General features: G+C 70.7%; 399 protein-coding genes, 4 tRNA genes, 6 pseudogenes and 4 riboswitches (2 of these 413 running past the window's edge). Of the genes and pseudogenes, 241 read left to right on the plus strand and 168 right to left on the minus strand.

Translation table 11 applies throughout. The annotated features are described in order from the left end of the window. A protein-coding gene (locus ACQP2Y_RS01515; protein ID WP_433723864.1) for a DEAD/DEAH box helicase crosses the window boundary here: on the minus strand, positions 1-694 show its beginning. It extends 1,169 nt beyond the left edge of the window; the window shows 694 of its 1,863 coding nt (coding positions 1-694); its start codon is at positions 692-694; its stop codon lies beyond the left edge, outside the window. 239 nt (positions 695-933) lie between these two features. Beyond that, a complete protein-coding gene (locus ACQP2Y_RS01520) occupies positions 934-2,496 on the minus strand; it encodes a hypothetical protein (RefSeq protein ID WP_433723866.1) in 1,563 nt (520 codons plus the stop codon). A 43-nt stretch (positions 2,497-2,539) separates the two neighbouring features. Here ACQP2Y_RS01520 and ACQP2Y_RS01525 point away from each other — a divergent pair, with 43 nt between their 5' ends. Further along, positions 2,540-3,169, plus strand: coding sequence for a hypothetical protein (locus ACQP2Y_RS01525; RefSeq protein WP_433723868.1), 630 nt, complete (start codon positions 2,540-2,542; stop codon positions 3,167-3,169). A 59-nt stretch (positions 3,170-3,228) separates the two neighbouring features. On the opposite strand, the gene ACQP2Y_RS01530 is transcribed toward ACQP2Y_RS01525, so the two are convergent. Next, complete coding sequence (locus tag ACQP2Y_RS01530; RefSeq protein WP_433723870.1) at positions 3,229-4,785, minus strand: C40 family peptidase; 1,557 nt, start codon at positions 4,783-4,785, stop codon at positions 3,229-3,231. A 287-nt stretch (positions 4,786-5,072) separates the two neighbouring features. Here ACQP2Y_RS01530 and mqnE point away from each other — a divergent pair, with 287 nt between their 5' ends. The 8 genes and pseudogenes from mqnE (at position 5,073) to ACQP2Y_RS01570 (ending at position 12,318) form a co-directional block, all read left to right on the plus strand. Further along, positions 5,073-6,242: an aminofutalosine synthase MqnE gene (gene mqnE, locus ACQP2Y_RS01535; RefSeq protein ID WP_360551923.1), complete on the plus strand. Its 1,170-nt coding sequence runs from the start codon at positions 5,073-5,075 to the stop codon at positions 6,240-6,242. Between the two features lie 35 nt (positions 6,243-6,277). Next, positions 6,278-6,706, plus strand: a complete 429-nt coding sequence (locus ACQP2Y_RS01540) for a hypothetical protein (RefSeq protein ID WP_433723872.1) — start codon at positions 6,278-6,280, stop codon at positions 6,704-6,706. 11 nt (positions 6,707-6,717) lie between these two features. Then, the gene (locus ACQP2Y_RS01545; protein ID WP_433723874.1) at positions 6,718-7,032 is read left to right on the plus strand and encodes a DUF4229 domain-containing protein; all 315 of its coding nucleotides are present in this window, start codon (positions 6,718-6,720) and stop codon (positions 7,030-7,032) included. Between the two features lie 192 nt (positions 7,033-7,224). Next, a pseudogene (locus tag ACQP2Y_RS01550) lies at positions 7,225-8,523 on the plus strand (M14 family metallopeptidase); the annotation flags it as partial. 206 nt (positions 8,524-8,729) lie between these two features. Then, positions 8,730-9,320 carry a signal peptidase I gene (lepB, locus tag ACQP2Y_RS01555; RefSeq protein WP_433723876.1) on the plus strand — a complete coding sequence of 197 codons (591 nt, stop codon included), beginning with the start codon at positions 8,730-8,732 and terminating at the stop codon, positions 9,318-9,320. Between the two features lie 62 nt (positions 9,321-9,382). Continuing rightward, positions 9,383-9,449: riboswitch (cobalamin riboswitch) on the plus strand. Positions 9,450-9,561: 112 nt separating this feature from the next. Then, positions 9,562-10,479, plus strand: a complete 918-nt coding sequence (locus tag ACQP2Y_RS01560) for a helical backbone metal receptor (RefSeq protein ID WP_433723878.1) — start codon at positions 9,562-9,564, stop codon at positions 10,477-10,479. A 16-nt stretch (positions 10,480-10,495) separates the two neighbouring features. Then, complete coding sequence (locus ACQP2Y_RS01565; RefSeq protein ID WP_433723880.1) at positions 10,496-11,557, plus strand: FecCD family ABC transporter permease; 1,062 nt, start codon at positions 10,496-10,498, stop codon at positions 11,555-11,557. Continuing rightward, entirely contained in the window at positions 11,554-12,318 is a 765-nt protein-coding gene (locus tag ACQP2Y_RS01570; RefSeq protein ID WP_433723882.1) for an ABC transporter ATP-binding protein, read from the plus strand. The genes ACQP2Y_RS01565 and ACQP2Y_RS01570 overlap by 4 nt, the downstream gene beginning before the upstream one ends. On the opposite strand, the gene ACQP2Y_RS01575 is transcribed toward ACQP2Y_RS01570, so the two are convergent. The 5 genes from ACQP2Y_RS01575 to ACQP2Y_RS01595 all read right to left on the minus strand — a co-directional run bounded on the left by ACQP2Y_RS01575 (position 12,315) and on the right by ACQP2Y_RS01595 (position 15,735). Then, positions 12,315-13,079, minus strand: a complete 765-nt coding sequence (locus tag ACQP2Y_RS01575) for a VOC family protein (protein ID WP_360550841.1) — start codon at positions 13,077-13,079, stop codon at positions 12,315-12,317. The two genes, ACQP2Y_RS01570 and ACQP2Y_RS01575, sit on opposite strands and share 4 nt — an antisense overlap. An 80-nt stretch (positions 13,080-13,159) precedes the next feature. Next, entirely contained in the window at positions 13,160-13,900 is a 741-nt protein-coding gene (locus ACQP2Y_RS01580; protein ID WP_433723884.1) for an ABC transporter permease, read from the minus strand. A gap of 13 nt (positions 13,901-13,913) precedes the next feature. Next, the gene (locus ACQP2Y_RS01585) at positions 13,914-14,780 is read right to left on the minus strand and encodes an ABC transporter ATP-binding protein (protein ID WP_433723886.1); all 867 of its coding nucleotides are present in this window, start codon (positions 14,778-14,780) and stop codon (positions 13,914-13,916) included. Further along, positions 14,777-15,103, minus strand: coding sequence for a transcriptional regulator (locus ACQP2Y_RS01590; RefSeq protein WP_433723888.1), 327 nt, complete (start codon positions 15,101-15,103; stop codon positions 14,777-14,779). Before ACQP2Y_RS01590 ends, ACQP2Y_RS01585 begins: the two co-directional genes overlap by 4 nt. Continuing rightward, positions 15,100-15,735 (minus strand): transporter, encoded by a 636-nt coding sequence (locus ACQP2Y_RS01595; protein WP_433723890.1) that lies wholly within the window; start codon positions 15,733-15,735, stop codon positions 15,100-15,102. The genes ACQP2Y_RS01590 and ACQP2Y_RS01595 overlap by 4 nt, the downstream gene beginning before the upstream one ends. Positions 15,736-15,807: 72 nt before the next feature. Here ACQP2Y_RS01595 and ACQP2Y_RS01600 point away from each other — a divergent pair, with 72 nt between their 5' ends. Then, a complete protein-coding gene (locus tag ACQP2Y_RS01600) occupies positions 15,808-16,230 on the plus strand; it encodes a GNAT family N-acetyltransferase (RefSeq protein WP_433723892.1) in 423 nt (140 codons plus the stop codon). Here the strand turns inward: ACQP2Y_RS01600 and ACQP2Y_RS01605 are convergent. After that, complete coding sequence (locus ACQP2Y_RS01605; protein ID WP_433723894.1) at positions 16,217-18,235, minus strand: HelD family protein; 2,019 nt, start codon at positions 18,233-18,235, stop codon at positions 16,217-16,219. The two genes, ACQP2Y_RS01600 and ACQP2Y_RS01605, sit on opposite strands and share 14 nt — an antisense overlap. Before the next feature lie 249 nt (positions 18,236-18,484). Here ACQP2Y_RS01605 and ACQP2Y_RS01610 point away from each other — a divergent pair, with 249 nt between their 5' ends. Genes ACQP2Y_RS01610 through ACQP2Y_RS01625 form a run of 4 tightly spaced genes read left to right on the plus strand, consistent with a single transcriptional unit; the run spans position 18,485 to position 22,775 of the window. Beyond that, on the plus strand, positions 18,485-19,057 hold the full coding sequence (locus tag ACQP2Y_RS01610; RefSeq protein WP_433723896.1) for an ArsR/SmtB family transcription factor: 573 nt from the start codon (positions 18,485-18,487) through the stop codon (positions 19,055-19,057). 39 nt (positions 19,058-19,096) lie between these two features. Beyond that, a complete protein-coding gene (locus ACQP2Y_RS01615) occupies positions 19,097-20,347 on the plus strand; it encodes an MFS transporter (protein WP_433723898.1) in 1,251 nt (416 codons plus the stop codon). Further along, a complete protein-coding gene (locus ACQP2Y_RS01620; RefSeq protein WP_360550863.1) occupies positions 20,344-21,195 on the plus strand; it encodes a menaquinone biosynthetic enzyme MqnA/MqnD family protein in 852 nt (283 codons plus the stop codon). The genes ACQP2Y_RS01615 and ACQP2Y_RS01620 overlap by 4 nt, the downstream gene beginning before the upstream one ends. A 56-nt stretch (positions 21,196-21,251) precedes the next feature. Beyond that, entirely contained in the window at positions 21,252-22,775 is a 1,524-nt protein-coding gene (locus ACQP2Y_RS01625; RefSeq protein ID WP_433723901.1) for a hypothetical protein, read from the plus strand. Between the two features lie 122 nt (positions 22,776-22,897). Here the strand turns inward: ACQP2Y_RS01625 and ACQP2Y_RS01630 are convergent, their stop codons facing one another. Together ACQP2Y_RS01630 and ACQP2Y_RS01635 are read right to left on the minus strand one after the other, a co-directional pair. Then, positions 22,898-23,872 carry an alpha-hydroxy acid oxidase gene (locus ACQP2Y_RS01630; RefSeq protein ID WP_433723903.1) on the minus strand — a complete coding sequence of 325 codons (975 nt, stop codon included), beginning with the start codon at positions 23,870-23,872 and terminating at the stop codon, positions 22,898-22,900. Positions 23,873-23,874: 2 nt separating this feature from the next. After that, positions 23,875-24,837: an aldo/keto reductase gene (locus tag ACQP2Y_RS01635; protein ID WP_433723905.1), complete on the minus strand. Its 963-nt coding sequence runs from the start codon at positions 24,835-24,837 to the stop codon at positions 23,875-23,877. A 153-nt stretch (positions 24,838-24,990) separates the two neighbouring features. Between ACQP2Y_RS01635 and ACQP2Y_RS01640 the strand changes: the two genes are divergently transcribed. Beyond that, on the plus strand, positions 24,991-26,598 hold the full coding sequence (locus tag ACQP2Y_RS01640; protein WP_433723907.1) for a beta-1,3-glucanase family protein: 1,608 nt from the start codon (positions 24,991-24,993) through the stop codon (positions 26,596-26,598). Between the two features lie 78 nt (positions 26,599-26,676). Here the strand turns inward: ACQP2Y_RS01640 and ACQP2Y_RS01645 are convergent, their stop codons facing one another. Together ACQP2Y_RS01645 and ACQP2Y_RS01650 are read right to left on the minus strand one after the other, a co-directional pair. After that, positions 26,677-27,507, minus strand: a complete 831-nt coding sequence (locus ACQP2Y_RS01645; protein ID WP_433723909.1) for an SWIM zinc finger family protein — start codon at positions 27,505-27,507, stop codon at positions 26,677-26,679. A gap of 2 nt (positions 27,508-27,509) precedes the next feature. Beyond that, positions 27,510-30,584 carry an SNF2-related protein gene (locus ACQP2Y_RS01650; protein ID WP_433723911.1) on the minus strand — a complete coding sequence of 1,025 codons (3,075 nt, stop codon included), beginning with the start codon at positions 30,582-30,584 and terminating at the stop codon, positions 27,510-27,512. 172 nt (positions 30,585-30,756) lie between these two features. Here ACQP2Y_RS01650 and ACQP2Y_RS01655 point away from each other — a divergent pair, with 172 nt between their 5' ends. The 20 genes and pseudogenes from ACQP2Y_RS01655 (at position 30,757) to ACQP2Y_RS01750 (ending at position 54,411) form a co-directional block, all read left to right on the plus strand. Then, complete coding sequence (locus ACQP2Y_RS01655) at positions 30,757-31,512, plus strand: TetR/AcrR family transcriptional regulator (RefSeq protein ID WP_433723913.1); 756 nt, start codon at positions 30,757-30,759, stop codon at positions 31,510-31,512. A gap of 46 nt (positions 31,513-31,558) precedes the next feature. Next, on the plus strand, positions 31,559-32,800 hold the full coding sequence (gene mqnC / locus ACQP2Y_RS01660) for a cyclic dehypoxanthinyl futalosine synthase (protein ID WP_433723915.1): 1,242 nt from the start codon (positions 31,559-31,561) through the stop codon (positions 32,798-32,800). 374 nt (positions 32,801-33,174) lie between these two features. After that, complete coding sequence (locus ACQP2Y_RS01665) at positions 33,175-33,825, plus strand: demethylmenaquinone methyltransferase (protein WP_433731684.1); 651 nt, start codon at positions 33,175-33,177, stop codon at positions 33,823-33,825. 52 nt (positions 33,826-33,877) lie between these two features. Continuing rightward, complete coding sequence (locus ACQP2Y_RS01670) at positions 33,878-34,159, plus strand: hypothetical protein (protein WP_433723917.1); 282 nt, start codon at positions 33,878-33,880, stop codon at positions 34,157-34,159. A gap of 87 nt (positions 34,160-34,246) precedes the next feature. Beyond that, positions 34,247-35,545, plus strand: coding sequence for a geranylgeranyl reductase family protein (locus ACQP2Y_RS01675; RefSeq protein ID WP_433723919.1), 1,299 nt, complete (start codon positions 34,247-34,249; stop codon positions 35,543-35,545). 79 nt (positions 35,546-35,624) lie between these two features. Beyond that, the gene (locus ACQP2Y_RS01680) at positions 35,625-35,990 is read left to right on the plus strand and encodes an NADH-quinone oxidoreductase subunit A (protein WP_433723921.1); all 366 of its coding nucleotides are present in this window, start codon (positions 35,625-35,627) and stop codon (positions 35,988-35,990) included. 5 nt (positions 35,991-35,995) lie between these two features. Continuing rightward, positions 35,996-36,667, plus strand: a complete 672-nt coding sequence (locus ACQP2Y_RS01685; protein WP_360817463.1) for a NuoB/complex I 20 kDa subunit family protein — start codon at positions 35,996-35,998, stop codon at positions 36,665-36,667. Then, entirely contained in the window at positions 36,664-37,377 is a 714-nt protein-coding gene (locus ACQP2Y_RS01690) for an NADH-quinone oxidoreductase subunit C (protein WP_433723924.1), read from the plus strand. Before ACQP2Y_RS01685 ends, ACQP2Y_RS01690 begins: the two co-directional genes overlap by 4 nt. After that, positions 37,374-38,714: an NADH-quinone oxidoreductase subunit D gene (locus tag ACQP2Y_RS01695; RefSeq protein WP_360817457.1), complete on the plus strand. Its 1,341-nt coding sequence runs from the start codon at positions 37,374-37,376 to the stop codon at positions 38,712-38,714. Before ACQP2Y_RS01690 ends, ACQP2Y_RS01695 begins: the two co-directional genes overlap by 4 nt. Beyond that, complete coding sequence (gene nuoE / locus ACQP2Y_RS01700; RefSeq protein ID WP_433723926.1) at positions 38,715-39,905, plus strand: NADH-quinone oxidoreductase subunit NuoE; 1,191 nt, start codon at positions 38,715-38,717, stop codon at positions 39,903-39,905. Continuing rightward, entirely contained in the window at positions 39,902-41,218 is a 1,317-nt protein-coding gene (nuoF, locus tag ACQP2Y_RS01705; RefSeq protein ID WP_360817451.1) for an NADH-quinone oxidoreductase subunit NuoF, read from the plus strand. The genes nuoE and nuoF overlap by 4 nt, the downstream gene beginning before the upstream one ends. Further along, on the plus strand, positions 41,218-43,692 hold the full coding sequence (locus ACQP2Y_RS01710) for an NADH-quinone oxidoreductase subunit G (protein ID WP_433723929.1): 2,475 nt from the start codon (positions 41,218-41,220) through the stop codon (positions 43,690-43,692). Before nuoF ends, ACQP2Y_RS01710 begins: the two co-directional genes overlap by 1 nt. Continuing rightward, positions 43,689-45,077 (plus strand): NADH-quinone oxidoreductase subunit NuoH, encoded by a 1,389-nt coding sequence (nuoH, locus tag ACQP2Y_RS01715; RefSeq protein ID WP_433723931.1) that lies wholly within the window; start codon positions 43,689-43,691, stop codon positions 45,075-45,077. The genes ACQP2Y_RS01710 and nuoH overlap by 4 nt, the downstream gene beginning before the upstream one ends. Position 45,078: 1 nt before the next feature. Then, positions 45,079-45,754 (plus strand): annotated as a pseudogene (gene nuoI, locus ACQP2Y_RS01720) (NADH-quinone oxidoreductase subunit NuoI). Next, positions 45,708-46,481: an NADH-quinone oxidoreductase subunit J gene (locus tag ACQP2Y_RS01725; RefSeq protein ID WP_433723933.1), complete on the plus strand. Its 774-nt coding sequence runs from the start codon at positions 45,708-45,710 to the stop codon at positions 46,479-46,481. The pseudogene nuoI and the gene ACQP2Y_RS01725 overlap by 47 nt, the downstream one beginning before the upstream one ends. Continuing rightward, positions 46,478-46,777: an NADH-quinone oxidoreductase subunit NuoK gene (gene nuoK, locus ACQP2Y_RS01730; RefSeq protein WP_203772979.1), complete on the plus strand. Its 300-nt coding sequence runs from the start codon at positions 46,478-46,480 to the stop codon at positions 46,775-46,777. The genes ACQP2Y_RS01725 and nuoK overlap by 4 nt, the downstream gene beginning before the upstream one ends. Positions 46,778-46,789: 12 nt before the next feature. Beyond that, positions 46,790-48,715: an NADH-quinone oxidoreductase subunit L gene (gene nuoL / locus ACQP2Y_RS01735; protein WP_433723936.1), complete on the plus strand. Its 1,926-nt coding sequence runs from the start codon at positions 46,790-46,792 to the stop codon at positions 48,713-48,715. Continuing rightward, positions 48,712-50,250: an NADH-quinone oxidoreductase subunit M gene (locus tag ACQP2Y_RS01740; protein WP_433723938.1), complete on the plus strand. Its 1,539-nt coding sequence runs from the start codon at positions 48,712-48,714 to the stop codon at positions 50,248-50,250. Before nuoL ends, ACQP2Y_RS01740 begins: the two co-directional genes overlap by 4 nt. A 2-nt stretch (positions 50,251-50,252) precedes the next feature. Then, positions 50,253-51,785: an NADH-quinone oxidoreductase subunit NuoN gene (gene nuoN / locus ACQP2Y_RS01745; protein ID WP_433723940.1), complete on the plus strand. Its 1,533-nt coding sequence runs from the start codon at positions 50,253-50,255 to the stop codon at positions 51,783-51,785. Positions 51,786-53,418: 1,633 nt separating this feature from the next. Continuing rightward, on the plus strand, positions 53,419-54,411 hold the full coding sequence (locus tag ACQP2Y_RS01750; RefSeq protein ID WP_433731686.1) for a polyprenyl synthetase family protein: 993 nt from the start codon (positions 53,419-53,421) through the stop codon (positions 54,409-54,411). Between the two features lie 137 nt (positions 54,412-54,548). On the opposite strand, the gene ACQP2Y_RS01755 is transcribed toward ACQP2Y_RS01750, so the two are convergent. Then, the gene (locus ACQP2Y_RS01755) at positions 54,549-55,760 is read right to left on the minus strand and encodes an MFS transporter (RefSeq protein WP_433723942.1); all 1,212 of its coding nucleotides are present in this window, start codon (positions 55,758-55,760) and stop codon (positions 54,549-54,551) included. 153 nt (positions 55,761-55,913) lie between these two features. Here ACQP2Y_RS01755 and ACQP2Y_RS01760 point away from each other — a divergent pair, with 153 nt between their 5' ends. From ACQP2Y_RS01760 to ACQP2Y_RS01770, 3 genes are all read left to right on the plus strand, one after another. Continuing rightward, positions 55,914-56,708, plus strand: coding sequence for an IclR family transcriptional regulator (locus tag ACQP2Y_RS01760; RefSeq protein ID WP_212989640.1), 795 nt, complete (start codon positions 55,914-55,916; stop codon positions 56,706-56,708). 111 nt (positions 56,709-56,819) lie between these two features. Then, on the plus strand, positions 56,820-57,314 hold the full coding sequence (locus ACQP2Y_RS01765; protein WP_246595245.1) for a sigma-70 family RNA polymerase sigma factor: 495 nt from the start codon (positions 56,820-56,822) through the stop codon (positions 57,312-57,314). Beyond that, positions 57,311-58,018, plus strand: a complete 708-nt coding sequence (locus ACQP2Y_RS01770; RefSeq protein WP_433723945.1) for an anti-sigma factor family protein — start codon at positions 57,311-57,313, stop codon at positions 58,016-58,018. Before ACQP2Y_RS01765 ends, ACQP2Y_RS01770 begins: the two co-directional genes overlap by 4 nt. 13 nt (positions 58,019-58,031) lie before the next feature. Here ACQP2Y_RS01770 and rarD read toward each other — a convergent pair whose 3' ends face one another. From rarD to eccE, 3 genes are all read right to left on the minus strand, one after another. Beyond that, positions 58,032-58,979, minus strand: coding sequence for an EamA family transporter RarD (gene rarD, locus ACQP2Y_RS01775; protein WP_433723947.1), 948 nt, complete (start codon positions 58,977-58,979; stop codon positions 58,032-58,034). A gap of 90 nt (positions 58,980-59,069) precedes the next feature. Beyond that, on the minus strand, positions 59,070-59,453 hold the full coding sequence (locus ACQP2Y_RS01780) for a phage holin family protein (RefSeq protein WP_433723949.1): 384 nt from the start codon (positions 59,451-59,453) through the stop codon (positions 59,070-59,072). Between the two features lie 147 nt (positions 59,454-59,600). Then, positions 59,601-61,463 (minus strand): type VII secretion protein EccE, encoded by a 1,863-nt coding sequence (eccE, locus tag ACQP2Y_RS01785; protein WP_433723951.1) that lies wholly within the window; start codon positions 61,461-61,463, stop codon positions 59,601-59,603. A 346-nt stretch (positions 61,464-61,809) separates the two neighbouring features. Here eccE and ACQP2Y_RS01790 point away from each other — a divergent pair, with 346 nt between their 5' ends. The 5 genes and pseudogenes from ACQP2Y_RS01790 (at position 61,810) to ACQP2Y_RS01810 (ending at position 66,824) form a co-directional block, all read left to right on the plus strand. Beyond that, the gene (locus ACQP2Y_RS01790; protein ID WP_433723953.1) at positions 61,810-62,100 is read left to right on the plus strand and encodes a WXG100 family type VII secretion target; all 291 of its coding nucleotides are present in this window, start codon (positions 61,810-61,812) and stop codon (positions 62,098-62,100) included. A gap of 24 nt (positions 62,101-62,124) precedes the next feature. Beyond that, a complete protein-coding gene (locus ACQP2Y_RS01795; RefSeq protein WP_360821557.1) occupies positions 62,125-62,418 on the plus strand; it encodes a WXG100 family type VII secretion target in 294 nt (97 codons plus the stop codon). A gap of 252 nt (positions 62,419-62,670) precedes the next feature. Continuing rightward, a pseudogene (locus tag ACQP2Y_RS01800) lies at positions 62,671-63,131 on the plus strand (SseB family protein); the annotation flags it as partial. A 2,347-nt stretch (positions 63,132-65,478) separates the two neighbouring features. Beyond that, the gene (locus ACQP2Y_RS01805; protein ID WP_433723955.1) at positions 65,479-66,462 is read left to right on the plus strand and encodes an SseB family protein; all 984 of its coding nucleotides are present in this window, start codon (positions 65,479-65,481) and stop codon (positions 66,460-66,462) included. Continuing rightward, the gene (locus ACQP2Y_RS01810) at positions 66,459-66,824 is read left to right on the plus strand and encodes a hypothetical protein (RefSeq protein ID WP_360550925.1); all 366 of its coding nucleotides are present in this window, start codon (positions 66,459-66,461) and stop codon (positions 66,822-66,824) included. Before ACQP2Y_RS01805 ends, ACQP2Y_RS01810 begins: the two co-directional genes overlap by 4 nt. Before the next feature lie 6 nt (positions 66,825-66,830). Here ACQP2Y_RS01810 and ACQP2Y_RS01815 read toward each other — a convergent pair whose 3' ends face one another. From ACQP2Y_RS01815 to acs, 6 genes are all read right to left on the minus strand, one after another. Further along, positions 66,831-67,751 carry an alpha/beta fold hydrolase gene (locus tag ACQP2Y_RS01815; protein ID WP_433723958.1) on the minus strand — a complete coding sequence of 307 codons (921 nt, stop codon included), beginning with the start codon at positions 67,749-67,751 and terminating at the stop codon, positions 66,831-66,833. 18 nt (positions 67,752-67,769) lie between these two features. Beyond that, positions 67,770-68,234, minus strand: a complete 465-nt coding sequence (locus ACQP2Y_RS01820) for a hypothetical protein (RefSeq protein ID WP_433723960.1) — start codon at positions 68,232-68,234, stop codon at positions 67,770-67,772. Positions 68,235-68,343: 109 nt separating this feature from the next. Then, the gene (locus tag ACQP2Y_RS01825; protein ID WP_433731689.1) at positions 68,344-70,713 is read right to left on the minus strand and encodes an immune inhibitor A domain-containing protein; all 2,370 of its coding nucleotides are present in this window, start codon (positions 70,711-70,713) and stop codon (positions 68,344-68,346) included. Between the two features lie 164 nt (positions 70,714-70,877). Beyond that, positions 70,878-71,267, minus strand: a complete 390-nt coding sequence (locus tag ACQP2Y_RS01830) for a hypothetical protein (RefSeq protein ID WP_433723962.1) — start codon at positions 71,265-71,267, stop codon at positions 70,878-70,880. A 94-nt stretch (positions 71,268-71,361) separates the two neighbouring features. Next, positions 71,362-73,770 (minus strand): immune inhibitor A domain-containing protein, encoded by a 2,409-nt coding sequence (locus tag ACQP2Y_RS01835; RefSeq protein WP_433731691.1) that lies wholly within the window; start codon positions 73,768-73,770, stop codon positions 71,362-71,364. A 274-nt stretch (positions 73,771-74,044) separates the two neighbouring features. Beyond that, on the minus strand, positions 74,045-76,030 hold the full coding sequence (gene acs, locus ACQP2Y_RS01840) for an acetate--CoA ligase (RefSeq protein WP_433723964.1): 1,986 nt from the start codon (positions 76,028-76,030) through the stop codon (positions 74,045-74,047). 220 nt (positions 76,031-76,250) lie between these two features. Here acs and ACQP2Y_RS01845 point away from each other — a divergent pair, with 220 nt between their 5' ends. Beyond that, complete coding sequence (locus ACQP2Y_RS01845) at positions 76,251-76,994, plus strand: oxidoreductase (protein WP_433723966.1); 744 nt, start codon at positions 76,251-76,253, stop codon at positions 76,992-76,994. 81 nt (positions 76,995-77,075) lie between these two features. Continuing rightward, entirely contained in the window at positions 77,076-77,555 is a 480-nt protein-coding gene (locus tag ACQP2Y_RS01850) for a PH domain-containing protein (RefSeq protein ID WP_433723968.1), read from the plus strand. Between the two features lie 274 nt (positions 77,556-77,829). Here the strand turns inward: ACQP2Y_RS01850 and ACQP2Y_RS01855 are convergent, their stop codons facing one another. Then, a complete protein-coding gene (locus tag ACQP2Y_RS01855) occupies positions 77,830-78,630 on the minus strand; it encodes an HAD family hydrolase (protein ID WP_360550941.1) in 801 nt (266 codons plus the stop codon). A 275-nt stretch (positions 78,631-78,905) separates the two neighbouring features. After that, positions 78,906-79,271 (minus strand): STAS domain-containing protein, encoded by a 366-nt coding sequence (locus ACQP2Y_RS01860; RefSeq protein ID WP_433723970.1) that lies wholly within the window; start codon positions 79,269-79,271, stop codon positions 78,906-78,908. A gap of 245 nt (positions 79,272-79,516) precedes the next feature. Here ACQP2Y_RS01860 and ssd point away from each other — a divergent pair, with 245 nt between their 5' ends. From ssd to ACQP2Y_RS01895, 7 genes are all read left to right on the plus strand, one after another. Beyond that, the gene (ssd, locus tag ACQP2Y_RS01865; RefSeq protein ID WP_433723972.1) at positions 79,517-80,614 is read left to right on the plus strand and encodes a septum site-determining protein Ssd; all 1,098 of its coding nucleotides are present in this window, start codon (positions 79,517-79,519) and stop codon (positions 80,612-80,614) included. Next, positions 80,611-81,825: a TadA family conjugal transfer-associated ATPase gene (locus ACQP2Y_RS01870; RefSeq protein WP_433723974.1), complete on the plus strand. Its 1,215-nt coding sequence runs from the start codon at positions 80,611-80,613 to the stop codon at positions 81,823-81,825. The genes ssd and ACQP2Y_RS01870 overlap by 4 nt, the downstream gene beginning before the upstream one ends. Further along, positions 81,822-82,592: a type II secretion system F family protein gene (locus ACQP2Y_RS01875; RefSeq protein ID WP_433723977.1), complete on the plus strand. Its 771-nt coding sequence runs from the start codon at positions 81,822-81,824 to the stop codon at positions 82,590-82,592. Before ACQP2Y_RS01870 ends, ACQP2Y_RS01875 begins: the two co-directional genes overlap by 4 nt. Positions 82,593-82,791: 199 nt before the next feature. Next, entirely contained in the window at positions 82,792-83,502 is a 711-nt protein-coding gene (locus tag ACQP2Y_RS01880; RefSeq protein ID WP_433723979.1) for a type II secretion system F family protein, read from the plus strand. 86 nt (positions 83,503-83,588) lie between these two features. Then, a complete protein-coding gene (locus tag ACQP2Y_RS01885) occupies positions 83,589-83,771 on the plus strand; it encodes a DUF4244 domain-containing protein (RefSeq protein ID WP_433731693.1) in 183 nt (60 codons plus the stop codon). 65 nt (positions 83,772-83,836) lie between these two features. Then, positions 83,837-84,154 carry a TadE family type IV pilus minor pilin gene (locus ACQP2Y_RS01890; protein WP_433731695.1) on the plus strand — a complete coding sequence of 106 codons (318 nt, stop codon included), beginning with the start codon at positions 83,837-83,839 and terminating at the stop codon, positions 84,152-84,154. After that, positions 84,151-84,498, plus strand: coding sequence for an Rv3654c family TadE-like protein (locus tag ACQP2Y_RS01895; RefSeq protein WP_433723981.1), 348 nt, complete (start codon positions 84,151-84,153; stop codon positions 84,496-84,498). Before ACQP2Y_RS01890 ends, ACQP2Y_RS01895 begins: the two co-directional genes overlap by 4 nt. On the opposite strand, the gene ACQP2Y_RS01900 is transcribed toward ACQP2Y_RS01895, so the two are convergent. Beyond that, complete coding sequence (locus ACQP2Y_RS01900; RefSeq protein ID WP_433723983.1) at positions 84,462-86,852, minus strand: DEAD/DEAH box helicase; 2,391 nt, start codon at positions 86,850-86,852, stop codon at positions 84,462-84,464. The two genes, ACQP2Y_RS01895 and ACQP2Y_RS01900, sit on opposite strands and share 37 nt — an antisense overlap. A 141-nt stretch (positions 86,853-86,993) precedes the next feature. Between ACQP2Y_RS01900 and ACQP2Y_RS01905 the strand changes: the two genes are divergently transcribed. The 6 genes from ACQP2Y_RS01905 (at position 86,994) to topA (ending at position 95,003) form a co-directional block, all read left to right on the plus strand. After that, entirely contained in the window at positions 86,994-87,365 is a 372-nt protein-coding gene (locus tag ACQP2Y_RS01905) for an STAS domain-containing protein (RefSeq protein ID WP_212993692.1), read from the plus strand. Then, entirely contained in the window at positions 87,362-87,802 is a 441-nt protein-coding gene (locus ACQP2Y_RS01910; RefSeq protein WP_212993691.1) for an ATP-binding protein, read from the plus strand. Before ACQP2Y_RS01905 ends, ACQP2Y_RS01910 begins: the two co-directional genes overlap by 4 nt. Positions 87,803-88,110: 308 nt before the next feature. Beyond that, the gene (locus ACQP2Y_RS01915) at positions 88,111-90,477 is read left to right on the plus strand and encodes a sodium-translocating pyrophosphatase (protein ID WP_433723986.1); all 2,367 of its coding nucleotides are present in this window, start codon (positions 88,111-88,113) and stop codon (positions 90,475-90,477) included. 74 nt (positions 90,478-90,551) lie between these two features. Next, positions 90,552-91,082 (plus strand): hypothetical protein, encoded by a 531-nt coding sequence (locus tag ACQP2Y_RS01920; protein ID WP_433723988.1) that lies wholly within the window; start codon positions 90,552-90,554, stop codon positions 91,080-91,082. Between the two features lie 33 nt (positions 91,083-91,115). Further along, on the plus strand, positions 91,116-91,976 hold the full coding sequence (locus tag ACQP2Y_RS01925; RefSeq protein WP_433723990.1) for a hypothetical protein: 861 nt from the start codon (positions 91,116-91,118) through the stop codon (positions 91,974-91,976). Between the two features lie 198 nt (positions 91,977-92,174). Then, the gene (gene topA / locus ACQP2Y_RS01930; RefSeq protein WP_433723992.1) at positions 92,175-95,003 is read left to right on the plus strand and encodes a type I DNA topoisomerase; all 2,829 of its coding nucleotides are present in this window, start codon (positions 92,175-92,177) and stop codon (positions 95,001-95,003) included. Between the two features lie 22 nt (positions 95,004-95,025). On the opposite strand, the gene ACQP2Y_RS01935 is transcribed toward topA, so the two are convergent. From ACQP2Y_RS01935 to ACQP2Y_RS01945, 3 genes are all read right to left on the minus strand, one after another. Beyond that, positions 95,026-95,559, minus strand: coding sequence for a hypothetical protein (locus ACQP2Y_RS01935; RefSeq protein WP_433723994.1), 534 nt, complete (start codon positions 95,557-95,559; stop codon positions 95,026-95,028). Beyond that, positions 95,525-95,905, minus strand: coding sequence for a hypothetical protein (locus ACQP2Y_RS01940; protein ID WP_433723995.1), 381 nt, complete (start codon positions 95,903-95,905; stop codon positions 95,525-95,527). Before ACQP2Y_RS01940 ends, ACQP2Y_RS01935 begins: the two co-directional genes overlap by 35 nt. Positions 95,906-95,972: 67 nt before the next feature. Beyond that, positions 95,973-97,262, minus strand: coding sequence for a D-arabinono-1,4-lactone oxidase (locus ACQP2Y_RS01945; RefSeq protein WP_433723997.1), 1,290 nt, complete (start codon positions 97,260-97,262; stop codon positions 95,973-95,975). Positions 97,263-97,399: 137 nt separating this feature from the next. Here ACQP2Y_RS01945 and ACQP2Y_RS01950 point away from each other — a divergent pair, with 137 nt between their 5' ends. Continuing rightward, positions 97,400-98,029: a TetR/AcrR family transcriptional regulator gene (locus ACQP2Y_RS01950; protein WP_360819551.1), complete on the plus strand. Its 630-nt coding sequence runs from the start codon at positions 97,400-97,402 to the stop codon at positions 98,027-98,029. Position 98,030: 1 nt separating this feature from the next. Here the strand turns inward: ACQP2Y_RS01950 and ACQP2Y_RS01955 are convergent, their stop codons facing one another. Next, on the minus strand, positions 98,031-99,236 hold the full coding sequence (locus ACQP2Y_RS01955) for an amino acid deaminase/aldolase (RefSeq protein WP_433724000.1): 1,206 nt from the start codon (positions 99,234-99,236) through the stop codon (positions 98,031-98,033). Between the two features lie 246 nt (positions 99,237-99,482). Here ACQP2Y_RS01955 and tmk point away from each other — a divergent pair. The 5 genes and pseudogenes from tmk to ACQP2Y_RS01980 form a co-directional block, all read left to right on the plus strand. Further along, positions 99,483-101,558, plus strand: a pseudogene (gene tmk, locus ACQP2Y_RS01960) (dTMP kinase); the annotation flags it as partial. A gap of 589 nt (positions 101,559-102,147) precedes the next feature. Then, positions 102,148-103,341: a DNA polymerase III subunit delta' gene (locus tag ACQP2Y_RS01965; RefSeq protein WP_433724002.1), complete on the plus strand. Its 1,194-nt coding sequence runs from the start codon at positions 102,148-102,150 to the stop codon at positions 103,339-103,341. A 102-nt stretch (positions 103,342-103,443) separates the two neighbouring features. After that, the gene (locus ACQP2Y_RS01970) at positions 103,444-103,770 is read left to right on the plus strand and encodes a YbaB/EbfC family DNA-binding protein (protein WP_360550976.1); all 327 of its coding nucleotides are present in this window, start codon (positions 103,444-103,446) and stop codon (positions 103,768-103,770) included. Position 103,771: 1 nt separating this feature from the next. Continuing rightward, a complete protein-coding gene (locus ACQP2Y_RS01975) occupies positions 103,772-104,068 on the plus strand; it encodes a type VII secretion target (protein WP_433724004.1) in 297 nt (98 codons plus the stop codon). Further along, complete coding sequence (locus ACQP2Y_RS01980; protein WP_433724006.1) at positions 104,068-104,685, plus strand: hypothetical protein; 618 nt, start codon at positions 104,068-104,070, stop codon at positions 104,683-104,685. Before ACQP2Y_RS01975 ends, ACQP2Y_RS01980 begins: the two co-directional genes overlap by 1 nt. Positions 104,686-104,897: 212 nt before the next feature. On the opposite strand, the gene ACQP2Y_RS01985 is transcribed toward ACQP2Y_RS01980, so the two are convergent. Further along, positions 104,898-106,634, minus strand: a complete 1,737-nt coding sequence (locus ACQP2Y_RS01985; protein WP_433724008.1) for a hypothetical protein — start codon at positions 106,632-106,634, stop codon at positions 104,898-104,900. Between the two features lie 151 nt (positions 106,635-106,785). Here ACQP2Y_RS01985 and ACQP2Y_RS01990 point away from each other — a divergent pair, with 151 nt between their 5' ends. Together ACQP2Y_RS01990 and ACQP2Y_RS01995 are read left to right on the plus strand one after the other, a co-directional pair. Further along, entirely contained in the window at positions 106,786-107,622 is an 837-nt protein-coding gene (locus ACQP2Y_RS01990) for a PSP1 domain-containing protein (protein WP_360550984.1), read from the plus strand. 188 nt (positions 107,623-107,810) lie between these two features. Next, on the plus strand, positions 107,811-108,785 hold the full coding sequence (locus ACQP2Y_RS01995; protein ID WP_433724011.1) for an NAD-dependent epimerase/dehydratase family protein: 975 nt from the start codon (positions 107,811-107,813) through the stop codon (positions 108,783-108,785). Between the two features lie 7 nt (positions 108,786-108,792). Here the strand turns inward: ACQP2Y_RS01995 and ACQP2Y_RS02000 are convergent, their stop codons facing one another. Then, the gene (locus ACQP2Y_RS02000; RefSeq protein ID WP_433724013.1) at positions 108,793-110,586 is read right to left on the minus strand and encodes a metallophosphoesterase; all 1,794 of its coding nucleotides are present in this window, start codon (positions 110,584-110,586) and stop codon (positions 108,793-108,795) included. Between the two features lie 108 nt (positions 110,587-110,694). Between ACQP2Y_RS02000 and ACQP2Y_RS02005 the strand changes: the two genes are divergently transcribed. Further along, positions 110,695-110,771: transfer RNA gene (locus ACQP2Y_RS02005), tRNA-Thr, on the plus strand. Positions 110,772-111,104: 333 nt separating this feature from the next. Here ACQP2Y_RS02005 and ACQP2Y_RS02010 read toward each other — a convergent pair. Then, on the minus strand, positions 111,105-111,344 hold the full coding sequence (locus ACQP2Y_RS02010; RefSeq protein WP_433732435.1) for a hypothetical protein: 240 nt from the start codon (positions 111,342-111,344) through the stop codon (positions 111,105-111,107). Between the two features lie 309 nt (positions 111,345-111,653). After that, positions 111,654-112,313: a DUF5753 domain-containing protein gene (locus ACQP2Y_RS02015; RefSeq protein ID WP_433724015.1), complete on the minus strand. Its 660-nt coding sequence runs from the start codon at positions 112,311-112,313 to the stop codon at positions 111,654-111,656. Positions 112,314-112,683: 370 nt separating this feature from the next. Between ACQP2Y_RS02015 and ACQP2Y_RS02020 the strand changes: the two genes are divergently transcribed. Further along, complete coding sequence (locus ACQP2Y_RS02020; protein ID WP_433724017.1) at positions 112,684-113,082, plus strand: hypothetical protein; 399 nt, start codon at positions 112,684-112,686, stop codon at positions 113,080-113,082. 5 nt (positions 113,083-113,087) lie between these two features. Here the strand turns inward: ACQP2Y_RS02020 and ACQP2Y_RS02025 are convergent, their stop codons facing one another. Beyond that, on the minus strand, positions 113,088-113,465 hold the full coding sequence (locus tag ACQP2Y_RS02025; protein WP_433724019.1) for a hypothetical protein: 378 nt from the start codon (positions 113,463-113,465) through the stop codon (positions 113,088-113,090). 213 nt (positions 113,466-113,678) lie between these two features. Here ACQP2Y_RS02025 and ACQP2Y_RS02030 point away from each other — a divergent pair, with 213 nt between their 5' ends. After that, positions 113,679-114,431, plus strand: a complete 753-nt coding sequence (locus ACQP2Y_RS02030) for an ABC transporter ATP-binding protein (protein ID WP_433724021.1) — start codon at positions 113,679-113,681, stop codon at positions 114,429-114,431. A 3-nt stretch (positions 114,432-114,434) separates the two neighbouring features. Then, positions 114,435-116,948, plus strand: coding sequence for an FtsX-like permease family protein (locus tag ACQP2Y_RS02035; protein WP_433724023.1), 2,514 nt, complete (start codon positions 114,435-114,437; stop codon positions 116,946-116,948). Between the two features lie 144 nt (positions 116,949-117,092). Here the strand turns inward: ACQP2Y_RS02035 and ACQP2Y_RS02040 are convergent, their stop codons facing one another. From ACQP2Y_RS02040 to ACQP2Y_RS02050, 3 genes are read right to left on the minus strand one after another with little or no spacing between them, the layout of a single operon-like run. Beyond that, complete coding sequence (locus ACQP2Y_RS02040; protein WP_433724025.1) at positions 117,093-118,289, minus strand: MFS transporter; 1,197 nt, start codon at positions 118,287-118,289, stop codon at positions 117,093-117,095. Continuing rightward, entirely contained in the window at positions 118,286-118,861 is a 576-nt protein-coding gene (locus tag ACQP2Y_RS02045) for a TetR/AcrR family transcriptional regulator (protein WP_433724027.1), read from the minus strand. The genes ACQP2Y_RS02040 and ACQP2Y_RS02045 overlap by 4 nt, the downstream gene beginning before the upstream one ends. Next, a complete protein-coding gene (locus ACQP2Y_RS02050) occupies positions 118,858-119,424 on the minus strand; it encodes a sugar O-acetyltransferase (RefSeq protein WP_433724029.1) in 567 nt (188 codons plus the stop codon). Before ACQP2Y_RS02050 ends, ACQP2Y_RS02045 begins: the two co-directional genes overlap by 4 nt. A 41-nt stretch (positions 119,425-119,465) precedes the next feature. Here ACQP2Y_RS02050 and ACQP2Y_RS02055 point away from each other — a divergent pair, with 41 nt between their 5' ends. Further along, entirely contained in the window at positions 119,466-120,629 is a 1,164-nt protein-coding gene (locus ACQP2Y_RS02055; RefSeq protein WP_433731697.1) for a geranylgeranyl reductase family protein, read from the plus strand. On the opposite strand, the gene ACQP2Y_RS02060 is transcribed toward ACQP2Y_RS02055, so the two are convergent. The 6 genes from ACQP2Y_RS02060 to ACQP2Y_RS02085 all read right to left on the minus strand — a co-directional run bounded on the left by ACQP2Y_RS02060 (position 120,626) and on the right by ACQP2Y_RS02085 (position 124,123). Next, positions 120,626-121,180: a DUF6226 family protein gene (locus ACQP2Y_RS02060; RefSeq protein WP_360551008.1), complete on the minus strand. Its 555-nt coding sequence runs from the start codon at positions 121,178-121,180 to the stop codon at positions 120,626-120,628. The genes ACQP2Y_RS02055 and ACQP2Y_RS02060 overlap by 4 nt on opposite strands. Positions 121,181-121,248: 68 nt before the next feature. After that, a complete protein-coding gene (locus tag ACQP2Y_RS02065) occupies positions 121,249-121,386 on the minus strand; it encodes a DUF397 domain-containing protein (protein WP_433724032.1) in 138 nt (45 codons plus the stop codon). Positions 121,387-121,728: 342 nt separating this feature from the next. Continuing rightward, positions 121,729-121,926, minus strand: coding sequence for a DUF397 domain-containing protein (locus ACQP2Y_RS02070; protein ID WP_433724034.1), 198 nt, complete (start codon positions 121,924-121,926; stop codon positions 121,729-121,731). Positions 121,927-121,978: 52 nt separating this feature from the next. Continuing rightward, positions 121,979-122,893, minus strand: coding sequence for a helix-turn-helix domain-containing protein (locus tag ACQP2Y_RS02075; protein ID WP_433724036.1), 915 nt, complete (start codon positions 122,891-122,893; stop codon positions 121,979-121,981). 178 nt (positions 122,894-123,071) lie between these two features. After that, complete coding sequence (locus tag ACQP2Y_RS02080) at positions 123,072-123,512, minus strand: DUF6232 family protein (RefSeq protein ID WP_433724038.1); 441 nt, start codon at positions 123,510-123,512, stop codon at positions 123,072-123,074. A gap of 257 nt (positions 123,513-123,769) precedes the next feature. Then, a complete protein-coding gene (locus tag ACQP2Y_RS02085) occupies positions 123,770-124,123 on the minus strand; it encodes a DUF1304 domain-containing protein (RefSeq protein ID WP_360551018.1) in 354 nt (117 codons plus the stop codon). 174 nt (positions 124,124-124,297) lie between these two features. Between ACQP2Y_RS02085 and ACQP2Y_RS02090 the strand changes: the two genes are divergently transcribed. Both ACQP2Y_RS02090 and ACQP2Y_RS02095 read left to right on the plus strand, forming a co-directional pair. Continuing rightward, entirely contained in the window at positions 124,298-124,759 is a 462-nt protein-coding gene (locus ACQP2Y_RS02090; RefSeq protein ID WP_433724040.1) for a DUF2231 domain-containing protein, read from the plus strand. Positions 124,760-124,788: 29 nt separating this feature from the next. After that, positions 124,789-125,334, plus strand: a complete 546-nt coding sequence (locus ACQP2Y_RS02095; RefSeq protein WP_433724042.1) for a type 1 glutamine amidotransferase domain-containing protein — start codon at positions 124,789-124,791, stop codon at positions 125,332-125,334. A 103-nt stretch (positions 125,335-125,437) separates the two neighbouring features. Here the strand turns inward: ACQP2Y_RS02095 and ACQP2Y_RS02100 are convergent, their stop codons facing one another. Then, positions 125,438-125,926, minus strand: coding sequence for an NUDIX domain-containing protein (locus ACQP2Y_RS02100; RefSeq protein ID WP_360815215.1), 489 nt, complete (start codon positions 125,924-125,926; stop codon positions 125,438-125,440). A gap of 13 nt (positions 125,927-125,939) precedes the next feature. Then, on the minus strand, positions 125,940-126,974 hold the full coding sequence (locus ACQP2Y_RS02105; RefSeq protein ID WP_433724045.1) for a Ku protein: 1,035 nt from the start codon (positions 126,972-126,974) through the stop codon (positions 125,940-125,942). A 95-nt stretch (positions 126,975-127,069) separates the two neighbouring features. Here ACQP2Y_RS02105 and ligD (ACQP2Y_RS02110) point away from each other — a divergent pair, with 95 nt between their 5' ends. The 4 genes from ligD (ACQP2Y_RS02110) to ACQP2Y_RS02125 are packed head-to-tail and all read left to right on the plus strand — an operon-like array spanning position 127,070 to position 129,927. Further along, entirely contained in the window at positions 127,070-128,020 is a 951-nt protein-coding gene (ligD, locus tag ACQP2Y_RS02110) for a non-homologous end-joining DNA ligase (RefSeq protein WP_433724047.1), read from the plus strand. Then, positions 128,013-128,924: a non-homologous end-joining DNA ligase gene (gene ligD / locus ACQP2Y_RS02115; RefSeq protein WP_433724049.1), complete on the plus strand. Its 912-nt coding sequence runs from the start codon at positions 128,013-128,015 to the stop codon at positions 128,922-128,924. The genes ligD (ACQP2Y_RS02110) and ligD (ACQP2Y_RS02115) overlap by 8 nt, the downstream gene beginning before the upstream one ends. A 32-nt stretch (positions 128,925-128,956) precedes the next feature. Beyond that, on the plus strand, positions 128,957-129,298 hold the full coding sequence (locus ACQP2Y_RS02120; protein WP_212991311.1) for a PadR family transcriptional regulator: 342 nt from the start codon (positions 128,957-128,959) through the stop codon (positions 129,296-129,298). Then, positions 129,295-129,927: an HAAS signaling domain-containing protein gene (locus tag ACQP2Y_RS02125; protein WP_433724051.1), complete on the plus strand. Its 633-nt coding sequence runs from the start codon at positions 129,295-129,297 to the stop codon at positions 129,925-129,927. Before ACQP2Y_RS02120 ends, ACQP2Y_RS02125 begins: the two co-directional genes overlap by 4 nt. A 4-nt stretch (positions 129,928-129,931) precedes the next feature. Here the strand turns inward: ACQP2Y_RS02125 and ACQP2Y_RS02130 are convergent, their stop codons facing one another. After that, entirely contained in the window at positions 129,932-131,593 is a 1,662-nt protein-coding gene (locus ACQP2Y_RS02130; protein ID WP_433724053.1) for a DNA repair helicase XPB, read from the minus strand. 178 nt (positions 131,594-131,771) lie between these two features. Then, positions 131,772-134,210: a helicase-associated domain-containing protein gene (locus tag ACQP2Y_RS02135; protein WP_433724055.1), complete on the minus strand. Its 2,439-nt coding sequence runs from the start codon at positions 134,208-134,210 to the stop codon at positions 131,772-131,774. 83 nt (positions 134,211-134,293) lie between these two features. On the opposite strand from ACQP2Y_RS02135, the gene ACQP2Y_RS02140 reads away from it, so the two are divergent. Genes ACQP2Y_RS02140 through ACQP2Y_RS02150 form a run of 3 tightly spaced genes read left to right on the plus strand, consistent with a single transcriptional unit; the run spans position 134,294 to position 135,559 of the window. Further along, the gene (locus ACQP2Y_RS02140) at positions 134,294-134,503 is read left to right on the plus strand and encodes a hypothetical protein (protein WP_212991315.1); all 210 of its coding nucleotides are present in this window, start codon (positions 134,294-134,296) and stop codon (positions 134,501-134,503) included. A gap of 26 nt (positions 134,504-134,529) precedes the next feature. After that, positions 134,530-135,126: an HAD family hydrolase gene (locus ACQP2Y_RS02145; protein WP_433731699.1), complete on the plus strand. Its 597-nt coding sequence runs from the start codon at positions 134,530-134,532 to the stop codon at positions 135,124-135,126. 46 nt (positions 135,127-135,172) lie between these two features. Beyond that, positions 135,173-135,559 carry a cold-shock protein gene (locus tag ACQP2Y_RS02150; protein WP_433724057.1) on the plus strand — a complete coding sequence of 129 codons (387 nt, stop codon included), beginning with the start codon at positions 135,173-135,175 and terminating at the stop codon, positions 135,557-135,559. Positions 135,560-135,779: 220 nt separating this feature from the next. Here ACQP2Y_RS02150 and ACQP2Y_RS02155 read toward each other — a convergent pair whose 3' ends face one another. The 3 genes from ACQP2Y_RS02155 to ACQP2Y_RS02165 form a co-directional block, all read right to left on the minus strand. Further along, positions 135,780-136,607 (minus strand): 1,4-dihydroxy-6-naphthoate synthase, encoded by an 828-nt coding sequence (locus ACQP2Y_RS02155; RefSeq protein ID WP_433724059.1) that lies wholly within the window; start codon positions 136,605-136,607, stop codon positions 135,780-135,782. A gap of 108 nt (positions 136,608-136,715) precedes the next feature. Next, positions 136,716-137,366, minus strand: a complete 651-nt coding sequence (locus tag ACQP2Y_RS02160) for a futalosine hydrolase (protein ID WP_433731701.1) — start codon at positions 137,364-137,366, stop codon at positions 136,716-136,718. Positions 137,367-137,647: 281 nt separating this feature from the next. Beyond that, positions 137,648-139,729 carry an MFS transporter gene (locus ACQP2Y_RS02165; protein WP_433724061.1) on the minus strand — a complete coding sequence of 694 codons (2,082 nt, stop codon included), beginning with the start codon at positions 139,727-139,729 and terminating at the stop codon, positions 137,648-137,650. Positions 139,730-139,780: 51 nt separating this feature from the next. Here ACQP2Y_RS02165 and ACQP2Y_RS02170 point away from each other — a divergent pair, with 51 nt between their 5' ends. Continuing rightward, positions 139,781-140,653, plus strand: coding sequence for a DUF3027 domain-containing protein (locus tag ACQP2Y_RS02170; RefSeq protein WP_433731703.1), 873 nt, complete (start codon positions 139,781-139,783; stop codon positions 140,651-140,653). Here the strand turns inward: ACQP2Y_RS02170 and ACQP2Y_RS02175 are convergent. Further along, positions 140,650-140,862, minus strand: a complete 213-nt coding sequence (locus ACQP2Y_RS02175) for a DUF2530 domain-containing protein (protein WP_360551945.1) — start codon at positions 140,860-140,862, stop codon at positions 140,650-140,652. The two genes, ACQP2Y_RS02170 and ACQP2Y_RS02175, sit on opposite strands and share 4 nt — an antisense overlap. Positions 140,863-141,085: 223 nt before the next feature. On the opposite strand from ACQP2Y_RS02175, the gene ACQP2Y_RS02180 reads away from it, so the two are divergent. The 3 genes from ACQP2Y_RS02180 (at position 141,086) to ACQP2Y_RS02190 (ending at position 144,528) form a co-directional block, all read left to right on the plus strand. Then, positions 141,086-142,564: an NCS2 family permease gene (locus ACQP2Y_RS02180; protein ID WP_433724063.1), complete on the plus strand. Its 1,479-nt coding sequence runs from the start codon at positions 141,086-141,088 to the stop codon at positions 142,562-142,564. A 94-nt stretch (positions 142,565-142,658) separates the two neighbouring features. Next, positions 142,659-143,105: a MarR family winged helix-turn-helix transcriptional regulator gene (locus ACQP2Y_RS02185; protein ID WP_360551053.1), complete on the plus strand. Its 447-nt coding sequence runs from the start codon at positions 142,659-142,661 to the stop codon at positions 143,103-143,105. 67 nt (positions 143,106-143,172) lie between these two features. Further along, a complete protein-coding gene (locus ACQP2Y_RS02190; protein ID WP_433724066.1) occupies positions 143,173-144,528 on the plus strand; it encodes an MFS transporter in 1,356 nt (451 codons plus the stop codon). Positions 144,529-144,530: 2 nt separating this feature from the next. On the opposite strand, the gene ACQP2Y_RS02195 is transcribed toward ACQP2Y_RS02190, so the two are convergent. After that, positions 144,531-145,205, minus strand: coding sequence for a FadR/GntR family transcriptional regulator (locus tag ACQP2Y_RS02195; protein ID WP_433724068.1), 675 nt, complete (start codon positions 145,203-145,205; stop codon positions 144,531-144,533). 22 nt (positions 145,206-145,227) lie between these two features. Here ACQP2Y_RS02195 and ACQP2Y_RS02200 point away from each other — a divergent pair, with 22 nt between their 5' ends. From ACQP2Y_RS02200 to thpR, 3 genes are all read left to right on the plus strand, one after another. Continuing rightward, positions 145,228-146,628: an MFS transporter gene (locus ACQP2Y_RS02200; RefSeq protein ID WP_433724070.1), complete on the plus strand. Its 1,401-nt coding sequence runs from the start codon at positions 145,228-145,230 to the stop codon at positions 146,626-146,628. A gap of 84 nt (positions 146,629-146,712) precedes the next feature. Further along, entirely contained in the window at positions 146,713-147,168 is a 456-nt protein-coding gene (locus ACQP2Y_RS02205) for a hypothetical protein (protein WP_433724072.1), read from the plus strand. Positions 147,169-147,185: 17 nt separating this feature from the next. Continuing rightward, positions 147,186-147,668 (plus strand): RNA 2',3'-cyclic phosphodiesterase, encoded by a 483-nt coding sequence (gene thpR / locus ACQP2Y_RS02210; protein WP_433724074.1) that lies wholly within the window; start codon positions 147,186-147,188, stop codon positions 147,666-147,668. Here thpR and sepH read toward each other — a convergent pair whose 3' ends face one another. Continuing rightward, entirely contained in the window at positions 147,669-148,754 is a 1,086-nt protein-coding gene (sepH, locus tag ACQP2Y_RS02215) for a septation protein SepH (protein ID WP_433724076.1), read from the minus strand. 209 nt (positions 148,755-148,963) lie between these two features. Between sepH and ACQP2Y_RS02220 the strand changes: the two genes are divergently transcribed. Beyond that, the gene (locus tag ACQP2Y_RS02220; RefSeq protein WP_433724078.1) at positions 148,964-149,410 is read left to right on the plus strand and encodes a GNAT family N-acetyltransferase; all 447 of its coding nucleotides are present in this window, start codon (positions 148,964-148,966) and stop codon (positions 149,408-149,410) included. Here ACQP2Y_RS02220 and ACQP2Y_RS02225 read toward each other — a convergent pair. From ACQP2Y_RS02225 to ACQP2Y_RS02235, 3 genes are all read right to left on the minus strand, one after another. Then, positions 149,407-150,588, minus strand: coding sequence for a pyridoxal phosphate-dependent aminotransferase (locus tag ACQP2Y_RS02225; protein ID WP_433724080.1), 1,182 nt, complete (start codon positions 150,586-150,588; stop codon positions 149,407-149,409). The two genes, ACQP2Y_RS02220 and ACQP2Y_RS02225, sit on opposite strands and share 4 nt — an antisense overlap. 139 nt (positions 150,589-150,727) lie before the next feature. Beyond that, positions 150,728-151,849 (minus strand): phosphoserine transaminase, encoded by a 1,122-nt coding sequence (gene serC / locus ACQP2Y_RS02230; RefSeq protein ID WP_433724082.1) that lies wholly within the window; start codon positions 151,847-151,849, stop codon positions 150,728-150,730. Between the two features lie 30 nt (positions 151,850-151,879). Continuing rightward, positions 151,880-152,986 (minus strand): citrate synthase 2, encoded by a 1,107-nt coding sequence (locus ACQP2Y_RS02235; RefSeq protein ID WP_433724084.1) that lies wholly within the window; start codon positions 152,984-152,986, stop codon positions 151,880-151,882. 204 nt (positions 152,987-153,190) lie between these two features. Here ACQP2Y_RS02235 and pdxH point away from each other — a divergent pair, with 204 nt between their 5' ends. The 7 genes from pdxH to ACQP2Y_RS02270 all read left to right on the plus strand — a co-directional run bounded on the left by pdxH (position 153,191) and on the right by ACQP2Y_RS02270 (position 159,182). Then, complete coding sequence (pdxH, locus tag ACQP2Y_RS02240; RefSeq protein ID WP_433731705.1) at positions 153,191-153,817, plus strand: pyridoxamine 5'-phosphate oxidase; 627 nt, start codon at positions 153,191-153,193, stop codon at positions 153,815-153,817. After that, positions 153,814-155,136: an MFS transporter gene (locus ACQP2Y_RS02245; protein WP_433724086.1), complete on the plus strand. Its 1,323-nt coding sequence runs from the start codon at positions 153,814-153,816 to the stop codon at positions 155,134-155,136. Before pdxH ends, ACQP2Y_RS02245 begins: the two co-directional genes overlap by 4 nt. A 10-nt stretch (positions 155,137-155,146) precedes the next feature. Then, entirely contained in the window at positions 155,147-156,076 is a 930-nt protein-coding gene (locus ACQP2Y_RS02250; RefSeq protein WP_433724088.1) for an aldose 1-epimerase family protein, read from the plus strand. Positions 156,077-156,078: 2 nt separating this feature from the next. Then, positions 156,079-156,729 (plus strand): nitroreductase family protein, encoded by a 651-nt coding sequence (locus tag ACQP2Y_RS02255; protein ID WP_433724090.1) that lies wholly within the window; start codon positions 156,079-156,081, stop codon positions 156,727-156,729. Positions 156,730-156,850: 121 nt separating this feature from the next. Next, on the plus strand, positions 156,851-157,147 hold the full coding sequence (locus ACQP2Y_RS02260) for a type II toxin-antitoxin system VapB family antitoxin (protein WP_125807223.1): 297 nt from the start codon (positions 156,851-156,853) through the stop codon (positions 157,145-157,147). An 18-nt stretch (positions 157,148-157,165) separates the two neighbouring features. Further along, the gene (locus ACQP2Y_RS02265; protein ID WP_433724092.1) at positions 157,166-158,338 is read left to right on the plus strand and encodes an acyl-CoA dehydrogenase family protein; all 1,173 of its coding nucleotides are present in this window, start codon (positions 157,166-157,168) and stop codon (positions 158,336-158,338) included. 61 nt (positions 158,339-158,399) lie between these two features. Further along, positions 158,400-159,182, plus strand: coding sequence for a DUF4230 domain-containing protein (locus tag ACQP2Y_RS02270; protein WP_433724094.1), 783 nt, complete (start codon positions 158,400-158,402; stop codon positions 159,180-159,182). A gap of 58 nt (positions 159,183-159,240) precedes the next feature. Here the strand turns inward: ACQP2Y_RS02270 and ACQP2Y_RS02275 are convergent, their stop codons facing one another. Then, positions 159,241-159,423 (minus strand): PspC domain-containing protein, encoded by a 183-nt coding sequence (locus ACQP2Y_RS02275; RefSeq protein ID WP_203772772.1) that lies wholly within the window; start codon positions 159,421-159,423, stop codon positions 159,241-159,243. Positions 159,424-159,641: 218 nt separating this feature from the next. On the opposite strand from ACQP2Y_RS02275, the gene ACQP2Y_RS02280 reads away from it, so the two are divergent. The 7 genes from ACQP2Y_RS02280 to ACQP2Y_RS02310 all read left to right on the plus strand — a co-directional run bounded on the left by ACQP2Y_RS02280 (position 159,642) and on the right by ACQP2Y_RS02310 (position 169,473). Beyond that, positions 159,642-161,663, plus strand: coding sequence for a DUF5941 domain-containing protein (locus ACQP2Y_RS02280; protein ID WP_433724097.1), 2,022 nt, complete (start codon positions 159,642-159,644; stop codon positions 161,661-161,663). Next, complete coding sequence (locus ACQP2Y_RS02285) at positions 161,660-163,834, plus strand: bifunctional glycosyltransferase/CDP-glycerol:glycerophosphate glycerophosphotransferase (protein ID WP_433724099.1); 2,175 nt, start codon at positions 161,660-161,662, stop codon at positions 163,832-163,834. The genes ACQP2Y_RS02280 and ACQP2Y_RS02285 overlap by 4 nt, the downstream gene beginning before the upstream one ends. Positions 163,835-164,045: 211 nt before the next feature. Further along, positions 164,046-165,344, plus strand: coding sequence for an ABC transporter ATP-binding protein (locus ACQP2Y_RS02290; RefSeq protein WP_360551086.1), 1,299 nt, complete (start codon positions 164,046-164,048; stop codon positions 165,342-165,344). 52 nt (positions 165,345-165,396) lie between these two features. Continuing rightward, entirely contained in the window at positions 165,397-165,594 is a 198-nt protein-coding gene (locus ACQP2Y_RS02295) for a hypothetical protein (protein ID WP_433724101.1), read from the plus strand. Positions 165,595-165,725: 131 nt separating this feature from the next. Beyond that, positions 165,726-166,244 carry an ATP-binding protein gene (locus tag ACQP2Y_RS02300; protein ID WP_433724103.1) on the plus strand — a complete coding sequence of 173 codons (519 nt, stop codon included), beginning with the start codon at positions 165,726-165,728 and terminating at the stop codon, positions 166,242-166,244. Between the two features lie 78 nt (positions 166,245-166,322). Continuing rightward, entirely contained in the window at positions 166,323-167,060 is a 738-nt protein-coding gene (locus tag ACQP2Y_RS02305) for a beta-phosphoglucomutase family hydrolase (RefSeq protein WP_433724105.1), read from the plus strand. Between the two features lie 46 nt (positions 167,061-167,106). After that, on the plus strand, positions 167,107-169,473 hold the full coding sequence (locus tag ACQP2Y_RS02310) for a glycoside hydrolase family 65 protein (RefSeq protein WP_433724107.1): 2,367 nt from the start codon (positions 167,107-167,109) through the stop codon (positions 169,471-169,473). 63 nt (positions 169,474-169,536) lie between these two features. Here the strand turns inward: ACQP2Y_RS02310 and ACQP2Y_RS02315 are convergent, their stop codons facing one another. After that, positions 169,537-170,556 (minus strand): coiled-coil domain-containing protein, encoded by a 1,020-nt coding sequence (locus ACQP2Y_RS02315; protein WP_433724109.1) that lies wholly within the window; start codon positions 170,554-170,556, stop codon positions 169,537-169,539. A 5-nt stretch (positions 170,557-170,561) separates the two neighbouring features. Beyond that, positions 170,562-170,697, minus strand: a riboswitch (cyclic di-AMP (ydaO/yuaA leader). 278 nt (positions 170,698-170,975) lie between these two features. Next, positions 170,976-171,125, plus strand: a riboswitch (cyclic di-AMP (ydaO/yuaA leader). Between ACQP2Y_RS02315 and ACQP2Y_RS02320 the strand changes: the two genes are divergently transcribed. Continuing rightward, complete coding sequence (locus ACQP2Y_RS02320; RefSeq protein ID WP_433724111.1) at positions 171,123-172,205, plus strand: coiled-coil domain-containing protein; 1,083 nt, start codon at positions 171,123-171,125, stop codon at positions 172,203-172,205. Its footprint overlaps the riboswitch before it by 3 nt. A gap of 18 nt (positions 172,206-172,223) precedes the next feature. Here the strand turns inward: ACQP2Y_RS02320 and ACQP2Y_RS02325 are convergent, their stop codons facing one another. Both ACQP2Y_RS02325 and ACQP2Y_RS02330 read right to left on the minus strand, forming a co-directional pair. Beyond that, positions 172,224-173,000 (minus strand): ABC transporter ATP-binding protein, encoded by a 777-nt coding sequence (locus ACQP2Y_RS02325; protein ID WP_360551949.1) that lies wholly within the window; start codon positions 172,998-173,000, stop codon positions 172,224-172,226. A 4-nt stretch (positions 173,001-173,004) separates the two neighbouring features. Continuing rightward, complete coding sequence (locus ACQP2Y_RS02330) at positions 173,005-173,901, minus strand: ABC transporter permease (RefSeq protein WP_433724113.1); 897 nt, start codon at positions 173,899-173,901, stop codon at positions 173,005-173,007. A gap of 169 nt (positions 173,902-174,070) precedes the next feature. Between ACQP2Y_RS02330 and ACQP2Y_RS02335 the strand changes: the two genes are divergently transcribed. Further along, positions 174,071-174,679, plus strand: coding sequence for a TetR/AcrR family transcriptional regulator (locus tag ACQP2Y_RS02335; RefSeq protein ID WP_433724115.1), 609 nt, complete (start codon positions 174,071-174,073; stop codon positions 174,677-174,679). A gap of 3 nt (positions 174,680-174,682) precedes the next feature. Here ACQP2Y_RS02335 and ACQP2Y_RS02340 read toward each other — a convergent pair whose 3' ends face one another. Then, positions 174,683-175,822: a sensor histidine kinase gene (locus tag ACQP2Y_RS02340; RefSeq protein ID WP_433724117.1), complete on the minus strand. Its 1,140-nt coding sequence runs from the start codon at positions 175,820-175,822 to the stop codon at positions 174,683-174,685. A 21-nt stretch (positions 175,823-175,843) separates the two neighbouring features. Here ACQP2Y_RS02340 and ACQP2Y_RS02345 point away from each other — a divergent pair, with 21 nt between their 5' ends. From ACQP2Y_RS02345 to ygiD, 7 genes are all read left to right on the plus strand, one after another. Then, positions 175,844-176,488 carry a response regulator gene (locus tag ACQP2Y_RS02345; protein WP_433724119.1) on the plus strand — a complete coding sequence of 215 codons (645 nt, stop codon included), beginning with the start codon at positions 175,844-175,846 and terminating at the stop codon, positions 176,486-176,488. Between the two features lie 64 nt (positions 176,489-176,552). Further along, the gene (locus tag ACQP2Y_RS02350) at positions 176,553-177,533 is read left to right on the plus strand and encodes a glycerophosphodiester phosphodiesterase family protein (protein ID WP_433724121.1); all 981 of its coding nucleotides are present in this window, start codon (positions 176,553-176,555) and stop codon (positions 177,531-177,533) included. 69 nt (positions 177,534-177,602) lie between these two features. Beyond that, positions 177,603-177,950: an Atu4866 domain-containing protein gene (locus ACQP2Y_RS02355; RefSeq protein ID WP_433724123.1), complete on the plus strand. Its 348-nt coding sequence runs from the start codon at positions 177,603-177,605 to the stop codon at positions 177,948-177,950. Positions 177,951-177,981: 31 nt separating this feature from the next. Further along, the gene (pnuC, locus tag ACQP2Y_RS02360) at positions 177,982-178,605 is read left to right on the plus strand and encodes a nicotinamide riboside transporter PnuC (RefSeq protein WP_433724125.1); all 624 of its coding nucleotides are present in this window, start codon (positions 177,982-177,984) and stop codon (positions 178,603-178,605) included. Continuing rightward, entirely contained in the window at positions 178,602-179,690 is a 1,089-nt protein-coding gene (locus ACQP2Y_RS02365) for an AAA family ATPase (protein ID WP_433724127.1), read from the plus strand. The genes pnuC and ACQP2Y_RS02365 overlap by 4 nt, the downstream gene beginning before the upstream one ends. A gap of 20 nt (positions 179,691-179,710) precedes the next feature. Continuing rightward, the gene (locus ACQP2Y_RS02370; protein WP_433724129.1) at positions 179,711-180,277 is read left to right on the plus strand and encodes a hypothetical protein; all 567 of its coding nucleotides are present in this window, start codon (positions 179,711-179,713) and stop codon (positions 180,275-180,277) included. A gap of 17 nt (positions 180,278-180,294) precedes the next feature. Beyond that, positions 180,295-181,149 (plus strand): 4,5-DOPA dioxygenase extradiol, encoded by an 855-nt coding sequence (gene ygiD, locus ACQP2Y_RS02375; protein WP_360551116.1) that lies wholly within the window; start codon positions 180,295-180,297, stop codon positions 181,147-181,149. Here ygiD and ACQP2Y_RS02380 read toward each other — a convergent pair. From ACQP2Y_RS02380 to ACQP2Y_RS02390, 3 genes are read right to left on the minus strand one after another with little or no spacing between them, the layout of a single operon-like run. Beyond that, a complete protein-coding gene (locus tag ACQP2Y_RS02380) occupies positions 181,146-181,664 on the minus strand; it encodes a GNAT family N-acetyltransferase (RefSeq protein WP_433724131.1) in 519 nt (172 codons plus the stop codon). The two genes, ygiD and ACQP2Y_RS02380, sit on opposite strands and share 4 nt — an antisense overlap. Positions 181,665-181,697: 33 nt before the next feature. Next, positions 181,698-182,015, minus strand: a complete 318-nt coding sequence (locus ACQP2Y_RS02385; RefSeq protein ID WP_433724133.1) for a helix-turn-helix domain-containing protein — start codon at positions 182,013-182,015, stop codon at positions 181,698-181,700. 23 nt (positions 182,016-182,038) lie between these two features. Next, complete coding sequence (locus tag ACQP2Y_RS02390; protein ID WP_433724135.1) at positions 182,039-183,598, minus strand: diguanylate cyclase; 1,560 nt, start codon at positions 183,596-183,598, stop codon at positions 182,039-182,041. 189 nt (positions 183,599-183,787) lie between these two features. Between ACQP2Y_RS02390 and ACQP2Y_RS02395 the strand changes: the two genes are divergently transcribed. Beyond that, positions 183,788-184,678, plus strand: a complete 891-nt coding sequence (locus ACQP2Y_RS02395) for a DUF1996 domain-containing protein (protein ID WP_433724137.1) — start codon at positions 183,788-183,790, stop codon at positions 184,676-184,678. Here ACQP2Y_RS02395 and ACQP2Y_RS02400 read toward each other — a convergent pair. Continuing rightward, positions 184,672-185,433 (minus strand): COG4315 family predicted lipoprotein, encoded by a 762-nt coding sequence (locus tag ACQP2Y_RS02400; RefSeq protein WP_433724139.1) that lies wholly within the window; start codon positions 185,431-185,433, stop codon positions 184,672-184,674. The two genes, ACQP2Y_RS02395 and ACQP2Y_RS02400, sit on opposite strands and share 7 nt — an antisense overlap. A gap of 249 nt (positions 185,434-185,682) precedes the next feature. Between ACQP2Y_RS02400 and ACQP2Y_RS02405 the strand changes: the two genes are divergently transcribed. Both ACQP2Y_RS02405 and ACQP2Y_RS02410 read left to right on the plus strand, forming a co-directional pair. After that, the gene (locus tag ACQP2Y_RS02405) at positions 185,683-186,186 is read left to right on the plus strand and encodes a sigma-70 family RNA polymerase sigma factor (protein WP_212991437.1); all 504 of its coding nucleotides are present in this window, start codon (positions 185,683-185,685) and stop codon (positions 186,184-186,186) included. Next, on the plus strand, positions 186,183-186,887 hold the full coding sequence (locus tag ACQP2Y_RS02410; RefSeq protein ID WP_433724141.1) for an anti-sigma factor family protein: 705 nt from the start codon (positions 186,183-186,185) through the stop codon (positions 186,885-186,887). Before ACQP2Y_RS02405 ends, ACQP2Y_RS02410 begins: the two co-directional genes overlap by 4 nt. 7 nt (positions 186,888-186,894) lie before the next feature. Here ACQP2Y_RS02410 and ACQP2Y_RS02415 read toward each other — a convergent pair whose 3' ends face one another. Further along, positions 186,895-187,296, minus strand: a complete 402-nt coding sequence (locus tag ACQP2Y_RS02415; protein ID WP_433724143.1) for a PPOX class F420-dependent oxidoreductase — start codon at positions 187,294-187,296, stop codon at positions 186,895-186,897. Next, a complete protein-coding gene (locus tag ACQP2Y_RS02420) occupies positions 187,293-188,024 on the minus strand; it encodes a TetR/AcrR family transcriptional regulator (RefSeq protein WP_433724145.1) in 732 nt (243 codons plus the stop codon). Before ACQP2Y_RS02420 ends, ACQP2Y_RS02415 begins: the two co-directional genes overlap by 4 nt. Before the next feature lie 82 nt (positions 188,025-188,106). Between ACQP2Y_RS02420 and ACQP2Y_RS02425 the strand changes: the two genes are divergently transcribed. Next, a complete protein-coding gene (locus ACQP2Y_RS02425; RefSeq protein WP_433724147.1) occupies positions 188,107-189,756 on the plus strand; it encodes an MFS transporter in 1,650 nt (549 codons plus the stop codon). On the opposite strand, the gene ACQP2Y_RS02430 is transcribed toward ACQP2Y_RS02425, so the two are convergent. The 4 genes from ACQP2Y_RS02430 to ACQP2Y_RS02445 all read right to left on the minus strand — a co-directional run bounded on the left by ACQP2Y_RS02430 (position 189,750) and on the right by ACQP2Y_RS02445 (position 192,799). Then, positions 189,750-189,986: a hypothetical protein gene (locus ACQP2Y_RS02430; protein ID WP_433724149.1), complete on the minus strand. Its 237-nt coding sequence runs from the start codon at positions 189,984-189,986 to the stop codon at positions 189,750-189,752. The two genes, ACQP2Y_RS02425 and ACQP2Y_RS02430, sit on opposite strands and share 7 nt — an antisense overlap. A gap of 61 nt (positions 189,987-190,047) precedes the next feature. Then, complete coding sequence (locus ACQP2Y_RS02435) at positions 190,048-190,458, minus strand: rhodanese-like domain-containing protein (protein ID WP_433731708.1); 411 nt, start codon at positions 190,456-190,458, stop codon at positions 190,048-190,050. 11 nt (positions 190,459-190,469) lie between these two features. Next, a complete protein-coding gene (locus ACQP2Y_RS02440) occupies positions 190,470-190,943 on the minus strand; it encodes a cysteine dioxygenase (protein ID WP_433724151.1) in 474 nt (157 codons plus the stop codon). 290 nt (positions 190,944-191,233) lie between these two features. Continuing rightward, positions 191,234-192,799: a protein kinase domain-containing protein gene (locus ACQP2Y_RS02445; protein ID WP_433724153.1), complete on the minus strand. Its 1,566-nt coding sequence runs from the start codon at positions 192,797-192,799 to the stop codon at positions 191,234-191,236. Positions 192,800-192,870: 71 nt separating this feature from the next. On the opposite strand from ACQP2Y_RS02445, the gene ACQP2Y_RS02450 reads away from it, so the two are divergent. The 5 genes from ACQP2Y_RS02450 to ACQP2Y_RS02470 all read left to right on the plus strand — a co-directional run bounded on the left by ACQP2Y_RS02450 (position 192,871) and on the right by ACQP2Y_RS02470 (position 197,682). Then, positions 192,871-194,100 carry a glycosyltransferase family 4 protein gene (locus ACQP2Y_RS02450; RefSeq protein ID WP_433724155.1) on the plus strand — a complete coding sequence of 410 codons (1,230 nt, stop codon included), beginning with the start codon at positions 192,871-192,873 and terminating at the stop codon, positions 194,098-194,100. Positions 194,101-194,544: 444 nt separating this feature from the next. Next, on the plus strand, positions 194,545-195,843 hold the full coding sequence (locus ACQP2Y_RS02455; RefSeq protein WP_433724157.1) for a neprosin family prolyl endopeptidase: 1,299 nt from the start codon (positions 194,545-194,547) through the stop codon (positions 195,841-195,843). Between the two features lie 125 nt (positions 195,844-195,968). Then, on the plus strand, positions 195,969-196,490 hold the full coding sequence (locus ACQP2Y_RS02460; RefSeq protein WP_433724159.1) for a sigma-70 family RNA polymerase sigma factor: 522 nt from the start codon (positions 195,969-195,971) through the stop codon (positions 196,488-196,490). Beyond that, positions 196,487-197,212 carry a zf-HC2 domain-containing protein gene (locus ACQP2Y_RS02465; protein ID WP_433724161.1) on the plus strand — a complete coding sequence of 242 codons (726 nt, stop codon included), beginning with the start codon at positions 196,487-196,489 and terminating at the stop codon, positions 197,210-197,212. The genes ACQP2Y_RS02460 and ACQP2Y_RS02465 overlap by 4 nt, the downstream gene beginning before the upstream one ends. A gap of 44 nt (positions 197,213-197,256) precedes the next feature. Then, on the plus strand, positions 197,257-197,682 hold the full coding sequence (locus ACQP2Y_RS02470) for a pyridoxamine 5'-phosphate oxidase family protein (protein WP_433724163.1): 426 nt from the start codon (positions 197,257-197,259) through the stop codon (positions 197,680-197,682). A 3-nt stretch (positions 197,683-197,685) separates the two neighbouring features. On the opposite strand, the gene ACQP2Y_RS02475 is transcribed toward ACQP2Y_RS02470, so the two are convergent. The 8 genes from ACQP2Y_RS02475 to ACQP2Y_RS02510 form a co-directional block, all read right to left on the minus strand. Then, positions 197,686-198,084, minus strand: a complete 399-nt coding sequence (locus ACQP2Y_RS02475; RefSeq protein ID WP_433724164.1) for a thiol-disulfide oxidoreductase DCC family protein — start codon at positions 198,082-198,084, stop codon at positions 197,686-197,688. A gap of 12 nt (positions 198,085-198,096) precedes the next feature. Beyond that, on the minus strand, positions 198,097-199,116 hold the full coding sequence (locus ACQP2Y_RS02480) for an ABC transporter permease (RefSeq protein WP_433724165.1): 1,020 nt from the start codon (positions 199,114-199,116) through the stop codon (positions 198,097-198,099). After that, on the minus strand, positions 199,113-200,081 hold the full coding sequence (locus tag ACQP2Y_RS02485; protein WP_360551158.1) for an ABC transporter permease: 969 nt from the start codon (positions 200,079-200,081) through the stop codon (positions 199,113-199,115). Before ACQP2Y_RS02485 ends, ACQP2Y_RS02480 begins: the two co-directional genes overlap by 4 nt. Continuing rightward, complete coding sequence (locus tag ACQP2Y_RS02490) at positions 200,071-201,606, minus strand: sugar ABC transporter ATP-binding protein (protein WP_433724167.1); 1,536 nt, start codon at positions 201,604-201,606, stop codon at positions 200,071-200,073. The genes ACQP2Y_RS02485 and ACQP2Y_RS02490 overlap by 11 nt, the downstream gene beginning before the upstream one ends. Positions 201,607-201,625: 19 nt before the next feature. Continuing rightward, a complete protein-coding gene (locus ACQP2Y_RS02495; protein ID WP_433724169.1) occupies positions 201,626-204,379 on the minus strand; it encodes an AbfB domain-containing protein in 2,754 nt (917 codons plus the stop codon). Between the two features lie 27 nt (positions 204,380-204,406). After that, entirely contained in the window at positions 204,407-205,504 is a 1,098-nt protein-coding gene (locus ACQP2Y_RS02500) for an ABC transporter substrate-binding protein (protein ID WP_433724171.1), read from the minus strand. 251 nt (positions 205,505-205,755) lie between these two features. Next, the gene (locus ACQP2Y_RS02505; protein ID WP_433724173.1) at positions 205,756-209,235 is read right to left on the minus strand and encodes a BTAD domain-containing putative transcriptional regulator; all 3,480 of its coding nucleotides are present in this window, start codon (positions 209,233-209,235) and stop codon (positions 205,756-205,758) included. A gap of 56 nt (positions 209,236-209,291) precedes the next feature. After that, entirely contained in the window at positions 209,292-211,640 is a 2,349-nt protein-coding gene (locus tag ACQP2Y_RS02510) for a BTAD domain-containing putative transcriptional regulator (RefSeq protein WP_433724175.1), read from the minus strand. A gap of 422 nt (positions 211,641-212,062) precedes the next feature. On the opposite strand from ACQP2Y_RS02510, the gene ACQP2Y_RS02515 reads away from it, so the two are divergent. The 4 genes from ACQP2Y_RS02515 (at position 212,063) to ACQP2Y_RS02530 (ending at position 214,170) form a co-directional block, all read left to right on the plus strand. Further along, on the plus strand, positions 212,063-212,395 hold the full coding sequence (locus tag ACQP2Y_RS02515) for a hypothetical protein (RefSeq protein WP_360551170.1): 333 nt from the start codon (positions 212,063-212,065) through the stop codon (positions 212,393-212,395). Positions 212,396-212,553: 158 nt separating this feature from the next. Further along, entirely contained in the window at positions 212,554-213,177 is a 624-nt protein-coding gene (locus ACQP2Y_RS02520; RefSeq protein ID WP_433724177.1) for a response regulator transcription factor, read from the plus strand. 38 nt (positions 213,178-213,215) lie between these two features. Beyond that, positions 213,216-213,488, plus strand: a complete 273-nt coding sequence (locus tag ACQP2Y_RS02525) for a DUF6582 domain-containing protein (RefSeq protein ID WP_360551174.1) — start codon at positions 213,216-213,218, stop codon at positions 213,486-213,488. A 52-nt stretch (positions 213,489-213,540) separates the two neighbouring features. Continuing rightward, entirely contained in the window at positions 213,541-214,170 is a 630-nt protein-coding gene (locus ACQP2Y_RS02530) for a TetR/AcrR family transcriptional regulator (protein ID WP_433724179.1), read from the plus strand. Here the strand turns inward: ACQP2Y_RS02530 and ACQP2Y_RS02535 are convergent. The 7 genes from ACQP2Y_RS02535 to ACQP2Y_RS02565 form a co-directional block, all read right to left on the minus strand. Further along, positions 214,154-215,197: a S66 peptidase family protein gene (locus ACQP2Y_RS02535; protein ID WP_433724181.1), complete on the minus strand. Its 1,044-nt coding sequence runs from the start codon at positions 215,195-215,197 to the stop codon at positions 214,154-214,156. The two genes, ACQP2Y_RS02530 and ACQP2Y_RS02535, sit on opposite strands and share 17 nt — an antisense overlap. 41 nt (positions 215,198-215,238) lie before the next feature. After that, positions 215,239-216,753: a DHA2 family efflux MFS transporter permease subunit gene (locus ACQP2Y_RS02540; protein WP_433724183.1), complete on the minus strand. Its 1,515-nt coding sequence runs from the start codon at positions 216,751-216,753 to the stop codon at positions 215,239-215,241. Then, a complete protein-coding gene (locus ACQP2Y_RS02545) occupies positions 216,750-217,520 on the minus strand; it encodes an oxidoreductase (RefSeq protein ID WP_433724185.1) in 771 nt (256 codons plus the stop codon). The genes ACQP2Y_RS02540 and ACQP2Y_RS02545 overlap by 4 nt, the downstream gene beginning before the upstream one ends. 72 nt (positions 217,521-217,592) lie before the next feature. Then, complete coding sequence (locus tag ACQP2Y_RS02550) at positions 217,593-218,075, minus strand: response regulator transcription factor (protein ID WP_433724187.1); 483 nt, start codon at positions 218,073-218,075, stop codon at positions 217,593-217,595. Positions 218,076-218,221: 146 nt separating this feature from the next. Next, the gene (locus ACQP2Y_RS02555; RefSeq protein ID WP_433724189.1) at positions 218,222-218,605 is read right to left on the minus strand and encodes a DUF4180 domain-containing protein; all 384 of its coding nucleotides are present in this window, start codon (positions 218,603-218,605) and stop codon (positions 218,222-218,224) included. Further along, entirely contained in the window at positions 218,602-219,048 is a 447-nt protein-coding gene (locus tag ACQP2Y_RS02560; protein ID WP_433724191.1) for a helix-turn-helix domain-containing protein, read from the minus strand. The genes ACQP2Y_RS02555 and ACQP2Y_RS02560 overlap by 4 nt, the downstream gene beginning before the upstream one ends. Positions 219,049-219,086: 38 nt before the next feature. Further along, positions 219,087-219,989: an NADP-dependent oxidoreductase gene (locus ACQP2Y_RS02565; RefSeq protein WP_433724193.1), complete on the minus strand. Its 903-nt coding sequence runs from the start codon at positions 219,987-219,989 to the stop codon at positions 219,087-219,089. 88 nt (positions 219,990-220,077) lie between these two features. On the opposite strand from ACQP2Y_RS02565, the gene ACQP2Y_RS02570 reads away from it, so the two are divergent. From ACQP2Y_RS02570 to ACQP2Y_RS02585, 4 genes are all read left to right on the plus strand, one after another. Further along, on the plus strand, positions 220,078-220,569 hold the full coding sequence (locus ACQP2Y_RS02570) for a MarR family winged helix-turn-helix transcriptional regulator (RefSeq protein WP_433724195.1): 492 nt from the start codon (positions 220,078-220,080) through the stop codon (positions 220,567-220,569). A 105-nt stretch (positions 220,570-220,674) separates the two neighbouring features. Beyond that, a complete protein-coding gene (locus ACQP2Y_RS02575; protein WP_433724197.1) occupies positions 220,675-221,982 on the plus strand; it encodes a sensor histidine kinase in 1,308 nt (435 codons plus the stop codon). A gap of 28 nt (positions 221,983-222,010) precedes the next feature. Continuing rightward, a complete protein-coding gene (locus ACQP2Y_RS02580) occupies positions 222,011-222,655 on the plus strand; it encodes a response regulator (RefSeq protein WP_433724199.1) in 645 nt (214 codons plus the stop codon). Positions 222,656-222,733: 78 nt separating this feature from the next. Further along, on the plus strand, positions 222,734-224,929 hold the full coding sequence (locus ACQP2Y_RS02585) for an MMPL family transporter (protein ID WP_433724201.1): 2,196 nt from the start codon (positions 222,734-222,736) through the stop codon (positions 224,927-224,929). A 146-nt stretch (positions 224,930-225,075) separates the two neighbouring features. On the opposite strand, the gene ACQP2Y_RS02590 is transcribed toward ACQP2Y_RS02585, so the two are convergent. Together ACQP2Y_RS02590 and ACQP2Y_RS02595 are read right to left on the minus strand one after the other, a co-directional pair. After that, the gene (locus tag ACQP2Y_RS02590; RefSeq protein WP_360551198.1) at positions 225,076-225,249 is read right to left on the minus strand and encodes a CsbD family protein; all 174 of its coding nucleotides are present in this window, start codon (positions 225,247-225,249) and stop codon (positions 225,076-225,078) included. Between the two features lie 81 nt (positions 225,250-225,330). Then, a complete protein-coding gene (locus tag ACQP2Y_RS02595; RefSeq protein WP_433724203.1) occupies positions 225,331-227,640 on the minus strand; it encodes a putative bifunctional diguanylate cyclase/phosphodiesterase in 2,310 nt (769 codons plus the stop codon). Between the two features lie 235 nt (positions 227,641-227,875). On the opposite strand from ACQP2Y_RS02595, the gene ACQP2Y_RS02600 reads away from it, so the two are divergent. Then, positions 227,876-228,274, plus strand: a complete 399-nt coding sequence (locus tag ACQP2Y_RS02600) for a fluoride efflux transporter FluC (RefSeq protein WP_433724205.1) — start codon at positions 227,876-227,878, stop codon at positions 228,272-228,274. Next, on the plus strand, positions 228,271-228,630 hold the full coding sequence (crcB, locus tag ACQP2Y_RS02605; RefSeq protein WP_433724207.1) for a fluoride efflux transporter CrcB: 360 nt from the start codon (positions 228,271-228,273) through the stop codon (positions 228,628-228,630). The genes ACQP2Y_RS02600 and crcB overlap by 4 nt, the downstream gene beginning before the upstream one ends. Before the next feature lie 12 nt (positions 228,631-228,642). Here crcB and ACQP2Y_RS02610 read toward each other — a convergent pair whose 3' ends face one another. Continuing rightward, a complete protein-coding gene (locus ACQP2Y_RS02610; protein ID WP_433724209.1) occupies positions 228,643-231,429 on the minus strand; it encodes a BTAD domain-containing putative transcriptional regulator in 2,787 nt (928 codons plus the stop codon). Positions 231,430-231,588: 159 nt separating this feature from the next. Between ACQP2Y_RS02610 and ACQP2Y_RS02615 the strand changes: the two genes are divergently transcribed. Both ACQP2Y_RS02615 and ACQP2Y_RS02620 read left to right on the plus strand, forming a co-directional pair. After that, positions 231,589-231,924: a hypothetical protein gene (locus ACQP2Y_RS02615; protein WP_433724211.1), complete on the plus strand. Its 336-nt coding sequence runs from the start codon at positions 231,589-231,591 to the stop codon at positions 231,922-231,924. 127 nt (positions 231,925-232,051) lie between these two features. Then, positions 232,052-233,137: a DUF4190 domain-containing protein gene (locus ACQP2Y_RS02620; RefSeq protein WP_433724213.1), complete on the plus strand. Its 1,086-nt coding sequence runs from the start codon at positions 232,052-232,054 to the stop codon at positions 233,135-233,137. 270 nt (positions 233,138-233,407) lie between these two features. Here the strand turns inward: ACQP2Y_RS02620 and ACQP2Y_RS02625 are convergent. Further along, a pseudogene (locus ACQP2Y_RS02625) lies at positions 233,408-233,722 on the minus strand (hypothetical protein); the annotation flags it as partial. 20 nt (positions 233,723-233,742) lie between these two features. Here ACQP2Y_RS02625 and ACQP2Y_RS02630 point away from each other — a divergent pair. After that, entirely contained in the window at positions 233,743-234,417 is a 675-nt protein-coding gene (locus ACQP2Y_RS02630) for a winged helix-turn-helix transcriptional regulator (protein WP_433724215.1), read from the plus strand. Here the strand turns inward: ACQP2Y_RS02630 and ACQP2Y_RS02635 are convergent. Next, the gene (locus ACQP2Y_RS02635) at positions 234,357-236,603 is read right to left on the minus strand and encodes a putative bifunctional diguanylate cyclase/phosphodiesterase (RefSeq protein ID WP_433724217.1); all 2,247 of its coding nucleotides are present in this window, start codon (positions 236,601-236,603) and stop codon (positions 234,357-234,359) included. The two genes, ACQP2Y_RS02630 and ACQP2Y_RS02635, sit on opposite strands and share 61 nt — an antisense overlap. Before the next feature lie 410 nt (positions 236,604-237,013). Between ACQP2Y_RS02635 and ACQP2Y_RS02640 the strand changes: the two genes are divergently transcribed. The 6 genes from ACQP2Y_RS02640 (at position 237,014) to ACQP2Y_RS02665 (ending at position 243,424) form a co-directional block, all read left to right on the plus strand. Beyond that, on the plus strand, positions 237,014-237,775 hold the full coding sequence (locus ACQP2Y_RS02640) for a DeoR/GlpR family DNA-binding transcription regulator (protein WP_360551214.1): 762 nt from the start codon (positions 237,014-237,016) through the stop codon (positions 237,773-237,775). A gap of 84 nt (positions 237,776-237,859) precedes the next feature. Then, positions 237,860-239,221, plus strand: a complete 1,362-nt coding sequence (locus tag ACQP2Y_RS02645) for an ABC transporter substrate-binding protein (RefSeq protein WP_360551216.1) — start codon at positions 237,860-237,862, stop codon at positions 239,219-239,221. A gap of 54 nt (positions 239,222-239,275) precedes the next feature. Continuing rightward, the gene (locus ACQP2Y_RS02650; protein ID WP_360816761.1) at positions 239,276-240,208 is read left to right on the plus strand and encodes a carbohydrate ABC transporter permease; all 933 of its coding nucleotides are present in this window, start codon (positions 239,276-239,278) and stop codon (positions 240,206-240,208) included. Beyond that, on the plus strand, positions 240,205-241,038 hold the full coding sequence (locus ACQP2Y_RS02655; protein WP_433724220.1) for a carbohydrate ABC transporter permease: 834 nt from the start codon (positions 240,205-240,207) through the stop codon (positions 241,036-241,038). The genes ACQP2Y_RS02650 and ACQP2Y_RS02655 overlap by 4 nt, the downstream gene beginning before the upstream one ends. Beyond that, on the plus strand, positions 241,035-242,024 hold the full coding sequence (locus tag ACQP2Y_RS02660) for a zinc-dependent alcohol dehydrogenase family protein (protein WP_433724222.1): 990 nt from the start codon (positions 241,035-241,037) through the stop codon (positions 242,022-242,024). Before ACQP2Y_RS02655 ends, ACQP2Y_RS02660 begins: the two co-directional genes overlap by 4 nt. 149 nt (positions 242,025-242,173) lie before the next feature. Continuing rightward, a complete protein-coding gene (locus ACQP2Y_RS02665) occupies positions 242,174-243,424 on the plus strand; it encodes an APC family permease (protein WP_433724224.1) in 1,251 nt (416 codons plus the stop codon). Here ACQP2Y_RS02665 and ACQP2Y_RS02670 read toward each other — a convergent pair. Then, positions 243,414-243,917: a hypothetical protein gene (locus tag ACQP2Y_RS02670; RefSeq protein ID WP_360816773.1), complete on the minus strand. Its 504-nt coding sequence runs from the start codon at positions 243,915-243,917 to the stop codon at positions 243,414-243,416. The genes ACQP2Y_RS02665 and ACQP2Y_RS02670 overlap by 11 nt on opposite strands. Before the next feature lie 87 nt (positions 243,918-244,004). Beyond that, positions 244,005-244,595: a TetR/AcrR family transcriptional regulator gene (locus ACQP2Y_RS02675; RefSeq protein WP_433724227.1), complete on the minus strand. Its 591-nt coding sequence runs from the start codon at positions 244,593-244,595 to the stop codon at positions 244,005-244,007. Positions 244,596-244,675: 80 nt separating this feature from the next. Here ACQP2Y_RS02675 and ACQP2Y_RS02680 point away from each other — a divergent pair, with 80 nt between their 5' ends. Both ACQP2Y_RS02680 and ACQP2Y_RS02685 read left to right on the plus strand, forming a co-directional pair. Continuing rightward, on the plus strand, positions 244,676-245,905 hold the full coding sequence (locus tag ACQP2Y_RS02680) for an MFS transporter (protein WP_433724229.1): 1,230 nt from the start codon (positions 244,676-244,678) through the stop codon (positions 245,903-245,905). Positions 245,906-246,002: 97 nt separating this feature from the next. Beyond that, positions 246,003-247,598: an alpha/beta hydrolase gene (locus tag ACQP2Y_RS02685; RefSeq protein ID WP_433724231.1), complete on the plus strand. Its 1,596-nt coding sequence runs from the start codon at positions 246,003-246,005 to the stop codon at positions 247,596-247,598. On the opposite strand, the gene ACQP2Y_RS02690 is transcribed toward ACQP2Y_RS02685, so the two are convergent. Next, positions 247,595-248,530 (minus strand): NAD(+)/NADH kinase, encoded by a 936-nt coding sequence (locus tag ACQP2Y_RS02690; protein ID WP_433724233.1) that lies wholly within the window; start codon positions 248,528-248,530, stop codon positions 247,595-247,597. The genes ACQP2Y_RS02685 and ACQP2Y_RS02690 overlap by 4 nt on opposite strands. Positions 248,531-248,772: 242 nt before the next feature. Here ACQP2Y_RS02690 and ACQP2Y_RS02695 point away from each other — a divergent pair, with 242 nt between their 5' ends. From ACQP2Y_RS02695 to ACQP2Y_RS02710, 4 genes are read left to right on the plus strand one after another with little or no spacing between them, the layout of a single operon-like run. Further along, positions 248,773-249,360, plus strand: coding sequence for a TMEM165/GDT1 family protein (locus ACQP2Y_RS02695; RefSeq protein ID WP_433724235.1), 588 nt, complete (start codon positions 248,773-248,775; stop codon positions 249,358-249,360). Positions 249,361-249,384: 24 nt separating this feature from the next. Beyond that, the gene (locus ACQP2Y_RS02700) at positions 249,385-250,335 is read left to right on the plus strand and encodes a cyclase family protein (protein WP_433724237.1); all 951 of its coding nucleotides are present in this window, start codon (positions 249,385-249,387) and stop codon (positions 250,333-250,335) included. Next, positions 250,311-250,970: a tetratricopeptide repeat protein gene (locus ACQP2Y_RS02705; protein ID WP_433724239.1), complete on the plus strand. Its 660-nt coding sequence runs from the start codon at positions 250,311-250,313 to the stop codon at positions 250,968-250,970. Before ACQP2Y_RS02700 ends, ACQP2Y_RS02705 begins: the two co-directional genes overlap by 25 nt. A 45-nt stretch (positions 250,971-251,015) precedes the next feature. Next, positions 251,016-251,735, plus strand: a complete 720-nt coding sequence (locus ACQP2Y_RS02710) for a tetratricopeptide repeat protein (RefSeq protein WP_433724241.1) — start codon at positions 251,016-251,018, stop codon at positions 251,733-251,735. On the opposite strand, the gene ACQP2Y_RS02715 is transcribed toward ACQP2Y_RS02710, so the two are convergent. Genes ACQP2Y_RS02715 through ACQP2Y_RS02725 form a run of 3 tightly spaced genes read right to left on the minus strand, consistent with a single transcriptional unit; the run spans position 251,701 to position 254,468 of the window. Then, positions 251,701-252,729: a lysylphosphatidylglycerol synthase transmembrane domain-containing protein gene (locus ACQP2Y_RS02715; RefSeq protein ID WP_433724243.1), complete on the minus strand. Its 1,029-nt coding sequence runs from the start codon at positions 252,727-252,729 to the stop codon at positions 251,701-251,703. The two genes, ACQP2Y_RS02710 and ACQP2Y_RS02715, sit on opposite strands and share 35 nt — an antisense overlap. A 42-nt stretch (positions 252,730-252,771) precedes the next feature. After that, complete coding sequence (locus tag ACQP2Y_RS02720) at positions 252,772-253,941, minus strand: TolB family protein (RefSeq protein WP_433724245.1); 1,170 nt, start codon at positions 253,939-253,941, stop codon at positions 252,772-252,774. Then, positions 253,938-254,468: a SigE family RNA polymerase sigma factor gene (locus tag ACQP2Y_RS02725; protein WP_360823356.1), complete on the minus strand. Its 531-nt coding sequence runs from the start codon at positions 254,466-254,468 to the stop codon at positions 253,938-253,940. Before ACQP2Y_RS02725 ends, ACQP2Y_RS02720 begins: the two co-directional genes overlap by 4 nt. A 334-nt stretch (positions 254,469-254,802) precedes the next feature. Here ACQP2Y_RS02725 and ACQP2Y_RS02730 point away from each other — a divergent pair, with 334 nt between their 5' ends. Continuing rightward, a complete protein-coding gene (locus ACQP2Y_RS02730; protein WP_360823341.1) occupies positions 254,803-255,753 on the plus strand; it encodes a sporulation protein in 951 nt (316 codons plus the stop codon). Between the two features lie 2 nt (positions 255,754-255,755). Here ACQP2Y_RS02730 and ACQP2Y_RS02735 read toward each other — a convergent pair whose 3' ends face one another. Both ACQP2Y_RS02735 and ACQP2Y_RS02740 read right to left on the minus strand, forming a co-directional pair. Further along, positions 255,756-257,558 (minus strand): glycoside hydrolase family 15 protein, encoded by a 1,803-nt coding sequence (locus tag ACQP2Y_RS02735; protein ID WP_433724248.1) that lies wholly within the window; start codon positions 257,556-257,558, stop codon positions 255,756-255,758. A 54-nt stretch (positions 257,559-257,612) separates the two neighbouring features. After that, positions 257,613-258,233 carry a TetR/AcrR family transcriptional regulator gene (locus ACQP2Y_RS02740; RefSeq protein ID WP_433724250.1) on the minus strand — a complete coding sequence of 207 codons (621 nt, stop codon included), beginning with the start codon at positions 258,231-258,233 and terminating at the stop codon, positions 257,613-257,615. A 37-nt stretch (positions 258,234-258,270) separates the two neighbouring features. Between ACQP2Y_RS02740 and ACQP2Y_RS02745 the strand changes: the two genes are divergently transcribed. The 4 genes from ACQP2Y_RS02745 (at position 258,271) to ACQP2Y_RS02760 (ending at position 263,227) form a co-directional block, all read left to right on the plus strand. After that, the gene (locus tag ACQP2Y_RS02745) at positions 258,271-259,263 is read left to right on the plus strand and encodes a DUF2867 domain-containing protein (RefSeq protein WP_433724252.1); all 993 of its coding nucleotides are present in this window, start codon (positions 258,271-258,273) and stop codon (positions 259,261-259,263) included. 37 nt (positions 259,264-259,300) lie between these two features. After that, positions 259,301-260,626, plus strand: coding sequence for an NAD(P)/FAD-dependent oxidoreductase (locus ACQP2Y_RS02750; protein ID WP_433724254.1), 1,326 nt, complete (start codon positions 259,301-259,303; stop codon positions 260,624-260,626). A 130-nt stretch (positions 260,627-260,756) separates the two neighbouring features. After that, entirely contained in the window at positions 260,757-262,265 is a 1,509-nt protein-coding gene (locus tag ACQP2Y_RS02755; RefSeq protein ID WP_433724256.1) for an MFS transporter, read from the plus strand. A 161-nt stretch (positions 262,266-262,426) separates the two neighbouring features. Further along, positions 262,427-263,227 carry a LamG-like jellyroll fold domain-containing protein gene (locus ACQP2Y_RS02760; protein ID WP_433724258.1) on the plus strand — a complete coding sequence of 267 codons (801 nt, stop codon included), beginning with the start codon at positions 262,427-262,429 and terminating at the stop codon, positions 263,225-263,227. Here ACQP2Y_RS02760 and ACQP2Y_RS02765 read toward each other — a convergent pair. Beyond that, positions 263,224-264,375 (minus strand): annotated as a pseudogene (locus ACQP2Y_RS02765) (glycoside hydrolase family 18 protein); the annotation flags it as partial. The gene ACQP2Y_RS02760 and the pseudogene ACQP2Y_RS02765 overlap by 4 nt on opposite strands. 91 nt (positions 264,376-264,466) lie before the next feature. Continuing rightward, the gene (locus tag ACQP2Y_RS02770; RefSeq protein WP_433724260.1) at positions 264,467-264,955 is read right to left on the minus strand and encodes a DUF6174 domain-containing protein; all 489 of its coding nucleotides are present in this window, start codon (positions 264,953-264,955) and stop codon (positions 264,467-264,469) included. 152 nt (positions 264,956-265,107) lie between these two features. Here ACQP2Y_RS02770 and ACQP2Y_RS02775 point away from each other — a divergent pair, with 152 nt between their 5' ends. Continuing rightward, positions 265,108-267,213, plus strand: a complete 2,106-nt coding sequence (locus ACQP2Y_RS02775) for an alkaline phosphatase family protein (protein WP_433724262.1) — start codon at positions 265,108-265,110, stop codon at positions 267,211-267,213. Positions 267,214-267,219: 6 nt separating this feature from the next. Beyond that, complete coding sequence (locus ACQP2Y_RS02780; protein WP_433724264.1) at positions 267,220-268,383, plus strand: hypothetical protein; 1,164 nt, start codon at positions 267,220-267,222, stop codon at positions 268,381-268,383. Here ACQP2Y_RS02780 and ACQP2Y_RS02785 read toward each other — a convergent pair. After that, positions 268,380-268,688, minus strand: coding sequence for a hypothetical protein (locus ACQP2Y_RS02785; protein WP_433724266.1), 309 nt, complete (start codon positions 268,686-268,688; stop codon positions 268,380-268,382). The genes ACQP2Y_RS02780 and ACQP2Y_RS02785 overlap by 4 nt on opposite strands. 183 nt (positions 268,689-268,871) lie before the next feature. Between ACQP2Y_RS02785 and ACQP2Y_RS02790 the strand changes: the two genes are divergently transcribed. After that, on the plus strand, positions 268,872-271,895 hold the full coding sequence (locus ACQP2Y_RS02790) for an ATP-binding protein (RefSeq protein ID WP_433724268.1): 3,024 nt from the start codon (positions 268,872-268,874) through the stop codon (positions 271,893-271,895). On the opposite strand, the gene ACQP2Y_RS02795 is transcribed toward ACQP2Y_RS02790, so the two are convergent. The 4 genes from ACQP2Y_RS02795 to ACQP2Y_RS02810 are packed head-to-tail and all read right to left on the minus strand — an operon-like array spanning position 271,892 to position 276,026. Further along, positions 271,892-272,722: an ABC transporter permease gene (locus ACQP2Y_RS02795; RefSeq protein ID WP_433724270.1), complete on the minus strand. Its 831-nt coding sequence runs from the start codon at positions 272,720-272,722 to the stop codon at positions 271,892-271,894. The two genes, ACQP2Y_RS02790 and ACQP2Y_RS02795, sit on opposite strands and share 4 nt — an antisense overlap. Then, on the minus strand, positions 272,719-273,714 hold the full coding sequence (locus ACQP2Y_RS02800; protein ID WP_433724272.1) for an ATP-binding cassette domain-containing protein: 996 nt from the start codon (positions 273,712-273,714) through the stop codon (positions 272,719-272,721). The genes ACQP2Y_RS02795 and ACQP2Y_RS02800 overlap by 4 nt, the downstream gene beginning before the upstream one ends. A 45-nt stretch (positions 273,715-273,759) precedes the next feature. Next, positions 273,760-274,593, minus strand: coding sequence for an SDR family NAD(P)-dependent oxidoreductase (locus ACQP2Y_RS02805; RefSeq protein WP_433724274.1), 834 nt, complete (start codon positions 274,591-274,593; stop codon positions 273,760-273,762). A gap of 2 nt (positions 274,594-274,595) precedes the next feature. Further along, the gene (locus ACQP2Y_RS02810) at positions 274,596-276,026 is read right to left on the minus strand and encodes a flavin-containing monooxygenase (RefSeq protein WP_433724276.1); all 1,431 of its coding nucleotides are present in this window, start codon (positions 276,024-276,026) and stop codon (positions 274,596-274,598) included. 38 nt (positions 276,027-276,064) lie between these two features. On the opposite strand from ACQP2Y_RS02810, the gene ACQP2Y_RS02815 reads away from it, so the two are divergent. Continuing rightward, the gene (locus ACQP2Y_RS02815) at positions 276,065-277,024 is read left to right on the plus strand and encodes a Dyp-type peroxidase (RefSeq protein WP_433724278.1); all 960 of its coding nucleotides are present in this window, start codon (positions 276,065-276,067) and stop codon (positions 277,022-277,024) included. A gap of 4 nt (positions 277,025-277,028) precedes the next feature. Here the strand turns inward: ACQP2Y_RS02815 and ACQP2Y_RS02820 are convergent, their stop codons facing one another. The 4 genes from ACQP2Y_RS02820 to ACQP2Y_RS02835 all read right to left on the minus strand — a co-directional run bounded on the left by ACQP2Y_RS02820 (position 277,029) and on the right by ACQP2Y_RS02835 (position 281,846). Then, a complete protein-coding gene (locus ACQP2Y_RS02820; protein ID WP_433724280.1) occupies positions 277,029-277,613 on the minus strand; it encodes a hypothetical protein in 585 nt (194 codons plus the stop codon). Between the two features lie 43 nt (positions 277,614-277,656). Beyond that, positions 277,657-278,328, minus strand: coding sequence for a DedA family protein (locus ACQP2Y_RS02825; protein ID WP_433724282.1), 672 nt, complete (start codon positions 278,326-278,328; stop codon positions 277,657-277,659). Between the two features lie 140 nt (positions 278,329-278,468). After that, on the minus strand, positions 278,469-281,327 hold the full coding sequence (locus ACQP2Y_RS02830) for a GH92 family glycosyl hydrolase (RefSeq protein ID WP_433724284.1): 2,859 nt from the start codon (positions 281,325-281,327) through the stop codon (positions 278,469-278,471). A 147-nt stretch (positions 281,328-281,474) separates the two neighbouring features. After that, the gene (locus ACQP2Y_RS02835; protein WP_433724286.1) at positions 281,475-281,846 is read right to left on the minus strand and encodes a DNA polymerase ligase N-terminal domain-containing protein; all 372 of its coding nucleotides are present in this window, start codon (positions 281,844-281,846) and stop codon (positions 281,475-281,477) included. 158 nt (positions 281,847-282,004) lie between these two features. Between ACQP2Y_RS02835 and ACQP2Y_RS02840 the strand changes: the two genes are divergently transcribed. Continuing rightward, positions 282,005-283,774, plus strand: coding sequence for a sulfatase-like hydrolase/transferase (locus ACQP2Y_RS02840; RefSeq protein WP_433724288.1), 1,770 nt, complete (start codon positions 282,005-282,007; stop codon positions 283,772-283,774). Between the two features lie 84 nt (positions 283,775-283,858). Continuing rightward, positions 283,859-284,014: a hypothetical protein gene (locus ACQP2Y_RS02845; RefSeq protein ID WP_125812319.1), complete on the plus strand. Its 156-nt coding sequence runs from the start codon at positions 283,859-283,861 to the stop codon at positions 284,012-284,014. 45 nt (positions 284,015-284,059) lie between these two features. Here ACQP2Y_RS02845 and ACQP2Y_RS02850 read toward each other — a convergent pair whose 3' ends face one another. The 4 genes from ACQP2Y_RS02850 to ACQP2Y_RS02865 all read right to left on the minus strand — a co-directional run bounded on the left by ACQP2Y_RS02850 (position 284,060) and on the right by ACQP2Y_RS02865 (position 288,252). Beyond that, positions 284,060-285,373, minus strand: a complete 1,314-nt coding sequence (locus ACQP2Y_RS02850; RefSeq protein ID WP_433724290.1) for an alpha-amylase family protein — start codon at positions 285,371-285,373, stop codon at positions 284,060-284,062. Between the two features lie 73 nt (positions 285,374-285,446). Further along, on the minus strand, positions 285,447-286,256 hold the full coding sequence (locus ACQP2Y_RS02855) for an RNA polymerase sigma factor SigF (RefSeq protein WP_360815697.1): 810 nt from the start codon (positions 286,254-286,256) through the stop codon (positions 285,447-285,449). Between the two features lie 225 nt (positions 286,257-286,481). Then, positions 286,482-287,006 carry an LURP-one-related/scramblase family protein gene (locus ACQP2Y_RS02860; protein ID WP_433724293.1) on the minus strand — a complete coding sequence of 175 codons (525 nt, stop codon included), beginning with the start codon at positions 287,004-287,006 and terminating at the stop codon, positions 286,482-286,484. A gap of 61 nt (positions 287,007-287,067) precedes the next feature. Then, positions 287,068-288,252 carry a zinc-dependent alcohol dehydrogenase gene (locus ACQP2Y_RS02865; protein WP_433724295.1) on the minus strand — a complete coding sequence of 395 codons (1,185 nt, stop codon included), beginning with the start codon at positions 288,250-288,252 and terminating at the stop codon, positions 287,068-287,070. A gap of 135 nt (positions 288,253-288,387) precedes the next feature. On the opposite strand from ACQP2Y_RS02865, the gene ACQP2Y_RS02870 reads away from it, so the two are divergent. Continuing rightward, positions 288,388-289,191, plus strand: coding sequence for an SDR family NAD(P)-dependent oxidoreductase (locus tag ACQP2Y_RS02870; protein WP_433724296.1), 804 nt, complete (start codon positions 288,388-288,390; stop codon positions 289,189-289,191). A 40-nt stretch (positions 289,192-289,231) separates the two neighbouring features. Here the strand turns inward: ACQP2Y_RS02870 and ACQP2Y_RS02875 are convergent, their stop codons facing one another. Beyond that, positions 289,232-290,065, minus strand: a complete 834-nt coding sequence (locus tag ACQP2Y_RS02875; protein ID WP_433724297.1) for a helix-turn-helix transcriptional regulator — start codon at positions 290,063-290,065, stop codon at positions 289,232-289,234. Between the two features lie 359 nt (positions 290,066-290,424). On the opposite strand from ACQP2Y_RS02875, the gene ACQP2Y_RS02880 reads away from it, so the two are divergent. Together ACQP2Y_RS02880 and ACQP2Y_RS02885 are read left to right on the plus strand one after the other, a co-directional pair. Then, positions 290,425-293,385, plus strand: coding sequence for a discoidin domain-containing protein (locus ACQP2Y_RS02880; RefSeq protein WP_433724299.1), 2,961 nt, complete (start codon positions 290,425-290,427; stop codon positions 293,383-293,385). Positions 293,386-293,469: 84 nt separating this feature from the next. Next, positions 293,470-295,122, plus strand: coding sequence for a methyl-accepting chemotaxis protein (locus ACQP2Y_RS02885; RefSeq protein WP_433724301.1), 1,653 nt, complete (start codon positions 293,470-293,472; stop codon positions 295,120-295,122). Positions 295,123-295,179: 57 nt separating this feature from the next. On the opposite strand, the gene erm is transcribed toward ACQP2Y_RS02885, so the two are convergent. Then, complete coding sequence (gene erm / locus ACQP2Y_RS02890) at positions 295,180-295,977, minus strand: ErmE/ErmH/ErmO/ErmR family 23S rRNA (adenine(2058)-N(6))-methyltransferase (protein WP_433724303.1); 798 nt, start codon at positions 295,975-295,977, stop codon at positions 295,180-295,182. Between the two features lie 326 nt (positions 295,978-296,303). Here erm and ACQP2Y_RS02895 point away from each other — a divergent pair, with 326 nt between their 5' ends. After that, entirely contained in the window at positions 296,304-297,035 is a 732-nt protein-coding gene (locus tag ACQP2Y_RS02895; RefSeq protein ID WP_433724305.1) for a class I SAM-dependent methyltransferase, read from the plus strand. Here ACQP2Y_RS02895 and ACQP2Y_RS02900 read toward each other — a convergent pair. Next, on the minus strand, positions 297,020-298,546 hold the full coding sequence (locus tag ACQP2Y_RS02900) for a cation:proton antiporter (protein WP_433724307.1): 1,527 nt from the start codon (positions 298,544-298,546) through the stop codon (positions 297,020-297,022). The genes ACQP2Y_RS02895 and ACQP2Y_RS02900 overlap by 16 nt on opposite strands. 86 nt (positions 298,547-298,632) lie before the next feature. Continuing rightward, positions 298,633-298,739, plus strand: a riboswitch (ZMP/ZTP riboswitch). A 19-nt stretch (positions 298,740-298,758) separates the two neighbouring features. Here ACQP2Y_RS02900 and ACQP2Y_RS02905 point away from each other — a divergent pair. Beyond that, positions 298,759-300,180 carry a glycine hydroxymethyltransferase gene (locus tag ACQP2Y_RS02905; RefSeq protein ID WP_433724309.1) on the plus strand — a complete coding sequence of 474 codons (1,422 nt, stop codon included), beginning with the start codon at positions 298,759-298,761 and terminating at the stop codon, positions 300,178-300,180. Positions 300,181-300,242: 62 nt separating this feature from the next. Next, the gene (locus tag ACQP2Y_RS02910) at positions 300,243-301,337 is read left to right on the plus strand and encodes an L-dopachrome tautomerase-related protein (protein ID WP_433724311.1); all 1,095 of its coding nucleotides are present in this window, start codon (positions 300,243-300,245) and stop codon (positions 301,335-301,337) included. On the opposite strand, the gene ACQP2Y_RS02915 is transcribed toward ACQP2Y_RS02910, so the two are convergent. After that, entirely contained in the window at positions 301,324-301,827 is a 504-nt protein-coding gene (locus ACQP2Y_RS02915) for a metallophosphoesterase family protein (protein WP_433724313.1), read from the minus strand. The two genes, ACQP2Y_RS02910 and ACQP2Y_RS02915, sit on opposite strands and share 14 nt — an antisense overlap. Before the next feature lie 493 nt (positions 301,828-302,320). Between ACQP2Y_RS02915 and ACQP2Y_RS02920 the strand changes: the two genes are divergently transcribed. Beyond that, positions 302,321-304,540, plus strand: coding sequence for a discoidin domain-containing protein (locus ACQP2Y_RS02920; RefSeq protein WP_433724315.1), 2,220 nt, complete (start codon positions 302,321-302,323; stop codon positions 304,538-304,540). On the opposite strand, the gene ACQP2Y_RS02925 is transcribed toward ACQP2Y_RS02920, so the two are convergent. Beyond that, the gene (locus ACQP2Y_RS02925) at positions 304,524-305,546 is read right to left on the minus strand and encodes a LacI family DNA-binding transcriptional regulator (RefSeq protein ID WP_433724317.1); all 1,023 of its coding nucleotides are present in this window, start codon (positions 305,544-305,546) and stop codon (positions 304,524-304,526) included. The two genes, ACQP2Y_RS02920 and ACQP2Y_RS02925, sit on opposite strands and share 17 nt — an antisense overlap. 144 nt (positions 305,547-305,690) lie before the next feature. Between ACQP2Y_RS02925 and ACQP2Y_RS02930 the strand changes: the two genes are divergently transcribed. The 4 genes from ACQP2Y_RS02930 to ACQP2Y_RS02945 all read left to right on the plus strand — a co-directional run bounded on the left by ACQP2Y_RS02930 (position 305,691) and on the right by ACQP2Y_RS02945 (position 309,211). Continuing rightward, complete coding sequence (locus tag ACQP2Y_RS02930) at positions 305,691-306,746, plus strand: sugar ABC transporter substrate-binding protein (RefSeq protein ID WP_433724319.1); 1,056 nt, start codon at positions 305,691-305,693, stop codon at positions 306,744-306,746. A gap of 1 nt (position 306,747) precedes the next feature. Continuing rightward, entirely contained in the window at positions 306,748-307,773 is a 1,026-nt protein-coding gene (locus ACQP2Y_RS02935) for an ABC transporter permease (RefSeq protein WP_433724321.1), read from the plus strand. Next, a complete protein-coding gene (locus ACQP2Y_RS02940; RefSeq protein ID WP_433724323.1) occupies positions 307,770-308,552 on the plus strand; it encodes an ATP-binding cassette domain-containing protein in 783 nt (260 codons plus the stop codon). The genes ACQP2Y_RS02935 and ACQP2Y_RS02940 overlap by 4 nt, the downstream gene beginning before the upstream one ends. Before the next feature lie 116 nt (positions 308,553-308,668). Further along, positions 308,669-309,211 (plus strand): DM13 domain-containing protein, encoded by a 543-nt coding sequence (locus ACQP2Y_RS02945; RefSeq protein WP_433724325.1) that lies wholly within the window; start codon positions 308,669-308,671, stop codon positions 309,209-309,211. 112 nt (positions 309,212-309,323) lie between these two features. Here ACQP2Y_RS02945 and rhaI read toward each other — a convergent pair whose 3' ends face one another. From rhaI to ACQP2Y_RS02975, 6 genes are read right to left on the minus strand one after another with little or no spacing between them, the layout of a single operon-like run. Further along, positions 309,324-310,490, minus strand: a complete 1,167-nt coding sequence (gene rhaI, locus ACQP2Y_RS02950; protein WP_433724327.1) for an L-rhamnose isomerase — start codon at positions 310,488-310,490, stop codon at positions 309,324-309,326. Positions 310,491-310,495: 5 nt separating this feature from the next. After that, on the minus strand, positions 310,496-310,822 hold the full coding sequence (locus tag ACQP2Y_RS02955; RefSeq protein ID WP_360551330.1) for an L-rhamnose mutarotase: 327 nt from the start codon (positions 310,820-310,822) through the stop codon (positions 310,496-310,498). A gap of 3 nt (positions 310,823-310,825) precedes the next feature. Next, the gene (gene rhaS / locus ACQP2Y_RS02960) at positions 310,826-311,899 is read right to left on the minus strand and encodes a rhamnose ABC transporter substrate-binding protein (protein ID WP_360815920.1); all 1,074 of its coding nucleotides are present in this window, start codon (positions 311,897-311,899) and stop codon (positions 310,826-310,828) included. Between the two features lie 25 nt (positions 311,900-311,924). After that, on the minus strand, positions 311,925-312,914 hold the full coding sequence (locus ACQP2Y_RS02965; RefSeq protein WP_433724330.1) for an ABC transporter permease: 990 nt from the start codon (positions 312,912-312,914) through the stop codon (positions 311,925-311,927). Next, the gene (locus ACQP2Y_RS02970; protein ID WP_360815925.1) at positions 312,907-313,917 is read right to left on the minus strand and encodes an ABC transporter permease; all 1,011 of its coding nucleotides are present in this window, start codon (positions 313,915-313,917) and stop codon (positions 312,907-312,909) included. The genes ACQP2Y_RS02965 and ACQP2Y_RS02970 overlap by 8 nt, the downstream gene beginning before the upstream one ends. After that, on the minus strand, positions 313,914-315,440 hold the full coding sequence (locus ACQP2Y_RS02975) for a sugar ABC transporter ATP-binding protein (protein ID WP_433724332.1): 1,527 nt from the start codon (positions 315,438-315,440) through the stop codon (positions 313,914-313,916). The genes ACQP2Y_RS02970 and ACQP2Y_RS02975 overlap by 4 nt, the downstream gene beginning before the upstream one ends. A gap of 166 nt (positions 315,441-315,606) precedes the next feature. On the opposite strand from ACQP2Y_RS02975, the gene ACQP2Y_RS02980 reads away from it, so the two are divergent. From ACQP2Y_RS02980 to ACQP2Y_RS03030, 11 genes are all read left to right on the plus strand, one after another. Continuing rightward, complete coding sequence (locus ACQP2Y_RS02980; RefSeq protein WP_433724334.1) at positions 315,607-316,641, plus strand: LacI family DNA-binding transcriptional regulator; 1,035 nt, start codon at positions 315,607-315,609, stop codon at positions 316,639-316,641. Positions 316,642-316,772: 131 nt separating this feature from the next. Further along, entirely contained in the window at positions 316,773-318,803 is a 2,031-nt protein-coding gene (locus ACQP2Y_RS02985) for a bifunctional aldolase/short-chain dehydrogenase (protein WP_433724336.1), read from the plus strand. Beyond that, positions 318,800-320,212, plus strand: coding sequence for a rhamnulokinase (locus ACQP2Y_RS02990; RefSeq protein ID WP_433724338.1), 1,413 nt, complete (start codon positions 318,800-318,802; stop codon positions 320,210-320,212). Before ACQP2Y_RS02985 ends, ACQP2Y_RS02990 begins: the two co-directional genes overlap by 4 nt. 1 nt (position 320,213) lies before the next feature. Next, on the plus strand, positions 320,214-320,951 hold the full coding sequence (locus ACQP2Y_RS02995; protein ID WP_433724340.1) for a (Fe-S)-binding protein: 738 nt from the start codon (positions 320,214-320,216) through the stop codon (positions 320,949-320,951). Then, complete coding sequence (locus ACQP2Y_RS03000) at positions 320,948-322,366, plus strand: lactate utilization protein B (RefSeq protein ID WP_433724342.1); 1,419 nt, start codon at positions 320,948-320,950, stop codon at positions 322,364-322,366. The genes ACQP2Y_RS02995 and ACQP2Y_RS03000 overlap by 4 nt, the downstream gene beginning before the upstream one ends. Next, the gene (locus ACQP2Y_RS03005) at positions 322,363-322,959 is read left to right on the plus strand and encodes a LutC/YkgG family protein (protein WP_433724344.1); all 597 of its coding nucleotides are present in this window, start codon (positions 322,363-322,365) and stop codon (positions 322,957-322,959) included. The genes ACQP2Y_RS03000 and ACQP2Y_RS03005 overlap by 4 nt, the downstream gene beginning before the upstream one ends. Beyond that, a complete protein-coding gene (locus ACQP2Y_RS03010; RefSeq protein WP_433724346.1) occupies positions 322,956-324,377 on the plus strand; it encodes an arabinose isomerase in 1,422 nt (473 codons plus the stop codon). Before ACQP2Y_RS03005 ends, ACQP2Y_RS03010 begins: the two co-directional genes overlap by 4 nt. 35 nt (positions 324,378-324,412) lie before the next feature. After that, positions 324,413-325,054: a hypothetical protein gene (locus tag ACQP2Y_RS03015; RefSeq protein ID WP_433724348.1), complete on the plus strand. Its 642-nt coding sequence runs from the start codon at positions 324,413-324,415 to the stop codon at positions 325,052-325,054. A gap of 32 nt (positions 325,055-325,086) precedes the next feature. Beyond that, positions 325,087-325,707, plus strand: a complete 621-nt coding sequence (locus ACQP2Y_RS03020; protein ID WP_433724350.1) for a TetR/AcrR family transcriptional regulator — start codon at positions 325,087-325,089, stop codon at positions 325,705-325,707. Position 325,708: 1 nt separating this feature from the next. Beyond that, complete coding sequence (locus ACQP2Y_RS03025; RefSeq protein ID WP_433724352.1) at positions 325,709-326,599, plus strand: ABC transporter ATP-binding protein; 891 nt, start codon at positions 325,709-325,711, stop codon at positions 326,597-326,599. Beyond that, a complete protein-coding gene (locus ACQP2Y_RS03030; protein ID WP_433724354.1) occupies positions 326,596-328,194 on the plus strand; it encodes an ABC transporter permease in 1,599 nt (532 codons plus the stop codon). Before ACQP2Y_RS03025 ends, ACQP2Y_RS03030 begins: the two co-directional genes overlap by 4 nt. A 21-nt stretch (positions 328,195-328,215) precedes the next feature. On the opposite strand, the gene ACQP2Y_RS03035 is transcribed toward ACQP2Y_RS03030, so the two are convergent. The 3 genes from ACQP2Y_RS03035 to ACQP2Y_RS03045 all read right to left on the minus strand — a co-directional run bounded on the left by ACQP2Y_RS03035 (position 328,216) and on the right by ACQP2Y_RS03045 (position 332,717). Continuing rightward, entirely contained in the window at positions 328,216-329,877 is a 1,662-nt protein-coding gene (locus ACQP2Y_RS03035) for a Na+/H+ antiporter (RefSeq protein ID WP_433724356.1), read from the minus strand. Between the two features lie 86 nt (positions 329,878-329,963). After that, complete coding sequence (gene ahcY / locus ACQP2Y_RS03040) at positions 329,964-331,424, minus strand: adenosylhomocysteinase (RefSeq protein ID WP_433724358.1); 1,461 nt, start codon at positions 331,422-331,424, stop codon at positions 329,964-329,966. 177 nt (positions 331,425-331,601) lie between these two features. Then, entirely contained in the window at positions 331,602-332,717 is a 1,116-nt protein-coding gene (locus ACQP2Y_RS03045; RefSeq protein ID WP_433724360.1) for a phytanoyl-CoA dioxygenase family protein, read from the minus strand. A gap of 73 nt (positions 332,718-332,790) precedes the next feature. On the opposite strand from ACQP2Y_RS03045, the gene ACQP2Y_RS03050 reads away from it, so the two are divergent. The 4 genes from ACQP2Y_RS03050 (at position 332,791) to ACQP2Y_RS03065 (ending at position 335,963) form a co-directional block, all read left to right on the plus strand. After that, positions 332,791-333,828: a LacI family DNA-binding transcriptional regulator gene (locus ACQP2Y_RS03050; RefSeq protein WP_433724362.1), complete on the plus strand. Its 1,038-nt coding sequence runs from the start codon at positions 332,791-332,793 to the stop codon at positions 333,826-333,828. An 81-nt stretch (positions 333,829-333,909) separates the two neighbouring features. Beyond that, positions 333,910-334,245: a YciI family protein gene (locus tag ACQP2Y_RS03055; RefSeq protein WP_433724364.1), complete on the plus strand. Its 336-nt coding sequence runs from the start codon at positions 333,910-333,912 to the stop codon at positions 334,243-334,245. Continuing rightward, the gene (locus tag ACQP2Y_RS03060; RefSeq protein ID WP_433724366.1) at positions 334,246-335,448 is read left to right on the plus strand and encodes an RNA polymerase sigma factor; all 1,203 of its coding nucleotides are present in this window, start codon (positions 334,246-334,248) and stop codon (positions 335,446-335,448) included. Then, positions 335,445-335,963 carry a pyridoxamine 5'-phosphate oxidase family protein gene (locus tag ACQP2Y_RS03065; RefSeq protein WP_433724368.1) on the plus strand — a complete coding sequence of 173 codons (519 nt, stop codon included), beginning with the start codon at positions 335,445-335,447 and terminating at the stop codon, positions 335,961-335,963. Before ACQP2Y_RS03060 ends, ACQP2Y_RS03065 begins: the two co-directional genes overlap by 4 nt. On the opposite strand, the gene ACQP2Y_RS03070 is transcribed toward ACQP2Y_RS03065, so the two are convergent. After that, the gene (locus ACQP2Y_RS03070) at positions 335,943-336,776 is read right to left on the minus strand and encodes a TIM barrel protein (protein ID WP_433724370.1); all 834 of its coding nucleotides are present in this window, start codon (positions 336,774-336,776) and stop codon (positions 335,943-335,945) included. The genes ACQP2Y_RS03065 and ACQP2Y_RS03070 overlap by 21 nt on opposite strands. Before the next feature lie 226 nt (positions 336,777-337,002). On the opposite strand from ACQP2Y_RS03070, the gene ACQP2Y_RS03075 reads away from it, so the two are divergent. Together ACQP2Y_RS03075 and def are read left to right on the plus strand one after the other, a co-directional pair. Beyond that, entirely contained in the window at positions 337,003-338,130 is a 1,128-nt protein-coding gene (locus tag ACQP2Y_RS03075; protein WP_433724372.1) for a M48 family metallopeptidase, read from the plus strand. A gap of 171 nt (positions 338,131-338,301) precedes the next feature. Beyond that, entirely contained in the window at positions 338,302-338,763 is a 462-nt protein-coding gene (def, locus tag ACQP2Y_RS03080) for a peptide deformylase (RefSeq protein WP_433724374.1), read from the plus strand. Positions 338,764-339,239: 476 nt separating this feature from the next. Here def and ACQP2Y_RS03085 read toward each other — a convergent pair whose 3' ends face one another. Further along, positions 339,240-340,442 carry a cytochrome P450 gene (locus ACQP2Y_RS03085; RefSeq protein ID WP_433731710.1) on the minus strand — a complete coding sequence of 401 codons (1,203 nt, stop codon included), beginning with the start codon at positions 340,440-340,442 and terminating at the stop codon, positions 339,240-339,242. Between the two features lie 215 nt (positions 340,443-340,657). On the opposite strand from ACQP2Y_RS03085, the gene ACQP2Y_RS03090 reads away from it, so the two are divergent. Continuing rightward, positions 340,658-341,077 carry a helix-turn-helix domain-containing protein gene (locus ACQP2Y_RS03090; RefSeq protein ID WP_433724376.1) on the plus strand — a complete coding sequence of 140 codons (420 nt, stop codon included), beginning with the start codon at positions 340,658-340,660 and terminating at the stop codon, positions 341,075-341,077. Positions 341,078-341,460: 383 nt separating this feature from the next. Here the strand turns inward: ACQP2Y_RS03090 and ACQP2Y_RS03095 are convergent, their stop codons facing one another. The 9 genes from ACQP2Y_RS03095 to ACQP2Y_RS03135 all read right to left on the minus strand — a co-directional run bounded on the left by ACQP2Y_RS03095 (position 341,461) and on the right by ACQP2Y_RS03135 (position 348,993). Beyond that, complete coding sequence (locus tag ACQP2Y_RS03095; RefSeq protein WP_433724378.1) at positions 341,461-342,597, minus strand: MAB_1171c family putative transporter; 1,137 nt, start codon at positions 342,595-342,597, stop codon at positions 341,461-341,463. 20 nt (positions 342,598-342,617) lie between these two features. Next, complete coding sequence (locus tag ACQP2Y_RS03100; RefSeq protein WP_433724380.1) at positions 342,618-343,127, minus strand: hypothetical protein; 510 nt, start codon at positions 343,125-343,127, stop codon at positions 342,618-342,620. A gap of 140 nt (positions 343,128-343,267) precedes the next feature. Then, a complete protein-coding gene (locus tag ACQP2Y_RS03105) occupies positions 343,268-344,317 on the minus strand; it encodes a sensor histidine kinase (protein WP_433724382.1) in 1,050 nt (349 codons plus the stop codon). Then, positions 344,310-345,029, minus strand: a complete 720-nt coding sequence (locus ACQP2Y_RS03110) for a response regulator transcription factor (protein ID WP_360816134.1) — start codon at positions 345,027-345,029, stop codon at positions 344,310-344,312. The genes ACQP2Y_RS03105 and ACQP2Y_RS03110 overlap by 8 nt, the downstream gene beginning before the upstream one ends. A gap of 167 nt (positions 345,030-345,196) precedes the next feature. Then, complete coding sequence (locus ACQP2Y_RS03115; protein WP_433724385.1) at positions 345,197-345,850, minus strand: hypothetical protein; 654 nt, start codon at positions 345,848-345,850, stop codon at positions 345,197-345,199. Continuing rightward, on the minus strand, positions 345,847-346,971 hold the full coding sequence (locus tag ACQP2Y_RS03120) for a molybdopterin-dependent oxidoreductase (RefSeq protein ID WP_433724387.1): 1,125 nt from the start codon (positions 346,969-346,971) through the stop codon (positions 345,847-345,849). Before ACQP2Y_RS03120 ends, ACQP2Y_RS03115 begins: the two co-directional genes overlap by 4 nt. 86 nt (positions 346,972-347,057) lie before the next feature. Then, on the minus strand, positions 347,058-347,726 hold the full coding sequence (locus tag ACQP2Y_RS03125; protein ID WP_433724389.1) for a methyltransferase domain-containing protein: 669 nt from the start codon (positions 347,724-347,726) through the stop codon (positions 347,058-347,060). After that, positions 347,723-348,337: a TIGR04282 family arsenosugar biosynthesis glycosyltransferase gene (locus ACQP2Y_RS03130; protein ID WP_433724391.1), complete on the minus strand. Its 615-nt coding sequence runs from the start codon at positions 348,335-348,337 to the stop codon at positions 347,723-347,725. Before ACQP2Y_RS03130 ends, ACQP2Y_RS03125 begins: the two co-directional genes overlap by 4 nt. Further along, positions 348,334-348,993 carry a glycosyltransferase family 2 protein gene (locus ACQP2Y_RS03135; RefSeq protein ID WP_433724393.1) on the minus strand — a complete coding sequence of 220 codons (660 nt, stop codon included), beginning with the start codon at positions 348,991-348,993 and terminating at the stop codon, positions 348,334-348,336. Before ACQP2Y_RS03135 ends, ACQP2Y_RS03130 begins: the two co-directional genes overlap by 4 nt. A gap of 132 nt (positions 348,994-349,125) precedes the next feature. Between ACQP2Y_RS03135 and ACQP2Y_RS03140 the strand changes: the two genes are divergently transcribed. Continuing rightward, positions 349,126-350,172 carry an NAD-dependent epimerase/dehydratase family protein gene (locus ACQP2Y_RS03140; protein WP_433724395.1) on the plus strand — a complete coding sequence of 349 codons (1,047 nt, stop codon included), beginning with the start codon at positions 349,126-349,128 and terminating at the stop codon, positions 350,170-350,172. Positions 350,173-350,252: 80 nt separating this feature from the next. After that, positions 350,253-351,530 (plus strand): hypothetical protein, encoded by a 1,278-nt coding sequence (locus tag ACQP2Y_RS03145; RefSeq protein ID WP_433724397.1) that lies wholly within the window; start codon positions 350,253-350,255, stop codon positions 351,528-351,530. 88 nt (positions 351,531-351,618) lie between these two features. On the opposite strand, the gene ACQP2Y_RS03150 is transcribed toward ACQP2Y_RS03145, so the two are convergent. Both ACQP2Y_RS03150 and ACQP2Y_RS03155 read right to left on the minus strand, forming a co-directional pair. Then, positions 351,619-353,415, minus strand: coding sequence for an alpha/beta hydrolase (locus ACQP2Y_RS03150; protein WP_433724399.1), 1,797 nt, complete (start codon positions 353,413-353,415; stop codon positions 351,619-351,621). 518 nt (positions 353,416-353,933) lie between these two features. Then, on the minus strand, positions 353,934-354,680 hold the full coding sequence (locus tag ACQP2Y_RS03155; protein ID WP_433724401.1) for an alanyl-tRNA editing protein: 747 nt from the start codon (positions 354,678-354,680) through the stop codon (positions 353,934-353,936). 275 nt (positions 354,681-354,955) lie between these two features. Here ACQP2Y_RS03155 and ACQP2Y_RS03160 point away from each other — a divergent pair, with 275 nt between their 5' ends. Continuing rightward, positions 354,956-355,117 (plus strand): hypothetical protein, encoded by a 162-nt coding sequence (locus ACQP2Y_RS03160; protein WP_433724403.1) that lies wholly within the window; start codon positions 354,956-354,958, stop codon positions 355,115-355,117. Positions 355,118-355,147: 30 nt separating this feature from the next. Here ACQP2Y_RS03160 and ACQP2Y_RS03165 read toward each other — a convergent pair whose 3' ends face one another. Further along, positions 355,148-355,987, minus strand: a complete 840-nt coding sequence (locus ACQP2Y_RS03165) for an ABC transporter permease (protein ID WP_433724405.1) — start codon at positions 355,985-355,987, stop codon at positions 355,148-355,150. Continuing rightward, positions 355,984-356,898, minus strand: coding sequence for an ATP-binding cassette domain-containing protein (locus tag ACQP2Y_RS03170; protein WP_433724407.1), 915 nt, complete (start codon positions 356,896-356,898; stop codon positions 355,984-355,986). Before ACQP2Y_RS03170 ends, ACQP2Y_RS03165 begins: the two co-directional genes overlap by 4 nt. A 145-nt stretch (positions 356,899-357,043) precedes the next feature. Here ACQP2Y_RS03170 and ACQP2Y_RS03175 point away from each other — a divergent pair, with 145 nt between their 5' ends. From ACQP2Y_RS03175 to ACQP2Y_RS03190, 4 genes are all read left to right on the plus strand, one after another. Continuing rightward, on the plus strand, positions 357,044-358,303 hold the full coding sequence (locus ACQP2Y_RS03175; RefSeq protein ID WP_433724409.1) for a sensor histidine kinase: 1,260 nt from the start codon (positions 357,044-357,046) through the stop codon (positions 358,301-358,303). Next, positions 358,300-358,974, plus strand: coding sequence for a response regulator (locus tag ACQP2Y_RS03180; protein WP_433724411.1), 675 nt, complete (start codon positions 358,300-358,302; stop codon positions 358,972-358,974). Before ACQP2Y_RS03175 ends, ACQP2Y_RS03180 begins: the two co-directional genes overlap by 4 nt. Then, positions 358,971-359,975 carry a hypothetical protein gene (locus ACQP2Y_RS03185; protein ID WP_433724413.1) on the plus strand — a complete coding sequence of 335 codons (1,005 nt, stop codon included), beginning with the start codon at positions 358,971-358,973 and terminating at the stop codon, positions 359,973-359,975. The genes ACQP2Y_RS03180 and ACQP2Y_RS03185 overlap by 4 nt, the downstream gene beginning before the upstream one ends. A gap of 122 nt (positions 359,976-360,097) precedes the next feature. Further along, positions 360,098-361,687: a methyl-accepting chemotaxis protein gene (locus ACQP2Y_RS03190; RefSeq protein WP_433724415.1), complete on the plus strand. Its 1,590-nt coding sequence runs from the start codon at positions 360,098-360,100 to the stop codon at positions 361,685-361,687. 28 nt (positions 361,688-361,715) lie between these two features. Here the strand turns inward: ACQP2Y_RS03190 and ACQP2Y_RS03195 are convergent, their stop codons facing one another. Genes ACQP2Y_RS03195 through ACQP2Y_RS03205 form a run of 3 tightly spaced genes read right to left on the minus strand, consistent with a single transcriptional unit; the run spans position 361,716 to position 366,549 of the window. Then, positions 361,716-362,753 (minus strand): WD40/YVTN/BNR-like repeat-containing protein, encoded by a 1,038-nt coding sequence (locus tag ACQP2Y_RS03195; protein ID WP_433724417.1) that lies wholly within the window; start codon positions 362,751-362,753, stop codon positions 361,716-361,718. Continuing rightward, entirely contained in the window at positions 362,753-365,872 is a 3,120-nt protein-coding gene (gene ileS, locus ACQP2Y_RS03200) for an isoleucine--tRNA ligase (protein ID WP_433724419.1), read from the minus strand. The genes ACQP2Y_RS03195 and ileS overlap by 1 nt, the downstream gene beginning before the upstream one ends. A 56-nt stretch (positions 365,873-365,928) precedes the next feature. Further along, the gene (locus ACQP2Y_RS03205) at positions 365,929-366,549 is read right to left on the minus strand and encodes an L-threonylcarbamoyladenylate synthase (protein ID WP_433724421.1); all 621 of its coding nucleotides are present in this window, start codon (positions 366,547-366,549) and stop codon (positions 365,929-365,931) included. Positions 366,550-366,663: 114 nt separating this feature from the next. Here ACQP2Y_RS03205 and ACQP2Y_RS03210 point away from each other — a divergent pair, with 114 nt between their 5' ends. Beyond that, the gene (locus ACQP2Y_RS03210) at positions 366,664-368,586 is read left to right on the plus strand and encodes a hypothetical protein (protein WP_433724423.1); all 1,923 of its coding nucleotides are present in this window, start codon (positions 366,664-366,666) and stop codon (positions 368,584-368,586) included. Between the two features lies 1 nt (position 368,587). Here ACQP2Y_RS03210 and ACQP2Y_RS03215 read toward each other — a convergent pair whose 3' ends face one another. Continuing rightward, positions 368,588-369,058: a MarR family winged helix-turn-helix transcriptional regulator gene (locus ACQP2Y_RS03215; protein ID WP_433724425.1), complete on the minus strand. Its 471-nt coding sequence runs from the start codon at positions 369,056-369,058 to the stop codon at positions 368,588-368,590. An 85-nt stretch (positions 369,059-369,143) separates the two neighbouring features. Between ACQP2Y_RS03215 and ACQP2Y_RS03220 the strand changes: the two genes are divergently transcribed. Both ACQP2Y_RS03220 and ACQP2Y_RS03225 read left to right on the plus strand, forming a co-directional pair. Next, positions 369,144-371,369, plus strand: coding sequence for an LLM class flavin-dependent oxidoreductase (locus tag ACQP2Y_RS03220; RefSeq protein WP_433724427.1), 2,226 nt, complete (start codon positions 369,144-369,146; stop codon positions 371,367-371,369). Next, the gene (locus ACQP2Y_RS03225) at positions 371,366-372,262 is read left to right on the plus strand and encodes an LLM class flavin-dependent oxidoreductase (protein ID WP_433724429.1); all 897 of its coding nucleotides are present in this window, start codon (positions 371,366-371,368) and stop codon (positions 372,260-372,262) included. Before ACQP2Y_RS03220 ends, ACQP2Y_RS03225 begins: the two co-directional genes overlap by 4 nt. Here ACQP2Y_RS03225 and ACQP2Y_RS03230 read toward each other — a convergent pair. Next, positions 372,259-372,684: an NUDIX domain-containing protein gene (locus ACQP2Y_RS03230; protein WP_433724431.1), complete on the minus strand. Its 426-nt coding sequence runs from the start codon at positions 372,682-372,684 to the stop codon at positions 372,259-372,261. The two genes, ACQP2Y_RS03225 and ACQP2Y_RS03230, sit on opposite strands and share 4 nt — an antisense overlap. A gap of 65 nt (positions 372,685-372,749) precedes the next feature. Here ACQP2Y_RS03230 and ACQP2Y_RS03235 point away from each other — a divergent pair, with 65 nt between their 5' ends. From ACQP2Y_RS03235 to ACQP2Y_RS03250, 4 genes are all read left to right on the plus strand, one after another. Further along, positions 372,750-376,346, plus strand: a complete 3,597-nt coding sequence (locus ACQP2Y_RS03235; RefSeq protein ID WP_433724433.1) for a WGR and DUF4132 domain-containing protein — start codon at positions 372,750-372,752, stop codon at positions 376,344-376,346. Between the two features lie 68 nt (positions 376,347-376,414). Beyond that, the gene (locus ACQP2Y_RS03240) at positions 376,415-377,488 is read left to right on the plus strand and encodes an ATP-binding protein (RefSeq protein WP_433731712.1); all 1,074 of its coding nucleotides are present in this window, start codon (positions 376,415-376,417) and stop codon (positions 377,486-377,488) included. Between the two features lie 3 nt (positions 377,489-377,491). Further along, a complete protein-coding gene (locus tag ACQP2Y_RS03245; RefSeq protein WP_433724435.1) occupies positions 377,492-379,855 on the plus strand; it encodes a DUF5682 family protein in 2,364 nt (787 codons plus the stop codon). Further along, positions 379,848-380,972 carry a VWA domain-containing protein gene (locus tag ACQP2Y_RS03250; protein WP_433724437.1) on the plus strand — a complete coding sequence of 375 codons (1,125 nt, stop codon included), beginning with the start codon at positions 379,848-379,850 and terminating at the stop codon, positions 380,970-380,972. Before ACQP2Y_RS03245 ends, ACQP2Y_RS03250 begins: the two co-directional genes overlap by 8 nt. A 139-nt stretch (positions 380,973-381,111) precedes the next feature. Here ACQP2Y_RS03250 and ACQP2Y_RS03255 read toward each other — a convergent pair whose 3' ends face one another. After that, entirely contained in the window at positions 381,112-381,534 is a 423-nt protein-coding gene (locus ACQP2Y_RS03255) for a hypothetical protein (RefSeq protein WP_433724439.1), read from the minus strand. 138 nt (positions 381,535-381,672) lie between these two features. On the opposite strand from ACQP2Y_RS03255, the gene ACQP2Y_RS03260 reads away from it, so the two are divergent. The 3 genes from ACQP2Y_RS03260 (at position 381,673) to ACQP2Y_RS03270 (ending at position 386,460) form a co-directional block, all read left to right on the plus strand. Further along, positions 381,673-383,277 carry a hypothetical protein gene (locus tag ACQP2Y_RS03260; protein ID WP_433724441.1) on the plus strand — a complete coding sequence of 535 codons (1,605 nt, stop codon included), beginning with the start codon at positions 381,673-381,675 and terminating at the stop codon, positions 383,275-383,277. Positions 383,278-383,340: 63 nt separating this feature from the next. Beyond that, the gene (locus ACQP2Y_RS03265; protein WP_433724443.1) at positions 383,341-384,336 is read left to right on the plus strand and encodes a zinc-binding alcohol dehydrogenase family protein; all 996 of its coding nucleotides are present in this window, start codon (positions 383,341-383,343) and stop codon (positions 384,334-384,336) included. Positions 384,337-384,441: 105 nt separating this feature from the next. Then, the gene (locus ACQP2Y_RS03270; protein ID WP_433724445.1) at positions 384,442-386,460 is read left to right on the plus strand and encodes a glycosyl hydrolase family 28-related protein; all 2,019 of its coding nucleotides are present in this window, start codon (positions 384,442-384,444) and stop codon (positions 386,458-386,460) included. A gap of 47 nt (positions 386,461-386,507) precedes the next feature. Here ACQP2Y_RS03270 and ACQP2Y_RS03275 read toward each other — a convergent pair whose 3' ends face one another. Beyond that, complete coding sequence (locus tag ACQP2Y_RS03275) at positions 386,508-386,630, minus strand: hypothetical protein (protein ID WP_433724447.1); 123 nt, start codon at positions 386,628-386,630, stop codon at positions 386,508-386,510. An 81-nt stretch (positions 386,631-386,711) separates the two neighbouring features. On the opposite strand from ACQP2Y_RS03275, the gene ACQP2Y_RS03280 reads away from it, so the two are divergent. From ACQP2Y_RS03280 to ACQP2Y_RS03300, 5 genes are all read left to right on the plus strand, one after another. Further along, positions 386,712-387,056 (plus strand): ArsR/SmtB family transcription factor, encoded by a 345-nt coding sequence (locus ACQP2Y_RS03280; RefSeq protein WP_433724449.1) that lies wholly within the window; start codon positions 386,712-386,714, stop codon positions 387,054-387,056. After that, positions 387,053-387,514: an SRPBCC family protein gene (locus ACQP2Y_RS03285; RefSeq protein WP_433724451.1), complete on the plus strand. Its 462-nt coding sequence runs from the start codon at positions 387,053-387,055 to the stop codon at positions 387,512-387,514. Before ACQP2Y_RS03280 ends, ACQP2Y_RS03285 begins: the two co-directional genes overlap by 4 nt. Next, entirely contained in the window at positions 387,507-387,935 is a 429-nt protein-coding gene (locus ACQP2Y_RS03290; protein ID WP_433724453.1) for a DUF6069 family protein, read from the plus strand. The genes ACQP2Y_RS03285 and ACQP2Y_RS03290 overlap by 8 nt, the downstream gene beginning before the upstream one ends. Before the next feature lie 247 nt (positions 387,936-388,182). Continuing rightward, positions 388,183-388,989: an MOSC domain-containing protein gene (locus ACQP2Y_RS03295; RefSeq protein ID WP_433724455.1), complete on the plus strand. Its 807-nt coding sequence runs from the start codon at positions 388,183-388,185 to the stop codon at positions 388,987-388,989. A 31-nt stretch (positions 388,990-389,020) separates the two neighbouring features. Then, on the plus strand, positions 389,021-390,178 hold the full coding sequence (locus tag ACQP2Y_RS03300; protein ID WP_433724457.1) for a Gfo/Idh/MocA family protein: 1,158 nt from the start codon (positions 389,021-389,023) through the stop codon (positions 390,176-390,178). On the opposite strand, the gene ACQP2Y_RS03305 is transcribed toward ACQP2Y_RS03300, so the two are convergent. Continuing rightward, positions 390,175-390,855: a TetR/AcrR family transcriptional regulator gene (locus ACQP2Y_RS03305; protein ID WP_433724459.1), complete on the minus strand. Its 681-nt coding sequence runs from the start codon at positions 390,853-390,855 to the stop codon at positions 390,175-390,177. The two genes, ACQP2Y_RS03300 and ACQP2Y_RS03305, sit on opposite strands and share 4 nt — an antisense overlap. Before the next feature lie 93 nt (positions 390,856-390,948). Here ACQP2Y_RS03305 and ACQP2Y_RS03310 point away from each other — a divergent pair, with 93 nt between their 5' ends. Beyond that, positions 390,949-391,686 (plus strand): SDR family oxidoreductase, encoded by a 738-nt coding sequence (locus tag ACQP2Y_RS03310; RefSeq protein WP_433724461.1) that lies wholly within the window; start codon positions 390,949-390,951, stop codon positions 391,684-391,686. Positions 391,687-391,692: 6 nt separating this feature from the next. On the opposite strand, the gene ACQP2Y_RS03315 is transcribed toward ACQP2Y_RS03310, so the two are convergent. The 3 genes from ACQP2Y_RS03315 to ACQP2Y_RS03325 form a co-directional block, all read right to left on the minus strand. Further along, the gene (locus ACQP2Y_RS03315; RefSeq protein WP_433724463.1) at positions 391,693-392,463 is read right to left on the minus strand and encodes a hypothetical protein; all 771 of its coding nucleotides are present in this window, start codon (positions 392,461-392,463) and stop codon (positions 391,693-391,695) included. Between the two features lie 74 nt (positions 392,464-392,537). Further along, entirely contained in the window at positions 392,538-392,828 is a 291-nt protein-coding gene (locus ACQP2Y_RS03320) for a hypothetical protein (RefSeq protein ID WP_433724465.1), read from the minus strand. A gap of 88 nt (positions 392,829-392,916) precedes the next feature. Continuing rightward, complete coding sequence (locus ACQP2Y_RS03325; protein ID WP_433724467.1) at positions 392,917-393,558, minus strand: DUF305 domain-containing protein; 642 nt, start codon at positions 393,556-393,558, stop codon at positions 392,917-392,919. 152 nt (positions 393,559-393,710) lie between these two features. Here ACQP2Y_RS03325 and ACQP2Y_RS03330 point away from each other — a divergent pair, with 152 nt between their 5' ends. Together ACQP2Y_RS03330 and ACQP2Y_RS03335 are read left to right on the plus strand one after the other, a co-directional pair. Next, the gene (locus ACQP2Y_RS03330; protein ID WP_433724469.1) at positions 393,711-395,153 is read left to right on the plus strand and encodes an LVIVD repeat-containing protein; all 1,443 of its coding nucleotides are present in this window, start codon (positions 393,711-393,713) and stop codon (positions 395,151-395,153) included. Positions 395,154-395,297: 144 nt separating this feature from the next. Continuing rightward, positions 395,298-395,807, plus strand: coding sequence for a class I SAM-dependent methyltransferase (locus ACQP2Y_RS03335; RefSeq protein WP_433731714.1), 510 nt, complete (start codon positions 395,298-395,300; stop codon positions 395,805-395,807). On the opposite strand, the gene ACQP2Y_RS03340 is transcribed toward ACQP2Y_RS03335, so the two are convergent. After that, positions 395,794-396,660 (minus strand): LysR family transcriptional regulator, encoded by an 867-nt coding sequence (locus ACQP2Y_RS03340; protein ID WP_433724471.1) that lies wholly within the window; start codon positions 396,658-396,660, stop codon positions 395,794-395,796. The genes ACQP2Y_RS03335 and ACQP2Y_RS03340 overlap by 14 nt on opposite strands. 79 nt (positions 396,661-396,739) lie before the next feature. Here ACQP2Y_RS03340 and ACQP2Y_RS03345 point away from each other — a divergent pair, with 79 nt between their 5' ends. Further along, on the plus strand, positions 396,740-397,693 hold the full coding sequence (locus ACQP2Y_RS03345) for an aldo/keto reductase (protein WP_433724473.1): 954 nt from the start codon (positions 396,740-396,742) through the stop codon (positions 397,691-397,693). Here the strand turns inward: ACQP2Y_RS03345 and ACQP2Y_RS03350 are convergent, their stop codons facing one another. The 3 genes from ACQP2Y_RS03350 to ACQP2Y_RS03360 form a co-directional block, all read right to left on the minus strand. Further along, positions 397,694-398,512, minus strand: a complete 819-nt coding sequence (locus ACQP2Y_RS03350; protein WP_433724475.1) for a M15 family metallopeptidase — start codon at positions 398,510-398,512, stop codon at positions 397,694-397,696. A gap of 109 nt (positions 398,513-398,621) precedes the next feature. Further along, positions 398,622-398,930 (minus strand): DUF3618 domain-containing protein, encoded by a 309-nt coding sequence (locus tag ACQP2Y_RS03355; protein ID WP_433724477.1) that lies wholly within the window; start codon positions 398,928-398,930, stop codon positions 398,622-398,624. Then, entirely contained in the window at positions 398,927-399,355 is a 429-nt protein-coding gene (locus tag ACQP2Y_RS03360) for a phage holin family protein (RefSeq protein ID WP_433724479.1), read from the minus strand. Before ACQP2Y_RS03360 ends, ACQP2Y_RS03355 begins: the two co-directional genes overlap by 4 nt. A 207-nt stretch (positions 399,356-399,562) precedes the next feature. Here ACQP2Y_RS03360 and msrA point away from each other — a divergent pair, with 207 nt between their 5' ends. The 3 genes from msrA (at position 399,563) to ACQP2Y_RS03375 (ending at position 401,199) form a co-directional block, all read left to right on the plus strand. After that, positions 399,563-400,066: a peptide-methionine (S)-S-oxide reductase MsrA gene (gene msrA, locus ACQP2Y_RS03365; protein WP_433724481.1), complete on the plus strand. Its 504-nt coding sequence runs from the start codon at positions 399,563-399,565 to the stop codon at positions 400,064-400,066. A 96-nt stretch (positions 400,067-400,162) separates the two neighbouring features. Beyond that, on the plus strand, positions 400,163-400,516 hold the full coding sequence (locus ACQP2Y_RS03370; protein WP_433724483.1) for a hypothetical protein: 354 nt from the start codon (positions 400,163-400,165) through the stop codon (positions 400,514-400,516). Positions 400,517-400,551: 35 nt separating this feature from the next. Then, positions 400,552-401,199, plus strand: a complete 648-nt coding sequence (locus ACQP2Y_RS03375) for a 4a-hydroxytetrahydrobiopterin dehydratase (RefSeq protein WP_433724485.1) — start codon at positions 400,552-400,554, stop codon at positions 401,197-401,199. A gap of 21 nt (positions 401,200-401,220) precedes the next feature. On the opposite strand, the gene ACQP2Y_RS03380 is transcribed toward ACQP2Y_RS03375, so the two are convergent. Beyond that, entirely contained in the window at positions 401,221-401,610 is a 390-nt protein-coding gene (locus ACQP2Y_RS03380; RefSeq protein ID WP_433724487.1) for a MarR family winged helix-turn-helix transcriptional regulator, read from the minus strand. A gap of 101 nt (positions 401,611-401,711) precedes the next feature. Here ACQP2Y_RS03380 and ACQP2Y_RS03385 point away from each other — a divergent pair, with 101 nt between their 5' ends. Then, positions 401,712-403,136, plus strand: a complete 1,425-nt coding sequence (locus ACQP2Y_RS03385) for an MFS transporter (RefSeq protein WP_433724489.1) — start codon at positions 401,712-401,714, stop codon at positions 403,134-403,136. A 145-nt stretch (positions 403,137-403,281) separates the two neighbouring features. After that, a complete protein-coding gene (locus ACQP2Y_RS03390) occupies positions 403,282-404,061 on the plus strand; it encodes a hypothetical protein (protein WP_433724491.1) in 780 nt (259 codons plus the stop codon). Between the two features lie 3 nt (positions 404,062-404,064). On the opposite strand, the gene ACQP2Y_RS03395 is transcribed toward ACQP2Y_RS03390, so the two are convergent. After that, complete coding sequence (locus ACQP2Y_RS03395; RefSeq protein WP_433724493.1) at positions 404,065-404,208, minus strand: hypothetical protein; 144 nt, start codon at positions 404,206-404,208, stop codon at positions 404,065-404,067. Between the two features lie 80 nt (positions 404,209-404,288). Here ACQP2Y_RS03395 and ACQP2Y_RS03400 point away from each other — a divergent pair, with 80 nt between their 5' ends. Beyond that, on the plus strand, positions 404,289-404,465 hold the full coding sequence (locus ACQP2Y_RS03400) for a DUF1059 domain-containing protein (protein WP_360820820.1): 177 nt from the start codon (positions 404,289-404,291) through the stop codon (positions 404,463-404,465). Here ACQP2Y_RS03400 and ACQP2Y_RS03405 read toward each other — a convergent pair. Beyond that, a complete protein-coding gene (locus tag ACQP2Y_RS03405) occupies positions 404,452-405,672 on the minus strand; it encodes an FxsB family cyclophane-forming radical SAM/SPASM peptide maturase (protein WP_433724496.1) in 1,221 nt (406 codons plus the stop codon). The genes ACQP2Y_RS03400 and ACQP2Y_RS03405 overlap by 14 nt on opposite strands. Positions 405,673-405,754: 82 nt before the next feature. Here ACQP2Y_RS03405 and ACQP2Y_RS03410 point away from each other — a divergent pair, with 82 nt between their 5' ends. From ACQP2Y_RS03410 to ACQP2Y_RS03460, 11 genes are all read left to right on the plus strand, one after another. Further along, complete coding sequence (locus tag ACQP2Y_RS03410; RefSeq protein WP_433724498.1) at positions 405,755-407,242, plus strand: dienelactone hydrolase family protein; 1,488 nt, start codon at positions 405,755-405,757, stop codon at positions 407,240-407,242. Positions 407,243-407,344: 102 nt separating this feature from the next. Beyond that, positions 407,345-407,998, plus strand: a complete 654-nt coding sequence (locus tag ACQP2Y_RS03415; RefSeq protein WP_433724500.1) for a hypothetical protein — start codon at positions 407,345-407,347, stop codon at positions 407,996-407,998. Between the two features lie 383 nt (positions 407,999-408,381). Then, a tRNA-Leu gene (locus ACQP2Y_RS03420) sits at positions 408,382-408,454 on the plus strand. Between the two features lie 10 nt (positions 408,455-408,464). Continuing rightward, positions 408,465-408,538: transfer RNA gene (locus tag ACQP2Y_RS03425), tRNA-Arg, on the plus strand. Between the two features lie 68 nt (positions 408,539-408,606). After that, positions 408,607-408,687 (plus strand) — tRNA-Tyr (locus tag ACQP2Y_RS03430). A gap of 136 nt (positions 408,688-408,823) precedes the next feature. Further along, positions 408,824-409,684, plus strand: coding sequence for a sulfotransferase domain-containing protein (locus ACQP2Y_RS03435; protein WP_433724502.1), 861 nt, complete (start codon positions 408,824-408,826; stop codon positions 409,682-409,684). A gap of 86 nt (positions 409,685-409,770) precedes the next feature. Continuing rightward, a complete protein-coding gene (locus ACQP2Y_RS03440) occupies positions 409,771-410,274 on the plus strand; it encodes an RNA polymerase sigma factor (protein ID WP_433724504.1) in 504 nt (167 codons plus the stop codon). Beyond that, positions 410,267-411,601 (plus strand): WD40/YVTN/BNR-like repeat-containing protein, encoded by a 1,335-nt coding sequence (locus ACQP2Y_RS03445; RefSeq protein ID WP_433724506.1) that lies wholly within the window; start codon positions 410,267-410,269, stop codon positions 411,599-411,601. The genes ACQP2Y_RS03440 and ACQP2Y_RS03445 overlap by 8 nt, the downstream gene beginning before the upstream one ends. Positions 411,602-411,645: 44 nt before the next feature. Beyond that, positions 411,646-412,494 carry an alpha/beta fold hydrolase gene (locus ACQP2Y_RS03450; RefSeq protein WP_433724508.1) on the plus strand — a complete coding sequence of 283 codons (849 nt, stop codon included), beginning with the start codon at positions 411,646-411,648 and terminating at the stop codon, positions 412,492-412,494. A 174-nt stretch (positions 412,495-412,668) separates the two neighbouring features. Then, positions 412,669-413,202 (plus strand): DUF3887 domain-containing protein, encoded by a 534-nt coding sequence (locus tag ACQP2Y_RS03455; protein ID WP_433724510.1) that lies wholly within the window; start codon positions 412,669-412,671, stop codon positions 413,200-413,202. A 26-nt stretch (positions 413,203-413,228) separates the two neighbouring features. After that, positions 413,229-414,494, plus strand: a complete 1,266-nt coding sequence (locus ACQP2Y_RS03460; RefSeq protein ID WP_433724512.1) for a serine hydrolase — start codon at positions 413,229-413,231, stop codon at positions 414,492-414,494. Here the strand turns inward: ACQP2Y_RS03460 and ACQP2Y_RS03465 are convergent, their stop codons facing one another. Beyond that, positions 414,495-415,313: a hypothetical protein gene (locus tag ACQP2Y_RS03465; protein ID WP_433724514.1), complete on the minus strand. Its 819-nt coding sequence runs from the start codon at positions 415,311-415,313 to the stop codon at positions 414,495-414,497. 58 nt (positions 415,314-415,371) lie between these two features. Between ACQP2Y_RS03465 and ACQP2Y_RS03470 the strand changes: the two genes are divergently transcribed. Next, on the plus strand, positions 415,372-416,397 hold the full coding sequence (locus ACQP2Y_RS03470; RefSeq protein ID WP_433724516.1) for an NYN domain-containing protein: 1,026 nt from the start codon (positions 415,372-415,374) through the stop codon (positions 416,395-416,397). On the opposite strand, the gene ACQP2Y_RS03475 is transcribed toward ACQP2Y_RS03470, so the two are convergent. After that, positions 416,398-417,558: an Ig-like domain-containing protein gene (locus ACQP2Y_RS03475; protein WP_433724518.1), complete on the minus strand. Its 1,161-nt coding sequence runs from the start codon at positions 417,556-417,558 to the stop codon at positions 416,398-416,400. A 111-nt stretch (positions 417,559-417,669) separates the two neighbouring features. Here ACQP2Y_RS03475 and ACQP2Y_RS03480 point away from each other — a divergent pair, with 111 nt between their 5' ends. From ACQP2Y_RS03480 to ACQP2Y_RS03495, 4 genes are all read left to right on the plus strand, one after another. Beyond that, on the plus strand, positions 417,670-418,131 hold the full coding sequence (locus ACQP2Y_RS03480) for a phage tail protein (protein ID WP_433724520.1): 462 nt from the start codon (positions 417,670-417,672) through the stop codon (positions 418,129-418,131). A 102-nt stretch (positions 418,132-418,233) separates the two neighbouring features. Beyond that, entirely contained in the window at positions 418,234-424,476 is a 6,243-nt protein-coding gene (locus ACQP2Y_RS03485) for a DUF6531 domain-containing protein (RefSeq protein ID WP_433731716.1), read from the plus strand. Next, complete coding sequence (locus tag ACQP2Y_RS03490; protein WP_433724522.1) at positions 424,477-424,731, plus strand: hypothetical protein; 255 nt, start codon at positions 424,477-424,479, stop codon at positions 424,729-424,731. It abuts the gene before it with no gap. A 313-nt stretch (positions 424,732-425,044) separates the two neighbouring features. Continuing rightward, positions 425,045-426,196: an endo-1,4-beta-xylanase gene (locus ACQP2Y_RS03495; RefSeq protein ID WP_433724524.1), complete on the plus strand. Its 1,152-nt coding sequence runs from the start codon at positions 425,045-425,047 to the stop codon at positions 426,194-426,196. A gap of 60 nt (positions 426,197-426,256) precedes the next feature. On the opposite strand, the gene ACQP2Y_RS03500 is transcribed toward ACQP2Y_RS03495, so the two are convergent. Further along, positions 426,257-427,513 (minus strand): ATP-binding protein, encoded by a 1,257-nt coding sequence (locus ACQP2Y_RS03500; protein WP_433724526.1) that lies wholly within the window; start codon positions 427,511-427,513, stop codon positions 426,257-426,259. Positions 427,514-428,350: 837 nt separating this feature from the next. After that, positions 428,351-429,328 carry a hypothetical protein gene (locus ACQP2Y_RS03505; protein ID WP_433724528.1) on the minus strand — a complete coding sequence of 326 codons (978 nt, stop codon included), beginning with the start codon at positions 429,326-429,328 and terminating at the stop codon, positions 428,351-428,353. Positions 429,329-429,618: 290 nt separating this feature from the next. Here ACQP2Y_RS03505 and ACQP2Y_RS03510 point away from each other — a divergent pair, with 290 nt between their 5' ends. From ACQP2Y_RS03510 to ACQP2Y_RS03545, 8 genes are all read left to right on the plus strand, one after another. Continuing rightward, positions 429,619-430,755 (plus strand): serine/threonine-protein kinase, encoded by a 1,137-nt coding sequence (locus ACQP2Y_RS03510; RefSeq protein WP_433724530.1) that lies wholly within the window; start codon positions 429,619-429,621, stop codon positions 430,753-430,755. A 46-nt stretch (positions 430,756-430,801) separates the two neighbouring features. Further along, on the plus strand, positions 430,802-433,756 hold the full coding sequence (locus ACQP2Y_RS03515; protein ID WP_433724532.1) for a DEAD/DEAH box helicase: 2,955 nt from the start codon (positions 430,802-430,804) through the stop codon (positions 433,754-433,756). Next, positions 433,753-439,266 carry a class I SAM-dependent DNA methyltransferase gene (locus ACQP2Y_RS03520; protein WP_433724534.1) on the plus strand — a complete coding sequence of 1,838 codons (5,514 nt, stop codon included), beginning with the start codon at positions 433,753-433,755 and terminating at the stop codon, positions 439,264-439,266. The genes ACQP2Y_RS03515 and ACQP2Y_RS03520 overlap by 4 nt, the downstream gene beginning before the upstream one ends. Then, the gene (locus tag ACQP2Y_RS03525) at positions 439,263-446,006 is read left to right on the plus strand and encodes a DEAD/DEAH box helicase (RefSeq protein WP_433724536.1); all 6,744 of its coding nucleotides are present in this window, start codon (positions 439,263-439,265) and stop codon (positions 446,004-446,006) included. The genes ACQP2Y_RS03520 and ACQP2Y_RS03525 overlap by 4 nt, the downstream gene beginning before the upstream one ends. Further along, positions 446,003-448,291: a UvrD-helicase domain-containing protein gene (locus tag ACQP2Y_RS03530; RefSeq protein ID WP_433724538.1), complete on the plus strand. Its 2,289-nt coding sequence runs from the start codon at positions 446,003-446,005 to the stop codon at positions 448,289-448,291. The genes ACQP2Y_RS03525 and ACQP2Y_RS03530 overlap by 4 nt, the downstream gene beginning before the upstream one ends. Before the next feature lie 246 nt (positions 448,292-448,537). Further along, positions 448,538-448,927 (plus strand): hypothetical protein, encoded by a 390-nt coding sequence (locus tag ACQP2Y_RS03535; RefSeq protein ID WP_433724540.1) that lies wholly within the window; start codon positions 448,538-448,540, stop codon positions 448,925-448,927. A 152-nt stretch (positions 448,928-449,079) separates the two neighbouring features. Beyond that, the gene (locus tag ACQP2Y_RS03540) at positions 449,080-450,885 is read left to right on the plus strand and encodes a GmrSD restriction endonuclease domain-containing protein (RefSeq protein WP_433731718.1); all 1,806 of its coding nucleotides are present in this window, start codon (positions 449,080-449,082) and stop codon (positions 450,883-450,885) included. Between the two features lie 2 nt (positions 450,886-450,887). After that, positions 450,888-451,907 carry a CBS domain-containing protein gene (locus ACQP2Y_RS03545; protein ID WP_433731721.1) on the plus strand — a complete coding sequence of 340 codons (1,020 nt, stop codon included), beginning with the start codon at positions 450,888-450,890 and terminating at the stop codon, positions 451,905-451,907. A gap of 244 nt (positions 451,908-452,151) precedes the next feature. On the opposite strand, the gene ACQP2Y_RS03550 is transcribed toward ACQP2Y_RS03545, so the two are convergent. Further along, positions 452,152-453,177, minus strand: a complete 1,026-nt coding sequence (locus ACQP2Y_RS03550) for a beta family protein (protein WP_433731723.1) — start codon at positions 453,175-453,177, stop codon at positions 452,152-452,154. A gap of 288 nt (positions 453,178-453,465) precedes the next feature. Continuing rightward, on the minus strand, positions 453,466-453,870 hold the 3' end of the coding sequence (locus tag ACQP2Y_RS03555) for a tyrosine-type recombinase/integrase (RefSeq protein WP_433724542.1). The gene runs 1,065 nt beyond the window's last position; 405 of the gene's 1,470 nt are visible here — the last part of the coding sequence; its start codon lies beyond the right edge, outside the window; it ends in the stop codon at positions 453,466-453,468.

The following is a 453,870-nucleotide window of genomic DNA, read 5'->3' on the forward strand; positions in this document are numbered from 1 at the left end:
ACAGCAGCTCGGTGACCTCGGGCAGGAAGCCCATGTCGGCCATCTGGTCGGCCTCGTCCAGGACGGTGACCTCGACCGCGTCGAGCCGGCACGCGCCCCGCTCGATCAGGTCGCCGAGGCGGCCCGGGGTCGCGACGATGACCTCGACGCCGCGCCGCAGCGCGTCCATCTGACGGTCGTACGGCACGCCGCCGACAGCGGTCTTGAGGAACACGCCGACCGAGCGGCCCAGCGGCGTCAGCGCGTCGGCCACCTGCATGGCCAGCTCGCGGGTCGGCACCAGGATCAGGGCCTTGGGCTGGTGCGGCAGCGCCCGGCCACTCTTGGCGATGCGGGCGAGCAGCGGCAGGCCGAACGCCAGCGTCTTGCCGGAGCCGGTCTGGCCACGGCCGAGCACGTCCCGGCCCGCGAGGGCGTCGGGCACGGTCGCGGCCTGGATCTCGAACGGGGCGATGATGCCCTCGCGGCTCAGCACCCGGACGAGCTCGGCGGGGATGCCCAGCTCGGCGAAGGTCGGCACGGCGGGAGCGGGGGTCTCGACGACCTCGACCTCGTGGGTCTCGGTCTGCTCCACGGCGGCCTCAGGGGTGACCTGGGCGGCATCGGAAGCGTCAGTGCTGGGGGTGGTGCCGCCGGACTCGGCGAGAACTTCTTCAACGGACGGGAACGTGCTGGGATCAGCGAAAGTGGTCAAGAGAACCTCTCTACGGGGGCGCATGCTCGCGTATGGCCCGCCGCGGCTACCAACAGCCGGCCGCTGAAATGACCGCAAGAACGCCCGTGGCGTGCTCGTTGAGGGCACGCCAGGTTAATTACTTCCATCAGTGTACGGGTCAACGTCCTGGACACTGCCCGCATTCCGCGCCGGTAGTGGGCAGGCTCACCCTTCGGCGCAACCTCGCCAGCTTAGGGGCATCCGTCGCCGACGACAACTCACTGCTTGAAAACGCCACCGATCATGTCGCTGAACGCGTCGCCCACGGTGAAGAGGAAGAGGACGCTCACACCGACCAGGACGAGCAGCACGATGAGCATCGCCACAGCCACCTTGACGTTGCTGCGCCGCTGGTTGTCGGGACCGTCCCGCCAGCCCTGGGCCAGGATGTGGCCGGTCAGCGAACCGGAGTTCTCCACCGGATTGACGTTCACCGGCATCGTCATGTCAGCCGGCGCGTAGTCCGCCAAGCCGCCGTAGACGGTGCCCTGACCCCGCTGCTGCGGCACGGCGGTGGACTGTCCGGATCCCGACGCGGCGGAACCTGAGCCGTACGTCACCGGAGTGCTCACCGGAGCCGCCGGTCCGCCGAACGGCTGCCGGGCTCCGCCCGATGCGCCTACCCCGTACGGGGTCGAGTTGTTCGCGGCGGGTGCCGGGCTGCCGTACTGACCGGAAGGAGCGGCGGCCGGCATCGTGTACGCCGGGAGAGCGCCGGGCTCCTGCGAGCCGCCCGAGTTGGAGATCATCGGCGGTCCGGGGAAGGGAGCCGGCGGCGGGCCCGGGACCGGCGACGGGCCAGGATTCGGCGGTACGGGGCTCGGGCCGGGACCCGGCGGGATCGGGCTGGGACCGGGGCCGGGCGGGATGGGGCTCGGGCCGGGGCCGGGCGGGATCGGGCTGGGACCGGGGCCCGGCGGTACGGGGCCAGGCGGCGTGGGGCTGGGTGCCGGACCGGGCGTGGGGCTGGGTGGCGTGGGGCTCGGTGCGGGGCCTGGCTGCGGGGCCGGGCTGGGGGTGGGGGTCGGGTGCGGGGTCGGCAGCGGGGCCGGCTCGGGCCGGGTGGGCTCGGGCTTGGCCGGTGCTGGCTTGACCGGCTCCGGGGTCGACGGCTCCGGGAGCGTGGGGTCCGGGCTGGAGGGCTCGGGGCCTGACGGGTCCGGGCTGGAGGGGGCCGGGCTGGACGGCGCCGGGCTCGACGGGGCCGGGCTCGACGGGGCCGGGCTCGACGGGGCCGGGCTCGACGGGGCCGGGCTCGACGGGGCCGGGCTCGACGGGTCCGGGCTGGCGGGGACCGCATCGGGCTCGTCCGTGCCGAGGGTTGTGCTCTGTGGCTTCGTGGCGGGTTTGTCGCCGGTGGCGGAGCGGTCGGTGGTGCCCGAGGTGGGCTGGCGGGGGCGGTCGCCGACGCTCATCCAGCTGACCGCACCTGCCTTTTCTCCGCCGGCCTTCTCCGCGCCTGCCTCGGGAGATGCGACCTTGCCGGAAATGTCCGACTGAGAAGCGGCATCCGGCTTCGGGGCGGTGCCCTGCTTGTCGATGGTGCTCGACTGGGCGGCGGCGTTCGGTGTGCCGGAGTCGTCCTTGGCGGGGGTGCCGTCGGTGCTCGGCTTGTCCGCGGTGCGGCCGTAGATCTTGGCCTGGCCGCTGGGCCAGGTGGTGGCCCGCGCGCCGGCCGGGTCGATGGCGCCGGGCACGGTGGCGCGCGCCGCGTTGGCGCTCGGTGCGACCGACACGGGCCGCGTGGCGCCGCCGAGGCCGCTGGCGGAGCTGGTGGGCACGGCGGCAGAGCCCGACCCGGCCGGAGAGCCACCGGAGACCGGCGTGCTCGACGAGCCGGCCGAAGCCGACGAGCCCGCCGAAGCCGACGAGCCGGCCGAACTGGTCGCCGCAGCAGCAGAAGGGACGGCCGGCGAAGCGGAGGAGCCAGCGGAACCGAAGACGGAACTAGCCGGCCGCACGGCCGCCGAGACGCTGCCTGGACTCACCGGGCGAGCGGAGGCAGAGGCAGAGCCGGCCGAGCCGCCAGAGCTGGCGGAGCCGCCGGAGCCGGCCGAGCCGCCCGAGACAGAGGCAGAGCCGGAAACCGAGGCCCGCCCGCTGCTAGGACCACTGACCGGAGCCGCACTGACCGGCGCGGACGCCGAGGCCCGAGCAGTCGACGCACCGCCCGAGGACGGCGACTTCGACGCGTCGGTGCCGGACGCCGGGGCCCACAGCGCGCCCGGTGCCGGCGGCGGGGGCAGCTCGTACCCCTGGTCGCTCTTCGGCCCGGCGCTGCTCGCGGGCGGCCGCGCAGCGGGCGGCGTCCTGCCGTCGCTGTCCGGTTTCGCCTGCTGCTCGTCCATGGGTCCTCCCGATCGCCGTCACCCGCGTGCCGACGCCACGTGCCGGACGCCGGGCAGACCGATTGCCGGGCGCTTGGTAACTACCGTGCCACATCAGCGCACATGAGCGCACCCGGCGTCGGCCGGTCGCCGCTTGAAGATCATGGCTGGCGGGACTCGGATGCGCTAGGAGCCGGACGACTTCGACGCTTCACCGGTGCTGGCTGAGGTGGAGGTCGACTTGGTCGCCTCGGGGCTGTCGGCCTTCGTCGGTGAGTTCTCCGCCGAGCCCTCGGGTGATGCCGGCTTGTCCTCCGACGGGGTCGTGGTGACCGGCGCGGCTGTGGTGGGCGGCGTGGTCGTCGGCTTGTCGGTCGTCGGGGTCGCCTCCGGAGTGGTCGGCTTGGGCGACGGGGTCGTGGGCTTGGGCGACGGGGTGGTCGGCTTGGGCGACGGCGTCGTGGGTTTGGGCGACGGCGTGGTCGGCTTCGTCGTCGTCGGCGGTTTGGTCGTGGGCTTGGTGCCCGGCTTGGGGTTGTGGTCGCTCGGCGTCTCCGGGTCCGGCGAGCCCAGGTTGGGGCCCTGCACGGTGCCTTCGATGGAGCCGTAGATGCGGGTCGCGCTGAAGAGCCGCGTCCAGCGGACCGGGACCAGGCGCACGTTGAGGCCCGTGCGCGGCGCCTCGACCATCATGCCGTTGCCTGCGTACATCGCGACGTGGTGGATCTGCTGCCAGCTGCTCGACGAGCTGAAGAACAGCAGGTCACCGGGGAGCAGGGAGTAGCGGTCGACGACGCGTTCGCGGGTCTGGAAGTACTGGTCGCGGGACACCCGGGTCAGCTTGAAGTCGCCGGCGCCCGGGGAGCGGTAGGCGGCCCACATCAGGCCGGAGCAGTCGTACTCGTCCGGGCCTTCCTCGGACCACACGTACGGGTCGCCGCGCTGGGCCAGGGCGAAGCGCAGGGCCGCCATGGCGCGCGGGTCGGCGCCGCGGCCGGCGTTCTCCCCGGCCAGGTAGCCGGCGCCGGCCTGGGCGTCCTGGGCTGCCTGGGCGCTGTCCGCCGCGGCGATGGCGGCGGCGTTGTCCTGCTCGAGCTTCTGCTGGGCGGCCGACTTCTTGTCGACATCCTTCTGCAGCTTGTCGCGGTCGGCCGTGAACGTGGTGAGCCGCGCCTGCGCGGCCTGCTGCTCGGCGAGCGCGGCGTTGTAGATGGTCTCGGCGATGGTGAGCTGGCGGCTGGCGGCCTGCTGGGTCGCGGAGTCGCCGCGGTTGATCCGGGCGAGCGAGTCGAGGTCCGACAGGCCGGAGCCGATCGAGCCGGGCGGCAGGGCGGCCGCGTCCCGGACCGCGGCGGCCGCGGCGTTGGCCACCTCGGTGCGGGCCTGGGACACCGCGGCGGAGGACTGGGTCACCTTCTGGTCCGCGGCGGCGGCCTGCTGGGTCGTGAGGTCGACCTCGTCCTTGGCCTTGGTGAGCCGCTCGCCGAGGCCCGCGAGCTCGGTACGGCCCTTCTCGATCTTGGCCATCACCGGCGTCAGGGCCACGCCGGGGGTGGTGATCGGTGCCGTCGTCGGTGTCGTGGGGACCTGCTGGCCGGGCAGCACGAGCGAGCCCTGGGCCAGGGGCCGGGAACCGGCGTCGGGAACAGCGGGCGCCGGGGGCGCGGCCGGCGGGGCGGCGGAGGCGGGCAGCGGGTTGAACAGAGCTGCGATGGCGGCGGCAGTCGCGGCGGAGTACGCCAACGGTCGCCACCATGGGCGTATCCGTAGCGTTCGTCCGCTTCTGTGCTGTCCGCTCATCGACATGCGCTCCCCGTCCGCGGCAGTCGCCCACCACCGCTTCGCGTCCCTGTAAAGGTCATACCCCAACCAAGGCACCGATGTCGATTGATTGGACATGACAGGACGCTGTGAATCGTAAGTCCGACGACGTGATCCGCGCCGCCCCGAAGCCGCCGGACGTCGATCCGCCGAAACAAGGACGTACGCTCGACCACGAGTTGACGGTGAAGGGGGCGGACATGCCGCAGATGGACGTGGGGCTGAAGCGCGAGCTGGAGGCCAAGGTCTACGCGGGTGAGCGGCTGACCCGCGAGGACGGCGTCGCGCTCTACGAGTCCGACGATCTCGCCTGGCTCGGCCGGCTGGCCCACCACAAGCGCACCGAGCTCAACGGCGACCGGGTGATGTTCAACGTCAACCGGCACCTCAATCTCACCAACGTCTGTTCCGCCAGTTGCGCGTACTGCTCCTTCCAGCGCAAGCCGGGCGAGAAGGACGCGTACACGATGCGCATCGACGAGGCCGTGCGCAAGGCCAAGGAGATGGAGGGCGAGGGGCTCACCGAGCTGCACATCGTCAACGGCCTGCACCCCACGCTGCCCTGGCGGTACTACCCCAAGGTGCTGCGCGAGCTGAAGGCGGCGCTGCCCGGCGTCAAGCTCAAGTGCTTCACGGCCACCGAGGTCCAGTGGTTCGAGAAGATCAGCGGCCTGCCCGCCAGCGAGATCCTCGACGAGCTGATGGACGCCGGCCTCGAGTCCCTCACCGGCGGCGGCGCGGAGATCTTCGACTGGGAGGTCCGCCAGCACATCGTCGACCACAACTGCCACTGGGAGGACTGGTCCCGGATCCACCGGCTCGCCCACGAAAAGGGCATGAAGACCCCGGCGACCATGCTGTACGGCCACATCGAGGAGCCGCGGCACCGGGTCGACCACGTCATGCGCCTGCGCGAGCTGCAGGACGAGACCGGTGGTTTCGCCGTCTTCATCCCGCTGCGCTACCAGCACGACTTCGTCGACTCGGCCGACGGCAAGATCCGCAACCGGATCCAGTCCCGCACCACGATGGCGGCGCCGGCCGAGTCGCTGCGCACGTTCGCGGTGTCCCGGCTGATGTTCGACAACGTGCCGCACCTGAAGAACTTCTGGGTCATGCACGGCCTGTCGGTGGCCCAGCTGTCGCTGAACTTCGGCGCCGACGACCTGGACGGCTCGGTGGTCGAATACAAGATCACCCACGACGCCGACTCGTACGGCACACCGACCACGATGCACCGTGACGACCTGCTGAACATCATCTGGGACGCGGGTTTCCAGCCGGTCGAGCGCAACACCCGCTACGAGATCGTCCGCGAGTACGACCGGCCGGTGTCGCTGGCCGAGCGCCGCAGCGAGCCGCAGCAGGTCTGGGCGTAGCGGCGGGACCCTCCCGGCGTACCCTCGTTGTTGTCATGGCCGAAACCAAGAGTGAGCGCCGCCCGCGTCGCGACGCCGACGGACGCCTGGTGACCGTCGGTGATCTGCTGGGTGTCGCACTCGCCGGCTGGGTCACCGGGATCGTCGTGCTGCTCCTCTTCGAGGGCGTCATGTCGCTGGCCCGGGCCTTCGACTTCGGCTCGTCCAGCGGCTGGCTCGCGCTGATCCTGCCGGTGTGGCTGTTCACCGAGGAGTTCCGCGCGGCCGGCTACGGCGCGTACCGGATCGTGGTGGCGGCCCTCGCGGCCGGCTTCGGCGTCGCGGTCGGCATGACCCTCGCCGGCCTGGCCGCCGCGACGTTCCCGCCGCTGGTCAGCGGCGCTGTGGGTGCGCTCGGCCTGACGGTCGTCTACTGCCTGGTCTGGTTCTACGGCCTGCGGTGGCTCAGCCACCGCGCGGGCTGACAGGAGTCGTCATGAGTCCCGCCGTCAAATACACGCTCGGCCGCCTGGGCCTGTTCGTGGTCGTCTTCGCGCTGCTGGTGCCGGTCCCGCTGGCCTTCCTGGTCAAGGCCATGATCGCGTTGCTGGCGTCGGCCGGGTTCTCCTACTTCCTGCTGGCGAAGTGGCGCAACGAGATGGCCGAGCAGCTCGGCACGGTCGCCGAGCGCCGCCAGGCGGAGAAGGCCCGGTTGCGCGCGGCCCTGGCCGGCGACGAGGCGGCGGCCGCCGCCGGCGACCGCGCGGCGCCCGGTGAGGCATCCTCCACTGGGGAGGCCAAGGCTTCCTGACCCGAGGTCGGCGATTTCCGCTGATCGGGCACCCCGCGTGGTCGGTGTGCGCGACAGTGATGCGGTCATCATGTCGACGTAGGGGGCACATTGGCATGGTCTCGCGGCGCTCGATTCCATTGCCAAAGGTCGATGCCGGGTGGTGCAGTGACGGGGCCCGAACCCCCTCTGACACCCCCCCGGAGGTCGTTCATGAGACGACGACGCGTCACCGGCCTGGTCGCCGCGGTCACCGCCGGCCTGGCCCTGATCGCCGCTTCCCCCGCCAGCGCCCCGGCCGCCACCGCGGTCCCGCGCGCGGCGGACACCGCGGCCCCGTACGAGGTCTACGACGTGCGCACGCTCGCCCAGCGCAATGCCATCGCGGGCACCGGCGCGGCGATCGACGGCATGGAGCACTCGATCGTCGAGATCACCGCCACCGGCCGCGAGGTCAAGGCGCTGCGGGCGCTCGGCTTCACGGTCAAGCCCGCCGCGACCGCGGTGCCCAGCGGTGACGTGTCCACCTTCGACTTCCCGTCCCGGGACGCGGCGTACCACAACTACGCCGAGATGGTCGCCGAGGTGAACGCCATCGTGGCGCGGTACCCGGCCATCGCGAGCAAGCGGGTGCTGGGCAAGACCTATGAGGGCCGCGACATCGTGGCGGTCAAGCTGTCCGACAACGTGGGCACCGACGAGGCCGAGCCCGAGGTGCTGTACGACGCCAACCACCACGCCCGTGAGCACCTCACCGTGGAGATGGCGATCTACCTGCTGCACCTGTACGCGGACAACTACGCGAGCGACACCCGGATCCGCAACGTGGTGAACAGCCGCGAGATCTGGATCGTCCCGTCGGTCAACCCGGACGGCGCCGAGTACGACGTCGCCACCGGCAGCTACCGCTCGTGGCGCAAGAACCGCCAGCCGAACTCCGGTTCCTCGTACGTCGGCACGGACCTGAACCGCAACTACGGCTACCGCTGGGGCTGCTGCGGCGGCTCGTCCGGCAGCACGTCCTCGGACACGTACCGCGGCCCGGCGGCGTTCTCGGCGCCCGAGACCCGGGTGATCCGCGACTTCGTCAACAGCCGAGTCGTCGGCGGCGTGCAGCAGATCAAGGCCGCGATGGACTTCCACACGTACTCGGAGCTGGTGCTGTGGCCGTTCGGGCACACCACCGCCGACACCGGTACGGGGATGAGCGTGGACCAGAACAACACGTTCGCGACGCTGGGCCGGCAGATGGCGGCGACCAACCGGTACACCCCGCAGCAGTCGAGTGATCTCTACATCACCGACGGGGACTCGCTGGACTGGCTCTGGGGCACGCACAAGATCTTCGCGTACACCTTCGAGCTGTACCCGACCAGTTCGTCGGCCGGCGGCTTCTACCCGCCCGCCAGCGTGATCACCCGGGAGACCAGCCGCAACAAGGAGGCCGCGTTGCTGCTGGCTGAGGCGGCTGACTGCCCGTACAAGGTGATCGGTAAGCAGTCCACGTACTGCTGATCGGTGGTGTGGCCGGAGTAAGTCGAGCTCTCCGCCCAGCAGCTGCTCGACACCGGCTGGGAGGCCTCCGACGAGCCCGGCCGGCCGCCGCAGCACACCTACCGGCTGACCACGGACGGCGTCGCCCTGGCCCGGGAACGTCTGGCCGTCGCGGCGCGCAAGAAGCCCGGCCCGGCTGCGGCCTTCGTGCCGAGGAAAGCGTGATGCGCCGGGCGGCGCGGGCGGTCCTGGTCGCGGCGGTACGGGGGCGTCGCGCCCGGGGCGGTCCGTGGGGCGAGGCGGCCCTGGCCGAGTTCGACCAGACGACCGGCAGCTGGGAGGCGGTGCGCTGGGCCGCGGGCGGCCTGCGCGCGGTGTGGCACGAGCGCCGGGCGAGGATCAAGACCCTGCCCAGAGGGGTACGGCTCCAGCGCGCAGCCGTATTCGCGATCCTGCTGATGGTGCCCGTGGCGGTCGTCGTCAACCAGTTAGTGCTCACCCCCCGGTACATGCCGAGCGGCTCGATGGAGCCGACCGTACGGGTCCAGGACCGTTTCGTGGTCGACAAGGTGAGCTTCCGGCTGACCGGCATCCGGCACGGCCGCGTGTACCGGGACGGTGCCGCCCTCGACGAGCCTTACCTGGAGAGTGCCGCCAGCACGGGCGAGTGCGGCGCACCGGTCGCCGTTCCGGCCGGCGAGCTCTTCGTGCTGGGCGATCATCGGCTGGTCTCCCAGGACTCCCGTCAGCTGGGCACGATCCCGCAGGACGCCGTGGACGGCCGCCTCCTGGCCCGGATCTGGCCGCTGAGCTGACGGGTCTCCTCGTCCCGCCGCCGGCGCCTGGGCTAGTTTCGACAGGACCGCGTCGCAGCGAAGCCGGTGGGATTCCGGCGCTGTCCCGCAACTGTGAGCCCTAGCCCGCGCGGCGCGGGTGAAGCCAGGTCGCCTGGGCGCCGGTCGCGATTCAGCGCTCCCGGGGAGGGGCGCCTCGCGGACCGGGCCTTGTTCCTCCGGTCGGCGAAGCACCGCAGCCTCGGCCGACAGGAGGACCAGAATGAGACGACTTGTGACGGCCGCGATCGCGGTCACCGCCCTGCTGCTCACCGGCTGCGGCGGCGGTGCCGAGGACGAGGGGAAGCCGGCGGCCTCGAGCGCCGCCTTCCCGGTCACGGTCGGGTCGGTGACCCTGGCCGAGCGGCCCGCCCGGATCGTGTCGCTCGCCCCGACCGCGACCGAGATGCTCTTCGCCATCGGTGCCGGCCCGCAGGTGGTGGCGGTCGATGACCAGTCGACCTATCCGGCCGAGGCGCCCCGCACCGACCTGTCCGGCTTCAAGCCGAACGTTGAGGCGATCGCCGCGCGGAACCCGGACCTGGTGGTGGTCTCCGACGACCTGGAGAAGGTCGTCGACCAGCTGGGCAAGCTCAAGATCCCGGTGCTGCTCGCGCCGGCGGCCAAGGTGATCGACGACTCCTACCGGCAGATCGACCAGCTCGGCGCGCTGACCGGGCACCGGGACGAGTCGGCCGCGCTGGTGCAGCGGATGCGGACGGAGATCGACAAGATCGTCAAAGAGGTGCCGCCACGGAAGGATCCGCTCAGTTACTACTACGAGATCGACCAGACGTTCTACTCGGCGACCTCCAAGACCTTCATCGGCTCGCTGCTCGCGCCGTTCGGGCTCACCAACGTCGCGGACGCCGCCGATCCCGACGGCAGCAAGAATGGCTATCCGCAGCTCTCCCCGGAGGCGCTCGTCGCGGCCGACCCGGACCTGATCTTCCTGGCCGACACCAAGTGCTGCGGCCAGTCCGCGGCGACGGTGAAGCAGCGCAAGGGCTGGTCGCAGATCACCGCGGTGCGGCAGGACCGGATCGTGGCCCTGGACGACGACGTCGCGTCGCGGTGGGGTCCGCGGGTGGTCGACCTGGTCCGGGCCGTCGCCGATGCGGTGGCCAAGGTCCCCGCATGACAAAGGTGGGCACTGCATGACGGATCTGCCGCGGCCGGCCGGCCTGCGGCCCGGCTGGCTGGCCGGCGGGGTGCTCGCGGTGCTGGTCGCGCTGGTCGCGGGGGTGGCCTTCGGGCCGGTCGCGCTGCCGCCGGCCGGGGTCGCGGCCGCGTTGCTCGACCTGGTTCCGGGGGTACGGATCCACACCGGCCTGAGCCTGCGCGAGACGGCGATCGTCACCGAGCTCCGCCTGCCCCGGGTCGTCCTGGGCCTGCTCGTCGGCGCCCTGCTCGCCCTGGCCGGAGCCGCCTACCAGGGGGTCTTCCGCAATCCCCTGGCCGATCCGCACCTGCTCGGGGTCGCGGCCGGCGCCGGGCTCGGGGTGACGGTGGTCATCGCGTTCCGGCCGGCAGTCGGTGATGCCACCGCGGACCTGCCGATCGGGGTGCCGCTCGCCGCCTTCGTGGGTGCCACCGTCGCCGTCGCCCTGACCTGGGTGCTCGGCGGCGCCGGCGGCCGGTCGCGGACGCCGGCCACGCTCATCCTCTCCGGCGTGGCCGTGTCGGCGTTCCTGGCGGCGGCCCAGACGTTCCTGCTGCAGCGGCACATCGAGGCGCTGCGCGAGGTCTACTCCTGGCTGCTCGGCCGGCTGGCCACCGCGGGCTGGCACGACGTGCTGCTGGTGCTGCCGTACGCGGCGATCACCGCCGCGATCGTGCTGTCCCAGCGCCGCGAGCTGGACGTGCTGACCGTCGGCGACGAGGAGGCGACCAGCCTGGGCCTGCACCCACAGCGCAGCCGCTACCTGCTGATCGCGGCCGCCTCGCTGGGCACGGCGGCCGCGGTGTCGGTGTCGGGGCTGATCGGTTTCGTGGGGATCATCGTTCCGCACACCCTGCGGTTGCTGGCCGGGCCGAGCTACCGGTCGATCCTGCCGCTGTCGGTGCTGTTCGGCGGCGCGTTCCTGGCCTTGACCGATCTGGTCGCGCGTACGGTGGCCAGCCCGGCGGAGATCCCGATCGGCGTGGTGACCGCGTTCCTGGGCGCGCCGTTCTTCGCGCTCGTGCTGCGCCGCAGCGGTGTCGGCGGGGCCTCATGATCAGCGTGCGGGGGCTGCGGGTCCGGCTGGGCGGCTCGGTGATCGTCGACGGGGTCGATCTGGACGTGGCCGCGGGGGAGTGGGTCACGATCATCGGCCCGAACGGCGCGGGCAAGTCCACGGTGCTGCGGGCCGTCGGCGGGCTGCTGCCGTTCAGTGGCTCGGTCGGCCTGGGTGGCACCCCGCTGGACCGGCTGCCCCGGCGCGAACGGGCCCGGACCGTGGCCACCGTGGCGCAGTCGCCCGTGGTGCCGCCGGGCATGCTGGTCCTCGACTACGTGCTGCTCGGCCGCACGCCCTACATCCCGGCGCTGGGCCGGGAGTCCGCGTCCGATCTGGCTGCTGTCGGGGAGGTGCTGACCGCACTCGACCTGGACCGGTTGCGCACCCGAAGGCTCGACACGCTCTCCGGCGGCGAACGGCAGCGGGTGTTCCTGGCCCGCGCGCTCGTCCAGGGCGCCCGCATCCTGCTGCTGGACGAGCCGACGAGCGCGCTCGACATCGGTCACCAGCAGGAGGTGCTCGAACTGATCGACCGGCTGCGCGGCGAACGCGACCTCACGGTGCTGGCCACGATGCACGACCTGTCGATCGCGGGCGAGTACGCGGACCGGATGGTGCTGCTGGCCGGCGGCCGGGTGGTGGCGGCCGGCACCGCGTGGGAGGTGCTCACCGAGGAACTGCTGGCCCGGCACTACCGCGTACGCGTCAAAGTCATCGACGGTGGGCAGGGACCGCTGGTCGTACCGGTCCGGGGCTAGCCGTTGGTGCCCTGCAGGATCGAGAACGTGCCGCCCTGCGGGTCGTCCACCACCGCATACCGGCCGATCGGCAGGGTGGTCGGCGGGTGCACGATCCGGCCGCCCAGCGACTGCGCGTACGCGGCCGAGTCGTCACAGTCGGCCACCGCGAAGTAGATCATCCAATGTGGCGGCAGGTCGTCGGGCCACCGATCGCCGTCCATCGCCTGCATGCCCGCGATCTGCCGGCCCTCGTGCTCCCACACGATGTAGTCCATGCCGCTCACCGAGCTCTCCCGGGCCACCCAGCCGAAGACCGAGCCGTAGAACGCGGCCGAGCCCTCCAGGTCCCGGGTGGTCAGCTCGTTCCAGGTCAGCGCGCCGGGCACGTCGAAGATGTCGGCACCACGCATCGTGCCCGCCTGCCAGACGCTGAACGGCGCGCCGGCCTGGTCCAGGAACGCGGCCATCCGGCCCTGGTACATGACGTCGAACGGCGCCACCAGCACCTTGCCACCGGCCGCCTCGACCCGGGCCGCGATCTCGTCCGCGTCGTCGGTGGCCACGTACGTGCTCCAGGCGGTCGGCTGGCCCTCGCCGTAGAGCGGGCCGGCGCCGGCGGTGGCCCGGCCGTCGAGCCGGAAGGTGGTGTAGCCGCCGTACTCCTCGCCCGACACCTCGGCCTCCCAGCCGAACAGCGAGGTGTAGAAGCGGATCGCGTCCGCGAGGTCGGCGGTACCCAGGTCCACCCAGTTCGGTACACCGGGGGTCGGTGGGTTCATGCCTGCTCCTCGGGGTTACGGCGGACGACAGATGGATCGTTACACCGCGATGCGAGGTACGGGGCCGCTCAGTCGGAAGTTCAACTGAACCGCCGACCTTCGTCGCGTCGATAGGCCCATACGGCCACCCCAGCCAGGGCGGCTGTCCAAGCGATCAAGGCCGCTATCGATGCCCACTGCACCGGGAAGTCGCCGACTGCCGCCCACATCAGCCGCACCGCTGCCCCGGTGGGCAGGTACGGAGCGATGGTCTCGACGAACCCCGGCGCGCTGCCGGGCGCGGTCATCAGGCCACCGCCGAACGCCAGCGGGAAGAACAGCACCTGGGCCAGCACGATCGCGCCCTTAGCCGGCAGCGAGTACCCGATGGCCAGCCCCATCAGCGTGAACGGCACCGCGATCACGGCCACCACGGCCACCGCCGTGAGGAAACCGGTCAGGGTGATCGTCGCCTCGGTCGCCACCGCCGCGATGACCACGACCGGCACCAGCGAGGCGCCCATCAGCACCAGCCCGGCCAGGATGCGGCCGGCGAAGCGCGGTGCGGCGCCGGCCGGCAGGGTCCGCGAGTACGGGTCCCAGGGCTGGGCCCGGTCCTCCGCGACGCCGATGCCGTACTGGAAGAGATTGCTGGTCATGACCACGAAGGTGACCATCGACGCGGTCGCGTAGGTGGCGTACACCGGGTCGTCGCCGACGAACGGCACCACGAAGAAAATCATCGAGGCGGCCGGGAAGAACGCGCTGCCGATGAGCGCCATCGGGATCCGGAACGTCTCGATGAGCTGGAAACGGGCGTGGGTCAGGGCGAGGGATGTCATCCGAACCTCCGGTTCAGGCCGAGGTGAGGGTGAGGAACGCTTCTTCCAGCGACGTGGGGCGTACCTCCAGCTCGGTGAAGGGCACGTCGCGGGCGACGAGGTCGCGGACCAGCCGGTCGGCGTCGCCGGTGAGCAGGTGGGTGCGGTCGCCGTCGCGTTCGGTGCCGACCACCCCGGGCAGCTCCGGCAGCGGTACGGGCACAGTCAGGCTGACCCGGCGGATGGCGACGAGGCCGCGTACCGCCGCGACGGTGTCGTCGGCCAGCACCCGGCCGCCCCCGATCACCACCACCCGCCGGGCCAGGGCCTCGATCTCCTCCAGGTAGTGACTGGTCAGCACGACCGTGCCGCCGTCGGCGTGGAACGCCCGGATGCCGTCCCACAGGCTGTGCCGGGCCTCCACGTCCAGCCCGGTGGTCGGCTCGTCGAGGAACACGATCCGGGGCCGGCCCACGAAGGCCAGCGCCACCGCGACCCGCCGTTTCTGCCCGCCGGACAGGCCGCCGGTCTGCCGCTTGGCCAGGTCGGTCAGCCCGAACCGGTCGAGCAGCTCGGCCCGGCCCAGCGGGTCGGGGAAGTGCGCGCGGAGGAAGTCGACGACCTCACCGACGCGCAGCGCGCCGGGCAGCCCGGTCTCCTGCGGGGTCACGCCCAGCGCCCGCCGGCTCGCCGGGTCGCGCGGGTCGCCGCCGCACAGCTCCACCGTGCCCGAGGTGGGCCGGCGCACCCCGGTGAGGAGGCTGACCAGGGTGCTCTTGCCGGCGCCGTTGGGCCCGAGCAGGCCGACGAGCTCACCGGCGGGCACGTCGAGGTCGATGCGGTCGAGGGCGAGCACGTCGCCGTAGCGGCGGCTGACACCGAGGGCGCGGGCGAGGATCACAACTCCTCCTGCAGGTTGGCGGTGCCGTTGAGCAGCGCGTGCAGCGCCACGGTGTAGTCCTCGAAGGCGACCCGGCCGCGCCCGGTGAGGCGGACCAGCGTCGTGGGCGTCCGGCCCTGGTGGGTCTTGGTGACCTCGACGTAGCCCGCGTCCTCGAGCTTGCGCAGGTGCACGGAGAGGTTGCCGGCGGTCATCCGCAGGATGTCCTGCAGCCGCGGGAAGGCGATCCGGTCGCCGGGGCCCAGCGGGGAGAGCGCCGCGACGACCCGCAACCGGGCCTGGGCGTGGATCACCGGGTCGAGTTCGGGCAGGCCGCCGGTCATCGGGCCATCCGCAGCCAGGACACGAGGCCCGCGAGCAGCATCCCGCCGCCGCCGAGCACCGCGACGATCAGGGCGTGCCAGCCCGCCCCGATGATGATGCCGACGACGTTGACGACGCTGATCGAGAGACCGAGGACGAACAGCAGCCGGTCGTTCCAGACAGCACCACCGGCCATGTGCAGGGCGCCGGTGAGGGCAACCATCGCGCCGGCCCAGAGCAGGTTGGCCTCCGGCACGGGCAGCAGGTCACTGATCCGGCTGAACAGGGTCGCCATCCCGATGAAGGCGACCGACCAGGTGAAGCCGTACATGGCGCCCTGCCGGGAGGACGGTCCGCTGACCTGCCGGGCGGCCCGGGCGCCGACGATGCCGGTGATGATGCCGGCCAGCATCATCGACCCGAGCAGGACGGTGAGCGGCACCCAGTCCGGCATGTCGACCAGGACGCGCTCGTCCGGGCCGAAGCGCAGGAAGAAGACCCCGAAGCCGATCAGCCAGGCCAGACCCCACGGCCAGAGCAGCAGGCGGGGGTCGGGGGTGAGCCGGCGGGCGGTGGTGGCCTGCTCGCGGGCGATGAGCCGGAGCGACTCGGCGGGGTCCAGCGGGGGGAGTTCGTCGTCTCTGGCTTCCATGCAAAGAACTTTACCGCACAAAGTCAAAGAACTTTGTGCCATAAACCTCGGGCGCTCGTTTAGCATCGCGCGGTGAGCGATCTCGTACTGCGGGCAGCGGATTCCCGCGAACTGGGGGCCGTGCTGACGTTCTGGGCAACGGCGGCCGAGAACGCCAGCCGTCCGCCGGACACCCCCGGTGCCCTGGCGGCGCTGCACCTGCGGGACCCGGACGCGCTCATCGTGGCCGTCGAGGGGGACCGGATCGTCGGCACGATCATCGCCGGCTGGGACGGCTGGCGGTGCCACCTGTACCGCCTCGCGGTCGACCCGCAACGCCGCCGCAACGGCATCGGGCGGGCTCTGATCGAGGCGGCGGAGAACCGCATCCGGGCGCTGGGCGGCACCCGGATCGACGCGATGGTGCTGGATGACAACCCGGGTGCCCACGCCATCTGGGCCGCCCGGGGCTATCACCGCCAGCCGGACTGGTCCCGCTGGATCAAGCCGCTCTGAGCGGTTCGGGCAGCGGCTCGGCGTGCACCACCGACAGCCGGGACACCGCGCGGGTCAGGACCACGTAGAGCCGGTGCAGGCCGCGGGGCTCGGCCGCCACGATCTGGGCCGGTTCCACGACGACCACATGGTCGTACTCCAGGCCCTTGACGATCGTGGCCGGCACGACCGTGACGCGCGCCTCGGAGTCGACGTCGTCCGGCGTCGCGGCCGGCAGGCCCGCCGCCGCGAGATGCGCACGCAGCCGGTCCACCGCCGCGTCGGCCGCGATGACCGCGACCGAACCCTCGTGCTCCAGCGCCGCGGTCACCTCGACCAGCATCGCGGCATCCACCTCGGCCGCCGACGGCACGCCGACGACGGAAAGATCACCGTCGCGACGCAGCGAGACGGCCTCCGGCACGTCCACCCCGAGCGCCGGCAGCAGGCGGTTGGCCAGGGCCACAACCACAGCGGGTACGCGGAAACCGACCGTCAGCGGCACCACCACGGCGTCCGGCTTGCCGAGATGCCGCAACGTGTCCCGCCAATTGGCGGCGGCCCACGGCGCGGTGCCCTGCGCCAGGTCGCCGAGCAGCGTGATCGAGCCGTGCTCACTGCGCCGCGCGATCGCCCGCGCCTGCATCGGCGACAGGTCCTGAGCCTCGTCCACCACCACGTGCCCGAAGCTCTGCTCACGCTCCAGCAGCCCGGCGGCCTCGTCGACCAGCACCAGATCGGCGGCGCTGAACTTGGCCGCCTTCACCGTGCGCGGCGCCTTCGGCCAGAGCAGCAGCGCCTGCTCCGCCTCGGTGAGGATGCCCTCGGCCGCGGTGGCCAGCAGCTCGGCGTCACTGAGCAGCGCCACGACCAGCCCTTCGGGGGTCAGCGCGGGCCAGGCGTTGTCCAGGAAGTCGCGTACCGGTGGGATCTTGCCCATCCGGCGCAGCCAGCCCTCGTTGGGTGAGTTCCCGGTGCGGTACTCCGACTGACGTTGCAGCAGCGCGACGACCCGGGCCCGGACCCGCTCCCGGCCGACCGCGTACGGCAGCTCCTCCCGGCGCGCCTCGTCCACGATCTGACGCAGCGGTCCCGGATCGATCCGCCAGCGGTACGAGCCGTCCGACACCATGATCGGCTCCACCGGTTTGGCCAGCCGGCTCCACAACGCCTTGCGCAGGACGGCGGCCAGCCGCGGATCGTGCTTGAGCAGGGCGGTGGCTTCGGCGTCGTGGCCGCGTACCGGTGCCCGGGCGATCAGGTCGTCGACCGTGGCCTGCTGCACCTCGACCTCGCCGAGCGCCGGGAGCACCGCCGAGATGTAGGACAGGAACGCGGTGTTAGGGCCGACGATCAGCACCCCGGAGCGACGCAACCGCTCCCGGTGCACATAGAGCAGGTACGCGGCCCGGTGCAGCCCGACCGCGGTCTTACCGGTGCCGGGCGCGCCCTGCACACAGATGGAATCCTCGAGCTCGGCGCGGACCAGCTCGTCCTGCTCGGGCTGGATGGTGGCGACGATGTCCCGCATCGGCCCGACGCGCGGCCGCTCGATCTCGGCGGTCAGGATCCGGCTCTTGGTGCCCAGTTCCTCGCCCCGGTCCAGGTGCTCGTCCTCGAAGCTGGTGAGCTCCCCCTTGACGAAACCGAACCGGCGCCGGGTGGCGACCCCCTGCGGATCACGCACACTGGCCCGGTAGAACGACTGGGACAGCGGCGCCCGCCAGTCCAGCACCATCGGCTCACCGGAATCATCGGTGACGTGCCGGCGCCCGATGTGGTACGCCGTCTGCTCGATGTCCAGCTTGCCGAAGAAGAGCGGAGTGTCGGGATCATCGGCCAGCTCGGCCACCCGGCGCGACAGGGTCCGCCCGAGCGTCTCAGCGCTGTAGGCGTCCCCGGCGACGTCAGCACCGGAAGCGAACAGGGACTCGGCCCGCCCCCGCATCCGCCCCAGCGCGGCGCGGGACTGGCTGAGGTGCCGGCGTTCGGAAATGAGTTCGTTGTCGAGTTCGGATGCGGGCACGCTGATTCCTATCGCGGTAGCTCGCTGCTCGCTCGCGTATCCGGCAACGGGTGGCCGTCGTCCGGCGCGGAGACGTCCGCTGCGGTGTCGACTCACCGCGGCCGTCAAGCGGCCAGTCACGATACGCAACCCCGCCGGCCGAAGCCACCGATTTTCCCCTTCGAGCCGACCGGCGGCGTGCCGCGTCCCTGGCGGCCTCTGATCGCCCGGGTGCGTCGGTGCCGCGGGTGAGGCGGGATCATGGGTGGCATGGCTGACGGGCAACCCACCGCACGGATCACCGACCCGAAGGTGATGCGGGCTCTCGCGCACCCGGCCCGGATCGCGATCATCGAGCATCTCGGCAGCACCGGCGCGGTCGTCACCGCCACCGAGTGTGCCGGGCTGGTCGGGCTGTCGCCCAGTGCGACCAGTTATCACCTGCGTGAGCTGGCCAAGTACGGGCTCGTCGAGCAGGCGCCGAGCCGCGGGGACGGCCGGGAACGGGTCTGGCGCAGCACCACCTCGGGGCTCAACGTCGACGGTGACCTGAATGAGCCGGAGACCCGGGCCAGTCAGCGGGCACTGGTCGATGTCTATCTGAACCGTGACTTCGCCCGGTTGCGGGAGTGGGTCGCGCGGGCGCACGAGGAGCCGAAGACCTGGCAGGAGGCGAGCGCGTTGATGAGTCCGATGCTGCTGCTCAACGCCGAGGAGTTGGCCGAGGTCAACCGACAGGTCAAGGAAGTGCTGGCGCCGTACCGGCGGCGGGAGCGGATCGCGGACGCGCCCGCGGACGCGCGGCCGGTCGCTGTGCACTACGCCGTCTTCCCGGTGGAGTAGCCCTTGTGCTGAGCAGATGTGAAGGATTATTTTCGAAGTATGTCCTTCGCATCTGACGGTTCGCGCTGGAGTGACGTCTACCTGGCCGCCGGCGCCCGCGGCGTCAGTGCCTGTGGTGACTTCCTTGCGGCCACCGCTCTTGCGCTCGCGTTGCAGCAGGCCGGGGCCGGTGGCGTGGCCGTCTCGGGGCTGCTGCTCGGTGCCGCCCTGCCGCTGGCGGTGCTGGCCCCGGTGACCGGCCGGATCGCCGATCGGGTGGACAGCCGCAAGCTGCTGATCGTGGCCGGGTTCGGGCAGGCCGCGGTGTGCACGGCGCTGGCCTTCGCCGAGCACTCGTTGGTGATCATTGCGCTGGTCGCGGTGCTGGCGAGCGGGCTCGCGGTCACCCAGCCCACCCTCGCGGCGCTGCTGCCGGCGATGGTCCGGCGCGAGGACCTGGCCAAGGCGAGCGGGATCAACCAGACGGCGGGACTGATCGGCATGCTGATCGCTCCCGCGCTGGCCGGGGTGCTGGTGGGACAGTTCGGCGTACGGGTGCCGCTGCTGCTGGACGCCGTCTCGTACCTGTCGCTGGTGGTGGCCGGGCTGCTCATCCGTACCCGGAGATCGCCCGCGGCCCGGCCCGCCGCGGCCGTGCCCGTCTCCTGGCGGCTGCGCGACGACAGGTTGGTCGCCGTGATGGTCGGGGCGATCGCGGCCGTCGTGGCCGGCGTGGGCGCCATCAACGTCATCGAGGTCTTCTTCATCCGGGCGACGCTCGGCGCCTCCACCACGGTGTTCGGCCTGATCAGCGGCACCTGGACCGCCGGGATGCTGGCCGGCGCCCTGCTGTTCGGCCGGCTCGGCCGGCGCTGGACCCAGCCCGGACGGCTGGTGCGGATCTCGCTCCTGCTGGCCGGGGCCACCTGCGCCGCCGTGCTGGCCGGGGCCGGCGTCTGGCACGCGCTGCTGCTGGTGCCGCTCTGGTTCGCCGGCGGCATCTGCAACGGCGGCATCAACATCTTCACCAGCGTGGTCCTGGCCCAACGGGTGCCGGCCGCCGCCCGGGGACGGGCGTTCGCCGCGATGGGCGCCGCCGTGCAGGGCGCCGGCATGGTGGGTTACCTGGTCGGCGGGCCGCTCGTCGACCACTTCGCGCCACGGCCGCTGGTCGCGGCGGCCGGCCTCGCCGGGCTGGTCGCGGTCGCCGTCTGCCTGCCCGTCGTCCGCCGGGCCGAACGTGAGATAGGTCCCTCGCCGCAGGTGGAGCCCCGGCATGCGCAACCCGCCGGAGATAGCGTCGGACCATGAGCGACGTAGTCCGGCGACCCCGGGTAGGCCACATCCAGTTCCTCAACTGTCTGCCGATCTACTGGGGCCTCATGCGCTCAGGCGCGCTGCTCGACGTCGACCTGCACAAGGACACCCCGGACCGGCTCAACGCCGCCCTGGTCGCCGGCGACCTGGACATCGGCCCGATCTCCCTGGTCGAGTATCTGCGCAACGCCGACGACCTGCTGCTGCTGCCCAACCTCGCGGTCGGCAGCGACGGGCCGGTGCTGTCGGTCAACCTGGTCTCCACCCGGCCGCCGGCCGAGCTCGACGGCCGCCCGGTCGCGCTCGGCTCGACCTCGCGGACCGGCGTGCTGCTGGCCCAGATGCTGCTGGCCGAGCAGTACGGCGCCGAGCCCGAATACTTCCGCTGCCCCCCGGAGCTCAACCAGATGCTGCTGGAGGCCGACGCCGCGGTGCTGATCGGCGACCCGGCCCTGCGCGCCATGTACGAGGCCCCGGAGCTCGGCCTTCAGGTCATCGACCTGGCGCAGGCGTGGAAGGAGTGGACCGGCCTGCCGATGGTCTTCGCCGTCTGGGCGGTCCGCAAGGAGTTCGCTGCCGCCCACCCAGGTGTGGTCAAAGAGGTGCACGAGGCGTTCCAGCGCTCGCGCGATCTGTGCCTCGGCGAGCTGGACGAGGTGGCCGAGGCGGCGGCGCGCTGGGAGCCGTTCGACGCTGCGACGCTGGCCACGTACTTCCGGGCCCTGGACTTCTCGCTGGGTGAGCGGCAGGTGGCCGGGGTGCGCGAGTTCGCCCGCCGGGCCGCCGCCCGCGGCGAAGCGCCGGCTCTGCCGGCCGACGGGCCGATCTTCGCCCAGGTATAGACCACTTTGCTCCACAGGGGGTAGCGCCGAGTCGGTCCGCAGTGGAGCATTGACCGGTGGCCACACGACCGAACAATCTCGCGATCCGCCTCGCGCTGCCCATTGCCCTGATCGGGCTGACCGCCGTCGGCGCGGCCACCCCGGCACGCGCCGAGGCCGCGGCCGAACGGCCGACGATCGAGATCTCGGCGCCCGAGCGGGTGGTCACCACGAGCGGCGCCACCAAGACCGTTCCGTTCGAGGTCGTCAACGCGGGCGAGACCGCGGCGACCGGCCTGACCCTCGACTTCGCCCTCACCGGCACCGCGATCGACCCGCGCCTCGGCTTCAAGCCCGCGCCGGGCTGCACCGCGACCGGGTGCGCGATCGGCGACCTCGCGCCGGGCGCCCGCAAGGCCTTCTCGTTCACGGTGACGCCCACCGCCGCGCTGCCCGCGACCGGTGCCGCCATCGGACTGGTGGTCCACGACGCCGGGGGCGCGTGGAAGGAGTCGACCACCGTCACGGTGGTGCGCGAAACGGCCGGCGTCGACCTCGAGACCGCCCGCATCCCGGACATCGAGCTGGCCGCGGGCAAGTCGGCCGTGCTGCCGATCTCGATCCGCAACAACGGCGACAAGGCCGCCGAGGGTGTCGCCCTCGCGCTGGCCGGGCCGCGCTACATCTCGTACCCGAACAACTACAGCAACTGCGTCAAGGCCGAGAAGCTGCCCGGCGTCGTCTGCGTCTTCGACCTGACCCTCGCCCCGGGCTCCACGTTCGGCATGTCGCCGACGACCCCGCTCACCGTCGCGGCCGACGCGGCTGCCCCCGGCCCGGCGAGTTACACCGCCGGCGTGGCGGCCCTGGGCCTCGACGACAACGAAGCCGGTCTCGCCGCGGCAACGAAGGCAGCCAGGAAGCCGGGCGCCAAGCTCCAGCTGGTGCCGGCCGCGCAGAGCCTCGCAGCCGGTCAGCGCGAGCTCAACGAATGGGACAACGCGACCTCGTTCCAGGTGAAGGTCCCGCTCAACCCGGCCGACAGCGTCGCCATCGGCGACAACTTCGAGGGCAAGATCGGCGACACCCGTACGGTGAAGGTCGGCTTCCGCAACGACGGCCCGGCCACCGTGCTCGGCCGGACGACGTCGTGGATCCACGCGGCCAAGGTGCGCATCCCGTCCGGCCTGGCTCTGACCAAGGTGGACAAGCACTGCGTCCCGAACGGCGACGGCGACCCCAGCTGGGACAAGCCCGGCCAGGTCAGCGGCCACGACTACCTGTGCGTGGCGAGCAAGTCGCTGGCCAAGGGGGAGCAGCAGCTGTTCTCGTTCACCGCCAAGATCGAGGACGGCGAGAACGAGGACGAGGGCTCGATCACGGTCGACGGTGGCGTGCAGGACCAGAAGACGACCAACAACGTGGCCAAGATCGAGGTCAAGCTGACCACGGGCGGCGGCTCGGGCAGTGGTTCGGGTGGGTCCGGTGGCGGGCTGCCCATTACGGGTGCGCCGGCGGGGCGGATCGCTGGTGCGGGGATGCTGCTGGTGTTGACGGGTGCGATGGCACTGGTGCTGACTCGCCGTCGCCGGCCGGTCTGATCCCGCCCTGGGCGGCGTGGCCTCGCCGGCCGATCTGTGATCTTGCCGCGGGCGGGCGTGCGTCGTAGCCGGTTTGGCCGGTGCCGCGGGCCGGGCCGGGCCGCTGCGGCTCGGCCGCTTGGTCAGGGCCGGGTGATCACGTCGGCGTCGATGTCGCTGAGTGCTGGTAGGCCGGCTTGCGCCATCGTCCGGGCCAGGTCGGTGCGGTAGTAATCCAGGCAGTCGCGGGCGCCGTCCGCGCCGCCGGTGGCCAGGGCCCACAGCACCGGGCGGCCGATGAGCACCGCCCGCGCACCCAGCGCCAGCGCCGTCAGCACGTCGCCGCCGTCCCGGATGCCGCCGTCCACCAGCACCGGCACCCGGCCCGCGACCGCCTCGACGACCGGGCCGAGCGCCCGCGCGGTGGCGACCACCCGGTCCAGCTGCCGGCCGCCGTGATTGGACACGATCACCCCGGCAGCGCCCGCGTCGACACAGGTCATCGCGTCCCGTGCCCCGAGCACACCCTTGACCAGCACCGGCCGGCCGGAGATCGCCGCCAGCCAGCCGATCGCGCCGGCGTCGAGGGCCGGATCCTGCTCCCGGCCCACCGGCCGGGTCGCCGGGGACAGCGCACCGGCCTGCGGCACCGGCCGCGGGTGCACAAACGGGGCATCGGCGGTCAGCACGATCGCGCCCGCCCCGGCGGCGGCGGCCGCGCGTACCTGTTGCTCGGTGATGTCCCGGTCCCGCAGCACGTAGGCCTGGAACCACCAGGGCCCAGCCGTCGGGATTTCGGCCAGCGGCCGGCCCGCCCGCGCGCTGAGCACCAGCAACGAGCCGGCCGCCGCGACGCCGCGGGCGGTCGCCGCCTCACCCTCGGGATGCGCGAGCGTGTGCAGCGCGGTCGGTCCGGCCAGCACCGGGGCGGCGAGCCGGGCGCCGAACAGCTCGACCTCGGTGCTGACCCGGGAGACATCACGGAATAGCCGCGGGACGAACCGCCACTCGCGCCAGGCCGCCGCGGCCTCGTCCCGGGTGACTTGGGCGCCGATACCGTCCCGGTAGTAGTCGTAGACGGCTGCGGGGAGGATCGCCCGGGCGGCTTCCTCCTGCATCGTCAGGCTCCGGGGGTCAGGATCCGGTCCAGGGCGGCCACGTCGTCCGCGGTGAGACGCCATTGCCCGGCGGCGGCGTTGGCCCGTACCTGGTCCGGGGTCGTGGCGCCGGCGATCACGCTGGTCACCGCCGGCTGCGCGGCGAGGCCGGCGATCGCCACGTCGAGCAGGCTGTGCCCGCGCTCCTTGCCGTACGCGGTCAGCGCCTCGATGGTGTCCCAGTCCGCCCCGTCCAGCCAGCGCTGATACCGCTCCTGGGACAGCCGGGTGCCCTCGGCCGGCGGCGTGCCGCGCTGGTATTTGCCGCTCAGCAGGCCGCTGTCCAGCGGGAAGAACGGCAGCAGGCCCAGCCCGAACTGCTCACACGCCGGCACGACCTCGTCCTCGACCTCGCGGTGCAACAGGCTGTACTGATTTTGCGCACTGATGAACGGGGTGAGGCCGGTGGTCCGGGCCGTCCAGTCCGCGTCGGCGATCTGCCAGCCCGCGAAGTTGGAGTTGCCCAGGTAGCGGACCTTGCCGCTGCGGACCAGGTCGTCCAGCGCCGACAGGGTCTCCTCGATCGGGGTGGCCTCGTCCGGGGTGTGGATCTGGTACAGGTCGATGTGGTCGGTGCCGAGCCGGCGCAGTGAGGCCTCGACCGCCCGGATGATGTACGACCGGGAGCCGCGGGCGCCGTGGTCCGCGCCGTTGAGGCCTTCCATGTCCATGCCGAACTTGGTCGCCAGCACGACCTCGTCGCGCCGGCCCTTCAAGGCCGCGCCCAGGCACTCCTCGGAGCTGCCGTGCGGGGTCCCGTAGATGTCGGCGGTGTCGAACAGCGTGATCCCCGCGTCGAGCGCCGCGTCGACGACCGCCCGGGTGCCGTCGACGTCGAGCTTGCGGCCGAAGTTGTTGCAGCCGATGCCGACGACCGAGACGACCAGGCCTGAGGTGCCGAGGCGGCGGTAGGTCATGTCACTCATGATCCCGAGCCTATGCCGACGAGGTTGCCGAAATAATCTGGCAATACATCAGCTGGTGTCTATTGACACACAGTGTTAACCATTTGATGCTGTGAGAGCGCTCTCAGGAGCCGTCCCCCATCCCCTGCGCCGTCCGTCTCCCGAGGAGTCATCGTGCGTATCCGATCAAAACTTCTGCACGCGCTGGCCGCGCTCACCGTCACCGTGCCGCTCGCGGCCGTGGCGGCGGCCGCGCCGGCCCAAGCGGTCGGCCCGGCTCTGCTGCCGGTCACCGTCACCAACAACTCCGGCCGTGGCGAGGCCGTCTACCTGTACGTGATCGGCATCAACCTGAGCACGAACCGCCTCGGCTACGTCAACCAGGGCGGCGCCTTCACCCCGTGGCCGGCCGGCTCGCTCCCGCCCTCGCCCGCCCCCGACGTGGCGATCGGCGGCCCCGGCAACGGCGGCGCCACGACGATCAACTTCCCGCGCGGCTTCTCCGGTCGGGTCTACTTCTCGCTGGGGGAGAAGCTCAAGTTCTTCCTCACCCCGGACGGCCTGGTGCAGCCCGCGCCGTGGGCCAGTGGCGACGCCAACTACAACATCCTGTTCGACTGGAGCGAGTTCACCTACAACGACGCCGGCCTGTGGCTCAACAGCTCGCAGGTCGACATGTTCGCAGTGCCGCACGCGGTGACGGTGACCGGATCCTCCGGCGCGACGAAGAAGACCGGCGAGCTGCTCAACAACGGTCGTAACAACGTCATCAACGGCATCAAGGCGCAGGCCGGCTGGGCGAACACGGTCTACACCCGTTCGGACGGGACCGTGCTGCGGGCGCTGGCGCCGGGCAAGGCCGCCGGAGCCGGGCTGATGAGCGCGAACTACCTGGACTCGTACATCACGTCGGCCTGGAACGCGTACACCAGCAAGACGCTGACTGTGGTGCCATTCGGTGACCAGCCGAACACCAAGTACTTCGGCCGGACCTCCGGCAACGTCATGAACTTCACGAACAGCGCGGGCCAGCAGGTGGCGTCGTTCAACAAGCCCTCGTCGGCCAGCGTCTGGGGCTGCGACGGTGACCTGCCCGCACCGAACGACCTGGTGAAGGGGCCGATCTCACGCACGCTCTGCGCGGCGCTGAACCGCGGCACCCTGGGCACCATCGACACCCAGCCGAGCACCAACGCGGCGCAGTTCTACCAGAACAACCCGACCAACCAGTACGCCAAGATCATTCACCAGAACATGGCGGATGGTAAGGCGTACGCGTTCGCCTTCGACGACGTCGGCGCCTTCGAGTCGCTGGTGCACGACGGCGACCCGCGTGCGGCCGGGCTGATCCTGACCCCGTTCGGTGCGGGCGGCCCGACCACGCCGCCGCCGGCGGGCGGAGGACAGGCTCTGATCAGCGACTGGAACGGCAAGTGCATCGACGTGCCGAGCGCCAACTTCGTCGACAGCGCGCCGCTGCAGACGTGGACCTGCAACGGATCGAACGCCCAGAAGTGGACGTCGGCGGGCGGCGCCCTGCAGGCGCAGAACAACAAGTGCATGGACGTGGCCGGCGGCGGAACGGCGAACGGCACGCCGGTGCAGCTCTACACCTGCAACGGTACGGCGGCCCAGCAGTTCGTCCTGTCGGGCGCGGGCGACCTGGTGAACCCGCAGGCGAACCGTTGCGTGGACATCAAGGACTGGAACGGCGCGGACGGCGGCCGGCTCCAGCTCTGGGACTGCGGCGGCTCGGCGAACCAGAAGTGGCACAAGGGCTGACGGTGCGGTGATGGGCGGGCCTGCGCGGCATACGCAGGCCCGTCTGCCGTCACGTCGCGGTATCCGGCCATCAGAAAACTATGTGGACGGTGGGTCGGTGAGGTCGCGGTAGGCCGGGCGGAGGATGTCGACCAGCGGGATGTGGCGGACCCGGATCTGCGGAGCATCCAGCACCCGCAGCAACAGCTCCGGCGGCACCGTCACCCGGCCCGGGCGCTCGCGCAGCCGGCTCAGCGAGATGGCCGGGGTGTAGAAGTCGGTCAGGCGCGTCTGCAGCTCGACCTCCTCCACCGCGAGCGGGTCGATGGTCTCGACCGGTTCGGGCAGGCCACGCAGGGCGGTCAGCAATGCGTCCCGGCCGCGTCCCCGCCACGCCAGCACCAGGAACGGGTCGTCGTCGAACGCCTCGGCCAGCACGTAGAGCACCGCGGACACGTGCTTGCACGGCGTGCCCCAGTCCGGGCACGAACAGTTCATCTCCAGTGTGGACGGGAACAGCGGCAGCTCCAGCTCGTCGAACAGGTCCACCAGCTCGTGCGGGATCTCGCCGGCGAGCAGCGCCGCGCGATACAGAGCCTGTGATCCCAGTGCGGCGAGCACCCGGGTCCACTGTGCTTCGTCGTACGCCGGGATGGCGATCGTCACCTCGTACGGCTGCGGGCGTGATCCCTGCACCCGTCCCGCGACCCGGCCGGGGGTGAGCTCGAAGTCGATGACCTGGCCCTTGCGGGCGTACGCACGTCCGCGCGCCAGGCGCCCCGGGTCGCAGGTGCGTTCCAGGATGTCGACGAAGCGGCGGGACCACCACTGCTCGCCGATCTTGCCGCGCTTGGCTCGCACGGCGAGGCCGCCGTCCACCCGGATCGGCCCGGTGTTGTCGAACCAGCGTCCCTGCGGATCCACGGGCATGGTCAGCTCACCGCCACCGGGTCGAGGGCGAACAGCTCGCGCAGCTGGTCGGTGTTGAGGTCGGTCACCCAGTCCTCGCCCGTACCGACCACTGAGGACGCCAGGGCCTTCTTGCGCTCGATCATCGCGTCGATCTTCTCCTCGAGCGTGCCGGTGCAGATGAACTTGCGCACCTGCACGTTGCGCGACTGTCCGATGCGGAACGCGCGGTCGGTGGCCTGGTCCTCGACTGCCGGGTTCCACCAGCGGTCCACGTGGATGACCTGGTTGGCGGCCGTCAGGTTCAGGCCCGTGCCGGCCGCCTTGAGCGAGAGGAGGAACAGCATCGGCTCGGTGTCGTGCTGGAAACGCTCGACCAGCTCGTCCCGCCGCGCCTTGGACAGTCCACCGTGGAGCCACAGCACCGGCCGGTCGACATGCGCGGCCAGGTACGGCTGGAGCATCGTCCCGAACTCCGAATACTGCGTGAAGATCAGGGCCTTGTCGCCGTCCTCGATGATCTCCTCGGTCAGCTCCTCCAGCCGGGCCAGCTTGCCGGAGCGGCCGGGCAGCCGGGAGCCGTCCTTGAGCAGGTGGGCGGGGTGGTTGCAGACCTGCTTGAGCTTGGTCATCGCGGCGATCACGTTGCCCCGCCGCTGGATGCCCTCGCTGTTGTCGATGACGGCCATCATGTCCTCGACCACGGCCTGGTAGAGCGTCGCCTGCTCGGCCGTGAGGGTGCACCAGACCTTCATCTCGTTCTTCTCCGGCAGGTCGGAGATGATCGACTTGTCGGTCTTGAGGCGGCGCAGCACGAACGGTCCGGTGGCGCGCTTGAGTGCGGCGGTGGCATCGGCGTCCCCGCGCACTTCGATCGGCTCCTGGAAGCGGCGGCGGAATCGCTTCGCCGGCCCCAGCAGGCCGGGATTGCAGAACTCCATGATGGACCAGAGCTCGGCGAGGTGGTTCTCCACCGGCGTACCGGTCAGGGCGAGCCTGGTCCGGGCCGGGATGGACCGCACTGCCTGAGCTTGCCGGGTGCCGCTGTTCTTGATCGCCTGGGCCTCGTCGCAGGCAATCCGTCCCCATTGGACCTCGCGGAGTGCGCCGAGATCCCGCAGGGCGGTGCCGTAGGTGGTGATGACGAGATCGGCTGTGGCGACCACGGATCGGAAGTCGTCGTCGCGCTTGCGGGCTCCGCCGTGATGGACGTGCACCCGCAGCGAGGGGGCGAACCTGGCGGCTTCCTTCTGCCAGTTGCTGACCAGTGACATAGGACAGACGAGCAGAGTCGGCGCGACCGGCACGTCCGGATCCACGCGCTCGGCGAGCAGCAGCGACAGCGTTTGCGCCGTCTTGCCGAGGCCCATGTCGTCCGCGAGGATGCCGCCGAGGCCGAGCCGGGCCAGGAAGTGCAGCCAAGACAACCCCCGCTCCTGGTACGGCCGCAGCGTCCCCTGGAACCCGGGTGGTGTCGGCACCGGCGTGAGCCGCTCGGCCGCCTGCCCGGAGATCAGGTCACCGAGCGCGCCGTCCGCGTCCACCTCGACCAGCGGCAGATCCTCCTCGCCGCCGTCGACCACCTGCTGGAGCACCTCGCCGGCGGTCAGCTCGCCCTCGCGGCGCTTGCCGACGGCTTTCAGAGCTGCCTTGAGCTGGCGATCGTCCAGCTCGACCCACTGCCCCCGGACCCGGACCAGCGGCACCTTGAGCCGGGCCAGCTCGGCCAGCTCCTCGGCGCTGACCGTGCCGTCGCCGATCACCAGGTCGATGCGGAAGTCGACCAGCTGCTCGAGGCCGAACCCGGAGTCGGCGGCGGCCTTGCCGGACGGCGTCTTGCTGCGGGTGCGGGTGGTCAGCTTGAGCCCGACCGCCTTGCGTCCGGCCCAGGCCGGGAGCTGCACGCCGAAGCCGGCCGCTTGGAGCAGGGGAGCGGCCTGCCGGAGGAAGTCGTGCGCCTCGCCAGTGTTCAGGGCCATGGCCGCCGGCCGGGCGTCCAGCAGCGCCTCGTGCAGCGCGGGGAACAGCCGGACCGCGCGGCCGAGCCCGGCGAGCAGCGTCTCGTCGGGATTGGCCGGCAGGCCGGGCATGCGCGTGCCGTTCCAGAGGTCGTCGGCGGGCAGGTAGAGACTCGGATCGTCGGCCGACTGGAGGGCGAAGTCGAGCGCCCAGTCGTCGGTGCCCGGCGCGGGCTCGGTCAGCCGGAAGCTCACCCGGATCGGCCCGTTGGCGTCGTGCGCCGACCGCAACCAGCCGACCAGCGGCTTGGACAGCTCGGCGACGTCGGCCGGCCTGGCCCCCGGCAGGGAGGGATCGGCGCCGGTCAGCGAGAAGAGCCACCGCTCCGCGAGCGCGGTCCTGGGGCCGGGCCGCAGCCCCAGCAGCATCCGCTCCGGCATCAGGGAACGGGCGGCGGCATCCACCAGGACCTCGAGCGCGTCCCGCAACGTGCGGCCGACACTGCCGGTGGCACTGCTGTCGGCGTCGTCGGACGAGCCGCCCACCGCGGCCGAGCGGCACACCGGGGGCATGGCCGCGGCGAAGTCGCGATAGCCGGCCGCGTCGGCGCCGGTGAGCACCGGCCGCCAGCGACCGGCCGGCGTGCCCGACTCCACCACCAGCTGCGGCAGCATCCGCCCGCGGCGGGCCATGTCGCAGGCGTGCCCGGCCAGCACGCACAGATAGCGCAGGGACGCCGCGGCGATCCAGGGCCCGTCCGGGTCGGGCTCGGCCAGCGCTCCCAAAGCGGTCAGCGCCAGCTCGCCCGGCAGCACCAGCGCCGGTGTCTCCCAGGCCCCGAGCCGCAGACCCCGGCCGGGCGCCTCGCTGCCGGCCTCCGGCGACGGCAGCGGGCCCTTGGCCGTGCCGGGCAGCTGCAGGACCAGCTCCGTCTCGGCGGCCTTGGCCAGCGCGTCACGGACGTCGTCCGACGAGCCGGTCAGCGCCGCGGCGAGGGCTCCGGCCGGCACCGCGAACGGATGCGGGCGGCGGCGAGCCCGGGAAGAGGTGGTCAGCGGAAGAGCGGGATCCTCGGCCCAGAGCGCGAGCCTCCCGGGCGCCGACTCACCGGCGATCCACACGCCATGCACGACGAGCACTGCGACTCCGATTCCGATCGACCTGTCGAGGTTAACGACTGAGCCCGCCCCTGGCTCAGGTGCGCCCCGGCGAGGCGAAGCCCGAACGGCAGGCGAGAGACTTGCACTGGACCGCTAGCTCATTAGTTGGACGCCGTATAAGATACGCCGTACAAGAAAGGAGTGCCACCCCGTGGCCGAGGCGCGACGCACCATCGACCTGCTCTGGTTCGACGAGCCGGCGAGCCGGCGAGGGCGCAAGAAGGGCCTGACCGTGGCCCAGGTCGTCGACGCCGCCATCACGCTCGCCGACGACGAGGGGCTCGACGCGGTGAGCATGCGGCGGGTGGCCCAGGAGCTGGGCGTCGTGCCGATGACGCTGTACACGTATGTGCCGGACAAGGCCGCCTTGCTCGACCTGATGCTCGACGCCGTCTACCTGCGGATGTCGCGGGAAGGCAGCGTGGACGCGTCCTGGCGGGAGCGGCTGGCGGCGGTGGCGGAGGACAACAGGCTGCTGTTCGCGCAGCACCCGTGGGCGGCGGGCATCTCGCAGAGCCGGCCGCCGCTGGGCCCCGGCCTGATGGCGAAATACGAGCACGAGCTGCGCGCCTTCGACGGCACCGGCCTAGACGACGTGGAGACCGACTCCGCCCTGACGTTCCTGCTCGGTTTCGTCCGGGCCGCCGCCCGGGCCGCCGCGGACGCGCAGACCGCGGCCGAGCGCAGCGCGCGCAGTGATCAGGAGTGGTGGGCCGAGAACGGTCCGCTGCTGGCGAAGGTCTTCGATCCGGCCGCCTACCCGACGGCCGTGCGGGTCGGCGCCGCGGCGGGCGCCGAGCTGGGTGCCGCCTTCGACCCCGGCCACGCGTACGCGTTCGGCCTCGAACGGGTCCTGGACGGCCTCGGTGTGCTGATCGAGCGCCGCAGCAGCGCGGCACGTCAGTGACCGACGCCGCTGACGACTGCCGGATCCGGGACGTAGGCTTCGGGACGTGACGGCGAACCCGGAGATCGACAGCATCCTGCAGCGTGGGGCCGACGGTGGGCGGATCACGCCCGAGGAGGCGCTGCTGCTCTACACCGAAGCGCCCTTCCACGCCCTCGGCGAGGCGGCCGACGCGGTCCGGCGCCGGCGCTACCCGGACGGGATCGTCACCTACCTGATCGATCGCAACATCAACTACACCAATGTCTGCGTCACGGCCTGCAAGTTCTGCGCCTTCTACCGGGCGCCGAAGCACGCCGAGGGCTGGTCGCACCCGATGGAGGAGATCCTGCACCGGTGCGGCGAGGCGGTCGAGCTCGGCGCGACCCAGGTCATGCTCCAGGGCGGCCACCACCCGGACTACGGCGTGGAGTATTACGAGAATCTCTTCTCCTCGGTCAAGCAGGCCTATCCGCAGCTGGCCATCCACTCGATCGGCCCCAGCGAGATCCTGCACATGGCCAAGGTCTCCGGCGTCTCCATCGAGGAGGCGGTGCTGCGGATCAAGGCCGCCGGTCTCGACTCCATCGCGGGGGCCGGCGCCGAGATGCTGCCCGACCGGCCGCGCAAGGCGATCGCGCCGCTCAAGGAGTCCGGCGCGCGCTGGCTCGAGGTCATGGCGGTCGCGCACCGCAACGGCCTCAGCTCCACGGCCACGATGATGATGGGCACCGGCGAGACCAACGCCGAGCGCATCGACCACATCCGGATGATCCGCGACGTGCAGGACCTCGCCGTGGCGAACGGCTACGTGGACTCGGCGGTCGAGGCCGAGGGCAGCGTGGGCGGCTTCCGCGCGTTCATCCCGTGGACGTACCAGGCGGAGAACAACCATCTCAAGGGCCGCACCCAGGCCACCGCGATGGAATACCTGCGCTTCATCGCGGTCTCCCGGCTCTTCTTCGACAACATCGCCCACCTGCAGGCGTCCTGGCTGACCACCGGCAAGGACGTCGGCCAGCTCTCGCTGCACCTGGGCGTCGACGACCTCGGCTCGATCATGCTGGAGGAGAACGTGATCTCCTCGGCGGGCGCCCGGCACCGGTCGAACCTGCACGAGCTGATCTGGATGATCCGCACGGCGGGCCGGATCCCGGCGCAGCGCGACACCCTCTATAGGCACCTCGCGGTGCACGCGACCGAGGCCGACGACCCGACGGACGAGCGCGTGGTCTCGCACTTCTCGTCGATCGCGATGCCCGGCGGCGGCGCGGGCCGCACCGAGCTGCCGCTCGTCGAGGCCCGATAGCGTTTCGAGACCCGGTGGCCCCCGCGCTGAGGGGTGTCGATGGGCCGGATGACCGGGGGCACCGGCCGATCGGCCAGGTGCGCCTCGGCGAAGCGGTGAGGGGCTGATTGCTCCTCGGTAACGAGCCGCGTGTGTCTCTGGTCCGGCGCGTTGGTGCTGGTTACGTTGCCTGCGTAACACCGCAACACTGAAGCGTCGCCACGACTCATGACCGTCGGCGGCGGGGTCGGACCCGACCGATGGCGGTCGTATATATAACGCAAGAGGCACGGGCGGGATGGGTCACCATCCCGCCCGTTCTGTGTGTCCGGCTGGCAGAGTAGGTAGGCGTGACACGCGCAGACTTGGACAAGCAGCCGCACGAGGTCGCCGAGATGTTCGACGGTGTGGCCGAGCGGTACGACCTCACCAACACGGTGCTCTCCTTCGGTCAGGACCGCGGCTGGCGCCGGGCCACCCGGGCCGCCCTGGGGCTGCGGCCGGGGGAGCGGGTCCTCGACGTCGGCGCGGGCACCGGGGTGTCGACCGAGGAGCTGGGCCGCTCTGGGGCGTACGCGGTGGGTGCCGATCTCTCCACCGGGATGCTGCGGGCCGGTCGGGCCGCCGGCCGGGCTGTGCCGCTGGTCGCCGGGGACGCGCTCAAGCTGCCGTTCCCCGACGGGACGTTCGACGCGGTGACGATCTCCTTCGCCCTGCGCAACGTCGTCGACACCGGCGCGGCGCTGCGGGAGCTGGGGCGGGTCACCCGGCCGGGCGGGCGCCTGGTGGTGTGCGAGTTCAGCCACCCGACCAACGCGGCGTTCCGCACCGTCTACTTGTCGTACCTGATGCGCAGCCTGCCCACTGTGGCCCGCGGCGTGTCGAGCAACCCGGAGGCGTACGTCTATCTGGCCGAGTCGATCCGCGCCTGGCCGGACCAGTCCGGGCTGGCCGCCCGCATCGCGGGCGCGGGCCCGTGGGCGCGGGTCGGGTGGCGCAACCTCACCGGTGGGGTCGTTGCCCTGCACCGGGCCACGAAGATCTGAAAAATGAGCGTTTGCCCGGTTCTCGCCGGTCCGGGGTGTTTGACTCGGGGGCATGACGACAATCGACTGCCTGGTCGACGACTCGGACATCGACGTCCCGATCGACGACCGTGACGAGGGCGAGCGCCGGGCCCTGGAGCTGGCGCATCGTATCCGGTTGGTGGCCGTGCGGGACCCGGAACAGGCGCAGCGGTTGGTGGATGAGCTGATCGTCGCGCTCGACGCCGCGATGGGCGGTACGTTTTCCGAGCACCTGGACGGAGTCGCCCGCGAGGTCCTGCAGCGGGCTCTCACGAGAAGCCGGAACAGTTCCGAAACAGTTAGGGTTCCCTAACCCCTATCCGCTTCGATGGCCGTCTTAGACTCCGACTGGGCTGGCTTGTGAACTGTTTCACGAGCCCGCGCTTGACGGAGGTGAGCCGTGAACGACCTCGCTGTCGCAGGGGGAACCGTCGCCGACGAGGCCGACGTGATCGTGGTCGGGGCTGGGCCGGGCGGCTCCGCCGCGGCGTACCACATGGCGCGCCACGGCCTGCGCGTCCTGCTGCTGGAGAAGACCGAGTTCCCGCGCGAGAAGGTCTGCGGTGACGGCCTGACTCCACGCGCGACCCGCCAGCTGATCCGGATGGGTGTGGACACCTCCGAGAAGGCCGGCTGGCTGCACAACCGCGGCCTGCGGGTGATCGGTGGCGGCGTCCGCCTCGAGCTCGACTGGCCGGAGCTCGCGAGCTTCCCCAACTACGGTCTCGTGCGCACCCGCCTCGACTTCGACGACATGCTGGCCAGGCGCGCGGTGGAAGCCGGCGCCCTGCTGCGCACCGGGGTGAACGTCACCGGCCCGGTGCTCGACGCCGACGGCCGCGCCATCGGTGTGGAGGCCAAGGCCGGCCCCGGTAAGGAACCCGTCCAGTATCTCGCCCCGCTGGTGATCGCGGCGGACGGCGTGTCCGGCAAGTTCCCGCTTGCGATGGGGCTGGCCAAGCGCGACGACCGCCCGCTCGGTGTCGCCGTCCGGCGCTACTACCAGTCCCCGGTACGCGCCGACGACGACTACCTGGAGTCCTGGCTGGAGCTGCGCAGCGCCCAGGACCGCGACCGGCTGCTGCCCGGCTACGGCTGGATCTTCGGAATGGGCGACGGCCGGGTCAATGTGGGCCTGGGCATCCTCAACTCCTCCAGCGCCTTCGGCAAGACGAACTACCGCGCCATGCTCACCGACTGGCTGAACACCACGCCCGAGGAGTGGGGCATGCGCGGCGAGGCCAACGCCGACGGCCCGGTCCTGGGGGCCGCGCTGCCGATGGGCTTCAACCGGGTGCCGCACTACACGCGCGGCGTCATGCTGGTCGGCGACTCCGGTGGCATGGTCAACCCCATGAACGGCGAGGGCATCGCGTACGCGATGGAGTCCGGCGAGCTGGCCGCGGAGGTGGCCGTCCAGGCCCTCGCGCGCCCGGCCGGCGCCGACCGCGAGCGCGCCCTGCAGGCGTACCCGTCGGAGTTGAAGATCCGGTTCGGGGGGTACTACCGCCTGGGCGGGGTCTTCGTGAAGCTCATCGGCAACCCGCAGATCATGCGGATCGCCACCAAGCACGGCATGCCGCACCCGACCCTGATGCGGTTCGTGCTCAAGCTGCTGGCGAACCTGACGGACCCCCGGGACGGCGACGCCATGGACCGGATCATCAACGGCCTGACGAAGGTTGCACCGGCGGTATGAGAGACAAGAGGACCCCGGTCGACAAGACGCCAAAGCGGATTAATAGTGTGAAGCGGCTAACAGTCGAGCAGGAGACGGTATGACGCTCAATCCCTACGTACCGATCGTCGGGCTGCTGATCCTCGGTATGCTCTTCGCCCTGTTCTCGGTGTCGATCGCGCCGATCGTGGGCCCGAAGCGCTACAACCGGGCCAAGCTGGAGGCGTACGAGTGCGGCATCGAGCCGGCTCCGCAGCCCATCGGTGGCGGTCGCTTCCCGGTCAAGTTCTACTTGACCGCGATGCTGTTCATCGTCTTCGACATCGAGACCATTTTCCTCTACCCGTGGGCGGTGTCCTTCGAGGCGCTCGGCCTGTTCGGCTTCGTCGAGATGGTCCTCTTCATCGTCACTGTCTTCATCGCCTACACGTACGTGTGGCGACGCGGCGGATTGAACTGGGACTGATTGACATGGGAATCGAAGAGAAGCTGCCCAGCGGCATTCTGCTGACCTCGGTGGAGAAGCTCTCCAACTGGGCCCGCAAGTCGTCGTTCTGGGGCGCCACCTTCGGCCTCGCCTGCTGCGCCATCGAGATGATGGCCGCCGGCGGACCGCACTACGACCTCGGCCGCTGGGGCATGGAGGTCTTCCGGGCCTCGCCGCGACAGGCCGACCTGATGATCGTGGCCGGCCGGGTGAGCCAGAAGATGGCCCCCGTCGTGCGCCAGATCTACGACCAGATGCCCGAGCCGCGCTCGGTCATCTCGATGGGCGTGTGCGCCTCGTCCGGCGGCATGTTCAACAACTACGCGATCGTGCAGGGCGTGGACCACATCGTCCCGGTCGACATCTACCTGCCCGGCTGCCCGCCGCGGCCGGAGATGCTGATCGACGCGATCCTCAAGATGCGCGAGAAGGTCATGGCCGCCCCGCTCGGCCCGAACGGCCGCAAGATGCTCGAGGCGCGCCGGGCCGAGGGCAAGCTGCCGATCGTCGCCCCGGGCGCGATGCCCTCGTCGTACCGGGTGGACAAGGTCCGCCGGGCGGAGTGGACGCAGGCCGTCAAGGAAGGCCGCGAGGAGCAGTTGCGCATCGAGAACTGGATGAAGCTGCAGCCGCACCTTCGGGAGGGTGGCAAGTGACCAACGAGTCCGACGGCGGCGTACCCGCCACTCAGCCGGTCGGCGCCGACCTCGACGCTCCGGCCCAGACGCCGCCGAGCCCCGACCGGGGCATGTTCGGCGTCAAGGGCACCGGCGACGTGTCCGGCTTCGGTGGCCTGGCCCGCCGGCGACCGACCACGGCCGACACCCCGCGCCCGTTCGGCGGCTACTTCGACGAGATCCACGACGCGCTGGAGGAGGCCTACCCGGGCTTCGCCGACGCGATCGAGAAGGTCGTCGTCGACCGGGGCGAGCTGACCCTGCACATCAAGGCGGAGCGGATCGCCGAGGTCTGCCAGATCATGCGCGACGACGAGTCGCTGCGCTTCGAGCTGTGCTCCTCGGTGGACGCGGTCGACTACCTGGGCAGCGACAACCGCCGCTTCCACGTCTCCTACCAGCTCACCTCCATGACGTACCGCCGCCGGGTCCGCCTGGAGGCGGCCGTGGCGGACGGCGTCAGCCTGCCGAGCGTGACCAGCGTGTATCCCACTGCCGACTGGCAGGAGCGCGAGATCTACGACATGTTCGGCGTCGTGTTCGACGGCCACCCCAACCTCACCCGGATCCTGATGCCGGATGACTGGGAAGGCCACCCGCAGCGCAAGGACTATCCGCTCGGCGGCGTGCCCGTCGAGTACAAGGGCGCCGAAATTCCGCCGCCGGACCAGCGGAGGGTCTACCAATGACAAGCCAGACGACCAGCGGAGCCGGGTACGCCACCGAGCGCGAGACCACCGAGGGCCGGGTCTTCAACGTCACCGGTGGCGACTGGGACACCATCACCGGTGGCATCGATCCGCTCAGCAACGAGAAGATCGTCGTCAACATGGGCCCGCAGCACCCGTCGACGCACGGTGTGCTGCGGCTGGTGCTGGAGCTCGAGGGCGAGACCGTCACCCAGGTCCGCCCGGTCGTCGGTTACCTGCACACCGGCATCGAGAAGAACCTCGAGTACCGCAACTGGACCCAGGGCACGACCTTCGTGACCCGGATGGACTACCTGGCGCCGCTGTTCAACGAGACCGGCTACTGCCTCGCGGTCGAGAAGCTGCTCGGCATCACCGACGACATCACCGAGCGGGCGAACACCATCCGGGTGCTCTTCATGGAGCTCAACCGGATCTCGTCGCACCTGGTGTGGATCGCCACCACGGGCATGGAGCTCGGCGCGATCTCGATGATGCTGTACGGCTTCCGCGAGCGTGAGTACATCCTCGACATCTTCGAGGAGACCTCCGGCCTGCGGATGAACCACGCGTACATCCGCCCGGGCGGGGTCGCGCAGGACGTGCCGGACTCGGCGATCCGCAAGATCCGGGACCTGCTCGTCTACCTGCCCAAGAAGCTCAAGGAATACGAGGCCATGCTCTCCGGCCAGGTCATCTGGCAGGAGCGCACCCAGGGCGTCGCCGTCCTCGACGTGACCGGCTGCCTGTCGCTGGGCATCACCGGCCCGGTGCTGCGCTCGGCCGGCCTGGCCTGGGACCTGCGCAAGACCATGCCGTACTGCGGTTACGAGAACTACGAGTTCGACGTGCCGACGGCGACCACCGCCGACGTCTGGGGCCGCTACCTGGTCCGGATGGCGGAGATCCGGGAGTCGCTGAAGATCGTCGAGCAGGCGCTGGACCGGCTCAAGCCCGGCCCGGTGATGATCGCGGACAAGAAGATCGCCTGGCCGGCCCAGCTGGCCGTGGGCGTCGACGGCATGGGCAACTCGCTCGAGCACGTCGCCAAGATCATGGGTCAGTCGATGGAGTCGCTGATCCACCACTTCAAGCTCGTGACCGAGGGCTTCCGGGTGCCGCCCGGCCAGGTCTACGTCGGCATCGAGCACCCGCGCGGTGAGCTGGGTGTGCACGCCGTCTCCGACGGTGGCACCCACCCGTACCGGGTGCACTACCGCGACCCGAGCTTCGTGAATCTCCAGGCCATCCCCGCGATGGCCGAGGGTGCACTGCTGGCCGATGTCATCGCCGGCGGCGCCTCCCTGGACCCCGTGATGGGTGGGTGTGACCGCTAAATGTCAGATGTGACTGTGGACTTCTCCCCGGCCGCAGCGCCGCTGGCCGAGAAGCTCCTGGAGCCGGCGCGCGAGATCCTCGCGCGCTACCCGGCGGGTCGTGAGCGTTCGGCGCTGCTCCCGCTGCTGCACCTGGTGCAGACCGAGGAGGGCTTCGTCAGCCCCAACGGCGTCGCGTTCTGCGCCGAGATCCTGGGCATCAACAAGGCCCAGGTCGGCGCGGTGGCGACCTTCTACACCATGTACAAGCGCAAGCCGACCGGCGAATATCTGGTCAGCGTCTGCACCAACACGCTGTGCAACGTGCTCGGCGGCCAGGAGGTCTACGACGGTCTCGTCGAGCACCTCGGCGTCGGGCACGACCAGACCACACCCGACGGCAAGATCACGCTGGAGCACGCCGAGTGCCTCGCGGCGTGCGACTACGCGCCGGTCGTGACGGTCAACTACGACTTCGCGGTGGACAACAGCACCCCGCAGGCGGCGGTCGAGCTGGTCGAGCAGCTGCGCAAGGGGGAGCGGCCGGTGCCGTCCCGCGGCGCGCGGATCTGCTCGCTCAAGGAGATGCAGTTCCAGCTGGCCGGTTTCGCCGACGAGCGCGAGGGTGCGGTCGCCGACGGTCCGGCCGGGGCGCCCACCCTGCGCGGTGTGACCCTGGCCCAGGAGCACGGCGTCGCGGTGGCGAACTTCAACATCGACACCCCGATCACCACCACCAAGCCGGCCCGCGACGAGTCGGCCAAGGCCGTCAAGGACCCGGGCCCGGTCTCCGCGCGGCGCACCGAGGAGAAGCACGGCGGCCTCATCGCCAACGTGGCCTCCAAGGTCAAGGCCGCGGCGGCCACGGTCGTCGACAAGGTCGAGCACCGCAAGGCCGGTGCCCCGGTCAAGGCCGGCGACGACAAGGACCCGGAGACCCGGGCCGCCGAAGCGCGCAACCCCACCGCTGACACCCCGGCCCCGGCCGCGACCAGCGCCGGGCTGCCGAACCAGACCCCGGCTCCGAGCAACCCGGCCGAGGCGGCCGGCGCGGCGAAGAACCAGGTCGCCGGCGACGGCAAGCCCGCCGGCGACACCGAGCGCGGCGAGAGCATCGTCAGCGAGGGCACCGCCGCCCAGAAGCAGCCGACCACCGCGAACGACAACCCCGGCTGGCAGAACACTCCGCGCGGCAACGAGGAGAAGAAGTGACTCAGCCCCGGCGTGAGGTTCTTCAGAAGCTCACCCCCGTCCTCACCAAGCGCTGGCTCTCGCCGGACGCCTGGCAGATCGACACGTACGAGCGGCTCGACGGTTACGCCGCCGTCCGCAAGGCGCTGGACGTCCACCCCGACGACCTGATCCAGCTCATCAAGGACTCCGGCCTGCGCGGCCGCGGCGGGGCCGGCTTCCCGACCGGTCTCAAGTGGGGCTTCATCCCGCAGGGCGACGGCAAGCCGCACTACCTCGTCATCAACGCCGACGAGGGCGAGCCCGGCACCTGCAAGGACCTGCCGCTGATGACGTACGACCCGCACTCGCTCGTGGAGGGTGCGATCATCGCGGCCTACGCGATCCGGGCCAGCCGGGCGTTCATCTACATCCGCGGCGAGGCCGTGCACGCCACCCGGCGGCTGCGCAACGCGGTCCAGGAGGCGTACGCCAAGGGCTACCTCGGCGAGAACATCCTCGGCTCCGGGTTCGACCTCGACCTCGTCGTGCACAGCGGCGCGGGGGCGTACATCTGCGGCGAGGAGACGGCGCTGCTGGACTCGCTCGAGGGCTTCCGCGGCCAGCCCCGGCTACGCCCGCCGTTCCCCGCGGTCGCCGGCCTGTACGCGAGCCCGACGGTGGTCAACAACGTCGGCACCATCGCTTCGGTGCCGTACATCGTGCTGGGCGGCGCGGACTGGTGGAAGAGCATGGGCACGGAGAAGTCGTCCGGCCCGATGATCTACTCGCTCTCCGGCCGGATCGCCAACCCGGGCCAGTACGAGTGCGGCCTCGGCATCACCCTGCGCGAGCTGATCGAGCTGGCCGGCGGCATGAAGCCGGGTCACAACCTGAAGTTCTGGACGCCCGGCGGCTCCTCGACGCCGCTGCTGACGGCCGACCACATCGACACCCCGATGGACTTCGAGGGAGTGGCCGCGGCGGGCTCGATCCTGGGCACCACGGCGATGCAGATCTTCTCCGACCAGGACTGCCCGGTGTACGCGACCTGGCGCTGGCTCGAGTTCTACCACCACGAGTCCTGCGGCAAGTGCACCCCGTGCCGCGAGGGCAACTACTGGATGGTCCGCACGTACCGCCGGATCCTCTCCGGCCAGGGCACGGTCCAGGACCTCGACACCCTGCAGGACACCGCGGACAACATCTTCGGCCGTTCGTTCTGCGGTCTCGGCGACGGCGCCGCGACGCCGGTCATGTCGACGCTGAAGTTCTTCCGCCAGGACTACCTGGACTACATCGAGGGCCGGACCGCTCCGCGGCTGTCCGAGAAGGCCCTGGTAGGAGCGCACTGATGACCGATGTCGCCAAGAAGACCGACGAGGTCACGCTGACCATCGACGGCGTGGAGGTGACCGCCGCCAAGGGCGAGCTGGTCATCCGGGTCGCCGAGCGGATGGGCATCGCGATCCCGCGGTTCTGCGACCACCCGCTGCTGGCCCCGGCCGGCGCCTGCCGCCAGTGTCTGGTCGAGGTGGAGGGCCAGCGCAAGCCGGTCGCCTCCTGCACCCAGACGGTGGCCGAGGGCATGGTGGTCAAGACCCAGCTCACCTCCCCGGTCGCCGCCAAGGCCCAGGGCGGCGTGATGGAGCTGCTGCTCGCCAACCACCCGCTCGACTGCCCGACCTGCGACAAGGGCGGCGAGTGCCCGCTGCAGAACCAGGCGATGTCGAACGGCCGCGTCGACTCGCGCTTCCACGAGCACAAGCGCGAGTACGAGAAGCCGATCCACATCTCCAGCCAGGTGCTGCTGGACCGGGAGCGCTGCATCCTGTGCCAGCGCTGCACCCGCTTCTCCGAGGAGATCGCCGGCGACAAGTTCATCGACCTGATGGACCGCTCGTCCGGTGAGCAGATCAACGTCTACCGCGACGACTTCTTCGGCGGCGAGGGCACCGGCGACGGCCAGGTCGGCGAGGGCGAGGGCGACGTCGCCTTCAACTCCTACTTCTCCGGCAACACCATCCAGATCTGCCCGGTCGGCGCGCTGACCGGCGAGCAGTACAGGTTCCGGGCCCGCCCGTTCGACCTGGTCTCCTCGCCGACCGCCTGCGAGCACTGCGCCGCCGGCTGCTCGATGCGGGCCGACCACCGCCGGGGCAAGGTGCTGCGGCGCCTGGCCGGCGACGACCCGGCGGTCAACGAGGAGTGGAACTGCGACAAGGGCCGGTGGGGCTTCCGCTACACCACCGGCTACGACCGCATCACCACCCCGATGCTGCGCGACGCCAAGACCGGCCAGCTGCGTGAGGCGTCCTGGAGCGAGGCCCTGCTGGCCGCCGCCGAGGGGCTGCAGGCTGCGAAGGGTCGCGGCGTCGGCGTGCTGACCGGTGGCCGCCTCACGGTCGAGGACGCGTACGCGTACGCGAAGTTCGCCCGGGTCGCCCTCGGCACCAACGACATCGACTTCCGGGCCCGCCCGCTGTCCGGCGAGGAGGCCCACTTCCTGGCCTCCTCCGTCGCGGGCGTCACGGACGTCACCTACGAGGACGTCGAGAACGCGCCCGCCGCGGTCATCGTCGGCCTCGAGCCCGAGGAGGAGTGCCCGATCCTCTTCCTGCGCCTGCGCAAGGGCCACGGGAAGAACAAGCTCAAGGTCACGGCCGTGGCGCCGTACCTCAGCCGGGGTTTTGAAAAGCTCGGCGCGACGCTCGTCGCGGCCGTGCCCGGTGACGAGGCCCGGCTGCTCGGCACCGACGCGGCCGTGAGCGCCGCACTCGCCGTGCCCGGCGCTCTGCTGATCGTCGGCGAGCGGCTCGCGAGCGTGCCCGGTGGTCTCTCGGCCGCCGCCGCGCTGGCCGCCCGCACCGGCGCCCGGCTCGCCTGGGTGCCGCGGCGCGCGGGCGACCGGGGCGCGGTGGACGCGGGCTGCCTGCCCAACCTGCTGCCCGGCGGCCGTCCGGTCACCGACGTGGGTGCGCGGGCCGAGCTCGCTGCGGCCTGGGACGTCGAGGCCGGCGCGCTGCCCGGCACGGTCGGCCGCGACACGGACGCGATCGTCGCGGCCGCCGCGGACGGCACTCTGGGCGCCCTGCTGGTCGCCGGCGTGGACCCGGCCGACCTGGCCGACCCGCGGCTGGCCGACCAGGCCCTCGACGCGGTGCCGTTCCTGGTCAGCCTGGAGCTGCGGCAGAGCGCGGTCACCCGCCGCGCCGACGTCGTGCTGCCGATCGCCCCGGCCGCCGAGAAGCCCGGCACCTTCATGGACTGGGAGGGCCGGCTGCGGACCTTCGACGCCGTGCTGAACACCACCGCGATGACCGACGGCCGGGTGCTGGAAGCCATCGCGGCGCTGATGGAAGTCACGCTGGGCACCGGTGATGTCGCCGCCATCCGCCGTGAGCTGGGCAGCATGCCCGCGAGCCGCGCCGACCGCCCGGCAGTGCCGGCCGTCGCCGCTGCCGCGCTGCCGCAGGTCGGGGACCAGGAGGCGGTGCTGGCGTCCTGGCACCACCTGATCGACCTCGGCTCGATGCTCGACGGCGACGAGGTGCTGGCCGGCACGGCCCGTACCCCGGTGGTCCGGCTGGGCAAGGGTCTGGCCGAGGCGCTCGGGGTGGCCGACGGTGACGCGGTCACGGTCGGCACGGACCGCGGCGCGATCACTCTGCCTGCGGCGATCACGGACCTGCCTGCGCAGGTGGTGTGGCTGCCCACGAACTCGCCGGGCTCGACGCTGCGTCGCAGCCTCGGCGTCACCTCGGGTGCGGTGGTCCGGCTGAGCGCCGGCCGGCCGGGTCCGATCCTCGCTCAGGGGGCTATCGCATGAATTCGCTGATTGTTGCGAAGGCTCAGGACCCGACGCTGGCGACGTTCGAGAACGACGTCTGGTGGATCGTCCTGATCAAGCTGCTGGGTGTCTTCGTCATCCTGCTGCTGCTGACGCTGTTCACGATCAACTACGAGCGCAAGGTCGTGGCCCGGATGGCGGTCCGGCCGGGCCCCAACCAGGTCGGGCCCAAGGGCTGGCTGCAGAGCCTCACGGACGGCGTCAAGCTGCCGTTCAAGGAGGAGATCATCCCGAAGACCGCCGACAAGGTGGTGTACTTCATCGCCCCGGTGATCTCGGCGACGGTGGCGTTCACCGCGTTCTCGGTGATCCCCTTCGGGCCGGTCGTCTCGATGTTCGGCCACAAGACGGCGCTGCAGCTCACCGACGTACCGATCTCGGTGCTGGTGCTGCTGGCCTGCTCGTCGATGGCCGTCTACGGCGTGGTGCTGGCCGGCTGGGCGTCCGGTTCGACGTATCCGCTGCTCGGCGGTCTGCGGTCGGCGGCGCAGATGATCTCGTACGAGGTCGCGATGGGCCTGAGCATCGTGGCGGTCTTCATGACCGCGGGCACCATGAGCACCTCGCAGATCGTCGCCGCCCAGGCGGGTAACAACCCCACCACGGCGTTCGACATCTTCGGCTGGAACCCGACCGCGCCGAGCTGGTACGCGGTCCTGCTGCTGCCCAGCTTCGTCATCTACTGCATCGCGGCGGTCGGCGAGACCAACCGGGCCCCGTTCGACCTGCCCGAGGCGGAGTCCGAGCTGGTCGGCGGCTTCCACACCGAGTACTCGTCGTTCAAGTTCGCGCTGTTCTTCCTGGCCGAGTACATCAACATGATCACCGTCTCGGCGTTCGCCACCACGCTGTTCCTCGGCGGCTGGCGCGCCCCGTGGCCGATCAGCTGGTGGGAGGGCGCCAACTCCGGCTGGTTCCCGCTGATCTGGTGGCTCGGCAAGGTGCTGCTGCTGCTCTTCGGCTTCATCTGGCTGCGGGCCACCCTGCCCCGGATGCGCTACGACCAGTTCATGCGCTTCGGCTGGAAGGTCCTGATCCCGGTCAACCTGGTCTGGATCCTGTTCCTGGCCGGCGTCCGGGTCACCAACGACCGGATCGACGGCGGCGCCCGCTGGCTCGTCTACCTGGCCGCGGCGGTGGTGGTGCTCGGCATCGCGCTGCTCTGGCCGGCCAGCAAGAAGCCTCGCGAGTTCTCCATCGAGGAACAGCTGGCCGCCCGGCCCCCGGGCAGCTTCCCGGTCCCGCCGATGGACCTCCAGGTGCCACCCAGCCCACGGGCCCGCCGGGCGGTCGCCGAACGGCAGCCGGCCACGGTCGGCGGCACCACGCCCGCCCCGGACGACACGTCAGACAAGGAGGTGTGACGTGGGAACGTTCACCGGCTCGTTCAAGGGCTTCGGGGTGACCTTCGCGCACATGTTCCGCAAGGTCATCACCACCGACTACCCGTTCACACCGCCGACGCCGGCGCCGCGCTACCACGGGCGGCACATCCTCAACCGGCACCCGGACGGCCTGGAGAAGTGCATCGGCTGCGAGCTGTGCGCCTGGGCCTGCCCGGCGGACGCGATCTACGTCGAGGGTGGCGACAACACCGACGAGCAGCGCTTCTCGCCCGGTGAGCGGTACGCCAGCATCTATCAGATCAACTACGCCCGCTGCATCTTCTGCGGACTGTGCATCGAGGCCTGCCCGACCCGTTCGCTGACCATGAGCAACGAGTACGAGCTGGCCCGCGACAGCCGCCAGGATCTGATCTTCACCAAGGAAGACCTCCTGATGCCCCTGCTGCCCGGCATGGAGCAGCCGCCGCATCCCATGCGGCTCGGCGACACCGACAAGGACTACTACCTCGGTGCCCTGACCAATCCGGGCACCTCGGCCGGTGCCGAGCGGGCGCCGTGGTCCGACGCGGGCACCGATGACGCGGCGACCGCCGTCGACCCGGCCGCCCGGCCGGAGACCGCGGGCACGGTACGACGGGAGGCCTCCTGATGTTCGCCTACGCCGCGGCAGCCGCGGGCCAGGTCTCCACCGGTGAGGCCTGGGGCTTCTGGATCCTGGGCTCGCTCGCCGTCATCGGCGGCCTGGGCATGGTCATCGCGCGCAACGCGGTGCACTCGGCCCTCTGGCTGGTCGTCACGATGCTCTGCCTGGGCTTCATCTACGTGATCAACCAGGCGCCGTTCCTGGGCGCGGTGCAGATCATCGTCTACACCGGCGCGATCATGATGCTGTTCCTGTTCGTGCTGATGCTGGTCGGCCGGGACGCCTCCGACTCCCTGATCGAGACCCTGCGGGGGCAGCGCATCGCGGCCATCCTGCTCGGCGTGGCCTTCGGGGTGCTCGTCGCCACCGGACTGGCCCGCTCGCTCGGCGGCACCGAGGTCGTCGGCCTGGCCGAGGCGAACAGCGCCGCCGGCGGCAACGTGCAGGGCATCGCGCGCCTGCTGTTCACCAAGTACGTCTTCGCCTTCGAGGTCACCTCCGCGCTGCTGATCACCGCGGCGGTCGGTGCCATGGTGCTCGCCCACGTCGAGCGGGCCAAGGGCGACATCGCCGACCAGGTCACGCGCATGAAGGCGCGCTTCCGGCCGGGCTCGTACCCGGGGGCCAAGGCGGGCCCGGGCGTCTACGCGAACACCATGTCGGTCGCGGCGCCGGCCCGGCTGCCGGACGGCAACGGCTCCGAGCGCAGCATCTCGGCGATCCTTCCTGTGCGCGAGCTGACTGCTCAGGAGATCGCACCGAAGGGAACTGAGAAGTGACTCCCGACTACTACCTCGTACTGGCGGCGATCCTCTTCACCATCGGTGCCGCCGGTGTGCTGGTCCGCCGCAACGCGATCGTGCTGTTCATGTGCATCGAGCTGATGCTGAACGCCGCGAACCTCGCGCTGGTGACCTTCAGCCGGATCAACGGCACGCTCGACGGCCAGATCATCTCGTTCTTCGTGATGGTGGTCGCGGCGGCCGAGGTCGTCATCGGGCTGGCCATCATCATGTCTATCTTCCGGACGCGGCGCTCGGCCAGCGTCGACGACGCCAACCTCCTCAAGTACTAAAGGGGCCTTCACGTGGAACAGACAGTGGAGTATGCCCACGCGACGGGGCTGCTGAGCGGAATCTGGCTGCTGGTGGCCATTCCGCTCGCCAGCGCCACGGTCCTGCTCCTGCTGGGCAGGAAGGCCGACAAGTGGGGTCACTGGCTCGGCGTCGCGGCGGTCGCCGTGACGTTCGTCCTGGGCTTGTCGATGTTCTTCAGCCTGGCCGGGCTGGACGCCGAGGCCCGCTCGGCGGAACAGAGCCTGTGGGACTTCATCGTGGTCGGCGGACTGCACGTGGACTTCGGGTTGCTCTTCGACCCGCTGTCCGGCGTGTTCGTCCTGCTGATCACCGGGGTCGGCTCGTTGATCCACCTGTACGCGGTGGGCTACATGGAGCACGACGAGGGGCGGCGGAAGTTCTTCGCCTACTTCAACCTCTTCGTCGCCGCGATGCTGCTGCTGGTCCTGGGCAACAACTACGTGATGCTCTACTTCGGCTGGGAGGGCGTCGGTCTGGCGTCGTACCTGCTGATCTCGTTCTGGTACACCCGGCCGTCGGCGGCCACCGCCGGCAAGAAGGCCTTCCTGATGAACCGGGTCGGCGACGCCGGCCTGGCCATCGGCATCTTCCTGATGTTCGCCACGCTGGGCACCACCCAGTACGACGAGGTCTTCAACGGTGTCGGCGCGCTCTCCGGCGCGACCATCCTGGTGCTGGGCATCCTGCTGCTGCTCGGTGCGGCCGGTAAGTCCGGCCAGTTCCCGCTGCAGGCCTGGCTCCCCGACGCGATGGAGGGCCCGACCCCGGTCTCGGCCCTGATCCACGCGGCGACGATGGTCACCGCCGGCGTCTACCTGATCGCCCGGTCCAACCCGATCTTCTCGGCGAACACCACGCTGCAGACGATCGTGGTCAGCGTCGGTGCGCTCACCCTGCTGATGGGCTGCATCATCGGCGCGGCCAAGGACGACATCAAGCGCGTCCTGGCCTGGTCAACGGTCAGCCAGATCGGCTACATGTTCCTCGGCGTCGGGCTGGGCGGCGGGGCGTACGCCCTGGCGATCATCCACCTGCTCGCACACGGCTTCTTCAAGGCCAACATGTTCCTCGGCGCCGGCTCGGTCATGCACGGCATGCACGACCAGGTCGACATCCGGCGTTTCGGCGGCCTGCACAAGTACATGAAGTGGACCTGGCTGACGTTCATGATGGGCTGGCTCGCCATCATCGGCATCCCGCCGCTGTCCGGCTACTTCTCCAAGGAGCCGATCATCGCGGCGGCCTTCGAGCGCGGCGACTGGACCTCCTGGCTGTACGGCATGGCCGCCCTGATCGGCGCGGGCCTGACCGCGTTCTACATGACGCGGCTGTTTGTGCTGACCTTCCACGGCCCGGAGCGGTACACCGAGGACAACAAGCATCCGCACGAGTCGCCGTTCATCATGACCGTGCCGTTGATGCTGCTGGCCCTGGGCTCGATCGGGGCCGGCTTCCTGATGGCCAGCAGCGTGCCGGACTGGCTGGAGCCGACCTTCGGCGCCGAGGCCGTGGAGCACGAGGCGGTCATCCCGCACGCGCTGATCACGGTGCTGTCGCTGGTTGTCACGGTGCTGGGTGCGGGTCTGGCCTGGGCGCTGTTCCGCAACGGCACGGCCAAGGAGGAGCAGCCGGCCGGCGTGCTCGTCACCGCGGCCCGCCGCAACCTCTACACCGACGCCTTCAACGAGGCGGTCTTCGAGCGGCCCGGCATCTACCTGACCCGCGCGTTGGTCTTCCTCGACAACAAGGGCATCGACGGCGCGGTCAACGGCCTCGCGGCCGCTGTCGGCGGCAGCTCGGGTCGCCTGCGCCGGCTGCAGACCGGTTTCGTCCGCTCGTACGCGTTGTCCATGCTCACCGGCGTAGTCCTGGTCGTCGGTGCCTTCCTCGCAATCCAGTTGGGATGGTTGGCGTGACCGACTTTCCGTTCCTGTCCATCCTGACGCTCTTCCCCCTGGTGGGGGCGGTGGTGGTGGCCTTCATCCCGAAGACCAGGGGCCAGCTCGCCAAGACGATCGCCCTGGGCTGGTCGCTGGCGGTGCTCGCACTGAGCATCGTCATGTGGATCGTGTTCGAGGCGGGCGGCGACCGGTTCCAGTTCCGCGAGTCCTACCAGTGGATCCCCACCTGGGACGCCCGCTTCACGTTCGCGGCCGACGGCATCGCGCTGGTGATGCTGATGCTGATCGCGATCCTGGTGCCGGTGATCATCCTGGCCTCCTGGAACGACATCGACGAGACCCAGCGGTCGGTGCCGGTCTACTTCGCGCTGCTGCTGGCGCTCGAATGCACGATGATCGGCGTCTTCGCGGCCGCCGACGTGTTCCTGTTCTACGTGTTCTTCGAGGTCATGCTCGTGCCGATGTACTTCATCATCGGTTCGTTCGGCGGCGCCCGGCGGCAGTACGCGGCCGTCAAGTTCTTCCTGTACTCGCTGGTCGGCGGTCTGTTCATGCTGGCCGCCGTGATCGGCCTGTGGGTCGTCGGCGGGCACACGTTCGACTGGCAGAAGCTGAGTGACGTCTCGGCGGCGTTCGACACCAACACCGCCCGCTGGCTGTTCCTGGGCTTCTTCATCGCGTTCGCGGTCAAGGCGCCGTTCTTCCCGTTCCACACCTGGCTGCCCGACGCCGGTGTCGCCGCTCCGGCGCCCGCCGCCGCGCTGCTGGTCGGTGTCATGGACAAGGTCGGCACGTTCGGCATCCTGCGCTACTGCCTCTCGCTGTTCCCGGAGGCGTCGCGCTGGTTCGCCCCGGCGGCGCTGATCCTCGGCGTCATCGGGATCATCTACGCCGCGCTGCTCGCGGTCGGCCAGCATGATCTGAAGCGGCTGGTGTCGTACACGTCGATCGCCCACTTCGGCTTCATCGGCATCGGCATTTTCGCCTTCACCACCCAGGCCGGCACCGGCTCGGTGCTGTACATGGTCAACCACGGCCTGGCCACCGGCCTGCTGTTCCTGGTGGTCGGCATGTTCGTGGCCCGCCGCGGCTCGGCGCTGGTCAGCGACTTCGGCGGGGCCGGCAAGCTGGTCCCGGTGCTGGCCGGTGTCCTCTTCTTCGCCGGTCTGGCGTCGCTGGCCCTGCCCGGCACGGCGCCGTTCGTCAGCGAGTTCCTGGTGCTGATCGGCACGTTCACGGTGCACAAGGTCTACGCGGTGATCGCCACCTTCGGCATCATCCTCGCCGCCGCGTACGTGCTGTGGATGGTGCAGCGCACCACGCAGGGCACGCTCAACCCGATGCTGGTCGCGGTCCCGGCGATGCACAAGGACATCAGCCTCCGCGAGAAGATCGTGGTCGCGCCGCTGATCCTGCTGCTGCTGGTTCTCGGCTTCTACCCGAAGCCGGTCACCGACGTGATCAACCCGGCGGTCGAGGCCACCATGCAGGACGTGGGCACGACCGACCCGGCGCCGACGGCGGTCGCAAACGGAAAGGTGGCGCCGTAGCCATGGACGACCTCCAACTACCCGCGATCAACTACGGCGCCCTGGCGCCGATGCTGATCCTCTTCGGAGCGGCCTGCCTCGGCATCCTGCTCGAAGCGGTGCTGCCGCGCGGCCGGCGCAACGGGGTCCAGCTGACCCTCGCCCTGGTGTCGCTGGTCGCCGCGCTCGTCGCGGTGATCCTCGGCCGGAACACCCGCACCGTCACCATCGGCGGCGCGGTGGCGATCGACGGCCCGACACTGTTCCTGCAGGGCAGCATCCTGCTGCTCGGCGTGGTGTCGCTGCTGCTGATCGGTGAGCGCACGGTCGAGAACGGCGGCGCGTTCGTGTCGCAGGCGGCGCTCACCGTCGGTTCCGAGAAGGACCTGCGGCAGGCGGGCAGCGACCCCGGCAACACCGAGGTGTACCCGCTGACGATCTTCTCGCTGGGCGGCATGCTGCTGTTCGTGGCGGCGAACGACCTGCTGACGATGTTCGTCGCGCTCGAGGTCCTGTCCCTGCCGCTCTACCTGCTGTGCGCACTGGCCCGGCGCCGCCGCCTGCTCAGCCAGGAAGCAGCCCTGAAGTACTTCCTGCTCGGCTCGTACGCGTCGGCATTCTTCCTGTTCGGCGTGGCCCTGATCTACGGCTTCGCCGGCGCGGTCGACCTGGCGTCGATCCACGCGGCGGTCGCCGACCCGGTCCGCAACGAGGTGCTGCTCTTCGGCGGCCTCGCCCTGGTGGCCATCGGCCTGCTCTTCAAGAGCGCGGCGGCGCCGTTCCACGTGTGGACGCCCGACGTGTACCAGGGCGCACCCACCCCGATCACGGCGCTGATGGCGGCCTGCACCAAGGTCGCGGCGTTCGGGGCTCTGCTGCGCATCCTCTACGTCGCCTTCGACGGGGTCCGCTGGGACTTCCAGCCGGTCCTCGGCGCGATCGCGGTCCTGACGATGCTGACGGGCGCGATCCTGGCGGTCACCCAGACCGACATGAAGCGGCTGCTGGCGTACTCGTCGATCGCCAACGCGGGCTACCTGCTGGTGGGCGTCCTGGCGCTCAACAAGGAGGGCCTGTCCAGCACGATGTTCTACCTGGTGGCGTACGGCTTCTCGGTGCTGGCGGCATTCGGCATCGTCTCGCTGGTGCGCGACGCGGACGGCGAAGCAACCCACCTGTCCCGCTGGGCGGGCCTGGGCCGCCGCAACCCGCTGTACGCGGGCGCCTTCTCGTTCATCATGCTGGCCTTCGCGGGCATCCCGCTGACCAGCGGCTTCACGAGCAAGTTCGCAGTCTTCGGCGCAGCGATCGAAGGCGGCCAGACCTGGCTGGTCATCGTCGGCGTGATCACGAGCATGGTGCTGGCGTTCCCGTACCTGCGGGTGATCGTGATGATGTGGCTGTCCGAGCCGGGCGAAAGCACCCCGACGGTGTCGATCCCAGGCTTCCTGACCTCGGCGGCACTGGTCATCGGCGTGATCGTGACGCTGGCGCTGGGCGTGATCCCGGCGCCGCTGCTCGACCTGACCAACGACGCGGCTCAATTCGTCCGGTAGCGAGGAAATTCGTGGCCGGCGGCCCCGGTCGGATTCGTTCCGGCCGGGGCTGCTTGCTGTCCGCTGTCTGCCGTCTGCGAATCAAGGTCAAGAGCTTGATGTCGTGCCTGGTTGCATGGCACTGGACGTCGCTCCCGCCGAGACCGGGCGGGGCCACCCAATCGCCTGGCGGCTCATGACCGGGCGACCCCACCCTGCCAGCTCCGTGCTCCAAGAAACCCCACAGCGCCGGCGTCGGCCGGGTTACGCAGCGCTGGTCACCGGATCTTGGCTGGTCGTCGCGGTGCCGCCCGCTCTGGCGTGAGGCCGTGCCGCGGAGTGTTCTGCGACGTTTGTGGTTCGGACGCGCAGATGCAGAATGCAGCCGGGATCGTGGGCGGAGGTCTGAAGAAGGCAGCGCGCTGACGCCCGCTTGGCCGGGTCGTCGGAACGGCTTGCCTCCCGCGCGGAGCACTTTGCGACCGGGTCGCCTCGTGGCCGGCCGGATGCGCTTGGACAGAGCAGGTCCGCAGTCCGCCTCACCGCCCGCGCCGTCTCGTGCCTGCATGGTCCCGCGCCCGTGTCGTCTCGTGCCTGCATGCGCCCGCGCCCGCGCCGTCCCGCGCCCGCGCCGTCCCGCGCCCGCGCCGTCCCGCGCCCGCGCCGTCCCGCGCCCGCGCCGTCCCCGCCTGCACGGTCCGCGCCCGAGCCGTGCCCGCCCCCACGGGTCCTGGGACCACGCCCACGCCGCCCACGCCCACGCCGCGAACGCCCGCGCCGCGCCGCCCACGCCCACGCCCGCGCCGGGTCGCCCACGCGCCCACGCCCACGCCGCGAACGCCCGTGCCGCGCCGCCCACGCCCACGCCGCGCCGCGCCGCCCACGCCCACGCCCACGCCCACGCCCACGCCGCGCCGCGTCGCCCACGCGCCCACGCCGTGCCACGCCGCTCGCCATGCCGCGCCGCCCACGCCCACGCCGCGAACGCCCGCGCCGCCCACGCCCACGCCCGCGGTGTCCGCGCCGCCCACGCCGCTCGCCATGCCGCGCCGCGCCGGGCCGCCCACGCCGCTCGCCATGCCGCGCCGCGCCGGGCCGCCCACGCCGCGCCGGGCCGGGTCGTCCACGCCGCCTGCGCCGCGCGGCCCGCGCCGGCCCGGGCCGGCGCCCCGCCTGCGGCGCCCCGCGTCGGGCGGACAGCCAGCCCTCGCCATCCCACAGCCGCCACCGCGCTGCTGCGCCACGACGGCCGCGCTGCTGCCCTCGCCAAGTCGCTCCCGGTAGCAAGCAGCAAAGCGACAGAGCCATCCAGCAAGCGCATCCGCGGCCCCCTCCGCATATGCGGCCTGGCCGCCCCGCGCGCAACACGATGCCGCGACCGACGGCCCGAAGAGCCCCCACAGCCACCAGCGCCGCGGCTCAGGCGGTGTGCCATCTTTCCGAAGGCGCGGTGATTTCGCCCACCCTGAGCGGCGACCCGGCCGGCAGCCGCCTGATCAGCGGGAGCGGGCACCTACGCCGTGGCCTGCGCGGAGGGGACTTTCCCGATCCGTACCCTCAGGCTCTTTTTGATCTTGCTGGTGGGACCCCTGGGCCCGCCCGGGTCGGGGTCGTATGGCATCGTGAAAGTGTGGTGAGCACCCGGGACAGCGCGCTGACGTCGTTCGGCCTCGACATCGACCCTGCGGTCGACGCGTCGGTGTCGGCGACGCTTGCGGTTGTGGAGGATGCGCTGCGCAGCAATGTCGCCAGTGCCGATCCGCTCGTGGCCGAGGCTGCCCGGCATCTCATGGATGCCGGCGGCAAGCGGTTCCGGCCGCTGATTCTCGCGCTCGGCGCGCAGATGGGTGATCCGACCCGGCCCGAGATCGTTCCGGCCGCCCTGGTCGTCGAGCTCACCCACCTTGCGACGCTCTACCACGACGACGTCATGGACGAGGCCACCGTGCGGCGCGGCGCTCCCAGCGCCAACGCCCGGTGGGGTAATTCCGTGGCGATTCTCGTCGGTGACTATCTTTTCGCGCGGGCGGCCGACATCGCCGCGTCGCTCGGGCCTGAGGCGGTGCGGCTGCAGGCGCGGACGTTCGCCCGGCTCGTGCACGGCCAGATCGCCGAGACCGCCGGGCCGCGCGGTTCCGATCCGATCGAGCACTACCTCGGCGTCATCGCCGAGAAGACCGCGTCGCTCATCGCGACGTCGGCGCGCTTCGGCGGCCTCTTCTCCGGCGTCACCCCCGAGCAGGTCGAGGCCCTCACCGGGTACGGCGAGACGATCGGCGTCGCATTCCAGCTCTCCGACGACCTCCTCGACATCGCGTCGGAGTCGGTGCAGTCGGGCAAGACGCCGGGCACCGACCTCCGCGAAGGCGTCCCGACGCTCCCGGTCCTCTATGCCCTCGCCGGCGACGACACCGACGCTTCCGCCGTGCGGCTCCGTGAGCTGCTCGCCTCCGGGCCGCTGGTCGACGACGCCCTGCACGCCGAGGCGCTCGGGTTGCTCCGCGAGTCCGGCGCGATGAAGCGGGCCCGCGAAACCGTCCGGACGTACGCGGAGGAAGCCCGGTCCCAGCTGGCGCCGCTGCCGCAGGGCTCACCGCGCCAGGCCATGGAGTCCCTCTGCGACTTCATCGCCGACCGCACCAGCTGAGCCGACTCCTCGCTCTGCGCCGACCGCATCGGCGAGCCGACCGCGTGCAAAAAGCCGCTGGCATGCCGAGAGAGCCGCTGCGCCAGCGAGCCGAGCAGGACCGCAGGACTTGACCGTTCGGGGCGTCAGCCGCCGTCTCAGGCCACCGCCGCACGGTCCGCGTGCCGTCGCAGCATCCGGCTCCCGAGCACCATCGCCCCCGCCGCCCACAGCATCGCGATTCCCGCCACCGTCCACATCGTCGGGTACCCGGCCGCCGCAGCCAGCGCCCCCAGCCCCAGCGGCCCGATGCACCCGCCCGCATACACGCCGGTCTGCGTGATCGACGTGGCCGCCGCCGGTGCCTGCGGGTGCAGCCGGACCACCGCGAAGTTCATCAGCCCCGGCCACGCCCACCCGAGCCCGAAGCCCAGCACAACCCCCACGATCAGCGTCGCCGTGTTGAGCACCGCGAGCATCGCCAGGCCCCCCGCACCCACCGTCAGCATGGCCGCGATCACGCTGATCTGCCGGTCCGGCATGCGGTCGGCCAGCCAGCCGCCGACGATCCGGGCGGCGATCCCGACCGCGCTGCCCAGGGTCAGCGCCAGCCCGGCCGGAGCGGGCGCGACGCCGTCCGCGACCGCGGAGTCGACGAGGAATGTGCCCAGCGCGTTCGCCGAGCCGGCCGCCAGGGCCGCGCCGATGCCGATCACGATCAGCGCCGCTGTAGCCCGTTCGCCACCGGCGGCCTTGGCCGCCCGGCCGTCCTCGCGTTCGACCGGGACCAGCCACAGCGCGGCCACCGCGCCGGCTGCGGCGAACACGAACGCCCACCGCCACCCCAGGGTCAGCGCCACCACCGGTACGGCCGCGCCCGCGAGTAACGAGCTGACGGGGATCGCCGCCTGTTTCACGCCGAACGACAGTCCCTGCCGCCGGACCGGTACGTGCCGGGACAGGCTGGTGTTGCTCGCCAGCTGGCCCATGGCGTTCGCGCCCGCGCCCAGGGCCAGGATCGCGATGAGGCTCCACAGTGAGCGGGCCGCGACCGCGATCGTCAGCAGGGACGCCGCCGCCAGGGCGATGCCGGCCCGGGCGATCGTGGTCGAGCCGTAGCGTTCCACGAGTGCGCCGGCCGGCACGGAGGCGAGTGCGCTGGCGCCGAAGTAGGCCGAGACCGCCAGTCCCAGGCCCGCCGGGCTGAATCCGAGTTCGTCGCTGATCTGGACGGCGAGACCGCCGACGAGGAATACCGGGACCGAACAGGCGATGGTGGTGGTGAGGGCGCTCGTCACGGCCCGCCGCGGGGATATCGCGTTCGCGCTGGTCGCGGCGGTTTCGGCGGGGCTGCTCGGTGGTTCGGCCATCAGTCGGAGAGTATGCCCGGACCGGCGGAAGCCAAGACGGTGAGTGTTAATGACCACACGTCGCGTAGATATCAGTCATGGTCGACACGCTTCAGGCATTCCGTCGGAGGAAGATTATTCATATGGTGTAAGTCCCCGGCGTCGGAGGTGGCTGTGCGCGACCCCCTGGCGGAGCCGTCAGATCTCATCCGGAGCGTGTCACGCGCCTTGCGTGTACTCGAATCGGTGGGTCGGGCCCCGCGCGGACTCACCGTGAAACAGATCGCTCGGCGATGCGAGCTGACCGTTGCGACGACGTATCACCTTGTCCGTACCTTGGCGTACGAGGGCTACGTGATCCGTCGTGAGGACGGCACCTACATCGTCGGTCTGGAGATCGCGGATCGGTACCGCGAACTGGTCTCCGCCTTCCGCGGGCCGCCCTCCGTCGGTGAGGCGCTGCGCCGGGCCGCGGTCGAGACCGGTTACAGCCACTATCTCGGCCGCTTCGTCGGCGGCCGGATCGCGGTGACCGCGTCCGCCGAGGGCGCCCGGTCGCCGTTCATGGACGACATGGTGCCCGGCTTCGACGAGGGCGGTCACGCCACCGCGCTCGGCAAGGCGCTGCTCGCCACGCTCACCGCCGACCAGCGCGCCCGCTATCTGCGCGACTGGGGCATGCGGGCGTTCACCCCGGCCACGCTGACCTCGCCGGAGGCGCTCGAGGCCGACCTGGCCGCCGGCGAGCGCCGCGGGATGCAGCTGGAGATGGGCCAGTTCCGTCAGGGCCTGGCCTGCGCCGCGGTCAACGTCGTCGCCGACCGGGACATGGAACGCCGGCTCGTGCTGGCCTGCGCCCTGCCGGCCGCCGAGATGCTGACCTCCGCCCGGGTCGTGCGGGCCAAGCTCACCGCCGCCGCCCGCAGCGTCGCCGAAGCCCTCTCCGCGGGGGACGCCGCCACCGCCTGACCTGCTGAACTGCTGGCTTAAGACTCCGTTGAACCGCCCGACCCGACTGCACGTAGTACGGGTTGGAACGCGCGGAGGAGGTCGGCAGGCTTGGAGGATCAGGATGCCGAGCTGTTGCGTGCGCTGCAGGACGAGCACGGGGAAGCGCTGTTCGCGCACGCCGTACGCCTCTCCGGGGGCGACCGGCAGCGGGCGGAGGACCTGGTGCAGGAAACGCTGCTGCGGGCCTGGCGCTACCCGGAAGCGCTCGACCCGGAACGCGGCGCGGTGCGGTCATGGCTGTTCACCACCGCGCGCAACCTGGCTATCGACGCCTGGCGACGCCGGTCGGTCCGGGTGGGCGAGGTGGTCACCGACATGATTCCCGAGCCGCCGCCCAGCGCGGACGAGGCCGACCGGGCCGTGGAGGCCTGGACGGTTGCGGAAGCCCTGGGACGGCTGTCCCAGAGTCACCGCGAGGTCCTGGTGGAGTGCTTCTACCAGGGGCGTTCGGTGGCCGAGGCTGCCGCGCGGCTGGGGGTGCCGCCCGGCACGGTCAAGTCGCGCACGCACTACGCGCTGCGTTCGCTGCGCCTGGTTCTGGACGAGATGGGGGTGACGGGATGAGATGCGACCACGAGCACGACGACGGCGCGTACGTCCTCGGCGCCCTGTCGCCCGCCGAGCGCGCCGCCTACGAGCGGCACCTGGCCACCTGTTCCTTCTGCCGCGAAGCCGTGGCTGACATCGCTGTCCTGCCCGGCCTGCTGGGCCGGCTCGACCCCGACGACTTCGAGAAACTGCTCGCCCCCGACCTGCCGCCCCCGCGATCCCGGCGCAACAGCATGCCGGACCTGGTCATGGCGGCGCAGTCCACGCGACGTGAGGAACGCCGCCGGGTTCGCTGGCGGGTGCTCGGCTCGGCGCTGACCGCGGCCTGCCTGGCGCTGATCGTCGGCATCGGTGCGGTGTTCTGGATGGGCCGCGGTGGCGCGCCGGATCCGTCGGTGCCCGGCCCCACGATCGCGATGACCCCGGCGAACGAGCGGGTGCCGGTGACCGCCCGGATCAACCTGGCCTCGGCCGGCGGCGGCACCCGGATCAACCTGATCTGCTTCTACAACAAGGGCGACGCCGAGTCCGAGCCGTACACGATCCGGCTGATGGCGTACGGGCCCGACGACGAGCGCGAGCAGCTCGGCTCGTGGACGGCGTCACCCGGCAAAGAGGTCAAGATGTCCGGCCTGACGCACTTCACCGCGGGGACGCTCTCCCGGCTGGCGCTGGTGCGTACGGATGACCGGACTCTGCTCTCCTACGACGTGCCCTGACGGGTTCCGCTCGTCAGCGCGGCGGAAGGGCGGCGGCCGGCTCGGCGGTGGCGGCCGCTGAGGCGGCCGCCGTCCTCCCTTTGGCGGCGGCCCGGGCGCCCCGCAGGCCGTCCACGGTGAAGATGATCAGCGCGACCCAGACCAGCGCGAAGCCGGCCAGCCGGGCCGGCGGCATCGGCTCGTGGAAGAGCAGCACCCCGCAGGCGAGCTGCAGGATCGGCGCGACATATTGCAGGATGCCGATGCCGACCAGCGGCACCCGGTTGGCCGCGGCGGCAAAAAGCATCAACGGTACGGCGGTAGCGACGCCGGACAGCAGCATCAGCACCGTGTGCCAGGCCGACACATGCCCGAACTCCGCGCCGCCGGTCGCGTTCAGCCAGCCCAGGTAGCCCAGCGCGGGCAGCGCCAGCACGGCGGACTCGATGAACAGGCCCTCGGCGGGCGGCAGCGCGAGCCGCTTCTTGATCAGGCTGTACGACCCGAAGCTGGCGGCCAGGACGAGCGCGATGTACGGCAGGTGCCCGTAGTCCACGGTCAGCACCGCGACGGCCAGCGCGCCGAACCCGATGGCGATCCACTGCCACAACCGCAGCCGTTCGCGCTGCACGGTCACGCCGAGCAGCACGACAACCAGCGGGGTGATGAAGTAGCCCAGCGCCGTCTCGACCACCCGCGAGGAGTTGACGCCGTAGATGTAGGTCGCCCAGTTCACGCCGATCAGCACGGCGGCGAGGGTGATGCCGCCGAGCAGCCGGCGGTCGCGCACGATGCGGCCGAGGAAGTGCAGGTTGCGCAGGACGAGCAGCACGAGGCTGACGAACACCACGGACCAGATCACCCGGTGCGCGAGGATCTCCAGCGGCGGGGACGGCGCGAGCAGCTTGAAGTAGATCGGGAAGAAGCCCCACAACGCGTACGCCGTGAGGCCGTACAGGTAGCCTCGCCGTTCCTCGCCCATGCCCTCACCGTAAGGTGCCGGCGCCGGGTCCGCTCCTTGCTTATGTTCTAGCTCACCAGGCCAATCGGGCGGCGGCGGCCCACGCTGGGCTCAGTCGTCGCCGCCGTCCGGGACCAGCATGTTGAGCACCCAGCTCACGACGCCGACCAGCAGGGCGCCCAGGATCGCGCTGGGCCAGAAGTCGTCCACGTGGAACGGCAGGTCGAACTGCCCGGCGATCCAGCTGACCAGCAGGAACAGCAGGCCGTTGATGACCAGGGAGATGAGTCCCAGGGTCAGCACGTAGAGCCCGCAGCCGATGGTCTTGATGATCGGGCGCAGCACCGCGTTGACGATCCCGAAGATCGCCGCGACGGCGAGCAGCGCGCCGATCTGACCCCCGAGGGAGTCCGTGGTGAGGCGGATGCCGTCGATCACCACGGTCGCGATCCACAGCGATACGGCGGTGATGACCAGCCGGATGAGGATGCCCATGGCACGGGATGGTGCCATGCCCGGGCCACCCGGCGGGGCGACACTCCACGATCTTGTCCAGGTCGTTGTGCTCGATCCACCGGCGTCGCTCGCCGGAGTCCGGTCGGGCCGGCTTGGATCCGGCCGGGCCTGGCCGGCCGGGCCGGGTCAGCCGCGGACCGGTGGGCCGATCAGCTGGGCCTCGATCGGGGTCTGGGAGAGCACGGCCCAGCGGACCGCGCGCCGGTTGATCACGCCGACCATGTCGGCGCGGATCTGGGTCAGCCACTTCGCCGCCTCGCCCAGCCCCAGGGCCGCGCCCACGAGGGTCGCCTCCTCGGGGCGCAGCGGCTGGACGAGCAGCAGGTCGGCCCGGGACGCCGCGTCGGCGTCGGCCGGGCTGAAGTCGTCGCGGACCACCAGCGTGGCCTGCCAGCCGGCGCCCGGGCGGTTGTCGGCGCCCACCGGGCCGATGTCGACCACCACGAGCAGCGGGTGCAGGGCCGAGCCGGGCGGGATCTCCACGGCCCGGCCCGGCGGGATGACCGCGATCGCCTCACCGGGCACCGCCGCACCCCGGACGAACGGCTCCCAGGCCTGCGGCCGCGCTGTCTGCACGACCACCCGGGCGCCCAGGGCCATCGCCCGCAACGCCACCAGCTGGGCGCAGCGCACGCCGCCGACCAGCAGCACCCGGGTCTGCTCCGGCCGGAAAAGCCGGGCTATCACCGGCTCGCCCGTGCGGTTGCTGCCGATCATCAGGCCGGCGTTGCTGATCGGGAGCTGCAGGTCGTCGAGCAGGTCGGTGCGGGCCACGTCCGGGCTGGGCCGGCCGGGCAGCCCGGGGCTCGTCGGGATGCCCAGCGGCAGAGTGGCGGTCAGGCCGTCGAGGTGCTCGCCGTCCAGCCGGCGGGCGGTGGCGTGTTCGCCGGCGAGCAGCTTGCGCAGGGCCTGGGTGGCGAAGGAGAGGGCTGCGGTGTCGGGGGCGGCGAGCCGGACGGTCAGGTCGGTGGCTGTGTCCGTACCGGTGGCGGAGCGTGGGCCGACGCCCAGCGCGACCGTCGTCGCGGCCGCCGGCAGGGTCAGCAGCCGGGCCACCAGCCGGCGGGAGGTCTCGATGCGCAGGTCGGGCCAACGGCGCAGCCGGAACGTGGCCTGGGTCAGGCTGCCCACGCGCAGGCCGGGCCAGGTCTCCTGGGCCGCGCCGATGCCGTCGTCGTGGGCCAGCTCCGCGACGACCCGCAGGGCTGCGGCCTCGCCGAGCGGGCGGGCCGGCGTCGGGCCGAGCCGGCGCAGCAGCTTGCGCACCAGACCGGACAGGGCCCGCCGGAGGTCCTCCTCCGGCCAGCCCTCGGCGCGCAAGACGCGCACGGCCAGCAAGGCCCGGCTGTGGCCGAGCAGGCGGCCATCGGTGAGCTGACGGTACGAGTTCGCCGGTGTGCCGCCGCCGGCCCGCAGCGACGGGGCCGGCGCCCCCACCAGGATCAGCTGGAGGCGGCACGGCGGGTGCTCGGCGCCGGTGGGCGGCAGCAGACCCGCGGGGGACGGCAGGATCACCGTCTCCTCGGCGAGCAGGCCGTTCGGGTCGCCCAGCTCCAGCACCGCGGTCAGGCCGTAGCCGTCGACGATGACCGCGGCGGGGTCGCCGGCGAGCTCGGTCTGCTCGATCCGGGCGCCGGGCGCGACGAACTGGAGCAGGGCGGCCGGACCGTCCGCGGCCGGCGCGGTGTGCCGGCGGCCGGCGAAGCGCATCGCGGTGCCGAGCCACTCGAACGCCCAGCGCCCGCGCAGCCGCAGCCACGTGACGGCCAGCAGCACGATCGCCACGAACGCCGCGGCGGCCAGCGCGATCGGCCCGTTCAGGGCACCGACCAGTAAGGCGACGGCGGCCACCTGGGTGCTGACCCACTGACCGGTGCGAATACCGAACAATCGTCCATGTCGGACACGTTGGGTGCGTACCTTCGGCAGCCGCTCGCCCGCGCCGCTCAGCTCGGGGAAGTCCCGGCCACCCACCAGGTCTGCCGTCACCGTCGCGCCCGCCTCTCCCTGAATCGCTGCCTGAGCGGCCTCATCGTATGGCGCGCGCCGCGTACGCAGGGGGCGGCGTCGATATCCACAGGTTGTCCGACGGGGCTACCGCGGCTGCGTCCGGCCCGTTACCCTCAGCGACGGCAATGAATGAACGGCAGCTCAGGGACGCCCCCCACCACTGTGCGGGAGCGGTTAATCTGAGGGCCACGTCAGCGCACCCGGGCTCGTCCAGCAGGGCTCGTCCAACGGGGCTCCTCCATGCCGGACCCGGTGCGAGACAGACGATCAAGAAAGCGGGGTGACGTCCGGGGTGTCCGAGACGACGCAGGCAAATTCCGGGGACATGGCGAAGGTTGCCGGTGAGTTCGACCAGGTCAACCACGAGCTGACCAGGATGCTGAAGAAGCTCATGAACGAGCTTTCCGTGCTGCAGTCCGCGTGGGTCGGCAGCGGTGGCCGGGCGTTCGAGTCCGTGAAGAACCAGTACCAGCAGGACCTCGCGCAGCTCAACAAGGCGCTCGCGGACACCGCCGAGTCGATCAAGACCTCCGGTACCGGCTACGACACCTCCGACTCCTCGGCCGCCAGCCTGGTGACCAAGTCCGGTGGCGGCGGCGTCAGCCTTCCCCTCTAACTCCGACCTGGAAAGGAGCACGACATGAGTGACGGTCTGCTTCGCGTCAACTTCAGTTCCCTGGCTCAGGCCGGCGTCGACATCAACAAGGCTGTCAACGAGCTCGACACCAAGCTCAGCCACCTCGACTCCGTCGCGCGTCCGCTGGTGGACACGTGGGAGGGCAAGGCCCAGACGGCGTACCACCAGCGTCAGCTGAAGTGGACAAATGCCGCCACCGACCTCAAGAACATCCTCCGCGACATCCAGATGGCCGTCGAGCAGTCCGCGCAGGACTACGCGGCGACCGAGAGCAGCGCGGAGAAGCGCTTCCTCTGAGTCCCCGAGGCACCCATCTCGCGGCACGGCCGGGACAGCTCGTTCCGGCCGTTTCCGTGTCACCGGCCGGGTCGGCTACCCCGGGTCATCGGGCAGTATCGCTGCGCGACACAATCATGCTCTGACGGGCACCGATGACGCCGCTGGACACCTTCTCAGCTGTATGCGTACAGCCGCCCATTGTGATCGTGGCCTGACCTTGTAGGTTGTACGCGTTGAGATGGCCCGTTCGCCGCGAAGGGAGAGGTGGACGTGACCGAGTGGGAACCGGCTACGGACGCCGAGATCGCGATGCGCAACGCACTGCGCACCGACGACCAGGAGTCCTACTTCCGCATTCTCGCCGGTGTCGACCTGCTCCTTCCGGTCTCGGCCGACGCCCTCGCCGGCCTCGCCCCGCTCGGCTGGGGCACGTGGAGCACCGGCGGCCGTACGCACGTCCTCGCCTTCACCTCGCCGTCTGCGCTGCAGGCCTGCCTGGCTGATTACACCGGCTCGGCCCGCCGCGTCGCGTACGCGGAACTGGCCGACACCTGGCCCAACCTCGAATGGTGGCTGGCGGTCAACCCCGGCCTGCCCATCGAGGGATACCTGCCGGCCTGGTTCGTGGCCCAGCTCTCCCGGGGTGACCTGCGCCTGCCGACCCGCGGCCCGGGCCCGGCGGGCAGCAACGCCCCGAACCGCATCCAGGACCTGCACGCAGCCGCGACCCTGGCGGCGACGGCGGCGGCTCAGGGCTACGACGCCTCGGCCTATGCGGCTCCGGCGTCCGGCGGGCCGATCCAGGGCAGCCCGGCGGCTGCGTCCGCCCCTTCTTACAGTGCTCCGGGCTCTGACGCCCCCGGCTCCGGCGCCGCCTCCTACGGCGCTCCCGACTCGGGTGGCTCGGCTTACGGCGCTCCCGACTCGGGTGGCTCGGCCTACGGCGGTCCCGACTCGGGTGGCTCGGCTTATGGCGGTCCGGGCTCGGGCGGTCCGGCTTATGGCGGTCCGGGCTCGGGCGGTCCGGCTTACGGCGGTCCGGGCTCGGGCGGTCTGGGCTCGGGCGGTCCGGCTTACGGCGGATCGGGTCCGGGCGGATCGGGTCCGGGCGGATCGGGTCCGGGCGGATCGGGTCCGGGCGGATCGGGTCCGGGCGGATCGGGTGCCGGCGGGTCTGGTGCCGGCGGGTCTGGGTCGGTTGATCGCGGTTCCGGTGGTTCGGCCTATGGCGCTCCGGCGTCCGGTAGTTCGGGTCCTGGTGGTTCGGCTTATGGCAGTGCCGCCTCGGGTGGTCCTGCTTATGGCGGTTCGGGGTCCGGTGCCGCGGCCTCAGGTGGGGCTGTGGCCGGGCCGGCGGCGTCCGGGGGGTCGGCGGCTTCGACCGGTTCCGGGTATGCCGGTGGGACCACGCCTGGGAGCCGGTACTCCGACTCCGCCGCTGGGCAGCCGGCCGACGCCGGTTCCGGCGGACAGGTCGGTCCGGGTGGGCTGCCGCTGCGGACGCCGGGTGCCGTGCTGCCGAGTGGGCTTCCCTCCCGCGTGCCGGGCACTCCGGCCGGGCAGGACGGTGGCATTCCCGGCGGGCAGTTCAACGGCTTCGGCACGTCTGGTGGTGCTCGTCCGGCCCAGCCGGGTGGCTACGCCGACCAGCCCGCGGACTACGGCAATCAGTCCGGCTCGGGCGCGCAGCCACCTGGTGGCGCGCAGGGGCCCCGTTCGTTCGCGGGGGAGTCCGGCGGGCCTGCACCCCAGCCGGTGGCGCCGGGGCGGTCCGCAGGTGACGTGCCTGCTGCCTACCGGCCGCCGACCCTGCCCCCGAGTGACCCGGCACGTGCCGGCAGCTCGGGGGTGCCTGCGCGGTCTGCCTCCGCTCCCAGCGCGCTCGATGCCCTGGGCAGCCGGGGTGGCTCCCCAGGTTCCGGCAGCACACCCTCGGCTGCTTCGCCGCGGCCGGACTCGCGGCTGCCCACGCGTACCCCGATGGCTCAGACGCCGCCCCTGCCCGCTCACATCCCGCCGCCGCCGGACACCGACGACGAGACGCCGGGTCAGCCGGTCGAGGGTGGCGCCGGAGCGATCTCGGCCAAGCTCGCCGCGCGGGACGGGGCGATCTCCGCCAAGCTCGCCGGTCAGGCTGCCGCCAAGGAGGCCGGCTCCACGCCGGCCACCCCGGAGCGGGCTGAGCTAGGTGCCGACGACCAGAGCAAGGGCCCGGGTGGTCTGCCGCGTCGCCAGGTCACGCCGCCCGAGGAACGGCCTCCGTCCATGGCCGCGGCCGCCCAGGCGCTCGCGGGGAACCGCAACCCGGCGCAGACTACCCAGACGCCCTCGACCGGGCCGGCCACCGGGAATCAGCCGGGCGGTTCTGGCCAGTCGCAGGCCGGCCAGTCGCAGCCCGGGCTGGCTCCGCCGGTCATCCCCGGCGCGGGCGGCGCCGGCCGGTCCACGACCGTTCCGGCCGCAGCGGCACGCCCCACCATCCCGCCGGCATCAACCGACCAGCGGCCGGTAACGCCGGGATCGACCGATCAGCGGCCGGCCGGGCCGGGATCGACCGATCAGCGGTCCGCCAGGCCCGGATCTACGGACGAGCGGTCGGCCACGCCGGGGTCTGCGGATCAGCGGTCGGCCACGCCGGGGTCTGCGGATCAGCGGTCGGCCACGCCGGGCTCTACAGACCAGTGGGCGGCTTCGCCAGGATCAACGGATCAGCGGTCGGGTACACCGGGATCGACCGACCAGCGGTCGACCACGCCCGCACCCGCCGATCGACCCGGAAATGCCCCCACGCCGGACGAGGCACAGACCGGACAAGCGGAGACCGGACAGCCACAAACCTCGTCTGACAGCCGCAACACCTCCAGCCCTCAGCCGAGCACCGACCCGCAGTCGCCGGCCCCGACCGGCCCAGCCACGACCGACTCAGCCGTAACCGGCCGAGGCGCGACCGGCCGAGGCGCGACCGGCCCAGCCTCGACGGGCCCAGGCACGACGGGCCCAGGCAGGACCGGCCCGGCCGCATCAGGCCCGGCCGCATCAGGCCCGGCCGCATCAGGCCTGGCCGCCGCAACCTCGGGCATGACCGGCTCAGGCATGACCGGCGACACCAGCGAAGACTTCGAGGAAGACTTCGTCCCGGCGAACGAGGTCGAACGTGACCTCTACCGCGCCGTCGATGAGGTCAGCACCGATTCCTTCCTCTCCACCCTGTTGCTCGCCACTGTGCTCGTGCCGGTCGCGCCCAACTCGCGGCCCGGCAGCGCTCCCGGTGAGTCCGGTTTTGTGTTCCGGACCGAGGAGATCGACGGTGACCGGTTCCTGGTCGTCTTCACCAGCCGGGACCGGCTCGCCGAGCATTTCGCCGAGCCCACCCGCACGGTCGGGGTCCGGTTCGTCGATCTGATCCGTAACTGGCCCGACCCGGCCTGGTCGTTCGCGGTCAATCCGACCTCGCCGATCGGCGCCAGGTATCCCGGCCCGCAGGTCATCGCGCTGGCCAGCTGGGCCGTGGAGGCCGGGCTCGGCGGTGACCCGGTCGACGCGCCCGCCGAGTTGCCGCAGCGGCCGGCTGAGCCGACCGCGCAGCTCACCGTCATGCAGAAGGCTGTGCCGGCCGAACAGATCGACTACTACCTCGAGCGAGGGTACGACCGGGTCGCCGGGTTCGTGCACCGTGCCGGTGAGGTTGAGCATCTGCGGGCGCCGGGCGAGCTCTTCTCGGCGCTCGGGCTGGTCTACGACGGTTCGCCCTATCAGGCGGATGCCAAGGAGGCCTTTGTGCTCCGCTGGCCGGCGCACCGGCCCAGCCTCTACCGCATCCCGTACGGCGGCCAGAGCGAACAGGCATTGCGGGCCATGGACGGCTGGGTCATCGAGCGGCCACCGTTCCGGGGCAACGGTTTCGCCCCCGGTGAGGGCAAGGACGTCATCGCCGAGTTCAAGGTGGACAGTGTGCGGTTGCCGCACGGTGCGCAGTTGTGGCGGATCGCCGACGGCGCCGAGCAGCTGATCGCCGTCTTCGACTGTGACGCGCCGGTGTGGCGCCGGGTCGGTGAGCGGTGATGCGCGACGGCTACGTGGTCAACTGGCACGGCCGGGAGTACGACGCCGCGCCCGACGGGGAGAACGTGCGGGTCTATGCGCCCGAGCCCGCCGACGGTTTCACCGAGGTGCGGCCCGGTCGCTACGTACGGGTGCTCAAGCCGGGCGAGTTCGGTGAGCTCGTCTACATCCGCACGACGTGTTCGTGGCGGGGGGAGCCGTTCATCGTGCTCGCCGAGGCCGACAACTGGCTGCGCCTGGAATACACCGGTGGCCGGGCACCGGTCGCCCGTGAGCTGGGGCTGGAGGAGTTCGACTTCGGTGTCTACCAGGGCTGGGCGCCGGCGAACGAGGTCACCCAGCTCTACGAGCACCGCGTCTGACCAGCGTCACGCCTTCAGCCAGCGCAGGATCTCGCCGGTGACGAGATCCGGCGCTTCCTGGTGCAGGAAGTGGCCGGCGTCCGGGATCAGGCGCCACTCGTACGGCGCGATCACGTAGCGGCCCGAGCCCTGCGCCGTGCGGGGCAGCACCGCCGTGTCCAGCTCGCCGTGCATCTGCAGCGTCGGGGTGACCAGCGGCTGCTGCATCAGCTTGACGAACCGGTAGCCCTGCAACCGCAGCGCCGAACGGAACACCCACCTGTACGCCTCCAGCGCACAGAACGCCGCCTGCGGGATCTGCATGGCCTCCCGGCACCGCGCGACGTATTCCTCGAACGCGGCCGTCTGCGTCCACCTCGGACCGCTCCAGTGCTCGATCAGCTCGCCGACCAGCGCCGCGTCGTTCTTCGTCAGCACGTGCTCGTAGCGGGGGACCTGGAAGCGCAGGATCGACGCGCTCGCCGCCGCCTGGCCGCGGGGGTCGGCGAACAGCGCCGCGCGCAGCCGCAACGGGTGGGCCGCGCCGAGCACCACGAGCCGGCTGACCATCTTGGGGTGGAAGGCCGCCGCGGCCCAGCCGATCATGCCGCCGGCGCCCGCCCCGACGATCATCGCGGAGCGTTCGCCGAGGGCCCGGATCAGGCCGGTCACGTCGGCGGCCATCGTGTAGCCGTCGTAGCCGCGCGGGGGCTTGTCGCTGGCGCCGTAGCCGCGCAGGTCGATCGCGACCGCCCGGAAGCCCGCGTCGGCGAGCCGGGTCAGCACGTCGTGCCACGCCCACCAGAACTCGGGGAAGCCGTGCAGCAGCAGGACGAGCGGTCCGGTGCCCGCCTCGACCACGTGGAAGCGGCTGCCGTTGGCGCCGACGAAACGGTGGGTCCAGGGACCCTCCGTCAGTACGCACGCCTCGTCCACCTGGGCACTCATGCGAACCAGCGTACGGGCCTAGGGAAAGTGCTGGATGGCACCCATGCTCACCGGGATGCCCGCGCCACAGTCGATGCGCAGTTTGGCCGGGGTGAGCTCGGCCTTGATGTGGTCGCCCTGGGCCAGCTTGGCGCCCTTGTCCGAGTACATCGCGTAGGCGACGCCGTCGAAGGTGACCAGACCGTAGCAGGGGCCGGTGCCGCCGCGGGTGATGGTGCCCTCGATCCAGCCGGGTGAGCGGACGATGTCCGTCGGCGTCTTGGGGATGCCGGCCGGCTTGGAGGGCGCCGGGCCGTTGGGCACCGAGTTGTACGGGCCGCTGGGCGAGACGGCGGGCTCGCTGGGCGGCGTGACCGTCGATGCCGAGGCGCTGGGGGTGACCGGCACGGAGGTGCCCGGTGCCACGGGAGACCCGGCTGAACAGGCCGTCAGGCTCGTGAGGACCAGGAACGTTGCTGTGGCCGTACGGGAAAACGAGATCATGACCCACCTCCGTGAGTGAGACCCGGGCCCGGTCCTGCGGGTTCCCGTGGGGGTGAGAAAAGGGCGACGCCCGGGGTCTCGGCCCCGGGCGTCGCTGTGCTGCGGTGGATCAGGAGAACTTGACCTTGAGCGAGGTGCCGCTCTGCTCGACGACCTTGATCTTGACGCCCACGGCCGGCAGCTTGACGCCGGCCCACGGGATCTCGTCGTAGAAGTACTTCTTGGTGTCGTCGAAGGTCGGCTGGGCCGCCTGGCCCCGCACGTAGCTCGCCTTGTCGTTGACGTGCAGCGTGAACGAGTCGGCCTTGGTCGTGCCGAACGGCGCATCGTAGAGCTGGATGCGCGCCCGCCAGGGCTGGCCCTCGAGGTTGTAGAACGGCGCCGGGTGGCTGTCCACGATCAGGTTGCGGCCCTGACCGGGGTGCTGGTTGACGTTGTTGTCGGCGAACGACGTGTCGTTGTACGAGATCAGCAGACCCTGCTGGTACGCGAAGTGCTCGGCCCAGTCCGGCTTGCTGGTCGGCCAGCCGAAGTTGTACGGGCCGGTCTTCAGGTACTTGTCGTACGACGTGTACGTGCGGTTGCCGGCGATGTAGAAGTTGTCGTACTCGGCGGTGATCGAGTCACCCTCGACGCTGAAGCCGGCAGCGGTCCAGGCCGGGGTGCCCTCGGCACCGTCGGTGGAGACCGCGGCACCGTTCACCGTGATGGTGAGGTCGTCGCCGAAGAAGCCGCCCGCGGACAGACCACCGTCGGTGATGTAGTGCAGGCGGACCTGCACCGTCTTACCGGCGTACGCGGTCAGCGGGATGCTGATGTTCTTCCACTCGCCACCGCTGTCGCCACCCAGAGCCGGACGCGGCGGCACAGCGCCGTCGACGCCCAGCGGGGCACCGTCGACCGTGCCGTTGAGCGCGGTCCACGCCTTGCCGTCGGTGGAGGCCTCGAAGTAGAGGTAGTCGTAACCCTCTTCGATGTTGTAGCGGCCCTTGAGGTCGAACGACGCCGAGGTGGCCCCGGTGAGGTCGACCGACTTGGTCAGCGTGGTGTTGAGGTTGTCGTCGTTGCCGGAGAAGTACTGCTTCTCGCCGGCGAACGGCGCACCGAGGTCGGTGGTGACCTCCTTGTCGGGCAGGACCACGACGGCGGCCTGCGCCTTGGTGCTGTTGTACTCCTGCGGGCCGAGCTCGAGGGTCCGCTTCTGACCCGCGACCAGGGTCTCGTAGTCCAGCCAGCCGAGCTGCAGCTTCTGCCAGGCACCGAGGTCACCCGGGCGCGTGCCGAGGGGCTCGCCGGCGCCGGAGAGACGGCTCTGAGCCATGAGGGTCCAGAACTCGCTGTTGTTGTTCGTGCCACCGGAGGTGTCGTAGTCGTCCGGCAGGCCGAGGTCGTGGCCGTACTCGTGAGCGAAGACGCTCAGGCCGCCGTTCTCGGGCTGGACGGTGTAGTCACCGATCCAGACGCCGGTGTTGCCGATCTGCGTGCCACCCGCCTTGTTGGTGGCGGGGCCGGTGATCCCGGCCGAGGTGTTGTACGCGTACCAGCGGTGCGCCCAGATGGCGTCCTCACCCTGCTGCGGGTCACCGTCGGACTGGTCGCCGCCGGCGTGGACGATCTGGAAGTGGTCGATGTAGCCGTCCGACTCGTTGAAGTCGCCGTCACCGTCGAAGTCGTACCGGTCCCACTGGTCGTAGGCCTTCATGTCGGCGGCGATCTGCGCATCCGTGCGGCCGGCGGCCTTCTGGTCGGCGACCCACTTGTTGGCGGCGTCGGTGACGAGCGCCCACATGTTGGTGTCGGTGCAGACGCCGTTGACGTCGCAGTCGCGACCGTAGCGGGCCTCGTTGTAGTTGACCTTGACCCAGTCGGAGACCTGGCCGTCGACGCTGTAGCGGCCGGACGACTGGGTCTCGTAGTAGGTCTTCAGCGACTCGACGCCCTTGCCCTTACCGAAGTACAGCTCCTGGTAGTGGGCCCGGTTGTAGTCGGGCTGCCACACCGTGGTGTTGTCCTTGGTGCGATCGGGCGAGGGGATCTTGTTGTGCAGCGGACCCTCGAACGTGGTCGGGCCCGGGGTGAGCGGGTCGCTGTCGACGTCCGGATAGTTCGGGTGCCGGTCGTTGCCGAACTCCGCCAGGATCACGAAAATCTTGTCGGTCCGCTCGTTGTTGAGCTCGACGTACTGGTCCTGGCCGGCGCTGGCGACGCGGCGGTTGGTCTCGCCGCCACCGCGCGTCTTGCCGACCTTGGCCACGGTGCTGCCGCCACGCTGCTGCGTCTTGACCGTGCCCTTGAGGATGCCGTTGATGGCCTCCTGGCGCAGCTCGCGGCGCTTGTCCTCGAACGGGTTGGGCAGCTCGTCCACGGGAGCCTTCTTGCTGGCCGTCGCCGGGGCCGGGTCCACCGGAGGGGCCGCCATCGCCGCGGCCGGGAGCATGATCCCGGCGCTGCTGACCATTGCGGCACCGAGTAGTCCCACGACTACTTTGCGCACGTACTACCTCCGTTGACGTGACCGATCGCTGGGTGCAGCTGATCGGCGGAAAACGGCCCCGTGATTCGGGGCTCAGGTGAACGTATGCAAACAGTCAGATGTATGGAAGTGCTGGAGCCAAAAGAAAGGGAATCTTTATGCGGGCGCGCTCAGCCGACCGGCGTCAAGGTCTTGACCTCGACCAGAGTGCCGGCCCCGCAGGCGATATCCAGCATCGACGCGCTGACGTCGGCCTTTATCCGAATGCCGATGGTCAATGCCCGGCCCTTGGCTTCATAGAGGGCATATTGGACGCCGTCGTCGGTGACGAGGCCGTAGCACGGTCCGGAGCCGCCGCGGTTGACCGTGCCGACGATGAGCTCGGTGGCCTTGATGTTGTCGGTCGGCTCGCTCGGCGGGGCGGTGGGCCGGGTCAGGGTCGGCAGGGGGGACACGGTCCGCTCGGCCCGCGGGGGAGCGGCGGTGGGCTCGTGGCCGGCGGCGCACCCGGACAGCACGGTCATGGCGGCGGCGAGCACGAAGAACCCGGTTCTGGTCACGGCTCCTTGGACGTGCCGGCAATCTTCGCGGTTCCCCGGAACGGGACGGCGCCCGGGGAGTGGACTCCCCGGGCGCCGCTCGTGCTGCTGACGATCAGCTGAACTTGACCTTCATGGACGTACCGTTGACGTCGACGACCTTGATCTTGACGCCGACGGCGGGGAGCTTGACGCCGTGGTTCGGCAGCTCGTCGTAGAAGTACTTCTTGGTGTCGTCGAACAGCGGCTGCGCGGCCTGGCCCCGGATGTAGCTGGGCTTGCCGTTGATGTGCAGCGTGAACGAGTCCGCCTTCTTCAGGCTGAACGGCGCGTCGTACACCTGGATGCGGGCCCGCCAGGGCAGCCCCTCGAGGTTGTAGAACGGCGCCGGGCGGCTGTCGACGTACAGGTTGCGGCCGGTGCCCGGGTGGACGTTGGTGTTGTTGTCGACCTGCGAGGTGTCCCAGTAGGAGATGAGCAGACCCTCCTGGTACGAGTAGTGGTCGACCTTGTCCGGCAGGGCCGGGAGGTAGCCGAAGAAGTACGGGCCGGTCTTCAGGTACTTGTCGTACGACACGTAGCTGCGGTGGCCGGCGATGTAGAAGTTGTCGAACTCCTCGACCGAGGCGGCGCCGACGATCGAGAAGCCGTTCAGGGTCCAGGTGGTGGCACCCTCGGCGCCGTCGGCCAGCACGGTCGCGCCGTCCGCGGTGATGGTGACGTCGTCACCGAAGAAGCCGCCCTCGGAGACACCGCCGTCCGTCAGGTAGTGCAGGCGGAAGTCGACCTTCTTGCCCGCGTACGCGTTCAGCGGCACCGCGATGTCGACCCACGCGCCGGCGGTGCTGCCGGTCAGCGACGGGGTCCCGCTGGCGTCCGTCGGGAAGGCGGCGCCGTTGACCGTGCCGTTGAGCCGGGTCCAGGTGGTGCCGTTGTCCGTCGAGGCCTCGAAGTAGAGGTAGTCGTAGTCCACCTCGATGTCGTAACGGCCCTTGAGCGTGACCCCCGCCGTGGTCTTGCCGGTGAGGTCGATGGTCTTGCTCATCGAGGTGTTCAGGTCGTCGGCGTTGCCGGAGAAGAACTGACCATCACCCGCGAACGGCGCACCGAGATCGGTGGAGACCTCCTTGTCCGGGAGCACCACCACGGCGGCCTGGGCCTTCTCGGAGTTGTACTCCTCAGGACCCATGTTCAGGGTCTTGGACTGGCCGGCCACGATCGTCTCGTAGTCGAGCCAGCCGAGCTGCAGCTTGTTCCAGGCACCGAGGTCGCCCGGGCGGGTACCGATGCCCTCGTCCTCCTTGGCGCTGAGCCGGCTCTGGGCCATCAGGGTCCAGTGCTCGTTGTTGTTGTCGCCGAGGCCGGAGGTGTCGTAGTCGTCCGGCAGGCCCAGGTCGTGGGTGTACTCGTGCGCGAAGACGGACAGACCGCCGTTCTCCGGCTGGATCGTGTAGTCGCCGATCCAGATGCCCGTGGTGCCGATCTGGGTGCCGCCGAGCAGGTTGCCGGCCGGGCCGGTGCGGCCCTGGTCGGTGCCGAACGCATACCAGCGGTGGCTCCAGATGGCGTCCTCACCCTGGTTCGGGTCACCGTCGGCCTGGTCGCCGCCGGAGTGGACGATCTGGAAGTGGTCGATGTAGCCGTCCGACTCGTTGAAGTTGCCGTCACCGTCGAAGTCGTAGCGGTCGTACTGGTCGAACGACTTCATGTCGGCGGCGATCGCGGCGTCGCTGCGGCCGGCGGCCTGCTGGTCGGCGACCCACTTGTTGGCGGCGTCGCGGACCAGGGCCCAGGTGTTGTTGCAGACATTGCTCGCGCAGACAGCCGGGTCGTCGCCGTTGGCGTCGGTCGGGTTGTCGTTCGAGCGGCCGTAGCGGGCCTCGTTGAACGGGACCTTCACCCAGTCGGTGACCTCGCCGTCGACGCTGTACCGGCCGGAGGACTGGCTCTCGAAGTAGGTCTTGACCGACTCCGTGCCCGCGCCCTCACCGAAGTACAGGTTGCGGTAGAAGTCGGCCGAGTAGTCCGCCTGCCACACCGTCGAGTTGTCCACGGCGCGGTTCGGCTGGGGAATCTCGTTGTGCAGCGGTCCGTCGAAGCGCGCCGGGCCGGGCACGGTGGGCGCCATGTCCTTGTCCGGGTAGCTGGGGCTGCGCTCGTTGCCGAACTCGGTCAGGATCACGAAGATCCGGTCGGTCCGCTCGCGGCTGATCTCGACGTACTGGTCCTGACCCGTCTTGGCGACGGCCCGGTTGCTGGTGCCGGAGCCCTGCGTCCGACCGACCTTGACGACCGAGCTGCCGTTCTTGGTCACGGCCTTGGCCTTGCCGCTGACCACGTCGGCGACCGCCTGCTCGCGCAGCGCGCGGCGCTTGTCCTCGAGGGGGTTGGGCAGATCGTCGACAGGTGCTGAGTTGGCATCGGCCTTAGCGACCGGCGCTGGATCCACTGGCGGGGCGGCGTTGGCACCGGCGGGGAGCATGACCCCGACGCTGGTGACCATCGCGGCGCCGAGTAGTCCCACGACCACCTTGCGCACTACGTGTACCTCCGTTGACGTGACCGAGCGCTGGGGTTGCAGCGGACGGCGGTAAACCGGCCTCGGATTCGAGGCTCACGTGAACGTATGCAAACACACCTATGTCTTGGAAGAGCCCGGAGATATTGATGAGCGATGGTTACGCATTATGGTTTTTCCATCATGCAAGTACCGGCATATACCCGAAAGTGGACTGTGCCCATGAAACGGCGGCAGACCTGCACGATCGCAGGGCTGCCGCCGTTTATCGATAACTGTCTCAGTCTTCGGACTTACCGGCCTGCATGCCGGAGGAGATCAGATCCATCACCGCGGAGTCCTGCAACGTCGTGACGTCACCCAGCGAACGGTTCTCCGCGACGTCCTTGAGCAGGCGCCGCATGATTTTGCCGGACCGCGTCTTGGGCAACTCGGCCACCAGCATGATCTGGCGCGGCTTGGCGATCGGGCCGAGCTTCTTGGCGACGTGGTTGCGCAGATCCTGGATGAGCTTCTCGCCGGCATCGCCCGAAGTGTCCACATTGCCGCGTGGAATGGTGAAAGCCACAATAGCCTGGCCGGTGGTCGGGTCGGTTGCGCCGACCACCGCGGCCTCGGCCACCGACGGGTGCGACACCAGGGCCGACTCCACCTCGGTGGTCGAGATGTTGTGCCCGGAGATCAGCATGACGTCGTCGACCCGGCCGAGCAGCCAGAGCGCGCCGTCGTCGTCCTTCTTGGCCCCGTCGCCGGCGAAGTAGATCCACTCGTCGCCGACGCCCGCGCCCTTGCCGAAGCGCGACCAGTACGTGTCCTTGAAACGCTGCTCGTCACCCCAGATGCCGCGCAGCATCGACGGCCACGGCTCACGCAGCACCAGGAAGCCGCCACCGCCGTTGGGCACCGACTCGGCCTCGTCGTTGACCACGTCGGCGGAGATGCCCGGCAGCGGGGTCATCGCCGAGCCGGGCTTCGAGGCGGTCACGCCGGGCAGCGGCGAGATCATCATCGCGCCGGTCTCGGTCTGCCACCACGTGTCCACAATGGGGGCGTTGTCGTGGCCGACGTGCTCGCGGTACCACATCCAGGCCTCGGGGTTGATCGGCTCACCGACGCTGCCCAGGATGCGCAGCGACGACAGGTCGTACTTGGCCGGGATGTCGTCGCCCCACTTCATCATGGTGCGGATGAGGGTGGGTGCGGTGTAGAGCAGGCTCACCTTGTACTTGTCGACGATCTCCCAGAACCGGCCGCGGTGCGGGGTGTCCGGGGTGCCCTCGTACATGACCTGGGTGGCGCCGTTCGACAGTGGACCGTAGACGATGTACGAGTGGCCGGTCACCCAGCCGATGTCGGCCGTGCACCAGTAGACGTCGGTCTCCGGCTTGACGTCGAAGACCGCGTGGTGCGTGTACGACACCTGGGTCAGGTAACCGCCGGTGGTGTGCAGGATGCCCTTGGGCTTCCCGGTCGTACCCGAGGTGTAGAGGATGAAGAGCGGGTGCTCGGCGTCGAACGGCTGCGCCTCGTGCTGGGCACTGGCCTGCTCGACGGTCTCGTGCCACCACAGGTCCTTGTCACCCCACGTGACGTCCTCGCCGGTGCGGCGTACGACCAGCACGTGCTCGATGCTCGGGCACTGCGCGACGGCCTCGTCCACGGTCGGCTTGAGCGCCGAGGGCTTGCCCCGCCGGTAGCCGCCGTCGGCCGTGATGACCAGCTTGCAGTCGGCGTCCTGGATGCGGGTGGCGAGCGCGTCGACGGAGAAGCCGCCGAAGACCACGCTGTGCAGCGCGCCGATCCGGGCGCAGGCCAGCATCGCGACCGCGGCCTCCGGGATCATCGGCAGGTAGATCGCCACCCGGTCACCGGCCGTCACGCCCAGCTCGGTCAGCGTGTTCGCCGCCTGGCTGACGCTGCGGAGCAGGTCCGCGTAGGTGATGGTGCGGGTGTCGCCGGGCTCGCCCTCCCAGTGGATGGCCACCTTGTCGCCGTGGCCGGCCTCGACGTGGCGGTCCACGCAGTTGTAGGCGATGTTGAGCTCACCGCCGACGAACCACTTGGCGAACGGCGCGTTCGACCAGTCCAGCACCTGGTCCCAGGGCTTGGCCCAGTGCAGCCGCCGGGCCTGCTGCTCCCAGAACGCTTCCCGGTTGTCGTCGGCCTCCTGGTACGCCGCGGCCTTGACGTTGGCGGCGGCGGCAAGCTCGGCCGGCGGCGGGAACGTCCGCGTCTCCGAGTACAGGTTCTCCAGTGTCTCGCTCATGAGGGCGGCTCCTCTGCCATGACCGGTCGCTTCGTGTGAACACTAGTTCTGCCGGGGTGGCCCGGCGAGAGTTGCAAGCTGTAGTGCCCTGTGGCCGCGCCGAATGGCAATCCGCGCGCGCCGATCGGGCACGAGATGATCGGTACTGCGCGAATCTTGCCACTTACGAGCCACTTCGCGCACCCCAGGTTTCCGGGCTTTTTCCGGCTACGGTTGGCCCGTGACTGCTGATCCACTGGCCCCGCTGCTCGCGCTGGCCGACGTCGAGCCCGCGTTCACCGCCGCGCGCGAGCGCGTCGACACCGCGATGCGGCATCGCGCGTTGCGCCGCAACGGCGGCCAGGTGGCCGCCGAGGTGAGCCTGCGGGCCGCGGTGGCGAGTGCGGCCCTGGAGGAGCACCGGTACGACCTCGAGGAGGTACGCGCCGGCACGGTCACCGACCCGGTGGTCCAAGGTGCCCTGCGGGTCGCCGAAGCGCTGGGCGGACTCGTCGACCTGTGGCCCCGCGCCCCGCGCCAGGTGCTCGCCCGGCTGCACGTGCTGGCGGCCCGCGGTGTCGTCCCGGAGTCCGTGCTGGGCCGGCTCGAATCGGGCGCCGAGCGCATCGACGCGCTGGCCGGGCTCGTGGCCGGCAACGACCGCACCCCGCCACTGCTGCTCGCGGCCGTCGTGCACGCCGAGCTGCTGACCCTCAAGCCGTTCGCGGGTCCGGCCGGCATCGTCGCCCGCGCGGCGGCCCGGCTCACCCTCATCGGCCGCGGCTTCGACCCCCGCGGCCTGGTCGGCGTGGAGGCCGGGCACCTGGCGCGCGAGCCGGAGTACGTGGGCGCGGCGGGGGCCTACGCCACCGGCACCCCCGACGGCGTGCGGTCCTGGCTGCGGCACTACGCGGCAGCGGTGTCCGCGGGAGCCGACGAGATCGCGCAGATCGGTGACACCGTGCTGAGCCCTTCGGGTACGTAGCTCGTCGCCCGGTTGGCTGCCATCTGCGTCGATGTCCGGAACACCCTCTTTCTCCCGGGCCCGGTTGGCATACTCGGCCGGGTGGGAGACGAGTGGAAACGTCCGTACACCCCGGGCTCGGGCCGCTGGCTGGTGATCGGCTGGGAAGCCATCGCGCTGGCCCTGCTCGGCTGGAGCACAGTCGAGCAGTTCGGGCTGGCCGGCGCCGGGGTCCGCATCGTGGCCACGGTGATCACGACGGTCTGGGTGGTCGGCGGCTGGCGGATCCGCGAGATGGGCGTCTACGTCGGCCCGGCCGGCCTGCGCGTCCGCGGCCTGCTGCGCTCCCGCACGATGCGGTGGGAGGAGATTGCCCACGTCCGGCTGCACCGGCACACCCACAAGCTCGGCCGCTGGGAGATCGAGGCCGGCATGACCGTGCTGATCGAGCGCCGCGACGGGACGATGGTGAACACCGAACTGTGGGCCCAGGGGATGGACTTCCACTCCCGGCCGCACGTCTTCCGCGCGGTCTACCGCGAGCTGCGGGAGCGGCACCTGGCCGCGGTCGCCCCGGCCTGAGCCGGACATGAGGACGGCGCCTCACAGGTGAGGCGCCGTCGCTTCGCACGTCCTACCGGGCTATCAAGCGTGCACCTGGGTCGTTGTCGGCAGTCCTGATGAGGTGCCGCCGCAACGTGCCTGCCGTGGCTGATCGCGCGTGGGTTCCCGGTGGCCGTACACGGTGCCCGTTAAGGGATCCGCTCCTTCTTTCTACGCCCGGCCGCCCTTGATCGCCAGAGTTTCGGCAGCTTAAAGCCACCCGGAGGGATTAGTCAGACCCATCGGAGGGGGCTCAGGCGAGGGCGGCGCGGGTGCGGCGGTGGCGGCCGTAGATGGCTATTCCGATCGCCACCCCGACCCCCACGCCGAGCGCGGCCGCGGCGACCGGCACGGCCGGGCGTTCCCGCAGCCTGCGACCCAGCGGTACGGGGTGCCGGAACTCCAGCACCGGCCACGACCGCTCCAGCGCGACCCGGCGCAGCGTGCGGTCCGGGTTCACCGTGCTGGGATGGCCGACCGCCTCCAGCAGCGGCAGATCACTGCTCGAGTCCGAGTACGCGTAACACTCCGCCAGGTCGTACCCGCGCTCCTCGGCCAGCTCGCGGACGCCGTCGACCTTGCGCGCGCCGGCCGCGTAGAACTCGACCTCGCCGCTGAACCGGCCGTCGACGATGCCCATCCGGGTGGCGATCACGTCGGTCACCCCGAGCAGCGCCCCGATCGGCCGGACCATCTCGTCGCCCGAGGCCGACACCAGCACCACGTCCCGGCCGGCAGCCTGGTGCTCGCCGATCAGGATGGCCGCTTCCGCGTACACGTACGGGTTGATCAGCTCTTCCAGGGTCTCCGCCACGATCTGCTGGACCTGCTCGACCTTCCAGCCCTTGCACAGCGCGGCGAGATAGTCGCGGGTGCGGGCCATGGTCTGCTCGTCCGTGCCGCCCAGCCGGAACATCAGCTGGGCGTAGGCGGATTTGACCACGTCGCGGCGGCTGATCAGCCCATCGCGGTAGAACGGCCGTCCGAAGGCCAGCGCGCTGGACTTGGCGATGACGGTCTTATCTAGGTCGAAGAAGGCGGCACTCGGGCCCACGGGCCGAAAGTGTAGTCGGTCACCGTGGGTACTCGACGGTGGCGGAGTCCTGAGGCATGCTTGTGGTGCGACTGTGATTCATGTTGTCTGTGTGCAACAGGTGGGAATCAGCGAAGTCGCACACACTCTTCCCGCACACAGATTCTCGGTGATTGCGCCCCCCGCGGTCACCGGGTCCGATTCGGCTCGACCCCCCCGGAGCCGAATCCCAGGACGGCCCCCGACTCCCCCGTCGGGGGTCGTTCCCTTCTGCGGGCCCAGCTCAGAACCGCTGCTCAGGCCCCGGCTGCGCTGACGGACTTGTCCTGCTCGGCACGTCCGTCCGCCTCGGTCATGCCGAAGAGGTCGCACAGGCCGGTGACGGTGAGCACCTGGCGGAAGCTCGGGCTGGGATTCGTCACGACGAACCGGGCGTTGTGCTCGGTGGCGGCCCGGTAACCCTCGATGAGCGCGCCGAGGCCGGTCGAGTCGATGAAGGTGGCCGCGCGCAGGTCGACCCGCAGCTCCGGCGGGGACCACTCGGCGACGGCGTCCCGCAGAGCCTGGGCGACCTCGTCGGCGTTGGTGAAGTCGATCTCGCCCAGCACGGCGACGCAGGCCGCCCCGTCATCGGTGAGCAAGCTCTCGGTCGGGTGCTCCATGCCAACTCCATCGGTCCGGGTCGGCCCAACTTACCCAACCCCGCGGGCGTTCATTCCCCTCACGTATCGGCTGGGCGACCGCCGAAGTAACCCCCGATCGCCGCCCGATAACAGATCACTTCCCGGTCGGCGGCGTCGTCCACACCCACGGGGTTGTCCACAGGCCGGGGCCGGGCCGGTTGAAGGGCGCCGGGCCTCAGCGCGACGGTGAGCGCCCAACAGCCCGCCGTACCCGTGGAGCCACGATGCCAGCCCGCACTCCCGTCCGTACCGGACCGCGCCTGCCGCTCGTCGTGACGGCCGACCCGGACCTCCTCGACGACCTGCTGCGCCTGGCCGCGGCCGGCGGTACTGAGGTCGACGTGGCGCCCGACCCGGTGGCGGCCCGTCCCCGCTTCGCGGCAGCCCCGCTGGTGGTGATCGGGGCCGACCAGGCCGCGGCCTGCCTGCGGGCGCGGCTCCCACGCCGCCCCCGCATGGTCATCGTCGGGCACACCCCGGCGATCGAGGCGGCCTGGGAAGTCGCCGGGGACCTCGGCGCCGAGCACGTGGCCGCGCTGCCCACGGCCGAGCCGTGGCTCGTCGACCGCTTCGCCGAACGCATAGAACCGGCCTTGCCGGGCCGGGTGCTCGCCGTGATCGGGGGCAGGGGTGGCGCGGGAGCGAGCATCCTTGCGGGCGCTCTGGCGGTGACAGCCACCAGCAGCGGTCACCGCACGCTGCTGGTCGACGCCGACCCGGTGGGCGGCGGCCTCGACCTGGTCCTGGGCTGGGAGGGGATGGACGGCCTGCGCTGGCCGGCCCTGGCCGCCACGGGCGGCCGGGTGAACCCGCCGGCGCTGCTCAAGGCCCTGCCGCACCGAGGTGACCTGGTGCTGCTGTCGTTCGCCCGCGACGAGGTGCTGCCGGTGCCGGCCGAAGCGATGGCGGCGACCCTGGACGCGGCCCGCCGCGGCCGCGACGTGATCATCGCGGACCTGCCCCGCCGGCTCGACGACGCGGCGACGCTGGCCCTGGCGGCGGCCGACCAGACGATCATGATCGTGCCGGCCGAGCTGCGGGCGACAGCGGCGGCATCCCGGATCGCGGCGATGGTGAAGATGCACTGCGACAACCTCGCGGTCGTGGTCCGCGGCCCGGCGCCCGGAAAGCTGAAAGCGCGAGAGGTGGCGAGGTCGATCGGGCTGCCGCTGGCCGGATCGCTGCGCCCGGAAGCAGCGATCTGCCAGGCGCTGGAGAAGGGGGACGCCCCGGCCGTCGACGGTCGTGGGCCGCTGGCGGAGCTGTGCAAACGGCTGATCCGGCAACTGGTCCAGGAAGAGCGCGCGGAGGTGGCCGCGTGAGCGTCACCGTCGGCCGGCACGCTGCCGGCAAGTTCTACCCCGAAGTCGCAGAACGGGTACGGCGACAGTTCGCCGCTGACGGCGTGGAGGCCACACCGGCGGCCGTCGTGTCGGCGGTGCGCGCCGAGCCGGGTGCTGCCGTGCTGGGAGACACCGCGGTGCTGCGGCTGGCTGACCGGGTGCACGACCAACTCGTGGGCGCCGGGCCGCTGGCGCCGCTGCTGGCCGACCCCACGGTCACGGACGTGCTGGTCAACGGCGTGCAGGTGTGGGTGGACCGGGGTGCGGGGCTGCAGCGTGCGGCCGTTGCGCTGGGGGACGCCGACGATGTGCGGAGGCTGGCCCAGCGGCTGGCGGCTGCCTGCGGGCGGCGGCTGGACGACGGTCAGCCGTACGCCGACGCGCGGCTCGCGGACGGGACCCGCCTGCACGCTGTGCTCCCGCCGGTGGCGACGAGTGGGCCGTACCTGTCGCTGCGGACGTTCCGGCAGCGGCCGTTCAGCCTGGGCGACCTGGTCGAGCACGGCACTGTTCCGCCGGCGCTGGCTCCGCTGCTTGCTGCGGTGGTGGCGGCTCGGCTGGCGTACCTGGTCACCGGGGGAACGGGGTCGGGGAAGACGACACTGCTGGGGACGTTGCTGGGGCTCGTACCGCATACCGAGCGGATCGTGCTGGTGGAGGACGCCGCCGAGTTGCGGCCGGTGCATCCGCACGTGGTGGCTTTGCAGGCGCGTACCGCCAATGTCGAGGGTGCCGGGGCGGTGGGGCTCACTGACTTGGTGCGGCAGGCGCTGCGGATGCGGCCGGACCGGCTGGTGGTCGGCGAGTGCCGGGGCGCGGAGATCGTCGACCTGCTGGGCGCGCTGAACACGGGGCACGACGGTGGGGCGGGCACGCTGCACGCGAATGCGCCTGGTGACGTACCGGCCCGGCTGGAGGCGCTGGGCATGCTCGGCGGTCTGCCACGGGCGGCGCTGCATGCGCAGGTGTTGGCGGCGCTTCAGGTGGTTTTGCAGGTACGGCGTACCGACCGGGGCCGGGTCCTCGAGTCCGTCGGAGTGCTGCTGGCGGCGGGGGAGCAGCGGCTCGTGACTGTCGTACCGGCCTGGCAGCTGGGGCGCGGCGCGGGGCCGGGCGCCGAGACTCTGGCCCGCCACCTGACCGACCGGGGCGTCGCGGTCCCACCGATCCTCCAAAGAGCAAAGCCGTGAGCGGGGTGGCTTGGGTGCTCGCCGCCGGGCTGCTGGCCGGGGCCGCCGCTGTTGCAGCCTGGCCGGCGGGGGCGGTGCTGCGGCGGCTCAACGGGCGACGGCAGGGCGTCAGCGCCGTGAGTTTTCGCCGACTGTGGTCCCAGGTGCAGGCGCTGGCCGACGGATCACCGCGACGGGCGGTCGGCATCGCGGTCGCGGCGGGTGCGGTGGCGGGCACGACCGTGGGCGGGCCGGTGGCTGGGCTGGTGCTCGCGGTCTACGGGGCGCTGGGGGCTCGGGCTGCTGTCCGCCGCGCTGCCCGCCGCCGGGGTGTCGCTGCGCGGTTCCGCAGCCTCGACGGGTTGAACGCGCTGGCCGCCGACCTGCGTGCCGGCTTGGCGGTAGGGGCAATGCCTCTCGCCGCCTCACCGGCGAGCTCCCGCGACTCCGATCATCGGTTGGCCGAGTTGACCGCTGCGGTGTTGCGGCTGGCCGAGCGGACCGGTGCGCCCGCTGCTGATCTCGTCGAGCGGATCGAGGCTGACGCCCGGGCCGGTGACCGTTCGCGGGCCACGGCGGCTGCGCAGGCGGCCGGCGCCCAGGCCACGGCGTTGCTGCTGGCTGGGTTGCCGGTCGGGGGGATCGCGCTCGGCTACGGGATCGGGGTCGACCCGCTGGAAGTCCTGCTGGGGACGCCAATGGGAGCGGCGTGCGCGATAGGCGCGGTCCTCCTGCAATGCGCCGGCCTCCTCTGGGCCGACCGGCTTTCAAACGGACCGACGCGATGACAACCGAGCCGATGTGCGGCGCTGCCGCGTTTCTCCGACCAGGCGGACCGACTCAAGTGCCCTTCAAACCCTGCTGCGCCGCCGCGATCCTGCACGCCGCACGAGCGCTCGAATCATCCCCTCCGCCCTGTCCACGGGCTGAGCTGATGGGCGCCACCGCAGCGCTCTTCGCGCTGACGGCCGTCCGCGAGGTGATCCCGTGATCATCGTCCTCGGCATGATCGGGCTGGCGGGGCTTCTCGGCTTGTCGTTCGCCCAGCGGTGGGCGGTCCGGCGGCGACTACTCCGACTGGGCAGGTCGCCCGGCGACTCGCCCGGCCGCAGCCCGCGCTTCCTGATCGACGTCGCTGCCGGACTCGCGGTGGTCGGGCTGGTCGGGCACTGGTGGGCAGTGCCGTTCGGGATCGCCACCGGTGTCGGGGTGGATCAGTTCCTCCGGCGCCGCGAACCCGCTGACGTGCGCGCAGCTCGCCAGCGAGCCGTCGAGGACCTGCCCCTTGGCGCCGACCTCCTAGCCGCAGTCCTGCGGGCCGGAGCCCCCGTCGACCGGGCGGTCTCCGCCGTCGCGGACGCCCTCGGCGGCCCGCTCGGGGAGCGGCTCGACCGAGTAGGCCGGTCACTGCGCCTGGGCGCCGAACCACCGGAAGCATGGGCGCACCTGGCCGGTGTGCCCGGCGCAGACCGGCTCGTCGCGGCAGCCGTCCGGTCCAGCGCCAGCGGCGGCGCGCTGGCCGGCGCGCTGACCCGGCTCGCCGATGACCTGCGCGGGGACCGGTCAGTGGCGGTCGAGGCGGCGGCCCACCGCGCCGGAGTTCTCATCGTGCTGCCACTCGGGCTGTGCTTTCTGCCCGCCTTCGTGCTCGCCGGCCTCGTACCGGTGGTCGCCGCCGTCCTGAGCGACGTCCTGTGAGAGCCCACCGCAAGCTCGCCGGCCTAGTTGCCGGTGCTGGTCGCCGTCCGCGGCGACGTCCCGCGAGAACCCACCACAAGAAGGAGATCCACGTGCACAGACTGTTCCTCCGCCTGGCCGGCCTGCGAGGCGACGACGGCATGAACACCGCCGAATACGCGGTCGGCACCCTCGCCGCCGTCGCGTTCGCCGGCATTCTGCTCAAGGTTCTCAGCAGCCCGGCCGTGCAGGCGTCGCTGACCGGCGTGATCAACGACGCCCTGAAGTGAGTGGGCGCCGGTGGCCCGGTCGTCTGCGGGCGTTCGGGACGGACAGGGGTGCGTTCACCGCCGAGATGGCGGCCGGGCTGCCGGCGCTCATGCTGCTGCTGTTCGCCGGGCTGACGGCGGTCGGTGCGGTGACCGCTCAGGGCCGGTGCGTGGACGCCGCCAGGGAGGGTGCGCTGGTCGCCGCCCGTGGCGGGCCGGGCGTCGCGGCGGCCGCCCGGATAGCTCCGGCGGACGCGCAGATCGGGCTGGTGGAGGGCGAGGAGACGGTGACGGTCACGGTGCGTGCTCCGGTTCCGATCCTGGGCGGCCACCTCCCGGCCATTTCGGTACGCGCGGAAGCCGTCGCCGCTCGCGAGCCCGAGTTGACCGGGACGGTCCCATGAGGACGGGCAGTGATCGGGGTGCCGCCTCGATCTTCGTGCTGGCCATCGGGCTGGTGCTGGTCGCAGCTGGGGTCGCCGGGGCGGCCGTCGGGGCGGCGCGGGTCGGGCGGCATCAGGCTCGGACAGCCGCTGACCTGGGCGCACTGGCCGGCGCAGTCCGCGCGGTGGAAGGCGTGGAGGTGGCCTGCCGAAGAGCCGAGCGGTTCGTCCTGGCCAACGGTGCGGAGATGGTCTCCTGCCGCGTCGAGGGCCTGGAGATCGTCATCGCCGTCCAGGTCACCGTGACGCCGTTGCCGGGACTCACGCGCTACGCGTCAGCTGCCGCCCGCGCCGGACCGGTCTGAGTCGCACTCGATAGCTGAGTAAGGACCGCGTCGAGGACGGCCACCGCGCCCTTCTTGTCCAGGGGGTTGTTGCCGTTGCCGCACTTCGGGGACTGCACGCACGACGGGCAGCCGGTCTCGCAGCCGCAGCTGGCGATCGCTTCCCTCGTCGCCTGGAGCCACTCCGCCGCCGTTGCGTAGGCGCGTTCCGCGAAGCCCGCCCCGCCCGGGTGGCCGTCGTAGACGAACACCGTCGGCGCTTCCGTGTCCTGGTGGTTCGCCGTCGACAGGCCGCCGATGTCCCAGCGGTCGCACGTCGCCATCAGCGGCAGCAGGCCGATCGCCGCGTGTTCCGCCGCGTGCAGCGCCCCCGGGAAGTCCGCCGGCTCCACCCCCGACGCCACGAGGAGGTTGGGTGAGAGCGTGAACCAGACCGCCACCGTGCGCAGCTCTCTCGGTGGCAGGTCCAGGGGCCGGGTGTCGATCACCTCGCCCGAGCCGATCCGGCGGCGCTGGTACGAGACCACCTGGTTCGTCACGTCCACCTCGCCCAGGAACAGGCCGACCGGGCCCGCGTTGACGTACTCGCGGATCGAGACCACCGACAGGTCCGTCACGTCGCGGGCGTGCGTCGACCAGTCCGGCTCGGCCGCGTGCACCAGGGCCACCGCGTCCTCCAGGTCCAGGTCGTCCACCAGGTACGACACGCCCTGGTGCAGGTACACCGCCCCGGTGTGCAGCGTGACGTGCGACGAGCCCTGATCCACCGTGCCGAGCAGGCGGCCGGTCGCCGACTCGACCACCGAGATCGGGGCCCCGCCCGTGCCGCGCAGGTCCACGTCCGGGCGGCCGCGGTGGGTCCAGAACCAGCCCGACGGCCGGCGGCGCAGCGCCCCCGAAACGGTCAGCGCTTCCACCGCCGCCAGCGCCGGCGCACCGCCGAACAGCTCCAGGTCCGCTTTCGTCAGCGGGGCCTCCACGGCGGCGCAGCACAGTTGCGGGCCCAGCACGTACGGGTTCGTCGGGTCCAGCACCGTCGCCTCGACCGGGCGGCCGAACAGCGCCTCCGGGTGGTGCACCAGGTACGTGTCCAGCGGATCGTCCCGGGCCACCAGCACCGCCAGCGCCTCGCCGCCGGCCCGGCCCGCCCGTCCCGCCTGCTGCCACAGCGACGCCCGGGTGCCCGGATAGCCGCAGATCAGCACCGCGTCCAGGCCGACCAGGTCGACGCCCAGCTCCAGCGCGTTCGTCGAGGCCAGCGCCAGCAGCTCGCCCGTCAGCAGGGCCCGTTCGATCGCCCGGCGGTCCTCCTTCAGATATCCCGCCCGGTACGCCGCCACCCGGTCACCCAGGCCCGGCACCACCTCGTCCAGCGCGCGCCGGGTCATCGTCGCCACCACCTCGGCACCACGCCGGGACCTGACGAACGCCAGCGTCCGGGTGCCCGCCACCACGGCGTCGGTCAGCAGGTCCGCCGTCTCGCTCAGCGCTGACCGGCGTACCGGTGGCAGCTCCGCCTCCAGGTCGTCGAGCTCGCGCGGCAGCAGCGGCGGCTCCCACAGCGCGAAGGTCGTCGCCCCGCGCGGCGAGGCGTCCTCGGTCACCGCGTCGACCGGCAGGCCGGTGAGGCGGCTCGCCGCGTGGGCCGGGTCGCCCGAGGTCGCCGAGGCCAGGATGAACGTCGGTTCGCTGCCGTACCGGGCCGCGACCCGGCGGAGGCGGCGCAGGACGTGCGCCACGTGCGAGCCGAAGACCCCCCGGTACGTGTGGCACTCGTCGATCACCACGTACCGCAGGCGGCGCAGGAACGCACCCCAGCGCGCGTGGCCCGGCAGCAGCGCGTGGTGCAGCATGTCCGGGTTGGTCAGCACGAAGCGGGAGTGCTGGCGGATCCACTCGCGTTCCTCGCGCGGGGTGTCACCGTCGTATGTGGCCGGCCGTACCCCGTCGACGCCCAGCCGGACCAGGGCGCGCAGCTGGTCCGCCGCCAGCGCCTTGGTCGGGGACAGGTAGAGCACCGTCGCGCGGGGATCTTCCACCAGCGCGGTCAGCGCGGGCAGCTGGTACGCCATCGACTTGCCCGAGGCCGTGCCGGTCGCCAGCACGACGTGGCGGCCCGCGCGGGCCAGCTCCGCCGCCGCGGCCTGATGCTCCCAGGGCGCGGTGATGCCCCGGTCGGCGAGCGCGGAGATCACGGCCGGCGCCGCCCACTGCGGCCACGGCACCGGGCGGCCGGCCCGTGCGGGCAGCTTCTCCACGTGGGTGACCGGCGACTGGCCGGCGCTGCGGGCGCGCAGCCGGTGCAGCAGTTCGGCCGGTCCGAGCCCGGTCAGTGCGCCGCGTGCGGCCGGGATTCCCGGGACGGTCGTGGTCACGTCTGCACTGTGACATCGGTATGGCCCGAACCTCAAACGGGTACGACGGGAGGGTGCGACGCGTCGTGCCCGGAGCGTCGGTGGTTAGATTCGCTGTGGAGATCGGCTGCCTGAAGGCTTGACCCCGAGGGAGGAGGACCGATGGAGCTGTCGCTGACGACCCGTACCGTCGGCGAGCACACGGTGCTCGACGTCGGTGGTGAGGTCGATGTCTACACGGCGCCGCGCCTGCGTGAGCGGCTCGTGGAGCTGGTCGACGGTGGGTCGCGCAACGTCGTGGTGGATCTCGCCCGCGTCGACTTCCTCGACTCGACCGGTCTCGGTGTGCTGGTCGGCGCCCTGAAGCGGCTGCGTGCCGCCAACGGGACGTTCGGCCTGGTCTGCGCCAAGGAGCCGCTGCTCAAGATCTTCCGGATCACCGCGCTCGACCAGGTGTTCCCGATCTACCCCTCCGTCGAGGCGGCCACCTCGACCTCGTCCGGCGATCGCGACGACAACCCCCCGACGGCGTGATGGCCACGGTTCGGCTGTCGTTCTCCCCGGCCCCGGTGCACGTGCGTACGGCCCGGCTGGTCGGCGTGGCGGTGGCTCGGCGGGCGGGTGTCGCCGAGGAGCTGCTCGACGAGGTGCGGCTCGCCATCGGTGAGGCGTGCACCCGGGCGGTCGCCCTGCACCGGCAGTACAACCTGCCCGACCTGGTGATGGTCGAGATGTCCGACACCGACTCGTACACGGTCCGGGTCATCGACCGGGCGCCGATCGAGGCCAGCGTCGGCCTGGCCAAGCTGCCGCCGGACGAGCTGGCCGACGAGTCGCTCACCGACGAGGCGCTGACCACCGGCGTGGGCTTCGCCCTGCTCGCCGGCTTCGTGGACGACCTCCAGGTGCGCCCGGTGGAAGAAGGCGCCGGCACCGAGGTCCGGATGGTCTGGCCCGTCCACCGGCGCTGAGACAAAGGCGCCGTTGAGCGCACAAATCACACCGTTCGGCGCATGGCATGGGAAACCCCCGCTGGGGGCGCGAAGCCTAGGCGGTAACCGATTCGGGTGCCAACCGCTAACACAGCGGTAAACATCACCCTGACACGGCCGGATCCAGGTGTGACCATCACCACGTTCGGCCGCTACAGTACGCCGGTAATCAGCTACTGCTCCCTGGTTCCGCGTCCGCGGGACCAGGTTGTCGTCTCCTAGAGCAGGGAGTGCGCCCGGCGGTTTCGTCCGCTGCCCGGGTGCGGTCGGTGTACAGGAGGACATTGATGTCCGGGACCTCCATAACCCTCGCTGCGGAAAGCAGCGGGGGGTCGCTCGACAGTTCGAACGTCACGTTCGTCATCGTCGCGATCGTTTTCGCGCTGGTGGCGCTGGCCTTCGCGGCTGTCTTCGTCAAGTCGGTGCTTTCCGCGGGCCGCGGCACCACCAACATGCAAGAGATCGCGGGGGCGGTCCAGGAAGGCGCTTCGGCGTATCTGTTCCGGCAGTTCAAGACCCTCGCCATCTTCGTCGTCATCGCGGTCGTGCTGCTGTTCCTGCTGCCGGTGCACAACACCGACAGCGAGACCACGGTCAAGATCGGCCGTTCGCTGTTCTTCATCGTCGGCGCGGTCTTCAGCGCGTTCATCGGCGGCGCGGGCATGGCCCTCGCGACCCGGGCGAATCTGCGGGTCGCCGCGGCCGCCGGTGAGGCCGGTGGCCGGGAGAGGGCGATGGGCATCGCCTTCAAGACCGGTGGCGTGGTCGGCTTCCTCACCGTCGGCCTGGGCCTGTTCGGTGGCGCGCTCGTCGTGCTGATCTACCGCAGCGACGCCGCGACCGTGCTCGAGGGCTTCGGCTTCGGTGCCGCGCTGCTCGCCATGTTCATGCGGGTCGGCGGCGGCATCTTCACCAAGGCCGCCGACGTCGGCGCCGACCTGGTCGGCAAGGTCGAGCAGGGCATCCCGGAGGACGACGCGCGTAACCCCGCGACCATCGCGGACAACGTCGGCGACAACGTCGGTGACTGCGCCGGCATGGCCGCCGACCTCTTCGAGTCGTACGCGGTCACGCTGGTCGCCGCGCTGATCCTGGGCCAGGCCGCGTTCGGTCAGGACGGGCTCATCTTCCCGCTGATCGTCTCCACGGTCGGTGTGGTCATCGCGATCGTCGGTGTCTTCATCACCCGCCTGCGGGCCTCGGACAAGAGCGGCCTGACGGCCATCAACCGAGCCTTCTACATCTCGGCGCTGCTGTCCGCGGTCATTGTGGCGATCGTCAGCTTCGTCTACCTGCCGGACACCTTCGCCGGGTTCGGGGACGCGGCGAGCATCGATCCCGACGTGGTCGCCAGCGGCCGCAATCCGCAGCTCGTCGCGATCGGCGCCGTCGTCATCGGCATCGTGCTGGCCGCCGCCATCCAGGCGCTGACCGGCTACTTCACCGAGACCAGCAAGCGCCCGGTGCAGGACATCGGCAAGTCGTCGCAGACCGGCGCGGCCACCGTCGTGCTCGCCGGCATCAGCGTCGGCCTGGAGTCGGCCGTCTACTCGGCGCTGGTGATCGGCGCCGGCGTCTTCGGGGCCTACCTGCTGGGCGGCACCTCGATCACGCTGTCGCTGTTCGCGGTGGCCCTGGCCGGCACCGGTCTGCTCACCACGGTCGGCGTCATCGTCGCGATGGACACCTTCGGCCCGATCTCGGACAACGCGCAGGGCATCGCGGAGATGTCCGGCGACATCGACGAGAACGGCGCGCGGATCCTGACCGAGCTCGACGCGGTCGGCAACACCACCAAGGCGATCACCAAGGGCATCGCGATCGCCACGGCCGTACTGGCCGCGACGGCGCTGTTCGGGTCGTACACGAACACCCTGCAGTCGTCGCTGGCGGACGCGGGCATCCCGGCCGACCAGATCGGCGCACGCATCCTCGGCCTGCTGAACATCTCCGACCCGCGCAACCTGGTCGGCCTGCTCATCGGCGCGGCGGTCGTGTTCCTCTTCTCCGGCCTCGCCATCAACGCCGTGTCCCGCTCGGCGGGCGCGGTCGTGATGGAGGTACGCCGCCAGTTCCGCGAGTTCCCGGGCATCATGGAGCGCACCCAGCGCCCCGAGTACGGCAAGGTCGTCGACATCTGCACCCGGGACGCCCAGCGTGAGCTGCTCACTCCCGGTCTGCTCGCCATCCTGGCGCCGATCGCGGTGGGCTTCGGCCTGGGCGCCGGCGCGCTGGCCTCCTACCTGGCCGGTGCGATCGGCGCGGGCACGCTGATGGCCGTCTTCCTGTCCAACTCCGGTGGCGCTTGGGACAACGCCAAGAAGCTGGTCGAGGACGGTGCGTACGGAGGCAAGGGCTCCGACGCGCACGAGGCCACGATCATCGGCGACACGGTGGGTGACCCGTTCAAGGACACCGCCGGTCCGGCCATCAACCCGCTGCTCAAGGTCATGAACCTGGTGTCGCTGCTGATCGCCCCGGCCGTGGTGACCCTGAGCATCGGCACCGACGCCAACGACCCGGTCCGGATCACCCTCGCGGTGGTCGCGGCCCTGATCGTGGCCGGTGCGGTGGTCTGGAGCAAGCGCAAGCCGATCTCCATGGGCGAGCCCAGCCCGACCACGGAGACCAAGTCGGAGCGGATCAGCGCCTGATCCCAGCACGGCTGAGAGGGCACCCGGCACTCGCCGGGTGCCCTCTGTCGGAGGTTGGCCGTACGCTGCAATCCATGCGCACGGCCCGCACCACACCCTTACTGCTTGTTCTCTCGTTCGTCGTGACACTGGGTGGTTGCGCGGGCGGTCCCGCGCCCCGCGCCTGGGCCGCCTCGGTCTGCACGGTGCTCGCGCCCTGGCGCTCCGAGATCGGCACCCTGGCGACCCGCACCCAGCAGCAGATGACCGCCGAGACCACCCCGGCGCAGGCCAAGGAAAACCTGACCCGGCTCTTCGGCGGGGCCGAGTCGGCCAGTGAGAAGGCCCGGGCCGGCGTACGCAAGGCCGGCGTCCCGGACGTCGAGCAGGGCAAAGAGGTCGCCGACAGCTTCACCGCCTCGCTGAGCGCGATGCGCGACGCGTACGGGCGGGCCAAGAGCGGCATCGCGGCGCTGGCCACCAGCCCGTCGAAGGACTTCTACACCAAGGTCGGCTCCGTGGTGAACACCCTCAACGTCGAATACAAGCAGAGTGAGCTGGACACCAGCCGGCTCGACTCGGAAGAGCTGAAGAAGGCGTTCGACGAGGCGCCGGAATGCCGCTGACGGGCACCTGCTGATGACGGAGCGCCGCTGACCATGACCGAGCCCGGGTGGCCGCTGATCCCGCGTGAGGTGCTGCCCGCGCCGGTCCCGGACGCCCGGATCCCGGCCGCGCCGAAGGTCCGGCGCCGAGCGGCGCTGACGGTGCCGGCCGGCCGGCAATTGTCGATCTTCGGGGTGGAGGCGGCCGATCCGTCGCTGGCCGACCTGGCCGGGCTGCTCACCGGTCCGGGGCGGCTGGGCCGGATGGGCGGTACGGCCAGAGTCGCGGTCCGGGTGGACGCCGCCTGGCGGGTGCACGTGCTGGTCGAGGAGCTGGTCTCCCGGGGCCTGGTGGTCACCTGGGCGCCGGTGACGACCGACGGCGTCGACGATCACGTGGCGGAACTCACGGCCGAGCCGGTGGAGCTGACGCTGGCGGCCGTCGAGGAGCCCGCCGAGCCGGCCGACGAACCGGCCGCAGCCGACGACGAGGGCGCGACCGGCGACGAGCCCGGGGACGTTGAAGCCGTGACTGTAGATAAGAAGGAGAACGCGGAGCCCCGTACCGTCTCTTTCGAGGTCCGGACCGCTTACAGCAGCCGGCTGGACCCGCTCGCCCGGGCCTGGCCACCGCCGGCCGACCGGCTCTTCCTGACCGGGTCGCAGCTGCGGTTGTGGGTCGCCGCGGCCGGGTCGCCGCGGCCCGAGGGCTACGCGCTCGGTCTGGATCCCGACGGCTTTCTTGACAAAGCCGCCGACGCGGCGCTGACCCGGGTCGGTCTGGCCGGCACCGTGCAGGCCGGTCCGGCGTACGTCATCGCAGGTCGCAGGCGTCTCGCCCGGCTCGCCGAGCTGGTCGGCGAACGGCCCGCCGCGGCACCCGAAAGGCTGTGGCCGGGCGCCGCCGCCGGTTGACCTTCCCCGATTGTGTCCGACACGACGCCATGTTCCCGGTGTACGGTGTCGCCGTCGGAAGCATGCGGTGGCCGGACCGTTACCATCCGACTTCTCCGTTGCCCGGGGAATGCCTGCTCGTCCGGCGCGTTACGTTGGACGTCCGCGTGTCCGTCGTCCGCGACGGTCCGCCGATCGATCGAGAAGTGTGGGAGTGCCGTGCCGGAGAAAGCCAGGACGACCCGTCTGGTCATCGTCGAGTCCCCGTCGAAGGCCAAGACGATCGCCGGCTATCTGGGGCCCGACTATTTTGTCGAGGCCTCCTTCGGTCATGTCCGGGACCTGCCGAAGAACGCCGCCGACGTGCCCGCCAAGTACAAGGGCGAGTCGTGGGCGCGGCTCGGCGTCGACGTCGACAACGGCTTCCAGGCGCTCTACGTGGTCTCGCAGGACCGTAAGGCCCAGATCGCCAAGCTGACCAAGCTGGCCAAAGAGGTCGACGAGATCCTGCTCGCCACCGATGAGGACCGCGAGGGCGAGGCCATCGCCTGGCACCTGGTCGAGACGATCAAGCCCAAGGTCCCGATCAAGCGGATGGTCTTCCACGAGATCACCAAGGCGGCCATCCAGGCCGCGGTGGCCAACCCCCGCGAGATCGACAAGGACCTGGTCGACGCGCAGGAGGCCCGGCGCATCCTGGACCGGCTCTACGGGTACGAGGTCAGCCCCGTCCTGTGGAAGAAGGTGATGCCCCGCCTGTCCGCCGGGCGCGTCCAGTCCGTGGCCACCCGGATCGTGGTCGAGCGGGAGCGCCAGCGGATGGCGTTCCGCACCGCGGAGTACTGGGACATCAACGCTCTGCTGTCGGTGCAGGGGAGGACCGAGGGCACCAAGTCGTTCTCGGCGACCCTGATTGCCCTGGACGGCGACCGGATCGCCACCGGCCGTGACTTCGAGCCGACCACCGGCCAGGTCAAGCCCGGCGCCGGCGTGGTCCACCTGGACGGCGACGGGGCCCGCGGGCTCGCGGCGCGTCTCGAGGACCGCCCGTTCACGGTCACCCGCGTGGAGGAGAAGCCGTACCGGCGTAAGCCGTACGCGCCATTCATCACCTCGACGCTGCAGCAGGAAGCCGCCCGCAAGATGCGGTTCTCCTCGTCGCAGACCATGCGCACGGCCCAGCGGCTGTACGAGAACGGCTACATCACCTACATGCGTACGGACTCGGTGAACCTCTCCGAGACCGCGATCAGCGCGGCCCGCCGCCAGATCGCCGAGCTGTACGGCGCCAACAACGTGCCGCCGCAGCCGCGCCGCTACACCGGCAAGGTCAAGAACGCGCAGGAGGCGCACGAGGCGATCCGCCCCGCGGGGGACAACTTCCGTACCCCCGGCGAGGTCGCCAACGAGCTGTCCACCGACGAGTTCAAGCTCTACGAGCTGATCTGGCGCCGTACGGTCGCGTCGCAGATGACCGACGCCGTCGGCAACTCCGTCTCGGTGCGCATCCGCGCGATCTCCACCGCCGGTGAAGAGGTCGACTTCGGGGCCAGCGGCAAGACCATCACCGACCCGGGCTTCCTGCGCGCCTACGTCGAGTCGTCCGACGACGAGAACGCCGAGGCCGAGGACGCCGAGCGCCGCCTGCCGAACCTGGTCAAGGACCAGCCGCTGACGGCCGAGGAGCTCAACGCGATCGGTCACCACACCTCGCCGCCCGCCCGCTACACCGAGGCGTCGCTGGTCAAGGCCCTGGAAGAGCTGGGCATCGGCCGCCCGTCGACCTACGAGTCGATCATGCGGACGATCCAGGACCGGGGGTACGTGGAGAAGCGCGGCCAGGCGCTGATCCCGTCGTTCATCGCGTTCGCGGTCGTCGGCCTGCTCGAGGGCCACTACCCGCGGCTGGTCGACTACAACTTCACCGCCGCGATGGAGACCCAGCTCGACGACATCGCCGGTGGCGACCACGCGGCCCTGGACTTCCTCACCTCCTTCTACTTCGGCAGCGACCTGGGCGCGGACGACTCGATCGCCAAGGCCGGCGGCCTGAAGAAGATGGTCACCGAGAACCTCAGCGACATCGACGCCCGCGCGGTCAACTCGATCCCGCTGTTCACCGACGACGCCGGCCGCAACGTGGTGGTCCGCGTCGGCCGCTACGGGCCGTACCTGCAGCGGGCCCTGCCCGACGTCACCGAGGAGGCGCCCGAGGACCGGGTGTCCATCCCCGAGGGCGTCGCGCCGGACGAGCTGACCGTCGAGAAGGTCACCGAGCTCTATCTCGGTGGCGGCGGCGAGCGCAGCCTGGGCGACGACCCGGCCACCGGCGAGTCCGTGACGCTCAAGTCGGGTCGCTTCGGCCCGTACGTGCAGAGCGGCGAGAAGAAGTCCAGCCTGTTCAAGTCGCAGACGCCGGACACGCTGACCCTCGAACAGGCCCTGCGGCTGCTGGAGCTGCCCCGTACGGTCGGCAAGGACCCTGAGGGCGCGGAGATCGTCGCGGCGAACGGGCGCTACGGCCCGTACGTGAAGCGCGGTGACGACTTCCGTTCGCTGGAGAGCGAGGACAAGCTCTTCACCGTGACGCTGGACGAGGCGCTGGCCCTGCTCTCCGCCCCGAAGGCCCGCCAGCGCCGGGCCGCCGCGCCGCCACTGCGCGAGATGGGCAACGACCCGGCCACGGACAAGCCGATGGTGATCAAGGAAGGCCGCTTCGGCCCGTACGTGACGGACGGCGAGTTCAACGCGTCGCTCCGCCGCGGCCAGACGCCGGAAGAGCTGACCATCGCGCAGGCCTCGGAGATGCTCGCCGAAAAGCGCGCCAAGGGACCCGCCCCCAAGAAGAAGGCCGCCGCCAAGAAGGCGCCGGCCAAGAAGGCGGCAGCCGCCTCCTCCGACGCCACCCCCGCCAAGAAGGCCGCAGCCAAGAAGGCACCCGCCAAAAAGGCCGCTGCCAAGAAGGCCACCCCCGCCAAGCGAGCCACCAACTCCTCCCCGGCTGCCAAAAAGGCCGCCCCCGCCAGGGCGACTGCCAACGCGGAATAGTGGACCTTGGTAAAAGTGGCCCTCAGGAGGGCCGTTTTTTACCAAGATCTTCTAGGGATGGGCGCCAGCCGGCGGAGAGCAGGGCGGCGCGGAGCTGGGCGGCGACGGCAGCGGGAGAGTGGCGTACTGCCCAGGTGGGGAAGCGGAGGACGCGGTCGCCGTTGATCCACAGGTCGTTCTGCCGTCGCATGTCGGCCCACGCGTGCCGCGGGTCGAAGTGCTGGCTGCCGTCGATATCGATGTGCACGCCCCACTGCTCGTAGCGCGCGTCGAGGTAACGCCGCCGGCCTGAGGCGTCCCGCCGGACCACTTGGCGGGCGGGTTGCGGCAGGCCGTGCGCGTGGCACAGCCGGCCCAGATCGATCTCGGCGAGCGAGTGCGCCCCACCGGCGGCGTCGCGGGCGGTCTGCGTGATCAGTCGCCGCCGCGGGATACGGGTGAGCCGACCCAGCACCTCCTCGACGCCGCGGATGGCGACCAGTCGCTGCTGGAAGGCGGCGGCAACCACGGCCCGCGCCTGATCATCGGTGCGCGCCCATGAGGCCGCGTCGACCACGGACCGGGCCATCCGAGTGCGTGGGGGGCTCGCCGATGGGGTCGTCCGGGTGAGTGGTGCGGTGCACGACGACGTCCGGCGGGAGCCCGGAAGGTCGACTGCCGGCCGGCACGAGCAGGTGGATGCGCTCCTCGTCGTAACCGCGCAAGCCGCCGGCCTGTGCTGCGCTGACGCCGGCAAGCATCGCGTCCGGTCCGGCGGCGAGCACGGCGATCCAGCGCCGCTCGTCGGCGGAGATCGGGCCGTTGTGCGTGACGAGCACCGACCGCGCCGGTTGCTGCCAGCGGCCGGTCGTGATGCGGTGGCGCACCGCCTTGCGGGAGGTCAGCGCGACAGCCTGTGCCATGGAGATTACTGAGTTCACCGGGCCAGGGTGGCGGACGTCGCCTGCCTGTGGATGGGGCTGTGGATAACTAGCCGAGGACGCGGTCCAGGTAGGCGTTGGTGAAGGTGCGGGCCGGGTCGAGCTGGTCGCGGACAGCCACGAAGTCGTCGAACTTCGGGTAGGCCCGGCGTAGTGATTCCGCGTCGCGGTAGTGCATCTTGCCCCAGTGCGGCCGTCCGCCCAGGGGCTCGCACACCGCCTCGAACGCCCGGAAGTACGGCTCGTACGGGCTGCCGCTGAACTGGTGCACCGCGATGTACGCCGAGTCGCGCCCGTAGCCGTGCGACAGCCAGATGTCGTCCGGGCCGGTGAACCGCACCTCGACCGGGAACTGCACCTTGAACGGCAGCTTCTCGATGATCCGGGGCAGCGCCCCCAGCGCCTCGCCCAGACACTCCCGGGGGATCTCGTACTCCATCTCGGTGAACCGGACCCGGCGCGGTGTGCAGAAGACCCGGTCAGAACGGTCCGTGTACGTGCGGGCGGTCAGCGCACGAGCAGCGACGGCGCTGATGCCCGGCACGGTCGCCGGAACAGCCCGGCCCAGCCGGCAGGCGGCCTGGAAGACCGTGTTGGCCAGCAACTCGTCGTCCAGCCAGCCCCGGAACGCCGACAGCGGCCGGTCCGAGACGGACACCTTGTTGTTGCGCTTGAGCTGGGCCCGGTCCGTGTACGGGTACCAGTAGAACTCGAGGTGATCGTTGGTCGCGATGCCCTCGTCCAGGCTCGCGAGCACCTCGGACAGGGCCATCGGCCGTTCGTCGGCCAGCAGGACGAACGCGGGCACGCAGCGCAGCGTCACCTCCACGAGGACGCCCAGCGCCCCGATGCCCAGGCGGGCCGCGGGGAACAGGGGCGAGCTCGCATCGATGCGCTGCACTTCGCCCGTACCGGTGACCAGGGTGACCGCCTCGACGCAGGAGGCGAGCGTGGAGTGGGCTTGACCACTGCCGTGCGTACCGGTGGAGATGGCCCCGGCGACCGTCTGCTGGTCGATATCGCCGAGATTGGGCATCGCCAGGCCGTGCTCCGCCAGGAGCCGGTTGAGCCGGTGCAGCGGCATGCCGGCCTGCACCGTGACCAGGTCGCCGTCGACCGCGACCAGCTCGCTCAGCCGGTGCAGCAGCAGCCGCCGGTCGTCGGCGACCGCGATCGCGGTGAACGAGTGCCCGCTGCCGACCGCCTTGACTTTGTGTCCGGTGGCGGACGCCTCCTTGACGAGGGCGGCCACCTCGTCGACAGTGCCAGGGGTCAGGACCTCGGCGGCCACGGAGTGCTGGTTACCGCCCCAGTTGCGCCAGTGCAGAGACATAGTCATTCCGGCTTTGTCCTCCCGACGAGCGGACAGTCGCACAAAACCGGGAATGCCGCGTGTCCCCGGCGTCCCGTCGATGCATCTCGCTCGTTGATCCGAGTAACGTTCCCATTATCACTGCTGAGAGGGAGTGGCGACGCGTGTCGACACCAACCGTCACCACCGGACCGCTGCGGCGGGTTCCGGTGCAGGGCAGAAGCGTTGCCCGGGTCCAGCGCATGCTCGACGCCTGCGCGGAGCTGGTGGACGAGGTCGGGTACGAGGGCCTGACCACGACCCTGCTCGCCGAGCGGGCCGAGGTCGCCATCGGCTCGGTCTACCAGTTCTTCCCCGACAAGCGGGCCATCGTCCAGGCCCTCGCCATGCGCAACATGGACGCGTACCTGCAGTCGCTGTCGGCACGCTTCGCCAACGAGACGTTCGCCCACTGGTGGGACGGCGTGGACGCGGCGATAGACGCCTACATCCACATGCACCGCAGTGTGCCGGGCTTCCGGACGCTGCACTTCGGCGACGTGGTGGACCTGCACCTGCTCGACGCCGAACGCGACAACAACGCGGTCATCGCCGACCGGCTGGCCGAGCTGCTGGTGGAGCAGTTCCAGCTGATGGACCGGGCGCGGCTGCGCTTCGCCCTGCTCATCGCGGTGGAGGCGTCGGACGCGCTGATCAAGCTGGCGTTCCGGCGCGACGTGACCGGCGACGAGGCCGTGCTGACCGAGGCCAAGGCGCTGATCAGGGAGTATCTGCACCGGCACGTGCCCGCCTGAGTCAACCGAGGAACGCATACCCCTCTCCCCGGTACGTCGGGGTCGGCGCGGCCGTGTCGCCGTCGACGAGGTGCACCTCGTTGACGTGTTCACACAGCTCGCCGGCCTTGGCGTGGCGGAACCACACCCGGTCGCCCGGCCGCAGGTTCCCGGCCGCGGCGCCCAGCAACGGCGTCTGCACCTCGCCGGCGCCCTCGTCGCCGCGCATGTGCAGGCCCTCGGGCAGCCACGGGGTGGGCTGGCGGGACGGTCCGGTCGGCCCGGAGGCGATCCAGCCGCCGCCGAGCACGGTCGCGATCCGCGGGCCCGGCCGGCGGACCACCGACAGCGCGAAGAACGCTGCCGGGGTCGGCTGCCAGGCGCGGTAGCCGTCGAACAGGGTGGGTCCGAACAGTCCCGAGCCCGCGGCGACCTCGGTCACCGACGGGTCGGCGGCGGTCAGCGCCATGCTGCCGGTGCCACCGCCGTTCACGAACTCCAGGTCGGCGTGCTCGCGTACCGCCCGGACCGCGGCCAGCCGGCGGCGCAGCAGCTCGGGCAGCGACCGGCGCTGCATCATCCGGATCGCCCGGGCCCGCAGGGCCTGCCCGGGCGGGGCGTCGCCGAGACCGGCGATGTGCGCCTCGTAGGACATCATCGCGACCAGGCGGAAGCCCGGCCGCTTGACCAGCCGGGCAGCGAGGGATCCGGCCTGGGCCGCGGAGTGGACGGGGGAGCGGCGGACGCCGATGTGCAGCGGCCCGGCGGGCCGCCAGGAGGCGTCGAGTTCCAGACAGATCCGCACGTCGGGCCGCCGGCCCGGCGCCACGACGGCATCGACCAGGTCCAGGTGGGCGGGATGGTCGACCATGATCGTGATGGCGGCGGCCAGCTGCGGGTCGGCGGCCAGCTGGGCGATCGCGGTCCGGTCGACGCTGGGGTACGCCACCAGCACGTCGTCCGTGACACCACTGCGGACCAGCCAGATCGCCTCCGGCAGGGTGTACGCCATCACGCCGGACCAGCCGGGGCGGGCCAGCACCCGTTCGAGCAGGGACCGCACGCGGACCGACTTGCTGGCCACCCGGATCGGTTTGCCCGCCGAGCGGACCGACAGGGCGGCCGCGTTCGCGTCGAAGGCGGCCAGGTCGACCACGGCCAGCGGGGTCTCCAGGCCGCTGGTGGCGCGGTCGAGTCGTTTCTGCAACGCGGTGCGTTCGACGATCACGCCAGCAACCTAACCGGTCGCGGCCATATGCGAAACACCTTCATGAATGCGCCACCCGAACGGGCGCAGCCACGACCTGCCGGGTACGCCCGTTAGAGTGCTTCGAGCAGTGACCACGGGGAGGTAAGGGCCATCGACACCGAAACGAGCTCGGCACGCAAGGACGCCAGCCCCCCGGTGGACCTCTCCGGGGCGGCGGCGCTGCGTTCCGTGCTGCGGATCCGCCCCTTCCGGCGGCTCTGGCTCGTGCTCAGCGTGGCCTCGTTCGGCGACTGGATCGGCACCCTGGCCACCGCGCTGTTCGCCTCCCAGCAGGTCACCGGCAGCGTGGCGCAGGGCAGCGCGTTCAGCAGCACGATCGCGATCCGGCTGCTCCCGGCGCTGCTGCTCGGCCCGATCGCCGGCGTCATGGCCGACCGGTTCGACCGGCGCTACACCATGGTCATCTGCGACATCCTGCGCTTCTTCGTGTACGGCTCGATCCCCGTCGTCGCCCTGTTCAGCGACTCCGGTGGCCTCATCGTCACCTGGGCGGTCATCGCCACCTTCATCGGCGAGACGGTCACCTTGATGTGGATCCCGGCCAAGGAGGCCGCGGTCCCCAACCTGATCCCCAAGGGCCGGCTCGAGGTCTCCAACCAGCTCACGCTGATCACCACGTACGGCATCACCCCGATCCTGGCCGCCCTCGCGCTGGCCGCCCTCGACGGTGTGGTCCGCGGACCGATCGGCGGCCTGCCGGACTGGGCCGAGCCGGTGCAGATCGCGCTCTGGATCAACGCCTTCTCCCGGGCCGCCACGGCCGCCGTCGTCTTCTTCGGCATCAAGGAGATCAGCGAGGGCCACCGCGAACGCAAGGAGAAGAACGCCGAGACGTCGATGTTCCGCCAGTTCGTCGAGGGCTGGAAGTACATCGGCGGCACCCCGTTCGTCCGCGGCCTGGTGCTCGGCATCTTCGGCGCGTTCGCCGGCGCGGGCATCGTCATCGGCACCGCCCGCTTCTTCACCGCCTCCCTGGGCGCCGGTGACGCCGCGTTCTACCTGCTCTTCGCCACCCTGTTCATCGGCCTGGCGGTCGGCATCGGCCTCGGCCCGATGGTGGTCAAGGAGCTGTCCCGGCGCCGCTGGTTCGGCATGAGCATCGTGCTCGCCAGCGGCGCGGTCGGCTTCCTGTCGGTGGCGTTCCACCTGTCCATGGCGCTCTTCGGTGCGCTGTTCGTCGGTGCGGGCGCCGGCATGGCGTTCCTGGCCGGCGTCACCCTGCTCGGCGGCCAGGTCAACGACGAGGTACGCGGCCGGGTCTTCGCCGTCGTGCAGATCGGCGCCCGGCTCGTCCTGCTGCTGGCGATCTCGCTGGCCGGTCTCCTGGTCGGCCTGGGCAGCTCCCGCACCATCTCGGCCGGCAGCCTCTCGGTCGACATCTCCTCCACCCGCATCCTGCTGCTCGTCGCCGGCGTCATCGGCGTCTGGACCGGGATCAGCGCGTTCCGCCAGATGGACGACAAGCGCGGCGTACCGGTGCTGGCCGACCTGTGGAGCTCGATCCGCGGCCGCCCGCTGTCACCGGGCGAGGACTTCACCCGGCACGGCATCTTCGTGGTCTTCGAAGGCGGCGAGGGCGCGGGCAAGTCGACGCAGGTCACCCGGCTGTCGGAGGCCCTGATCGAGGCCGGGCACGACGTGGTGGTGACCCGCGAACCGGGCGCGACGGACATGGGCGCGCGGATCCGCAGCCTGGTGCTGTCCAACGGCGAGGGTGCCGACGCGCCGTCGCCGCGCGCCGAGGCGCTGCTCTATGCCGCCGACCGGGCCCATCACGTGGCCACCGTCGTGCGCCCGGCGCTGGCCCGGGGCGCGGTCGTGATCAGTGACCGGTACGTGGACTCGTCGCTGGCGTACCAGGGGGCCGGTCGCACGTTGCCGGTCCAGGAGATCTCCTGGCTGTCGTCTTGGGCGACCGGCGGCCTCAAGCCGGACCTGGTGGTGCTGCTCGACGTCGACCCGACCGTCGGGCTGGGCCGGGTCGACGAGCGTGGCCTCGGCACGGATCGGTTGGAGAGCGAGTCCCGGTCCTTCCACGAACGCGTCCGCTACGCCTTCCTCGACCTGGCCTCGGCGGACCCGAAGCGCTACCTGGTGCTGGACGCGGCCCGCCCGGCGGACGAGATCGCCAACGCGGTCGCGACCCGGCTCAACGCGATGCTCACCGAAGGCGACGACAGCCACCCGGACCCGGCGTCGACCGCGGTGCCGCCGGGGCCGGACCTGAACGCGCCGGACCTGGCGGACACGATGGTGGTCCCGCCGCACGCGGGCCCCGACGAGACGCTGGTGATGCGGACGGGGTCGGGCGCGGTGGCGACGAGCGGCTCGGACGAGACGATCGTGGTGCGGCCGGCCTCGGCCGCCGGCCCGGACGACACCATGGTGATCCGCCCGGGCGCCGGCCCGGACGACACGATGGTGGTCTCCTCCCACTCCCCGGACGCGACGATGGCCCTGCCTTCCGACGCGACCATGGCCCTGCCGCGGTCCACGCCGGACGACCCGAACGCGACCGTGATGGTGTCCCGGCCTGCGTCGGACGACCCGAACGCGACCGTGGTGGTGCGCCAGCCTGATTCTGATGATCCGAACGCCACGACGGCTTTCCCGGCCGGGGGCTCGGACGAGACGGTGGTCGTGCGACCGGCCTCATCCGGCAGCGAGTCGGACGAGACGATGGTGGTCCGGGACGCCGGGGCGGTCTCCGCCACCAAGGACACCGCTACCGACGACGCCACCGAGGACGAGGAAGAAGAGACGCCGATCGAGGTGCTCGAGGACCTCACCGGCAACCGGGCCCGAGCCGCCGATGACGACTCGCCGCCGCAGGTGGGCAGCAAGCCGTGAGCGAGCGAGAATCGACCCCATGAGTGTGTTCGCCGACCTGGTCGGGCAGGACGAGGCCGTCGAGACGCTGCGCCGGGCCGCCGCGGCCGCCGCCCGGATCGTGGCCGGTGGTGCCGACGGCGGGAACGGCGCCATGACCCACGCCTGGATCTTCACCGGCCCGCCCGGGTCAGGACGCTCGGTCGCCGCCCGGGCCCTCGCCGCCGCCCTGCAGTGCGAGCGTGACGGCGTCGGCTGCGGCGAGTGCCACGGCTGCCACACCGTGCTCGGCGCCACCCACGCCGACGTGCGTTTTGTGGTGCCCGAGGGCCTGTCGATCGGCGTCAACGAGATGCGCGCGCTGGTGCTGCGGGCCGGCAGTGCTCCCTCCGGCGGCAAGTGGCAGGCCGTGGTCATCGAGGACGCCGACCGGCTCACCGAGGCGGCCGGGAATGCGCTGCTCAAGGCCATCGAGGAGCCTCCCCCGCGTACCGTTTTCCTGCTCTGCACCCCGTCGACGCACCCGGACGACATCTCGGTGACCATCCGCTCGCGGTGCCGGGTCGTACCGTTGCGGCAGCCGCCCGCCGAGGCCGTGGCCGAGGTCCTGGTCCGCCGGGACGGGATCGCGCCCGACGTCGCGGCCTGGGCCGCGGCCGCCGCGCAGGGCCACGTCGGCCGGGCCAAGCGGCTCGCCAACGACCCGGAGGCCCGCGGCCGCCGGGAGGCCGTGCTCGCCGTGCCGCGCCGGCTGTCCAGCGTCGGTGCCTGCTTCGACGCGGCCTCCGCGCTGATCGAGGCCGCGGAGGCGGAGGCGGCGACCGCATTCTCCGAGAACGACAGTACGGAACGCGCGGCGCTGGAGCAGGCGCTCGGTGCCGGCGGTACGGGCCGGGGCGCGGCCGGAGCGATGCGGGGCGCCGCCGGTCAGCTCAAGGAGCTGGAGAAGAAGCAGAAGTCCCGGTCGACCCGCTCGCAGCGGGACGCGTTGGACCGGGCGCTGGTGGATCTCGCCGCGTTCTACCGGGACGTGCTGGTCACGGGCCTGAAGGCGCCGGTCGCCGTGGTGCACCGCGACACCGCCGAGCAGGCGGCCGCGGCGGCGGGCAAGTGGACGCCGGAGAGCACGCTGCGCCGGCTGGAGGCCGTGCTGGCCTGTCGCGAAGCCATCGAGCAGAACGTGAAGCCGAAGATCGCCGTGGAAGCGATGATGCTCAATCTCTGGCGCGGATAATCCACAAGGGACGCGCGGGGGGATGCGCGACGGTCGGCCAACCGGGTACGGTCGCGGTGCCGTAAAGCAACCAAGGCGGTACGCCCGGTAAGGAGCCTGTGGATGCCCCGCGAGATCGACGAGGCATGGATCGACGAGGCGATCGAACGTTACCGCCGCCTCGACGTGCTGCGGGCCGAGTTCGAGAAAGCGGTCGCCGGGCACGTGGTGTCGGTGCACTCGCCGGACAACTCGATCGAGGTGCTGGTCACCGCGGCGGGCGACATCACCGACGTACACATCCGTGGCAGCCTGCAGCACCGCACGGCGGCCGACCTGGCCCGGGAGGTGCAGGCAGTGGTGACCACCGCGACCGAAGCGGCCCGCTGGGCCCGGGAGAAGCTGCACGACGAGGTGTTCGGGGCGTTCCGATCGCTGGGAGACCGCTGACATGGAGAAGCTGGCCGAACGCCTGGAGTCCGCGGCCGACGCGCTGACCACAGTGGACCGCTCGCTGTCGGCCCACGCCTCGTCGCCGGGTGCGTTCGGCGCCGACGACGAGGGAGTGCCGGGCCGGCTGGGCCGCCAGCTGCACGACCGGTGGCTCGAGGTGCTCGGCGCCCGCTCCCGGGAGGCGGCGGCTGCGGCGGCCCACCTGACCACGCTGGCGGCCGACGTACGGCTGACCGCCAAGGCCTACACCGAGACGGACGACGAGGTCGGCCGCCGAATCCGCCGGAGCATGTGATGGATCGGCTGGACCGCCTCCTGGCCACGGCCGGGCCGCTGCTGCGCCGGGTCGACGACGTCCTCGTCACGGTCGGCGCGCCACCGGAGCACCGGGTGTGGATCCAGCTGCGCCGGGTCCGCCTGCTCCCGGGCGACGCGGCGCGGGCGGTGGCAGTGCTACGCCCCGACGAGCTCGGGGAGGCGGCGCCCGAGCTTCGCGCGGACGCCAGGGCCTATGCGGTGCTCGCCGCGTCCCTGCCGGGGCCGGGGGAGTGGACCGGGGCGGCGGCCGAGGCGTACGACGTGGCCCGGCAGCGCGCGGCAGCACACCTCAGCGGTGGCCCGGAAAGCCTCGACGAACGGTTGCAGGCGTCGGCGGACCTGGCGGACTCGCTGGTCACCTGGATGCGGTCGGCCCGCGACTCCCTGGCGGAGGTCCTGACCGAGGTGCTCAGCTCCGCCGAGGCGGTGACCCTGGCCGCGACCGAAATGGACCTCACCACGCCCCGAGAGCAGGAAGCGGCGGCGGACATCGCGGTGAAGGTGCTGCAGGCGGTCGCCGACGGGTACGAGCCGGGCGCGGAACTGTTGCACACCTCGGCCCACCTGGCCGAGCCACTGGTGGCTGTGCGGTGACGACGGGCGCCACGCTCGGATAGCCGGTTCCGAGCGCGGCGCCGCGTCCCCTGCACCCCCCGCAGGTCCACGTCTCACTCAACGCCTGCGGTGGACCTTTGTCGCCCGGGCGCCCGGGGAACGAGCCGCTCGTCCGGGCAGAACAGCACCTGCGGACGGCAGTTATCACCTCGATGGACCATGTTCGACCGGCCCCCGGAGGGAGACGCAGGTCAGGGGCGAGGGCGGCCGCGCATACCGAAGATCAGAGCTGCCGCGCCCGCGATCAGCAGGGCGACGCCGGCCAACGCCAGCACGTCCACCCGCGGACCGGTGATCGGCAGGCCACCACCGTCGCCGCTGACCACGCCCGACGGACCGGCCGCGGGTTCGGGGGCCACGGCGGCCACTTCGAGCAGTCCCATGTCGAGGTCGAGGACTACGTCGGTGCGGTTGGGGGCGCTGTCGGCGTACGCCTGGCGGTCGGGACCCTTGGTGATCGCGATGGTCATCGCGGTGGCCTTCGCGGCAATGGCGTGACCCGAGACGGCCTGGCGCACGTCGCCGAGCGAGATCGTGACGGTCGTGCCGGGGCCGGTTGCCGGCGCGGCCTCGGTGCCCTGGCCGGGGTCGGCGATCGGCGGGACACCGGGGATGGTCGGCAGGGGGAGTGGCGGGACTGGGTTGAGCGCGCCGGCTCCAGGCAGGCCGGAGAAGAGTCCCTTGCCGTTTTTGTCATGATCCCTGGCGGGCGCGCCGGGCTTGCGAACGTTGTCGTTGCTCGCGCCAGGCGCTTCGGTGCCGCCCTTGTGGACGCGCTTGTCGTCGGGGCCCGCCTTGCCGTTGCGGCCGTTGCCGCCGTTGCTGTTGCCGTTGTCCGCTTTGTCGGCGCCGCCGTTGCCGTTGTTGTACTTCTCAGCGCGGTTGCCGGCGTTGTGAGCCTTGCCGTTGTCCGGATCGCGCTGAGCCGCGAGGCGGTAGGCCGAGCTCCCGCCACCGAAGGCGCCGTGACCGGCGCCGTCGTTGTGAGCCGAGCCGTTGTAGTCCTTGCCACTCCCGGTTTCGTCCTTCCGGACCCTGCCCTGCCCGGCAGCCGCCTCGCCGTTCTCGTCCAGCCGCAGCTCCACGTTGTCGCCCGCGGTGTCCAGCCGAGCGGTCTCGAACCCCTCTCCGGACACCTCGATCACCGCCGGTTCGTACCGAACCTCGCCGCCGTCCGCGCCCGACATCGTGGCCAGCAGCGACGGCGGCTTGACCACCTTGACCGTGACCTTCCCGCCCAGCAGCTGCACCTTGCCGCCGGCCATGGAGGCCGCCGCAACAGCCCGCGCGGCCGGCCCGCGCCGCTCCATCGCCGTCGTGCTCAGGCCCGAGACCTTTCCGGGTACGCGAACCAGCGCAGCATCCCCGCCGTCGAGCACCCCAGCTCGCCGCAGCACCGCCTCGGCCCGGGTCGCCTCGCCGGCAACGTTGCCGCAGGCCATCCTGGGGTCCCACTGGGCGTGCACGCTCAGCTCACTCGCACCGAGCCGGAACGGGCCGACCTCGGTGGCCGCATGCCTGCGCTGCTCGGGCTTCTTGTGGCTGGGCGGAGCGGTCTGCTGCAGCACCTCGGCGAGCGCCTGCTGGTCGGCCGGGCCGCCGTCGAGGACCCGGCCCAGCGCCGCGGCGTTGACGGGTGCCTGCGCGACCAGGGCGGATTTGGCGTCGCCCACGCCGACGTCCTTGATCGGCTGGTCGTCGCGGCCGGCCGGGCCGAGGTCGAGGTTGGCGATGCGCATGAGCTGGGTGCCGGACTGGGCGGCGTACCGCAGGGCTTGTTCGCAGGGTGCGGGCGCGGCGGCCGCGGGCAGCGGCACGAGCAGGGCCCCGACCACCCCGAGCGCCGCGGCTTTGAGCCGGGCCCGGGTGGTGCTGGGAACGCCCTGGTCGGGCTCGGCGGGTGTCACAAGATCAACCCGTGCTGGCACGGCGGGCATCATGAAAAAGTCCTCCCCCAAGGATCACCGCAATGAGCGGCGTCTACGGGATGGCCCAACGAGAGTCAATGCCAGGGGTTGCGCTGATCTATGTAGTTCTGCGCTATTTCGCACCGCCGGTCCGTCGCCGTAGGGTGTGGTCATGGGCATGCTCTGCGCCGTCAGCTTCAACCGCTACGGCCGTCTCTACTACCTCGACCCGGGCGAGTTCTCGCCCCAGGTCGGTGACCGCGTGCTGGTCCCGACCGACGACGGGCCCGAGGTGGCGGAATGCGTCTGGGCGGCGCAGTGGGTCAGCGAGGACACGGACGGTTTCCCCAAGGTCGCCGGCCTCGCCGACGACCGCGACCTGCGCCGTGATGAGCTGCTGCGCAAACGCAAGGCCGAGGCGAAGGTCGCGGCCAAAAAACTGATCAAGGCCCACGAGCTCCCGATGAAGGTCGTGGCCGTCGACCACGTCCTGGAGCAGGCCGGTACGGGCGGCGCCCGCACCACGATCTACTTCACGGCCCCGCACCGGGTGGACTTCCGTTCCCTGGTCCGCGACCTCGGAGCGACCCTGCACTGCCGGGTGGAGCTGCGCCAGTTGTCGGCCCGCGACTCGGCCCGGGTCCAGGGCGGCATCGGCTCCTGCGGCCGGGACCTGTGCTGCGCGACGTTCCTGACGGACTTCGAGCCGGTGACGATCCGGATGGCCAAGGACCAGGACCTCCCCCTGAACCCGTTGCGCATCTCCGGCGCGTGCGGCCGCCTGATGTGCTGCCTCAAGTACGAACATCCCCTGTACCAGAAGTTCCAAGCGTCAGCACCGGCCGTGGGCAGCCGGGTGACGACCCCGGAGGGCGACGGCAGGGTGGTCGCTCACAGCGTCCCGAAGGACGCGGTCGTGGTCAGGATGGACGCGGACGGCTCCCGCTGCTCGTGCAGCCGGGCCTCGGTGTGTGGCCCGCGCCAGGCCCACGACGAGCAGTACTCCTGAGCGGCCCAGCGGTCCGGTGGCCCGGCGGCGCTGCGGCCCGGCCTTCGGCAGCCCAATCGCCCGGCAGCCCGGTCGTCCGGTGGCGCGGCGTCCCGGTGGCCCGGTGGCGTGGTGGCCCGGCGGCGCTGTGGCGCGGCGGCGCGGCGGCCCGTCCGGCGGTGCCCGGCGGCCCGGCATAGCCTGACGTCATGAGGGTTGTGGTCATCGGCGGCAGCGGGCACATCGGCACGTTCCTGATCCCGCGTCTGGCCCGCGCCGGTCACGAGGTGATCAGCATCAGCCGCGGGCAGAGCTCCAGCTACACCGACGATCCGGCCTGGCAGCAGGTGCGGCAGGTCAGCGCGGATCGGGAGGCCGAGGACCGGGCGGGCACCTTCGGCGATCGTGTCGCCGGCCTTCGCCCCGACGTCGTCATCGACCTCATCTGCTTCACCCTCGACTCCGCGACTGCCCTCGTTGAGCGGCTGCGCGGCGAGACCGGCCATCTGCTGCACTGCGGCTCGATCTGGCGCGCTGGCCCAAGCGGGAAGTTCCCGATCACCGAGGACAACGCGGCCCCGCCGCTCGGCGAGTACGGCATCGCCAAGGCCGCCATCGCCGACCTGCTGCAAGCCGAGACCAGGTCCGGCGGATTGGTCACCACGTCGCTGCACCCCGGCCACATCGTCGGTCCGGGCTGGCACCCGATCGGCCCGCTCGGCAACCTCGACCCCGGGGTCTGGGCCAGGCTTTCCGCGGGGGAGCCGATAGACGTGCCGGGGATCGGTGCCGAGTTCATGCACCACGTGCACGCCGACGACGTGGCCCAGGCCTTCGAGGCGGCCGTCGACCACCGGGCTGCCGCCGCCGGGCAGGACTTCACCGTCGTCGCGCCCTCAGCGCTCAACGTTCGCGGCTACGCCGAGATCGCCGCGTCCTGGTTCGGCCGGACGGCGGAGCTGCGCACGGTGACCTGGGAGCAGTTCCGCAGCGGCGCCAGCTCTGACGAGGCGGCCGAAGCCAGCTGGGAACACCTTTCCCGCAGCCACTACTTCAGCATCGACAAAGCCCGCACGCTCCTCGGATACACACCGCGCTACGAGCCCGAGGACGCGGTCCTGGAATCAGTGCGCTGGCTCATCGACCATGACCAGCTCCCCGTGGCCGGCCCCCTCAAGGTTTGATCGCCTCCTACAGCTCTGCCGTGCCGGGTGCCGCCGGAACCGACGACGGCGCCGGGTGAGCCGGGCCGTCCACCACGATCGGTGGCTCGATCAGGTGCGTCAGCAGCGGCTCCTCCGGGCGCAGCCACGAACTGTCCGGCGCCCCGTGCGGGTCGGCCGTCCACTGCCGGCAGATCTTCTCGACGCCGATCGGGTGCACGGTCAGAGTGCCGTCCGCCGCGATATGCAGGCGGAGAAAGCTTTTGGCGTCCTCGATGCCCTGGCCCGCGAACAGCTCGTTGACGTTGACGTCGAAATAGCTCGCGATCAGCAGATATAGCGCCAGCAGCTGCGTCGCCAGATAAGCGATCAACGGCCCGTAGAGCACCGCAGCCACCGCCAGCGGTCCGGGCCAGGCCCAATCTCGGAACGGCAGTTGCAGCCACACCCAGGTGCCGCCCGCCGCGAGCGCTATCTGGGCAAAACCGTGGGCCAGCCCGAGGATCCAATGCCGGGCGTGTTTGTCGGAGCTGGCCCCCGGCGGCTGCGCGAACAGCACCGTGCCGGTCAGGATCAGCACCAGCATGAAGACCAGCGGGATGCTGAACAGCCGCTGGATCGTGCCGCCCTGGCTGGCCGCGCCCGCCATGGCCAGCATGGTCAGAGTGTGGACGATGCCGAGCATCGTGGCGAAGCCGGTGTTGCGCTGCGGGAGCTTGCCGAAAACTCCCCAGCCCAACCGCCGGGACTGCGTGGCGCTCGGAAAGCGGGACGCCAGCGAATACTCCCGGCTGCGGCTGGCGCTGCGGGTCAGCGTCTCCTTCGGCGGCACGGTCAGCGTCTCCGGCAGCTGGTGCGTGCCCAGCAGGTAGGCGCCGCCGCCACCGCAGGTGATCAGCTCACGGTCCTCGCCGGTGTAGCGCGCGTAGTGGTGCAGGTCGCCGGAGACGAGCAGGCGGACCTGGGCCCCGGTCGGCGCGAGGATGGTGCGGATGAAGTAGTCGACCGCGTCGTACGCCTCGGGCTTCTTGGCGGCCTTGACCCAGGTCGGCGACGGCGTCATCAAGATGATCCGGTCGTCGGGGCCGAGGTTGCGGGCGGCCTTCTCGAAGTAGAGCAGCTGCGGGTCGTCGATGTACGCGCCGAACTGCTCGTCGATCGCGAACAGCCACCAGTTGGCCGGCAGCTCCACGGCGAAGTACGAACGGCGCTGCTGGGTGCGCCAGCCGCCGATGTGCCCGTCCTTGCGGCGTGCGAAGAGGCGCAGGAATGCGGTCAGGCCGTCGTACCAGTCGTGGTTGCCCGGCAGGGCGAAGAGAGTGGGTCGCGGCCCGCCGGCCGGCGCCTCCGGCAGGGCCGCGCGGTACGGCCCTTTCATCCGGTTTTCGTAACCGTCGCCGTTGGCGAGCGGATAAACCTGATCGCCGCCCATGAGCAGCACCTGGCCGCGAGGCAGGACCCGGCCGTCGACCTCCAGCTGTGGCTGCGCCAACAGGTACGCCACCGAGTAGGTCGCGTGGAAGCCGTCGCCCAGGTCGGCGACGTAGTCGAGCCACAGCTCACCGTCGGTGCCCGGCTGCTGGAAGGAGTCGCCGGAGAGGGCGTTCTGCAGCTCGCGCTTGTCGAGATAAGCGCCGAACAGGGTGGCCATCAGCGTGCGCAGACCGGTGTTGAGCAGCAGTAACGGAGCCAGCCAGCCGACTGGTCGCTGAGGCGTGAACCCGAGCTGCTGTGGATCCATGCTCACCGGCCGCCGCGCCACCGAGGGCTCAGCCTCGGCGGACCGCCGTCGATGCCGCGGGGGCGGCTGTTGATCGGTCACGAGAGGCAGACTAGTCCGGGGGTATGACACCCGCCGTCCGCTTCCGGCGCGTCGCAGCCGGACCCGTTCAGGAGTACGACGACCGATGCAGTAGACTCAACGATCGTTGCCGCCTTAGCTCAGTCGGCTAGAGCGACGCACTCGTAATGCGTAGGTCGACGGTTCGATTCCGTCAGGCGGCTCCAGCTACGAGAATGGCCCGTGATCAGGCGATATGCCTAGGTCGCGGGCCTTTTTCATGCCCTGATCAGGGAGGCTCCAAGGAGCCCGGAGTTGCACTATTTGGTGGCAGTAGGACCGCGAGGTTACCTTCCATCAACGCAAAGACTGCAGCTTCGTCGACGCCAGCGCACTCGAGCAGCACCTCCCACGCCTTGTGGTCCTGTCCCGCACCCATCGGGCCGCCCTGCTGGTGGCGCCCGGTTGAGCCCTCACGGCTCCCGGGCTGTCGCCGTCTCCGGGGACGGGAATGGGGAAGCTGGGGTGGGCCGGTGCAGGACCGGGCCACCCCCGGCGCATTACTTCCGCGGCCAGACGTAGATGGCCGCGATACTGAGCGCGAGCGCCGTGATGACGCCGGCGACCGCGATGGCGTACCGGACGGTCTCGGCCGGCGTGCGCCACTCTCCGGCGACTGCCAGGATGGTGCCGACCGCGGTGATGAAGCTTCCCGCGGAGAGCAGCGCGGTCTTGACGACACCCGCGCGGTGATCGGGATCGTCTTGTCCTGGTTCGGGATTGCTCGTTACAGTGGCCATGTCTCGCCTTTCTGATGGAACTTTGACCGGTACCTGGAGAGCTGCGACACGACGGCCCGCTGGCAGGCGGGCCGTCCTCACTCTGAGAACGTTCAGTGGTGAAGGCTTGCAGAGCCGCAGCCGGATTCTTGGAGTCGCGGACCAGCACCTGCTCCGCCACCTGGGCTGCCTCGACGCAGATACCTGCAGCGCAGTAGCTGCTCTTGCGCCATCCGGGCCGTTCTAGAGTTCACGATGTCTCCGGCTTCGTTCGTACACCGACCGCGGAGTACCGAGTGCAATGAATCACGATCTTTGGTGGCCCTGTAGTTATGTCTCCAGGCCTTTGATGCGACTGTCGATGAATCGGATCGTGTCCGTCTCGTCATTCGACAGATGCCAAAGTTGTTCGAACCGCCGCCGGTGGCGTGCGTTGGTCGCCCTGTCCTCGACGATCTCGTCCGCCATGCCGTTCTCGCGATACAGAACTTCGCTGTCCGTATCGCTGTCGCTCAGTGAAAGGAGGTCATAGCTACCATTGTTCGCGATGGGATAGTCCAGCGCGTAGGGCAGCATTCGGAGATGTATGAGCCCACCGCCGGCCAAGCGCCGCATCTCGCGCAACTGCTCCGCGAAGACTCGCGCCCCGCCGATGGGCCGCATGAAGACGGACTCCTCCAGCAGGACGTACATGTTGACGGCCTGTAAGCGCGCGAACAGGGACTCCCGGCGCAGTTGCCGCGCCTTGATGAGGAGTTGGACGCGGTCGCGGGATCCGATGTCTTCTTCATCGAACTGTCTGGTCAGGGCGCTGGCGTATTCTTCCGTCTGCAGCGGACCAGGCATGTAGTAGATCGAGTACGAACGAATAGCGACAGCCTCGGCCTCGTACTCGATAAGGCGGCTCGCCGCGTCCGAGAGGTGGGCGCGGAACTCCGGGGCCTGGTGCCACGCCTGACGCTGCCGGGCCCGCGCAATTCGCGCCGACATCACCTTCAGTCATGAGTCCTTCATCAGCGCGAGGAGTAAGTCGGACGAGGCGATCGCAACCTCGCTGTGGCTGTCTTGCGGACAGCGAGGTTACGACCAAATCGTACTGAGCACGAATCACCGTGTCTCTGACACATCCTGCGTTGAGCGAAGGCCCCCGTTCGGCGAGGGCCCGGGCCCGGGCCCGGCAGGAGCCTGACCTTGCCCGGGCCGGCAAGGCCCGAAGCCCCCTGCCAATGATCCACTGTGAGTGACAAACTTGCTGAGTCGGTGGGCAGATGGCTCCAAAGTACGGCCGTGACGAGAGGAAACGGTAAAGGCTGTACGTCTGTCCATGCGGTCCCGGAAAGGACACGGGGTGTTGCGGCGAGTGGGTTTCTTCCGCGAGTTCTACCCGGACCACCGCTCGATGCCGTGGCTGCGTGACCGCACAGGCACGCGCCGCATCAGGTCAGAGGCGAAGATCGTCGAGTACCTGCGCGCGGGCCACATGATCGCCGGGATCATGGAGTGGTCGACCGACGTCCTGGACGGCACGTCGTTCGAGGAAGGCTCCGGAGCCCCCTCGTTGCTCACCGACGGCACCTGGCTGTGGCGCCAGGATCTCGCGCACTACGTCGAGCGCCACCACGTCGAGCTGCCCGACGCCTTCGTGCTTGCGCTCGTGGAATCGGGCTTCCGGACGCCCGACTTATCGCCACAGGAGCTCGCCGCGTTGACCGCGGCCGAAGAGGAGGGCCTCGGCGGCGACTGGTGGGGCAAGCCCTGACCGACTCAGCTCGGGAACGCGCACATCTTCCACCGCTCCCTGTCCTCATCAAGGATGTAGACCTCCTTCTCCCGGGTCCCATCCCCCCGCTGCACATCGACACTGACCGTCGCCTGCCCGCGCGCGTGCTCCACATCCGTCAACAGGATCTGGAAATCCGTGACCGGCTTCTCCGGCGGCCCGGCGAGGTCCTCGAGCCGGAACTCCTCCTTCGCCTCCGCGCACAGCCCGTCGTACCCCGCCTGGCTGAGTCCGTCGCGGCGGTCCTCGATGAAGGCCGCCGTCGTTTTCTCGACCTCTTTCTCGATGTCGGTCACGTGCTTGAGCCGGAAGAAGAGCCGGCCGAGCCCCAGGGCGCACACCAGCACCGTCAGGATGCCCACCGTCGCCAAGACGATGAGCCAGGTGCGGCGCTTGCGGGGCGGGGGCGTGGGAGCGGGAGCGAAGGCCGGCGGCGGGAACGAAGTCACCGCGCCACGATAAGGGGCAGTAGCGCCTGCTGTACTCCCGGAGGGCAGCCTGCTTCATCGAAGCTGAGCCGTGATCTCCCTAGCGTCTGAGGAGACCGCACAACACCGCTTCGGAAGGCCCCAGCCATGTCAGATATCGCCGTCACCGTCGAAGGTGTCAGCAAGACGTACGGCGGTGAGCAGCCCGTAGTTGCCCTCGCCGACGTCGACGCCTGGTTCCTCAAGGGGACCGCCACCGCCGTCATGGGGCCGTCCGGCTCCGGCAAGAGCACGCTGCTGCACTGCGCCGCCGGGCTCGACCGGCCGTCCTCGGGGCGGGTGCGGATCGGGGACACCGATCTTTCGTCGATGTCCGAGAAGGCGCTCACCAAGCTGCGCCGTAACCGGATCGGTTTTGTGTTCCAGGCGTTCAATCTGGTCGGCGCCCTGACCGTCGAGCAGAACATCCTGTTGCCGTCCCGGCTCTCCGGCACTCGCCCGGACCGGGCCTGGCTCGCCGAGGTTGTCGACCGGGTCGGGCTCGGTGACCGGCTGGGGCACCGGCCGTCGGAGCTTTCCGGTGGTCAGCAGCAGCGGGTGGCGATCGCCCGGGCGCTGGTCACCCGGCCCGAGGTGATCTTCTGCGACGAGCCCACCGGGGCGCTCGACACCCAGACCGCGGCCGAGGTGCTCACGCTGTTGCGGTCGGTGGTCGACGACGCCGGGCAGACCGTGATCATGGTGACCCACGACCCGGTCGCCGCCTCGTACGCCGACCGGGTCATGGTGCTCGCGGACGGCCGGATCGTGCAGGACATGCCGCAGCCGGGGGCCGAGCGCATCGCCGAGCAGCTGGCCCGGCTCGGCCGTCGGCAGCCCGTCGCGAGCCGGGAGGGCTGAGCCGTGCTGGGACTGGCCGCGCAGATGTTGCGCTTTCGTAAGGGCACTTTCGTGGCGACGTTCGTCGCGCTGGCCGCCGGCGTGATGATCCTGATGGCCTGCGGGCTGCTGGTCGAGTCCGGCCTGCGCTATCAAGGCTCACCCCAGCGGTACGCGGCCGCGGTGGCCGTCGTGGCCGACCGGGATCGCACCATCGCCGGGCCGGAGATCTTCGGCGAGACCGAGTCCACCACTGTGTCGCTGCCCGAGGGCGGCCGGGTTCCGGAGACGCTGGTGGCGACGATCGCGGCGGTGCCGGGCGTGGCGAGCGCCGTGGGCGACCACTCGATCGCGGTCACGCCGGTGGCGGCGCCCGGGGTGCGGACCACCGGCCACGGTTGGGGGAGTGCCGCGCTGGCCCCGTACCGGATGGTGGCCGGCACCCAGCCGCGGGCCGACGGTGAGATCGCCGTCGACGCCCGGCTTGCCGCAGGCGGGAAATTGCAGCCCGGTGACGCCACCGCGATCGTGGTGGGCGGTGCCGAGCGCAAGTTCCGGGTGAGTGGTGTGGTCGACGCGGTGGGTCCGCAGGCGACGGTGTTCTTCACCGATGCGCAGGCCGCGCGGCTCGATCCCAACCCGGGCAGCTTCACGGCGATCGGCGTGCTCGCCGAGCCCGGCGCGGACAAATCGGCCGTGGTGGCCGCGGTCCGCAAGGCCGCACCGAACGTCAAGACCTATGTGGACGGCGAGCGGGGACTCGTCGAGCAGCCCGAGGCGGTGGCCGCGCGGGCGCTGACCGTGCAGGCCGGCTCCGCGTTCGGTGGCTACGCCGCGATGATCATCATCTTCGTGGTGGCCGGCACGGTCGGGCTGTCGGTCCGGCACCGGCGCCGCGATCTCGCTCTGCTGCGGGCGATCGCGGCCACCCCCGGCCAGGTGCGGCAGATGATTCTCGCCGAGGTCGGCCTGCTCAGCCTGCTCGCCGCGGTGGTCGGGGTCCCGGCCGGCCTGGCCGCGACCGCCTGGACCCGGAACCAGCTCGTGACCCGCGGCTTCGTTCCCGACACCTTCGAGCTGAGCGGTGGTGTGCTGTCCGCGCTGGCGGTGACCGTGGCCGTGGCCGTCGTCGCGCTGAGTTCCGCCTGGATCGCCGCCCTGCGCACCACCCGGATCCGCCCCACCGAGGCGCTGGGTGAGGCGGCCGTCGAACCCGCCCTCGGGGGCCGGGTCCGGATCGTCTCCGGCCTGGTCTTCCTGGCCGGCGGGGTGTCGCTGATCGGCCTCACCGGCGCCACCGACGGCACGACCGCGCTGGGTGCCGCGACCGGCATGCTCTACACGTTCGTGCTGGCCATCGCCCTGCTCGCGCCGTGGATCAACCAGGCCGCGGCCCGGCTGCTCACGCCGGTCCTGCGGACCGTCTGGGGCAACAGCGGCTACCTGGCGGCGGCGAACCTGCGGGCGAACGCCCGGGGCATGGTCGCGGTGCTGAGCGCGCTGGTGCTCTCGGTCGGCTTCGGCGGCACGGTGTGGTTCCTGCAGGACAACCTGCAACGGCAGACGGTGGTCCAGAGCCACGACGGCACGCTCGCCCAGCATGCGCTGACCGGCGGGGCCGGCCTGCCCGCGACGGCCGCGGCCAAGGCCCGCAAGATCTCCGGGGTGGTCGCGGCGACGGGGGTACGCCGCACGTCGGTGATCGTCCCCAACCGGCTCGAGGCCCAGGCGGTCGCGGCCCAGGGCATCGACCCGGTGGGTGCGGACCAGACCCTGGACCTGGGGGTACGGTCGGGAAGCCTCGCCGAGCTGCGGGTCTCCACAGTGGCCGTGTCGACGACGCTGGCGGACTCGGCCGGCTGGGAGCTCGGCGACGACGCCCGGCTGTGGCTCGGCGACGGCGTGCCGGTGACCTTGCGGATCGTCGCGCTGTACGACCGCGGCTGGGGTTTCGGCGACGTCACCCTGGACACCGAGACGCTCACCGGCCACACCGCGACCGGCCTCGACGACCACCTCCTCATCCGCACCGCGCCCGAGGCGGACGTCACCGCCGGCCTGGCCGACCTAGCGAGCGCCTACCCCCTGAGCACCGTGGTCGGCACCGAGCAACTGACCGGTGAGCTCGCCCAGGACCTGGCGATCAGCGCCTGGCTCAACAAGCTGCTCATCATGGTCCTGGTCGGGTACGCAGTCCTTGCGGCGGCGAACACCCTGATCATGGCGGCGCTGGCCCGGGCCCGCGAGTTGTCCCTGCTGCGCCTGGTGGGAGTGACCCGCGGCCAGATCAAGCGGATGGTGCACGCCGAACAGGCCGGCCTGCTGGGCGTGGCCCTGGCGATCGGTACGGCGATCGCGGCGATCACGTTGTCCTCGGTCGTGCACGCGGTCTCGGGTGTGCTGATCCCGTACGTGCCGGCCCTCGGGGCGGCGACGATCCTCGGCGGCACGGTCGCCCTGGCGCTGGTCGCGACGATGCTGCCGATCGGCCGGGTCCTGCGTACACCACCAATCGAGGGCATCGGCCTGCGTGAGTAGATCTCCGGACTACCCAATCTGCGATGTAGCAGTCTGAGTAGTAGCGATCAGCGCACTGGCCATGCTTCACTGGAACAAGAAAGGGCGGAGTCCGAGGGGAAACACCACACGGCACCCGGCGGCAACCGGGTGCCGTTCTTCTCGTCAGTCTTCGGTGGGCCGCAGCGGCCGCAGTGCTCCGGCGGCCGCTGTGGCGACGGCGAGCAGCACCGCCACCGCGCCCAGCCCCTTCAGCACGGTGATGTGATCCCCGAGAAAGCCGATCAGCGGCGGTCCACCCAGGAACGCGCAGTAGCCGATCGTGGCGACCACACTCACCCGCGCCGCGGCCTTCGCCGGATCGTCCGCCGCCGCGCTCATCCCGACCGGGAAGCCCAGCGAGGCCCCGACACCCCACAGCAGCGCCCCCGCGAAGGCGGTCACGACGTTCGGGCCGAAGACGAAGAGCATCAGCCCGGCGAGACTCAGCACCGCGAGCATCCGCACCACGGCCACCCGGCCATAGCGGTCCAGCAGCGCGGGCCCGAACCACCGGCCGACCGTCATCGCCGTCAGGAACGTGGCGAAGGCGAGGGTGCCGATCGTCGCCTCGGCGCCGTAGCCGTCGATCACCGCGACGCTGATCCAGTCGATGCCGGCTCCCTCGGCGAAGGCGAACGCCAGCACGAACAGGCCGATGAGCAGCGTCCGCGGCTCCCGCCAGGTGGCCAGCGTGCGGCGCAGGCCACCGCCCTCGTCCGCGGTGGGCGGGTGCACGTCGTCCGGGCCGAAGCTGCGGACCGCCAGGATCACGATCACTCCGATCAGGACCGCTGAGAAGATCAGATGCGCGGTGACCGGTACGCGCAACGCCACCGCCCCGGCACCGGTCAGGGCACCGGCAACCGTGCCGACGCTGTAGCCGGCGTGGAAGCGGGGCATGATCGCCTTGCCCAGGCGCCCCTCCACCACCGCGCCCTGGACGTTCATGGCCACGTCCCAGGCGCCGTTGGCGAAGCCGAAGAGGAACAGCCCGACCACCACCGGCGTGATGCCGTACGGGTAGCCGATGCCGACCGCACTCAGCGCGACCAGCAGCAATCCCGCCATCGTGGCCACCGTGGCCCGCGATCCGAAGCGGGCGACGATGTTCCCGGCGAGCACCAGCGACACGATCGAGCCGGCCGCGATGGCCAGCAGCACCAGGCCGAGCCGCGACGGGGTCAGCCCGAGCCCGTCCCGGACCTGCGGGATGCGCGTGGCCCACGAGGCCATGGCGAAACCGCAGCCGGTGAACGCGATGTAGACCGCGCGCCGCGCCGCGAGGACGTCGACGGTGGGTGCGACGAGGGTGGTGGTCATGCGGTGGCTCCAAGCTGACGGGCGACGATCTCGCGGGTCTCGGCGCGGGTCGCGCCGGGGGTGGTGGCCAGGGTCTTGTGCATGACCAGGCCTTCGATGAGGGCGTCGATGCCCCGTGCGGTGGTCGGATCCATGAAACGTTCGAGCACGGCGCGACTGGTCCGCATCCACGACTCCGTTACGGTGCGCAGCGCCGGATCCCGCAGCGCCGCGAGATACAGCTCGTAGGCCACCGCCCAGTCACGCGGGTCGGCGTCCGCGTCGCCGTGGATCAGGTCGGTGATCGCGTCGATCAGCTGGGCGGTGGTCGAGACGCCGTCGAACGCGGCCTCGTAGGACCGCGACATGCGTTCCGCATGCCGGCGGAACGCCTGCGCCAGCAGATCCACCAGGCCGTCGAAGTGATAGGTCAAAGAGCCCAGGGGTACGTCCGCAGCCGCCGCGATCCGCCGGTGGGTGGTGCCGGCGACGCCGTGCTCGGCGATGACGTCGACCGTGACGTCGATGATCCGCAACTTGCGATCGGGGTCGTACCTGCGTGCCGAACGGGTCGCGCCGGCCTCGGTGGTCACGGTTCCACCTGCCGGATGACCCGGGCCGGGTTGCCAACCGCCACCACGTTGGCAGGCAGGTCGCGGGTGACAACCGCGCCCGCCCCGACCACCGTGTTGTCGCCGATGGTGACGCCCGGCAGCACGATGACACCCCCGCCCAGCCAGACGTTGTCACCGATGGTGATGGGCAACGCCGCCTCCCACTTGTCCCGGCGCGGGCCGGCCGCGACGGGGTGGGTGGCGGTGAGCAACTGCACGTTCGGGCCGATCTGCACGTCGTCGCCGACGGTCACGGTCGCGACGTCGAGGCTGACGAGCCCGAAGTTGGCGAAGGTCCGGGCGCCGACGAACGTCTGGTAGCCGTAGTCGCAGTGGAAGGGCGGACGGATCTCACTGTCCGTACCGAAAGCGCCGAGCAGCTCCGTGAGCAGAGCACGCCGGGCGGCACCGTCGGTGGGGTCCATGGTGTTGAGCCGGTGGCTCAAGGCGGCGGCCCGGTCGAGCTCACGCCCGAGCTCAGGGTCGTCCGCGATGTACAGCTCACCGGCGAGCATCCGCTCGCGCATCGTCCGTTCGCCCATGCGTACGACCGTACATATCATGTGTACGTTTGTACACAGCGATGATCGCTAGACTCCGGCAGGTGACAGCGCAGTGGGATGTCGCCGTGATCGGCGCCGGCCCGGGCGGCCTGGCGGCGGCACACGCCGCGGCCACGGCGGGGGCCCGGACGATCGTGCTCGAACGCGCGGAGCACCCGCGCTACAAGACCTGCGGCGGCGGTCTGATCGGCACCTCGCTGGCGATAGCAGCCCCGCGGATCAAGGTCCCGGCCCGCGACACGGTCGCGGCCATAACCTTCACCGAGAACGGCCGCCGGGCATTCACCCGCAGGTCACCGGGACACCCGGTGCTGACAATGGTACGGCGCAACGACTTCGACTTCGCCTGGTACGAAGCAGCCCGCGCAGCCGGTGCCGAGGTCAGGCAGAACGCCCAGGTCCGCACGCTCGACCAGGACGCCGACGAAGCGACCGTGACCCTGGCCGACGGCGAGGTGATCACCGCCCGCTTCGTCATCGGCGCGGACGGCTCAGCGGCGATCAGTTCCCGGCACGTAGGGGTCACGTTCGACCAGCAGGACCTGGGTCTGGAGGTCGAGGTGGCCGCAACCGAGGCCGACCGCGCGGCGTACCGGGGGCGGGTGCTGCTGGACTGGGGGCCGGTGCCCGGCTCGTACGGCTGGGTGTTCCCGAAGGACGACGAGCTCACCGTCGGCGTGATCATGGAGAAGGGGCGAGGGGCCGAGACCAAGAAGTATTTGGCTGATTTGCTCGCCCAGCTCGGGCTGGCGGATCGGCGGGTCGTCCGTGACTCGGGGCATCTGACGCGCTGCCGCCGGACGGATGCACCGCTGCGCAGGGGCAGGGTGCTGGTCGTCGGCGACGCCGCAGGGCTGTTGGAGCCGTGGACCCGGGAGGGGATCAGCTACGCCCTGCGGTCGGGAACGTGGGCCGGTGAGGTAGCGGCGCGTGCTCAGACGCCGGCGGAGTTGGCCGAATACGATCAGCAGGTGGAGGGGGAGCTGGCGCCCGAGATGGCGGCGGGCCGGCGCCTGCTGCAGGTTTTCGCCAAGCACCCCCGGCTGATGCACGCAGCCTTCGCAACCCCGATGGGCTGGCGCGCCTTCGAAGCCTTCTGCCGCGGCGAACTCTCCATGGCGAACGTGGTCCGCCGCCCATCAATCAGCACGGCGATCAACCTCCTCGGCGGCCGCACAGCCTAAGGCGCGCGGCGGATCCAGGGGGCCCACTGCACGGCGGCGGCGAAGCCTTCGCGCCGGGCGGCCCGCGCCTCGGTCGGGTCGATTGGTGCCTGGCGGGTGGTCCGCAGCCCAGGCCCGATGAGCCGCGTCTCGAGCCACGACCCAGTGACCCCTCGCCGAACGCGCTCCCACAGGCCGCCCTCGACGTGCGCGGACACCCGGGCTCGCAGGTCCTCGACCAGAGCGGCCGGGTCCTCGGCGCAGTCGTCGCAGCCGCAGTCGGGCAACGCCTCGAAGAACCAGCGGCCCAACCGCAGCACAACACCCGGAAAGTCGGTGAAGGCGATCGACAGTGGCCCGGCGGCCGGGCTGCGAGGCATGAGCCGGACAGTGCGCACGACCTCAGCACCCGGCGCGGGCCCGACCGGCTCCTTGCTCTCGCGCCGGTCGACGACATAACGCTCGGTCAACTCATCGAGAACGTCCTCGGCGGCCTCGTGCAGCACGAGGAACCGCCCCGCGTCAGAGACCCGGGAAGAGAAGCTGTCCGGTCGCGATCCGGTGTCGCCCACCAGCGAAGTATGCCCCGCTCGGCCCGGGGCACAGCCGGGAACGCCAGAAGATCAGCGACCGGAAATGCTCACTCGGGCTGAAACTCCCCGGCCACGAATGCTGTCGCAAAGACGGACAGTTCCTCGGCGGTGAAGAACATCGGCTGCTGCTCGGGGCGCTTGCTGTCCCGGACCAGGTATCCGCCGTCGACCGCGGCGATCTCCACGCAGGTTCCGTTGGAGCACTTACTGCTGCTACGCCAAGCAGGTTGTTCCGTCGAGTTCATCATGGTTACTCCTCCGTGACGGTTCCCGTGTAACACGGTAAGCGACGCCCGACAGGTGCGGGAGGAGTCTGTAGTGAGTGAAACCTCGAACTGTGCGACGAATGCGGCCAATGTCACGCTATGTCGAGCAGCTTTGTCCTAATGCGCATGTTTTGCGTGTCTTCCGGGCGCAGCCGGTCCTGCGGCGTCAATGAGTCTGGCGTCGCCGACACTTTGTACGCCCGTTCCCCGAGCACTCGACGCGTGCCTTCACGTCGACTGCACCCGGAACGGACGATCACACTAATTGAAAAGGAACTGCCCGTCGTTGACACCGCGGACGAATGCCGACCATTCTTCGGCGGTGAAAGCCAGTGGTGCGGCAGCCGGATTCTTGGAATCGCGGACCAGCACCTGCTCCGCCACCTGGGCGACCTCGACGCAGTTGCCCGCCGCGCAGTAGCTGCTCTTACGCCATTCGGGCTGCTCTAGAGTTGGCACAATGTCTCCGATTTCGTTCGTACACCGACGCTGGTGTACCGGGTGCAAATTATCATGATCTTTGGCGGCTCTGTGATTGTGTCTCCAGATCCTTGATGCGACTGTCGAGAAATCGGATCGTGTCCGGCTCGTCATTCGATAAGTGCCAAAGCTGTTCGAAGCGCTTGCGATGGCGGTCGGTGGTCGCTTTGTCCTCCACGATCTCGTCCGACACGCCGTTCTCGCGGTACAAAATTTCGCTGTCCGCACCGCGGTCGCTCAACGCGAGCAGATCATAACTGCCATTATTGGCGATGGGATAATCCAACGCGAAAGGAAGCATCCGCAGGTGCACGAGCCCTTCGCTGGCCACCCTGCGCATCTCGCGCAACTGCTGCGCAAAGACCTGCGCTCCCCCGATGGGCCGCAGGAAGACAGACTCGTCCAGCAAGACGAAGACCTGCATGCTGTCCAGCCGGGAAAGCAATGTCTCGCGGCGCATCCGTCGCGCCTTGATCAGCAGCTGGACGCGCTGGCGAGAGCCGATATCTTCTTCGTCGAAGGTGCCCGTCAGCGCGGTGGCATATTCCTCCGTCTGCAGGTACCCGGGCAAGTAGTAGATCGAGTACGAGCGGACCGCGACGGCCTCGGCTTCGTACTCGATGTGCCGGCGGGTGGCGTCAGAGAGGTGGTCACGGAACTCCGGAGTCTGATACCACGCCTGGCGCTGCCGGGCCCGCGCGATCCGCGCCGACGTCAGCAGATCACTGACCTGCTTCCGATCCTTGATCCCATAGAAGGACAAAAGCGGCCGAAGGTCATTAGGTGCGATCGTCACATCGCCGTTCTCGATGCGGATCACCTTGGACAGTGACCACTCCATCTCCTCGGCGACCTGAAGTTGGGTGAGGCCGGCCGCGTCGCGGGCTTCGCGCAACGCTAGGCGTATGCGGCGGCGCGCGACTGTCGGCGAATCACCTTCAGTCATGAGTCCTTCATCAGCGCGAGGAGTACGTCGGACGAGGCGATCGCAACCTCGCTGGTGGCTATCTTGCAGACAGCGAGGTTGCGACCAAATCGTACTGAGAACGAATCACCGCGTCTCTGGTATTGATCAAACTGTTAGTTGTCACCCGTTAGGAGCACTGCGTGACATGGTTTGTCCGTCATGCGGCGACCAGGTCATATCCGTCGGTGGCGGGCCGGGAATCCTCGACCGCGCGGCGCAGGGCCCTGGCAACTTGGTTGAAGACCCGGACGTCCGAGGTCGCGTAGAGGGTCACGTTGCTGCCTCGGTACGTGGCCAGCAGTTCCCACCGCTGTGGCCGCAGCCGCCAGTACGCCGCTGTGCTGATGCCGGCGATGGCGGCGCAGAGCGGGGCCGACACGAGGACCGCGGTGGTGCCGAGGGTGCTCCATCCCGCCGCCGTCACCAGCAGGGCGGCCAGGCCGACCTGCATTGCCCGGGGGTTTCCGCGGCGGGCGTCGGTGTGCGCCCGCCGGACGTTGCGCAGGTCCCGGATCAGCACCATTCTCACGGGGTCCCCGAGCCAGGCAAATTGTCCGTCGGTCACCACTGCGTCGGGTCCACGGTAGTAGATGCGCATGGCGAACTCCTCTCCACGACTCCTTGCGAGGAGGGGAAGTGCGGGCCACCATTGGCGTAGAGAGTCGACCCCGCCTCGCGCGTCGCATCGCACGACGCTCTGGAGGCGACAACGGCACCCGGTTGCCGCCGGGTGCCGCTTCTTGTTTCCCTCCAGATCCGCCCTTCAATGCCTGCCCTCAGTACAGCATGGCCATGGCGCTGCTCGCTACCACTCAACCTGCCATGTTGCAGATTGCGTACAAGCCGACTCGTGGATCAGGCCGCCAGCAGCACCAGCAGCAGGGCCGCCGCACCCGGGATGGCCTGCACGAACAGGATCCGGGTGGTCGCGGTCAGGGCGCCATAAATTCCCGCGACGATCACGCAGGACAGGAAAAATACCTGGAACGTCAGGTCGTCCGAGATGAGACCATAGATCAGGCCGGTCGCCAGGAAGCCGTTGTAGAGGCCCTGGTTCGCCGCCAGGGTCGCGGTCTGTTCGGCGAACTCCGCGGTGGTACCGAACGTGGCACGCACCCGATCTGTCCGCCACAGGAACATCTCGAGGACGAGGATGTAAATGTGGATCGCGGCCACCAGGCCGACCAGGATCCGTGCTGCCCATTCCATGGCAATTCCTTCCGCCGCCGGCGAGCGGGTCGCGGCCGGATCTTGGCAAACGATAGGACATGAAGGTTCATCGATGGACGTAACCATCGACACGGTGCGTTTCGCCGCCGCGGTCCCCGGGTAGCCGAACTCTCGACGTTGATGAACAAGCAGGTAGGGGAGGGTACAGCCCGCATGGACAGCAGACTCCGGATCGCCAATCAGGCCGTCCAGCCGGTCCTGGTGATGTTCCCCCTCGGCCTGTTCGCGATGGCCGTCCTGTTCGACCTCGGCAACGTGTTCGGCGGCCCGGACATCCTCGGCGCGCTCGCTTACTGGAACCTGGTCGCCGGCCTGATCGGCGGTGTGCTGGCCGCGGCCGCCTCCGCCATCGACCTGATGTTCGTCCGTGGCACCCTGGCGAAGCGGCGCGGCGTGCTCCAGGGCCTGGTCAACATGGGCGTCCTGCTGATCTTCACCGTCATCCTCATGGTCCGCATGCGCACCCCCGACCGGGTGGCGGGCGGCGGCCTGGTCGCGATCGAGCTGCTCGCCCTGGCCGGCGCCGTGTTCGGCGCCTGGTACGGCGGCGAGCTCGTCAACCGCCGGCGCACCCCGGCGTTTGCCCGCGCCGAGGCCGGGAACCGCATTTTCTGACAGAGCGGAGACGGAGAGAGGCACGGACGATGGCGACATCGATCAGTGGCAAGCGGGTCGCGTTCCTTGCGACCGACGGCGTGGAAGAGGTCGAGTACACCCAGCCCCGCAAGGCGGTTGAGGAAGCCGGCGGCACGGCGGAGCTCGTCTCGATCAGGGACGGCGAGATCCAGGCCGTCAACCACATGGACAAGGCCGGCACGTACCCGGTGGACAAGCAGGTCAAGGACGCGGCGGCGACCGACTACGACGCCCTGGTGCTGCCCGGCGGCGTCGCCAACCCGGACTTCCTGCGGGCCGATCCGGAGGCGGTGCGCTTCGTGCGCGACTTCTTCAGTGCGGGCAAGCCGGTGGCGGCGATCTGCCACGGCCCCTGGACTCTCATCGAGGCCGGCGTTGTCGACGGCCGCACCCTGACCAGCTGGCCGAGCCTGCGCACCGACCTGGCCAACGCCGGCGCGACCTGGGTGGACGAGCAGGTCTTCGTCGACGACGGCCTGGTGACCAGCCGCAGACCCGACGACCTCCCGGCCTTCTGCGACAAGATGCTGGAAGAGATCGCCCACGCGAAATAACCGCAAACGGTACGGACGCAGCCGAGCTGACGTGGCGCACAGACCCCGGTCCGTGCGCCACAGCCATGCCGGGCGGCCGCCGGGCTGACCCGTCGGGGAACGCCTACTTCAGAACCATCCGGCCGGTGGCCTCGAAGGACGCCAGGTCGGCCAGCACCTCGTCGATGATCGGTGACTTGGGCCCAGGCAGCGCGTCCAGCGGGAAGAAGCCGGCGTCCACCGACTCCTCGGTCACCTTCAGCAGCTCGCCCTCCCAGGTGTGGATCCGGAACGACATCAGGATCTGCTGGTAGGTGTGGCCCCACTCGTTGGTGTACGTGTACGACGTGTAGAAGGCGAACGGCGTCAGCGAGGTCGCGCGCAGGCCGGTCTCCTCCCAGACCTCACGGATCGCACAGTCCTCCATGCTCTCGCCCAGCTCCATCGCGCCCGCCGGGATCGCCCAGCGGTGATTGTCGGACCGCTGGATCAGCAGAAGTCTGTTCTGCTCGTCGAGGATCACACCCCGCGCTCCCACGAACAGAATCGTGTCGGTGTCGCCGACCCTCGTCCGTACCCGACCCAGATAGGACTCATCCCACGTCAATGCCACCGGACCAGCGTAGTCAGGCCGACTTCTTCGCCGCCTTCGTGGCAGTGGCCTTCTTTGCCGGAGCCTTCTTCGCCGCTGTGGTCTTGGCGGGCGCGGCAGTCGCCTTCGCGGCTGGAGTTTTCTTGGCCGCTGCCGACTTCTTCGCCGGGGCGGCCTTTTTTGCGGTTGCCGACTTGGTAGCCGTACCGGATGAGGTTTTTTTGGCGACCGACTTGGCCGCGCCGATCGGGGTGGCGCCGATCTCCCGGGCCCGTTCTTCCGGGGCCTCGCCGCGGGCCTTCTTGGCGCGTTCGACGCTGGCCTTGAGCGCGGCCATCAGGTCGACGGCGGCGGCCGGCGCCTCCTCGGCCTCCTCCGGCGCGACGATCTCGCGGCCCTCGACCTTGGCGTCGATGACCTCCTGCAAGGCGGCCCGGTAGTTGTCGGTGAACTCGTCGGCCTTGAAGCTGCCGGCCATCGAGTCGATCAGCGAGCTGGCCATCGCCAGCTCAGCCGGGCGGGTCTCGATGTCCTCGTCGAGGAAGCCGAAGTCGGGCGTGCGGACCTCGTCGGGCCAGAGCATCGTGTTGAGCACCAGCACGTCGTCGTGCACCCGCAGGGTGGCCAGCTGCTCGCGCTGGCGCAGTGCGACCTTGACGATCGCGACCCGGTCGGACTCGGTCAGCGCGTCCCTGAGCAGCACGTACGGCTTCGCGGCCTGGCCCTCGGGCTCGAGGTAGTAGGCCTTGGCGAACAGCAGCGGGTCGATCTGCTCGGCCGGCACGAACTGCAGCACGTCGATCGCCCGCGAGGTGGTCAGCGGGAGCTCGGCGAAGTCCTCGTCGGTCAGGATGACCATCTCGCCGCCGCCGAGGTCGTAACCCTTGGCGATGTCGTCGTAGGTCACCTCCTCGCCGTCGATCGAGCAGGTGCGCTTGTATTTGATCCGGCCGCCGTCGGTGCGGTGCACCTGGTGGAACCGGATGTCCTTCTCCTCCGTCGCGGAGAAGAGCTTCACGGCGATCGACACCAGGCCGAACGAGACCGCGCCCTTCCAGATCGCACGCATTAGCTTCTCCAACCCACCCGTGAGCAGTCCCCAGATCAAGAATGGCATTAGAGAGACGCCTGCGTAAGGTGTTCGCTGGTGCCTATGGTGATCAGGTGCCGGGTGCGCCGCTCTCGCCGATGCTCGCTACCGCGGGCACGCTGCCCCGTGGGCCGGGCTGGAGCTACGAGTTCAAGTGGGACGGCGTACGCGTGCTGTCGTCGTTCACCGAGGGGCCGCCGCAGCTGTGGGCGCGCTCGGGCGCCGCGGTGACGCTGGCATATCCCGAGGTCACCGGCCTGTCGCTGCCGCCCGGATCACTGCTGGACGGCGAGATGGTGGTGCTGGACGCGGCCGGGCGGCCGTCGTTCACCGCGCTGGCCGAGCGGATGCACGTCCGTGATCCCGGCCGGGCGGCCCGGCTGGCGGTGACCCTGCCGGTCACCTACATGATCTTCGACCTGCTCCGGTACGGCGATCAGTCCCTGCTCGACGTTCCGTACGTGGAGCGGCGGGGGCACCTGGAGAGCCTCGACCTGGGCAGCGGCTCCTGGATGGTGCCCCCGGCGTTCACGGACGGGGCCGCCACCGAGGCGGCTGCCCGGGAGAACCGCCTCGAGGGTGTCGTGGCCAAGCGGCTGGACTCGGCGTACCTGCCGGGGGCCCGGTCACCGGACTGGATCAAGGTCAAGTTCGACCGGACCGGGGACTACGTCATCGGTGGCTGGCGGGCCGGGGTGCGTAAGCTCGGTGGCCTGCTGGTGGGCGTACCGGGTCCGGACGGGCAGCTGCGGTTCCGTGGCCGGGTCGGCGGCGGCATCGGGGCGGCCGCCGAGCGCGAGCTGTTGTCGGTGCTGGCGCCGCTGGAGACCCGGGAGTCGCCGTTCCTGCCCGGCGCGGTGCCCCGCGAGGACGCCCGGGGTGCGCACTGGGTGCGGCCGGAGCTGGTCACCGAGGTGCGGTACGGCAACCGGACCCCGGACGGCCGGCTGCGGTTCCCGCGTTTCCTGCGGCTGCGCCCGGATAAGTCTCCGGACGAGTGCGCCGAGGAGGACGACGATGGTTAGGCAGCGATATGCGGTGCAGATCGAAGGCCGCGACCTCGAGGTGTCCAACCTCGACAAGGTGATGTATCCGGCGGTCGGCTTCACCAAGGGTGAGGTGATCGACTACTACACCCGGATCGCGCCCGTGCTGCTGCCCCATCTCAAGGACCGCGCGCTGACCCGGATCCGCTATCCGAACGGCGTCGACGGCATGCACTTCTTCGAGAAGAACGCACCCGGCGGGACCCCGTCGTGGGTACGGCTGGAGACGCTGCCCGTGCCCGGCTCGACCAAGGATCGCGAGACCATCGACTTCGTGGTCGTCGACGAGCTGGCCACCCTGGTCTGGGTGGCCAATCTCGCCTCGCTGGAGCTGCACACCCCGCAGTGGCGGATCGGCGCGGATCCCGACCTGCTGGTGGTCGACCTCGACCCGGGCGCACCGGCCGCGCTCAAGGAATGCTGCGGCGTCGCGATGCTGATGCGCGACCGGCTCGCCGATGACGGCCTCACCGCCTACCCCAAGACCTCGGGCAAGAAGGGCATGCAGCTCTGCGTGCCGATCTCCGGCACCCAGGACGCCGAGACGGTCTCGGGTTATGCCAAGCGGGTGGCCGAGGAGCTGTCCGCGCAGGTGCCGGGGTCGATCACGGCCAAGATGGCCAAGGCGGTCCGGCCCGGCAAGGTGTTCATCGACTGGAGTCAGAACAACGCGGCGAAGACCACGGTGGCGCCGTACTCGCTGCGGGCCCAGGACAGCCCGACCGCCTCGACGCCGCTGACCTGGGACGAGGTCGCGGAGATGGCGCTGGGCTCCGAACCGGCCCGGCAGTTCGGTGCCGCCGAAGTGCTGGAGCGCGTCGAAGCCCACGGCGATCTGCTGGCTGACCTGCTGGAACCCGGACCGGCCGTACCGACTCGTTGAGGTACCTTGCGTGGCAAGGTACCGTGTGGCGCATGGCCGACGTCGCGCAACTCTCCACCAGCCTCCGGCGCGGGACGCTCGAGTTCTGTGTGCTCGCCATGGTCGAGCACGAGGACCGCTACGGCACGGAGATCGTCCGGCGCTTCGGTGAGGAACGGAACCTCGCCGCCTCCGAGGGCACGATCTATCCGCTGCTGTCCCGCTTGCGCCGGGTGGGTTGGCTGGACAGCAAGTGGAGCGAGTCGCCGTCCGGGCCGCCGCGGCGCTACTACGCGCTCACCGACAGCGGGCGGTCGGCACTCGAGCACTTCCGCTCGGAGTGGGTTTCCTTTCGACAGACCGTCGACCGTCTCGTAGGGACCGGTGGGGCATGAGCGACAAGACCAACGACGCCGTGGCGGAGTATCTGCACGAGCTGGAGCTGCGGCTCACCGGCCTGCCGGTGCTCCAGCGCCGCGAACTGCTCGCGGAGATCGCGGCGCACATCAGCAACGAGCGTGTGGAACGGGGCGTGACCTCCGAGGGCGAGCTCCTGGAGCTGCTGGAACGGCTGGGCAGCCCGGAGGTCGTCGCGGCCGCGGCGTACGAGGAGGCCGGCATGGCCGAGCCGGTGCTCTCGTACGCCGGAGCGACCAGCGCCGCGCGACGGCCGCTACCGGCTGTCGCGCCGCCGCCGGACTCGCCGCCGCCCGCCTACGCCGGCCCGTTCACGCCCGACCCCGGCTTCGCCCGTGCTTCATATGCGCCGCCGCCGGTGGCCGGACCGCCGTTCGCGCCGCCGCCGCCGACCCGCAAGCCCGGGGACAGCAGCGGGCTGCGGGTGGTGATCGGGGTCGCGATCGCCGTCGTCGTCTTCGTCCTGCTCGGCTGCATGGCCGGGGCCTTCCTGCTGACCCGGAGCGCCTCCGTCGACGCCCCCGCGGTGAGCGTGGTGCCGGGCACCGAGGCCCCGCTGGAGCCCGATGCGCCGGACGTCGTCCCGGTGCCGCCGACCGTCGAGTGACCGGTCAGTCGACCTGCGGCAACGGCGGGCCGAGCACGTCGTCGGCGTCCACGATCGTGTACGCGTAGCCCTGCTCGGCCAGGAAGCGCTGGCGGTGCGCGGCGTACTCGGTGTCGATCGTGTCGCGGGACACCACCGTGTAGAAGTGCGCCTGGCGGCCGTCGGCCTTCGGGCGCAGCACCCGGCCGAGGCGCTGGGCCTCCTCCTGCCGGGAGCCGAACGTGCCGGAGACCTGGATCGCCACGGCCGCCTCGGGCAGGTCGATGCTGAAGTTGCCGACCTTGGAGATCACCAGCGTCTTCAGCGAGCCCGAGCGGAACTCGTCGAACAGCCGCTCGCGTTCCTTGTTGGTCGTCGAGCCCTGCACGATCGGGGCGTCGAGGTATTCGCCGAGCTGGTGCAGCTGGTCGATGTAGCCGCCGATCACCAGCACCTGCTCGTTCGGGTGCTTCTCGACCAGCGCGCGGACCACCGGGAGCTTGGTGCGGGCGGTCGCCGCCACCCGGTAGCGCTCTTCGGCCTCGGTCACCGCGTACGTCATGCGCTCGGCGTCGGTCAGCGTGACCCGGACCTCGGTGCACTCGGCCGGGGCGATCCAGCCCTGCGCCTCGATGTCCTTCCAGGGCGCGTCGTAGCGCTTCGGGCCGATCAGCGAGAACACGTCGCCCTCGCGGCCGTCCTCGCGGACCAGCGTCGCGGTCAGGCCCAGCCGGCGGCGGGCTTGGAGGTCGGCGGTGAAGCGGAAGATCGGCGCCGGCAGCAGGTGCACCTCGTCGTAGATGACCAGGCCCCAGTCGCGGGCGCCGAACAGGTCGAGGTGGGTGAACGCGCCGCCGCGCCGCGAGGTCAGCACCTGGTACGTCGCGATGGTGACCGGGCGGATCTCCTTGCGCTCGCCGCTGTACTCACCGATCTCGTCCTCGGTCAGCGAGGTGCGGGCGACCAGCTCACGCTTCCACTGCCGGCCGGCGACCGTGTTGGTCACCAGGATCAGCGTGGTCGCCTTGGCGGTGGCCATCGCGGCCGCCCCGACCAGCGTCTTGCCGGCGCCACAGGGCAGCACGACCACGCCGGAGCCGCCGGCCCAGAAGCCGTCCACCGCCTCCTGCTGGTACGACCGCAGAGTCCAGCCGTCCTGGGCCAGGTCGATCTCGTGGGCCTCGCCGTCCACGTAACCGGCCAGGTCCTCGGCCGGCCAGCCCAGCTTGAGCAGCGCCTGCTTGAGCCGGCCCCGCTCCGAGGCATGCACCGCGATCGTCTCATCGTCGAGCCGCGCGCCGAGCATGCCGGCCAGCTTCTTGCTCTTGGCCACCTCGATCAGCACGATCTTGTCCAGCCCGCGCAGGACCAGCCCGTGCGAGGGGTCGTTGATCAGCTGCAACCGGCCGTAGCGGTCCATGGTGTCGGCCACGTCGACCAGCAGCGCGTGCGGCACCGGGTAGCGGGAGAACTTGATCAGAGAGTCGACCACGCTCTCCGCGTCGTGCCCGGCGGCGCGCGCGTTCCACAGGCCCAGCGGCGTCAGCCGGTAGGTGTGCACGTGCTCGGGGGAGCGCTCCAGCTCCGCGAACGGGGCGATCGCCATCCGGCACGCCTGCGCGTCCGGATGGTCGACTTCCAGCAGCAGAGTCTTGTCGGACTGGACGATCAATGGTCCGCCGGTCACCAGGTGCCCTTCGACGAGCGAGAGAAGACCCTCCAGTGTGACACGGGGTTCTACCCAGCGAAGAAGGTTGATCCCATGTGCAACGCTTCGGTGAGGCCGGGCGTTTAAGCAAGCAGCACCATCGGACGGCGGGCGGGTCGCGCGCGAGCAGGGCAACGGGGGCGCGCGGTCCCGGCCGTCAGTCCTCCACGACCGCGGCTGTGATCCGGTGCAGCGCGAAGGTGTGCAACGTCTCCGTCCGTTCGTCCTCGGCGCGCAGATAGCCCGCGCTCAGGGACACCGGCCGCACCAGCCGCGACAGCGTCGCGCCGTGCGAGTCCACGTAACCAACCCAGACGCGGGCTTTGTCGCGTACCGCCTGCTGCAGCACCGCCATCGCCTGCGTGTGCGCCTGCACCGAGGTCAGTCCGGGCACCTGCTGGCCATTCGCGGCCCGCACGGTGACCGGCGCGCGGCGGGCCGCGCGGGTCGCGACATCCCCGCGCCGGATCTGCTCGACCACCCCGGCCAGCCGCGGGCCGGCCAGGATCGGGGACCCGGTCTGCTCACCGAGCCGCGACGAGACCGGGGTACGGGTCACCGCGCGGCGCACCTTCGGCCGGGCCAGCACAGCCGACCCGGCGGCGTCCTCGGCGACCGGGGCGAAACCGGCGTCCCGCAACGCGCCCAGCAGCCGGGCGATCTGCACCGGGCTGCACAGCACCGTGGGAGCCAGCCGGCGCAGGGCCAGCGTGCCCAGCCGCTTGTCCGCCAGCACCTCGGCGATCAGCGCCTCGTCGTCGCTGCGCAGGTAGGAACCGGCCGAGCCGGCGCGCAGGCCACCGTGCTTGCGGGCCGAGTCGTCGATCAGGTAGGTCATCGCCTGCGGCACCGGGGTCCGCGACCGGCGCCGTAAGAGCGCGTGCAGGTCACCGGCGCTGTAGCCGACATCCAGGGCGCGGCGCACACTCGCCGTGGTGACCCGGTAGACGCTCGCGCCGCCGGCGGACTCGGGCTCGGCGACGACGTCGAGCTCGGCGGCCAGCTCGGGCTCAGGCGGCCCGGGCACGACGACCGACAGATCGGCCTGGACCAGCACGTGATCGACGGGCGCGGGCAGCAGTGCATCGAGCGTGCGGACGGTGTCGGAAGCGCCTGGCACCCGTCCGCCACCCGGACCGGCACCCAGCGGATCGGTGTCGGCGGTCGGCACGTCCTCGTTCTGCAGCAGCCGCCCGTACGAGGTGAGCGCGCCCAGCCCGGTCACGCCGAGCGTGGCCGCCCCCGTCAGGGCGTCACGGTGGGCCGCCTCCCGGCCGCGAGCGCGACGCGGGGCCTGCCAGGCCAGCAGCTCGAGCACCTCGTCGGCCTTCGGTGCGGTGCCAGGCGCGAGTGTGGCCAGAGCGGCCAGCACCTCCCGGCGGGCCTGCGGTGCGCCGGCCCGCTCGGCGTCCGGGGCCAGCGGATTGATCGGCCGGTCCCGGTCGTCACGCTGCCCGATCAGACCGGGCTGCCGGGTCATCGCCAGCCACGAGTTCGCGAGCGCCTCCCAGCGCTGCGCGATGCTCAACGCCCGCCACAGGTCGTAACCGCCGGTGGGCAGGAAAATCTCGTCGACCAGCCCGGACGCCCGGCTGGCGGTGACACCCCGCCCGGTGCCGGCCGCGTCCGCCTCGCCGAGCAGGCCCGCCGCGTACGCCACCTCGATCAGCAGCGCGGCCGCCGGCTCGTCCAGATTCGCGGAACGGGCCAGCCGCTTCAGGTCGCGGACGCCCAGCCCGCCGGTCTTGAGCACGGCCGCGGGCTCGGTCGACAGCGCCTCCAGCAGGGTCTCGACGTGCCGGACCGCCTCCATGGCCTGCCCGGCCCCGGCGGAATCGACCGACTTCGGCTCGCGTACCGGACCCTCGGGCGTCGGCGGCAGCGGCCGCAGCGTGCCCAGCGGCCCGGAGTCCCGACGCAGCAGCAAACCCACCTCGCGCGGCAACTCGACGAGCTCACCGTCGGCCCGCGGCGCCCGGCCGGCCTCCGAGACCGGGACGAGAATGTGCTGGTCGATCAGCCACTGCACCGGCTCGGCGACCGAGCCGCCCGAGCTCAGCGCGCCGACCGGCGGCCCGGCCGCGAGCCGGTCGAGCACCGCCCGAGCGCCCGGCGGCGCGGCCAGCACGGCCCGGCGCAGCTTCGCGCGGTCCGCGCACAGGACCGCCGCCTGCGGGTCCAGGTAGTCGGCGGGACGGCCCAGACCAGCGGGGTACGGCGAAGTGACCTCATCGACCGCACCGACGATCTGCAGCGCATCCTCGGGGCCGTGCAGCAGGAACCGGGCGCGGAGCCGGTCGATCGCCACCCGTACGTCCGCCGGGGCGACCGTGGCCGCGGCCAGCTCGACGATGGCCGCCACCGAGGTCAGCGCGGTCTCCTCGGCCCGGCTGAGCCGGGCGGCGTCGAGCACGGCGAGGGTGAACTCGTCCAGCGCGTCGAGGCAGCGGGCCACCGAACCCCGGGACTGGGCGCGGACGGCCAGTGCGGAGACGTCGGACGGCACGGGCACGACGAGATCCGGGCGCAGCTGGATCAGCGCGCCCAGGGCGTCATCGGTGAGCGACCGGAGCTGGTCGGCGAATGCGGTGGCCATCGTTCTCAACGCTAGCCGCCATGGGAGCATGGTGAGGGGTCCGGGGCTTGGCCGGACCCGGCGAGATACCAAGGGGAGTAACTGTGGGGGCAGACAACAAGATGCCGGGCACGTCCGTCGCGGAGGGTCACGCCACCCAGAAGCCGGGCCGGGAGTCCAGCATCAAGGAGGGGCACCTGCCCGTCTCCGAGCTGATCGCCGACCGCCCGGCCGCGCCGTCGCCGTTCGGTGACGACCAGGAGTTCCCGCTGCCGGTGGACCAGCTGACGTACACCCCCACCACCACGCCGTGACCCCGGCGGTCGGATTCGACCTGGACATGACCCTGATCGACTCCCGGCCGGGGATCCGCGAGGCCTACCGGGCCCTGACGGCCAAGACCGGCGTGTGGGTCGACGCCGACCTGGCCGTGAGCCGGCTGGGCCCACCGCTGCGCACCGAGATGAGCCAGTGGTTCCCGCCCGCGGAAGTCGAGGAAGCGGTCACCACGTACCGGGCCCTGTACCCGGACTACGCGATCACGCCGACGATCCCGACCCCGGGAGCGGTCGATGCGCTGACCGCCGTACGGGATCAAGGTTTTCGTGTGGTGGTTGTCACGTCCAAGCTGGGCCGGCTCGCCGCCCTGCACCTGGCGCACCTGGGCCTGCAAGCCGACGAACTCGCCGGCGACCTGTTCGCCGAGGGCAAAGCTGCGGCTCTCACGGCCCACGGCGTCAAGTGGTACGTGGGCGACCACGTCGGAGACATGGTGGCGGCCCGGACGGCCGGAGTTCCGGGCATCGGCGTGGCCACCGGCCCATGCAGCGCGGACGAGCTCAAAGAGGCCGGCGCGGCACACGTGCTGTCCGACTTGACCACCTTCCCGGCGCTGCTGCGAAAGATAACGGTTGGGCCCGGCACAGGCGCTGGATAACCTTGCCGTGAGCAATCGAGTCCAATGAGTGAAGTCGAGGTCAGCGGTGCCCACGGGTCGAGTGAAGTGGTACGACGCGGCGAAGGGTTTCGGGTTCGTCACCAGTGACGAGGGCGGGGACGTGTTCCTGCCCAAGGGCGCCCTGCCCACCGGGACCGAGGACCTGAAAGCGGGTCAGCGGCTGGAATTCGGTGTGGTGGACAGCCGCAAGGGCGCCCAGGCGATGGGCGTCAAGGTGCTGGACGCGCCGCCGTCGATGGCCCAGCTGCGCCGCCGGCCCGCCGACGAGCTGCACGGCATGGTCGAAGACATGATCAAGGTGATCGAGGCGAAGATCCAGCCTGATCTGCGGCGGGGGAAGTACCCGGACAAGCGGACGGCTGAGAAGGTCGCGCAGCTTGTGCATGCGGTGGCTCGGGAGCTGGAGATCTAGGGTTTTTGAGCGGGCGTTTGCCGGGCCGGGCTTTTGCTCGGCCCGGCTTTTGCTTGTGCCGGTTTGCTCGGGTCTGGGCTGCCGCTTGGTCTGGGCTGCCGCTCGGTCTGGGCTGCCCATTGGGCCGGGCGAGCGGCAGGCCTTGTGTCCGCTTGACCGCCGGCCTAACCGGCCAGCGGTTTGACCGCCGGCCTAACCGGCCAGCGGTTTGACCGCCGGCCTAGCCGGCCAGCGGCTTGACCGCCGGAGTGATGCCCGCCGCGGCCGCCCGCCCGAGCAGAGCGTCGGCCGCGGCGAACCCTTGCTGCCCCAGGTCGAGCGTGAACTCGTTGACATAGAGCCCGATGTGCTGCTGCACGACCTCCGGCTCCATCTCCTGCGCATTGCTCAGCACAAACTCGCGGCTCGCGTCGGGATTGGCCCAGGCCATGCTGACCGACTTGCGGATCCACTCCGCCGCCTCGGCCGGATCCACGGCACCCTTGCGGGCCAGGATCGCACCCAGCGGAATCGGCAGGCCGGTGTCGCCCTCCCACCACTCGCCGAGGTCGACCAGCGCGGTCAGCCCGTGCCGCGGGTAGGTGAAACGCGCCTCGTGGATCACCAGGCCGGCGTCGAACCGGCCCTCGGCGACCCCGGGCATGATCTGGTGGAACGGCACGACCTCGATGCGCGCGGGCGGGTGCTTCTCCGACCAGAGGCGGAACAACAGGTACGCCGTCGTGCGGTCACCGGGCACAGCGACCGTCGCGCCGGACAGGTCGCCGTCAGCGAACCGGCCGTCGCCGCGGGTCAGCACCAGCGGGCCACAACCCCGTCCCAGCGCACCGCCGCAGGGCAGCAGGTCGTAGTCGTCGAGCAGCCACGGCAGCGCCGCGAAGCTGACCTTGACCAGGTCGAACGCGCCGCGCTCGGCTGCGGTGTTCGTGACGTCCACGTCGGCGAAGGTCAACTCCACCGGCTCGGCGCCAGGGATCAGACCGTGCACAAGCGCATGGAAGACGAACGTGTCGTTGGGACAAGGCGAAACCGCCAGAGAAAGCGCCACGCCCCTCACGGTAACGACGCCGGACCCCCGACACCCGCAACGAACGGTGTCTGCATTGCCACACGTAGTTTCGCCCACACCACCGTGCCCCGGCCGTTTTCCACAGAGTTATCCACAGGCTGCGGCGGCGGCCTCGGTGAGCGCGGAGAATGCTTCCCGGAGGCGCCAGGCAGCCCGATCTCTTGGGCCGATGGGATTGGAGATGGTGCGTAGCTCAATGAACGGGACACCGGCGAGCTGCGCGGCGCAGGCGACGCCGTAACCCTCCATGGCCTCGGCCACAGCTAGTGGGTGACGGGCCTGCAAGGTGGCGGCGGTCTGGTTGGTGCCGGTCACGGTGGCGAGGGTGAGGATGTCGCCGACGATGGCGGTCGGTAGGGCGGTGGTCAGGGCCTTGAGCAGGGTCGGGTCGGCTTCGAGGAGGTTGCTGCCGAAGCCGAGCTGATCGACCGGGAGGAAGCCGTCCGGGGATTCCGCGCCCAGGTCGGCGGCGATCGTCCGGGCACCGAGGACGGTCGCTCCGACGGCGGCACGGCCGGGGAAACCACCGGCGATGCCGGCGCTGATGACGGCGCGGTACGGGGTGCCGGCGGCCTCGGCCAGGGTGAGTAGGCGGGTTGTACCGGCGGCAGCGGCGGCCGGGCCGACGCCTACGGGGGCGACGACGACCGTGTCGGGGTCGGCGCCGGATGTGTCGACGCCGGCTTGGACCGCTGCGGCCTCCGCTTCCACCGCGGTGACGATGAGCAAGCGACCCAGCAGCGCGGGCTGGCTTGGCTTTGCTAGCTGGATTGGCTGGCCGGGTTGGCTTGACTCGCCGGGCTGGCTCGACTCGCCGGGCTGGTTTGGCTGGGCGGATCGGCCAGGCTGGCCGGGCTGGCTTGACGGGCTGGTTCGGCCTGGCTGCGCGGGTCGGTGTGGCTGGGCAGATCGGCTTGCTTGGGCGGGCTGGGTTGGCTGGCCGGCCTGATGTGGTTGGGCGGCGGGAGTTGGTTGGCCGGGCTGGGCGGGTCGGCTTGGCTGGGCCGGTCGGTCTGGCGTCACGGGTTGGGCTCGTCGCGGGAGCCGTTGCCGTTCGTGGCCGATGAGGGCCGGTAGATGTGGAAGCCGGGCGGTGCCAGGTCGTCCTTGGGCTCGTCCGGGCTGCCTTCCCCGCCAACTCCCTTGCCGCGGTGGGACCCGGCTCCGAGGGTGGACCCTGTCTTATCCACGGAACCCGGTCGGCTCGGCACAGTCCGGCCTGCGCCCGTCCCTGCCCCTGGTCCGGACGGCGAGGAGGGGGAGGAAGGCGAGGAGGGCGTGACCGCCGCCCCCTTCCGAGAACCGGATCGCGAGAAGAGGCGACGCTTGGCCGGGCCCGCTTCTGCCTTCCCGTCGCCGGACTGGCCACCAGCCGCCCGTTGGGAGGTGGATCGGCTGAATGCCGCCGCAGCCGACGACTCCGCAGCCGACGACTCCGCCGCCGCCGAAGCGGCGGAACCCGAGCCCGCCGACGTGGCCGAACCAGGGCTGGCCGACGCGGCGGAACCCGAGCCCGCCGACGCGGCGGAACCCGGGCCGGCCGGCGCAGCGGAACCCGGGCCGGCCGGCGCAGCGGAACCCGGGCCGGCCGGCGTGGCCGAACCCTGGCCAGAAGCTGGTCGACCCCGCACCCCTGAGCCCCCCGCCGTCCGCCCGGTCGAAGCCCCAGCCGGAGCCGGCGAGGTCGGAATCACCTCAGCCGGCGAACCACCCTCAACCCCCGGCTCCTCCATCGCCACATCCGGCCGCCCGTGCAGCCGCTCCTTGTGCAGGCGCCCGGCCACGATCGTCCCGCGTACCGCTGCCACGACCGCAAATGCCGCCATGACCGACACGCCCAGCCGGCCGTTCAGCGGGATGATGCCGACCGCGCCGCCCACCACCCAGGCGATCATCAGCACCGTCTCGGAGTGCGCGAAGGCGCTCGCCCGCAGCCGTTCCGGGACGCGTTCCTGGATGCTCGCGTCGACCGTCAGCTTGGAGATGCCGCTGAAGATCGAGGCCACCAGGGACAGCAGCGCCACCATCGGCAGTGTGAAGAAGATCGCTGTGAGGACGGCCACTCCGGCCGTGATCGTCAGGCCGCTCGACTGAAGAGCCGTCGGGCGGCGGATGCGGAGGCGGGTGCCGACCGCTGTCGCCAGGAACGTGCCGACCGCCAGTGAGCCGCCGACCAGGGCCACCGCGCCTTGGCTGCCGATGTCGCGGCCGAAGAACGTTGTGCCCAGCGAGCCTGCTTTGACCGCGAAGGCGAAGTAGAGCAGCAGGAAGCCGTACAGGCATCTGAAGCTTGCGCTGCCGATCAGCGTGGCGATCACCAGCTTGCCCGACAGCGGGCGGTCCTCGCCGCGGCGCAGCCGCAGCATCGTGCGGAACGGCCTGGGCACCGCCTCGGGCGGGTCGGAGTCGGCGCGTGGGGGCAGGCGCAGGGAGATCACCACGCCGACCAGGAAGATCAGGAACGCGACCCGTAGCGGCCACTGCGGACCGAACCAGAACGCGGCCAGCCCGATCGGTGCGACCACCGCCCCCGCGAAGGTGCCGTAGACACTCGCTCGGGCGCCCACCTGGGACAGACCGATGTCCTTGGGCAGGAGCCGGGGCACGGCGGCCGAGCGGGCCACCCCGTACGCGCGGGACAGCGCCAGCACGCCGAACGCCGCCGGGTACAGGCCCCAGCCCAACAGGTTGTCCGAGATCACGTACGCCAGGAACGCCCGGCCCAGCATCGTCACTGCCAGGGCGTACCGGCGGCCGTGCCGGAAATGGTCCAGCAGCGGGCCCACCACCGGGGCCAGCAGGGCGAACGGCACCATCGTGATCAGCAGATAGAGCGCCACCTTGCTGCGGGCCTCGCCCAGCGGCACGTTGAAGAAGATCGTGCCGGCCAGGCCGATCGCGATGAGCGTGTCGCCCGCACAGGAGACGGCGTGCAGGTCGAAGAGCCGGACCATGCCGACCTCGTTGGCCGCTCCGCGGGCCCGGGCGTCGCCGACCCGGCGGGTGGCCCAGGCGCTGCCGCGCAGGGATCCCCGCACCAGCATCCGCAGGGCCTTGACGCCGGTGCCGACGGTGCGTCCGATGGTAGGAAGCAGCGGCATCGCCCCATCCTGTCGCATCGAGGCGACTTCCGTCCCCTCCCGGACGCGGAGATCTGGGGGAGTCGCTGCGTCGGCCGTCCGCGAGTAGGGGACAATGAAGACGTGACGACCAGGACCTCAGTGCGTGCTGCCCGACTCGACCAGGTCTGTGCCGATGCTGTCGGGGTTGCGCGGGGTGCCATCACCGAAGTGGAGCCGAGTGACATCGGTGACCATCTCGAGGCGGTGGCCGAGGGCGACCGGGTCGTGACCCACTTCTTCGAGAGCCACCTGGCCGGATACAAGGGCTGGCGCTGGGCCGTCACCGTGACCCGGGTGCCGCGCTCGCGGCACGTCACCGTCTGCGAGACCGTGCTGCTGCCCGGCCCCGAGGCGATGCTCGCCCCGGCCTGGGTGCCGTGGAACGAGCGGGTGCAGGCCGGCGACCTGGGCATTGGCGACCTCATGCCGACCGCGCCGGACGACGAGCGGCTCGCCCCCGGGTACGTGCTGAGCGACGACCCGGCCGTCGAGGAGGTCTCCTGGGAGCTCGGCCTGGGCCGCTCCCGCGTGATGTCCCGCGAGGGCCGGATCGAGACCGCTCAGCGCTGGTACGACGGCGACGCCGGCCCCGAGGCACCCATCTCCACCGCCGCCCCGCGCAACGCCCGCTGCGGCACCTGCGGCTTCTACCTGCCGCTGGCCGGTTCGCTGCGCCGCATGTTCGGCGTGTGCGGCAACCTGTACGCCCCCGACGACGCCAAGGCGGTCAGCGCCGACCACGGCTGCGGCGCCCACTCCGAGGCGCTGCTCGGCGCGACGGAGCAGCCGGTCGAGGAGCTGCCGACCGTCTACGACGACAGCGAGGTCGAGGCCGTCGCGGTCAGTCGTGCACCCGGCTCGGTCGAGGCCGGCGAGCCCGCAGAGCCGTACGGCCACAGCTAGGCCGTTTCGGTCACCTTGAACTCGGGGTGCGACAGCGCGCGCCGGCGCTTGCGGTTGGCGTCGTGGCGCAGCATGGTCAGCAGGCCCGGGATGCCGCACAGCACGCCGGCCAGGCACGTCCACAGCCAGCTCTCCGGCGCGCCGGCCAGCAGCAGGATCACTCCCGCCACGGTGAAGGCGGCGATGCCGGCCAGGGCGAACGGGACCATCGGCGGATCCAGCGGCTCGGGGCGCGGCTTGGTGCCCGTCACCGCGTCGAGGCCGTGCGGGTGTTCGTGTGCGGGGGACAGGTCGGCCACGACCATCAGACTACGGCCGCGGAGATCCTTCGTGTGCCCTCGTGACAGTTGTAACAGTTCCTGACTTTTGCCGAGGTCAGCGTTCTGATTTGATGCGCCCATCGACCCCTGTAGGTCCTGTGGAGAGGCGCGAATGTCCACTGCTGCTGCCGAGACGGATGCTGGCTCGTCCGGGCGTACCCCGAAGAACGGTTTTGATCGATTTTTTGAGATCTCGGCCCGCGGCTCGACCGTCGGCCGGGAGGTTCGCGGTGGTTTCGCCACCTTCTTCACGATGGCCTACATCGTGGTGCTCAACCCGCTGATCCTGGCGGCGGGCGTGGACGCGGTGGGCGGCAAGCTGCCCGTCGCGGCCCTGGCGGCCGGTACGGCACTCGTCGCCGGCGTGATGACGATCCTGATGGGCGTCGTGGCGCGTTTCCCGCTGGCGCTGGCGGCCGGCCTCGGCGTGAACGCCCTTGTGGCGTACGAGATCGCGCCCGAGATGACCTGGGCCGATGCGATGGGCCTGGTCTTCATCGAGGGTGTGATCATCGCCGTCCTGGTGCTGACCGGGCTGCGTACCGCGGTCTTCCGGGCCGTGCCCACCCAGCTGAAGACGGCCATCGGCGTCGGCATCGGCCTGTTCCTCATGATCATCGGCCTGGTCGACGCGGGCTTCGTGCGGCGCATCCCGGACGCCGCCGGCACCACCGTCCCGGTCGAGCTCGGCCTCGGCGGCAAGCTGGCGACCTGGCCGCTGTTCGTCTTCTGCGTCGGCCTGCTGATCACGCTGGTGCTCTTCGTCCGCAAGGTCAAGGGCGCGATCCTGATCGGCATCCTGGTCACCACGGTGCTGGCGATCATCGTGGAGGCGATCGCCAAGGTCGGCCCGTCGTTCGTCGACGGCAAGCCCAACCCGAGCGGCTGGTCGCTGAACGTGCCCGCGCTGCCGGACAAGATCGTGGACACGCCCGACCTGTCGCTGCTGGGCAAGTTCAACGTCTTCGACTCGTGGGGCCGGGCCGGCTGGCTGGTCGTGCTGATGTTCATCTTCACCCTGCTGATCACCGACTTCTTCGACACCATGGGCACGATGGTCGCGGTCGGCCAGGAGGGTGGCCTGCTGGACGAGGAGGGCATGCCCCCGCGTACGCGGGAGATCCTGCTCGTCGACTCGGTCGCCGCGGCGGCCGGTGGCGCGGCCAGTGTGTCGAGCAACACCTCGTTCATCGAGAGCGCGTCCGGTGTCGCCGAGGGCGCTCGCACGGGCGTGGCCAACCTGGTCACCGGCGTGCTGTTCCTGCTGGCCATGTTCCTGGCCCCGCTGGTCACGGTGGTGCCGTTCGAGGCGGCGTCGACGGCGCTGGTGGTGGTCGGCTTCCTGATGATGATGGCGGTCCGGCAGATCGACTGGACGGACTACGAGATCGCCATCCCGGCGTTCCTGGCGATCACGCTGATGCCGTTCACGTACTCGATCTCCAACGGCATCGGCGCCGGCGTCATCTCCTTCGTCGTGATCAAGGTGGCGGTCGGCAAGGCCCGGGAGGTCCACCCCCTGCTGTACGGCGTCGCGGTGCTCTTCGTCCTGTACTTCCTGCGTGGTCCGCTGGAGTCGGTGCTGCTCTGAGATCGCGGGTCACCGGGTGCGCTAGCGTGCCCGGTGACCACGGTCATAGCCGTTGGCATGTCGTTAGCCAAGCTCATTAGCTAAGCTAAGAAACGTGATGGAGCGGTCGGTGGCGGAGCGGGTTACAGCCGAGCAACTGGCCATTTCGCTGCGCGAAGCGATCATGCGGCTCAACCGGCGGTTGCGGCAGGCCCGCGCGGTCGGCGACCTCACGTTCAGCCAGCTCTCGGCGCTGACCAGCCTGCAACTGGCCGGCGCGCTGACCCCACGGGAGCTGGCCGACGTCGAGCGGGTGCAGCCACCGACGATGACCAAGATCGTCGGCAAGCTGGAGGAGCGCGGGCTGGTCGCCCGGACGCCGCACCCGACCGACCGCCGCCAGGTGATCCTGGCGGCGACCGAGGAAGGCCGGGCCGTCTACGCCCAGTTCGAGAAGGCGCGCAACGAGTGGCTGGCCCTGCAGCTGGCCGAGCTCACCGAGGACGAACGCGACACGCTGGAGCGGGCCGCGCAGATCCTGCGGCAGGTCGCCCGCAACTGAGCGAGCGCACCCGCAGCCTCCGTCACACCGCGATGACGCGTACGGCTGATGAGGAGGCGCAACCCGAGTGCGGGCAGTGCTGAGCACGACATTCCGGTCCCTGCAGGTCCGAAACTACCGGCTGTTCTCGACCGGGCAGCTGGTCAAGCTCGTCGGCGTGTGGATGATGTTCACCGCGCAGGACTGGCTGGTGCTCAACCTCTCGAACAACTCGCCCGGCGCCCTCGGCATAGTGACCGCCCTGCAGTTCCTGCCCGTCCTGCTGCTGACCCTGTGGGCCGGCAAGCTCGCCGACCGCTTCGACAAGCGCAAGCTCCTGATCAGCGCAAACGCCGCCTTCGCGGTCACCGCGATCCTCTTCGCGATCCTGGTGGCCAGCGGCGTCGTGGTGCTCTGGCACGTGTTCCTGTTCGCGTCCCTGCTCGGCGTCGCGAACGCGATCGAAACCCCGGTGCGCCAGTCCTTCGTCTCGGAACTGGTCGAGCTGCCGTTGCTGCCGAACGCCCTCGCCCTGTCGGCCGCGACGTTCAACACCGCCCGCATCGGCGGCCCGGCGCTGGCCGGCGTGGCTCTGGCCCTGCTGGACACCGGCCCGGTCTTCCTGATCGCGACCGCCCTCGCCGTCGCGCCGATCTTCAGCTACCTGGCCATGCGCCCGCAGGACCTGTACCGCTCCATGACCCGCCCGTCCGCGGACGACACCCGCATCGCCGACGGCCTGCGCTACGTGTGGAAGCGGCACGACCTGCTGCTCCCGATCGCCCTGATGGCCGCGGTCGGCATGATCGGCTTCAACTTCCCGGTCACCCTGGCCGCCCTGGCCAAAATCAACTTCCACGCCGGCCCGTCATCCTTCGGCCTGCTGACCACGGCCCTGGCGGTGGGCGCGCTCGGCGGCGCGCTGGCGGGCAGCGGCCGCCGCAGCCGGCCCGGGGTGTACGTCGTCCTGGGCGCGGCGCTGGCGTTCGCGGTCTTCGAGGTGGCGGTCGGCTTCGCCCCCAACTTCATCGTGGCGATGATCCTGCTGGTGCCGACCGGATTCTTCTCGATCTACCTGGCTCAGGCGGCCAACCACCGGGTCCAGATGGGCCTGCACTCGGCCTACCGCGGCCGGGTGATGGCCCTGTACGTGCTGGTCTTCCTGGGCACGACCCCGATCGGCGCGTCGCTGGCGGGGTGGTGGGGTGAGCACTTCGGCGTCCCGTCGAGCATCTGGGTGGCTGGGGTGTTCTGCCTGGTCGCGGCGGTCGCGGCGCTGGTCTGGCAGCTCCGCACCAGTGGGGACCGGCTGTCGCTGCACGGTGGCTCCCGGCCGGGGCTGACGCTGGTCCGGACGACGCCGGACGAGAACGAGGAGATCGACGAGCCGGAGCAGCAGCCGGCGCAGGCACCGGTCGAGCCGGCCCGCACGGTCGCCGCCTGAGATCAGCGGGCTGCTTCGCAACTTCCGGTGTGGGCGGCTGCTTCGGTGGTGGCCAGCGCGGGGTCCTCGGCGCGGATTGCGGCGAGCAGGCGGGTGTGGTCCATGTACTCCTCCGGGCTCAGCCGGGCGCCGAAGTGGTCCCGGAGAGAGTCGCGGATCACCTGGCCCAGGTCGGCGTACAGCTCCATCAGGACCTCGTTGTGCGAGGCCGCGACCACCGCCTGGTGGAATGCCGTGTCGGCGTCGACGAAGGCGTCGCGGTCGCCGGACGCCCAGGCCTGTTCGCGCTGGGCCAGCAGGTCGTCGAGCCGGAGCAGGTCCTCGTCGGTGCGGCGCCGCGCCGCGAAGCCGGCTGCCGCGGCCTCCAGCGTGCCGCGCAGCTCGGTGATGTCTGCCGGGTTCGCGGCCGCGAAGCGGCGCTGCATGACTCCGGCCAGTTCGCTGGTGGCGATCACCCAGGTGCCCGAGCCCTGCCGGATGTCGAGCAGGCCGTTGTGGGCGAGCGCGCGGACAGCCTCGCGAACGGTGTTGCGCGCGACGCCGAGCTGAGCCACCAGCTCCGGTTCCGTCGGGATGCGGGAGCCGACCGGCCAGGCACCCGAGGTGATCTGCATCCGCAGCCGCGCGATCACCTGATCGGAGAGAGCTGTGCCACGCGACACTGGACTCAGATTCATCCCATGATTCTATGATGGGTCCATGACGAGCACCAGCACCGAGCCGCGTACCGGCGTGAAGATCCGTCCGCTCGCGGTCGTCGGGCTGGTGCTGGTGGCCATCAACCTGCGTCCTGCCGTGACCAGTCTCGGGCCGGTGCTCGAGGAAGTGCGGGCAAGTCTCGGCATGAGCGCGGCCGTGGCCGGCCTGCTCACGTCGGTCCCGGCGGTTTGTTTTGCGCTGGTCGGTTCGACTGCGCCGCTGCTGGCCCGGCGATGGGGGACCGGCGGGGTGATCGCGCTCGGCACCACGGCGCTGGCGCTCGGCCTGGCGGTGCGGCCCTTTGCCGGGGGCACTGGCTCGTTCCTCGCGCTGACCGCGTTGGCGCTGGCCGGCATCGCGCTGGCCAATGTCCTGCTTCCGGTGGTGGTCAAGCAGCGGTTCCCGGACCGGGTGGGTGCGATGACCGGGCTGTACTCGGTCGCGCTCAACCTGGGCGCATCCACTGCGGCGGCGGTCACGGTTCCGCTGACCGCCGGGGTTTTCGGCGGCGACTGGCGGCTCGGGCTGGGAGTTTGGGCCGTGATTGCGGCAGCGGCGCTGCCGGCCTGGATCCTGCTCGCCCGCGACCGCACCCCGAGCCAGCCCGCGCCGAGCCGACTCACACCGGGCGAGACTGCGCCGGGCCGGCGCGCGCCGGGCCTGCCGACGGCCGCCCTGTTGACGCCGGGCGAGACCGCGTCGAGCGGCACCGTGGCGGACCACACCAGGTCAGACCTGAACGCGCCGGATCGGGCCAGGCCAGGTCAGGCCGTGCCGGATCCGACCGCGCCGGGGTCGATCGCGCCGGTGGGAGGCGGTGGCGCGGGGACCCTGCAACTGCGGCGGCAGCCGATCGCGTGGGCGCTCGCCGTCTACTTCGGGCTGCAGTCGACCGTCGCGTACGTGATCATGGGTTGGTTGCCGCAGATCTTCCGGGATGCCGGGCTCTCCGCGCGTACCGCTGGTCTGCTTTTCGCCGTCACCGCCCTGCTCGGCGTACCGCTGTCTTTTGTTCTTTCCGCCCTCGCCGGCCGCCTGCCCCGGCAGAGCGGTGTCGCGGTCCTCATCGGGCTCTTCGGCATCGCCGGTTACGCCGGCCTGTGGTTCGATCCGGCCGCCGCCCCCTGGCTGTGGGTTGTCCTGCTGGGCGTGGCCAACTGCTCGTTCCCGCTGGTCCTCACCATGATCGCGCTGCGGGGCCGGGATGCCGCCACCGTTTCGCGGCTGTCCGCTTTCGCGCAGAGCACCGGTTATCTGCTGTCCGTTCCCGGGCCCATCGTGGTCGGGGTGCTCTACGACCACACCGGCAGCTGGCGGATTCCGCTGGCCCTGCTGACGTTTCTCATGGTGCCGCAGATGATCGCCGGGGTGCTGGCCGGCCGGGACCGGCAGATCGGCTGAGGACAAACCTGTGGATATGTATGGCAGACCGGGTCATCCGAACGGCCCTCTCCGTTTCCTCAACGGCTGCCTTAGCGTCAGACCGTGGCAATCACGCACATAGCTGTGCTCGCGACGGCGCTGCTCGCGCTGCTGTGCCTGCCGTGTGCCGTCGCGGTCGTCGTCTGCGCCGACGAGTTGGTCGCCCGTCGTTTCTGGAGCCGGGGCGGGCGGCGGGATGTTCGCGCCCTGCGGTGTCTGGAGCGGGAGCTTTCCGTCGCGGAGCTGGAGCTGCGGCCGCCTGATTTTGAGCCGAGCATCGACGAGCTGGTCGCCGAGCTTCGCCGGCTCGACAGGCAGCGGCGCAGTTCGCCCACCATCGACTCGGTCGCCTGGCTCACGGCGGTGCTGCGGGCCTACGACCAGCGGCTCGCCATGGCCAGCCGGTCCCTCGGGCTCACCGAGCATCTCGCCCAGCTCGACGGGATGGACCGCGAGATCGAACGGGTCCGGGTGGAGGGGCTGCTGCACGCCGCGGGTCTGCGGTTGCGCGCCGCCTGACCGTTTAGAGTCGCAGCGTGCGGCTCTTTGTGGCGATCTATCCACCCGGGAACGTGTGCCGGGACCTGCGCCATCGCCTGACCGGCGGCGGTGCCCGGCCGGTGCGGCTCACACCGATCGAGCGCTGGCACATCACATTGGCATTCCTCGGTGAGGTCGCGGAGGAACGGCTGCCCGAGGTGGAGCGGGCGCTCGACGGGGTCACCGTGCCCCGGGGCGTCGAGCTGCGGCTGCGCGGCGGTGGGCGTTTCGGTAAAGGCAGGTCGACCGTGCTGTGGGCCGGCGTCGAGGGGGACCTGGCGGCGCTGCACCGGGACGTCTCGGGACGGCTCGGGCTGGTGGAGCGGGAGTTCACGCCGCATCTCACGGTCGCGTACAAGGATGATCCGGTGGTCAGGCTGACCCTCGACGGTTACGCCGGGCCGTCGTGGCCGCTGCATGAGATAGCCCTCGTCCACAGTGTTCCGGGCGAGGGCTACGTCACGCTGAAGAGCTGGTGATCAGGAGCTTTCGCGGGCCGCCGGGCCGCCGCCGAACAGGACGTCGTCCCAGCTCGGCAGGCGCTTGCGGGGCTTCGCCGTCTCCTCGGAGTCGGTCGAGTCGCCGCCCTGGGACTGGCCCACCGTGCGGCGGGGGCGCAGGACCGCGAGGCTCGGCACCGCCGGAACCTCCTTGGGCAGGTCGGCGTCGTCGTCGAACGCGGAACCGGCGCCGCCACCCAGCAGGGCCGCCGCGCCACCGGCGACCGGCCGACGCGACTCCTGCGCGGCCGGCTCGAGGCCGCGGCCCGAGCCCTGGCCACCGAGCGGACGGTCCAGCGAGGCCAGCAAGGCGTCGCGACCGGCCCGGATCGGGTCGCGGGTCTGCCGGGGCGCGTCGGACGCGGCGGGCAGGCCCCGGCCACCGCGGGCCGGCTCGTTGATCCGCGACGGGCCCGGCAGGCCGTGGCCGCCGCGCTCGTGCGGGGTGCGCTCCGGCACCGGCTCCTGGCCCAGGATCTGGGTCGGGCGCTCGGCGCACAGGTATTGCGCCATGTCGTCGTGCGGGGCCACCACCTGGCGACCCTTGTCGAGATCCCACATCGCCTGGGCGGTCGCCTTGCCGGACGGCCACGTGGCGACGATGCGCCAGGTGCCGTCCTCGCGGCGGAACGCGTCCCAGGAGATCTTCTCGGTGTCGATGCCGTGCTGGGCGAGCCGGCTGTCCACGACCTCGGCCAGCGGGGCACCGGAGTCGGAAGTCTTGAGGCGGGTGCGGCGCGCGTGCTGGGCCAGCATGGCCCGCTCCTGCAGCACCGGGCCCGCGTAGCGCAGGACACGATCGACCGGGACTCCGGCCACCCGGGCGACGTCCTCGGCGGACTCGCCGGAGCGGATCCGGGCCTGGATGTCGCGGGGGGACAGGGACGCCATCACCTCGGCGTTCGCCACCGCCACGGCCGTGCCGACCGGGTGCGGGGTGCCGTCGGCCTGCAGCGCACCGCTGATCCGGTCGTCGATCGGGAGTGCCAGGAGCCTGCCGACCTCGTCGGCGAGCACCAGGGCCTGACCATCTTCGGAGAGGGCCACGAAGCGTACCGGCCGCATGCGTTGCCTCCGTCCCGTGCTCGCCGCTGTCTGGCCTGTGCTCCCGAGAGTCAGCCACCCGGGCGCGTTTCGGAACACGGTACGCGCCCCGGTCACTCGATGGGGGTATGCCACGCCGTCAAAGTCATTGACCTGCAGAGATGATCTTCAACGATCTCGGACGGCGATAAGGCGTTGCGACCGGCGCCGGGCAGGCCTACAAAGACGGCATGACCGTCGAGTTGCGCCCGATCACCGCGGAGAACTTCCAGACCGTCATCAAGCTGGAGGTACGCCCGGAGCAGGCGGACTTCGTGGCGCCCAACGTCCGGGGCATCGCCGAGACCCACATCTACCCGGACGCCGAGCCCCGGGCGGTGTACTCCGGCGACGAGGTGGTCGGCTTCGTGCTGTTCCACCCGGTCGACAAGGACAAGCCCGCCGAGGGGCACAGCATCGTGCGCCTGATGATCGCCCACCAGTTCCAGGGCCGTGGGTTGGGTCGTGCGGCGCTCGAGGCCGCCGTGGCGTGGATCCACCGCGAGCGCGGCGTGGACCGGGTCCGCCTGAGTGTCGTGCCGTCCAACGAGAGCGCCCGCAAGCTCTACCGCTCCGCCGGCTTCGTCGAGACCGGTGAGCTGGACGACGGCGAACTCGTCATGGTCCGTTCGAGCTAGCCGTTCGCCGCGCGGCGGCCGGCGTACTCCGTGGTGCGGTGGGCCGGGTACTGGATCAGGTTGTCCGGTTCCTCCTCCACCGTGCTGGCCCAGCGGCGGGCCGGCTCCAGCGGGTCCTCGTCGTACATGAGCCGGCCGCGGAACTGCCGACCGTAGTCGAGCATGCCGTCGATCAGCCGGTCCACGTCGCGGGTCGGTCGCACCACCAGGCGCATGAACTGGCTGGTCATGCCCAGCTTGTTGCCGCACTCGCGGGTGTAGACGCCGTGGTTGGCGACCAGGTAATCGCGTAGTGCCACGCCGGACCACTCGGTCGGCAGCTTGACCAGGATGAAGTTGCCCTGCGACGGGAAGACGGTCAGCCCGGGGATGCGGGCCAGCTCGACGGCCATCGCGCGGCGGTCGCGGCTGAGCAGGCGCAGGCTGTCCTCGTACTCGTCCTGGTGGTCCTCGATCATGTAGACGACCTTCTCGGCCAGCGAGTTCAGGTTCCACTTGGGCAGCACCTTGGCGATCTTGCCGGCGATCGCCGGGTTGGCCATCATGTAGCCGAAGCGGATGCCGTGCAGGCCGAAGTTCTTGCCGAGGCTCTTCAGCACGACGGTGTTCGGCCGGATCACCGCGTCCGGCCCGACCGAGGGGTACTGCTCGGCGTCGGAGAAGTCGATGAACGACTCGTCGATGACCACCAGGTCGAGGTCGCCGAGCGCGTCCATGAAGCGGATGACGTCGCGGCGGGCCAGGTAACAGCCGTCCGGGTTGTTGACGTTGCAGACGACCGCCACCCGGGAGCCGCGGTCGCGGATGAACCGTACGTAATCTTCCAGGTTGAGCCGGAAGCCGTCGCGTTCCTGCAGCGGGAACATGTCGACCCGCTTGCCGGTCTCCAGTGGCTGGTCGGTCCACCGGCCGAACGTCGGGATCGGGATCGCGACGCTCTCCTTGATCAGGAGGTGGTCGATCCAGGTGATCAGCTCGGTGGACCCGTTGGCCATCGCCACGGTCTGCGGGTGCAGGCCCAGCACGCTGGCCAGCTTGTTGGTGATGCTGGCCGAGTCGCTCGGGTAGTACTTCAGGATGTTCTTCAGGTCGCGGGAGAGCTCGTCGAACATCTCCGGGGTGGGGAAGTACGGATTGCACGGGATGCAGAAGTCCACGATCTCGGCGCCGTCGTTCATGCTACGAGAGAGATCGAAATAAGAGGCGCTGTGTGCACCCTTGTGCAGGATCGAGGTATCGATACCCGTCCGTGCCATCCGTGCCTCCCGAGTCCGGCGACATTGCCGCCCGTCAGTACGGGCGACGCCGCGGGATCGTTCAGGACTTATGGATGACGTAATCGATGCAGCGGGTGAGCGCCTCGACGTCGGCCGGGTCCACGGTCGGGTACAGCGCGATGCGCAGCTGGTTGCGGCCCAGCTTGCGGTACGGCTCCGTGTCCACGATGCCGTTGGCCCGGAGCACCTTGGCGAGCTGCGCCGCGTCCACACCGTCGGCGAAGTCGATCGTGGCCACCGCGTGGGACCGCAGCGCCGGGTCGGTGACGAACGGGCTGGCCACCTCCGAGCGGTCCGCCCAGCCGTAGATCGCCGCCGCACTCTCGGCGCTGCGCTTGGCCGCCCACCCGAGGCCGCCCTGCGCGTTCATCCAGTCGACCTGCTCGGCAGCCAGGAAGACGGTGGCCAGCGCCGGGGTGTTGTAGGTCTGCTCCAGCCGGGACTGCTCGATCGCCGTGACCAGGTCCAGGAACTGCGGGATGTAGCGGCCCGACTCCTTGATCTCGTGGGCGCGGGCGATGGCGGCCGGTGACATCAGGGCGATCCACAGGCCGCCGTCCGAGCCGAACGCCTTCTGCGGGGCCAGGTAATACACGTCTGTCTGGGTCAGGTCGACGTCGATGCTGCCGCCGCCCGAGGTAGCGTCGGTCAGGATCAGCGCGCCCGGGTCGGCGCCGGCCACCCGCTGCACCGGCACCGCCACGCCGGTGGATGTCTCGTTCTGCACGCTGGCGTAGGTGTCCACCCCGGCCTCGGCGGTCAGGTAGGCCGCGCTGCCGGCGGGTGCCTTGTGCACGGTCGGCTCGGCCAGGAACGGCGCGTCGCGGACCGCCTTGGCGAACTTGGCGCCGAACTCGCCGAACTCGGCGAACTGGGCCTTGTCGCGGATCAGCCCGAACGCCGCCGTCTCCCAGAAGGCGCTGGTGCCACCGTTGGAGATGATCACTTCGTAGCCGTCGGGGGCGGAGAAGAACTCGGCGATGCCGGCACGCAGCCGGGCCACCTGGTCCTTGACCGTGCGCTGGCGGTGCGACGTGCCCAGGTAGCTGGTGGCCACCCGGGCCAGCGCGGCGACGCCCTCCGGACGGACCTTGCTCGGCCCGGAGCCGAACCGCCCGTCGACGGGCTTGAGGTCGTCGGGAATCCGGATCGGGTCAGCCACGGGGGGTCCTTCCAGAGGGTCAGTCAGCCGTTACAGATTATGCGGCACCGCGTCCCAGCCCTCGACGTCCTGGGGCTTGCGCGGCTCCGGTCCCACGTAGAGGGCGCTGGGGCGCACGATCCGGCCCAGCCTCTTCTGCTCCAGGATGTGGGCGCTCCAGCCCGCCACCCGGGCGCAAGTGAACATCGAGGTGAACATGTGCGACGGGACCTCGGCGAAGTCCAGCACGACCGCGGACCAGAACTCGACGTTGGTGGCCAGCACCCGGTCGGGCTTGCGGGCGTGCAGCTCGGCCAGGGCCGCCTTTTCCAGGGCCTCGGCGACCTCGAAGCGGGGCGCGCCCAGCTCCTTGGCCGTGCGCCGCAGCACGCGGGCGCGGGGGTCCTCGGCGCGGTAGACACGGTGGCCGAAGCCCATCAGCCGCTCGCCGCGGTCGAGCACGCCCTTGACGTAACCCTCCGCGTCGCCGCTGCGCTCGACGGCCTCGATCATGTGCAGCACCCGGGACGGGGCGCCGCCGTGCAGCGGGCCGGAGAGCGCGCCGATGCCGGAGGAGATGCAGGCCGCGGCGTCCGCGCCGGTAGAGGCGACGATCCGGGCCGTGAAGGTGGAGGCGTTCAGGCCGTGCTCGGCCGCCGAGATGAAATACGCGTCGACCGCCTTGACGTGCCGGGGATCGGGCTCGCCGCGCCAGCGCTTCATGAACCGCTCGACGATCGTCTGGGCCTTGTCGATGTCCTTCTGCGGCACGGCCGGCAGGCCCAGCCCGCGGGCGGCCTGGGCGACGAACGACAGCGCGGTGACCGAGACCCGGGCCAGGTCGGTGCGGACCTGCTCGTCGTCGATGTCGAGCATTTGGCCGAGCCCCCAGTACGGCGCGAGCATGGCGACCGCGGACTGCACGTCGACGCGGATGTCGCCGGAGTGCACCGGGACCGGGAACGGCTCGGCCGGCGGCAGCCCGGGACCGAAGCGCCCGTCGACCAGCAGGGCCCAGACGTTGCCGAACGAGACGTGACCGATGAGATCCTCGATGTCGACGCCCCGGTAGCGCAGCGCGCCGCCCGCCTTGTCGGGCTCGGCGATCTCCGTCTCGAAGGCGATCACGCCTTCCAGGCCCGGCTTGAAATCGGACACGATGCGCCTCCTGGGGTCCCGGCTGGACAAAGCCGTGGGTGTTTCATCTTGCCCGCTGGGTGACCGGTGGTCGACCCGCGGAAATGTGCTGTCGGCGACACCTATCCTCGCCGAGGGGACGGGCCCCCGTCCGGGACTTAGGTTCGATTGGTCAATCTCGGATAAGGAGAGCGTGTGACCCCGGAATCCTTGTCGCCCGCCGGCATGCGGCGCGACTACACCGAGCGGGGCGCGCTGCTCGAGTCCGACCTGGCCGCGGACTGGACCAGCCAGTTCGCCCGCTGGTTCGCCGAGGCCAGCGCGGCCGGCCTGCCCGAGCCCAACGCCATGATCGTCGCCACGGCCGATCCGGCGGCCCGGCCCAGCGCCCGTACGGTCCTGCTCAAGGGCTACGACGAGCGCGGTTTCGTGTTCTTCACCAACTACACCTCCCGCAAGGGCACGGAGGCGCTGAGCAACCCGGCGGCGAGCCTGGTGTTCCCGTGGTTCCCGATGCAGCGGCAGGTGCTGGTGGCCGGCGCCGTCGAGCGGGTGGACCGGGCCGAGACCGAGGAGTACTTCGCGACCCGGCCGCGTGGCTCGCAGCTCGGCGCGTGGGCGAGCCCGCAGAGTCAGGTGCTGCCCGACCGGGCCGCGGTGGAGGCCGGGCTGGCCGCCGCCGTCGAGCGGTTCGGCGCCGAGGAGCCGGTGCCGCCCCCGCCGCACTGGGGTGGGCTGCGGGTGATTCCCGAGACAGTCGAGTTCTGGCAGGGCCGCAGCAACCGGCTGCACGACAGACTGCGCTTCCGCCGTACGGGCCCGGGCTGGGTCGTCGAGCGGCTCGCTCCGTGAGTCAGGAGCCGGTCGAGGCCGCGAGCCAGGTCACCGGGGAAGCCGTCAAGGAACGGCGCCGCAGCTGGGTCATCGACGTCCGGCCGCTGCGCGGGACGGCGTACCGGCGGATGTGGATCGGCAACGGCGTCTCGTACTTCGGCTTCCAGTTCACCTCGGTGGCCGTACCGGTGGAGATGTTCTCGATCACCCGGTCCTCCGCCTGGGTGGGCCTGCTCGGGATCGCCGCCCTGGTCCCGCTGCTGGTCTTCGGGTTGTGGGGCGGCGCCGCCGCCGACGTGGTGGACCGCCGCAAGCTGCTGCTGGCCAGTTCCACGCTGGCCTGGGTGGCCACGGCCGGCCTGCTGGTGCAGGCGCTGCTCGGCCTGCACAGCCCGTGGGTGCTGCTCGCGCTGACCGCCGTGCAGTCGGCCGGCTTCGCGGTGAGCTCACCGGCCCGGCAGGCGATCATCCCGCGGATCGTGCCGGGCGAGCTGGTGCCGGCGGCGAACACCCTGGCCTACACGACCACGACCGCCGGCGGCGTCCTCGGCCCGCTGGCCGCGGGCCTGATCTTCGGCGCCTGGTCCACCGACACGGGCGTGACCATCGCGTACGCGGTCGACGCTGTGTTGTTCACCATCTCGTTCTGGGCCACCTACCGGCTGCCGCCGATCCCGCCGGTGCACGACGACGGCGTTACCGCCCGGCCCACCGCCGGTCTGCGCGGCATCGCCGACGGCCTGCGGTTCCTGGGCGGCCAGCCGGTGCTGCTGCTCTCCTTCGCGGTGGACATCGTCGCGATGGTGCTGGCCATGCCGCGGGCGCTGTTCCCGGAGATCGCCGAGGACCGCTTCGGCGGGGGCTCGGCCGTGGGCTGGCTCTTCGCCGCCATCGCGATCGGCTCGGTGCTCGGCGGCCTGACCTCGGGCTGGATCGGGCGGATCAAGCGGCAGGGGGTCGCCCTGGTCATCGCCGTCGTGGGCTGGGGCATCGCGGTCGGGCTGGCCGGCCTGGCCCACTCGCTCTGGCTGATGGTGCTGCTGCTCGCCGTCGGCGGCGCGGCCGACCTGGTCAGCGCCGTCTACCGGCAGTCGATCCTGCAGACGTTCGCGCCCGACCGGCTGCGCGGACGGCTGCAGGGCGTCTTCACCGTGGTGGTGGCCGGCGGTCCCCGGCTGGGTGATCTGCGGGCCGGTGCCACCGCCGACGTGGCCGGGCCCACCGCCTCCTGGGCCGGTGGCGGTTTCGCCGCCGCCGGGCTGGCGGTCGTGCTCGCGCTGGCCTTCCCCGCCCTGCTTCGCTACCGTCCCCCGGCCGCCGCGGAGGACAACCGATAATGTCAGCGGCATGACTGACGTCGTGGCGGCGAGATCTGGATTGCAGTGGGCCATCGAGGCCGATGGCCACCGGGCCGTGATCGTGGAGGTCGGTGGCGTACTGCGCCACTACTCCGCGGGCGGCCGGGAGGTTCTGGACGGCTTCGGCCCTGATGAGATCTCGCCCGCTTCGGCCGGCCAGATCCTGGCCCCCTGGCCCAACCGGATCCGCGACGGGCACTACACCTTCGAGGACACCGCACACCAGCTGTCGCTGACCGAGCCCGCGCGGCACAACGCGATCCACGGGCTGACCAACTGGTCGCGGTGGAAGCTCGCCGACCAGACGGGCGACTCGGTGACGGTGGAGTTCGACCTGCCGCCGCAGATCGGCTACCCGTGGGCGCTGACCCTGCGCACCAAGTGGAGCGTCTCGGCCGACGGGCTGCGCTCGGAGCAGGAGGTCGTCAACACCAGCGACCAGAACGCGCCCTGGGGCTTCTCCGTGCACCCGTACCTCCAGCTGCCCGGCGTCGCGGTCGACGACATCCTGCTGCACGTGCCCGGCCGCAGCCGGGTCCTGGCCGACGGCCGGCTGCTGCCGATCGGCGCGGTCAAGGTGGTCGGCACCGAGTACGACTACACCGAGCCCCGCCGGGTCGGCTCGGCCGTGCTGGACACCACCTGGGGCGACCTGGACCGCCAGGCCGACGGCGGTTCCGCCGTGACCATCGCCGCGCCCGACGGCTCGCAGTCCGTCACGGTCTGGGGCGACGAGAATTTCCACTGGTGGCAGGTCTTCACCGGCGACACCCTGACCGGCGAGCGGTTCCGCCGGTCCCTGGCCATCGAGCCGATGACCTGCCCGCCGGACGCGTTCCGCTCCGGCCGCGACCTGATCGTGCTGGCGCCCGGGCAGACCTGGCGGGCCAGCTGGGGTGTGCGGCCCTCGGCGGCCTGAGCATGGAGTTCGACGAGGTCCTGCGCCGGCGCCGGATGGTCCGCACGTACGACAAGGACCGGCCGGTGCCGCCGGAGATCGTCGACAAGCTGATCCGGCACGCGCTGCGGGCGCCCTCGGCCGGCTTCTCCCAGGGCTGGGGTTTCCTGGTGCTGAGCGAGCCGGCGGACCGCGAGCTCTACTGGTCGGTGACCGCGCCCCGCGGCGACACCCCGGCGGAGCAGGCCGCGGCCGGCTCGTGGCTCGACCGGATGCGCTCGGCGCCGCTGATCATCGTGGCGCTCTCCAACAAGTCGGTCTACCTGGAGCGCTACGCCCAGGCCGACAAGGGCTGGATCGACCGGGACGAGAGCCGCTGGCCGGCGCCGTACTGGGACATCGACACCGGCTTCGCCGCCCTGCTCATCCACCTGACCGCGGTGAACGAAAAGCTTGGTTCGCTGTTCTTCGGGGTGCCGGCCGACCGGGTCGGTGCATTCCGGGACGCATTCGGCATTCCTGACGAATTTATGCCAGTGGGCGCCCTGACCATCGGCTATCCGGCACCCGACAAGAGGTCACCGTCACTACGCCGCGGGCACCGCCCGGTGGACGAGGTGGTGCATCATGGCCGGTGGACCGCGGCCGGTGGGCCGTCCGCGAGGGAAACCTGACAACGGGTGACGACGCCGGGACGCGGACCGGCCGCTAGGCTGGCGGCTCGCTAGGCTGGCAGGCAGAGCTGCCCGCCGGGCGGGCTGGACGTGCGTGAGGACCGGAGGGGAGCGTGCCGTCGTGATCTTCAAAGCGGTACGGGACGGAGCGCCGTACCCCGACCATCACACGACACTCAAGAGATGGGCCGAGATCCCGCCCCGCCCCATCCGGCTGGCCGATCTCATCACCACCAAGCGTGAGCTGGCCCTGGACAAGCTGCTGGCCGAGGACTCGACGTTCTACGGCGACCTGTTCCCGCACGTCGTCGAGTGGCACGGCGGCCTCTATCTGGAGGACGGCCTGCACCGCGCGTTGCGGGCGGCGCTGCAGCAGCGCAACCAGATCCACGCGAGAGTGCTCGTCATCGACAACTAACACCGCTAGTTTATGGGTATGGCCGTCGTCTCCCCGCTCGATCTCCTCGACCTGGACGCTCTGCTGACCGACGAGGAGCGCGATGTCCGCGCGCTCGCCCGCCGGGTCGTCGACGACCGGGTCCGCCCCTACGTCGCCGACTGGTACGAGCGCGGCGAGGTCCCCGTCCGCGCCCTGTCCCTCGAGTTCGGCAAGCTGGGCCTGCTCGGCATGCACCTGACCGGCTACGGCTGCGCCGGCGCGTCCGCCGTGGCGTACGGGCTGGCCTGCCTGGAGCTGGAGGCGGCCGACTCGGGGGTGCGCTCGCTCGTCTCCGTGCAGGGCTCGCTCGCGATGTACGCCATCTGGAAGTACGGCAGCGAGGAGCAGAAACAGCGCTGGCTGCCCGGCATGGCCGCGGGGGAGCTGATCGGCTGCTTCGGGCTCACCGAGCCGGACCACGGCTCCGACCCGGCGAACATGGCGACCCGGGCCCGGCGCGACGGCGACGACTGGGTGCTGACCGGCGGCAAGATGTGGATCACCAACGCCCCGGTCGCCGACGTGGCGGTGATCTGGGCCCGCACCGACGAGGGCGTGGCCGGTTTCGCCGTGCCCACCTCGACCGAGGGTTTCACCGCCCGCGAGGTCAAGCTCAAGCTGTCGCTGCGGGCCTCGGCCACCGGCGAGATCACCCTCGACGACGTCCGGGTGCCCGAGTCGGCCCGGCTGCCCACCGCGCGCGGCCTCAAGGCTCCGCTGTCCTGCCTCACCGAGGCCCGGTTCGGCATCGTCTGGGGCGCGCTGGGTGCGGCCCGCGACTGCCTGGAGACCGCGATCGCGTACGCCGGCACCCGCGAACAGTTCGGCCGCCCGATCGCGGGTTTCCAGCTCACCCAGGCGAAGCTGGCCGACATGACCCTCGAGCTGCAGAAGGGCTATCTGCTCGCGCTGCACCTGGGCCGCCGGCACGACGCCGTCGGGCTGCGTCCCGAGCAGGTCAGCGTGGGCAAGCTCAACAACGTCCGGGAAGCCATCAAGATCGCCCGGCAGTGCCGCACGATCCTCGGCGCCAACGGCATCAGCGGCGAGTATCCGGTGCTCAGGCACGGCAACAACCTCGAAAGTGTGCTCACGTACGAGGGAACCTCGGAGATCCACCAGCTGGTCATCGGGCAGAAATTGACGGGGTTGAGCGCCTTCACCGGCTGACCGGATGCGAGTGTCGTACCCCTTCCGTACCGTTGACCGCAGAAGGAGGGGGTGAGCACCGATGGCAAGTTCGCGTGACGTCGAGGAGCCGACCCGGGAGTATCCCGAGGTCGACGACCAGGTGGCGACCCGCCCCGCACCATCCGTGGACGATCCGGCCGGCCAGGATCCGGCCCCGGCCGGGGACCGCAAGCCGGGACTCGGCGGGTTCGCCCGCGTGGTCATCTTCACCGGAGTGGTCTTCGCGCTGATCGTGGCCATGTGCCTCGGCCTGCGCGCGATCAACGTCCTGCCCAGCTTCGACAACCCGTTCTCCGACAAGACCACCGACCGCAGCCAGCCGGTGCTGCTGCAGTCGATGCGGGACCTGAGCCGCTACGTCGCGGCCGACGGCACCTTCCAGGTCATCGTCGACCTCCAGGAGAACAAGGAGAACATCCCCGAGTTCCTGGTCAACAAGCGCACGCTGTTCGTGGGCTCGGGCACGGTCGAGGAGTACGTCGACTTCGGCACGCTCACCGAGGGCGCACTCAAGGTCAACAACGCGGACAAGTCGGTGCAGATCGAGCTGCCCGCGCCGCAGCAGGGCCAGGCCGCCCTCGACATGGAGCGCAGCTACGTCGTCGCGGAGGAACGCGGCCTGCTCAACCGCATCGGCGGCGCGTTCAGCAACGATCCGAACCAGCAGCAGCGCGTCTATCAGCTCGCCCAGCAGCGGATCACCGAGGCGGCGCGCAGCAGCGGGCTCGACCAGCGGGCCCGCGACAACACCGAGAAGATGCTCACCGGTCTGCTCGCCAGCTTGGGCTACACCTCGGTGACGGTCACCTTCGCCACTCCCTGACGCAAAGAGGTGGCGCCCCTTCCCGACCGTGGGAAGGGGCGCCGCGCTGCAGCTGAGGTCACTCGTTGGGGAGCAGGACCCAGAGGATCAGGTAGATCAGGAACTGCGGGCCGGGCAGCAGGCAGGACACGACGAAGATCAGCCGCATCACTCCGGAGGAGACCCCGAACCGGCGGGCCAGGGCGGAACAGACGCCGGCGATCCATCGGTCGTCGCGGGGCCGGGCAAGTCGGCGGGTCACGTCACTCACTCCTCATCAGTGGTGGTCGCAGCCGAGCGCCGCAACCACTGTCAACGGTATGGACCAGCCGCCACTTCGCCCTCGGTCCCGAGGTGGAGAACGGCGCTCACATTCCCGTAAGGGCTACCCGTACCCGGTGCGGGGCCGCTGTTAACATCTGGGCAATCTCGCCCCCACACACCGCGTGCACGGGCGTCCGAGGTGGGAGGGATGTCTCGGTGACGCTCGCCGTCCTGTGCGGGAGCACCGGCAACGACCTCGGTCCGGGTGCCGCCCGCCGGCTCGCCGACGAGCTGACCACGGCGCTGGCCGCCGCGGGGTCCACGACCGTCGTTCCGGTGGATGGTCTCGACGTCGCGGGTCAGCTGCGCGAGGTCGCCCGGATCGCCGCCGGCGCCGACGAGTCGCTGCTGATCTGCGCCGACAACCTGGTCGCGCATCCGAGCCTGCTGCGCACCCTGGCCACCGAGCCGGCCGGCCGCAGCACCGCGCTGGTGTTCGCCGAGGACGGTGGTGATCTGCGCGAGGAGCGCGGCCGCCTGGTGTTCGCCAGTGACGGGACGACCCGCTTCCTGGGCGCGATCAGCATCGCCTCGGCCGACCTGCCGATCCTGGTGGCCGCCGCGTCGCGGGCGGCCGACCACTCGGTTCAGCCGTCGCTCGCGAATGATGCCGGCGAGGGCGCGGCCACTGCGACCGCTCAGCGCGACGCCATCGACGTGCTGCTGCGCGCTCTGCTCGAGGCGGGGCTGGTGCCCATCGCCACCCGGGTGCGGCTGCTGCACGCCGAGCGGGTGCACACCGAGGCCGGTCTGGTCACCGCCCGGGCCGCTGTCGCCGCGGTGGACGAGGACGCCGCGTTGCTGCGGCTGGCCGTCAAGGAGAAGGACGACTTCTTCACCACGTACGCGGTGAGCACCTGGTCCCCGATCGTCACCAAGCTGTGCGCCCGCCTCGGCCTGACCCCGAGCGGCGTCACCGCGGTGTCCGTCGTCTTCGCCGTGGCCGCCGCCCTCGCCTTCTGGGAGGGTTCGCGGCCCGCGCTGATCGCCGGGGCGGTCCTGCTCTACCTCGGTTTCGTGCTGGACTGTGTAGACGGACAACTGGCCCGCTACACCCGCACGTTCGGCGCGTTCGGCGGCTGGCTCGACACCATGGCCGACCGCGCCAAGGAGTACGCGGTCTACGCCGGTCTCGCCGCCGGTGCGGAACGGGCCGGCCTGCCGTACGCGTGGCCGCTCGCGATCACCGCCATCGTGCTGCAGACGGTCCGCCACATGACCGACACCTGGTACGGCGCCCTGCACGACGAAGCCGCCGCCCGGCAGTCCGTCGGCACTGCGGGCAACAGTGACGCCGGCGGTGGCGTGGGAGCGCGGCTGAGCCGGGCCTCGAACCGGGTCCAGGCGGACACCGGGTCGGCGGCGTACTGGCTCAAGCGGATCGTGGTCTTCCCGATCGGGGAGCGCTGGGCGCTGATCGCCGTGCTCGCCGCGGTGAGCAACGGGCGGGTGGCCCTGGCCGCTGTGGTGGGCTGGGGACTGCTCGCTGCCGCGTACACGTTGGGTCTGCGGTCTTTGCGCTCGATCTCGATGCGCGTCGGCGTGCTGGACACGGTCGACACGTCGCGGCACCGCGACGACGGCCTGCTCGTCCGCGCGGTCCTGAGCGCGGCGAAGGTCAGAGCCCCGCTGATCACCGCCGTGATCGCGGCTCTGGCCGCGCTGGGTCTGGTGATCGGGTCGCTGACCGGTGTGGTGCCGGACGGCAGCGACGTCGGCATGTGGATCTCCGGTGACCTCAGGGTGCACCTGGTTCAGGCGGACGACGCCGCGGTCTGGCTGATCGTGGCCGCACTGCTGGTGCTCGGCGCCGGGCTGGCCGCCCGGGCGCGGCACGGCGGTCCGCTGGACTGGCTGATCCCGGCCGGGCTGCGCGCGGCCGAATACCTCATGGTCGTCGCGGTCGGCCTGATCTGTGCCGTGCCCACGCCCATTGTTTACCTGCTGTTGTTCGTCCTGGCACTGGATCACTACGACCTGACCGCCCGGATGGAGAAAGGTGCGCCCGACGCCACTGCGGCGAGGGCATGGCTCGGCTGGGACGGCCGGGTCGTCGTGCTGGTGCTGAGCGCACTGGCCGGGGTCGCCACGGTCGGGGAGCTGCTGCTCGCCGTCGTCGTGGGCGGCTCGTTCCTCGCGGGTGCGGTTCGTGACTGGCGCTCCGGAGGTAAACGATGACCCTGCTCAGCGTGGTGCTGCCCGTGTACAAGGTGCAGGGCTACCTGCGCCAGTGCCTGGACTCCCTGCTCGAGCAGCCGTTCACCGACATCGAGATTGTGGCCGTCGACGACTGCTCGCCCGACCACAGCGGCGCCATCCTGGCCGAGTACGCCGCGCGTGACTCCCGGGTCAAGGTTGTCACCGCGCCGGAGAACGTCGGCCTGGGCCGGGCCCGTAACCTCGGCCTCGACCACGCGACCGGCGACTATGTCTGGTTCCTGGACAGCGACGACTGGCTGGCCCAGGGCGCGCTCACCGCGATCGCCGACCGGCTCGCCGACACCGGTCCCGATGTGCTGATCTTCGGTTTCGACCGGGTGCACTGGGACGGCCGGGTGGTGGTCGCCGGCGCCGCGAAGGTGCTGGCCGAGGCGCCGGAGACGTTCACCGTGGCGGAGTGGCCGCGGGTGCTCAACGTGCTGCACGTCGCCTGGAACAAGGTCGTCCGCCGGGACCTGCTGGTCAAACTCGACTTCCGCTTCGAGCAGGGCTGGTACGAGGACGTCTCGTTCACGTACCCGGTGCTGGCCGCGGCCCAGCGGATCAGTGGCCTGCCGCGCACCTGCGTGCACTACCGGCAGCGCCGGACCGGGGCGATCACCCGGACCCTGGGGGACCGGCACTTCGAGATCTTCGACCACTGGGAGCACGCGTTCACCATGGTCGACGCCTTCTCGGCGCAGCCCGAGGTGCTGCGGCCGGCGCTCTACAAACGGATGCTCTGGCACTACCTCAGCGTGCTGCGCAACGCCGAGCGGGTACGGCGGGGCTCGCGCCGGCGCTTCTTCGAGCGGATCGTCGAGCACGCCCGCAAGTACCGGCCCGCGGCCGGCTACGAGATCCCGGACGGGCCCGAGGGGCTGCCGTACCGGCTCGTGGAGAAGGAAGCGTTCCTGCCGTTCCGGATCGCGGAGGGCGCAGCCCGCAAGGCCAAGCGCGTGCGGCGGTTCAAGCGGGTCTCGATCCGCCGGGCCCGCAAGCTCGCCCGCAAGGTCCGGGAGGCCGTGTACAGCGGCTACTACAAGCTCCAGCTGCGGCGGCCGGTGGACGACAAGCTCGCGCTGTACGCCGCGTACTGGTATCGCGGGGTGAGCTGCAACCCCGCGGCGATCGCGGCCAAGGCGGCGGAGCTGGCCCCGGACGTGCGCAACGTGTGGGTGGTCGGCCGGTCCCGGCTCAAGTCCGTGCCGCCGGGCACCGATTACGTCGTCGCCGGCTCGCGGGAGTACTACCGCCTGCTGGCCCGGGCGCGCTGGCTGGTCAACAACGTCAACTGGCCGAACTGGGTGGTCAAGCGGCCCGGCACCACGCACGTGATGACCCACCACGGCACGCCGCTGAAGATGATGGGCATGGACCAGGCCGATCACCCGGCCGCGGCCAAGGACCAGGACTTCCGGGCGCAGATGGGCCGGGCGGACCGCTGGGACTTCAGCATCACGGCGAACGCGCACACGACGGTCGCCTGGGAGCGGGCGTACCCCTGCCGGTACGAGACGCTCGAGGTCGGCTACCCGCGCAACGACCGGCTGGCGCTGGCGACACCGGCGGAGACGGTCGCCATGCGGGAGAAGCTGGGGATCGCGCCCGGCGAGCGGGTCGTGCTCTACACGCCGACGCACCGGGAGTGGCTGCCGCCCGGTCAGCAGGTGCTGGACATCGACGCGTTCGCCGACCGTTTGGGACCGGACACGGTGCTGCTCGTCCGGGCGCACTACTTCCACGTGACCGCTGCTCAGCGGACCGGGGCGCGGCGGGGGCGGATCCTGGACGTGTCCGCGTACCCGGTGGTCGAGGACCTCTATCTGGCCGCCGACGTGCTGATCACCGACTACTCGTCGGCGATGTTCGATTTCGCCGTGCTCGACCGGCCGGTGGTGATCTTCGCGCCCGACTGGCCGGCCTACCGTGAGCTGCGCGGCACGTATTTCGACCTGATGGAACTTCCACCGGGTGCCGTGGCGACGACCTTCGCCGAACTGGTCGAGGTCTTCCGCAGCGGTGCCTATGAGGACGCCACCGCGGGCGAGCGGCGGGCCCGGTTCCGGGAGCGGTTCTGCTCCCTCGACGACGGCGGAGCGGCCGAACGGGTCGTGCGCCGGGTGTTACTGGCCGGTACCGGTAAGTAAATTTCCGGTCCGGAACATCCGGCCCTTCCCGTCGCGACGGGGTCCCGAGTACTGCGACCTGCACAGACGATGCAATTAGTCGATCTTGCGAAGCCCGCAAACGGGTGACGATCCGGTGACTGTCGGCAAATGGCACGTTCACCCGATGGCAGGCATCGATGGCTGTAGTCACGCTAAGCCATCGTCGCAGCTCAAACGCAGGAGGTTGACGGTGTCCACCGTCGCGCTCAAGGACGTCACCAAGGTCTGGCCGGACGGTACGGTCGCGGTCGACCGCGTCAGCCTCGACGTCGAGGACGGTGAGTTCATGGTCCTGCTCGGGCCGTCCGGGTGCGGCAAGTCCACCGTCCTGCGCATGATCGCCGGACTGGAGGACCCCTCGGCCGGCGCCATCCTGCTCAACGGCGAACCGGTCATGGACCTGGCCCCGCGCGATCGGCGGATCGCCATGGTCTTCCAGGACTTCGCGCTCTACCCGCACATGACCGTCGGCGACAACATCGGCTTCCCGCTCAAGCTCTCCGGCATCGAGCCCGGGCCGCGCGGCGAGCGGATCGGCGACGTGGCCAGCGCGCTGGGCATCGGCGACGTGCTCGCCCGCAAGCCCGGCCAGCTCTCCGGCGGCCAGCGCCAGCGGGTCGCGATGGGCCGGGCCATCGTGCGCCGCCCGGGGCTGTTCCTGATGGACGAGCCGCTGTCCAACCTCGACAGCGGCCTGCGCGCGGAACTGCGGGCCGAGATCACCAGCCTGACCCGCGAGCTGGGCGTCACCACCATGTACGTCACCCACGACCAGGCCGAGGCGCTGACCATGGCCGACCGGGTGGCGATCATGCGCAAGGGCGTGCTGCAGGACCTGGGCACCCCGACCGAGGTGTACGGCCGCCCGGCCACCCTCTACGTCGCCGCCTTCCTGGGGGCGCCTCGGATGAACCTGCTTGAGGCCTCGGTCTACGTGCACCTGGACCGCTACATCGCGCTGAACCTCGGCGAGCAGGCCCTCTACCTGCCCTGGAACGACATCCGGGCGCGGGCGATCTCGCACTACCACGGTGAGCGCATCGTCGTCGGCATGCGGGCCGAGGCGCTGACCCCGGTCGCCCCGGACACCCCGGGCGACGTGCTGCAGGGACGCATCCGCTACCTCGAGCACCACGGGCACGAGTCGCTGGCCTTCCTGGACATCGGGGCGACCGCGGTGGTCGTCGACGAGCTGGGCAAGGCGGTCACCGAGACCGACTCCGAGACCGGCGTGGTGCGGCGGATCGGGGGCGCTCTGCAGCGGCTCACCGGGCGTACGGACAAGGCCGTGCTGGAGCGGGAGGAGGCCGAGAAGGCCTCGGTGCTCAGCGACCCGGGCCGGCACCACCGGCGGCCCGCCGAGCTGGCTGTGCGGCTGGCGCCGTACCCGGCCGTGTCGCCGGGGCATCCGCTGGCGATCAACGTGCGGATGGACGCCCTGCACTTCTTCGACGAGCGCGGCGACCGCATCGACGTCGGCTGGCGATGAAGATCACCCCTCGCTTCTCTTGACGGTATGGCCTATCGTCCCGCCTACGTCGGTGCGATGGCGTATCGACGTCGTTGAGGTTGCTGCTCAGCAGGTGGTGGCCCTGGCCTGCTACGGCGCGGTCCTCGGCTCGTTCCACAGCGTGCTGATGGCCCTGACCTCGGCGGTGAAGCTACCGCTGCTCTTCCTGGTCACGCTGGCACCCAGCTGGCGTGGACCCTGCGGCCGTTCTTCGGCAGCCCGGGAATGAAGTTCAGCCTGTACCGGGACATCGACGGCAACTTCTACGCGGAGATCCTGCGGACGCTGTCGCATCTGTTCTGATCTATTACCTGTTCCTTGACTGCCACGGAGGCGGTACGCAGCGTAGGCTGACCCGCGGTGGAAGAGACTGTCGACCAGCACGTGCTGCGTCCGGCTCCGGACAGGGAGTCGCCGGACGCCACCCCCGTGCACGCTCCGGCCGGAGGGTCGACCCTGCTGGACCGCAAGTTCGGTCGCGATGAGATCACCGTGGTCCGCCACGAGGTCACCGATCGGCTGGACACCGGGTTGCTCGCCGACCGGCTGCACGGCTTCGTCCTCGCGATCAACGAAGTGATCACCAACGCCGTGCTGCACGCGGGTGGTCAGGGTCGCATCGTGCTGTCGGTCACGGCCACGACGGTGTGGTGCACGGTGACCGACTCGGGGCCGGGCATCCCGGAGCAGTTCCGCCGTCCGCCGAACGTGCCTGAGGCGTTCGAGGTGGGCGGCCGGGGCATCTGGCTGGCGCACCAACTGTGCGACGAGGTGACGATGGCGACCGGCCCAATTGGCACGACTATCGAACTGTGCGTACACCTGCCCGGCCGCAATACCAGGTCTGGCCTGGTCAACGAGAGTGCGACAGCCGGCTGAACGAAGAATGAAACGCCGTGGAAATGTGATCGAGGGCATTGAGGCGTGTCGGCCATCCGGGGCGACTACATTGGGCCAGTGCTTGGACTACCTCCTCATGTGACGGCGTGCCTCTTCGACCTCGACGGCGTGCTCACGCAGACCGCCCTGGTGCATAACGCGGCGTGGAAACTGACCTTCGACGCGTTCCTCCAGACCTGGTCCCGGCACCATGGACAACCGTTTGTACCGTTCGACTCGGGCGCCGACTACCACCAGTACGTCGACGGCCGGCAACGTGCGGACGGGGTTCGCACGTTCCTCGCCTCACGGGGCATCACCCTGCCCGAAGGCACGCCCGACGACGGTCCCGACGCGGAGACCGTCAACGGCATCGGCAACCGCAAGAACATCCTGGTCCTGCAGAAGATCAAGGAAGGCGCGGTACAGGTCTACCCCGGCTCGGTCGACTACCTGCACGCGGCCAAGGCCGCCGGGCTGCGCCGCGCCGTCGTGTCGGCCAGTGCCAACTGCGCCGACGTCTTGCGGGCGGCCGGCATCGCGGAGCTGCTCGAGGTGCGCGTGGACGGCATCACCGCCCGCGAGCAACACTTGCCGGGCAAGCCGGCCCCGGACACGTTCCTGGCCGGCGCGAAACTGCTCGGGGTGGCCCCGGAGCAGTGCGCGGTGTTCGAGGACGCTCTGGCCGGCGTGGCCGCCGGCAAGGCCGGTGGCTTCGGCATCGTGATCGGCGTGGACCGGGTCGGCCAGGCCGACGCCCTGCGGGAGCACGGCGCCGACATCGTCGTGCAGGATCTCGCCGAGCTCCTCAAGTAATCCCCCTTACAGACTTTCTCTTTTCTCAGTTGCGAGAGGCACCACCGTGATCCGTGAACGGGCCTACCCCGTCGATCCCTGGCACATCAGGGAGACCCGGCTGGACCTGGATGTACTGGCTCAGTCCGAGTCGGTCTTCGCCCTGGCCAACGGCCACATCGGCATCCGGGGAAACCTGGACGAGGGCGAGCCGCACGGCCTGCCCGGCACCTACCTCAACTCGTTCTACGAGCTGCGGCCGCTGCCGTACGCCGAGGCGGGCTACGGGTTCCCCGAGTCGGGCCAGACGATGGTCAACGTCACCAACGCCAAGCTCATGCGGCTGCTCGTCGACGACGAGCCGTTCGACGTGCGCTACGGCGAGCTGCGCTCCCACGAGCGCTCGCTGGACCTGCGCGCGGGCACGCTCGAGCGGATCGTGGAGTGGGTCTCGCCCTCCGGTCAGGCGATCCGGGTGCGCACCGTACGCATGGTGTCGTTCACCCACCGCGCCATCGTCGCCTTCCTGTACGAGGTGGAGCCGCTCGACGCCTCCGCCCGGCTGATCCTGCAGTCGGAGCTGGTGGCCAACGAGCAGCTCCCGGCGACCAGCAAGGACCCCCGGGTGGCGGCGGTGCTGGACCACCCGCTGCAGGCCGAGGAGATGCTGGAGCAGCGCACCGGCGGCCTGCTCGTGCACCGCACCAAGGCCAGTGATCTGCGGATGGCCGCGGCGATGGAGCACCTGGTGGAGACGCCGGGCAAGCACGCGGTGACCACCGAGGGCCACCCGGACTGGCTGCGCACCACGGTCGCCTGCAAGCTCGAGCCGGGACAGAAGCTGCGGGTCGTCAAGATCGCCGCGTACGGCTGGTCGAGCAACCGCTCGCTGCCCGCCGTGCGCGACCAGGTCGGTGCGGCGCTCGCCAGCGCCCGGCTGGACGGCTGGGAGGGCCTGGTCGAGGCGCAGCGGGAATACCTGGACGCGTTCTGGGACCACTCCGACGTCAAGGTCGAAGGTGACCCGGAGGTGCAGCAGGCCGTCCGCTTCGGCCTCTTCCACACGCTGCAGGCCGGTGCCCGGGCCGAGCAGCGACCGGTCGGCTCCAAGGGCCTCACCGGCCCCGGTTACGACGGTCACACGTTCTGGGACGCCGAGACCTTCGTGCTGCCGGCCCTGACCTACACGCAGCCGGCCGCGGCGGCGGACGTGCTGCGCTGGCGGCACTCCACTCTGGATCTTGCCCGGGAGCGCGCGCAGACCCTCGGCCTGCAGGGCGCGGCCTTCCCGTGGCGCACGATCCGCGGGCAGGAGTGCTCGGCGTACTGGCCGGCCGGCACTGCCGGGTTCCACATCGGAGCCGACATTGCCGACGCCGTGCGGCGCTACGTCTCCGCGACCGGCGACTTCGACTTCGAGCGCGACTACGGCCTGGAGCTGCTCGTCGAGACCGCCCGGCTGTGGCGCTCGCTCGGGCACCACGACCGGCACGGCCGCTTCCACATCGACGGCGTCACCGGCCCGGACGAGTACACGGCCGTGGTCGACGACAACGTCTACACCAACCTGATGGCGCAGCAGAACATGTTCGCCGCGGCGGACGCGGCCAAGCGGCACCCGGAGCTCGCCCGCAAGCTGGGCGTGGACGACGAGGAGTCGGCGTCGTGGCGGGACGCGGCGGCTTCGGTGCACATCCCGTACGACCGGGAGCTCGGCGTGCACCAGCAGTCGGAGGGCTTCACCCGGCTGGCGGAGTGGGACTTCGAGAACACCCCGCCGGAGGCGTACCCGCTGCTGCTGAACTACCCGTACTTCGACCTGTACCGCAAGCAGGTGGTCAAGCAGGCCGACCTGGTCATGGCCATGTACCTGCGGGGTGATGCCTTCACCCCCGAGGAGAAGGCCCGCAACTTCGCGTACTACGACGCCCGTACCGTGCGGGACTCGTCGCTGTCGGCCTGCATCCAGGCCGTCATGGCCGCCGAGGTGGGCTTCGTGGAGCTGGCCCACGACTACCTGGGCGAGGCCGCCCTGATGGACCTGCACGACCTGCACCAGAACGCGCGGGACGGCGTGCACGTGGCGTCCCTGGCCGGTTCCTGGATCGCCCTGGTGGCGGGCCTGGGCGGCATGCGTGACTCCAACGGGCAGCTCTCCTTCGCGCCCCGGCTGCCGAGCCGGATCAACGCGCTGGAGTTCTCGCTGCTCTGGCGCGGCCTGCGGCTGCGGGTGGAGGTCACGGCCGACGAGGTCACCTACTCGCTGCGCAACGGCGGTGGGTCGGCGCGTCTGGACCTGCTGCACCACGGCAAGGAGGTCACCATCACCCAGGTGAAGCCGGTCGTGCTGCCGATCCCGCCGGCGCCGCCGACGGGCCCCGCGCCCAGCCAGCCGGCCGGTCGCGCCCCGGTGCGCCGGAACACCGGAGTCTGATTCAACAACGAAGAAGCCCCCGTCCTCCTCGCGGAGGACGGGGGCTTCTCTGCGCTCGCCGCGCTAAAGCATCGAGACGTGTACGTGGTCCGTGTGATCACTGGGACCGTGGTACGACTTCCAGCCCGTGGCCGGGAACCAGATCTGTTTGTTCCAGATGACGTAGAGGATGCCGAGCCGGTCGGCGTTACGCACCAGGAAGGCCATCAGGTTGTTGCCGTACTCGCGGGTGTCCTGGTTGTGCCAGCGGGCGAAGCCGCTCTTCTGCAGGGACCAGTCGCAGGCACGGCCCTTGGGATGCTCGAACGGGCCGCCGTTGCGATGACAACCGACGAACCGGTTGAACTTCGCCTTCTTCACTTCCTTGTACATGTGGAAGGTGCGTGCGGTGATGCAGCCACCGGTCGTCGGGTCGTCGACGTTGCAGCTCTCCGGGCTGAACTCACCGTCGGAGTTGCGGGGCGCCGGGGCGGCCTTCGGCGACTTGGCGAGCACGAAGCCACCCGTCACCGTGGTGCCACCCACCTGGGCCAGCGCCTTCTCGGCCGACTCCTTCTGCTTCTCCATCAGCGCGAGGTTCTGCTTCTGCGCCTTGACCTCCTGGTCCAGGCGCGTCTTGTTGGCGGTCACCTCGTCGATGGCCTGGTCCAGCTCGCGCAGCTTGCCGTCGTTGAGGGCGTTGATCTCCTCCAGGGAGACCGCCTTCTTGAGGAAGCCGTCCGGGCTGGAGGTGTTGAGCAGGAAGCCCATCGTCGAGATGCCGCCGGTGCGGTACTGCTGAGCGGCGACCGCGCCCACCTCGGGCAGCAGCAGGTCGCGCTTCGCCTCGGCGTTCTTGACCTTGAGGGCGAGGCCGAGCTGGGTCTTGGTCGACTTGGCGACTGCCGCCCGGGCTGTCAGATAGCGCCGGCCCGTGGAGTCCAGCACGTCGTTCAGCAGCGGGTTGTCGTCGCCGTCGTCGGCGGTGGCCGACTTGGTGTCGTCCGGATCGGCGTTCGCCGGGGATGCGGGCGCGAGCATCATCGTGACCGCGGCGAGCGGTGCCAGGGCGAGGATCAGCCACCGGCGGGGTCTTGCCGTCATTCAGAATCCTTCCGCGTGACCACCGGCCGGGTTAGCTGACGGGTTCGGGACGGAAGCGATCCCTACCACTGACTCGTGGATTCACCCCGGTAGTTCTGTGGTTCCCCGGCTCATCTTGCGACGATTAGATGGTGGGCTGCCGGCGCCTTGGGGGCAGCGCCTTCTGGCAGTGACCGGCGGCCAGCTTACCTGACAACGGCCGAAGTGGCAGTGCTGCCGCGAACGGTAAAACGGTTACCAGGCAACGACTTTCCGTCACCGCTCGATGGAATGACGCAGGTCATAGCCCGTAACGACGTATCAATGTGAGTCGTTGCATTCTTTCCGTCGATTGCTCACCATCAGTGCACGATCGATTGCGTACGGTGTGACGACTGTCGATTCCTAGCATTGCTGGGTAGTGTTCGTCACGGTCTCAGCGCAGACCGCCGCCTAATCGCCGCACGGCGAGCCGGGGAACCACTTGAGTAATGGGGTGAATCCGATCCGCGCACCCCCGCGCGATCGGTAGGGATCGCTTCCGTCCCGAACCCGTCAGCTAACTCGGTCGGCGGCCGACGGAAGGAATGTTCGTGAGGCTCACCCCTGTCCGCCGGCGATTAGCGACCGTGCTCGCGGTCCTCGTCGCCACCTCGGGGCTGGCGCTCGCCGCCCCGACCTCCGCCTCCGCCGCACCCCGCCCCTTCGCCGCGCCGGGCGACTCGGGCGACGACGGCGAGGGCGGTTCGAAGTCCCTCATCAAGCAGCTCGAGGCGGCGTCCAAGGGCTTCGTCGAGGCCCAGGAGGCGCTGGACCGCTCCAAGAAGCGCCAGCGGGAGCTGACCGCCAAGCTCAAGGAGCTCGACACCCAGCTCGGCCCCAAGCAGGCGGCGCTGGACGAGATCGTCCAGCGGGCTTACCGCACCGGGCGGCTCGGGCCGATGACGGCGATGATCACCGCCGACTCCACCGGCAGCATGCTGGACCGGGCGCAGACCCTGGAGACCATCGCCGTCAAGCAGGACCGCGCGGTGCGCGACCTGAAGGACAGCCGGGACCAGCAGGCGCAGGCCAAGACGGCGATCGACACCGCTGTCCGCGAGCAGCAGCGCCAGCTCACCGTCATGGCCAAGCGCAAGAACCAGGCGGAGAGCGCCCTCAAGGCCGCCAACGCCGCCAGCGGGTCGAGCGACTCGTCGTCGTCCGGCGGCGGTTCCTCCAGCGGCGGCGGCAGCAGCTCGCTGGCCGCGCCCGCGCCGCGCAACTCGGACGGCTCACTGCCGAGCGAGTCGTGCAGCGTCAACGACCCGACTACGACCGGCTGCATCACGCCGCGCACACTGCACGCGATGCAGGAGGCGAAGAAGGACGGCTTCAACCACTTCATCGCCTGCTTCCGCCACCAGAACAGCGGCGAACATCCGAAGGGGCGGGCCTGCGACTGGGCCGCAGACAAGGGCGGCTTCGGCGGCGACGCGACCGGGGCCAGCAAGGACTACGGCAACCGGCTGGCGGACTACTTCATCCACAACGCGAGCCGGCTCGGCATCCTGTACGTCATCTGGTACCGGCGGATCTGGCTGCCTAGCAGCGGCTGGAAGTCGTACTCCGGTGCCGGCGGCGACCCGTCGAGCGACCACACCAACCACGTGCACATGTCGATGCGCTGACCCGGGGGAGTGCGGGGCCTACCGCTTGACGTAGGCCTCGTACTCCTTCAGCACGTCGTCGGTCGGGCCGTCGGCGCGGATCAGGCCCGACTCCAGCCAGATGGCCCGCTCGCAGGTGTCGCGGATCGACTGCTCGCTGTGGCTCACCAGGAAGACGGTGCCGGCCTGCGCGCGCAGATCCCGGACCCGCTGCTCACTGCGCCGGCGGAACTTCGCGTCGCCGGTGGCCAGCGCCTCGTCGATGAGCAGCACGTCGTGCTGCTTGGCGGCCGCGATGGCGAACCGCAGCCGGGCTCCCATGCCGGACGAGTACGTCCGCATCGGCAGCGAGCTGAAGTCACCGCGCTCGTTGATGCCGGAGAAGTCGATGATGTCCTTGGTCTTGCTCTTCACCTCGGCCGGCGACATGCCCATGGCCAGGCAGCCCAGGACCACGTTGCGCTCACCCGGCAGGTCGTTCATCAGGGCGGCGCTGACGCCGAGCAGGGACGGCTGGCCGGCCGCGTAGATCGCACCGCGCTCGACCGGCAGCAGCCCGGCGATCGCCCGCAGCAGCGTGGACTTGCCCGAGCCGTTGGTGCCGATCAGGCCGACGGCCTCACCCTTGTACGCGACGAAGCTCACACCCTTGATGGCGTGCACCTCGCGCATGGTCGCCGGCTTGGTGCCGGTGACGAGCCGCTTGAAGCTGGCGAGCGGGCTGCCGGTGCCCGGGGTCGCCGACTGCTGGATCCGATAGACCACGTGGGCGTCGTCGACGATGACCGTCGGGTCACGCCGGTCGCTGCCGGTCATGTTGTCAGCCACGGCCGTAGCCCTTCTCTCCGCGCCAGAAGTAGACGTAACCCCCGAGACCCACCACGAACGTCCAGGCGAGCGCCTCCAGCCACATCACCGTGGGACTCGCCGCGAGCGGCACGTCCTCCATCAGCGCGTGCCGCATGAGGTCGATGAACACCAGCATCGGGTTCGCCTCCACCAGGGTCAGTTTCCAGCCGCTGAGATGCTCGGTGAAGCGGGTGACCGGGTAGAGCACCGCCGACAGGTAGAGCCACATCCGCATGACGAACGGGATGAGGTTCCGGACGTCCGGGATCTTGCTGCCCAGCCGGGCCCCGGCCAGGGCCAGGCCGGCGTTGAACACGGCCTGGAGCAGGAAGATCGGCACGATGAGCAGCCACTCCAGGGTGATCGGCTCGCCGAAGCCGACCACGATGACCATCAGCACGGCCAGCGAGGCGAGCGTGTTGCGGACCTCGACCATGGTGATGGCCAGGGGCAGGCTGCCTCTCGGGAAGTGCAGGGCCCGGATCAGCCCGAGGTTGCCGGTGATCGCCTGGATGCCGGCCGACACCGTGGACTGGGTGAAGCCGAAGATGAACACGCCGGTGCACAGGTACGCGACGAAGTTGTCGACGCCGCTCTTCGTGTTCAGGATCACGCCGAAGATCAAGTAGTAGACAGCCGCGTTGATCAGCGGCGTCAGCACCTGCCAGAAGACACCGAGCCGGGTCTTGCCGAGCGACGAGGCGACCTTGGCGTTGGCGTACGACGCGATGAAGTGCCGGTACGCCCAGAGCTGACGTGTGTACTCAGGCAGGGAAGGCAGCTTCCCGGCGGCGCTGAGCCCGTGTCTACGGGCCAGCTCCTTGAGCGTCAGGCCGGTCTCGGAATCGGCGACCGCCGTCTGAGGCATGGGGCGCTCCGATCTGGTCGGTCCGCTGGGGATGGGGGACCTGGATGACTTGCGCGGGAACACACTAAACAGTGTGCCGCGATGGAACGGCGTCGTATCGACGTCAGCCCCGAAAGTAGCCGAACGAGCGCCGGAACGCAACCGTTGCGTCCTGGCGTATAGTGCACTCGTGGTTACAGCGAAACGTGCACCCGCCGGAGCGGCGGTGCTCCGCGGGGACATCACCGCGGCCATCCGCAACGCGGTCATGAACGAGCTGGCCGAGGTCGGCTACGGGCGCCTGTCCATCGAGGCGGTGGCGCGCCGGGCCGGCGTCGGTAAGACCGCGATCTACCGCCGGTGGAGCAACAAGCTGGAGATGGTCCTCGAGATCGTCTCCGCCGTGGCGGAGCGTAGCGTGCCGATGCCCGACACCGGAAGCTTCGCCGGCGATCTGCAACTGCTCCTGTTCATCGTGAGCAGGGCCCTGCAGCACCGGATCGCGTCCCAGATCATCCCCGACCTGATGGCCGAGGCGGCCCGCAACCCGAAGATCGCCGAGACGCTGCAACGGGCGCTGCGCACCCACCAGCAGGCCGTCGGCGAGAAGATCGTGGGCCAGGCCGTCGAGCGCGGCGAGCTGCCCCCGGGCACGAACGCCGACCTGGCCGTCGACATGATGCTGGGCCCGCTGTACTGGCGGCTGGCGGTCTCGCGCACCCCGATCGACGACGACTACCTCGAGAACCTCAGCAACGCCGTCCTGCGTGCGCTGCAGGAGAACCGCCCCGCGCACTGACGGTCATCGGCCCGCGACGGCGGTCCCAACCCGCAGCGGGAACGACGCCTCGATCCGCCAGCCGGCCGGGGCGCGTGGACCGTGGACCAGGCTTCCGCCGTACCGGGTGAGGTCCTCGGCCAGGCTGAGCAGGCCGAAGCCGCCGGCCTCCCGCCCGGCCCGAGGTCGCGGCGGGCTCGGGGGCTCGCTGGTGATCCGCAGGATCAGCGTCTCCGCGCCCCGCTCGGTGCTGATGCTGAGCAGGGTGCCGGGTCCGTCGTGGCGCAAGGCGTTCGTGGCGGCCTCGCCGATCAGCCGGTCGGCCACCGCGAGCACCGGCGGCGCCAGCACGTCCCGCAGGTCCGGCGGGTCAGCAGCCAGGCGTAGCCCCGCCGCGCCCAGGGTTTCCAGCCGCGCCGCCAGCCGGGTCGCCGGGTCGCCTTCGTCGGCGTCGGCCAGCGCGGCCCGGACCTCGGTCAACGCTTCCCGGCCGGCCCGCAGAACCACGTCCAGGCGGTCCCGGGCGGCGTCGCCAAGCGGTGTGGTGGCCTTCAGTGCCTCGGTCTGGAGCAGCATCACGGTCACCGTGTGCGCGAGCGTGTCGTGCACCCGCCGGGCCAGGCGTTCCCTGTCCTCGGCGGCCGCGGTCGCCTGATCGGCGATCCGGCGTTCCAGCCGCAGGTGCTCCGCCTCCGCCCGCTGCCGTTCCGCCTCGGCCCGCTGGCGCAGGTGCTCGCTGCGTTCCACCCCGGCCAGCCAGGCCACCGTGACCGTGACGACGGCCATCAGCAGACCCTCGACCGGACCGTGCCGGACCGCGCTGGCGGCCGCCATGACCAGCCCGACCGCCGGGCACAGGACCCACCGGATCACCGGTGAGCGGTGGGTGGCCGCGGTGTAGAGCGCGATCGTGGCGGGGAAGAAGCCGACCGCGCGGGCCATGCCGAGCGTGGTGTGCGCGGCGGTCGCGCAGCCCACGACGATCAGCACCGCGGCCGGGGAACGCCGCCGCCAGACCAGCGGCAGCAACTGGGCCACCGCGAGCGGCGCCGAGACGATCGTGCCGGACAGCACGAAGAGCAGGGCGGTCGCGGCACCCAGGGCGAGATCCACCAGCGGCTGCCAATGCCCGCGCAGCCGGCCGGCCGTGATCCTGTACGCCATGCGACTGCTTACCATGGCCCGATGATCCGGCTTGCCGTCGTCGACGACCAGGCGCTGGTCCGGGAAGGGCTGAGCCTGATCCTCGGGGCCCAGCCCGATCTCGAGGTGGTCGCAGAGCTGCCGGACGGCCCCGCCCTGCTGGAGCTGCTGGCCGGCGACCCGCTCGCCGCCGACGTGATCCTGCTGGACCTGTATCTACCCGGCGCGGACGGAGTGCGGGTCCTGGGGCAGTTGCGCGCCCGCCTGCCCGAGGTGCCGGCGAAGGTGCTGATGCTGACCACGGTCGGCCGGGCCTCGGACATCCAGCGGGCGCTGGCCGCCGGCGCCGACGGCTTCGTGCTCAAGGACGCCGGCGGCAGCGAGCTCGCCGCGGCGGTCCGCGGCGCGCACGCCGGGGTCACCGCGCTGAGTGCCTCGGCGGCCGAACTGCTCTGGCCCTCGGCCACCGCCGCGCCCCGGGTGGACACCGCGGCCCGGCTGGACACCCTGACCGGCCGCGAACGCGAGGTGCTCACCCTGCTCGGGCGGGGCCTGACCAACCAGGACATCGCCCGCGACCTGGCCCTGGCCGAACGCACCGTCAAGGCCCACGTGAGCAACCTGCTGGCCAAGCTCTCGGTGACCAGCCGCACCCAGGCCGCCCTGCTCGCCCGGGACCTGTCCTAAGGACGTAGCCCGGCTACGTCCTTCGCCGGTTCCGGCGCACGCCGCCCGCTGCCAAGCTGCGCGGATGCCCCACGACAAACGCGCGCGCCGGTTCCGCCGGCTCTGGCTCACCCTCGGTGTCGTCCTGCTGATCACCGCCGGGCTCTGGGTGGGCAACAGCTCGGCGCTGTGGGGTGGCGGCGACGGCCGCCCCCTGCTGCTGGCCCACCGCGGGATCGCCCAGACCTTCCCGCTGGACGGGGTCGAGAACGACACCTGCACCGCCAGCCGCATCCACCCGCCGGACCACAGCTACATAGAGAACACGTTGCCGTCGATGCGAGCGGCGTTCGCCGCGGGCGCCGACATGCTGGAGGTCGACGTCCAGGTCACCGCCGACGACCAGCTCGCCGTGTTCCACGACTCGACGCTCGAGTGCCGCACCGACGGCACCGGCAAGGTGCGCGAACACACCCTCGCCGAGCTGCGCCGGCTCGACCTGGGGTACGGCTACACGGCCGACGCCGGCGCCACCCACCCGTTGCGCGGCACAGGTGCCGGGCTGCTGCCCACGCTGGACCAGGTCGTCACCGCCTTCCCGGGCCGGGAACTGCTCGTCGACCTCAAGAACGACGACCCGGCCGAGGGCGAACGGCTGGCCGGCTACCTGGCGACCCTGCCCGCCGAGCGGTTGACCACGATCAGCGTGTACGGCGGGGACGCCTCGGTCGCCGCGGTCGCGGACCGGCTGCCCACGCTCCGCGCCACCTCGAAGAAGATCATGAAGGACTGCCTGGTGCGCTATCTCGGCACCGGCTGGACCGGGCACGTCCCGGACGCCTGCCGGCACACCGAGCTGCACCTGCCGCAACGCTACGGCCGCCTGCTGTGGGGCTGGCCCAACCTCTTCGTCGACCGGATGCGGGCCGCCGACACCCGGGTGGTGCTGGTGGCCGGGGACGGACCCTGGTCGGCGGGCTTCGACCGGCCGGCTGACCTGACCCAGGTGCCCGCGGGCTGGTCCGGCTGGCTGTGGACCAACCGGGTGGACGCGATCACGCCCTGAAGTGCTCAACCGGGACGCGGGTCGTGCCGAAGGTAGGGGCCCACCCCGCGCCGTCCCCCGGAGCACCTCATGCGAACTGCCCGCGTAGACACGACCATCTTCGGTGCGACGTCGCTGCTCACGCTCGCGCTCGGCGGCGTCGCCCCCGAGCAGCTCACCGTGCCCGCCCCGGCCGCGTCCGGGGACGCGGAGGCGGTCGCCGGGCTGTGGCTCAGCGCCGACAAGACGGTACGGCTGCGGCTCGGCGCCGACTGGTCGTACCTGGGCCGGGTCGCGGGCCGGCACCGGGCGGCGAAGGGGACCTACCGGCCGGAGGGTACGGGGCTGGTGCTGCGCGACGACACGGGTCTGCGTACGCCGGTGACCATCGCTGACGACGTCCTGGAGATGGCCGGGCACCACCTGTTCCGGGCCTGACACCGCCGCGACCGGGTGCGATGCTGACCCGATGATCGATTGGCTCTCCGGCGTCGCGTTCACCGCCTTCGGGGCCGGCACCACGTGGGCCGAGGTGCTCGGCTTCGGCACCGGCCTGGTGAACGTGGGACTGCTGGTGCGCCGGCACATCCTCAACTGGCCGGTCGGCATCCTCAACGTGCTGCTGCTCATGCTGGTCTTCTGGTCCGCCGGCCTCTACGCCGACGCGAGCCTGCAGATCGTCTACGTGGTGCTCGGCGCGTACGGCTGGTGGGCCTGGCTCCACGGCGGTGCCAGCCGCACCCCGCTGACCGTGCGCACCACCACCAGGGCCGAATGGCTCGGCCTGGCGGTCGCCGGCGTGCTGCTCACCGGGAGTCTCTGGCTCTTCCTCGACCGGCTGACCAGCTCCACCGTGCCGCTGGCCGACGCGCTCACCACGGCGTTGTCGCTACTGGCCACCTACGGCCAGACCCGCAAGCTGGTGGAGAGCTGGTGGCTCTGGATCGCGGCCGACCTGATCTACATCCCGCTGTACGGCTACAAGGACCTCTGGCTCACCGCCCTGCTCTACGTGGCGTTCCTGGTGCTCTGCGTCCTCGGCCTGCGCGCGTGGCGAGCGGCGTTGCGTACCCAGCACACGGTGGCCGTATGAGGTGGGGGCACGGCCTCATCGTGGGCAAGTTCTATCCGCCGCACGCCGGGCACCACGAGCTGATCGACGCCGCGGCCGCCGCCTGCGACCGGGTCACCGTCGTGGTGGCGCCCAGCTCGCGGGAGTCCGTACCGCTGGAGCTGCGTCTCGCCTGGCTGCGCGAGGCCCACCCGGCGCACGTCCGCTTCGTCGGCGTCCACGACGATCACCCGGTCGACTACGCCGACCCCGGGGCCTGGGAGCTGCACACGGCCGTGTTCCGGGCGGCCGCCGGCCCGAACCGGGTGGATGCGGTCTTCTCATCCGAGGCGTACGGCGAGGAGCTGGCCCGGCGGTTCGGCGCGCAGGCCGTCACCGTCGACCCGGAGCGGATCAGGACACCGGTGTCCGGAACGGCGGTCCGGGCCGACCCGGTCGCGTACTGGGATCTGCTCGGTCCCGGGGTGCGCGCCTGGCTGACCCGCCGGGTGATCGTCGTGGGGGCCGAGTCCACCGGGACCACGACGATGGCCCGGGCCCTGGCCCGGCACTACCGCACGCGGGGCGGGGTGTGGGCGCGGACTCGCTGGGTGCCCGAGTTCGGCCGCGAGCTGACCGCGCGCAAGCTCGACAAATTGCGCCTGACCAGGCCCGAGGCGGTCGTTGAGGACGTGACATGGGGCCGGGACGACTTCGTGACGGTCGCCGCCGAGCAGAACGCGGCCGAGGACACCGCCGCCCGCGACGGTGCGCCGATCCTCTTCGGCGACACCGACGCCCTGGCCACCACGATCTGGGAAGAGCGCTATCTGGGCGAAGGCGGCGCCTGGACGACCTCGCCGGGCGTCGCGGCACGCGTACGGGCACCCGACCTTTACCTGCTGACTCACCACGAGGGCGTGCCGTTCGTCGACGACGGGTTGCGCGACGGCGAGGGAGTACGGGCGTGGATGACTGCCCGATTCGAGCGTGAACTGGCTGCTCGCGCCGTACCGTCTCGGGTGTTGACCGGCTGTTGTGCGGCCCGGCTGCGGGCCGCTGTCGCCGTCTGCGACGACCTGCTGGCGTCCGGGTGGTCTTTTGCTCCTCCGCTAAGCCATTCCTGATCGGGGCCGAAGCAAGGGGCATGCGGCTCAGAAGACTCCTGCTCCCGCTGCTGGCCCTGCCGATCGCCCTGGGCGGCTGCGGCATGCTCGGCTCGTCGGCGGGCACCCCCGGCGCGGCCGCGAGCGCCACCCCGATCGCCGGCGGTGCCGACTGGCTGGTGGTGGCCACCGGCAGCGCCACGCCCAGCCCGGTGGCGTCGCCGGCTGCCTCGCGACCGCCGGTCCTGCCGCCGGTGACGTTCCTGCCGGTCCAGCCGGGCTGCGCCAAGGACTGGACCGTCAACCCGCCGCTGATCCCGATCGAGGTCGTGCCCGGCGCCGGCCAGCTCACCGTGACCTGGCCCCGCCAGTACGACTCCGGCTACCGGATCACTGCGGTCAAGCAGCCGCTGGTGGCCGGCAACCAACCCGCCTACACCTGGCAGAACGTGCCCGCGGGCACCGGCTGCACCGTCACGGCCACGATCACCGGGCTCAAGAAGGGCGTGCCCTACATCGTCTGGCTGGACGCGCCGAACACCGGGCACGAGCTGGACGGCACCCGGCACCCGTACAGCGGCCGCTCCGGGGTCGTCTACCCGCGGTGAAGGTTTAAGCTGCAACGATGACCACGATGCCGGCCGCGTTCATCGGCCACGGCAACCCGATGAACGCGCTCGAGACCAACCGCTACACCCAGGCGTGGCGGGCCTTCGGCGCTTCGGTGCCGAGGCCCCGGGCGATCCTGGTGGTATCGGCGCACTGGTACATCAACGCGACCGCGGTCACCGCGATGCCGCGGCCCCGCACGATCCACGACTTCTTCGGCTTCCCGCAGCAGCTCTTCGACGTCGACTACCCCGCGCCGGGCCTGCCCGCCCTGGCCGAGGAGGTCAGCGACATCGTCAAGCCGACCTGGGTCGGCGCCGACATCGACTCCTGGGGCATCGACCACGGCACCTGGTCGGTGCTCGTGCACGCCTTCCCGGACGCGGACATCCCGGTCACCCAGCTCTCGATCAACGCCGACCGCGGCTTCGACTACCACCTGGAACTGGGCGCGAAACTGGCCCCGCTGCGCGAATCGGGCGTGCTGATCCTGGGCAGCGGCAACGTCGTGCACAACCTCGGCGGGGTGAACCGCGACATGCCGGACGCGGGCTTCGACTGGGCGCAACGCTTCGACTCCGACGCCAAGGAGACGATGCTGGACGACCCGCTGAACGCGGCCCGGCTGGACGCGCACCGCGACTTCCGGCACGCGGTGCCGACCCCGGACCACTTCCTCCCGCTGCTCTACCTGGCCGGCCTGGCGGGCGCGAGCGGCGAGGGCACGGACGTGCTGGTCGACGGGTACGCGTACGGCAGCCTGTCGATGACGGCGTACACGCTGGGCCTGCCGGCCGCGACGCCGTCGACGGACACCACCGCGGCAGCGGCGATCCCGGCCGGCCTGCCCGCCGACGGCGTCAACATCTAGGCGTCCTTCTCGTAGATGATCTCGAGGCCGTCCTCGTCGTCCCACTGCTCGCCGACCTCGGTGAAGCCGTACTGCGCGACTAGGCCCAGCGAGGCGACGTTGTCCGGACTGATCGTCACCCGCACGGTCCGGACCTCAGGGTCGGCGGCGGCCCGGGCCAGCAACGCCTCGAACGCAGCCCGGGCATAACCCTGCCGCCGGTACGCGGGATCAACGGCGTAACCGATCTCGACCAGGCCGGCGGCATCGGGCCGGGAATGGAAACCGGCCCGCCCGACGGCCAGCTGCCGCCGCTCGTCCCAGATGACCCCGGTGACCCATTCGGCCTCGACGGGATCCTGCTCGACCTGGTCACGGCGCCGCTCCCACACGCCGCGGTTGTCCGGACCGGCCAGATAATCCGAGAGCGGCACGGGACTGACCGCCTGCGCCGCGGCAAGATCACCGGCGGCCAGCGCAGCGAAAACCGGCCCCGAAAGATGCACGATCCGAACCTGCTGTCCCTTGATCTCCACAGGGAGATCCTGCCCTGCCCCGCAGCATCGCTGTCACGCGATGGCCGCGATGTCCCCGTCCTCGAAGTAGATCGCCTGGTGGAGCCGGCCGCCGAGCGCCTCCGCGAACCGGGCCAGCACGTCCTGCCCGGAGATCTTGCCCTGCTCGATCTGCGAGACGCGGCCCTTGGTCACGCCCATCCGCTCGGCCACCTGCTGCTGGGTGAGCCCGCGGGCCCGGCGCACCTCGGCCAGGCGATGCCCGAGGACGACGGAGAGCAGCTCCTGCTTCCCGGCCTCGACGGCATCCTCCCCGCCGGCCCGCTCGACGTAATCGGCGCGGATGTCCTGCCACCGTGCATATCCACTCATGGCGTACCCCCCTCGTCGGGCCGTCAGGCGGCGGTGGTGTTGCGGCCGCTCCATTTGGCGGCGTACAGGCGGTCGTCGGCTGCTCGGAACAGGGCGTCGCCCGTCATGCCCGGGGACCAGGTTGCCACGCCCACGCTCACCGTCAGGCGGACCTCCGGCAGGATCGTCGCCGCGGCCACCGCTGTGCGGATGCGTTCCGCCACCTCGCGGCCCGTCGTGCCGTCGCCCTGGAGGAAGACCACGAACTCGTCGCCCGCGTACCGGACCGCCTCGTCGCCGGTGCGGCAGTGGGCGCGCAGGATCGTCGCCACCTCGCGCAGGGCGCGGTCGCCCGCGCTGTGCGAGTACGCGTCGTTCACCGCCTTGAAGTGGTCCAGGTCGATGAGCAGCACCGTCAGCGGCCGCGCCCCCGAGGCCCGGTCCACGTCCTCGATCAGCAGGTCGAAGCGGCGCCGGTTGCCCAGCCCGGTCAGCGGGTCGAGCAGGATCTCCCGTTCCGCTCGGGCCCGGGCTGCCTCGGCCTCTTCGCGCTGGCCGGCCTGTCGCAACATCGCCAGCCGTTGCAGCCGCAGCCGCCACAGCTCGCGCATCTGGCCCTCGACCGTCTCGAACAGGTCGCGGCTGGACTGGCAGTCCTCGATCTCCAGGGCGGTCAGGGCCAGTTCGAAGCGGATGATCGGTCGTTCGTCGGGGCGGGAGCCGTGTTCGCTGAGCTCACGGGCGGCGATGAACTCGCGGCGGGCCTCGTGCGGGAAGCCGTGCGCCCGCAGGCTGATGCCCAGCGCCAGGTGCGCCATCCGGGCGTACTGGTGGGTGCCGCCGCCGCGCAGCGGCATGATCACCTCGCGGGCCAGCTTTTCGGCCACTGTGGTCTCGCCCAGCTTGGCCAGGGCCAGGGCGTGCACGGCGGTCGCGTGCACGTCGGGCTGGGAGTCCAGGCGGTGCCGGGTGATCTCGGCGCTGCGGCGCAGTTTGCTGCGGGCCTCTTCGGCCCGGCCGACGTGCGAGAGCCGCAGTCCCCAGTAGAGCAGGGTCACCGCGTGCACCAGGTCGAACGACGTCGAGCGGTTCGGCGAGTCCGAGGCGCACAGCTGGTCGTACGCCGTCGCCGCCGTCTCGTACATCTCCGCGGCGGTGGCGGCCTCGGCGAACGAGCACATCGCCGAGCGGTGCCGGTCCGTGCCCGCCGGGCCCGCGTTCAGCAGGGCGCCGGCCCGGGCCAGGTGTTGCATGCAGTCGACGTAGTGGCCGCGCAGCAGGTGCAGCTGGGCCAGGTCGCAGCGGGCCTTGGCCTCGCTGAGCAGGGAACCGGCGGTACGCAGCAGTTCCTCGCCGAGCGCGGTGCCCTCCACGAGCTGGCCCATGGCCAGCAGGGCGTACATCTTTCCCTGGATCAGGAACCGGGCCGTCCGGTCGTCGCGGACCGTCCGGGCGATCATCAGGAAGGCGTCGGCCGCCGCGACAGCTTCGTACGCCTGACCGTCGTTCGCCATCCGGTGCACCTGCAGGGCGAGCAGGTGGAGCGGCCCGTACACGGTCACCGGCACCGGCAACCGTCGGTCCCCCGAGATCCAGTCCGCCATCTGCCCAGTATCAGCCGTTCCGGGCGTTAGTAAATCCACCGGACCGATAGGCCTGCATTCGGGTACGCCGATGGCCACCGAAGTCGATCACTTTGCCTGCACTGTCCTGTTTGTGCCACCGTCGGGTGCGGAATGTTTGCGTAAGGTGACGGTATGGCGTACGCCGCGACAGGTCGGCGCAGGGCTGCCATGTTGGCCCTGGCCGTCGAGTTGCTGCTCGCCGCCGGCGCGATCACCGCGGGCACGCTGCGCCAGCCGTCGCTGGGTGCGGACTATGTCGACATCGACGAGGTCGCCGCCCTGCCGGTGGAGGCGGCCACCGGGTCGTACACGTGGGACTGCGGGCGCAACGAGAACGGCCATCGCAACAGCAGCAACATCGTCGTGACGCCGGGCAAAGCCGGGCCGGTGCACCATCTGCACGACTTCTTCGGCAACCTTTCCGTCGACGTCGGCAGCACGGTGAAAACTCTCGCCGGCGGCGGCACCACCTGCACCAACGGCGACGAATCAAGCTACTACTGGCCGGTGCTGCGCACCTTCGGCCCGCAGGACGGTCCGCACGGCGGGGCGGTGCAGGTCCCGGTCCGGGTCAGCTTCGCTTTCCACGGCAACCCGCGGGGGCCGGTCCTGGCGATGCCGCGGCTGCTGCGGGGCGAGGTGGGGGACGCGTACGCGGTGACGAACGGTGGCGCCCGGGCCGCCGCGGTCTGGAGTTGCTCCGGCAGCCCCGAGCGTCGCAGTCTGCGATACGTCGTCTGTCCCCGCGGTGAGCCGGTGCTGCGGGTCTTCGACTTCCCGAGCTGCTGGGACGGCCGGCGGGTGGACAGCAACGACCATCGCCAGCAGCTCGTCTTCGCCCTCCCCGGGGGCGGCTGTCCGATCTCGACCTTCGCGGTGCCGCGGCTGCGGATCGTCGCCGCCTACGCCATCGCGCCGGGCATCCGGTACCGGATCGACTCGTTCGACGCGCAGCGGCACAGTTCGCTGACCGATCACGCGTTCTTCGTCAATCTGATGCCGGATGCCCTGATGAACGAGGTCGTACGGTGCCTGAACGCCGCTCGCAGCTGTCAGTAGCCCGGGTCGGCGGGGGCGTCGCCACCGGCGTCACCGGAGTTCGCGGTGCCACCGGTCCCGCCGGCGGACTCGGGCAGCGCCCCGGTCTTGGCACCCTTCGGGTCGACCGCGAACCAGGTGCCCTTGACGCCCTGACCCAGAATGTCGCCCGGCTTGGCGTCCTTGGCGAAGTAGTACACCGGCCAGCCGTTGATGGTCACCTGGCAGGTCCCGTCGGCGCGCTCGACGTACCCCAGGATCTTGGGGTTGATGCCCTTCGGGAAGATCTTGCCGGGCGACTTGATCAGCAGCGGCGGCCAGGCCTTGGCGCAGTCGCCGTTGCAGGTCGCCTTCGGCGGCTTGTTGCTGTCCTCGTCGAAGCGGTAGAGCGTGCGCCCGGCGCCGTCCGTGACGTAGGTGCCGATGACCGGGTTCTCGGCGGTGTTGAGCTCGACCGTCTTGCTGCCCTTACGGATGCTCTTCGGCGGGGTGATGTCCTTGTCGGACGCACCGCTGAAGATCTTGACCCACTTCTGGGTCTTCGCGACGGTCGGCTCGGGGATCGGCTCGGATGACCGGTCCGGGGTCTCGGCGGCCAGTTCGGCCTGCTCCGGCGCCGTGCTCGGCTCGGGCGGCACCGCCGGCGCGGCGGGCGTCTCGCCCTCCGCGGCCACGAATCGCACTTCGGTCGGGGTGGTGCCGGCCGGTGCGCACGCGGCGAGGCCGAACGCGCTGGTCAGCGCCAGGACGGCGATGGTGATGCGGCTGCGCTTCATGATTCCCCCTGTGGGTGAGCCGGTACGCCATCCACACGACCGCGGGCCGGATCCGGTTCAGCGGGAAATTGTTCTGAACCGATCCGGCCCACCGGCACGTGTGGGGGGAGTCAGACCGACGAAACGGGGGTCGAGGGTGGCCGGACACGCGCTCCGTCCGGCCGGCCTCGGCGTGGTGACCGCCGTAACCGGGGGGAAGAAATGCCGGGGTTGAGGCTCCAACGTCGCCGGGAGGTGGCCGATGAGGCGCTGGTCAGATCGTTGTTCTCGGAGCACGGGGCGGCGATGCTCGCGTACGCGACGCAGCTGACCCGCGACCGGGCCGCCGCCGAGGACGTGGTCCAGGAGGCCCTGGTCCGCGCCTGGCGACATCCGGACAGCCTGGTCAACGGCAAGGGCTCGGTACGCGGCTGGCTGCTCACCGTGGTCCGCAACATCGTCACCGACCAGATCCGCGCCCGTAACGCCCGCGCTCCCGAGGTGCGCGAGTCGCCGGTCGAGGTGGCGGTCTCCGGCGACCACGCGGAGCAGGTGGTCAACTCGGTGGTGGTGATCGACGCGCTCAGCCGGCTCTCGGCCGAGCACCGCGAAGTGCTGGAGCAGGTCTATCTGCTCGGCAGCACGGTCGCGGAGGCGGCGAAGGCGCTGGGCATTCCGCCCGGCACCGTCAAGTCGCGTTCCTTTTATGCCCTGCGGGCACTACGCGAGCTCCGGTCGCTGAGCGCAGCCGGAACGGAACGGTCTGCCTCATGAAGACGAATCACGTGGACCTCGCCGGCTATCTGACGAAGTCGCTGGACGCGGAGCAGGTACGCCTGGTCGAGGAGCATCTCGCCGGCTGCGCCGAGTGCCGCGCCGAGGTGGAATCACTGCGGGAGTGGACGATGGCACTCGAGGCCGTGCCCGAGGCGATGCTGCTGGACGGGCCGCCCGAGGGCGGTGACCTGTTGCTGCAGCGCACGCTGCGGCAGATCCGGGACGAGTCGGCCGGGAGGCGGCATCGGCGGACGGCGCTGGTGAGTGCCGCCGCGGCCGTGGTCGTCGCCGCCGCGATCGCCTCCGGGGTGGTGGTGGGCCGGGGCACTGCTGATCCGGGCGCTCCGATCGCGTTGCCGACGCCGTCGCAGGTCGAGCAGACGACCATTCCCGGCACGAAGACGGCGACCGCGGTCGACGCCGGCACCGGCGCGCGGATCACCGTGGCGGTGGCTCCGGCGCCGGGCTGGGTGCGGATCAAGGCCGCGGTCGCCGGGATCCCGGCGGGGGAGCGGTGCCGGCTCGAGGTGGTCGCCCGCAACGGCACGGTGGTGCTGGCCGGAAGCTGGGTGGTCTCGGAGAAGGGCGCCGCCGAGGGCACCACGCTGGACGGCAGCGCGCTGGTCGCCCCGGCCGACGTGGCCTCGGTCCGAGTGGTGACGGAGAAGGGCAAGCAGTACACGAGTGCCACTGTCTGAGCCGGCGTCAGCCCCAGGGCGCGTGGATGATCTTCTCCACCTCGATGCTGAGGATCACCCGCACCTGGTCCCGGCCGCCGAACCACGGGTACGGCCCGCCGAGGTACTTCTGGGCCAGCTCCTCGATGTGCTCGGCGCCGCCCTTGGGCGAGATGTCGAGGACCCGGCCGCGGACGGAGAAGTAGTTCGTCACGTCGTCCGGGTCGGCCACGGTCACGGCGACCCGGGGATCACGCTCGACATTCCTGACCTTCTGGTAGCCCTCGACGGTGTTGATCACGATGTGCTCGCCGTCCGTGCCGACCCAGGTCTGGGTGAGCTGGGGTGAGCCGTCCGGCATGGTGGTGGCGATGAAGCACGGGCTGGGCTTGCCGAGCAGGTCGAGCAGCCCGGGGGGCAGGGTGGTCATGGATCAACAGTACGGTCGGTGTATCGGGACAGCCCGTCGATGAGCATGTCGAGGCCGAACTCGAAGCGCTCGTCGCCCGAGCCGGCGGTCAGCACCGCGGCGTGCGCCCGGATGTTGGGGAACCGGTCGGCCGGCAGGTTGGTGTAGTAGTCGGTCAGCTGGCCGACGAAGGTGTCGAAGTACTCGCGGGTGCTCTGGCCCTCCACCAGGTTCAGCTGGTGCAGCGAGTTCTCGTAGGCGTCGGCGACGATGTAGAGGAACAGCCGGTCCAGTGACCAGGCCGCCACCTGCGGCGGGACGCCTCCGGCGAGCATGATGGCCAGCATCGCCTCGGACATCCGCAGCGCGTTCGGCCCGCTGGGCACGGTGGCCAGCGCCGCCCGGGCGATGTCGTTGTATTTCGCCATCAGGGCGTGCCCGCGCCGGCACATCTCCTTGATCTGCTCCTGCCAGTGCTCCGGGTCGGGCGCGAGGACCTCCACCTGACCGCAGATCCGGTCGAACATCAGGTGCAGCAGCTCCTCCTTGTTCGCCACGTGGGCGTACAGGCTGGAGGCGCCGGTGTCGAAGACCGCGGCCAGGCGGCGCATGCTCACCGCCTCGATGCCCTCTTCCAGGACGATCCGCAGCCCGGCGTCGACGATCTCGTCCTGGCTCAGCGGGGCCTTGGCGGGGCGGGGGCGTTTGGGGACGGTACGCCGCCACGGGGGCAGGGGAAGCTCGCTCATCAGCGTACAGCGTACTTGACGCGAACGGTGTTCGTCGGTAGAACGGTGTTCGACAACAACGAACACTGTTCCGGGGGACGCTATGCAAGCTGTGCTGGAGAAAGCCGCCGAGACTCCGTACCGATGGCGCTGGGTCGCGTTGTTCGTGATCCTCGCCGTCGAGGTGATGGACCTGCTCGACTCGCTGGTCACCACGATCGCCGGGCCGGTGATCCGGGCCGAACTGGGTGGCTCGCTCAGCCTGATCCAGTGGCTCGGTGCGGCGTACACCCTGTCCATGGCCATCGGGCTGCTCACCGGCGGCCGGCTCGGTGATATCTACGGCCGGCGCCGGATGTTCGTCATCGGTGCCGTCGGCTTCACGCTCGCCTCGCTGGTCTGCGCGCTCGCCTTCTCGCCCGGGGTGCTGATCGGGGCCCGCGCGGTCCAGGGCCTGTTCGGGGCGGTCATGCTGCCGCAGGGCCTGGGCATGATCAAGCAGATGTTCGCCCCGGCGGAGCAGGCCAAGGCGTTCGGCGCGTTCGGCCCGGTGATGGGTCTCGGCGCGGTCGGCGGCCCGATCCTGGCCGGCTGGCTGGTCGACGCGGACTACTTCGGTACCGGCTGGCGGATGATCTTCCTGATCAACCTGCCGCTCGGCGTCTTCGCCGTGCTCGGCGCGATCAAGTTCCTGCCCGAGTTCCGCAGTGAGCGCCGCCCCCGGCTGGACGTGGCCGGTGTGCTGCTCGCCGCGGTCGCGGCGTTCCTGCTGCTCTATCCGCTGGTGCAGGGGCGCGAGCTGGACTGGCCGGTCTGGATCTTCGTCATGCTGGCGCTGGGCGTCGCCCTGTTCGGTCTCTTCGGCGTCTACGAGTCGCGCCGCGAACGCCGGGGCCTGGACGCGCTGGTGACCCCGACGCTGTTCCGCAAGCGGGCGTTCACCAGCGGCCTGCTGCTGGGCCTGGTCTTCTTCGCCGCGCTGATCGGCACCGGACTGATCTTCACGCTCTATCTGCAGATCGGGCTCGGCTACTCGCCGCTCAAGGCCGGCCTGACCACATTGCCGCAGGCCCTCGGCACGGTGGCCGGCTTCATCGCGGCCGGTGCCGGGCTCAGCGAACGGCTCGGCCGCAAGCTGCTGTTGATCGGGACCGTGATCATGGCGCTCGGCACAGCCGCCGTGGCGGTCACCGTGCAGCTGGCGGGCGCTGAGATCACTCCGTGGCTGCTGATCCCCGCGCTGATCCCGCTGGGCGCGGGCATGGGCCTGGCCATGGCGCCGTTCTTCAACATCGTGCTGGCCGGGGTCGACGACGAGGAGACCGGCTCGGCGTCCGGGGCGCTCACCTCGGTGCAGCAGCTCGGCGGCGCGTTCGGCATCGCGGTGCTCGGCACTGTCTTCTTCGGACTGCTGCCCGGCGCGGTCGCGGACCACGTCGACGCGGCGGGGCTACGGCCGGCGCTGACCGCGGCGGCCGTGCCGGCCGAGGCCCAGCCGGCGGCCGTCACCGGCATCCGCGACTGCCTGCGCGACCGGGCGGCCGAGGAGGACCCGGCGGTGCAGCCCGCGTCGTGCCGCGCGGCGCAGGGGGCGGCCGCGCCGGAAATCGGGGGGTACGCCGAACAGGCGGTGCACGCCGGCTTCCGGGACACCACCGTACGCAGCCTGCTGGTGGCGCTGGCGATGCTGGTGCTGGCGTTCGGGCTGTCGTTCCGGCTGCCCCGGCACGCGCGACCGGACGACGGTCACTGACGGGCGGCCACGGCTGGGCGGCGACGCTGGAGGAGTGACCGCACCATCAGCGCCGCCGCCACAATGCCCGGGCCACAGTGGACGGCCAGCACCCCGGCCAGGTGCGGGCCGCCCCAGTCCAGGTGGTACGTCGCCGGGTCCGTCAAGTCGATGACGAACGGTTCCACCACCGCCCGCGCCACGAAGTAGAGTCCGATGATCCACAGGAGTACGACGCCGATTCGCTTCATGCCCTCGACGCTAGGACCGCGGGGTGGCGGCGGGACACCGTGCTAGCCGTACCTCTGGTCCTCAGATCGTCGGGAGCCCCGCCGCCTGCCAGGCTTTGAAACCGCCGTCGAGGTCGGTCGCCCGCAGCAGACCGAGGTCCTGCAACGCCGCCGCGGCCAGGCTGCTCGTGTAGCCCTCCTGGCAGGTCACGATGACCTCGAGGTCGTAGCGGGTGAAGGACAGCCGGGCGTCGCTGCGGGGGTCGAGGCGCCATTCCAGCACGTTGCGCTCGATGATGACCGCGCCGGGGATCTCGCCGTGCTCGGCGCGCTGGGCGGCCGGGCGGATGTCCACCAGTACGGCCCCACGGCCCACGGCCCGGTACGTCTCGTGCGGGCCGAGCCGGACCAGCCGGGCCCGGGCGCCGGCCAGCAGCTCGTCGATGCTCCGGGCGCCCTCGGGGGCGGCGGCGAAGGCGGGTGCGCTGCGCAGCAGGGGAGTGCTCACCACTGGGCTCCGGCTCGCTCGACGGTGACGACGTCCAGCCCGGCGGCGCCGATCCGGTAGCGCGTCATGGTGGTCAGGGCCGGGCCGTACGCGTGGATGCTGATCGCGGGCCGGTTGGAGCGGTTGGTGATCCGGTGGATGTGCCGGGTGCCGAACCGGCGGCCGGCGCCCTCGCCCAGCTCGCGGGCGGTGATCCGGGGCGAGCCGTCCGCGCCCGTGGCCACGGTGTCCTCGGTGAGAGCCCCGGAGTAGACGTAGAACGCGCCGGCCGAGCCGCCGTGGTCGTGCAGGTCCGTGCCCTGCCCGGGTAGCCAGGTCAGCAGCCACACCTCGTGGTCCGGTTCCTGGGCCAGCCGGTGGTACCACCGGTCGACCGCGTTGAAGCGGGGCGCGACGGGCCAGGAGTCCGGGTCGGCGGCGTACCGGGTGGCGGTGGCGAGATGGTCGAGGCGGATGTCGACGACGGTCACTGCAGCTCCTCGCTTTGCATATATTGCCTATCAGTTCTATAGGTTTACCGCCACAGTACGGCCGGGAGCGGACGACGCGCGGGAAGAACCCAGAAACTGGCCCTCAGGCCGGGAAGGTGTTGCTCAGGGGGCGCGAAAAGCGCAGATCAGCGGGGACAGCGCGCGCTGGCGCACCGCGCCAGGTCGATCACCCGGCGGGCCGTGAGGGGAATACCCTGCCGCTGCATGCGCCCATCGTGGTCGGCCACCCGGGCACAAATCAAACCTGTACCACAATGCGGGAACGAGGGTCAGGAGAGGCTGGCGAGGACCAGTCGCAGGTACGGCTCGCTGCCCGCCCAGTCGCCCTCGGGCGTCGTCCACTCCACCAGGTACGCGCGCCCGTCACTCATCGACAGCAGTACGCGGCGCTCGTGCCGGCGTACCGGTTCGCCGTCGGGCTGCCAGGTGAACTCCCACTCCGCGCCGCCCTGCTGCGGCATCGCGTTCACGGTCACCCGCTGATAACCGGGCAGATTTCCGGCGGCGAGCGCGTCCTGCTCCTGGCCCTGCCAGTAGGAGAGGGCTGGGCCGGCCAGCCGGGCCGAGGCGTCCACCCGGAATGAGCGGCTGCCACCGGGATCCCGGAAACAGGCGGCGGTGCCGTCCTGGGAACGGGTCCAGCCCCGCGGCACCGCCACGTCGAAACCGGTCGGGTCGGTGTGCCAGAGCCAGCCGGCCGGGACCGCGTACCCCCGGGCCTGGGTGCTGCCGCTGACCGCCGGCCCGCCCGGGGCGCAGATCGCGAGCGGTCCGGCCGCCGTGCCGGTGCTCGCGCCGGCGTCCGGGGTGGTGCCGGGCCGGCGGTCGAGGGCCAGCGCTGTGCCGGTGGTGCCGACCAGCAGTACGGCGGCCGCGACGAGGGCGACCTTGGTGCTGCGGGCGATGCGGTCGCGGGCCGGCCGGTCCGGGCTCATCCGGTCGAGGATCATCGCCATGCCCAGCGCGGACGTGCCGGGCGGGGCCGGCGTGCGTTGCCGCGGGACCCGCATCGGGAAGACGCCGACCGCGCGGTCCGCCACCCGCTGGAGCCGGGCCTGGGCGTCGGCCGCCGGCAACCGCTGAGCCGGGTCCTTGTGCAGCAGCTGGTCGATGATCGGGGTCAGCGGGCCGGGGAAGCGGGCGGGGTCGGGCGGCTCGGTCAGCAGCGCGGTCAGCGAGGCGGTCGTGGTCGAGCGCTGGAACGGCGCCTGACCCTCCACCGCGGCGTAGAGCGTGGCGCCCAGCGACCACAGGTCGGCTGCCTCGCCGGCGTCGTCGCCGCGCAACCGCTCGGGCGCGACGAAGTACGGCGAGCCCAGCAACGGCTCGGCGCCCTGCTCGACACCCCTGATCTTGGCCAGGCCGAAGTCGGTGAGCACCACCCGGCCGTCGGTGGCGAGCAGGACGTTGTGCGGCTTGACGTCGCGGTGCAGCACGCCGGCTTCGTGCGCGGCCCGCAGCGCGGCCAGCACGCCCAGGCCGATCCGGGCGGCCTCGCGGTGCGGCAGCGGGCCCTCGCGCAGCACGGCGTCCAGCGATCGGGATTCGACGTACTCCATGACGATCCACGAGCGGTCCGGGCGCCACACCACGTCGTAGACGCCGACCACACCGGGATGCTCCAGCCGGGCCGCCGCCCGTGCCTCACGCATCGTGGTGAGCTGGGCGTCGAGCATCTGCGCGGTGCTCACGTCGGTCGGCGTGGCGATCTCCTTGACGGCGACGCGGCGGCGCAGCAGCTCGTCGTCGGCGAGCCACACGCGGCCCATGCCGCCGGCACCGATGATCTCCAGCAGCCGGTAGCGGCCGGCGATCAGCTCCCGCGCAACGTCCATGGCGGTGATTCGGCGCGGCGCGGTCCGCGGACGGGTCCGAAACATTTTGCGATCGTTGCTACGTTGCTGACGTGAAAATCCGGTACCTGCTGCACAACGCCTATGGTGGCGGCGGCACGATCCGCAGCGTCTTCAATCAGGCCAACGCGCTGTGCGAGACGCACGAGGTCGAGATCGCCAGCGTGTACCGCACGGGGGACAAGACTGTCTTCGCCCTGGACCCCCGGGTCCGGCTGGTGCCCCTGACCGAGTTGCGCGAGTCCGGCGACCGCCGCAGCGACCGGCCGGGGCAGAAGAGCCGCCTGCTCAACAAGGCCCGGCGCTTCAAGAACCCGCTGCCGCACCGGCACGACTCCCGCTACCGCCGCTGGGACCCGCAGGTCGACCTGACGATCGTCCGGTACTTCCGGTCCTCCCGGGACGGTGTGCTGATCACCACGCGTCCCGCGCACAATCTGCTGTCGGCCTGGTTCGGGCCGCGCCGGCTCATCCGGATCGCCCAGGACCACATGAACCTGGAGACCTACAAGCCGCGGCTGCGAGCGGCGATCCTGCGGGCGTATCCGCGGCTCGACGCCGTGGCGGTGCTGACCGAGCACGACCGCGACACTTACCGGGCGGCGCTGGGCGACAGCGCGGTGCGGGTGGTGCGGATCCCCAACGGCATCCCGCCGTGGCCGCTGCCGCCGGCCGCGTTGGAGAGCAAGGTGCTGGTCGCGGCCGGCCGGCTGGTCCGGCAGAAGGGTTTCGACCTGCTGATCCCGGCGTACGCCCCGGTCGCGGCCCGGCACCCGGACTGGCAGCTGCGGATCTTCGGCTACGGCGCCAAGCGGGACCAGCTCGCGGCGCAGATCGAGGAGCTGGGCCTGACCGGCCGGGTACGGCTCGAAGGGCCCAGCCGGCGCCTCGACGAGGAGCTCGCGGCCGCGTCGGGGTACGTGCTCAGTTCCCGTTTCGAGGGGCTGCCGATGGTGCTGCTGGAGGCGGCCACCGCGGGCGTGCCGGCTGTCGCCTTCGACTGCCCGACCGGTCCGCGCGAGATCATCGACCACGGCCGCAACGGGCTGCTGGTGCCGCCGGAGGACATCGACGGGCTGGCCGAGGGCATGATGCGGCTGATCGAGGATCCGGCCGGGCGCCGGGCCATGGGTGCTGCCGCCCGCGCGGACAGCAGCCGGTATTCGATGAGCACCGTGCGTGAGGTCTGGGAACGGCTCTTCGCCGAGCTGGCGGGGAGCCGCGGCGCGGTGGTGCCCGGCCCGGCCGCCCAGCAAATTGGACATGATCGCCAGCACCAGTAGCAAACCTGGGCAGATGGTATTCATGCCCTATATCCGGGGCCGGTCGTAATGGTCATTCTCCAGCAACCGAAAAGCGATCTTGAAATCGTTATTCACGTTTACCGACCGTGACTCAGGACAGAGGGTGTATTTCGCCGTCCGGTTCGGGTGCTGCGGGAACGCCGACCTGCGGTGCGATACCCGAAAGAGCCTCGCGGTGCTTTGCTTCTTTCAGAACGGTTGTCAAAAACCTGCCCCTGAGCAACTGCGCGAACACACACTGTGGATGAACTCGGCCGATGTTTCACCGGATCGGCGATCGGACTCAGCCGTTCAGGCGGAAAGGCCGTTCGACGGGGGCGGAGGGTATTCAGAACGTTATATGGTCAGCTCCGCCGCTGAGAGCCGGTGCCGGAGGTTCTTCGCCCACCGCCTCCGAGCCCCCCGAACAACGAGGACGGACACGTGTCGAACTCACGCCGCGGTTTGCTCGCCGCCGGCCTAGCCGTAGCCGTTGTCGGCACGATGGGTACGGTCTGGACCCTGAACGCCAGTGCTGAGGAGACGACCGAGGCCGAGGCTCCCGCGGCCGCCGTCGCACCGGCGACCACCGAGACCGCGCCGGAGACCGCCGGGACCGCGCCCGAAGCAGCGTCGGAAACCGCTGAGACAGCGCCCGCGACCACCGAGACAGCGCCGGAGGCCCCCGCGGCCGGCGAGGCCGTCCTCACGCCGCCGAAGCTGCTGCCCTGGGGCACCAAGCCCAAGCGGCTCAAGCAGGCCAAGGCCGGCGCCAGCAGCAAAGCCGTCGCGGCCGCCGGTGCGGACGCGGCCCCCGCGGACACGAGCGGTGCGGTGACACCGACGCGCGAGTATGCCCCCAAGGGTGGCCAAGGCGCGAACGGTGCCTTCCTGAAGTCGGCGCGCACCACCGTCGTGCCGCCCACCCCGCCGACCGTGGGCACGGTCAAGGCCGCGGCCGCCGCGGACCGCGTGGTCAACTTCCACTACGCGGTCGGCGCCCAGACCGGCGAGACCGACGGCACGTGGGCCAACCTGACCATCGAGAAGCCCAAGCTGGTCGAGGGCGACTACCACACGCTGGCCGAGCTGGCGGTGCGCTCCGCTGACAGCAAGCAGACCGTCGAGGTCGGCTGGACCGTGGACCGCTCGGTCAACGGCGACGACGACCCGCACCTCTTCGTCTTCTACTGGAAGGACGGAGTTGCCAGGTGCTACAACGCCTGCGAATGGACCCAGATCCACAAGACGGTCAAGCCCGGTGACACCCTGCCGGTCGGCACCTCGAAGCGTTTCGGCATCATGCACGACGGCAACGCCTGGTGGATCGCGTACAACTCCGAGTACATCGGCTACTTCCATGACAAGAACTGGGAGGGCCGGTTCACCCGGGCCGGCTTGGCCCAGTGGTTCGGTGAAGTGGCGTCGCCCAGCCTCACCCCCTGCACCCAGATGGGCAACGGCAAGCCGGCCAGCGACGGCGACGCGGCGCGGATCGGGAGCATCAGCATGACCAAGGGCCCGACGGTCGGGTTCGAACTGGACATGCGGCCCAAGTACAAGACAGAACCCGCGATCACACTGCCGCCCGTGCAGATCGAGAAGCCCGACGAGCCGTACTGGACCCCGTGGACGGGCGGCCTGCGCACTCCGACGACGTTCCGTTACGGCGGCCCGGACTACCCGCTGGTGAAGGACCCGAAGGACCCCGACGCCCCGCCCCAGCCGCTCGTGAAGTGCTGACACCGTAGCGCCGAGGCGCCCGGTCCTCCCCAGGTGGGAGAGCCGGGCGCTTTTGTCGGTGCTGATCGAACCGGCCAACCGGGCCCGGGGTACAACGGGGTGGCGGGCCGACGAGGGAGCAGCGGATGAGGCGACGGGTGAGTCCCGACGAGGAGCTGATGACCGCGCTCTACACCGAGCACTACGCGGTGCTGCTCAGCTTCATCTCGCGGTACGTGCGCGACCGGCACAAGGCGGAGGACCTGGTCCAGGAGACGCTGCTGCGGGCCTGGCGGCACATCGACCACCTCGACCCGGACCCCGGCCGGACCCGCTCCTACCTGCTCACCATCGCCCGCAACGTGGTCACCAACGCCTGGCGGGCCGAGCAGCGCCGCCCGCACCTGGTCGCCGACGACGCCGCGGTCGCGTCGGTGCCGTCGGCCGACAACGTCGACCAGCTCGTCGAGGGCTGGCTGGTCGCCGAGGCGCTGGAACGGCTCTCCGCCGACCACCGCGCGGTGGTCCAGGCCATGTACTACGAGGGGCAGACCGTGGCCGACGCCGCCCGGCACCTGTCGGTGCCCGAGGGCACGGTCAAGTCGCGCGCCTACTACGCGGTGCGGGCGCTGCGGCAGGCGTTCGAGGAGATGGGGGTGCTGCGATGAGCCCCGACCACCACGATCACGATGAGCTGAAGCGGTTGCTCGGCGGTTACCTGCTGGGCGGGCTCGACGACGCCGACACCGACCGGCTCGACGCGCACCTGGTGAGCTGCGACGAGTGCCGCGCCGAGCTGGAGCGGCTGGCGCCCGTACCGGAACTGCTCCGGTCCCTGGAGAACGCGCTGCCGGTCACGGTGCCGGCGGGCAGCCGGCCGAGCCCCGCGCGGATCGAGACCCTGCTGGCCCGGATGCGGGCCGAGCGGTCCCGCGAACGCCGGCGTGGCACCGGCCGGCGGCTGGCCGCCGTGGCCGCGGCCGTGCTGGTCGTCGCGGCCGGCGTCGGCGTGATCGCCACCCGGGACCAGGACCCGCCGGCCGGGCCGCCGATCGCCGCGCCGAGCCAGAGCCAGGGCCCGGGCCAGCCCGCGGTCACCGCTGTCTTCGAAGCGGAGGAGGGCAGTGGCCTCGCCGGTCAGGCGGTGCTGACCGGCAAGACCTGGGGGGTGTCGATCGACCTGACCGTCTCGAAGCTGCGCGGCCAGGGCCCGTTCGTGTGCCGGGTGAGCCGGGTCGACGGCACGGTCGAGCAGGCCGCGATCTGGGGTCCGACCCCCAGCGGCAACGCGAAGGTGACCGGGGCGAGCTCGATCCAGTTGCGCAACGTGAGCGCGGTGGCGGTGGCCGACCACGATGGACATGTGCTCGGCACGGCCCACCTGAACTGAGCCACCCGCACTGAGCGGCCCGCCGGATGAGGTTGAATCGGGTCATGAGCAATTCATCGAGCCTGACCGCCGAAGACCTCGAGTTCCTCGCCCGCCCGCTGCACGGCTTCCTGTCCGTGGCCGCGGGAAACGTGCCGCCGGAGCCCCGGCCGGTGTGGTTCGAGGCCACCGCGGACGGGACGGTCCAGTTCTTCACCGAGCCCGAGTCGCTGAAGGTGCGCCGCCTGCGCCGCGACCCGCGCGCCTCGATCGTCGTCGCCGCCCCGGTCGGGGAGCGCGAGCGCTGGGTGTCCGTCGCCGGCCGCACCACGGTGGAGTCCGACGGCGCCCACGAGCTGGCCTCCCGCCTCGCTGCCCGCTACTGGGACCTGGACGACCCGACCCGGGCCGCCGACCTCGCCGCGCTGCTGGCCGGCGACCAGCTGCGCGTCGTCATCCACCCGGAGACGGTCCGCCGCTACGCCTACTAGCTGCTAGCCGGCGGTGCCGTAGAGCTTGTCGCGCTGGGCCTGGGGGAGGGAGCAGGCCGCGGTGCCGCCGGGCAGCAGGTGGCGGTGGCCCGCGATCCAGCGGTACGCCGGCCACGCCAGCAGGCCGACCGGCTTCAACTGCAGCGCGCGCCCCGGGACCTCCCACAGGCGGCCCGCGTCGCGCAGCAGCAGGGCGATCGCGTCCGGGCCCGAGGCGATCGTGCCGTCGGGGCCGACCCACTGCACCGCCTCCTCGACCTGCTCGAGCGTCAGGCCCAGCCGGTCGAGGTCGGCGAACTGCCACGGCACCACCGTGGCGTGCGACGGGATGCGGCGTTCGATGAACTGCGCGCAGCTGGTGCAGAACGAGCAGTCGCCGTCGTACACGAAGGTGGGCTTCATGATCCCATTGTCTCAGGTCACCCGGCGCAGCCTGGCCAGGTAGGTCTGGGCGACCACCACCACCGCGAGGAACGCCCCGCTGATGAGCTGCTGGTAGCTGCTCGGCACGTTGCCGACCTGGTTGATCATGTTCTGGATCACGCCGAGCAGCAGCACACCCGCGATGGTCCCGGTGATGGTGCCCGCGCCGCCGGTCAGCAGGGTGCCGCCGATGACCACGGCGGCAATGGCGTCCAGCTCCAGGCCGATGCCCAGCACCGTGACGCCGGAGCCCAGCTTGGCCGCGTTGATCGCCCCGGCCAGGCCGGCGAGCAGGCCGGACATGACGTAGACCCAGACCTTGGTACGGCGTACCGCGATGCCCATCAGCGCGGCTGCGTCCTCGCTGCCGCCGACCGCATAGACCGCGTGGCCGAAGCGGGTGCGGGCCAGCAGGACCATGCCGAGCGCGAAGACCACCACGACCAGCCAGACCGGGTAGCCGATGCCGAGGAACGAGCCGGTGCCGAAGCTGCGGACAGCGTCGCTCTTGACCAGGTACGTCGTGGAGCCCTCGTCGCTGATCGCCCGCATCAGCCCGCGCGCGCCGAGCAGGGCCGCGAGCGTGACGATGAACGGCGCCATCCTGGTGTAGGCGATCAGGATCCCGTTCAGCACGCCGATCAGCCCGCACACGACCAGCGGGGCCAGGAACGCCGGCAGCAGACCCCACTGCGACGCGTACGCCGAGACGACCCCGCCCAGCACGTACAGCGAGCCGACCGACAGGTCGATGCCGCCGGTGATGATCACAAAGGTCATGCCGAGCGCGATCAGCGCGAGCGGGGCGGCCGCCACCAGCACGGTGGCGGCGTTGTCGAAGCTGCGGAAGTTCGGGAACGAGGCCGCGGCGACCAGCACGACCACGACGAGCACCGCCAGCGCGCCTTGGCGCTGGACCAGGCTGACGATGCGGTCGGTGCGTTCGGCCCGGCGCACGTCGGCGGCGACGGCGGCCGCGGGGGCCTCGGGGTCCGACACGATGGGAGTCACCGGGCCTTCCTCTCTCGGGCGGCGTACACGGCGATGAGGATGATGGCCGCCTGCACCATCTCGGTGCTGGACGACGGCAGGTTGTGCTTGATCATCGTGGCCACCACCAGCTGCATGAGCAGGGCGCCGGCCACGGTGCCGAGGACCCGGACCCGGCCGCCGGTCAGCGGGGTGCCGCCGACGACCACGGCGGTGATCGCGGAGAGCTCGATGAGCAGGCCGACCGCGGAGGCGTCACTGGACTGGATGCGGGCGACGGCGAGCAGGCCGGCGATCGAGGCGAGCACCGAGCAGATCACGTACACGGTGATCAGGACCCGCTTGACCGGCACGCCGGCCAGCTCGGTGGCCGGCCGGTTGCCGCCGATGGCCAGCAGCCGCCGGCCGAAGACCGTGCGCCGCACGATGAACGCGACGACCAGCACGAGCAGCGCGGCGATCCAGACCAGCATCGGCAGGCCGAGGAAGTCGCCCGAGCCGAGGAAGATCAGGTCGTCGTTGCGGATGTCCTTGAGCTGGCCGCCGGAGATGACCAGGGCGAGCCCCCGGCCGCCGACGAACAGGGCGAGGGTGGCCACGATCGGTTGCAGTCCGACCCGGGCGACCAGCGTGCCGTTGACCAGTCCCACCAGGACACCGGCGATCAGCGAGATGAGGATCGCCGCGACCACGCCGTAACCGAGGTAGAGCGGGATGAGCGCGGCGGCCAGCGCCATCACCGAGCCGACCGACAGGTCGATGCCCTCGGTGCCGATGACCAGCGCCATGCCGAGCGCCACGATCACCACGGGCGCCACCTGGATCAGCTGGATGCGCAGGTTGCTCCAGGCCAGGAAGTTCGGCGTGAACGCCACGTTGTAGAGCACCAGCAGCACGATCGCCGCGTAGACGCCGTACGCCGGCAGCCAGGCCCGGATCCGGGCGAGGTCGATTCCGGGCCGGGTGGCCACTGACTCACTCGTCATCGGAGGCCTCCACTACCGCCGCGGCGGCGATCGTCTCCAGCAGCGCCTCGGTGGTGACGTCCGCGTCGCGCAGCTCGCCGACGACCGCGCCGTCACGCAGCACCACCACCCGGTCGGCGCCCTCGATCAGCTCCTCCGCGTCGGAGGAGACCAGCACCACGCCGAGGCCCTCGCCGGCCAGCTCGTCGATGAGCGACTGCACCTCGGCCTTGGCGCCGACGTCGATGCCGCGGGTCGGCTCGTCCAGCAGCAGCACCCGCGGCCGGGTGGCCAGCAGCCGGGCGAGCAGCACCTTCTGCTGGTTGCCGCCGGACAGGTCGCCGACCCGCTGATCCGGGCTGGACGCCTTGATCTGCAACCGGTCCATGTAGGTGCGGACGACCTCGTCGATCTTGCGGTCCGAGACCAGTCCGAACGCGCTCAGCCGGGGCAGCACCGCGAGCGCGATGTTCTCCCGGACGGACAGCCCGGCCACGATGCCCTCGGCCTTGCGGTCCTCGGGCTGCGTCGCGATGCCGGCCCGTACCGCCCGTACGGTGGTCGGCCGTTTCAGCTCCTTGCCGCCGACCGTGACGCGGCCGCTGTCCACCGGATATGCCCCGCCGATCGCCTTGATCGTCTCGCTGCGCCCGGCGCCCAGCAGGCCGCCCAGCCCGACCACCTCGCCGGGCCGGACGGCGAAGCTGATGTCGTGCAGTTTGCGCCGGCTGGTCAGGCCGGCGACCTCCAGCACCGGGGCCGCGTCCGCCGCGGTGGCGTGCTCGCCGGCGAACCCGGTGAAGCCCTCGCGGCGGACGGCGGACATGTCCCGGCCCAGCATGAGCGAGACCAGCCGGATGCGTTCCAGCTCGGCGAGCTTGCCGGTGTGCACGACCCGGCCGTCGCGCAGGATCGTGACGGTGTCGCAGATCCGGTACAGCTCGTCGAGCCGGTGGCTGACGTAGACGATCCCGATGCCCTGGGCGTGCAGCTCCCGGATCACCCCGAACAGGGTCTCCACCTCGCGGGGTTCCAGCGACGAGGTGGGTTCGTCCATGATGACGACCTTGGCGTCGATCATCACGGCCCGGGCCAGGGCGACCATCTGCTGCGCGCCCAGGGCGAGGGTGCCGAGCTGGCGGCGGACGTCGGTGGTGACGCCGTACCGGCGCAGGATCTCGCCGGCCTCGCGGTACATCCGTCCCTCGTCCAGCAGCCCGAGCCGGGTGCGCGGCTCGCGGCCGAGGAAGAGGTTGTGGGCCACGCTCATCAACGGGATGAGGTTGACCTCCTGGTAGATCGTGGAGATCCCGGCCCGCTGGGCGTCCATCGGTGTACCGAACCGGGCCGGCTCGTCGCGGTAGCGCAGCTCGCCCCCGTCCGGTTGGTAGACGCCGGTCAGCACCTTGATCAAGGTGGACTTACCGGCGCCGTTCTCCCCGACCAGGGCGTGCACCTCGCCCGGCCGGAGAGTGAAGGAGACCCCGTCCAGGGCGCGTACGCCCGGGAACTCCTTGGCGACATCGACGACTTCCAGCAGTGCCATGGATCCACTCACTTTCGCGCTACCCCAGCGGGGCGGCGTTGTTCCAGGTGGCGTCGGCGGCGTAGCTGCCCGGGTTGTCCCAGGCGTTGCCGCCGCCGTTGGTGGCGATGTAGACGGCCTCCCCGTAGTGCCGCCAGTGGTAGCCGACGTAGTTGTACGACTCCAGCGACACGTTCCCGCTGCCACCGCCCAGGCCCGGCTGGGCACAGAAGGTGGCGTCCTGCGCGAACGTGGTCGTGTTGTCGTTCGTCGCCGTCTGCACCCGGTAGTTGGCGTGCCGCAGGTAGCGGCCCGGGAAGTTGACCGACTCGAACGTGTAGCAGGTGTTGTCGGCCAGCCCGGCGCGCACGGTGAAGGTGGCGTCCTGCCGGTCGGCGAGCGCACTGCTCGCACTGATCACGTCGGTACGCGCCAGCGAGTCCCGATGCCGCAGGTAGCGGTTGTCGTAGCCGGCGGTGGTGACCCGGAACGACCGGTTCTGCCCGACGGCCAGGTCCGCGCCGCTGCGCCACAGCGGGTTGCTCACGGTCCAGGTCGCGTCGTTGGTGAAGGAGCCACCGTTGTTCTGGTCCATCCACACCTCGGAGTTGCGGTGCCGCATGTAGTAACCGGCCAGGTTGGCCGACTCCAGCGACGTGCCACCGCCGGACAGGCCGGGCCGGGCGCAGAACGTGGCGTCGGCGTTGAACGTGCCGCCGTTGCTCGCCTCCCGGTAGACCCGGTATCCGCGGTGCCGCAGGTACTGGCCCGGGAAGTTGCGGGACTCGAACGAGTAGCAGGCGCTGTTCGAGAGCCCGGGGCGGACCCAGAACGTCGCGTCCTGCTTGTCCCCCGTGGAGCTGCCCGCGCCGATCACCGAGGTGACGGCGGCGCCGCCGGAGTGCCGCAGGTAGCGGTCGGTGAAGCCCGGGGTGGTGACCCGCAGCGACGCGAGCCGGCCGGTCGGCAGGGTGGTGCCGGTCGCCGCGCCGAGCACCCGCTGATGAACCGCCCGGACCGCGGCGAAGTTCATCTTCTGGATCTGCCGGTCGTAGGTGAAGAAGCCGTTGAGCTCCTCCTCCACGTCGGTCGGTTCGGTGTAGACGGACCCCGACAGGCCGTTGGTGGAGATCAGGTCGGCCAGCTTGCCGGTGATCTGCACGTACCGGTTGGTCAGGGCGTTGGTGTCGGGCAGCCACTCGTACGCGAACTTGCCCGCGGTCGGCCACTCGTGGTTTGGCACGCGCAGGCCGAGGCCGCCGTACTCGCCGTTGACCGCGATCCGGGTGGCTGTCGGGGGCCGGGTGATGCCCGGGCCGACGTACATGTGGTCGTCGATCACGTCCCCGTTGCCCGGGTCCGGGTCGGAGTCGCAGCAGTTGGAGCCGGAGTTGTGGTTCACCAGCCGGGTCGCGTCCCAGCTCTTGACCAGGTCGGCGATGCGGCCGGCGTCGTACTCGCCCCAGCCCTCGTTGAACGGCACCCACTGGACGATCGACGTGATGCCCTTGTGCTCGTCGATCATCTCCTTGAGTTCCTTCTCGTACCGGGTGCGCCCGGCCGTCGAGGGCTCCCGGCCGCTGGCCAGCGCCGGCATGTCCTGCCAGACCATCAGGCCGAGCCGGTCCGCGTGGTAGAACCAGCGGTCGTTCTCCACCTTGATGTGCTTGCGGACCATGTTGAAACCGAGCGACTTCTGCTGTTCCAGGTCGAAGCGCAGCGCGGCGTCGGTGGGTGCGGTGTAGAGCCCGTCCGGCCAGTAGCCCTGGTCCAGCGTGCCGAGCTGGAAGACGAACTTGCCGTTCAGGGTCGGGCGCAGGGTGCCGCCGAGCATGGCCTTGCCCAGTGAGCGCATGCCGAAGTAGCCGCCCACCACGTCACCGGACGCGAGGGTGACCCGCAGGTCGTACAGGAACGGATCGTCCGGGGTCCACAAGTGAGCGTTCGGGACCGGGATCCGCAGGGAGGCGCCGACCGTACCGGTGGCCGTGCTGACCACCGTGCCGCCGGTGAGTACCTGCGCGGTGACCGCCTGGCCGCTCGCGTTGGCGGCCTGCACCACCAGGTCGAGCGCGCCGGCGGAGACGTTCGGGGTGGTGTCGAGCCGGGTGATCCGGGCCGGGTTGGTCGGCTCGAGCCAGACGGTCTGCCAGATGCCCGACGACGGCGTGTACCAGATGCCGCCGCGGTTGGTGCGCTGCTTGCCGACCGGGATGTCCTGGCCGTCGGTCGGGTCGTAGACGCCGACGATGACCTCGTTGGCGCCGGCCCGCAGCGCGCTCGTGAGGTCGTAGGAGAACTTGTCGTAGCCGCCCTCGTGCGTGCCGAGCAGCGTGCCGTTCACCCAGACCTTGGACTGCCAGTCCACGGCGCCGAAGTTGAGGTTCACGTTCCGGCCGGACCAGCCGGCCGGAACGGTGAACGTTCTGCGGTAGTACATGTAGTTTTCATGGCGCATGATCCCCGAGAGAGCGCTCTCGATGGGGTACGGAACAAGCACCTCTTCGCCCAGCGTCGTGTTCACCGGTGGCGTGTTGATGTTGGACGCCCCGGCGAACTGCCAGATGCCGTTCAGGCTCTGCCAGTCGGGCCGGGTCAGCTGCGGGCGGGGGTATTCCGGCAGCGGGTTGGTGGTCGAGACCTGGTTGGTCCACGGGGTCGTCAGCGGGGGTGTCTTGGGGACGAAGGCCGCGGCCGGGGCGGTGGTGGCGATCAGCGCGCCGGCGGAGGCGGTCAGGGTGGCGGTGGTCATGGCGATGAGGCGTCGCCAGGTCCGGGGGTGGGGGACGGTCATGTGAGCACTCCTGGGGGAGAGGGTGACTCAGTAGGCGCTGGCGAGGTCCGTCTTGGCGTTGCTCTCGTCGTACTCGCGGTCGGAGATGATGATGTCCGCGGGGATCGGCTCACCGTTGAAGAACTTGGTGGCGGTCTCGAAGGCCAGCGGGCCGAAGCGCGGGTTGGACTCGATGACGGCGGAGAACCAGCCGTCGGCGATGCCCTGGACCGCGCCCTTGGTGCCGTCGATGGAGACGATCTTGACGTCGCCGGGCTTCTTGCCGGCGCCCTTGAGCGCGATCTCGGCGCCGAGGCCCATCTCGTCGTTCTCCGCGTAGATGCCGTTGATGTCCGACTTGGACTGCAGCAGCTGCTCGGCGACCTTCTGGCCCTCCTCGCGGGAGAACTGGCCGGTCTGCTCGAACACCAGCTTGATGTCGGGGGCGACCTTGGCGATCTGGTCCTTGAAGCCCTTGGTGCGCAGCGTGGTCACGTTGTTGCCGGGCGCGCCGAGCAGGATCGCCACCTGGCCCTTGTTGCCCAGCGCGGCGGCCATCTTGTCGGCGGCGCGCTTGCCCTGCTCCTCGAAGTTCGACCCGATGAACGTCAGGTAGTCCTTGCAGGGCGTGGCGTTGATCTTGCGGTCGATGGTGATGATCGGGATCTTCTTGGCCGAGGCCTTGGCGAAGACCGAGTCCCAGCCGTCGGAGTTCAGCGGGGCGATGACCAGCAGCTGCACCCCCGAGTCGATCATCTGCTCGACGTCGCTGATCTGCTTGTTGAACTGCGAGTTGGCGTTGGTGGTCTGCAGGTTGGTGCTGGGGATGCCGAGCTTGGCCGCCTCGTCCCGGATGGACTGGGTCTCGGCGATCCGGAACGGGTTGGCCTCCTTCTCCGACTGCGAGAAGCCGATCTTGGCGGTCTTCAGGTCCACCTTGGTGCCGCCGAACTGCTCCAGCGTGCAGGTCGGCACGCCGGCCGCGGCGGACTGCGCGACCTGGGCGCCGGCGGAGTTCGCGGCACCACCGGCGGCAGGCGTGTCGCCGTCCTCGGACTTCGCGCACGCGCCCGCGCCGGCGAGCACGACCAGGGCGGTGCTGAGGGAAAGAAGCGCGGGTCTCCAGTGTCCGGACATACCGGTCATGGGAACTCCTTCAAGGGTGGCATCGAGGATTTACTATCTGGAAACACATTCACGCACTATCAAACTTTTCCTGTCAAGGTCATGGCCACAAACCCCCAGAACCGAACGCAGCACACCGTCGAGATTGGCCCAGAAATCCGCTAAAGTGCAGCTCAGCCGCCTACTGCTACCTTGCGTAGCGCGCTATGGCGAATTTGTTACCGCTCACATTTGGACATTGGCGCTCGGCGATCGGCCGATACGCGGGATCCTCAGCGGACAGTGGCTGTGCGGGACGTGCCGCGGGCCGGTTCCACGCCGTATTCCAACAGCCGGGCCCGGGTGCGGCGCAGGTCCCAGCGCGCGCCCAGCACGGTGTAGAACTCAGCCGCCTCGCCACCGGTGGCAGCGGCCTCGTGCGGGCGGCGGTTCGCGGCCAGCAGCACCGCCGCGTCCTCCAGAGCGGCGGCCAGCTCCGGCACCCGCCCCACCGCCCGGTAGTGCTCGGCCGCGGCCAGCGCCGGCTCCGGATCCTCGGCCAGCAATGCGCGGCAACGGGCGGACGCCGCGAACGCACGCGCCGGGCGTACCTCCTTGGCCGCCTCGGCGGCGCAGATCGCCGCCGCCTGCTCGGCGAGGTCCCGGCGGCCCACACTCAGGGCCAGGCGCAGCGCGTCCGGCAACCACTGGTGGCGCAGCATCATCGGGGCGTACTCGGGGGTCAGCAGGGGCGCGAGCTCCCGCAGGGCATCGGCGGGCCGGTCCTGCTGCTCCGCGACCAGGGCCCGGGCCACCAGCAGGAAATCGCAGCTCTCCCGCTCGGCGTCGGTCACGGGCAGCGCGTTGGCGGCGTCCAGGTGCGCGGTGGCCAGACTCCGGTCCTCCCGGTGGCCGGCGATCAGCGCCGCGACGCCGTGCAGCAGCATCCCCACCGCGCCCGGCTCCCGCATGCCCAGGAAGGTGATCCCGGGCGCGTCGTCGGTGACCGCGCCGACCTCGGCCGTCGCGTCGTCCCACCGGCCCAGCCAGTAGTACTGCACCGCGGAGGCGACCTGGAGGGTGGCCGGCAGCCGGTGCCGGATGGCGAACAGAGCGGCTTCGCGCAGGGTCCGCTCCGCCTCGTCCAGGCGGTCCAGGTTCTGCAGCGTGAACATCCGGTTGTCCAGCAGGTCGAAGTACATGCCGGCGAACGTCGGATGGTCCCGCATGATCTCCAGTGCGCGGTCGACGTACTCCAGCGCGCGCTCGTGGTCGCGGCGGATCGAGTTGGTCAGCCACGTCGTCTGCAGCGCGAACGCGGCCTCGTACGGCTGTCCCGCCGCCACCGCCTCGTCGTGCACCTGCCGGGCTGTCCGGTCCGCCCGCTCCAGGTCGTCCAGCGGGCCGCGGCGGAAGTTGGCCAGCAGCACCCGGTGCCGGGTCCGCCAGATCTCCGGGGTGGCCGGGTCGTCGACCGCGCCGGTGAGCAGGTCGATCGCCTCGCCGGGGGCGCCCTGGCGGAACCGCATGGCCGCCAGCAACTGCCGCATCTCGGCCCGGTCGCCCGGGTCGGTCGCGGTCGCCAGCGCCTCGCGGGCCTCGGCGAGCGGATAGCTGCCCTCCCGGAACTCCAGCTTCACCAGGGCGACGAGCAGCGTCTCCCGCTGCTGGGCACCGGGCAGGCCGGTGGCGAGCACCTGCCTGATCAGCTCCCGCGCCGTCCGCGGCACCCGCTTGACCACCTCGGCGTGGTGCTCGGTGAGCCAGCCGACCACCCAGGCGTCGAGCACCGGTGTCTCCGCCGCCAGCTGCTCGGCGACCCTGGTCACCGGGCTGCCGCCGCGGGCCAGGACCTCGGCCGTCTGGCGGTGCAGCTGGGAGCGGGTGGCGTGCGGGATGCTCGCGTACAGCGCCTCGCGCAGGAACGGGTGCCGGAACGCCAGCTCGGTGCCCGCGTCCACCACGACCGTGGCGGCCAGCGCCTCCTCGAGGTTAGCCATCAGGCTGAACGGCGGCCGCCCGGTCACCGCGATGACGTCGTCGACGGCGAACTCGGTGCCCAGCAGGGCCGCCAGCCGCAGCACCTCCTGGGTGTCGTCGGTGAGGAAGTCCAGCGTGGACCGGACCACGGCGAGCAGCGATCCCGGCACCTCCACCGGCACCGACCCGTCGATGTCGGCCCGGCCGTCCACGACCCGTACGGCACCCCGGCGGACCAGCGCCGCCGCCGTCTCCCGGGCGAAGAGCGGGTTGCCCCCCGACTGGCCGGCCACCGCGCGCAGGTGCGGCCCGACCGGGGCGCCGACCACCGCGGCGACGAGCTCCTCGGTCGCCTCGGCGGGCAGCGGCCCCAAACTCAGCACATGCCCCTCGCGCAGCCGCACGCTGCGGCGCAACTGGGCCAGCTCGCGCCCGTTCGGCTCCGGCCGGGCCGCCGCGACCAGCAGCAGCGGCATGTGCCGGGTCGCCGCGACCAGCCGGTCCCAGAGCAGCACGCTGGCCTCGTCGGCCCACTGCATGTCGTCCACGACCAGCACGATCGGCGTGATCGCGCAGGCGGCCCGCAGGTAGGCGAGCACCCGTTCGGCTGCGATGGCCGGCCCGGCGTCGTCGTTCTCACCGCTGCCGGGCGCGTGCAGCTCGGTGGCGATGGTGGCGCGCCGGGGATCCTCCGACGTCGGCGCGAGACCCAGCGCGCGCGTGAGGACCTGCAGCGGCGTGTGCCGGTCGAGCTCGCCGGCCACACCCCAGAAGAGGCCGCAGCCGGCCTCGTCGGCGTCGGAGAGGGCGCGGGTCAGCACCTCGGTCTTGCCGATGCCCGGCTCACCCTCGAGCCACACCGCCGCGCCGGTGCCCTGCGCCGCTGCCCGGACCAGACCGCGCAGCAGCTCGACCTCGTCGCCGCGGCCGACCAGCGGCCGGTCGGTCAGCCCGTCGCGGATCGCCCGCGCGACCTGGATGGGCACCACCGCGGCCGGCAAGGCGGGTGGCTCGGTCGCGGCCATCGAGCCGTCCAGCACCCGGCGCTGCAGCTCGCGCAGGGCGGGGCCCGGCTCGACGCCCAGCTCGGCCACCAGGACCCGGCGAGCGGCCTGGAACGCCTCCAGTGCCTCGGCACCCCGGCCGGCCCGATACAGCGCCTGGATCAGCAACTCGTGCAGCGGCTCGTGCAGGGGATGGGCGCGGACCAGCCCGGCGAGCTCGGCGATCAGGCCGTCGTCGCCCAGCTCCATCGCGATGCGGGCCCGCCGCTCCACGGCCGCCAGGCGCTGCTCGGCCAGGCGGGTCCGTTCCAGCTCGATGCGGTCGCCGGAGATGCCCGCGTACGCGTCGCCGTGCCACAGCTCCAGGGCCTCGTCGAGCACGCACGCCGCGGCCCCCGGGTCGCCGCCCGCCTGCAACTCCTCGGCCCGGGTGCGGAGCTCGGTGAACCGGTCGCTGTCCAGGTGCCCGGCCGGGATCCGTAGCGAGTAGCCGGCCGGGCCGGAGGTCAGGACCTCGGCTGCCGGTGGGCGCTCCGGGCCACCGGCGAGCACCCGGCGCAGTCCGGAGATGTAGGTGTAGACACTGCCGGGCGCCGTGGCGGGCGCGGCGGCTCCCCACACCGCCTCGATGATCTCGTCCCGGCTGACCAGGCGGTTGGCGTCCGCGACCAGCACCGCGAACAGCGAACGCTGGCGGGCCGGGCCGAGGTTGAGCTCCTGGTCGCCGTACCAGGCGCGCAGCGGGCCCAGGACGGAGACGCGGAGCTGCTCGTACGCAGGATCCGGCATCTCTCCTCCGTTTCCGCCGCGGGAGCGTGCCTCACTCCGAGGAGACCACGGGCCGCTCAACGGATAACAGAAACTCTGTCACCCAGCAGGGCCGTCCGGCTGAGATGCGGCGCGGTCGGCTCGCCCGGCAGGTGCGGCCGGAGCCGGTCGATGAGCGAGCGGAACCGGTGCAGCCAAGGGTCCGGCAGCCGGCGCGCACTCAGCACGGCCCGGGCCACGTCGGCCGCCGCGACGTGCTCACCCTGCCGGTCGTGGCTGCACGCCATGATCCACTGCATCTCGGCCTCGAGCCGTACATCCGTGGTGCGGGCGGCGACCCAGCCGGCCTCGGCGACCGCGTTCTCGCGCTGGCGGTCGAGCAGGCGGGCCAGCCAGGCGGTCAGGTCGAGCCGGGTCTCCTCATCCAGGGCGTACTCCGTGCGTACGCGTTTGAGCATGCTGATCGCGACCTGCGGGGCCCGCGCCGAGAGCTGCTCGATGTGCTCGGCCAGCCACCGGCTCGCACTGCTGTCCAGCGGCACCGGGCCGGCCAGCAGCTGGCCGACGACCCGCTCCGGGGCCCCGCCGACCTGGGCGATCTTCTCGGCGAAGGACCGGTGCAGCATGATCCGCAACGCCGCCGGGGTGCTCTCGTGCAGCACCCGGGCCACGATCCGGTGCCGGAAGACCAGGGTCTCGGGGTCATCGGTGAGCACCCCTGCGGCCCGGGCGGGCCGCAGCACCCGCTGCAGCTCCGCGGGCGGGTGGTCGGTGACGGCGGCGGCCTCGGCCACGGTGCAGTGGTCACCCAGGAACGCGGCCGCCCGCAGCAGGTGCCGGGTCTCCTCGCCGAGCGTGGCCAGGTGCGCGTCCACCGCGGCCACCAGCTCGGCCGGCGGCGCGCCCCGGTAGGCGGCGTCGTCGCGCCGGGTCGCGGCCAGATGGCGCAGGTAGTACGGGTTGCCGCCGGCGTCGCTCAGCAGCCGGCGCAGCGTCCGCGGGTCGAACGGCTCGGGCGCGACCGCGCGGACCAGCGCGGTGGCCTCGTCGGCGGTCAGCGGCTCGAGGGTGAGGATCTCGTCGGCGGGCACCTCGTCCAGCCCCGCCGCACCGGGCCGGGCCGAGGCGACGAGCAGCAGCGGCAGCTCCCCGGTGAGCTCGTGCAGGGCCGCCCAGACCCGCAACGTCGTGGTGTCCGCCCGCTGCAGATCGTCGGCGACCAGGATCAGCGGGGCCTCGGCGGCCGCCTGCCGGACCAGGGCCACCGCCCGCTCCACGGTCTGCGGCCGCGGCCCGTCGAGCGCGTCGGCGGCGACCGTGAACAGCTGCCGCACCAGGTCGCGGGTGACGTCGCCGGACATCGCGGACTCGACGCACTCGAGCAGCACCCCGAGCGGCATCCGCTGGGCCAGCTCGTCGCCGATGCCCCAGCCGACGCGGCAGCCGGTCGGCAGCCCGGTGCGCAGGGCCGCGCCGAGCAGCGCCGACTTACCCATGCCGGGGGTGCCCTCGATCCGGATGCTGCGGCCCCGGCCGGCGGCCACGGCGGTCCCGGCCCGGCGCAGCAGGCGGATCTCGGCGTCCCGGCCGACCAGTGTCGCCGCCTCGGCGGGCGCGGCCGGCGGGCCGGCGCTGCGGGCCGGCGCGGACAACTCGTTGGTGCCGGTGAGGATGCGCAGCCGCATGGCCCGCAACGCGGCGCTGGGCTCGGTGCCGGTCTCCTCCAGCAGCACCCGGCTCAGATGGTCGTGCACCTGCAACGCCTCGGCCCGGCGACCACCGGCGTGCAGGGCGGTCATCAGCATCCCGTGCAGGGCCTCCTGCAACGGGTACGCCTGCACGAGCAACCGCAGCGCAGCGATGGCTTCCTCGTGCCGTCCCAGATCCAGCAGCAGGGCGGCGTGGCGTTCGGCGCTGGCCAGCCGCAACTCGGTCAGGCGCAGGCGCTGGGCGGCGGCGTACGGGCCGGGCACGCCGGACAACGCCTCGCCCTGCCACAGCCGCATGGCCGCCTCCAGGGCCGCCAGCTCGGCGAACCGGTCACCGGCAGCCCGGTGGCGCCGGCTCTCTTCGCGCAGCGCCTCGAAGCGGAACACGTCCACGTCCTGCTTGCGGACGTGCAGGCAGTACGTGCCGCCGCCGGAGGTGAGCAACTGCCCGGCGGCCCAGCGGTCGCGTCCCGGCTCGAGCACCTGGCGCAGCGTCGAGACGTACGTGTAGACGTTGCCGACCGCGCTCGCGGGGGGCTCCTCACCCCACAGCGCGGTGATGAGCTGCTGGCGGGAGACCGCGTGACCGGCGTGCAGAGCCAGCACGGCCAGCACCGCGGCACGGCGCGCCGAGCCCAGCGGGAGCTCCGTCTCGTCCCGCCACGCGCGTACGGGTCCCAGCAGGCGAAGGTCCAGACCTTCGTGCTCTGCCGTCATGGCTGCCCAACCTCGTCGTCGTGGGATCGCTGCCAACAGGTGGTCAGTTGAACATGCAAGCTTTCGTTCACCGCAAACCGATGTCCCTCATCGGGGTTCTGATACCGCTGCTGTGCCACCATTCCTAGCGAATGCGCGCAAGAGTGCAGATCCGCCGCGCGCAGGGGCAGCATATCTCCGCAAGTGATATTCGCGACTTGCCTTCTTTGCGTGACGAAAGCATTACGCATTCCGGCTGCCCCGCGTCCAGTTGTTGACGGTCCGTAATCGGTGACGGGCGGCTGGGCAATGTTACTGGTGGGTCAGGGCACTTCCAGGTGCGTGAGGTTCCGCCGGGAGCGCGCTGCTGATGGACTCGCTGGCGATGTGCGGGCCGGCGGCATCGTCCGCGAGCCGGCCGGCAACCCGGGCGAGGAGGCCAGATGAGCGGGACCCCACCTCCCCTGCCGTTCGCCGGGGAGTTGTTTCTGCACCTCGCCGCCGAGGGCCGGCTGGTCCTGGACGCGGTCCGCGCGGACGCGGCCATCGCCGGTCTGGAATGCACCCTGGCCCAGATCCGCGCGCGTCTGCGGGTCATCCGGATCTGGCAGCAACTGCCCGCGCAGCGCGTGGACGAACTGCCCGAGGAACTGGTGCAGGATGTGGTCGACGCGGTATTCGCCGACCAATTGGCGCCCGGTCAATTAGAGCGTGCGGCAATCGAGTTGCCCATCTACATCGAGGCGCTGCGGCGGGCGAGCGCCCCGCGCGATTAACCCGGCCGGACCGCGAGCCTGGTTGAGAGATCGGCAATGAGCTGCGTCGATCTCACCACCTTCACGGCGGATCGGCGGCGATGAAGGTCGCGTGAAGATTTTCTGAAGACCCCTTCCGGAGACTGGCCCCCGGCCGTACCGATCAACCGGAGGTAGCAGTGGACCAGGTTCGGGTCGCCCTGCAGGCGATGGACCCGCTCAGCCACGCGGGGCTCGCCAGTTTTCTTCAGTCCCGGCCGGAGCTCACCCTGCTTCGCGCCGCCGAACGGGCCGACGCCACGGTGCTGGTCGTGTCGACCGACCGGCTCAGCACCGACGTGATCGCCATGCTGCGGCGCTCGGCGGCCGAGACCGGGGTGCCGGTCGTGCTGATCACCAACGAGATCAACGAGACCGAACTGCTCACCGCGGTCGAGTGCCGGGTGGTGGCGGTGCTGCCCCGGGCGGCGGTCACGGCCGAACGTCTCGCCCACAGCGTGCTGGCGGCGGCCTCCGGCGGTGGCGTGATGCCCCCCAACCTGGTCGGCGAGCTGCTCAAGCACATCGAGCGCCTGCAACGCGACGTGCTGACCCCGCACGGCCTGAACGCCTCGGGTCTGACCCCGCGTGAGATCGACGTGCTGCGCCTGATGGCCGACGGCTTCGACACCAGTGAGATCGCCGGCGAGCTGTGCTACTCGGAGCGCACGGTGAAGAACGTGATCTACGGGTTGACGCACCGGCTGAAGCTGCGCAACCGGTCGCACGCCGTCGCGTACGCCTTGCGCAGCGGAATGATCTGATCGTTTTCCCGGCCGGGCCAGCGGGGTACTGCACCGGCATGGCCAAGAAGACCTGGAAGCCCGTGGACGAGCACGGCACTCTGTCCGCGGCGGACCGCAAGGAACTCCCCGACAGCGCCTACGCCTTCCCGGACAAGCGCAAGGAGCCGCTGACCGACGCCGACCACGTGCGCAACGCGATGGCTCGTTTCAACCAGACCAAGGACGTCACGGACGCCGAGCGCGATCAGGCCTTCGAGAACATCAAGGCCGCCGCCGCGCACTACGACATCGAGATGACCGAGAAGAGCTGGCGCGAGTTCGGCCGCTGAACGCCCCGCTGTTAGGGGTTCTCACCTTGGACCGCGGTTGTAACGTGACCGCATGGCCGCGGGCGGGATCAGGGACCGGTTCCGGGCGCAGATGCGCCTGGAGGTCAAGGAGGCGGCCCTGCGCCAGCTCGCGGAGGGCGGCCCGGGCGCGCTGTCCATCAACGCGATCGCCAAGGAGCTCGGCGTCTCCGGCCCGGCGCTGTACAGATACTTCACCGGCCGGGAAGCGCTGCTCACCGAGCTGATCCTGGACGCGTACGCGGATCTGACCGCGGCGCTCGCCGCCGCCGGGCACCGGCTGCCGGAGCTAGCGGCGGCCTACCGGAGCTGGGCGCTGGCCCACCCGCACCGCTACCGGCTGCTGTTCGGGGCGCCGCTGCCCGGCTACGACGCGCACGACGAGCGGCTGGCCGACGCGGCCCAGCGAACGATGGACGTGCTGCTCGCCGGGGCCGGACCGGGCCCCGCGCCGGAGCCGCAGCTCGCCGACGACCTGCTCGGCTGGGCGCGCAGACGCGGCGCGCACGACATCGACCCCACGGTGGCGCTGCGCGCGGTCACCGCCTGGAGCCGGCTGCACGGCTTCGTGAGCCTGGAGATCGAGGACAACTTCCGGGCGCTGGGGCTCGACCCCGACCACGTCTTCGCGGCCGAGGTCGAAGCCCTCAGAAGTGCGCGATGATCCGCTGCGCCGGCCCGTCGACGGTGAGCCGCCCGCCGTACGGCAGCACCCACTGCGGGTTGGTGTGCCCGAAGTCCACCCCGAGGACCACCATCGCCGCGGGGTTGTAGGCCTCGACCGCGCGCAGCACAGCCGCCTGCTGGGCCTCGCGATACCGGATCCGTTCGGCCATCGGCCGCGGGTTGTTGAACACGGTGCCCTTGGCCGTCGCCACGACGATCGCCGGGAACTGCTCCAGCAGGCCGCGCTCACCGAAGTTGCGCAGCATCCGGAACACCTCGATGTCCGGCGGCATCTCCTCGGAGGTCTCGAGCAGCAGCACACACCCGGCGTAGTCCCCGACCGGCCGTACCCAGCGGTCGGCGGCCAGCGTCCAGTGCAGAATCTCCAGGTTGCCGCCCCAGGTCGGCGCGCTCACCGCCCGGTCGGCCCGGTGCCACACCCGGCCCGGGCTCGGGTACGGGACCGGCGCCTCGGTCAACGTGGCGGGCTGGTCCCAGGACACTTCCTCGTCGGTGAACAGCTCGACCGGGCTGATCTCCAGGTCCCCGCCGGTGAACAGGGCCGCCCGTACCGAATCCACGGTGGCCTGCTGCACCCCGCCGCCGCGGCCGAGCTGGATCATGGTGGACATCCCGTGACAGCCGGCCACGCCGTGGAACCAGAGCCAGTTCAGCAGGTTGGTGTTGTCGGAGAAGCCGAAGAACGGCTTGGGGTCGGCCCGGAACGGCGCCGGGTCGAGGTGCCGCAGCACGGTGATCTGGTCGTCGCCGCCGATCGTGGCGAAGACCGCCCGGATCCGCGGATCGGCGTAGGCCGCCATCAGGTCCGCGGCCCGCTCCTCGGCCGGCGCGGCGCGGCGGGTCGTCGGGTATTCGACCGGCTCCACGCCGAAAACCTCGCGCAGGCGCCGCAGTGCCTGCTCGTGCACGGCGGGGAAGTCGGCCGGCGCGGCGTGCGTGGGCGAGACGACGGCGACCCGGTCGCCGGGCGAGAGCTTGGGCGGAACGCTGAATTCAGGACGCATACGACCATTCAAGTACGGCAGGCAAGCGAGTTCGGTTCCGTTCACCCCCCGCGGCGGGGATGGACCGGTGGGGCTGCCACGTCGCAGTACGAGCGGATCGGCGTTTCTGCTGCCTTCGCGAGGACCCGGCCGGCCGGGGCGGCCGGTTCGGGGGTGTGGGCGGGGAGCCGGGTCGGGATGAGCACTGCGGCCACGGCCGCGCCGGCCAGCATCAGGACGGCGCAGATCATCAGGGAGTTGCGGTAGGTCGGGTGCAGGTCCGCCGCGTCGGTCAGGTCGCCCTGGCCGATGCCCGCCGCCAGCGGCAGGACCGCCACGGACAGCAGGCCGGCGGCCCGGGCGACCGCGTTGTTCACGCCGCTGGCGACGCCGGCGTACATGTCGTCCAGGGCGCCCAGCGCCGTCGCGGTCAGCGGGGCCACCAGCAGGCACAGGCCCAGGCCGAAGACGATCACCGGCGGCAGGACGTCCGTCCAGTACGACGCGCCCGGGCCGATGCGGCTCATCCAGAGCAGGCCCGCCGCCGAGACCAGCGGGCCCACCGTCATCGGGATGCGGGGACCGATGCGCTGGCCCAGGGCGCCCGCGCGGGCCGACAGCAGCAGCATCAGCACGGTCACCGGCAGCAGCGCCAGGCCACCGGCCAGCGGGCTGAACCCGGCCACCACCTGCAGGTTGAGCACCACCAGGAAGAAGACGCCGCCGTTGGCCGCGTACACCAGGAAGGTCACCAGGTTGGCGCCGGTGAAGGCCCGGGCGCCGAAGATGCCCATGGGCAGCATCGGGTGCCGCGAGCGGCGTTCGACCACCACGAACGTGGCCAGGCCGGCCACGCCGATCAACAACGCGACCAGCACCTGCGGGCTGCCCGGGCCGTGGGCGGGCCAGGCCGTGAAGCCGTACGTGAGCCCGCCGAGTCCCGCGGCGCCGGTCAGCACCCCGGCGATGTCGAGCTCGCGGGGCGCGGCCGGGTTGCGTGACTCGGGCACGTGCCGGGCCGCGACCAGCATGACCAGCGCCGCGACCGGCACGTTGATCAGGAAGATGAGCCGCCAGTTGCCCAGCTCGACGAGCCAGCCGCCGAGGAACGGGCCGAGCGCGCCGCCGATGCCGCCCAGCCCGGACCAGGCGCCGATCGCCTTGGCCCGGTCCGCGCGGACGAACGACGCCTCCAGGATGGCCAGCGCGCCCGGGGTCAGCAGGGCGCCGCCGATGCCCTGCAGCACGCGGGCGGCGATGAGCATCTCCATGGTCTGCGCCAGCCCGCACAGCAGCGACGCCAGCGCGAACCAGCCGACCCCGATCAGGAAGACCCGTTTGCGCCCGAAGCGGTCGCCGAGAGAGCCGCCCAGCAGGATCAGGGACGCGAGGCTCAGGGCGTACCCGTTGACCGTCCATTGCAGGCCCGCCGCGCCGCCGCCGAGGTCGTCGCCGATCGCCGGGAGCGCGATGTTGACGACCGTGGCGTCGATGAAGGCCAGGCTCGAGCCGAGCACGGTGGCCAGCAGCACCCACCGGCCGGCGGCACTGCGATAAGTGATGAGCGGCTCGGTCACAGCGTGCTGACCAGGCCACCGTCGATGGTGAAGTCGGCGCCGGTCACGTTGCCGGCGCGGTCGCTCGCGACCATCACCACCAGCGCGGCGACCTCCTCCGGGGTGGTGAAGCGGCCGGTCACCGACCCGGCGGCGGCCTGCTTCGCGACGGCCTCCGGGGCGAGCCCGGCCGACGAGCCGACGGTGGCCGCGACGCCGTCCTTGCCGAGCCACAGGTCGGTGGCCACCGGGCCGGGGCTGACCGTGTTGACCCGGACGCCCTGCGGGCCGACCTCCTTGGAGAGGCTCTTGCAGAAGCTGGCGAGTGCCGCCTTGGCCGCGCTGTAGTCCATCACCAGCGGGTCGGGCAGCACGGCGTTCACCGACGCGACCGTCACGATCGAGCCCCGGCTGCGCAGCAGGTGCGGGAGGGCGGCGCGGGTCGCCCGTACGGTCGCGAGCAGGTCGAGAGTCAGGGTGGCGAGCCAGTCGTCATCGGTGATCGACAGGAACCCGCCGGTCCGGGGATGCGCCGCGCCGACGTTGTTGACGAGCAGGTCCAGGCCGCCGTACGCGCCGGCCGCGTCCTCGATCAGCCGGGCCGGCCCGTCCGCCGTGCCCAGGTCGACCGGGAACGTCCGGACCCCCTCGGCCGGCGGATCGGGAAAGCTGCGCGCGCCGGCGGTCACCCGTACGCCCTCCGCGACCAGCGCGGCCACGATGGCGCGCCCGATGCCTTTGCTGCCGCCGGTGACGACCGCCGTCCTGCCTGCCAGCCCGAGATCCATGTCCCGGACCCTACGCTCGGCCGGCGGCGGGCAGCATCAGTCAAGCGACGGTGGGCCGGTGAACATTGCCGGTCAGGCCGTGCGGCGGACCGGCCGGGGCAGCGGGATCTGCACGCCGCGAGGCACAGCCGCCCGGGCTGCCAGCAGCGCCGCGGTGGCCGCGGTCGACGGCTTGGTCGCCGTCGTGCCACGCCGGGCCAGCAGCACTTCCACCCGGCTGAGCAGCTCGGCCCGGTGGTACGGCTTGGTCAGGTAGTCGTCGGCGCCCGCGTCCATCGCGGCCAGGATGCGGTGGTTGTTGACGTCGGCGCTGATCAGCATGATCGGCAGGTGGGCGGTCGCCGGCTCGGAGCGCAGCAGGCGGCACAGCTCGATGCCGGAGGAACCGGGCATCCGCACGTCGAGCAGCACGGCGTCGATCCCGCCGGCGTCCAGCACGTGCCGCGCGGACAAGGCATCGTCCGCCTCCACGACCTCGTGACCGAGCCGGGCCAGTGCGAGCGAGATGAGCTCACGGTGGTCGGCGTCATCATCGACGATGAGCACGGTCGGCACGGCGGCACCTCCTGCCATTCAAGAGAATCTGCAGGACTGTTCGGCACACCCGTTCCGGTCACTGAGGCGTTCCGGGAATTTGGCTCGGCCCGCGCTCGATCCGCGCTGATCCCGCGCGGGATCAGCGCAGCCGGGAGAGCGCCGAACTACTGGCCGGGCGGGCCGGGAACCGGGGACAGATGTGCGTCCAGCTCGTCGAGGTCGGCGACGAACCAGATCTGTCCGCCGCGGTTCGACTCGTGGACCAGGGCCCGCAGGGCCGAGCTCGCCGCCAGGTGGGCCGAGATGTCGCCGACCACGGCCAGCCGGACCCGGTAGTTGACGAACTTCTGCATGATCGCGCCGGCCAGCCCGGTGCCGAGGGTGAAGAACCGCTCCGGCAGCCGGCCGGCCGGCAGCGCGACCACGTCGGCGCCGGCGTAGGTCGCGCCGATCAGATCGAGGGCGTCCTGCTCGGTTTCCACCGCCGGGCCGTCCGCGGCGCAGACCAGCACCGGTACGCCGTTGCGCTGCTCCAGCCGGTCGGTCATCGCCCGGCTCCCGGCGCGAACAGGCCGTTCTCCGCCCCGAGCAGCCCGTCGAGCAGCTGGAGGATGTCGGCGGTCTCGGCCGGACCGCCGAGGATCACGATTTTCATCCGGGATCGTCCCCTGTCGTAGATGGTCTGCAGGCGCAGCGGCTCGGGGGAGCCGTGGGGTGCCTGGGCACCGGCCGTGAGCAGGGTGCTGAGCCGGTCGGCCGCTCCCGGCGCCAGGCCGTCGATCTGCACGATGCTGGACACCTCGACATGTCCGGTCACGGCGGCCGGGGCCGGCTCGCCGATCAGAGCGTCGAGGTCTGCGCGGGCGATCCGGTACTGCTTGCCGATCTTGACGGCCTTGAGCCGGCCGTCCCGGACGTAGTTGCGGACCGTGCGCACGTGCAGTCCCAGCCGCTCGGCCACCTGCTCGACCGAGTACATATCGTTCCCCATCACACCCCACCGTTGCTGTCATAGGGAAGGATACGGTATCAAGCGGTGATGACGACCTTGCCGCGGAGGTCACCGGCGGCGTCCCGCTCGTGCACCTCGGCGAGCTCGGCCAGCGGGTAGCGCCCGGAGATGTCGACCGTGAGCGGGCCGGCGTCGATGCGGCGGACGATTTCGGCGAGCTGGGTGGTGTCGCTGCGGACGTACATGTTCATGGTCCGGACCTTGCGGTCGACGTCCTCCGGCGCCGGCGAGGCCGTGCTGACCAGCACGCCACCGGGCTTGATGAGGGAGACCAGCGCGGCCATCGCCGTCTCGTCGGCGTACACCAGGTTGAACACCGCGTCCACGGGCTCGTCGATCGCGTCGGTCACGGGGGTGGCGGTGTAGTCGACGAGCTGGTGGGCGCCGGCGGCGCGTACGGCCTGCGTGCTGCGCGGGCTGGCGGTGGCGACCACCGTGGCGCCGGCCTGCGCGGCGAACTGGACGGCGTAACCGCCGACGCCGCCGCCCGCGCCGTTGATCAGGACACGCTGGCCGGCCTGCAACCCGGCGTGCTCGAACAGGCCCTGCCAAGCGGTGAGCGCGACGGCGGGCACGGCTGCGGCGTCGGCCAGCGGGATGCTCGTCGGTGCGGCGGTGAGCACCTCGGCCGGGGCGACCACGAACTCGGCGGCGGCGCCGGGTGAGGTCATCGGCAGGAACCCGATCACCGCGTTGCCGGCGCCATCGACGGTGCCGGACACGTCGACGCCGGGGGTGTGGGGCAGGGCGATCGGCATGGCCTGCTGCAGGTGGCCGGCCCGGAAGGCGGCGTCGACCGGGTTGAACGACGTCGCGGCGACCCGGACCAGCACCTCGCCGGGGCCGGGAACGGGACGGTCGACGTCCTCGAGGCGCAGGACGCCCGGGTCGCCGTAGGTGGAGAAGCGGATGGCTCGCATGGCTGACCTCCTGGATAGATGCTTCGAACTCGAAGCACCTCAGCAAGCTAGCACGCTTCGAATTCGAAGCAACCGTTATGATGACGGAGTGACCGATGCCACCTCGCTGGACGCGGAACAGCTCCGGGCGTACCTGACGCTCAAGGAGGTCAGCAGCCTGCTCGACCACGCCGTCGAGCAGCAGCTACGGGTGGACGGCGGGCTCACCGGCCCGCAGTTCGGGATCCTGGCCCGGCTCAACGACGCCCCGGGCGGCCGCCTGCGGATGACCGACGTGGCGGACGGCATGGTCTACAGCCGCAGCGGACTGACCTACCAGGCCGGACAGCTGGAGAAGGCGGGACTGATCAGCCGCTCCCCGGCCGAGGACGACGAGCGCAGCGTCATGGTGACGCTGACGGCGGCCGGACGGGAACGGCTGGGCCAGGTCATGCCCGGCCACATCGAGGTGGTCCAGCGGCTGCTGCTCACCTCGCTGGACCGCGCGGACATCACCGCGATCACCGAGATCCTGGGCCGGGTGCGCGACCGGATGCGTACGGCACCACCCCGCTCGGCAGCCCCTCGCCGCAAGGCGTGACCGGCTGCCGGGCAAAAGGGTTGAGAGAGGGTCGGGTTAACCCTACTGTCGACTGGGCGGTCAGCGGGATCGGACGGGAGGCATCGAGTGCCTAGCGTCAACGGTATGACCACCACCTCCGCCCCCGCCGAGTACGCCCCGGGTCTGGCCCAGCGCCTCCTGCGCCGGCTCGGCCAGGACACCCTCTACATCCTGGTCGGGTTCCCGCTCGGCCTCGTCACGCTGGTCCTGTGCATGGTCGGCTTCTTCTTCGGCATCGGGGCGGCGATCATCTGGGTCGGCGTGCCCGCCCTGGTCGGCACGATCATGCTGGCCCGCGGCTTCGCCACCCTGGAACGCGCCCGGATGGTCCCGATCCTCGGCCGCCGGCTGCCCCACCCGGCCTACAAGCGCGCGGCGCCGGAAGCGGGCATCGCCCGCCGGGCCCTCACCCCGCTCAGCGACGGGCAGTCCTGGCTCGATCTGCTGCACGGCATGTTCCGGTTCATCCCCAGCACCCTCGCCTTCGCCTTCGCGATCGCCTGGTGGGCCGGCGCGCTCGGCGGTCTGACCTTCCCGCTGTGGGACTGGTCCATCCCCCGCGGCCCGGACAACCAGGATCTGCCGGAGCTGCTCGGCCTGGGCAGCCACTATTACACCCGGATCGCCTTCCACATGGCGCTCGGCTTCTTCTTCGCCGGCACCCTGCTGCCGGTGATCCGCGGCCTGGCCCTGCTGGAGGCGGGTTTCGCCCGGGGCCTGCTCAGCGGGGTCAACGAGCTGCGCGAGCAGGTGGCCTCGGCCGAGGCGGCCCGGGACACCGCGCGGGCGCAGAAGGCGGCGGCTGTCTCCGCCGAGGCGACCGCGCTGCGCCGGCTCGAGCGCGACATCCACGACGGCCCGCAGCAGCGGCTGGTCCGGCTCGCCATGGATCTGGGCCGGGCCCAGCAGCAGTTCAGCACCGACCCGGAGGCTGCCAAGGCCACCGTCGCCGAGGCGCTGACCCAGACCCGGGAGACCCTGGACGAGCTGCGGGCGCTCTCCCGCGGCATCGCCCCGCCGATCCTGGTCGACCGGGGCCTGCAGGCGGCCCTGACCGCGCTGGCCGGCCGCAGCACCATCCCGGTCGACCTGGACGCACCCCCGATCGCCCGGCTCGATGCGGCGCTGGAGACGACGGCGTACTTCGTGGTCGCGGAGGCGCTGACCAACGTCGCCAAGCACAGCTACGCCGGTGAGGTCCAGGTGAGTGTTCGGCGGGCGTCGACCGGGCTGCTGATCACGGTCGCGGACGACGGTGTCGGGGGAGCGAGCCTGGCCAAGGGGCATGGTCTGGCCGGCCTGTCGGACCGGGTCGAGGCGGCCGGCGGCGTGATGAGCCTGGAGAGCCCGGCCGGTGGTGGCACCACCCTGACAGTCGCCCTCCCCCTCTGACGGGGGCGCAGCGCATAGGCTCGTCGGCATGCGGGTGGTGATTGCCGACGACGCCGTGCTGTTGCGCGAGGGTCTGATCCGGCTGGTGGAAGAGAACGGGCACACCGTCGTCGCGGCTGTCGGCGACGGTCCGTCGTTGGTCGAGGCGATCGTCGAGCACCGGCCCGAGGTGTCCATCGTGGACGTACGGATGCCGCCGTCGCACACCGACGAGGGGCTGCGCGCGGCGGTCGAGGCGCGCAAGAAGGTGCCGGGCAGCCCGGTGCTGGTGCTGTCCCAGTACGTCGAGGTCGAGTACGCCGACGACCTGCTGGCCGACCGCACCGGGGCGATCGGCTACCTGCTCAAGGACCGCGTCTCCGAGGTCGCCGAGTTCCTCGACGCGCTGCGCCGGGTGGCCGGCGGCGGCACGGTGCTGGACCCCGAGGTGGTCGGCCAGCTGCTGGTGCGCCGCCGCCGGGACGACCCGCTGCGCAATCTCACCCCCCGCGAGCGCGAGGTGCTGGGCCTGATGGCCGAGGGCCGCTCGAACACGGCGATCGCCCGCAAGATGGTGGTGACCGAGGGCGCGGTGGAGAAGCACGTGCGCAACATTTTCACGAAGCTGGACCTGCCGCCGGACGAGGAACAACACCGCCGGGTCCTGGCCGTGCTGACCTACCTCCAGTCCTGACCGTAGGGCTAGCCCTACCCCCGACCGGCCTGCTCACCGGATCGATCGGCCGGCCCGCGCTCCCTAGCGTCAACAACCATGAAGCACAGGGAGAATGTCACCGGATTCGCGGCCCGGGCCGCGATGTGGAGTGCCCGGCACCGCACTCTCGCCATCATCGGCTGGATCGTCTTTGTCGTCGGCGTCACCGTCCTCAGCGGACAGGTCGGCACCCGTGAGGCCACCGACTCCGACCAGGGCCACGGGGAGTCCGGGCGGGCGTCGCTCATCGTCGAGCAGGCCGGCTTCCCGGTCCAGCCGGCGGGAGAGATGGTCCTCGTCAAGGGCGCCGACCGGAACGCGGCCGTTGCCGACGTCACGCGGTCGCTCACCGGGCGGCCCGAGGTCGAAGCGGTCACCAAGCCGCTCACGTCACCGGACGGGCAGGCCACGCTCGTCACCTTCACCATGACCGGGGATCCGGACACCGCCAAGGACCGGGTCGGGCCGCTGCTCGACGTCGTCGCCGGCGTGCAGAGCCGGCACCCGGGCGTCCACGTCGCCCAGGCCGGCGACGCCAGCGGCGACAAGCTCATCGGGGACTCGCTCGACGAGGGGCTGAGCCGGCTGTCGATGCTGTCCATCCCGGTCACCCTCGGCATCCTGCTGGTGGCCTTCGGCGCGGTCGTCGCCGCGCTGCTGCCCGTCGGCCTGGCCCTCACAGCCATCCTCGCCGCGATCGGCTTGCTCGCGGGGGCGAGCCGGCTCGCCCCGACCGTCGACACCACCACGCACGTCATGCTGCTCGTCGGCCTCGCCGTCGGCGTCGACTACTGCCTCTTCTACATCCGCCGGGAACGCGACGAGCGCCGCAACGGGGCCGATCCGCACCGGGCCCTGCTGATCGCCGCGCAGACCTCCGGGCGGTCCATCTGGATCTCCGGTCTCACCGTCATCGTGGCCATGGCCGGCATGTTCTTCACCATGGACGCCACGTTCACCAGCTTCGGGATGGCCACCATCCTGGTCGTCGCGACCGCCGTCCTCGGCTCGCTGACCGTGCTCCCAGCGCTGCTCTCCGCACTGGGTGACCGGGTCGACTCGATCAAGATTCCCGGCCTGTACCGGCGGCGCACCGAGGGCCGGGTCTGGCGCTGGGTGCTGCGGGTGGTGCTGGCCAAGCCGCTGATCTCGACGATCGTCGCCGTCGGCGTGCTCGCCGCGCTGGCCGCGCCGGCGCTGGACCTGCGCACCAAGGGCGAGAGCATCGAGGACGTCTCGCCGAAGCAGCCGATCGTGCAGACCATGACGGCGATCAGCCGGGCGTTCCCCGCCGAGGTCGTGCCGGCCGAGGTGGTGGTCAAGGCGCAGACCGTCAAGGGACCGCGGTTCGAGGCCGCGCTGGCCGACTTCCGCCGCGCCGCGGCGGCGAGCGGGCAGCTGCGCGAGCCGATCGACGTGCGGGTCAATCCGGCCGGGACGGTCGCGGTCGTCTCGGTCGGCCTGGCCGGCAACGGCAGCGACCGTACGTCGGAACGGGCCGTCGAGACCCTGCGGACGACTGTGGCCCCGGGCGCCTTCGGGAAGCTGACCGGAGCGACGGTGGCGGTCACGGGTGACACCGCCGAGGGGATGGACTTCAACAAGCGGCTGACCGACTCGCTGCCCTGGGTGTTCGGCTTCGTCCTGGGCCTGGCCTTCCTGCTGCTGCTGGTCTCGTTCCGGTCCGTGGTCGTCGCGGTCACCGGTGTGGTGCTCAACCTGCTGTCGGTCGCGGCCGCCTACGGCATGCTGGTGTTCGTCTTCCAGTACGGCCACTTCGAGTCGGCGCTCGACTTCAAGTCCGGCGGCGGGATCACCAACTGGATGCCGCTGTTCCTGTTCATCATCCTGTTCGGCCTGTCGATGGACTACCACGTCTTCGTGCTGAGCCGGATCCGCGAAGGTCACGACCGTGGCCTGCCGACCAAGCAGGCGGTCAGCGAGGGCATCGGCCGTACGGCCGGCGTGATCACCAGCGCGGCGATGGTGATGGTGGCGGTCTTCGCCCTCTTCGCCACCCTGCCGCTGATCTCGACCAAGGAGCTGGGCGTGGGCCTGGCCGCCGCGGTCCTGCTGGACGCCACGATCATCCGGGCGGTCCTGCTGCCCGCGGTGATGGCCCTGCTGGGCGAGAAGAACTGGTGGCTGCCCCGCTGGCTGAACTGGCTCCCGGCGGTGGCCCACGACCTGCCCCCGGCCGCACCCCCGGCCCCGCAGCCGCACGAGGACCGCGAACTCACCCCGGCCCTCTGACGAACGACAGGAAGGGCGAGCGCCTGATGGCGCTCGCCCTTCCTGCTTGTGCGAGATCTTCAGCCCGGCGCACCCGCAACGGCCCGGAACAGCAGCCTCATCGGGCTGGTGTCACGGGACGTTCTCCGGCACGCGTAGCGAAAATATCAGGACTTGAAAGCGTCCTTGATGTTCTCGCCGGCCTGCTTGAGCTTCGAGCTGGACTGGTCGGCCTTGCCCTCGGCCTCGAGGGACTTGTCGTCAGTCGCCTTGCCGAGGCCTTCCTTGACCTTGCCGCCCAGCTCTTCGGACTTGTTGTCAATCTTGTCGTCGGCAGCCATGGTGACCTCCAGGTGTGTGGCCTACGCCCACTCAGATACCCGGACACCCGCTCCGCAACCCTCATCACGTGAAGGAAAGGCTCAGCCGGTCATCTGCCACTGCGGGACCGGCGTCAGTGACGTCGGCTCGCGCAGCAGCTCGCCGAACTTCTCGGCCGGCATTGGGCGGGCGAAGTAGTAGCCCTGCGCCGCGGTGTAGCCCAGCGCCAGCAGCTGCTCCGCCTGCTCGGCCGTCTCGACCCCCTCGGCCACCGCGTGCAGGCCCAGCGCCTGGGCCAGGTGGATGACCGCCGCGGCAACCGGCGGGCGGCCGTCGACCTGCGCCTGGGTGAAGGAACGGTCCAGTTTGATCTCGTCGATCGGGCAGTCGTGCAGCAGCGTCAGCGTCGAATGGCCGGTGCCGAAGTCGTCCAGCGACACCCGTACGCCGAGCGCCCGCAGCCGGTGCAGGTTGGTGATCGACTGGCCCGGTTCCAGGGCCATGGTCTCGGTGATCTCCAACACGATCCGGTCGGGGGCCAGGCCGTACCCGCGCAGCAGCGCCCCCACCTCGTCCGCGAAGCCGGGTTCGCGCAGGTCACGGGCCGACACGTTGACGTTGAGCACGCCCGGGGCCGGCTCGCCGTACGCGGCGATCCACTCCGCGAGCTGGGCGAACGCCGTGCGCATGACCCAGCGCCCGAGCGGCACGATCAGGCCGGTGCGCTCGGCGACCGGGATGAACGCGTCCGGGGCCAGCGTGCCGCGGGTTGGATGAGCCCACCGGACCAGCGCCTCGCAGCCCAGCACCCGCCCGTCGTCGAGCGAGACGATCGGCTGGTAGAGCAGGAAGAGCTGACCGCCGGTGATCGCCTCACGCAGTTCGGCGCCGAGGTGGGCGTGCTCGGTGCCGTGCGCCGCCATGCTCGGCTCGTAGTGCAGGTACGCCGTGCCGGCCAGCTTCTTGGCCGCGTACATGGCGATGTCCGCGTGCCGCAGCAGCACCGACGGCTCGTCGCCGGTACGCCCGTCGGCGATGCCGATGCTGGCCCGGATCGGCAGCTCGTGACCGTCGGCGTAGACCGGCTGGCGCAGCGCGTTCATCATCCGCTCGGCGGCCAGATCGGCGGCCGCGGGATCAGCGTCGTCCAGGACCACCACGAACTCGTCGCCGCCGAGTCGCGCCACGGTGTCGCCGGCCCGTACGCAGTCCGCGAGCCGCCGGGCCACGCCGATCAGCAGCAGGTCACCGACCTCGTGCCCGAGGGTGTCGTTGACCTCCTTGAAATCGTCCAGGTCGATCAGGGCCACCGCCACCGGGCGGTCGGTCGCGCCGGTCAGCGCCTGCTGGAGCCGGGTGTGGAAGAGAGCCCGGTTCGGCAGCTGGGTGAGCGCGTCGTGGGTGGCGCCGTGGTCCAGCTCGCTCAGCAGCCGGTTGTTGTCCCGGAACGCGATGAGCTGACGCAGCACCACCAGGGCCGTGGTCAGCACGGCGGCGACGACCACGGCCAGCTCGTCGGCGTCCTTGCCCACGGTGACCGTCAGCAGCAGACCGTCGACCGCGGCGACCGCCAGGTACGGCAGCAGGCTGAACGAGCGCCGCGGCGGGGCGACGATGTCGCGGCGCGCGCCGAGGCCGGCGGCCCGCTGCCGCATCGCGGCCATGGTGGCGAAGAAGTAGACGATCGGCGTGCAGGCCATGTCCGGGAACAGGTACGGATCCGCGGCTTCGAACGGTCCCCGGAACAGCGGTCCCACGGCCCCGATCAGCATGGCGGCAGCGATCAGCCGCAGCGCGCCGTTGTTGACGTAGAGGTGGCTGGAGAGCACGAACTTGGCCACGGCGAACACCGCGAGCAGCGCGATCACGGTGACGAACAGGGAGGTGTAGACGGCGGTGCGGTCGCTGTCACCCAGGGCGTCGCGGGTGGCGTAATGCCAGATGAACACCGCGGCGGCGATCATGACGGTGCCCGCGTCCAGGAAGACCCGCAGCAGCTCGCCCCGCGACTGGCGGCCCAGCGGGAGCCGGAAGAGGGCGTACATGATCGCGCCGACGCCGGCCGTGCAGAACGCCAGCATGACCGGCCCGGTGTGGTTGCCGACCGGGTCGTCGCTGGTCAGCACGTTGAAGGCCTGGACGGTGATGCCGATGCTGACCAGGGCGAGCGCGCAGGAGAGGTGCCGCCAGAAGCGCCGGGTCGGCTCGGGCAGCGTCGTGGTGCGGGCGGTGCGCAGGAAGGCCAGGAACGTGACGATCGGGCCGAGAACGGACGGGAGCCACAGCACGGCCTTGGGTTCGAAGGGGTGCAGGTAGTCGGCCAGCACGCCGAGAACGGCCAGGGCGGCGACGGCGCCCGAGGCGGGCACCAGCCGGTCACGAGGCGTGGCTGCCACCTCAGAACCGCCCATCCGTCAACTCCCTCACCTCGTCCGCCTATCGTCCTGATCGGTAGTCCCAGCAGGTTCGTGAGCGATTGGGGCCCGGACGCCCCAGGTTTCCCGGGCTCAAGATCATCGCCTACAGTGGATCACCGGAAGCCTGAGAACTCGCGAGGGAGCGTGCCGCTCTCCCCGGAACGAGGCCGGGGGTGGACGCCGCCACGTCCGCTCCCGGCCTCCCGGACGTCTGGACTAGCGTGAACGCGTGGCGCAGGACCCCGACCCGAGACCGCCGCTCCCGGTCCTCGCAGCGATCTCAGCGGGCGGCGTGCTGGGCGCGGTGTCCCGGTACGGCATCAGCGTGGCCTGGCCCCACGACCTGCACGGCTTCCCCTGGTCCACCTGGATCGTCAACGTGACCGGCTGCCTGCTGATCGGGGTCCTGATGGTGTTGATCGCCGGACTGCGCCCGCAACAGCGCCTGATCCGCCCGTTCTGGGGCGTGGGGGTGCTCGGCGGTTATACGACCTTCTCCACCGCGAGCGTCGACGTGCTGCGCGCGGCGCCGGGCACCGGGCTGATCTACCTGGGCCTGACGCTGATCGGCGCACTGCTCGCGGTCTGGGCCGGCACGGCAGCGACGGAAGCGGTGCTGCGGCGATGACGGTGCTGCTGGTGGCCCTGGGCGCGGCGATCGGGGCGCCGCTGCGGTACCTCACGGACCGGGCGGTCCAGGCCCGGCACTCGTCGACGTTCCCGTGGGGCACGTTCACGGTCAACGTGGCGGGATCGATGCTGCTGGGCTATCTGATCGGGCTGCCGGTGGCGGCCTGGCTGTCGGCGTTGCTGGGGACCGGGTTCTGTGGGGCGCTGACTACGTACTCGACGTTCAGTTATGAGACGTTGCGGTTGGTGCGGGAGGGAGACCGGGCGCTGGCTGGGGCGTACGCGATCGGCAGTGTGCTCGCCGGGCTCGGTGCGGCTTATGTCGGTTTGCTGCTGGCACAAGCGGCAAGCTGAGCGGACCGCGGCTCACCTGGCGTCCAGGGCGGCGAGGGCCTCCCGTACCTGATCGGTGCCTTGATGATCCACCGCCTCGCAGAGGGCCAGCTGCCGGCGCAGGTGCCCGGCCGCCGCATCGAGGTCACCGAGGACGGTACGGGCCCAGGCCGACGCCTCCAGAGCCTCGATCTCCAGCAGGTCGTCGCGGGCCTGCTCAGCCGTCGCGACGGCGTGCTCGGCCGGTCCGAGCGCCTCCGCGGGCCGGTTGCCGGACCGGTGTGCCCCGGCGAGCCGGAGCAGGATCTCGGCGACGTCCCGAGCAGCGCAGTGGTCCCGGGCGATGGCCAGGGCGCGGCTGTAGTGCTCGACGGCAGCTTCGTAGCGACCGGCGAGCTCCTGAGCCTCGCCGAGATTGCTCTGGATCAGGGCGCGCAGATGGCCGGCCGCCGGCAGGGACTCGGCCAGCTGCCCCGCTTCCCCGAGCCGCCCGATCGCGTCCGCGGGTCGTCCCGCGTTGTTGTACACCGCGCCGAGATTGACCAGCGCCGTCGCGGCTCCCAGCGTGTCACCGAGGTCGAGGCGCAGCTCGTACGCGCGGCGACAGCAGGCGGCCGCGTCGTCGTGCTGATCGAGCAGGCTGAACGGAATGGCCAGCCGGCTGGTGATCATCGCCTCGCCGGGCCGGTCGCCGGCTCGCGACGCCGCCTGCGCCGCCGCTGTGTAGAGCGTGATCCAGCGTCGCACGTGCCGGCGCCGGACCAGCCAGCCGTACAGCGCCGCGGCGATCTGCCAGCCGAGATCCGGCTGCGACGCACAGGCCCGCTCGGCCGCGGCCAGGAGGTTGTCCGCCTCGCCGTCGAGCCACTCCATCGCGGTGTCGGCGTCGGCGAACCGGACCGGCTCCGGCGGCGACGCGAAATTGGGACGCTCGGCCGGACGCAGGACGCGGTCGGCGGCATTCGCCATGTCCCGGTACCAGACGAGCAGGCGCCGCATCGCCGCGTCCGGCGCCTCCAGCAGGCGCGCGGCCAGGTCGCGCGCCACCAGGCGAACCAGGTCGTGCATGCGGTAGCGGCCGTCCTCGGTGCGGTGCACCAAGTGCACCGCCGTCAGGCCGTCGAGCGACGCCCGCACCTCGGCGGCACTCAGATCCGCCAGCGCCGCGCACGAGTCGAAGGCCGGGAGACGTCCGGGATGAACGCCGAGCAGCGCCAGCATGCGGCAGGTGGCGGCGTCGAGGGAACGGATCGAGGCGGCGAGCGCCCGGCGGATGGACACGTCGTCGATCGCGAGGACACCGAGACGGACCTCCTCGTCCTCCAGCTCACGTACGAGAGCGTCCGCCCCGATGGCGTCACCCAGCCGGGCGGCGACGACCCGCAGCGCCAGGGGAAGGCGATCGCACAGGTCGACGAGCCGATCGAGCGTGGCCCGGTCGGCCACCACGGGCCCGCTGATCGACTCGACGAGCGCCTTCGCGTCGCGATGAGCCAGTGGCGCCAGCACGAGCCGGAAGGCGTTCTGCACGGCCACCAGCCCGTCGAGCCGGCTGCGGCTCGTGACGACCACCAGGCAGCTGCCGCCTCCCGGCATGAGAGGGCGGATCTGCTGCGCGGTGGCCGCGTTGTCGAACAGCAGCAGAACCTTGCGGCCGGCGAGCTGGGACCGGAGGTCGGCGGCCGCCTCCTCCGGGTCGTGGGCGGCCTGCGCGGCCGGCACATCCAGGGCCCGCATGACGCGGTCGATCACCGCGGTCACCGTCATCGGCGGCTCGTCGCCGAACCCGTGCAGGTCGACATAGATGTGGCCGTCCGGGAACTGGTCCTGCACGGACCAGCACCAGCGCAGGGCCAAGGCCGTCTTGCCCACGCCCGCGGGGCCGGTGATGACGACGGGAGACGCTGCGGCGACACCGGCACGACAGGATCGCCCCAGTGTCCGCAGCTCGTCGTCGCGGCCGACGAAGTCCTTCGGGGCGGCCGGCAACTGCGCCGGCACCGGGCGAGCCGCGACCGCCCGGAGCCGGACCGGAGCCGGTGGCGGCGGCCGGGCCGGCGCGGCGACGGCGGGATCGTCGCGGAGGATCGCCTGCTCAAGATGCTGAAGGTCGGCCCCCGGCTCCAGGCCGAAATCGGCGATCAGCCGGGCCCGGGCCGCCCGGAACACCTCCAGCGCCTCGGTCTTACGGCCGGCCCGGTGCAGGGCCAGCATGAGCTGACCGGCCAGCGGCTCCGCGGTGGGCTGACGCGACACGAGCTCGGACAGCTCGTCGATGACGGCCGCGTGACGGCCGAGCGCCAGCTCCAGCTCGAAGCGGTCGACGAGCGCACCGAGCCACCGGCGTTCGAGGCGCTCGCGGCAGCGCTCGATCCAGCCGCTCGACAACCCGTCGAACGCCACGCCGCGCCACAGGCCCAGCGCCTCCCGTAACAAGTCGAGCCGGGTGGAGAGCGCCGGCGCCTGACGGGCCCGCTCGACCGTGGCGGTGAAACGGAGCACGTCGATCGCGTCGGCGGGCACCTCGACGGTGTAGGCGCCGGCCCGGTGGTGCAGCTGCACCCCGACGCCCCGCAACGTCGACCGCAGGCGCGCCACGTAGGTGTAGAGGACATCGCGGGCGCGGGCCGGCGGATCGTCACCCCAGACCCGGCTGACGAGGGTGGCGGTCGGCACCGGGCGCTGCCCGTCCAGCAACAGCGCGACGAGCACGCAGCGCTGCCGCGCGGGCCCGAGCTCGACCCGCTCGCCGCGGTGCCACAGCTCGACCGGGCCGAGCAGCCGGAACTCCATGACGCTTCCCCCGTGGAGCGCATCCACCATCGAACGGTATCAGTGTCATGGTGCCGCAGGTGGCCCTGTCGTCGCTGGTGGCGGACCCGTTCAAGGTTCGCGCTGAGGACTTCTCAAGGGGCGGTGCCTAGCTTCATGGAGGTCAAGTCCCAGCAATGGTCCGCACAGCAGAACACAGGAGGATCGATGCGTTTCTCGAGCAGGCCGCTGGTGGCGGCCGGAGTATTCGTACTGGCCCTGGGCGCGTGGGGGGCGCCCGCGCAGGCTCACGTCATGACCGGCTACCAGGGGCTGGACAAGGCGTGGATCTCCAGCGACCACCGATCGATCACGGTGCAGGACAGAGAATGCGACAACCACGGCGTCTTCGCGGTCGTGAACCTCAGCGGGGGCGGCAGCACGAGCGTCAGTGACCCGGACGGGTGCAGCGGCAACACCGGTTTCCGCACCACGGGCGCGATCGCCAGCTTCTACGTCTGCGAGAACCAGGAAGGCTGCGGCGACACCGTCCGCGTCCAGTAACGCCCGGCGAACGGCCCCCGCCTCCGGGCGGAGGCCGTGCCGCCCTGCCGGGCGCCTTTTTCGCTGATACGGAGTTGAAACTGTTTCGGGACAGCAAACGATCTTGCATGTTGTTAGCGTCCGACAGGTGAACGACCAGCCCTCGCGCCCCACCTCGCCGGCCGCACCGAACCCGGCGGCCGATCCCACCGCGGCTCCGGCTCCGGCCCCCGCCGCCCCGGCTCCCGCTGCTTGGGACCCGACCGCGGCCCAGCCTGCCCCCACCATGCCGGAGCCCACCGCGGTCCAGCCGCCGGTGGCCCAGCAGGGCAACACGGAATGGCCGGCCGAGCAGGCCTGGGGCGCCGCCCCGCCCGCGCCCTACGGCGCCCAGCCCGGCGGCTTCGAAGGCGGCCAGCCTTCTGGCGCTCAGCCCGGCGCGTCCTACGGCGCTCAGCCGGGCGGCTTCGACGGCGGCCAGCAGGGCGCGCCTTACGGTGCCCAGCCGGGTGCACCCTACGGAGCCCAGCCCGGAGCGCCCTACGGCGCCCAAGCCGGAGCGCCCTACGGCGCCCCGCAGCCCGACGGCTACCCCGGCTTCCCGCCCCCCGGCGCATCCCCCTACCCGCCGCCCGGCAGCGGCGGCACCAGCGGTTTCGCCATCGCCTCCCTGATCTTCGGCATCCTCGGCGGCATCCTGCTCAGCGTCATCTTCGGCATCGTCGCGCTCGTGCAGATCCGTAAGCGGGGGCAGAAGGGCCGGGGCATGGCCATCGCCGGCCTCACCCTCTCCGGCTGCTGGGTGCTGCTGATCATCATCGGCGTGACGGCCGCCATCATCAGCGACTCCGGCAACTCGTCGAGCAGCACAGCCGGCGGCGCCAACAGCGGCTCGGTCTCAGTCACCCAGCTGAAGCCGGGTGACTGCATCAACGGCATCCAGACCGTGGGCAGCGTCGAGGACCTTCCCGTGATTTCCTGCGCCCTGCCGCATGAGGGTGAGGTCTACGCCAACTTCAACCTTCCCGCCGGCCCGTGGCCGGGTGACGCCGAGGTGCAGAAGCAGGCCGAGAAGCTCTGCGAGGCCGAGCTCAAGGCGTACGCGGCCAGCCCGGCCGAGACCGTCGAGGTGCTCTACCTGCACCCGTTGCAGCAGTCCTGGTCCCGGGACCGGGGCGTCACGTGCGTGGCCACTGACGAACGCGGCACGACCACCGGCTCGGTGCGCGACTGATCCTTTCAGTCCACGAGAGCGCCGCCGGACAGGTTGGCCACCGTTCCGGTGATGGCCGCGGCGCGGTCTGAGGCCAGGAACGCGGCTGTTTCGGCGATCTGGGCGAGCGTGGGCAGTTCGTTTCAGCAGGGTGCTCTGCGCCAGTCCCTCTTCGAGGAAGGTCTGGACCGACTGACCGTTCGCCGCCGCGGACTGGATGAAGAGGTCTGCGGTGTAGGAGCCGGCGGCCGGTGCGTCGATCACCGCGTGGGGCCGGATGTCGATCACCCGGATGCGGGGGGCCAGTTCGGCGGCCAGCAGCCGGGAGAACGCCTCCTTGCCGGCCGCGCTCACCCCGTGCCCGAGGATGCCGCCCACGGCGAGCTTGGCGCCCGGCTCCGACAGGGTCAGCACCACGCCGGGGCGGTCGTGGCCCATGTGCCGGGCCACGGCTTTGCTGGTGATGAACAGCGTGCGCAGGAAGCCGTCGATCGGCCGCATGAACTCTTCCAGGGAGAGGTCCGCCAGCGCGGTGCCCTGGTCACTTTTGCGCCTTCCCGGGCGAAAACCCGGGCCACGGCGCCGCCGATCGCGCCGCCGCCTCATCGGAGCGACAGGGGAGTGGAATGCCGACCAGCCGTAGCTATCGGGACTCGTGCGGGATCGCCCGGGCCCTCGACGTCGTCGGGGAGCGGTGGGCCCTGCTGGTCGTCCGGGAGCTGCTCCTGACGCCGCAGCGGTTCTCCGAGCTGCGCCAAGCGCTGCCCCACGTCAGCTCGAATCTGCTCGCGGACCGGCTGCGCGAGCTCGAGCACAACGCGGTGATCCGCCGGAGCCCCGAGCGGGTCTACGAGCTGACCGAGCGCGGCCGCCGGCTGGAGCCGATCCTGGTCGCTCTGGGGGACTGGGGGATCGACGCACCGGAACCGTCGGCGCCGGCCGCGCTCAGTGCGACGTCCGTGCTCATCTTGCTGCGTGGCGCCGCCCGTCCCGATCCCGCGGCGCCGCCGACGGTCTGCCGTCTGGAGCTCGACGGCCGGGTCTGGACGGTTCGTTCGGTCTCCGGACGCGTCGAGGTGCAGGCCGGTGAGCCGGCCACGGCGGCCGTCTCACTCCGTACGGACCCCAGGACGTACAGCGCCCTGCTGACCGACCCCGCCAAGCTCGCCGGCGTCTGTGCCGATGGCAGTGCGGCCGTTGTCGGGGACATGTCGGCCGTCGAGAGGCTGCTGCGTTCCGTTCAGGACGAGGGGAAGAGCAGCTCGCCCATGTCCTCGTCGTTGAGCGGCTCGGCGAAGTAGTAGCCCTGCCCCAGTTCGCAGTTGCCGTCGGTCAGCTCGCTCAGCTGCCCCGCGTCCTCGATGCCCTCCGCGATCGTGGACAGGTGCAGCGCCTGCCCCAGCTGGATGATGCCCAGCGTCAGCGCCGCCGCGGCCGGCACGTCACCGACGTCGTCGACGAACGACTTGTCGATCTTGATGATGTCGATCGGGAACCGGCGCAGGTACGCCAGGCTGGAATACCCGGTGCCGAAGTCGTCGATGGCCAGCCGTACCCCCAGGCTCTTGATCTGCTCGAGCTGGCGCAGGGTCGACGGGCGGTGGTCGACCAGCAGCGACTCGGTCAGTTCGATCACCAGGCTGGTGGCCGGCAGGCCGCTGTTGGTCAGCGCCGACGCCACCACCTCCGGCAGGTCCGCCTGCTCCAGCTGGACCGCCGACATGTTGACGCTCACGCTCAGCGGCTTGCCGTCGCGGCGCTCGTTCCAGCGGGCCGCCTGCCGGCAGGCCTCGCGCAGCACCCATTCGCCGATCGGGACGATCATCCCGGTCTCCTCGGCGAGCGGGATGAAGTCCAGTGGCGGGATGATCCCGCGCTCCGGGTGCTGCCAGCGGACCAGCGCCTCCAGGCCGGTGATCTCCCCGGTCTTCAGGTGCACGATCGGCTGGTAACGCAGCTCGAACTCGTGCCGCACCACGGCCCGGCGCAGGTCCGCCTCCATCTGCAGGCCGGCCTGGAACACCGCCTGCATGGCCGGCTCGAAGATCTCGTAGCGGTCCTTGCCCTGCTTCTTGGCCTGGTACATGGCCAGGTCCGCGCTGACCATCAGCTCCTGGCCGTCGTGCCCGCCGGCCACGCTGTACGCCACGCCGACGCTGCAGCTGACGAAGGTTTCCTTGCCGTTGAGCTCGAACGGCTCACGCATGGCTTCGAGGATGCGCCGCGCCACCGGTACGGCCTCGTCCAGGCCATGCACCAGCGGCAGCAGCACCGCGAACTCGTCGCCGCCGAGGCGGGCCGCCATGTCGGCCGAGCGCAGGCACTTCTTGATCCGTTCGGCGGCCAGGACGAGGAGCTGGTCGCCGGCCGCGTGCCCGAGCGAGTCGTTGACGACCTTGAAGCGGTCCAGGTCGACGAAGAGCATGGCGACGCCGGCGTTCTCCTGCTCGGCCGTGGCGAACGCGCGGTCCATCCGGGCCTGGAACAGCGCCCGGCTGGCCAGTCCGGTCAACGAGTCGTGGAACGCCTCGTTCATCGCCTCCAGGGTGCGGGCGTCGGTCAGCGCCAGGCTGACGTGCTCGGCGAACGCACGCAGTATTTCCTGCGCGGGCTTGTCCCATTCCCGGGGGCCGGTGTACGTGCCGACGGTCAGGCAGCCGACCACCGCGCCGTTCTCGTGCACGGGGATGGCCATCACAGCCTTGAGGCTGGAGCGCACCACCTCGGGGATGGCGATCGGCGAGTTGGCGTAGTCCTCGACCATGATCAGCTCGTCGCCCAGCACGGCCAGGCCGGCGACGCCCGCCGAGGGCAGCGGGATGCGCTTCATCTTGGCCAGCACCTCGGGGGCGAAGCCGATGCTGGAGACCATCGAGCCGACCGACGGATCGTCCTTCTCCAGCAGGTTGAGCGAGGCCATCTCCAGGTCGAGCAGCTCGGCGGCGCCCGCGGTGATCGCGTCCAGGATCTGCTGCAGCGGGGCCCGGCGGGCGATCAGCCGCTGGATCCGGGTCAGGTGCTCGAACAGGCGCTGGCGTTCCTGCAGCGAGTCGGCCAGCCGGCCGTTCTCCCGGGCCTGCCGGCGCTCCGATTCGATGACGTGCAGAGCTTGCAGGCTCAGCTCGAGGACCAGGGCCATGCCGCGGAGCAGGCAGACGTCCTCGTCGGTGAAGTCCGGGCCGGTGCGGCCGACGACCAGTGCGCCGGGCGCCTGGCCGCCCAGGGCCGCGCCGGTGACCGCGTACGCGGTGTCGCCGAGATTCAGCACGCTGCGGCGTCCGGCGGCCACCTCGGTGAGCACGGCCGGGCGCACCTGGTCGGCCGGTACGCCGATGGTGGCGGCCACGCGCCCGTCGATGACCAGCACAGCAACCTCGGCGTCGAGAGCGCCCACCGCGCATTCGACGGCCGCGTACTGCGCTGCCGGTCCGTCCGGCCGGTCAGCGACCACGGAGAGGAACTCCGTCAGCTGCTGAGTTGCAAGCATGCCCATGACCCAGTCTGTCGGTTCGCCGGACGTGGAGCTGAGGTCTTCAGCGTGACCGTTTTCGGCCGGGCGCGTTGCCGTTCCCACACAGCGGCCTTGATAAAGCTCCGGTAACAACCCGCCGACGGGCTTCGCGGGGCCCGTACGCCCGCTCGGGCCCGCTCCGGTCTACCGAGTTCACACCACCGGGCAGCGACCGGGCAGAATTTTCGATCATTCGGGCATGACCTTCGTACGCTTTCGCCCGTCGATGGGATGATATCCACCGGGTAGCGGACGTACCGAAGCGGGCAGAGACACACCGAATCAGCCTGGTCTGTGATGGGGGCCACACGTTTCCCCGGTGTTACAAATGGTCCACGGCAGCCGCGGATGAGCGAATGCCTGGGTGGGCGGCCGGAGGTGGGAATGTGAACGCGGAAGAAAGACAGCATCAGATCGTCGCCCTGGCCCGCCGGCAGGGTGAGGTGGACGTCGCCAAACTGGCCGCCGAACTGACAGTTTCCGCCGAGACCATTCGGCGCGATCTGCGCCTGCTCGAAAAGCACGGACTGCTGCGGCGTACGCACGGTGGTGCGTATCCGGTGGAGACCGCGAAATTCGAGACCGATCTGGCCATGCGCACCACCCGGGGCGTGCCCGAGAAGCGGCGGATCGCCGCCGCGGCGGTCGGCCTGCTCGGGGACGCGGAGACCATCTTCATCGACGAGGGGTTCACCCCGCAGCTCATCGCCGAAGCCCTGCCGACCGATCGGCCGCTCACCGTCGTCACCGCCTCGCTGAACACAGCGGCCTGGCTGTCCACCTCCAGCCCGGCGACCGTGCTGCTGCTCGGCGGCCGGGTCCGGGGCCGCACGCTGGCCACGGTCGACCACTGGGCCAGCGGCATGCTGGCCGGCTTCGTCATCGATCTCGCCTTCGTCGGCGCCAACGGCATCTCCCGCGAGGTGGGTCTCACCACCCCGGACCCGGCCGTCGCCGACGTCAAGGCGCACGCCGTCCGGGCCGCCCGCCGGCGGATATTCGCCGGCATTCACACCAAGTTCGGTGTGCGGACGTTCTGCCGCTTCGCCGAGATATCGGATTTCGAATCACTGGTCACGGACACCGGGCTGCCGGCATCCGAGGCGCACCGCTATTCCCGGCTCGGGCCCCAGGTCATCCGGGTCTGACCGGAAAACATTTTCGCTCTTCACTGCCGGCCATTTTTCGATCGCCGGCACGGTTCGCGCATGTCTGCAAACGGAGGATCTGCTGTGCAGAAACCAGGTAAGAAGCTCTCTCTGCTGATCGCGGGGGCGACCGCGGGCGCCCTCGTGCTCTCCGGGTGTTCCGGCGCCGGCTCCACCGGCGGTGGCGACACCGCCGACAACACCATCACCGTGCTCATGGTCGGCAACCCGCAGATGGAGGACATCCAGAAGCTCACCGCCGACAACTTCACCAAGCAGTCCGGCGTCACGGTGAAGTTCACGATCCTTCCCGAGAACGAACTGCGCGACAAGGTCACCCAGGACGTCGCCAACCAGGGCGGGCAGTACGACGCCGTCACGGTCGGCGCGTACGAGGTGCCGATCTGGGCCAAGAACGGCTGGCTGCACGAGGTCTCCACGCAGGCGGCGGCCGACTCGGCGTACGACCAGGCCGACCTGATCAAGCCGATGGTGCAGTCGCTGACCGGCGACGACGGCAAGATGTACGCGGCGCCGTTCTACGGCGAGTCGTCGTTCCTCATGTACAACAAGGACATGTTCGAGGCCAAGGGCCTCAAGATGCCGGAGAAGCCGACCTGGGCGCAGGTCGCCGACTTCGCCGCGAAGCTGGACGACAAGGGCAAGGGCGTGGCCGGCATCTGCCTGCGCGGCCTGCCCGGCTGGGGCGAGATGTTCGCCCCGCTGACCACGGTCGTCAACACGTACGGCGGCACCTGGTTCGAGAAGGACTGGACGCCGAAGGTCAACGCGCCCGAGTTCAAGGAAGCCGCCAACTTCTACGTCAACCTGGTCAAGCAGCACGGCGAGGCCGGCGCGCCGCAGGCCGGCTTCACCGAGTGCCTGAACACGTTCGGTCAGGGCAAGGCGGCCATGTGGTACGACGCCACGTCCGCGGCCGGCACGCTCGAGGACCCGAACTCGTCCAAGGTGGCCGGCAAGGTCGGCTACGCGTACGCCCCGGTCAACAAGACCGAGTACTCCGGCTGGCTGTGGACCTGGGCGTTCGCGATGCCCAAGACCACCAAGAAGGCCGACAACGCCTGGAAGTTCATCTCGTGGGCGACCAGCAAGGACTACGAGAAGCTGGTCGGCGAGAAGCTCGGCTGGTCGCGGGTGCCGTCCGGCAAGCGCACCTCGACGTACTCGATCCCGGAGTACAAGGAGTCGGCCAAGGCGTTCGCGGACATCACGCTCGGTTCGATCGAGAACGCCAACCCGACCAACCCGGGTCTGCAGCCCCGGCCCGCGCTGGGTGTGCAGTTCGTCGGCATCCCCGAGTTCGCGGACCTCGGCACCAAGCTCTCGCAGGAGCTCAGCGCCTCCCTGGCCGGGAGCAAGACGGTCGACGCGGCACTGAATGACGGACAGAAACTCGCCGAAGAAGTGGCGAAGAACTACAAGTAGTGCCCGCGGGGGTGCCGTCGTGACGGCACCCCCGCACCGACCGGAAGGTTAGCAATGACCGACGTCATCACCCGGGCGGACGCGCAGACCGAGGCCCCGCCGCCCGTCTCCCGTAAGGGAGGCGCCAAGGAGCGCTGGGTACGGCGGGCGCCCCTGCTGCCCGCACTGATCTTCGCCATTATCGTGACCCAGGTCCCGTTCCTGGTCACGATCTACTTCTCCACGCTCAGCTGGAACGCGCTGCGCCCGGGTTCGAAGAAGTTCGTCGGCATCGACAACTACGTCACCGTGCTCACCGACAACCGGCTGCGGTCCGCGCTGCTCAACACGGTGGTGCTGACCGCCGGTGCGGTGATCTTCTCGATGATCCTGGGCCTGGCCCTCGCCATCCTGCTCGACCGTAAGTTCTTCGGCCGGTCCATCGTGCGGACCATGCTGATCACACCGTTCCTGATCATGCCGGTGGCGGCCGCGCTGCTATGGAAGCACGGCATCTACAACCCGGACTACGGCCTGATCAACGGCATCTTCGGGGGCAGCACCGCCTGGGCGACGTCGTATCCCAAGACCGCCATCATCACCACGCTGGTGTGGCAGTGGACGCCCTTCATGATGCTGATCCTGCTGGCCGGCCTGCAGTCGCAGAGCAACGACGTGCTGGAGGCGGCCCGGATGGACGGCGCCAACGCCTGGCGCATCTTCACCCGGATGACCCTGCCGCACCTGCGCCAGTACCTGGAGCTGGGCGCGCTGCTGGGCTCGATCTACCTGGTGAACACGTTCGACGCGATCTACACGATCACCCAGGGCGGTCCCGGCACGGCGACCACCAACCTGCCGTACGAGATCTACCAGACCATCTTCAGCAAGTTCGAGTACGGCGAGGCCTCCGCGGCCGGCGTCGTCGTGGTCATCCTGACGATCATCGTGGCGACGTTCGCGCTGCGGGTCATCTCGGGTCTGTTCAAGGTGGAGGAGGGCCGATGAGCACCGCTACCGCCGGTGGGCGCCGGGTCCAGAACGCGGCCTGGGGCGTGGTGGCCTGGATCGCGGGGATCATCTTCGTCTTCCCGGTCATCTGGATGCTGCTGACCAGCCTCAAGCAGTCCAAGGACGTCACCACCAACCCGCCCGTCTGGTTCTTCACGCCGACCTTCGAGCACTTCTCGAACGTGTTCGACAGCAACATCACGCCGTTCCTGCTGAACTCGCTGATGGCCAGCGTGTTCTCCACGCTGATCGTGGTGATGCTGGCGACCCCGGCGGCGTACGCGTTGTCCCTGCGCCCGGTGGCCAAGTGGAGCGACGCGTTGTTCTTCTTCATCTCCACCAAGATGATGCCGGTGGTCGCCGCCGTGCTGCCGGTGTACCTGCTGACGGTGAAGATCGGCATGAAGGACAACATCTGGACGATGGTCATCCTCTACACGTCGATGAACCTGCCGCTGGCGATCTGGATGATGCGGTCGTTCCTGCTGGAGGTGCCGCGGGAGGTGCTGGAGGCCGGTGAGGTCGACGGCGCGGGCCTGATCACCTCGATCCGGCGGATCATCCTGCCGATGGTGTCGCCCGGCCTGGCCGCCACCGCGCTGATCTGCTTCATCTTCACCTGGAACGAGTTCTTCCTGGCGGTGAACCTGACCGACACGAACGCCAGCACGGCGCCGATCTTCCTGCTCGGTTTCATCTCCGGCCGGGGCCCGTTCCTGGCCGACCTGTCCGCCGCCGCCGTCCTGCTCTCGCTGCCGGTGCTGCTGGCCGGCTGGGTCGCGCAGAACAAGCTGGTCCGTGGACTCTCGATGGGAGCGGTCAAGTGAAGGCAGCCGTCGTCGTCACCCCCGGCACGATCGCGGTGCAGACCGTGCCGGATCCCACCCCGGGCCCGTACGACGTGGTGGTCCGGCCGGCCGCGGTCGGCATCTGCGGCACCGACCTGCACATCATGGACGGCGAGTTCGCGCCGGCGTTCCCGATCGTGCCGGGTCACGAGTTCGCCGGCGAGATCGTGGAGCTCGGCGCGCAGGTCACCGGGTACGCGGTCGGCGACCAGGTCGCGGTCGACCCGTCGCTGTACTGCGGTTACTGCTACTACTGCAAGCGGGCGCGGGGCAACCAGTGTGAGAACTGGAACGCGATCGGGGTGACCCGCAGCGGTGGTGCGGCCGAGTTCGTGGCCGCCCCGATGGCCAACCTGTTCAAGCTGCCGCCGCACCTGGCCGCCCGCGACGCCGCGCTGATCGAGCCGCTGTCCTGCGCGGTCCGGGGCTTCGACGTGCTGCCCCGCCGGATGGCCGACACCTTCCTGATCTACGGCTCCGGCACGATGGGGCTGATGATGCTGGAGCTGGCCAAGCGGGCCGGCGCGGCGACGGTGTCCATGGTGGATCTCAATCCCGAGCGCCTGGAGACGGCCCAGCGGCTCGGCTGCAGCGCGGCCGTGACCAGCGCCGACGAGCTCGACGCGCCGCGCGGCTGGGACGTGGTGATCGACTGCACCGGTGCGGCGCCGGCGATCCGCGACGGGCTTGCCCGGGTCGGCCGGGGCGGTACGTTCCTGCAGTTCGGGGTGTCCGGCTACGACGCCCGGGTGGAGATCGAGCCGTACGAGATCTACCGGCGCGAGATCACCATCACCGGCTCGATGGCGGTGCTGCACAGCTTCGACCGGGCCGGGGAGCTGATGGCGTCCGGCGTGCTGGCGCCGGAGATCTTCGTCAGTCACCGGTTCCCGCTGGACAGCTATGCGCAGGCGCTCGACCAGTTCCGGGCCGGGGTGGGACGGAAGATCCTCATCGAGCCCTGATGTGCCAATCTTGTCACTTTCGGTTAGTGCTTGATCACTAGTGGTTGTCAACGGCGGCCGGTGCGGGCCTGAATGAAGCGGTGCCCCCGCTTCGCCCACCGGCCGCCGTTCTGCTTGCCGTTGCCGTCACGGCGCCGCTCGCTGCAGACATGACGGTCCACCCCTCGGTCTTTCTCGGGGTGGGACTGCTGCTGCTTGTCTTCGCCACCGGCTGGGTCGCGATGGCCCGGAGGATGCCGTACCCGGGCCCGCTGTACGGCCTCATCGCCCGGGGTCTCGGCCGCCCGCTCGGCCTCGGCGCGGCCGGGCTGGCTCTGGTGTCGTACCAGGCCATGCAGCTCGCGCTCTACGCGGCGGTCGGTGCGGCGGCCGAGCCGCTGCTGGCGAGCTGGTTCGGGATCGCGGTGGCGTGGTGGGTGGTCGCCCTGTCGTGCTGGGTCGTCGTCGCGGTCTGCGGAGTGCTCCCGATCCGGCTCATCTCCTGGCTGATCGGGACGCTGGTGCTGGCCGAGATCGCGGTGCTCGTCGGTTACGGCGCAGCGAACCCACCGGAACTGGCAGCCCTGTCGCCGAGGCCCCTCGAAGACATGCCGCGTCCGGTGCTGGGCGGGCTGCTGGTCGCCGCGGCACTGACCCTCGCCGGTTTCGAGACCACGGCCGTCCACGTCGGACGGACGCGGCATCCGCGCCGGGTGATGCCCGTCTGCGTCACGCTGCTCGCGCTGCTGTTCGCGGCGGCGAGCTGGGCGATCGGCGGCACCGCACCGGAGGGAGCGGTGGCGCGGACCTTCGCGCCCTGGGCGGTCACCCTGGGCCGGGCCGTGCTGGTCACCGGGTTGCTCGCGGGGATGATCGCGCTGCAGGAGGTGATCGTCCGCCACCTGATCGCGCTGGGCCGGGAGCGGGTGCTGCCCGCGGCGCTGGGCCGTCGTGCCCCGGCGTCGGCGGTGCCGGCGGTGGTGGCGGGGGCGGTGATCGGGGGATATGCGTACGCGGGGTCCGGGATCGACCGGTGGCCGGAGCGCGCGGGCGCCGCGGGCATCCTGGTGCTGCTGGCGCTGACCTCGCTGGCGGCGCTGCTGTTCCTCAACCGCAACCCGGAGGGTGAGGGGCTCTGGCGCCGCTTGCTCGCCCCGGGACTGGCCACGATCGGGCTGGGTGTGCTCGGCGGTCTCGCGGTGGCCGACCAGCCGATGCTCCAGACTGTGGGCGGCGGCACGGTCCTGCTCGGCCTCGGATACGGCCTCGCGCTGCGCCGGGCCGACCCGGTGCGTTACGCCGGCATCGGCCTGGGCGGCGCCGCCGTGGTGGTGACCCCGCCACTGCCCGCTCTGCCCCGGCAGCGGATCCCGGGGGCCCACCGCCCGGAACGGGTGAACAGCGAAGAGCTCACCGGCTGACGGACTGCGGATCCTCGTCGCCGAAGAACTCCCGGATCTGGGTGAGGGTCAGATAGCCCTGCGCGTCCACCTCGCCGGTCTCCTGCACCACGGCCCGGCAGGTGACCTCCAGCTCGCGGGCGTGCTCCGGCAGGTCGGGCAGCGGCGGCACCGGCGGCAGCGCACCCAGGCCCATCGCCTCGCGGATCACCTCGAACATGCCGGTCACCTCGTGCACCGCCAGCGGGAACAGCTCCGCCGGGCGCCGGCTGCCGGGCGCCGGCGCGGCACAGGTGAAGTTGGCCCGCAGCTTGCCGCTGACCTTGCAGATGTCGGCGCTGGGACGCAGGTGGTCGAGCGGACCCTCGGCGACGATCCCGAGCTCGCACTCCGGTACGCCCGCCGCGTCCCACCAGCGTTGCCAGGCCGGGTCGCCGTCGAGAGTCATCACGACGTGCTGCAACGCGACCATGTACGCCTGTGGTGCCCGGCCGTCCACGGTGGTGGTCCCCATGAGGGGATGGAGCCAGTCCATCACCGCATCGTTACATTCCGGTCATAGTGCACGGTGCATTCTGGCCCCGCGCGTACGGGTGGCTCGTCAGGCCGTGGCGGCGTCCAGCAGAGCAGCCGCGACCGCGCGGGCCGTGGTGGCCGCCGCAGCCGAGCGGTCCATCCGGGCGCCGACCGAGGTGCCGTCGTAGAGGACGACCAGCTGCGCGGCCAGCGCCTCGGGGTCCCGTGCGCCGGCCTCGCGGGCCAGGTCGGTGAACAGTCCGCGGGTCCAGGCGCGGTTCTCGTCGCACACCTGCTGGACCACGCCGTCCGGCGGCGACTCCGCGCTGGCGTTGTAGAAGGCGCACCCGCGGAACGACGGCGCGGCGGCCAGCTCGGCCAGGACGTCGAAGACGCCCAGCAGGCGGTGGCGCGGCGTGTCGAAGCGTTCCAGCGCGGTCAGGATGCGTTCCCGCCGTCGGCGGTGCCGGCCCTCCAGGTACGCCCGGATCAGCCCGTCCTTGCTGCCGAACGCGCTGTACAGCGTGGCCTTGGCGACCCCGGCGTGCTCGATGACCCGGTCGATGCCGACCGTGTGCACGCCCTGCGCGTAGAAGAGCTCGTCGGCGGCGGCGAGCAGCCGGTCGCGGGCGGACGGCTTGGGGGTGACGGGGCTCGGGGGTGACACAGCGGACATGCGATTGACGATAGCAGACAGATCTGTCTAGTGTCGGTGGCGTCAGACAGACCTGTCTGTTCGGAAGGCGAGGAAGTGCCATGACCACCACCGCGAACCGCACGACCGCCCGTACCGGTGATCCGGCCGTCCGCCGCAAACGCCTGTCCCGTCCGGTGGCCTTCGCCGCGATCGCGGCGATCTTCGTGACGTTCACGGCCGCGTCCAGCGCGCCCTCGCCGCTCTACGTGGTCTACCAGCAGCTGTGGGGCTTCTCGGCGGTCACGCTGACCGTCGTCTTCTCGGTCTACGTCGTCGGCCTGATCGGCGCCCTGCTGGTGCTCGGCGCCCTGTCCGACCACGTCGGCCGCCGGCCGGTGCTGGCCGCCGCGATCGGCCTGGAGATCGTCGCCCTCGTGCTCTTCCTCGCCGCCGGTGACGTCCCGGTGCTGCTCGCCGCCCGCTTCTTGCAGGGCATCGCGACCGGTGCCGCCCTCACCACCCTCGGTGCGGCCCTGGTCGACCTCAATCCGCCGCACGCGCCCGGCCGGGCCGGGCTGGTCAACAGCGTGGTGCCGCCCGCCGGCCTGGCCATCGGCTCCCTCGGCACCGGTGCGCTGGTGCAGTTCGCTCCCGGCCCCACCCACTTCGTCTACGCCCTGCTGCTGGCCGGGATGGCCGTCGCCGCCCTGGTCGTGCTGGTGATGCCGGAGACCTCCGGCCGGCGTCCCGGTGGCGTCGCGTCCCTGATCCCCCGGCTCGGCGTGCCGGCCCGGCTGCGCGGCGCGGTGTTCGCCCTCGTACCGATCATCGTGGCGAGCTGGGCCCTGGGCGGTCTCTACCTCTCGCTCGGCCCGTCCGTCGCGGTCGGCGTCTTCGGGCTGGCCAACCACCTGATCGGCGGCCTGGTCGTGACCCTGCTCTGCGGCACCGGCGCCGTGACCGCGTTCGCGCTGCGGACCTGGCCGACGCCGCGGGTGCTCACCATCGCCGGAGCGCTGCTCACCGTGGGCACCGCCGTGACCCTGGTCGGCGTGCAGACCGGCAACGTGGTGCTCGGCGCGGTCGGCACGGCACTGGCCGGGATCGGCTTCGGCGCCTCCGCGCTGGCGAGCTTCGGCACCCTCGCCCTGCTGGCCGCTCCGCACGAGCGCGGCGAGCTGTTCGCGGTCGCGCTGACCATCGCGTACGTCGCCTTCAGCCTGCCGGCGGTGATCGCCGGACTCGCCGCCACCTCGGCCGGCCTGCACCTGACCACGGTGGTCTACGGGCTGGTCGTGGTCGCGCTCGGGCTGGCCGCGCTGGCTGCTCAGCGGGTGCGGCGGGCCTGATCGACCGGCTCTTTCGTGGTAACCCCCCGGCGTGGACGGCTGTTGAACAGTCGTTCGCGCCGGAGCATATGGGGCGAAACCACACGAAGGGCTGGGCATGACAAGACTTCTGGCGACTGCCGCCACGTTCGCGCTGGCACTGGGCGGCGCGGCCGTCGCGTCCGGCGCGCACGCGGAGCCGCCGCGTGGCGCTCCCGGATACCCGACGATCACCTGGGGCCAGTGCGAGAACGCCGCCCTCAAGACGCGTAAGGCGGAGTGCGGCTTCCTGGCCGTCCCGCTGGACCACGCGGCGCCCGCCGGCCCCAAGATCCAGCTCGCCGTCTCCCGGATCAAGCACTCGGTCCCGGACCGCGACTACCAGGGCGTCATGCTGGTGAACCCGGGTGGTCCCGGCGGCTCCGGACTGCCGCTGCCGGTGCTCGGCGACCTGGTCCCGGACAAGGCCGGCGCCGCGTACGACTGGATCGGCTTCGACCCGCGCGGCGTCGGGGCCAGCAAGCCGGCGCTGACCTGTGACCCGAAGTACGCCGGCTACAACCGGCCGCCGTACGTGCCCAGCACCCGCGCGATCGAGAAGGCCTGGCTGGCCCGGGCCAAGGGCTACGCCGCGGCGTGCGCCAAGAACGGCGGCGCGCTGCTCGACCACCTGCGGACCACCGACACCGTGCGGGACCTGGAACGGCTGCGGATCGCGCTGGGCGTGGAGCAGATCAACTTCTACGGCTTCTCGTACGGCACGTACCTCGGTCAGGTGTACGCCACCCGCCACCCCGACCGGGTCCGCCGGATGGTGCTCGACGGCAACGTCGACCCCGGCCGGGTCTGGTACGACGCCAACCTCGACCAGGACCTCGCGTTCGACCGCAACATCAAGATCTACTTCCGCTGGCTGGCCGACCACGACGACGTCTACCACCTCGGCCGGAGCGCCAAGAAGGTCGAGAAGCTGTTCTACGCCGAGCAGGCCGAGCTGGCCCGCAAGCCGGCCGGTGGCGTCCTCGGCCCGGACGAGCTGACCGACGTCTTCCTCCAGGCCGGGTACTACGTCTTCGGCTGGGAGACGGTCGCGTCGGCGTTTGCGAGCTGGGTCAACGACGACGACCCGGCGGAGCTGCGCAAGCTCTACGACGACAACAACACCCAGGAGCCCGGCTCCGACAACGGCTACGCGATCTACCTCGGGGTGCAGTGCACCGACGCACGGTGGCCGGCGTCCTGGCAGCGCTGGCAGACCGACAACTGGCGGGTGCACCGGCGCGCACCCTTCGAGACCTGGGGCAACGCCTGGTACAACGCGCCCTGCCGGGACTGGGCCGGCGAGCCCGGCCAGCCGGTCGCGGTCGACGGGAGCAAGGCCCCGCCGCTGCTGCTGATCAGCGAGACCCTGGACGCGGCCACCCCGTTCTCGGGCAGCCTCGAGGTCCGCAAGCGCTTCCCGCGCTCGGCGCTGATCGAGGGCGTCGGCGGCACGACCCACGCGGGCTCACTCTTCGGCAACCGGTGCGTGGACAACGCGGTGGCCGACTACCTCGCGACGGGCGCCCTGCCCCGGCGGGTCAAGGCGGACCGGTCGGACAAGCAGTGCAAGCCCATCGCGCCGCCGGACCCGACACCGGCCGCGACCACGACGGAGCGCACCGAGAGCGCGGCCGTGCAGACCCGGCTGGAACTGCAGAAGCTCATCCGTTAGTCCTCCGGCACAACCTTGTGCCGCAGCTCGGCCGGGATCAGCTCCAGCAGCTGGTCCCGGCGCAACGGCAGGTCCAGCAGGCTCAGCTTGACCTGGCTGCGGTTCTGGTGCCGGTCGGGGGACAGGCGGACCACCTCGGCGGCCTTCTCCCGCAGCCCGGCCGACAGGACGTCGCCGCCGGTGAGCTCGCCGGCCGCCGTACCGTCGACGTCCACCGCGACCGGCGCACTGTCGGCGGCCACGGTCAGCGCCACCCGGTCACCCGCGCCGAGCACCACCGACCGCCCGATGCCCGCCATCGGCGCGACCGGGGTGATCACGACGGCGGCGGCCGAGGGGGACAGCACCGGGCCGCCGGCCGCGTAGTTGTACGCCGTCGAGCCGTTCGGCGTCGAGACGACCACGCCGTCACACCGGTAGTAGCCGTACTGCCGGCCGTTGACCGTCAGGTCCACCGAGACCGCGCCGGTGCGCCCGAGCCGGGCCAGCACCACGTCGTTGAAGCCGTAGCGGGTGGTCAGCGCGACCGGGCCGGCGTCGGCCACCAGGCAGGCGTACGACTCGACCGTGAAGTCCCCGCGGTGCAGCTGCTCCAGCGCCTCGCCCAGCGTCGCAGGCGTCACCTCGACCAGGAAACCCAGGTTGCCGTGGTTGACGCCGAGCACGGGCACCGGCCGGTCGACCACCAGCCGCATCGCGCCCAGCATCGTGCCGTCGCCGCCCAGCGCCACCAGGCCACCGACCCGCTCGAGGAACTCCTGGTCCGGAACGGTCTCGACGTCCGCGGGCACCCGGCCCGAGTCGGCCGTACGGGCCAATACCCGGCCCCGGTGGGTACGCGCCCAGGCCGCCAGCGTGGCCACCGAATCGGCGACCGGCTTGGTGGGGTGCAGGACCAGACCGACCGTGTCCACCGCTGTTTCCAGGCTCACAGGCCAACCCTAGTCAGATCCACTGCCCGGCCCGGTAGGCTTCGTTCCGCGAAGGGGAGTAGCTCCCAACGTTCTGGTCGACATACTGGCTCTGCGGTTCGAGAGCCCGGCCGGACGGCCTCGGATCCGCACTCTGGGATCTCTGAGGCGAGCGAGACCTTCGACTTGGCCGCGTTATTCTGCCGGCCGGGTCGAGGTCGCCCTGCGCCCGAACCCCGGTCCGCCGCTCACCGGGAGTTCTCATGGACGGGTTCCTCGCCGCCACAGCGCTCAGCTTCGCGGTCATCTTCGTCGCCGAGCTGGGCGACAAATCGCAGCTCATGGCGCTCACGTTCGCCACCCGCTTCAAACCCGTGCCGGTGCTGATCGGCATCACCGTGGCCACCGCCGTGGTGCACGCCGTCTCCGTCGGCATCGGCTACGGCCTCGGCGCCACCCTGCCGACCGGCTGGATCTCCCTGGTCGCGGGCATCGCCTTCCTCGCGTTCGGCGCGTGGACGCTGCGCGGCGACAAGCTCACCGACGAGGAGAAGACCAAGGCCGAGCGCTCGACCGGCTCGGCGATCCTGGCCGTCGGCGGCGCGTTCTTCCTGGCCGAGCTGGGCGACAAGACGATGCTCGCCACCATCACGCTGGCCACCCAGCACGGCTGGTTCGGCACCTGGCTCGGCTCCACGCTGGGCATGGTCGCCGCCGACGCGCTGGCCATCCTGGTCGGCCGGCTGCTCGGCCGGCACCTGCCGGAGAAGGTCATCAAGTACGGCGCCGCGGCGCTCTTCGCTATCTTCGGCATCTGGCTGCTCGTGGAAGCCCTCATCGAGCTCACCTAGCCTCAACCAGCAGGAGGAGACGCGGTGCTGCAGTACCGGGCCGAGTTCGACGCCACCGTCATGTTCAGCACCGGCGGGGGGCTGCACGCGCAGAGTTTCAAGGTCGACGTGCCGCACGCCGACGCCACCGAGGCGCAGATCGGCGCGCTGTTCGTGGCGGCGTGCCGGCTGCGCGACGTGGAACGGGTCGAGCTGCGCAACGTCCGGATCTTCGCCGAGCCGCACCTGGGCACCCCGGCCGGCCCGGCGGAACCCGCCCGGCGCTGGGTCGAGCTCAGTCACGTCATCGCCGAGGGCCTGGTCACCCTGCCCGGGCTGCCGGCCCCGGCGTTCACCCCGCACCTGACCCGCGAGGCCTCCCGCGACGTGTACGCGCCGGGCACCGAGTTCGCCATCGACCTGATCACCATGGTCGGCAACACGGGCACCTACCTGGACAGCCCGTTCCACCGTTACCCGGACGGCACCGACCTGGCCGGCCTGCCCCTGGAACGGCTGGCCGACCTGCCCGCGGTCGTCGTACGCACCGCGGGCAGCGGGGTCCGGACGGTCGGCGTCGACGCGCTGGAGGGCCTGGAGGTCGCGGGCCGGGCGGTGCTGCTGCACACCGGCGGTGACGCCCACTGGGCCACCCCGGAGTACGTCGTCGACGCGCCCCACCTCGGCGAGGCCGGGGCGCAGTGGCTGGTCGACCACGGCGCGGCGCTGGTCGGCATCGACGCGGCGAACATCGACGCCATGACCTCGAGTGGCGAACGACCCGCGCACACGCTGCTGCTGGCCGCCGGCATCCCGATCGTCGAGCACCTCACCGGGCTCGGGGACCTGCCGCCGACCGGTGCCCGGTTCACGGCCGCACCGCCCCGGGTGTCTGCGTTCGGCACGTTCCCGGTGCGGGCGTACGCGTCGGTGCCGGCCATCGAGCCGCACGACCACCTCAGGTCCGGAGGGTGGCTGCCGACGTCAGGCGGGTGACCCCCGACCCGGACGCCCCGCTCGGCGCGCACGACGACACCGCCCCCGACTCCCTCGGCCCCGACCTCACCGCGGACGACACCACCGCGGACGCCCACTGCGCTGACCTCGCCGCTGCTGACGCTCTCTGCGCCGATCTCACCGCGGCCGGGCGGCACGATGAGGCAGTGCGCCTCGCCGGCCGGGCGGTGCGCGCCGATCCCCGCCGGCCCGCCGGCTACGACCGGCTGGCCCGCGCGCTGCTCGGCGCCGGGCGGTTCGCGGACGCCGAGGAAGCCGTCCGGACCGCCGCCACACTCGAGCCGGGCAGCCCGGACCGGCTGCTCACCCTCGCCGCCGCGCAGGCCGGGCTCGGCCGGCGCAACCAGGCGCGGCGCACGCTGCTCGCGGTGCTGGAGCTGGATCCGCGGCACACGGCGGCGAAGCAGCTGCTCGCCGGACTGGAGGCGCCGGCCCCGCGAAAAGCCCGGGCCAGTTCCGGCAACCGGGCCATGCTGGTCCCCGCGCTGGTTATGGTGCTGGTCGGAACCGTGCTGCTGGTGCGTCAGGCGACCGCGGCCGCGGTGGCCTGCCTGGTGCTGGCGGCGGTGCTCCTGCTGGGTGGGTTTCCCGGAAACCGCTCAGAACGGCCCTGACGGTGCCGATGATGGCGGTGTGAGCTTTAACTCCGGAGCAAGGCGATGACCGACCTGGACGCGGCGCGGGCGCGGGTGCAGCAGCCCGGCGCGCCCGGGCTGAGCACGCCCACGGAGATCGGGGTCGCGCGGGCCGCCGCCCTCTTCGAGCGGGTGGACCCGGCGGCCGCGGCGGCGCATCTCGAGCCGGTGCTGGCCGCCGACCCGCAGTCCGCCGCCGGCTGGATACTGCTGGCCCGCATCCGGCTAGTGCTGGACGAGGTGGACAAGGCCCTGGACGCGGCGAACCGGGCGATCGCGCTGGTCCCGGAGGATCCCCGGCCGTTGGCCATCGCCAGCCGCGCGCTCACGCTGCTCGGCCGGCACGAGGAGGCGGTGACGATGGCCTACCGGGCCGTCATCGTCGAGCCGAAGAACCCGCTGTGGCACGACCGGGTCGCCTGGTCGCTGCTGGCCGCCGACCGGCAGTACGCCGACGCCGAGCAGGCCGCCCGCACGGCCATCGGGCTGGCCCCCGACGAGGCGCACTACTACTTCACCCACGGCGTGACGCTGGACGCGCTCGGGCACGCCGACCAGGCCCGCCAGGCGTTCCTGATCTCGCTGAAGCTGGAGCCGGAGAACCCGGTCGCCCAGCACCGGCTCGCGGTGCTCAACGGCGAGAACGTCCGGGCGCCGGAGAAGAAGAAGCGGGGCTGGAAGCTTTTCGGCAAGCGCGGGGGTGCGGCGGCTACGCCGGTACGCCCCGAGGAGTACCTGCCCTAGCCCGCATGATCAGCCAGACCAGCCAGCCCGTACCGATGATGAAGCCGAAGCTGATCAGCCGGTAGAGCACCACCGCGGCCACCGCGGAGGCGCTGGTCAGCCCGCCCGCCACCAGGCCCAGCACCAGCGCGCCGTCGACCACGCCGAGCCCGCCGGGCACGATCGGCACGCTGGCCGCGGCCATCCCGGCGCAGTACGCGATCACCAGCTGCGCCGGATGGATGCCGGTGGCACCGACCGCGATGCAGCACATCCACAGGCACAGCGCGTCCAGCAGCCAGTTCGCCACGGCCAGCACCACCGCGAGGGTGAGGTCGGCCGGGCGGACCCGCACCGAGCGCAGCTGGTCGACGAAGTTCACCAGCCGCGCTTGCCCGGAGTCCCCGGGCCGGCGGCGCACCTTGTTGACGCCGCTGAGCAGCCGGCGGGCCGGGCCGATCAGCCACTCCGGGTGCTGGGCGACCAGGCGCACCAGGAACGCGACGGCCAGCGCGCCGCCCATGTAGCAGAGCAACGTCCGCCAGCTGCCGGTGCTGCGGGTCAGGATGCCGAAGACGGCGCCGATCACGACCAGGGCCCCCGCCGACAGCACGCCGCTGAGCGCGATGCACCAGGAGGCGACCGCGGAGGAGGCACCGTAGCGGCGCAGGGTGCGGAAGTTGAAGGCGGTGGAGAAGACCGGGCCGCCGGGCAGCGTCGCGCTCAGCGAGTGGGCCGCGTACGCCAGCGCCACGTGCCGGCGTACCGGGACGCTGGTGCCGGCGCCGCGCAGCAGGGCCTGTTGCATCCGGGCGTAGGTGCCCATCGAGGCGATCTCGGCCACGACCGCGCCGGCGACCCAGTTCCAGGCCGGGGTACGCAGCTGGTGCACCGCCTCGGCCAGCGACGACCATCCGATCACCAGTTCGGTGCCGAGAATGAGCACGATGACGGCCACGACGGCCGGTGGGCGGCGCCACCAGGCCGGGGATGCGGTCTCCTGCGAAACGGCCATCGCCGCTCATCGTCGCACCATCCGGGCCGGCCGGCAGGGCGTTCAGCGGGTGTAGGCCACCAGCGAGAGGCTCCGGAGATAGGCCGGCTCGCGGGCCCGCAGGAGCAGGGTGAAGTCCGGGGCGAACAGGGACAGCTTGCGCTTGCCGTCCTGGTACGAGCGGACCAGCAGGTTGCCGTCCGGGTCGAAGACGGCGCCGATGATCCGGCCGGAGACCGGCAGGTCGACGATGTCGCCGGTCACCGTGTCCAGCACCGCGTCGGCGGGCGCCGCGGCCGAGTCCGTCGTCCCGGCCGGATCCGCGGTGTTCTGCTCGAGGTGCACGGTCACGAGGTCCCCGGTGGCGTCGACACTGACCGGGCGGCAAGCGGCGCGGCCGGCTGTGTCACCGCTCTCGGGCACGGGCGTGCCGGACTGCGCGTTCGTCTCCGCGACCTTCAGCCCGCAGCCGGCGGTGCCGTAGACCAGCGTGGAGCCGTCACCGGACCAGCGGAAATGCTGGCCGTCGAGGCCGCTGGGCAGCGGGTTCAGGGCGCCGGTGGCCACGTCCAGCACGGCCGGCTCGGTGGCGTCGATGAGCAGCTGGGCGCCGTCCGGGGACCATGCCGGGGCCTGGGTCGCCGAGGTTGTCCCCGCGTACGCCTGCTGCGGCTCGCCGCCACCGGTGTCCACCACCATGAGACTGCCGTCGGCCACGTAGGCCACCCGGGCTCCGTCGGGGGAGACGCCGACCGTCGCGTACGGCTTCGAGAGCACCGTCTCCAGCTGGTCCCCCGGGGTCAGCCGGACCAAGCGGCCCTCGTCGCCCTTGTCCGCGTAGAAGATGTGGCCCGGCAGGTCGGCGATGGACGTCGAGCGCGGGCTGCTCGTGGTGGCGGCCGGCCGCGGCCGGTCGGTCCGGCTCTTGCGCGGGGGTGCCGCCGCCTGGCTGCCCGCTGCGGTGCTGCGGTCCTCATTGGCGGCCGGGGCCGAGGCCGAGGGCGCGAGCGGCGGACCGGCCACCGGCGCCACCGGCTGCGGACCGGAGCGGGGCAGCTGCCACAGGCCGCTGCCCAGCAACGCCAGGGCGACCACCGCGGCCGTCGTGCCCACCGCGGCCTCCCGGCGGCCCAGCCGGCGCGAGCGGGCCAGCGAGCGCTCGTACAGGTCGGCGGGCGCGACGGCGTCGGCCAGCTCGCGCAGCTCGTCGCGCAACGGATCGGGCCCGGTCATCGGCCGGCCTCGTGCACGTCGGCCAGGACCCGCAGGTCGGGCACCAGCGTGCGGAGCTTGTCCAGCGCGCGGCCGCACTGGGTCTTGACCGTGCTGACCGAGACGCCGAGCATCTGCGCCGCCTCGACCTCGGTGTGGTCCTCGAAGTAGCGCAGCACGATCACCGCGCGCTGTTTCGGGCTCAACGAGAGCAGCGCCCGTTGCAGGGTGACCCGGCGGACGGCGGCCTCGGCGGGGTCGTCGGTGCTGCCGCCGTGGCGTTCCAGGTCGTCGCCGGGCAGGGACTCGGCGACCTTCGGCCGCCGCCATAGGGAGACCTGGGCGTGATACATGACCTTGCGGGCGTACGCCTCGGCATTGCTCGGCTTCTCCAGCCGGGACCAGGCGCGGTGGGTGCGGGCCAGCGCCTCCTGCACGAGGTCCTCGGCGAGGTGCTGGTCGCCGGTCAACAGGAAGGCCGAGCGCAGCAGGGCATGGGACCGCTCACGAACGAAATCCGCATAGGCACAGTCGCGAGCGTCGTCCATCCCCAGCTGTCCGATCGGCGTCCGGAAGGAGTCGTGAGCGTACAGCGGGCGGTCAATCGCCGCGTCAGTGCTCACTTCTCGTCTCCGAACCCGGTTTCTCCGCGCTGTGCCTCGATGGCCGCGCCAGCCGATGCCCCCCGTTACCACCAGCACCGGCTCACGCGCGTACGTGAGGAAGACGCGCGAATGTGGATCTACGGGTGACAGTACGTTCGGCTGATTTCGTCCTGGTACGAACGGTCAGCGAGTTCCGGTGGTATCGCCGTCTCAGCAAGCATTCAGCCTGACTTGTTAGCTTCTGCCCGACCTGTCAGTCGGTGGATAAGGGGTGTTCGTGGGCTTCAAGAAAATGCTGGGTGCCTTCGGTGTGGGCGGGCCGAGTGTCGACACCGTGCTGGCCGAGCCGTCCGGGCGTCCCGGTGGCACGCTCACCGGCACGGTCAACCTGGTCGGTGGCAGCCATGACGTCGAGATCGAGCACATCACCCTGGGACTGGTCACCCGGGTCGAGGTCGAGGGCGGCCAGGGCGAGTACGGCGCCACCGGCGAGTTCCACCGCCTCGGGGTGAGCGGGCCGCTGCGCCTGGCCGAGAAGCAGGAGCTGTCGCTGCCGTTCCAGCTCGTGCTGCCGTGGGAGACGCCGATCACCGCCGTCTACGGCCAGCACCTGCGCGGCATGACGATGGGCGTACGCACCGAGGTGGCCATCGCCCGGGCCGTCGACAAGGGTGACCTGGACCCGATCGCCGTGCACCCGCTGCCGCTGCAGGAGCGCATCCTGGACGCGTTCGCCCGGCTCGGCTTCCAGTTCAAGCACGCCGACCTGGAGTACGGCCGGATCGCCGGCGTGCAGCAGAGCCTGCCGTTCTACCAGGAGATCGAGTACTACCCGCCGGCCCAGTACGCGCACGGCATCAACGAGGTCGAGCTCACCTTCGTGACCAACCCGCACACCGTCGAGGTGGTGCTGGAGTTCGACAAGCGCGGCGGCATGTTCAGCGGCGGGCACGACGCGTACGGCCGCTACACCGTCCCGCACTCCGACGCGGACACCGCCGACTGGGTGCAGGTCGTCGACGGCTGGGTCCGCGAGGCTGTCACTCAGCACCAGAGCTACGGCGTTCCCGCGTACGGCGGCGGCCACGGTCACGGCGGCCACGGTCGCGGTCACGGCTCCGGGATGGGCGGCATGGTGGCCGGTGTCGCGGGTGGCATGGCCGCCGGCTACTTGGCCGGCGAAGTCATCGAAGAGGTCTTCGAGGACGACGGCGGCGGCGAGGAGTAGTCCTACCGGCGACCCTCGCGGGCGCGGGCCTCGGTGGCCGCGACCGCGTCCGTGAGGGTCCGTGCGGTGTCGATCAGCGGCACGTGGCTGAAGGCCTGCGGGAAGTTGCCGACCAGCCGGCCGGCCTCGGTGTCGTACTCCTCGGAGAGCAGCCCGACGTCGTTGCGCAGGGCGAGCAACCGCTCGAAGACCTCGCGCGCCTCGTCGTGCCGGCCCATCAGCGCGTAGTTGTCGGCGAGCCAGAACGTGCAGGCCAGGAACGCGCCCTCGCCGGGCGGGAGACCGTCCACATCGGTGTCCGGGTGCTGGGTGTAACGCTGCACGAAGCCGTCCTTGAGCAGGTGCTCCTCGATCGCCGCGACCGTGCCGGCGACCCGCTCGTCGTCCGGCGGCAGGAAGCCGACCAGCGGAACCATGAGCAGGGCGGCATCCAGCTCCTCGGAGCCGTAGAACTGGGTGAACGTGCGGCGCTCGCGGTCGTATCCCTTCTCCAGGATCTCGGCGCGGATGGCTTCGCGCAGCTCGGTCCACTCGTCCACCGGACCGGCCAGGTCGAACTCCTCGACCGCCTTCACCGCGCGGTCGGCGGCCACCCAGGCCATCAGCTTGGAGTGCACGAACTGCTTGGGGCCGCCGCGCACCTCCCAGATGCCCTCGTCCGGCTCGGTCCAGTGCTGCCGTACGAAATCCATCAGCTTGACCTGGAGTCCCCAGGCCGGGTCGTCGGCCTTGAGCCCGGCCCGCCGGCCCTGGTGCAGCGCGTCCATGACCTCGCCGTACACGTCGAGCTGGAACTGCTCGGCGGCCGCGTTGCCGATCCGCACCGGGTTGCCGTCGTAGCCGGTCAGCCAGTCCGCGCGGTACTCGTCGAGGCGGCGCTCGCCGGCCACGCCGTACATGATCTGGAGCTCGGCCGGGTCGCCGGCGATCGCCCGCAGCAGCCATTTGCGCCAGGCCTTGGCCTCGCTCTGGAAGCCGGAGTAGAGCAGCGACTGCAGGGTGATGGTCGCGTCGCGCAGCCAGCAGAAGCGGTAGTCCCAGTTGCGGACACCGCCGAGCTTCTCGGGCAGCGAGGTGGTCGCGGCGGCGACGATGCCGCCGGTCGGCGCGTAGGTCAGCGCCTTGAGGGTGAGCAGGGAGCGGACCACCGCGTCGCGCCACTCGCCCTCGTAGGTGCAGGCGGAGACCCAGCCGCGCCAGTAACCCTCGGTGGCGCCGAGCTCCTCGACCGGGTCGACCGGGTCGGGCGGCGGCAGGTGCGAGGGCCGCCAGGTCAGCACGAACGGGGTACGGTCACCGGCCGCCACGGTGAAGTCGGCGCGGGTGGCCAGGTTCTCACCGTGGGTCTCGACCGGCGTACGCAGCCAGACCGCGTCCGGCCCGGCCACCGCGACCAGGTCACCCTGCTCCCGGTAGACCCAGGGCACCACGTGCCCGTAGTCGAAGCGCAGCCGCAACTGCATGGTCATCGGCACCCGCCCGCGAACCCCCTCGACGATGCGGATGACGTCCGGCGCCTCGCCGCGCGGCGGCATGAAGTCGACGAGCCGGACCACACCCTCGTCGGTCTCGAACTCGGTCTCCAGCACCAGCGTCTCGCTGCGGTAGCGGCGCCGCACCGAGCGGATCTCGCCGGCCGGGGCGATCGTCCAGTGCCCGTTCTCCTCGCTGCCCAGCAGCGCGGCGAAGATGGCACCGGAGTCGAACCGGGGCACGCACAGCCAGTCGATCGAGCCGTTGCGGCCGACCAGCGCGGCGGTCTGGGTGTCGGCGATGATCGCGTAGTCCTCGATCGGCAGGGCCATGAGGTGCCCTTACCCGAAGTGGCAGCGTCTCTACCCAGCGGGACCGTCCGTTGGTCAGGCGATCACACGGTCGGCGGTGAGCAGGTGGATGACCTGGTCGACGTAGCGGTGCCGGTCCGCCTCGGCGGTGGGCAGCGACCCGGACGCGACGTGCGCCATCTGCGCGTAACCCAGGTACGCGGTGACCGCCAGCAGTCCCCGGCGCCGGGCCTCCGCGGCCGGCCAGCCGAGCGCGGCGAACAGACCCGCGGTGTACGCCACCCGCCGCTCGGTGACCCGGGCGAGCACCGGGGCGACGTGCGGGTGATCGGCCGTGGCCAGCATCGCCAGCTCGATGGAACTGTCCTCCGGCCGCACGGTGGAGTTCAGGACGAGGCCGATGAGCAGCCGGAGCCGGGCCAGCGGGTCGGGCTCGGCGTCGACAAGGCCGATGACGGCCTCGGTGTGATCCCGCTCCCACCGCAGCACGGCCGCCTCGATCAACGCGTCCCGGTTGGCGAAGTGCCAGTAGAAGCTGCCTTTGGTGGCGCCGAGCCGGGCCGCGAGGGGCTCGACCGCGACCGCCGCGAGGCCACCGCCGGCCATCGCTTCCAGTGCCGCCGAGGTCCAGTCGTCGGCGGTCAGCCGGGGTGCTGTCCGCTTCCCGCCACTGCCCTTGACGCGTCGCTCACTCACCACTGTACGGTAGCGTACGGAAAACATACGGTCCCGTATGGAGGCGACGATGGCGGCCCTGGTGCACAACATCCACGAACGGGAACTTCCGGTCGGAGCGGCCGAGGTGGGTCGGCTGCTGGACCGGATCGGCGCTGCCGACGACCCGCTCTGGCCCGTACCGGCCTGGGTCCCGGTGCGGTTCGACCGGCCGCTCGCCGTCGGCGCCGACGGTGGGCACGGTCCCATCCGCTACCGTGTCACCGGCTATGAGCCGGGCCGGCGGGTCGAGCTCACCTTCCACCCGCGGACCGGCCTGATCGGCGCCCACACCCTGGAGGTGGAGGAGCGCGGCCCGCACGCCTGCGTGCTGCGGCACCGACTGAGCTCCCGGCCGGTCGGCCGCATGCGCCTGCTCTGGCCGACTCTGGTCCGGGTCTGCCACGACACCGTCATCGAGCACCTGCTCGACAACGCGGAACGCGCCGTGACCGGCACGGTCGTCCACCCGGTGCGCTACCCGTGGCGGGCCCGGCTCGCCGTCAGCATGGAGAGCACCCGGGTCCACGGCGTGCCGGTTCCGGCCGCCGCGACCCTGCTGCATGGCTCGGTCGACCGTCCCGATCTGGCCGACGCCTTCGCGCTGCGGGTGCCACCCGGCACCACCACCGACCCGCAGGACTGGGCGGACGCGGTCTTCCGCAACCCGCCCCGGATCGTGGTCGCGCTGCTGCACCTGCGCAACCGGCTGGTCGCCCCGCTCGGCATCGAGCAGGGTGACGCCTCGGCCTTCGACACCATCACCCGCAACGAGCGCGAGGCCCTGCTCGGCACCGACGCCGGCCACCTGAACTTCCGAGCGGGAGTTCTGGTCGAGCCGGATACCGACGGCACGACGATCACCGTGGCCACCCTGGCCGCGACCCGCTCCCGCGCCGGCCGTGCCTACCTCGCTGTCGTACGGCTGGTGCACCCGCTGGTGGTCAGGGCGATGCTGCGCCACGCCGGTCGCACCACCGTCGCCCCGTGGCGGTCGACAGCTGTCGCCTAGCGTGGACCCGGTACCGGTCCCCACGGAAGGACTCGTCATGGCTCGACCCAGGATCGTCATCGTGGGAGCCGGCTTCGCCGGTTTCCAGGCCGCCCGCACGCTGTCCAAGCTCTCCCGCGGCGCCGCTGAGATCGTCATCATCAACCCCACCGACTACTTCCTCTACCTGCCGCTGCTGCCCGAGGTGGCCGCCGGGATCCTGGAGCCGCGGCGGGTCTCCGTCTCGCTGGCCGCGACCCTGCCCGGCGTCAAGGTCGTCCTCGGCGAGGTGGACGGCTTCGACTTCGACGCGCGCACGGTCTCCTACGCCGACCCCGAGGGCGGCAAGGGCAGTGTCGGCTACCACCGGCTGGTCATCGCCGCCGGCAGCGTCAACAAGCTGCTCCCGGTGCCCGGCGTCACCGAGTACGCGCACGGCTTCCGCGGCATCCCGGAGGCGCTGTATCTGCGCGACCACATCACCCGGCAGATCGAGATGGCCGACACCAGCACGGACGAGGCCGAGCGGGCGGCCCGGTCCACCTTCGTCGTGGTCGGCGCCGGCTACACCGGTACGGAGGTGGCGGCCCAGGGCGTGCTTTTCACCGAGGCGCTGACCAAGCACCGCGACAACCTCCGGGGCCGGCCGCGCTGGCTGTTGATCGACACGGCCGAGCGGGTGCTGCCCAGCCTCGACACCCGCCTGGCCACCGCGGCGGACCGGGTGCTGCGCGAGCGTGGCGTCGAGGTGCTGCTCAAGAGCTCGGTCCAGCAGGCGACCGAGCACGGCGTACGGCTCAGCGACGGCTCCTTCGTCCCGACCTGCTCGCTGATCTGGTGTGTCGGCGTACGCCCGGACCCGCTGGTCGCCGACATCGGCCTGCCGACCGCGCACGGCCGGCTGGTGGTCGACGAGTTCCTCAACGTGCCGGGGCATCCGGAGGTCTACGCCTGCGGGGACGCCGCGGCGGTGCCCGACCTGACCCGGCCGGGGGAGATCACCGGGATGACCGCCCAGCACGCCACCCGGCAGGGCACCACGGTCGCGAAGAACATCGCCGCCTCGTACGGGCGGGGCCGGCGGCGCGCGTACAAGCATCACGACCTCGGCTTCGTGGTGGACCTCGGTGGGCTGGACTCGGCGGCCAACCCGCTCGGTGTGCCGCTGTCCGGTTTCCCCGCCAAGGTCGTCACCCGGGGCTACCACCTGCTGTCGATGCCGGGAAACAGGGTGCGCGTGGCCGCGGACTGGCTGCTCGACGCGGTTCTCCCCAAGCAGGGTGTCCAGCTCGGACTCGTGGCGGCCGGGGCGGTGCCCTTGGACAGCGCGTTCCCGCAGGCGATGCCGGACACCGGGGTCACCGCGGAGCCGACACCCTCCTGAGCAGGGTGCGAGCCGCGTCTCACTTCCCAGCTCAGCGGCCGGTCACGGGAGTGGATCTCAGTAGTCTTCGGTGCGTGGGCCGGTCCGGGACGGCGTCCTGGCCGGCTCCGCATATCGAGAGGAACGACTGATGTCCGCTGCCGCAGAAGCGTCAGAAGTGCGGCCGGAGCACGCTCCCCAGCTGCATCCCCGGCGCTGGGCCGCCCTCGGCGTGATCGCCATCTCCCAGCTCATGGTCGTGCTCGACGCCACCATCGTGAACATCGCCCTGCCCAGCGCCCGGCTCGACCTGGGTATCACCGTGGCCGACCAGCAGTGGGTCATCACGGCGTACACGCTGGCCTTCGGCGGCCTGCTGCTGCTCGGGGGCCGGATCGCCGACTACTGGGGCCGCAAGCGCACGTTCATGGTCGGCGCCGTCGGCTTCGCGGTCGCGTCCGCGATCGGCGGGCTCGCCACCACCGGTCCGCTGCTGTTCGGCGCCCGGGCCCTGCAAGGCGCTTTCGGCGCGCTGCTCGCCCCGGCCTCGCTGGCGCTGCTCACTGTGCTGTTCACCGAGGCCCGGGAGCGGGCCAAGGCCTTCGCGGTCTACGGCGCCATCGCCGGTGGTGGCTCGGCGGTCGGCCTGCTGCTCGGCGGCGTGCTGACCGAGTACGCGAGCTGGCGCTGGTGCTTGCTGGTCAACATCCCGATCGCCCTGCTCGCCCTGTTCCTGGCGATCCCGCTGGTGCCGGAGAGCAAGTCCGACGGTGACACCTCGTACGACGTGCCCGGCGCGATCGTCGTCACGCTGGGCCTGACCTCGCTGGTCTACGGCTTCACCCAGGCGGCCAAGCCGGACAAGGGCTGGGACTCCGGCACCACGTGGGCGTTCCTCGGCGCCGGTCTGCTGCTGCTGGTGATCTTCGTGCTGATCGAGCGGTCCAGCCGGAACCCGCTGCTCCCGCTGCGCATCGTGCTCGACCGCAACCGCGGTGGCGCCTATCTGACCTCGATGCTGGTCGGCGCGGGCCTGTTCGGCGCGTTCCTGTTCCTGACGCTGTTCCTGCAGAACGTGCTCGGCTACACCCCGCTGGAGGCGGGCTTCGCCTCGCTGCCGACCACGGTCGGCGTGCTGATCTCGGCCACCGTGGCGTCGAACCTGCTGCCCCGGATCGGCCCGAAGATCCTGATGCTGATCGGCCCGGTGCTCGCCGCCGCCGGCATGATCTCGCTGCGCTTCATCGACCTGGACACGTCCTTCTGGGCCCACCTGATGCCGGCGCAGCTGCTGCTCGGCCTGGGCCTGGGCTTCACGTTCGTGCCGCTGTCCAGCCTGGCGCTGGTCGGCGTGCCCGATCACGACGCCGGTGCGGCCAGCGCGGCGCTGAACGCCACCCAGCAGGTCGGCGGCTCGCTCGGCACCGCCCTGCTGAACACGATCGCCACCAGCGCCATCACGGCGTACATCGCGAGTCACCTCACCGCCGGGCAGCCGCCTTCGCAGCGGGTGCAGCTGGAGGCGCAGGTGGACGGTTACGCCGACGCGTTCACCTGGGCGGCCGGGCTGATCCTGCTCGCCGGCATCATCACCGCGGTGTTCATCAAGGTCGGCAAGGAAGACCTGCCGACCGGCGAGACCGCAGTCCACGTCGGCTGAAGACCGTCCGGCCGGACCAGGCCCAGGATCCGCCCCGGCCGCTCGCGGCCGGGGCGGTCCGTGGTTACGGGCCGTAATTAGTCCGAAAAGTCACCATGATCGGCCGACCGTCGTAGGCGGTTGACCGACCCACCAAATGGTTCACAAGTAATAATTCGGACATGCGATCTCGTTCTCTTGTCGTCCCCGCGGTTCTCGCCGGCCTGCTCGCCGGCTCCGTGCCGGACGCGGCCTCGGCCCACGAGCAGGTCGGCACGCCCTCCGCCACCGTGGCGGCGGCCCGTACCGCGGCGGACGCCGCGAGGGTGAGCAGGGCGGCCACCGGGGGGACCCTGGTCGCGCGGTACGGCTTCGACGGCGGCCGGGCCACCTCGATCACCGACGAATCCGGCAACGGCCACACGCTCAGGTTGATCACCGGCAACGGTGGCACCGTGAGCATGGTCCGGCGCGGCCAGGGCCACGCGCTGCGCTTCCCGGGCAAGTGCACCGGCAAGAAGCGGTGCCCGCACGCCGCACTGCAGAGCCCCAGCGCGTCGAACCTCAACCCGGGCACGAGACCCATCTCGTACGGCGCCAGGGTGCTGCTCTCGCGCAGCCAGACCAGCAAGGGCCAGAACGTCGTGCAGAAGGGCTACTCGGCCACCAGCAGCCAGTACAAGTTGCAGGTGGACGGGGCCGCCGGCCGGGCGAGCTGTGTGCTGGTCGGCGCCCGCCCCGGCATCAAGCTCGTGACCAGCACGGTCTCGGTCGCCGACGGCACGTGGCACGCGGTGGAGTGCCGGCGTACGGCGACCGCGCTGACCGTGCTCGTGGACGGTGCGGTCCGGGGCAACCGGGCGATCGCGGCCGGGCTGTCGGTGGCCAACGACCGCCCGCTCAGCATCGGCGGCAAGGGCGCCTACTCCGACAACGACCAGTTCCAGGGCACGCTGGACGACGTCTGGGTGCGGATCGGCTAGCTGTCCCGCAGGCCGGCAGCCATCGCGCCGACCAGCTGGGCATCCGTGGTGTCGCCGGAGAGTTCCCAGGCGAACGCGCCACCGAGACCGCGGCTGCGCGCGTACGCCATCTTGGTCCTGATGGTCTCCGGGGTGTCGTAGCTCCACCACTGGCCGCGGCAGAGCGCGTAGGCCGTCCCGCCGGCCGTGCCGGTCGGCGGGCAGATCCGGCGCAGCACCGCGTAGTCCTCGATGCCCTTCTCGGTGCTGCCCGGCGCCGGGCCGGTCGCCCGGCCGCCCGGCGCCGCGGCGCTGACCCCGGCCCACCCGCGGCCGTAGAAACCCACGCCCAGCAGCACCTTCGGCGCCGGGATGCCCAGCGAGATCAGCTTGCTGATCGCGGCGTCGGTGGTCGCGGTGGCGCGCGGGATGCCCGGGTACGCGGTGAGCGGCGAATGCGGCGCCGTCGGTCCCGGCCCACCACCGGTGCCGAAGAAGTCGTAGGTCATGGCGCTGAGCCAGTCGGCATCGCGCGCCGCCGTGGCGTAGTCGGTGGCCGCCAGCTTGCCCGGGTCACCCGGCACCGCCGCGGTGACCAGCGCCTTCGGACCCAGCTCGGCGCGCAGGGCCCCGATCAGCCCGGCCAGCGCCGCCGGCCCGCTCTTGTCGCAGACCAGCCCGCAGGCGTTCGGGTATTCCCAGTCGATGTCGATGCCGTCGAAGACATCCGCCCAGCGTGAGTCCGTCAGCAGCGCACGGCAGGACTCGGCGAACGCGCGGGGATCACCGGCCGCCTCGGTGAAGCCCTTCGAGCCGGTCCAGCCGCCGAACGACCAGATCACCCGGAGCCCGGGATGGCGGGCCTTGAGCTTGCGGAGCTGGCCGAAGTTGCCGCGTAGGCCGTGGCCCGGAGTGTCGGCCACACCGTCGACGCTGTCCGGCGCCGCGATCGGCTTCTCGTAGTCGGCCCACTTGTCGCTGGTGCGGCAGCCGCCGTCGGTGACTTTGCCGAACGCGTACACCAGATGGGTGAGCCCGGCGGCCGCACCGCTCGCCTCGACGTTGCGGACCTGGAAGTTGCGGCCGTAGACGCCCCAGTCGGTGAAGTAGCCGACGACGCGCTGCCCGGCCGGGGCCGGCGCGGGGGCCGGCTTCTCCGGCGCAGATGAGTCGCAGGCACCGGTCAGCAGCAGTGCTGCCGCCAGGACGACGGGTACGACCCGCATGCGGGCCTCCCCAGTCCCTCGCCGAGCCCCGAACCTATCGCGACGGCGACGGCGACGGGCCGCCCGTTAACCCGATCGTGTACTCCTCGATCGTGTAGCAGGCCTCGTCGTCCACGGCGTCACGCGACGTGTCGATCTTGATCCGGGTGGGATGGGCATCAGTGCTATCCCGCTCGACCTCCACCACGTCGGCGCCGTCCCGCCGCGCTGTCTCCGCCTCGGCCTCCAGCTGCCGCAGCGTCGGGACCAGATCGGCGAGGCGCAGCATGAGCGCCCGCCGCGCGCTGTCGTCGAGGCCTTCGGTGCGGACCACCTTGTCGTCCTGCACCGTCACCCGGAACCGGCCGATGAGCGCCCGCTCGCCGCACCGGGAGTCGAGGACGAAGCCGTACTTGGCCGGCGGGGTCCAGGTGGTGGCGGCCGGCTCCGGCGCGCCGCCGGCCTGCTGGCCGGCACACCCGCCGGTGAGGGCGAGCAGCAGCATGATGGGCAGAACCGTCTTGACGCGCACAGAGTCCTCCACGGAAGTCGACGCTGTCCGGTACGACGGGCCGACCGGGTGACCGGTTCCGCCCGGCGCGCGAGTGGCGTTCGCTACGCGGGGAACCGCAGCCGCACGCGTTGTGCGATCGTTTTCGGGTGGCCGTAAGCGCAGGGGGCAGCCCACGGGATCCCGTGCCGGTTCCCGGTGCCCGGAACCGCCGGGCGGAACTGCGTGCCCTGTTCGCCTGGCCCCGGGTCATCAACCGCGCCCGGGCCGTCTTCCGCAGCGCGCTCACCACCTTCGTCGTGCTCACCTTCACCCTGTGGCTGATGCCCGGGGTCCGCAGCACGGACGTGGTCGACACCCTCGGCCTGGTGCTGCTGGTCGCCGCGGTCGGCGCGGTGCTACGCCCGCTGCTGCTCGCCGGCGTCGTCGCGCTGGGCGGCTGGGGAGCCATGCTGCTCGGCGTCACCGCCCAGGTCATCGTGATGGCGGTGGCCCTGGAGCTGGACCCGTCCAAGCGGCTCAGCGGCTGGCCCACGGTGGGCGTCGCGGCGCTGCTGGCGGTGGTCTGCGCGGCGATCCTGGACTGGATGGCCGACAGCGGCACCGAGGACACGTTCGTCAAGGAGGCCCGCCGGCTCATGCGTGGCATCCGGCGGCGCCAGGCCCGGCAGGGCGGCGGCCGGCTGCTCACCCTGCGCCGGCCGCAGCAGGGCACCGAGCCCGGCCTGCTGATGGTGCAGCTCGACGGGGTGAGCGAGCCGGTGCTGCGCTGGGCCGTACGCGCCGGCAACCTGCCCACCATCGGGCGCTGGCTGCGCAGCGGCACCCACGCCATGCGCGGCTGGCACACCGGCCTGCCGTCCACCACGCCCGCCGCGCAGGCCGGCATCCTGCACGGCGCCTCCCGGCAGATCCCGGCCTTCCGCTGGTACGAGAAGGCGACCGGCCGGCTGATGGTGTCGAACCGCCCCCGCGACGCGGCGATGATCGAACCGCGGCTCTCCGACGGCCGGGGGCTGCTCCGCGACGGCGGCGTGAGCATCGGCAACGCGTTCTCCGGCGACGCCGCGATCAGCCTGCTCACCGTCAGCCACGCCGCGCTGCCCGGCCGCTCGGCCCGGGGCTGGGCCGCCTTCATGGCCAGCCCGTTCGGCTTCACCCGGGCGCTGGTGCTCGGCGTCGGCGAGGTCTTCACCGAGCTGCACCAGGCCCGGCTCCAGCGCCGCCGCAACCTGCAGCCCCGGGTGAGCCGCTCCGGCGCGTTCCTGGCGCTGCGGCCCGCCTCGATGCTGCTGCGCGACGTCAACGTGTCGCTGATCGCCGAGCAGATGGCCCGCGGTGCCCCGGCCGTCTACTGCGACCTGGTCGACTACGACGAGGTGGCCCACCACGCCGGCCCGGCCCGCCCCGAGTCGATGCGGCAGCTGGAGAGCCTGGACCGGATGCTCGGCGTCATCGAACGCCTGGAGCTTGAGGCGGCCCGCAAGTATCAGATCGTCGTGCTCTCCGACCACGGCCAGAGCCAGGGCGCCACCTTCCGCCAGCGGCACGGGGAGACGTTGGAGCAGGCGGTCGCACGCTTCTCCGCGTGCCCGGCCGACGCCCCCTCGACCCCGGCCGAGTCCGAGGCCACCGCGGAGCCCGGCTTCCCGCCGTCGCCGATCGCGCCGCTGCTCGTCGTCTCGTCCGGCAACCTGGCGCTGATCTACCTGACCCGGTTCCCGCGGCGGGTCGACCGGACCGTCATCGACCAGGAGTATCCGCAGCTCATCCCCGGGCTGGCCGGGCATCCGGGGGTCGGCCTGGTGATCGTGGACGACGGCGGGCCGGTGGCCGTCGGGGCCGCGGGCAGTCACCGGCTCGTCGACGGCACGGTGGAGGGCGTCGACCCGCTGCTGCCGTACGGGCCGCACGCCCGGGCCGACCTGCTGCGGCACCAGGAGGCCGAGCACATCGGTGACCTGGTGCTGATCAGCTCGGTCGACCCGGTCACCGACGAGGTGGCGGCCTTCGAGGAGCTCGTCGGCTCGCACGGCGGGCTGGGCGGCTGGCAGACCGAGGCGATGCTGGTGCACCCGGCCGAGTGGCAGATCACCCAGGGCGACCTGATCGGCCCCGACGCCGTGCACCGGCAGCTCGTCGAGTGGCTGGCGATGCTCGGACTGCGCACCCGGCCGGCGGCCCAGGACGAGCTCGTCACCGGCGAAAAGCTCCAGCTGGCCGACCTGGCCCCGCGTGGCGCGCAGCACGACGGCGCGGCGGCGCGACTTTCGCCCAGCCGCGACGGTTAAGCCTGTGTGCGTTTCTTCCAGTTCGTACGTAGTTCGCTGCGTACCACCTCCCGTCGTCTGCTGACCGTCGGCGCGGCTGCCGCCGTCGTCATCGCCTCCGGGGCGGCCCCGGTACGAGCGGTCAGCGCCAGCCCCGGCAAGGCCCCGCTGTTCAACGGCTCCGTGTACGCGGTCGCTTACCGCGGCAGCACCGTCTACGTCGGCGGCTCTTTCACCAGCGTCGGCTGGGGCGGACGCACCTACGACCGGCAACGGCTGGCGGCGTTCGACGCGTCCTCCGGCGCCCTGCTGAACTGGTCACCGGCCGCCGACGCCACCGTCCGGGCCCTGGCGGTCATCGGCACCTCGGTGTACGCCGGCGGCGACTTCCACCGGGTCTCCGGCTGGCGGCGCGACGCACTGGCCCGGATCGACGCGACCTCGGGCGACGTGGGCACGTTCTCGCACTCAGTGGCCGGCGCGCCGTACGCCCTCGCAGCCGGAAACGGCCGCCTGTACGTGGGCGGCAGCTTCACCTCGATCGACGGCGTCACCCGGTCCAACCTGGCGGCGTTCTCGCTGACCGGCGGCGGCCTCGACCGCGGCTGGCGGGCCGGCGCCGACGACGCCGTCCACGCCCTGACACTGGCCGGCTCCCGGCTCTACGCCGGCGGCGCCTTCCACAAGATCAACGGGGTGACCGGGACGCTGCGGATCGCCGCGCTCTCGGCCACCAGCGGCGGCGTGTTCAGCGCCTTCCGGCCCAACGCGCCGGCCCAGGTCAACGCGCTGGCCACCGACGCGAACGGCGTCTACGCGGCCACCGGCGGGCAGGGCGGGAAGGTGCTCGCATACTCGGCCGGCGGCACGGTCCGCTGGACCCGTACCTTCGACGGCGACACCGTGGCGGTCGCGACGCTGGGCGGCATCGTCTACGTGGGCGGCCACTTCGACCGGGCCTGCCTCACCAACCGCAACGGCAACCAGGGCGCCTGCACGGACGGCGCGGTGAGCCGGGTCAAACTCGCGGCGATCGACAGCCGGGGCGGCCTGACCCCGTGGGCCCCGCAGGCGAACGGGGTGATCGGCGTCCGCGCCCTGGCAGTGGACCGCCCCCAGAGCAGAATCGCCGCCGGCGGCGACTTCACGACGATCAACGGCCAGAACCGCAAACGCCTGGCGTTCTTCTAAGCGGAGAGCACAGCATCGGTGAACGAGACCGGTTTGCCGGTGGCCTGGGCATACGCGATCTCCCGGCTCGTCGACTCGCCGATGTACCCGCCGGGGTTGACGACCAGAACCCGGTCAGCCAGGTCGATCTTGCGCCGGTGAAGGGCGTCCAGCGCCGCCTTCTGCTCGCTGGTGATCGACTCGCCTGCTTCGCCTGGCGCGACGACGATTACACCGGCGAGGGTCAGCTCACCGTTCGCCGCACGCATCTCGTCCGCGAACCGGATGGAGCCGCAGATGCAGACGATCTCAGGTCGGTCGGGCATGGCTCACGTCCTAGTCTGTCTTGGCGCCCTCGACAACGACGGGCGCAAACCGGGGCTGGGGTAGGCGTGCTGGCGATCACGACGTTGGGGACGCTGGCTGTTGACGGGCGGCCGGTGCGGGGTGAGCGGCTTGCTGCGCTGCTACGGGAGCTTATCGGCGCTCGGGGGCGGATTGTCTCCACTGTGGCGCTGGTCGAGGCGGTCTGGCAGGGCGATCCTCCCGACGATGCGGCCGGGGCGTTGCAGGCCCTGATCTCCCGGGTGCGGCGGCTCGGGGTGCCCGTTGACGCGGTCGCCGGTGGTTACCGGGTGCCGGCCGACCGGGTGGAGGTCGACGCTGTCGCCGTACGGGTGCTGGTTGATCGGGGCCGGGCCGCGCTGAGCTCGGGTGATGCGGTGGCCGCGCGGGCCGCGGCCGACCAGGCCCGGGCCTTGTTCCCCGAGGTGCCGGAGCTGGCCGCCGGGGACGGCCGGCTCTTCGCCGAGCTGGCCGCGGTGCGGGCCGAGGCCGCGCTGGCCGGCGCGGGTGCGTTCGACGAGGCCGACCTGCGGCGGCTGGTCGCGCACACGCCGCCGGACGAGCCGGCCGCTGCGCTGCTGGTCAGGGTGCTCGCCGCGCAGGGCCGGGACGCCGAGGCGCTGGAGGTGGTCGAGCAGCTCCGCACCGAGCTGGCCGACCGGTACGGCGCTGACCCGTCCCCGGTGCTCGCCGAGGCCCATCTCGCTCTGTTGCGCGGTGAGTTGCAGCCGACCGGGGCGGTACGCCGGCCGGTGAGCGTGCTGCCGCGGGGCTGGCGGCGTTCGGCGACCGCGCTGGTCGGGCGGGAGTCCGATGTGCTCGCGGTGACCGCCGCGCTGGCCGAGGCGCCGCTGGTGACGATCGTGGCGACCGGCGGGGCGGGCAAGACCAGGCTCGCCGCCGAGGTCGCCCGGCGCTCGTCCGGACCGGTCCGGGTGGTCGAGCTGGCCGGTCTGCGCGCCCCGGACGAGGTGCTGCCGGCCGTGCTGGCTGTGCTCGGCGGGGCGGACACCACGGCCGCGCCCGGAATCACGCTGGAGCGGCGGGTGCTGAGCCCGCAGGACCGCCTGCGCGCCGTCGCCGCGGATCTCGACGGGCTGATCGTCCTCGACAACTGCGAGCACGTGCTGGACGCCGCCGCGGCCGTCGTCGCCGATCTGCTCGCGGCCACCGGGCCGGAGGTCGCGGTGCTGGCCACGAGCCGGGCGCCGCTCGCTCTTGTGGGCGAGGTGGTGCACCGGCTGGCGGCGTTGCCGGACCAGGAGGCGCTGCGGCTGCTGGAGACCCGGGCAAGGGCGGCCGGGGCCGTACCGGCCTGGGACCAGGACCGCGCGCTCGCCCTCTGCCACCACCTGGACAACCTGCCGCTGGCCCTGGAGCTGGCGGCGGCCCGGCTGCGGCACATGCCCATCGACGACGTCCTCGCCGGGCTGAGTGACCGGTTCGCGCTGCTCGACGACGCCCTGCGCGGCCTGCCGGAGCGGCACGCGAGCCTGTGGGCAATGGTCGACTGGAGCCGGGAGCTCCTCGGTCCCGACGCCCGTGAGCTGCTGCAACGCCTCGCGGTCATCCCGGCCGCGTTCACCGCCGAGCTCGCCGCCGCGGTGGCCGGCCGACCGGATGTCCGACGGACGTTGGCCGATCTCGTCGAGCAGTCACTGGTGAGCCTGGACGCGGAGAGCAGCGGCCCGCGCTACCGGATGCTCGAGACGGTCCGCGAGTACGGCGAGGCCCGGCTCGGCGACGGCGCACCGGCAGCCTCGGCCGGGCTGACCGAGTGGGCCCGGGCCCAGGCGGTCGGCCTGACCTCGCGCTATCTGGGTCCCGGGCAGCTCGACGCCTTCGCCGAATGCGCCGCCGAGCAGGAGAACCTGCTGGCCGGCCTGCGCTTCGCCCTGGCCCACGACGACCAGCCGGCGGCCGTCGACATCGCCACCGCGCTCTTCCACGTGTGGACCGTCCGCGGGCTGCACGTCGAGGTCAGCACCTGGGCCGGCGACCTGCTGCAGCTGGACGACCCGGTGGCCCGACGGCGCTCGGGGCTGGTGCACGGCCGGTCCGCCGGTCTGCCGCTGCCCGACGCCGACCGGCTGGCCTGGCTGTGCCTGATCGCCGGGCTCAACGCCGGCATCACCGGTCCGCCCCGGCTCATCGCGCTGGCCCGCCGCGTCCTCAAGCAACTCCTGGCCGAACGTCCCGGCGAGGTGTCCTCCCGGGAGCGGGCACTGGCGTCGGCGCTCCCGGCCTTCGACTCCTACGACCCGGAACGCAGCGTGCTGGGGGCCGTCGAGCTGATCGACCATCCCGACCCGTACGTGCAGGGACTGGGGTTCTTCATCCGGGCGGCGATGCGCGAGAACGGCGGCATGGCCGAGGCCTCGGCCGAGGACGCCGAGCTGGCGTACCAGCGGTTCGAGGTGGCCGGCGACCACTGGGGGATGGCGATGGCCGCCCAGGCCGCCGGTCACTGGATCAGCTCCCGCGGCGACGCGCGGGCCGCCGAGTGGCTGAGCCGCAGCGTGCGGCACATGGAGCTGGTGGGCGCGACGCAGGACGCCCGGTCGATCCGGGTGCTGCTGGACGTGCAGCAGGCGCTGGCCGGCGACCCGGACGCCGAGCATCGCCTGCGGGTGCTGGCGACCTCGGGCCAGGCCGACGACAACGACGCCGCCCAGGCGTACCTGGGTCTGGCCCACCTGGCCGGCCGGCGGGGCCGCTACGACGAGGCCCTGGCCTACGGCGACGCGGTCAGCCGTACCGTCGAGGCCTCTGCCGACCGTTCGCCGCAGACCCGGGTCGTCTGCCGCGTCGCGGTGGCGGTGCTGCGCCTGCGGGTGGCTCAGGCGCAGCCGATCCCGGGCGCCGACGCCGACGCGGTGGCAATGTTGCGGCTCGCCCGGGACGAGGCCCTGCCCGTCCACGACAATCCGCTGCTTGGGATATGGGCGCTGGGCGGGGCCGAGCTCGCGGCCTTCCGCGGCGCTGACGCGACCGCGCGTGATCTGTGGACCCTGGGGATGCGGATCGGCGCCAACGTCGGCAGCCTGTTCCCGCCGGGGGAGGACGGTCGCCTGGACGCCGTCCTCGGCGGCGAGGACGACCGCCGGAAGCTGCTGGCCGCGGTCGCGCCGCGAGCGGCGACGGCCATGAGCTCAAGAATCCGCGAGCTCATGGCCGGCCTGCTCTAAACCTTCTTCCGGTACGCCCGCAGCGCCAGCGGCATGAACACCACCACGAAGCCGGCGCACCACGCGAGGGTCCACCACACGTGGTTGCCGATCGGCGAGCCGAGGAACAGGCCCCGGACCGCGCCGACCAGGTGGGTCAGCGGGTTCACGTCGACGAAGCCCTGCATCCAGCCCGGCAGCGTGCTGGTCCCGACGAACACGTTGGAGGCGAAGCTCAGTGGCATGATCAGCGCGAACATCAGGCCCTGGACCGCACCCGGGGTACGGACCTTCATCGCCACGAACACCGGCAGCCAGCTCAGGCACAGCGCGAAGAGCACGGCCAGCGCGCAGCCCGCGACGGCGCTCAGCGGGTCGGTGGTGATCCGGAAGCCCATCACGTAGCCGATCGCCAGCGTGGAGAGCGTGACGATGACGTACCGGACGATGTCGCCGAGGACCGCACCCAGCAGCGGCGCCGAGCGGGGCACCGGCAGTGACCGGAAGCGGTCGAAGATGCCCTTGGCGATGTCGGTGTTGAGGTTGACGCCGATCGCGATGCAGCCGGTCGCGATCGTCTGGGCCAGGATGCCGGGCAGCAGGAACTGCAGGTAGTCGTGGGTGGAACCGGCGACCGCGCCGCCGAAGACGTACACGAAGATGATCAGGAACAGCACCGGCTGCAACGTCACGTCGATGAGCGCCTCGGGCGTCCGGGCCGTCTTGATCAGGCTGCGTTTGGCGAGCGCGAAGGAGTGCCGCGCGAGCCGGAACGGTCGTGGATGCGGTTGCACGGCCGCGGGCATGACCGGCCGGCTGGTCCGGGGTGCGGTGAGCGTCGTGGTCATGCCGCCACCTCTTCCTTGATCGTGGTGGTCGTGGTGGTGGTGTCGTCCTCGGAGGCGGTGCGCCCGGTGAGGGTGAAGAAGACCTCGTCGAGGCTCGGCAGGTGCAGCGAGAGCTCGGTGACCGCGACGCCCGCGGCGGCGAGCCGGGCCACCGCTTCGGTCAGCGCGCTGTCGTCGGTGACCGGTACGGCGAGCATGCCCTTGCGGATCTCGTCGGCCGGTGCCCCCGAGGACACCTCGGACAGGATCGCGGCGGTCAGGTCGAGTTGCGTGGCGTCGGACGGGCGTACCTCCAGGGTCTGGCCGCCGACCACCCGCTTGAGTCCCTCGGGGGTGTCGTGCGCGATGACCCGGCCGTGGTCGATGACCGTGATCGCGTCGGCCAGCGCGTCCGCCTCCTCCAGGTACTGCGTGGTGAGCAGCACCGTGGAACCCGCTGCCACCAGCGAGCGGACCACGTCCCACATGTCCTCGCGCTTGGCCGGGTCCAGGCCGGTGGTGGGCTCGTCCAGGAAGATCACGTCGGGGGAGCCGACCAGGCTCGCGGCCAGGTCGAGGCGTCGCCGCATGCCACCGGAGTAGGTCTTGGCCTGGCGGCCGGCGGCGTCGGTCAGGTCGAACCAGTCGAGCAGCTCGGCGGCCCGCCGGCGGGCACCGGCCCGGCCCAGGTCGAGCAGCGTGCCGAAGAGCTCGAGGTTCTGCCGGCCGGTCAGGTCCTCGTCGACCGAGGCGTACTGGCCGGTCAGGCCGATCACCTGACGGACCCGCTCGGCGTCGCGGACGACGTCGAAGCCGCTGATCCGGGCGCTGCCGGCATCGGGCGTGAGCAGGGTGGAGAGGATGCGGACGGCGGTGGTCTTGCCCGCGCCGTTGGGCCCCAGGACGCCGAGCACGGTCCCCCGGGGCACGGCGAGGTCGACGCCCTGCAGGGCTTTCGTCGATCCGAAGTGCTTGACGAGGCCTTCGGCCTCGATCACGAGTTCAGCTGTCATGCCCCCAGGGTGCGCGGACCCGCTGACACGGCACCGACACGGCGCCTACATGAGGTCCCGCTTGTCGAGCTGGCGCTGGATGACGTTCCAGTACCGGCCGGGCGCGACCCGGGCCAGCACGTCGGCCAGCTTGGCCGCCCGGGTGATCACCAGGCGCGGCTTGCGGGCCTGGACGGCCGCCACGATCAGCTTGGCCGCCTCCTCGGGCGGCAGGGTCAGCGCCTTGCGGGTGAACTCGGCGGCCTGCGCGGCCTGCTGGCCGTCCACGTCCGGGCCGCTGAGCCGGGCACTGGTGGCGATGTTGGTCTTGATGCCGCCGGGGTGCACCACCGTGACGCCGACCTTGCCGGCCAGCTCGTGCCGCAGCGCCTCGGAGAAGCCACGGACGCCGTACTTGCTGGTCACGTAGGCGACCTGGGTCGGGGGTGCGATGAGGCCGAAGAGGCTGGAGATGTTGACCACGTGGGCGCCCGGGCGGCTGAGCAGCTGCGGCAGGAACGCCTTGGTCGTCCGGATCACGGCGTGCAGGTTGATCTCCAGCAACCAGTCGAAGTCCTTCATGCTGACCTGCTCGAACGTGCCGCTCAGGGCCACCCCGGCGTTGTTGACCAGCAGGTCGGCGCCGCCGTGGCGCTCCGCGACCGCGGCGGCCAGGTCGAGGCGGTCGCCGCCGTCGGACAGGTCCACCACGTACGTGCTGACCTCCGGCGCGCCCAGCTCGCGGGCCAGCGCGGCGACCCGCTCGAGGCCCTCGGCGTCCCGGTCGACCAGGGCCAGCACGGCCCGGCGCCGGGCCAGGTCGAGGGTGAGCGCGGCACCGATGCCGCTGGCCGCGCCTGTGATGACACACGTGCGCCCGGCGAATGCGAAGCGTTCCACGGTCATTCTCCCGTCCTGGTCCGGGCGAACATCATGTCACCGTCGTCGATCCGGCTCAGTCGCATGCGCGGCATATCGAGCAGATAGTTGTTGAGCATCCGCCAGGCCCGGCGGTCGCTCTGCCGCGGCAGCACGGCGGCGGCGCGCCGGACGTAGCCGGAGGAGAGGTTCATGAGCGGCTCGCCGGTGTCGTGGGCGCCGGCGGGCAGCCGCGGGGTGGCGATGTCGATCCGGTGCCGGTCCAGGTAGTTGAGCAGCCGGCAGACGTACCGGGAGGTCAGGTCGGCGCGCAGCGTCCAGGAGGCGTTGGTGTAGCCGACGCACCAGGCCAGATTCGGTACGCCGTCGAACATCATTCCCTTGTAGACGTGCAGCTCGTGGGAATCGATCGACCGGCCGTCGACACTCAGCGCGATCTCGCCGAACGCCACCATGGTGAGCCCGGTGGCAGTGACGATCACGTCGGCATCCAGGTGCTCGCCGCCGGTCAGCCGGATCCCGTCCGGGGTGAACGCGTCGATCGTCGCGGTCACCACCGAGGCCCGCCCGGCCCGCATCGCCGCGAACAGGTCGCCGTCCGGCACGACGCAGAGCCGCTGATCCCACGGGTCGTAGCGGGGGACAAAATGCGGATCCACCGGTACGTCCGCCGGCAGCTGCTTGGCCACACCCGCCCGCAACGACTTCGCCACCCGGTCAGGCCAGCGCCGCGACGCCTGGAACAGCGCCCAGGTCAGCAGAACATTGCGGGCGCGGACGACCTGCGGACCCACCAGCCGGGCGCCGCCCTCCTTGGCCGGCAGGGAAAGCAAGTAGCTGGGGGAGCGCTGCAACATCGTCACGTGCGCGGCCTGCTCCGCCATCGCCGGCACCAGCGTCACCGCGGTCGCGCCGCTGCCGATGATCACCACCCGTTTGCCGGCGTAGTCCAGATCCTCCGGCCAGTGCTGCGGGTGCACGACCGCACCGGTGAAGCTGTCCCGGCTCGGGAAGTCGGCCTCGTAGCCGCTCTCGTAACGGTAGTAACCAGTGCAGACGTACAGGAAAGAACAGGTCCATTCCTCGCCGGAATCGGTCCGGACCGTCCAGCGGGCATCGGCGGTCGACCAGGCCGCGTCGACGACCCGCCGGCCGTAGTGGATGTGCTTGTCGATGCCGAACTCGGCGGCGGTGTCGCGCAGATACTCCAGGATGGTGCCGCCGGCCGCGATGGCCTTCGGCTGCCGCCAGGGCCGGAACGGGTAGCCGAGGGTGAACATGTCGGAGTCGGACCGTACCCCCGGATAGCGGAACAGATCCCACGTCCCGCCGCTGGCCTCCCGGGCCTCGAGGATCGCGTAGCTGCGGCCCGGGCACTCGGTCTGCAGCCGGTAGGCCGCGCCGATGCCGGACAGCCCCGCGCCTATGACGAGGACCTCCCTGTGCTCACTCATCCGTCGATTATCGGCGTGCAGGCCCTAGGCTGCGCTCTGTGACTGCGCCTCGATCAGTTGGACCGACCGTCAACCACCAGGCGGTGCTCAGCCCGCTGACCGATGCGGCGATCTTCCTCGTCGCGACCGTGCGCGAGGACGGTGTCCCCGCCGTCCGTGATCTGCTCGAAGACCTCAGCGCCCTGCAGCGGTCGGTCGGCTTCCGGGTGCCCGCGGCCCAGCTGTCCTGCGTCGCCGGGATCGGTTCGCAGCTGTGGGACCGGCTCTTCGCCGGGCCGCGGCCCGCGCAGCTGCATCCGTTCCGGCAGTGGAAGGGCGCCCGGCACACCGCGCCCGCCACCCCCGGTGACCTGCTCTTTCATCTGCGGGCCGGGCAGGTCGACGTCTGTTTCGAGCTGGCCGCCAAGATCGGTGAGCGGCTGCGCGGCGCCGCTGACATCGTCGACGAGACGCACGGGTTCAAGTATTTCGACGAGCGGGACCTGCTCGGCTTCGTGGACGGCACGGAGAATCCGGTCGGCCCGGCCGCGTCCGCCGCGGTGCTGGTCGGCGACGAGGATCCGGCGTTCGCCGGCGGCAGCTACGTCATGGTGCAGAAGTACGTGCACGACATGACGGCGTGGAACGAGCTGACGGTCGAGCAGCAGGAGGCGGTGATCGGGCGGACCAAGCTCGACAACATCGAGCTCGCCGACAAGCCGGCGAACTCGCATGTCGCGCTCAACACCGTCGAGGCGCCGGACGGCACCGAGCTGAAGATCCTGCGGGACAACATGCCGTTCGGTTCGGTCGCGGCGGGTGAGTTCGGCACCTACTACATCGCGTACGCGGCCACCCCGGACGTGCCCGAGCTGATGCTGCGCCGGATGTTCCTCGGTGACCCGTACGGCAGCCACGACCGCATCCTGGACTTCTCGACGGCCCGTACCGGCTCGTTGTTCTTCGCCCCGACCGGCGACTTCCTCGACGATCTGCCGCCCGCCCCGGACCAGGGCTGACGCGTCAGCGGATCAGCCGGGCCGCTTTCGCGGTCTTGCGGGCGGCCGTGCGCCGCGCGGTCTGGGTGGCCTCGTCGGGTTTTTCCGGCGGCGGATCCGCAGCCGCCGCACGCCGCGGTGACCGGGCCGGCGGAGCGTCCGCAGCCGGGCGGGACGACGACGGTACGGCGGGAGCACGTTCCGGTGCGGGCTCGAGCTCCTTGCCGGCGGCCGGCTGAGCCGCGGCCCGGTCCTTCTCCTTCTCCCGGCGGACCAGGTCGGCCAGCACTTCCCTGTCGTACTTCGCTTCGGCGAGGCCGGCCTTGGTCCGGGCCCGTTCCGCCTTGGCGACGGCCTTCTTGCGTTCCTTGGCCAGCTCGGCGCGGCGTTTGCCCGCGGCCTTGAGGCTCCGCTTGAGCCGTTCGGCTTCCTCGGCGGCGCGGCGCAGCGCCTGTTGCTGTTGCTCGGTCAGGCTCGTGAGGGTCTCGAGCTGCCGGTCGATGTCGGTCACCGCGGCGTCGGCGGCGGCGGCCGCGGCACTCGCGGTGCCGGCCTTGTCGCGGCGACGGTCCAGTGGTCGGGCGGTCGTGGTCACATCCATCACTCCCATCCGGTTTCACCTTTGTTCTACCCGGACGGGTGTCCGGCAACCGTCAGGCCGGGGCGTCTTCGGCCGTGACCGGCTCGGCGGCCTCGCGGGCGCGGCGCCGGCGGATGTGCCGCATGTGCAGCCAGATGTACGTGCCGACGGCGATCACCCCCACCCCGATCGCCCAGAACATGTATTTGTGCAGATGGTCGATGATCTCCACCAGGTGGGTGCCCAGCAGGTACGAGATCGTGCACCACCAGCCCACCCAGAGCGCGGCGCCGATCGCGTTGTAGATCAGGAAGGTGCGCCAGGGCATCGCCGTGATGCCCGCGATGACGCCGTTGAGCTGGCGCAGGCCGTCGATGAAGCGGGCCACCACCACGACCCGGTTGCCGCGGCGGGCGAAGAACTTCTCCGCGCGTTCCAGGCGGGCCGGGGTGATGAAGATGTACTTGCCGAAGCGGTGCACGGCCTTGCGCCCGCCGCGGACCCCGATCCAGTAGCCGACGTTGTCGCCGAGCACGGCGGCGATGAAGGAGATGGCGGCGACGGCGAAGATGTCGAGCCGGCCCCAGCTGGAGTAGATCGCCGCGGCGACCATGATCGTCTGCCCCGGCGCGGGGACCCCGAAGCTCTCGACACCGATCACGCCCGCCACGGCCAGATAGCCCCACCGGTCGAGGATGGGGGCCACGCTGTGCAGGAAGCTGGGCAGATCGTCGGCGGGGGGCATGGGTTGAGCGGTCTCCCGTCGTCGGCGTCGGGGTTTGCGCCCCGGCCCCAACCGTATCCACCCGGGCGGATCACAAACCTGGGGGTGCCCGGCCGATCCCTCGCCCGGGCACCCCCGTCCGGTTCCAGCCGGTCCCGAGACTAGTTCTGCGGTGGGCCGTCTCCAGGCCCACTTCCCCAGGTCAGACTGGGTGTGGGGGCCAGGTGGTAGATCAGCGCCGCGCCCCGGGTGAGGGCGGACGCGGGCAACCACCCCCTGGTGGTCGTTTTTCCGTTGACCGTCAGTTCGTGTACGTAGACCGACTTGTCATCCGTGCGCGGGGCCTTGATGGTCAGCTCGCGCCCGTTGGCCAGGTGGATCACCGCCCGCGGGAAGAGCGGGCTGGTGAGGGCGAGTTCGGCCCGGGTCGGCACCGTCGGGTAGAGGCCGAGTGCGGAGAAGACGTACCAGGCGCTCATCGTGCCCGCGTCGTCGTTGCCGGGGATGCCGCCCGTACCGTTGCTCCACTTGCCGTCGATGATCGCCCGGACGGTCTCCTGGGTCTTGTACGCGGCCCCGAAGTAGTTGTAGAGGTACGGCGTCTGGATGTCGGGCTCATTGGTGGCGTCGAACTTCGTGCCCTTGGTGGCGCTCAGGTCGAACGTGCCGTCCGGGTTGCGGAAGAACGCGTCCAGCCGGTCGGTCGCCACCTCGGTGCCGCCCATCGCCGCGGCCAGGCCGACCACGTCGGAGTAGACCATCCAGGTGTACTGCGCGCTGCTGCCCTCGACGAAGCCGGCGCCGGTCGACGGGCTGAAGCCCTCGGCCCAGTGGCCGTCGGCGTAGCGGTCGCGCATCCAGCCCACGAAGGCGCCGTCGGCGGGGACCGGGGTGGGCACGGCCGGGTCGGCCAGTTCGAGCTCGGCGAGCTGCACGATCGGGGCGCCACCGTTGGCGTCCACCTGGAGCCGGTAGTAGCTGTACGGCTGCGGGTCCGCGACGGTGAACTCGCGCGTCTGGCCGCGGGTGGAGAAGCTCTGCCCGGTCTGCGTGTCGAGGGTCGTCCACGTCGTGCCGTCCGCCGAGCCCTGCAGCCGCCAGTCCTTCGGGTCCCGCGCGGGGACGTCGTTGGCCGAGGTCAGCGCGTACGTGCCGACGGTCAGCGGGGTCGCCGTGCGGGCCTGCACCCAGCCGGTCGTGGCGAAGGTCAGCCACTTGGTGCCCTTGTCACCGTCGAAGACCTGGGCCTTGGCCTCGCCGGGCGGGTTGTCGGCGCTGGCGGTGATCTCGGTGATCCGTTCGCGGATGTTGTGGGCCAGGCCCGGGTCGGCCCGCGCGGCCGGGTCGAAGACGTTGCGCCAGTTGTGTGAGCGGTCCAGGAACTCCCGGTGCCGGTCGGTGTCGCCCAGCGCCTTGGCCAGCTCGGCGATGCCGTAGTCGGCGGCGGCGTCCTCCAGGGTCTCGGCCGCGCCGCCCCAGCAGTGGCAGTCGTCGGCGGGCACGTAACCCAGTGCCAGGTACTTGTCCAGGGACGGCCGTTGCCCGACGCACTCGACGTTGCAGCCGGCGTCGCTGGAATCGTTCTCCGTCGGTACGGTCGCCGCCCGCACGAGCGAGTCGTACGCGCCCCGCACGTCGAAGTCGCGCGCGCCGAAGGCGTACATGCCGGCCACGGCGGCTGCGGCGGGATCACCGGACATCACCGCGGTCTTGCCGTGTTGCAGCAGCCAGCGGTCCCATTCGCCGTTGCGCTGGGTGGCGTAGCTGTAGAGCGACTGGGCGTAGTCACTGGCCATCTTCGGATCCAGCAGGGCCAGCAACTGCACCTGGGCGCGGTAGACGTCCCAGCCGGAGAAGGTGCCGTACTGCGCCTTCTGGCCTGTGGACAACTTGTGGACGGCGTCGTCGGCGCCCTGGTAGCGACCGTCAACGTCGCTGGTCAGAGTGGGTTCCAGCATCGCGTGGTAGAGCGCGGTGTAGAAGGTGGTCCGCTGGTCCTCGGTGCCGCCGCCGATGCCGATCTTCTTGAGCCGCCGGGTCCACGCGCTGCGGGCGCCGGCCCGGATCGCCGCGAAGCCGAGGCGCTCGGGTGACTCCGCGGCCAGGTTCGCCTCGGCGCCGGCCCGGCTCACGTACGAGATCGCGACCCGCATCCCCACGCTGGTCGTGCCGGGGGCGAAGCTCACGTAGCCGCCGGAGCCCTTGCCCGGGTTGGGCCGTCCGGCGCTGCTGTAACCGCTGCCGCCAGTGGCGTCGGTGCTGCCCGGCTGCAATGTCGTGTCGGTCCAGGTGCCCGTGGCGGCGAACGGCTGATCGAGCTTCGCGGTGAAATGCAGCGTGTAGTACGCGTGCGAGTTGTTGGTGCTCTGCGGCCCGCAGAAGTTGCCGGCGCTCACCGAACCGCTGACCGTCCGCGTGGCGGGATCGATGTGCACCGTCGCCGCCTCGCTGCCGGTCTCCGACAGCGACGTGCGGAACAGCAGGCCGGCCGGCTTGTCGGCGGGGAACGTGAACTTGCCGAAGCCGGTCCGCGGCGTCACGGTCAGCTCCGCACCCGCGCCGCTGTCCAGGCCGACCCGGTACCAGCCCGGCTCGGCGGACTCGTTCGCGTGCGAGAACGTGCTGGCGAAGACCGCGTCGGTGGCGTCCGCGGTCGGCGAGCTCGTGATCTCACCGACGTGCGGCATGATCGGGATGTCGCCGTTCGCGCCGGAGCAGCCGACACCGCTGAGGTGGGTCAGGCTCAATCCGCGGATCCGGGTCGCGGTGTACTGGTAACCACCGGGCGCCGGGGTCGAGAGCTGATTGCCGCGTGAGGTCTGCGGACTCCAGGCGAGCATCCCGAACGGCGTGACGGCGCCCGGGTAGGTGTTGCCGAGGTTCGTGGAGCCGATGAACGGGTTCACGTACGCCGCGGGATCGGCGATCAGCGGCGGTAGCGGTGCTGCCTGGGCCGCCGCACCGATCGGCACGGTGAGGACCACCCCCGCGAGCACGGCGACGGTACGGGATCCGAACATCCGCTGCCCCCTGATGACATCGATGTCAGGCCATGTCAGGGATCAGCCTCTATTGATCGAGTCCAATGTGTCAACCCGTGGCCGCCGGTCACCGCCCTGTGGACAACGTGTGGACAGCGCCCGGGACCGCGGGGCCGGGCCGGCGGGTCAGGTCGCCGGCTGGTCCTTGGTCAGGTGGGCCAGCCAGCTCGTGCCATCAGTGTGGATCAGTGCGTAACGCCGGGCCGGACCGCGGCCGTGCAGCGTGAACAGCAGCCGGCGGTCGTTGCTGTCCTCCTGCTGCCACCAGCCGATGTCGGCGATGAACTTGTGCTCATCGGTGTAGGTGAGGTGTTCCAGGGCGTGATCCGGCACGGCGATGGCCAGCCGGTTGCGTGCCGGATCGGTCGGCAGCCCGCGCGGCAACGCCCACGAACGCAGCACCCCGTCCTGCTCCAGGCGTAGATCGAAATGGGGCCGCGGCTTGCGGTGGTCGTGCAGGACGAAGGCCGGTTCGGTCACGGCCGGGGGGTTGTTCATCTCCTCCGATTGAACTCCCTTGCGCCGAGATCCGTTCCCCTCTTCGGGATGTCCCGGAGGAGGGCCAAGTCTTGTCTGGTTCGGTACGCGAAGCGCTCGCTTCCCGTTTTGGTCGCACGGCACGGGAGCCCGAGGCCGCGGCACCCGCGGCACCCGAGGTGACCACGGAACCCGAGGTGACCGCGGAGGCCGTGGAATCCCCGGATCCCGAGGTGGCAGCGAAACCCGAGGTCACTGCGGAGGCTGACGGCGAGACGCCGGCCGCCACGCAGCGTGGCCGGGTGCGCACGATCGCCGGCCACGTCCTGACCGTGTCGGCCATCGTCCTGATCTTCGGCGCGCTGATCATGCCGAACATCATCAGCCGGTTCGAGCGGCCCGGCACCTACCTGCGCCTGCCCATCGAGGGCTTCGTCGCCGTCGGCCTGGTCATTCTGCTGCCCGGACGGTGGAAGCGGATCGCCGCGGGCGTCCTGGGTGCGGGTCTCGCCGTGCTCACCATCGAGAAGATCACCGACATGGGTTTCTACGCGACCCTGTCCCGGCCCTTCGACCCGGTGCTCGACTGGGTGCTCCTCGACGACGCCCAGGCGTTCCTCGAGGACTCGGCCGGCAAGGCCGGCGCGACCGGCGCACTGATCGGCGTGATCGTGCTGATCATCGCGATCGTCACCCTGATGAGCCTGGCCGCGATGCGCGTCACCCGGGTCGCCGCCCGGCACCGCCGGGCCACCACCGGCACCGCCCTGACCGGTACGGCCGTCTGGGTGGTCCTGCTCGTGCTCGGCGTGCAGACCTTCGACAACATGCCGATCGCCGCCCGCAGCTCGGCGATGTACGTCTGGGACCGCGCCCACATGGTCAAGGGCGGCCTGCGCAGCGGGCAGGAGTTCGAGCGGCTCGCCGCCACCGACGCGTTCGCCGGCAAGACCGGTGACCAGCTCCTCACCGGCCTGCGCGGCAAGGACGTCATGGTCTTCTTCGTGGAGAGCTACGGCCGCTCGGCCATCGAGGACCCGGTGCTCAACCCGGGCACGACTGAGCTGCTGGCCGAGAGCACCGAGACCTTGAAGAAGGCCGGCTACGTCAGCAAGAGCGGCTGGCTCGGCTCGCCCACGGCCGGCGGCGGCAGCTGGCTGGCGCACTCCACGCTGCTGTCCGGGCTGTGGATCGACAAGCAGAACCGCTACCGCAACCTCACGTCGAGCAACCGGCTCACCCTGACCAGTGCTTTCAAGAAGGCCGGCTTCGACACCATGAGCGTCATGCCGGGCGCCACCCGGGCCTGGCCCGAGGGCAACTTCTACGGCTACAACAGGGTCTACGACTCCCGCAACACCGGCTACCAGGGACCGGCCTTCAGCTGGGCGCCGCAGCCGGACCAGTACACCTTGTCGTGGTTCGAGAAGAACGTGCACGGCCCGGCCCACGATCCGCTGTTCGTCGAGATGCCGCTGGTCTCCAGCCATACCCCGTGGGCGCCGCTGCCGCAGTTCATCGACTGGGACGACGTCGGCGACGGGTCGGTCTACAAGCAGATCCAGCAGGACGGCAAGAAGGTCAAGCAGGTCTGGCGGGACCCGGTGAAGCTGCGGCACGAATACGCCCGCTCGATCCAGTACACCCTCACCACCCTGGTCTCGTGGCTCGAGCTCTACGGCGACAAGAACACCGTGATGGTCTTCCTCGGCGACCACCAGCCGTCCGCCATGGTCGTCGGCGACGGCGCCAGCCGGGACGTGCCGATCACGATCCTGGCCAAGGACCGCGCCGTCATGGCCAAGACCTCGAGCTGGGGCTGGACCGACGGGATCAAGCCGGACCCCGGGGCCCCGATCTGGCGGATGGACGAATTCCGGGACCGGTTCCTGACCACCTTCGGCCCCTCCGGTGACGTCAACCGGGTGCTCGCCCCACCCAAGCGCTGAACCGGTTTTGGGACGTGATTGGAAATCGAGGGCTCTGGGTATCTGGGGGTCGGCGGAAACGCCGCCGACGAACGGAGTCCCCCCATGTTGATCCTCGGTCTCATCCTGCTCCTGCTGGGCATCTTCCTGAACGTCTCGATCCTCTACACGATCGGTGCGATCCTGCTGGTCGTGGGCGCCGTCCTGTGGATCCTGGGCGCTGTCGGCCGGCCGGTCGGCGGTCGCAAGGTATGGTTCTGATCGCCTGAATCGTTGAGAAGCGCCCGCCGGGAGGCGGGCGCTTTTTCATGCCTCGAGCACGGCCCAGCCGTTGGCCGGCAGGACCACCACGGCGTCGGCCGAGCCGGCCGCCCGCAATTCCGCGGTGCCATTCAGAACCGATTTCCCGTACGGCACGGGCAGCTCGGCAGAAGCAGCACCGACACTCAGGGCCACGATGACTTTCCGGCTCCCGTCGGAGGCCTCGTAGGCGAACTGCTCGTTGGTCAGGTGCACCGTCGTGGTCCGGGCGTGATGCAGCCAGGGGTGCCGCCGGCGCAACCCGATCAGCTCCTGGTGCAGGTGATAAAGCGTCCAGCCGTACGGCGCCAGGTCGGCGGGCTTGGCGGGGAAGGCGGGCCGGACCGCGTCGTCGCCGTGCTCGCGGTCCTCCTTCACGCCCCGGAAGCCCTGCTCGTCGCCGGCGTAGATCGACGGCGTGCCGCCCACGGTGCACAGCAGTGCCAGGGCGAGCGGCACGTGTTGCTCGTCGGTGAGTTTGCTGGCCAGCCGAGTCACGTCGTGGTTGCCGACGAAGGTCTGCGGCACGAAGCTGTCCAGGAACGTGTTGTGCCGTTCCAGGGCCCAGCTCAGCTCGAAGAAGTTGGCCGCGTTGAGCGCGCTCCAGATGGCTTTCCACAGCTCGTACTGGGTCACCGAGTCCATGGTGGACTGCTCGACGAACTTCGCGTAGTCACCGTGGATGACCTCGCCGATCACGTACGCGGCGGGGAACTCGGCGCGCACCCGGGGCAGCACCGTGGCCCAGAACTCGGCCGGCACCCCGTACGCCACGTCGAGCCGCCAGCCGTCGACGCCACGCCGCAGCCAGTGGGTCATGACGTCGGTCACGTAGTCGGCGACGGCCGGCTCGGCGTGGTTGAGGGCGACGAGCGCGTCGTGACCCTCGAAGTTGTCGTAGCCGGGCTCGCCGCCGCCCTCCGGCCAGGTGAGCCGGAACCACGAGGCGGTCGGTGCCTCCCGGCCCTGCGTGAGCACGGCCTGGAAGGCGGCATGCCCGCGCCCGACGTGGTTGAACACGCCGTCGAGCAGCACCCGCAGCCCACGGTCGTGCGCGGCGGCGATCAACGCGTCGAAGTCGGCGTCGGTCCCGAGGCGCGGGTCGATCCGGAAGTGGTCGAGGGTGTCGTAACCGTGGGTCTCGGAAGCGAAGATCGGCCCGAGCAGGAGGCCGGAGGCGCCCAGCTCGACGGCGTAGTCCAGCCAGGCGGTGAGCCGTTCCAGCCGGCCGTTCTCGTGGCCCTCGGGATAGGCGCCGACAAACCCCAGTGGGTAGACCTGCCACCACACCGCGTGTTCAACCCAGTCCGGCTCACTCACGACGTCACTCCCTCGGGTCGAGGATACGCAGAAACGCCGGCCCGAACCGGGCCGGCGTTCAGTCTGCGGTTGCTCAGATGGTCTCGCTGGCGAGCTGCGTGCGCAGCTTCGTCAGGGCCTTGGTGAGCAGGCGGCTGACGTGCATCTGGGAGATGCCCACCTGGTCGGCGATCTGCGACTGGGTCAGGTTGCCGTAGAAGCGCAGGGTGAGGATCTTCTGCTCGCGCTCGTCGAGCATGGCCAGGGCGGGGCCGAGGGCGACGCGGGTCTCGGCGAGTTCGAATTCGTGGTCCTCGCCGCCGAGGGTGTCGCCGAGCTCGGTGGTGCCGTCGGCGCTGATCGGGGTGGACAGGCTGGTGGCGTTGTAAGCGCGGGCGCCTTCGAGGCCTTCCAGGACTTCTTCCTCGGTGACGCCGAGGTGTACGGCGATGTCGCTGACCTGGGGGCTGCGGCCGAGGGTGTGGGTGAGGGTGCTGTTGGCCTCGGTGATGGCCAGGCGCAGCTCCTGCAGGCGGCGGGGCACGCGGACCGACCAGGTGCGGTCGCGGAAGTGGCGCTTGATCTCGCCGATGATGGTGGGGATGGCGTAGCCGGCGAAGTCGACGCCGCGTTCGGGGTCGAACTTGTCGACGGCTTTGATCAGGCCGACGGTGGCGGTCTGGACCAGGTCGTCGGTGGGCTCGCCGCGGCCGGAGTAGCGGTGGGCGAGGTGGCGGGCCAGCGGCAGCCAGGCCTCGATGGCCCGGTCACGCAGGGACACGCGGGAGGGGTGGCCGACGGGCATGGCAGCCATCGCGTTCAGCAGGTCGGCGGCGCTGTCCGCCGGCGCCTCGCTGATCGCAGGCTTCGTCTCCGCAGCCTCAACTGTCTGGGTGGCAGTCATCTCGGTCCTTCCTTGGCACCTGTCCGGAGAGCCGGCCTGGTTTGCACCAGGCCCGGTCGGGCAAGGTATCGCTATCCGTTCGTGGCCGACGGCAATCGATGATCACCGTCGTCCGCGCACACTTGGCCGTTCGGTTATGACGACCTTAGCCGAGAGGGCCATGGATGACTAGCCGAAAGTATGAGTCACTTTATGTAGTCGAATGGTCACAGTAGACCGCAGTGATCATTCGTCGTCTTTGCGCTTCTTCTCCTTCTTTTCCTCGTCCTTCTTCTCCTCCCTGGTCAGCGCCAGGTCGAGGGCCAGCACCGAGGCGATGATCAGCAGCGGATCCTCGCCCGCCTCCACCTGCACCGCGTAGGTGTCGCGGATCGTCAGCCAGCGCTTCGACACCGCGGCCACGTCCCGGCCGTCGCGTTCGATCACGTACTCGTGATCGAGCAGGTCGCCCTTCATGGTCAGGTCCTCGGGGCCGGGGACGTCGATGGTGAACTTGTCCCGGAACGGCGTGAAGAGCTTCTTGCGGACCTCGGCGGCCTTCTCCCCGCCGATCCGGATCTCGTACGTCGGGCGCAGCGACACGAGATGCCGGTGCACGCTGGCCACCTCGGTCCCGGACGCGTCCTCGATGACCACCTTGTCGCGGGCGCTGAGCACCTTTCCGTCGACATGGAAGACCTTGGTGCCGTGCTCGTCGAGCACGTCGAAGTCGTCGCCGATGGAGAAGAACTTCTCTCTGATCACATACATGGGCCCGATTGTGCCCCGTGGCGGTGGCACCGGCTCGCCGTTGAGCCGGCGCCACCGCGGCTCACGGCTTCAGGACGACCTTGATGCAGCCGTCCTCCTTCTTCTTGAACATGTCGTAGGCCTGCGGCGCCTGCTCCAGCGGCACCCGGTGCGTCGTCAGGTCGTCGACGCCCAGCGGGTCGTCGTCGCCGGTCAGCAACGGCAGGATGTCGTCCACCCACTGCTTCACGTGCGCCTGGCCCATCCGCAGGGTCACGCCCTTGTCGAAGAGGTCGAACATCGGGAACGGGTCGGCCTGGCCGCCGTACACGCCGATGATCGACACCGTGCCGGCCCGGCGGACCGCGGCGAACGCCGTGCGCAGCGCGCCCATCCGGTCCACCCCGGCCGTGTCGATCGCCTTGCGGGCGACCGCGTCGGGCAGTAGCCCCGCGGCCTTCTGGGCGAACTCCTGGAACGGCGTGCCGTGTGCCTCCATGCCGACGGCCTCCACGACGCTGTCCGCGCCGCGTCCCGAGGTCAGCTCCAGTACGGCGGCCGGCACGTCGTCGACCTCGTCGAAGTTGATCGTCTCGATGCCGTGCCGGGCGGCCATGGCCAGCCGCTCCGGGACGTTGTCGGTGGCGATGACCCGGGCCGCGCCGAGGTGCCGGGCGATCCGGGCGGTCATCTGGCCGATCGGACCGAGACCGGTCACGAAGACCGTGCCGCCGGGGGTGATGTCAGCCCACTGCGCGGCCTGCCAGGATGTGGTCAGCACGTCGGAGAGGAAGAGGTAGCGCTCGTCGGGGTGACCCTCCGGCACCTTGATCGGCCCGAAGTGCGCCTGCGGGACCCGCAGGTACTCCGCCTGGCCGCCGGGCACCTGGCCGTAGAGCTTGGTGTAGCCGAACAGCGACGCGCCCTTGCCGTGCTCCTTGACCTGGGTCGTCTCGCACTGCGCGAAGAAACCCCGGCTGCACATCCAGCAAGAGCCGCAGGAGATGTTGAACGGGATGACCACCCGGTCGCCGGGCCTGATGTGGGTGACCTCGGGACCGACCTCCTCCACGATGCCCATGGGCTCGTGACCGAGGACGTCGCCCGGGTCCAGGTACATCCCCAGGACGTCGTACAGGTGCAGGTCGGACCCGCAGATGGCGGTCGAGGTCATCCGGACGATGGCGTCCGTCGGTTCTTGGATCTTGGGGTCGGGCACGGTCTCCACCGAAACCTTGGACGTGCCCTGCCAGGTGAGTGCTCGCATACCGTGCGCCTCCGATGGGTGTCGTCACTCCAGGAGGTGCCCACTGCGGATCGGGATATTCGGGATCGGGATATTCCACGGTTAGCCGCCTCGTGGCCGGGCATCGCATCGAGACCGACGAGGAGAGGAACAACCATGACGGGACCGACGGGCCGGGAGTTCGCGGTGGTCACGGGTGCGTCCAGCGGCATCGGCTACGAGCTGGCCAAACAGTTCGTGGAGAACGGCTACGACGTGCTGATGACCGCCGAGGACCAGGCCATCGAGCAGGCGGCGGCCGACCTGCGGCGCGACGGCCAGCACGAGGTGATCGCGGTACGCGCCGACCTGGCCACCTTCGACGGCGTGGAGGAGCTCTACGCCGCGATCCTCTCCTCCGGCCGCCCGGTGGACGCGATCGCCATCAACGCCGGCCGGGGCATCGGCGGCGACTTCGTCAGCCAGACCGATCTGCGGGAAGAGCTGAACGTCATCGACGTGAACGTGACGTCGAGCGTGCACCTGGCCAAGCGGGTGCTGCCGGACCTGGTGGCCCGCGGGGCCGGCCGGGTGCTGTTCACGTCGTCGATCGCCTCGATGATGCCGGGCACCTACCAGGCGGTCTACAACGCGTCGAAGTCGTTCGTGCAGTCCTTCGCCGAGGCGCTGCGCAACGAGCTGAAGGACACCGGGGTCACGGTCACCTCGCTGATGCCGGGTCCCACGGACACCAACTTCTTCCACCGCGCCGAGATGGACGACACCCGGGTCGGATCGAGCAAGAAGGACGACCCGGCCGTGGTGGCCAAGCAGGGCTTCGAGGCCCTGATGAAGGGTGACGAGAAGGTGGTGGCCGGTTCGGTGAAGACCAAGGTGCAGGCCGCGGCGTCCAAGGTCATGCCGGACAGCGCCAAGGCCCAGATGCACCGCAAGATGGCCGAGCCGGGCTCGGGCGAGTGAGCGGGACGGGTGGCGGGGCGCCGGCCCCGCCACCCGAGGCCTACAGACGCTGGTCGCCGATGACCGAGAGCAGCTGGAGCTTCTCGTAGCTCGCCGAGCCCGGTACGGCGGTGAACACCAGCAGTGTCTGGGACTGGTCCGGGTCGACCAGGGTCTGGCAGTGCAGCTCCAGCAGCCCCAGCTCGGGATGAAGAAGGCGTTTCTGATCCTGGAACACGGCGCTGATGTCGTGCGCGCCCCAGACCGCCGCGAAATCCGGACTGGCCGCCAGCAGCGCGTCGACCAGAGACGCCGCGCGCGAGCCGCGGCCCGCGCGGGTGTAGGCCAGCCGCAGCTGGGCGGTGTAGATCCGCCCGTGCAGCTCGTGATCTTCTTCGGGGTAGATCCGTCGTGATTCCGGATCGGTGTACCAGCGGTAGACCGCGCTGCGGGCCGGGCCGGTCCAGCGGGAGTCGTCACCGAGCAGCGCGACCGCCGGCGGCGTCTGCCGCAGTGTCTCGCCCAGACTGCCCATGACCTGGGCCGGGGTGTCAGCCAGCCGGTCCAGGATGCGCATGATCCCCGGGTTGATGTGGTCGGCGCGATGCACCCGCCGCGGGGCGGCGTGCCCGGCGATGCGGAACAGATGGTCGCGCTCGTCCAGGCTCAGCCGCAGGCCGCGGGCGATGGCGGCGAGCATCTGCTCGGACGGGTGCGGGCCGCGCTGCTGCTCGATCCGGCTGTAGTAGTCGGCCGACATGCCGCAGAGCGCGGCGACCTCCTCGCGGCGCAGGCCACCGGTGCGCCGGCGTGGCCCCCGCGGCAGTCCCACGTCCTCGGGCTGCAGCGCTTCGCGCCGGGTACGGAGGAAGTCGGCAAGCTGGGCACGATCCACCCGCTCAGTGTCCCTGCGCGGCGGCACCGGATGCAGGAACTGCCTGTCCACGGATCACCGGTCCCTGGACAAAGCCGAGGCGCCGGCCTCGGGTGGAGCCGGCGCCATCGGTTGGGGGACGTGCTGTGGGGACGGTCCAGCCAGTTTCATCGATGCATTAGTTAACACGCAAGTAATCTGAGTTCCGGAACTTCGGTCGCGGGTGAGGTGGATCTCCCCGTACGGGTTTCAGCCTCTGTGGTCGGGCATGCTTGACGCTCGGTTCGCATCGAGCACCCTCGTGGCCGAAAGGTGATTTGACAGTCTTTGGGGCGGACGCGAAGGCTGTCCAGGGCATCCCGTTCCGCCGTGGAGGTTCCTTGTTCGCGCTGTCCCGCCGCCGGCTGCTGGCCCTGGCCGGCGTCAGTGGCATCAGTGGTGCCCTGAGCCTGCCTGCGCCGGCGTCGGCCGCCGCGCCGGATCCGGTCGCCGATATCTACCGGCAGTTGCTGCACATGCACACCCGGTGGGTGGAGGAGCAGTGGGACACCGAGATCGGTGCCTACCGCGCGGCGGACTTCCGCTTCGCCGCGGTGCTGGGCAACGCCGTCCTGCTCGGCCTGGACGACTACGACGCCCGCCTGGCCGACGTCGACGCCGGCACGCTGAAGGCCAAGACCGTCGCCACGATCCAGCGTTTCGCCGCCACCAACCGGTTCGCCGGCGGCACCGAGTGGGGCCGGCAGCTCTTCTGGGACTCCACATTCGAGCTCTATTTCGTGCTCGCCGCCCGGCTGCTCTGGGCCGACCTGGACACCCAGACCCGGCGCAACGTGCAGCAGATCGCCGTGGGCCAGGCCTCGTACGCGTACGGGCTGGGCTCCGACGACGACCCGCTCAGCGGTGACTGGTCACCCAACGGCACGGCCGGCGGCTGGCTCGGCGACACCAAGCTCGAGGAGATGGGCGTCTACGCCCAGGCCATCGCACCCGGCCTCGCCTGGGCCGGCGACGACGAGGCGGCCGAGGGCTGGCGGGAGCGTTTCCTGCTGTGGGCCACGAACGCGAGCGGCCTGCCCGCCGCCGACCTGGCCAACCCCGCCGTCGTGGACGGGGAACGGATCGACCAGCGGGCCACCGCGCACAATCTGCACGACTCCTTCATCGTGGAGAATCACGAGTCGGCCAGCCCGCACTACCAGGCCGAGCTCTGGCGTACGGCCGGGCGCGCGGCGATCCACTTCCTGGTGGCCGGCCGCCCGCTGCCCGAGGTGCTCACCCACCAGCCCAACGGCGCCCAGCTCTGGGCCACGTTGCGCCTGCTGGCCAGCGACGCCGGTGAGCCGGTCATGCCGATGGTCGCCGACCGCTACCACCTGTACGGCCGCGACGTGCTGCCGCTGGCGTTCCTGGCCCAGGTCCAAGGGGACCGGGATGCCGCGCGCGCCGAGGCCGACCTGGCCGAGCGCCTGGTGCCCTACCTGCGGTACGAGCCGAAGTACCAGCTCACCAAGTTCAGCGGCGAGGACAAGTACGAGCCCGAGGCCCGCGCCGAGCTGGCCATCTCGTACCTCTTCCACCGCCTGCTCGACCGGCCGGTCCAGCCGGTCGGCAAAGCCGAGTTCTTCCGCCGCGCGAGCGGCACCCGGGACTTCGGCCGCGACGTCGGCCTCACCGCCCACCAGTCGGAGCAGGCGTTCGCGGCGGCCGTGACCAAGCCCGGCTTCGTCAACTTCCTCTGGCAGCCGGGGCACGACAACTGGTTGATCGACACACGGGAGGCAGCCTTCCTGCCCCCGGACACCGCGCCGACCGCCCGGTGGACCAGGGCGTGGAGCGAGGTCCGCGACGGGGTGGACGCCACCGCCACCGTGCTGGCCGTCGCCGGCGGCCGGGCCGGCTTCGCCACGCTGCCGACCGGCACGGTGGTCTACGCGAGCACCGGGCTCCCCGGTGAGGGCCGCCTCTCCCTGTTCAATCTGTACATGCCGGGTGTGCCGGGGTTGACCGGCAGCCGCCTGTTCACCACGCCCACCGGCTCGGCGCTGCTCAGTGACCCGGGCGACGGCGACATCACCTTCGCCCCGCGGGACGCCCGCTGGGTGCGGATGCTGGGCCGCGAGCCCGGCACCGAGTACGGCTACTCGATCTTCACCTTCTCCGTGCTGGACACCAGCGGTGCCGACCTGGCCCAGGGTGCGATGCCGACCGCGTCCTCCGAGGACATCTGGAACCCGGCCCGCAACGCCACCGACGGCAACCCGGACACCCGCTGGGCCGTGGCCCGCGAGGAGCGCGGGCGCGCCGACAGCTGGCTCGCCGTGGACCTGGGTTCCGCCGTCCGGGTGGCCGGGGTGCGGATCGCGTGGGAGGCCGCGTACGGCAAGAGGTTCGTCATCCAGACCTCGACCGACGGCCTGACCTGGACCGACGCGGTCGCTGTGCCGCAGACCCGGGCGGCCGCCGGCTGGGTCGGCATCGACGGCCGGGCCGGCCTCGTCACGCACGGCACCAAGCGCAAGATCGTGGTGAGCCCGACCGAGGTGGTCGCGCCGGCCCCGATCATCGAGGGGTATCCGGGTCGCCGCACCGACCTGGCCAAGCTCGCCGCCCGCCCGTTGCCCACCGCTCGTGGCCTGCTGATCAGCGACGCCGACGGTTATCTCAGCGTCTTCAATCTCGGGGCCCGGCCGGTGACCGGGGCCGTGGTGCGCGTGCCCTCCGCCCGCCGGCTCTACCGCGGCACCCAGGTGGCTCGCCGCCGGGGCCTGGACTGGACGGTCAGCCTCGCCGGCGGCACCGCGGTCGTCGAGCCGCCCCGGTTCACGGTCGAGGACGGGGTGCCCGATGGCACCCGGTTCGAGGTGGCCGACTCCCACCACCTGACCGTCACCGCGCCCGCGAAGCACAAGGTGGTGGTTACCGTCCGGGCTGGGTCCTGGTCGTCGACGATCCGGGTGTCCGCCGGGCGGTCTCGCAGCGTCACGGTGCCGGGAGCGCCGGTCACCCCGACCGCCGACCTGGCCCGGGGCCGCACCACGTTCCCCACCTCGCCGCTGCCGGCCGGGATGAGCGCACCCGCTCGGGCGGTGGACGGCGATCCGCGCACAGCGTGGCGTCCGGGCCCGTCCGGCCGGATGGTCGTCGACCTGGGCGCCGTGGTGGCGGTCGCCGACGTGCAGCTGACCTGGTCGAAGGGCCGCCGCCGGCCGGTGCGGGTCGAGGCCTCGCGGGACGGCGTCACGTACGCGGCGCTGAGCGGGCCGGCCCGTTATGTGGCAGTCGCGGTCGAGGGCTGGCGGCCGGGCGACGCGGAGCTGGTGCATCTCACCGTCCGGTGATCCGCTGTTTGATCAGCTTTCGCATTTTGCCCCACTTTCTCCGCTCCCGGAGCGATGATTCATCGCGAGCGGAAGGTGACGGGAATGCCGAATGCAGTGCTGAACGACGCCCAGCAGGTCACGGTGAAACGCGGCCCGATCACGGGTCTGCTGGCCGACCGCAGCCTGGCGGTGAAGAACGTGGTCGCGGTGGCCGCGATGGCGATCGTCGCCGTGGTCGTCGGCGGGCTCGGCATCTACCGGATCTCGGAGATGAGCGACGACCTCACCCAGATGAAGGCCGAGCACGTCGACAGCCTCCAGCAGGTGGCCGAGCTGCGCGGGGGCATCGCCGAGATGTTCCGCGGCATGCTGCTCTACCAGATCGGCGCGGACGCCGCCGGCAAGAAGCTGGGCCGGGACGCCGTCAGCGCCGCGGACGCCAAGATCGACTCCGCCCTCGGCGCCTACTCCGAGCTCGCGGCTGACTCCCAGGCCCGCGAGAAGAGCCTGGCCACCTTCACCGAGGCCCTCAAGCACTACCGGGCGCTGCGCGACACCGTCCTCTTCGCGGAGCCCATCTCGGGCGGATACACGCTGCCGGCCCCGGACCAGATCCTCAACGAGTTCAACAGCGTCGAGGGCGACATGAACACCTCGGTGGCCGACCTGCAGAAGCTGGAGGACACCGAGGCCGACACCCTCGCCCGGGAGGCCGGTGAAGAGTTCCGCTCGGCCCGCACGATCATGATCGCCTCCCTGATCGTCGGCATCCTGCTGGCCGCCGCCATCGCCATGCTGGTCGTCCGGCTGATCCGGCAGCAGCTCGCGACCGTGGCGACAGCACTGGGGGCGGTGGCCGACAACGACCTCACCATCCCGGCCGAGGTGCGCTCCCGCGACGAGCTGGGCCGGATGGCCATGGCCGTCAACCGGGCCCGCGAGGGGCTGCGCGCCACGGTCGGCTCGCTGACCACCGGCGCCCACAACCTGGGCGCCAGCACCCAGCAGCTCACCGGCGTGACGGCCCGGATCGGCGAGAGCGCCCGCGAGGCCGCCGCCCAGGCCGGTCTGGTCGCGGCGGCCGCCGGTGACGTCTCCGGCTCGGTGCAGTCGGTCGCGGCCGGCAGCGACGAGATGGGCGCCTCGATCCGCGAGATCGCCCAGAACGCCAACGACGCCGCGCAGGTCGCCTCCAGTGCCGTCGGCGTCGCCCAGAGCACCAACGACACCGTCGCCAAGCTGGGCACCTCGTCCGCCGAGATCGGCGACGTGGTCAAGGTGATCACCGCGATCGCCGAGCAGACCAACCTGCTGGCCCTGAACGCGACCATCGAGGCGGCCCGAGCCGGCGACGCCGGCAAGGGCTTCGCGGTGGTGGCCAGCGAGGTCAAGGACCTGGCCCAGGAGACCGCGCGGGCCACCGAGGACATCTCCCGGCGGGTCGAGACGATCCAGGCCGACACGTCCAGCGCGGTCGAGGCGATCGGCGAGATCTCGCAGATCATCCAGCGGATCAACGACTACCAGGTCACCATCGCCTCGGCGGTGGAGGAGCAGACGGCGACCACGGCCGAGATGAGCCGCAGCATCGGCGAGGCGGCCGGCGGCAGCTCGACCATCGCGACCAACATCAACGGCGTGGCGCACTCGGCCGAGCAGACCAGCAGCACACTGGTCGAGGCGGACGCCGCGGTGAGCCAGCTCCACGGGGTGGCCGAGGAACTGCGCATGGTGGCGGAACGCTTCCGGGTCTGAGCACCTGGACCGGAACGGACGAGGGCCTGCCGGCCGCAGCCGGCAGGCCCTCCGCTGTCAGCGCCGCGGGGCGTCGACCAGCCGGAACAGCGTCAGCCACTGCTCCGGCCAGACCAGACCCACGGGTACGCCGGTGGCCAGCCGGGCCGCCCGAAACGCCGAGGAGACGCGCCGGTCGCCGTACCGCCGGGACAGTGAGCTGTGCAGCGACCCGCCGACGCCGGTGAAGCCCACCTCGACGAACCGCCGGTAGGCGGGCAGAGCCGCCGGCTCGACCAGCGGCACCGGCCGCCGCTCCAGGCGCAGGATGCCGCCGTCGACGCGCGGCACCGGGCGGAACGCCGACCGGGGGATCCGGCCCGCGAGCGTCCAGCTCACCAGCGGCCAGGTGCTGATCGTGAGCCGGGTCCACCGTCCGTAGTCGCCGGTGCGTTTGCGGGCGTACTCCAGCTGGGTGAGCAGGGTGGCCGCGGTCAGGGTGCCGGCGTGCAGGCACCAGTCCACGACCGCCGACGTCAGCGCGTACGGGATGTTGCCCACCACCGCGAACGGCCGGTCCGGCGGCGTGGCCCGCAGGAAGTCCGCCACCCGTACGGTGACGCCGGGCAGCACCGGCAGCCCGGCCGCCACCTGCGGGTCCACTTCGTAGCTGACCAGGTCACGGGTGTGCCGGGCCAGCTCGCCGGTGAGGACGCCGCGGCCGGCGCCCACCTCGTACACCAGGTCACCGGGCCGGATGCCGGCCGCGGCGACCACCTGACGCACTGCTCGCGGATCGGAAAGGAAATTCTGGCCGAACGCCCGGCGCGCGCGGGCGTGCTCGCGTCCGGCCGGTTTCGGATGGGGTAGTGCCATGGCCGTGGTCCTGTCTGCCACCTTCTCGGCGGCGAACGCGGACAGGCGTCATCGTGGCCCGTCCGGTGGAAGAGGACGCGGAGGGCCCTGGCGCAGCAAGCGGCTCTAGGCGGTGCGGCGGCGCAGGGCGCGACGCCGGAAGCGCAGGCGGGACGAGTGCAGCGGTCCCCGCGCCACGGGCATCAGAGCCCGGCCGAGGAGAGCATGCGTCGTAGGCATCCGGTGACCTTAACCTCGGCCGCCGGGGCCGGTCATGTGGTTTTCCAAGGTGCGCCGCGGGTGAAAAGCGGTGGCGGCCGGGACGCGGCTCTGGTTGCGTGCAGGGGATGACCGACTTCGATGATCCCGCGTTCTTCGGCGACCGCTGGGCGAGTCGCTACGACGATCTGAGCCAGGGGCCGGACCCCGCGGCGGCCGTGGGCTTCCTGGCCGGGATGGTCACGCCCGGGGCCCGGATCCTCGAGCTGGCCATCGGCGGCGGCCGGGTGGCGATCCCGCTGGCCCGCCGGGGCTTCGCCGTCGAGGGCGTCGAGGCGTCCCAGGCCGTCGTGGACAAGCTCCGCACTGTGCCGGGCGGCCAGGACCTGCCCGTGCTCACCGCGGACATGGCGGATGTGCCCAGCACCGGGCCGTTCCCGCTGGTGTACGTCGTCTGGAACAGCCTGTTCAACCTCACCAGCCAGCAGCGTCAGGTGGACACGTTCCGCAACGTGGCGCGGGTGCTGGAGCCCGGCGGGGCGTTCGTGCTCGAGTGCTACGTGCCCGACCCCGCGGCCTACGACCGGCAGTTCAGCACCGACGACGTACGCGAGGACTCTGTCGGCTTCACCCTCACCGTGCACGACCGGATCGCCCAGCGGATCCAGATGCAGCACGTGACGGTGGACGGCAAGGGCGTCCGGCTCCTGCCCACCGCCCACCGCTACTGCTGGCCGGCCGAGCTCGACCTGATGGCCCAGCTCGCGGGCCTGCACCTGCGGGAACGGTGGGCCGGCTGGGACCGTACGCCGTTCCGCGCCACCAGCCGCAGCCACATCTCGGTCTACGCCAGGCCCTGACCGAGCGTGCTCGCGGCGGCCTGCCGCAGGTCGATGTCGCCGATCAACCGGCGTGCGGTCTCCTCGTCCAGCTCACCCCGCATCAGCGCTTCGCTGACCGCCAGCCGCTGCTGGTCGTAGCCGTCGCCGGCCGCCGTGGCGATCTCCACGCCCCGGGCCAGCATCATCCGGGCCTGCTCCTCCTCGCCGCTGACGTCCAGTCGCAGCCACCGGACCAGCAGGCGGATCGTGGTGCCCTGGAGCAGCAGGGTGCCCAGGGTGACGAACAGGGCGATGGCCTGGATGGCGTCGCGGCCCGGGACGCTCTCCGGGACCGCAGCCGCGGCGGCCAGGGTGAGGATGCCGCGCATGCCCGTCCAGCCCACCACCACGCTCTCCCGTACGCCGGGAGCCGCCAGGCGGTTGTCGTCGCCGCCCTGGCGACGGCCACGGGACCGGCGCTGCGCGATCCGGGCGGCCCGGCCGGGATCCCGGGCGAGCCGCGCCCGGGCCAGGCGGTCGCCCATCCGCCACCGCCCGAACAGCAGGAACACGCCGGCCAGCCGCAGCAGGATGGCGGCGAGCAACAGCACGCCCGCCGCAATGAGCGTGCGGTCCAGCCCCGGCTCCGGCTCGGCGGCCAGGTCGTCCAGCACGAAGCTCAGCTGCAACCCGATGTACGCGAAGACGAACGTCTCGAGCAGGAAGTCGACGACCGGCCAGAAGGCGTCCTCCTGCAACCGGGTCCGGTACGCGCCCGGATACTGGTGCCGCGGGTCCAGGGACGTGTTCGCGCTGATCAGGAAGGCCGCGGTGACGACCGCGATGATGCCGGAGGCCTCGACCTGCTCGGCCAGCAGGAACGCGGTGAACGGCACCAGCAGCACCAGCGTGGTCTCCAGGGTCGGATTGCCCAGCCGCTTGCGCAGCAGCAAGGTGGCCGCCGTCAGCAGACCGCCGATGGCCGCCCCGAGCGCCGCGTTGCGCAGCAGCTCCAGGGTGCCGGCGCCCCAGCTGGTGTGCTCCCCGGCGACCGCGGCCACCGCGATGCTGAACAGCGTGAGCGCGGTCGCGTCGTTGACCAGGCTCTCCCCGGTGAGGATCGAGGTGACCCGGCGGGGCAGGCCGAGCTCCTTGCCGTGCGACACGGTCGTGATGGTGTCCGGCGGGGCCAGCACCGTACCGAGCACGAAGGCGGCGGCCAGCCCGATCGACGGCAGCAGCCACGAGGTCACCACCCCGAGCGCGCCCGCGGTCAGCACCACCAGCAGCACCCCGAGGTCGATGATGCTCCGCAGGTTCTGCCCGAACGCCGTGGCCGAGGCGTTGCGGGTGGCCGAGTAGAGCAGCGGGGGCACCACGATCGCCAGGATCAGCTCGCTGTCCAGCTCCAGCCGCGGCACCCCGGGCACAAAACTGATCCCGGCGGCCAGCGCGACGATGATCAGCCCGGGCTGCACGCCGCGCCGGTGGGCCAGGGCGGACACCGCGATGCCGGCCCCGACGATGAGCAGGATCTGCACGCCGTTCATGATCGCCAGGCTAGTGGCCGGGCCCGCCGGTGTGACGCACTCCCTGGATGAGCGATCGCGTGGCCGAGGCCGCGCCGGTATGCTGGTCGGCGGGCCGTGACTGGCGCGTTCGGATGGGCCAACCATCGGGGAGCGGCCCCGTGCCGGACGACCGTTCTCCGGAGACGACCTGCCGTGCGCCTGGGCCTCTTCACCTGTGATAGGGAGGTCCGATGTCTGCACTGAACGCCGAATCGACCGCGTTCCGCTCCGCCCTGGAAGCGGTCCGCGCCGTCGAGCCCCGCATCGCCGACGCGATCGCCAAGGAGCTCACCGACCAGCGTGAGTCTCTCAAGCTCATCGCCTCCGAGAACTACGCGTCCCCGGCCGTGCTGCTCGCGATGGGCAACTGGCTCTCCGACAAGTACGCCGAGGGCACCATCGGCCGCCGCTTCTACGCCGGCTGCCAGAACGTCGACACCGTCGAGTCGGTCGCCGTCGAGCACGCCAAGGCCCTGTTCAACGCGCCGTACGCGTACGTCCAGCCGCACTCCGGCATCGACGCCAACCTGGTCGCGTACTGGGCGATCCTGGCCGACCGGGTCGAGGCGCCGGCGCTGGCCAAGGTGCAGAAGCGCAGCGTCAACGACATGACCGACGCCGAGTGGGCCGAGCTGCGCGCCGCGTTCGGCAACCAGCGGATGCTCGGCATGAGCCTGGACGCCGGCGGCCACCTCACCCACGGCTTCCGGCCGAACATCTCCGGCAAGATGTTCGACCAGCGCAGCTACGGCGTCGACGCGGCCACCGGCCAGATCGACTATGCGGCGCTGCGCGATTCGGCCAAGGATTTCAAGCCGCTGGTGATCGTGGGCGGCTACTCGGCGTACCCGCGCAAGGTGAACTTCCGCATCATGCGGGAGATCGCCGACGAGGTCGGCGCGACCTTCATGGTCGACATGGCGCACTTCGCCGGCCTGGTCGCGGGCAAGGTCTTCACCGGCGACTTCGACCCGATCGCCAACGCGCACATCGTCACCACCACGACCCACAAGAGCCTGCGCGGCCCGCGCGGCGGCGCGGTCTTCTGCCAGCCCGAGCTCTCCGACCAGGTCGACCGGGGCTGCCCGATGGTCCTCGGCGGCCCGCTCGCGCACGTCATGGCGGCCAAGGCGATCGCCTTCGCGGAGGCCCGCCGGCCCGAGTTCGCCGACTACGCGCAGCGCATCGTCGACAACTCGCAGGCCCTGGCGGCCGGCCTGACCAGCCGCGGCGCCACGGTCGTCAGCGGCGGCACCGACAACCACCTGGTCCTCATCGACGTCGACAAGTACGGCCTGACCGGCCGCCAGGCGGAGCAGGCGCTGCTCGACTCCGGCATCGTCACCAACCGCAACGCGATCCCGCAGGACCCGAACGGTGCCTGGTACACGTCCGGCATCCGGATCGGTACCCCGGCGCTGACCACCCGGGGCCTGGGCACGGCGGAGATGGACCAGATCGCCGAGCTGATGCACACGGTGCTGAGCAGCACCAAGGCCGGCGCGTCGAAGGCGAAGTTCGACCTGGACGCGGCGGTCTCGGACCGGGTCGCCAAGCAGGCGACCGAGCTGCTCGCGGACTTCCCGCTCTACCCGACCGTCGACATCTCCTGATCATGCTTCGCCGGCCCGTCGGGCAGCCGTTATTGCGGCTGTCCGACGGGTATCCGGCGGGGATGACGAATCAACCGAGCGATCAGACAATCGGCGACCTCGAGACCGTGCACACGTTCGACAGCGGGCCGATGCCCACGGGCGTCAGTGTCTCGGCCGGCGGGCGGATCTTCGTCAACTATCCGAAGTGGGGCGACGAGGTCGCCTTCACCGTGGCGGAGCTGCGGGACGGCACCGCGGTTCCCTATCCGGACCAGGCGTGGAACAGCCCGTCCGGGGATGACGACGCGAAGGCCTTTGTGTCGGTGCAGAGCATTGTCGTCGATCCGGCCGATCGGCTGTGGGTGCTGGACACCGGGAGTCCGTTGTTCCAGCCGACCAAGCCCGGCGGCCCCAAGATGGTCTGTGTCGATCTCAGCACCGACGCCGTCGTGCAGACGATCGTCTTCGAGCCCGACGTGGCACTGCCCACGACCTATCTCAACGATGTGCGGTTCGACCTGCGGCGCAACGTCGCCTACATCACCGACTCCTCCGACCAGGGTCCGAACGGCATCATCGTGGTCGACCTGGCATCCGGTACGGCCTGGCGGAAGCTGCACGATCATCCGTCCACCAAGGCCGAGCAGCCGCCGGCCTTCCTGCCCGTGGTCGAGGGCGCGCCCTTCCTGGAGCGTCCGGCCGACGGCCCGGCCAAGCCGGTGCTGATGGGTGCGGACGGCATCGCCATCAGCGCGGACGGCAGCCGGCTGTACTACTGCCCGCTCGCCTCCCGGCACTGGTACAGCGTGTCGACCGACGCCCTGATGGACCGCTCGGCCGGCGATGACGAGGTGGCCGCGACGGTGGTGGACGAGGGGGACAAGGGCGGCGTCTCCGACGGGCTGGAGACCGATGACCAGGGCCGGTTCTATCTCACCAACTGCGAGCACAATGCGGTCCTGCGGCGGCTGCCGGACGGCACGCTGGAGACGGTGGTGCACGATCCGCGGCTGCTCTGGCCCGACACGATGTCGGTCGCCGCGGACCGGCACCTCTACGTGACCGCCAACCAGCTGCACCGCCAGGACAAATACCAGGGCGGTACGGACCGGCGGCAGTACCCGTACTCGCTGTTCCGGGTGCCGATCGACGCCGGCCCGGTCAGGCTCGTCTGACGATCCGGTGCAGCTCGACGCCGGTCAGGACCCCGTCCGACACGGTCGCCGTCTGGTACGTCGCGTACGGCTGGCGGCGCCGGTCGGTCGGGGAGCCCGGGTTGAGCAGGCGCAGGCCGGTCTCCGCCGTGGTGTCCCACGGGATGTGGGAGTGGCCGAAGACCAGCACGTCCGTGTCCGGGAACCGGGCCGTGCAGCGCTGCTCGCGGCCGGTGGCCTGACCGGTCTCGTGGACCACGGCCAGCCGTAACCCGTCCAGCTCGGCTCGGGCAATCTCGGGGAGCCGGCCGCGCAGCGCCGGACCGTCGTTGTTGCCGTAACAGGCGATCAGCCGCTTCGACCGGGCGGTGAGCTCGTCCAGCAGCGGGACGTCGACCCAGTCGCCGGCATGGACGACGACGTCGGCCGCGTCGACCGCCGCCCACAGCTCGGCCGGGAGGTCGCGGGCCCGCTTCGGCAGGTGGGTGTCCGCCATCAGTACCAAGCGCATGACGCCACCCTAGAACCCCGGCGGGCGAGGAAGCGCTTCCCACGAGAAGGACCGGCGCATCCCTTTTAGCCTTTAAGAGGCTTACGAGCGTCTTGCAAGTGCGGGCTCATTCGGGCGCGTCGATCCCGTAGCGAGAACCGTTATCCAGAGCCAGTTCTCCCGTCGGGGAGGGGCCGCGGAAGCCGCCGTCGCGGAGGCGCGTCAGGACCCTATCAGCGCACGTCGGAACCGGTTCCGGAACCACCGGGCGGGGTGGCCGGCCGAGGTTTCGGGAAGGCTTCCGCGCAGCTAGGACGGTTGTCGGCGGCAAAAAGGCGCCCGGAAACCTCGCCGCCGATCCTTTGACACACGGCCGTAACGAACTTAGCGTCCAGGAAGCAGTGAAGCGCTCTCTTTGATCGCTCCGACTGTCATCCCCAACGGGCGCTTTCCCCGGCTCCCGCCCCTCGGACGCGTGACTCCCGCGCCCGTACCGCTGTGTCTAGGAGAAGCAATGGTCATCCCCGCTCCCTCCGTCGCCCCTGCCGGGCGGTCGCGCCGCCGATGGCGGCTCGCCGCCACCGGCGCCCTGGTCGCCACCGTCGTCGCCGGCTTCGGCGCGGTCACCGCGCTGAGTGCCGAAGCCGCCGAGACGCTGCTCTCCCAGGGCAAGCCCGTGACCGCCTCGTCCTCGGAGAACCCCGGCGCCTTCCCGGCCACGGCCGCGGTCGACGGCAACACGGGCACCCGCTGGGCGTCCGCGTTCGCCGACCCGCAGTGGCTGCAGGTCGACCTCGGCGCCAGCTCGGCCATCACCCGCGTCGAGCTGAACTGGGAGGCCGCGTACGCCCGGACCTTCCGGATCCAGACCTCGCTGAACGGCACCAGCTGGGCCGACGCCACCGCGGCCACCGCCGGCGCGGCCGGCGTGCAGAGCCTGCCGGTCTCCGCCACCGCCCGCTACGTGCGGATGTACGGCACCGAGCGCGCCACCCAGTACGGCTATTCGCTCTGGGAGTTCAAGGTCTTCGGCGGCACCACGGAAACACCGCCGACCACCACCCCGCCCACCGGGCCGACGCTCCCGGGCGGCGGCAGCCTCGGCGCCAACGTGACGGTCTTCGACCCGACCATGTCGATGGCGTCGATCCAGAGCACGGCCGACGCGATCTTCAAGCAGCAGGAGACGAACCAGTTCGGCCTGCAGCGCAACCTGCTCGCGTTCAAACCGGGCACCTACAACGGCCTGAACATCCAGGTCGGCTTCAACACCTCGGTGATCGGCCTCGGCCAGAACCCGCAGGACGTACGGATCAACGGTGACATCACCGTCGACGCCGGCTGGTTCCAGGGCAACGCGACCCAGAACTTCTGGCGCTCGGTGGAGAACATGTCGGTCTACCCGGTCTCGGGGGCCAACCGCTGGGCCGTCTCGCAGGCCGCGCCGTTCCGCCGGATGGACATCCACGGTGACCTGAACCTGGCCCCGAACGGCTACGGCTGGGCGTCCGGCGGCTACATCGCCGACTCCCGGATCAGCGGCACCGAGGGTCAGTACTCGCAGCAGCAGTGGTTCACCCGCAACAGCACGATCGGCTCCAACTCCAACGCGGTGTGGAACCAGACCTTCGTCGGCGTGCAGGGCGCTCCGGCGGCCAGCTACCCGAACCCGCCGTACACGGTGATCGGCCAGACCCCGGTGATCCGGGAGAAGCCGTACCTCTACCAGGCCAACGGCCAGTACGCCGTCTTCGTGCCCAACCTGCAGACCAACGCGGCCGGCGTGACCTGGGCCAACGGCAACACCCCGGGCACCAGCATCCCGCTGAGCCAGTTCTACGTGGCCAAGCCCGGTGACTCCGCCGCGACGATCAACCAGGCGCTCGCGCAGGGCCTGAACCTGATCTTCCAGCCGGGCGTCTACCACGTGAACCAGACCATCAACGTGACCCGGGCCAACACCGTGGTCATGGGCCTGGGCTACGCGACCATCATCCCGGACAACGGCGTCACCCCGATGCAGGTCGCGGACGTCGACGGGGTCAAGCTGGCCGGTCTCTTCTTCGACGCGGGTACGACCAACTCGGCGAACCTGTTGGTCATCGGCCCGAACGGCTCCTCGGCGAACCACGCCGGGAACCCGACGACCGTGCAGGACGTGTTCTTCCGGATCGGCGGCTCCATCGCCGGCAAGGCCACCAACAGCCTGCTGGTCAACAGCAACAACACGATCATCGACCACATCTGGGCGTGGCGGGCCGACCACGGCAACGCCGGCACCTACGGGTGGACGGTCAACACCGCGGACAGCGGCCTGATCGTCAACGGCCAGAACGTGACCGCGTACGGCCTGTTCGTCGAGCACTACCAGAAGACCGAGATCCTCTGGAACGGCAACGGCGGCCGGACGTACTTCCTGCAGAACGAGCAGCCGTACGACCCGCCGTCGAACGCCGTCTGGCGCAGTGACGGTGTCGGCTACCCGGCGTACAAGGTGGCCGACAGCGTGTCCACCCACGAGGCCTGGGGGATGGGCAGCTACGCCTTCTTCCAGAACAACCCGGCGGTGCACTCGGCCAACGGCTTCCAGGCGCCGGTCAACGGGGGAGTGAAGCTGCACAACATCTTCACCATCTCGCTCGCCTCCGGCACCATCGACCACGTCGTCAACAACATCGGGGCGGCGGCCACGGCTGACCAGGTCGTGCCGCGTACGGTCACCAACTTCCCGTAGGTCGCCCGGTAATCTCACCGCTGCCGCGCGGGATCAGGGTCGTCGGAATCCTGATCTCGCGCGGCTCTGCCGTGAGCCCGTCCATCCGCTCGAAGAGCGCCCTCGCTGCCGCCCGGCCCATGGCGGCCGGGTCCTGGGCGATCACGGTGACCGCCGGCTCCAGCAGGTCGGCCAGCGGGAAGTCGTCGAAGCCGACCAGGGCCACGGTGTGCTGCCGGCCGAGCCGGCGCAGCGCCCGGACCGCGCCGATGGTGATCAGATTCTGCCCGGTGAACAGCGCGGTCGGCGGCTCCGCCCGGTCCAGCAGGTCCAGAGTGGCCGCCTCGGCCGCCGCCGAGTCGTGCAGGCCACCGACCACGGTCGGCGCCAGCCCGGCGTCGTCGAGCACCGTGAGATAGCCGCGCAACCGGCGGCGGGCCGTGGCGATCCCGGCCAGGTCGCCGAGGAACGCGATGTGCCGGTGCCCGTACCCGATCAGATGCCGCACCGCCTCCGCCGCCCCGGCCACGTTGCCGGTCAGCACGGTGTCGGCGGCGAAGCCGGCGGCGGGACGGTCCACGAAGACGACCGGGATGTCCGGTGGTAACTCCAGGACGAGGTAGCCCTGATCGGGGCCGGCCGGTGCGAGGATCAACCCGTCGGTGTGCCGGCGCGCGAAGGCCCGGGTCAGCTCGCGTTCCCGCTCGGGGTCCTCGTCGAGGCTGCCGGTGAGCACGTGCACCCCGCGGGGCCGGGCCTCGTCCTCCACCGCGCGGTGCAGCATCGCCGAGAACGGGTTGCCCACGTCCTCCAGCAGCAGGCCGATGGTCGCGGTCCGCCGGTCGTTGCGGCGCAGCATGCTCGCCCCGAGGTGCGGCCGGTAGTGCAGCGAGTCCACGGCCGCGCGGACCCGGGCGACCAGCGCGGGGTCCACCGTGGTCTCGCCGTTGACCACCCGCGAGACGGTCTTGAGGCTGACCCCCGCGGTGCGGGCGACGTCGTTCATGGTGGGTCGCCCGGGGGTCATGGTTCCCTCCATTGATCGACTTCCGCCGATGTTGATCACGCTACGCAACATTGCCGAAACTAATTGTTGACACCGGATGCGCCGAGTCGTCTACTGCAAGACAACGTTGTCTCTCGATTTCTGCTAAATCGATTTGGAGGGGACATGCGCCAATCAACGCTGATCAAGCGCGGGCGCCTCGGGCCCGCTCTGCTCGCCGTGGGCCTGGTGCTCGGCACCGCGGCCTGTGGTGGCGACTCGGGCTCCGGGGACGGGGCAACCGTCGGACTGATCACCAAGACGGACACGAACCCCTTCTTCGTCAAGATGAAGGAGGGTGCGCAACAGGCGGCGGACAAGGCCGGCGTGAAGCTGCAGAGCTTCGCCGGCAAACAGGACGGGGACAACGAGGCGCAGGTGCAGGCGATCGAGAGCCTGATCTCGGCCGGTGCCAAGGGCTTCCTGATCACCCCGAACGACTCCAAGGCGATCGTCCCGTCGATCGACAAGGCCAAGCAGTCGGGCATGCTGGTCATCGCCCTGGACACGCCGACCGACCCGGCCAACGCCGTCGACGCGACCTTCGCCACCGACAACTACCAGGCCGGCAAGCTGATCGGGCAGTGGGCCAAGGCGAAGTTCGACAAGGAGAGCAAGCAGGCGAAGATCGCCATGCTCGACCTGAACGCCAACCAGGTCTCCGTGGACGTCAAGCGCGACCAGGGCTTCCTGGACGGCTTCGGCATCCCGGTGGGCGACGCCAACAAGATCGGTGACGAGTCCGACCCGCGCATCGTCGGGCACGACGTGACCGACGGCGCCGAGGACGGCGGCCGGACCGCGATGGAGAACCTGCTGCAGAAGGACCCGTCGATCAACCTGGTCTACACGATCAACGAGCCCGCGGCGGCCGGCGCGTACCAGGCGCTGAAGGCGGCCGGCAAGGACAAGACCGTCACCATCGTCTCGATCGACGGCGGCTGCCCCGGCGTCGACAACGTCAAGGCCGGAGTCATCGGGGCCACCTCGATGCAGTTCCCGCTCAAGATGGCCTCGCTCGGCATCGAAGCGATCTCCGCCTTCGCCAAGGACGGCACCAAGCCGCAGGCCAGCGCGGGCAAGGACTTCGTGGACACCGGCGCGACCCTGATCACCGACCAGCCGCAGACCGGTATCGAGGCCAAGGACTCGGCCTGGGGCAAACAGAACTGCTGGGGTTGAGATGGCAACTGCGACCGAGACACCTGGCGCCGACTTCGAGGTCGCTCACCGCGACTCGTTCGGCCTCCGCCTTCAACATCTGCTGCACGCCAACCCGGTCCTCGGGCCGCTGGCCGTGCTGATCGTCGCGATCATCGCGTTCTCGATCGTCAACACCAGGTTCTTCTCCGCGGCGAACCTGTCCCTGGTCCTCGCTCAGGTCACCGTGATCGCGACGCTCGCCCTGGGCCAGACCCTGATCATCCTGACCGCCGGCATCGACCTGTCGGCCGGCGCGATCGCGGTCTTCTCGGCGATCCTGATGGCCAATTTCTGTACCGGCCTCAACATGCCGGGCTTTCTGGCGCTGCTGCTCGGCTTCGCCTGCGGCACGGCGATGGGGGCCGTCAACGGCTTCCTGGTCACCAAGCTGAGGCTTCCGCCCTTCATCGTCACGCTGGGCACGCTGACCATCTTCTTCTCCCTGAACGCGGTGGTCAGTAACAGCGAGACCGTCCGCGGCGCCGACATGCCGAGCTTGATGACCTGGACCGGCAACTCGATCCCGATCGGGAACTTCAGCCTCACGTACGGCTCGATCATCATGCTGCTGCTGTTCGCGTACTTCTTTTACGCGCTCCGCTCCACGGCCTGGGGCAAGCACGTGTACGCCACCGGCGACGACGTCGAGGCGGCCCGGCTGGCCGGCATCCGCACCAACCGGGTGCTCTTCTCCGTGTACACGGTGGCCGGCCTGCTCTACGCGGTCGGCGGCTGGATCCTCATCGGCCGGCTGGCGTCGGCCAGCCCCAACGTCGGGGCCGAGTACAACCTCGACTCGATCACCGCCGTCGTGCTCGGCGGCACCAGCCTCTTCGGCGGCCGCGGCAGCGTCATCGGCACCCTGATCGGTGCGTTGATCGTCGGGGTGTTCCGCAACGGCCTGCAACTCGGCGGCGTCGAGGTGGTCTGGCAAGGCTTCGCCATCGGCCTGCTCGTTCTGGTCGCGGTCTCGCTCGACCAGTGGATCAGGAAGGTCAAGGCATGACGACCACGACACAGACGCCGGTCCTGAGCGCGAAGGGACTCACCAAACGCTACGGCCGGGTCACGGCCATCGAGAACAGCGACCTCGAGCTCTACCCCGGCGAGATCCTCGCGGTGATCGGCGACAACGGTGCCGGCAAGTCGAGCCTCATCAAGGCGCTCTCCGGCGCCCTCATCCCGGACTCCGGCGAGATCTACCTGGACGGCGAACGGATCAACTTCCGTAGCCCGATGGACGCCCGGGCCGCCGGCATCGAGACGGTGTACCAGACCCTCGCGGTCGCGCCCGGACTGGACATCGCCGACAACCTCTTCCTCGGCCGGGAGGAACGGCGCAAAGGTCCGCTCGGCTCGGTCTTTCGCATGCTGGACCGCAAACACATGCGTTCCGAGGCCAGGCGCCACATGAACGAGCTGGGCGTGGCGACGCTGCAGAACATCGGCCAGGCGGTGGAGTCGCTGTCCGGCGGCCAGCGGCAGGCGGTGGCGGTGGCCCGGTCGGCCGCGTTCGGCAGCAAGGTCGTGATCCTGGACGAGCCCACCGCGGCGCTGGGCGTCAAGGAGGGCAACCGGGTGCTGCAACTGATCCGCGACGTCCGCGACCGGGGCCTGCCGGTGATTCTGATCAGCCACAACATGCCGCACGTCTTCGAGGTGGCGGACCGCATCCACATCCAGCGGCTGGGCCGCCGGGCGACCGTGATCACCCCGAAGAGCCACTCCATGTCCGAAGCCGTCGCCATCATGACCGGCGCTGCGGAGCCGCCACCGGTGGCCTGACCGGTTCTCCGCCCCCGCCCGTCTCAGCGGGGGCGGAGCTCTGTCCGGCGGCCGTAAGGAAGCGGTAATGCCCGGGATTCTTCCGGTGGTGCCGGCGGCCGTGTTGACTCAGCACTGTGCTGAAACGCTTGTTCGCCAAACGGGTTACGTGGGTGGCCGTCCTGGTGCTGGGGGCCGGCGCTGCCGTTGGTCTGTATTGGTTCCAGCCCTGGCGGCTGTTCACCGACACCACGATCAGCGAGTCGCTGTCCACAGTGGTTGACACGCCGAGCAGTGCCGCCGCGCCGCCGATCACTACCGAGCCTGCAGGGCCGGTCGTGGTGCGCACGGGTTCCTTCATCACCCACGAGCATGCGACGGCCGGCACCGCCCGCCTGGTCCGCAACCCGGACGGCAGCCACCAGGTCGAGCTGGTCGGCCTGGACACCTCGGACGGCCCCGACCTGCGGGTCTGGCTCACCGACCAGGAGGTCCGCGAAGGCACCGCGGGCTGGCGGGTCTTCGACGACGGCAAGTGGACCGAGCTCGGCCGCCTCAAGGGCAACCGTGGCGACCAGGTCTATCCGGTCCCGGGCAAGGTCGACCCCGAGGACTACCGCAGCATCAGCATCTGGTGCAAACGCTTCGCCGTCTCGTTCGGAGCCGCCGCGCTGCGCTGAGCGCGGCAGCCCCGTCCGCGATGGCCGGCTCGGCGCGGCCCTGGTCGGGCGGTCCTGGTCGGGCGGTCCTGGTCGGGCGGTCCTGGTCGCGCGGCCCGGTCAGCCGGCTCGATCAGGCGCCCCAGCCGGCCTGCTGGCCGCCGACCCGGTCCTGGACGATCTGCTCCTGGTAGCCGCTGCGCCGGTAGGCCGCGACCGGGTTCGGGTCCAGGCCCGCGTCCGCGCGGACCTCGGCGAGCAGCGGCCGGACGTCGGTGTTGTAGGCATCCATCAGCACCGCGTTGGCCTCCAGCACGTCACCGTCGTTCTGGGCCCTGCTCAGCGCGTCCCGGTCGACCAGCAGCGCCTTCGCCGTCGCTTCCTGGATGTTCATCACCGAGCGGATGATCGCGGGGATCTTCGTCTCGATGTTGTGGCACTGGTCCAGCATGAAGTTGATGCCGTAGGCCGGGTCCAGCGCGCCGCCACGGACGATCTCGTACATGATCCGGAACAGCTGGAACGGGTCCGCCGCCCCGGCCATCAGGTCGTCGTCGGCGTAGAAGCGGCTGTTGAAGTCGAAGGCACCCAGCTTGTTCTGGCGCAGCAGGAACGCCACGATGAACTCGATGTTGGTGCCCGGGGCGTGGTGGCCGGTGTCGATGCACACCGTCGCTTTCTCGCCCAGCTCGATGCAGTGCGCGTACGACGTGCCCCAGTCCGGGACGTCGGTGGCGTAGAAGGCCGGCTCGAACAGCTTGTACTCCAGCAGGATGCGCTGGTTGTCGCCGAGCCGGTCGTACGTCTCGCGCAGGGCCGCCGCCAGCCGGTCCTGGCGGTTGCGCAGGTCGTCCTGGCCGGGGTAGTTGATGCCGTCGGCGAACCACAGCTTCAGGTCCCGCGAGCCGGTCGCGTCCATGATGGCGATCGCCTCGAGCAGGTGGTCGGTGGCCTTGCGGCGTACGCCGGCGTCCGGGTTGGTGACCGAGCCCAGCTTGTAGTCGTCGTCCTGGAAGACGTTGGTGTTGATGGCGCCGATGCCCACCCCGAGCGACTCGGCGTAGGAACGCAGCTCGGCGTAGTCGTCCACCTTGTCCCAGGGGATGTGCAGCGCGACCGTCGGCGCCACCCCGGTGAACTTGTGCACGGTGGCGGCGTCGGCGATCTTCTCCCGCGGGTTGCGGGGCACGCCGGCCTGGGCGAAGACCTTGAACCGGGTGCCGGAGTTGCCGAAGGCCCAGGACGGGGTCTCGATCCGCTGGGCGGCGAGGGCCCGCTTGACGGCGGCCAGATCAGCCATGTGGATCACTTCTCTTCTGATAGGTGGAAAACCTCGGTCAGCAGCACGAAGCTCTCGTCCGGTGGGCGGCCGTCGATGCCGGTGAAGAACTCGGCCATCTCCGCCTGCCAGCGGGCGTTCACCTCGGTCCGCGCCATTGCCGCCTGGGCCGCCGCGAGGTCGTCGGTCTCGACGTAGCCGACCAGCAGCCCGTCGGAACGCAGGAACAGGGAGTAGTTGCGCCAGCCGGTGGCCCGCAATGCGTCCTGCATCTCGGGCCACACGGCCTGGTGCCGCTCCACGTACTCCGCCATCCGCTCGGGGCGGACCTGGAGGTTGAAGCAGTAGCGCATCGGTCAGAAGTTGAACTGGTCGATGTTCTCGGCGGTGAACTCGGTCGGCGGGCCGAGCACGATCTCGCCGGCCGCGCCGACGGTGTACTCGCCGAGCTTGCCGGCCTTGAACTTCTCGCCTTCCTTGCCGGTGATCTGGTTCGAGGCCAGCGCCGCACCCGCGTACGCGGCCAGGTAGCCGATGTCGGCCGGGTTCCACAGCGCGAACTTCTTCACGGTGCCGTCCTTGACGTACTCGCGCATCTGGTTCGGCAGGCCCAGCCCGGTGATCGCCACCTTGCCCTTGTAGTTCGAGGAGCTGACGTAGCGCGAGGCCGCGGCGATGCCCACGGTGGTCGGCGAGACGATGACCTTCAGGTTCGGGTACGACTGCAGCAGGCCCTGGGCCTCCTGGAACGACTTCTGGTCGTCGTCGTTGCCGTACGCCGTCTTGACCAGCTTGAGCTTGGCGTTCTCGGGCTTGGCGAGCTCGGTCTTCATGACCTCGATCCAGGCGTTCTGGTTGGTCGCGTTCGGGGTCGCCGAGAGGATGGCGATCTCACCGGAGCCACCGGCCAGCTCGCTGGCCATCTTGACCAGGCTCTCGCCGATGCCCTGGGTGGTGGCCTGGTTGATGAAGACGTCCCGGCAGTCCTTGGAGGCGTCCGAGTCGAAGGCCACGATCTTGATGCCGGCCTGGCGGGCCTGGTTCAGCGACGGGCAGACCGCGTTCGGGTCGTTGGCCGCGATGCCGATCACGTTCTGCTGCTGCTGGATCAGCGTGTTGATGTAGCTGACCTGCGAGGAGGCGCTGGCGTCGTTCGGGCCGACCAGCTTGTACTCGCCCTTGAGCTCGCCCGCGGCGACCTTGCCGCCACCCACCTCGACGTCGGTGTACGGGTTGTTGAGCTGCTTCGGCAGGAAGGCGATCTTGAGGCCTTCCTTGAGCTTCGCGTTCGGGTCGGCCGCGCCGGACTGCGCGGCGGCGGGGCCGGATTTGTCGGCGCTGTCCTTGGTGGTGCCACCGCAGGCGGCGATGCCGAGGACAAGAAGTGAGGCGGCGCCTGCGGAGAGTAGGCGTCGGTGGGAACGAAGCATGGCGTACTCCTTGGAGGGCGAGGGGTCAGACAGCAGCGGCGCGGCGAAGTTTCCGCCTTTGCCAGGTGGTACGGATCGAGGTCGCGATGTTGGGCAGCAGCACGGAGAGCACGAGCAGGGCACCGGTGACGATGTTCAGCGCCTGGCCCGACACGTCCTGCAGGCGCAGGGCGTTCTGCAGAGCGGCGAGCAGGACCACGCCGGCCAGGACACCGGGGAGGGTGCCCTTGCCGCCGAAGATGGAGACGCCGCCGAGCAGGACCGCGGCGACCACGGCCAGCTCGAGTCCGGCGCCGTTGTCGGCCCGGGCGCTGGAGTAGCGCAGCGTCCAGAGCACCCCGACCAGTCCGGCGACCGCGCCGCTGACCACGTACAGCCAGAACTTGGTGCGGGCCACCCGGATACCGGAGAAATGGGCGGCCTGGGCGTTCGCGCCGATCGCGTACAGCGACCGGCCGAACGGGGTCGCGTGCAGGATCACCCCGAAGATCGCCGCCAGGACGACGATCAGGATGAGGACGTTGGGGACCGGCCCGTCGCCGATAGTGCCGGTCACCCAGCCGGTGTAGCTGAACGGGAAGTCCGCGACCGCGCCGTCACCCAGGACCACTAGCGCGAGCCCGCGGTAGAGGGCGAGGGTGCCGATCGTGACGGCCAGCGACGGCAGGCCCAGCCCGGTGACCAGGAAGCCGTTGACTGCACCGAGGATCGCGCCGGCGATGATGCAGATCGGGATGATCGACTCGATGGACAGTCCCTGGTTCCACAGGTAGCCCATGATCGAGCTGGACAGTCCCAGCGTGCTCGCCACCGACAGGTCGATCTCCCCGGTGACGATGATGAACGTCATCGGCAGCGCGACCAGCATGATCGGCAGCAGGTCCAGGATCAGGAAGGTGAAGTTGCGGCTGGTGCCGAAGTTGGTCACCGAGAATGAGGCCACGACCAGCACGAAGACGGTCAGCAGGACGATGATGCTGTCCCAGGATGAGAGTCTCCTTCTGATTTCAGACATGGCTGTCCTTCTTCCGCAGCGAGCGGGCGATCCGCACCGCGACCAGGCGGTCGGCGCAGATGGCCAGAATGATCAGGGCGCCGACGATGGCCTGCTGCCAGAACTGGTTGATGTCCAGCACGGTCAGGGCGCTGCCGATCACGGTCAGCAGCAGGGCGCCGAGGCCCGCGCCCCAGACCGTGCCGCTGCCACCGAAGACCGCCACCCCGCCGACGACCACGGCCGCGACGACGTTGAGCTCCAGGCCGGTGCCGGCGGCCGCGTCGACCGTGCCGAAGCGGGCGGCGAAGAGCACTCCGGCCAGCCCGGCGAGGGCGCCGCTCAGGATGAACGCGCCGAGCAGGTTGCGGGCCACCTTGATGCCGGCCAGCTCGGCGGCCTGCGGGCTGGAGCCCATCGCGTACAGCTCGCGGCCCACCCGGTAGTTGCGCATCAGCAGGGAGACGCCGCCGACGACGACCAGCGCGATCAGGACCAGCCACGGGATGCCCAGGATCGAGTCGTTGGCGAAGGTCAGGAAGTGCCGCGGCAGTTCGTCGGCGTTGACCTGCTGGCCACCGGCCCACGAGTAGGTGATGCCGCGGAACATGTAGAGCGTGCCGAGCGTGACCACCAGCGCGGGCACCCGGCCGTACCGGACCAGCACGCCGTTGAGCAGGCCGGCCGCGCCGCCGACGGCGAGGCCCACGATGATCGCGACGACCATCGGCAGGCCGGGGTTGTCGCTCATCATGGTGGCGACGGTGAAGGCGCTGAGGCCGAGCACCGACCCGACGGAGAGGTCGATGTTGCGGGTGATGACCACGACGGCCTGCCCGGCGGCCATCACCGCGAGGATCGCCGTGTTCAGCAGAATGTCGCGGATGCTCTGCCCGGACAGGAACCGCGGGTTGCTCGCGGCGGTGTAGCCGACCAGCACCACCAGAGCCAGGATGATGCCCAGCTCCCGCACCTTGACCAGCCCGGAGAAAAGCCGGCGGGGCGCCGCCACGGCCGCCGTCATGTCGTCACCTGCTGGCCCATTGCCGCGTACATGACGTTCTCCTCGGTGGCTTCGGCGCGGGTGAGCTGGGCGGCCACGTGCCCCTCGCGCAGGACGATGATCCGGTCCGCCATGCCCAGCACCTCGGGCAGCTCGGACGAGACCATGACGACGGCGAGCCCGCGGGCCGCCAGCGACGACATCAGCCGGTGCACCTCGGCCTTGGTGCCGACATCGATGCCGCGGGTGGGCTCGTCGACGATCAGCAGCTTGGGGTTGGTGGCCAGCCACTTGGCCAGCACCACCTTCTGCTGGTTGCCGCCGGACAGCGTGCCCACCGGGTCGGACAGCCGGCCCAGCTTGGTCTGCAGCTGACTCGTCCAGCTCGTCGCCTCGCGGCGTTCGGCCGCGCCGAAGAGCAGGCCGAGCTTGGCCAGCGCCCGGCTGCGCGGCAGGGTCACGTTGCGCTCGACCGACAGGTCCATGATCAGCCCCTGCTGGCGGCGGTCCTCGGGGACCAGCGCCATGCCGGCCGCCATGGCCGCGCGGGGCGAGCCGGCCTTGAGTGGCTTGCCGAGGAGGCGGACCGACCCGGTGTCGTACCGGTCGACGCCGAACACCGCCTGCATGACCTCGGAACGGCCCGCACCGACCAGCCCGGCCAGCGCGACGATCTCGCCGGCCCTGACCGTGAAGCTGATGTCCCGGAAGACCCCCTCGCGGCCGAGTCCGTCCACTTCGAGCACGGTCTCGCCGATCTCGGTGTCCTGCTTGGGGAACAGCGTGCTCAGGTCGCGCCCGACCATCCGCCGGATCATGTCGTCGACGCTGAGGTCGGCGACCAGCTCGGTGCACACGTGCTTGCCGTCGCGCATGATGGTGACCCGCTGGCAGAGCGCGGTGATCTCTTCGAAGCGGTGCGAGATGAACATGATCGCGGCGCCCTCGTCGCGCAGCGCCCGGGTGACCGCGAAGAGCCGGTCGACCTCGACACCGCTGAGCGCGGCGGTCGGCTCATCCATGATCAGGACGCGGGCCTCGCTGGAGAGCGCCTTGGCGATCTCGACGAGCTGCTGGTCGGCGATGGAGAGGCCGCGCGCCGGGCGGTCCGGGTCGATGTGCACGCCGAGGCGAGTGAAGAGCCGGGCCGCGTTGTCGTGCATCGCCCGGCGGTCGATCTGCCGCAGGCGGGTCAGCGGCTGGTTGCCCATCGCGATGTTCTCCGCGACGGACAGGTCGGGGAAGAGTGTCGGCTCCTGGTAGATCACCGCGATGCCGGCCGCCTTGGCGTCACCGGGGCCGGCGAACTCGACCTCCGTGCCGTTGACGGCCAGCGCGCCGGTGTCCGGCCGGTGCACGCCGGCGAGCATCTTGACGATGGTGGACTTGCCCGCGCCGTTCTCGCCGACCAGGGCGTGCGCCTCGCCCGCGTACAGGGGGAAGCTGACGCCCTGCACGGCCGCGACGGCGCCGAAGGACTTGGTCACCTCGCGCACTTCGAGCAAGGCCGGGCCGGGCCGCGACTCGTCGGGCGTTGCCGCCACGGGCCACCTCCGCAAGGATGTTTGAAATGTTTCATACGGCGTGTGACGAACGTAGGTGGCCCCGATCACACGTGTCAAGCACCTGGATGAAACCTTCTCGAAACGGGAAGCCGGGTGGTACGAGTTATCCCGTACGATGTCGCTTCAACGTTTCAAAGGGGGATCCGTGGTCAACGGCAGGACACCGTCCGTCAAGGACGTCGCCCGCTCGGCCGGGGTCTCCCTGGGCACGGTCTCGAACGTGATGAACCGCCCCGAGGTGGTCAGCCCGACCACCCGGGAGCGGGTCGAGCGGGCCATGGTGGAGCTGGGCTTCGTGCGCAACGAGTCGGCCCGGCAGCTGCGGGCCGGCACCAGCCGCACCCTGGCCTACGTGATGCTGGACGGCAGCAACCCCTTCTTCCACGACGTCGCGCAGGGCATCGAGCTCGCCGCCGAGGACGCCGACCTCTCGCTGTTCATCTGCAACAGCAACGGCCGGGCCGAGCGCGAGGAGGTCCACCTCGACCGCCTCATGCAGCAGCGGGTGCAGGGCATCCTGATCACCCCGGTCAATCCGGACGCGCCGCACCTGGCCGAGATCAGCCGCCGCGGCATCCCGGTGGTCATCGTCGACCGGGTCGGTGCGGGCGGTCTCTTCTGCTCGGTCGCCGTTGATGACGTGCTGGGCGGCCGGATCGCGGTCGAGCACCTGGCCGAACAGGGGCACACCCGGGTCGCGGTGGTCGGCGGGCCGGAGTCGATCGGTCAGGTCCGCGAGCGAGTCGAGGGGGCCCGGCAGATCTGGGCCGAGCTGGGCCTGCCGCCGGAGGATCTGATCCATCTGCCGACGGCCGGGCTGACCGTCGCCGAGGGCCGCTCGGCGGGTGAGCGGCTCGCCGGCATCCCGGTGCGACGCCGGCCGACCGCCGCGTTCTGCGCCAACGATCTGCTCGCGCTCGGTCTTCTGCAGCAGAGCATCGGCGCGGGCCTGCGGGTGCCGGAGGAGCTGGCCATCGTGGGCTTCGACGACATCGAGTTCGCCGCCGCGGCCGCCGTGCCGCTGACCTCGGTGCGCCAGCCGCGCCAGGAGCTGGGCCGGGCCGCGGCGCAGCTGGTGATCGACGAGGCGACCAATCCCGAGCATGTGCACCAGCAGCCGTTGTTCGTCCCGGAGCTGGTCGCGCGGGCCTCCACGGTCGTCCGTTCCCGCGCGTACTGACATCGTTTCATCAGCCGGCGGATCGGGCGCGAAGTATTGACCCCGGCGCCGATCGGCCCGTAACCTGCTGGCAATCTGTGAAACGTTTCATGGCCCGACCGGTCTTATGGCCCAGCCTGCGAAGGATGCTCATGTCTAACCCCGCAGTCAGCGACCTCCTGGCCCGCAGCAACCGCCTCGGCGCCGACCCGCGCAACACCAACTACGCCGGCGGCAACACCTCGGCCAAGGGGACGGAGATCGACCCCGTCACCGCCGCGCCGACCGAGCTGGTCTGGGTCAAGGGCTCGGGCGGCGACCTCGGCACGCTGAAGGAGTCCGGCCTCGCGGTGCTGCGGCTCGACCGGCTCCGCGCGCTGGCCGGTGTCTTCCCCGGCGTCGACCGCGAGGACGAGATGGTGGCCGCCTTCGACTACTGCCTGCACGGCCGTGGTGGCGCCGCCCCGTCGATCGATACGGCCATGCACGGCCTGGTGGACGCGCCGCACGTCGACCACCTGCACCCGGACGCCGGCATCGCGCTGGCGACCGCGGCCGACGGCCCGGCGCTGACCAAGGAGATCTTCGGCGACCGGGTGCTGTGGGTGCCGTGGCGCCGGCCCGGTTTCCAGCTCGGCCTCGACATCGCCGCCGTGCAGCGGGCCAATCCGCAGGCCATCGGCGTTGTGCTCGGCGGTCACGGGATCACCGCGTGGGGCGCCACCAGCGCCGAGTGCGAGGCCAACTCGCTGGACATCATCAACACCGCCGCGGCGTGGATCGCCGCGCACGGCCGTGAGGCGCCGTTCGGCCCGCTGGTGCACGAGCCCCTGCCCGATGAGGTACGCCGTGAGCGCGCGGCCGCCCTGTTCCCGATCGTGCGCGGTCTCGCCTCCACCGACCGTCCGCAGGTGGGCCACTACACCGACAGCGAGGTCGTGCTCGACTTCGTACGCCGCGAGCGGATGCCCGAGCTGGCCGCGCTGGGCACCTCCTGCCCGGACCACTTCCTGCGTACCAAGGTCAAGCCGCTGGTGCTGGACACCGCGCCGGACGCCCCGCTGGAGGAGGTCGAGGCCCGGCTCAAGGAGTTGCACGCCGCCTACCGCGAGGACTACCGCGCGTACTACGAGCGGCACGCCGGCCCGGACAGCCCGGCCATGCGCGGTGCGGACCCGGCGATCGTGCTGGTCCCCGGCGTCGGCATGTTCAGCTTCGGCGCCAACAAGCAGACCGCGCGGGTGGCCGGCGAGTTCTACGTCAACGCGATCAACGTGATGCACGGCGCCGAGTCGGTCTCGACCTACGCGCCGATCGACGAGTCGGAGAAGTTCCGGATCGAGTACTGGGCGCTGGAAGAAGCCAAGCTCCGGCGGATGCCCAGGCCCAAGCCGCTGGCCACCCGGATCGCGTTCGTCACCGGCGGCGGCTCGGGCATCGGCAAGGCGATCGCGCTGCGGCTCGCCGCCGAAGGCGCCTGCGTGGTCGTGGCGGACCGGGACTTCGATGCCGCGACCGCGGTGGCGGCCGAGATCGGCGGCCCGGACGTCGCGGTGGCGGTGGCCGCCGACGTGACCTCCGAGACGCAGGTCGGCACCGCGCTGCGGGACGCGGTGCTGGCCTTCGGCGGGGTGGACCTGGTGGTCAACAACGCCGGGCTGTCCATCTCCAAGCCGCTGCTGGAGACCACCGAGGCCGACTGGGACCTGCAGCACGACGTCATGGCCAAGGGCTCGTTCCTGGTCGCCAAGGCCGCCGCCGGCGTCATGATCGGGCAGGGGCTGGGCGGCGACATCGTCTACATCTCCAGCAAGAACTCGCTGTTCGCGGGCCCGAACAACGTCGCGTACGGCGCGGCCAAGGCTGACCAGGCGCACCAGGTCCGGCTGCTCGCCGCCGAGCTGGGCGGGCACGGCATCCGGGTCAACGGCATCAACCCCGACGGCGTGGTCCGCGGCTCCGGCATCTTCGCCGGTGGCTGGGGCGCCAAGCGGGCCGCCGTGTACGGCGTACCGGAATCCGAGCTCGGCGCCTACTACGCCCAGCGCACGCTGCTCAAGCGCGAGGTGCTCCCGGAGCACGTGGCGAACGCGGTGTTCGTGCTGACCGGCGGCGAGCTGTCGCACACGACCGGCCTGCACATCCCGGTGGACGCCGGGGTGGCGGCGGCCTTCCTGCGGTGAACACCTTCGCGGCGGTTGACCTGGGCGCGTCCAGCGGGCGCGTCATGGTCGGCCGGGTCGGCCCGGGGTCGCTGTCGCTGGACGCCGTCAACCGTTTCGCCAACGAGCCGGTGCGCGCCGGCGGAACGCTGTACTGGGACATCCTCGCGCTGTACCGCGGCGTCCTGGAGGGTCTGCGCCTCGCCGGGCCGGTCGACGGCATCGGCATCGACTCGTGGGCGGTGGACTACGGGCTGCTCGACGCGACCGGGACGCTGCTCGGCAACCCGGTGCACTACCGGGACACCCGCACCGAGGGCGCGGCCGCCAAGGTCGCCGCGGTCGTCGGCGAGGACAAGCTGTACGCGCTGACCGGCCTGCAGAAGCTGCCGTTCAACACGATCTACCAGCTGGTGGCCGCGGCCGGCACCCCGCAGCTGGACGCGGCCCGGCAGCTGCTCATGATCCCGGACCTGCTGGCCTACTGGCTGACCGGCGAAACGGGAGCGGAATTCACCAACGCTTCCACCACCCAGCTTCTCGATCTAGGCTCAGGGGGGTGGGCCGGAGAACTGATGTCCGCGCTCGGGATCCGGCCCACTCTCTTCCCGCCGCTGCGCGTGCCCGGCACGGTCATCGGCCCGGTGCGGCCCGAGCTGGGCCTGGGCACCCCGGACGTCATCGCGGTCGGCTCGCACGACACCGCCTCGGCCGTGGTGGGCGTCCCGGCAGCCGGTGACAGTTTCGCCTACATCTCCTGCGGGACGTGGTCGTTGGTCGGCGTCGAGCTGAACGCGCCGGTGCTGTCCGAGGCGTCCCGGCTGGCGAACTTCACCAACGAGGGCGGCGTCGACGGCACCGTGCGCTATCTGCGCAACGTGATGGGGCTCTGGCCGTTGCAGGAGTGCCTGCGCGAGTGGGGCGCGCCCGACCTGCCCGTGCTGCTGCGCGAGGCTGCGGCCGTGCCTGCGTTCCAGGCCGTTGTTGATCTCGACGACCCGGTGTTCCTGCCGCCGGGCGACATGGTCGCCCGGCTCACCGCGGCCAGCGGCCGCGGCTCGTTCGGCTCGCCCGCCGCGGTCGTGCGGTGCATCCTGGACAGCCTGGCGCTCGCCCACCGTCGTGCGGTGCGCCAGGCCCAGGAGCTGTCCGGGCGGCACGTCGACGCGGTGCACATCGTCGGCGGTGGCGCCCGCAACGAGCTGCTCTGCCAGCTCACCGCCGACGCCTGCGGGCTGCCCGTGCTGGCCGGGCCGGTCGAGGCGACCGCGTTCGGCAACGTGCTCGTGCAGGCCCGGGCCGCGGGAACGATCAACGGTGATCTCTCGGCACTACGGGCCCTGCTGCGGGAGACTCAGCAGATCGTGCGCTACGAACCGCGCGGCGACGCAGCCGCGTGGCAAGCGGTCGAGCGCCGGCTGGAGGCCTGACATGCGCATTGCCTTGTTCGTGACCTGCCTGGCCGACACCATGTTCCCGGCCGCGGCCAAGGCGACCGTGCAGTTGCTGGAGCGGCTGGGCCACGAGGTGGTCTTCCCCGCGGGACAGACCTGCTGCGGCCAGATGCACATCAACACCGGCTACCAGAAGGACGCGCTGCCGCTGGTCCGCCGGCACGTGCGCACGTTCGCGCCGTACGACGTGGTGGTCGCGCCCTCGGGATCGTGTGTCGGGTCGGTGCGGCATCAGCACGCCATGGTGGCCCGGGCGGCGGGCGACGAGGGGCTGGCCGCGCGGGCCGAGGACGTCGCCGGGCGGACGTACGAGCTGTCCGAGCTGCTGGTGGACGTGCTCGGGGTGGAGGACGTCGGGGCGTACTACCCGCACCGGGTCACGTACCACCCGACCTGCCACTCGCTGCGGATGATCCGGGTCGGCGACAAGCCGCAGCGGCTGCTGCGCCACGTCCGCGGGCTGGAGCTGATCGAGCTGCCCGCGGCCGACCAGTGCTGCGGCTTCGGTGGCACCTTCGCGCTGAAGAATGCCGACACGTCGACCGCGATGCTGGCCGACAAGATGCGCCACGTGCTCGACACCGGCGCGGAGGTCTGCACGGCCGGTGACTCGTCCTGCCTGATGCACATCGGCGGCGGCCTGTCCCGGCTCGACGCGGGCGTCCGGACCGTGCATCTCGCCGAGATCCTCGCCGCGACGGAGGCCACCACATGAGCACGTTCCTGGGGATGCCCACGACGGCGCCGCGCGGGGTGGGCAACCTGCGCGGCGACGAGCCGTTCCCGGCCGCCGCGCACAAGGCGCTCGGCAACGCCCAGCTGCGCCGCAACCTGGGCCACGCCACCGCGACGATCCGGGCCAAGTCCGGCGCGGTCATCTCCGAGCTGCCCGACTGGCAGGAGCTGCGTACGGCCGGCTCGGCGCTCAAGACCGACACCATGGCCCGGCTGCCCGAGCTGCTGCTCCAGCTGGAGGAGAAGGTCACCGCGGCCGGCGGCGTCGTGCACTGGGCCGCCGACGCGAACGAGGCCAACCAGATCGTCACGGAGCTGGTCCGGGCCACCGGCCACGACCGGGTCATCAAGGTCAAGTCGATGGCCACCCAGGAGATCGGCCTCAACGAGGCGCTGGAGGCGGCCGGCATCGAGCCGGTGGAGACCGACCTGGCCGAGCTCATCGTCCAGCTCGGGCACGACAAGCCCAGCCACATCCTGGTGCCGGCGATCCACCGCAACCGCGCCGAGATCCGCGAGATCTTCCTGCGCGAGATGCCCGGCGTCGACCCGGCGCTGACCGACGAACCGGTGATCCTGGCCGGAGCCGCCCGGCGCTACCTGCGCGAGACCTTCCTGAGCACCAAGGTCGCCGTGTCGGGGGCCAACTTCGCCATCGCGGAGACCGGGACGCTGGCGGTGCTGGAGTCCGAGGGCAACGGCCGGATGTGCCTGACCCTGCCGGAGACCCTGATCACGGTCATGGGCATCGAGAAGCTCGTGCCGACCTGGCAGGACCTCGAGGTGTTCCTGCAACTGCTGCCGCGGGCGTCGACCGGGGAGCGGATGAACCCGTACACGTCGATGTGGACCGGGGTGACGCCGGGCGACGGCCCGCAGAACTTCCACCTGGTGCTGCTCGACAACGGGCGCACCGCGGTGCTGGCCGACGAGGTGGGCCGCCAGGCGCTGCACTGCATCCGCTGCTCGGCGTGCCTCAACGTATGCCCGGTGTACGAGCGGACCGGCGGGCACGCGTACGGGTCGGTCTATCCCGGGCCGATCGGGGCGGTGCTGTCGCCGCAGCTCACCGGAGTCGAGGACAACGCCTCGCTGCCGTACGCGTCGTCGCTCTGCGGTGCCTGTTTCGACGCCTGCCCGGTGAAGATCGACATTCCCACGATCCTGGTGCACCTGCGCAACGAGGTGCCCCATCCGCGGGCCGAGAAGGCGGTGATGGCGTCGGCGGCGTACACGATGGACCACCCGAAGCTCTACGCGGCCGCGCAGCATGCCGCCAAGCTCAGCAAGCTGGCCGGCCGGCGCTTGCCGCCGCCATTGAACGGCTGGACCGCCAGCCGGGATCTGCCGGAACCGCCGCCGGAGACCTTCCGCGACTGGTGGGCGAAGCGATGAGCAGCCGCGAGCTGATGCTGGGCCGGATCCGGGCCGCGCTCGGCGACACCGGGCCGCCGGCCGGGATCCCGCGCGACTACCGTCGCGGTGACCAGGTGGCCGACCTCGACCTGCTGGTGCACCGGCTGGAGGACTACAAGGCGGTCGTGCACCGCGGTGTCTCGATCGCCGAGACCGTGGCCGCGCTCGCCCCCGCGCCGCTGATCGTGCCACCCGGCATCGATCCCGCGTGGCTGCCCGACGGTGTCGAGGTGCTGCGCGACGAGGGGCTGAGCGCCGACACGCTGGCGGTCGCCGGGGGAGTGCTGACCGCGGCCACGGTCGCCGTCGCGGAGACCGGGACCATCGTGCTCGACGGCTCGCCCGACCAGGGCCGCCGGATCATCTCCCTGCTACCGGACCTGCACATCTGCGTGGTCCGCGCGGACCAGGTGGTCGCGTCGGTGCCCGAGGCGCTGACCCGGCTCGACCCGCACCGGCCGCTCACCTGGATCAGCGGCCCGTCGGCCACCAGCGACATCGAACTCAACCGCGTCGAGGGCGTCCACGGCCCGCGCCGCCTGCACGTCATCCTCACGGAGGCTCCGTCATGACTGACCTTCTTCCTGTCAAGCAGCGGCGCAAGACCCGGATCGGCCTGGTCGCCGGTGGCCTGGGCACGTACTGGCCGCAGTTCCCGGACCTGCTGCCGCAGTTGCAGGAGTCGGCGCGTTACGTCTCACAGCGCTTCCAGGACATGGACGCCGAGGTCACCGACGTCGGCTTCATCTCCGACGCGCAGGAGGGGGCGGCCGCCGCGGAACAGCTGCGCCGGGCCGACTGCGATCTGATCGTGCTGTTCCTGACGACGTACCTGACCGCCTCGATGGTGCTGCCGATCGCTCAGCGCGCCAACACCCCGGTGCTGGTCATCGACCTGCAGCCGACCGAGAAGATGGACCACGCGTCCTTCGACACCGGGGCCTGGCTGGCGTACTGCGGGCAGTGCCCGGTGCCGGAGATGGGCAACACGTTCCGCCGGGCCGGGATCCCGTTCCGGTCGGTCTCCGGCTGGCTGCGGCAGGAGTCGGCCTGGCGGCGGATCGGCCAGTGGATCCGGGCCGCGCACGTCCGCGCGGCGCTGCGGCACGCCCGGCACGGCCTGATGGGCCACCTCTACCCCGGCATGCTGGACGTCTCGACCGACCTGACGCTGCTGCCGGTGACGTTCGGCTCGCACGTCGAGGTGCTGGAGTTCGACGACCTGCGCCAGCGCGTCGAAAAGGTCACCGAGGCCGAGACCAAGCAGCGGATGGACCTGGCCCGGGAGATCTTCACCCTGGACGACACGGTCCGGGAGGAGGACTTCGCCTGGGGTGCGACCGTCTCCGTGGCGCTGGACCGCCTCGTCGACGACTTCGAGCTGGACAGCATCGCCTACTACCACCGCGGCCTCGACGGTGAGCAGCACGAACGTCTCGGCGCCGGCATGATCCTGGGTGCGTCCCTGCTCACCGCCCGCGGCATCCCGACGACCGGCGAATACGAGCTGCGGACGACCGTGGCCCAGCTGGCCACCCAGGCGGTCGGGGCCGGCGGCTCCTTCTGCGAGCTGCAGGCACTGAACTTCGAGGACAACGTGGTGGAGATGGGCCACGACGGCCCGGCGCACCTGGCGGTCAGCGCCCGCGACCCGCTGCTGCGCGGGCTGGGCGTCTATCACGGCAAGCGCGGCTGGGGCGTCAGCGTGGAGTTCGACGTACGGCCCGGCCCGGTCACGCTGCTGGGTCTGGGACAGGACCGGGACGGCTCGCTGGCGTTCATCGCCGCCGAGGGGACCGTGGTGCCGGGTCCGCTGCTGGCGATCGGCAACACGACCAGCCGGGTCGACTTCGGCCGGGACCCGGGCGAATGGGTGGACGACTGGAGCGCGTCCGGCGTGGGTCACCACTGGTCCCTGTCGCTGGATCACCGGGCCGCGGACTACAAGGCGGCGGCCAGCCTGCTGGGCATCGACTTCCGGCAGGTCTGAGCACCACGCCGGCGGCCTGGAGGCATGCTCGGGCCATGACCACGATCGGGTTCCTGCACACCGCCGATGTCCACGTCGCGACGTTCCACGCCCTGGTGGCCGAGCGGGGCCACCAGGATGTGCACCTCGTCGACGCCACTCTGCTGGTCGACGCCCGGGAGCGCGGCGTGGACGCCGCCCTTGAGGAGCGCCTGGCTGAGCGGCTGCGAGAGCTCGCCGGCCGAGGCCCGGACGTCATCGTGTGCACCTGCTCGACCCTGAGCGGGCACGCCGAGCGGATCCCGGTGGCTGTGCCGGTGCTGCGGATCGACCGGCCGATGGCCGAGCGGGCGGTCGCGATCGGAGGCCGCATCGCGGTGGTGGCGGCGGTGGAGTCCACCCTCGCGCCGACCCAGGAGCTGCTGCTGGAGTGCGCTGCCGGAGCGGACGTGGTGATTGCTCCCTGCCTGGACGCCTGGGCCCTGTTCGAGGCCGGCGACCAGGCCGGTTACCTGCGGGCGATCGCGGCGCACGCCCGCACGCTGGACGCCGACGTGATCGTGCTCGCCCAGGCCAGCATGGCCCCCGCCGCCGAGCTGCTCGCCGACCTGCCGATCCCGGTGCTCAGCAGCCCGCGTACGGCGGTGGAAAGGGCGATCACGGTCGGGGCCGGGAAATATCTTGCGCCGCCGCCCTAGGCGACTACACACGTGTGTAATAACCTACACATGTGAGTAGTGATCTGACGGCGCGAGCGCGCATCCGGGACGCGGCCATCCGTCTCTTCGCCGAGAAGGGCATCGGGCCGGCGACGATCCGCGACATCGCCCAGGCCGCCTCGGTGTCCTCCGGCCTGCTGCGCCACCACTTCGGTTCCAAGGAAGGCCTGCGCGACGCCTGCGACGACTTCGCGACCGAGCGGATGGCCACCCTGCGCGCGCAACTACTGGCGCGGGGCGGCTTCGGTGACGCCGCCTTCGTCGGTTCGGTGCATCCCGAGTCGATGCTGCTGCAGCGCTATCTCGTGCGCTCCATGATGGACGGTTCGCCCGCGGCCGAGGTCATGTTCGAGCGGATGGTGGAGGCGGGCGAGCTGTGGCTGGCCGACCAGCCGATCAAGAGCAAGGATCCGCGCGCGTACGCGGCCGTGCTCGTCGCGATGAAGATGGGCATGTTCCTCATGCGGGAACAGCTCTCCCGGGTGCTCGACGTCGATCTCGACGAGCCCGCCCACCACGCCCGCATGCTCCGGGCGTCCGTCGAGATCTTCGCGCAACCCCTGCTCGATGCCGACCGGGCCGACGAGGCGTACGCGGCCCTGGACCGGCTCACTGTCCCTGAGGAGTCATGACATGACCGAGGCGATCAGCGTCGCGGGGCTCACCAAGAGCTTCGGGCGCACCCGGGCCCTGAACGGCCTGGACCTGCACGTGCGGACCGGTGAGGTGCACGGCTTCCTCGGGCCCAACGGCGCCGGCAAGACCACCACCATCCGGATCCTGCTGGGTCTCATGCACGCCGACGGTGGCAGCGCCGCACTGCTCGGCGGCGATCCGTGGGCCGACGCGACCGCCCTGCACAAGCGGCTCGCGTACGTGCCGGGCGACGTCACGCTCTGGCCCAACCTGTCCGGTGGCGAGGTCATCGACCTGCTGGGCCGGCTGCGCGGCGGCCTCGATCCGCGGCGCCGCGACGAGCTGCTGGCGCGGTTCGAGCTGGACCCGCGCAAGAAGGGCCGCGCCTACTCCAAGGGCAACCGGCAGAAGGTCGCCCTGGTCGCCGCGCTGGCCTCCGATGTGGAGCTGCTCATCCTGGACGAGCCGACCTCCGGGCTGGACCCGTTGATGGAGGAGGTGTTCCGCGACGTCATCCGCGACGAACGCCGCAACGACCGGACCGTGCTGCTGTCCAGCCACATCCTGTCCGAGGTCGAGGCGCTCTGCGACCGGATCACCATCATCCGCGAGGGGCGCACCGTGGAGACCGGCACGCTGGTCGACCTGCGCCACCTGACCCGTACCTCGATCGAGGCGGAGCTGATCGGGCCGGTCGACGGGCTGGCCACCCTGCCGGGCGTGCACGACCTGCGCACCGAGGCGGGCCGGGTGCACTTCGACGTGGACGCCGACGCGCTCGACCCGGCTTTGCGCAAGCTGGTCGGGGTGGGCGTGCGCAGCCTGGTCAGCCAGCCACCGACCCTGGAGGAGCTGTTCCTCCGGCAGTACCGGGAGCCGGCGCGATGACCGGCACCGGGCAGCTCATCCGGCTGATCCTGCGCCGCGACCGGGTGCTGCTGCCGCTCTGGGTGGTGCCGCTGGCGCTGATCCCCGCCCTCTACGTCTCGTCCTTCGAGGCGTTGTTCCCGACCGACGCGGAACGCATCGGATACGCCCGGGTCAGCGCGGGCAACGCCGGTTTCGTCGCGCTCTACGGCCCGCTGCACGGCACCGGTCTCGGCGAACTGGTCGCCTGGCGGGGCGGCTTCATCCCGGTGCTGGTGGCGCTGTTCAGCGTGCTCACGGTCATCCGGCACACCCGTACGGATGAGGAGGCCGGACGCACCGAGCTGATCGGGGCCGCCGCGGTCTCGCGGCACGCCGGGCTGTTCGCGGCGCTGATCGTGGCCTTCGGCGCCAACGCGGTGCTGGCCCTGATCCAGGCGCCGGTGATGATCTCCCAGGGGCTGCCGGTCACCGGCTCGGTGCTGATGGCGCTCGAATTCGCGCTGGCCGGCTGCATGTTCGCCGCCGTCGCCGCGGTCTGCGCCCAGCTGGCCGGGGGCGCACGGTCGGCGCGCTCGCTCGCGCTGGTCGCGCTGGGCATCGCGTACGTGCTGCGCCTGGCCGGCGACGTCAGCGACATCGGCGACGGCGCGACCGGCTGGCTGTCCTGGCTCTCGCCGATCGGCTGGGTCCAGCACATGTTCCCGTACGGCGCGGACGTGTGGTGGCCGATCGTCCCCGCTGTCGGGCTCAGTGCCCTGCTCGTCGGGGCTGCCGTGTTCCTGGCCGCGCACCGCGACGTCGGTGCCGGGGTGCTGCCCGACCGCCCCGGCCCGGCGGTCGCTGCCCCCGGGCTGCGTTCCCCGCTGGCGCTGGCCTGGCGGTTGCACCGCGGCATGCTGATCGGCTGGGTGACCGGCTTCGCGCTGCTCGGCCTCGTCTTCGGTGCCGTCGCGCAGAGCGTCGCCGACCTGGTCAACGACAGTCCCGAGCTGGCCGATGTCTTCGCCCGGCTGGGCGGCGCCTCGGGCGCGGTCGACAGCTACCTCGCCGGGGTCACCGGCATCCTGGGACTGATCGCCGCGGCCTACGCCGTGCAGGCGCTGCTCCGGGTACGCGACGAGGAGGGTGCCGGGTCCGCGGAGCTGGTGCTGACAACCGGCGTGAGCCGGCTGCGCTGGCTGGCGAGCCACCTGGTGTTCGCCTTCCTGGGGCCGGTCCTCGCGCTGGTCGTGAGTGGCGCGGTCGCCGGGGTGGTGCACGGGCTGGCGTCCGGTGACGTGGGCGGCCAGGTCGCCGCGATGCTGGGTGGTGTGCTCGCCCAGGTGCCCGCGGTCTGGGTGCTGGCCGCCGTGGCGGTCGGGCTCTTCGGCCTGCTGCCGAGGCTCGCCCCGGTCGCCTGGGGTGCGGTCGCGGCGTGCCTGCTCGTGCTGCTGGTCGGGGCCGCCCTCCAGCTGTCTCAGTGGGTGCTGGACCTCTCGCCGTTCACCCACATCCCGCACCTGCCGGGCGGGCACGCCACCGCCACGCCCTTCGTGGTGCTGACGCTGGTCGCGGCGGTGGTGGGCGCCGCCGGCCTGGCCGGCTTCCGCCGCCGCGACGTGCCCACCACCTGATCCACTCTCCGTCCGGCTCCGTCAGCGGGGCCGGTCGGGGAGCAGGCGTTCCTCGAAGTCGAGCTCGCGTTCCAGCACCCGCAGACCCTCGTCGGAGAGCCGGTCCGCGTCCCGCCAGCGCAGCAGTTCCTCCCGCTGGGCGTCGATCACCGCCCGGCGCACCCGCAGCCCGGCCTCGTACTGCGGGGACACCGGGACCTCGTCCGAGTCGGACTGGTCGAGCAGGTCCAGCCGGCGGCGGTAGCGATCCATCCGGAGGCCGAGCTGCTTGCGTACCGTCTCGATGGCGTGGTCCTCGATGTCGTCGTGCTTCTCGTGGTCGATCTCGTCGAGCCGGTCCAGGGCCGCCTGCACCGACGCCGAGCGGGCCTCGTTGCGTAGCCGTACCTTGTCGGCCTCGTTGGCGCGCAGCCCGAGCAGCCGCACCAGCGGGGCGAAAGTGACGCCCTGGCCGACCAGCGTCACCAGCACCACGACGAACGCGCAGAACAGCAGCAGGTCCCGGTCCGGGAACGGCGAGCCGTCGCGCAGGGTGAGCGGCACCGTGAAGATCGCCGCCAGGGTGATGACCCCGCGGGTGCCGGCCCAGCTCAGCGCCGTGATCTCCTTGCCGTTGAGCCGGCGTTCCCGTTCCTTGCCGCGCTGCTCGGTCTCGTCGCTGGTGCCGCCGAGGCGGGTGTGCAGCGAGATCGGCAGCATCTGGGTCAGCACCAGGAACAGCGGGCGCAGCAGCAGCACCACGCCGACGGAGATGGACACCGCGATGACGATCGTGGAGGTCTCGTACTGCGACAGGCCCCGGACCACGGCCGGCAGCTGCTGGCCGATCATCAGGAAGACCAGTCCCTCCAGCAGGAAGTCGACCAGCCGCCAGACCGCGCTGACCTGCAGCCGGCTCGCGCCCGAGCTCATCCTGGGCATGTCGTGCCCGACGATCAGCCCGGCCACCACCACGGCCAGCACACCGGAGACGTGCACCCGCTCGGCCAGCAGGTACGCCACGAACGGCGTGCCGAGCGAGATGGCGTTGGCGATCAGCGGGTCCTGCATGAGCCGACGGGCGGCCCGGACCGCGTAGGCGACCAGGATCCCGGCGATGACCCCGCCGACCGCCATGATGACGAACTCGCCCACCGCGGACGTGATGGAGAAGCTGCCGTTGGAGGCGGCGGCCAGCGCGACGCTGAGCAGGGTCAGCGCGGTGGCGTCGTTGAGCAGGCCCTCACCCTGGATCAGGGTGACGATGTTGCGGGGCAGGCCGATCCGCTTGCCGATCGCGAGCGCGGCCACCGGATCGGGCGGCGCCACCGCGGCGCCCACCGCGACGCCGGCGGCGAGCGTGGCGCCGGCCACGAACAGGCTGAAGCCGTAGCCGATGAGCACGGCGGTGAGCAACACCAGCACCACGGAGAGGCTGATCACAGTGCGCAGGTTGCGCCGGATGTCGACCAGTGAGGAGTCCAGCGCCGCGTTGTAGAGCAGCGGCGGCAGGATGAGAGTCAGGACCAGGTGGGGGTCCAGCTCGATGTTGGGACCGGGCAGGACGGCGTAAAGGATTCCGGTGACCGTCAGGAGGGCGGCGGCGGGCAGGCCGGTCTTACCGGCGACCCAGCGCATCGCGACCACCACGGCGACACCGGCCAGGATGAACAGCAACGTCGTCTCGACTTTCACCCGGCACATTCTCCCGGACGGCGGCCGATCGCGCGCTCATGATCGACGGTGGCCCGGGTCTCCCGCCGAGCGGAGAGACCCGGGCCGTCGATCGGTCAGTACCGGTAGTGGTCCGGCTTGTACGGGCCCTCGACGTCGATGCCGAGGTATTCCGCCTGCTTCTTGGTCAGCGTGGTGAGCCGGACGCCGAGCGCGTCCAGGTGCAGCCGCGCGACCTTCTCGTCCAGGTGCTTCGGCAGCACGTAGACCTGCTTGTCGTACGCCTCCGGCTTGGTCCAGAGCTCGATCTGGGCCATCACCTGGTTGGTGAAGGAGTTCGACATCACGAAGCTCGGGTGCCCGGTGGCGTTGCCCAGGTTCATCAGGCGGCCCTCGGAGAGCACGATCACGGCGTGACCGTCCGGGAAGCGCCACTCGTGCACCTGCGGCTTGATCTCGACCTTCTCGATGCCCGGGACCTTGGCCAGGCCGGCCATGTCGATCTCGTCGTCGAAGTGGCCGACGTTGCCGACGATGGCGTTGTGCTTCATCTGCGCCATGTGCTCCGGCGTGATGATGTCCTGGCCACCGGTGGTGGTGATGAACAGGTCGGCCTGGGCGACGACGTCCTCGATCCGGACGACCTGCATGCCGTCCATGGCCGCCTGCAGCGCGCAGATCGGGTCGATCTCGGTGACGACGACGCGGGCACCCTGGCCGCGCAGCGTCTCGGCCGAGCCCTTGCCGACGTCACCGTAGCCGCAGACCACGGCGAGCTTGCCGCCGAGCATGACGTCGGTGGCCCGGTTCAGGCCGTCGACCAGCGAGTGCCGGATGCCGTACTTGTTGTCGAACTTGCTCTTGGTGACCGAGTCGTTGACGTTGATCGCCGGGAAGAGCAGCTCGCCGGTCTTGGCGAACTTGTAGAGCCGGGCGACGCCGGTGGTGGTCTCCTCGGTGACGCCCTTGATCCCGTCGGCGATCTTGGTGAACCGCTGGGAGTCCGACGCCAGGCTGCGGCGCAGGGTGTCGAGGATGATCGTGTATTCGTGGCTGTCCTCGTCGGTGGTCGCCGGGACGGCACCGGCCAGCTCGAACTCCCGGCCCTTGTGCACGAGCAGGGTGGCGTCGCCGCCGTCGTCGAGGATCATGTTGGGGCCGAGGCCGTCACCGAAGGTGAACAGCTGCTCGGTGCACCACCAGTACTCCTCCAGCGTCTCGCCCTTCCAGGCGAAGACCGGGGTGCCGGTGGGCGCCTCGACCGTGCCCTCGGGGCCCACGACGACGGCCGCGGCGGCCTCGTCCTGGGTCGAGAAGATGTTGCAGGAGACCCAGCGGACGTCGGCGCCGAGAGCCACGAGGGTCTCGATCAGCACGGCCGTCTGGATGGTCATGTGCAGCGAGCCGGCGATGCGCGCGCCGCGCAGCGGCTTGGTGTCGGCGTACTCGGCGCGGATCGACATCAGGCCCGGCATCTCGTGCTCGGCCAGACGCATCTGGTGGCGGCCGAACGCGGCCAGCGACAGGTCGGCAACGGCGAAGTCAAGGCCGTTGCGCTGCTGGAGACGATTGTTCATGAAGAAGGGCACCCCCCTCATCGGGAGGCGCCCTTGCGTCTGTGACCCGAGGGGCCGAGCGTGGCGGATGTCCGTGGACTCCGTCGCAGCGCCTCTCGACCCGGGGCTCGCGCCGCTTTCGGGCGCTCGTCCCACCATAGCGTCCGAGCCCCAAGATCGCTGCTGAGCCCGGATTCCTCAGACCCGGCGTTCCTGCTGGTCAAGCAGGGCCTGGGTAAATTGTGGCGTGTCCCACTCCTCGGTCAGGGCCTGCCGCAGCAGCTCTGCCTGGGTCTGCGGGGCCAGCCCGCCGATCGGCTGGTCACGGTCCAGGTTCGTGGGGAACGCGTAGCCCTCGGCCGCCGCCGCGACCACGTTCGCCACGTTCGCGGTGAAGCCGCGCAGCACCGGATAGAGCGCGTGGCACATGGCGGTCCGGTCCACGGTTTCCATGGCCCGGCCGAACGCCGAGGACACCTGCAGCAGGTTCGCCATCCGGCGGACGTCCGCGCTGCGGTTGGTGCCCGCGCCGTGGAACAGCGCCGGGTTGAAGAACACCGCGTCGCCCTTCTCCAGCGGCAGCTGCACGTAGTTGGCCTCGAAGTAGGCGGTGAACTCGGCCAGGTGGAAGGCGACATAGCCGGGCGGGTACTTCTGCGAGTGCGGCAGGTACAGCGTCGGGCCGGTCTCCTCCGGCATGTCGACGTGCGCGACCGCACCCTGCAACGTCAGCGCGGGGGAGAGCTGATGGAGGTGCGCCGGATAGCTTTCGGCCTGCTCGCGGCTCATGAAGCCGAGGTGGTAGTCGCGGTGCGCCACCTGGGCCTGCCCGCCCGGGTTCACCACGTTGATCTGGGAGGTGACCTGGTAGCCGCGGCCCAGCCAGGCCGACGAGACCAGCGCGAGGGTGTCGTTGGCGTAGTAGTCGGCGAACGCCGCCGGATCCCGCAGGGCGAACTTGTCCAGCGCACCCCAGACCCGGTCGTTGGCGCCCGGCTTGGCGAAGTGGTCGCCGCCGACCACCCCGGCCGCCTTCTGCTCCTCGATCATCGCGGTGAAGACCGCGGTGGCGCGGTCCACCACGGCCGGGTCGAACGCGCCCCGGAAGACCACGATGCCGGGGCCGTCGAGCAGCGCGCGGGCCAGCTCGGACTGCCCCTCGCGGCGGTCGGCGGCGTGGATGTCCGGCTCGTAGATCAGCACGTTCTGCCGCACCTGGGCGGCGTGCGGGTAGTCGGCCCGGTCGGTCGCCTGCTCGACCAGGGCCCGGAAGTCGGCGAGGCGGCAGTCGGCCGCCGCGAACCAGGTAGTCATATCGGCAGGCTAGGCCCGCCGACCACCTCAGAAACCCTTGAGAACCCCTCAAAAAACCCTCATCGTGTACGGGGTGAAGCACCCGTACCGGATCCGCGAGATCGCCGCCCAGTCCGGGCTGAGCCCCGCCACGGTCGACCGGGTGCTGCACTCCCGGGGCGGGGTCCGGGCGAGCACGGTCCGCGAGGTCGAGCAGGCCATCGCCGACCTGGACCGGCAGCAGTCGCAGCTGCGCCTCGGCGGCCGCACGTTCATGGTCGACGTTGTCGTGCAGGCCCCGCAGCGGTTCTGCACCGCCGTGCGCGCCGCCCTCGAGGCCGAGTTGCCCGCGCTGCGTCCCGCCGTCATCCGGTCCCGCTTCCACTTCCTGGACAGCCCGTCGGTCGGGGACCTCGTCGGCGTGCTGGACCGGGTGATCCGCAAGGGCTCGCACGGCGTCATCCTCAAGGCCCCGGACGTGCCCGAGGTGGTGGCCGCGGTGACCCGGCTGACCGGACGCGGCACGCCGGTCGTGACCCTGGTGACGGACCTGCCGACCAGCGCCCGGGCCGCGTACGTGGGCATCGACAACCGCGCGGCCGGTGCCACGGCTGCCTACCTGGTGCAGCAATGGCTCGCGGACCGGGCCGGGGACGTGCTGGTGGTACGCGGGCACGGTTCGTTCCGGGGTGAGGACGAGCGGGAGATGGGCTTCCGGGCCGAGATGCGCGCGCGTAACGCGGGGCGCCGGCTGCTGGAGGTCGTGGACGAGGAGGACCGGGCTGACGCCGTACACATCGGCACCCGGGAGGTCCTCGCCGCCCACCCGGCGGTCCGCGCGGTCTATTCGCTCTATGCCGGCGCCGGCGGCAACGCCGCGGTGGTCGACGCCTTCGACCGGCAGCGGCGTCCCTACGACGTGTTCGTCGCGCACGACCTGGACGGGGAGAACACGGCGTTGCTGCGCGAGCGCCGGCTCTCCGCCGTGCTGCACCACGACCTGCGCCAGGACCTGCGTCGTGCCTGCCAGGTGGTGATGCAGGCGCAGGGCGCGCTGCCCGGGCCGGTGCGCTCGAACCCGTCGGCGATCCAGGTGATCACGCCGCACAACGCCCCGCCCGCAGAATTCTGAAGTTTTCTTCGTCCGGCTGTCCGGAACCGTGGTCCCCGTTCGTCACCGTGGTGAGATCACGAAGAAGAGGAGAACCCCGAGATGAAGTTCATGATGTTCGTCTGCACCGACACCGAGCCCGAGACCGACGAGTCGCTGGTGCCCGACATCGAGGCCTGGGTGGCCGAGAACGACGCCGCCGGCCGGCGGGTGGAGGGCAGCGTGCTCGGCTCGCCCGCGGCGGCCACGACGGTCCGGGTACGCGGCGGTGACCTGCTCGTCTCCGACGGCCCGTTCGCCGAGACCAAGGAGGTCATCGTGGGCTTCGACATCCTGGAGTGTGCCGACCTGGACGAGGCGATCGAGGTCGCCCGCAAGCACCCGATGGCCTACAGCGGCCGGCTGGAGCTGCGGCCGTTCGTGGACCTGGACAGCTGAATGCCGGACCTTGGGCAGGTAGTCGCCGACTCGGGTGCGGATTCGTACCCCCGGATCGTCGCCGCGTTGATCCGGATCACCGGCGACTGGACCCTGGCCGAGGACTGCGCCCAGGAGGCGCTGACGATGGCCCTCGAACGCTGGCCGCAGGACGGGGTGCCGGCGAACCCGGGCGGATGGCTGATGACGGTCGCGCGCAACCGTGCGCTGGACGTGCTGCGGCGCGCGACCGTCGAACGCCGCAAGCTCCAGGAACTGGCTCTGCTGACCGAGCCCGCCGGGCGGGAGGACGAGGGGGAGGAAGTCGTGGACGACCGGCTGCGGCTGATCTTCACCTGTTGCCATCCCGCGCTGGCGCTGGAGGCCCGGGTCGCGCTGACCCTGCGGACCATCGCCGGGGTGCCGACCGCGGACATCGCGAGCGCCTTCCTGGTCACCGAGTCGACCATGACGCGCCGGCTGACCCGGGCCAAGGCCAAGATCGCCACGGCCGGTATCCCGTACCGGGTGCCGGCCGGGGCGGCGCTGGCCGAGCGGCTGCCCGGCGTCCTGGCGGTGCTGTATCTGCTGTTCACCCGGGGTTACGACGCCGACGGGGAGCCGGCCTTCGCCGAGGAGGCGATCCGGCTGACCCGGCTGCTCGCCGAGCTGATGCCGGGGGAGCCGGAGATCACCGGGCTGCTGGCGTTGTGCCTGCTCCAGCACTCCCGGCGGGCCGCGCGCCGTGACGACGACGGCAATCTGCGTACATTGGACCAGCAGGACCGGTCACTCTGGGACCACGCGGCCATCGCCGAGGCGCTCGCGCTGCTGCCGGCGACCACCGGCCCGTACGCGTTGCAGGCCCGCATCGCCGCCTGCCACGCCACGACGCCGACCGACTGGCCGGCCGTCGCCGCCCTCTACGACCAATTGTTCTCGCTGCTGCCGACACCGGTGGTGGCACTCAACCGGGCGGTGGCCCACGGGTACGCGTACGAGCCGGTGGCCGGACTGCGGCTGCTGGCCGAGGCGGGGGTCGGTGGGGCGCTGGACGGGTACCCGTACGCCATAGCCGCGGAGGCCGACCTGACCGCCCGGGCCGGGGACACCGGCCGGGCAGTGATGCTCTTCGAGCAGGCCGCCGCGGCCGCACCGGCCGGACCCGTGCGACGGGCCCTGCTGACCCGCGCCGAGGAACTATCCCGAGACGAGGAACCATGACCACACCGACCGTCGAATACAACGGTGACTTCAGCGAGCCGGGCGCCCCGGCGGTGCCGTGGGCCGACGTCGAGCGGGTGCTGACGACGTCGGAGATGTTCTTCCTGTCGACCGTCCGCGCCGACGGCCGCCCGCACGTCACCCCGCTTCCGGCGATCTGGGACCGCGGTGTGCTGCACATCTGCACCGGCGACCAGGAGCAGAAGGCGAAGAACCTGGCCCGCAACCCGGCCTGCGTGCTGTCCACCGGCACCAGCGCGCTGCACGGCGGGCTGGACGTGGTGGTCGAGGGCGTCGCCGTCCGGGTCACCGAGCCGGGCCGGCTGCGGGAGCTCGCGGCGCTCTGGAAGTCCAAACTGGACTGGGACTTCGGGGTGGGCGAGGACGCCTTCCGGGACCCGGCCGGGCGCAACGGGCTGGTGTACGGGATCCGGCCCGCGAAGGTGCTCTCCTTCGGCAAGGGGCCGTACACGCAGACCAGGTACCGCTTCCCCTCAGCCGAGGATCTCGCGTAGCCGGTCGGCGCTGCGGCGTACGTCGGCCACCGGGCCCTCGCCCACCGGCTCCGCCCGCAGGATCGTGTCCTGCTCGAGCACCCACCAGCCGTCGTAGTCGTAGCGCCGCAGCGCCGACGCGACCGCGACGAAGTCCACGTCCCCGTCGCCGATCGGCCGGTACATGCCCGCGTCCACGGCGTCGGTGTAGGTGCGCCGGCCGGACCGGACCTGCGCGGCGATGCTGTCGTCGACGTCCTTGGCGTGCACGTGAGCGATCCGGTCACCGGCGGACCGGGCCAGCGCCACCGGATCGGTGCCGCCAATCAGCAGGTGCCCGGTGTCCAGGCAGAGCCCGATGCTGCTGCCGTCCAGAACCCGCTGCACCTCGGCGGTCTGCTCCACCATCGTGCCGACGTGCGGGTGCAGCACCGCGGTGAGGCCGCGCTCCCGGGCCTGGGCGTCGAGCTTGTCGAGATTGGTGAGCAACCGCTGCCAGCCGGCGGCGTTCAGCTCGGGCCGGGCGTCGTAACCCTCCTGACCGGTGGCCGCGGCCAGCACCACGGTGTCCGCCCCGGCGGCCACGAACCGGTCGAGGTCCAGCACCGGCTCGTGCGCCGGGTCGTGCAGGACCACCGGTACGAAGCCGCCGACCGCGCGCAGACCCAGCTCCCGCAGGAGCTCGTCGGAGGGCAGGAAGCCGTCCGGGCCGAACTCCGTCGCGGTCAGGCCCACCTCGCGCATCTCCCGCAGGACCCGGTCCGGGCTCAGCTGGTGTCCCCAGCCCGGCACCTCACAGACGCCCCAGGAGATGGGCGCTCCGGCGATCTTCATGCTGCGCTCCTCACTTCGCTCGCCACTTCGCTCACGCTGAGAATGAGCTGGTGACGATCCCGTAACAAGCGGTCGGGTCCATCAAAAACGCCTCAGCGCCGGGCGGCCCGGGTCGGCCGAAAGTCTGAGTCACGCACGGTGAAGTCCCGCTCGGAGCCGATGCGCCCGGGTGGCCCCATTGGCGAAGCTCATCTCGGATCTCCAGACGAGGCGCGGAAGGACCACCATGACGATCGACGACGAGAATCGGCCGGCCCGGCAACGGGTCACGCTGACCGACATCAGCTCCCGGGCGTGGGAACACCCCGCCGACCGCGGCGCCCTCACCGCCCTGCGTGAACTGCGCGGCTTCGACGACGTCGTGAAGGCGTTCTTCGGCATGTGGAACGAGCGGGGCTTCCGCCTGCAGTACCTGGCCGGCTCGATCCGGGTCGACCACCGCCAGTACCCCCGGGTGTACCAGCGTTTCACCGAGGCGGCGACCACCCTCGACGTGGCCGAGCTGCCGGAACTGTTCGTCAACCAGTCACCGATGATCCACGGCCAGGCGATCGGCATGGACAAGCCGTTCATCGTGATCACGACCGGGGCCGTGGAGAAGCTGGACGACGACGAGCTGCGGGCCCTGCTGGGTCACGAGATCGGCCACGTACGCAGCGGCCACGCCGTCTACAAGACGATCATGATGATCCTGACCAAATGGGCGACCAACATCAGCTGGCTCCCGATCGGCGCGATCGCCCTGCGCGCCATCATCGCGGCCATGTACGAGTGGTGGCGCAAGGCGGAACTGTCGGCCGACCGCGCGGGCCTGCTCGCCGGCCAGGACCCGGCCGCGTCGACCCGCCTGCTGATGAAACTGGCCGGCGGCGGCGACCTCTCCCAGATCGACACGGCGGCGTTCCTGGAGCAGGCGGCCGAGTACCAGGGCGGCGGCGACCTGCGCGACAGCATCCACAAGATCAGCATGACGGCGTGGAGCAGCCACCCGGTCCCGGTGGCCCGCGCGGCGGAACTGCGCCGCTGGGTCGACTCCGGCGAGTACAGCCGCATCATCGGCGGCGACTACCCGCGCCGGGACTCGGACGGCAACACCTCGGTGACCGGCGACGTGAAGGCGGCGGCGAGCCACTACCGCGAGTCGTTCGAAACCTCGCAGGACCCGCTGGTGACGCTGGCCCGCCGGGTGACCGGCGGAGCGGCGGACCTGGGCGACTGGGCCGGCACCCAGGCCGGCAAGGCCCGGGCGTGGGCGAGCACGGCGGCGGACGCGGCCGGACGGGCGGCGCGCCGCGAGAGCCGGCCGGCCGACCGGCCCGCCGACCCGCCGGCCGACGACACCCCGCCGGTCTGACCTGCCGGTCCTCGTTGACCGGGACCGCCCGCGCCTCCGGTACCCCACCCCCGGCGCGGGCGGTCCCCAGCCCGGCGGACGGCATAAAATCGTGCTGTGCAGACGCGTGCCGGAAACCCACGACCCATCACCCGCTACGGGAACCCCGTCTTGCATCGGCGATGCGCCGACGTGACCGTCTTCGACGAGGAGCTGCAACAACTCGTCGCCGACATGTTCGCGTCGATGGCCGCCGCGGAAGGGGTGGGCCTGGCGGCGAACCAGATCGGCGTCGACGCCCGGATCTTCGTGGTCGACTGCCCCGACGCAACCGAGACGAACGTCGTGGCGCACGTGGTGAACCCGGTCCTGCACGTGCCGGACGCGCGGGACCTGGAAGTCGACAGCGAGGGCTGTCTGTCGGTCCCGGGGGTCCGCGCCGAGGTCGGCCGGCCCGCGACCGCCTACGTGACGGGCGTCGACATGTTCGGAAAGCCGGTGCGCATCGACGGGACCGGGTTGCTGGCCCGCTGCCTCCAGCACGAGACGGACCATCTTGACGGGCTGCTCTACGTCGACCGGCTGCCGGGCAAGAAGCGTAAGAGGCTGCTGGCGGAGAGCGCCGAGGCGCCGGCGGTGGGCGTCACGGAATGATCGCCGGCCGGCTGATTACGCACGTCAATGCCGGTACTCATCCGAGCCGGGTCAGGTCCGGGCCGGGCGGTGGGGCGGCGTCCGCCGACCGGAGGCTGCGACCGTCGCGACGGCCTGGCGGGCCGCCGCTTCCGCCGACCCGCCCCTGCTGACCGGAGAGTGGGCCATCGGAGATTCGGCCATTCGGCGATGATCGACGGTACGGATGGACAATAACCGCCACGGTCGATACTCTTTCCTACGACGCCGTTGCGAGTTCTTCCCCCGTGGAATTCGCAGCGGCGCTCCTATTTTCCGGCCCTCCCCCGGCGTCCTCCCGGCCCTCGGCCTTTCCGGCCCGGTGAGCCAGGCCCGCCGGTCCTCGCTCTGCCGCGAGCCGGTCCTCGCTCCGCTGCGAGCGCTGAGCACCCGTCGCTGACCCCGGCCTCCGGCCCGTTGCTGACCCGCCCGGCGAACCTGGCTGGTTGGTGTCGTGCTCAGCCGACGGAGACCGGCAGGTTGGTGTAGCCGCGGATCGCCAGGCTGTCGCGCCGGCCGGGTTCGCCGGCGAGGGCGAGCTGCGGGAAGCGGGCCAGCAACGCCGGGATGGCGATCTGCGCTTCGAGACGGGCCAGGGGCGCACCGAGGCAGTAGTGGATGCCGCCGCCGAAGGACAGCGGTGCGTTGTCCGGGCGGCGAAGGTCGAGCCGGTCCGGGTCGGTGAAGCGTTCCGGGTCGCGGTTGCCTGCCCCCAGGTAGGCCACGATCCGTTCGCCGCCGGACACCGGCACGCCCGCGATTTCCACGTCGTCCCAGGCCACCCGGCTCAGCAGCTGCACCGGGGTGTCGAAGCGCAGCAGCTCCTCGACCGCTGATGCCGCCAGCCCGGGCTCCCGGCGCAGCAGTTCAAGTTGGTCGGGGTTGCGCAGCAGGGCGACCACGCTGTTGGCCAGCAGGTTGGTGGTCGTCTCGAAGCCGGCCGCGAACAGCAGCGCCGCCATCGTGAGCAGCTCGTCCTCGGTGAGCTTCTCGCCGTCCTCCTCGGCTGCCACCAGTGCACTGATCAGGTCGTCACCCGGTTTGCGGCGGCGCTCGGCGGCCAGGCCGGCGAGATAGGCCCGGATGGTGGCGGCCGCCGGGTCGGCAGTGGCCAGCACTTCGGGCGTGATCACTTCGAGCACCTGGGTCCAGTCCCGGACCAGCCCCTGGAACTGCGCGCGGTCCTCCTCGGGGATGCCGAGCAGCTCGCCGATGACGTTGACCGGCAGTGGGAACGCAAACGCATCGATGAAGTCGACGTCGCCGTTCATGCGTACCAGAAGATCCTCGACCATCTCGGTGATCCGCGGCTGCAGGGCCTGGACCCGGCGGGCGGTGAAAGAGGAGCTGACCAGCCGGCGCAGCCGGGTGTGGTCCGGCGGGTTGATCGCCAGGATGCTGGTGAAGAGCTGGTGCAGCGCGGGGTGGTCGGCCCAGTCGGCCCGGACGAACTCGAGCATGTGCGACGGCATGTGCCCGAGCCGCGGATCGCGGGTGACCGCGATGCAGTCGGCGTGCCGGGTTACAACCAGCGCGCCGTCGTCGGCGCGCACGACGGGGGAGATCTCGCGGAGTCGCTGATAACGGGGGTACGGATCCTCGCGGCCGGTCAGGTGGGTCAACTCATCGAGCAAGGTCGATACTTCTGGACTCTCCACAATGTCCGTCACGGTGAAAAGGATACCGGCGGGTTGAGCAGGCGGGTCGCATCGTTTAGGCTCGGCCGAGCGTCATCAATCTGAGTTTACGGTCGTTCAGCGACGCCCCAACATCGGGGGATGTGCAGCCTCGGCTGCTCATGGGCGTCGATGCAGCGACCGGTTTTCGTCGGTATGATCCGCATGTCCCATCTTGGCCCGGCGACGAGGGGAGTGCGGTGTCCAGCGAGTTCTCCATCGCCGAAAAACTGGACCGCCTCTTCACCCAGGTCAGGTCCGCGGGCCAGGGCGAGGCCAGCTACATGGCGGTGGCCGAGGCCATCCGGGCGCAGCAGGGCATCCAGATCTCGCACACGTACATCTGGCAGCTCCGCACCGGACGCCGCACCAACCCGACCGTGCAGCACCTGAAGGGTCTGGCGACCTACTTCGGCGTCCCGATCGCCTACTTCCTGGACGACGACGAGGCACGGAAGATCGACAGTCAGCTGGCCCTGCTCGGCACCCTGCGCGACGCCAAGGTGAAGGAGATCGCCCTGCGCGCGGCTGACGTGTCACCGAGCAGTCGCGACACGATCGGGGAGTTGGTGCGCAAGGTGTGGGAGCTGGAACGCGACCGGGGTAAGCCTGACGCTTGAGCGCCCGCTGGTGGATGTGGTGTGGTCCTCGGTCGGCAGGTTGTCTTCGGGGCCGCAGCCGCTGATCCCTTGTGGTTGCCGGGGTCCTCACGCTGGTCCACCAGGGACCGGGAACCGGCACGCATGCACTCTCGACGCTGTTGACCATGACGGCTAACAGCGGCCGGGGCAGCTCCCTGGCCCGTCTCGGCCGTCGAGGGCCCGGGCGGCGTCGCGGACGGCGCCGGCGTAGGTCGCCAACGACGGCCCCTAGCAACCGCAGCGACACCGCCACCCGGTTCCACCTCGGCAGCCGGGGCGCCCGGACCAGGTGTCGCTGGCGCCGTCAGGAGGCGCTCCCCTTGCTGTTCAGCGGCGTGATCGCCGGCGAGCTGGGTTCCGGTTCAAGGGGTTGCGGTCGCGGGCCGGCGGGCGGCGAAGGCTGCTGGCTCGTCGCGGCGGAAGGCGGCGCTCACGGCGCTGAGCCAGGCCACCTCGTCGGCGATCTCCCCGCCGATGTCCGCCCACCGGTCACCGTTCTCGATCGGCGGCGCCTCGCCCCGGTGCAGTCGCAGGGCGAGGGCGATACCGCACGCCTCGACCAGTGCCGGACGGTCACCGACGTACTTCCGCGCCTCATCGAGCGTGCCCGCCGGCAGGTAGTCACGAAGCGTCAGCATGCCGTCCCGGATCTCGATCACCCGGCGGTAAAGGCGCAGCTGAACCTCGTCCACCCCGGCCAATTCGAGCAGCGCCCGTCGGCGGGGGAAGAGGATGACGTCGGGGAAGGTCTGTCGCATGACCCGCCACAGTGGACGCAAGGCCAGGAGTGAGCGGTAGGCGTGGAAGACGGAGCGCAGCTTGCCGCTCGCCGGCACGGTCACACCGATGAGGCAGATGATGGTTCCGATTGTGCGGAGGGCGTTGGCCGCGGGCTCGGCTCGTTCGATCGGCATCCAGGCGCCGAGGCTGTTCGCAACTATCGCCGCGGTTTTCAGCACTGCGTATACGGCGACGAGGAAGGTGCCGAGAGCCATCGCGCGCAGCCCATTGCGCAGCAGGGCGGCTGAGGCCGAGCGGCTGGTCCGCCAGAACAATGCCGTAGTGATGGCTAGCACTGCGCCCAGGTATCCGTTCAGCACCACCCAGTAGGCCGCTGCCGTCGACGGTATGTCCGTACCCGAAAGCTCGGTCGCCCTGGTCTTGATGCCGCCGGGTGTGACGCTGATCAAGATGATGAGCGAAACCAGCACCGAGGCGGCCAGCAGCTGCTGGTAGCGCGCCGCGTGCGGGTGCTTAGCGTCGTAGTCGGTGATCAGGGAGACGAACCGCAGCAGAAAGAACGCGGTGAGGACGCCGAGAACGTGAGGGATGACCCGTGATTGCGGGATCCATTCGCTGACCGTCGCGTTGACCCCGGGCGTTGCCACCGTCTTGGCCAGAGAGAGCGAGAACAACGTCGCCAACATCGCCCGTTGCTGGGCGTCGCGCCAGAGGGAGGGCAGGCGAGCGGCGACCGTGCCCCACAGCAGCACGAGCACGATGCCGGTGAGGGCGCCGTTCAAGACGAGAACTTCAGGACATCGGCGACTCGGCCCAGTGTGTCCCCGGACCGGTGACCGGTCGCTGCGCCGAAGGCTGAGCGGGCCCGGATCAACGAAGCCAGCATCTCGGCCTCGCGTTCCTGGGTGGTGGTGTAGCTGACCCGGCCGAGGATCGTGTTGATCGTCCGGGGGTCGAGGTCGGGCACCAGCCGGCCGATCCCGCTGATCCCGCCGCCGCTGCCCATCCCGCCGTTGTCGCTGCCGCCGCTGATCCCGCCGCCGATCCCGCCGCCGCCGATCCCGCCGCCGCCGATCCTGCTGCTGTCGCCGCTGCCCATTCCGCCGCTGCCTTTGCCGTCCAGGCTGGCGTTGACGCCGGTGGTGTGGCCGCTGAGCATGTGACCCAGCTCATGCAAAATGATGTGCTCGGCGTGCAGCTGCGAGGTCTCCGGGTCGTAGAACACGTAGTCCGCGGTCTCAACGGAGATCCACAACCCGCACGGCAGGCCCGCGCTGAGCCCGGGCATCGGTCGCAGCGTGAGCGGACGTCCCCGATAAGTGGCCATGGCAGCGCAGAAAATGTCCAGATCGAACGGATTCGGAATGGCAATGTTCTCGAGGCGGCGCTCGCAGCGCCGACGCAGCCGGCTCACCTGTTCCCCCCGGTCTAGGTTCGGCTGCCCAGGCTACTCGCAGGGATCCGTACTTCGAACCGACAGCCGTCGACGGTGTTGCGTACGCCGACGTGTCCACCGTGCGCCTCAACCAGCCCCCGGACGATCGCCAAGCCGAGACCACCGCCGGCCGCCGCATTGCCCGGACCGTGATCCTGTGGTCGCGGCGTCCGGGCGCGCTCGCCACGGAAAGCAACGTCGAAGACCCGGGGCAGGTCGGCCTCGGGGATGCCCCCGCAGGTGTCCGACACAGCCAGCCAGACCTCACCGCGCTCGGCTCCGGCGTCGACCACCACGGTGCCGTCCGGCGGGGTGTATCGCACGGAGTTGACCAGGAGATTGGCCACGACCCGGCTCAGCTCCGGCTCACCGCCCGTCACGATCGGCCAGCCGGACTCGCGGGCAAGGATCCGCACTCCTCGCATGGCAGCGAGTGGCGCGGTGGTGGCGATGGCATCGGAGACGACGTCACCGAGCGGCACGCGGGACAGCGCGAGCCGCAGTGCACCGGCGTTGATGCGGGACAGCTCGAACAGGTCGTCGACGAGATAGGCCATCCGGTCGGTCTCGATGCGGATCCGCCGGTGATACTCCGCCACGGTCGCCGGGTCGCCGACGACGTTGTCCTCGAGGGCCTCGGCCATCGCCCGCAGTCCGGCGAGCGGAGTGCGCAGGTCGTGCGACACCCAGGCCACCAGGTCGCGCCGACCGGCCTCCAGCTGGCGTTCCCGCTCGCGGGCCTGGGTGGCCCAGACCGAGGCGGTGGCGAGCCGGCGGCCGAAGGTGGCGCCCACACCGAGGCTGACCGCGGCCGATGCTGCCACGGTGATCAGCACGACCTGAAGGTCGTGAGCCGAGAGGAACATGGCCCGGGCAACAGCGGCGACGCCGGCCACGACGGAAGCGACGGTGATCGTCAGCAGCACGCAGACGTGCAGGATGATCGACCGCTTCCGCAGCAGCCGCAGAGCAATCTCGCCGACCACTCCGACAGCGGCGCCGGCGGCGAGGGCGTAGAGGCCGATGAGAATGAGATCAGACATTGCCGGACACCCGTTCGTAGCGGTAGCCGACACCCCAGGCGGTGAGGATGCGCCGCGGAGATGCCGGGTCGGCCTCGATCTTCTCCCGCAACCGCCGCACGTGAACCGTCACCGTCGAGTGGTCGCCGAACTGCCAGCCCCACACCTTGTCGAGCAACTCGGCCCGCGACCAGGCCCGAGCCGGATGACGCATCAGGAACTCCAGGAGATCGAACTCCCGAGTGGTCAGCGGAAGCACCTCACCACCGAGGCGAGCGATCCGGCGCCCGGTGTCGGCGGTCAGATCACCGTCGACGACAGTGGCCGAGGCGGGCGGAGCGACGGGTGCCACCGTCCGGCGCAGCACCGAGCGGATCCGCAGCACGAGCTCACGGGGCGAGAACGGCTTGGTGACGTAGTCGTCGGCGCCGACTTCGAGCCCCAGCACGCGGTCCGACTCCTCGCCCAAAGCGGTGAGCATGACGACGGGTAGCTCGGGTGCGTCGCGGCGCAGGCGCCGGCAGACCTCCAGGCCGTCGATGCCGGGCATCATCAGGTCGAGGACGACGATGTCGGGCATCTCGGACGCCACGGCGGCGAGGGCGGCCAGGCCGTCACCGACAAGTCGGACCTGGCAGCCCTCCTGCTCAAGGTAGCGGCGGACGACGTCGCTGACGGTCGGGTCGTCGTCGACGACGAGTACGCGGTGGCTCACGGCTGCGACGCTACCCATGCGCGGGGCCGAGAGACCTTGCAATCCTCTTACGGTGTTGCCGCGGGGTGCCGGTTCTCGGCGGATCCGGCCTGGTTGAGCCGGTTGGGAGTGGGAGCCGGAGGTGATGCCGTGCGTTGGCCGCGGCCGGCCGGAAGTGGGGCGCGGTTGCTTGCGGTGTGAGTCAGTCACTGCTGTCCTTCGGACGGCTGAGGCGGCGACGGTCGGGGATCTTCGGCTGGTGGTGGCGGTAACGAACTGGGGCCTTCGGCCGGCTGGGATGGCGTGCTTGGTTCTTTGGCCGGCCCGGACGATGGCGTGCTTGGTTCTTCGGCTGACTCGGACGATGGCACGCACATGCTTGTGCTGAGGGCTCCCGGGCTATCGGCCAGGTGGTGCGATGGCGCACGCGGGGCTTGAGCAGGCCTCGGACGGTCACCCTTGGTTGTACCGGCGCGGTGGCGCACGAGTCCGGTCGACACAAGCGCGGCAGCCCAGGTCACGGCGAGGACCAAGAGCAGGCCGCGACCGTAGGCGAGTGGTAAGACCGACGGGTTGTCGGCGGAGCGGCCATAGCCGAACACGAGAGGTAGTGCGACCACACCGACGGCGATGCTGATGATCGCTGCCGCCCGGATGCCGGGCAGGAACCGGCGAGGAGCAAAGCGTCCGATGATTGCCCCTCCCGCGATCGTCGCCGGCAGGAGCACTGCATCGTGCGCCACGAGAACCGCGGCCAGGAACAGCAGGACGCCGCCAGGCTTGAGGTCCGGGTCGGTGGCCGCGCCCAGCACCGCGTACCCCATCACGATCGCGCCCACTGCGATCAGCGCGCCCCTCACGACGCCTCCTGAACGGTGATCCGGGCGACCCACTTGGTTTGCAGCACGCCGGGCCTGTTCGGCGCGATGAGCCTCGCCGGATAGCCGTGGTCCAGATCCAGCGGTGCGCCGTTGAGCCGAAGCGCAATCAACGTCCAGCGGTCCCGTACGTGCAGAGATGCGACGGTCGACGTGCGGTATCGCCCGCCCTGCTCCAGTGATTCCACCTCGGCGGACGCCGTTTCCGGATCACCGCCGGCAAGGGCGATCAGATCCTGGAGCCGTACGCCCGTCCAGGTGCCCGTCGCGCTCCAGCCCTCGACGCATGCGATCGGCAGCACGACGGTGTGCTGTTCCAGCGCCGCCAGGCCGTCCAAGGAGAGGGTGACTTCGCCGGTCGGACCCGCGATGGTCAGGCGATAGGCCGGGTCGATTGCTCGATCACGCACACCAGCGCCCGCTGCCGTCTTGTTGACCGGGAGGTGCTCCGGCCCGAAGGTGGACCGTCGCGGCGCGAGCACGGAGACCGGCGCCAACGGGGTGATGGTCTGTCCCGCCGTAGCGAGAGTGATCACGCCGGCTGCGGCTCCGACAGTGCCGAGCAGACCACGCCTGCTGAGCCCTCGACCGGCTTCTTCCGGAGCGGGCCGGACGAATGCCTCGCGGACCACTGGAAGCTTGACGCCGATGTGCACGAGTAGCGCGCCGACGGTCAGCCACGCCACCCAGTAGTGGCCGGTCGTGAAGTAGAACGGCAGGGGGCCGTACCAGCGGGCGATGTTGAGAACGCCACCGATCAGCTGGAACAGGGCCGACGCGACCAGCACCGCGATGCTTGCCCGTTCGATGCCGTGCACGATACTTCGCGCCGGTGGCCATTCGAGAAGCCGGGGGTAGACCGACCAGAGCTTCGCGCCGAGCAGCGGGATCGAGGCCAGCCCTGTGATGACGTGCAGGCCCTGGGTAAATCTGTAGAGGCCCGCGGGGCGCGACGGCCACCAGAACCACGACGGTGGGTGCTGGATGAAGTGACTGGTCAGCCCGGTCAGGAAGCAGATGGTGAAGGCGACCGCGAGGGCGATCCCGAGCTGACTCGTCAGCCGTGTCGACCTCAGCGTCGAGGGGAAAGCGCCCTCCCTCAACGGCCCGCGCCGCAACGCCTCAGGCGGTTGAGGGAGCGGCTGTCGAAGCAGACTGGGTAGCCGGTTGCGTCGGGCCGGCGAAGTGGTCATGCCGGGGTGAGGGTCGCGAACCACCGCCCTGCCTCCTTCCAGGTCTCGGTCACCCGCAGCGCCGACAGTTCAGCAAGATCAGCCAGGTCCTCCGGCGCCACCTCCGCCCACCGGAACGTCGCGACAGCCGGGTCGCCCGCGGCGCGGATGCTCGCGGCGCCGGCCCAGCTGCGCGTGCCCGCGGCCGAGAGCTCGGCGTGCAGGCGCCCGTCGGAGCCGAGCAGTTCGCGGCAGCGACGCAACAGAGTCACCGGATCACCCCCGATGCCGATGTTTCCGTCGGCCAACAGGAGATGCCGCCAGCGGCCGTGCCCCGGCAACTGCCCGAAGACGTCCCGCCGCAGCACAGTCGCTCCCCGCGCCCGAGCGATGCGAACAGCGGTGGCGCTGATGTCGACACCGAGAGCGGGACAACCCCAACGGTTCAAGGCGTTGATGAGCCGACCGGGACCACACCCGATGTCGAGGGTCGGTCCGGAGCAGCGCCTGAGCAGCCCGGAATCACCCGGGATCCGGGCACGGCACCAGGACGCGGCATCGATGACCCGCTCGGAGCCGTGCGGGCTCCGCAGGACGAGCTCGGCGTTCTCGCCCGCCTCGGCCCGGCGCAGTGCTTCCTCATAGACATCGAGGATCTCGAGGCTGCTGATAGTCGTAGTGGTCATACCGGCACTTCCGCACCGAGAGCGGTCACGACACGCCTGAACTGGCTGTCGGCCGGGCACAGGTCGGCGACCGCACGAGCATCCGCGACTGTGTCGACGTCGCGGAGAACGGGAAGTGAGCTCACCCGCAAACCTGAGTCCTGCAGCGCCCGGAGGGTGCGTGCGCCCGTGTCCGACAGCGAGGTGGGGATCGCACGGAGTATTTCGGCATGGGCGGGATCGCGCAGCCCGAGAGCCCACCAGCCGCCGTCCTCGGCCAGTCCCAGAACGGCGTCCGCATCGGCGAGCCGGGCTGCGGCCTGGGCGAGAAGGGCGCGCGTCACTTGCGGGGTGTCCATGCCGATCAGCACTACGGGACCCGCTCCGGCGTCAGTGAAGGCGTTGGCCAACCGGGACGGGAGCTGATCACCACGCTGGGCGATCCTGTCCCAGCCGGCCGGTGCAGGATGGTCGCCGTCCACCGCCAGCACACCCGCGCCCACGGTTTCGAGAGTGTCGTCCAGCGCGGCTGCTGCCACCATGGCGGCTTGGTCCAGTGTCCAGGGTGGGCAGAGCCGCGTCTTCACCCGGCCGGGAACGGGCGTCTTCGCCAGCACGAGGATGCGGGTCATCGGGCCAGCACCGCACTCATGTCGCGGATCGCGCGAGCGGTGCCTCGCACCGTCCCAGTGACCTTGGAACGGGTGCCGGCGGTGCGCGGGTGGTAGGCGACGTCGATCTCGGTGACCCGCCAGCCGGCCTTGCCGGCCGCGATCAGCAGCTCGAGCGGGTAACCGAAACGGCGGTCACGCAACCCGAGCGCCAGCAGGTCGGACTTGCGCGCGGCACGGATCGGCCCGATGTCGTGCACGGGCAGCCCGGTGGTGCGGCGCAGACGCTGTGACAGCACCGCGTTGCCGAGCCGGGCGTGCGTCGGCCACGCGTTCCGGGTCGTCGGCCGCCGTCGCCCCACGACCAGCTCAGCCGCACCGGCTCGGACGGGATCGGCCAGCCGGGGAAGGACCGCGGGATCGAACGACCCGTCGGCATCCAGCATGCAGACGACACCGTCGTCCGGATCTGCCGCCAGGAGCCCGGCGTGCACGGCGGCGCCGTAACCCGGCTCGGGGACCGACACCACCTCGGCACCGTGAGCGCGTGCGACGTCCGCCGACCCGTCCGTCGAGCCGTTGTCGGCGACGATCGCACGGTAGCCCGCGGGCAGCCGCGTGAGCAGCCACGGCAGGGCGGGAGCCTCGTTCAGGCAGGGCAGCACCACATCGGTCATGTCCGCAAGCTATCGAGGGAAGACCTGCGGAAACCCTTACAAGATAATGACGTCGAGGACAGTTCTTACGAACCGCTGACGCCTCCCGCCGAACCATCCCGCATCCCGCCGCCGAGGCCTAACGTGGCCGCCGTGACCCATGTGCTTGTGACCGGCGGCGCCGGCTTCATCGGAACCCACGTGACCGCTGCGCTGCTCGCGGCGGGGCATTCCGTGGCGATCCTGGACAACGGCCATCCGGCGGCGCACCGGGGGCCTCTACCGGCAACCGCTGCGGGCGCCACGGTCCAGAACGCCGATCTCCGTGACCGCGATGCTGTCGCCACCGCGCTTCGGGGCGTCGACGTCGTCGTGCATCAAGCTGCCATGGTCGGCATGGGCGTGAATCTCGCGGACCTCCCGGACTACGTCGGCAGCAACGACCTGGCCACCGCCGTGCTGCTCGCCGAGATGGCCCGATCCAAGGTGCGTCGCCTCGTGCTGGCCAGCTCCATGGTCGTCTACGGCGAGGGCTCGTACGCATGCCCGGACCACGGCCCCCAGCGCCCACCGGCCCGAACCGCCGCGGATCTCGACGCCGGCCAGTTCGAACCGCCGTGCCCCGTGTGCCGGGCTCCGCTGGTCTCGATCACCACCAGCGAGGACGCCAGACTCGAGCCACGCAGTGTGTACGCGGCCACCAAACTCGCCCAGGAGCACCTATCGGCGGCCTGGGCGCGGCAAAGCGGTGGTTCAGTGGTCGCCTTGCGCTACCACAACGTCTACGGGCCGGGGATGCCCCGAGACACTCCCTACAGCGGAGTAGCAGCAATCTTCCGCTCTGCCCTGGAGGCAGGCCGGGCACCGCGAGTCTTCGAGGACGGCCGCCAGCGCCGCGACTTCGTGCACGTGACCGATGTGGCCCGGGCCAATGTGGCGGCTCTCGAAGCGACCGGGACGTCCGCCTTCTCGGCCTACAACATCGCTTCGGGACGCCTGGCGACGGTCGGTGACATGGCGCAGGCCCTGTCCGACGTGATGGCCGGTCCCGCGCCGGTGGTGACCGGGGAGTTCCGCCTAGGCGACGTTCGCCACGTGGTTGCCTCCCCGGAACGGGCCGCCAAGGAGCTCGGCTTCTCGGCCGAGATCGACCTTCCTACCGGGATGGCTGACTTCGCCGCCGCGGAGCTGCGGGCGTGACAACCCTGCAGCGGATCCGGTCGTCGCGGGCCCGAGCGCATTTGTCCGGCTCATCACGGGCGGACATCGTGGCGGCTCTGGTGGCCCTGGCGCTGATCGGCGTCGCAGCCTTGGTGGGTGGCCTGCTCTATCTGGCCGGTCATCCGGTGCAGGCCAGCTCAGCGCCCTTCTACGCACACTGGGCGCCGCACCTCGGCCCGGGAACGCCGTTGGCGGTGCTGATCGCGGGCCTTGTCATCTGGCATGGGCAGGCGCTGGCCACGCGCCTGTCTTGGCGGTCCCTGCTAGTGGCGGGCTATGGCACAGCGGTCGTCTGGACGCTGAGCCTGGCCCTCGTCGACGGCTGGCAGCGAGGACTCGCGGGTCGCCTCACCACGCAGCCGGAGTATCTGCACGAGGTGCCCGGTGTCACCGATGTGCCGGCGATGCTGCGAGGGTTCGCTGCTCGGATTCTCGACTTCCAGCCGGATTCCTGGACCACCCATGTCTCGGGGCACCCGCCGGGCGCTCTTCTCGTCTTCGTCGGCCTGGACCGCGTGGGTCTCGGTGGCGGGGGATGGGCAGCCATGGTCTGTGTCCTGGTCGGTGCGGCGGCGGCGGTGGCGGTGCCCGAGACAGTTCGGCTGCTGGGCGGTGGGAGCGCTTCGGATGCCACGGAAGCCGCCCGGGCCGCCGTGCCGTTCGCCGTGCTGTTTCCAGGAGCGGTGTGGGTGGGTGCGTCCGCCGACGGTCTGTTCGCCGGGCTGGCTGCGGTGGGAGTGATGCTGCTGGCGCGGGGGCTGACCCGGCGCGCGCCGGTGGCCGCTTTCTGCGGTGGCGTTCTGCTCGCCTTCGCGCTCTATCTCTCGTACGGACTCACGCTGCTCGCGCCGGTCGTGCTGGCAGTCGTTTTCCTGGCCCGGCGTTGGCGGCCGCTTGTACTTGCGGCGCTGGGCGGTGGCGTGGTCATCGCCGCCTTCACCGCATCCGGCTTCTGGTGGTGGGACGGATACCAGCTCGTGGTGGAGCGGTACTACCAAGGCGTGGCGAGCCACCGCTCGTACGGCTACTGGGTCTGGGCGAATCTTGCGGCGGTGGTGGCGTCTGCCGGGCTGGCGGCGGCACCAATCCTGCGGCGAGCTGTGCTGGCGCGACCGGTCACCGCGGAGCGGCTGCTTCCGATCGCTGCGCTGGTGGCAATTCTGGCTGCTGACGTTTCGGGGCTCAGCAAGGCCGAGGTGGAACGGATCTGGCTGCCCTTCGCGGTCTGGTTCGCCGCGGGCGCTGTGCTGCTGCCTCCGCGGAGTCGCCGGGGCTGGCTCATCGTGCAGGCCGCGATGGCGTTGCTGGTCAACCATCTGCTTCTGACGAGCTGGTAGGGGATCCGTGATGGTGGCCGCAGAGCGGCGCTGCCGGCCGACTGGCAGCTCCGAAGAGCCGACAACCGGCGGCAGCGCCGCTGCGGTACTACCTGGTGCCGTTGAGAACCGACGCCGGGATCAGGTCGGCGACCGGGGGAAGCTGCTTCGACTGGTCCGCGCGCATCGTCGACATCTCCTCCGGCTTGTCCGGGCTCACCAGTGGCTCGGTGAACGGCTGGATGTCACCCTGGCACACCTTGCCCTTGGCGGGCAGCGTGGCCTTGAGCAGGTAGTTGTCGATCGCGGTCGTCGCGCACGCCGAGGTGCCGTACGCGGTGTGCCCCCAATTCGTGCTGGACAGCAGGCGGCTGTTCGGCAGGAGCTTGGCGGAGGAGACAGCCTCCTGGTAGTTCGTGGCCGGGTCCCAGTAGCTGCCGACAACGAGCACCGGCGCAGCCGAGCGACGGTTGAACGGACCGGTGTAGGCGTCCTCGTCGCGGACGGTCCACGAGTTCCGGGCACACTGCACGCTGCCCCAGGCCCACGCGCGGCCGAAGTACGGAGCGCGCTTGTCGGCCTTGGCCGTCGCGGCCGGCCACGAGTTCGCGTCCTTTGGGTGCAGACCGTCGGTGCACATCACACCGCTGAAGGCTTCGAAGTCGTTGTAGTACGGGAAGTCGCGACCCGGCTTGCGGTTGCGGGCTTCCTTGATCCGCTCGATGACAGCCTTCTTCGCGACGGCCTTGTCGGCACCGGTCGCGGCGGGCGCGGCCAGCAGCGTCCACAGCTGCGACGAGAGGTCGGCCACGACGTCACCCGCGTAGGTGTCGTAGAGCGAGCCGAGGATGCCGCCGACGAAGTCGGCATAGGTGATCGTGTAGGTGCCGAACTCGTCGGTGATGACGAGCGGCTTCGCCCGCAGCTTCTGCGCGATCGTCTCGAAGTTCTTGACCGGGTCACCGGCCGCGAAGCTGCAGTACTTCTCGCCGGCCTTGTCGCAGCGCTTGAGGATCTCGCGCAGCGCCTTGTACGCGCCGTCGGCCGAGTGCATGCGCTCGTCCTGGATCTGGTTCTTCGTCTTGCTGGTGCCCGTCCACGAAACCGGGTCGATGACACCGTCGACGACGAGCGCCCGGAAGCGGTCCGGGAACATGTTGGCGTAGTACTGGCCGATCGCGGTGCCGTAGCTGAAGCCCAGGTAGGTCAGCTTCTTGTCACCCACGGCGCGGCGCAGCACGTCCATGTCCCGGACGACCTCAGCGGTCGACATGGCACCGGCGATCTTCTTGCCGGTCGTCGAGCAAGCCTTGGCCACGGCCTTGGCGGACTTGATGTACGCCTTCTCCTCGGCCTTGCCGTACGGGAAGGCGACGTTCAGGCCGGCGTACGCCTGGGTCTGGTCCTTGGTGGACTTGAAGCACCTGACGTTCTCGCTGTTGGCGATGCCGCGCGGGTCGACGCCGACGATGTCGAAGCGGTCGAGCACGGAGTCGCTCAGGAACAGCGGCGCGTTGAGCGCGATGGACGTGCCCGAGCCGCCGGGGCCACCGGGGTTCAGGAACAGGCTGCCGATCTTGCGCTTCTGGTCGCGGGCCTTGACCCGCAGAACCGCGACTTCGGTCGTCGCACCCTTGGGCTTGTCGTAGTCGAGCGGCAGGCGCACGGTGGCGCATTCCGCCGTGTCATAACACTTGTACCAGCCCAGCTTGGGCGTCTTGACGCTGTCGACTCGCTTACGTTCCTTGGCGCTCGTGGTCGCGGCCTTCTTGGCGGCCAGCGACGGTACGGCGGACACGGGGGCGACGGTGTGCGGCGTGGCGGCCACTGCGGGCACCACGGCACTGGCTGCGAGGACAACGCCGGCGATTCCGGCGATCGCCAAACGACTGGCAGAAGAGGGCATACGAACTGCCTTTCGGACGGTGACCGCAGCGAGGGTGCTGCGGTCGGGTGGATCGTAGAAACTCGATGCCACCTTTTTCGGCCGTCCGATTGCCGTTGGTGCGGCCGGCAATCTCCGGTTCATATTCGGCCGTTGTCTATCCAGGCTCGACAATGGCGTTGCCGGCTGTCGCGTCGTTCATAGTTCAGCGAAAATCTGCGTCCGTAATCCGATAACTCGGGCTCCTCGGCGGGTCGGCATGCATCGGCCCGCCCGGTTATCGGTGGCCCGGCGGGCCGGCGGGCCGCTGATCGCCGCGGCGGCCGAAATGCGCCCCGCGGGGCGAGGTGACTCTGTTTCCGGGCTCTCTCCGCCGGAGTCGGCGCCTCGGCCGCCCCGCGGTTCCGCCGGCGATGCTAGGCGAGAGGCGAGAGGCGAGAGGCGAGAGGCGAGAGGCGAGAGGCGAGAGGCGAGAGGCGAGAGGCGAGAGGCGAGAGGCCAGAGGCCAGAGGCCAGAGGCGGGAGATCGGAGGCGGGAATCAACTGACCAGCTTGATACGGACCCGGCGGTTCTGGCGGCCCTTGCTCTCCACCTTCACCACCTGGACGCGGCCCACCTGGGCTGTGGACGCCACGTGCGTACCGCCGTCGGCCTGGACGTCCAGGCCGACGATGTCCACCACCCGGATCTCCGGGTTTTCCAGCGGTGGCAACGCGTCCTGCGTGCGGACGAGGTCCGGGATCGCCAGCGCTTCATCCCGCGGCAGCACCCGCGCGACGATCTTGCGGTCGGCGGCGATCTCCGCGTTCACCGCGTCTTCCAGGGCCTGCTTGAAGCCCGGCGGCACCTCGGGCAGGTTGAAGTCCATCCGGGCCTCGCCCGGCTGCATGTTCCCGCCGGTGACCAGCGCGCCGAAGTCGCGGAACACGGTGCCGCACAGGATGTGCAGGCCGGAGTGGGTGCGCATCAGCGTGGTACGCCGATCGTCGTCGACCGCGCCGCGCACGGTCGCGCCGGCGGGTGGGATCGGGTCGCCCGGGGCGGGGATCAGGTAGTGCTCGTCGCCCTTGCGGGTGTCGACGATCCGGGTCTGCACGCCCTGCCAGATGAGGACGCCGTGGTCCGGGGGCTGGCCGCCGCCACCCGGGTAGAACGCGGACCGGTCGAGCACGATCCCGGCGTCCGGATCGGCCGGGTCGGACCAGACGACGGTGCAGTCCCATTCGCGGATGGTCGGATCAACCCAGTCGAGCCGGTGGGTGTGTCCGTGCTGCTCGAAAACCATCGCCCGAGCGTAAACCCCCGCCCGGCACCACACCCTGCGCCGAGCTGGACATTCGCCGACCCCGGCCCAGGTGAGCCAGCGCATCCTGGTCACTACCGGTCCGGTCCTGGCGGGTCGGCGCATGCTGGTCACTACCGGTCCGGTCCTGGCGGGTCGGCGCATCTGGTCACCACCGGTCCGGCCCAGGCGAGCCGGCGCATGCTGGCCACTACCGGTCCGGCCCAGGCGAGCCGGCGCATCTGGTCACCACCGGTCCGGCCCTGGCGGGTCGGCGCATGCTGGCCACTACCGGTCCGGCCCTGGCGGGTCGGCGCATGCTGGCCACTACCGGTCCGGCCCTGGCGGGTCGGCGCATGCTGGCCACTACCGGTCCGGCCCAGGCGGGCCGGCGCATCCTGGCCACCACCGACCCGGCCGACGGGAATCCCAGAGCCTGACCAGCACGCGACGAGAGGCGGAAAACCCCATCACGCATCGGCCCGCTTCAACCGCCAAGCCCCACCCACCACCACAGCCCCGACGTAACCCACGAACACCCCGAGCCCCACCCAAGGCGACAGCGCATCCGCCCCCTGACTGACCGACGTGAACGCGCTACCCGCATCCGACGGCAGATACTGCACGACGTTGTCCCGCCAGGACTCCGGCAACAGCAGCTGCGCAACCCCGCTGAGCAGGAACATCGCCCCGAACAGAGTGCTGATCGCCGCCGGCGTGGACCGCAGCAGCGCACCCAGCGCCAGCCCCAGCACGCCCGACCCGGCCAGGATCACCGCGGAACCGATCACCGCGCGCACCACACCCCCGTCGGACCAGGACGCCGCGCCGTCGCCGATCAGGGCCTGGCCGCCGGTGAAGGCCACTGCCGACGCCGCCAGGCCGATCACGAAGACCACGACCGCGAAAACCGCGATCTTGGCCCAGAGGACCGGCAACCTTTTCGGTACGGCGGTGAGCGACGACCGGATCATGCCGGTGCTGTACTCGCTCGCCATGAACAGCACGCCCAGGGTCCCGAACGCCAGCTGGGCGAACGTGATGCCGGCCAAACTCGCGTCGACCGGGCCGAGCTCTCCCGGCTCCGGACCCGGCCCGGTCGCCGCGCCGGAGTTCAGCATCGACGAGGCGAGCAGGCCGATGCCGATCAGCAGCGCGACCGCGGTGGCCAGCGTGATCAGCGTCGAGCGCAGCGACCAGAACTTGATCCACTCCGAGCGGATCACCCGGCCCTGCGTCACTTTGAGGTTGGACACCGCCGCCGGGGTGACGAGCGGTGCAGCTTCGGGGGACAGGGTCGCGGTGCTCATGCTGCTGCTCCTACGGTCTGGTATTCGACGGCGTCCCGGGTCAGCTCCATGAACGCCTCTTCCAACGACGGGCGCTGCACCGTCAGTTCGTGCAGGGCGATCCCTGCGTTGGCCGCGCGTTCGCCGATCTTGGCGGCGGACAGGCCGGTCACCTCGAAGGCGCCGCGTTCCACGCTGAGCACGGTGACGCCCGGTCCGGCCAGCAGGTCGTGCAGCTCCACGGCTCGCGGCGAGCGGACCAGGACCGAGTCGTGTGCGGCCTGCTCGATGAACTCCGCCACCGAGACGTCCGCGATCAGCTTGCCGCGACCCACGACCACCAGGTGCTCGGCGGTCAGCGCCATCTCGCTCATCAGGTGCGAGGAGACAAAAACCGTACGGCCCTGCGCGGCCAGGCCCCGCATCAGGTGCCGGATCCAGAGGATGCCTTCGGGGTCGAGGCCGTTCACCGGCTCGTCCAGGATCAGCACCTCCGGGTCGGCCAGCAGCGCCGACGCGATGCCGAGCCGCTGACCCATGCCGAGCGAGAAGGCGCCGGCCCGCTTGCGGGCCACCTCGTGCAGACCGACGATGTCGATCACTTCGTCGACCCGGGTGCGCGGCACCCCGGTGGTCGCGGCCATGGCCAGCAGATGGTGGTACGCGGACCGCCCGGTGTGCACGGCCTTGGCGTCCAGCAGCGCGCCGACCTGCTTCAGCGGCGCGGTGTGCTCCGCGTACGGGCGGCCGTTGATCGTGGCCGTGCCCGACGTCGGCCGGTCCAGTCCCAGGATCATCCGCATCGTGGTGGACTTCCCGGCACCGTTGGGGCCGAGGAAGCCGGTGACGATGCCGGGCTTGACGGTGAAGGTGAGGTTGTCGACGGCGGTCTTGGCGCCGTACCGCTTGGTGAGTTCGTGGACCTCGATCATGTCAGCCAGCCTGGTTCAGCGGGCCGGTGATCGGCGTCGTCCGGCGGCGGGCAGATCGGACTACTACCAGCGTGGTATTCGAGGTCACCTTGTTACCGCGCCGGGACGACGCTTCGCAGGCAGGTCCACGCGTAACGTGATCGCCATGGAGCTGGGTGAGGTGCGTGAGACGCGGGCGTGGCAGGCCGTACGCCGGCACCCGCAGCTCTGCGACGCAGCCCTGGCCCTCGCCGTGGTGGTGCCGGTGATCCTGGCCGTGCGGCGCGGCGGGCACGGCGAGGAGCCCCGCATGCTGGGCACCGCCGACATGATCGCCGCGGCCATCGGCTTCGTGGCGATCGCCTTCCGCCGCCGGTTCACCCTGGCCGGTCTGATCCTCACCACGTTCGCCACGATCCTGTTCACCGTTCAGCAGGGTGACCGGCAGCCGATGCTGATGATCGCCCTTGTCCTGCTCTTCTTCACGCACGCCGCGTGGGCCGACCGGCGGACGGCGTGGCTCACCGCCGTGTGCCTCGGAGCGGTCGTCTGCCTGAGCGGAGTGATCTGGGCCGGCGGCAGCTGGTACGCCCCGGAGAATCTCGGCGCGCTGGCCTGGATCGGCATGGCCACCGCGGTCGGCGACGCGACCCGCAGCCGGCGGGCGTACGTGGCCGAGGTCGAGGAACGCGCCCGGCGGGCCGAGCAGAGCCGCGACGAGGAGGCCCGGCGCCAGGTCGTCGAGGAACGCGTACGGATCGCCCGCGAGCTGCACGACGTCGTCGCCCACCACATCGCGGTCATCAAGGTGCAGGCCACCGGGGCCAAGCACATCCTGCACCTGCGTCCGGAGCAGGTCGCCCCGGCGCTGGACCACATCAGCCGCTCCTCGGACGCGGTGCTCAAGGAGATCGCCTCGGTGGTCGGCCTGCTGCGCAGCTCCGACGACCTGGACGGGGGCGAGGCGCCGGCCACCGAACCGACCCGCGGCCTGGCCCGGCTGTCCGGCCTGCTCGACGACCTGGCCGCGGCCGGCCTGCGGGTCGACCACCACCGGCTCGGCGAAGCCCGGGAGCTGCCCGCGCTGGTCGACCTCGCCGCCTTTCGGATCGCCCAGGAAGCACTGACCAACGCCCAGAAGTACGGCGACGGCACCGCCCGGCTCACCGTGGCCTACACCGCCGACGGGGTGACGCTGGACATCACCAATCAGGTCCGGCCCGACGTCCCGAGGTCCGGCTCGGGCTACGGCATCATCGGCATGCGGGAACGCGCCGCCTCGACCGGGGGAGCGCTGACCGCGGGCCCGGACGCCAACGGCCGCTTCACGGTCCATACCGACCTCCCCAGCGCAGACCTCCCGTCCCGCGACCATGCAGAGCGGCTGAACGCGAGGGCTGTCGACGGCGAGCAGGTGCTGTCATGACGATCCGGGTTCTGCTGGTTGATGACCAGCCGTTGATCCGGGCCGGCTTTCGGATGTTCGTGGAGCCTGACCCCGAGGTTGAGGTCGTCGGTGAGGCCGGGACCGGTCGTGAGGCCGTCGAGCTCGCTCGTTCCGCCCGTGCCGACGTCGTGCTCATGGACATCCGGATGCCGGACATGGACGGCATCGAGGCCACCCGGCGGATCGCCGCGGCCGAGGACCTGGCCGGCGTGCGGGTGCTGGTCCTGACGACTTTCGAGAACGACGACAACGTCGTGCTCGCCCTGCGGGCCGGGGCCAGCGGTTTCCTCGGCAAGCACGTTGATCCCGCCGATCTGCTGCACGCCATCCGGGTCGTCGCCGCCGGTGAGGCGTTGCTGTCGCCCGCGGCCACGCGTGGGCTGGTCAGCCGCTTCCTGAGCCAGCCGGTGCCGAGTGCGCTGCCGGCCGCCCTGGAGCTGGGCGGGCTCACCGACCGGGAACGGGAGGTGCTGGCGCTGGTGGCGTACGGACTGTCGAACGACGAGATCGCCGAGCGGCTCTACCTGTCGCCGCTGACCGTGAAGACGCATATCAACCGGGCCATGGGCAAGCTCGGTGTCCGGGACCGGGCGCAACTGGTCGTCATCGCGTACCAGAGTGGTCTGGTCCGCCCGGGTGACCAGCCGTGAGCGCGCTCGTTCTCGCGGTTCTGCTCTGCGTCGCGTCAGCGGCGGGTTATGCGGCCGCGGCCGTGTTGCAGGCGCGGCTGGCCCAGCAACCGCTCGGCGTGCTGCTCGGGATGCCGTTGTGGTGGGCGGCCATCGCGCTCAACGGTGTCGGTGCGGCCCTGCACGTGGTTGCGCTGCGCTACGGGCCGTTGTCGCTGGTGCAGCCGTTCGGGGTGCTGACTCTGGTGCTGGCGGTGCCGCTCGCGGCGATGCTGGCCCGGCGGGCGGTCACCCGGATCGAGGGCCGGGGCATCGGACTGACGGTGGCCGGGCTGATCGGCATTCTGCTGCTGGCCGGTACGACCACCAGCATCGCGGTGCTGACCACGGCCCAGCTCGTCGGCTTGTTGCTGGTCACGGCCGCGCTGCTGACCGCTCTGGGCGGGTGGGGCGCGGTGCCCGGCGCTTCGGGCCTGTGGACGGCGGCTGCGGCCGGGGTGTCGTTCGGCGTCTCGTCGGCCCTGACCCAGACCGTCGCGGTGCACGTCACGGATGACGGGTTCGGCGCGCTGCTCAACCCGACGGTCGCCGTCGCCGGCCTCGCGATCGCTGTGCTGTCGACCGCTGGGACGTTGTTCACGCAGAGTTCCTATCGTGACGGGCTGGGCGCGCCGCTGGCGGTGAGCACGCTCGCCAATCCGGTCGCGGCGGCGACCATCGGTCTGGTGCTGCTGGGGGAGCAGATCACCGGTGGGCTGCTCGGGGCGGCGGTCGCCCTGGTCAGCGCGGTGGTCGCGGCAGCCGGCGTGACGCTCCTGACCCGCGCCCAGGTGCGCGAGACACGAGCCCGCGAGACACGAGCCCGCGAGTCGGCTTTGCGCGCGGCGGCGCGTGCACTGCCCCGGATGGTGGTGGTTGCCGTGAGCAGCGCAGCGGTCCAGCCGATGCCACCGATGAGTGCGGCCGGCAGCAGGGCCGCCCGGGTGCCCACCGCGCCGGGCAGCATGCCGCCGCACGCCTGAGCAGAGCACCGCCAGCCGTCGGGCGGGGAAAATCGGCAACGTTTTTACACCCTGGTCATCAGCGATTCGCAACCCGCGTCGATAGGGATCACGGGGAGCAACTCGGATGAAGGGGTGGCAACGTGGCAGGTCTGACCGGATGGGCCCGGAACCGGCGGGTGTCGACGAAGGTTCTCACCGTGGCCGGTGTGGCCATCGCCGGGATGGTGGTGACCGGGTACATGAGCCTGGCCGGGATCGCCGAGCTCAAGACCACCCGTAACGACGAGCTCAAGGTCGGCGTCCCGTACATCACCAGCCTGAACTCCGCCGCCCTGGCGGCCAAGGCCGCCGCCAACGACGAGCGCGGCTATCTCATCGCCGGCGACAAGAGCTTCCAGGAGGAGGCCCTCCGCCGGAAGGAGACCGTCGACGGGCATCTCGCCACGGCCCGGGGGCTGGCCGCGCCCGAACAGCAGGCCACGGTCGACAAGATCAAGACGGCCACGGACGCCTGGTTCACCGCGCTGGCAGCCGAGTTCACGACCTACGGGACGGACCGGCAGGCCGCGATCACGGCCGCCCTGGGTGCCAACCGCGACCTGCGCAAGGCGTACGAGGAGCAGCTGGCCACGGAGCTCAGCCGGGCGGACGCCGCGCTGATCGCCGGGAAGGAGTTCGACGCGACCGTGGGCTCCACGCGGACCAGCCTGATCTGGACCATCGTGATCGCGCTGGCGCTCGCCATCTTCCTGGCGCTGTGGGTGGCCCGCATGATCGTCACGCCGCTGCGCCGGGTGTCGTCGGTGCTGGAGGCGGTCGCCGAGGGTGATCTGTCCCAGCAGCTCGACGTGGACCAGCAGGACGAGGTCGGGCACATGGCCACGTCGCTGCGCCGGGCCACCGTCACCCTGCGGCAGACCGTCAACGATCTCGCCACGCACTCCCGCACGCTCAGCACCGCCGCCGGTGAGCTGTCGGCCACCAGCAAGAACAGCGCTACCAGCGCCGAGACCGGGGCTCGGCAGGCGAGCACGGTCGCCGAGTCCGCCGCGTCCATGTCGTCGAACATCCAGACCGTCGCCGCCGGTGCGGAGGAGATGGGCGCTTCCATCCGCGAGATCAGCCAGAGTGCCACCCAGGCCGTGGGTGTCGCCTCGCGCGCGGTCGATGTCGCCGCCACCACGACCGGGGTGATGGCCAAGCTGGGCGAGTCGTCCACCGAGATCGGCAACGTGATCAAGGTGATCACCTCGATCGCCGAGCAGACCAATTTGCTCGCCCTGAACGCGACCATCGAGGCGGCCCGGGCCGGAGAAATGGGCAAGGGTTTCGCCGTGGTGGCCAGCGAGGTCAAGGATCTGGCCCAGGAGACCGCGCGGGCGACCGAGGACATCGGTCAGCGGGTGGCCGCCATCCAGACCGACACCGTCGGCGCGGTCGCCGCGATCGAGGAGATCAGCGAGATCATCGGCCGGATCAGCGAGTTCCAGACCACCATCGCCTCCGCGGTCGAGGAGCAGACCGTGACCACCAACGAGATGAGCCGCAACGTCACCGAGGCCGCCGACGCCGGCGGCCGGGTGGCTGAGACGATCAACGATGTGGCCGCTTCGGTGCAGCTCACCACCGTCGGTGTAACCGAGGCCAACCGGGCCGCCGGACAGCTCGCGGAGATGTCCGACGACCTGCAGGTGATCGTCAACCGGTTCCGGCTCGAACCGGCCCGCTGACCGGGCGCGGCCGGTTTTCAAGGACGTGTCACACTCCGTGAGCCAGCCAGACCCGATCGCCGGCCACCAGCAGGACGTCGCCGTTGTGACCGGCCACGGCGGACAGCGGGCTCGCGCCGCGCGGTGTCGTGACGGTCACCCAGGACCGGCCGCCGTCGACGGATCGCCAGAGGCCGCCGGCGGCCGCGTACAACCGTCCGGCTGAGACGGTCAGTGACCGTACGCCGGTGGCGTCGGGCTTACCGAAGCGGCCGACCGCCGTCCAGTCCGGGCCCCGCCACGCGCCGAAGGTGTCGCCGCGCGGGCCGACCGCGATCAGCTGGTCACCCAGCCGGACCACGCGTTGCAGCTCGTCGTAGCCGTCCTCGTCGGGGACCTCCGCGCGTTGCCACGAGCTGCCGTCGACCGAGCTCCACGCGGCGGGCGCGTTGCCGAAGCTACCGACGAGCAGAAACCGTCCATCGAGGACAGCGCCGTCCCGGGCGAAGGCCCGGGCCAGACCGGGAGCGTTCTCGAAGAGGCGGAAGCGGGTGCCGTCCGGGGAGAGCCAGGCCGCCGCGCCGCTGGTCCGGTTGCCGGCGATCAGGAATCCCGACCGGCCACCCGAGATCCGGCCGACGTCGACCGCCGTGTCACCGCCGTACGTCTCGAAGGGCGCCGCCGCCTCGGTGAGTGAGCCGTCCGGGCGCTGATACCAGGTGCTGGTCCGCGGATTGCCGTGCGCGCCGCCGCTGCGCGAGCCGACCGCTGCGATCCGGCCGTTCGCGCAGCCCACGGCGTACAGGACGCTGCGCGGGCCGTAGTAGCTGCCGGGCAGCGGGGTCAATGTGAGGCTGCGCCAGCTCCGGCCGTCCGGGCTGTCCCAGGCGGCCGGGCTGGTCTCGCCGTCAGCGCCGACGCGGCCGCCGACCACGTACCAGTGCTCGCCGCACGCGATCGCATCCCGCAGCAGCCGCGGGCCCGGGCCGGGCAGCGACAGCTCCGTCCAGGCGTTGGTGGGCGCCGACGCGCAGGCGCCGACCAGCGCGAGGGCGGCGAGCGCGCGCAGCAACCTGGCCGCCGGCATCAGACCTTCCGCAGCCAGAAGGTGAGACCCATCGCCTCCTCGCGGAACGGGACGGCCTCGGCCCAGGACGGCTCACCGGGGGCGTAGTCCGTGGCCAGCACCTCGTCGGCGACCAGCTGGGCGTGCTCTTCCAGCGCGGCCGCCGTGTTGTCGTCGGTGGCCGCGTAGCGCAGCGCGATCCGGTCGGAGACCTCCAGGCCGCTGGTCTTGCGGGCCTCCTGGATCAGCCGGATCGCGTCGCGGGCCAGGCCGGCCCGGCGCAGCTCCGGCGTCAGGTGCAGATCCAGGGCGAGGGTCGCGCCGCCCTCGGCGGCGACCGCCCAGCCCTCGCGCGGGGTCTCGGTGATGATCACCTCGTCGGGGCTGAGCGTGACGGTCTCGTCGCCGACGATGACTGCGGCGGTGCCGGTTGAGCGCAGGGACTCCTTCAGCGCTGTCGCGTCGGCGGCGGCCACAGCGGCCGCCACCTGCTGCACACCCTTGCCGAAGCGCTTGCCCAGCGGCCGGAAGTTGGCCTTTGCCGTGGTGTCCACCAGCGAGTCGCCGGCCGCGCCGACCGCCAGCACGACGCCGACGTTCAGCTCGGCCGCGATCTCGGCGAGCAGCTCGGGGGAGAGGCCGGCGAACCCGTGTGCCGACGCCAGCGCCCGCGACAGCGGCTGCCGGGTCTTCATGCCCGAGTCGGCCCGCGCCGCGCGGCCCAGCTCGACCAGCCGGCGGGCCAGCGCCATCTGCTCGATCAGCGCCGGGTCGATCAGGGACTCGTCGGCGACCGGGTACGCGGCCAGGTGCACCGAGGGCGCGGCCGTCGGCGTGACCGGCACGACCATGTCCTGCCAGATCCGCTCGGTGATGAACGGCGTGATCGGCGCCATCAGCAGCGTCACGGTGGCCAGCGCCTCGTGCAGCGTGGCCAGCGCGGCCGGGTCACCACGCCAGAAACGGCGGCGGCTGCGGCGCACGTACCAGTTGGACAGGTCGTCGATGAACGCGGCGAGCAGTTTGCCGGCCTCGTGGGTGTCGAAGGCGGCCAGCGCCGCGTCCACGTCCCGGGCCAGCGTGTGCAGCTCGGACAGGACCCAGCGGTCCAGGACCGGGCGGTCGGCCGGCGCCGGGTCCGACTCCGACGGCGTCCAGCCGGCGGTACGCCCGTACAGCGCCTGGAAAGCGGCCGTGTTCCAGTACGTCAGCAGGGTCTTGCGGACCACCTCCTGCAAGGTGGTGTGCCCGACCCGGCGCGAGGACCACGGCGAGCCGACCGCGGCCATGAACCACCGCACGGCGTCCGCACCGTGCCGTTCCAGCAGCGGCAACGGCTCCAGGATGTTGCCCAGGTGCTTGGACATCTTGCGGCCGTCCTCGGCCACGATGTGACCCAGGCAGACCACGTTCTCGTACGCGGACCGGTCGAACACCAGCGTGCCGATGGCCATCAGCGTGTAGAACCAGCCGCGGGTCTGGTCGATCGCCTCAGAGATGAACTGCGCCGGGTAGCTGCGCTCGAACAGCTCCTTGTTGCGGTACGGGTACCCGAACTGGGCGAACGGCATCGCGCCGGAGTCGTACCAGGCGTCGATGACGTCCGGCACCCGGGTGGCGGTGGCGCCGCACTCGCAGGCGAAGGTGACCGCGTCGATGAACGGCCGGTGCGGTTCCAGCGCGGACAGGTCCTCGCCGGTGCGCTCGCTCAGCTCGTGCAGGGAACCGATGCAGGTCAGGTGGCCTTCCGGGCAGCGCCAGATGGGCAGCGGGGTGCCCCAGTAGCGCTGCCGGGAGAGCGCCCAGTCGACGTTGTTGGTCAGCCAGTCGCCGTAGCGGCCGTGCTTGATCGTCGCGGGCTGCCAGTTGGTGCGCTCGTTCTCGCGCAGCAGCTGCTCGCGGACGGCTGTGGTGCGCACGTACCAGGACGGCTGCGCGTAGTAGATCAGGGGCGTGTGGCAGCGCCAGCAGTGCGGGTAGCTGTGCTCGTACGGGGTCTCGCGGAACAGCAGACCGCGGCTCTGCAGGTCGGTCACCAGCGCGGCATCCGCGGTCTTGAAGAACACTCCACCGACCAGGGGCACCTCCGGCGCGAACGTGCCGTCGGGCCGTACCGGATTGACCATCGGCAGCCCGTAGGCCCGGCAGCTGGCCAGGTCGTCCGCGCCGAAGGCGGGCGACTGGTGCACCAGGCCGGTGCCGCTGTCGGTGGTCACGTACGACGCCAGGATGACGATGTGCGCGTCCGGCACCTCGACCAGGTCGAACGGCGGCCGGTAGGTCCAGCGTTCGAGCTCCTTGCCGCCGAAGGTGGCCACCACCGTCCAGGCCGCGCCGAGCACCTCCGCGAGCAGGTCCGAAGCGACGACGAGCTGCTCGTTGCCGTCGGTCGCCACGACGTAGCTGACGTCCGGGTTGACCGCGACGGCGGTGTTGGAGACCAGCGTCCAGGGCGTCGTGGTCCAGACCAGCAACGAGGCCTGCCCGGCGAACGGGCCGGAGGTCAGCGGGAAGCGCACGTAGACCGACGGGTCGACGTCCTGCTCGTAGCCTTGGGCCAGCTCGTGGTCGGACAGGGCGGTCTGGTCCCGCGGGCACCAGGGCGCCACCCGGAAGTCCTCGACCAGCAGACCCTTGTCGAAGATCCGCTGCAGCGACCACCAGACCGACTCGATGTAGCCCGGATCCATGGTCCGGTACGCGTCGTCCATGTCGACCCAGTAGCCCATCCGCCGGGTCAGCTCGGCGAACGCGTCCGTGTGCCGGGTCACCGAGGCGCGGCAGCGGGCGTTGAACTCGGCGATGCCGTACGCCTCGATGTCCTGCTTGCCGGTGAAGCCGAGCTCCTTCTCCACCGCGAGCTCGACCGGCAGGCCGTGGCAGTCCCAGCCGGCCTTGCGGGCGACGTGGAAGCCCTTCATCGTCTTGTACCGCGGGAAGACGTCCTTGAAGACCCGGCTCTCGATGTGGTGCGTGCCGGGCATGCCGTTCGCGGTGGGCGGGCCTTCGTAGAAAATCCACTCCGGGCGGCCCGCGGACTGCTCGAGGCTGCGGTGGAACACACTCTCGGCCTGCCAGAAGTGCAGCACCTCGTGGTCCAGCGCACCCAGATCGACCTGGGCCGGCACGGGTAGATACATCGTCGTTTCCTCTTCTCGGAACGTGGTACTCACCAGCCTATGGGCGGCCGCCAGCGTTATTCGAAGCGCGTGGGGTCGCCCGCGCCGACCCGCAGGATTTCCGGCTCGCCACCGGACAGGTCGATGACGGTGGTCGGGACCGTGCCGCACTCACCGGAGTCGATCACCGCGTCCACCACGTGGTCGAGCCGTTCCTTGATCTCCCAGCCCTGGGTGAGCGGCTCTTCCTCGCCCGGCAGCAGCAGGGTGCTGGAGAGCAGCGGCTCGCCCAGCTCGGCGAGGATGGCACTGGTCACCGTGTTCTCCGGGATGCGTACCCCGACGGTCTTCTTCTTGGGGTGCATCAGTCGCCGCGGCACCTCCCGGGTGGCCGGCAGGATGAAGGTGTAGCTGCCGGGGGTGGCGGCCTTGACCGCCCGGAAGACCGCATTGTTGATGTGGACGAACTGCCCGAGCTGGGCGAAGTCGCGGCAGATCAGGGTGAAGTGGTGGTCGCTGCCCAGATGGCGGATCTCGCGGATCCGATCGAGGCCCTTGGCGTTGCCGATCCGGCAGCCGAGGGCGTAACAGGAGTCGGTCGGATACGCGATCAGCCCGTCGTCCTGCAGGATGCGGACCACCTGGGAGATGGACCGCGCCTGCGGATTGTCCGGATGTACGTCGAAATACTTCGCCACCCGCAGAGCTTAGAACCTGGGCCCGGTGAATCGCGGTAACCGTGGCACCAACGTATCCATGCCTTTACCTGCGTAAATCTTTACCCGGTGTCCGCGTAGTGGCAGCGTGACCACATGAGACGGAGAGCCGCGCTCGTCGTTGCGCTGATTTCGGCGATGGTGGGTGCGTCCGCGGGAGCAGCGGGCGCCGCACCGAAATCCTCGTACGCCTACCTGCATCCCGGTGGCCAGCCCCGGCTGACCGAGAAGGTGCCGGTCAACGTGGTCTTCCTCGGCTACGAGCCGGACCAGGTCGGCCGGGCCGCCTACCTGTCCGGCCTGCCGAAGAAGTACGAACCCCTCGTCCGCTACCGCCTGGTCTACGGCCAGACCGAGAAGCTGGGCATCACCTACACCTACGACTACAAGGTCAGCTACGGCAGCCGGTCGTACGAGGACAAGTTCTTCAGGCAGCTGGGCAAGCTGGCCAAGCCCGCGCCGCTGACCGAGTACCAGACGGCCTACAACGAGCAGGCGAGCAACGTCAAGGACATCACGGCCAACCACGCCATCGACGCGCCCAGCGTGGAGAAGTGGCTCGCGTACCACCCGCCCGCCGGTGTCGACACCCGGCGCAACACGATCTTCTTCATCAACTGGTACGGCCGCTCCGATTTCAAGTTCCACGTCTACACCAAGACCGGCGAGCCGGACCCGGACACCGGCTACGACTTCGGCCAGGAGCGGGACAGCCGCAAGGTCATCGCCTGGGGCGGCACCACCGCCGACGACGAGGAGACCGGCCTGGGCAGCACCCGGCGGGTCTGGTTCCACGATCTGTCCGCCGGTCCCGAGTCCTGGACCAGCAACTACGACGTCGACAACCCGGACCTCGACGGTGACGGCGAGGTCGACTACCGGATGCCGCCCACCTGGGAGTACACCGCGGGCGGCTTCCGAGCGCCCGGGGCTCTGGCCGGTGACCTCTCGCTGATCACCCGTTACGTCGCGCTGAACCTGCTGATGACGTCGTCGCCGCTCTACCCGGTCGAGCTGCCCACGCCGGAGCCGCCCAAGTCGCTCAACATCGACAGCAACACCTACGAGGGCTGGCCCGGCGTCGACGCGTCCGAGCGCTACATCACCCCCGAGCTGCTGGTCGACGAGCTCTCCGAGCTGCGCTGGCGCAACCGGATGGACTTCGACAACCAGGACCTGCCGTACGACGCCAAGGCCGAGGAGTGCTACCTCGGGGTGCTCACCGACACCAGTTGCTACCCCGACTCGGGCTATCCGGCGTTCGCCAACCTGTACCTCTACAACTGGGCGAACCTGGAACGCACCAAGGACGACGCCGGCCGGGTCGACTACGAGATCCCGGTGTTCAACTACGCCGTCGGTGAGGGCGTGGACGTGCCGGCGCTCGGCTTCGCCGACGACAACTACGTCGACGGCACCCAGACCGGGGTCTTCACCTTCATCTCGCCGGAGGTTGTCGCCTCCGGGTACGGCCTGACCACCACCCAGATCCACGAGGTCGGCCACCACCTGGGCATGAGCCACCCGCACGACGGCTACGACAGCGAGACCGGGGTCGACTACGAGCCGGCGGGCCGCTTCCTGTTCGCCAACGCCGGCGACGAGAGCAACTCGATGATGAGCTACATCGACGTCAACTGGGACTTCAGCCAGTTCGACCGGGACAACAGCGACCGGTTCCTGACGGCGGCGTACCACGAAGCCGCGAACCGGCTGGCCGCCGACGTGCTGGCGTCGTCCCGGGCGTCGCGGGCGAAGGTGCAGCTGCGTGCGGCCGACGTGCTGCTGGGTCTGTCGACCAAGGCGTTCGCGCGGCACGACTACCGGGCCGCGTACGCGTTCGCCGAGGGCGCCTACAACCAGGTCGTCGCCGGCGCGAAGCGGGCCGGGGTCGACCCGGCCGGTGCGGCCAAGGCGCTGGCGGCCGAGGCCGACGCCGCCCGCCGGACCGTCGAGGTGCACAGCCCGCACGAGTTCATCGACACGCTGGCGCCGGACAGTCCGCGCAGTCAGCCGTAGGTCAGGCTTCCGCCCGGGGCCGCGCGTGTGCGTGGTCCCGGGTGGAGTCGTCCGCCAGCCGGGCCACCACCTGGTCGGAGATCGCGGTGAGCGCGGCGAGCTGGTCATCGGTCAGCACGTCGCCGAAGTAGCGGCGGACCGCGGCGCCGTGACAGGCCCGCGCGGCGGCGATCTGCTCGCGGCCCTTGTCGGTGAGCTCCACTACCGCGTCGGCGGTCTTGGTGATCAGTCCGCGGCCCTGCATCCGGCGCAGCTGGTGGGACAGTCGTGACTTCTCCCACTCCAGGCCGCAGCGCAGGGCGATCGACCGCACGCTGCCGCCGGGGGACTCCTCCAGGAAGAACAGGATGTCGAAGTCGGCCTCGGACAGCCCGGTGGAGCGGTAGAGCTCACGGCTGATCCGGCCGTTGAGTTGCAGGCGCATGCGCTGATACGCCCGCCAGGCGGCGGAGACGTCGGCGGTCGCACTCACGCCGGGAATCGTACTTCCATTTGCCGGAAGGCCGCCGGTTGATGTATCAACTAGGTTGATGTATCAACCGGCTGAGGAGTACGCGATGAACTACGGACACCCGCTGACGTTCGGCGCCCTGGTCGCGTCGTCGGCCGGGACACCCGTGGAGGCGGCCGACCTGGCTCGCCACGCGGAGGAGCTCGGCTACGACCTGGTCGCCGTCGAGGACCGCCCGGACGAGCCGGGGCTGCTCGACGCGTGGACCGTGCTGGGCTGGGTCGCCGGGCGTACCGGGCGGGTGCGGCTGGCGCCGGCCGCGCTCACCGTCCCCCTGCGCGATCCCGCGGTGCTGGCCCGCGCCGCGGCGAGCCTGGACCTGCTCTCCGACGGCCGGTTGGAGCTGGCGCTCGGGTGGAGCGGCGATCAGGACGCGATCGAGGCGATGGGCGGCCGCCGGACCGAGCCGGACCAGGCCGTTGCCGCGCTGGACGAGGCGATCGACATCGTCCGGGGCGTCCTGGACGCGGGCGAGCCGCGCCCGCTGCGGCACCTGGGCGCGCACTACCGCATCCCGCAGGCGCAGCGCGGTCCGCTGCCCGCGCACCGCATCCCGATCTGGCTCGACGGCGACCAGTCACCGATGCTGCGGCTCGCCGGGCGCAAGGCGGACGGCTGGGCGGCCACCCTGACCGCGTTCCGGCCCGGTGAGTACGCCGCCGCCAACAAGATCATCGACGAGGCCGCCCTGGGAGCCGGGCGCGAGCCCGCCGAGATCCGCCGCCTGCTGCACATCACCGCCGACCACACCGTGCCGGAGCTGCTCGCGCTGGTGCTGGAGGCCGGCGTCAGCACGTTCATCGTCCCGGCCGATGACACCGCCACGCTGGACCGCTTCGCCCGCGACGTGATGCCGGCGCTGCGCGAGGCCGTGGCCCGCGAGCTGCCGGCCGCGCCCACGGCCGTCTTCCGGCCCGCGGCGGTACGCGCCAAGCGCCGTCCCGGCATCGACTACGACAACGTGCCCCCGAGCCTGGCCGAGCGCGCAGTCGAGCCCGGCGACCTGGACTACGCCCGGGTCCGCTCGACGTACATGCGCGGCGGGGCTCCCGGTCTCGTCCTGCGAGCCCGCAGCACGGCCGAGGTGGTCGACGCGCTGGCCTTCGTCCGCGCCCACCCCGGCCTGCCCTTCTCGGTACGCAGCGCCGGGCACGGGATCAGCGGACGGTCCACCAACGACGGTGGCCTGGTGCTGAGCGTGGCCGCGATGAACACCATCGAGGTGCTCGACGAGCAGCGCCGGCTGATCCGGGTCGGGCCGGGCGCGCGCTGGTCGGAGGTGGCCGATGCGCTGCGGCCGTACGGCTGGGCGCTGAGCTCGGGCGACTACGGCGGGGTCGGGGTCGGTGGCCTGGCCACCGCGGGTGGGGTCGGCTGGCTGGCCCGCAAGCACGGGCTGACCATCGATCACCTGCGCGCGGTGGAGATCGTGCTGGCCGACGGCTCGGTGGTCCGCGCCGCCGAGGACGAGAACCCAGAGCTGTTCTGGGCCGTCCGCGGGGCCGGGGCCAACTTCGGCGTGGTGACGTCGTTCGACTTCGAGGTGGACGAGGTCGGCGAGGTGGGCTGGGCGCAGTTCGTGGTGGGCGCCGACGATCCGGCCGACCTGCTGGTGCGCTGGGGTGCGGCGATCGAGGCCGCGCCGCGCGACCTCAGCGGGCAACTGATCATGGGCCGGCCGCGACCGGGGCAGCCCGGCGTCGCGCAGCTGATGGCCATGGTCGACAACGACGACCCGCAGACGATCATCGACCAGCTCACCCCGGTGGCGAGTGCCGGGCCGCTGTACCAGCAGAACGTGGTGCTGGCGCCGTACGCGGCGGTGCTGGCCCGGGCCGGCGACGGCTACCACCAGGCCGAGGGCGAGCCGGTCTCGCGGTCCGGCCTGATCGAGCACCTCACCCCGGAGTTCGCGGCGGCCGCGGCCGCGCTGATCGCCAGCGGCGCGATCCACTGGTTCCAGATCCGCACGGTCGGCGGCGCGGTGGCCGACGTCCCGGCCGACGCCACCGCCTACGGCTACCGCTCGGCCAACTTCTCCGTGGTGGTGATGGGCTCCAGCAAGCGCCGGCTCGACCCGCTCTGGGACGCCCTCGCCGCCCACTTCGACGGCCTCTACCTCAGCTTCGAGAGCGACCAGCGCCCGGAACGCCTCGCCGACGCCTTCCCGCCGCGCACCCTGGAACGGTTGCGGGAGCTCAAGCGCCGCTACGACCCGCAACACCTGTTCCGCGACAACTTCCCGATCCGGACCACCCTGGAGACCCGATGACCGACTACGGGCACGACCTGCTCTTCGGCACGTTCATCACGCCCACCGCGCAACCCGTGCACCAGGCGGCGGAACTGGCCGTCGTCTCGGACCGGGCCGGGCTGGACCTGGCCACCTTCCAGGACCACCCGTACTTGCCGCGCTTCCACGACACGTGGACGCTGCTGTCGTACGCGGCGGCCTGTACCGAGCGGATCCACCTCAGCGGCAACGTGCTCAACCTGCCGCTGCGCCCGCCGGCCGTGCTGGCCCGGGCGGCGGCCAGCCTCGACCTGCTCAGCGGCGGCCGGATCGAGCTCGGCATCGGCGCCGGCGGCTTCTGGGACGCGATCGAGGCGATGGGCAGCCGCCGGCTGAGCCCGGGTGAGTCGGTGGCCGCGCTGGCCGAGGGCATCGAGATCATCCGGGAGATCTGGGCTGTGGACAAGGCGGGGCCGGTCAAGGTGGAAGGCGACTACTACCGGGTCAGCGGGGCCAAGCGGGGGCCCGCTCCGGCGCACGACATCAAGATCTGGGTGGGGGCGTACAAGCCGCGGATGCTGCGGCTGATCGGCCGGGCCGCGGACGGTGCCCTGCCGTCGCTGGGCTACCTGCCGAACGGCGCCGACGACCTGACGGCGATCAACCAGCACATCGACGAGGGCGCGCAGGCGGCCGGCCGGGATCCGCGGGCGGTCCGGCGGCTGCTCAACATCAGCGGCGAATTCGCCCCGGCCGGACGGGCCTTCCTGCAGGGTCCGGCCGAGCAGTGGGCCGAGGACCTGGCCGGGCTGACCCTGGAGTACGGCGTCAGCGCCTTCATCCTGGCGGCCGACGACCCGGCGACGATCGAGCGCTTCGCGGCCGAGGTCGCCCCGGCCACCCGGGAACTGGTCGCGGCCGAACGCGGCTAACGCACCGGGTAGACGCGCCAGCCGTCGGGCGGGGGCAGGCCGCGCCAGACGGTGAGGCTCATGGCCGACGGCGGGTAGAGCGGCTCGGGCAGCTCGTCCGGGGCGTACCAGCCCCAGTCGGTCAGGACGTCCGGTTCGAGGGCCTGCGGCGGGGTGCCGGGCCACGGTGCCACTGTCGCGGCGGTCATCCCGCTGCCCGTGGTCTGCACGCCGATGGCGATGACTTCTGGCTGCGTACCCTCGATGCCGGCCTCCTCGGCCGCCTCCCGGGCGGCGGCCTGCTCGATGGTCTCGCCGCCCTCGACGTGACCGCCGGGCAGGCACCAGGTCGGCTCCTCGCCGGCCTTGATGCGGTTACCGAGCAGCACCCGGCCCCGCGGATCCACCAAGATCAATCCAACTCCCACCACCGGTCTACCCATCCGATGATTTTGTCGTACCGGATCGCTACCGTGCCTCGCACCGGTGCCGATGGAGGGTTTCGCACATGCGCAGTTTCGAGTTCGCCGACGGCACGTCGGCGAAGTTCTGGGAGATCGACCAGACCGGCACCGAGGTGACGGTCCGCTGGGGGCGCGTCGGCACGACGGGCCAGACCAAAGTCAAGACCTTCGCCACGGCGGCCGAGGCCGCGGCCCACGAGGGCAAGCTGATCGCCGAGAAGACCCGGAAGGGATACGGCGAGACGGCCGCGACAACCACACCGGCGTCCCCCTCCCGCACACCGGATCCGGCGCCGCCCGCCCCCACCGACGAGGACACCTTCGTCTTCCCGGCCGCCTGGCACCGGCACCGCTACGCCCGCCGGGGCAGCGCCGGCTCCACGACGTTCGTGCCCGACGCCAAGGCACGCGCGGTGACCGACGAGCTCCTCAGCCGCCGCCCCGGCGGAGTCCTCAAGGCCTTCCAGGCACCGGTCACCGATCCGGCCGTGGCCCGGGCCGGCGCGGACTGGCTGGAGGGAGATCCGCAGGCCACGCCGCTCGGAGCGGCCGCCGTCGCCGCCGCCGCGACCCTGGGCAACTGGGACGTCAACGAGAAGTTCGTCGCCTTCGCCGACCTGTGGATCGCCGAGCGGGGGCTGCCCTTCGCCGCCGTGGCCGCGGTCGAGCTGATGACCCTCAAGCTCGACGACGGCCTCCCGCCCGGCCCCCGGGCCAGCGCCCACCAGCACTTCGGCATCCGGGTCATCCGCCCGGGCGAGGAACGCCGCGGCTGGCACAGCGATCCGGCGCTGATGACCGCGCTGCGCGTCCGCACGGCCCTCGCGGCCGCCTCCGAGCAGGAGCATGCCGAGGTGATCGAGGCCATCACGCCGTACCGGGCGGCCGGGGCCTACGCGCGGACGGCGACGTCGGTGCTGGTGCCGGCCCGGCACGAGTGGGTCGCCGAGGACGTCGACACCGCCATCACCGACGCGGACAGCTGCCGCGCGGCCGCATTGCTGAGCGCCGCCGGCTCGGAAAAGCAGGTGACCGCGCTCGCGGCGATCGTCAGCCCCTACTCCGTGCCCTCGTCGATGGCGATGCTGGCCACCCTGGTCGACGGCGTCGGCGTCGCCGCGGGACCGGCCCTGTTCCACTGGCTCGACACGATCGACTTCGCGGAGGCCGAGCGGCGGCTGCTGAGCGTGCTCGCCGTGCTGCCCAGCGACGAGGTGATGCGCGGGCTGATCGACCGGATCGACGTCAAGTACGTGCCGCCGGCCCTGCTCGAGGCGGCCGACCGCAGTCCCGCGCGAGCCCTGCGGATGCTCGCCGAGGGCGCCACCAAGCCCGCCGTGGCCGAGCTGCTGCGCGCCCACGTGCTCGCCCACCCCGGCGTCGTCGAGCCGGTCCTGCCGCTGCTCAGCACCACCGCCCGGCAGCGCGTGGAGACGATCCGCGAGCAGGCGGCGGCAGTCGTGCCGGCGCCACTGTCAGCCGTGCCGCCGCTGCTGCTCGACCCACCGTGGCGGCAGCCCCAACGAGCGGCCAAGCCGGTGGTTATCACCGGCCTGACCTGCACCGACGCGCCCTCGATCAGCTGGCTCCACGACGAGCGGGAGAGCTGGCGGCAGACCCGCTACGAGATGTATGCCGACGGCACCGGGGACTGGCAGGGCAAGGCCGAGCGGATCGCGGCCGGCACCAGCCGCTGGTCCGAGCCGGCTGAGTTCTTCGTCGCCGCGCCCGAGGAGTTCGCCCGCCCGCTCCTGGCGACGTGGCGGGTGCGCGAGACCTGGCAGGCCGCCCTGTGGATGCGGATCGTCGTCGCCCGGTTCGAGCTCGACGCCCTGCCGGCGGCCCTGGATCTGGCCCGGCGCAGCCCCGCGGAGGCCGCCGATCTGCTGCTGCCCTTCGCCGCTCCGGAGATCGCGGTCCTGATGGCCGACGCGTACGCACGGCTCAAGAGCGTCCGCGAGACCGCCCTCACCTGGCTGCGGCGGCACCCCGAGGCGGCGGCCCGGGCGCTGGTGCCGGCGGCGCTCGACAAGGCCGGCGTCCCACGCCGCCAGGCCGAGGAGGCGCTGCTCGCGTTGCACGCCAACGGATACACCGAGGTGGTGCGCTCGGCCGCCCACAGCTACGGCGACGCGGCGACCGCGGCCGTCCAGACGTTGCTGGAGACCGATCCGCTGTCCGTGCTGCCGGCCAAACTCCCGGCCGTGCCCGCCTGGGCCGTCCCCGGACTGCTGCCCCCGGTGCGGTTGCGTGACGGCGCCGGCGCCCTGCCCGCCGAGGCGGTCACCAATCTCGTGATGGTGCTCGCGCTGGGCCGGGCCGGCACGCCGTACGCCGGAGTTGACGTCGTCCGGCAGGCGTGCGAGCCAGCCGACCTCGCAGAGTTCGCCTGGGGGCTCTTCCAGCGCTGGCAGACTTCCGGGGCCAACAGCAAGGAGAGCTGGGTCCTGGACACCCTGGGCGTGGTCGGCGACGACGAGACCGTCCGCCGGCTGACCCCGGTGATCCTGGCCTGGCCCGGCGAGGGCGGCCACGCGCGGGCGGTCACCGGCGTGCAGGTGCTGGCCCGGATCGGCACCGACGTCGCCCTCATGCACCTGCACGGCATCGCGCAACGGGCGAAGTTCAAGGGGCTCAAGGCGGCCGCGGGTCAGAAGATGGAAGAGGTCGCCGCCGGGCTGGGGCTCAGCGCCGACCAGCTCGCCGACCGGCTGGTGCCCCGGTTCGGGCTCGACGACGCCGGCAGCATGGTGCTCGACTACGGCACCCGCCAGTTCACGGTCGGCTTCGACGAGCAGCTCCGCCCGTACGTGGCCGACACAGCCGGCAAGCACCTCAAAGCCCTGCCCAAGCCCGGCGCCCGCGACGACGCCGAGCTGGCACCCGTGGCCTACCAGCGATTCGCCGCGCTGAAGAAGGACGTCCGCACGGTCGCCACCGACCAGATCCGCCGCCTCGAACGAGCGATGGTCACCGGCCGCCGCTGGACCGGCGCCGAGTTCCGCCAGCTGTTCGTCGCCCACCCGCTGCTCTGGCACATCGTCCGGCGCCTGGTCTGGGCGGTCTACGACGAGAACGGCCAACCGACCGGGGCGATCCGGGTGGCCGAGGACAGAAGCTTCTCGGACGTGCACGACGACGAGGTGTCGCTGGCCGACGACGCGTCGGTCGGGGTCGCCCACCCGCTGCACCTGGGTGACCACCGGCCCGACTGGGTCGAGGTCTTCGCCGACTACGAGATCCTGCAACCGTTCGCGCAGCTCGGCCGCGAGACGTTCAGCCTGACCGCGGAGGAGGCGGCGGGCGGCCGGCTGGCCCGCTTCGAGGGACACACCGTGCCGACCGGCCGGGTGATCGGCCTCGAACGCAAAGGCTGGCGGCGCGAGACCCCGCAGGACGCGGGCGTGCAGGGTCGCATCGAGCTGGCTGTCGGTCCGGGCCAGGAGGTCGTCATCAGCCTGGAGCCGGGCATCGCGATCGGCGCGATGGACATCTTCCCGGAGCAGACCCTGGAGATGATCTTCGTTTCCGACGGCACGGGCGGGCGCTGGAACACTAACCAGGGCCACGTCCCACTGGGCCGGCTGGATCCGGTCACCGCCTCCGAAATCATCCGCGACCTGACGGAGCTGACCGCATGACGCCCACTCATCCCACCGCCGGGCTTGGTCCGGAGTCTGTTGTGGAGGTTGCCGAGTCTGCCGGTCAGGTGCAGCGGCCGCCGGCCGAGGTGCGTTACGCCGATGAGCTGGCCCGGCTGCGGGCGGCCGACACCGCCGAGCGCCCACCCGGGTGGGTGCTCAGCGTGCAGGCCGCCCGCCGGTTCGTCGTCGGTGACAGCAAGCTGGGCATCAGCCGCAAGTTCGTCGGCGACCCCTCACTGATCGAACGTGCCCTGATCACGCTGGCCACCAGCCGCGGGCTGATGCTGGTCGGCGAGCCCGGCACGGCGAAATCCCTGCTGTCCGAGCTGCTCGCCGCCGCGGTCAGCGGCGACTCCACCCTCACCATCCAGGGCGGCGCCGCCACCACCGAGGACCAGATCCGCTACTCGTGGAACTACGCCCTGCTCGTCGCCGACGGCCCGTCGCCGCGTTCGCTGGTGCCCGCGCCCCTGTTGCGCGGCATGGCCGAGGGCCGCACCGTCCGCTTCGAGGAGATCACCCGCTGCCCGCTGGAGGTCCAGGACTGCCTGCTCTCCCCGCTGTCCGACCGGGTCCTGGCGATCCCGGAGCTGACCGGCCCGGAGTCGATGGTCTTCGCCCGCGACGGCTTCAGCATCATCGCCACGGCGAACACCCGTGACCGCGGCGTCAACGACATGAGCTCCGCCCTGAAGCGGCGCTTCAACTTCGAGACGGTCTTCCCGATCGCCGACTTCGGCACCGAGCTGGCCCTGGTCGAGGCCGAGGCGTCGGCGCTGCTGCGGCGTTCCGGAGTCACCGCCGAGCCCCGCCGCGACGTCCTCGAGGTGCTGGTCACCACCTTCCGGGAGCTGCGCACCGGGGAGACGGCCCGCGGCGACTCGATGGACCGGCTGTCGGCGGTCATGAGCACCGCCGAGGCGGTCTCCGTCGCCCACGCCGTCGGGTTGCGGGGCTGGTTCCTGCGCGGCGAGCCCGGCACAGCCGAGGACCTCGTGTCCTGCCTCGCCGGCACCGCGGCCAAGGACAACCCGGAGGACCTGGCGAAGCTGCGGCGCTACCTGGCCCAGCAGGTCACCTGGCGCAACGGCGAGCAGTGGCAGTCCCTGCACAACGCCCGTCACCTGCTGCCGGGCTGAGCCGTGACGGTCACGTTCATCGGGGTCCGCCACCACAGTCCGGCGTGCGCCCGGCTGGTCGCCGCCACGATCGAGGAGCTGCGGCCCGCGTACGTGCTGATCGAGGGGCCGGCGGATCTCAACGAGCGGATCGGAGAGCTGCTGCTCGGCCATGAGCTGCCGGTCGCGGTGTTCAGCAGCTACCGCGACGGCGAGCGGCGGCACGGGTCGTGGGCGCCGTTCTGCGCGTACTCGCCGGAATGGGTGGCGCTCACCCACGGCCGCGCGGTCGGTGCCGAGCTGAAGTTCATCGACCTGCCGGCCTGGCATCCCGCCTTCGCCGGGCGCAGGAACCGCTATGCGGACGCCGAGCTGCGCTACGCCGACGTGATGCAGCGGCTGTGCGGCAGCTTCGGCGTCGACAACGTGGACGTGCTGTGGGACCACCTCTTCGAGATCGCCGCCGACGACGATCTGGCGGAGCGACTCGCGGTCTACTTCGATCTCGTACGCGGTGAGTCGGCGGCAGGCGAGTCGGACACTGCCCGCGAGGCGTACATGGCGCAGTGGGTACGGGCTGCGGCTGCCGAAGCGGGGGACCGGCCGGTCGTGGTGGTGACCGGCGGGTTCCACCGGCCCGCGCTGGTGTCCGCGCTCGCAAATGATCCGTCGGCAGCGGGGTGGCCCGAGGTGCCGATGCTGCCACCGGACGCGGTCGGCGGGAGTTTCCTGGTGCCGTACTCGTTCCGGCGGCTGGACGCCTTCGACGGCTACCAGAGCGGGATGCCGTCGCCCGGCTACTACCAGGAGCTGTGGGAGTCGGGACCGCAGGCAGCAGCGCGACACCTCACTGAGTCGGTGGCGGGACGGCTCCGCGAACGCAAACAGCCGGTGTCCACCGCGGACCTCATCGCGGCCCGGGTTACCGCGGAAGGGCTGGCCACCGTACGGGGGCATCGGCATCCGGCCCGTACGGATGTGCTGGACGGGCTGGCATCCGCGCTGGTGAACGAGGCGCTGGACGTACCCCTGCCGTGGGCGGCCCGGGGCGCCCTCCGGACCGGCAGCCATCCGGTCGTGCTCGAGATGGTCGCCGCACTCAGCGGCACCCGCGTCGGCCGCCTGCACCCCGCCACGCCCGCGCCGCCGCTGGTGCACCACGTGAACGCGGAGCTCGAACGCCTGGGCCTGGACGGAAGTGACGACCTCGACCTGGACCTGACGGTCGCCGCGGACCGGGCCCGCAGCCAGGTCCTGCACCGGGTCCGCGTCCTGGCCGTACCAGGATTCCGCCGCGACTCCGGCCCGTCGACGGGCCTCGACCCCGTCCTCAAGGAACGCTGGACGCTACGGCCGGGCCCGGAACGGCTCACCGCATTCATCGAGGCCGGCGCGTACGGTGCCACCCTGGCCGACGCGTGCGCGGCGGTCCTGGCCGAACGCGCCGCCCACGCCGGCCGCGACGTGGACCTGCTCGCAGCCGTGCTGTTCGACGCGGCTCTGTCCGGCACGGCGGACGTGTCCGAGCAGGCGCTGGCGGCCATCGAAAGCACGGTCGCGGCGGCGGCGGACCTCGGCTCACTCGGCCGGATGCTCGCGGTCGTCCTCACGATGTGGCGGCACGACCGCATCCTGGGGACGGCGCAGAGTGCGACGCTCGCGGTGGTCATCGTTGCGTCGGTGCGGCGCATCCTGTGGCTGGCCGAGGGTGTGCACGGGCGGTCCGCGGCCGCTGACCTGGGGCGGATCGGGGCGCTGGCGGCCTGCCGCGACGCTTTGCGGTACGCCCGTCCGAAGCTGGACCTTGATCTGACGGCGGCGCTGGAGGTGGCGGCACGAGTCGCGGCCGATGCCGAGGCACCGCCTGATCTGCGGGGTGCTTCTTTTGGTCTGCGCTGGGCCCTGCAACCAGCGCCGGCTGATGCTGCCGGCGACGAGCCCGTGGATGTTCCGCTTGGGCCGGCGCTACAGGAAGCGCGCGAGCCGGAGCCCCTGGCTCGGGGGCTTGATCCTGAGCGCGCGGTGCGCGGTGCTTTCCATCCCGAGTCGGCGGGGGACTGGCTGGCCGGTCTCTTTGCGCTCGCGCGGGAGGAAGTGCTGCACACCCCGGCCGTGATCGGGCTCCTCGACGAACTGCTGTCCGCGATGGCGGCTGAGGAATTCCTCGTCGCAGTGCCGGGACTGCGGCAAGCGTTCGAGTTCTTCCCGCCGCGAGAGCGGGAGATCATCGCCGGCCGGCTGCTGGAACGCCGTGGCCTCGCCGGCACCGGGCGCAGCCTGTTGCGCGGCGTCACCGATCCCGAGCTGGTCGCCGCCGGGATGCTGCTGGACGACAGGGTCGATGCCGTACTGCGCCGCGAGGGACTGACGGGTGGAGCCCATGACTGATCGGGATCTTGAACGCTGGCGGCTGGTCCTCGGCGCCCCGGCGGCGAAGCTCGGACCGCTCGGAGCGGACGGCCTCGCCCGCGACGCGGCGTTGGACTGGCTCTACGGCCGCGACGGCGAACTCGAGAAACGCGACGTCCGGCGCAGCCAGGGCCGGGCCGGCGGCGACGGGCCGTCCGCGCTGACCACTGTGGACTGGCTGAACGACATCAACCGGCTCTTCCCCCGCGAGACGGTCGAACGACTGCAGCGCGACGCCATCGAACGCTACGAGATCACCGACATCGTCACGGATCCGGCTGTGCTGGAACGGATCGAACCGAACCCGGCGCTGCTCAAAGCCGTCCTGCAGACCAAGCACCTGATGAACCCCGAGGTGCTGCGGCTGGCCCGCCGCATCGTGGAGGCGGTCGTCCGCGACCTGATGGCGAGGATGGCCACCGAGGTACGGGCGGCGTTCACCGGCACCCGGGCCCGGCGGCCGAGCCGGTGGAAGCAGGCCCGCGACTTCGACATGAGACGAACCATCCGCGCCAACCTCGGCCACTACCGCCCGGACGAACGCCGGCTGTACATCGAGACGCCGCACTTCTTCTCCCGTACCCGCAAGCACGTCGAGCATTGGCAGGTGATCCTGCTCGTCGACCAGTCCGGCTCGATGGTCGACTCGGTCATCCACTCGGCGGTGACGGCGGCGTGCCTGTGGGGCCTGCCCGGCGTGCGGACGCACCTGGTCGCGTTCGACACCGACGTGGTCGACCTGACCAGCGAGGTCGACGACCCGGTGGAGCTGCTGATGAAAGTCCAGCTCGGCGGCGGCACCGACATCGGCCGGGCGGTCCGCTACGGGGCCGGCCTGATCGACCAGCCCCGCCGGGCGATCGTCGTCCTGATCACCGACTTCTACGAGGGCGGTTCCCCGGCGCTGCTGATCCGTACGGTTCGGGAGCTCGTCGAGCAGGGCACCAAGGTCCTCGGTCTGGCCGCCCTGGACCAGGACGCGAACCCCAGCTACGACCGCGAAACAGCCCAGCAACTGGCCGACGTGGGAGCCTCGGTGGGCGCGATGACACCGGGTGAGCTGGCGGCCTTCGTCGCCGAACAGGTGGGCCGATGAGCGCCTTCACACTTCCGGAAAGCGCAGCCGGCTGTCGGAGGACGACGTGAGGGCAGACCTGCGGGCGCTGACGCCCGCGACGCTGGCGGAGCTGACAAACCGGGGCCTGGTGAAGCGGGCGGCGCGCGAGATCGAGCGCTCAGCCCCGGCAATCACCGAGGACGGCGAAGCGACAGTCCACGCCACCTACGACGACGGCGTGACCACCGCATTGCCGACCGGCGGCCTCGAACAGGGACGATGCAGCTGCGGCGCCCCCGGAGTGTGCCGGCACATCGTCGGCCTGGTCCTCGCCTATCTGAACCACATCGGCGAAACTGATCACCCAGCCGCCGGTCATCCGGAAACTGCGGTTGGACCGACCGTTGACCATGGGGATCTCGCAACGCATCCGGCCGCTGGTCACGTGGATCCTGCGGCGGTGCCGACTGTCTGTCAGCCGGATCTCCCAGCGGTGCCACCCGCCGGCCAGCCGGCGCGGCCACCCATCGATCAGGCGAAATCGACAGCGGCGCCGACCGTCGAACATCCCGCTCTCGCGGTCGAGCCCACCGACGAGCATCAAGATCCCTCAGTCGGGCCACCCACCGACCCAGATCCGGGCCACACAGCGGGATCGCCCACCCCATCCGGCGAGCCCGCGACGACCACGACCGCACAAACCGGATGGTCGCCGGGCGACTTCACCGACGACCAACTCATGGCCCGGATCGGCGCACGCATGATGGCCGCCGCCCGCCGAATCCTGCGCACGGGATACGTCGCCCGCGTGCACCGCGCAAGACCCGGCGATCCGGTGCCCAGCGTGGAACTGCCCACCGCAACCGTGCGCTTCCTCGTACCCGGCGATCTGGGTTTCGCCCGGACCGACGCGGTCGCCGGAGCCCGCGATGACGTCCTGGCCCTGGCCGTCTGGGCGTTCCGCGAAGCGGACGCGTCCTCCAAAGCCGAAGCCGACGTGCAGGTGCAGGTAGGCGGCACCGCAGCCGCCACCGACAGCCCGGCTCTGGATGCCGCCGTAGCCCTCACAAACGTGGTCCTGCGCGAGGGCGCCGTCCACGTCGGCGCCGGAATCACTGCCGAGGTCACCGCGGTCCGCCGCGCCCTCGAAGCCGCCCGGATGCGATGGCCCCTCCTCGCCGTCGACGACCTCGTCGCTCAGCTGGAGGCCTACCGGGAACGCAGCGCCCGCTACCGACCGGAGGCACTCGCCGATCACCTCGCCGAGCTGCACGCCCGCCACCGTGCAGTGACCAGCACTGCCGAACGCCGAGCGTTGCGGTCCCGGGTGCTCGGGACCGACGAGGCTTCCGAGACCCCGCTACGCCGGGCCCGGCTTGACGGTCTCGGTGCGCGCGTGTCCGCGATCGGCGGCGAGCGAACGGTCGAGATCTTCCTCGCCCACGCCGACAGTGCCACCGTGCTCGTGTTGCGTCGCACCTACGAGACCACTGGCAGCGGGCCCGAGCTTGCGAGCCGGCGGGTGGCCGGGGTCAGCATCGGTGCGCTGGCCGGTGGCGCCGTCGTCACCGAGTCCGCCGCCCGCAGTGCGAGCCGGGCTGTTCGGCTCGGCACCCGGCGGTTGAGCCGCACGGAGGCGATGACGTCGCGGGGTTCCTGGCAGGATCTGCCGCCGGCGCTGATCGCGGACGACCTGGCTGCCCTTTCCGACGAGCTCGATGCGCTGCCGCCCCGCCCGGTCCGGGCCCGGGTCGAGGCGGAGCTGGTACGCGTCATCCCGGTCGCCGAGGTCCAAGCGGTCAGCTATGCACCCGGTGCCCAGCGCCTCGATGCCGTCATCGCCGACGCCGCCGGGATCACTGCCGTGGTGTCCGCCACCCACGCGGCTTGCGCTCCGGGCCGGCTCGACAGCATGGCCGCCGCCCTGCGTGGGGAGCTGCGGTACGTCGCCGGCAGTGTGCGCCGCGCCGGTGGTGGGGTGGTGGTCGACCCGATCGGCTTCGCTCTCGACGGTTCCGTGGTGGTTCCCGACCTCGCCGAGGCCGCTCGCGGGGCTGATCCCGACGACGCTCCGCCTCTCGCCACGGACGCAATCGGTCTGGCCTTGGACGAGGCCGCGGCGCTGCTCGCGGAGCTGGCACACGTCGGTCTCCAGCACGCGCCCGCCACCATGCCCGGGCGGCTGCGCTTAGCGGTGGGACGGCTGCGCAGGGCCGGGCTGCGCCAGGTCGCGGAGACCGTCGAAGCCCTGGCCGGCCGGCTCGGACCGGACCCCGGCGACGCAGCCGTCGCGGCCTGGGTCGACGCCCACCTCCGAGTCAACCTGGCGGCCGACATGCGCTGAGCGGCCGGCATGTGTGCGCAAGGCCACCGCGCCTTCCCCGCCGACCCGGGCTACATTGCTTCCATGGAATCTACTTCTATGGAAGCGATCGTGCTCGACGCGCCGGGCCCACCCGAGGCCCTGCATATCCGTCAGCTCCCCATCCCGGTGCCGCAGCCCGGCCAGGTACTGATCCAGGTGAAGGCGTTCGGGCTGAACCGTTCCGAGCTCCACACCCGGCTCGGCCTCGCCGACGGCGTCACCTTCCCCCGCGTCCCCGGCATCGAGGCCACCGGCGTGGTCACCGCGGCGCCCGGTGGTGAGTTCGCCGTCGGGCAGCAGGTCTTCGCGATGATGGGCGGGATGGGCCGCACCTTCGACGGCGGCTACGCCCAGTTCACCTGCGTCCCGGCGGCCCAGGTGATCGCGTTCCGCAGCGACCTGGACTGGGCCACGCTCGGCGCGGTGCCGGAGATGCTGCAGACCGCGTACGGTGCGCTGACCGACGGCCTCGACGCCCAGCCCGGCCAGTCCCTGCTCGTCCGGGGTGGCACCTCGTCCGTGGGTATGGCAGCCGCGATCCTCGCCAAGCGCCGCGGCCTGACCGTGCTCTCCACCACCCGCAACCCCGCCAAGGCGGAAGCGTTGCGGGCTATCGGGGTCGACCACGTGCTCATCGACGACGGTGACGTGGCCGCCCAGGTGCGCGCGATCGTGCCGGACGGTGTGGACAACGCTCTCGAACTGGTCGGCACGCCGACGCTGCCAGACACCTTGCGGTCCGCCGGCCGGTTCGGGGTTGTCTGCATGGCCGGGATGCTGTCCAACGAGTGGATCGTGCCGGACTTCTATCCCATCGGGTACATCCCGCGGGGCGTCCGGCTGACCGGTTATGGCGGCGACGCCGACGATCTGCCGCCGGCGGTTCTCCAGGACTTCCTCGACGCGGTCGCCGCGGGGGAGGCCGTCGTGCCGCTCGATCGCACCTACCGCTTCGACCAGATCGTCCAGGCGCACGCGGACATGGAGGCCGGCGTCGCCGTCGGCAAGTTCGTGGTGTTGCCGAACGAGCCGGCCTGAAAGAAACGAGCAGAAGTACGAAATTAGTCGACAGGCTCTTGTGGAGTTCGTCACAGCCGACCTAAGGTCAGGTCGCTCCCGAGATGAACGAGCTCCCCGAGAGAAATGAGCTCCTCGATGTCTGTGAACGTGAGGTGGCCCGTCCTGGCTACCGCCTCAGTAGTCGGGTTGGGACTGGTGTTGGGCGCGGGCGTCCCCGCGAGTGCCGCCCCGGCCGGCCCCTTCGTGACTCGCGCCGGCCTCGATCCCGCCCTCGTCGCCGGCCGCGGCGCGACAGTGGACTTCGCCGAGCAGGAGGCGGAGAACGCCACCTTCACCGGTTCCCGGATCGGCCCCGACCGTGCCGCCTACACCGTGGCCGGTGAGGCCTCCGGGCGTACGGCGGTCAAGCTGACCCCGGGGCAGTACGTCGAGTTCGTCCTGCCCGCCGCGGCCAACGCGATCACGGTGCGCTACAGCATCCCCGACGCCCCCACCGGCGGCGGGATCACCGCACCCCTGAAGGTCGCGGTCAACGGCAAGCGGGCCGGCACGATGACGCTGACCTCGCAGTACGCGTACCTCTACAACCAGTACCCGTTCAGCAACGACCCGACCGCGGATCCGCTGCACCCCGACTGGTGGATCACCGAGTGCGGCTGCGTACCGTCGGCCACCACCCCCACGCCGCAGGTCGACAAGCCGTTCCGGCCGATGCACTTCTTCGACGAGCAGCGGATGCTGCTCGGCCGCACCTACCGCGCGGGTGACCGGATCCGGCTCACCGCCGCGCCCGGCGCCGCGTGGACGGTCATCGACCTGCTCGACTCGCAGCTCGTCGCCCGCCCGCACGTCAACCTGGTCGCGGCGAACGTGCTGCTCTTCGGGGCCGACCCGACCGGGCGGCGGGACTCCGCGGCCGCGTTCGACAAGGCGATCGCCTTTGCCAAGCGGGCCCGGCTCAAGGTGTACGTGCCGCCGGGCACGTTCCAGGTGAACCGGCACATCATCGTCGACGACGTGACGATCGAGGGCGCCGGCAGCTGGCACACGATCATCAAGGGCAAGCAGGTCACGCTGGCCGAGCCCGCCCCGGACGGCTCGGTGCACACCGGCGTCGGGTTCTACGGCAAGGACGCCGCCGACGGTGGCAGCCGCAACGTGCACCTCAAGGGCTTCACGATCGAGGGTGACGTCCGCGAGCGCATCGACACCGACCAGGTGAACGGCGTCGGCGGGGCGCTCAGCGACTCCAGCATCGAGGGCCTGTTCATCCGGCACACCAAGGTCGGCATGTGGTTCGACGGCCCGATGCGCAACCTGCGGATCACCGGCAACGTGATCGTCGACCAGATCGCCGACGCGCTCAACTTCCACACCGGTGTCACGAATTCGGTGGTGCGCAACAACTTCATCCGCAACACCGGCGACGACGGCCTGGCCATGTGGGCGGAGAAGACGACGAACGCGGGCAACACCTTCGACCACAACACCGTGCAGACGCCGACGCTGGCCAACGGCATCGCCATCTACGGCGGCACCGACAACACCGTGTCGAACAACCTGATCGCCGACCCGATCCGCGAGGGCAGCGGCATCCACGTGGGCTCCCGGTTCGGCGCCGAGCCGTTCGCCGGCGAGCTGACGATCAAGAACAACACCGTGGTACGGGCGGGCACGTTCGAACTCAACTGGAAGATCGGCCTCGGCGCGATCTGGTTCTACGCCCTCGACAAGAGCATCGACGCCCGCATCCGGGTGACCGGCGACCACTACCTGGACAGCAGTTACAACGCGATCATGCTGGTCAGCGACTGGGGTGTGAAGGACCTCTACTCGATCAACGGGGTCGCCTTCCAGGACATCCGGGTCGACGGCACCGGCACCTCGGTGCTCAGTGCCCGGGTGGCCGGCTCGGCTTCCTTCGCCAACGTCGACGCCCGCAACGTGGGCGCCGTCGGTATCAACAACTGCGGCTCGTTCGGTTTCAAGCCGACCGGCTCGGAGTTCACCGTGACGGACCTCGGCGGCAACGACGGCGGCGGCACGACCGGCCCGTGGCTGGCGCCCTGGGAGCTGCCGAACACGATCACCTGTGACGACCGTCCGCCGGTCGTCGCGCCACCGGCCCCCACCACCTGGTGAGGACGGACTGAGCAGAGGGCGGGCGGCCACGGGGGTCGCCCGCCCTTTCAGCGTACGAACAGGTTCGCGCCGAGGGTGCACAGCACCGACAGCACGATCGACCCCAGGATCATGAACAGGCAGCCCGTGCCGCCACCAAGCGGTCGCACTTCAACGTTTCCGAATCGCATGGGCGCCGGGTACCCGGGGCGACGGGAGCCAATCCCTCAGCAATGTTGAACTGAGTGGTTCAGTGGCGTAAGGTGAACCACATGGTTCAGCAAGAGGTTCTCGACCGGGTGTTCGCGTCACTCGCCGATCAGCAGCGCCGCCGGATCCTGGTCCGGCTCGGCGAAGGCCCGGCCACCATCGGCGAGCTGGCCGAGCCGGTCGGGATGAGCCTGACCGGCATGAAGAAGCACGTCCAGGTGCTCGAGGCCGCGGGCCTCGTCGTCACGGAGAAGGTCGGGCGGTCGCGGCAGTGCCGCCTGGGCCCGGCGCCACTGGACGACGCCATGGCGTGGATCGCCTTCTATCAGCGGCTCTGGGCCCGCAAGCTCGACGGCCTCGACGCCTACTTCACCCTACGCAACGGCACGGAAGGAAACGCATCGTGACCCTCGACCTGCGCATGACCCGGCGGCTCCCGGCCACACCGGCCGAGGTCTTCGACGCCTACACCGACGCGGAACAGCAGAAGATCTGGTTCAGCATCCTCGACGAGCAGCCCGGCATCGTCGAGATCGAGGTGGACCTGCGGGTCGGTGGCCAGCAGACCGCTGTGTGGGGCCCGGACCGCGACACCCTGTTCCGGGAGACGCAGACCTTCGTGGAGATCGACCGGCCGCACCGGCTGGTCACCGAGTCCACCGGCACCAGCCCGGACGGCATGACGATGAGCACCCGGATCGAGGTCACCTTCGAAACGGCCGGCGACGGCACCCTGATGACCGTCGTGCAGAGCGGCTTCCCGGTGCCCGAGGTCCGCGACTTCTTCGTCAGCGAGGTGTGGGTGGGAGCCTTCGACCGCATCGAGGCGTTCCTGATCCGCGGAACGAAGCCGGCCGATGCGTAGCGGGGTGCTGGTGATTGCGGCCGCCGCCGGCGCGGCGGTGCTGATCAATCTGATCCTGTACGGCATCGGCCGGGCAGCCGGCGGCTCCTTCCGCTTCACCACACCCACCGGCCCGGCCGAGGTCGACGGCGTCACCGTGGCGGCCTTCAGCGCCCTGCCGCTGCTGGCCGGGCTCGTAGCGGTGGCGCTGCTGTCCCGCTTCGGCGCGTGGGTGACCCGCACCGCGCTGATCGTCGGCCCGCTGCTGGCCGTTGCCACGATCTTCGCCATGACGCTGCCCACGGACCTCGACGCCACCAGCAAGGTGACCCTCGCCCTCTGCCACCTGGTCCTTGTGCCGATCATCATCGTTGCCGTCCGGCTGCTTGGCCGACGAGCGGAGGTCGCGGGCCAGATCGACGTTGTCACCGGGCCAGCCTAAGGAGAAAGCGTTGGTGCCGGGCCGGCCTGTGGATAACGCGGAGGTGCCGGGCCGGCCTGTGGATAAAACGGAGGTGCCGGGCCGGCCCGAGGACAATGTGGAGGTGCCGGACTGGCCGACGTCGTTGCCGGGCCGGCCCCAAGAGAAGCGGAGGTGCCGAGCCGGTCCGAGGAGACGCGAGGCGGCGGGCCGGTCCGAGGAGAAGCGGAGGCGGCGGGCCGGCGTGGGGACAAATAGGATCGTGGGTATGCCGAAAATCGTCGCGCTCCGGCGCTATCCCCTGAAGAGTGCGCTGGGCGAGGCCCTCGACGCGGCAGACGTCGACCGTACCGGTCTGGCCGGCGACCGGATCTGGGCCTGCGTGGACGGCGAGGACGGCACGGTCGGCAGCGCCAAGCACCCAAGGCGCTGGGGCCGGCTCCTGGAGGTCGGCACGTTCCTGCACGAGGACGAGCTCACCTTGCGGGTCGGCACTTCCGCCGTACGAGCGGGCAGCGCCGAGGCCGACGCGGCCTTGACCACCCACCTGGGCCGGCCGGTGCGGCTCAGCCGGACCGCGCCGGCCGATCCGCGCCTGCACCGGGTGATGCCCGACGACGCGGGCATGGTCCCGGAGTGGATGGCGGGCAGCCTGCCCGGCGAGGAGACCGTCAGCCCGGTCGGCGGCGTGGAACGGCTCGGCCGGTTCGCCGACTTCGGCGCGCTGCACATCGTGACCACGGGCGAGCTGGCTCGGCTGGGTGAGCGCAGCGGCGGCGCTCCGGTGTCCGCGGCCCGGTTCCGCCCGAATGTGATCCTCGACCTGCCGCGGGACCCGGAGCCCGGCACCGAGCTGCGGCTGGGCGACGTGGTGCTGCGGATCGATCTGCCCACCCCGCGTTGCGTGATTCCCGGGCTGGGCCAGGGTGAGCTGCCGGCCGACAAGTCCGTGCTGAGCACGCTGGCCCGGCAGTACCGCATCGAGATCCCCGGCCTCGGCCGCGCCGCCTGTTTCGGCACCTACGCCGACGTCGTCCAGCCCGGCCGGCTCGAGGTCGGTCAGGTTCTGCACTAGGAAGACGCCGGAGCTGGGGCAGACTGGCCGGATGAGTCGAGAAGCCCTCGGGGTCGCCGTCGCCGGTTTCGGCTGGATGGGTCGGGTGCACACCCAGTCCTACCTGCGGGTTCCGCACCACTTCCCGCAGCTCGCGGTCCGGCCGGAGCTGGTTGCCGTCGCCGACGAGGTGCCCGGCCGGGCCGCCGAGGCGGCCGAGCAGTACGGCTTCGCCGGTGCCACCCTCGACTGGCGCGAGCTGGCCACCGACCCGCGCGTGCGGGCCGTGAGCATCACCGCGCCGAACTTCCTGCACCGTGAGCTGGGAGTGGCGCTGGCCCGGGCCGGCAAGCACATCTGGATCGAGAAGCCGGTCGGCCTGGACGCCGCGGACGCGCAGGCGGTCGCTGCGGCGGTGCGCGAGGCGGGCGTCCAGGGTGCCGTGGGCTTCAACTACCGGAACGCCCCGGCGGTGGCCGCCGCCCGCGAGCTGATCGCCGCCGGTGAGCTGGGCACGGTGACGCACGCGCGGTTCCGGCTGTTAAGTGACTACGCCGCCCATCCCGAGGGGGCACTGAGCTGGCGTTTCGAGCGGGCGCGGGGTGGCAGCGGGGTGCTCGGCGACCTGGCCGCGCACGGCGTCGACCTGGTGCGGCACCTGCTCGGTGACATCGACGCGCTGGTCGCGGACACCGCGACGTTCGTGACCGAGCGGGCCCGGCCGACCGGCGCGACCGCCGGGCACACCCGGGCCAGCGGCGGCGAGCTGGGCCCGGTGGAGAACGAGGACTACGTCTCCAGCCAGCTGCGGCTCGCCTCGGGGGCCCGCGTGGTGCTGGAGGCCAGCCGGGTCGCGGTGGGGCAGCAGAACAACTACGGCTTCGAGGTGCACGGCACGCGCGGTTCGGTGGCCTGGGACTTCCGGCGGATGGGCGAGCTGAGCGTCAGCGCCGGCGACGGCTATCAGGACCTGCCGGTCCGGACCGTCTACGTCGGACCGGAGGCGGGGGAGTACGCGGCGTTCCAGCCGGGCGCCGGCATTGCGATGGGCTACGACGACCTGAAGGTCATCGAGGCCTACCACTTCCTGCGGTCGATCGCCGAGGACAAGCCGTACGGCGCGACCCTCGACGACGCCGTGGCAAGCGCGCTGGCCCTGGACGCGATGGCCCGGTCGGTCGACAGCGGCGCGTGGGTGCGCCTGCGTTAGCGGGTGATGCGGCCCAGCCACTCGTCCAGCAGTGCCCGCTCCGCGCCGGACAACTCCGCGAGCTGCGGCAGCGCGGCGCGCAAAGCAACGGCGTGGCCGGTCACACCGTCGTGGCCGGCGGCGGGAGAGTCCGTCGTCACGGTTGCGATGACCGACTCCCGGGCCAGCGTGGACAGGGCCGGGTCGCGCTGCTCCGGGAGCATGCTGATGAGCTGGAAGGTCATGCCCGCGCCGGCCGAGTGGATCAGGTGCGCGGCGCGTTCCTCGCTCACCCGCAGGCGGCCGGCCTCCGCGATGCGGCGTACCTGGCCGGCCAGGATCACCGCGGCCTCACGCGCGGCCGGTGACTGCACGCCGGGCCGCGGCTCGCCGTAAATGAGCGCGTAGTACGCCGGGTTCTCCACCCCGAACGCCACGTGCAGGTCCCAGCCCCGGCGCAGGTCCTCGACCGGGTCGTCGCCGGGCTCGAGGGCGGCCTTGCTGCGCAGATAAGTGGCGAAGCCGTGGCTCGCGACCGCGTCGAGCAGGCCTTGCTTGTCACCGAAGCTGCGGTAGATGGTGGGTGCCTGGACGCCGGCAGCCGCGCTGACCGCCCGGGTCGACACGGCCTCCCGGCCGCCCTCGGTGAGCAGGGCGGCGGCAGCCTCGATGATCCGTTCGCGGGTGGTCGTCGCCATGTAGCAACGATAACACTCAACTGTTAGCGCCTTTGCGTTAGCGGTGATAACGTGGTTACGTTATCGACGTCACCAGCACATGAGGGAGTCACCATGACCGACAACCGGAACCGCGTCGCGATCGTCACCGGCGGATCCCGCGGCATCGGCCGCGCGGCCGCCGAGCGCCTCGCCGCCGACGGGCAGAGCGTCGTCATCGTCTACGCGGGAAACAAGTCCGAGGCCGAGAAGACGGTGGCGGCCATCGAGGCCGCCGGCGGCTCCGCGGTCGCCATCCAGGCCGACGTGGCCGACGAGACCGCCGTCCGGGCGGCCTTCGACCTGGCCGAGCAGCGGTACGGCGGCATCGACGTGGTCGTCAACGCGGCCGGTATCATGCTGCTCGCGCCCGTCGCCGAGCTGAGCCTCGACGAGCTCGACCGGATGCACCGCACCAACATCCGCGGCACCTTCGTGGTGGCGCAGGAGGCCGCCCGCCGGATCCGGGCCGGCGGCGCGATCATCAACTTCTCCACCTCGGTGACCCGGCTCCACCTGCCGACCTACGCGGCGTACGCGGCCAGCAAGGCGGCCGTCGAGGCGATCAGCCCGATCCTGGCCAAGGAACTGCACGGCCGCGACATCACCGTCAACGCCGTGGCGCCCGGCCCGACCGCGACCGCGCTGTTCCTGGACGGCAAGGACGAGGCGACGATCGAGCGGATGGCCAAGATGAACCCGATGGAGCGGCTGGGCCGGCCGGAGGACATCGCCGAGGTGATCTCGTCGCTGGCCGGCCCGGCCCGGTGGATCAACGGCCAGACGATCTACGTCAACGGCGGCGTGGCCTGACGCCGGTCAGGCGGCGGCCGGGACGCGGCGGGCGCTGCGGGCCGGCAGGGCGTTCTCCGGCAGGACGGCTCGAGCGGCCTCGGCCAGCGCCTCCGCGTTGGCCACCTCCTGGCGCAGGCTGCGCACGGCGGCGGTCGCGATGTCCGACGCCTGCCAGGCGGCCTGCTCGGCGTCCAGCGCGTCCTGGTAGGCGCTGAAGCGGTGGGTGACCGCGGCCCGGGCGAGGACGAGCTCCTGCTCGACCGGGTGCAGGGCCGGGTCCCAGCCGTTGCGGTGGGTCAGCGCGTCCAGCAGCTGGGTGTCGGAGAGGTCGCCCCGGCGGTAGGCGGCCTGGGCGGAGCGGCGCAGGGCCTGGGCCCGGTCCGCGCGTTCCTCGTCGGTGACCGGGGTCTGCGGCACGCCGTACGCGGCGGCGCGGCGAGCCCGGGCCAGGGACGCGTCCGCCCGCTGGTACGCCTGCCAGGCGCCCTCGACGGCCGCCTGCGCCCGCTGGCATTCCTCGCGGTGACGCTCGGCGGTGTGGGCCGCGCCCCGGGCAGCCACGGTGATCTCATCGGCGTACCGGATCGCCTCGGCGGCCTCCGCGGCCCGGCGCTCGGCCTCGGCGCGCTTCTGCTCCGCGTTGGCGGCCAGCCAGGCGGAGATCTGCCGCGGGCGGTGCACGCCGCGCGGCAGGGCCAGCGCGAACAGCGCGACCAGGGCCAGCAGGATCAGGGTGAGCCAGATGGCGGCCATCCGGCCGCTGTTGCCGACGAAGATTTCCACAGCGAAGTCCATGATCTATCCCTTGTCCACCGCGAGAGGTCAGTAATCGAGCACCCTCGAACCGAGCCGAGAGCGTGACGAGACGTTCAGACGGTGTGCGGGGGACCGCGCGGCGCGGTGGCGGCGGTGCTGACCTGGTCGGTCAGGAGGGGAGCGGCGAGCCGGACGGGCCCGGCCGGTGCAGTGGCGGCGGCCGGCGGGTCGGTGACGATCTCCTCGACCAGCGGCGCGGGCGCCGGAGCGACCGGGGCTGCGGCCGCGGCGGCGGTGACGGGCGCCGGCAGGGGATCGGTGACCGGGCCGGCGGCGGTCGGTGCCCCGAGCAGCGCGGCCAGGAACAGGGAGACGACGAGCGGCAGCCTCGTTCGGCGAAGCACGCTCCTCACATCCACACCGGACAACCTATCGGTGAACCGGGACGGAACGCATCTCCGGAGCTCGATCAGGTGACCGACGCAACAAGGCTCAGAGCTGCTCCAGCCGCCGGATCTCGCTGCCCTGCTCCACGGCCATCTCGTTGGCCGTCTCGCGCAGCACCTCGTCGCTGCCGCCGCCCAGCACGTCGCCGGCCATCTGGATGGCGCCCTGGTGGTGCGCGGTCATCATCGCGACGAACTTGCGGTCGAAGTCGGCGCCGCGGGCCGCGGTGAGCGCCGCCAGGTCGGCCGGGGACTGCATGCCCGGCATGGTGCTGTGGTCGTGCCCCGGGTCGGTCGCGGGCAGCTTGCGGTCCTGCAGCCAGCGCTTCAGCCAGGTGATCTCCGGGCCCTGGGCGGCGCTGATCCGGGCGGCCAGGGCGCGCAGCCCGGTGCCACCGGCGCGTTCCGGGGCCAGCTCGGCCATCTCGATCGCCTGGGTGTGGTGCACGATCATCATCTGCACGAAGGCGACGTCGATCGTGTTGTACGTCGAGCCGTCGGGTGCGCGTACCTGATCGGAGTCACTCACCCGGGCCGACTCGCCGGGCTTGCCGGGCAGCACGACGCGGACCGGCGGCGTGGAGCTCGCGGCGGGCCGCGGCGCGGCGGCCGACCGGTCGTCGCCGGCCCGCGCGACCATCGCTGTCCCGCCGGCTGCCAGCACGACGGCTGCCGCACTGACCAGCATGAATGTCCTTTGCCGAGTCATCAGGTCCTCTCGCCCGGATAACAATGTCCCCCGCGTTCCGCCTCTGGCCACTACTGTAGCGACGAAGGTGAATGCGCACCGAACGTGACTACATCCTGCCCCTCGGTGCGCCAGCAGCCGGAAGGAGCTCCATGAAGCACTCTGCCTCACGAGGGCGGCAGCTCAAGCGCCTGGCGTGCGTCAGCGCGGCCGCGGTCCTCTTCGGACTGTTGTCGGCGCCGTCGAGCGGCGCCGCGCAGGCCCCCGCACTCGATCCCGGCACCCCGCCCGGTGTCGACGAGGTCGCCAGCACCCCGAACCTCAACCAGGTCGCCAACCTGCCGAAGACGGGCCCGTTCGCCACCTCGACGAACTCGGACCTCGCCTTCCAGGACGATTACGCATACGCCGGTAACTACAACGGTTTCACGGTCTATGACATCAAGGACCCGGAGGAGCCCGCTGTCGCCGCGCAGGTGCTCTGCCCCGGCTCGCAGAACGACGTCTCGGTCAAGGGCAACCTGTTGTTCCTCGGCACCGACTCGCAGCGGACGAACGACTCCTGCGACAACACCGGCTCCACCACCGCCGCCCCCGGCGAGCGGTGGGAAGGCATCAAGATCTTCGACATCAGCGACCCGCTGTCGCCCAAGTACCTGAAGTCGGTCAAGACCGACTGCGGCTCGCACACCCAGACGCTGGTGCCGGGCAAGCGCGGCGACAACTCGATCTACCTGTACGTGTCGTCGTACAACCTGGCCGGCACGGACCAGCCGAACTGCCCGCTGCCGCACGACAAGATCTCGGTCGTCCGGGTGCCGGTGCAGAACCCCACCGCTGCGGCCGTGGTGGCGACCCCGGTGCTGTTCCCGGACGGCGGCTACCCGGGTGGCACCGAGGGCCAGTCCCCGACGACCGGCTGCCACGACATCACCGCGTACCCGGAGAAGGACATCGCGGCCGGCGCCTGCATGGGTGACGGCGTGCTGTTCGACATCTCCGTGCGCAGCGCGCCGAAGGTGATCACCAGCGTGCGGGACACCGTGAACTTCGCGTTCTGGCACTCGGCCACCTTCAACAACAACGCCACCAAGGTCGTCTTCACCGACGAGCTCGGCGGCGGCGGCGCGGCCACCTGCAACCCGGAGATCGGCCCGAACCGGGGCGCCGACGCGATCTACGACATCGTCGGCAAGGGCAAGAACCGCAAGCTGGAGTTCCGCAGCTACTTCAAGATCCCGCGGACCAACACCGAGAACGAGAACTGCGTGGCCCACAACGGCTCGCTGATCCCGGTCCCGGGCCGCGACATCATGGTGCAGGCGTGGTACCAGGGCGGCATCTCGGTCTGGGACTTCACCAACTCCCGCAAGCCCAAGGAGATCGCCTACTGGGAGCGGGGCCCGCTCTCGGCCGACAGCTTCGTGCTGGGTGGCTCGTGGTCCGCGTACTGGTACAACGGCTACGTGTTCTCGAACGACATCGTCAAGGGCCTGGATGTCCTGAAGCTCAAGGACCCGCGGACCAACCCGGCCCGCCGGTTCCTGACGGACGAGTTCAACGCGCAGACCCAGGACAACTTCCGCAACTGGTAGGTCCCGGATCAATGTGGGCCCGGTCTCTTCGTGAGACCGGGCCCGTCGCGTCTGGCAGTGTTCATTGACGTGGAGAACCTCTGGCTTCAGCAGATCGCGGCGAACCCCGGCCACTCGCAGTGGTACGTCGAACGCTTCCGCACCATGGCGAGCAAGGGCGCCGACCTCGGCGGCGAGGCCCGGCTGATCGACGCGATGGTCCCGCGCGGCGCGCGCATCCTCGACGCGGGGTGCGGCACCGGCCGCGTGGGTGGCCGGCTCGCCGCGGCCGGCCACCGGGTGACCGGCGTGGATCTTGACCCGGAGCTGATCGCGGCCGCCGAGCAGGACTATCCGGGCACCGACTGGCAGGTCGGCGACCTGACCGAGCTGGAGCTGCCGGACCGCTTCGACGTGATCGTCTGCGCCGGCAACGTCATGACCTTCGTGGCCCCGGACACCCGCGGTGAGATCCTCCGGCGGATGCGCGCCCACCTGAGCGGCAACGGCCGGGTGGCGATCGGCTTCGGCGCCGACCGGGGCTATCCGTTCGACGAGTTCCGCGCCGACGCGGCCGCCGCCGGGCTGGCCGAGGACCTGCTGCTGGCCACCTGGGATCTGCGCCCGTTCGGCCCCGGCTCGGACTTCCTGGTCGCCCTGCTCAGGCCCGCCTGACCAGCTCCTGGCGGCAGGCCCGGGCCGCGGCGCTCAGCCGCCGGTCCCGGTGCTGGATCAGGCCGATGGCCGGGTGGGCCGGCGCGGGGTCCAGCCGTACGACGGTGACGGCCGGTCCCGGAGCCACCGTGGCCGAGCGGGCCAGCAGGGCCACGGCCAGCCCGGCCCCGACCAGCTCACGGATGCTGGCCGCGCTGTGGGTCTCGAACTGCACCCGCGGCTCGAAGCCCGCCGCGGCGGCCGCCCGGTCGAGGATGGCCCGCAGTCCGCTGCCCGCCGGCAGGCACACGAACGGCTCGTCGCGCACCTCGGCCAGCTCCCGGACCGCCGCGCGGCCGGGCGGCAGGACCAGGACGACCTGCTCGTCCACCAGGTGCCGGGCCGTGAACCGCGCGGGCAGGTCGTCGTGGACCGGCCCGAGCACCAGATCGACCGCGCCCGCGTCCAGCATGGCCAGCAGTTCGGCGATCAGCCCGGTGCGCAGCGCCAGCGAGACCCCCGGGAAGCGGGTGTGGAAGCCGGCGAGCGCGGCGGGCAGGTCGTAACCGCCGAGCACGGCCATCGAGCCGAGCGTCACCCGCCCGTGCAGCACGGCTGCGAGCTCCGCGAGGTCCGTACGGGCGCCGTCCAGCTCGCCGAACACGCGCCGGCAGCGGGTCAGCAGCAACTCGCCGGCCTCGGTGAGCGCCACCCGGCGGGTGGTCCGGGCGAACAGGGCCGTGCCCAGCTCCGCCTCCAGCGCCCGGACCTGCGCCGACACCGCGGACTGGGCTACCCGCAACTGCTCGGCGGCCCGGGTGAAGCCACCGAGCCGGGCGACGGCCTCGAAGTAGGTCAACTGGCGCAGCTCCATCCACTCATCGTGCTGCGCGATGAATGGGAGCGCAAAGCCGTCTTGGACTTATGAACGCCATCGACGCAGGCTGAAGGACATGCGACGACATCTCGGTGACCTGCCCACACCCGCGCTCGGTCTCGGCTGTATGGGCTTCTCCCAGGCGTACGGGCCGGCCGACGACGAGCAGTCCGTGGCCACCGTCCGGACCGCCCTCGACCTCGGGGTCACGCTGATCGACACCGCGATGAGCTACGGCCGCGGGCACAACGAGCGGCTCATCGGCCGGGCGATCGCCGGGCGGCGCGCCGAGGTCGTGCTGGCGACCAAGTTCGGCATCGTCCGCGGCGAGGACGGCGTGCGGCTGGACGGCCGGCCCGACCACGTGCGCCGGTACTGCGACGCGTCTTTGGAGCGGCTCGGCGTCGACACCATCGACCTGTACTACCTGCACCGCGTCGACCCGGCCGTGCCGGTGGCCGAGACGGTCGGCGCGATGGCCGAGCTGGTCACCGCGGGCAAGGTCCGGCACCTCGGGCTCTCCGAGGTCGACCCGGGGCAGCTCGAGCAGGCGGTGGCGGTGCATCCGATCGCGGCGGTGCAGTTCGAGTGGTCGCTGTCGTGGCGTGAGCCCGAGCGGGACGTCGTCCCGGCGGCGCGGCGGCTCGGGGTGGGGCTGGTGCCGTACAGCCCGCTCGGGCGGGGGCTGCTGACGGGGGTGCTGCCGGCCGCGTACGGCGACGGCGACTTCCGCCGGGACGATCCGCGCTTCGCCGGTGAGCACCTGACCGCCAACCTCGCCCTGGTGACAGAGCTGACCACGATCGCCGCCGCGTACGGGATCAGCCCCGCTCAGCTCGCCCTGGCCTGGCTGCTCGCCCAGGGGCCGGACGTCGTGCCGATCCCCGGCACCCGCAGTCCCGCCCGCCTGGCCGAGAACGCCGCCGCAGCGCGGGTGCAGCTCAACGACGCGGACCTGGCCACGCTGGCCGCCCAGACCTGGCACGGTGACCGCCGGTCGTTCGCCGCCTACGGCACCTCGCGGACCTGATCAGCGGTTGTTCATGCTGAAGTGCATGTCGTCCTTGAGGCTGTTCCACCGTCCGCCCCAGTAGAAGCCCTGGTCGGTGAACGCCCGGACCGCACCGCTCGCGTGCATCATGCCGCGGCGGTAGACGTCGCGCCGCAGGAAGTCGGCGCCGGCGGCCGGGTCGACGTACGAGCCGCGGACCATCGGGTTCTGCACCGGGTTGACGTCGATGGCCTTGCCGTACGCGTGCTGCGACCAGGTCCTGCTCCCGCTGACGACCCGGCAGTTGTAGCCCGAGGTGACCGCGGCCATGTCGGAGATGTAGGGCGCGTTGAGGGTCATCGGGCTCATCCCCTGGATCCGGAAGCGCATCCGGTACAGCGTCCGGAACGCCCGCTGGGTGCGGGTGGCGATGGTGCGGTGCACGATGATGCTGCCCTGGTGGGACACGCCGTAGAAGTCGATGTAGGTGACCCAGACCTTGCGCAGGTCGGCCGGGCGTACCGGGCACTTCTTGGCGGGGTCCCAGTTCACCGCCCCCGGGGTCACGACTTCGATCGACGACCGCCAGCCGGAGAGCCGCCCGGCGGCCGGGCGGGCCAGGTTGAGCACCCCGTCCGCGCTGGGCTGGTTCGGCTTGACGATGCCGTTCCAGGCGCGCAGGTCACGCGGGCGCAGGCCGCGGGCCCGGGCAATGCTCTTGATCGTCTCGCCGGGGCGGACCACGTGATAGGCCGGCGCCGCGTCGGCCGGGGTCACCGCGACTGCCGGGGTGGCCGGGACGAGAGCGGGCGCGACGGTCAGGACGAGGGCGCTGAGCACTGTGAGCAGATGTTTCACATGGCCTATTACGCCTCGGATCAGCGCGTGAAGCCGGCGAAACCGGAAAATAGCTCGCTTAACGACGGCAGCCCGCCCCGGTTCGGGACGGGCTGCCGAGCGCCAGAGGTCAGCGGCGGCTGCGGCGGATCAGCACCAGCGCCACCGTGGCCGCGGAGGCGACGGCGGCGACGATCGCCACCGGCACGGGACGCCGTACCGTCGTCGCGGCCCGGTCGCGGACGGTGCCCGCCAGCGCGGTGGTCCGGACGGCGACATCAGAGGCCTTCGCGCGTACGCGGGCCTTCACGTCGGTCTTCGCGGCCAGGGCCGCGGCGGTCTCGCCCAGGTCTTCACGGGTACGCGCGATCTCGGCCTTGAGCTGCGCCGGATCCTGCGGGGCCGTGCCGTTCGCCCGGGTGGTGGTGTCGCTGCTCATCCGTGCCTCCCGTCCCGGACGGCGGACTTGACCGCGTCCACGTCCCGCTTGGTGCTGTCGACCGCGGCGGTCGGTGCCGGCGGCACGGCCTGCTGGACCTGCTTCTTACCCAGCAGCGCGGCCACGCCTGCGATGGCGAACACCACAACGGTGACCACGAGGGCCGCCAGCCAGGTCGGCAATACCAGGGCCAGGGCTGCTCCGATGGTCACGAGGAGGGCGCCCACGCCGTACATGGCCAGCACGCCGGCCCCGCCCAGGAGCCCGGCGCCGGTCCCGGCGCGCTTGCCCTTCTCCACCATCTCCACGCGGGCGAGCGCCAGCTCGTCCCGCACGAGGGTGGACACCTGCTCGGTCATCTGGCTCACGAGCTGTGCGGTCGACGCCTCCGCCGGCCACACAGTGCGCGACTGTGTATCGGTCATGATCATCTCCATCCTGCTTCCGACGCCGACCCGTGCTGACCAGCGCGTCAGTCCCTTCACCTACCCAGGACCGGGACCGCTAAGCCCACCGGCGCGAACCGCACCTGATCGGGTCGCCGCTCGCCCGCGGCCGGGCTCCCCGGCGCGCTACCGTTCGTGGGGCAGGCAGCCGTCGTCCGGCGGCCGCCGAGAAAGAGGTGTATCGCGATGACCGCAGAGAAGGCCGTACTCGCCGGAGGCTGTTTCTGGGGAATGCAGGACCTGATCCGCAAGCGCCCGGGCATCGTCTCGACCCGGGTCGGCTACACCGGTGGCGACGTGCCCGACGCGACGTACCGCAACCACGGGACGCACGCCGAGGCTATCGAAATCGTCTACGACCCAGCCGTCACGTCGTACCGTGATCTTCTGGAGTTCTTCTTCCAGATCCACGACCCGACCACGCTGAACCGCCAGGGTGGCGACATCGGCCTCAGCTACCGGTCGGCGATCTTCTACACCGACGACGAGCAGAAGCGCGTCGCGCTGGACACGATCGCGGACGTCGAGGCGTCCGGGCTGTGGCCGGGCAAGGTCGTCACCGAGGTGACCGCCGCCGGCCCGTTCTGGGAGGCCGAGCCGGAGCACCAGGACTACCTGGAGCGCATTCCGAACGGCTACACCTGCCACTTCCCGCGGCCGGGCTGGAAGCTGCCGCACCGCGCCGGCTGATCCCCCGCACGCGCACCCTCGTGCCTACGGGCCGGAGCCCGGCCGGCGGATAATCTGCCTACCGGATTCCGGCCCGTACGTTCAGAGTGGAGTGTTGTGAAGCTGAGTCTCAACAAGCGTCAGGTCATCATCGGGGCAGTGGTGCTCGCGGTGGTCCTGGTGGGACTGGCGGTGGGCAGGTCGGCCCGCGAGGAGCAGGGCGGCGGCGTGCTCGACGCCCCGGCTGCGCGGGCGTGCACCGACTTCGCCGACGGCTACCCGGAGGCTCGTACGGCGGCGGCCCGGCTCGCCCTGGCCGACAAGGTCAGCAAGTCGGCCGCCGGCACCGACAACGACGCGATCGCCGACCGGGTCCTGGCCGTGGGGGACAGCGCCAACGACAGCACCACGGCCTGGAAGGCGGACGCCGACGCGCTCACCAAGGCCTGCCGGGACGCCGGCTGGAGCTGATCGCGGCGGGGCCGCCGGTGTGCGAGCATCCCTGCATGACCAAGCTGACGGGACAGCAGATCGCCGACGAGGCCCCGGCCGGATGGGTCTACCTGCTCGGTGGGTTCCAGACCAGGATCCGTACCCGGGACTTCGCGGCCGGGCTGGCCATCGTCGACGCGATCGGCGCGGCCGCGGAGGCGATGGACCACCACCCGGACCTCGACCTCCGCTACACCCACGTAGACATCCGCCTGACCAGCCACGACGTCCGCGCGGTGACCAGTCGCGACCTCCGGCTGGCCCGCACGATCTCCACCATCGCCGCCGACGCCGGCACGGCCACCGAAAGCGCGACCGTCTCCCGGCTGGAGCTGGCCCTGGACAGCCCGGACTTCGACGCGGTCCTGCCGTTCTGGGGCGCGGTGCTGGCGATGGAACCGGCCGGCGACGAGCTGCGCGACCCGTACGGGGCGCTGCCGGTCATGTGGTTGCAGAAATCCGGCAGCGAGGAGCCCCGGCAGCACTGGCACCCGGACGTGTGGGTGGACCCGGCTCAGGTCCAGCCGAGAATCGACGCGGCGGTGGCGGCGGGCGGCACGCTGGTCAGCGACGCGGAGGCGCCGAGCTTCTGGGTGCTGGCGGATCCGCAGGGCAACAAGGTCTGCCTCTGCACCTGGCAGGACCGCGCGACGGCCGAGTGACCCGGCGGCGGGGGGTCTGCCTCAGCCGGCCGTGGCCGGGGCACCGAGGTGCTCGGCGAGAATCGCCCGGTGGGTGGCGCGAGCGTCCGTGTGCCGCTGCAGGCCCTCCTCCGTCACCGTGACGAAGACCCCACGGCGGTCGTCCTCGCACAGGCTGCGACAGACCAGCCCGCCCTTCTCCAGCCGCGCCACGGTCCGGGACAGCGCGCTCTGGCTCAGATACATGTCCGCGGCGAGGTCCTGCATGCGTCGCTTCTCACAGGTGACCGTGATCAGCCGGTCGAGGGTCTCGAATTCGCCCATGGTCAGCCCGTGGGTCTCCTGCAGCGCCCGCTCCAGGTGCCCAGCGACCTCGTTGTAGCTGGTCAGCAGGGAGCGCCAGCGCTCAACCAGGGCCGGCTCGGACGTCATGTCGCGCATCCTAACTGCTGGGGGAGGTAGATGCACCCAAATTATATGCACGCGAATCTGATGCGTCGACATTTAATGCGCGTGCATGTAGCTTCTGGCCCGTGACTATCTCAGAAGCCGCCCTCCCGGCGGCAGCTCCGGCCACCCCGGTCGATCAGCGCTGGACCCCGCGTCTCTGGGGCGTCCTGGCGGTGCTGTGCGCCGTGCTCTTCCTCGACGGGCTCGACGTCTCGATGGTCGGCGTGGCGCTGCCGTCCATCGGCACCGAGCTCGGCCTGTCGACCACGTCGCTGCAGTGGATCGTCAACGGCTACGTGCTCGGCTACGGCGGACTGCTGCTGCTCGGTGGGCGTACCGCCGATCTGCTCGGCCGTCGCAAGGTCTTCCTGATCGCCCTCGCCGTCTTCGCGGTGGCCTCGCTCGTCGGCGGCCTCGTCGACGACGGCACGCTGCTCATCGCCACCCGCTTCGTCAAGGGCCTGGCCGCCGCGTTCACCGCGCCGACCGCCCTGTCGATCCTGACCACCACGTTCCACGAGGGCCCAGCCCGCAACCGCGCGCTGTCGGTGTTCTCCGTCTTCGGCGCGAGCGGCTACTCGTCCGGCCTGATCCTGGGTGGGCTGCTCACCAGCTTCGGCTGGCGGTGGACGTTCCTGATCCCCGTACCGCTGGCGATCGGGGCCCTGGTCGCGGGCATGGCGCTGATCCCGCGCGACCGCCCGGCCGCGGGCGGCGGCCACGACCTGGTCGGCGCCGCGACCCTGACCTCCGGAATGCTCCTGGCCGTCTACACCGTCGTGTCGGCTCCGGACCGCGGCTGGACGGACCCGCTGACCCTGGGCTCGCTGCTGCTGTCGGTGGCGCTGCTCGTCGGCTTCTTCATCACCGAGAAGCGGGTCCGGCACCCGCTGATCCGGCTGGGCATCCTGCGCACCGGCACGGTCGTCCGGGCCAACCTGAGCATGATCGCCCTGTTCGGCTCCTACCTGAGCTTCCAGTTCATGATGACGCTGTATCTGCAGAACGTCCTGCACTGGTCGCCGCTGCGGATGGCGCTCGCGTTGCTGCCGGCGGGCCTGCTGGTCGCGTTCGGGTCACCCTTCGTGGGCCGGCTGATCGACCGGTACGGCACCCCGCGCCTGCTGATCAGCTCGATGACCTCGCTGCTGCTGGGCTACGCGTGGTTCCTGCTGACGGCGGGCAACGCACCGCACTACGCGGTGACGGTCCTACCGACGATGCTGCTGCTGGGCGGCGGTTTCGCGTTCGGCTTCAGCTCGATCATGGCCCAGGCGACGCAGGGCATCGCCGACTCCGAGCAGGGTCTGGCCTCCGGTCTGGTGCAGACCTCGGGGCAGGTGGGCGCGGCCCTGGTGCTGGCTGTGCTGACGGCACTGCTCACGAACGGGGGAGCGGGCACCGACTTCAGCGGCTTCCACCCCGGCGTCAACCTGGTGACCGGCGTGGCGCTGGTCGGCCTGCTGCTCAACCTGGTCCCGCTGCTCAACCGGCGCCGGCCGGCGTGACCGGCCGGATGCGCGGTGCCGGTCCCGCCGGCACCGCGCATCCAAGCCGCGGCCATGACCCACAGCACAGCACGCGTACGCATGACATGCGTACGCTGGGGAACCCGGACCTGTTCGACCATGGTTGACCCGGAGGAACCCCCACATGCAGCTCGTGCAGGATCCGGCGACGAAGGCTGACGCGCAGCAGTTCTGGCAGCTGCCCGGCCGTGAGCTGGACCGGCTGCTGGCCTCGACCCGCCACGCGGACCGGGTGGAGCTCAAGCTGGTCGTGCCCACGACCGCGCACGAGGCCACCTGCGCGTCCCTGGGCGTCGACTTCTCCCGGGCGTCCGCCCGCAAGGTGTACTTCCTGGACACCGCCGACCTGAAGCTGAAGCGGCACGGGGTGGTGGCCCGCGTCCGCAGCGTCGAGGACCGCGCCGACGACTCGGTCGTCAAGCTGCGGCCGTGCGCCGCCGACGACCTGCCGGCCCGGTTGCGCCGGTCGAAGCGGTTCGGCGTCGAGGTCGACGCGATGCCCGGACAGTTCGTCTGCACCGGCGCGATCGCCCGGCGGCTCGGCAAGAACGACGTGCGCAAGGCGGTGCGCGGCGAGCGGCCGCTGCGCGCCCTGTTCTCGAAGGAGCAGCTGGCGCTGCTCCCCGGCCGGACCCGCATCGGCGATCTGTCGATCTTCGGGCCGGTCGACGTACGGCGGGAGAAGATCCTCCCCCTGGGCGCGGACTTCCGGCTGGCCGTCGAACGCTGGACCTACCCGGACGGCTCCAGCATCCTCGAGCTGTCCACCCGCTGCGCCGCCCGCGCCGCGGTCCCGGTGGCCGCCCAGCTCGCTTCGGTGCTGCGGGCGTACGAGATCGACCTGACCGGTGAGCAGCAGACCAAGACCCACACGACGCTGTCGTACTTCCACTGCGCCGGATAACGCTCAGTCGGTCGGCTCGGCGCTCCCGGCCTGCGGCTCGTCGGACTCCTCCGGACCCACCCGGACGTCCTCCCCCTCGGGCACCGTGGGGGCGTCACCCTGCTCGGCCGACTCGACCATGTCCTCGGGCTCCTGCTCGATGCTCATCACCACGTCCTCTCGTCGGTTGAGCTGGCTGTACCCGCTCCGCGCCGTTTCAGGCCGGAGGCACCGGGTAGCCCGGGTGCATGGCCGTTTCGATCCGATGCGCTGACTTCAACAACGACTGCCCTGCCCAGTTCACGACGCCGGAGGAGGGGGAGTTGCTGCAGCACGTGGAGCTGCACACGAAATCCGTGCACCAGCCGATGGACTGGACGCCGGAGCTGGCCGAGGTGGTCAAGACCCACGTCAAGCAGGTCTGATCCGGCGGCGAAGGTCGGTGTCCACGCGATTGCTGATGTGCCCGATCAGCTTCAGCATGTCAGCGCAGTAGACCGTCGGGTTGAGGAAACCCCTACCGGGCCGGTAGCGGTGGGCGTAATGACCACCGCCGCAGACGCGTTGGACCGGGCAGGCCTGACACGTCGCGCAGAGGGCGTCGACACCGATCTGGCGGGCGACGATGCCGGGGTGATCCAGGGCGGCGTCCAGCGGATCGTCGAAGACGGTGAGCCCGGTGCCGCAGGCGCCCGGATAGCTCGACTTGAGGGAGTCGACCTGTTCGATGGCCCCGTCCGACTCGACCACCGCGACCGCCACCGGGCTCAGCCCCACCTGCTCGGACCGGCTCGGGGCGCCGAGCACCAGCGCGATCACGTCTTCGAAGAGGCGGATGCCTGTCTCCCGCCGCGGGGCGCCGTACCACCGGTCGAAGACCGAGATGAGCCAGTCGGCGGCGTCCCGCTCCGGCGGTGCGGACCAGTTGGCGTGCGGGATCAGCAGGTCGATCTCGGTGGGGTGGTACGCGAGCAGCGCCTCGTAAGCCGCGACGGGCTCGGTCGAGGGATCGACGGTGCAGAGCAGCCCCGCGAAGACGTCCCGGTACGGCGGCCTGCCGAGGAGGCGAAGCGCCCGATCGACTTCCGCGAAGCTGCCCCGGCCGTCGGCGCGCCGTCGGTGGCGGTCGTTGTCAGCCGCTGTCCCGTCTAGACTCACCCCGACCTGGATGTTCTCCCGTACGAAAAAGTCGAGCAGCTCGGTGTCCAGCAGCACCGCGTTGGTCTGGATCTGCACGTCCAACCGGCAGTCACCGTCGAAGGCGGTGCGGAAGTCGGCGACCAGGCGGGACAGCCGTTCCAGGCCGGCCAGCAGCGGCTCGCCACCGTGCAACACCAGTCGCATCGCGGGCAGGCTGTGCGCGGCGGCATGCTCGGCCATCCGTGCGGCGGTCGCCTGCCAGGTCGCCGGTTCCATGATCAGCGGGCGGTCGCGCCAGCTCTGGTCGGCCATCGTGTAGACGTAGCAGTAGTCACAGGCTAGGTTGCACCGCTGATGGACCTTCAGGACCACGTCGCGGAACGGGACCGGCCGGTGGCCGGCAGCGCGCAGGGCGGCGACGTCGAGAGTCTGATCGGGCCATCGCACGGGCGGGCTGACCGGGGCCAGACTCAACGCGCGCGGAACACCCACAGGGCTCCCTCTCCGGACTGACGACGCCGTGCGGTCGCCAGGACGATGCTAGAAGGAAGCCGGTTTGATGTCACACTCGTGCGTGCTCAACGCTGCGCGGTCCCGCTTCGGTGTGCTGGTCGTGACCCTGCTCGCCGTCCTGGTGGCGGTCGCCGGGATCTGGCTGCTGGCCGGCCGGTCCGGCGAGGCGACCCGCAAGCACGTGGTCGTCAGCGGAGTGCCGCTCGACGAAGTCCACCCACCCGGCAGTGCGCGCCACCCCGGGGTCGTGGTCGCCCACGGCTTCGCTGGCTCGGCGCGGTTGATGGCCCAGTTCGGCGGCTCCCTCGCGGCTCGGGGCTATGTGGTCGTGTTGCTCGACTTCTCCGGCCACGGTGCCAACCGCAGGCCGCTGCCGGACAGCGCCGCGAGCACCGATTCCTCCACCGCCGCCCTCCAGCGTGACCTCGACGTGGCGACAGCGCACCTGCGGCAACTGCCCGACGTCGACCCGTCCAAGATCGCGCTGGTGGGCCACTCGATGGGCGCCTCGGCCGTGACCCGGTACGCGGTGGCGCACCCCGAGATCGCCGCCACGGTCGCCCTCTCGCTGCCGGACGCCTCCACTGTGCTGCCGGAGCCCCCGGCGCGGTTGCTGCTGCTGGTCGGCGCGCTGGAGTTCCCGGGCTTCCGGGCCGAGGCCGAACGCGCCGCTGGGCGGATGGTGGTCGTGCCCGGCGTCGAGCACATCTCCATCCTCTACGCGCCGCGTACCCATCGGGAGACCGCCGCCTGGCTGGACGAGAGCTTCGGCCGTCCCGCGTACGGGTCCGCCATGCCGTCGCCGATCCGCGGGATCGCCGGGGCCGCGATGCTGTTGTTGTCCCTGCTGGCCGGGCTGTTTCCCCTGGCCCGGCTGGTGTTCGGGACCGCCCGGGGCCGCTGGCCGCGGCTCATGGTGGCGCAGCTCGGCGGGGTCCTCGCGGTCGCTGCCGGCGCCACGGCGGTTGCCGCCCTGCTCGCCCGGCTGCTGCCGACCAACCGCCTGCCGCTGTCCATCGGCGGTTACCTCGTCGGCTTCACCGGCGTCGCCGGGGTCGTGATCCTCGGCTACTTCCGCCTGCGCGGCCCGATCGGCCCGGACCCCGCGCCGGTCACCCCACCGGGAAGGCTGCGGCTGGCCCTGGCCACACCCCTGCTCATCGGGTACGCGGCCACGGCGATCGCCGTGCCCACGCACCTCGGCCTCACCTACGCCATCCCCGGCGGGTCGAGGTGGTGGCTGCTCGGGTTGCTCTGGGCGGGCTTCGCTGTCCTCGCGTACGCCGCCGAGCGGGTCACCGCCGGCAACAGCTTCGGTGTCCTGGCCGTCTCCGCGGTCGCCGTGGTCGCCTTGACGGGTGCGGCGGTTGTCGGGCTCACATTCGGGTTTGTGCTGCTCATCGTCCCGCTGCTCGCCGTGCTGCTGCTGTGGCAGGCAGTCTGGAGCGCCGTGCTGCACCGCTTCTCGGCGCCGGCGTGGCTCATCGCGATCGTGGGGTCACTCGTGGTGGCCTGGCCGCTCGCGACCGCTCTGCCGATCATCGGATAGCCACCTCCAGGGTTCGTGCCACTGTGGGTCGCGATCGCGCCGTGGTCGCCGCTTGATCGACACCATGGGCCGGGTCGGAACACATCGATCTGGAGGAATCCCGTGCGGACCTGTCGTTCCACTGTTCTCTTCGGCGTCCTGGCCGCCGGCCTCGTGCTCACCCAGCAGGCGTGCACCCGCGGCGACCGGCAGTCCGGCAAGCCGGTCGCCTTCACCACCCCGGCCTCCGCGGGCACGACGCCCGCCCCGATCAAGACGACGAAGGCGGGCAGCGGCAACAAGCCCGCGGTGAGCAGCACCACGGACCCGATCCTGGCCGGTAAGCGGCAGGTGGTGATCAGGCCGATCCCGTCCAGCGAATCGATCGTCGCGGTCGACGAGGACGGCCGGCTCAACCTGACCGACGGCGAGGCCGAGTTCGGGCTGTTCGTCCTGGCCCCGGTCGGCGACAAGTTCCTGATCAAGACCGCGAAGGCCGGCGCCGGTGGTGAGCAGTCCTGCCTGGGCATCAAGAACAACGGCAGCAGCCCGCTCACCGTGGAAGCGACCGCCTGCGACACCCGCCGGGACGGCCAGCTGTTCACGATCAGCCGGCTGAAGGCGAAGGACAAGCAGGGCCGGCCCACGTACGCGATCAGCAACGCGGGCGCCTTTCTGCAGGTCTTCCCGCGCACCGGCCTGATCGCCGAGGAACTGGGCGACGCGCCGCTGCTGACGACCTACGCGTTCATCGACAACGGCCCGGCCGGCTCCTGACCCAGCGCCCTGCCCCGGCGGACTCCGCCGCGACTCCCGGGCCGCCAGGCAGTAACGGCCGGTCCGGGCGCGCTGCGGCACGGGCAATGCGGGTCACAAATGCGTTGACGGGAACGGCGGGGTCGGCCATTCTGGTTACCGGCACCGCACCGAGGCCCCGAAGGGAGTTGACCGTCATGTCGCCGCAGATCGCTTATTCGCTCACCCTGTCCGACCTGACGGCCGAGCTGTATCTTCGCGGCCGAGAGACCCGCCTTGAGCTGGCGTGGTGGAGCGGTTAGCGCAGCAGAGCCTGCGTCTGCGCCGCCCACCTCGAGCCGAGGAAAGGGCGGCTTTTTCATTTCCCCGAATCGCCCCTGAAAGCGTTCGGTGAACCATTTCTTGCCCGGGTAGCCCAACGGCAGAGGCGTCCGATTCAGGGTCGGAAGGTTGGGGGTTCGAATCCCTCTCCGGGTACGCAGGACAAGTTCCCATGGCGCAGCTGGACAGCGCGCGACGCTACGAACGTCGAGGTCGCAGGTTCGAATCCTGCTGGGAACGCGCACAGTGTGATCGACCGTGCCGTCTCCGTGACAAACCGGCGGAGGCGGGGCGCTGGGAAGACGCACGCGGTAGCGCCGACGCGGGAGAGTCGGGCCTGCCTGTAAAGCAGGTGCCTTGCTGAGTGGGTTCGAATCCCTCCTACCGCACATCGATTGATATCAGGCACGTTGATCACTATCACGGATGTCTATACAGGCCCTATCATGGGCTGCGTTGCGGGCGGCGACGGCCCGCCGGGCGGGCGACATTTACCCACTTCGCAGATGGGAATTGTGGTCAGCGATGATCAACCGCGCCGTGATGTACACCAAACAGCACACGCCCAATTCCCTGCGTGTCGCGGCCCGGCGAATGCAGCTCGAAGCGCACAACGCGCGGCTGCGGCTCACGGTGCCGGTCGTCGCCCGAAGCGAATACGACAACGTCTATCACTGTGCGGTCCGTAAGACGGCCAGCCAATGGATGAAAGCGCTCTTCGGTGACCCGACCGTCTATCGCCACTCCGGTCTGCTGCCGTACGACCCGCGGGCCTACCGGTGGCGGCACCCGCAGCCCTTCCCGCCCGGCCGGATCGTCTCGTCCCTGTTCATCTCCCGCCGGCGCTTCGATGACCTGCCGAAACCCGAGCGCCACTGCGTGTTCTTCGTCCTGCGTGACCCCCGCGACATGGTCGTCTCGAGCTACTTCTCCACCCGGAACTCGCACGCGCCGATGGGTGACATCCCGCAGGTGCGGGAAGTGCTGCGCGAGAAGCCGTTCAAGGACGGACTGCTGTATCTCATCGATCATCACGCCGAACGGGGCACTTTCCGGGCGCTGCGCTCATGGGTGGCCGCCGCGGAATCGGATGCGATACCGCTGTTCCGCTACGAAGACCTGACCGGGGAGCGACAGCACGATGAAGTCGACCGGATGATGCGGCACTGCGGCATTGTCATCCCACCGGCCGAGCTGACCGATCTGCTTGCACGATACAGCTTTTCCAGAATGCGCAGCGGCCCGGAGGACGAGACCCGGCCGTCGCATTACCGCAAGGGCAAGCCCGGCGACTGGCAGAGCCATTTCGACGACGACATCCACGAAGCCTTCGCCGCCGCTACGGGTGATCTGGTCGAGCTACTCGGATATCCCGCACGCACCTGAGGGCAGGAGCCGGCCAGGAGAAGATGTCACCCGGCGGGCCCGCCGGGAGTCGTACCGGTGACATCAACCTGGCTGGGAGTGCCTTGGTGAACCCGGAACTGGATCTCCGTGACGTCTACGCGGCGTCGGCGGGCCGGCTGGTCGCCCAGCTGTACGGCATGACCGGCGACTTCGCCGATGCGCAGGACGCCGTACAGGAAGCTTTCGCGAGAGCGTTGTCCCGGCCGGCCGGGCTGCACGGGGTCGACAACCCCGAGGCCTGGCTGTGCCGGGTGGCGATGAACATCGCCCGTTCCCGGCATCGCCGGCGCCTGCTCTTCGACCGGATCGCCCGCTCGGGCCGGCTGCGGGGGAGCGACACCACGCCACCGCTGTCGCCGGATCACGTAGCGCTCGTCGCCGCGCTGCAGCGGCTGCCCCGGGCCACCCGCGAAACCGTGGTGCTGCACCACATCGCCGACCGGCCCGTCGCCGAGGTGGCCGCCATCCTCGGCTGCAGCGTCGAGACCGTGAAGACCCGGCTCGTACGGGGGCGCCGAGCGCTCGCCGAGCAGCTCGGCGAGACGGACAAGGAGAACTCCCGTGCCTGACTCCGACCGCCTCCACCCGGGCGCCGACGCGACCGGGCCCGCCATGGATTTCGCCGGCCTGGGCGCCGCGGCCGCGTACGCCTTCAAGCCGGACTTCGTCGACGTGGTCGCCCGCGCTGCCCGGCGGCGCCGCCGGCGGGCGTTCGGCGCGGTCTTTCTCGCCCTGGGCCTGGTCGCCGGCGGCGGTACGACGTTCGCCGTCACCGCCGATCGGCCGCCCACGCCGGCGAAGCCCGCACCCAGTGTGGGGCCGTGGCACACCGTGGTCCCGCAGCCCGGTGCACGTGGGCCGGCGCCGCAGCCGAGCTACGAGCAGATCGCACCGGGGTCCTACGACCCCACGAAGCCGGACAAGCCGTTGACCGGAATGTTCACCGAGTTGCGGGCCGGCGACCTCGACCACCTCTACCTGCCGTACCAGGACTGCGTTGGCAAGAAGTGCCGGCAGATGCTGGCCGCCAGCGCCGACCGCGGGCGTTCCTGGCGCAAACGGCCGATGCCGGCGGCTGGGCAGCCGTTGGACGTCGTCATGGTGCACGGCAGCACGGTGCTGGCGGAAGGTAAGGAACCTGGTGACGACGCCCGTCCGGAGTACTGGAGCAGTGTCGACGGCGGCGTCACCTGGCGGCGCCCGGCGACCCGCGACGTCGATGCCTTACCGCCGGGGCAGCCCGTTCGTGCGGAGCGGAACGCCATCGTCGCCCTCGACCCGGTCACGGGCAACCTGGCTCGGCTCGCCTACGCCAAGTCCGGCGGCTGGCAGGACCTCTTGGTGCTCGACACCCCGCCGGGGGCTGGAATCTGGGCCCTGGACAGCGAGGCCGAGCCGCTGTCGAGCCCGCGGCCGACCGGGCCCGTCGTGCTCCGGAGCCGGCCCGTGGCCCGGGTCAGCATGGACGGCGGGCGAAGCTGGGAGACCCGTCAGCTCCCGAAATCGGCGGACGGCATCTCGCCGGGCGGCACGAAGCTGTCCACCGACGACGGCCGGACGGTGTATGTGAGTGAGAAACGAAAGGACGGCGTCCGCATCCACGCCAGCACCGACGGCGGCCGGACCTGGCAGGCGGGAGCGGTGATCGATCTCGACGGCCCGATGTTGTCGATGCTGCCGGTCCGGGATCGCACGGTCATCGTCGAAGGGCCGCACGGGACGTACCGGAGCACCGATCAGGGCCGCACGTTCACCCGGGTGGGTGCGTCGCTGGGAAGCCGGGGCCACGCGATACCTGGCGGCTACGCCATTCCCACCAACAACAACGAGTACAGCCTGTGGCTCTCGCCGGACGGCGAGCAGTGGACCTACGTCCGCCGGCCCGAGGTGCCCTGATCCAGCGACTGGCCGTATCGGCGACCGTCCATGAGGATGCGGTGATGGAACGCTTCACCAGCGAGGGCCTCAGCTTCGAGGTGACCGACACGCGCGCGGCCGCGGGCACCGGTACGGGGGAAGTGGTCGTGCTGCTGCACGGCTTTCCGCAGGACCGGCACTGCTGGGACGCGGTGACTCCGGCCCTGACGGACGCCGGCTACCGCGTGCTGGCCCCCGACCAGCGCGGCTACTCCGCCGGTGCGAGGCCGGCGGGCCGGCGGGCGTACGCGATCGCCCGGCTCGCGGCGGACGTGCTGGCCCTGGCCGACGCGGCCGGTGCGGAACGCTTCCATCTGGTGGGCCACGACTGGGGTGCGGCCCTGGCCTGGTACGTGGCCGGCCATCACCCCGACCGGGTGAGCTCGGTGGCTGCCCTGTCGGTACCCCATCCGGAGGCGTTCCTGAGGTCGCTCACCTCCAGCAGCCAGTTTCTGCGCTCCTGGTACATGGCCGCTCTGCAAGTACCGTGGCTGCCGGAGTTCATGCTCTCGCGCCGGAACGGCGACGCGATGCGGGCGTCTCTGCGGAGCTCCGGACTCGACCCGGACAGCGCGGCCCGCTACGCCGCCAGGGCCGCCGATCAAGCTGCTGTGCGGGCCGCGATCAACTGGTACCGGGCCATACCGTTCGGGCTGGGGGACCGGACCGGCCACATCGAGGTGCCCACGCTCTTCATCTGGAGCGACGGGGACCGCTTCATCTCCCGGGCGGCCGCCGAGCGTTGTGGGCGCTACGTCGACGGTCCCTACCAGTTCGAGACGCTTGCCGGGGTGTCCCACTGGCTGCCAGAGAAGGCGCCCGAGCAAGTGGCCACGCTCTTGGTGCGGCATCTTGCAACTCACCCGTCCTGATCTTTCCGTGCCTATTCCGTGCGGCGCCAGCACGGATTAGCATTACGTGCTGTGGATTGCGAACACTGCGGTAACCCGCTTCCCGCTCGCCTCGGACCTGGTCGTAAGCAGCGGTTTTGCAACTCGACGTGCCGCAGCGGGGCCCGCCGGCAGCGCGAGATTGTCAATTCTGCCTTGACATCGCCGGGCGTCGGCGACACTCTCGGGGAAGTACAGGCTGTGCACCGGCAGGTGCTCGAAGCCCAGGATTCCCTGCGCGCCGCGGTCGACCGGGCCCGGGCCGAGGGCCGTACCTGGCAGGAGATCGGAGACGTCTTGGGCACCACGCGGCAGGCGGCGTTCCAGCGGTTCGGGCGGCCGGTCGATCCGCGTACGGGTGAGCCGATGTCGGCCGGGATCCTGCCCGGCGCGGGCGACAAGGCGCTCGACCTGCTCACCCACCTCGCGGCCGCCCGGTTCGACCGGGTCCGCGGCGACTTCGACGAGACGATGCGGCGGGAGCTCGACACCCGGGCGCTCGCCTCGGTGTGGGCGGTGGTCGTCGGCAGCGTCGGCGCGTTCGAACGGTTCGGCGATCCGGTGGTGCACGCCGCCGGCGAGTTCACGGTGGTCGACGTCCTGATGCATTTCGAGGCCGGGCAGAGCACAGCCCAGGTGAGTTTCCGTCGCGAGGGGACGGTGGCCGGGCTGTTCATCCGGCCGGCCTGACCTCGCCCGTACCCCCGGGGGTTCTGATGGTCCGGAGAATTGTCGCGGTCATCGCGGCACTGACGTTGACGCTCGGTCTGCCGGCCGCGCCCGCCCTGGCCGCTTCGCCGGCCGAGACCCAGTTCGCCTGGTTGATCGACGCTTCGGCCCGGTTGCCGGTGCCGGCCGACGAGTTGGCGCAGCACCTCGACCAGGCCCTGCTGGCCGCCGATCTGAACGAGGCGCTGCGCCCGGTGGCGCCGCTCACGCCGGCCGCGGTCATCTCGTCGTCACCGACGCAGCTGCGACAGCTCGTGTCGAGCCCCGCCGGCACTCTGCTGGTCAGCCTCACCGTCAATCCGTCCGGCTTGATCACCGGACTGCGCCTGACCCCGTACCTCCCGGCCCCGACCACCTGGACCGCCGTCGACAGCAGCCTGCGCACCCTCGCGCCGCGGGTGTCCTTCGCGGCCATGCGGATCTCGCCGGCCGGCTGCCGGCTGGTGCACGGCCAAAACCCCGACACGGTACGGCCACTCGGTTCCGCCTTCAAGCTGTACGTGCTGGGCGCTCTCGCCGAGGCCGTGAAGTCCGGCCGGCTGTCCTGGGACACCGAGTTGCCGCTGAACCCGGCCTGGAAGTCACTGCCGTCGGGCGTCATGCAGAACGAGCCCGACGGCACCGTGCACACCCTCGCCGAGTACGCCGACCACATGATCGCCATCAGCGACAACACGGCCACCGACCACCTGATCCACCAGGTGGGCCGGGAGGCGGTGCGGCGGCAGTTCACCCGCTTCGGCAACTCGGCGCCGAACGCCCCGGTGCTGACCACCCGCGAGTTCTTCGCGCTCAAGGGGTGGCACTACCCGGCCGCCGCGTCGGCGTACGCCGCCCTGAGCCCGGCCCTGCGGGCACGGATGCTGCCGCTGCTCGACCGGGTCCCGCTCACGTCGATCACCGCTTGGCCGAACCCGCGGATGATCGACAAGGTGGAATGGTTCGGCTCGCCGGTGGACATGTGCCAGGCGTACGCCGGCCTGTGGCGGCAGCACGAGCCCGCGGTGAACGCGGCTCTGACCATCAACGACGGCGGTGTCGCCCTGCCTGCGGCGGAGTTCCCGACCGTGTGGTTCAAGGGCGGGTCGGAGCCCGGCGTGCTGACGCTCAACTACTTCGCCCGCGCCGCTGACGGTGACCTCGTCACGGCGAGCCTGATGCTGTCCGACCCGGCCCGCCCGCTGGACGAGGCTTCGGTCGCGCCCCAGGCTGTGGCCCTGCTGCGGGGAGCACTCCAGCTCACCGCCGGCTGATCAGCGGCCGGCCCGGCCCGGGAAACGCTTGCCGACCGGCCGGCGGCTCCCGGGGCGGGGAGCCGTCACCGGCGCGGCGGTGGCCTGATAGCGGCGGGCATCTTCGGCCACCGTCTCGTCGGCGTCGTTCTCCAGCGCCTGCCGGATGTGCTGCGGGGTGACGGCCGACGTGGCCAGCGAACGCCGGACCTCCACCGACCGGTCGTTGACCAGGGCCTGCAGGTCGGCCTCGTCCAGCGGCAACGCCCGGACCAGCGCGGCGCGGACGTCGGGCGACGAGTCCTGGGCCAGGGCGTGCCGGTGCTCGGCGGTGGTCTGCTCGTTGATCGCGAGACCCTTGCGCACCCGGACGGTCCGGTCCTGGAGGAGAGCGGCGATGACGTCCGGGTCATAGGTGTGACTGGCCAGCCGCTCCCGCACCTCGGGCGAGGCGTCCTTGACGAGGATGGCGGCCAGCTCGGGCTCGAGCTCACCCATCTCGGCGAGCAGGCCGCGCAACTCCTTGTCCTGGGCCTTCACCATCACCTGGCGTACCCGGGCATCGCACGACGGGTTGGCCGCGACCGCCCAGCGCACCCACCGGTCGGCGTCGCCGACGAGGCGCAGCAGGTTGCCCTGGCTGGTGGCCGGATTCCCGGCGACCGCCTGCCGGACGGTGCGGTCACGATCACGGGCGAGCGGCCGCAGCGCCTCCGCCGGCGCGTCCGGCCGGGCGGCGACGGCGGCGCGGACCTGAACGGAGGGGTCGGAGGCCAGCTCGTAAAGCGTCGCGGCGGCGGTCGTACGGTCCTGCGCGAGGGCGAGCCGGTCGTTTTCCATGGGCGGGATCCTCTCACGCTTCGTCCGCGGGGCTCTCCGGCATGCGTACGCTGACCGGGTGGATCACGAAGAGCGCATCGCGATGTTCCTGGACTACGAGAACCTGGCCATCAGCGCCCGTGACCACCTGGGCGGCATGTCCTTCGAACTGAAGCCGGTGGCCGACGCACTCGCCGAGCGCGGCCGGGTGGTGGTCCGCCGGGCGTACGCGGACTGGTCGTACTTCGACGAGGACCGCCGCATGCTGACCCGCTCACACGTCGAACTCATCGACATCCCGCAGCGGATGGGCGCCTCCCGCAAGAACGCCGCGGACATCAAGATGGTGGTGGACGCGCTGGAGGTGGCCTTCGAGCGGTCGTACATCTCGACGTTCGTGCTGTGCACGGGCGACAGCGATTTCACTCCACTGGTGCACAAGTTGCGCGAGCTCAACAAGCGGGTGATCGGGGTGGGGGTCGAGAGATCCACCTCGAAGCTGCTGCCCCCGGCGTGCGACGAGTTCCTCTACTACGACCGTCTCGAGGGCGTGGAGATCCCGGCGGTGGTGGTCCAGGAGCCGCAGCCGGCACCGAGCGAGCCGGTACGGGACGTGGAAACGCTGTCTGCCCTGGTCGCGCAGACGGTGGCTGGGCTGCAGCGCAGTTCCAGCGGGACGGTGACTGCATCGACGCTCAAGCGGACGCTGCTCCGGAAGGACCCGACTTTCAACGAGGCGGACTACGGCTTCCGGGCGTTCGGGGAAATGCTGCGCTACCTGGCCGGACACAACGTGGTCGAGCTGATCGGCGGCGGCTCGGCCAAGGGCGATCCGGAGGTGGCGCTGCCGGAGCACGGGGACCGGGAGGCGGCATTCGCGCTGCTCCGCGGTGTGGTCTCCGACCTGGCGGGAAGCACCGGCGCCGCGGCGCTGTCAGGCCTGAAGAACCAGGTGCGCAAGGTGGCGCCGGACTTCAGCGAGAAGAAGCTGGGATATCGAAGCTTCCTCCAGTTCTGCAAAGCAGCAGCGACGAGCAACGCGGTCGACCTCAAGTGGAGTCCCGAGGCTGACGACTACCTGCTCACCCCCAAGACCCAGAACTGACTAGCGCTTGTACGTTCGGGTGGCGCTGTTTGTGGCGTTGCCGGCCTTGTCGTACGCCCGGACCCGCACGGTGAACTTCTTGCCGTACCTCTTCGGGTTGATCGTGAACGAGTAGCCGGCTTTCGTGTCCGTCTGCACGACCTTGCCGTTGATCAGCAGCTGCACCTTGGCGATCCCGTACGTGTCGCTCGCCTTGGCGGTGACCGTGAACTTCTTCTTGACCTTTGCCTTGTTCTTCGGCGCCTTGGTGATCGACACCGTGGGGGCCTTGTTGTCCACGGTGAGGGACCGCTTCAGGACCGCCTCGTTGCCGGCCGCGTCGACGGCGTGCCATCCGAGGGTGTACTTGCCGTTCGGTACCTCGCGGCTGTCGATGGTGACCGCGCGGGAGTTCGCCTCGCTGTACGAGCGGAGTTGCCGTGGCGTGTCCAATGAAGCCTCGAACGCGGCGAACGGGCTGGCGTCCTTGTAGCCGCTGAGGGTGACTTTGAAGGTGCCCCGAACCGCACTACCTGCGGTGGTGCTGCCGGCGATCGCGGGCCGGTCGTTGTCGACGGTTACCGTCCTGGTCAGCGCCGTCACGTTGCCCGCCTGGTCGCGTACCCGGACTGTCATGGGGGTTTTGCCGTTCGGGACCTTGACGTTCCAGCGGAGGTCGAGGTTGCCGCCGCCGGTGAGGTCCTTCGACGAGACCACCGCGCCGCCGACGAGCAGCTCGGAGCCGATGACGTAGATGTTGTCGGTCGCATACACGGCCAGTTCGCCGCCCTGGCCGATGTAACCGTTCCGACGGGGGAAGCGGACGGTCAGCCCGGTCGGCGCTCTGTTGTCCACCGTGACCTGGTAGCCGTCCGTCGTCTGCGTGCCGCTTGCCGTGGTGGCGCGGGTGCTGAGCAGCACGAGGCCGTCGAAGCCGGTGGTGTCCCAGTCGACGTTCCACGGCGCGGCGGTGTCCACGCCGACCTCTTTGCCGTCGGCGAGCAGCGTCAGGCTGGTGACGGCGGACATGTCCTCGCCCTGGGCCGGCTGGAAGGTCACCGGCGTGACGCCGGCAACGTAGTGCTGTGCGGCCCGTGCGAAGACCTTCGGCGGCCGGTCGGCGGCGAAGGCGGGTGTGGTGATGAATGAGGCGGCCAGCATGGCCGCGGTAACGAAATGCAAGTCGTCCCCCGAGATCACCGCGATGGCAGCGAACCTTACCTTGAACGACCACGCACACCGCTACGCTGATCCCGGCCGGATGTGGACGAGCCGACACGCGGAGGATCTGTCATGTCTTATGCGGTGGACTTCGGCACCGTTTCGACCGTCGGCCTGGAGTCGTCGCCGGTTGCGGATGCGCTGGCCGGTCTGCGGGCCAACGAGGCCCGCTATTTCAAGAACAAGTATGGCCACACCTTCACGGTGGAGCCCGCCAGCGAAGCCCAGTCGACCATCGCCTGGGTGCACCGCATCCTCGAGGAGGAACGCGGCCTCGTCATCTCTTCCCCGCCGCTCGAGGCGACGGCCTTTCAGGTCGAGAACATCCGGATGGCCTACGTCTTCTACGAGAACGGCCTGTCCATCAACGTGATGTACACGATCGACGACGGCGGGAAGCGGGCGGTCGGCTTCAAGCTCTCCGACGGCATGGACGTTCCGGAGGAGCTCGGGTCGTTCAAGTTCGCCCGGCAGAAGTCGAAGCTCGCCGGCACCATCCGCGGTTCCTACTTCGTCATCAAGAACGAGTACTGAGCCCGACCCGGCGGCTCAGGGATCGGGCACCGACCGACCACATTTTGGGAGCGCTCCCATCATGGACCGTTCGGTGGATGTGTCGATCAAGATCGATGCGTGATGGTGTTCGCGGACTGCAACGCCATCTCCACGGGGGAGTGCATCGTGCGCGTTTCCAGCCGGTTCCGGCTGCTCAGCCATGCCCTGATCTGGGCACTCGTCATTTCTTTCCTCTTCGTCCTGCCATCCGCGCGGGCCTCGGCCGCGCCGTCGGCGACGCCGGGTGCGGGCCCGGTCAACAGCCCGCTGCCGACCACGGCGACCAAGAATCACGGCCTGCCCGCCGGTAAGCAGGCGCCTCCGGTGCCGCCCGCGGTCGAGGCCGACGGCAAGGTCCGGGTGCCGACCACAACCGAGAAGGCCCAACGGCGGGCCAAGGCGATCGCGGCCGCGCGGGTGGTGGCCGCCCGGCAGGCGGAGTTGCCGGGCCGGCCGATCGCCCGCCCGGGCTTCCTGCTCGGCGACACCTCGCTCGTCGTGTACTGGGACGCCGTCGTCGACGACGGTGATCCGACGTCGTGGGGCCGCTGGTTCGCGACCGTCACCGACGTCGAGTCCGGCGCCGAGCAGCGATCCGCCGAGCTCGGCAAGGCCGACCTGAGCCGGTGCTACAGCCCGGCTCTGCTGTGCCGCAGCTTCGGTGCCGCGGACGGCTGGGTGCTCGACCCGGCACGGGCCTACACGGTGACGATCACCGAGGTCGCGCCGGACGGCACGGAGCTGACCAGCGCAGCGTCGGCGCAGGCCAAGCCGCGCAAGACCGACGACGTGCCGGCGCTGCCCGCCGGGCAGGCCACCGGCTGCGGCTGCGCCACGGTGCTCGGCCCGACAGTGACCGCGCAGGCTCTGCGCGGCGCGACGGTGAACACGGCGACCGGCGCCTACCTGCGGGTGGAGAAGGACTTCGTGATGCCGTCGTACGGCATCCCGTTCAACCACGCGCGCTACTACTCGTCCGGCAACCCGGCCACCGGCATGTTCGGGCCGGGCTGGAGCTCCTCGTACGACATCAGGATCATCGCCGCCGACAACGGCGCGGTGCGGGTGCGGGCGGAGGACGGCTCGGAGGCGGTCTACACCGCGAACGCCGACGGGTCGTACGACCGGCCGGCCGGTGTCCGCGCCGGCCTGTCCAAGGTGGACGGCGGCTGGCAGCTGGTGCCGCCGGACCGGCGGGTGCTGCGGTTCAACGCCACCGGTCAGCTGCTCTCCATCAAGAACGCGCGCGGCTCCGGCGTGACGTTCGCGTACACCGCCGACGGGCTCCTCAACACCGTCACCGATGCCAGCGGTCGCGTGGTGCGCTTCGAGTCCCGTACCGATCTGCGGCTCGTCACGAAGATCACGCTGCCGGACGGCCGGTCGACCCAGTTCGACTACCAGAACGGGCGCCTGCTCAAGGTCCAGGATCCGCGCCGCAACGTCACCACCTACGGCTACGACGCCGGCGGCCGGCTCAACGACATCACCGACGCCCGCGGCAACAAGCTGATCCGCAACACCTACGACGCCGCCGGCCGGATCACCGAGCAACTGGACCCGGAGAATGCGCGCACCGAGTTCCGGTGGGACGCCGGCCAGCAGGTCGCCCGCACCACCGACCCGGACGGCGTGGCGGTCGTCGACGGCTACCGCAACAACGTGCTGCTCTACAGCCAGAACGCCGGCAACGACACCGTCAACCACCGGTACACCGGCAAGCTGAACAAGAGCCTGGTCGTCGACCCGAAGGGCAACCAGGAGGAGACCCGGTTCGACGACAGCGGCAACCCGGTCGCCCGGACCGCGCCGGAGCCGTTCGCCTTCACCGAGGCCAGCAAGTTCGACGACCGCAGCAACCTGACGAAGTACACCGACGGTCGCAAGAACGACTGGGACTACAAGTACAACGAGTTCAACGAGATGGTCGGGCAGAAGAGCCCGAGGCAGGACACCGGGTACGAGTACGCGTACGACACCAAGGGTCAGCTCGTCTCCCGGACCGACCCGCGCGGCAAGGTCACCCGCTACGAGTACGACACCCACGGCAACCGTACGGCGGAGATCGCCCCGACCGGCCGGCGCACCGAGATGACGTACGACGGCACCGGCCGCCTCGCCTCGGTGGTCGACCCGCGCGGCACCGTCGCCGGGGGCAACAAGGACGCCTACCGCACGCGGTACGTCTACAACGAGCAGAGCCAGATCACCGAGGTGTGGCAGCCGGGCAAGGCCCAGCCGTCCCGCACGGTCTACGACGAGCTCGGCAACGTGGTCGTCACCACCGACCCGCTGAGCAACTCGACCCGCTTCACCTACGACAAGGCGAGCCGGGTCATCGAGGCCAAGGACCCGATCGGCAACGTCTCCGCGACGACGTACACGCCGGGTGGGCGGCGCGCCTCGGTGACCGACGGCGAGGCCAACAAGACCTCCTGGACGTACGACGGCAACGGCCGGGTGGCGACCGAGACCTCGCCACGCGGCAACGCGGACCCGCCGCGGGCCGCCCTGTTCACCGCGGTTTTCCACTACGACTACAACGGCAACCTGATCCGCGCCGACCGGCCGTACGGCTCCGACGGTCAGCGGGTCGAGGTGGACACCGCCTTCGACGCCCTGGACCGCCCGACCACCCAGCGCGACCAGTTCAAGCAGGGCACCACGGTCGGCTACGACAACAACGGCAACGTCGTCTCGATGACCAACGAGCGCGGCGAAGAGCTGACCAACACCTATGACGAGGCGAACCGCCGTACCGGAAGCTCCGGGCCCGCCGCGGGCGCGGCCGGCATCCAATACGACGACGCGGGCAACCCGGTCCGCCAGACCACCCCGACCGGCGGTGTGATCACCACCCGGTACGACGACGACGGCCGCGTCGTCGCCGTCACCGAGCCGCGCGGCAACGTCTCCGGCGCCGACCCCGACAACTTCACCACCCGGTACGCCTACGACCGCGCCGGCAACCCGGAGGCCGTGACCGACCCGCTGGGCAACGTCACCAAGGTCGACTACGACGGGGTCAACCGGCCTACGGCGCAGACCGACGCCAACGGCAAGACCACCCGCTTCACCTACGACGCCGCCGACCGGCTCGCCACGGTCATCGGCCCGGACGCAACCAACGGGCAGGGCCTGGTCTACGGCTACAACGCCAACGGTCAGGTGATCAAGCGGACCGATCCGCTCGGCCGTACCGCCTCAACCGAGTACGACCGGGCCGGGCGCACCACCGTGACCACCGACCCGATCGGCCGTCGCCGCGAGTACGTCTACGACGCCGACTCCAACGTCATCCAGGAGGTCACCGCCCGCATCGTCGAGGAGGGACGACCGGACCCGAACCGGCCGGCGCGGTCCCTGTTCTACGCGTACGACAACCTGGGCCGGCTGACCAGCAAGCAGCTCGGCGCCGACGGGGTCACCTACTCGTTCGGCTACGACGCGAAGAACCGGGTGGTCAGCGCCGCGGATCCGGGCGGCGTGCAGTCGTACGTCTACGACGTCACCGACCGGCTCACGTCGGTGAGCCGCGGGTCGGAGACGTTCAAGTACGAGTACGACAGCACCGACCGGGTGACCGCACGGACCTACCCGGACGGCACGCGGATCGGCGCCACGTACGACGCCGGAGACCGGGTGCGTTCGCTCACGGCCACCCGCGGCGGGAGCAGTGCGGAGTACGGCTTCTCGTACGACGTCGCGGACCACCTGACCGGGATCACCTACCCGCAGTCCACCGGCGTCTCGGAGAGCCGGGAGTACGACCGCGCCGGCCGGATGACCCGGATCGCCGCGGCCAAGAGCGACACCACGCTGTCCGCGTTCGACCTCACCCTCGACAAGGTCGGCAACCCGACCCGGGTCGTCGAGACCGACGGCGAGCCCGGCCGGCCGACGGTCACCGAGGCCACCGCCTACACGTACGACGCGGCCAACCGGTTGACCGCCGAGTGCTTCGGCGCGCAGACCTGCGCCGGCGCGGTCGCCGACCGGACCGACTACACCTACGACCTGGTCGGCAACCGCAAGACCAAGACCCGGGTCGCTCCGGGCGAGAACACCACGACCAGTTACACGTACGACGGTGCCGACCAGCTGACCCGCGAGAACGTCACGGGCAGCCGCTCGAGCACCCGCTCGTTCGCGTACGACCTCGAGGGCAACCAGACCGAGGCCGGGTCGGACCGGTTCACGTACGCGCTGGACCACACCATGACGTCGGCGACCGTCGGCAGCAAAACCACGAATTACACGTACGACGCCACGGGCAACCGGATCAAGGCGGTCACCGGTTCCGGCGCGGGCGCGGTCACGCAGACCTGGAACTGGGACGTCAACGCCGGCCGGCCGGTGCTGGCCCAGGAGCGGCAGACCGACGCCGCCGGCACGGTGGGACGCGATTACCTGTACGACCCGTCCGGGCAGCCACTCGCCCTGATAGTGCCGTCCGCCGACGGGATGGCCGCGCACTCGTACCTGCGCGACTGGCTCGGCGGTGTGGCGGGTGTCGTCTCGCCGTCCGGAGCACCGGAATGGAGTTACGACTACGACGCGTTCGGCGTCGCCCGCGGCACCGGCCTCACCCAGGGCGGCACCAAGGTCGCCGAGGACGCGCCGGCCAACCCGATGCAGTACGCCGGGACGTACCAGGACGTCAGTCAGGGCGACCGGTACGCGATGGGTGCGCGCAGCTACGACCCGGGCACCGGCCGCTTCGCCTCGGCGGACCCGGTCGCCCAGCCCGCCACCGATCAGGCTGTGTCGACGTACTCGTACACCAATGCCCGTCCGACCGTGCTGACCGACCCCACCGGGGGCGATCCGGACGGCAACGGGATGACCCAGGCGTACGTCGACTACTACTCGTCGATGGCCTGCGCCAACAATCCGGCGGCCTGCCAGGGGACCGCGGACGCCAACACCCCGGCCGCCGGCGAGGGCGAGCAGGCGACCGACAACCCGGACTGGCTGAACTCGAAGAAGATCGTCGACGAGGCCGAGGGCTTCGTGAAGCAGATCGGCGACGAGATCGTCAATCTGATCCTCGACCTGGTCGGCTTCAACGACGCCAAGAAGTGCATCACCGAGGGCGACATCGTCGCTTGTGTCTCCACCGCACTGCAGGCGGTGCCCTGGGGCAAGATGTTCAAGGCGGCCAAGGTGGCGATCAAGGCCATCGGCGTCGGTCGTCGCCTCATCGACGCGTACAGCCGGCTGAAATCGGCCAAGAACGCGCTGTCGAGCATCCCGCGCTACATCAAGAAGGCGACCCAGACAGCGGACGAAGCCGCTGACAGCAAGAAGTACGCCGACGAGGCGGCGCAGGCGGCGAAGGGCGCCAAGGACGCCGGCGGCAAGGCGAAAGCGACCTCGCAGAAGGCGGCCGACAACGCCAAACAGGCGAAGAAGAAGGAATCGTCGGCCGGCGAGAGCTGCAAGATAGCCCAGGGCAACAAGACGCGTCTGGCGTCGAACTCGTTCGCCGCCGGCACCCTGGTGCTGCTGGCTGACGGCAGCAGCAAGCCGATCGAGAAGCTGCAGCCGGGCGACACGGTCACCGCCACCGACCCGGTGACCGGCGTGACCGAGCCGCAGCAGGTGACCGCCACCGTGGAGGGCACCGGCGACAAGGACCTCATCGACCTCACCCTGGTGGGTGCTGGTTCCGGTGGCGGCGGACCGCCGTCGGTCATCACCGCGACTGCGGGACACAAGTTCTACAGCCCCGACCGAGGCTGGATCCCGGCGGCCGAACTCACCACCGGCGACACCCTCCGGGACGAATCCGGCGCCGAGGTCAGCGTCGCGCTCGTCGGGGAACCGACCACCACCAGCACCACCGTCTACAACCTCACGGTCAGCGGCACCCACACGTACTACGTGGTGGCCGGCGACGAGCAGGTCCTGGTCCACAACTGCGGCGACGACGTCACCTGGGTGGACGAGGGCGGCGACCTGCGGGCCGGCCGGCGCGGCATGCCGTCGGAGGCCTACGACTACCAGTCGGGCGTGGCCGGAGCCCGGTCCAACGTGGCCACCGGCCGGTCGATGGCGCCGCAACTGGAGATGCCCGGACTCGGCGGCACCCCGGTGACGGCGAAGTTCGACGGCATCAACGGCAACGAGATCATCGACCGCAAGCTCAATCCGCGATTCACCGCCAAGGCCGTCGATCAGGCCCGCAGGCAGGCCGGGACCGCTGCCTATAATGGCTATCAGGCGGTGTGGGAACTGCCGACCCCGGATGCGGTCGCGGCCGCGAACAGATTCATGACGTACGCCGGCATCTCCAATATCGCCGTCAGATTGGCGCCCTAGATGAACTGCGAACCCCTGGTCAAGGCCATCGCAGCCGCGATGATGTTCCTGGAAGAATCGGGTGACGACGAGGTCGACCCGGACTCCGGGGAACGCGCCCTGGAGAACATGTCACATGCGCTCCTGCAATACGCGGGATCGGACCGGGACGAATTCCTGGAACTGATCGAAAGGGTCGCCGACGGTACGCCGGATGAGCACGATGCGCGATTCATCCGCGACATACCGCGCATGATCGGCATGGTGGAAAGCTAGACGTTCGCGCATTCAGTATTGCTGGCCGGGCGGCGCCCCGAGATCCTCGGGACGCCCCCGGCCAGCACTGTGTTCGGGCTCCTCTCAGCGTCGAAACTTACGGAACTTGTTCGGTAGCCATCCGGCCTGTCTGACTCGTCAGTTCCGGGACGAGATGCCCTGGTTGGGATGCTTGAAGTCCGGTCGTTCATGAAGCTGAAACATTGACGAAGGCTGTTCGTTCGGCTTAGCGTACGAGGGTCTTCCGGTCTGTCCGCCCCGAAAGTTTCGGCATCGAGCTGATGTGTGCGGCGGGCCGACGCCCCTCAAAGGAGTGATCTTGAGAAAGGCATACCGTGTCGCCGTGGCCGTCCTCGCCACCTCGGCACTGATCGGCCCCGGCATCCAGCCGGCGCAGGCAAGTACGAAGGCAACCGGCGGCTCGTCCGTCGTGGACCGTCACCCCGGCCTGCGGAATCTGCCGCTGCGCTGGGCGGCGCCGCGTGACCTGCGCATCGGGACCGCGGTGGCCGGTGGCGGTCACCACCTCGAGCAGGACTACCCGGACCCGTTCACTTTCGACAAGCCGTACCGGAAGGTCCTGGCCCGGGAATTCAACTCGGTCTCTCCCGAGAACCAGATGAAGTGGGAGTTCATCCACCCCGAGCGCCGCAAGTACAACTTCGGCCCGGCCGACGCGATCGTCAAGTTCGCGCGGCAGCACGGCCAGGTCGTCCGCGGCCACACGCTGCTCTGGCACAGCCAGAACCCGGCGTGGCTGGCGGAGGGCGAGTTCACCAAGGCCGAGCTGCGCGCGATTCTCAAGGACCACATCACCACGGTGGTCGGCCGCTACCGCGGCAAGATCCAGCAGTGGGACGTCGCCAACGAGATCTTCAACGAGAACGGCGAGTACCGCCAGGAGAACATCTTCATCCGCGATCTCGGCCCGGGCATCGTGGCCGACGCGTTCCGCTGGGCGCACCGGGCCGACCCCAAGGCCCAGCTGTTCCTGAACGACTACGGCGTGGAGTGGCCGGGCGTGAAGGTCGACGCGTACGAGGCGCTGGCCAAGCAGCTGCTGGCCGACCGCGTGCCGCTGCATGGCTTTGCGTCCCAGGCCCATTTGAGCACGCGGTACGGCGCGCCGGACCAGCTGCAGGGTGTGCTGCAGCGCTTCGACGACCTCGGTCTGCACACGGCGATCACCGAGCTCGACGTGCGCATGGATCTGCCTGAGGGTGGTGTGCCGACTGCCGAGCAGTTGCAGACGCAGGCCGCGTACTACAAGACCGTCCTGGACGCTTGTCTCGCGGTTGAGGACTGCAACTCGTTCACCATCTGGGGCTTCACCGACAAGTACTCGTGGGTGCCGGTGTTCTTCCCTTCGGAAGGCGCCGCGACGGTGATGGGCAACAACTTCGAGCGTAAGCCGGCGTATTACACGCTCCGCGACACTTTGGCCGCGGCGCGCTGGAACCGCTGAGGTCGAATCGGGGGAGGCGGCGGCACTTCGGTGCTGCCGCCTTCGCGTTTCCCGGACAGGTCAGGCTGGCGCGGGGACCTGCCACAGGGCGCTGACCGGCATAGCGCGGAGCTTGTCCCCGAAGGGCAGGGTGGAAGTGCCGGTGTAGAGGACGATGCCGGCGATGAAGTCGTCGCCGAGGCGGTCGGCCAGCCGGCGTAGCCCGCGGAAGTCGTCGAGACCGACAGAGGTGGCGGCTTTGACCTCGATGCCGACGACCTGGCCGGATCTGTTCTCGAGTACGGCGTCGACTTCGTACTTGTTCTGGTCGCGGTAGTGGGAGAGGTCGGCTTGCTGCTCGGACCAGGTGAGCTGGCGGGACAGCTCGGAGAGAACGAACGATTCGAGCAGCGGACCGAACGGCGCCCCCGGCCTGAGCAGAGCGCGGGCATCAGTGGCGAGTTCATTGGCGGCGATGCCCGAGTCGACGAAGACCAATTTGGCGGCTGCGGTCGCTCGGGTGCCGAGATTGCGCGACCAGCCCGGGATCCGCTTGACCAGGAAGATCTCCTCCAGCGCCTGAAGGTAACGCGCCACCGTCGGCCGGCTCAGTCCTAGCGCGGACTCCAGGGAGTTGGCGGAGATGATGGTCGCGGACCTGGCGGCGAGCAGGCGGACCAGTTTGCGTAACTGGCCCTTGTGCTGAATGTCGGAGAGCTGCCGGACATCGCGGTCGACGAGCGCCTGAACGTACGCATCGAAGAACCGCTGGCGGCGGCGCGCGTCGTCTCGGGTTGTCGCTTCGGGCAGGCCGCCCCGAACGATTCTGGCCGCGTAGTCGGCCCGGGTCACCGTTGATTCGTGTCGCAGGCTGGGGCCGAGCGCGAAGATGGCATCGATGAAGCCGTCCGGCTCGTTGTCGATCTCGCCTTGGGAGAACGGCCAGAGCTCGACGGTTTCCATTCGGCCGGGCAACGCGTCGGGGGCGGCGACCATGCCGAACAGTCGCGACGAGCCGGTGAGCAGGTAGCGGCCGGGGCGGGGGTCTTCGTCGACGGCGGCCTTGATCGCCAGCAGCAGCTCCGGGGCGCGTTGGATCTCGTCGATGACCAGGAGCTCAGGGGAGTCGACGAATCCGACGGGGTCGGCGGTTGCGGCGGCTCGGTCTTGGGCTCGGTCTAGGTCGCGGCGCTCGGCGAGGCGATCGCCGGCGACGATGCGGACTAGGGTGCTCTTGCCGGCCTGGCGGGCCCCGCTGATCAGTACGACACGGGTGTCAGCCAGAGCAGCACCCACCTGTCCAGCGACGCGACGGGGGACGAGGTGCGGTGTGGGCACACCTCATGCTACCTGCAGTATTCGATCTGCGCGGCTACTCACTTTCGATCTGCGGGGTCATTCGCGTTCGAAATGCGGGTGGGTCGACGTTCTCTTTTGATGCGAGAAGGGCGACCGCGGAAGCACGTGCCGGGCAACTCATGCGCGGTCACCGGGCACGCCGGGCTGCGTATACGCGAAACTTGCTCCGCACGTCCTCCGACCAGTCACGGAAACCTCCGGTGGACCAGGTGGCGCTGAGGGGCCCCCAGGGGACGCCCGGGCACTCGTGGGTATCCCCAGCTAGGTAACATGTGGGCCGCAGGCCCTCGTAGCTAGGGATAAAGCATCGGTTTCCTAATGTGGACGCCCCGTGGTTCGTTCGGGCGTCAGCTGCAGAAACGCCAATCGCGGGCGTTACCGAATCAAGCGTTCGCTCGACGCGCGCTCCGTGGGTCGAGCGGTCGACGGTTGGCGTGAGTCGACTTCCGACCTACTCATCTGTAGTTGGCTCCGCAGCCTACTTCCCGGTGAGTCGCGTATCGCGCTGCTTCCTAGGCCAGCCGTCCGGTTAAGGGGCGCTGCGTCCTCCCTGATCCACGCGTCAGGGATCAGTTTCGCGTCCATCAGACACGCCGGACTGGAACGTCTGCGTTGGTGCTGGGCCATCGTCAAACGTCCGAGCAACACCGGAGCACCACAAAGTATCATCCCTGATCATCATTTCTTAACTACCTGAGTAGCCCCGACCGCATGCCCCCTGCCTGCCGTTTCGGCAACGTCGTTGGCGCTTCTATCACGCAGATGCTTGATATGTTCGGCGGGTCAGCAGCTTAACACTTCACGGACAGGTGAACCTCAGGTAAGTGCAGCGAAAATTGACTCGACGATTTCGGGGGATCCTGCAGAAACGAGCCGGGTGGTTGCGACGGGAGCGGGCGCCTGATCCGCGACAATGTTTAGTGCGTGCGCGAAACGCTTATCCGCTGTAAGAAAGACATCGCAATCACACAAATATGCGCTGTGCTGCGCGTCTATCGCGCCGGACTGCTCGACTTTGCGTTGCATCTGCGCCCAAACGATCGCCCAAGCTACCCAGTTCCGAAGCACGGCTTTTGCGTTAACGTCATAGAGCCACATAGCAAAAAACTCATCCTCGTGCCGCCTCAGCTCGCGAAGGTCAACGTAAGCGCCAACCCAGTCTGTGAAAGTAGAATCTTCCTTCGTCACGATCGCCCGAGAGCCTACAACTATCACCTGGTACCAGTACAGCACCGCATTTTCGGCTCTCCATAGTGCGACCGGGCGCTCGTCGCGCCATCCCCTGCCTTTGAGTGCGTCGCCAGGCTGAGGGCTAGCCACAAGAGCATTGAGATCGAGGATGTCGAAAGCCTCAGCCTTTGCATTCGATGCGTTCGTTCGCTGATTTCTGGTGATGAGGTCTTGGTGGCTTCTCTCAGCGCCGTCAACTCGAGTTACGCTCGCCCGATGACGGGCCTCGCGCCATATGCGCTTAGTCCAGAAGCTGTTGAGACTAGCCACTTCTGCGGTGTCGGGCATCCGCCGTAACCACTCCGGGTGCAATCTGCGGATCTCGGCAATTACCTCCTCGCACATCGCCTGAGCCTCAGTCGGTGGCCGAAGCCGTCGACCACTACATAGCGCGTCGACTATAGCCATGCGACGTCCGAGGTCACGCGTGTAAAGAACCTCGAGCAGGATGCTCGGCGGCGTCACGATCCGCAGGCCCGCCGCTGCGGCGCGGGCATCAAATTTGGCTACCTCGCCGGAGTCGGCCAGGTAGCTCCAAATGTTGGTGTCCAGGGCAACTCGCATTCGCTAATGATGCCGGATCGGTCTACGAACGTCGATCCGATTGAATTGCCGGATCTCGTGGCGCTTCCCGAGCGCAGGCCTGCTGCCCTCTTAGCCGCCGCGCCAGAGGAGGGCGCAGAGACAGGCAGTCCGGATCGAGTCGAGGCCGCTCCAAATTCGGCCGTTCAGTCACCATGACGTCGCCGTTCGGGCACGTAGCGCGTCGTTGCTCGCGGTCTGTGTGCTGTTTCGGCACACTGTGACCGAAGTGGATTCGGTTGCACGGTGGGCGGAAGGACGACGAACGTCGAATGAGTGAGCTGCCGTCGCGCATCGGCCGGTACGCGGTCAGCCGAAGACTCGGCAGGGGCGGCATGGGTGAGGTGTTCCTCGCCTACTCGTCAGCGGGCTCACCGGTGGCCGTGAAGGTGATCCGCAGCGACCGGCTGGATCCGGTCACCCGGGCACGATTCGAACGTGAGGCGGCGATCGCCCGTACCGTGATCGGCACGAATCGTATCGCCCGGTTTCTGGAGGCTGACCCGTACGCGGATCGTCCCTGGCTGGCGATGGAGTACGTCCCGGGTTACACCCTCAAGGAGTATGTCCAGGAGCACGAAGTGCTACCGGTCCCTCTGGTGGCCAGCCTCGGCGCGCTTGTCGTAGAGGGCCTGGAAGCGGTACACGGATCCGGCCTGCTGCACCGGGACTTGAAGCCGCAGAACGTGATCCTCGGCGCCGACGGTCCGATGATCATCGACTTCGGGCTGGCGGCGTTCGTTGACGCCTCGTCGACTCATGACTCGCTGTCGACCAGCGGGATGGTCATCGGCTCGGTGCACTGCATGCCGCCCGAGCAGGCTGCCGGGAACCCCCGGGTCACCGCGGCGGCTGACATCTACGCGCTGGGCACGGTGCTGCTATACGCGGCGGCCGAGCATTTCCCTTACGACGGGCCGACCTGGCAGGCGATCATCTGGCAGATCACGAACCCGGAGATCGAACCGGACTTGACCGGAGTCCCCAGGCGCCTGCTTCCGCTGCTGCGGCGGATGCTCGCCTTCGAAGCGGATGAGCGTCCGACGATTCCCGAGGTGGCTGCCGCCTGCGCCGAGCTGCTGGAGGATGCGTCGATCAGTCCGGCTGACGCACGGCTGGCGCTCATCGGCCGAACTGCGGGCCGCCATCCGGATCTGCGTACGGGCCAGGTGCCGTCGCCGTCGATCGAGGCGAGGCTCGACGAGTTGAGCGGTCGGGGCGACTCCGACGCGGACGGGCCGCTCGATGTACCTCCGGCGGCTCCCAAGCCCGTAGAAGCAGAGACGCCAGAGAAGCCCGAGGCACCTGAGCCGCCGGTTCCGCCTCGGAAGCGAGCGGCACGGCCACCGGCATCCAGCCGGGTAGCGGCGGAGTTGCGAGCCGCCTACGCAGCCCAACCGACCCTGTAGCAGGGTGTAGGGCGGTCAGAGAACAGATCAAGGAGCGGGGCAAAGGGTGAGCGTCGAAGCCGAGACCGCGATCAGTGAGGGACAGGTGCCGGCCGGTTTTCCGCCGGGGTCGCAGGTTCTGGTGCGCGATGAGCAGTGGCTCGTACGTAAGAGCACGTTCACCCGCCGCGACAAGTGGATGATAGAGGTGACCGGGGTGTCACCGTTTGTCCGCGGTGTGGAGGCCGTCTTCTACCAGAGCCTCGACGACATCCGGATCCTCGATCCGCGCGAGACGAAGCTGGTGGCGGACGACTCGGCGAATCACCGGCGGGCCCGGTTGTTCCTGGAGGCGGTGTTCCGCAAGACTGCGCTGCCGCAGACTGAACACGGCCTCGCGCTCGCGGACGGGTTCCTGATGCACCCGCAGGTGCATCAGCTCCGTCCTGCCGAGCTAGCGCTGTCAATGAAGAACCCGCAGCCGCGGGTTCTGATCGCGGACGTGGTGGGCCTGGGTAAGACCCTGGAGATCGGCATCCTGCTGGCCGAGCTGATCCGCCGCGGTCGCGGTGAGCGGATCCTCGTGGTGACGCCGCAGCACATCCTGGAGCAGTTCCAGCGGGAGCTGTGGACGCGGTTCGCGATCCCGCTGGTCCGGCTGGACTCGACCGGCATCCAGCGGGTGCAGAGGGAGATCCCGGCGGGCCGGAACCCGTTCGCGTATTTCAAGCGGGCGATCATCTCGGTAGACACGCTGAAGAGCGCCGTCTACGCCCATCACCTGGAGCAGACCGGCTGGGACGCCGTCGTCATCGACGAGTCGCACAACCTGGTCAACCGGGGCACCCAGAACAATGAGCTGGCCCGGCTGCTCGCCCGCAAGACCGACGCGCTGATCCTCGCCTCGGCCACGCCGCACAACGGGCGGGCGGAGTCGTTCGCCGAGCTGATTCACATGCTGGACGAGGCCGCGATCGCCGATCCGACCAACTACGACGTCGAGAAGCTCGAACACCTTTACATCCGGAGGACGAAGACCTCACCGGAGGTACGGGACTCGCTGACCGGTTCGTGGCCGGATCGCGGGCCGTCGACACCGGTGCACGTATCAGCAGGCCCTGCTGAGGCCGCGGTGTTCGCGGAACTGATCGAGCGGTGGATCCCGGCCGAGGGTGGCACGTCGGTCAGCACCCATCAGCTGGTGCCGTACCAGCTACTCAAGTCGTTCCTCTCCTCGCACCGGGCATTACAGGCGACCATCCGGACACGGTTGAAGACGATCCACGCGTCCTTGGCCGAGAAGCCGGGGGACAGGGCACGCCTCGCGGAGCGGACAGCCCTCACGACGTTGCAGGAGCTGACCGGGCGCATCCAGGATGACGACGCGTCGAAGCTGACCGCCCTGGTGGCGCAGTTGCGTGAGTTTGGTGTCGGGCCGGGTTCGGACACCCGAGTCGTGATCTTCTCGGAGCGCATTCCGACACTCACCTGGCTGGCCGAAGCCGTTCCCGCCGCCCTCGGGTTTCCGGCCGTCGCTCAGGCGGCCGATCGCAAGCCGTGGACGGCGTTCGGTGGCGCGGTGCAGGTCATGCACGGCGAGTCGACCTCGGATGAGGAGCAGCAGCGCATCGTCGAAGCGTTTGGCCTTCGTGACGCCCCGGTCAGGATGCTGTTCACCGGTGACATCGCCTCCGAGGGCGTCAACCTTCACCAGCAGTGCCACATCCTGATCCACTACGACCTGCCGTGGTCACTGATCCGGATCGAGCAGCGCAACGGCCGCATCGACCGGTACGGACAGAAGCACTCGCCGCAGTTCCGTGCCCTGGTACTCACCAGCGAGCTGCCGTGGCGTACCGACCCGGAGTCCGGTGCGGCACGCACCCTGGACGACCGTCTGGTCGGTGAGAAGCTGCTCGCGCGTGAGGCCGAGGCCCACAAGATCGAGGGCTCCGCGGAGGCCGTGACCGGTCTGTACCGGGCGCAGGAGGAAGAGGACCGGCTGATCAAGGACCTGGTCGCCGGCCGGACTGTCGAGCAGTCGATCAAGAAGTCCCGGGCCGGTCGGACCGGTTTCCTCGCCAAACTCGTCGGCCAGGTCGGCGCCGTCCCGGAGCGTAAGGAAGTCCTGAGGGCAAAGGTTTTGAAGCTCTTCTCCTCGACGGCGGACTACTTCGACGAGGGCCTGCGGCAGATCTGCCGCCCCAACCCCGAGGACCAGCTGTCGCTCTACCGCGACGACAACGGCACCATCGCCTTCGAGCCGCCGGCTGATCTGCTGTACCGGCTGCGGTCGCTGCCCCGGTCGTACCTGAAGGAGCAGCAGATCCTGCCGGGGCCGGACTCACCAGGCCGGCTGCGCATCACCTTCTCCAAGGATCTCGCCGACGCCCGGCTGACGGCGGCACGGGAGAGTTCGGACTCGCAGTGGCCGACGGTCTCCTACGTGACCGATGTGCATCCGGTGCTGGACTGGCTCACCGACAAGGTGCTCGTCGAGGTCGGTCGGCACGAGGCGCCGGTCCTGGCCGCGGGCGTGACCGAGCCGGTGTTCCTGGTGCAGGGCATCGCGTCGAACCGGCTCGGCCGGCCGACGATCGTCAAGTGGATGGCGGTCACCGGCCTGCCCGATGACCCCAAGACCAAGGAACTGACTCCTGAGTTGCTGGCCGAGTACGGTCTCGGGCCGCGGATGCCCGCCCGCGCGGAACCGAGTGATCTGGACGGGCTGACGAAGCTGGTGCCGGACGCGATCGAGGAGGCCCGCCGGCACTTCGGCGAGATCGAAGGCGGGTATCGCGCCGACATCAAGCGGACCCTGGAGCCGTACCGGGACAAGGTCAGCAGGTGGAAGCAGGAGGCGCTGTTCGCCGGGTCGCGTCCGGATCACCAACAGGTCGACAGCACGGCCGAACGCCTAATGCAGCTGGTGGCGTCACTGGAGTCGGTCGGGGCGCCGATGTTGCGGCTCATGGCAGTGCTGGAACCGCTCGCTGACGGGGGGAAGGGAACACACCGATGAGCCGCGACTACGACTCACTCACCAACCGGGGCGAGTACCTCTCCGCGCACTACATGGCCGAAGACCTGGACACCGATCTGCGGAAAGGGATCTTCGCGGTCTGGACCGGGCGCGAGGGCGACGAGAACGACCACCGGCGTACGCCGCGCGAGCTGATCCGTGGTCTACGCGGCAGCTACCTCGGCGAAGACGGACGGCGGTACTTCGCCGCGGCGGTGGAAACGGACGGCGACGGCCCGACCAGTCTGGCAACGTACGCCAACCCGGAGTGGCGCAAGCGGCTGACCGAGTGGTACCAGGAGGTATTGCGAGCCCTCGGCTTCGAGCCCGCACCGGTGGAGCTCGTCGCCCACCGGGCCGGCCGCGACCACACCGTCACCGTTGCGCTTCACACCGACGGGATCATCGCGCTGGACTGCGGCTGGACCGGCAACGCCGACACTGCCCTCGACCCGAACGGCGCCGGCCGACTGCTGCATCCCCTGCACGTCAGCGGATCAGAGCGGTACGAGAGCGGCGCCGCGCTCGCGTCGTGGCTGTTCCAGAGCGAGATCGGCGGTCCCGGCGGTACCAGGCCGCGTTTCGTACTGCTGCTGCACGGTGGCGTGATCATCCTCGCCGACCGCGGCACCTGGGCCGAGGGACGCTATCTCGCCGCGAACCTCGACACGGCGTTGGAACGTTACGACCGGACCCAGACCGGCGAGCTGTCGACCATCGCCGCCCTGTTCAGCCGGGACATGCTGCGCCCCGGCGACAACGATCCGACCCGCCGGATCGACGTCCTGCTGAAGAGCTCCAGCAGCAATGCGGTGGGCGTCTCCAAGGAGCTGCGGCACGGCCTGCAACGCTCCGTCGAGATTCTCGCCAACGAGGTCCTGCGCCGCATGGCGGAGCCGGCCAACAACGTACGCCCGGAGGACATCGAGAGCCCGAAGCTGCCGTTCGCCCGGGAGCTGACCCGCGAGTGCCTGCGCTACCTCTACCGGATCCTCTTCCTGCTCTACGCCGAGGCCCGACCCGAGCTGGGCATCCTGCCGACCGACGACGACAGCTACGAGAGCGGCTACTCGATGGCCCGGCTGCGGGAGCTGTGCGCGCTCGACGAAGAGCTCGTCGAGGAGGAGTCGAGAAACGGCTTCCATCTGTACGCGTCCCTGGACCTGCTGTTCAACAAGGTCAACTTCGGGCACCGGATCTACGGCACCGAACCTGACGATGACCTTCCCGGCGACGATGAGGAAACCCGCCGGGAGAAGGCAGAACGGCGCAGTGAGGATCACGGGCTGCGTTTCGAAGCTCTTCGCAGCACCCTGCTCGAACCCGGTGCCATCCGGCTGATCGGCAGGCAGACCCTCGACCCGCGCAGCGATGAGGACGAAGACCCGCGCTGGCTCGACCTGCGGCCCCGCAACGCTGCCCTGCACGAGGTGCTGCGTCTGCTCACCATGAAGCAGGGCAAGAAAGGCGAGCGCGGAGGCTTCATCTCTTACCGCAACCTCGGCATCAACCAGCTCGGTGCCGTCTATGAGGGTCTGATGTCCTACAGCGGTGTCATCGCCGACGAGGAGCTCTGCGAGGTCGCGCGCGAGGGGAACCCGGAGGAGGGCTCGTGGCTGGTGCCCGCCCACCGCCAGCAGGACTACCCGGACGAGACGCTGGTCCGCTACAGCGAGGCAGACGCCCGGCATGGGCTGCGCGGCGTCAAGAAGTACGCGAAGGGCTCGTTCGTCTACCGCTTGTCCGGCCGGGAGCGAGAGACCTCCGCCTCGTACTACACGCCGGAGTCGCTGACGAAGGTCACTGTCGAGCTGGCGCTCAAGGAACGTCTCGACCAGGAGCGCGACGCCGACGGCAACCCGATCAAGACCCGGGCGGCGGAACTGCTGTCGTACCGGCTCTGCGAGCCGGCACTCGGGTCCGGCGCGTTCCTGAACGAGGCGATCAACCAGGTCGCCGAGGAATACCTGCGCCGCAGACAGGACGAACTGGGACGCTCCATCCCGTCTGGTCAGGTACTCACCGAAGAACAGCGGGTCAAGGCCTACATCGCCCTGCACAATGCATACGGCGTGGACCTCAACCCGACCGGCGTCGAGCTGGCCGAGGTATCGCTGTGGCTCAACACCATGCACCCCGGCATGCTCGCGCCCTGGTTCGGCCTACACCTGCGGCGCGGCAACTCGCTCATCGGCGCCCGGCGCGCGGTCTACTCCGCCGAGGACGTCTGCTCCACCGCCAAGGAGTGGCTCAAGGCCAAGGGAACCCTGGTCCCGACACCGCTGCCGATGAGTGACGAGAACGGCAACCCCCAGCCGCTGCCGGCCGACGCCGTGCACCAGTTCCTGCTTCCCACCCCGGGCTGGGCCGCGGTCGCCGGCAACACCGAGGCGAAGCAGCTCTCCACCGACCAGAACAAGAAACTCGCTGACTGGAAGAAGGGTATCCTCCAGCGGCCGACCAGGAACACCTCCCATCTCAAGGCGGACGGCGCCCCGAAGCTGATCGGCAGCCCGAAGCAGCCGCAGCAGGAAAAGCCTTCCCAGTTCACCCGGCTCCGGGATGCTGCCCGACGCGCCGAGTTCCTCTGGGCCGCGGTCGTCAAGCGGATGGAGATGTCCGAGCAGAACATCGCTCGGCGGATCCCGATTTGGGGCGCCGGACCGGACGAACCCGAGTACGGCTTCCTGCACCAGCCCGAGCGATCGACGGCCAAGGAGGAGGTGCTTCGAGACCTCTTCGAGGCAGTCGACACCCCGTACTGGCGGCTAAAACTGGTCATGGACGCCTGGTGCGCCCTCTGGTTCTGGCCAGCCCACCAGGCAGGGCTCCTCGACGGCACCGATGAGGAGTATGAAGTCAATGGCAGTGTCACCCGCGACAGTCTCGCCAGCCTGATCGGTACCACACTCCCCGGCACCGAGCCAACGGCCGAGCTGCCGCAGCAGGAGACGGCCACTGCGGTCCCACCCTCGGCGCCGGCTGCCAGGCGCATGATCGCGCGGCCGATGACGCTCTTCCCGCTGGACGGCGACCAGACGACTTTCGATGACCTCGGGTGGGGCCTGGAGGCCGAACCAGCCCCAGTATCGCAACAGCCACAGAAGAAGGCGGCGAAGAAGACCCCGAAGCCCTCGGCACCGTCGCTGCGCCGCGTCATCCCCCTGAAGAACCTCGACGACTGGCTGGACTTCCTCGAAGCAGTCCTCGGCACCGCCGACATCCCGCAGAACAGCTTCCTTGACGCATACGAGGATCTCGACGAACTCAAGAAGTTCGAGGATCTCCTGCCCCAGTTCATGGGCATGGACACCAAACCACCGGAAGACCGGTTCCCGTGGCTGCGGCTCGTTCGCGATATCGCCGACCGGCAGGGCTTCCTGCACTGGGAGCTCGAGTTCGCGCTGATCTTCACCGAACGCGGCGGTTTTAATCTCCAGGTGGGCAACCCACCATGGGTAAGGCCCCGCTGGGACGCTGACGCCGTGATGGCCGAGTACGAACCGTGGTTCGAACTAGCGGACCGGCCGTCCGAGGCCGACAAGGAGCGCCGACGGCGAGAACTTTTCATGAAGCCGCAGGTAAAAGCTTTTACTCTAGATGAAGTAACCACTAACAGTGCGACAGTTGCGCTTCTCGGGTCACCCCAGATGTATCCCCTGCTGGTAGGGACCCTGCCAGATCTGTACCGAGCGTTTATGTGCCAGGTGTGGGCGCACACCTCTCATCGTGGAACCGCTGGCATGCTGCACCCAGACACGCACTTCACGGGGGATAAGGAAGGACTTCTGCGGGCAGCCGCGTATCGCCGACTCCGCGTTCACGGCGACTTCGTAAACTCGGGCCAGCGTTTCTTCCCTCGCCCGGTCGGGGATACCGCACACTTCGGCATCCACGTTTACGGACGGCCTGGGGAGATTAAGTTCGATCACTTGTCATGGCTGGTGTCGGCCGACGCACTACGCCTTTCTCGCGATCATGACGGCTCAGGTGAGGTGCCCGGCATCAGGTACATGAACCGTGAGTTTGATGAGCGACCACACCGCTCCCGGGTTGTGACCGTGGATGATGAGGTCCTTGCGGTCTGGCGCAGGCTGCTTGATGAAGAGAACCGGCCACTCGATCAGGCACGCCTGCTATTCCCGGTGAGCATCGCAGAGGCATCCGCCATCGAAGCTATCGCCGAGCATCCGTTGCGCCTGAGCGCGCTGAATCCACAGATTTCGCCCGGCTTTAATGAAACCGGGGCTAAGAAGGCAAAGCTAATCGACTATAACCGGGAGGATTCAATCACTGGGCGGGCGTATCAGCCCAAGAGTTGGAGCGAGATTGTCCTAAAAGGGACGCAGCTAAGCATTGCCACCCCGGTATTCAAGCGACATGACGCGAACAGCAACGATCCATATGGTGTCGATTTAGTATCCCTGCCACCTGATTTCGTCCCAGACTCGGCTTATCTTGCCGTCTCTGGACGCGAGGAAGCGTACCGGAAAGCCCAGGATCGATGGCTCGACCATGTCGAACTGGCGCAACTCCGAGCGAACGATGAGGCCGTTAATGACGCTCGGGCTCTAGTCGCCGAAGTTGGCAATATCCCAGAATCGGACGTTGACCCTGAAAAGGTCGATGCCGTTCTGATCGAAAGGTCTCGGCGGCCATACGTTGAGTTCTTTCGAGTCGCATGGCGGCGACTCATTGCATCAAATACAGAACGAGCTTTGTACGCTGCCCTTATTCCGCCTGGGCCAACACATATCGACGGCATGCAGAGCATGCTCATGTCAAGCAACCGCCACACCGCTTTGACGGCGGGCTTCCTGGCTTCACTTCCACTTGACTATCTTCTACGTGCAACGGGAATCGCCAACTTGCACGTTTCCGTGGCTAAGGCGATGCCCGCACCGGAGGTCAACCACCCTTTAGCGTCCGCGCTTCTTCTGCGGACATTACGCCTAAACTGCCTTACCTCAGCGTACCGCGACCTCTGGGGGGAGACTTACAGCGCCGAATGGCTAACCAGTGAGGAGTGGGCAATCGATTGGCCAGGCCTGCCATCTTTGGCTTCGGTTGGGCCAGAATGGACTTCTGAGACGCCGCTGCGGAGTGAGCGCGTTCGACGGGCCGCGCTAGTCGAAATCGATGCACTTGTGGCCGTCTGGTTAGGGATGAGCGCCGACGCTCTGGTCGCGGCTTACCGGGGTCGCTTCCCCGTTCTACAGAAGTACGAAGCCGTGACCTGGTTCGACGCGGACGGCTGGAAGCTCGCCGGGAACCCCCGGACTATCGGTCAGCGTCAGACTAAGGTGACCTGGGCGCAGTTCGAGGCGTACCAGAACGATAAGTCCGAGCCGAAGACGATCGCGCCTCCGGAGGGCTTCATCCCTCCGTTCTACAAGGCGGACCGGGTAGCCGAGATGAAAGCGGCGCATGCCGTGTTCCAGTCTCGGCTGGATGCGGCGATTACTCGCGGTGAGTGGGATCCTGTCACTCGGAAGGCGGCGTCGCAGTGAGGCCGACCTTGGAGGCGCGTGGGCTGAAGGAGAGCCTGCTGCAGTACCTCTCGACCACGTATGCCCTGGCCGACGAGGGTGCCCGTGAGGCGCTGCACCGTTTCCTCGGCAACGAGACGGCGGGCATGTTCCGTGGCCCTTTCCTGCGTATCAGGACACCATTCACCACCGCCGCTGCAGGTTGGGAAGAACACTTGGAGTGGCGGCGGGAGGGTTGGACCCCGTACGCCCATCAGGCTCGGGCTTTTGCCCGGCTGAGCTCGGCGAACGGGCACGTGCCGGAGCCGACGCTGGTCACAACAGGCACGGGCTCCGGTAAGACGGAGTCGTTCCTCTACCCGATCCTCGATCACTGTCGCCGGGAGCGGGCGGCCGGGCGGTCCGGGGTGAAGGCGCTGTTGCTGTACCCGATGAACGCGCTCGCGACCGACCAGGCTCAGCGGATCAACGAGCTGCTTCTCGGGCACCGCGATGAGCTGGGCACCCTGACGGCCGGTCTCTACATCGGCGATCGGGCCGCGATTCAGTACGAGCGGGTCTATACCCGTCGGCAGGACATGCAGCTCACCCCGCCGGACATTCTGATCACCAACTACAAGATGCTCGACCTGCTCCTTCAGCGGGTTGACGACGCGCCGCTGTGGCAGGACGCGGACCTCCGGTACGTGGTCGCGGATGAGTTCCATACCTACGACGGCGCGCAGGGCACCGACGTCGCGATGCTGCTGCGCCGACTCGCCTCAGTCGTGGGTGCCGGCGAGGAGGGCAGCCCGCTGGGACGGATCTGCCCGGTGGCCACGTCGGCGACGCTCGCCTCGGCGTCCGACGAGCGTGGCACCCAGGATCTGCTGAAGGTGGCGACGGCGGTGTTCGGCACCCCGTTCACCGCCGAGGCGATCGTCGGCGAGGACCGGCTCACCATCGACGAGTTCATCCCACTCGGCGATATCGGGGAGCTGCCGGATGAGGGCGTGATTCTGCCGACCCCGACGCCGGACGAGTTGCTCGCACTGCCGGACCCGACCAGTGGGGACGATGCGCTCCTGTTGCTGGCGCATGCGGTGACCGGTGTCGAGGATCTGGATCAGATCGAGCTTGGCAGGCGACTCAAACGGCACTTGTTCACGAAGGCGCTTCTTCTAGCTCTCGAGGGCGATGTGAAGACCGGCCCGGATGTGCTGCGGCTGATGTGGCGTGCTGGTGCGCAGAGCTGGTCGTCGGCGATCACCCGGCAGCCGGAGAAGGCCGCTGCCGCGTTGGCCAGGTTCGTCGCGCTGCTCTCGTACGCCCGAGATCCTGATTCGTCGCCCGATGAGCTCCGGCCGTTCGTGCACGTGGAGGTGCACCAGTGGGCTCGGGCCGTGACCCGGCTGCTGCGTGGGGTGCTGCCGTGGCCAAAGGCAGAGTTCCGGTGGGACGTCGCCGGAACCAGGGATCTCGGCGCCGATCCGGGCGCGGTGACCGTGCCGGTGACCACCGCTACCGCCGGGCAGGCCGCGAACCTGTTCCTGCCGGCGGTCTACTGCCGGGACTGTGGTCGCTCCGGCTGGGCGGTCTTCTCACCGGAGAGCGACGACTGGGATGTCCAGTTCGACAGTTACAAGATCCGCCGGGCCTCGACGGGGCAGGACAAGGTTCGGGTCCGCTACCTGATCGCTGCCACTGACCGGGAGGCCGCCGAGGGCGCCGGCGGCAACACCATGCGTGATGCCGGCCAGCGTGTCGGAGCACCGTCGGCGGCACAGGCTTCTGGCGGGACGCTGATGGTGCTGGACGCCGTCCGGCAGCGGCTGCGGCCGCCGGACCCGGGCTCCGACTACAACGAAGACGGGCAGCCCGCACTGACCGCGCGGGATTCGACCTTCCTGCTGGTCAACCTTGGTTCGACGGCGAACACGGCCGCGGCGGAGGACTGGTGCCCGGCGTGCGGTGAGCGCAACGCCATCCGCTTCCTCGGCACCGGGGCAGCAGCGCTGGCGGCAGCGGCGATCACGCAGATGTTCACCGCCGGCGAGCTGGACAAGGCGGCGTTCGAGGACAAGACCCTCATGTTCAACGACTCGGTCCAGGATGCGGCCCACCGGGCCGGTTTCGTGGCGAACCGGTCGTACACGTTCTCGCTGCGGGCGTTACTCGCCGCACACCTGCGACATAAGTCCGGCACCGCGCTGAACGACCTGATCGCCGACGTGGTGTCGGCGACAACCGATGCGCAAACGCTGGCCGCGGTCGTACCTCCGGATCTGCATGGTCTGCTCGGTGTCGACCGGCTGTTGTCCGGGCGCGGGCGCGGCGGTGACCTGGCCACCTGGCAGTTGATCGGGCAGCGACTGGCCTTCGAGACGCTGATGGAGTTCGGGTTCCGCTCCCGGAGGGGCCGCACCCTGGAACTCACCCGTACCGCGGCGGCGCATGTCCACGTCGCCGAACCGGCAGCCGTAACGGCGCTGGTCAAGGAGATCCATCTCGATCTGGGCCGGGAGGGCCTACCGAGCTTGGAGATCGACGACGCCACCTACCTGGGTTTCGTCCGAGTGTTTCTGGAACGGCTCCGCAGCCGCGGCGCGGTCTCGCACCGGTGGCTGAGCAAGTACATCGACGAGTCGGGGACGAGTCGGTATTTCATCTGGGGGCAGCGCCCGCAGGGCATGCGAGCGTTCCCGAACCGGGTCGCGGCGCCGAAGTTTCTGCTCGCGGCGCCGAAGAACGGTAGCGACTTCGACGTGGCCTCCGGCCGGCTGTCCTGGTACGAGCGGTGGGCGGGCCGCACTCTCGGGCTATCCCGCGAGGTCATCCCGGAGTTCTGGTACCGGCTGTTGCCCGAGCTGACCTCGGCTGGGCTGCTGTCCGTCCGTACCCCGAATGATTCCTCCGCCCGTATCTACGGCCTGCAACCGGGCAACGTCCAAGCCCTGCTGCTCGACGACAGCCAGGTACGGGAGGCCTTCGTACGCTGCCCGGTCTGTTTCTGGGAGCAGACGGTGCATCCGTCGTTGCTCGACCAGTGGCACGGCCAGCGATGCCCCGCCTATCGGTGCCGCACCGGCCAGTTGATCGCCGGCAACCGGCCGATGGAACTCGGGCGCCACCAGCGCGACCGTGACTACACCCAGGACTACTACCGCCGGCTCTATCGGCAGGCTGGCACCTATCAGGTGAATACCGCCGAACACACCGGCATGCTCACCCGTCAGCAGCGGGAACGGGTCGAGCAGGCGTTCAAGCAGGGCCGCAAGCCCGACGAGACGGGCGTGGTGGCGTTCAAGAATCCGAACGTCCTGTCCTGCACGCCGACGCTGGAGATGGGTATCGACATCGGGGACCTCTCCGCTGTGGTGCTCGCCGCGCTGCCTCGCCGACCAGCGGGCTACGCCCAGCAGACCGGACGCGCCGGGCGGCGTACCGGCAACGCGTTCCTGCTTACCATCGCCGACCGCTCCCGGCGCGACCTGTATTTTCTGGACCAGCCGAAGGAACTCATCGCCGGGACGATTGTGCCGCCTGGCTGCTACCTGTCCGCGGTGGAGATCCTGCGCCGGCAGTACCTCGCCCACCTGCTCGACCTCGCCGCGGTCGGCCGTTTGACCCGCTCCGACGGCGTCGTACTGCGGGCGCTGCCGGACCGGGTGAACGCGCTGTTCGGGCCGTCCGGGTATCTCGTCGACCTCATCGAGGTCGCCATCGCTCAGGCCGCCGAACTCGTGGACGGTTTCCTCCGGCTGTTTCCCCGCGACGACGGCGCCGACCTGTTACCGCGCGGTGTCACCGACGATGCGCGTAACGATCTCATCGAGTACGCCACACACGGTCTTCGGGCGGCCCTGGAAGAGGCCGAGCGGGAGTGGCGACGCCAGAACGAAGGATTGCGGGCCCGGATCCGGACGATCAGCGAGGCCTACGACGAGCTGCACGACTCCGATCCAGACGAGGCAGACGAGAAGGCGATGCTGGACGCCGAGCGGCGAGCGCTCGGCAAACGGCTCATGGACCTCGGCAACACCACAGCACAGGGCGCGTTGTGCGACCTGGGCCTGCTACCCAACTACGCCCTGGTCGACACCGTCACGACACTCAACGCCACGCTGTACGGCCCGGACGGGGTGAACCCCAAGGACGGCAAAACGCCCCGGTACAAGTCGAAACCGGTGAGCTACCAGCGGCCCCGGCGATACGCCCTGGAGGAGTTCGCCCCCGGCAACACCTTCTACGTCAACGGCTACCGCCACCAGATCACCGGCATCGACATCATCACGTCCGGCCGGCCCGAGTGGCATCACTGGCGCGTCTGCCCGGGGTGCGGGTACATCCGCACCGAAGACGCCGTGCACGACCGTTCTGCCTGCCCCCGATGCGAAAGCACCTACATCGCCGACGACGGCTGCCTCTTCCAGATCGTCGAACCGTCGACCGTGACCTCACGTGACCTGCGGGAGGACGCCCGCATCCGGGACGACAAGGACGAGCGCGACCGCCGCTTCTACACGGTCGTCGACGCGGTCGACTTCCCCGACGACGAGATCGCCCCCGGGTCGTGGCGGCACTCGAGTCAGACCTTCGGCGTCGACTACTGCCGGCGCGCGATGATCCGGCGCATCAACGTCGGGCCGGCCCGCTACGACGCGCCGCCGCGGGACGACTTCGCCGGGCACACCGTACGGATCAACCCGTTCCACGTCTGCACCGGATGTGGGGCGACGAGCGCGGACGGCCAGCCGGTCTTCAATCTGGAATCGGACGCTCTCACCTCCTCGCAGACGCGCAACCCGCAACTGAAGAATCACCGGCCGTGGTGCCCGCTGCGCCGCGGGAAGCCGGACAACATCAAGCAGGAGCCAGTCCTGCTCGCTCACCAGTTGCGGACCGAGGCGCTGCGCATCCTGCTCCCCGCCGCGGCTGCCGACGTCGACACCCGGGTGCACTCCTTCCGGTCCGCGCTGCGGATGGGCGTGGACCTGCACTTCGGCGGCGACCCGCAGCACCTGGACACCACGGTCGCCTCGATGCCGGACCAGGCGAGCGGGGAACGCCGCTGGTTCCTGGTCCTCTACGACCGGCTTCCGGGAGGCACCGGTTACCTGGACCGGCTCACTAAGGCCGAGGACTTCCAGAAGGTGCTCCTGAAGGCGCACGCCGCACTGCTCGACTGCAAGTGCAAGGATGAACAGCGCCGGGCCTGCCATCGCTGCCTGCACCGATACACCCCCGAACCGCAGCAGGACCTCGTCTCCCGCAACACCGCGATCCGAATGATCAGCTCGCTGCTCTTCGACGAGGACGGCTGGAAGACCGAACCGGTCGCCAACACCCGGAAGATCGGACTCGACGGCCAGCTGGAGTCCGACCTCGAACAGCGCTTCCTCGACCTGCTGCGCGACTGGGTGTCAGTGACCGACGACGTCTCGCTCGACGAGGACGGTCACGCCAGCGGGCACCTGCGCTTCGCCCGCGGCACCGACCTGGTCCACTGGCGGATGACCGCCCAGCAGCAACTGCGCCGGACCAGGACCGACTTCACCTTCAACCGGGTCGACGGTCCCAGCCAGAGCGTCACCGTCTACTTGGAGGGCTTCCGCTTCCACGCCACTCCTGAGCACAACCGCATCGCGTCGGACTCCCGGCAGCGCACCGTCCTGCGCGCCGGGGGCCACCGCGTCTTCCAGGTCACCTGGTCCGACATCGAGCTGTTCGAACAGCGGCCGACGTCCGCCCGGCCGGTCTGGCCGCCGTACTCAGGAACCGCGCAGGAACAGGCCAAAGACGCGTACGAGGAGTTCGACGGCATCCGGGCCCAGCTGCCCGGAATGGTCTACGCCAACCCGGTGAACACCCTAATCGCCTACCTACGGGACCCCGACGAACGGCGGTGGGCGTCAGCGGCGGGCGCCCTGCTGACCGGGCTGCTGGCCGAGCCGGGAACCGCTCTGCTCACGGCGACGACCGACCGCCGGGAACTGGCCCGGACACTCCGTGCCGAACTCACCGGGCTCACCGCCGGCCAGCCCGAACAGCCCCCGCCTGCTGGCGACCCGGACGCCACGCTGCACGTCTTCCGGACGCACGATCAGGCCGGGCTGCCGATCATCGCCACCCTCGACGCTAACGATCCGGACCACCCGCGCTGGACGGCGCTCGCGGCCCTCGACGACCGTGACGTCGCACTCACCGACGATGGTCACTGGAAGCGCTGGCGCTCCTGGCTCTACTGGACGAACCTCACCCAGTTCCTAACGTACGCCGGCGGTGACGGAGTCCAACTGGCCTACAGCACCGCCGCCGAACTCGACCTCGACACCCTCGTCGTCTGCGGCGGCGTCGGTGAACTCGACTCCCTGAACGGCTCACCGCCGCCGAAGCCATCGGTCAGCGTCGACGAACCCGCCGCGGCGACATCCGGACGGCGGGACCCACAGTGGGACGACGAGATCCTGGAGATACTCGACGATGAGCCGGAACACGGCGGTGAACTCGGTGTTCTCGCCCGTAGCCTGGCCGACCGGGGCAAACGCGCACCCGTGTTCGGCTACGAACTCGGCGCCGGCCGTTGGCAGGTGGACTTCGCCTGGGTCCGGCCGAACTTCAAGATCGCAGTAGTGGCCCTGCACGGTGACGACACCGACGCACGGCACCGGGACGAGGCCTACGCCAAGGAAGGCTGGACGATGCGAACCGCGGCCGAATGGCTCCAACACCTCGACGAGCTCGAAGACCTGCTGCCCGACATGGAAGACTCCGAATCATGACCGCGCGACTCAGCCTGCACTACAAGGCCGAGGAAGAGCTCTACAAGCTCGACCGGACGGTCAAGGGCCTGTTCTACGACTTCTGCCACCGCTTCCGGAAGAACCCGGACCAGCCCGGTCTGGACCTGAAGAAACTCAAGGGCGACTCCCGCATCCACCGCGCCAAGATCAACCAGTCGTACCGGGCGCTGCTGATCCCGGTGGAGACCGACGACCGGGGCCGCCAGCACTGGCTGATCATCGCGGTCCGGCATCGCAAGGATGTGTACGACGAGCTCCAGGTCGCGGTCAACCGGGTCACCGGAGAGCTGGAGTTCGTCGACCTCGCGGTGATGGGCGACAGCTCCCTGCGGCGTGCCGGGATCACACTCACCCCGGCCGAGCCCGACGCCACGCCTATGCCGGCTCCAGCGCCGTCGGTCGAGCCGGAGCCGGTCCTGGACCGTCCACCCCTGCTCAGCGCCTTCACCCCCGACCAGCTCCGCGACCTCGGGGTCGCCGAGCAGCTCATCGACCTGGCCTTGGCCGTCACCACCGACGAGGAACTCGACAGGCTCGTTTCGGGCGCACCGCTGCTGTCCAAGGATGTGCTTTACGGGCTCGCCGCCGGGATGAGCCTCGACTCGGTGCTCGAAGAGGTGACCCGACCGGTAGAGCTGCCCACAAAGCCGGACCTCACCGACATCTCTACCGCAGTCAGCCGCACCAACGTCTCTTCAGTCGACGACGATGTGCAGGCCGCCCTCGCCGAGGGAAGCTTCCGCACCTGGAAGCTCTACCTGCACCCGACCCAGGCCCAAATCGCCCGGCGCGACTACACGGGCGCGGTCCGGGTCTCCGGCGGTCCCGGCACCGGCAAGACCGTCGTCGCGCTGCACCACGTCAAACACCTCGCCGAGCAGCTGACCGACGGCGGCGTGCAGATCCTGTTCACCACCTTCACCGCCAACCTCGCCGCCGATCTGCGGCTCCGCCTCACCTCCCTGATCAGCGATCCGAAATTGCTGGCCCGGGTCGACGTCCTGCACATCGACCAGCTCGCCGCCCGCGTCATCGGCGAAAACACCGACCAGCGCAATCGCCGCAAGCGCATCAGCGACCAGGCAGCCACCACCGAGATGCGGCAACTGCTCGTCGAACTCGACGAACAGCGCTGGGAGGCCGACTTCCTCCTCGACGAGTGGGAGCAGGTCATCCTCGGCCAGGCGCTGCGGAGCCGGTCGGACTACTTCAGCGCCCGGCGCGGCGGGCGTGGCCGAGCCCTCACCCGGCCGGAACGCAGCCAGGTCTGGAAACTCATCGAGCAGTTCGCCGCCCGCCTGGACAAGCTCGGCGCCGAGACCTGGGGTCAGGCCGCCGAACGCGCCGCCCGCTTCGAGATCGAGCGCGCCGCCGCAGCGGAGCGTTACCAGGCCTCGCCTCCCGCCATCGACGACAGCTCCGGCTCCCGGCCCGCCCCATACCGGTACAAGCACGTCGTCGTCGACGAAGCCCAGGACCTCCGCGCCGCTCATTGGAAGATGCTGCGTGCCATGGTCAAACCGGGACCGAACGATCTCTTCATCGCCGGCGACACCCACCAGCGGATCTATGACCACCAGGTCTCCCTGGGCGCCTTGGGCATCAACATCCGAGGCCGCTCACGCCGGTTGACCCTCAGCTACCGCACCACCCGGGAGATCTTGGAACGTGCCCTCCGGATCGCCGAAGGCAGCAAAACCGTCTACGACGACCTCGACGACGGCGTCGACAACCTCTCCGGATACCGGTCCGTCCTGAACGGCCCCGCGCCGACATTCACCGGATATCAGAATTGGCCGGACGAACTGGCCGGCGTCGGCACGCTGCTACGGGGATGGCGCGACGAGCTCTCCGACGAAAACGACGACGGCCTCCGCCAAGACCCGGCCGGCCACGTCGCCGTCGCAGTCGCCGACAACGAACAGCTGACTCAGGTCATCGAGTATTTAGAAACCCAAGGCGGCCTGACCTGCGCCGAACTCACCAAGGACGGGCCGCGCGGCGACGGCGAGATCCACGTGGGGACGATGCACCGGTTCAAGGGACTTGAGTACCAGCGGCTGGCGATTGTCGGCGTGCGCAAGGGCGCGATCCCGCGTCCCTACATCGAACGCTACCGCCGGCCCGACCCGCAGCGGTACGAGCACGAGCAGCGCAAGGCCCGGTCGTTGCTGTTCGTCGCGGCGACCCGAGCCCGGGACGTACTTGCCATCAGCTGGCACGGGACCCCCAGCTCTTTGCTCGACCCGGTGGTCGACGGCTGACAGTAAGGACCCGACGGCCGCGGTGCTGACCTCCAATCCGGATGTCCGCGTTAGTAACGTGATGAGTGGGCGTGTACTCAAACGGCTTACAAACCTCTGGCGGCGCGGTAGGGCCCCTTGGCTCGACTGTGGTTGCGGTGCGTAGGTCAAGTCCTACATCTATCCTCGCAGGTCGACGGCTCGTCGCCGACGTTGTCGCTATCGGTTCGGCACGACAATGCGGTCGTCATCCGATCGAGCGCCTTCGTGAACGCGTGCAGGGCGTCCACCAGCTCGCCGTCGTTGACGGCTTCCTCGCCGCAGGAGTACGTCAGCAACGTGATGCAATGGCTCGCCTACGACGGTATCCAGACCGTGGATACCTGCCCGGACGGGCCGATGCGTCCCGGCGGCGTGCACGTCGGGAGCATGCACCGCTTCGAGAGTCTCGACTACCAGCGGGTTGTCATCGCCGGTGCCAGCGATGGGCTCGTTCGGCGACGTGCCATCGATCGCCTCCAGGACGACGACCCCAAGCGCTGCCGGCAGGAACGAGCCGAAACCAATCCCGTTCTTCGTCGCCGCAACCCAAGCATGCGACCACCTAGCCGTCTTTTTGGCGCGGCAACCGCAGCCCCTTCATCCTGGCGTATCTAGCCGGGTCGACGGTAGGCGTTGATGATCAACCCTCCAAGATGGAACTGGGCCGTTGACATCTGGTCGAGGTCGTCGATACTTTCAAGGGCTGCTCGCCAGACGATTTCCAGGGGGAACGCTCGGTGGCTCTTGATAGTCCAAAGTTGCAAACGGTGTTGGCCGATATCGAGTCGGGGGTGCTGCAACTTCCGGATTTCCAGCGTGAATGGAAGTGGGACGACCAGCGCATCCGGGAGCTGATCGCGACGGTCACCCTTGACTATCCACTGGGTGTCGTCATGACCCTCGAAACCGGCGGCAAGAAGCCGTTCCGTCCCCGGGCGCTCACCGGCGCGGAGTCCGGCTGGTCCACTGCTCCGGACCTGCTGCTGCTGGATGGTCAGCAGCGCCTAACCTCCCTGTTCCAAGCGTTGCACCTCGACCAGCCGGTGCGGACCACTGACGAGCGCGGTCGCGAACTTGAGCGCTGGTACTACGTCGACATCCCCAAGGCCGTCGGCTCGTCGACCGACCGGGACGAAGCCATCGTTTCCGTTCCCAGGGACCGGGTCCTACGCTCCAACTTCGCCCGCAAGGTGGAACTTGACCTGAGTAGCCGTGCACTGGAATGCGCGTCGAGGTACTTCCCGCTGAGCATCGTCTTCGACAGCAACAAGGTCACCGCCTGGCAACGTGTATTCGTGCAAATGGACGACGCCAATTGGGATCTGTGGGCCAAATTTGAGCATGGGATTCTGCACAACGTTCGTTCCTTCCAGGTACCCATGATCAAACTTGCTGCCTCGACCACCAAGGACGCGGTGTGCTCCGTGTTCGAGCGGGTCAACACCGGCGGTGTCCCGCTGAATGTGTTCGAACTGCTGACCGCGACCTACGCCGGCGACAGCGAGTACGAGCGGGATCATGGCGACTATTACCGCTTGCCGGACGCGTGGCAGGACATCAAGAAGAACCTTGCCACCTCTTACCCGGTGTTCGGGCGCACTGAGCAGGGTGTCGACGACGGGCTGAGCAGCAGTGACTTTCTTCAAGCGGTCACGCTCGTCAACACCTGGGAACGCAAGCGGGAAAAGCCGTCCATGGCGGTCTCCTGCAAGCGGCGCGACCTGCTGAACCTGCCGCTGGAGGACTTCATCAGGATCGCGCCCCGGGTCGCGAGCGCGTTCGAATGGGTCGGCGAGTTCCTCAACGAGCAGTTCATCGTGCGTCATGCCGACCTGCCCTACCGGACCCAGCTCGTACCGATGGCCGCGGTGCGGGCGATCCTCCTTGACGAGGAGGCGGACCATCCGAGCACCCGTGAACTCCTCACCCGCTGGTACTGGTGCGGCGTGCTAGGCGAAATGTATGGCGGGGCCACAGAGAGTCGTTTCACTCGCGACGTCGAGCAGCTCATCGCGGGGATAAGGGGCGAACCGTACGGAACTTCTGCCTCATCGATGCGGACTGGTCTGCCTGACACGATAATGGAGGCGGCTTTCCTGGCTGACCGCCTTGACACCCTGACCACCCGTAATAGTGCTGCCTACAAGGGAATCTATGCGCTCCTGGTCAAACAGGGAGCGGTCGACTGGTACCACAGCGAGGGTCCGTTGACCGCCGGCGCTTTGATCCAGCATGCCGTCGCCATCCGGCAGGTGTTTCCCAAGCACTGGCTCGCCCGGAACTACCCCGATGACAACCGCGGCAACTCGATCGTGAACAAGACCCCGCTGTCCTACCGGGCAAGTAAGAGTCTCATTGGCTCCCCATCGGGCTACCTCAAGGTGCTCGCCCGGGAGGCCGGTACCCGGCCCGAATGGTTCGACGACGTTGTTGCCACCCACGTCATCGATCCGGCAACGCTGCACGCGGACGACTTCGACGCCTTCTACGCCGACCGGTCCGCTCGCCTGGTCGAGCTGGTCAACGAGGCGATGGGTAAGCGCACCGTCTTCCGCGCCGAGTCGGACCGGTGAGCATGGCTGATTCTCGCCGCCCCACCCGCGAGGAACTCCTTGCGTTGAAGGGTAAAACCGTGCGAACCGCCGATCTCCTCGCCATGTTCGGCACGCGAATACGCAATCATCAGACCGTGCCGATGATCCAAGAGGCGCTGCACGAGGTCGGGCTTGACACTCACCCCTCGTTCACCACCTGCGGACTTACAACCGAGATGCTGGTCGTCGCGAAGAGTCTGGGGGCCCCAACCGACGATGAAGCCGAAGAGGACGTGCTGCCCGGCACGCTGCCTCAGCAGTCCTTCAAAATCGGCGACGTTCCCTCGGCTCGCAGAGGCGTCGAATCGGTCAACTCCAGCGCCCTGCTCAGCGCAGCGACCCACACAATGCGCCAGAAGAACTACTCGCAACTGCCGGTGATCGACGGCCTTGCCGACATCAAGGGCGTCATCACGTGGGATTCGATCGCCGCTCGCTACGAAAAGGGAGAGGCGCCGACTCTGGCCAGCGCAATGGTCCAGGATGACCTCCCACTGGCCGAGGTGCACCACGAACTCTTCACACGCCTTCCTGAACTTCAGCGGTGCGGGTATCTCCTAGTGAGGGAGAACAACGGCACCTTCGCCGGAATCATCACTGGGGCCGACATTACGGCACGGTTTCACACTCTCGCCCAGCCGTTCTTCCTCGTCGGCGAGATCGAGTTTCGCATCCGGCGATGCCTGGGCCCCAAACTGGCGGGCGATCCGGTCCGAGCATTGAATAAGAAGTACCAATCGGGCGATTTTGCGCAGTTGATGTTCGGCGACTACTTTAAGTTGCTGGCGGCCGATCAGCAGGATGCACGGCTGGCGCAGCTCGCTGACGCCAATTGGACAACCTTGGGGTGGACGGGGGTCGACCGGGCTCAGTTCGTGGCCCAACTGGACCGAGTCAGAATTATTCGCAACAAGATCGCTCACTTCGACGAGCAGCCGCTCAACGAGAAGCAGACCGACGAGCTGTATCAGTTCTCGGGCCTACTCAAGCAACTTCTATGACCAACGACGGCATCTCTTACCTATCGCCGACGGCATACGGGCAGCGAAGATCCACCCATACGGGCCGCCGCGTTTCAGACACGTCGCTTTGGCAAAGGCGATGTTCCAGGTGTTGGTGTTGCGGACCGAAAAGCTTTCGGTAATAGGTGCCCAGGGTGCACCATAAGCGGCACTACGGGCGGACTCGACAAGGTTTGGGCGGCAATGAGGTTGGGCCACCACCTGGGTGGTGATAGCCACGTGATCATCCGCTCGCGCCTCGCTGCCCAGCGTCGAGCATCTTGAGGACGTGGGTCAGGTGATGTGCCGTACCCCAGGCGCGCCACCCCGTCGCGATGTCCGGGCCGCCGTGCCCGACGGCGCGTCGGGCGATCTCGGCGTCGCCCCAGGAGAACGCGGCGCCCTCGGCCGGCCAGTGATCCGCGGCGACGAGCGAGGCGCAGAGGTCGTACATCCCCTTGTTGCCGTTGCCGTCGCGCGCTCGTCGGTATATCCACCACACGTCTTCGTCGGTGTATCTCAGGTTCGGCGTGGGGTGCCAGCCTCCGACGGTCATCTTGGGATGTGCGATGCCGTAGTCGCCGAACCCGAGGTCCGGTTCTTGGAGGCGTCTCCAAAGGGCCAGGTCGTGTCTCGGTATCGAGGTAGCGGTGTTCGTCGGCAGGTCAGCGAGCGATTCGGGCATTGCACCGGAGGCCACCGTGATGGTTTCCCAGGGATACCGACGCGCCCAGGCAACGCATTTCCTGGCCAGCGGCTCTACTCTTCCCAGGTCACGCACCGAACGGACCTCGAAGAAGTCGAGGACCAAAGCCGACTCCTCGATCGTCGTTCCGGCGCGCCGACACAGCGATGACAGTTGCGTCTCGGCCTCCTCGTCGTCTGGGTCGGCAGCGTCGCCACCCAGGCGGATGACGACGTGACCGGTGTGCATGGCGGCAGCCTCCCGCGCCTCTGCCAACCGGTCCGCAGAGTCGTGCAGATGAAGGACGGGACGGATGGGAATCCCCCAAGCAGCGAGGTCCTCGGCGATGTCCAGTAGTGGTCGGCGTTGACCTTCGTCTGGGTCGGCCAGATGGCCGGCGTCGACGGCGATCGTCATGCGTGGTGGAACGGATCGGCAGATTTTCTTCGTGAACGCGAAGGCATCCTTTATCGGGCCTAGGCGCGTCGGCGGCACTTCGAAGATCGGCAACATCCCTCGAGTAAGCGAGTGCCGCAGTCGCGAGACGGCTCTCATCTCACCCTCACGGCCCTTGAGTATGGGCATGTAGACCACGGCGCACCTCTCGCAGCCCATCTACGGACTTCACTCGATGATGCACTCAGAGTCGTCAACCAACAACCCTAAGTGTCCATGGTTGCTGTTAGCTCCGTCCGCGTGGATGGCCGGAGCGCGGCATCTCGGTGCCCTTGGTGGCTTGGAGCGTGGAAAAGATGCCGTACTCAGTAAGGCGCCGACGCCAACGCGCGGCGTGGAAAGTTGCGATCGTCGAAGGAGCCGACCGCCAGCTGGCACCCCGCAGACGTGGCGGCGCCAGAACGTCCACGGTCGGACCTACGCCACGGTTCGGCGTTTGGCTTTGATGCGGTCGGCGACGGCTCCGGCGGCCTCATGGTGGAGTTCTTTGGCGACGCTCTGGTAGGTGTCGCGGGTCAGCGTGGTGGTGGAGTGGCCGAGTTGTTCGGAGACGACTTTGATGTCGATGCCAGCCTCGAGGGCGATGGTGGCGGCGCAGTGGCGTAAGTCGTGCAGGCGGATGGGCGGGAAGCCGCCGCGTTGGATGAGACGGCGGAAGCGCTGGGACACCGAGGCGGGATGCCAGGCCCGGCCATCGCGGCGTACGAAGAATAGGCCGATGTCGGGCCAAGCGGGACCGGCCGCCAGCTGCCACTTCGCCCGCTGGGCTTTGTAGGTGGTGAACAGAGCGACAGTGTCGGGGTCGAGGATGACGTCACGGTT

Origin of the sequence: Actinoplanes sp. CA-051413, from assembly GCF_050955795.1 — a bacterium.
Taxonomy (GTDB): domain Bacteria; phylum Actinomycetota; class Actinomycetes; order Mycobacteriales; family Micromonosporaceae; genus Actinoplanes.

Coding starts and splice junctions, on each gene's coding strand:
- mqnE (WP_360551923.1), top strand. CDS start 5,073: ATGGACGTGGGGCTGAAGCGCGAGCTGGAGGCCAAGGTCTACGCGGGT.
- ACQP2Y_RS01540 (WP_433723872.1), top strand. CDS start 6,278: ATGGCCGAAACCAAGAGTGAGCGCCGCCCGCGTCGCGACGCCGACGGA.
- ACQP2Y_RS01545 (WP_433723874.1), top strand. CDS start 6,718: ATGAGTCCCGCCGTCAAATACACGCTCGGCCGCCTGGGCCTGTTCGTG.
- lepB (WP_433723876.1), top strand. CDS start 8,730: ATGCGCCGGGCGGCGCGGGCGGTCCTGGTCGCGGCGGTACGGGGGCGT.
- ACQP2Y_RS01560 (WP_433723878.1), top strand. CDS start 9,562: ATGAGACGACTTGTGACGGCCGCGATCGCGGTCACCGCCCTGCTGCTC.
- ACQP2Y_RS01565 (WP_433723880.1), top strand. CDS start 10,496: ATGACGGATCTGCCGCGGCCGGCCGGCCTGCGGCCCGGCTGGCTGGCC.
- ACQP2Y_RS01570 (WP_433723882.1), top strand. CDS start 11,554: ATGATCAGCGTGCGGGGGCTGCGGGTCCGGCTGGGCGGCTCGGTGATC.
- ACQP2Y_RS01575 (WP_360550841.1), bottom strand. CDS start 13,079: ATGAACCCACCGACCCCCGGTGTACCGAACTGGGTGGACCTGGGTACC.
- ACQP2Y_RS01580 (WP_433723884.1), bottom strand. CDS start 13,900: ATGACATCCCTCGCCCTGACCCACGCCCGTTTCCAGCTCATCGAGACG.
- ACQP2Y_RS01590 (WP_433723888.1), bottom strand. CDS start 15,103: ATGACCGGCGGCCTGCCCGAACTCGACCCGGTGATCCACGCCCAGGCC.
- ACQP2Y_RS01595 (WP_433723890.1), bottom strand. CDS start 15,735: ATGGAAGCCAGAGACGACGAACTCCCCCCGCTGGACCCCGCCGAGTCG.
- ACQP2Y_RS01610 (WP_433723896.1), top strand. CDS start 18,485: ATGGCTGACGGGCAACCCACCGCACGGATCACCGACCCGAAGGTGATG.
- ACQP2Y_RS01615 (WP_433723898.1), top strand. CDS start 19,097: ATGTCCTTCGCATCTGACGGTTCGCGCTGGAGTGACGTCTACCTGGCC.
- ACQP2Y_RS01620 (WP_360550863.1), top strand. CDS start 20,344: ATGAGCGACGTAGTCCGGCGACCCCGGGTAGGCCACATCCAGTTCCTC.
- ACQP2Y_RS01630 (WP_433723903.1), bottom strand. CDS start 23,872: ATGCAGGAGGAAGCCGCCCGGGCGATCCTCCCCGCAGCCGTCTACGAC.
- ACQP2Y_RS01635 (WP_433723905.1), bottom strand. CDS start 24,837: ATGAGTGACATGACCTACCGCCGCCTCGGCACCTCAGGCCTGGTCGTC.
- ACQP2Y_RS01645 (WP_433723909.1), bottom strand. CDS start 27,507: ATGCCCGTGGATCCGCAGGGACGCTGGTTCGACAACACCGGGCCGATC.
- ACQP2Y_RS01665 (WP_433731684.1), top strand. CDS start 33,175: ATGTTCGACGGTGTGGCCGAGCGGTACGACCTCACCAACACGGTGCTC.
- ACQP2Y_RS01670 (WP_433723917.1), top strand. CDS start 33,878: ATGACGACAATCGACTGCCTGGTCGACGACTCGGACATCGACGTCCCG.
- ACQP2Y_RS01680 (WP_433723921.1), top strand. CDS start 35,625: ATGACGCTCAATCCCTACGTACCGATCGTCGGGCTGCTGATCCTCGGT.
- ACQP2Y_RS01685 (WP_360817463.1), top strand. CDS start 35,996: ATGGGAATCGAAGAGAAGCTGCCCAGCGGCATTCTGCTGACCTCGGTG.
- ACQP2Y_RS01695 (WP_360817457.1), top strand. CDS start 37,374: ATGACAAGCCAGACGACCAGCGGAGCCGGGTACGCCACCGAGCGCGAG.
- nuoE (WP_433723926.1), top strand. CDS start 38,715: ATGTCAGATGTGACTGTGGACTTCTCCCCGGCCGCAGCGCCGCTGGCC.
- ACQP2Y_RS01710 (WP_433723929.1), top strand. CDS start 41,218: ATGACCGATGTCGCCAAGAAGACCGACGAGGTCACGCTGACCATCGAC.
- nuoH (WP_433723931.1), top strand. CDS start 43,689: ATGAATTCGCTGATTGTTGCGAAGGCTCAGGACCCGACGCTGGCGACG.
- ACQP2Y_RS01725 (WP_433723933.1), top strand. CDS start 45,708: ATGTTCGCCTACGCCGCGGCAGCCGCGGGCCAGGTCTCCACCGGTGAG.
- nuoN (WP_433723940.1), top strand. CDS start 50,253: ATGGACGACCTCCAACTACCCGCGATCAACTACGGCGCCCTGGCGCCG.
- ACQP2Y_RS01755 (WP_433723942.1), bottom strand. CDS start 55,760: ATGGCCGAACCACCGAGCAGCCCCGCCGAAACCGCCGCGACCAGCGCG.
- ACQP2Y_RS01770 (WP_433723945.1), top strand. CDS start 57,311: ATGAGATGCGACCACGAGCACGACGACGGCGCGTACGTCCTCGGCGCC.
- rarD (WP_433723947.1), bottom strand. CDS start 58,979: ATGGGCGAGGAACGGCGAGGCTACCTGTACGGCCTCACGGCGTACGCG.
- ACQP2Y_RS01780 (WP_433723949.1), bottom strand. CDS start 59,453: ATGGGCATCCTCATCCGGCTGGTCATCACCGCCGTATCGCTGTGGATC.
- ACQP2Y_RS01790 (WP_433723953.1), top strand. CDS start 61,810: ATGGCGAAGGTTGCCGGTGAGTTCGACCAGGTCAACCACGAGCTGACC.
- ACQP2Y_RS01795 (WP_360821557.1), top strand. CDS start 62,125: ATGAGTGACGGTCTGCTTCGCGTCAACTTCAGTTCCCTGGCTCAGGCC.
- ACQP2Y_RS01805 (WP_433723955.1), top strand. CDS start 65,479: ATGACCGGCTCAGGCATGACCGGCGACACCAGCGAAGACTTCGAGGAA.
- ACQP2Y_RS01815 (WP_433723958.1), bottom strand. CDS start 67,751: ATGAGTGCCCAGGTGGACGAGGCGTGCGTACTGACGGAGGGTCCCTGG.
- ACQP2Y_RS01820 (WP_433723960.1), bottom strand. CDS start 68,234: ATGATCTCGTTTTCCCGTACGGCCACAGCAACGTTCCTGGTCCTCACG.
- acs (WP_433723964.1), bottom strand. CDS start 76,030: ATGAGCGAGACACTGGAGAACCTGTACTCGGAGACGCGGACGTTCCCG.
- ACQP2Y_RS01860 (WP_433723970.1), bottom strand. CDS start 79,271: ATGGAGCACCCGACCGAGAGCTTGCTCACCGATGACGGGGCGGCCTGC.
- ssd (WP_433723972.1), top strand. CDS start 79,517: ATGCCAGCCCGCACTCCCGTCCGTACCGGACCGCGCCTGCCGCTCGTC.
- ACQP2Y_RS01890 (WP_433731695.1), top strand. CDS start 83,837: ATGGCGGCCGGGCTGCCGGCGCTCATGCTGCTGCTGTTCGCCGGGCTG.
- ACQP2Y_RS01895 (WP_433723981.1), top strand. CDS start 84,151: ATGAGGACGGGCAGTGATCGGGGTGCCGCCTCGATCTTCGTGCTGGCC.
- ACQP2Y_RS01905 (WP_212993692.1), top strand. CDS start 86,994: ATGGAGCTGTCGCTGACGACCCGTACCGTCGGCGAGCACACGGTGCTC.
- ACQP2Y_RS01915 (WP_433723986.1), top strand. CDS start 88,111: ATGTCCGGGACCTCCATAACCCTCGCTGCGGAAAGCAGCGGGGGGTCG.
- ACQP2Y_RS01920 (WP_433723988.1), top strand. CDS start 90,552: ATGCGCACGGCCCGCACCACACCCTTACTGCTTGTTCTCTCGTTCGTC.
- ACQP2Y_RS01925 (WP_433723990.1), top strand. CDS start 91,116: ATGACCGAGCCCGGGTGGCCGCTGATCCCGCGTGAGGTGCTGCCCGCG.
- ACQP2Y_RS01940 (WP_433723995.1), bottom strand. CDS start 95,905: ATGGCACAGGCTGTCGCGCTGACCTCCCGCAAGGCGGTGCGCCACCGC.
- ACQP2Y_RS01945 (WP_433723997.1), bottom strand. CDS start 97,262: ATGACTATGTCTCTGCACTGGCGCAACTGGGGCGGTAACCAGCACTCC.
- ACQP2Y_RS01965 (WP_433724002.1), top strand. CDS start 102,148: ATGAGTGTGTTCGCCGACCTGGTCGGGCAGGACGAGGCCGTCGAGACG.
- ACQP2Y_RS01970 (WP_360550976.1), top strand. CDS start 103,444: ATGCCCCGCGAGATCGACGAGGCATGGATCGACGAGGCGATCGAACGT.
- ACQP2Y_RS01975 (WP_433724004.1), top strand. CDS start 103,772: ATGGAGAAGCTGGCCGAACGCCTGGAGTCCGCGGCCGACGCGCTGACC.
- ACQP2Y_RS01980 (WP_433724006.1), top strand. CDS start 104,068: ATGGATCGGCTGGACCGCCTCCTGGCCACGGCCGGGCCGCTGCTGCGC.
- ACQP2Y_RS01990 (WP_360550984.1), top strand. CDS start 106,786: ATGGGCATGCTCTGCGCCGTCAGCTTCAACCGCTACGGCCGTCTCTAC.
- ACQP2Y_RS01995 (WP_433724011.1), top strand. CDS start 107,811: ATGAGGGTTGTGGTCATCGGCGGCAGCGGGCACATCGGCACGTTCCTG.
- ACQP2Y_RS02010 (WP_433732435.1), bottom strand. CDS start 111,344: ATGGCCACTGTAACGAGCAATCCCGAACCAGGACAAGACGATCCCGAT.
- ACQP2Y_RS02015 (WP_433724015.1), bottom strand. CDS start 112,313: ATGTCGGCGCGAATTGCGCGGGCCCGGCAGCGTCAGGCGTGGCACCAG.
- ACQP2Y_RS02030 (WP_433724021.1), top strand. CDS start 113,679: ATGTCAGATATCGCCGTCACCGTCGAAGGTGTCAGCAAGACGTACGGC.
- ACQP2Y_RS02040 (WP_433724025.1), bottom strand. CDS start 118,289: ATGACCACCACCCTCGTCGCACCCACCGTCGACGTCCTCGCGGCGCGG.
- ACQP2Y_RS02050 (WP_433724029.1), bottom strand. CDS start 119,424: ATGGGCGAACGGACGATGCGCGAGCGGATGCTCGCCGGTGAGCTGTAC.
- ACQP2Y_RS02055 (WP_433731697.1), top strand. CDS start 119,466: ATGATCGCTAGACTCCGGCAGGTGACAGCGCAGTGGGATGTCGCCGTG.
- ACQP2Y_RS02075 (WP_433724036.1), bottom strand. CDS start 122,893: ATGACTGAAGGTGATTCGCCGACAGTCGCGCGCCGCCGCATACGCCTA.
- ACQP2Y_RS02080 (WP_433724038.1), bottom strand. CDS start 123,512: ATGCGCATCTACTACCGTGGACCCGACGCAGTGGTGACCGACGGACAA.
- ACQP2Y_RS02085 (WP_360551018.1), bottom strand. CDS start 124,123: ATGGAATGGGCAGCACGGATCCTGGTCGGCCTGGTGGCCGCGATCCAC.
- ACQP2Y_RS02090 (WP_433724040.1), top strand. CDS start 124,298: ATGGACAGCAGACTCCGGATCGCCAATCAGGCCGTCCAGCCGGTCCTG.
- ACQP2Y_RS02095 (WP_433724042.1), top strand. CDS start 124,789: ATGGCGACATCGATCAGTGGCAAGCGGGTCGCGTTCCTTGCGACCGAC.
- ACQP2Y_RS02105 (WP_433724045.1), bottom strand. CDS start 126,974: ATGCGTGCGATCTGGAAGGGCGCGGTCTCGTTCGGCCTGGTGTCGATC.
- ligD (WP_433724049.1), top strand. CDS start 128,013: ATGGTTAGGCAGCGATATGCGGTGCAGATCGAAGGCCGCGACCTCGAG.
- ACQP2Y_RS02120 (WP_212991311.1), top strand. CDS start 128,957: ATGGCCGACGTCGCGCAACTCTCCACCAGCCTCCGGCGCGGGACGCTC.
- ACQP2Y_RS02125 (WP_433724051.1), top strand. CDS start 129,295: ATGAGCGACAAGACCAACGACGCCGTGGCGGAGTATCTGCACGAGCTG.
- ACQP2Y_RS02135 (WP_433724055.1), bottom strand. CDS start 134,210: ATGGCCACCGCATTCGCCGACCAGCTCCGGTCGCTCACCGATGACGCC.
- ACQP2Y_RS02145 (WP_433731699.1), top strand. CDS start 134,530: ATGACCCTGATCGACTCCCGGCCGGGGATCCGCGAGGCCTACCGGGCC.
- ACQP2Y_RS02165 (WP_433724061.1), bottom strand. CDS start 139,729: ATGCCGCTGCTTCCTACCATCGGACGCACCGTCGGCACCGGCGTCAAG.
- ACQP2Y_RS02175 (WP_360551945.1), bottom strand. CDS start 140,862: ATGGTCCCGTTCGCCCTGGCCGGCATCGCCGCCTTCACCGTGGCGGGA.
- ACQP2Y_RS02180 (WP_433724063.1), top strand. CDS start 141,086: ATGTCCACTGCTGCTGCCGAGACGGATGCTGGCTCGTCCGGGCGTACC.
- ACQP2Y_RS02195 (WP_433724068.1), bottom strand. CDS start 145,205: ATGAATCTGAGTCCAGTGTCGCGTGGCACAGCTCTCTCCGATCAGGTG.
- ACQP2Y_RS02200 (WP_433724070.1), top strand. CDS start 145,228: ATGACGAGCACCAGCACCGAGCCGCGTACCGGCGTGAAGATCCGTCCG.
- sepH (WP_433724076.1), bottom strand. CDS start 148,754: ATGCGGCCGGTACGCTTCGTGGCCCTCTCCGAAGATGGTCAGGCCCTG.
- ACQP2Y_RS02220 (WP_433724078.1), top strand. CDS start 148,964: ATGACCGTCGAGTTGCGCCCGATCACCGCGGAGAACTTCCAGACCGTC.
- ACQP2Y_RS02225 (WP_433724080.1), bottom strand. CDS start 150,588: ATGAACGACGGCGCCGAGATCGTGGACTTCTGCATCCCGTGCAATCCG.
- pdxH (WP_433731705.1), top strand. CDS start 153,191: ATGCGGCGCGACTACACCGAGCGGGGCGCGCTGCTCGAGTCCGACCTG.
- ACQP2Y_RS02250 (WP_433724088.1), top strand. CDS start 155,147: ATGACTGACGTCGTGGCGGCGAGATCTGGATTGCAGTGGGCCATCGAG.
- ACQP2Y_RS02255 (WP_433724090.1), top strand. CDS start 156,079: ATGGAGTTCGACGAGGTCCTGCGCCGGCGCCGGATGGTCCGCACGTAC.
- ACQP2Y_RS02265 (WP_433724092.1), top strand. CDS start 157,166: ATGGCCGTCGTCTCCCCGCTCGATCTCCTCGACCTGGACGCTCTGCTG.
- ACQP2Y_RS02270 (WP_433724094.1), top strand. CDS start 158,400: ATGGCAAGTTCGCGTGACGTCGAGGAGCCGACCCGGGAGTATCCCGAG.
- ACQP2Y_RS02285 (WP_433724099.1), top strand. CDS start 161,660: ATGACCCTGCTCAGCGTGGTGCTGCCCGTGTACAAGGTGCAGGGCTAC.
- ACQP2Y_RS02315 (WP_433724109.1), bottom strand. CDS start 170,556: ATGACGGCAAGACCCCGCCGGTGGCTGATCCTCGCCCTGGCACCGCTC.
- ACQP2Y_RS02320 (WP_433724111.1), top strand. CDS start 171,123: ATGTTCGTGAGGCTCACCCCTGTCCGCCGGCGATTAGCGACCGTGCTC.
- ACQP2Y_RS02325 (WP_360551949.1), bottom strand. CDS start 173,000: ATGACCGGCAGCGACCGGCGTGACCCGACGGTCATCGTCGACGACGCC.
- ACQP2Y_RS02330 (WP_433724113.1), bottom strand. CDS start 173,901: ATGCCTCAGACGGCGGTCGCCGATTCCGAGACCGGCCTGACGCTCAAG.
- ACQP2Y_RS02340 (WP_433724117.1), bottom strand. CDS start 175,822: ATGGCGTACAGGATCACGGCCGGCCGGCTGCGCGGGCATTGGCAGCCG.
- ACQP2Y_RS02345 (WP_433724119.1), top strand. CDS start 175,844: ATGATCCGGCTTGCCGTCGTCGACGACCAGGCGCTGGTCCGGGAAGGG.
- ACQP2Y_RS02350 (WP_433724121.1), top strand. CDS start 176,553: ATGCCCCACGACAAACGCGCGCGCCGGTTCCGCCGGCTCTGGCTCACC.
- ACQP2Y_RS02355 (WP_433724123.1), top strand. CDS start 177,603: ATGCGAACTGCCCGCGTAGACACGACCATCTTCGGTGCGACGTCGCTG.
- pnuC (WP_433724125.1), top strand. CDS start 177,982: ATGATCGATTGGCTCTCCGGCGTCGCGTTCACCGCCTTCGGGGCCGGC.
- ACQP2Y_RS02365 (WP_433724127.1), top strand. CDS start 178,602: ATGAGGTGGGGGCACGGCCTCATCGTGGGCAAGTTCTATCCGCCGCAC.
- ACQP2Y_RS02370 (WP_433724129.1), top strand. CDS start 179,711: ATGCGGCTCAGAAGACTCCTGCTCCCGCTGCTGGCCCTGCCGATCGCC.
- ygiD (WP_360551116.1), top strand. CDS start 180,295: ATGACCACGATGCCGGCCGCGTTCATCGGCCACGGCAACCCGATGAAC.
- ACQP2Y_RS02385 (WP_433724133.1), bottom strand. CDS start 182,015: ATGAGTGGATATGCACGGTGGCAGGACATCCGCGCCGATTACGTCGAG.
- ACQP2Y_RS02390 (WP_433724135.1), bottom strand. CDS start 183,598: ATGGCGGACTGGATCTCGGGGGACCGACGGTTGCCGGTGCCGGTGACC.
- ACQP2Y_RS02395 (WP_433724137.1), top strand. CDS start 183,788: ATGTTGGCCCTGGCCGTCGAGTTGCTGCTCGCCGCCGGCGCGATCACC.
- ACQP2Y_RS02400 (WP_433724139.1), bottom strand. CDS start 185,433: ATGAAGCGCAGCCGCATCACCATCGCCGTCCTGGCGCTGACCAGCGCG.
- ACQP2Y_RS02410 (WP_433724141.1), top strand. CDS start 186,183: ATGAAGACGAATCACGTGGACCTCGCCGGCTATCTGACGAAGTCGCTG.
- ACQP2Y_RS02415 (WP_433724143.1), bottom strand. CDS start 187,296: ATGACCACCCTGCCCCCCGGGCTGCTCGACCTGCTCGGCAAGCCCAGC.
- ACQP2Y_RS02420 (WP_433724145.1), bottom strand. CDS start 188,024: ATGAGCGAGCTTCCCCTGCCCCCGTGGCGGCGTACCGTCCCCAAACGC.
- ACQP2Y_RS02425 (WP_433724147.1), top strand. CDS start 188,107: ATGCAAGCTGTGCTGGAGAAAGCCGCCGAGACTCCGTACCGATGGCGC.
- ACQP2Y_RS02430 (WP_433724149.1), bottom strand. CDS start 189,986: ATGAAGCGAATCGGCGTCGTACTCCTGTGGATCATCGGACTCTACTTC.
- ACQP2Y_RS02445 (WP_433724153.1), bottom strand. CDS start 192,799: ATGGACGTTGCGCGGGAGCTGATCGCCGGCCGCTACCGGCTGCTGGAG.
- ACQP2Y_RS02460 (WP_433724159.1), top strand. CDS start 195,969: ATGAGGCGACGGGTGAGTCCCGACGAGGAGCTGATGACCGCGCTCTAC.
- ACQP2Y_RS02465 (WP_433724161.1), top strand. CDS start 196,487: ATGAGCCCCGACCACCACGATCACGATGAGCTGAAGCGGTTGCTCGGC.
- ACQP2Y_RS02470 (WP_433724163.1), top strand. CDS start 197,257: ATGAGCAATTCATCGAGCCTGACCGCCGAAGACCTCGAGTTCCTCGCC.
- ACQP2Y_RS02475 (WP_433724164.1), bottom strand. CDS start 198,084: ATGAAGCCCACCTTCGTGTACGACGGCGACTGCTCGTTCTGCACCAGC.
- ACQP2Y_RS02485 (WP_360551158.1), bottom strand. CDS start 200,081: ATGACGAGTGAGTCAGTGGCCACCCGGCCCGGAATCGACCTCGCCCGG.
- ACQP2Y_RS02490 (WP_433724167.1), bottom strand. CDS start 201,606: ATGGCACTGCTGGAAGTCGTCGATGTCGCCAAGGAGTTCCCGGGCGTA.
- ACQP2Y_RS02495 (WP_433724169.1), bottom strand. CDS start 204,379: ATGACCGTCCCCCACCCCCGGACCTGGCGACGCCTCATCGCCATGACC.
- ACQP2Y_RS02500 (WP_433724171.1), bottom strand. CDS start 205,504: ATGACCGGTATGTCCGGACACTGGAGACCCGCGCTTCTTTCCCTCAGC.
- ACQP2Y_RS02505 (WP_433724173.1), bottom strand. CDS start 209,235: ATGCCGGATCCTGCGTACGAGCAGCTCCGCGTCTCCGTCCTGGGCCCG.
- ACQP2Y_RS02510 (WP_433724175.1), bottom strand. CDS start 211,640: ATGACGGCAGAGCACGAAGGTCTGGACCTTCGCCTGCTGGGACCCGTA.
- ACQP2Y_RS02515 (WP_360551170.1), top strand. CDS start 212,063: ATGAGCGGGACCCCACCTCCCCTGCCGTTCGCCGGGGAGTTGTTTCTG.
- ACQP2Y_RS02525 (WP_360551174.1), top strand. CDS start 213,216: ATGGCCAAGAAGACCTGGAAGCCCGTGGACGAGCACGGCACTCTGTCC.
- ACQP2Y_RS02530 (WP_433724179.1), top strand. CDS start 213,541: ATGGCCGCGGGCGGGATCAGGGACCGGTTCCGGGCGCAGATGCGCCTG.
- ACQP2Y_RS02535 (WP_433724181.1), bottom strand. CDS start 215,197: ATGCGTCCTGAATTCAGCGTTCCGCCCAAGCTCTCGCCCGGCGACCGG.
- ACQP2Y_RS02545 (WP_433724185.1), bottom strand. CDS start 217,520: ATGGATCTCGGGCTGGCAGGCAGGACGGCGGTCGTCACCGGCGGCAGC.
- ACQP2Y_RS02555 (WP_433724189.1), bottom strand. CDS start 218,605: ATGACCGACCGGCTGGAGCAGCGCAACGGCGTACCGGTGCTGGTCTGC.
- ACQP2Y_RS02560 (WP_433724191.1), bottom strand. CDS start 219,048: ATGGGGAACGATATGTACTCGGTCGAGCAGGTGGCCGAGCGGCTGGGA.
- ACQP2Y_RS02565 (WP_433724193.1), bottom strand. CDS start 219,989: ATGCGAGCCATCCGCTTCTCCACCTACGGCGACCCGGGCGTCCTGCGC.
- ACQP2Y_RS02575 (WP_433724197.1), top strand. CDS start 220,675: ATGACCACCACCTCCGCCCCCGCCGAGTACGCCCCGGGTCTGGCCCAG.
- ACQP2Y_RS02580 (WP_433724199.1), top strand. CDS start 222,011: ATGCGGGTGGTGATTGCCGACGACGCCGTGCTGTTGCGCGAGGGTCTG.
- ACQP2Y_RS02585 (WP_433724201.1), top strand. CDS start 222,734: ATGAAGCACAGGGAGAATGTCACCGGATTCGCGGCCCGGGCCGCGATG.
- ACQP2Y_RS02590 (WP_360551198.1), bottom strand. CDS start 225,249: ATGGCTGCCGACGACAAGATTGACAACAAGTCCGAAGAGCTGGGCGGC.
- ACQP2Y_RS02595 (WP_433724203.1), bottom strand. CDS start 227,640: ATGGGCGGTTCTGAGGTGGCAGCCACGCCTCGTGACCGGCTGGTGCCC.
- crcB (WP_433724207.1), top strand. CDS start 228,271: ATGACGGTGCTGCTGGTGGCCCTGGGCGCGGCGATCGGGGCGCCGCTG.
- ACQP2Y_RS02615 (WP_433724211.1), top strand. CDS start 231,589: ATGCGTTTCTCGAGCAGGCCGCTGGTGGCGGCCGGAGTATTCGTACTG.
- ACQP2Y_RS02630 (WP_433724215.1), top strand. CDS start 233,743: ATGCCGACCAGCCGTAGCTATCGGGACTCGTGCGGGATCGCCCGGGCC.
- ACQP2Y_RS02635 (WP_433724217.1), bottom strand. CDS start 236,603: ATGCTTGCAACTCAGCAGCTGACGGAGTTCCTCTCCGTGGTCGCTGAC.
- ACQP2Y_RS02650 (WP_360816761.1), top strand. CDS start 239,276: ATGACCGACGTCATCACCCGGGCGGACGCGCAGACCGAGGCCCCGCCG.
- ACQP2Y_RS02655 (WP_433724220.1), top strand. CDS start 240,205: ATGAGCACCGCTACCGCCGGTGGGCGCCGGGTCCAGAACGCGGCCTGG.
- ACQP2Y_RS02665 (WP_433724224.1), top strand. CDS start 242,174: ATGACGGTCCACCCCTCGGTCTTTCTCGGGGTGGGACTGCTGCTGCTT.
- ACQP2Y_RS02670 (WP_360816773.1), bottom strand. CDS start 243,917: ATGGGGACCACCACCGTGGACGGCCGGGCACCACAGGCGTACATGGTC.
- ACQP2Y_RS02675 (WP_433724227.1), bottom strand. CDS start 244,595: ATGTCCGCTGTGTCACCCCCGAGCCCCGTCACCCCCAAGCCGTCCGCC.
- ACQP2Y_RS02680 (WP_433724229.1), top strand. CDS start 244,676: ATGACCACCACCGCGAACCGCACGACCGCCCGTACCGGTGATCCGGCC.
- ACQP2Y_RS02685 (WP_433724231.1), top strand. CDS start 246,003: ATGACAAGACTTCTGGCGACTGCCGCCACGTTCGCGCTGGCACTGGGC.
- ACQP2Y_RS02695 (WP_433724235.1), top strand. CDS start 248,773: ATGGACGGGTTCCTCGCCGCCACAGCGCTCAGCTTCGCGGTCATCTTC.
- ACQP2Y_RS02710 (WP_433724241.1), top strand. CDS start 251,016: ATGACCGACCTGGACGCGGCGCGGGCGCGGGTGCAGCAGCCCGGCGCG.
- ACQP2Y_RS02715 (WP_433724243.1), bottom strand. CDS start 252,729: ATGGCCGTTTCGCAGGAGACCGCATCCCCGGCCTGGTGGCGCCGCCCA.
- ACQP2Y_RS02720 (WP_433724245.1), bottom strand. CDS start 253,941: ATGACCGGGCCCGATCCGTTGCGCGACGAGCTGCGCGAGCTGGCCGAC.
- ACQP2Y_RS02725 (WP_360823356.1), bottom strand. CDS start 254,468: ATGGACGACGCTCGCGACTGTGCCTATGCGGATTTCGTTCGTGAGCGG.
- ACQP2Y_RS02735 (WP_433724248.1), bottom strand. CDS start 257,558: ATGGCCCTGCCGATCGAGGACTACGCGATCATCGCCGACACCCAGACC.
- ACQP2Y_RS02745 (WP_433724252.1), top strand. CDS start 258,271: ATGGAGGCGACGATGGCGGCCCTGGTGCACAACATCCACGAACGGGAA.
- ACQP2Y_RS02750 (WP_433724254.1), top strand. CDS start 259,301: ATGGCTCGACCCAGGATCGTCATCGTGGGAGCCGGCTTCGCCGGTTTC.
- ACQP2Y_RS02755 (WP_433724256.1), top strand. CDS start 260,757: ATGTCCGCTGCCGCAGAAGCGTCAGAAGTGCGGCCGGAGCACGCTCCC.
- ACQP2Y_RS02760 (WP_433724258.1), top strand. CDS start 262,427: ATGCGATCTCGTTCTCTTGTCGTCCCCGCGGTTCTCGCCGGCCTGCTC.
- ACQP2Y_RS02785 (WP_433724266.1), bottom strand. CDS start 268,688: ATGCCCGACCGACCTGAGATCGTCTGCATCTGCGGCTCCATCCGGTTC.
- ACQP2Y_RS02795 (WP_433724270.1), bottom strand. CDS start 272,722: ATGACCACGACGCTCACCGCACCCCGGACCAGCCGGCCGGTCATGCCC.
- ACQP2Y_RS02800 (WP_433724272.1), bottom strand. CDS start 273,714: ATGACAGCTGAACTCGTGATCGAGGCCGAAGGCCTCGTCAAGCACTTC.
- ACQP2Y_RS02810 (WP_433724276.1), bottom strand. CDS start 276,026: ATGAGTGAGCACAGGGAGGTCCTCGTCATAGGCGCGGGGCTGTCCGGC.
- ACQP2Y_RS02820 (WP_433724280.1), bottom strand. CDS start 277,613: ATGGGAGTGATGGATGTGACCACGACCGCCCGACCACTGGACCGTCGC.
- ACQP2Y_RS02825 (WP_433724282.1), bottom strand. CDS start 278,328: ATGCCCCCCGCCGACGATCTGCCCAGCTTCCTGCACAGCGTGGCCCCC.
- ACQP2Y_RS02830 (WP_433724284.1), bottom strand. CDS start 281,327: ATGTTCGGATCCCGTACCGTCGCCGTGCTCGCGGGGGTGGTCCTCACC.
- ACQP2Y_RS02835 (WP_433724286.1), bottom strand. CDS start 281,846: ATGAACAACCCCCCGGCCGTGACCGAACCGGCCTTCGTCCTGCACGAC.
- ACQP2Y_RS02845 (WP_125812319.1), top strand. CDS start 283,859: ATGTTGATCCTCGGTCTCATCCTGCTCCTGCTGGGCATCTTCCTGAAC.
- ACQP2Y_RS02855 (WP_360815697.1), bottom strand. CDS start 286,256: ATGACTGCCACCCAGACAGTTGAGGCTGCGGAGACGAAGCCTGCGATC.
- ACQP2Y_RS02860 (WP_433724293.1), bottom strand. CDS start 287,006: ATGTATGTGATCAGAGAGAAGTTCTTCTCCATCGGCGACGACTTCGAC.
- ACQP2Y_RS02865 (WP_433724295.1), bottom strand. CDS start 288,252: ATGCGAGCACTCACCTGGCAGGGCACGTCCAAGGTTTCGGTGGAGACC.
- ACQP2Y_RS02870 (WP_433724296.1), top strand. CDS start 288,388: ATGACGGGACCGACGGGCCGGGAGTTCGCGGTGGTCACGGGTGCGTCC.
- ACQP2Y_RS02885 (WP_433724301.1), top strand. CDS start 293,470: ATGCCGAATGCAGTGCTGAACGACGCCCAGCAGGTCACGGTGAAACGC.
- erm (WP_433724303.1), bottom strand. CDS start 295,977: ATGGCACTACCCCATCCGAAACCGGCCGGACGCGAGCACGCCCGCGCG.
- ACQP2Y_RS02895 (WP_433724305.1), top strand. CDS start 296,304: ATGACCGACTTCGATGATCCCGCGTTCTTCGGCGACCGCTGGGCGAGT.
- ACQP2Y_RS02900 (WP_433724307.1), bottom strand. CDS start 298,546: ATGAACGGCGTGCAGATCCTGCTCATCGTCGGGGCCGGCATCGCGGTG.
- ACQP2Y_RS02905 (WP_433724309.1), top strand. CDS start 298,759: ATGTCTGCACTGAACGCCGAATCGACCGCGTTCCGCTCCGCCCTGGAA.
- ACQP2Y_RS02910 (WP_433724311.1), top strand. CDS start 300,243: ATGACGAATCAACCGAGCGATCAGACAATCGGCGACCTCGAGACCGTG.
- ACQP2Y_RS02915 (WP_433724313.1), bottom strand. CDS start 301,827: ATGCGCTTGGTACTGATGGCGGACACCCACCTGCCGAAGCGGGCCCGC.
- ACQP2Y_RS02920 (WP_433724315.1), top strand. CDS start 302,321: ATGGTCATCCCCGCTCCCTCCGTCGCCCCTGCCGGGCGGTCGCGCCGC.
- ACQP2Y_RS02925 (WP_433724317.1), bottom strand. CDS start 305,546: ATGACCCCCGGGCGACCCACCATGAACGACGTCGCCCGCACCGCGGGG.
- ACQP2Y_RS02930 (WP_433724319.1), top strand. CDS start 305,691: ATGCGCCAATCAACGCTGATCAAGCGCGGGCGCCTCGGGCCCGCTCTG.
- ACQP2Y_RS02935 (WP_433724321.1), top strand. CDS start 306,748: ATGGCAACTGCGACCGAGACACCTGGCGCCGACTTCGAGGTCGCTCAC.
- ACQP2Y_RS02940 (WP_433724323.1), top strand. CDS start 307,770: ATGACGACCACGACACAGACGCCGGTCCTGAGCGCGAAGGGACTCACC.
- rhaI (WP_433724327.1), bottom strand. CDS start 310,490: ATGGCTGATCTGGCCGCCGTCAAGCGGGCCCTCGCCGCCCAGCGGATC.
- ACQP2Y_RS02955 (WP_360551330.1), bottom strand. CDS start 310,822: ATGCGCTACTGCTTCAACCTCCAGGTCCGCCCCGAGCGGATGGCGGAG.
- rhaS (WP_360815920.1), bottom strand. CDS start 311,899: ATGCTTCGTTCCCACCGACGCCTACTCTCCGCAGGCGCCGCCTCACTT.
- ACQP2Y_RS02965 (WP_433724330.1), bottom strand. CDS start 312,914: ATGTCTGAAATCAGAAGGAGACTCTCATCCTGGGACAGCATCATCGTC.
- ACQP2Y_RS02970 (WP_360815925.1), bottom strand. CDS start 313,917: ATGACGGCGGCCGTGGCGGCGCCCCGCCGGCTTTTCTCCGGGCTGGTC.
- ACQP2Y_RS02985 (WP_433724336.1), top strand. CDS start 316,773: ATGTCTAACCCCGCAGTCAGCGACCTCCTGGCCCGCAGCAACCGCCTC.
- ACQP2Y_RS02995 (WP_433724340.1), top strand. CDS start 320,214: ATGCGCATTGCCTTGTTCGTGACCTGCCTGGCCGACACCATGTTCCCG.
- ACQP2Y_RS03000 (WP_433724342.1), top strand. CDS start 320,948: ATGAGCACGTTCCTGGGGATGCCCACGACGGCGCCGCGCGGGGTGGGC.
- ACQP2Y_RS03005 (WP_433724344.1), top strand. CDS start 322,363: ATGAGCAGCCGCGAGCTGATGCTGGGCCGGATCCGGGCCGCGCTCGGC.
- ACQP2Y_RS03010 (WP_433724346.1), top strand. CDS start 322,956: ATGACTGACCTTCTTCCTGTCAAGCAGCGGCGCAAGACCCGGATCGGC.
- ACQP2Y_RS03015 (WP_433724348.1), top strand. CDS start 324,413: ATGACCACGATCGGGTTCCTGCACACCGCCGATGTCCACGTCGCGACG.
- ACQP2Y_RS03025 (WP_433724352.1), top strand. CDS start 325,709: ATGACCGAGGCGATCAGCGTCGCGGGGCTCACCAAGAGCTTCGGGCGC.
- ACQP2Y_RS03030 (WP_433724354.1), top strand. CDS start 326,596: ATGACCGGCACCGGGCAGCTCATCCGGCTGATCCTGCGCCGCGACCGG.
- ACQP2Y_RS03035 (WP_433724356.1), bottom strand. CDS start 329,877: ATGTGCCGGGTGAAAGTCGAGACGACGTTGCTGTTCATCCTGGCCGGT.
- ahcY (WP_433724358.1), bottom strand. CDS start 331,424: ATGAACAATCGTCTCCAGCAGCGCAACGGCCTTGACTTCGCCGTTGCC.
- ACQP2Y_RS03045 (WP_433724360.1), bottom strand. CDS start 332,717: ATGACTACCTGGTTCGCGGCGGCCGACTGCCGCCTCGCCGACTTCCGG.
- ACQP2Y_RS03055 (WP_433724364.1), top strand. CDS start 333,910: ATGAAGTTCATGATGTTCGTCTGCACCGACACCGAGCCCGAGACCGAC.
- ACQP2Y_RS03060 (WP_433724366.1), top strand. CDS start 334,246: ATGCCGGACCTTGGGCAGGTAGTCGCCGACTCGGGTGCGGATTCGTAC.
- ACQP2Y_RS03065 (WP_433724368.1), top strand. CDS start 335,445: ATGACCACACCGACCGTCGAATACAACGGTGACTTCAGCGAGCCGGGC.
- ACQP2Y_RS03070 (WP_433724370.1), bottom strand. CDS start 336,776: ATGAAGATCGCCGGAGCGCCCATCTCCTGGGGCGTCTGTGAGGTGCCG.
- ACQP2Y_RS03075 (WP_433724372.1), top strand. CDS start 337,003: ATGACGATCGACGACGAGAATCGGCCGGCCCGGCAACGGGTCACGCTG.
- ACQP2Y_RS03100 (WP_433724380.1), bottom strand. CDS start 343,127: ATGCCCGGGCTCAGCGCGGGCCTGCCGTGCGGGTTGTGGATCTCCGTT.
- ACQP2Y_RS03105 (WP_433724382.1), bottom strand. CDS start 344,317: ATGTCTGATCTCATTCTCATCGGCCTCTACGCCCTCGCCGCCGGCGCC.
- ACQP2Y_RS03110 (WP_360816134.1), bottom strand. CDS start 345,029: ATGGGTAGCGTCGCAGCCGTGAGCCACCGCGTACTCGTCGTCGACGAC.
- ACQP2Y_RS03125 (WP_433724389.1), bottom strand. CDS start 347,726: ATGACCACTACGACTATCAGCAGCCTCGAGATCCTCGATGTCTATGAG.
- ACQP2Y_RS03130 (WP_433724391.1), bottom strand. CDS start 348,337: ATGACCCGCATCCTCGTGCTGGCGAAGACGCCCGTTCCCGGCCGGGTG.
- ACQP2Y_RS03135 (WP_433724393.1), bottom strand. CDS start 348,993: ATGACCGATGTGGTGCTGCCCTGCCTGAACGAGGCTCCCGCCCTGCCG.
- ACQP2Y_RS03150 (WP_433724399.1), bottom strand. CDS start 353,415: ATGCCCTCTTCTGCCAGTCGTTTGGCGATCGCCGGAATCGCCGGCGTT.
- ACQP2Y_RS03155 (WP_433724401.1), bottom strand. CDS start 354,680: ATGGTTTTCGAGCAGCACGGACACACCCACCGGCTCGACTGGGTTGAT.
- ACQP2Y_RS03160 (WP_433724403.1), top strand. CDS start 354,956: ATGCTGGCCACTACCGGTCCGGCCCTGGCGGGTCGGCGCATGCTGGCC.
- ACQP2Y_RS03165 (WP_433724405.1), bottom strand. CDS start 355,987: ATGAGCACCGCGACCCTGTCCCCCGAAGCTGCACCGCTCGTCACCCCG.
- ACQP2Y_RS03170 (WP_433724407.1), bottom strand. CDS start 356,898: ATGATCGAGGTCCACGAACTCACCAAGCGGTACGGCGCCAAGACCGCC.
- ACQP2Y_RS03175 (WP_433724409.1), top strand. CDS start 357,044: ATGGAGCTGGGTGAGGTGCGTGAGACGCGGGCGTGGCAGGCCGTACGC.
- ACQP2Y_RS03180 (WP_433724411.1), top strand. CDS start 358,300: ATGACGATCCGGGTTCTGCTGGTTGATGACCAGCCGTTGATCCGGGCC.
- ACQP2Y_RS03195 (WP_433724417.1), bottom strand. CDS start 362,753: ATGCCGGCGGCCAGGTTGCTGCGCGCGCTCGCCGCCCTCGCGCTGGTC.
- ileS (WP_433724419.1), bottom strand. CDS start 365,872: ATGTATCTACCCGTGCCGGCCCAGGTCGATCTGGGTGCGCTGGACCAC.
- ACQP2Y_RS03210 (WP_433724423.1), top strand. CDS start 366,664: ATGAGACGGAGAGCCGCGCTCGTCGTTGCGCTGATTTCGGCGATGGTG.
- ACQP2Y_RS03220 (WP_433724427.1), top strand. CDS start 369,144: ATGAACTACGGACACCCGCTGACGTTCGGCGCCCTGGTCGCGTCGTCG.
- ACQP2Y_RS03225 (WP_433724429.1), top strand. CDS start 371,366: ATGACCGACTACGGGCACGACCTGCTCTTCGGCACGTTCATCACGCCC.
- ACQP2Y_RS03230 (WP_433724431.1), bottom strand. CDS start 372,684: ATGGGTAGACCGGTGGTGGGAGTTGGATTGATCTTGGTGGATCCGCGG.
- ACQP2Y_RS03235 (WP_433724433.1), top strand. CDS start 372,750: ATGCGCAGTTTCGAGTTCGCCGACGGCACGTCGGCGAAGTTCTGGGAG.
- ACQP2Y_RS03250 (WP_433724437.1), top strand. CDS start 379,848: ATGACTGATCGGGATCTTGAACGCTGGCGGCTGGTCCTCGGCGCCCCG.
- ACQP2Y_RS03255 (WP_433724439.1), bottom strand. CDS start 381,534: ATGCTCGTCGGTGGGCTCGACCGCGAGAGCGGGATGTTCGACGGTCGG.
- ACQP2Y_RS03260 (WP_433724441.1), top strand. CDS start 381,673: ATGGCCCGGATCGGCGCACGCATGATGGCCGCCGCCCGCCGAATCCTG.
- ACQP2Y_RS03265 (WP_433724443.1), top strand. CDS start 383,341: ATGGAATCTACTTCTATGGAAGCGATCGTGCTCGACGCGCCGGGCCCA.
- ACQP2Y_RS03270 (WP_433724445.1), top strand. CDS start 384,442: ATGAGCTCCTCGATGTCTGTGAACGTGAGGTGGCCCGTCCTGGCTACC.
- ACQP2Y_RS03275 (WP_433724447.1), bottom strand. CDS start 386,630: ATGCGATTCGGAAACGTTGAAGTGCGACCGCTTGGTGGCGGCACGGGC.
- ACQP2Y_RS03280 (WP_433724449.1), top strand. CDS start 386,712: ATGGTTCAGCAAGAGGTTCTCGACCGGGTGTTCGCGTCACTCGCCGAT.
- ACQP2Y_RS03290 (WP_433724453.1), top strand. CDS start 387,507: ATGCGTAGCGGGGTGCTGGTGATTGCGGCCGCCGCCGGCGCGGCGGTG.
- ACQP2Y_RS03295 (WP_433724455.1), top strand. CDS start 388,183: ATGCCGAAAATCGTCGCGCTCCGGCGCTATCCCCTGAAGAGTGCGCTG.
- ACQP2Y_RS03300 (WP_433724457.1), top strand. CDS start 389,021: ATGAGTCGAGAAGCCCTCGGGGTCGCCGTCGCCGGTTTCGGCTGGATG.
- ACQP2Y_RS03305 (WP_433724459.1), bottom strand. CDS start 390,855: ATGGCGACGACCACCCGCGAACGGATCATCGAGGCTGCCGCCGCCCTG.
- ACQP2Y_RS03310 (WP_433724461.1), top strand. CDS start 390,949: ATGACCGACAACCGGAACCGCGTCGCGATCGTCACCGGCGGATCCCGC.
- ACQP2Y_RS03315 (WP_433724463.1), bottom strand. CDS start 392,463: ATGGACTTCGCTGTGGAAATCTTCGTCGGCAACAGCGGCCGGATGGCC.
- ACQP2Y_RS03325 (WP_433724467.1), bottom strand. CDS start 393,558: ATGCTGGTCAGTGCGGCAGCCGTCGTGCTGGCAGCCGGCGGGACAGCG.
- ACQP2Y_RS03330 (WP_433724469.1), top strand. CDS start 393,711: ATGAAGCACTCTGCCTCACGAGGGCGGCAGCTCAAGCGCCTGGCGTGC.
- ACQP2Y_RS03335 (WP_433731714.1), top strand. CDS start 395,298: ATGGCGAGCAAGGGCGCCGACCTCGGCGGCGAGGCCCGGCTGATCGAC.
- ACQP2Y_RS03340 (WP_433724471.1), bottom strand. CDS start 396,660: ATGGAGCTGCGCCAGTTGACCTACTTCGAGGCCGTCGCCCGGCTCGGT.
- ACQP2Y_RS03345 (WP_433724473.1), top strand. CDS start 396,740: ATGCGACGACATCTCGGTGACCTGCCCACACCCGCGCTCGGTCTCGGC.
- ACQP2Y_RS03355 (WP_433724477.1), bottom strand. CDS start 398,930: ATGAGCAGCGACACCACCACCCGGGCGAACGGCACGGCCCCGCAGGAT.
- ACQP2Y_RS03360 (WP_433724479.1), bottom strand. CDS start 399,355: ATGACCGATACACAGTCGCGCACTGTGTGGCCGGCGGAGGCGTCGACC.
- msrA (WP_433724481.1), top strand. CDS start 399,563: ATGACCGCAGAGAAGGCCGTACTCGCCGGAGGCTGTTTCTGGGGAATG.
- ACQP2Y_RS03375 (WP_433724485.1), top strand. CDS start 400,552: ATGACCAAGCTGACGGGACAGCAGATCGCCGACGAGGCCCCGGCCGGA.
- ACQP2Y_RS03380 (WP_433724487.1), bottom strand. CDS start 401,610: ATGACGTCCGAGCCGGCCCTGGTTGAGCGCTGGCGCTCCCTGCTGACC.
- ACQP2Y_RS03390 (WP_433724491.1), top strand. CDS start 403,282: ATGCAGCTCGTGCAGGATCCGGCGACGAAGGCTGACGCGCAGCAGTTC.
- ACQP2Y_RS03395 (WP_433724493.1), bottom strand. CDS start 404,208: ATGAGCATCGAGCAGGAGCCCGAGGACATGGTCGAGTCGGCCGAGCAG.
- ACQP2Y_RS03400 (WP_360820820.1), top strand. CDS start 404,289: ATGGCCGTTTCGATCCGATGCGCTGACTTCAACAACGACTGCCCTGCC.
- ACQP2Y_RS03435 (WP_433724502.1), top strand. CDS start 408,824: ATGATCAACCGCGCCGTGATGTACACCAAACAGCACACGCCCAATTCC.
- ACQP2Y_RS03450 (WP_433724508.1), top strand. CDS start 411,646: ATGGAACGCTTCACCAGCGAGGGCCTCAGCTTCGAGGTGACCGACACG.
- ACQP2Y_RS03460 (WP_433724512.1), top strand. CDS start 413,229: ATGGTCCGGAGAATTGTCGCGGTCATCGCGGCACTGACGTTGACGCTC.
- ACQP2Y_RS03465 (WP_433724514.1), bottom strand. CDS start 415,313: ATGGAAAACGACCGGCTCGCCCTCGCGCAGGACCGTACGACCGCCGCC.
- ACQP2Y_RS03480 (WP_433724520.1), top strand. CDS start 417,670: ATGTCTTATGCGGTGGACTTCGGCACCGTTTCGACCGTCGGCCTGGAG.
- ACQP2Y_RS03485 (WP_433731716.1), top strand. CDS start 418,234: ATGGTGTTCGCGGACTGCAACGCCATCTCCACGGGGGAGTGCATCGTG.
- ACQP2Y_RS03490 (WP_433724522.1), top strand. CDS start 424,477: ATGAACTGCGAACCCCTGGTCAAGGCCATCGCAGCCGCGATGATGTTC.
- ACQP2Y_RS03505 (WP_433724528.1), bottom strand. CDS start 429,328: ATGCGAGTTGCCCTGGACACCAACATTTGGAGCTACCTGGCCGACTCC.
- ACQP2Y_RS03510 (WP_433724530.1), top strand. CDS start 429,619: ATGAGTGAGCTGCCGTCGCGCATCGGCCGGTACGCGGTCAGCCGAAGA.
- ACQP2Y_RS03520 (WP_433724534.1), top strand. CDS start 433,753: ATGAGCCGCGACTACGACTCACTCACCAACCGGGGCGAGTACCTCTCC.
- ACQP2Y_RS03530 (WP_433724538.1), top strand. CDS start 446,003: ATGACCGCGCGACTCAGCCTGCACTACAAGGCCGAGGAAGAGCTCTAC.
- ACQP2Y_RS03545 (WP_433731721.1), top strand. CDS start 450,888: ATGGCTGATTCTCGCCGCCCCACCCGCGAGGAACTCCTTGCGTTGAAG.
- ACQP2Y_RS03550 (WP_433731723.1), bottom strand. CDS start 453,177: ATGCCCATACTCAAGGGCCGTGAGGGTGAGATGAGAGCCGTCTCGCGA.